A 461,373-nucleotide genomic window follows, 5' to 3' on the forward strand; every position below is an offset into this window, starting at 1 on the left:
CCAGGTGGGCGACGACGAGGGCGATGGCGGCGGCGAGCAGCAGCGCGGCCACGACCGGCGCGACCACGGTCCGCAGGGCACCCTCCCGGTGGCTCACGCGCCGGAAGTACAGCGGCACGGCCAGCGCGGCGAGCAGTTGCAGCGCCATCAGGCCGAGCATCCCGGGCGTGTTGACCCACAGCAGCAGTTGCCCGTACGGGTCGGCTCCGGCCAGCGCGAAGGCGAGGACGACGACGGCGCCGAGGACGGTCTGGGCGAGGCCCGCGACGTAGGGCGAGCCGTGGCGCGGGTGGACCCGGGCCAGCGCCTTGGGGAGCACCCCTTCCTCGGCGAGGGCGAGGCCGTAGCGGTTGATGGCGTTGTGGAAGGCGAGCAGGGAGGCCAGGACGCTGGTGACGATGAGGATGTGCATCAGGTCGGCCGCCCAGGCGCCGACGTAGGTGGTGATGGCGGTGAAGAACAGCCCGGCCGGGTCGTCGCCGGCGGCGGCGACGACCTCCGCGTCGCCGAACGCCTGGATCGCGATCCAGACCACGAACGCGTAGAAGAGGCCGAGGAAGCCGACGGCGGCGTAGGTGGCGCGCGGCACGGTCCGCGCGGGGTCCCGGGCCTCACGGCGGTAGATGACGGTGGACTCGAAGCCGGTGAACGCGGCGAACGCGAAGGCGAGCACCACGGCCAGGCCGGGCACGAACACGTTGCCGGGCGCGAACGAGGCGAGGGACAGGCCGTCGGCGCCGCCCTTCACGAGGACTCCCCCGGCGAGCAGGACCAGGATGCCGGTCTCGGCGACGAGCAGGACGCCGAGGAGCTTGGCGCCGAAGTCGATGGACCGGTAGCCGCCGTACCCGATGAGCAGCAGCCCGGCGAGCGACACGGGCAGCCAGGGGATGTCGGCGCCGGTCAGGGCGTGCACGGTGTCCTGGGTGGCGGTGCCGAGGAGGCCGTAGACGCCGATCTCCATGCCGTTGTAGCCGATCAGGGCGAGCAGGGCTGCGCCCATGCCGACACCGCGGCCGAGCCCGCGGGTGATGTACGCGTAGAAGGCGCCGCCGCCTCGGACGTGGCGGCTCATGGTGGTGAAGCCGACGGCGAAGACGGCGAGGGTGATCCCGGCGAGCAGATAGCCGACCGGGGCGCCGATCCCGCCGAGCAGGATCGCCAGTGGGGCGACGCCTGCCATGACGGTGAGCGGGGCGGCGGCGGAGACGACGAAGAAGGCGATGTCGGCGGTGCCGAGGGAGCCGGAGCGCAGGGCCGGGGCGGTGTGGCTCTGGCCGGTGGAGCTGGTGACGGGCACGGGCGAGGGCCCTTCTGGCTGCGTGAGGGACGTGGGGACGGGCATGCGGGGTGTCCGGCGCCGGTAAACCTAAAGGCTTTCGGTTTTCGCAATGTAGCCTCATCCTCGGACAGCCGGGAAGACCCTTGAGGGGGACACACGCCATGGGACGGCCGCGCACGCCCCTGCTCGACCGGGAGCGCATCACCACCACCGCACTCGAACTCGTCGACGAGCAGGGCGAGTTCAGCGTCCCCCAGATCGCCCGCCGGCTCGGTGTGCAGACGGGCTCGGTGTACCACCATGTGGACGGCCGGGACGGCATCGTCGAGCTGCTGCGCGAACGGGTGGCGGAGGGCATCGACCCGGGGACCCTCGACGAGCGCCCCTGGGACCGGGCGCTGGCCGCCTGGGCGCGCTCCTACCGGGCGGCCTTCGCGGCCCACCCGCGCGCCATCCCGCTGCTGATGGCCTCACCGGTCCGCGCGCCCCGCGTCCTCGCGCAGTACGAGCGCGCGGTCGCGCTGCTGCTGGCGGCGGGCTTCCCCCTGCCCGAGGTCATGCCGGTCGTCACCGCCCTGGAGAACGTGGTCCTCGGCTCGGCCCTCGACCTCGCCGCCCCCGAGACCATGTGGGAGGTCGCCGACGACACCGCGACCCCCCGGCTGGCCGAGGCCCTGGCGGCCGTCGGCGGGCACCGCGCGGACCGGGGCTTCGACATCGCCCTGGAAGGCTTCCTCGCCGACGCGCGGCGCAGGCTGGCGGAGGCGTGAGACAACTCGTGCGGTACCGGCGAACGTTCGCGGCGTGCGGAAAACGTTTGATCGAGCCCGCACCCGGCGTCTAGGGTCGGCGACCGACGGCGTGTAGCTCAGCAGCAGAGCACCGGGCTTCCTACCCGGAGGGCGCAGGGGCGGAACCTGCCACGCCGGCTTATGAACGACAACGCTGAGCAGCAGCCTCTCACCGTGTCCGCGTCCTACGCCCACGCCCAGCTGGCCAGGGCCTTCGTGACCGCGCTGACCCACGAGGACGCCGCGACCCGGGACCGGGCGTCGGCACGCGGGCAGCGCTGGCGTGCCGTGCTCGCCGGGATGGCCGACGGCCGGCTGAGGATCGGCTCCCGCACCCCGGTGCGCGGCTTCCCGGTCTGGGTGACCCCCGAGGTGGTGCGCGGCGGCTTCGCCACCGGAGCGCCGAGCGCCGGCGGCCCCCTGCAGCCGTACGAGAGGGAACTCGCCCGGCGGTTCGGGGTGCCGGCCGACCGGCGGGCGCTGTTCGACCACTGCCTCACCGAGGCCGGTCTCCACTGGCTGTGGGAACTGCTGGACGACGGCCGGTACGAGGTGACGGTCCCCGAGGAGGCCGCGCTGCTCACCGCCGCCTGGCTGGTGCGCCACGGGGAGGCGGCCGACGCGCTGGACCTGCTGGCGGAACTGGGGCCGTTCGCCGGGGAGTTGCGTTTCCTGCCCCGGCCGACGGAGCGGCCCGCTCCGAGGGACGCCGAGGCGGTGCACCGCAGGACCGCCTCCGACGCCGCCGGCACCCTGCGACGGCGGCGGCCCAGCGAGGCCGTCGAGACCGAGCGCGAGGCGCTCACCGTATGGGCGCCGTTCGGCGACGAACTGCTCGCGCACTGGCTGGAGACGGCCGACGACGACGGCCGGGTGCTCGCGCGCACCCCGGACGCCGCCTGGCCGGCGCGCGGCGCGGCCCTGCTCGACCGCTACCGGCGGCTGGCCGCGAAGCACGACCTGTGCGGAAAGCACCGCAACCCCAAGGAGAACCTGGGCATCCTGCGCGGCGCACTGGAGGAGACGGTCGCCGGACGGCCGCTGGACCCGCGCCGGCTGGGTCTGCTGCGGCAGGCGGTGACGGGCATGGTGCGGCGGCGCGGCCTGCCCGGCTCCGCCCCGCACACGGCACTGCGCGACCGGCAGGCACGGCAGGCGGCGCTCCCCTCCTACCACGCGCTGGCCCGGCTCGTGGTGGGCCGGCTGGCCGCGCTGCCCCAGGACACCGGCGTCCCGGACCCGGAGCCGGTGCTCGCCCCGGTGACGGAGGAGGAGAGCCGGGAGACCCGCCTGCCGGCCGGGGCCGTCCTGCCGCCGGCGATCCGGCGGCCGGTGGAGGCGGCGCTGAGCGCGCCCGTCGGCACCCTGGTGGACCGGGGTGTCGTCCCGTCCGCCGAGGTCCTGGCCGAGCTGGTGCCGCAGCTGGTCGCCGCGACCACCGCGCAGGCGTACCGCGACGAGCCGCTGCGCACGCTGATGGCCGCCGCCTACCGGGCCTTCCGCAACCGCCGCTCCCTGCTCCTGCTCGACCTGGAACGTCAGGTGCGGGTGGAGGAGCTGCCCTGGGTACGGGCGGTGGCCGGGCACCGCGAGGACGCCGCCGCCGGCACGTCCGCGCTGACCGTGCTGCGGCAGCTCGGCGAACTGGCGGTGCGGGCCTTCCCGGGCACGATCCTGCCCAACCCGCTCGTCCGTGAGCTCGGCGTGCTCGGCCGCCAGGCGGACCTGGACGCCCCGTTCGTGGAGGAGCTGGCCGCGGACATCTTCATGGGCACGTTCAGCCCGAAGTTCCTCACGGCGGCACGGATCGCGGCCGAACTGCTCACCGGCACGCTCTACGAGCGCTACTACGGCATCGACTACCGCGCGATCCGCGACCTGGCGATCGCCGAGACGGGCTCGGCCCCGAGCCGTGGGCGCGGCGCCCGCACGTCCCCGGGGTTCGCGCGGCTCTGCGCCGAGCGGGCGGGTACGACCGTCGGCCCGTCCTGGTCGGCGGCGGCCAACGGCAGGACCATCGAGCAGGCGCAGATCCTGACCACGCACAACCTGGCCACACTGGTGTCCCGGGCCGGCATCACCCCGGAGCCCGGCTGGCCGGCGCTGCCCCGCCACTCCTTCACCACGGTCTGCCGCCTGACCGCCCGCATCCACAACCACCCGCGCCCGCTGGCCACCGTCAAGGACACCGCGTACGCCTGGCGCCAGATGCTCTTCCACCTGTCCCTGTGCGCACCGGCCGAGCAGCGCGCCACCCTCGCGTGGCTGGACGAGGAGACGGCCCGCCACCCGTCCCACGTCGCCACCCGCCTGGCACCGGCCCTGCACGGCCTGCGCCGGGTCGCCGAGGGCGGCGCCTTCGACGCGGACGGCACGGCGGACGGGGGGCGGGGGCGGCGGCTGCTCGGCTGGACGACGGAGCGGCACTGGCTGCCGGCCGGCTGACGGGCGCGGACGCCGGCCGGCGGCTGCGGGCGCGGCCTCAGGTGCTGTCCTGCCTGAAGTGGCCCTGCACCGCGGCGCGGCTCGTCGCCAGGTGGTGCAGGACCAGGGACTCGACGCGGGACACGTCCCGCTGCGCGATGGCCTGGTAGAGCGCCTCGTGTTCCTCGGCGATGCCCAGCAGGTCGTCGTGCCGCCCGAGGAGCCAGCGCAGCCGGCTGCGCAGCACGCCCTCGAGTTCGCTCAGCAGCTCGTTGCCGGCGAGCGAGATGACCGTCTGGTGGAAGTCGGCCGCGGCGCGGTGGGCCGCCTGGCAGGGGCGCGTGGGTTCAGCTGGTGAGGCTCTCCAGGAGCCGGCGTTCGGCAGCCGTGAACTGCGGCTCCGTGAGCGTCGGCCGCAAAGGACCGACAAGGGCTGACAGCAGGGCTCCGGGGCGGACGAGTGAGGGAGGCGTGGCCTGGAGGGCCAGGACGTCCGTCAGGGCCGTGGCCGCGTGGAACGAGCCCGTCGCGGTGCGGGACAGGCGGCTGACGTAGCGGTGCAGCAGCCGGTCGGCGACGTTCGGGCGCTTGCCGGTGGTCGTGGGGAAGTGGATGTCCTGGCCCACCGAGAGCGCCCACGCGGTGTCCACGCGGCGGGCGATGGCGCGCTGGGCGCGGCGGGCGACGCCGGGGGCCGGTCCGTTCGAGAGGGCGTCCCTGAGGGCGACGGCGCCTTGTGCCGCCGCCGACATGCCCTGCCCGTAGAGGGGGTTGAAGGCCGCGACGGAGTCCCCGAGCGCCACCAGGCCCTCCGGCCACACGGTGAGCCGTTCGTAGTAGCGGCGCCGGTTGGCGGTGCTGTGGGTGACCGTCACGTCGGAGAGCGGTTCGGCGTGCCGGAGGAGGTCCGCCATGATCGGATGACGCAGGGTGCGGGCGAAGGGTTCGAAGGCGTCGGCGTCCCGGGTGGGATGGCCGCCGGGCGCGCCCATGAGGCTGACGTGCCAGCGCTCCCCCTCGATCGGCAGGATGCCGCCGGCGTTGCCGGGCCGGGGCAGGCTCGGGTCGGCCTGGACGCCGACGACGGGCCAGCCCTGGGTGGGCACGGGGGCGCGGTAGAAGCGGCTGGCGTAGACGAGCCCGGAGTCGATGTGGTCCTGGGTGAGCCCGGTGATGCCGAGGCCGGTGAGCCATTCGGGCATGCGGGAGCCCCGGCCGGAGGCGTCGACGACCAGGTCGGCGCGGATGTCCGTCTCCGTGCCGTCGGCGCCGCGGACCCGCACGCCCGTGACGCGGTGGCGGTCGCCGAGGAGCCCGACGGCCCTGGTGTGCGTGCGCGCGCCGACCCGGTGGTCCTTGAGGACCAGCGCCCGGACGACGGAGTCGGTCAGGTCCCGGCTCGCGGTGATCAGGTGGTGGGTGGCCCGCCGCCAGCGGCGGTACCAGCCCTCGGGCGAGTAGATGAGCATGTCGGTGGTCACCGGTATGCGGTGGGCGCCCGCGGCGAGCAGCGCGTCGACACTGCCCGGCAGCAGGGTCTCGAACGCCTCGACGCCGCCGGTCTGCAGGAAGTGGATGTGGGCGGCCTGGGGAACGCCGGTGCGCGGCTCGGGGCCTTCGGGGAGTTCGTGGGCCTCGATGATCTCGACGGTGTCGACGTGCTCCTTGACGGCCGCCGCGGCGAGCATCCCGGCGATGCTGCCTCCGACGACGACAGCGTGGACGGGACGGTGGGGCGGCGTTTCACTCATGATGGGCTGCTTTCTGCGGAGGCACGTGGTGGTGAAGGAGGTCGTGGACGACGGACGAGGCGAGCGCCCTGGATATCGGCACCAGGTCCTGTGGGCGCCACACCGCGCCGTGACCGACGTCCAACGGCTGGTCTTTCAGGGCGCGTTGGCGCTCGCGGGCGACGAGGATCATGGCCGCGTCGGCGGTGACCGCCGCGTCGGACGCGTCGCCGTCACGGACCGCCGCGCGGTAGGCCGCCTCGCGGACGTCGGCGTCGCAGTAGGGGCTCAGCGCGAGGATGGCGTCGTAGAGGGCCGTCCTGCGTCCGGTCAGGAGCACGGCCGGCGGGGTGCGCCACCACGGCAGCGAGGCGCGGATTGCGCCCGGTGTGGGGACGTCCCGCAGGGCCCGCCACAGCGGTGCGAGCTGCCGCAGCTGCCGTACGACCCGGGCGGTCTCGACGACGTGCGGGCCGGCCAGCGGTACGGCGAAGCCGAGGGCGCCGAGGACGCAGGCGGGGGCGGCGAGCAGCGGGGAGACCCGGTCCACGAGGAAGTCCAGCCGGTGCCCCGTCCACCGGGCCACCACCGCGACCAGTCGCATGACGTCGTAGCACACGATGATCAGGTAGGCGGGCGCCAGGATGCGCAGGCCCGCGCGGAGCGAGCCGTGCACCCTCGCGGACCAGCGCCAGCACAGGGTGCTCGCGGCCGCCATGGCCACCGTCTGGGCCACCAGGTAGAGGACGATCATCTCCCGGATGTACGGCGTGGTGGCGTAGTGCGCGTCGAACAGCGCGGGCTGCTCCACCGGGGCGCTGCCGGCCCGGAACAGGACGGCGATGGCGAGGACGGTCAGGCTGTAGGCGGTCACGCACAGCCGGGACAGCCGCCGGGTCCGCTCCGGGGGAGCCGGCCGCCAGTTGATGATCAGCAGCAGGCTGGCGCCGGAGAACGCGGTCGTCGTCACGTAGACCACGGGAGCGGCGAAGTTGGGGACGCCCGTCAGCCGGTTCAGTCCCTCGATGGACTCCGGGGCGGCGAGGATCATCAGGCAGCCCGCGGAGAAGAGCAGCAGGCAGGCCGCGCGTAACAGGGTGTCGTGGCGTCTGCGGGCCAGCGCGGGGATCTTCATGGCGCACACCAGCAGCAGCATGAGCCCGCACACGTAGAAGCCGAGACTGCTCGGTCCGGATGTCACCTTGGCGCTTCTCTCCTCGGTGCGGGCACTGCGGTCGACCCGCGTCGGACGGGTCAGATCCGGCGGAACCGGTGTGCCATGGAGGCCTGGATGCGCCCGGTGTGCGGGTCGCCGGTCGCGTGGGCCTCCGCCAGGGCGGCCCGCACGTCCGTGGCGAACCGGAAGCCGAAGCGCTCCGCTTCGACCTCCTCCCGCACCTCCTGGTCGTCGGTGCGGGCGGCGAAGTGGAGCGCGGCGTCCATGGGCGTGCCGGGTGCTGCGGCGCCGAGGACTTCGGAGAGGGCTGCCGCCCATTCGGCGGACCTTGCCGCCCGGCTGTCCGCGGCGCGGGACGCGGCGGGGCCGTGGCCGGTGCTGTCGCCGCCGTGGTCCTGGAACATGTGCCAGGCCTCGTGGCCGATGATCACGAGCTGGTGTTCGGGGTCGGTGTTCTCCTCGTAGACGATCAGGTCCTGGCCGGTGCGGTCCACCCACACACCGCTGGCGGTCGCCGGCGGGAAGGCGGCCGCGCGCAGCTGGACCGGCCTGCCCCGCACCAGCGTCAGGGCCTCGCCGATCGCGGGGACGACGTCCTCGCCGCACAGGGGCGGGCGTAAGTGCTCCACGAGTCGGGCGCTGAGCCGCCGCATCGCTCTCGATCCGGTACTCATCGGTGTTCTCCGCTTCCGTCCTCGTCGAGCCGCGCCCAGTCGAGCCCGCGTCCAGCCGGTCGCCGGCGGAGCGGCTGTCGCGTACGCGTCGCACCCTAACGCCCGGTCGATACCGCCCTCAACGATCGTTATCAGCCGAAAACGATCGCCGATCAGCCGAAAACGATCGCTGAGGGGATGAGCCCGGCCACGCCGCTCGCGTGGCCGGAGCGCGCTCGGGTCAGGCCCGCGGTGCCTCCGGCGCCAGCGGCGGCTCGGCGGGCGTGGGCGTGGGCGGGCCGAAGAGGGCGGCCCGGGCCACGGGTGCGGCGAACAGGGCGGTGACGGGCGCGGAGAGGGTCAGTACGGAGCGGAAGGCGCGGCCCACTACGGGGTCGCCGTAGTAGCGCTCCTGGACGCGCCGCAGGTACCAGCCGGCGACGCGGTCCGCGGGCCCTCCGTCCACCGCGTTGCCGACCGCGCCCGGCATCGCGCGGTCCGCCCCGGCGGAGATGTCCCACGCCTGCCGGGACGCCGCGAGGACGGCCCGCTGCACACGCCGCGTCGTGGGCGTGCGGCGCGGATCGGCGAGCGCGTCGCGCAGGGCGACCGCGCTCATCGCGGCGACGGCCATGCCCTGCCCGTAGATCGGGTTGAAGGTGCACAGCGCGTCGCCGGTGGCGAGGAACCCGGCCGGGTGGCGGCCCGGCAGGTCGTAGCGGCGGCGGATGTTCGCGGTGCGCCGGAAGCCGAACGGCGGCGAGAGCGGTTCGGCCTCTTCGAGCCACCGGTGCAGGAGCGGGTGCGGCAGCCTCTTGGTGTAGGCCACGAACTCGTCCTCGTCCGTGGGCGGTTCGTCGCCGCGCAGCCCCGAGACGATGACCAGGTGGGTGCCGTCCTCCAGCGGCAGCGCACCGCCGGCGTGGACCTGGTCGGGGGTGGGATAGACGTAGTAGCCGAGGGTGTCGCCGTCGAGGACGCCGCCGCGGCCGCGGTAGACGCGGGAGGCGTACGCGAGTCCCGTGTCGATGGTCTCCTCGCGCGGGGCGTCGGCCCCGATCGCGGTGAGCCACTGCGGGGCCTTCGTGCCGCTGCCGGACGCGTCGACGACCAGGTCCGCCTCGATGGCCCGCTGCTCCGCGCGGGCGTCGCCGGTACGGTCCCGCACCAGCACGCCGCGCACGCGCGAGGCGTCGCCGAGGAGCCCGACGACGTCCGCTCCCTCCACCACGCTGATCACCGGGTTGGCGAACACGTGCCGCCGTACCAGCTCCTCCAGCTGCGCGCGGGAGCCGGTGTAGATGTGCGTCGTCGCCGGCACCCGGCGGAACCAGCGCTCACCCTGCCGCAGCACCAGGTCCGCCGGCAGACCCACCCGCGGCGCCCCCGCCGCCCGCAGCTCCGCCAGCAGACCCGGCAGCAGCGACTCCAGCGCCACCTGCCCGCCCTCCAGCAGGACGTGCGGATGCCGGCTCTGCGGCACACCGGGCCGCGCCTTCGTGCCGTCCGGGAACCGGTCCCGCTCGACGACGGTCACCCGATCGGCGTACCCGGCGAGGACGTGCGCCGCGAGCAGCCCCGCGAGACTCCCGCCCACGACGACCGCGTGCCGCCCTCCCCGACCGCCGCTCTCGCCCCAACGGCCCGTTGCTCCAGCAGAGTTCACCGATCCGCTCCCCATGGTCGCCTCGTGCGAAGGGACCAGTATCGCCGGATCGGCCGCCGCCGGTGGACGACTCCGGCTCAGTCCCCGTCCGGCGCCAGCCGCAGCGCGATGCTGTTGATGCAGTACCGCTGGTCGGTGGGGGTCGGATAGCCCTCGCCCTCGAAGACGTGTCCCAGGTGGGACCCGCACCGCGCGCACCGCACCTCCGTGCGGACCATGCCGTGCGACCGGTCCTCGATCAGCTCGACGGCGTCGGTGTCCTTGGGGTCGAAGAAGGACGGCCAGCCGCAGTGGGACTCGAACTTGGTGTCCGAGGTGAACAGGTCAGCGCCGCACGCGCGGCAGGAGTAGACACCCTTCGTCTTGGTGTCCGTGTACTCACCGGTGAACGCGGGCTCGGTCGCGGCCTGGCGCAGCACCGCGTACTCGGCCGGGCTCAGCTCCGCGCGCCACTGCTCGTCCGGCTTCTCGACGTCGTACGACATGAGCTTCAGCCCCTCACTTCACAGGCTCGACAGACGGTCCAGGATGCGCGGGCCGAGGTCGGTGACATCGCCCGCGCCCATGGTGAGAACGAGATCACCGGGGCGGGCCATTCCCGCGATCGCGTCCGGCACCTCGGCCTTGTCGTGCACGGCCGTCACCTCGGCGCCGGCCGTGCGGGCCGCGTCGATGATCAGCTCGCTGGTGATGCCGGGGATCGGGTCCTCGCGGGCCGGGTAGATGTCGAGGACGACGGAGGCGTCCGCCAGGGACAGCGACCGGCCCATCTCCTTGCCCAGCTCCTGGGTGCGGGAGAACAGGTGCGGCTGGAAGACGACGAGGATGCGGGACTCGCCGGCCGCGGCCCGCATCGCCTCCAGGTCGGCGGTCATCTCGGTGGGGTGGTGGGCGTAGGAGTCGACGACCTGGACCCCGGCGGCCTCGCCCTTCAGCTGCAGGCGCCGCTTGACGCCGGTGTACGCCGCCAGCGCCGGGGCCAGCTCGGCCGCCGGGATGCCCATGGCGGCGCCCGCCGCGAGGGCGGCGACCGCGTTGTGGGCGTAGTGGCGGCCCGGGACGGAGACCGTGAAGGTGAGCGGCGCGCCGTCCAGCTCGACGGTGACCTCGCTCTTCAGCCCCTGCGGGACGACCGACAGGACGCGGACGTCGGCGTCCTGCGACTCGCCGTACGTCACCGTCCGCACCGTGCCCGCGAGGCGGCGGGTCAGCTCGCGCGCGCCCTCGTGGTCCGCGGAGATCACCAGGGTGCCGCCGGGGACGATCTTCCCGGCGAAAGTCTCGAAGGACTCGTAGATCTCGTCCATCGAGGCGTAGTTCGCGTGGTGGTCCAGCTCGACGTTGAGGACGATGGCGACCTCGGGCGCGTACTTGTGGAAGCTGCGGTCGCTTTCGTCCGCCTCGGCGACGAAGATCTCGCCGTCGCCGTGCAGCGCGTTGGAGCCGGGCGCGTCGAGGTCGCCGCCGATGGCGTACGACGGCTTCAGGCCCAGCTCGCCGAGGGAGACCGCCAGCATCGACGTGGTCGTCGTCTTGCCGTGGGTGCCGGCCACCGCGATCGGGCGCAGGCCCAGCATCAGCGCGGCAAGGGCGTCGGACCGGTGCACCACCGGGATGCCCAGCTCGGCCGCGCGGGCCAGCTCCGGGTTGTCGGCGCGGATCGCCGAGGACACGACGACGCAGCTGGCGTCGTCGGCCAGGTGCTCGGCGGCGTGCCCGATGTGCACCGTCGCGCCCAGCGCGCGCAGCGCCTCGGCGGTGGCCGAGTCCTTGGCGTCGCTGCCCGCGACCTTGGCGCCGCGCTGCGCGAGGATCTTGGCGATGCCCGACATCCCGGCGCCGCCGATGCCGATGAAGTGCGGTCGGTCCATGGCGGTAGGAAGGCCGGGTGCCATGCGTTCTTCTCCCCAAGATGCGGTACAGGATGTGCGCACACCCGGGCCGGACGGGCCGGGGGCGTGCCGCCCAAGCCTATGCCTTGCTGTGGGAGAACAGTTTGAGCACCGGTACTCCCACCTTGTGGCGCGCCCGCGACGCCCAGTCCCGGTGGAAGAACTCCTCCACGTAGTGCGGGTCGGTCAGCACGATCACCTCGTCCGCGCCGGTCTCCTCGACCAGGCCCTTCAGCGCGTCCAGCGGGTGGTCCTCGATGAGCCGGCCGTCGGCGGTGCTGCCCGCCGCGCGCAGCGCCTGCAGCGACACGTCCAGCGCCTGCTCACCGGCGGTTCTGGCCTCCTCGCCCTCGGGGGTCTCGCGCTCGCGCGCGGCCTCCTCCAGTTCGCCCAGGGCGAGGTCGTCGATGGCGCGCAGCAGGCGGTCCGCCTGTTCGCCGCGCGGCTGGAGCAGCACGTGGAAGCGGACCGGCTCGTCGCCGTGCAAGGTGGTGACGAACTCCACGTCGGCGGACGTCAGGGCCTTCTCGATCATCAATACGCTTGTGAACACCAGGCGCCCCTTCTCCTTCGAGGGCTTACGACGCCCTCTGTCCTCCGTGGGCCGTACCGGGCCCTGCGGAAACCATCCTGCCCCGTGTTCGCACGGGTACTGCGAGTTCCAGTGTGCCCAGCGGAAGTAAAACGGAGCAGTACATTCCGCCTAAACGGAACAGTGGATTCAACCGAACTCACGACCGGCGGTAGCGGGAGAAGAGAAACCCGGACTCCTCCAGCAGGGACACCAGTGCGAACTGCTGCGGAACCGCCACCCCCGGCCCTCCGGCGATGCGCTGCGCGTCCCCCGCGGTGAGCATCGGCGAGACCGTCAGACACAGCTCGTCCAGCACCCCCGCCGCCACCAGCTGCCCCAGCAGCCGCGGACCGCCCTCGGTCAGCAGCCGGGTGTACCCCAGCCCGGCGAGCTCCCGTACGGCGCGGGCGGGCTCCACGCCGACGCCGTCCCCGGCGATCACCACCCGGGCCCCGGCCTTCCCGGCGGCGGCGACCCGGTCCGGAGCGGCCGCGGCGCCGGTCAGCACCAGTGTGGGCACCAGGGGCGAGGTGAACAGCGGCAGCGAGAAGTCCAGGTCCAGGCTCGCGGAGACCACCGCGATCGCCGGCGCCGGGCCCTGTCCGGCCGCCTGCCGCATGGCCGCGAACTCCGCACGCGCGCGTGCGGGGCGGTACCCCTCCTGGCGGACCGTTTCGGCACCGACCACCACCACATCGGCCAGCGCCCGCAGGGTGCCGAAGACCCGCATGTCGGTCGCGCTGGAGATGGGCTGGGACCGGCCGTCGTGCTGGGCGGCCCCGTCCAGCGTCGACACCATGTTGGCCCGCAGCCAGGCCGCCGGCTCGCCCGGCCCCGGCTCGGGATAGGCATAGGCCTCCGCCAACTCGGCAAGGCCCCACTCGCGGTCTTCGGCCTCATCGGCCCCGGGGAACAGGCGTCGCATGTCCAGCAGTGTTCCACGGGACAGCCGACCCGAACTTCTCGAGACAGGACGGGAGTGCCCACCTCAGGGGCGCGGGGAACTGCGCGATCGACCACGACGGACCTGGAAGCCGCGAAACACCCGAAACCAGGCACCCCCGCAGGCACCCTCTAGCATGGATAACCGTGTCCGACACCCCCGCCCCCGCCCACCGCCCCCCGATAGCCGACACCGGCGACGCGGCGACCCCGCTCTCCCTCTGCTCCCGCGAACCGCACGTCCCCGCGGAGCGCCTGGTCGCGGAGATGGTCCCGCCGCCCCGGTTCGACTCGGTCCGCTTCAGCACGTACATCCCGGACCCGAACCAGCCGAGCCAGACCGAGGCCGTCCGGGTCCTGGAGTCCTTCGCGTCCGGGCTGGGCGGCGCGCACGCCACCGGGAAGGGCACGGTCCGCCGCGGCTTCCTCGGCTTCGGCCGGGCCAAGGCGCCGAAGCCCCCGGCGGGCCCGCGCGGCGTCTACCTCGACGGCGGCTACGGCGTGGGCAAGACCCACCTGCTCGCCTCCCTCTGGCACGCCACCCCCGCCGACCCGTCCCGCAAGGCGTTCGGCACCTTCGTGGAGCTGACGAACCTGGTCGGCGCCCTCGGTTTCCAGCAGACGGTGCGCACCCTGTCGGAGCACCGCCTGCTGTGCATCGACGAGTTCGAGCTGGACGACCCGGGCGACACCGTCCTGGTGTCGACGCTGCTCGGCAAGCTGGTCGAGGCCGGCGTGGCGCTGGCCGCGACCTCGAACACCCTGCCCGGCAAGCTCGGCGAGGGCCGTTTCGCGGCGGCCGACTTCCTGCGGGAGATCCAGGGCCTGTCCGCCCACTTCCGCGCCCTGCGCATCGACGGCGAGGACTACCGTCACCGCGGTCTGCCGGAGGCTCCGGCGCCGTACTCGGACGAGCGGGTGACGAAGACGGCGTACGCCACCGAGGGCGCCTCGCTCGACGACTTCCCGCAGTTGCTGGACCACCTGGCGCGCGTCCACCCCAGCCGCTACGGCGCGCTGACCGACGGGATCACGGCGGTCTGCCTGACCGATGTCCGCCCGGTGCCCGACCAGTCGACCGCGCTGCGGCTCGTGGTCCTCGCGGACCGGCTCTACGACCGTGAGGTGCCGGTGCTGGCCTCGGGGCTGCCGTTCGACCGGCTGTTCAGCGAGGAGATGCTGAAGGGCGGCTACCGCAAGAAGTACTTCCGGGCGATCTCGCGTCTGACCGCGCTCGCCCGCGACGCCAAGCGCCTGGTGGAAACCGCCGAGACCGGCTGACGGCCCTTTACCGGACCCGACGGCCCCACCCGGCCCCCCGGAACAAGATCAAGGTCTTGTTCCGGCCATGCAACCTGCGCTTTTTGGGCTCTCTTCCGCTCGAAACACCAAGTTAACCCTGCAAACAACTTTGCAGGGTTAACGTGTTTCTTGACCAGCCGTTGACCAATCATTGGTCCGGGCTAGAGGTGTCGGCACAGAGGGAGGGACCGCATGTTCCGTGGCGCGACGGCCCGGGCCGGGTTAGCGGCCCTCGCCGCCGTCCTTTTCCTCTTCCCCTGTCTCGTCGTCGCCACATCGTTCGCACACGCGTACACGAGCCGTAACCCCGTGGCCATCACCCCGGCCGGAATCCCCTCTTCCGTTACGGCGCGGACCACCGAGGACCACAACCTCCACCGGGCGCCCTTCTGCGGAGACCCGACCGGTCTCCTGCACCACCGCGACCGCACCCGCCCCTCCACCCCCGCACCCGACACGGCCGGACGGCCGCTGCCGGTGCGCGGCACACCGGGGACCGGCCTCGCCGCGCCCCCGCCCGGTGCCGCGTACGACGAGGCGAGATCGCCGACCGCCCACTCCCCGGCCGCGCTCCAGGTCTTCCGCTGCTGAGCACAGAGCAGTCCCCCACCTCTGTATCTGCCATGCACGCCCGACGCGCCCCACGCGCGCCAGGAGGAATCACCAGACCATGCAGCCCCTCATCGACAACGCCCGGGCCTTCGGCCGGCGCCCTGAGGAGTTCGCCACCCTCGCCGCGGGCCAGTCCCCCGAGGTCCTGTTCATCACCTGCTCGGACTCCCGGGTCGTCCCGGCCCTGATCACGGGCGCCCGCCCCGGCCAGCTGTTCGAGCTGCGCACCGCGGGCAACATCGTTCCCCCCTACGCCTCCGGCACCCCCACCGGCGAGGCGGCCACCATCGAGTACGCCGTGGAGGTCCTCGGCGTCCAGGACATCGTGGTCTGCGGGCACTCCCACTGCGGGGCCGTCGGCGCGCTGGTGCGCGGTGACGACCTGAGCACGGTGCCCGCCGTACGCGACTGGCTGGCGCACGCCGCCGACGAGCCGCGAACCGCCGACCCGGCGGACCCGACGGTCAACGAGGCCGTGCAGCACCACGTGCTGACCCAGTTGCTCCGGCTGCGCTCCTACCCGTGTGTCGAGAGCCGTCTGACGGACGGCCGGCTCCGGCTGCACGCCTGGTACTACGAGGTGCACACCGGCCAGGTGCGCGAACACCGGTCCGCCACCGACGCGTTCGAAGCGCTGTGAGTCCCGCCATGACCAAATTCCCCCACATACGGCAGGACTTCCTCGCGTCCGTCGTCGTCTTCCTGGTCGCCGTGCCGCTGTGCGTCGGCGTGGCGGTCGCCTCCGGCGTCCCGGCGGAGCTGGGACTCGTCACCGGCATCGTGGGCGGCCTGCTCACCGGGCTCATGCCCGGGAGCAGCCTCCAGGTGTCGGGGCCGGCCGCCGGCCTGACCGTGATCGTCTTCGAGGCCGTCAGCGAGTTCGGCGTGGGCACGCTCGGCGTGATCGTGCTGATCGCCGGTCTGCTCCAGCTCGCCATGGGCTTCCTCAAGATCGGCCGCTGGTTCCGGGCGATATCCGTCGCCGTCGTCGAGGGCATGCTCTGCGGCATCGGCCTGGTGATCATCGCCGGGCAGATATACGCGGCGGCGGGCCTGGAGGCCCCGGACAGCGGCGTCGGCAAGATCGCGGGCCTGCCGGGGGCGTTCGCGGACGCTCTCGGCAGCACCGAGGCGCTGACCTCCCTCGCGATCGGCGCGGGCACCATCGCGGTCATCGTGCTGTGGAAGAAGCTGCCGAAGGCCGTGCGGTCCGTGCCGGGCGCGCTCGCCGCGGTGGTCCTGGCCACCGTCGCCACGGCCGCCTTCGGTCTCCCGGTCGCCACCGTGGAGGTGGAGGGCCTGCTCGGCGTCGTCCAGCCGCCCGGGGCGGAGGCCTTCGGCGAGCTGGCGAGCCCGGCCATCTGGGGCACGATCGTCGCCTTCGCGCTGATCGCCTCGGCGGAGAGCCTGTTCAGCGCCGCGGCCGTGGACCGGCTTCACGACGGTCCGCGCACCCAGTACGACAAGGAGATGATCGCCCAGGGCACGGGCAACACGGTCTGCGGTCTGCTCGGCGCGCTGCCGATGACCGCGGTGATCGTGCGCAGCTCCGCCAACGTCAACGCGGGCGCCAGGACCAAGGCCTCCCGCGTGCTGCACGGCGTGTGGCTGCTGCTGTTCGCCGCCGCGATGCCGTGGGCCCTGGCCCTGATCCCCATTCCGGCCCTGGCCGGCATCCTGGTCCACGCGGGCTGGAAGCTGATCCCGTTCCGCCAGATCGTCGACATGTGGCGGAGTCACAAGGGTGAGGCGCTGATCCTCGTGGTCACCGCGGTGTCGATCGTGGCGGTGAACATGTTCGAGGGCGTCCTGATCGGTCTCGCCCTGTCCGTCGTCAAGACCGCCTGGGAGGCCTCGCACGTCAGGCTGGAGGTCGTCGACAAGGGCGCCGGCCCGATCCAGGCGTGCCTGTCGGGCAACGCGACGTTCCTGCGGCTGCCGAAGATCCTCGACAGCCTGGAGTCGCTGCCCCAGGACCGCCCGGTGGAGCTGGACCTGTCCGGCGTGCACCACCTCGACCACGCCTGCCGTACGGCGCTGGAGAACTGGGCCGAGCGGCACAGTCACACCGGCATAGAGCCGGTGAAGCTCACCACGGCCGCCTGACAAGGCAGCCGCCGTCCGCCCGGTGTCCGGTCCGGGGCCCGCCGTGGCCCCGGACCGGACACCGGGCATATCGTTGCAGCATCGGACATTCGGCCCTCTGGGTGAGGGGGACGTCATGGTGGAGGAGCTGCTGACGGCGGCCGCGGCGGTCGGCACCGCGAGCGTGGTCTATGTCGCGGCGGCGGTACGGGTCGTGAAGCAGTACGAACGCGGAGTGGTCTTCCGGCTGGGACGGCTCCTGGACGGTGTGCGCCCGCCCGGGCTCACCATGGTCGTTCCGTTCGTGGACCGGATGCACAAGGTCAATCTGCAGATCGTCACGATGCCGGTGCCCGCCCAGGAGGGCATCACCCGCGACAACGTGACCGTGCGGGTGGACGCGGTGGTCTACTTCAAGGTCGTCGACCCGCCGAGCGCGCTGATCAAGGTCGAGGACTACAAGTTCGCGGTCTCCCAGATGGCCCAGACCTCGCTGCGCTCCATCATCGGCAAGAGCGACCTCGACGACCTGCTGTCCAACCGGGAGAAGCTCAACCAGGGCCTGGAGCTGATGATCGACAGTCCCGCCGTCGGCTGGGGCGTCCAGGTCGACCGGGTGGAGATCAAGGACGTCTCGCTGCCCGAGACGATGAAGCGCTCCATGGCCCGGCAGGCCGAGGCGGACCGTGAGCGCCGGGCCCGGATCATCAACGCCGACGCCGAGCTGCAGGCCTCCAAGAAGCTGGCGGAGGCCGCCCATCAGATGGCCGACGCGCCGTCCGCGCTCCAGCTGCGGCTGCTCCAGACGGTGATGGCGGTCGCGGCGGAGAAGAACTCCACGCTGGTGCTGCCGATCCCGGTGGAGCTGCTGCGCTTCCTGGAGCGGGGCCAGGAGCAGGACGGGAAGCACCCGCCGCCGCCCGCGCTCGACACGTGATGGTGCTACGCGCGTTGTTCCCGTGACGCGATACGAGTGGTAGACACAGCGGATCAACTGTCCTGTCCGCCAGCAGGAAGGTTCATCCATGTCTGTGACCCGCCGTCAGGCCCTCGCCCGCACCGGCGCCCTGGGAGTGGGCATCGCGTTCACCGGAGCCGTCTCCGAGCTCTTCGCGGGTACGGCCGCCGCCCAGGAACTGGGCCACACCGGCTACGGTCCGCTCGTCCCCGACCCGGACGGTCTGCTCGACCTGCCGGAGGGCTTCCGCTACAAGGTGCTGTCCCGCGAGGGCGACCCGCTGCGCTCCGGCGAGGGCCCGGTGCCCTCCAACCACGACGGCATGACCGCCCTGGCCGGCCGGCGCGGCCGCGTCCACCTGGTCCGCAACCACGAGAACCGCGCCACCGCCAGACTCGGCGTCCCCACGGTCGACGGCCTGACCTACGACCCGGCGGGCAAGGGCGGCTGTACGGCGCTCACTCTCGACGCCCGCAACGAGGTGCTGTCCGAGCGGGTCGCCATCGCCGGCACGGCCGTCAACTGCTCGGGCGGGCCGACCCCCTGGGGCACCTGGCTGACCTGCGAGGAGACCGAGGACAAGGCGGGCACGAACGGCTACGCCAAGGACCACGGGTTCATCTTCGAGGTCGACCCGGCCGACCCGCGCCGCACCGGGGCGGTCCCGCTGACCGCGATGGGCCGCTTCCAGCACGAGGCGGTGGCCGTCGACCCGCGCAGCGGCATCGTGTACGAGACCGAGGACGCGTTCATCCAGCCCTTCGGCCTCTTCTACCGCTTCCTGCCGCGCAAGCCGCTCGGCGGCACCGGCGCCCTGCGCGCGGGCGGCAGCCTCCAGGCCATGCGGGTCCCCGGCGTGCCGGACCTGTCGGCCGTGCAGGAACCCGGCGCCTCCTTCGACGGCGTCGAGTGGGTGGACGTTCCGGACCCGCTGGCCGCGAAGACGCCGGTCCGCCTCCAGGACTACGGCAAGAAGGGCGTCACCCGCGCGCAGAAGCTGGAGGGCTGCTACTGGGGCGGGCGCAGCGTGTACTTCGTGTCGTCGTACGCCCGCAGCCGGGAGGGGTCGGCCGCCGACCACTTCGGGCAGATCTGGCGCTACGACCCCGACCGCCGCCGTCTCACCCTGGTGATCGTCTTCGGCCCGGACACGGACGTCCAGCTGCCCGGCGAGTCCCCGGACAACATCTGCCTCGCGCCCAGCGGCGGCCTGATGGTCAGCGAGGACGGCAACGGGGCCCAGCACGTCTTCGGCGTCACCCGGAAGGGGGAGGTGTACGAGATGGCCCGCGGCCGGCAGAACATCGGCACCGACGACGAGCCGGAGTGGGGCGAGTTCGCGGGCGTCACCTTCTCCCCCGACGGCCGGACCATGTACGTCAACTGCTACACGCCCGGTACGACGTTCGCGGTGACGGGCCCCTGGCGCAAGTAGCGACGGCACCCGGCCGCCCGGCCGGGTGAGTTCCGGCGGGCGCCGAGCGCACCGACGGCGACGCGGGCCGATTCCTCCCCTTCGCCCGCTTACGTTCGTATGATGATCGTTCTTGTACGACGTATTGTCGCCGTCTGTGCGCTCGGCGCCGCACTCTCCGCGTGCGGCGCGCCCGAGGCCGCCCGTACCGCCTCCCGGGCCGCCCCTCCGGCCTCAGCCTCCGCTTCCCCGGCCTCCCCCTCCCCCGGCTCTCCCTCCCCCGCCCGGCCACCCACCCTCGCGCCCGGCCCCGGCGGCATGACGCCGGTGTTCCACAACGGGCCCCGGACGCCCGGCGACAAGACCGTCGCGCTCACCTTCGACGCCGACATGACCGCCGACCAGGGGCCGCGAGCCGCCATGGGCGAGCGGTTCGACAATCCGCGGCTGATCGCCACGCTGCGGGCGCTGAGGGTGCCGGCCACCGTGTTCATGACGGGCCGGTGGGCCGAGGAGTATCCGGTCCAGGCCCGTTCCATCGGCCGGGACCCGCTGTTCGAGGTCGCCAACCACTCCTACAGCCACTACGCCTACACCGAGGACTGCTACGGCCTGCCCACGGTCGACGAACCGCTGATGCGCGCGGACGTGGAGCGGGCCTACGCCGCCTTCCGCGCGGTGGGCGTCCCGGACGCCAGGCCGTACTTCCGCTTCCCCGGCGGCTGTTACGACCGGCGGGCCCTGCGGACGCTCGCCGGTACCGGGGTGACCGCCGTGCAGTGGGACGTGGTGGGCGGGGACGCCTTCGCGACGGACGCCGACGCGGTGGCCCGGCAGGTACTGGACGGCGTCCGGCCCGGATCGGTGGTCGTCCTGCACTGCACGACGAGCGCCGCCCCCGCGACCGAACGGGCGATCCGCACGATCGTGCCCGAGCTGCGCCACCGGGGTTTCCGGTTCGTGAAGGTGTCCGAACTGATCAGTGCCGCACCCCGCTGACCAGGCCTACCCTGGAGGGTATGAGCGAGGCCGAGGTCAACGACTACTGCCTGATCGACGCGACCAGGCCGCCCAAGGCGGACGGGCCGCCGTACGCGGAGTGCGTGCTGTGCCGGGAGCCGACGGAGTACGCCGAGTCGTACAAGGGGATCACCCTGTGCCCCGTCTGCGAGTGGCAGGAGGCACAGCGCACCGCCTGCTCCGGCTGACCGGCGGGGACGGGCGTCTCCCGCGGATCTTCCGCCTGGCAGACTGAAGGACGTGACACATCCTTCCTCCGTTCCCGGCGACAGTCCCTTCCGTCCCGTCCGCTCGGCCCGTGACGAGGCCCCGCAGTTCGTTCTCCCGCTGGTCGTGCGCATCGAGCGGGCCGAGCCCCCGGCGCGCACCGACGCGCTGGAGACGGCCGCCAAGGCGGTGCTCGTGATGCTGTCCGACGAGCGGTCGCTAAGGGACGGCGAGTGGGCGCAGGCCGTGCGGGACTGGCAGGACGCCCGGATCCGCAAGGTCGTCCGCCGGGCCCGCGGCGCGGAGTGGCGGCGAGCGGAGACGCTGCCCGGGATCACGGTCACCGGGAAGTCGGCGGAGGTGCGGGTCTTCCCACCGGTGCCGCTGGACGGCTGGCCGAAGGAACTGGCCAAGCTCCAGGTGTCCGGCACCGACCTCGACGACCCGGAGCGGCCGACCGCGGCCGACCCGGGCACGCCGGTGCTGTGGATGAGCCCGGAGGTGGAGATGTCGGCCGGCAAGGCCATGGCGCAGGCCGGGCACGGCGCCCAACTGGCCTGGTGGGCGCTGCCGGACGAGGAGCGCGCGGCCTGGCGGGACGCCGGTTTCCCGCTCGCCGTGCGCACCGCGGACCCGGCGCGCTGGCGCGCGCTGACCGCGAGCGGCCTGCCGGTGGTGCGGGACGCCGGGTTCACGGAGATCGCGCCCGGCTCCTGCACGGTGGTCGCCCAGCATCCGGCGCTGCGTTAGCGGGTGTGCGCGGGCTCGGCCATGTCACGAGCAGGCCGCGGGCTCGCCGTCGTGCGGTACGGACATGGCCGGCGCGCCTGCCGGCAGCCTTTCAGGGCCCCCGGGGGCCGCGGGTTCCGCGCGGTCAGAAGCGTCCGCCGGTCAGCCGCGTGATCGGCCCGTGCCCGCGGCGCGCGGAGACCCGGCCCGCCGCGAAGGACAGGGTGGCGAGGGCCGTCACACCCGTCGCGGCACCGGTCGCGATCAGCTTGCGGGCCTTGATGACCGTCCATGCCGTCGTGGCGGCGGTGGCCACCTGACCGGCGGTCGACACCACGGTGTCCTTGGTGGTCGCGAGCGCGGTGCCCGCGGCCGCCACCGCCCGCGATCCGCCCTCGGACGCCGAACGCGCGGCCCGCGCGGCGGTGGTGCCCGACGAGGCGGCCTTGTCCCCGGTCTTCGACGCGGCCGTCTTCGCCGTACGGGCGGCCTGCGCGGTCTTGCCTTCTCGCTCTTGTGTGTTCGCCATGGAGAGCGCGTTGCCGATTCCGCTCCGGACAAACGCACTACGTCCACGGGCTCTTGGGCAACCCCCGTCCGTCCGCGCTGCGTCCGACGGCGTCGCGCGGGTAGACGCAGCGAAGAGGAGGCCTACAGCTTCTCACCGCACAGCGACCATGGAGGTGTCATGCCCGGCATCATCAACCGGATCAAGCAGTACAGCCGCACCCCTCAGGGCCGGCGGGCCATCGCGTCGGCGCGGCGCGCGGCCTCGGACCCCCGTACCCGGGCGCAGGCCCGCACCCTGCTCGGCCGGCTGCGCCGCCGCTGACCGCGCCGGCCCGCGAGCAGGTGCCGGCTTCCCTGCCCGGGGCGGACGCATATCCCGTCCCGCCCCGGGCATCCGGGCCTTCGCCGGCGTCGAACACCGCCGGGCGGATCCACGACAGAAGGGTGGCGGCCATGGCGACCGGAGCATCCGTGACGCGAGGCAAGGGGGCCGCGAGGGCCCGCCGGGCGGCGAACGGTTCCGTCGTCGACGCCGGGGCCCGCTGGGGCCTGGTGGCCCGCGGCACGATCTACCTGCTGATAGGGCTGCTGGCCCTGCGCATCGCCCATGGCGGCGGCGCCAGGCAGGCGGACAGCAGCGGAGCCGTCCAGGAGCTGGCGCGGCAGCCGTTCGGTGAGGCGCTGGTGTGGGCGATCGGGATCGGCCTGATCGGGATGGCGCTGTGGCGGTTGTCCGAGGCCCTGTTCGGAGCCTCCGGCCCGGACGGCCGCAAGGCGTCCAAGCGCGCCCTGAACGCCGGGCGCTGCGTCTTCTACGGCTTCGTGGCGTCCTCCGTGCTGTCGTTCGTGACCTCCTCCAGGAACGACGAGGGAAGCGACGCGACCTCACGCGACCTCACCGCCCGCGCTCTCGAACTCCCCCTGGGCCGCTGGCTCGTCGGCGTCGCGGGCCTCGTCGTCCTGGGGGTCGGCGTGGGCATCGGGGTGCGCGCGGTCCGGCGCACCTTCCACAAGCACCTCAAGCGGGCGGACATGTCCCGCCGGGTCCGCCGCGTGGTGGACGTCCTCGGCGTCACCGGCGGTGTGGCCCGCGGGCTGGTCTACGCGGCGGCGGGCGTCTTCGTGGTGATCGCCGCGGTGGACTACGACCCCGACCGGGCCAAGGGCCTGGACGGCACGCTGCGCGCTCTCGCCGACGCCCCGGCCGGGCCCTGGCTGCTGTCCCTGGTGGCGCTCGGTCTGGCCGTCTTCGGTCTGTTCTCCGTCGCTCTCGCCCGCTACCGCAGGGTCTGAGGCGGGCGGCGCCGGGCCTCTCGGGTTCTCCGCGACGGGCGGGGCCGGAACCTCAAATGTTGCTCTGAAGGCGCGGCCCGCAGGGTTCGGGCCCCGGCGGTGTGGCCATACCCCCCTCACGCGGTGTGCGGAACGCCGTGCGAGAACGTGGAGGTGGGGGAAGCGTGCAGCGACTGGGGACGGGGATCGGGTGGCGGCCGGAGATCGCGGACGCCGTGGAGGCGATGCCGGGCATCGACTGGGTCGAGGTCGTCGCCGAGAACGTCTGCCTCGGCCATCTGCCGGACTCGCTGCGGCGGTTGCGCGAGCGCGGGGTGACCGTGGTGCCGCACGGCGTCGCGCTCGGCCTCGGCGGCGCCGACCGGCCGGATCCGGGCCGGCTGTCGGCGCTGGCCGAGCGGGCCGAGGCGCTGGGGTCGCCGCTGGTCACCGAGCACATCGCGTTCGTCCGCGCGGGCGGACCGCTGACCGCGTCACCCCGGCTGGAGGCGGGCCACCTGCTGCCGGTGCCGCGCACCCGGGACGCGCTCGACGTGCTGTGCGAGAACGTGCGGATCGCGCAGGACGCGCTGCCGGTGCCGCTGGCGGTGGAGAACATCGCCGCGCTGTTCTCGTGGCCGGGTGAGGAGATGACGGAGGGACAGTTCCTGTACGAGCTGGCCGACCGTACCGGCGTACGCCTGCTGATCGACGTGGCCAACCTGCACACCAACCACGTCAACCGGGGCGAGGACCCGGCCAAGGCGCTGGCCGAACTCCCCGTGGAGGCCATCGCGTACGTCCATGTCGCGGGCGGCTTCGAACGTGACGGCGTCTGGCACGACAGCCACGCCCACCCCGTGCCCCGGCCGGTCCTGGACATCCTGACCGACCTGGCGTCGCGGGTGGCACCGGCCGGGGTGCTGCTGGAGCGGGACGAGAACTTCCCCGAACCGGCCGAGCTGGAGGGCGAGCTGGCGGCCATCCGGGAGGCCCTGCGCAAGGGCCGGGGGCAGTCGCGGGCGGCCGGGGCGGCGACGGCGGGGACCTCCGCGCCGCGCCCGGCGGCCACCGCCGCGACCGCCGTCCCGGACGGCGTGCGCGAACGGCTCGGTCTCGCCCAGGCCGCGCTGCTCTCCGCGCTCGTCGCCGGGACACCCGCCCCGGAGGGGTTCGACCGGGCCCGGCTGCGGGTGCAGACGCGGGCGCTCGCCGGGAAGCGGGCGGGTGTCGTGGCGAAGGTGGCCCCGGAACTGCCGGATCTGCTCGGGGACGCGTACCGGACGGAGTTCCTCGCGTACGCGCACCGGCGTCCGATGACCGGCGGCTACCGGCGGGACGCCCTGGACTTCGCCGAGCACCTGCTGGACTCGGGCCGTCTGCAGGCGCGGGTACGGCGGGAGATGCGGGCGTGGTGGCGGGAGCGCTCGGGCCCGGCGCCGCGTTCGGCACGTCCGGCGGCACGGCTGGCGCGCGGCGCCCGCCGGGTGCTGCTGGGGCGCTGAGCGACGGGAGCCGCCGGCCTGCCCGGCTCGTACTGCGGAACGTCACATACCCGCGACACTCTGTCCGGATGATGAACAGGGGATGGCGCTCGACGCGATCACCGGCATAGAAACGCGGCATGTTCTGGGTCATCCTCCTGCTGCTCGCCTGGGTCGCCGCCGGTACGGCGTGCACCTTGCTGTGTCTGGCCGCCGTGCACGCCGCCGGCACCGACGCGGACACGGGCGGAACGCACGAGCTGACGCTCTACGAGGCCGCGTTCCTCTCCGGCGGGCCCGCGCGGGTCGCCGAACTGACGCTGGTCTCGATGGCCCGCCAGCGCCGGCTGCTGCTCGCGCACACCGGCTGGGCGACCGTCGTCGACCCGCGCGGGCGCGACGAGATGGAGCGTTCGGTGATAGGGGCCATCGGCCCGGAGGGGCAGTCCCCGATCGCCCCGGTGCGGGCCGCCGCGGCCGCCACCGAGGCGGTGCGCGGGCTCGCCGACCGGCTGGTCCGCGCGGGTCTCGCCGTCCCGGCCGGGGCCGGTACGACGGTCGCGGCGGGCGTGCGGCGGGTGCGGTTCGCCGCGCTGGCCGTGGTCGCGCTGGGGGTGACGGCGCTGCTGCTGCCGGTCGAGCCGGGCATGCCGCGCCACCTGGTCGCCTTCTGGTTCGCGCTGCCCCTCGCCCTCACGCTGAGCTGCCTCGCCCTGGCCCGCATAGAGGCGCACCCGTACTCGCACTGGGCCTCCCCGGCCGGGCAGCGGCTGCTGGGCCGGCTGGCCCGGCACTCCGCTGACGCGGACGGCGACCGCGCCTACCTCACCACGGTCGCCGTCCGCGGGGTCGGCGCGGTCGGCGAGCCCGAGCTGCGGGCGGCATTCGCCCGGCGAGGGCCCGTCCGGCGCGGCTGACGGCGGGCCGCGCCCGCGCCCGGGGAGACCCATTCAGGGGGCGTACGGAAGCACGGGCGCCGACACCGGGCGGGCGGTGCTTGCCTTCGCCAAGAACCAAACGAAACTTCCCTTTTGTCGCTGCCGCGCACCGAAAGGGAGTACGCGATGAGAGCTGCCGCCCTCTACACGGCCGCCGGGTCCCTGCTGCTGACCACCCTCGCCGCCGCTCCCGCCGACAGCGCGCCCAAGACCCCGGTGGCCGCCGCCGAGGTACGCGGCACCGCGGTGGCCGTCGCCCGGGCCGCGGCCAAAGGGGTCCGGTTCGGCCGGTGCACGGCGGGGCGGGACATGCCGGCCAGCATGGAGTGCGGCACCGTGACCGTTCCGCTCGACTACGCGCAGCCGGACGGCAGACAGATCCAGCTCGCCGTCAGCCGGGTGCCCGCCACCGAGCGCGACCCGCAGGACGGCGAGCGCCAGGTGACCCGGCAGGGCGCCCTGGTCTACAACCCGGGTGGCCCCGGCGCCTCCGGCTACCACTTCCCGCTGGTCGGCATGCTTCCCAAGTGGAAGCGGATCGCCGCCGCCTACGACCTGGTCGGCTACGCCCCGCGCGGTGTCGGCCGTTCGGCGCCGCTGTCCTGCCAGGACCCCGCGCAGGTCTTCAAGGGCCCCACCCAGTCCCCGGCGCACCCCTCGGAGTCGTACAAGCGCGACCGCATCGCGAAGGCGAAGGCATACGCCCGCGGCTGCCTGGAGCGCTCCGGCGACGCGCTGCGCCACTACCACTCCCTCAACAACGCCCGCGACCTCGACGTACTGCGCGCGGCGCTGGGCGAGGACCGGCTCAACTTCATCGGCTCGTCGTACGGCACCTACTTCGGGGCGCTGTACGCGACGCTGTTCCCCTCGCATGTGCGGCGGATGGTGTTCGACTCGGCGGTGAACCCGCACCCGTCGGACGTCTGGTACCGCAACAACCTCGCCCAGTCGGCCGCGTTCGAGGACCGCTGGGCGGATTTCAAGGACTGGATCGCCAAGCACCACGACGTGTACGGGCTGGGCGCCCGGGCGCAGGACGTGCAGCAGGGCTACGACCTGGCGCGGGCGCGGCTCGCCGCGGAGCCGGCCGGCGGGCGGGTCGGGTCGGGGCAGTTGCAGAGCCTGTTCCTCCAGGCCGGGTACCACGACGACCACTGGCCGGCGCGAGCGCGGGCGCTGTCGGCGTATCTGAAGGGCGATCCGCAGCCGCTGATCGACCTGGCCGGTCCGCGCCGGAAGGCTTCGCCCGCGGCGGAGAACTCGAGCGCGGTCTACACGGCCGTGGAGTGCAACGACGCGCCCTGGCCGACGGACTGGGCGGTGTGGGACCGGGACAACACCCGGCTGGCGCGGGTGGCGCCGTTCGAGACGTGGGACAACGTGTGGATGAACCTGCCCTGCGCGTACTGGCCCGCGCCGCGTCAGCAGCCGCTGGACGTGCGGACGGGGCCCGGGGAGCTGCCGCCGACGCTGATCCTGGCGGCGGAGCGGGACGCCGCCGCGCCGTACGAGGGGGCGCTGGAGCTGCACCGGCGGCTGTCGGGGTCGGTGCTGGTGACGGAGCGGGACGCGGGGACGCACGGGCTCGTGGGTGGGCCCAACGCCTGCGTCAACGGGTACGTCGACGCGTATCTGATGGAGGGGTGGGTTCCGGGGCGGCGGGCGGCGTGCGCGCCACGCCCGGAACCCGAGCCGGGGACCGGCCGGTAGGACCGCCGGCCCGTCCGCGGGGCGGTGCGCGGCCCCGCGCCGCCGGGCGTCAGGCCAGTCCGGCGACCAGGTCGGCGACCGACTTGCGGCGGCCCGTGAAGAACGGGACCTCCTCGCGGACGTGCATCCGGGCCTCCGAGGCGCGCAGGTGGCGCATGAGGTCGACGATGCGGTACAGCTCGTCGGCCTCGAAGGCGAGGATCCACTCGTAGTCGCCGAGCGAGAACGAGGCGACCGTGTTGGCGCGGACGTCCGGGTAGCCGCGGGCCATCTTGCCGTGGTCGGCGAGCATCCGGCGGCGGTCCTCGTCGGGCAGCAGGTACCAGTCGTAGGAGCGCACGAACGGGTAGACGCTGACGTAGTCGCGCGGCGTCTCGTCGGCGAGGAACGCCGGGATGTGTGAGCGGTTGAACTCGGCGGGGCGGTGCAGCGCCATGTTGGACCACACCGGCTCCAGGGCACGGCCCAGCCTGGTGCGGCGGAAGAGGTTGTACGCCTCCTGGAGCTGGTCGCTGGTCTCGGCGTGCCACCAGATCATCACGTCGGCGTCGGCGCGCAGGCCCGAGACGTCGTAGGTGCCGCGGATGGTCACGTCCTTCGCGGCGAGCTGGTCGAACAGCTCCTGGACCTCGTCGGCGTAGCCCGCGCGGTCCTCGGGGAGCACGTCCTTCAGCTTGAACACGGACCACAGGGTGTAGCGGATGACCTCGTTGAGGTCCTTGGCCAGCTTGCCCTTGTTCGGGACCCGTCCGGTGGTGGTGGCGTCGTCACTCATGCCCTCATTCTCCCGCTCCGCCGTGCAGGCTCTGCACCGGGTGGGCGGTGAGCTCCTGCACACCGCGCAGGTCACCGCCCAGCTGGTCCACCGCGGCGTACGCGCTCGCGATGCAGGCGGGAACGCCGACACCGTCGTACACCGCGCCGCACACGGCCAGTCCCGGCAGTCCGGCGACGTGGCCGCGGATGCGGGCCACGCGCGCGTGGTGCCCGACCGGGTACTGCGGCAGGCCGCCGTCCCAGCGGGTGACGCGGGTGGCGACCGGCGTGGCGTCGAGGCCGGTGGCCGCCGCGAGGTCCTGCCGGGAGACGGCGACGAGGCCGGCGTCGTCGCGGTCCAGGATCTCCGTCTCGCCGTGGCGTCCCACGGAGGTGCGCAGCACCACCGTCTCCGGGTCCTCCTCGGCGATCCAGCCCCACTTCTGCGAGGCGAACGTGGACGCCTTGATGGTCCGTCCGTCGACCGGCGGGACCAGGAAGCCGCTGCCCTCGGGGAGGCGGATGTCGGCGCGCCGGTAGGCGAGGGTGATCAGCGCCATCGACGCGTACTCCACGGCCGTCAGCTCGGCCGCGGCGGCGGGGGCCTCGGCGCGCAGCAGTCCGGCCGCGGCCGGCGCGGGGACGGCGACGACCACGGCGTCCGCGGGCAGCACCCGGTCGCCGGCCGTGACGAGCCAGCCGCCGCCGGGCCGGCGGCGCAGCTCCGTGGCCGCCGTCCGGGTCAGGATCTCCCCGCCGCGCGCCCGCACGGAGTCGGCCACCGCCAGGGGCAGGGTGCCGACGCCGCCCCGCAGGCCCATGAACACCGGGCCGGTCAGCGGGTTCGCCGCCGCCTTGGCCTGGATCTCGCGGACCGCCTCGGTGAGCGAGTCGTGGGTGTGGGCGGCCTGGAAGAGCTGGGGGACGGCGGAGCGCAGGGAGATGCGGTACGCGTCGCCCGCGTAGACCCCGCCGAGCAGGGGTTCGACGAGGCGGTCGACGACCTCGCGGCCCAGCCTGGCGGCGACGTACTCCCCCACCGCCACGTCGTCGCCGACCTCGGTGCGGGGCAGTTCGGCGTCCCGCTCGATGCGGCGCAGGCCCTCCTCGGAGAGCACTCCGGCCAGGGCGGCGGCGGTGCCGGGCACGCCCATGACGTGGCCCTTGGGCATGGGGCGCAGGGCGCCGCGGGTCCAGAGCGCGGCGGTCGCGGTGGCCGGCGGTTCGAGCCGGTCGGCGAGGCCGGCCTCCCGCGCGAGGCCGACCGCCTCGGGGCGGCGCGCCAGCAGGGACTCGGCGCCGAGGTCGACCCGCACGCCCGCGATCTCGCCGGGCAGCAGCTTGCCGCCGACCCGGTCGGACGCCTCCAGCACGGTCACCCGCGCGCCTCGCTCCAGCAGCCGGTGGGCGGCGGCCAGCCCGGCGATCCCGGCTCCGATGACGACGACCCGCCCGGCGTCGCTCCGTACTCCGCTCATGCCCTCCACCTTCTCAGACGGCACCGACGGCGCCCTCGCGGGGCCGTGGCCCGGCCGAGTCCCGACCGTGACCGGTTCGGAACCGGTGCCGGCAAACGCCCGGCGCCGGCCGGACGTCGAAGGAACGTCCGTCGCAGCGAACCCCGGGGGATCCCACATGCGCACACCACGTTCCGCACCCGCCCACCGGCCCGGCAGGCTCCTCGCCGGGCTGCTGCTCGCCGCCGCCCTCGCGGCCACCGGATGCAGCGGCGCGAACGACACCTCCTCCGGCGGTGACGGCGCCAAGGCCGCGGAGGCCGCCGCGCCGGGCTACGAGGCGGGCGGCGGCGACTCGAAGGCACGCCAGGGCGACCGGGACGAGGCCGCGCCGAAGCCGGCCGCGAGCCACATCATCCGCACCGCCTCGCTGACCGTGCAGGTGAAGGACGTGCCGAAGGCGCTCGCCGACGCCCGCGCGGTCACCGAGGACGCGGGCGGCTACGTCGGCCGGGAGACCACGCACCGCGACGACGAGGGCGGCGAGCGGACCCGGGTCGTGCTGCGGGTGCCGGTCGACCGGTACGAGGAGGTGCTGAAGGGCCTGGAGGGCTCGGGCCGGCTGCTGGAGCGCACCGCGAAGGCGCAGGACGTCACCGAGCAGGTCGTCGACGTGGAGAGCCGGATCCGGTCGCAGCGGGCCAGCGTGGCGCGGATCCGCGAGCTGATGGACGAGGCGACCAAGCTGAGCGACGTGGTGACGCTGGAGGGTGAACTGAGCAGCCGGCAGGCCGACCTGGAGGCGCTGCTCGCCCGGCAGGCGTCCCTGAAGGACCGCGCCGACCTGGCGACCATCACCCTGTCGCTGACCGGGACAGCGGTGGACAAGGCCGCCGAGGACGACGACCCGGGGGTCGGGGACGCGCTCGGGGGCGGCTGGGACGCGTTCGTGTCGACGCTGCGCTGGATCGTCGTGGCCCTCGCCGCGGTGCTGCCGTTCGCCGCGCTGACGGCACTGCTCGTCCTGGTGTGGCTGCGGCTGGTCCGGCCCCGGCTGCCGCGCCGCGCGGCGCAGGCACCCGCGATGACGGCGCCGGGCCCGCTCCCGGAGGCCGGCGAGGAGGGTGCCGGGCGCGACTGAAATGCCGGACCCCCGTAGCGTGTTCGCATGAGCATGAGCGGTACGAGGGGTGACCGGCGGCGTCTGGTGGTGATCGGCGGTGACGCCGCGGGGATGTCCGCGGCGTCACAGGCCCGTCGGCTCAAGGACGCCGACGAGTTGGAGATCGTGGCGTTCGAGCGGGGGAACTTCACCTCCTACTCGGCGTGCGGCATCCCCTACTGGGTGGGCGGTGACGTCGCCGAGCGCGACGAGCTGATCGCGCGGACCCCCGAGGAGCACCGGGCCCGCGGCATCGACGTGCGGCTGCGCACGGAGGTCACGGAGATCGACGTCGACGGGCGGCGGGTGCACGCGCGGGACCTGGAATCCGGCGCCGGGTCCTGGGTGTCGTACGACCGTCTCGTCATCGCCACCGGGGCGCGGCCCGTCCGCCCCGAGATGCCCGGCGCCGACGCGCCCGGTGTGCACGGGGTGCAGACCCTCGACGACGGCCAGGCCCTGCTGGACACCCTCGGCGCCACGCGTGGCCGGCGCGCGGTCGTCGTCGGCGCGGGGTACATCGGCGTGGAGATGGCGGAGGCGCTGATCAAGCGCGGCTACGAGGTGACGGTCGTCAACCGGGGCAGCGAGCCGATGTCCACCCTCGACCCCGACATGGGCCGCCTGGTGCACCGGGCCATGGAGGGCCTCGGCATCACCATGGTGAACGACGCCGAGGTGACCAAGGTGCTCACCGGGGACGACGGCCGGGTCCGCGCGGTGGCCACGCAGAACGCCGAGTACCCGGCGGACGTGGTGGTGCTGGGCATCGGCGTGCGTCCCGAGACCGGACTCGCCCGCGCGGCGGGCCTCCCCCTCGGCGACCACGGCGGGCTGCTCACCGACCTCTCGATGCGGGTGCGCGGCCACGAGGACATCTGGGCGGGCGGCGACTGCGTGGAGGTGCTGGACCTGGTCTCGGGCCGCGAGCGGCACATCGCCCTCGGCACCCACGCCAACAAGCACGGCCAGGTCATCGGCACCAACGTCGGCGGCGGCTACGCCACCTTCCCCGGCGTCGTCGGCACCGCGGTGAGCAAGGTCTGCGACCTGGAGATCGCCCGCACCGGCCTGCGCGAGAAGGACGCGCGGCGGGCGGGCCTGCGGTACGAGACGGTCATCATCGAGTCGACCAGCCGCGCGGGCTACTACCCCGGCGCCTCCCCCATGACCGTCAAGATGCTCGCCGAGCGCCGCACCGGCCGTCTGCTGGGCGTGCAGATCGTCGGCCGGGAGGGCGCGGGCAAGCGCGTCGACATCGCAGCGGTGGCGCTGACCGCTGGGCTGACGGTGGAGCAGATGACGGCGCTGGATCTCGGTTACGCGCCGCCGTTCTCGCCGGTGTGGGACCCGGTCCTCGTCGCCGCGCGGAAGGCTGCGCAGGCGGTGCGTAGGGCGCCGTAGGGGGGCGGTCGCGTCGCCGGGTGCGGGTGGGTGGGGGTTGCTCGCGCAGTTCCCCGCGCCCCTTGAAGCCGGACCAGTGCACGCCCTCAGGGGCGCGGGGAACCGCGCGAGCAACCCCCACCCACCCGCAGACCGCCGACCGCCTAAGCCGTCCCGTTCATCCTCGGCAGCGACGCCACCGACGCCGGCTGCTCCGGCTTCGCATGCGCCGCAGGCAACCGTGCCGACCGCAGCCGATGGCTCACCGCCTCGTCCAGCGTCACCGGCCGCTGGGTCTGCGCCGCCAGCCGCCCCGCCTCCTGGCCGAGGCGGGCCACGTCCTCCCAGGGCAGGCGGATGACCAGGGCGAGTTCGGCCTCGCCGTCGGGCATCGCGTGCATCGGTGGGGTCACACGGTCGCTCATCGCCTGTTCCTCACGTCGTCGTGCCACGGACCGTCCGCCGAGACATACGCAGACACGGACGGCCGTGTTCACCGGTTCGGCGAACGCTTCCCGGGCAGTAGTTCCTCGTGGTCATCCCCGTCCATGACGTGAACCCGGCGCGCCGTACGCCGTGGGTGACGTACGCGCTGATCGCCGCCAACGTGCTGGTGTTCCTGTTCACGCCCGGCCTGGCCGCGTCCGTGACCGGGGAGGGCGGCCTGGCGCAGTTGTGCCGGCTGCAGGCGTTCCTGGACCAGTACGCGGCGGTGCCGCAGGAGCTGATCCACCATCGGATGCCGCGGCTGGTCCCGACCGGCGAGACCGCGCTGGGCCCGCAGGGGCCGGGCTGTGTCGTCAGGCCGCCGGGCTACGCCAAGTGGCCCGAGCTGAGCGTGCTGAGCGCGTTGTTCCTGCACGGCGGATGGCTGCATCTGCTCGGCAACATGCTGTTCCTGCTGATCTTCGGCAACAACATCGAGGACCGCATGGGCCATGCGCGCTTCGCGCTCTTCTACGCCGTCTGCGGCTACGCGGCGACGTACGGCTTCGCGCTTCTCAACGACGGCTCCGCCGATCCCCTGATCGGCGCCTCCGGGGCGATCGCCGGGGTGCTCGGCGCTTATCTGGTGCTGTATCCGAGGGCCCGGGTGTGGGTCCTCGTACCGTTCCTGATCTTCCTGCCGCTGCGGCTGCCCGCCTGGCTGGTGCTGGGGTTCTGGTTCGGGCTCCAGGCGGTGTACTCCTCCGGCGAGGGCGTCTCCGACGCCGGTACCGTGGCGTACGCGGCGCACATCGTCGGCTTCCTCGCCGGAATGCTGCTCGCCTGGCCGCTCAGACCGGGTACTCCCCCGCCGCCGGAGCCGCGCGGCCTGCTCTTCGGCAGGCAGGCACGGCCCCGGCACACCTGGTGAGTCAGCGGGCGGTGCTGGTGTGGACGTAGTCCACGAGCCGGGTCAGCGCGTCCGGGTCGGTGGACGGCATCACGCCGTGGCCGAGGTTGAAGACGTGGCCTTCCAGGCCGGCCGCCGACTCCAGGACCTCGCGGGTCTTGGCCTCGACCGCCGACTGCGGGGCGAACAGGACCGTGGGGTCGAGGTTGCCCTGGAGCGCCTTGCCGGGGCCGACGCGGCGGGCGGCCTCGTCCAGCGGGACGCGCCAGTCGACGCCGACGACGTCCGCGCCGGCCTCGCCCATGAGCCCCAGCAGTTCGCCGGTGCCGACGCCGAAGTGGATGCGCGGGACGCCGTAGCCGGCGACGGCCCGGAAGACCTTCGCCGAGGCGGGCAGGACGGAGCGCCGGTAGTCGACGGGGGCGAGGGCACCGGCCCAGGAGTCGAACAGCTGGACCGCGCTCGCGCCCGCCTCGATCTGCACCTTCAGGAACGCGGAGGTGATGTCCGCGAGGCGGTCGAGGAGGTCGGCCCACAGCTCGGGGTCGCCGTACATCATCGCCTTGGCGTTCTCGTACGTGCGCGACGGGCCGCCCTCGACGAGGTAGCTCGCGAGGGTGAACGGGGCGCCGGCGAAGCCGATGAGCGGGGTGCCGCCCAGCTCGCGGACGAGCAGGCCGATCGCCTCGGTGACGTAGGAGACGTCCTCGGGGGTGAGGTCGCGCAGCTGGGCGAGGTCCGCGCGGGAGCGGATCGGGCGCTCGACGACCGGGCCGACGCCCGGCTTGATGTCGAGGTCGATGCCGATGGCCTTGAGCGGGACGACGATGTCGCTGAAGTAGATCGCCGCGTCCACTCCGTGCCGGCGCACGGGCTGGAGGGTGATCTCGGTGACCAGCTCGGGCCGCATGCAGGACTCCAGCATGGGGACGCCCTCGCGGACCTTGCGGTACTCGGGCAGCGAGCGCCCGGCCTGCCGCATGAACCACACGGGCGTGTGCGGCACGGGTTCGCGCCTGCACGCCTTGAGGAAGGCGGAGTCGTACGTCGCGGAAGGCTGCGTCTGGTTGGCACTCACGGGGCAAGTTTCGCACGGCGCGGTGACGGCCCCGGCCGGGCCCCGTGCAGGCCGGTGCGCCCGGCGGGGTGTCTCTCCCTGCGCCGGGCGCCCGTTCCGCTTAATCTTCCCCGCATGGCTGCGGCTCAGGGACGACTGTCGGACGGCGCTGGCGGAATGGACGATCCGAAGGAGAGCGATCTGCATACGGGCGAGGGCGAGGCGGCGCCGCCGGTCTTCCGGACCGCCGTCGACGCGCTGCGGTCGGCGCGGCTGCGTCCGCAGGTCGAGGTCGAGCCTACCCGGGCCCCGCAGCGGCTCGCGCCGTACGCGTACGCCCTGGAGGCGGCGGTCGTCGACGGCGAGCAGGATCTGGCCGACGGCCGGCTGGTGCTGCTGCACGACCCGGCCGGGCACGACGCCTGGCAGGGCACCTTCCGGCTGGTGACGCTGGTGCGCGCGGAGCTGGAGCCGGAGATGGCGGCCGATCCGCTGCTGCCGGAGGTGTGCTGGTCGTGGCTGACGGGGGCGTTGCAGGCGCGCGGGCTGGGGTACGGCGAGCCGAGCGGCACCGTCACCCGGGCGAGCTCGCACTACTTCGGCGGGCTGGCCTCGCGCCCGGCCGCCTCGCAGATCGAGATCCGCGCCTCCTGGACGCCCCGCGAGGGCCTGGGCGGGGTGCCGGACACGGCGGCGCACCTGGCGTCCTGGTGCGACCTGCTGGCGCAGGTGGCGGGGCTGCCGCCGGCCGGTCCGGGCGACGCGTCGGTGGTGACGCTGCCGCAGCGGCGGGGGCCGCAGTCCCGCTGAGTCGGCGGTCGCGCAGGAGCGACACTCCGGCTTTGCCGTCGTTTTGTCGATACGGCCACTTTCAGTCAGGACCAGTCGCTCGAACGAACCGATTCGCTCACCGAACGATCGACCGCGTGTCCGAATTGCACCGATTGCTACTCACTAGATCGTGATCATTCTCTAAAGGCCGCCGGGTTTGCTGCCGAAGAGGTCTTTGACCTTCAAAGCCGTCCCGCACCCAGGAGGCCTGGTGTCCGTTCTCCTCGAGCAGCCCGCAAGCCTGGTCGCCTACCGCCCGAACAAGCCCACCGCCATGGTCGTCGTCGCCGATCCTCGCGTCCGCTCCACCGTCACCCGCCATCTGTGGGCGCTCGGTGTGCGCGATGTCATCGAGGCGTCGTCCATCGCCGAGGCTCGTCCCCGCATCGGCAACCCCCGAGACATCTGCGTCGCCGACGTCCATCTGCCCGACGGCTCCGGCCTGACCCTCCTGTCGGAGACGCGCGCCGCGGGCTGGCCCAACGGGCTCGCCCTGTCCGCCGCCGACGACATCGGAGCCGTGCGCAACGCCCTCGCGGGCGGCGTCAAGGGCTACGTCGTCACCGGCACCCGCACCAACGTCGGGCTCCCCACCCGGCCCGGTGCCGCCCCGATCGGCGCGGCCGCCGCCCGCCTCCACCGCCGCCCCCCGGGTGCTCCGAGCCACCCGGGCGGCTACCGCGAGCTGTCAGGACGCGAGGTGGAGGTGCTGCGGCTGGTCGCCGAGGGGCAGTCCAACAAGGCCATCGGCGTCTCGATGGGCCTGTCCGCACTGACCGTCAAGAGCCACCTCGCCCGAATCGCCCGCAAGCTCGGCACCGGCGACCGCGCCGGCATGGTCGCCGTGGCCCTGCGGACCGGCATCATCCACTGAATCCCTGAACCCCGGCCCACGACTCGTGAACACCGGTGTTTCCCCGAGCTGACCGGTTTACGACCCTCGAGCGCCCGTCGACGGAACGTTACGTCGACGGGCGCCGGGCATCCACGGATACCCTTGACAGGTGACCGACGCCCACAACACCGCAGCAGACAGCTCACTGCGAACCACCGGAGGCGCCCCTCCGGACGACGGCGGATCTTCTGCTACGGAGGCGCCGATCCCCTTGCTGGAACCCCGCGAGGGCATTCCGCCCGTGATCGCGGACGAGGCCGGCCTCGCCGAGGTGATCGCCGCCTTCGCCGCCGGCTCCGGCCCCGTCGCCGTCGACGCCGAACGCGCCTCCGGCTACCGCTACGGCCAGCGCGCCTACCTGGTGCAGCTGCGCCGCGCGGGCGCCGGCACCGCGCTGATCGACCCCGTCTCCTGCCCCGACCTGTCCGGCCTCGGCGAGGCGCTGTCCGGCGTGGAGTGGGTACTGCACGCCGCCACCCAGGACCTGCCCTGCCTGCGTGAAATAGGCATGGTGCCGACCCGGCTGTTCGACACCGAGCTGGCCGGCCGGCTCGCCGGGTTCCCGAGGGTCGGCCTCGGCGCCATGGTCGAGAACGTCCTCGGCTTCGTCCTGGAGAAGGGCCACTCCGCCGTCGACTGGTCCACCCGCCCGCTGCCCGAGCCCTGGCTGCGGTACGCCGCCCTGGACGTGGAGCTGCTGGTCGACCTGCGCGACGCGCTGGAGAAGGAACTGGACCGGCAGGGCAAGCTCGAGTGGGCCCGGCAGGAGTTCGACGCGATCGCCTCCGCGCCGCCGCCCGAGCCCCGCAAGGACCCCTGGCGGCGCACCTCCGGCATGCACAAGGTGCGGCGCCGGCGGCAGCTCGCCGTCGTGCGCGAGCTGTGGCAGGCCCGCGACCGGATCGCCCAGCGGCGCGACGTCTCGCCGGGCAAGGTGCTGTCGGACGCGGCCATCGTCGAGGCCGCGCTCGCGCTGCCGGGCAACACGCACGCCCTGTCCGCGCTGAACGGGTTCGGGCACCGGATGGGGCGGCGCCAGCTGGAGCAGTGGCAGGCCGCGGTGGACCGGGCGAAGGCGCTGTCCGAGTCCCAGCTGCCGCAGCCGGGGCAGCCGGTGGCCGGGCCGCCGCCGCCCCGGGCGTGGGCGGACAAGGATCCGGCGGCCGCGGCCCGGCTGTCCGCCGCCCGCGCGAAGGTCACCGCGCTGGCCGAGGAGCTCAATCTGCCTCAGGAGAACCTGATCGCGCCGGACACGGTGCGGCGGGTCTGCTGGGAGCCGCCGAAGGGCGCCGACGCCGAGGGCGTGTCCCGGGCCCTGGTGGGGTACGGGGCCCGGCCGTGGCAGGTGGAACTGGTCACGCCGGTGCTGGTCGAGGCGTTGTCCGCCAAGGCTCCGTAGGGGCCGTGGGGGCCATGGGCGCCGTACGGCGTCTCACCTGGTCGCCCCCTTCATGAAGCCGTTGTAGATGAACCTCTGCAGGAGCAGGAAGACGATCAGGGTCGGGAGGATCACCAGGACCGCCCCGGCCGAGATCGTCTCCCAGTGCGCGCCGAACGGGCCGCGGAAGCGGAACAGGGACGTCGAGATCACGCCAAGGTCTTCGGACGGCATGTAGAGGAAGGGGATGTAGAAGTCGTTGTAGACGGTGATCCCCTTGACGATGACGACGGTGGCGACCGCCGGCTTCAGCAGCGGGAAGATGATCTTTCGGTAGACGGTGAAGGCGTTGGCGCCGTCGAGGCGGGCCGACTCGTCCAGGGAGACCGGGATGGACCGGACGAACTGCAGGAAGATGTAGATCGAGACGATGTCCGTGCCCATGTAGAGGGCGATCGGCGCCCAGCGGGTGTCGAACATCCCGAAGCTGTTGACGATCTGGAAGGTCGCGACCTGGGTGGTGACCCCGGGGACCAGCGCGGCCACCAGGAAGCCCGCCAGGACCAGCTTCCGTAACCGGAAGCGGAAGCGGTCGATCGCGTACGCCGTCATCGAGCCGATCAGCACCGTCCCGCCGATGGCGAAGACCAGGATGAAGGCCGTGTTGCCGAACGCGGAGAGCATCCGGCCGTCCCGGAACGCCGTCACGTAGTTGGCGAAGTTGAACAGGTTGTCGGGCAGGGTCAGCGCCCCGCTGTCGTCCGCCATCTCCTCCTCGGTCTTGAGGGAGGTCAGCAGGACGACGGTCAGCGGCAGCAGGACGACGAGGGTCGCGCCGATCAGCGACAGGTACACCAGGGCGCGGGCCACCACGCGGCGGGTCATACGAGGTCCACCCTCTCGTCGGGGACGAGGCGGCGCTGCACCCAGGTCACCGGCAGGATGATCAGCAGCAGCACGACGGCCGCCGCGGAGGCGAGCCCCGTCTTGTTGAACTGGAAGGCCAGCTTCACGGTCTGGATCACGAAGGTCTGGTGACGCTGCTGCCCGGGGAGCGGGTGACCATCGGTGTCGAGAGCTGGGAGAATGCCGACGCGGCCGCCGCCCGGGCCGCCCTGTACTGCATGGAGCCCACGCGATGACCGCCTCCCGCGTCACCATCAAGGACGTCGCCGCGCGCGCCGGCGTCTCCAAGGGAGCCGTCTCCCTCGCCTTCAACCACAAGCCGGGGCTCTCGGAGGCGACCCGGGACCGGATCTTCCGGGCCGCCCGGGAGCTGGGCTGGGCGCCGAACCTGACCGCGCGGTCGCTGGCGGGCTCGCGGGTGGACGTGGTGGGGCTGGCGATCTGCCGGCCCGCCCGGATGCTCGGCCTGGAGCCGTTCTACATGGAGTTCGTCTCGGGCGTGGAGAGCGTGCTGACCGAGCACTCCTGCTCGCTGCTGCTGCGGCTGGTGAAGACGCCGGACGAGGAGGCCGGGCTGCTGGAGTCCTGGTGGAAGGCGCGGCAGATCGGCGGCTCGATCCTGGTCGACTTCCGCGCGGACGACCCCCGGGTGCGGGTCGCCGAACGGCTCGGGCTGCCGGTGGTCGCGGTCGGCCATCCCTCGCTGACCGGTTCGCTGACATCGGTGTGGACCGACGACACCAGCGCGGTCGGCGAAGCGGTGCGCTATCTGGCCGCGCTCGGGCACCGGCGGATCGCCCGGGTCGGCGGGGCGGCGGCGCTCGGGCACACGGCGCTGCGCACGGCCGCGTTCGACGAGGCGACGCGGCAGCTGGCGCTGGCCGGGGCCTGGCAGGTGGCCACGGACTTCTCGGGCGAGGCGGGTGCCAGGGCCACGCGGTCCCTGCTGACGGCGTCCCCGCCGGACCGGCCCACGGCGATCGTGTACGACAACGACATCATGGCGGTCGCGGGGCTGTCGGTGGCGGCGGAGATGGGGCTGCGGGTGCCGGAGGACGTGTCGCTGCTGGCGTGGGACGACTCGCAGCTGTGCCGGCTGACGCATCCGACGCTGTCCGCGATGAGCCATGACGTGCACGGGTTCGGGGCGGAGGTGGCGCGCACCTTGTTCGGGGTGATCACCGGGGAGGGGCCGGGCTCGCATCCGGTGCCGACGCCGGTGCTGACGCCGCGTGGGTCCACGGCGCCGCCGTCCCGGCAGCACCCCGCCTCGATGTGACCTTCGCCGCTCGACCTACCAGGACTGGGCAGCTACGTTACTCATAAGTAGCATGGTCTGAGCAAGCGCTCAGCGTCCCGCACCCTGGAGGAGAGCCATCGTGCCTCGTACCGTCAGGGACGTCGTCTTCGTCGACGGCGTCCGCACCCCGTTCGGCAAGGCGGGCCCGAAGGGCATCTACCACGAGACCCGCGCTGACGACCTCGTCGTCAAGGCGATCCGGGAGCTGCTGCGCCGCAACCCCGGCCTGGACCCCAAGAAGATCGACGAGGTCGCCATCGCCGCGACCACGCAGATCGGCGACCAGGGCCTGACCATCGGCCGTACGGCCGGCATCCTCGCGGGCCTGCCGCAGTCGGTTCCGGGCTACTCCATCGACCGGATGTGCGCGGGCGCGCTGACCGCCGTCACCACGGTCGCCGGCTCCGTCGCCTTCGGCGCGTACGACATCGCCGTCGCGGGCGGTGTCGAGCACATGGGCCGTCACCCGATGGGCGAGGGCGTCGACCCGAACCCGCGGTTCGTGAGCGAGAAGCTGGTCGACGAGTCCGCCCTGTTCATGGGCATGACGGCGGAGAACCTGCACGACCGCTACCCGCAGATCACCAAGCTGCGCGCCGACGAGTACGCGGTGCGCTCGCAGGAGAAGGCCGCCAAGGCGTACGCCAATGGCAAGATCCAGGCCGACCTGGTGCCGATCTCGGTGCGCCGCACCAACCCGGAGGGCGGTGAGACCGGCTGGGGCCTGGTCACCGCCGACGAGCCGATGCGCCCGGGCACCACGCTGGAGAGCCTCTCCGGTCTGAAGACCCCGTTCCGCGTCCACGGCCGGGTCACCGCCGGTAACGCGGCGGGTCTGAACGACGGCGCCACCGCCTCCCTCATCGCCTCCGAGGACTTCGCGCGCGAGAACGGCCTGCCCGTCAAGATGCGCCTGGTCTCCTACGCCTTCGCGGGCGTGGAGCCGGAGGTCATGGGCTACGGCCCGATCCCGGCCACGGAGAAGGCGCTCGCGCAGGCGGGTCTGTCCATCTCCGACATCGGCCTGTTCGAGATCAACGAGGCCTTCGCCGTCCAGGTCCTGGCCTTCCTGGACCACTACGGCATCGCCGACGACGACGAGCGCGTCAACCAGTACGGCGGCGCCATCGCCTTCGGCCACCCGCTGGCCTCCTCCGGCGTCCGTCTGATGACGCAGCTGGCCCGCCAGTTCGAGGAGCAGCCGCACGTCCGCTACGGCCTGACCACCATGTGCGTGGGCTTCGGCATGGGCGCGACGGTCATCTGGGAGAACCCGCACTTCGAGGGGGACAAGTGAGCACCACCGCTGAGCTGCTGAAGGGTGCGGCCGAGCTGTTCCCGGACGAGGTCGTCACGTCGGCGCACGTACGCCACTTCGACCTTCCGTTCGGGGCGGGCCGGTTCGCCCTGATCACCCTCGACAACGGGCACGACCACACCAAGCCGACCACCTTCGGCCCCCAGTCGCTGGCGAACCTGAACACCGCCATCGACCAGGTCGAGAAGGAGGCCCGGGACGGCGAGATCGTCGGCGTCGGCATCACCGGCAAGCCGTTCATCTTCGCCGTCGGCGCCGACCTCAAGGGCGTCGAGCTGCTGAAGGAGTGGGACCACGCCTACGCCATCGGCAAGGGCGGCCACGACGTCTTCAAGCGCCTGTCCGGCCTCGCCGTGCCGACCTTCGCCTACTACAACGGCGCCGCCATGGGCGGCGGCGTCGAGGTCGGCCTGCACTGCACCTACCGCACGGTGTCCAAGGCCGTCCCGGCGTTCTCCCTCCCCGAGGTCTTCCTCGGTCTGGTCCCCGGCTGGGGCGGCTGCACGATCCTGCCGAACCTGATCGGCGCCGACAAGGCCGTCTCGGTGATCATCGAGAACAGCCTCAACCAGAACAAGCAGCTCAAGGGCCGGCAGGTCTTCGAACTCGGCATCGCGGACGCGCTGTTCGAGGGTGCCGACTTCCTGGAGCAGTCGCTGCTGTGGACCGCGCAGGTCCTCAAGGGCGACATCGAGGTCGAGCGCCCGGTGATCGACCGCGGCGAGGCCTGGGACCAGGCCGTCGCCAAGGGCCGCTTCATCGCCGACGGCAAGGTGCACGGCGCCGCCCCGGCCGCCTACCGCGCCCTCGACATCATCGCCGCCGCCAAGAACGGCGACCTCCAGCAGGGCTACGACGCCGAGGACAAGGCGCTCGCCGACCTGATCATGGGCGGTGAACTGCGTTCCGGCATCTACGCCTTCAACCTGGTGCAGAAGCGCGGCAAGCGCCCCGCCGGCGCCCCGGACAAGAGCCTGGCGCGCCCGGTGACGAAGGTGGGCGTCGTGGGCGCGGGCCTGATGGCCTCGCAGCTCGCGCTGCTCTTCCTGCGCCGCCTGGAGGTCCCGGTCGTCCTCACGGACATCGACCAGGAGCGCGTCGACAAGGGTGTGGGCTACGTCCACGCCGAGATCGACAAGCTGCTCGGCAAGGGCCGGATCAACCAGGACAAGGCCAACCGCCTCAAGGCGCTGGTGACCGGTGTCCTGGACAAGGCCGAGGGCTTCGCGGACGCGGACTTCATCATCGAGGCCGTGTTCGAGGAGATGGGCGTCAAGCAGCAGGTGTTCGCGGAGGTCGAGGCGGTCGCCCCGGCACACGCGATCCTCGCCACCAACACCTCCTCGCTGTCGGTCTCGGAGATGGCGTCGAAGCTGAAGCACCCGGAGCGGGTCGTCGGCTTCCACTTCTTCAACCCGGTCGCGATCCTGCCGCTGCTGGAGATCGTCCGCGGCGAGAAGACGGACGACGCCTCCCTGGCGACCGCCTTCGGCGTGGCCAAGAAGCTGAAGAAGACCGCGGTGCTGGTGAAGGACGCCCCGGCGTTCGTCGTCAACCGCATCCTGACCCGCTTCATGGGCGAGATCCAGAACGTCATCGACGAGGGCACCCCGGTCGAGGTCGCGGAGAAGGCGGTCGAGCCGCTGGGCCTGCCGATGTCGCCGCTGGTGCTGCTTGAGCTGGTCGGCCCGGCGATCGGTCTGCACGTCTCGGAGACGCTCAACAGGGCGTTCCCGGACCGCTTCACGGTCTCCCCGAACCTCAAGGCGGTCGTCGAGGCGGGCAAGCGCGGCTTCTACGTCTACGACAGCGGCAAGCCCGAGCTGGACCCGGAGGTCGCCGCCCTCCTCAAGCAGGGCGACGTCGTCCTGACCGAGGAGCAGGTCCGCGCCCGCGTGCTGGACGCCGTCGCCCAGGAGATCGGGCTCATGCTCGACGAGGGCGTCGTCGCCGAGGCGCAGGACATCGACCTGTGCCTGATCACCGGCGCCGGCTGGCCCTTCCACCTGGGCGGCATCACGCCGTACCTTGACCGTGAGGGCGTCGCCGAGCGGGTGAACGGGAAGCGGTTCCTGGCGCAGGGCGTGGCGAGCGTCCCGGCGTAACCCCTTCGCGTGAAGCAGGTGCCCCGCACACGTCAGGTGTGCGGGGCACCTTCGTCCCAGGGGCCGTCAAAAAGCCGTCGCAGGGCCTGTCAGACGGTCTGCCAGGCCGCCAACGCCAGTCCGGGCTCGTCCTTCTGACGGGCCACCCGCAGTTCGCCGTCGGGCGTCACCGTCGCGGCCACGACCCGGCCCCCGGCGTCCTCCGCGAGCGCCACCCGCGTCCCGGCGGGCAGTTGCGGCCCGGACTCCGTCCACCACAGGCCCGCCGACTCCCGCTCGGTGGGGTAGGCGGCGAAGGCGACCCGGCCGGAGGCGGAGCGCTGGGCGAGCACCGTGCAGTCGTGGCCGTCGAGGACGCAGCGCAGCAGGGACAGCGGGCCGGGCCCGGCCGCGGCGAGCAGCGGCACCGGGTCGGTGTCCGGCCGCCAGGCGTGGATCATGCCCTCCCGGTCCGCGAAGAACACGGTGGTGCGCTCCTTGGACGTGGGCAGGGCGGCCAGCGTGCCCGGTTCGACCGGCACCGGCAGCGGATCGGCCGTCACCGGGCGTCCGCCGGGCTCCTCCTGGAGCCAGCGCAGGATGCCGGCCGGGCTCACGCCGTAGAGCTCGACCAGGCCCGACTCCCCGGTGACGGCGACGAGTTCCTCGTGCACCTTCGATCCCTTGAGGTCGTGCCAGGCGTTCCAGCCGCCGCGCACCTTCTGGTTGACGGTGTGCACACCCTTGCCGCGGTTGCCGACGAAGACGTACGCCCGTCCCTCGGCGTCCACGGCCACGGCGGGCCGGCCGGTCCGCGCCCAGTTCTTGTTGGGGTGGCCGATCGGGATCCAGTCGAGGGCGGCGAGGTGCCCGCGGAAGTGGGTGGAGTGCACCAGGCCCGCCTCGTCGCCGGTGGTGGGCCGCCAGGCCACGAGGTGGGCGTAGCCGTCGGCGCCCTGACCGACGGCGAGGACGGTGTGCAGGCGCTGGTCGCCGCCCATCTTCCGCCAGGGCAGCCAGGCGCCGCCCGGGTGGCGCTCGGCCCGGCACCAGACGGCCTCGTCACGGGTGGTGTAGACGCCGAGCCGGCCGTCGCGGCCGCGTATGAGCCAGTCGCCGTTCACTGTACGGACCATTGACACGGCCCCACTCTAATCGGGCGGCGGGCGCGGCCCGCCGGGTGGGCCCGTGCGACCCTGGGGGCATGAGTACCCCGCTGCTGGTCATCGTCGACGCCGCGAACGTGGTCGGGTCGGTGCCCGACGGCTGGTGGCGGGACCGGCGCGGGGCGGCGGAGCGGCTGCGGGACCGGCTGGCGGCGGACGGGCTGCCGGGGCGTGCGGAGCCCACCGAGATCGTGCTGGTGGTGGAGGGCGCGGCCCGCGGTGTGGACTCGGTGCCCGGCGTGCGGGTCGAGGCGGCGCCCGGCAGCGGGGACGACCACATGGTCGAACTCGTCGCCGCGGCCGGCGAGCGGCCCTGCCTGGTGGTCACGGCCGACCGGGAACTGCGCCGCCGGGTGACGGACCTGGGCGCGGAGGTGGCGGGGCCGCGTACGGTGCGCAGCTGACGCCGGGGCGGCCGGGCTCAGGGGATCCGCGCGTACAGCACCGCCCCGTCCACCCTGCCCACCACCTCGTAGCGGTCCGCGAGCAGCCGCCGCAGGGTCGGCAGTCGTGCCGGTGCGTACGGCTTGCCCCGGGAGTCGTCGACGATCAGGGCCGGGGCGTCGGCGGCCAGCTCCCGGCGGAACACCGGCCAGGCCCCGTCGACGGCGTGCTGCTCGCCGACCCGGGCGCCGTCGCGTCCGCCGCTGTAGTTGGTGAGCAGTCCCGCGGTGAGATAGCGGCTGGCGGGGGCGCGGCCGGCGAGCCAGTACGTCTCCGGGTGCATGCCCCAGATCAGCACGCGGTCGCCGGGTCCGGTACGGCGGGCGGTGGCCTCGGCGACCCGCTGGGCGTGGGCGAGTTCGGGGCGCGGCGCGGTCAGGCCCCAGGCGAGGAAGACCGCGCAGGCGCAGCCGGAGGCGAGGACGGCCCGCGCCAGGCGTTCGCGGGGCGCGTGTCGCAGGGCCGCCGCCGCCAGCAGGGCGAGGGGCGGTACGAGTTGCAGGTAGTAGTGGCCGAAGAAGTGGAAGCCGGTCAGCACCGCCCCGGCGGAGGCGGCGAGCCACAGCCACAGGTCGCCGGCTCCGGTACGGTCGCGCCGCAGTATCCGCGCGACCGCGGGGAGCACTCCCGCGCAGGCCGCCGCGAGGATCGCCGCGTTGCCCAGGCCGCGGGTCAGGGCGTGCAGTGCGGAGCCGGTGAAGGCGGCGTAGGCCGTGGAGCCGGTGACCGTCCACAACAGGAACCCGGCCGGGTCGGTGAGCAGGGCGGCCGCCACGACGGGCAGGGCCGCCCCGGTGGCCAGCCGGACCAGGCCGGGGCGGGCGGCGCCCGAGGTGACGCACAGCCACAGCACGGGCAGCAGCACGGCCGCCCCGGTCTGCTTGGCGAGGAAGGCGCAGGCGACGGCCGCGCCCGCCGCGCCCCAGCGGCGCCGGTCGGCGCACCACATCGCGGCGGCGGTTCCCGGCAGTATGAACAGCTCGAACCCGGCGGCCTGCGCGTCCTCGGGGTTGAGCCCCACGGAGAGCAGCAGATGGAGCACGCCGGCGGTGCGGCCCGCGCGGTCGCCCCAGCGGCGGCGGGCCAGCGAGGCGAGCAGGGCGGCGGTGAGCAGCTGGGCGAGGATCGCGAGCACCCGGACGGTGGTGAGCGAGCCGGAGCCGGTCAGCGCGAAGGCCGCCTCGTACAGCCAGGGCACCAGGGGCGGCTTGCGGTCGACGACCGTCTCGTAGAGCTGTCCGCCGTCCGCCAGTATCCGCGCCTGTACGGCGAGGTAGCCCTCGTCGGGGTTCCACAGCGGCCGGGCGAAGGAGGGCAGGCGGGTGACGCAGGCGAGCAGGGCCAGCGCGGGCAGCAGCCTCCGCCAGTAGCCGCGGTCCGCACGGGACCCGGTGACGGTACGTGTCGGGGCGAGGGGCTGGGCGCGCATGGGGCGAACGCTATCCGGCCCCGCATCTCCCATCGAAGCGGGACATACGGGGCCGGGTGTGGGCGGGGCGGTGACGCGCCGTGGGCAGCGGTCGGCTACTGGTCGGGGTGGGAGCGGCCGTGGTGGGGGTGCGGGCGGTCGTGGTGAGGGTGGCCCTCGACGACGTCCTCGACCGTGGTCTCCTCGTGCGTGCCGAGGCGGCTGTGGGAGCGGCCGTACAGGAAGTAGACGACGAACCCGATCACCATCCAGATCGCGAACCGCACCCAGGTCTCGGCGGACAGGTTGAGCATCAGCCACAGCGACGCCGCCGCCGACAGGATCGGGACGACCGGCACCCACGGGGTGCGGAAGGCGCGGTGCAGGTCGGGGCGGGTGCGGCGGAGGACGATCACGCCGATCGCCACCACCACGAAGGCGAACAGGGTGCCGATGTTCACCAGCTCGGCGAGTTCGTTCAGCGGGGTGAAGCCGGCGAGGACCGCGATGAGGACGCCGAGCAGGATGGTGGGTCGGTGCGGGGTCTTGAAGCGGGGGTGGACGCGGGAGAAGAACCGGGGCAGCAGCCCGTCGCGGCTCATCGCGAAGAACACCCGGGTCTGGCCGAGCAGCAGGATCATGCAGACGGTGGTGAGGCCGACGGCGGCGCCGAAGCTGATGAAGCCCGCGTACCAGGGGTGCCCGGTGGCCTTGAAGGCGTCGGCGAGCGGGGCGCTCTCGGAGAGCCTGCTGTAGTGCTGCATACCGGTGACGACGATCGACACGAGGACGTACAGGGTGGTGCAGATCAGCAGCGAGCCGAGGATGCCGCGCGGCATGTCGCGCTGCGGGTTGCGGGTCTCCTCGGCGGCGGTGGCCACCACGTCGAAGCCGATGAAGGCGAAGAAGACGACGGAGGCGGCGGTGAAGATGCCCATCACGCCGAAGTTGGAGGGGGCCCATCCGAACATCAGCTGGATCAGCGGGGCCTGGAGGCTGTCCCCGGCCGGCACTTCCTGCGCCTTCGGGATGAACGGCTTGTAGTTGGCGCCGTTGATCAGGAAGGCGCCCGCGATGATCACGACGAGCACGACGGTCACCTTGATGGCGACGACGACCTGGGTGACCCGCGCGGACAGCTTCGTGCCGATCACCAGGATCACGGTGAGCAGCAGGACCAGCGCGGCGGCGAGGATGTCGAAGCCGAAGCCCTCGGCTCCCTGCCGGGTGCCGAGCGCCGCAGGCATGTGCCAGCCCGCGTTGTCCATCAGTGACTGGACGTAGCCCGACCAGCCGACGGCCACCACCGCCGTGCCGAGCGCGAACTCCAGGACCAGGTCCCAGCCGATGATCCAGGCGGGCAGTTCACCGATCGAGGCGTAGGAGAACGTGTAGGCCGATCCGGCGACGGGGACCGTGGAGGCGAACTCGGCGTAGCAGAGCGCGGCGAGCGCGCACACGACGCCGGCCGCGACGAACGCCAGGGCCACGGAGGGGCCCGCGTAGTTCCTGGCGACCGTGCCGGTCAGGACGAAGATGCCGGTGCCGATGATGACGCCGACTCCGAAGACCGTGAGGTCAAGGGCCGAGAGTGACTTCTTGAGCGCGTGCTCCGGCTCCTCGGTATCGAGGATGGACTGCTCGACCTTCTTCGTCCGGAAGAGGGTGCTGCTCATCGGGCGTACCTCCCACGCTTGTCGTCCTCGACATGATCGAGAGGGGGCGTGTTGCGTATGCCCCGACGCGGGCAGTTTCACGCCAATGGGCCGGTTTCACCACTCTTGGCATGTGGTGGAACCGGCCCATGAGGCGGTGCGATGGATCAGTCCCGGGCGGGCTCGACCTCTGCGGCGGCGCGGTCGGTGGGGGTCCCCCCGCTCGAGCGGAGCCGAGAGTGGGGGAGGCCGTCCAGCTTGGAGACCAGTCCGGTGACCTGGCGGGCGATGTCCGGGGCGGTCAGACCGATCTCCGTCAGCACCTCGGCGCGGGAGGCGTGGTCGAGGAAGCGCGGCGGGATGCCGAAGTCGCGCAGCGGGACGTCGACGCCCGCGTCCCGCAGGGTCTGGGCGATGGCGGAGCCGACACCGCCGACGCGGGAGTTGTCCTCGACGGTGACGACCACGCGGTGCCGCTCGGCGAGCGGGGCCAGCGTCTCGTCCACCGGCTTGACCCAGCGCGGGTCGACGACGGTGGTGGAGATGCCCTGCTGGTCGAGGAGGGCGGCGATCTCCAGGCACATCGGCGCCAGGGCGCCGACGGAGACCAGCAGCACGTCCGGGCGGTCGGTGCCGGGCTCGCGCAGCACGTCCATGCCGCCCACGCGCCCGACGGCGGGTACGGCGGGGCCGACGGCGCCCTTGGAGAAGCGGACCACGGTGGGCGCGTCCTCGACCTCGACGGCCTCGCGCAGCTGGGCGCGGACCTGGTCGGCGTCGCGCGGGGCGGCGAGCCGCAGGCCGGGCACGACCTGGAGGATCGACATGTCCCACATGCCGTTGTGGGAGGCTCCGTCGGTGCCGGTGACGCCGGCCCGGTCCAGCACGAACGTCACCCCGCACTTGTGCAGGGCCACGTCCATCAGCACCTGGTCGAAGGCCCGGTTGAGGAAGGTGGCGTACACCGCGAAGACCGGGTGCAGGCCGCCCGTGGCCAGGCCGGCGGCGGACACGGCGCCGTGCTGCTCGGCGATGCCGACGTCGTAGACCCGCTCCGGGAACCGCTTGGCGAACCGGTCCAGGCCCACCGGCTGGAGCATGGCCGCGGTGATCGCGACGACGTCCTCGCGCTCCTCGCCGAGCTTGACCATCTCGTCGCCGAAGACGGAGGTCCAGTCGGCGCCGGAGGAGGCGATCGGCAGGCCCGTGTCGGGGTGGATCTTGCCGACGGCGTGGAAGCGGTCCGCCTCGTCCTGGAGGGCGGGCTGGTAGCCGCGGCCCTTCTCGGTGAGGCAGTGCACGATGACCGGGCCGCCGAAGCGCTTGGCGCGGGCCAGCGCGGACTCCAGCGCCTCGATGTCGTGGCCGTCGATCGGGCCGACGTACTTCAGGCCCAGGTCCTCGAACATGCCCTGCGGGGCGATGAAGTCCTTCAGGCCCTTCTTGGCGCCGTGCAGCGTCTCGTACAGCGGCTTGCCGACCACCGGGGTGCGGTCGAGGATCTCCTTGGTCCGGGCCAGGAAGCGCTCGTAGCCGTCGGTGGTGCGCAGCGTGGCGAGGTGGTTGGCGAGGCCGCCGATGGTCGGCGCGTAGGAGCGCTCGTTGTCGTTGACGACGATGACGAGCGGGCGGTCCTTGGCCTCGGCGATGTTGTTCAGCGCCTCCCAGGCCATACCGCCGGTCAGGGCGCCGTCACCGATGACGGCGACCACGTGGCTGTCGCGTTTCAGCAGCTGGTTCGCCTTGGCGAGGCCGTCGGCCCAGCCGAGCACCGTGGAGGCGTGGCTGTTCTCGATGACGTCGTGCTCGGACTCGGCCTGCGAGGGGTAGCCGGACAGGCCGCCCTTCATCTTCAGCCGGGAGAAGTCCTGCCGGCCGGTGAGCAGCTTGTGCACGTAGGACTGGTGTCCGGTGTCCCACAGCACCTTGTCCTTGGGGGACTCGAAGACCCGGTGCAGGGCGATGGTGAGCTCCACCACGCCGAGGTTCGGGCCGAGGTGGCCGCCGGTCTTGGAGACCGCGTCGACGAGGAAGGTCCGGATCTCCTCGGCCAGCTGGTCCAGCTCCTCCAGGCTGAGCCGGTCCAGATCGCGCGGTCCCCTGATGCGGGTCAGCAGCGGCACCCGTGCCTCCTTGCAGTAGAGCTGTTTCGAGCTGTTGCCGGGCTCGACGAGTCTAATGTTCCGCCCGGCATGGCTGTGCCCGGCACCGCCATTGGTGCCGGGCACAGGCTGGGGGCGGGGCGCGGTGCTACGCGCGCCCTGCGGTCTTCTGCGTCTTGCGGGTGATCGAGTCGATGACCACCGTGGTCAGCAGCACACCCGCGGTGATCATGTACTTCACCGGCTCGGCGATGGACTCCAGCTGGAGCCCGTACTGGATGGACACGATCACCAGGACGCCCAGGAGGGCGTTCCAGGTGCGGCCCCGGCCGCCGAAGAGGCTGGTGCCGCCGATCACGGCCGCGGCGATCGCGTTCATCAGCAGGTCACCGGTACCCGCGCTCTGGTTGGCCGAGGCGATCTTGGAGGCCAGGAAGAGGCCGCCGATCGCCGCGAAGCCGCCGGAGATCGCGAAGACCGAGATCCGCACCGCGGTGACGTTGATGCCGGCACGCCGGGACGCCTCGACGCTGCCGCCGAGCGCGAAGACCTTGCGGCCGTAGGAGGTGCGCCGCAGCAGGAAGTCCGTCGCGACCAGGAACACCAGGAAGATCACCGTGGCCAGCGGCAGGCCCTTGTACTGGTTGTACATGAACGCCGCGGCGAAGGAGATCACCGCGAGCAGCGCGGTGCGCAGGATCGTCTCGTTCAGCGGCCGGGACGGGACGCCCGCCGCGTCACGCCGCTTGTTGCCCAGGAACGAGGTGACGAAGAAGACCACCGTCACCACGGCCGCCAGACCGTACGCGGCGGCGATGTCCGTGAAGAAGTACGTGGTCAGCTGGCCGATGAAGCCGTCGCTGTCCAGGTTGATCGTGCCGTTCTCGCCCAGCGTCTGGAGCATGAAGCCCAGCCAGAAGAGCAGGCCGGCCAGCGTGACCGCGAAGGCGGGCGCTCCGAGGACGGCGAAGAAGAAGCCGTGCACGGCACCGATGGCGGCGCCGGCGACGATCGCGAAGAGCACCGCGATCCACTCCGGCCAGCCCTGGTTGACCGCGAGGACGGCCGCGATGGCGCTGGCCGCGCCGCTGACCGAGCCGACGGACAGGTCGATCTCGCCGAGCAGCAGCACGAAGACGATGCCGACGGAGATCATGCCGGTGCCGACCATCGTGACGGTGATGTCACTGAGGTTCTGCGCGGACAGGAACGCCGAGTTCAGGCTCTGGAAGACGACGCAGATGACGACCAGGCCGACGATGACCGGGAGGGAGCCCAGTTCACCGGCGCGCATCTTGCGCTTGAACTCGCTCCAGTAGCCGAGCAGGCCCTCCTCGCGGACGAGGAGGCGGGGGTCGACCGCGGTGACCGCCGCGGCGGCCGCCTCCGGGTTCTCCACCAGGTGCTCGTCCTGCGCGGCCGCCTTGGTGGAGGTCTTGTCGGTGCTCACTTGGAAACCTCCCCGGTCGTGCGCGCCGCACGGCGGGTCACGGCGTTGTCGGTGGCGCCGGTGATGGCGGAGATGATCTCCTCCTGCGAGGTCGTCTTGACCTCGAAGACGCCGTTGTTGCGGCCGAGGCGCAGCACCGCCACCTTGTCGGCGACGGCCTTGACGTCGGCCATGTTGTGGCTGATCAGGATGACGGCGTGGCCGCGCTCCCGCAGCCGCTCGACCAGGTCGAGCACCTGGGCGGTCTGCTCCACGCCGAGGGCGGCGGTGGGCTCGTCGAGGATGACCAGCTTGGGCTCGCCCAGCATCGAGCGGGCGATGGCCACGGTCTGGCGCTGACCGCCGGAGAGCGAGGCGATCGGGATACGCACGCTGGGGATGCGGATCGACAGGGTCGTCAGCAGCTCGCGGGCACGGCGCTCCATCTCGACCTCGTCGAGCACGCCCCACTTCCTCAGCTCACGGCCGAGGAACAGGTTGCCGACCACGTCGATGTTGTCGCACAGCGCGAGGTCCTGGTAGACCGTCGCGATGCCCAGGGCCTGGGCGTCGTGCGGCTTGCCGATCGTTACGGACTTGCCTTCCCATTCGATGGCGCCCTCATCGATGGGGTGCACGCCGGCGATCGTCTTGACCAGCGTGGACTTTCCGGCGCCGTTGTCGCCGACCAGGGCGACCACTTCACCGGCGTGGACCTCAAGCTCTACGTCGGTGAGCGCCTGGACGGCACCGAACCGCTTGGAGACCCCGCGCAACGCCAGCACGGGCGTAGCGGACACGTGAACCATCTCCTTCGCCGCCTGACCCGGCGGGAGGTTGTGCAGAAGTTTGGGGGGTTGCCGGGACCGTTGCCCGGGCCCGGAGTGTTCCGACCGGCGCCCCGCAACGAGCTTGCGGGGCTTTGTTGACGCGGGGCGCCGGCGGAGCCTGTACGGCGGCCGTCCCGCACGGGAGCGGCGGGGGCCTGCTCCCGTGTCCCTCAGGGGAAGGGGACTCGTGGACCGCTTACTTGATGCCGAGCTTGTCGCAGGCCGACTTGTACTTGGCCGTGCAGATCTCGTCGGCGGTGTAGACGCCGTCCTTGATGACGGTGTCGTTGATGTTCTCCTGGGTCAGCGAGGTGACGTCGACCAGGACGGACGGGACGTCCTTGGCGCTGTCGCTGGAGACCTTGTCCTTGGCGATGGCGCCCAGGTCCTCGCCCTTGGCCAGCGCGACGGCCATCTGCGCGGCGGCCTCGGCCTCGGGGGCGTACGGCTTGTAGACGCTCATGAACTGCTCGCCGGCGACGATGCGCTGGACGGCGGCGAGTTCGGCGTCCTGGCCGGTGACCGGGACGTCGATGCCGGCGGCCTTCAGGGCGGTGATGATGCCGCCGGCCATGCCGTCGTTGGCGGAGTAGACACCGACGATCTTCTTCTTGCCGAGAGCCGAGATCGCCGCCTCCATGTTGGCGTTGGCGTTCTCCGGCTTCCACTCCTTGGTGTCGTACTCCTTGCCGACCTTCACCTTGCCGTCGAGGGCGGAGTGCGCGCCCTCCTTGAACTGGGCGGCGTTCGGGTCGGTGACGGAGCCGTTCATCATGACGATCTGGCCGTCCTTGGCCTTGTCGCCGAGCTCCTCCAGCAGGGCCTCGCCCTGGGTCTTGCCGACCGCCACGTTGTCGAACGACGTGTAGGCGCTGATCGGGCCCTCGGCGAGGCGGTCGTAGGCGACGACCTTGATGCCGTTGTCCACGGCCTTCTGGACGGAGTTCTTGATCGCCTTGGCGTCCACGGCGTCCAGGATCAGCACGTCCACCTTGTTGGTGATCATCGTGTCGACCTGCTGGGCCTGGAGGTTGGCGTCCTGCTTGGCGTTGTTGTACTCGACAGTCGCCTTGTTGTTCGTCAGCTCCTTGATCTTCTCTTCGATCAGAGGCCGGTCGAACTTCTCGTACCGCGCGGTCTGGTTCTCCGGAAGGAGGAGACCGATCTTGATGTCGTCGCCCTTGGCGGCGCCGGAGCCCTTGGACTCCTTGTCCCCACCGGCTTCCTCAGCGCTGCCACAGGCGGCGAGAGAGACGGCCATCGCACCCGCGGCGATGGCGACGGCGGCACGACGCATACGCGTGTTCACTTCTGAAACCTCCCTGACGAGGCCGCGTCGTTGCGGCCGAGGTGGCTGGAAGTCAACTCGGCCACACGTGCGACGTCAAGAAGTAAATCCTTAACGGGTTGGCAACGGTGCCATCCGTTCTCTAAGTGAAGGCAGGTGTCGCAGCCGGCAGGGCGCCGGACACGCTTCCGTCCAAAAGGGTCGAGTCACCCATCTCGCTGAGCGCGAGGGCGAGCGCCCCGAGCACCTCCGCACGGCCCCCAAGTGCCCCGGGAAGAACGGAGAGTTGGCGCGCCGCACTGGGAATGGCATAGCGGCCGACGGACTCCCTGATCGGCCCGAGCACCAGCTCTCCGGCCTCGGCGAGATCACCGCCCAGGACCACCCGGCTCGGGTTCAGAAGGTTGCAGAGGTTGGCGACTCCACTGCCGATGTGACGGCCGACGTCGGCGATCACCCGACGGCAGCCCGGATCTCCGTCCCGTGCCAGGCGGACGACGCCCTCCATGGTCAGATCCGTGCCGTGACTGGACTGGAGCAGCGGCAGCACATACCGCGCGGCCGCGAAGGTCTCCAGGCAGCCCCGGTTTCCGCAGCGGCAGACGGGGCCGGATTCATCAAGTGTAATATGTCCGATTTCACCCGCTGTGCCGCCCGGACCGCGGTAGATCTTCCCGTCGATCACCAGGCCCGCGCCGACACCGCTGGACACCTTGATGTACGCCAGGTCCCGCACGCCCTTCCCGCTGCCCCACACCAGTTCGCCGAGGGCGCCCAGGTTGGCGTCGTTGTCCACGTGCACGGGCACGCCGAGCCGGCCCCGCAGCTCCTCGGCCGGCTTGGCGCCGGTCCAGCCCGGCAGGATCGCCGTCGAGCCCAGCGTGCCGGACTCCACGTCGATCGGGCCGGGCACGCCGAGACCCACCCCGGCGATCTTCGTGCGGTCCACGCCGGTCGCCGCGATCAGCCGGTTGACCAGCTCTTCCGCCCGGTCGAAGCCCTGCGCGGCGGAGGCGTCCACGTCCAGCGGCTCGGACTCCTCGGCCAGCACCTGATGGGCCAGGTTGCCCACCGCCACCCGTAGGTGGGTGTGCCCGAAGTCCACGCCGATCACGATGCCGGCGTCCCCGCTCAGGCTGACGCTGCGGGCCCGCCGGCCGCCCGCCGAGGTGGGTGTGACCTCGACGGTCCCGCCGTCCTTCAGTTCCCGGACGATGTTGGAGACGGTCGCCGCGGACAGACCCGTCGTCCTCGCGATCTCCGCCTGGGTGAGGGATCCCGCCAGCCGCACGGCTCGTACGACCCGCTCCAGGTTGGCTCGGTGCAGCGACGACTGCGACCCCGGAGTCTCCACGACGACCTCCTGCGCGCGGGACCGCATCGATGAGGCCCCGTCTATGTCCAACTAGTGAACTCTAAGCTGAGCCGTTCGGGGGGCCGCCCGTCAAGAGGTTGAACAGTTTCCGGGAGCAGGCACACACGTGTGCGCACCGCTCCCACGCCGGGAACGGTGTGCACACGGTCGCGCGCGGAGCGCTACTTCAGGGTCGCCGAGGTGAGTCCCGCCTGTACCTGGCGCTGGAAGGACAGATAGACCACCAGCATCGGGATCATCGCGATGGTGACGCCGGCGAAGAGCACCGGGAGGTCGGAGGCGTAGCCCTGCTGCTGCTGGAGCTGGATCAGCCCCTGGGTGAGCACATAGCGCTCGGGGTCGTCGCCGCTCTGCGGCTGCATCAGCACGGTCGGCAGGATGAACTGGTTCCACTGGCCGAGCGTGTTGAAGATCCCCACGCTGATCAGGCCCGGCTTCGCCATCGGCAGCATCACCTGGAAGAACGTCCGGGTGTGCGAGGCCCCGTCCAGGATCGCCGCCTCGAACACCGCCGTCGGCAGGGTCCGGAAGAAGGCGTGCATGAAGAAGACGGTGAACGGCATGGAGTAGGCGACGTACACCAGGATCAGGCCCTGGTAGGTGTTCAGCATGTCCAGCCGTTTGACCATGAAGAACAGCGGGACCAGGGCCAGGAAGACCGGGAACATCGCGCCCGCGACGAAGAAGTAGTAGAGGAAGCGGTTCCCCCAGAACTGGTAGCGGGCCAGCACGTACGCGGCCATCGAGCCGAACAGCATCGTCAGCGGCACCGAGAACAGGAGCACGACGACGGTGTTGAGGAAGTAGTCGCCGATGCCCTTCTCCCAGGCGCGCGAGAAGACGTCGAACGTCCAGTTCTCGGGCCACCCGAAGGCGGAGCCGGCGATCTGGGCGTCGGTCTTGAAGGCGCTGAGCACCAGCCACAGCAGCGGCAGGACGATCATCAGGGCCCACAGGGCGAGGAAGCCGTGCGAGAAGGCGTTCAGGGTGACGCCCTCGCCGCGCCGCTCGCCGGCGCGGGGCGGGATCTTCTCGACCGTGTGTCCGACCGGGGCCGGCGCCGGCTCCTTCAGGGGTGCGCTCATCTCGTCTCTCCCGCTCAGAACTCGACGCGGTCGCGGCGGGTGGCGCGCAGCATGACCACGGACAGGATCAGGGTGAGGAGCAGCATGACCACGCCCATGGCGCAGGCGTAGCCGCTCTTGCCGTAGTAGAGGAAGTTCCGCATCATCACGGTCGCCATGACCTCGCTGTGGTGGTCGGGGCCGCCGCCGAACTCACCGGACGTCATGGTCGAGACGAGGATGAACATGTCCATCGCCGCGATGCCGAGATAGACCCAGGCCGTCTGCACGGAGTCCCACAGCAGCGGCAGGGTGATACGGAAGAAGGACTGGGCGCGGCCGGCGCCGTCGATGAGGGCGGCCTCGTAGATGTCCTTCGGGATGGACTGCATGGCGGCGGAGAACAGCACCAGGTAGAAGCCGACGCCGTGCCAGACGACGACCACGATCAGTGCCCAGAGCACGAAGTCCGGCTCGTTCAGCCACTCCACCGGCCGGTCGGCGTCCACCAGGCCCAGCTTGACCAGGACGCCGTTGAGCATGCCGCCGCTGTCGCTGCGGTAGACCGCGCCGAACAGCACGGCGAGGATCGCCAGCGACAGGACCTGCGGGAAGAAGTAGACGACCTTGTAGAACCTGGACCCGGCGACCCCGGACACCCCGCCGGCCCGGCCGCGGCCGCCCGCGTTCAGCATGAACGCGAAGAACAGGGCGAGCAGAATGGTGATCACCGGGATGAACACCAGGAACAGGATGTTGTGCCAGATGGCCCCCAGGAAGATGTCGTCCTGGAACAGCGCCTTGTAGTTGTCCAGCCCGACAAAGCTGAAGGTCTGCGACTGGCCCTTCCAGTCGGTCAGCGAATAGCCGAACGTCTGGATGTACGGCCAGATGACGAAGATCAGGTAAAGCGCCACGGGAATGAGGAGAAATCCCGCGACGAACCCGTACTGCCCCTTGCGCATTGGCGTTTCCTGCCCCTGGTGTTCCCCGACGGTGTGACCGTGCGTCCCGCGCGGGACTACTCGCGGCGGTTGTTCTTGGACGCCGGATCCTTGGCGGCCTTGTCGACGGCCGCCTGCGCCCGCTTCAGCCACTCCTTGGGCTGGATGCGCCGGGCCATCAGCTCGTTGGAGGCGTTCTGGATGGCGGTGTCCATCTCGCTGTACCACTCGGTGTACAGGAAGCGGAAGGTGTTGTCGCCGGCCGCCTTGGAGGCCTCGACGGTGGACTGGGTGCCCGGCCGCAGCTGCACGCTCGGGTCGACGCCGTCCTTGAGGATGGTCAGCGAGTTCGCCTCCTTGGCGAACAGCGTCGACCACTCCCGGGAGAGCATCAGCCGCATGAACTCCTTGGCCGCGGGCAGGTTCTTCGCCTTGCTCGGGATGATGAACGGCTCCCCGGAACCGGCCCGGATCGCCTCGAACGGCATCACGCTGCCCTCGAGCAGCGGCATCGGCAGGAACTTCATGTCGAAGTCCGACGGCGTCTGCTTCAGCTGCTCGTTCTCCAGCCACGAGCCGGAGGTGATGAAGGCCGCCTTGTACTGGTTCCAGCGGGTCTGCGACTCGGTGTGGGTCAGGCCGTTCGTACCGGGCATCAGATAGCCCTTCTCGACGACCTCGTAGACCGCCTCGACGGCGGCCTGCGCCGCCTCGGAGCCGACGAACGCCTTGGGGTCGAGGTTGTCGATCGCCTTCATGGCGTCCAGGCCGCCCTTCTTGGCGATCAGGTCCATGATGGCGACGTTGATGTAGTACGGGTACTTGCCCTGGTGGGCGAGGCCGCCGATGCCCTGGGACTTGGCGTCCTTGCAGATGGCGAGGAAGTCGTCCCAGGTCTTGGGCTCCTCCCAGCCCTTGTCCTTGAAGAGCTTGCCGGAGTACCACAGGCCCCACACCGTGTAGATGTAGTTGAGGGCGACGACCTTGCCCTCCTGCAGACCCGGGTCGAGGGTGCCGGGGATGACGGTGTCGCGGACCTTCTTCGACGGGTCGTCCACGCTGGGCGCGTCCAGGACCTCGGCGAGGTCGAGGAGCTGGCCGTTCTTGTGGAGAACGTCGATCTTGATCTTCTGGGCGCCGGAGTTGTCCACGATGTCCGGCGGGTTGCCGGCGTTGAACCGCGGCTGGAGCTTGCCGGTGATCTCCTGGGTGCCGGTGTGGGTGGAGGTCACGCCCCACTTCTTCTGGAAGGCGGCCTCCCAGGCCTTGGCGTAGTCGTCGCCGTAGCCGCCCTTGAAGATGACGACGTCGAGCTTGCTGCCCTTCTTCACGCCGAAGGGGTTGTCCTTGGAGGTCTCCCCCTGGGTGTCGTCGTTCGACTCCTCGCCGCCGCCGCTGGCACACGCGGACAGGAAGCCCATGGCAGGTACGGAGACCAGCCCGAGGGCGGCGGACCGCTTGATCAGCGCGCGCCGGCCGACACCGTCGCTCCCGTGCTGCGCTGCCGTGCTCTCGGCACTGTTCCCGGCGCCGTTCTCGGCGGAAGTGGATCCCATGCTCAAGTCCTCGCCTTCTTCCAGGACTCAGGCGGTGAACCGGATCCTCCCCGGCACCGCGGTGGGGTCAAGCAGGGTCGTACAGGATGTGCGGTTCGTGTGAATCGCCGACAGGTATAGTCCACTTCCCGCCAGGGGATCAAGATCGAATGCAAGGTTGGCCGTTTGTCTTTTCCGAGTTGAGACCTCCCGGAAATATGAGCCGCCGACGGGGTGCCCCGCCGGAAAAATCCGTGACACGCCCGTCGAATGACGCAGTCAACACCCTTGACAGCGCTCATCACTTGAGTCACAACTGATCCTTGCGCCCCGAATCTGACAACGTTGTCCAGTGGCGCAGGGAGGGTGTTCGCGGATGCGACACGGATATCGGCACAGACGGAGCACGGCGGTCGTCGCGGCGGCCGCCTTCGCTTTGGCCATCGGCTCACCGGGTGCGGCGGTCGCCCTGCCGGCCGCCCCCGAGGCCGCCGACCGGGAGTTCACCTCCTCCTTCGAACCGGCGGACCCGGCACCGGACTGGCTGAACACACCCGACACCGCGCCGGACGGCACCCCGCGGACCTCGGGCGTCGACGGCGGCTACGGCAGCGGCATCCCCGGCAACGTCACCGACCACGTCACGGACGTCCGCGCCAGCGGCGAGAACAGCGGCGGCGGCGAGGTGAAGGAGAACCTGACCGACGGCGAACCCGGCACCAAGTGGCTGGTCTTCGAGCCCGCCGGCTGGGTGGAGTTCGACCTGGACGCACCGGTCAGAGTCGTGACGTACGCGCTGACCTCCGCCAACGACCACGCGGAACGCGACCCGGCCGACTGGACCCTGCGCGGCTCCACCGACGGCAAGGACTGGAAGACGCTGGACACCCGCACCGGCGAGTCCTTCTCCGAACGCTTCCAGACGAAATCGTACGACCTGGCCGAACCCGCCGAATTCCGGCACTTCAGGATCGACTTCACCAAGAACCACGAGGGCGGGCTGCTCCAGCTCGCCGACGTGCAGTTCTCCACCGGGGGCGGCACCGGCCCGGTCCCCGAGCACATGCTGTCCCTGGTCGATCGCGGTCCCAGCGGCTCCCCCACCGCGAAGGCGGGCGCCGGCTTCACCGGCAAGCGCGCCCTGCGCTACGCCGGCCGGCACACGGCGGACGGGCGGGCCTACGCGTACCACAAGGTCTTCGACGTCGACGTGGCCGTCACCCGCGACACCCGCCTCTCGTACCGGGTCTTCCCGTCGATGGCCGACGGCGACCTCGACTACGCCGCCACGCACGTCTCCGTCGACCTGGCCTTCACCGACGGCACCTACCTCAGCGACCTGGGCGCCACCGACCAGCACGGCTTCCGGCTCTCCCCGCGGGGGCAGGGCGCCTCGAAGGTGCTGTACGTCAACCAGTGGAACGACGTGGTCTCGCGGATCGGCTCGGTGGCGGCGGGCCGGACCGTCGACCGGATCCTGCTGGCGTACGACGCCCCGAAGGGCCCGGCGCGGTTCCGTGGCTGGGTGGACGACGTGACCCTGGAGGCCGCGCCCCCGGAGCGGCCCCGGGCCCATCCGTCCGACTACGCGGTGACCACCCGCGGCACCAACTCCAGCGGCGCCTTCTCGCGCGGCAACACCTTCCCCGCGACCGCCGTGCCGCACGGCTTCAACTTCTGGACGCCGGTCACCAACGCGGGTTCGCTGAGCTGGCTGTACGACTACGCCCGGTCGAACAACGCGGACAACCTGCCGACGATCCAGGCGTTCAGCGCGAGCCACGAGCCGAGCCCGTGGATGGGCGACCGGCAGACCTTCCAGGTGATGCCGTCCGCCGCCGCCGGAACCCCCGACACGGGCCGCACCGCGCGGGCGCTGCCGTTCCGGCACGAGAACGAGACCGCCCGCCCGCACTACTACGGCGTCCGCTTCGAGAACGGCCTCAAGGCCGAGATGACCCCGACGGACCACGCGGCGATGCTGCGCTTCACGTATCCCGGCGACGACGCGAGCGTGCTGTTCGACAACGTCACGGACCAGGCGGGGCTGACCCTCGATCCCGCCGCCGGAACGGTCACCGGCTACTCGGACGTGAAGTCGGGCCTGTCGACCGGCGCCACCCGGCTGTTCTTCCACGGCGTCTTCGACAAGCCGGTGACGGACTCGGCGGCCTCCGGCGTCAAGGGCCGGCTGCGGTTCGACGCGGGCGCCGACCGCACGGTGACCCTGCGCCTGGCCACCTCGCTGATCAGCGTCGAGCAGGCGAAGGACAACCTGCGCCAGGAGATCCCGGAAGGCACCTCCTTCGAGACGGTGAAGGACCGCGCCCGGCGCCAGTGGGACCGGCTGCTCGGCAAGGTGGAGGTCGAGGGCGCCACACCGGACCAGCTGACCACGCTGTACTCCAGCCTGTACCGCCTGTACCTGTACCCCAACTCCGGCTACGAGAAAGTCGGTTCGACGTACAAGTACGCCTCGCCCTTCTCCCCCATGCCGGGTCCCGACACGCCCACCCACACCGGCGCGAAGATCGTCGAGGGCGAGGTGTACGTCAACAACGGCTTCTGGGACACCTACCGGACGACCTGGCCGGCGTACTCCCTGCTGACCCCGTCCCGGGCGGGCGAACTGGCCGACGGGTTCGTGCAGCACTTCAAGGACGGCGGCTGGACCTCCCGCTGGTCGTCCCCGGGCTACGCCGACCTGATGACCGGCACCTCCTCGGACGTCGCGTTCGCCGACGCGTACGTCAAGGGAGTCGACTTCGACGCCGAGGCGGCCTACGACGCGGCCCTGAAGAACGCGACGGTGGTGCCGCCCGCCTCCGGCGTCGGCCGCAAGGGCATGGCCACCTCGCCCTTCCTCGGCTACACGTCCACCGACACCCACGAGGGCCTGTCGTGGGCGCTGGAGGGCTACCTCAACGACTACGGCATCGCGAGGATGGGCCAGGCGCTGTACCGCGAGACCGGCGAGCGGCGCTACAAGGAGGAGTCGGCGTACTTCCTCGACCGCGCCCAGGACTACGTGAACCTCTTCGACCCGAAGGCCGGGTTCTTCCAGGGCCGGACCCCGCGGGGCGACTGGCGGGTCGACTCCTCGTCGTACGACCCGCGCGTGTGGGGCCACGACTACACCGAGACCAACGGCTGGGGGTACGCCTTCACCGCCCCGCAGGACAGCCGGGGCCTGGCCAACCTGTACGGCGGCAGGCGGGGCCTCGCCGACAAGCTGGACGAGTACTTCGCCACCCCGGAGACCGCGTCACCGGAGTTCGCCGGTTCCTACGGCGGTGTCATCCACGAGATGACGGAGGCGCGGGACGTCCGGATGGGCATGTACGGCCACTCCAACCAGGTCGCCCACCACGCGATCTACATGTACGACGCGGCCGGGCAGCCCTGGAAGACGCAGGAGAAGGTCCGCGAGGTGCTGTCGCGGCTGTACGTGGGCAGCGACATCGGGCAGGGCTACCACGGCGACGAGGACAACGGCGAGCAGTCGGCCTGGTACCTGTTCTCCGCGCTCGGCTTCTACCCGCTGGTCATGGGCAGCGGCGAGTACGCCATCGGCTCCCCGCTGTTCACCAAGGCGACCGTCCATCTGGAGAACGGCCGGGACCTGGTGATCAAGGCGCCGCGGAACAGCGCGCGGAACGTCTATGTGCAGGGCGTGAGGGTCAACGGCCGGCCGTGGCAGTCGACTTCGCTCCCCCACAGGATCGTCGCGCGGGGCGGGGTCGTGGAGTTCGACATGGGCCCGAGGCCGTCGGACTGGGGCACCGGCAAGCACGCGGCGCCGGTGTCGATCACCCGGGGCGACGAGGTGCCGGCCCCGCGCTCGGACGCGCTGAGGCCCGGCGGTCCGCTCTTCGACGACACCTCGGCGACGCAGGCGCCCGTGACCACGGTGGACCTGCCGGTCGACGGGCGGGTGAAGGCCGTGCAGTACACCCTCACCTCCCCCGCCGACCACACCCGGGCCCCCACCGGCTGGACCCTCCAGGGCTCGGCCGACGGCACGGTCTGGGAGACGCTGGACGAGCGCTCGGCGGAGTCGTTCCGCTGGGACCGGCAGACCCGCGCGTTCTCCGTCCGGTCACCTGACGCGTACGCGCACTACCGTCTGGTCTTCGACGGTGAACCGGCCCTGGCGGAGGTGGAGTTGCTGGCCTGACCGCGTCGGCCTGCGGGTTACTGTGGCGCCATGCGATTCGGGGTGCTGGGCCCGCTGGAAGTGCGCACGGCGACGGGGAGACCGGTCCGGGTGCCGGAGCTCAAGGTCCGCACCCTGCTGGCCGGTCTCATCGCCGACCACGGCCGGGTCGTCCCCGCGGCCCGGCTGGTCGAGGCACTGTGGGCGGGAGCGCCGCCCGCCCGCCCCGCCGCCTCGTTGCAGGCTAAGGTCTCCCAGTTGCGCCGCGCCCTGGAGGACGCCGAGGAGGGCGCCCGCGACCTGGTCGTGCACCAGGCCCCCGGCTATCTGCTGCGGGCCGCGCCGGACGCCGTCGACGCGGGGCGGTTCCGGGCCCTGGTCGCGCACGCCCGCACCCTGGAGGACCCGCGGGCCAGGGCGGCGTCCCTCGCGGACGCGCTGGCGCTGTGGCGGGGGCCGGCCTTCGCGGACTTCGCCGGTGAACCCTTCGTACGGGCCGCGGTCGCCGGGCTGGAGGAGGAACGGCTGACCGCGGTCGAGGAGCACCTGGAGGCGCGTCTCGACCTCGGTGAGCACGGCCTGCTGGTGGGCGAGCTCACGGCGCTGGTCGCCGCCCATCCGCTGCGCGAGCGGCTGCGGATGGCCCACATGCGCGCGCTGCACCGGCTGGGCCGGTCGTCGGAGGCGCTCGACAGCCACGCCGACCTGCGCCGCCGGCTGGCCGGCGAGCCGGGCCTGGCGCCCGGCGAGGCCATCGACACGTTGCGGCAGGCGATCCTGCGCGGGGATCCCGCGCCGGCCGGCGCGGCGGCCCCGCCCGAGCCCGCGTCTCCCGCACGGCCCCGCACCAACCTGCCGCACACCGCGAACGACCTGGTGGGGCGGGAGGACGCGGTGGCCGAGGGGCGGCGGCTCCTGGCCCGGCACCGGCTGGTCACGTTCACCGGGCCGGGCGGGGTGGGCAAGACACGGCTGGCCGTCGCGGCGGCGGCCGGGCTCGTCGGCGAGTTCCCGGACGGGGTCTGGCTGGTGGAACTCGCGGGCCTCGGATCCGTCGACGAGAACCACGGGATCTGTCCGTCCCAGCAGGTGCTGGCCGCCCTCGACATCCGGGAGAGCCCCGGCAGCGCCGCGGCGGAGGCCGACGGCCAGGGGTGCCGGTCGGACCGGCGGCTGGAGGAGTTCGCGGCGTCCCGCCGGATGCTGCTCGTCCTGGACAACTGCGAGCACCTGGTGGACGACGTCGCGGCGCTGGCGCGCCGGCTCCTGGAACGGGCACCCGGCGTCACCCTGCTGGCCACCAGCCAGGAGCCGCTGCGGGTGCCGGGCGAGACGGTGTGGCCCGTGCCCCCGCTGGAACTGCCGGACTCCACGGAGCCGGACGCCCTGGAACGGTCCAGTGCCGTACGGCTGTTCGTCGAGCGGGCGCGTTCCGCCGACCCGTCCTTCGTCGTGGACGCCGGGACGGCTCCCGCCGTCGCCGCGATCTGCCGCCGCCTGGACGGGATCCCGCTGGCGCTGGAGCTGGCCGCCACCCGCGTGCGGGCGCTCGGCGCGCACCAGCTGCTGGAACGGCTCGACGACCGGTTCCGGGTCCTCAACTCCGGCTACCGGGGCGCCCCGCACCGCCAGCGGACGCTCCAGGCGACCCTCGAGTGGAGCTGGAGCCTGCTCACACCCGAGGAACGGACCCTGCTGCGGCGGCTGTCCGTGCACGTCGACGGCTGCACGCTGGAAGCCGCCGAAGAGGTCTGCGCGGGCGGCGGCTTGGCCGCCGCCGACGTGGTCGACGTCCTGGCCCGGCTGGTGGACCGATCGCTGCTCGTACGCGCAGACACCCCGTCCGGCACCCGGTACCGGATGCCGGAATCGGTGGCGGCGTACGCGCAGGCCCGGCTGACGGAGTCGGGCGAGGCGGAGCGGGTGGCCCGGCGGCACGCCGCCCACTACGCCGGGCTGGCCGAGGAGGCCCGCCCGCACCTCGGCGGGCCCGAGCAGCGCCGCTGGCTGCGGCGGCTCTCGGCGGAGAGCGGCAACTTCCGGCGGACGCTCCGGGAACTGCGCGGGGCACGCTCGGCGGAGCCGGCCCTGCGACTGGTCAACGCGCTGGCCTGGTTCTGGATCCTGCGTGGCCGGCTCACCGAGGCGCACCGGGCGCTGTCCTCGGCTCTGGACACGGCGGTGCCGCCGTCCGGCCCCGAGGGGTCCGAGGCCGGGCTCCTGGTGGCGGAGGCCGCCGCTTGGCGTGACGGCGTACGGCTGCTGCTCGGCGAGCTCAAGCCGGAGGACCACCGCCCGGCCCCCGGCCAGGACACCGCCCCCACGGCCCGCACCCCGGGCCTCGCCCGCGCCGAGTGGTTCGTCGGCCACGCCCTGTGGGAGGTGGGCGCGCTCGCGGCGGCCGAGCGGCAGAACGACGCCGCCCTGGCCGACTTCCGGGCCCTGGACGACGCCTGGGGCGTGGCCGCCGCGCTGAGCAGCCGGGCCGAACTGGCCATGACCCGCGGAGATCTGGCGAGCCTCCACGACGACGCGTCCGAGGCGCGCGCCCGGTTCATCCGGCTCGGCGACGCCTGGGGTGAGCTGAAGGCGGCACAGGCGCTGGCCGCGCACGCCGAGATCGTCGCCGCGTACGAGCAGGCCGCCCGGCTGCACCGCGAGGGGCTGCGGATCGCGGAGTCCCTGGAGCTGTGGCCGGAGGTGTCGAGCCGCTTGACCGGCCTCGGCCGGATCGCGCTGCTGTCCGAACGCCACGACGAGGCGGACGCGTTCCACCGGCGGGCGCTGCGCCTGGCGGTGGAACAGGGCAACCAGCCGGCCGAGCAGATGGCCGAACTGGGGCTCGCGCTCGGCGCCCGGCGCCGGGGCGACCTGGACGCCGCGGAGGCACACCTGCGGCCGTGGCTGGACTGGAACCGCAGCCGGGGCGCGGACATCGGCGTCGCGCTGATCCTGGCCGAACTCGGCTTCTGCGCGGAGCTGCGCGGCGACGCCGGGCGGAGCCTCGCCCTGCATCGCGACGGGCTCGCCGCCGCACTGGCCTCCGAGGACCCGCGTGCGGTGGCGCTCGCCCTGGAGGGCCTGGCCGGCGCCCATGCGCTGGGCGGCCGGCCGGCCAGTGCGGCCCGGCTGCTCGGCACCGCGGAGGCGACCCGCGAGCGCTCCGGCGCGCCGCTGCCCCCGGCGGAACAGGGCGATGTGCGGCGCGTGTCGGCACGGGCCCGCGACGCGCTCGGCGCGGAGGCCTTCACGGCGGAGCACGCGGCGGGGCGCGCGGTGGACCACCGGGCGGCGGCGGACACGGAGCTGGGCCGGGAGGCCGCCGGCCCGGCGTGAGGCGCACCGCCGGGCGCGACGGTCAGCGGTGGGCCGTCGGCCGTGCGGGACCGGGGCCGTCGGCCGGCGGAGCGCCCTCGCTCAGCGGTGGGCCGCGTCCGTCCAGATGCGGCTGCTCAGGTCCGAGCCCCGCAGCACCTGGACGCGCCAGGGGTCGATGCGCAGCACGTGGTACTCCGGGTGCGCCGGGCCCGAGTTCCAGAAGTTCCGCGGGTCGTAGCCGACGCCGGCCGGGCTGCCCTTGACGTACAGGTCCCACGCGTACCTCTTGGTCTCCGGGTCGTCGACCCAGTGCGAGACGCTGTCGATGAAGACGGCGTTCTGCCGGGGGCTCCAGTACGAGTACGTGGTGTGGGGGTTGTTCGCCAGGTGGGCCGCCTTGACCGGCGTCTTGTAGGCGGCCAGCCAGCCGACCGGCCTGCCGTCCACCGTCTCCCAGACGGGCAGCAGCACACGCGCCCGGGGGCGGGCCTTCTTGTCGACGGTGATCATCGTGCAGTACACGATGTCCTGGACGTAGGTGTTGAAGGCGTTCTCGATCTCCGAGAACGAACTGACCTTCACAGCAGCCATCACGGCACCTCGGGTCGGGAAGTGGTCGGGGTCAGCGGGCGGAGTCGGTCGGCTCCAGGGCGGGGTCGTACGCCGGGACGTCGTGTGCGGGGACGTCGTGCGCCCGGACGGGCTCCGTGGACGCCGTGCCGGGCTTGCGGCGCAGGCCGAGCGTGCTGATCACGGCGGCGAGCGCGGCGGCGACCAGCGGGACGAGCAGGGCCGCGCGATGGCCGTCGAGGAGGGCCTGGTCGCTCGTGCCGTGGGTCGTCGCGGTGATGACGGTGGTGGCGGAGGAGAGGCCGAGGGCCGCGCCGAACTGGAAGGAGGTGTACAGCAGTCCGCCCGCGACGCCCTGCTCCTCCTCCGCGACGCCCTCGGTGGCGACGATGGTCAGCGGGCCGTAGGCCAGCGAGAAGGCGAGGCCCAGGAGGATGAGGCTCGGGAACATCATCAGGTAGGTCCAATCCAGCCCCAGCGGCAGCATCAGCGCGTAGGACAGCGTCGCCAGCAGCAGACCGCCGAAGATGACCCGGGCGTTGCCGAACCGGCTGACCAGCCTCGGGGTGAGCGTCGGCGACAGGATCGCGTCGACCCCGATCACGATCATCGCGAAGCTGGTCTCCAGCGTCGACCAGCCGCGCAGCTCCCGCAGGTAGAGCACGACGACGAACTGGAAGCCGAAGAACCCGGCGGCGAACAGCAGACCTGCGAGGTTGGAGCGGACCAGGCTCCCGCTGCGGAAGAGACCAAGACGGACCAGCGGCTCGGCGGCCCTGCGTTCGATCAGCACGAACGCGAGGAACAGCAGCAGGCCGGCCGCGACGGTCAGCGCGGTCACGCCCGCCGACTCGTGCCCGGCGCGCTCCACGGACACCACCAGGAGCAGTACGGCCGCGGTCACGCTGACCGCGCCGGCCACGTCCACCCGCCGGCCGGCGCGGCCGCCCGGCTCGGCCGGCCTGGGGATGAGGGCCGTACCGGCGACCAGGACGAGGAACGACAGGATCACCGGGGCGAAGAACACCCAGCGCCAGTCGACCGCGGCGAGCAGTCCGCCGACCACCAGGCCGACGGAGAAACCGCCGGCGGCGGTACCCGAGTACACGAGCAGGGCCTTGTTGCGCTGGGGGCCCTCCGCGAAGCTCGTGGTGATGATCGACAGGCCGGCGGGCGTCATGAAGGCCGCCGCCACACCGGTGACGAACCGGGCGACGATCAGCGTCCAGCCGTCGTCGGCGAGACCGCCCAGCCCGGAGAAGAGCAGGAAGACGGTCAGCCAGAACAGGAACATCCGGCGGCGCCCGAACAGGTCGGCGGCGCGTCCGCCGAGCAGCATGAAGCCGCCGTAGCCGAGGACGTAGGCGCTCATCACCCACTGGAGCATGCCGGTGGACAGTCCCAGGTCGGCGCGGATGGACGGCAGGGCCACGTTGAGCATGGCCACGTCGACGCCTTCGAGGAAGATCGCGCCACAGAGCACGAACAGCACGCCCCAGGCGCGCCCGGTCATACGGTCGGCGCCGTCGGCCTGAGGGGATTGCGTTGCGGACACGGAAAAACTCCCTGCTGGAGAAGTGGAGACAGAAGAACAGGAGAACCGGAGGAAACGAATGAAAGGCGGTTCCCTCTTGTAACCACAGGAATTTTCAGGCAGGCTCGGCGACCATGGAAGAAGGCACTTTGAAGTCACCGACTCACTGCGCGGATACCGAGGGCGATTACGACGCCTTGCAGTGGGACACCCGGCAGGGCTGTGAGGTACGGCAGATCCTCGATCGCGTGGCGGACAAGTGGTCCCTGCTGGTGATCGCGCTGCTGGACCGCCGCAGCCTCCGCTTCTCGGAACTGCGCCGCCGGATCGACGGCATCAGCCAGCGCATGCTGACCGTCACCCTGCGCCAGCTGGAGCGGGACGGCCTGGTCAGCCGCACGGTGCACCCGGTCGTGCCGCCGCGCGTGGACTACGAGCTGACCCCCTTGGGGGCGACGCTGCACGACACCATCCGGAGCCTGGTGGTCTGGACGGAGGACCACCAGGACGAGATCGCCGCGGCACGCGCGGAGTACGACCGCCGGGCCGACCAGGCCATGGCGTCCTGACACACGCACACACATCAGGGCCGGACTCCCCCGGGGGTCCGGCCCTTTTCGATTACCGGTTGTCGACCTGCCGGCAATTCACCCTTCGAGTGCCCTCGGATTTCCTCTTGCTCCCCTTCGGATTTCCTTCGGACCCGCCTAGGGACCGCTTCGGATTTCCTTACGCATTCCCAAAAATTTCTTCTCGTCCGCCTCGGCACCCCAAGCACCGCCCCACCCCCGGCAAGACCGTCACGGAACACCTCCGTCACTCACTCGAACGGCCCAACAGCGGAGCGTGACGCCCTTGTGGGCACTGGGTCGTCCCCCGTTCGGAGTTGCGTCCGCATGGGCGACATGAGTCGGTAGGTGTCGTGTCCTGCCGGATCTCACCTTCAGGAGGAGATATGGGCACCAAGCAGAACGGCCGTTCGGCCGAGAAGCTGTGCGTCGTCTTCACGGTCCGTGTGATCGAGGGCGGCGAGCAAGGGTTCCTGGACATGTACGACAAGATGCGGGAGTCCGTCTCCCGCACCCCCGGCCACATCGTCGAGCGGCTGGGCGAACCCGTGGACGACTCCCGTCAGTGGGTGATCACCAGCGAGTGGGAGACGCCGGAGCACTTCTTCGCCTGGCAGCAGAGTGACGAGCACCAGGCGCTGGTGGCCCCGCTGCGCCAGTGGGTCGACTCGACGCAGTCGCTGCGGTTCCGGGTCGTCAAGGAGACCGCGGGGGTGGCGTCATGACGCACACGCCCCACGGCCCCGTCGCCGTACTCGGTCTGGGCAGCATGGGCACCGGCCTGGCCGCCCGCCTCCTCGACCAGGGAATTCAGGTGCGGGTTTGGAACCGTACCCCGGAGCGGGCCCAACCGCTCGCCGGCATGGGCGCCTTCACGGCCGCCCACCCCCGGGAAGCCGTCGAGGGGACGAGCGCCGCGGTGTGCACCCTCGCCGACGGCGAGGCCCTCGGCTCCGTGCTGCACGGTCCCGACGGCGTGCTGTCCCAGGGCCCGTACGACGGCGTCCTGATCTGCGCCGGCACCGTGGGCCCCGACGAGGTCGTGCAGATCGCCGGGGAGGTCGCGTCGGTCCTGGACGTCGGCATGCTCGGCAACCGCGAGCACGCCCACGACGGCGAACTGCGTCTGTTCGTGGGCGGCGAGGAGCGGGTGTTCGAGTCGTGCCGGCCGCTGCTGGAGACGCTGGGCAAGGAGGTCGTCCATCTGGGCGCACTCGGGTCCGGCATGCGGATGAAGCTCCTCCTCAACCTGCTGATGGGCGTGGAGGTGCAGGCCATGGCCGAGGCCTCCGAGCTGGCGGCCGCCTGCGGGCTCGACCGGCAGCTGGTCCTCAAGACGATCGCGGGCAGCGGCTTCGCCTCGCCGGTCATGGCGTTCAAGTCCAGGCGGCTGGCCTCCGGCCGCTTCGACGAGCCGGACTTCAAGCTGCGGCTCATGGCGAAAGACCTCATGCTCGCTTCCAAGCAGGCAGCAGCGTGCGGCCTGAACCTGCCACTGGCGGCGGCCGCGGCCGAGACCCATCGCCGGGCGAGTGAGCAGGGGCTGGGCGACGAGGACTGCGCCGCGATCGTCCGCGCACTGACACCCAACCGGGGAAACCACACATGATCATCGACATCCACGGGCACCTGTCCCCACCGGAGGCGGCGGAACGGTTCCCGATGCCCCCGAGCCTGACCGACGTCGACGGCATGCTCGCCGCCCGCGCCCAGGCCGGAATCGACCTCACCATCATCGGCAGCCCCGTGGGCGCCGGGGCGATGGCGCGGGTCCCGGGCGTCGACAACTACGCGCAACCACGTGACCGGCTGCGCGGCTTCCACGCCTGGATGTCGGGCCTGATCGCCAAGTTCCCGGACCAGTTGCGCGGGTACGTGTACGCCAACCCGTTCGGTGACGACGATCATCTGGAAGGGGTGCGGGAGACCCTGGAGGATCCCGCGTTCGTCGGCCTGATCACCACGTCCAGTGTGCACGGGGAGCTGCTCGGCTCCCCGCGCGCCGACTCCTTCTTCGCGCTGGCCGCGGAGGCGGGGGTGCCGGTCCTGGTGCACGCCCCGGCCGAACCGGCCGGCACGGAACGGGTCGACGACATCTCCTTCGTGGAGCAGATCGGCCGGTTCGGTGATCTCACCATCGGCATGGCGATGATCGCGTTCGCGGGATGGCTGGACAAGTACCCAGGTCTGCGGCTGATCGGCGCGACCGGCGGCGGCGCGATGGCGCTGCTGCCGGAGCGCCTGCAGACGGCGGCGCGCCCCCGGCACTGGGCCGGGGGGGCACCGCCCCCCGGTGGGGCCGCCGCCCCGCCGTCGGCCGACCCCGCCGCGGCGCTCCAGCGCATGTACGTCGACACGAGCCCGTTCAGCCAGGCCCATCTGAACCTCAACGCGGAGGTCCTGGGCCCCGAACGGATGCTCTTCGCGACCGACTCGCCGCCGATGGCGGCGCCGCTGGAGGACTTCGTCCGCATGATCGAGAAGCTGCCGATCGACAAGGCGTCCCAGCAGCGCATCCTCGGCGGCAACGCCGAGGCCCTCTTCGACCTGAGGAGTCGTCCGTGACCACCACCCAAGACGCCGTCACCGCGGCCGAGCGGTGCACTCCGGAGTACCGGCGCAACCCTCACGCGGTCTACGCCCAGCTCCGGGAAGCGGCGCCGGTCTGCCCCATGAGACCGCCGCACGGCAACGAGACGTACCTGATCACGCGGTACGAGGACGCGCGGGCCGCCCTGGCGGACCCGCGGTTGAGCAAGGACATGTACGGGGCCATGGACGCCTACCGGAGCATCTTCGGTGACTCGTCCGTGGCACTGGACGACAACATGCTCAACTCGGATCCGCCCAAGCACACCCGGCTGCGCAAGCTGGTCAGTTCCGCGTTCACCCCGCGGCGCGTGGAGGCCCTGCGGCCGCAGATCGAGGCCGTCGTCAAGACGCTGATCGACGACTGCCCGGCCCGGGAGCCGTTCGACCTGCTGCCCGTCTTCGCGTTCCCGCTGCCGATCATCGTGATCTGCGACCTGCTCGGTGTGCCGCCGCTGGACCGGGAGCGGCTGCAGCACCTGTCCACCACGGTGGCGCAGACGGGCTTCGGCGAGGAGGCCAAGCGGGCCCAGCAGCAGGCCGAACTGGATCTGCACGCGTTCTTCACGGACCTGGTGCGGACCAAGCGTGAGAACCCCGGTGACGATCTGATGAGCGCGCTCACCTCCGTGTGGGACAACGACGGCGGGCTCAGCGAGCACGAGCTGGTCTCCACGGCGTTCCTGCTGATGTTCGCCGGCCACAAGACGACCGCGTACCTCCTCGGCAACGCCGTCCACCATCTCCTGTCCCACCCCGCGCAGTTGCGCGCCGTGCAGCAGAACCCGGCGCTGGTGGGGCAGGCGGTCGAGGAGGTCCTGCGCTACGACGGCTCGGTGGAGAGCTCGACGTTCCGCTACGCGACCGAGGACGTGGAGTACTCCGGGACGCGCATCCCGAAGGGCTCGCTGGTCCAGATCGCGCTCAGTTCGGCGAACCGCGATCCGCTGAAGTTCGACCGTCCGGACGAGTTCGACGTGACGCGGAAGGGCGCCCAGAACGCCCATCTCGGGTTCGGGCACGGCTCCCACTACTGCCTGGGCGCCCCGCTGGCCCGGGTGGAGACGGAGGCGGCCATCACCGGGCTGTTCGGCCGGTACCCGAGGATGACCCTGGCGGACCCGGCCGCCGAGCCCCGGTGGCTGGAGGTTCCCTTCCCCGCCTTCCGCGGCCTCGAGGAGCTGAGGGTCGTACTCGACCCGAAGTGACCGACGACGGGCGGGCGCGGGAGCCGTACGGCGGCTTCCGCGCCTTCGGCGTGCGCGGACGTCCGGCGTGCCGCGCGGCTCTCCGGCGTGCCGGGGCCGCGACCCGGTTCGGCGCCCCGGGCGGCCGGACGGGTGGATCCGCTCCCTGTTCGGCCCAGTCCGCTTGGCGTGTCCCCTTGACCCGGGCGTTCGCTGGTAGCGCCGCTCGGAGAGATGGGCACCCGTTGCCACCGGCTGCCCAGGGGAGCGGATTCGTCCACGCGCGCATCGCGCATGAACCGAGGAGTCCTCGATGACGAGGAAGAGCATGCACCGCCCGACGGTCCTGGGGGCCCTGGCCGGTCTCGGCCTCACCCTGACCCTGCTGCCGGCCGCACCGGCCCACGCGCAGACGTTCGTGCCCTGCAACAACATCACCGCGCTCAGGAACGCGATCACCGCCTCGAACGCGAGCGACGAGAACATAACCCTGGCGCCGTTCTGCACGTACACGATCTCGACGACCGTGTCGGCGGGCAACGGACTGCCGCAGGTCACGGGCTCGTACAGCATCAACGGGTACAACACCACGGTCCGCCGCTCGGCGGCGGCGGGGACACCGAACTTCCGTGTCTTCGAGGTCGAGGCGGGCGGCGACCTGACCCTGAACTCGATCCACGTCCGCGGGGGCAACGTGCCGGGCGACTCCGGCGGCGGCATCCGGGTGTCCGGCACCGGCAGCACCCTCACCGTCCAGAGCGGCAGCGTGCGGGACAACAGCGCCGGGACCGGCGGCGGCATCCGCACCCGCAACGGCGGCGCGGCCACCCTCAGCTACACCCTGGTCAGCGGGAACACCGCGACCGGCAGCGGCGGTGGCGGCGGCATCAGCCACGCCGGGTCCACGCTGTGGCTCAACATCACCAGGGTGCAGGGAAACACGGCCGCCCAGGAGGGCGGCGGCCTGCGCACCTCCGGGACGAGCACCGCGACGCTGGTGCAGAGCACGGTGACCGGCAACACCGCGAACGGCCTGCTGGAAGGCGGCGGCATCTTCGAGGGCACCAGCAGCCAGGTGTCCCTGATCGGCACCTCCGTCACCGGCAACATTCCGAACAACTGCCGTCCGGTGGGAGCCGTTCCGGGCTGTGTGAACTGACCCGTCCCGGCACGGCGAAGGGCCGCACCCCCGTCACCGGGGATGCGGCCCTCGAACGCCGTTCCGCAGAGGCTTACTTGCGGATCAGGCTGCGCAGCACGTACTGCATGATGCCGCCGTTGCGGTAGTAGTCGGCCTCACCGGGGGTGTCGATGCGGACGACCGCGTCGAACTCGACGCCGGTGTCGGTGGTGACCTTCACCGTGCGCGGGGTGGTGCCGTCGTTCAGCTCGGTGACGCCGGAGATGGAGAAGGTCTCCTCGCCGGTCAGGCCGAGGGACTCGGCGGACTGGCCCTCCGGGAACTGCAGCGGGAGGACGCCCATGCCGATGAGGTTGGAGCGGTGGATGCGCTCGTACGACTCGGCGATGACGGCCTTGACGCCGAGGAGGGCCGTGCCCTTGGCCGCCCAGTCACGGGACGAGCCGGAGCCGTACTCCTTGCCGGCCAGGACGACCAGCGGGATGCCCTGCTCGATGTAGTTGCGGGAGGCGTCGTAGATGAACGACACCGGACCGCCGTCCTGGGTGAAGTCGCGGGTGTAGCCGCCCTCGGTGCCCGGCGCGATCTGGTTGCGCAGGCGGATGTTGGCGAACGTGCCGCGGATCATGACCTCGTGGTTGCCTCGGCGGGAGCCGTAGGAGTTGAAGTCACGACGCTCCACACCGTGCTCGGTGAGGTACTGGCCGGCCGGGGTGTCGGCCTTGATGGCGCCGGCCGGGGAGATGTGGTCGGTGGTGACCGAGTCGCCCAGCTTGGCGAGGACGCGGGCGCCCGCGATGTCCTGGACCGGGGCCGGCTCCATCTCCATGCCCTCGAAGTACGGGGGCTTGCGCACGTACGTCGACTCGGTGTCCCACTCGAAGGTGTTGCCGGTCGGGACCGGGAGCGACTGCCACTGGGCGTCGCCGGCGAAGACGTCCTGGTAGGACTTGGAGAACATGTCCTCGCCGATGGCGTTGGCGACGACGTCGTTGACCTCGGCCTCGGAGGGCCAGATGTCCTTCAGGAAGACCGGGTTGCCGTCCTGGTCGGTGCCCAGGGCGTCCTTGGTGATGTCCACCTTCATGGAGCCGGCGATCGCGTAGGCGACGACCAGCGGCGGGGACGCCAGGTAGTTCATCTTGACGTCGGGGTTGATACGGCCCTCGAAGTTCCGGTTGCCGGAGAGGACCGAGGTGACCGCGAGGTCGTTGTCGTTGACGGCCTTGGAGACCTCCTCCGGCAGCGGGCCGGAGTTGCCGATGCAGGTGGTGCAGCCGTAGCCGACGAGGTTGAAGCCGACCTTGTCGAGGTACGGGGTCAGGCCCGCCTTGTCGAAGTAGTCGGTGACGACCTTCGAACCCGGGGCGAGGGTGGTCTTGACCCACGGCTTGCGGGTCAGGCCCTTCTCCACGGCCTTCTTCGCGACGAGCGCGGCGGCGACCATGACGTACGGGTTGGAGGTGTTGGTGCAGGAGGTGATGGCCGCGACCGTCACCGCACCGTGGTCCAGCTCGTAGGTGGTGCCGTCGGGGGCGGTCACCTGGACCGGGTTGGACGGTACGGCACCGGTGCCCTGGCCGTGCTGCGGGGCGCCGGCTCCGTTCTCCTGGTGGCCGTAGGCCGGGGCGTCGGAGGCCGGGAAGGACTCGGCACTGGCCTCGTCGACCGGGGAGGCGGCGGCCTCCGGGGACTGCGCGACGGGGGCCTCGACGTAGTTGAGCACGTCCTTGGCGAACTGCTGGGCGGCCTCGGCGAGGACGATCCGGTCCTGCGGGCGCTTCGGGCCGGCGATCGACGGGACGACCGTCGACAGGTCCAGCTCCAGCTTCTCGGAGAAGTCCGGCTCGGCGGCCGGGTCCAGCCAGAGGCCCTGCTCCTTGGCGTACGCCTCGACGAGCGCGACCTGCTGCTCGGAGCGGCCGGTGAGCTTGAGGTAGTTCAGGGTCTCGCCGTCGATCGGGAAGATCGCGGCGGTGGAGCCGAACTCCGGCGACATGTTGCCGATGGTGGCGCGGTTGGCGAGCGAGGTGGCGGCCACGCCCTCGCCGTAGAACTCGACGAACTTGCCGACGACGCCGTGCTTGCGCAGCATCTCGGTGATGGTGAGCACCAGGTCGGTGGCGGTGGTGCCGGTGGGCAGCTCGCCGGTCAGCTTGAAGCCGACGACGCGCGGGATCAGCATGGAGACCGGCTGGCCGAGCATCGCGGCCTCGGCCTCGATGCCGCCGACGCCCCAGCCGAGGACGCCGAGGCCGTTGACCATGGTGGTGTGCGAGTCGGTGCCGACGAGGGTGTCGGGGTAGGCCTGGCCGCCTCGGACCATGACCGTACGGGCCAGGTGCTCGATGTTCACCTGGTGGACGATGCCGGTGCCCGGCGGGACGACCTTGAACTCGTCGAACGCGGTCTGGCCCCAGCGCAGGAACTGGTAGCGCTCCTTGTTGCGGCCGTACTCCAGCTCCACGTTCTGCGCGAAGGCCTCGTGGGTGCCGAACTTGTCGGCGATGACGGAGTGGTCGATGACCAGCTCGGCCGGGGCCAGCGGGTTGATCTTCGCCGGGTCGCCGCCCAGCTCCTTCACGGCCTCACGCATGGTCGCGAGGTCCACGACGCACGGAACACCGGTGAAGTCCTGCATGATCACGCGGGCCGGCGTGAACTGGATCTCCTGCGACGGCTGGGCCTGGGAGTCCCAGTTGCCGAGGGCACGGATGTGGTCGGCGGTGATGTTCGCGCCGTCCTCGGTGCGGAGCAGGTTCTCCAGCAGGACCTTCAGGCTGTAAGGCAGCCGGGCGGAGCCCTCGACCTTGTCAAGCCGGAAGATCTCGTACGACTCGTCGCCCACCTGCAGCGTGCTGCGGGCGTCGAAGCTGTTCGCCGACACGACAGTCTCCTTCATTGATGTGCGCGTTTCACCGCATCCTGCCGCCACGCCGTATTGGCCGATCCGCTAAGGTAAGGCTAAGTTAGGTAACCCTTACCGCCAGGCTCGTCAGCGGCGTGCGGCGGCAGTGCGCCTCGGCAGATATCTCGATGTCGAGATAACTCTAGTACATGGGGGCGGGATGGTCATGCCCTGACCCCACCGAAGCACCGCGCCGCCCCCGATCAGCAGAACGCCGCGCGCTGCCCGGCCGCCCACTCGCGGAAGGTCCGGGCGGGCGCGCCGGTGATCCGCGGCACCGTGTCGCGCACCCTGACCAGATCGTCGGTGAGGTCCCGGCCCGTGAGGTCGAGGACGCCGGCCGCGCCGTCCTCGCCGATCAGCGCCGCCGGCTCCCGGCGCGCCTCCTCGGGATCGGTCCGCACGACGCCGACGTCCCGGCCGAGCACGGCGGAGAGGGCGGCGGCCTGCTCACGGGGCGTGACCCGCTCCGGCCCGGCCACCTCGTACACGCGTCCCGCGTGGCCCGGCCCGGTCAGCGCCACGCGGGCGACGGCGGCGATGCCGGCGGGATGGACGGCCGGCAGGCCGACGTCGGGGTACGGCACGCGCACCAGGCCCTCCGTCCGGATCGAGTCCGCCCACCACAGCGCGTTCGAGGCGAACCGGGTCGGCCGCAGGACCGTCCACGCCATGCCGCTGTCCCGCAGCAGCCGCTCGGCGGCCAGATGCCCGGCGACGGCACGCAGATGAGGGTGCGTGCCCACCGCGAGGGACGAGATGAGCACCACATGCCCGACGCCCGCCTCCCGGGCCGCCGCGAGCAGGTCCGCCTCCGCGCCGTGCCCGGAGAGCAGGAAGAAGGCGCGCGCCCCTTTCAGCGCGGGCACCACCGAGCCGGGGTCCGCGAGGTCGCCCTCGACCACCTCGACACCCTCCGGGAGACCGGCCCGCGCCGGTTCGCGACTCAGCGCACGGACCGGCAGGGCACCGCGGCGGTGCAGGTCCGACACGAGGGGACGGCCGATGTTTCCGGTGGCACCGGTGACGAGAATCATGCGGCGGACGCTAGGGGGTGTCTCGTCGATCAGGCCGGATCAGGGAGCGGCGTCTGGTGCCGTGCATCGCAAGGCGGAGGAGGGAGCCGATGCGGCGCATCGGCGAGTGACGACAACGCGGCGAGGCGCGGTGCCAGGCGCCGCGAGCCCGGCATGATCGGCGAGACGCCCCCTAGGACCTCAACCGAACTCGAGGTCAACGGGGAGGGCTTGAGGCCCGGACGCGGGGTACCCGAAGGGCGGACGAGCGAAAGGAGGCATTATGCCCCTCACCTTCCGCAAGAGCATCCGCATCCTGCCCGGCGTGCGCCTGAACATCAACCGGCGCTCCTGGTCCCTCACCACGGGCGGCCGGAACGGCCCCCGCCGCACCTACAGCAGCACCGGACGTCGTACGACATCGGTGGATTTGCCCGGACCTTTCGGGTGGCGCCGGACGCGTACCACCAGGCGGCGTTGACGAAACGTCACCCGAATGGCCCCCAAGGGATGTGCCATCTCATATCTGAGATAACCTCAGCCTCATGGCAGACGACTACCTCGTACGCATCGGCAAGCTCATCCGTGACGCCCGGCAGCACCGGGGCTGGACGCAGTCGCAGCTTGCCGAGGCGCTCGGCACCTCGCAGAGCGCCGTCAATCGCATCGAGCGCGGTAACCAGAACATCAGTCTTGAGATGATCGCCCGCATCGGAGAAGCCCTGGACAGCGAAATCGTCTCACTGGGCTACGCCGGTCCGATGCACCTCAGGGTGGTGGGCGGCCGCCGGCTGTCCGGCGCCATCGATGTGAAGACGAGCAAGAACGCGTGCGTGGCCCTGCTGTGCGCCTCGCTGCTCAACCAGGGGCGCACGGTGCTGCGCCGGGTCGCCCGCATCGAGGAGGTGTACCGCCTGCTGGAGGTGCTGAACTCCATCGGCGTGCGCACCCGCTGGATCAACAACGGCGTCGACCTGGAGATCGTGCCGCCGGCCGGTCTCGACCTGGACTCCATCGACGCGGAGGCGGCCCGCCGCACCCGCTCGATCATCATGTTCCTCGGCCCGCTGCTGCACCGCCTGGACCGCTTCAAGCTGCCGTACGCCGGCGGCTGCGACCTCGGCACCCGGACCATCGAACCGCACATGATCGCGCTGCGCCGGTTCGGCCTGGAAGTCGCCGCGACCGAGGGCCAGTACCACGCCATGGTGGACCGCGGCGTCCGCCCCGACCGCCCGATCGTCCTGACCGAGCGCGGCGACACGGTCACCGAGAACGCGCTGCTGGCCGCCGCCCGGCACGACGGCGTCACCGTCATCCGCAACGCCTCCTCCAACTACATGGTCCAGGACCTGTGCTTCTTCCTGGAGGCCCTGGGCGTGAAGGTGGAGGGCGTCGGCACGACCACGCTCACCGTGTACGGCATGCCGGAGATCGACGTGGACGTCGACTACTCCCCCTCCGAGGACCCGGTCGAGGCGATGAGCCTGCTCGCCGCCGCGGTCGTCACGGAGTCGGAACTGACGGTCCGCCGGGTCCCCATCGAGTTCCTGGAGATCGAGCTGGCGGTCCTGGAGGAGATGGGCCTCGACCACGACCGCACGCCCGAGTACTTCGCCGACAACGGCCGTACACGCCTGGTGGACCTGACCGTGCGCCCCTCCAAGCTGGAGGCGCCCATCGACAAGATCCACCCCATGCCGTTCCCCGGCCTGAACATCGACAACGTCCCGTTCTTCGCGGCCATCGCGGCGACCGCGCAGGGCAAGACCCTCATCCACGACTGGGTCTACGACAACCGCGCGATCTACCTGACCGACCTCAACCGCCTCGGCGGCCGCCTCCAGCTCCTCGACCCCCACCGGGTCCTGGTCGAGGGCCCGACCCGCTGGCGCGCCGCCGAGATGATGTGCCCGCCGGCCCTTCGCCCCGCCGTGGTCGTCCTGCTGGCGATGATGGCGGCGGAGGGGACGTCCGTACTGCGGAACGTGTACGTCATCAACCGGGGCTACGAGGATCTGGCGGAGCGGCTGAACTCGATCGGGGCGCAGATCGAGATCTTCCGGGACATCTGAAGGATAGTCAGGTAGTGACTGGTGAAACGGCTATGACCTGAAGCAATACACGTCGCCGAGAAGTGTGACGGCGCTTCGTGGGACTTCTCTGGGTCGTGCATGCCCGCGAACAGCGTCACCAGGCTATGCGCCGGCCCGGCCCGCGGCGAGATCGCGGGCCGGGTCGGCCATGAGCGTGGGTACCCTGGGCCGTCGAAGAGGGTGACCGGGTCAGTCGGTCATGTTGCCCATCTTCCAGACGGTCATGGACTTGACGATGCTGCCGTCGCCGAAGAGGCGCAGGCCGAGGGAGTCCTGACGGAAGGGGTAGGCGCGGGTGGTGATGGACTTGTGGTCGTTCGCGTACGCCTCGACCATGGAGCGGTCGACGAACACGTCGAGGGTCAGGGTGCCGTTGGAGAGAGTCAGCGGGCCCTTGTGGATGCCGAAGTTCGGCTCGGCGCTGGAGTTGTTCCCGGATCGCGTCCGGTCGACGCCCAGTTGTCCTGCGGGAGCGTCGTAGAACAGGCGGGTTCGTTCTTCGTCGCCGGCGCTGCGGAGCACGTCGAGCCCGAAGGTGTCGGCGCTGCCTCGCTCCAGGGTCAGCTTGACGTGAAGCATGTCTCCCCTGATGCCGGCCAGGCGGGTGTTGGCGTCGGTGAGGGAGGTCGGTTCGCTGATGTGCAGGAGCGGTTCGCCGACGTGGAGGCGGGAGACTTCCTCGACAGGGCGGAAACCGAGGTCTCCGTCGGGCCGCATGGACAGTTCGATGGGCAGGCCCGCATTGTGGGCCCAGCCGGCGTCGTAGTGGGCGCGTTCGGTGCGCCGGTCCTGGGCGATGCTGAAGACGAGGGAGCGCCCCTTGTCGTCCACCGTTCCGCTGGGGCCGGTGAAGTGGTCGCCGTAGTCCATGAGCCGGGGCTCGGTGGTGTCGGGGGTCCAGCGGCGGGCCTGGGCGTCCCAGGTGCCGACCCAGTAGTAGACGTACTTGCTGCTGTACTCGCCGGGACCGGCCGGGAAGGCCGGGTTGATGAGCAGGGCCCGGCGCTCGCGGCCCTGGGCGTCCTTGCCGATGGGCAGGAAGGTGGGCAGCTCCCAGACCTGGCCGGTCTTGGGGTGGGCCGCCACGTCGCCGACCATGAGGGGTCCGGAGTACGTCCAGTCGGTGAGATTCTTGGAGGTGTAGAGGAGGGCGGTGCCGCCGATGTCGGTGCCCGAGGTCGTCTGGACGCCTGAGCCCATCAGCTGGAACCAGGTGTCTCCCTCCTTCCAGACGAAGGGGTCGCGGAAGTCGCCGAAGCGGACCTTGCGGCCGGCGCCGACGTTCAGATCGGCGGTCTGGCTGGTGACGAGGGTGGGGTGCATCTTCCACTCGACCAGGTCGCTGTCGGCCGGGTCGACGGGGCGGGCGAGGCCGGTGGCCTGGTTGGGGCGCTGGGCGTCGTTGCCGGCCGTGAACAGCAGGACGGGCACGCCGTTCTCGTCGTAGGCGGCGTCGCCGGACCAGACCCCGTCGGGAGCCACGCTGTCCGCAGTGGGCGCGAGGGCGACGGGCAGGTCGCGCCAGTGGACCAGGTCCTCGCTCACCGCGTGTCCCCAGGCGATGTTGTGCCAGTAGGGGCCGTGGGAGTTGTGCTGGTAGAAGAGGTGGTACTTGCCCTTGTACTGGATGGGGGCGTGGGGTTCGTTCATCCAGTGGTTCGGGGCGGTGAAGTGGTAGCCGGGACGGTAGCGGTCGCCGTCGTAGCGGGAGCGGTCCATCTCCATCTGCGCTTTGGGCGTGGCGCCTCCGGCGAAGGTCTGCACGTCCTTCTGGTGCCCGGCGGTGACGGACGCCGGGGCGAGGGCGCTGTTGTGGATCTTCACCTCGTCGATGAGGCCGTTGAACATGTTGACGGCGAAGGTGCCGTTGATGATCGCGGGCTGGTTGTGGCGGCCGATGATCAGGGGAACGTCGGCCTTGGCCAGCCGGGCATTGCTGGGGATCGCGGTCTGGGCGACCTGCTCGCCGTTGAGGAAGAGCCTGATCGCGCCCTCGCTCGGGGCGAACACGGCTGACAGATGCGCCCACTTGCCCGCGGCCAGGGCCGCCGGCTTCGGGACGGTCACCTCGTACCACGCGTCGCCGGTTCCGATGCCGAACTGCCACCTGCCGTGCCTGCCGACGCCGAGGGAGAAGCCCCGCTTGGCCGCCTTGTCCTGCTGGTTGACGACGACGGACGGCTTGCCGTCGTCTCCCCACTCGAACGCGCGCGGCGCGACCCACGCCTCGATGCTCAGGCCGTCCGTGGGCAGCTGCGTCTGCGCTGCGGCGCGGGTGACCCAGGTGGAGTAGCCGTCGAACAGCAGGGCGCCGGAGAGCACGCCGTCGGCCTCGTTCTTCGGGCGCCAGAGCGGGTCACTGTCCGGCTTGTACTGCGCGTCGGTGAAGACGTAGCTGATCGGGTCGGCGGCCTGACTGACCTTCTCCCTGGTGGTGGTGCCCTGCCCTTCGGTGAAGTCCCAGTGGGCGGCGAGTCCTTGCTGCGAGGGGTCGGGAGCGGGGTCGGTGCCGACGCGGACGTCGTCGAGGTTGATGTGACCCCAGCCGCCAGTGGCCTTGTCCACGGCGGTGATGCGCAGCTGCTCGCCGAGGTGTTCGCGGGCGTCCCAGGTGACGCGGCGGTACGCCTCGTCGTCGGTCCCGGTGGCCTTGTGCAGGACGGTTCCGTCGAGGGTGGTCAGGGCGGCGTAGAGGTCGTTGTCGTTACGGCCGCCGGAGACCAGGACGCTGACCATGCCGGTGCCGGTGAGCGTGAACGGCTCGGACGTCGCCGTCCCTGTGGCGGCGTCACCACCGGCGGCAAAGCCCCACAGGTGGTAGGAGCCCTGCTGGTTGAAGCAGCAACCCCAGCCCCAGCCCGGGTCGTCGGTGACGGCCCCGTTGAAGGCGGTTCCGGTGGTGGTCCAGCCGCTGAGATCACCGGACTCGAAGCCGGGATTCGACAGCGCGGTCCCGGTCGCGCTGGCCGTCTGCGTCATCAGGGGCGACGTCAGACCGAGACCTATCGCGAGCGCTAGCAACAGCCGCAGCAGACTGCTTCCGGTCGCCGATCTCGATGGTGCTCGGGTTCGCATACGAACCTCCGTCGGTGTGGGTCGGGTTGATCGAGCGGAGCACGCCGGCCCTGGGCGCGGCACGGCCCATGGGCGACGCGTGTAGGGGGTGGGGGTCAGGAGCGCCGGACGGGGACGTTGACGTCGGCGACGTTGATGTGGCCCCAGCCTCCGTCGGCCCGGTCGACGACCTCGATGTAGATCCGGTCGCCGAGGTGGGCGGAGAGGTCGAAGACGACGCGGCGGTACTGCTCGGTGCTGCGGCCGGTGGCCTTGGCCAGTACTTTGCCGTCGTCGGCGCGGACGGCGGCCGCGTAGAGCCGGTCGGGGTCGTTGCCGCCGGACACGAGCAGGTCGACCACGCCGTCTCCGCCGAGGACCACGGTGGCGGAGCGCAGGACGCCGGTGGCGCCGTCGCCGCCTCCGGAGGGGTTGAAGCCCCACAGATGGTGGCCGGCAGGGTCGTCTTCGGTCTCGGCCTGGTAGAAGGGTCCGCCCCAGCCCCAGTCGGTGCGGGTGGTGACGTTCGCGTCGCTGAAGGTCGTGCCGGAGACGACGGTCCATCCGGTGAGGTCTCCGGTGGCGAAGTCGTGGTTGGGCAGTGCGTCGACGTCCGCCGGTCGTGGCGGGTCGTACGCGGCGGGCGCGGCTGGCGTGTCGTAGGCGCCGTTCATGCGCCAGACGTCCAGGGACACGACGCGGGCCGATCCTCCCTCGCTGCTCAGGCGCAGACCGGTCGCGTCCTCCCGGGTGGGATAGACACGGCTGGTGATGCTGTTGGTGCCGTTGACGTACGCCTCCAGCATCGAGCGGTCGAGCAGGACCCTGAGCGTGAGGCGCCCGCCGTCGAGTTCCACGCTGCCGCCGTGGACACCCTTGCGGACGTCCGGGTCGAGGCTGGAGCGGCCTCGGTCGATCAGGAAGCGACGCTCGGCCGTGTCGTAGGTCAGCAGGGTCTCCTCGGTGCCGTCGGCACAGGCCCGGACCGCCAGGGTGACCGTGCGCGCGCCGCGCGGCTCGATGACGGCGCTGATGTCCAGCAGGTCGCCGGAGACCCCGGCGAGCCGCCGGTTCGCTTCCGCCACCGAGGTCTGCCGGATGCGGGCGAGTCGCGCGCCCCGCAGGCCGGCGGCCTCGGCGATCGGTTCGACCCCGAGGGTGCCGTCCTGGCGCAGGGAGACGGACACGGGCATGCCCGCGTTGTGCGCCCAGCCGGACTGGGCGTGCTGCTGCTCGGTGCGGCGGTCCTGGGTGATGCTGAAGACCACGGACCGGCCGTCGGGGGTGACGAAGCCGGACGGGCCGGTGAAGTGCTCGCCGAAGTCGAACTCGCGGGGCTCGTCGTGGTCGGGCACGAAGCGGTGAGCGCGCTTGTCGAAGGTGCCGATCCAGTAGTAGGTGTGCTTGACGGCGTTCGGGTGGAACCCCTCCCACCACGGGCAGATCAGCAGGATGTGCTTGCCGGTGCGCCGGCCCCGGGGGCCGGGGAGCGGGAGGAGCACCGGCAGCTCCCACACCTCACCGGGCTCGGGCACCGTGGATAGGTCGTTCCAGTGCAGAGGCCCCTGGTACGTCCAGGGCCCTTCGGGCCGGCGGGCGGTGTAGACGAGAGCGGTTCCGCCGTGCTTGCGGGTGACCTGCGCGCCGTCGTAGTCGACGATGCCGCTGCCGACGAGCTGGTACCAGACGCCGTCTTCCTCCCAGACGAACGGGTCGCGGAAGTTCTCCGCCCACGCGGTTCCCGGGCCGGCCGGCAAGTTCGCCGGGGCTTCGGTGACCGGCTCGGGGCGCATCGTCCAGGTGGGCAGGTCGGTGTCGCCGTCGGCCTGGTAGGTGGACACGGCGAGTCCGGTGCGCTGGCGGTGGGGCAGACGGTCGTCGCCGCCGGTGAAGAAGAGGACCGGTCCGCGGTCGCCGTCGACGCAGGCGGATCCCGACCAGATGCCGTCCGGGCCGGCCGAGTCCGCGGCGGGGGCGAGGGCGATGGGGAGGTCGCGCCAGTGCACCATGTCGGTGCTGACGGCGTGTCCCCAGTGGATCTGGCCCCAGAAGGGTCCGAGCGGGTTGTGCTGGTAGAAAATGTGGTATTTGCCCTTGAAGTACACGGGCGCGTGCGGCTCGTTCATCCAGTGCCAGGGCGGCAGCATGTGGAACTGGGGGCGGTGCCGGTCGCCGTCGAAGCGGGTCCGGCGGGGGGCCAAATCCGGGCGGGGCACGCGGTGGCCGGGCAACGCGGCGACCTTCTCGGCGTGCTCGCGTTGGGCGGTCGCGTCGTCCAGGGCGCCCGGGCGGATGGAGAGGCTGTCCATCAGGCCCATGTACATGTTGGCGTGGAACTCGCCGTTGAGCAGCGTCGGGCGGTTGTGCTTCCCGATGAGCAGGGGTTCGCCGGGCGCCGGCTCGGGGGTCTTGGCCGGGGTGGCGGCGGTGCCGATCAGGCGGCCGTCGAGGTAGAGGCGCAGCTGGTGGGCCGCCGGGTCGTAGGTGGCGGCGACGTGGCTCCACCTGGCCTTGACGGCCGGCTGGTCCGGGGCGCCCTTGACCTCGATCATGTCGGTGCCGAAGCCCAGCTGGAAGACGATCTGCCCGAAGCGGCGCAGTCCGAGCAGGAAGCCCGTCCTGGTACCCGGGTCGTGCTGGTTGACCAGGGCCTGGGGCTTGCCGTCGATGCCGTGCTCGTAGGCGTAGGGGGCGATCCACACGTCGACGGTCATGCCGGCGGCGAGGTCGAGCTTGCCGGGCCCTTCGGCGGTCACGTAGGTGGAGTAGCCGTCGAAGTACAGGGCCCGGCCGCGCACGCCACGGCGGCGGACGGGGTCGCTGTCGGGCTTGTAGCGGGCGTCGTTGAAGACGTAGTCCACCGGCGTGGCCGATCCGGAGACCGCCTCGCGGGCGACTGACCCGGTTCGCTCGTCGAAGTCCCAGCGAGCGGTGGGCTCTTGAGGGCCCGGTCGGCCACTGGCGGCGGCGAAGGCAGGGGCGAACGAGAGCGGTACGACGGCACCGCCGACTGCGGCGGATACGACCCTGAGGGCGGTTCTTCTCCTCATGCTGCCTCCTGGGCTGCGTGACAGACGGCGACCTGACGGCCTGCCAATTCGATTTAGGTGATGGGTCGGCATGGTTCGGGCGCCATCGCCGCTAAAGCAAGAGCTAACGCATACGAATTTCGACTTCGCGCTACTCAGATGTGTGCAAATCACCACATGAAGTCACCGTTACGCAGGCGAGATGTCCGGGGTATTGACAGCGCATGACGAGTGAAGCAACCTCATCGCATCTTGCTAATCCGATTTAGCCGAGCGGAGCTGATCCACCGATGCCCGAACGCCGCGTAACCATGGCCGACGTCGCCCGCGAAGCGGGCGTGTCGCCGACGACCGCGTCGTTCGCCCTGTCCGGCCGTACCGACATGCGCATCTCCGACGCCTCCCGGGAACGGGTCCTGGAAGCGGCCAGGCGGCTGGGCTACCGTCCGAACGTCACCGCGCGCAGTCTGCGGACGAAATCAACGCAGACCATCGGATTCGTCTCGGACCGGATCACCACCACGCCGTTCGCCGGCGACGTCATCCGAGGCGCCATGGAGGCCGCCCGCGAGCGGGACCACCTGCTGTTCATCACGGAGGCCGGTGGCGACCGCGCCGCCGAGTCCGCGCTGGTCCACGCGCTGCTGGACCGCCAGGTCGATGCGGTGATCTACGCGACGATGTTCACCCGGTACGTCACTCCCCCCAAGGAGCTGTTCGGGCGTCGCGTGGTGCTGCTGAACTGCCTGGCACCAGGCTTCGACGCGCCCTCAGTGGTCCCCGACGAGTTGGAGGCCGGACGGGACGCGGCCCGCGCCCTGCTCGCGGCCGGTCACACCGACGGCATCTGGGCCATCGGCGGCCACCAGGCCGTCCCGGCCACGCCCGAGGGGATCATCGCCGGCAACGAGCGCATGCGCGGCCTGGAGGAAGTGCTGCGCGAGAACGGCGCCCATCTGGACGGCGTCATCGAGTGCGACTGGGACACGCCGGACGGCTACCGGGAGGTGTCCGCCCTGCTGGCGGCGGGAATCCGTCCGCGGGCCCTGGTGTGCCTGGCCGACCGGGTTTCTTTCGGCGCCTACCAGGCGCTCGGCGAGGCCGGGCTGTCGGTCCCCGGAGACGTGTCGGTGATCTCGTTCGACGACCAGGACATCGCGTCCGTGCTGCGGCCGGCGCTCACCACGCTGAAGCTGCCGCACTACCAGCTCGGCCGCCTCGCCGTGGAGCTGATCCTCCGCGGTGGGCCGCTCGAGGCAGCCGTGCACCGCGTGCCCATGCCGCTGCTGGAGCGTGCCTCCCTCGGGGCTCCCGCCGGGGAGTGACACCGGCACCTGAAAACAGCCGTCCCGCCGCCCGCAGCGTCGATTCCGAAGCGGGCGGCGGGACGGCCACCAAGAACAGCGACCGACGCAACCGGTCGCCAAGGGCGGGTCCTGCAAGACCCGCCTCCGTGAGATGGAGGAACCTCGTGGTGTTCAGAACCAGGCGCCTCGCTGCTGCGAGTGTAGCCGCCGCGGCGGCGACCGCGCTCGTCGCCGGGTGCGCGTCCGGCACCGGCGGCACCTCGTCCGGGGCCAGCGGCGACACGCTGACCCTGTGGACGCACAACGCCGGCAACTCGGCCGAACTCGATGTCGTCAAGAAGATCATCAAGGACTTCAACGACTCCCAGGACAAGTACACGGTCGAGCTGCAGTCGTTCCCGCAGACCGACTACAACAACTCCGTCGTGGCCGCCGCCTCGGCCCGCAAGCTGCCCTGCCTGCTCGACGTGGACGGCCCGAACGTGGCGAACTGGGCCTGGGGCGGCTACCTGGCCCCCATCGACGTCACCGGCAGCGAGGTGCCGGTCGATGACCAGCTCGACAGCACCGTCGGAACCTACCAGGACAAGCTCTACTCCTTCGGCTTCTACGACGTCTCCCTGGCCTTCTTCGCCCGCAAGTCCGTCCTGAACGAGCACGGCATCCGCATCCCCACCATGGACCAGCCCTGGACCAAGGGCGAGTTCGACGCCGCGCTGGCCAAGCTGAAGAAGAGCGGCAAGTTCACCTACCCCCTGGAGATGGGCACCGGCGGCAGCGGCGAGTGGTGGCCGTACGCCTACTCCCCGCAGCTGCAGAGCTTCGGCGGTGACCTGATCGACCGCAACGGCTACAAGGCCGCCTCCGGCACCCTGGACGGCGAGGAGTCCGTGCAGTGGGGCAACTGGTTCCAGTCGCTGGTGACCAAGGGGTACATGGCGAAGAAGTCCGGCGCCGACCCCAACAAGGACTTCCTGGCCGGCAAGAGCGCCATCCAGTGGGACGGCAGCTGGAACGCCACCAAGAACGCCGAGAAGCTCGGCGACGACCTGGCGATCATCCCGCCGGTGGACTTCGGCGAGGGCCCCAAGATCGGCGGCGCCTCCTGGCAGTGGGCGATGAGTTCCACCTGCTCCAACAAGGAGGGCGCGCAGGAGTGGCTGAAGTTCTCGCGCCAGACCAAGTACTTCGTCGATTACGCCAAGGCGACCAGCACCATCCCCGCCACGAACGAAGCCGCGAGGCAGATCGAGGACTACCAGCCGGGCGGAAAGTTCGCCGTGCTCGTCCAGTTCGCCCAGAAGTACGCGACGGTGCGCCCCGTCACCCCGGCCTACCCCTACATCTCCACCGAGTTTCAGAAGGCGGCCCAGGACATCCTGGCCGGCGCCGACCCCAAGAACGCTCTCGGCCAGGCCGCGAAGAACATCGACAACAACCTGAAGACGAACAACAACTACTCAGGCTGACCCGCCCCGGTCCGGTTCGGGCCCGCGACCGCACCGCCCGAACCGGACCGGCTCCCTGGAGATACCGTGACCACCAAGACCGCAGCCCCCGAGCGGCTGCGTCCGGTCCGGCGAACCCGCGCGAACAACGCCCGTCGCCGTGAGAGCCTCACCGCCCTCGGCATGGCCACCCCGGCCGTCGTGCTGCTGATCGTCTTCCTCGTCGTACCGGTCGTCCTCGCCTTCGCCCTGGCCTTCACCGACGCGAGACTCATCTCGCCCACCCCGGCCCGCTTCGTGGGCCTGCGCAACTTCACCCAGCTCTTCGAAGACCCCGTTTTCTACAAGTCCCTGCGCAACACGGTGTACTTCGCCGTCGTCGTCGTCCCGCTCCAGGCCGGCCTCGCCCTGGTCCTGGCACTGCTGGTCAACGCGAAGGTGCGCGGCGTCAACTTCTTCCGCACCGTCTACTTCCTGCCGGTCGTCACCTCGATGGTCGTGGTGTCCCTCCTGTGGACCTTCCTCTACAGGCAGGACGGCCTGGTCAACAACGTCATCTCGACGCTCACCCTCGGCCACTTCCAAGGCCCGGACTGGCTCGGCGACCCGGCCACCGCGATGCCCGCCATCATCCTCATGTCGGTGTGGCAGGGCGTCGGCTTCCACATGATCATCTGGCTGGCCGGCCTGCAGACCATCCCCGCCGAGCTGTACGAGGCCGCGGAACTCGACGGAACCACCACCTGGCAGCGCTTCCGCCACGTCACCTGGCCAGGGCTGCGCTCCACGCGCACCTTCGTGCTCGTCACCATCACGATCGCGGCGTTCAGCCTCTTCACCCAGATCAGGGTGATGACGCAGGGCGGCCCGCTCGACTCCACCACCACCGTCGTCTTCCAGGCGGTGCGCACCGGCTACGACCAACAGCAGACCGCCTACGCGGCGGCCATCTCGCTGATCTTCTTCGTACTCGTCCTGACCGTGTCTCTCGTCCAGCGGTTCCTGACCCGGGAGAAGGGCTGACATGACCTCCCTCCTCAAGCGGCTCGGCGGTCACGCCGGCCGCATCGTCCTGGCCCTGGTCTTCGCGCTCCCGCTCGTCTTCATGCTGGTCTCGTCGTTCAAGACGGACGACCAGATCTTCGGCGACCTGGGTTCGGTGAGCGCCTTCCTGCCGGTCGGAGCCCTGTCGCTGGACAACTACACCGGCATGTTCGACCGGGTCCCCGCAGCACGGTTCCTGCTGAACTCGGTACTGATCTCGTCGATCACCGTGGTGCTCGGCATCATCGTCAACAGCCTGGCCGCCTTCGCGCTCGCCCGGATGCGATGGTCAGGCCGCAAAGTCGTCCTGACCACGGTCATCGCCACCCTCATCGTGCCGTTCGAGACCTTCGCGCTGCCGCTGGTGTGGTGGGTCAACCAGCTGCCGCTGCTGCGCGTCAACGGCTTCCAGCCGGAGTTGACCACCGGCTGGATGGACACCTACCAGGTGCAGATCCTGCCGTTCGTCGCCAACGCCTTCTCGATCTTCTTCTTCCACCAGTTCTTCCAGAGCATCCCCAAGGAACTCGACGAAGCGGCGCTCATGGACGGCGCCGGCTGGTTCACCATCTACCGGCGCATCGTGATGCCGCTGTCCGGCCCGGCCGTCGCCACCGTCGCCATCCTCACCTTCCTGCCCGCATGGAACTCGTACCTGTGGCCGCTGATGGTCGTCCAGAGCGAGGAACTGCGCCCGGTGATGGTCGGCATCTCCTACTTCTTCCAGCTGAACGTGGGCTGGGGCCAGATCATGGCCTACTCCTCCATGATCACCGTGCCGATCCTCGCCCTGTTCGTGGCGTTCCAGAAGTCGTTCGTCAACAGCATCGCTTCCACCGGCGTCAAGGGCTGACCATCCCACCACGTTGCCGGTCCCGCCGCGTACCCCTGACTTCCGTGTGCTCCGCACGCCCTGAGAAAGGCCCCGTATGTCCACGTCGCCCGCCGACCCCCACCTGCCCGCCGTCCATCTGCGACCGCCCCGCAACTGGATCAACGACCCCAACGGCCTCGTCTTCCACGACGGCCACTACCACGTCTTCTTCCAGTACAACCCGCACGGACCCCAGCACGCCGACATGCACTGGGGCCACTACCGCAGCCCCGACCTGCTCACCTGGGAACCCCTCCCCGTCGCCCTCGCCCCCACGCCAGGCGGCCACGACGCCGACGGCTGCTACTCCGGCAACGCCGTCTCCGTCGACGGCCGCATGGTGGCCTTCTACTCCGCCCACCGCGACGACCGCTGGTGGCAGCCGGTCACCACGGCCGAGTCCTACGACAACGGCCACACCTGGACCAAACGCCCCCACCTGCTCATCCCCGAACCCCCCGCCGGCACGACCATGTACCGGGACCCCTACGTCTGGCGGCAGGACGAGCGCTGGCGGATGCTGGTCGGCTCCGCCCTCGACGACGGGCGCGCCGCCGCGCTGTTGTACGAGTCCGACGACCTGGAGCACTGGACGTACCGCGGCCCGTTCCACACCAGCGATGCCGGCGCGGACAAGGGCCGAATCGGCTGGGAGTGCCCCCAGTACGCCACCTTCGGCGACCGAAGCGCCCTGATCCTCAGCGACTGGACGCCGCAGGGCGGCCCCAGCCACACCAGCGTCGTCACCGGCCGGGAGAAGGACGGCCGCTTCGAAGCGGCCACAGCCTCCATGCCGCTGGACCACGGCCCCGACTTCTACGCCCCCGCCCTGCTGAAGGCCCCCGGAGAAGACCGCTGGCTGATGTGGGGATGGGCTTGGGAAGCCCGGGACGACGCCTGGGCGCACGAAGCGGGATGGGCAGGCGTCCTCACGCTCCCCCGCGAGGTCGGCCTCACCGCCGACGGCACGGTCGCCCAGCGCCCCGCCCGCGAACTGCTGGCCCTGCGCGGCCCGCGTGTCCTGCACGGAACCGGGCACGTCACACGGACCGAACCGGTCGAACTCGGCCAGGTCGGCCACACCTTCGACCTCACCGCCGCCCTCGTCCCGGACACCACGGGCACGAGCGGGCTACGCCTGGTCACCTCGGCCGACGGTTCCGAGTACCTCGACATCAGCCTCGACCCCACGGCAGGCCGCCTCGTCGTCGACCGCACCCACGCTTCACAGGACGCGCGGGCACGGGGAGGGGCGTACGCCGCGCCGTGCCCGGCCGCGGCACGCCCCAACACCCCCGTCGAGCTCCGCCTGATCGTGGACCGCTCGATAGCCGAGGTCTACCTGGCCGACGAACAGGTCCTCACCCTGAGGTTCTACCCGTCCACCGATGGGCCGTGGCGGCTGCAGGCCCGGACGAGAGGGGCAGGGCGCGGCGAGTTCGCCGTCGCGGCCTGGAACCTGACCGCACAAGACCTCCCCCGAGAAGCCCAACTGGCGGGCCTGGGAACACAGGGCGCTTGATTGCCGGGCCGCACAAGACCTGAGGGCCGGCCCACCCGCGCACGGAGCACGGGCCACACGCCCTCCGCACCGTGTGCGGCAGACATGGCCACCGCAGCATTCCACGCCCTTACGGCGACCCTCGGCTGCATTCCGTGGCGCGGGGCGGCAGCCCCGCGCCCTTCCTGAGAGGCAGACAGTCACCATGGCCCGACCCGGGTCCTCCGGCAGCGTCGACGTCCTCGGCGAGTGCGTCGCCGACATCTTCGCGGACCGAGACCGGTCCGATTCCGACGGACTGGCCCTGAGGGCGCTGGCCGGTGGAGGCCCGGCCAATACCGCCGTCACTCTCGCCCGGCTCGGCACCCCTACGCGCTTCCTCGGACGCTTCTCCCATGACGCCTTTGGCACTCTCTTCCGCGCTCGCCTCAGCGCCTCCGGCGTCGACCTGACCGCCAGCGTGACCACGTCCGAGCCCAGCACGCTCGCCGTCGCCGACCTCGACGCGACCGGCCAGGCTGCCTACACCTTCTACGCCGACGGCGCCGCCGACTGGCAGTGGACCGACAGCGAACTCGCCGCAACGCGGAACAACGACGCGGTCTGCCTGCACACAGGCTCTCTCGCGCTGATCCGCCGACCGGGCGGCAGCCGAATCGAGGAACACCTCGCTCAGGTGCGCGAGCACGTCACCGTATCCATCGACCCCAACGTCCGCCCCCTGCTCGTACCACCCTCCACCTACCGCGAACGGCTGGCCCACTGGTGCGCCGTCACCGACGTCCTCCGCCTCAGCGAAGACGACTGCGCCGTCCTCGCCCCCGGCACCAGGCTTGACGAGGCGTGCGACACCTGGCACGCGGCCGGCGCTCGCCTCGTCGTCATCACCCTCGGCGGAAACGGCGCCCTCGCGTCACTCGACGGCGTGCGCGTCAACGTCACGGCCCCTCCTGTCACCGTGGTCGACACCGTCGGCGCCGGGGACTCCTTCACCGCGGGCCTCCTCCACCGCCTCGCCGCCCTCGGACATCTCGGCGGCCGACTCGACACCCTGACCCTCGACGAGGTCACTGATGCCTGCTCGTTCGCTGTCCAGGTCGCCGCCCTGACGTGCTCCGTCCCCGGCGCGAACCCACCCTGGGCGGATGAGATGGCGCTGGGGGCCGGCGTCGGTCGATCCCCGGCGCGGCGAGCGGGCTGAAGGGCGTCGGCCGCCTCGGGACTCTCCTGGGACTCTCGGCTGTATCAAGCGGCACGACGGCGAACGAAGGGAAAGGGCGTCTTCCCAGGTCAGCCACCCGACGCCGCGAGCCTGCGGGAGGTGCAGCGGGGACGGCCCCGTCAGATACGCCGGAGGTAGACGGTCCTGTCCCGGCGAGCCGCGGGTTGTCGTAGGTGCGGGTGCCGCTTCCGCCCGGGTTGACGGTGACGGTGACACCTTCGAGGCACCAGTCGTCGTCGTTGTCGTTGCCCTCGAAGCGGAGGTGGACGGGGTACCGGTCCGCGTCGTCGGTGTCGAGGCAGGGTTGTGCGGTCCTCCACGGGGACCGTGAGTTCAGTCATGTCGATGATGGTCGTGCGGTTCGTCAGGACGCGGGAACCTCCGACAAAACCCATTCTGGGACGTCCCACAGCCGGTACAACGTCCCCGGAAACGTCCCGACACAGGCGGGAGGCCGGGATGTCGAACGAGAGACTGCGGGCTGTCATGGCTGTCGGCGGCTGGACATACGAGTCCTTGGCCGCGAAGGCGGAGGTAGATCCCAAGTCCGTGGAACGGTGGGTGAACCTGGGCCGCGTGCCCCGGCGACGCACGGCCCACAAAGCCGCCGAGATCCTGGGAGAGGACGTCCATGTGGCCGGCACTACGGCAGGCGAAAGCGGCGCGGGCGGTGAGCCCTGAACTCGTCGCTCTCTCGGTGAGGTACGCCGCCAGTCAACATCTGCTTCCGGGCCCGCATCGTCGGAGGGCAACCGACCATCTCCGAAGAGTCGACAGAGGTCCGCTTCGTCACGCCGTCAGACCTCGACGAGCTGCCCATGCACCACACGCAACGCTTGAGACTCCGACATTTTCTGGAGGACTCGCCGACACCCTGCCTCGGATAGGAGACATGCCTGCACGTCGGCAGGCCGGGTACCTCCCACCCGCGCCCAGGCGAGTCTTCAGCCGCGATTGCTGTAATCCGCGACTACCCGACCGATCGCACACGCCTGTTAACCCCCTGGAACAAGTCTGCTGCTACACAAGCTCGAACCTGACCGGCGCCACGGATGGTATGGAGATCGTGTCGCCCTCAGCGAGACCTTGAGGGTCCTCGTAATCGACGGGTAGCACGATCAGCATCGTGTGCGGACGCGGCAGCCACCCGACATCTTGAGGCGGATCGCAATACGCGATGTCGATCACCCGTACCAGCTGCTCGGGAATACCCACGCCGCAGTTGTCGCCCGCAGACAGCGTCCAGGGGGCAGGATCGGTCTGGAAAAGGCTGAGCCGAGACTCCAAGGAGCCTTGCTTGCGCGGTATGGCGTACTGTCCGTTCCATTGGATTTCGGAGTCAGGATCGATCTGCTCCCATGGCCAGATGACGGACACGTCCCAGTCTGAGACCCTGACCACCCGTGTAGGGGTGAAGGCACAGCTGACACGCAAGATGTCACCCACCTTGATCGTCTCATCGTTCATGATCACCTCTGTTGCTCCCCGGCACGTGTGAACCGCACCGTAACGCGCGGTTGGCATGGAGCGGCTTCGGGCGGGAGCTGCCATCGGGCGGGAGATCCTGGGGCCTGAACTACGCAGCCACGGTTACGAGGGTCGTTGGCCGCGGCGGTGGTAGTGGCCGAGGCGGGCTCGGTGCTGGTGGCGGCGTCGCCGGCGTAACCAGTGCAGGAGGTGTCCGGCCCCATGCCCGACGGTGTGAACGATCTTGGTCAGCGGGCGGCTGATCTCGTTCACGCTCAGTCGGATCAGGACGCGGTTGCCTCTCCCCCCTTTCACCGGTGCTGACCCGCTGCGTGGTCAGGTGGGCGGCGGCCGCCAGGGTCAGGGTGATGTGCCGGTACCAGGCCCGGTACTGGCGTGCCTGGTGGTGATCCAGACCGGCCTCGTTCTTGGCGGCCTGGAAGCATTCCTCGATCGCCCAGCGGGCGCCGACGGCCCGCACGATCTCCGCCGACGGTGTGCCCAGCACCGCGTGCACCAGGTAGTACGCCCGCTCACCGGTTCGGGCGGCGGCGGATCAGCAGTGCGGTGAAGTAGCCGTCGGAAGCCTCTCGCTCCGGCAGCGAGACCTGGGCCCAGGCGTACTCGCGCCGCCCGTGGGCGCCGTCTCCGGCCGAGCGGACCTCCCAGACGTTCGTGTTTTCAGTGGACAAGGGGCCGCCTCACCCACTGAGGCCCGAACCGGCAGGCCGTGAGCCGTCAGCCGTCCCCGCCGTACCAATCCATCGCACTGCCCCGCGAGGTGTGCAGCAACGGCGCCCACACCGCCGCATCCGTGAACCCCCGCCCCCCACACGGAACCACGTCCGTCACCACGCGGTCCGGGCGGAGCAGTACCGCGTCCGCTCGTCCCGCGTGGAGCCAGGCGGTGAGGGTGCCGTCGTCGTTCAGGGTGGAGAGGGGGACGGTGGGGGCGTCGAGGGCTTGGGCGAGGGCGGTCAGGGAGGGCCAGGGGGTGGTGGCGGTGAGGATGGTGAAGGAGTCGCCGAGGAGGTCGTCGAGGCGGGTTCGGTGGCCGGCGGAGCGTATCCATGGTTGTGGGCAGTGGGTGCCGGCGAGGCCTCGGCCGGTGAGGTGGGCGCGTCGGCGTACGAGGGGGCCGGCGGTCAGGGGTGGGCTGAGGTCGCGGCCGGCGAGGGCGGCGAGGCCGGGGATGCGGAAGGCGGCGGCGAGGGCGCCGCGGCGGAGGGCGGCGGCGCCGTCCTGGCCGCCGGTCATGGCCCAGCCCATGGCGACGGCGAGGCGGATCATGTGCCGGGTGTGCGGCTTGCGTTCGCGTTCGTAGGTGTCCAGGAGCCGTTCGTCGCCGCCCTGCTTCAGGACGCGGGCGAGTTTCCAGGTGAGGTTGTGGGCGTCGCGCAGGCCCGCGCAGAGGCCCTGCCCGATGAACGGCGGGGTGAGGTGGGCGGCGTCGCCGAGGAGGAAGACCCGGCCGCGGCGCCAGCGGTCGGCGATGCGGGCGCGGAAGGTGTAGTCCGTGCGCCGGACGATCTCGAAGTCGCCGTCGTAGGCGGGGGGAAGCCAGGGGGCTGTCAGGTCGCGGACCGGCATCTCGCCGTCGCGCAGGCGGAACTCCCAGCGGTAGCGGTCCTCGCCGACGCGCATGAACGTGGCCGGCCGCTCCGGGTCGCAGACCTGGTCGACGCCCTCCCAGCAGCGGACGTCGGCCGGCGTCCGCACGTCGATGACGGTCCAGCGTTCCTCGAAGCGCAGGTCCTCCCATACGGCGCCGATGGCGTCGCGGGTGAGGCCGTTCGCGCCGTCGCAGCCGAGGACCGCGTCGGCCCACAGGTGGTGTTCCCCGTCGTCGTCGCGGTAGGTCACGCGCACAGGGCCGGCGGTGCCGGCGTCGGTGCCGATGCCGGTGACCTCGACGCCGCCGCGCAGCTCGCACTCGGGGCGGCGGGCCAGGGCGTCGCGCAGCAGGCGTTCCAGCTCGGGCTGGTCGAACATGCTGGTCTGCGGGTAGCCGTGAGGGCCGTGCCCGGAGCGCCGGAACTCGGCCATCACCCGGTGCCGGGCGTCGAGGAGGCGCAGTCCGGCCGCCGGGCGGGCGATCGCGGCGAACTCCTCGCCGACGCCCGCCGCTTGGAGGATTCTGCGCACCTCGTCGTCGGTGGCGACGGCGCGCGGGAGCGGGTAGATGCCGTGGTGGCGTTCGAGGACGACGGTGCGGACTCCGCGCCGGGCGAGGAGGAGGGCGGCGGTCACGCCGACCGGGCCCGCGCCGATGATCACGACAGGCGTGTGGTCGGGGCCCTGGTCGGCGGTCATGGGCGGATCACCCCTGAACGCTCTTGCCGTCCGTGACGGGCGTGCGCTGCTCGCCCAGGTCGATCCGGCCGTCCGGGGTCGAGATCGTCGCCGTGATCACGTCACCGGCACGCAGGTAGTGCGGGTTGCGGGCCTGGGTCCTGAAGAACGCCTTCCACTTCAGGGCGGGCGGCAGCAGCGCGCCGATCTTCTCGACCGGCTTGGGCGGGGCCTTCAGCGCGGTGCCGCCGGGGGTGCCGGTCAGGAGCAGGTCTCCGGGGTCGAGGGTCTGGAAGCGGGCCAGCAGGGACAGCGCCCGCGCCGGGCGGACGATCATGTCGGCGAGGGTGCGGTCCTGGCGCGGCTCGTCGTTGACGCTCAACTTCAGCCGCAGGTCGAGGAGATGGGTGAAGTCCTCCGGTTCCAGCAGCGTCAGGTACGGGCCGGTCGGTGTGAAGGTGGGGTACGACTTGCTCTCGTAGAACTGCGTCTTGGTCAGTTGCACGTCGCGGGCGCTGACGTCGTTGGTCATCACCAGTCCGGCGACGTACGTCGGCAGGTCGCGTTCCTCCACGACGGTGCCTACCGGCAACGGCGCGCCCATGACCAGGCCGAGTTCGATCTCGTAGTCGAGGAACCTTACGTGGGAGGGCCGTACGACGGCCTCCGACGGGCCGCTGACCGAGCCGGACGCCTTGCGGAAGAAGGTGGGCGGGATGTCTCCGGTGAAGCCCGAGTCGCGGGCGTGGCTGTGGTAGTTGACCATCTGGGCGACCACCCGGCACGGGGTGGTGACCGGTGAGAGGGCGGCCAGCTCGGTGACGGGTGTGCCCGCCGCGCCGGAGCCCGCGGCCTCCCGAACGGCGGTGCGGTCGGCCAGCAGCTCGGCCGTGGTGACGGCGTCGGTGCCGACGGGGACGGCACGGTCGCCGAGGACGGCCCACCAGCCCTCGGCGGTGCGCAGCACGTTGATGCTCATGAGTTCACGGCTTTCAGGAGGCCCAGCAGGCGGGCGGGGTCGAGTTCGTTGTCGCCGCGCAGGGCCGTCAGGACCTCGCGGAGCTTGGCGGGGGTGGGCGTGGCGCCGAGGAAGTCGCGGGTGACCGGCGGGCCCCACTGGGCGAGGCCGCTCGTGGACATCGGCGCCCAGCCGGGCTCGATGTCGCAGGAGAACAGGTCGCCGTCGGTGAAGTGCTCGAGCATGAAGTGGTCGGGGTCGCGCCAGTAGTCGAACAGCTGGCTGCCCTGGATGTGCCGGCCGATTCCCCAGCTGCGTTTGTAGCCGCGCTCCCCCAGGTACTCGCCGCCGGCCGCGAGGGCGTCCAGGTCGGTGACCTGGTAGGCGGAGTGGACGTATCCCGTGCCCGGGCCCAGGTGCATGGCCAGCGTGTGGTGGTCGGCCGGGACGCTGCCCAGGTCGCAGCGGATGAAGGCCATCGTGGGGCCGCGGTCGCGCTGGCCGTCCAGGAAGAGGAAGTCGGACACGATCATGCCGAGGGTGTCCAGGTACCAGTCCAGGGCGCGGACGAACACCCTGGTCTCCAGTACCAGATGGCCCAGGCGCTGGATCCGGGCCGGTTCCCGTGGCGGGCGCTGGGTGGCGTTGACCCGGGGGTGGTCCGTGCCGGCGTTCAGGAGGAGCGGCCGCTGGCCGGGCAGTTCGGGGAGCCGTTCGGCGCAGTGCACGACCCGGACGGGGATGCCCGAGGGGTCGAGCAGGGCGACCGCCTTGCCGCCGCCGGGCACGTCCGCGTCCCGTACGGCCGTCCCCGTCACCCGCGCCAGCCGGTCGACGTCCGCCCGCTCGGCCGCGCGGAACGCCGGGCCGATGAAGCGGGACGTACGGCCGCGCCGGATCACCATGCACGGCGAGCCGGCGAAGGTGCCGCGCAGCCACAGCTCGCCCTCGGTGCGCGCGGCTGTCTGGAAGCCGAAGTCACGGGCGAACACCTCGGCCCGGTCCAGGTCGGGTTTCTCGAACTCCAGCCAGGCCAGGTCCGCGACCTTGATCACGGGGTTCCGGGACCGGCCCGGGTGTCGGCCACGGGATTCGGACATGGCGCCTCCGAACGTCAGCGTCGCGGGCTTCAGCGCCGCGAGCATCAACGCCGCGATGAGCAGCAATGAGGGAGCAGTGAGCGGAGCAGCGAGCAAAACAGTGATGAAATCATCAAGTCTGACGGCTAAGCCGTCAAGGTGGTCGCGGCGGAAAATGATGAACTCATCAAGTCGCGGGCAGGCAGTGGAGGCGCTCGCCCGCGCGGCCTCCTCCCGCCAGCCCCGCCCCTCCGCACGCCGGGGCGCATCCGCTCAGCGGGGCCGTCGGGCCGCGTGCTCCGAGCCCAGCAGGGCCCTTGTCGCCGCGTGCTTCGGCGCGGCGAACACCTCGCCGGTGGCCCCCGCCTCCACCACCCGGCCCGCGTCGAGGACGGTGACGGTGTCGGTGCGGTCGGCTACGAGGGGCAGGTCGTGGCTGATGAGGACGAGGGCGGTGCCGCGTTCCGTGCGCAGGCGGGTCAGCAGGTCCATGATCGCCTCGGCCGTGTCCGAGTCCAGCGCGGAGGTCACCTCGTCGCAGATCAGCACGTCCGGGTCGGCCGCGAGGGCGCGGGCGATGGCGACGCGCTGGCGCTGGCCGCCGGAGAGTTCGTGCGGGTAGCGGTCGGCGAAGGCGGGCGGCAGGCCGACCTGTTCGAGCAGGTCGGCCACCCGGCCCGGGGCCTCGGCGGGCGTGCAGCGGCGGTGCAGGCGCAGGGGGCGGCCGATCGCGGCGCCGATGGTGCGGCTGGGGTTGAGCGCGCCGAGCGGGTTCTGGGTGACCAGCTGGATCCGGCGCCGCTCCTCGCGGGCCCGACCGCGCAGGCCCGTGCTGAGCGGGCGTCCGTCGAGGCGGAGGGTGCCGGAGGTGACCGGCTGGAGCCCTACGACAGCCCGGACCAGGGTCGTCTTGCCGGAGCCGGACGCGCCTACGATGCCGGTGGCCCCGTCGGCTGCGACGCTCAGGCCGACGCCGTCCAGGGCAGGGACCGTACCGCGCCGCCGGCCGAAGCTGACGCCCAGGTCCCGGGCCTCGAGGACGGGCACATCACCGGCCTCCCCGAGGGGGCGCACCGCCGTCACGGCGGCCCCGGGCACGGGCACCCGGCCGCCCGGTGCCGCCCCCTCGTCCCCGATCCGCTCGGCCGGGAGGACGTGCACGTCACCGCCCTCCCCCACGGGTCGTAGCGCCGTCGCGGCGGCCCGAGGGCCGGGCAGGTGGCTGCCCAGTTCCACCACGTCGTCCGCGATGCGCTCGACCAGTTCGGGGTCGTGGCAGGACAGGCAGATCGCCAGCCGGTGTTCGGCGGCGAGGTGGCGCAGCAGAGAGCCGATCTCTTCGCGGAGTTCGGGGTGGAGTCCGGCGGTCGGCTCGTCGAGGAGGAGGACGTCGGGCCGGCGGGCCAGTGCACGGGCGAGGGCGACCCGGCGTTGCTGGCCGCCGGAGAGGGCGGCGGGGCGGCGGGCGGCGAGCCGCCCGTCGTCGGGGAGGCGGACCTCGGCCAGGAGGGCCGTCACCGTGTCGGCGGCGCGGTCGGTGGAGAGTTCGCGGACGAGGGAGCGGACCCGCATGCGTGGGTTGAGGCCCGACCCCGGGTCCTGCCCGACGTAGGCGAGGCGGCGGCTGCGCAGGGCGCGCAGTTCCTTCTCGGTCAGGGCGAACACGTCCTGTCCGAGGACCTCGACCTGGCCGGCGGTGCGCCGGGTGCCCGGCGGCAGCAGGCCCGTCACCGCGCGCAGCAGGGTGGTCTTGCCGGAACCGGACGGGCCGGTCAGGGCGGTCACACGGCCGGGGCGCAGGGCGAGGGCCGCGTCAGTCAGCAGGAGTCGGCCGTCGGGGGCGGTGACGGTCAGGCCCTCGATCCGGACGGCGGGGGTGTCGGTCGGCGGCCCGGCGGGTTCGCGGTACCGGTCGGGATCGTGGCTCACAGGACGGGTACCGCCTTCCGGCCGGTCTGCGGGGCGAGGGCCGCCGCGGCAAGGTTGACGCTCAGGGCGAGCAGGCCGATGGCGGCGCTGGGGGCGACCACGGCCCAGGGGTTGAGGAGGATCCCGGCGGAGTTCTCGCGGATCATCAACGCCCAGTCGGCGGCCGGGGGCTGGGGTCCGACCTGGAGGAACCCGGCGGTGGCGACGAGGTAGACGGCGGCGACGAAGCGCAGTCCGAACAGGGCGAGGAGGGTGGCGCGCAGGTTGGGCAGGATCTCCCGCCGGACCAGGAACCACAGGCGTTCACCGCCGGCGGCCGCGGCCTCGACGTATCCGGTGGCGGCGACGGGGGCGGCGGCACCCGCGGCGAGCCGGACGGCGTAGGGCACGCCCAGGGCGACGGCGGCGGCGATGACGGCGAGCCGACCGCCGCCGGGCCAGGAGAGGGTGACGAGGAGGATGCCCAGGACGGCGGGCAGCAGCATCAGCACGTCCGCGATCCGTTCGACGATCCGCCCGACGACGGGGCGGACCGCGCCGACGGCGCCGAGGACGGCGGCGGTCGCGGTGACGAGAACGGCCACCAGCAGGGCGGAGACGACGAGTTCGCGTCCTCCGGCGAGCAGTCTGCTGAGCACGTCCCGGCCGAGCTGGTCGCCGCCGAGCACGGCGTCGGCTCCGGGTCCGGCGTACGGGGCGGTGACGGGGGTGTCGATGGCGTGCGGGGCGAGCCAGGGACCGCACAGCGCGACGGCGACGAGGAGCAGCGCGGGCAGTACCCGCAGCAGCGTGCCCGGCCGTACCGTACGAGAGGTGTCCGTGGTCATCGGCGGCCTCCCGCCATCAGGTCTCTGATCAGGTCGGCCAGCAGCAGGACGGCGGTGATGACCACGCCGGCCAGTGCGGTGACCCCGGCGATGACCGGGGTGTCCCGGTCGGTGACGGCCGACGCCAGCACCGCGCCGACGCCGGGGTAGTTGAAGATGGTCTCCACCACGACGGCGCCGCCGAGGAGCATGCCGGTGGAGGTGGCGAGGCCGGCCGCGACGGTCGGCAGGGCGCCGGGCAGGACGTGGTGGGTGAGGATGCGGTGCGGCGGCAGTCCGTCGAGGACGGCGGTCTCCACGTGCGGGGCGCGGGCCTCGTCGGCGAGCGCGGCCCGCACGATCCGGATGTTCCAGCCGGTCTGCGGGATGGTCAGGGCCAGGGCGGGCAGCACGAGCATGGTCCAGGAGTCGGGGCTTCCGTCGGCGTCGGTGAGGGTGACCGCGGGCAGCCAGCCGGTCCACAGCGACAGCACCAGGACGAGCGCCACGGCGACCACGAACTCGGGCAGCGCGAGCACCGCGGTCGCCGTCCCCGACACCGCCCGGTCGAGGCGCCCGCCGGGGTGGAGGGCGGCCCAGCAGCCGAGGGCGACGGAGAGGACCGCGGTGAGCAGCAGGGCGATGCCGCCGAGCAGCAGGGTGTTGGGGAAGGCGGTGGAGAGCAGGTCGGTGACCGGCTCGCCGCGCGCGGAGGTGCCGAGGTCGCCGGTGGGCAGACCGGACATCCAGTCCCAGAAGCGTTCCGGGACCGGCCGGTCGAGGCCCAGGAGTCGGCGGCGGTGCTCCAGGTCGGCGGCGCTCTCGCCGCGTTCGGAGGTGGCGTTCGCGGCGTCGCCGGGCAGCAGTTCCACGGTGAGGAAGACGAGGGCGAGCAGGACGGCGAGCAGCGCGGCGCGTTTGAGCAGCAGGACGCCGACGCGGCCGAGCGCGGACAGGGCGGGGTGCCGCGCCGGTGCGTGCTTGCGCACCGGCGCGGCGGTGTCCGCGGCATCCGCCGAGTTCGCGGTGTCCGCAGTGTTCGCGGTGTCCGCGGTCAACGGGTCAGCCATGCCCGCTCGAGCTGGACCCTGCCGTAGCCGGGCAGCTTGGGCAGCCCCTGGACGGCGGGGGCGGCGAGGTCGATGCCGTCGGCCATGCCCCACAGCAGATAGCCGGACCGCTCGTACTGGATCTGCTGGAGTTCCTTGAGCCGCTGGGCGCGTGCGGTGGCGTCGGCGGTGGCAATCGCCTTCTCGTAGGCGGCGTCGAACTCCTTGTCCTGCCAGCCGGACTCGTTCTGGCCGCTGTCGGAGACCATGGTCTTGCTGGCGAAGAAGACCACGGAGTCGTTGGTGCCCCAGTAGGTGGTGTACATGTCACCCTTGAGCCAGGTCTTGTCCCAGAAGACGGCCGACTCCTGCTTGACGACCTTGACCTTGACGCCGGCCTCGCGGACCTGGGAGGCGAAGAGGGTGGCGGACTCGGCGAGGCCGGCGATGTCCTCGGTCGTCAGCAGCTCGTAGGTCTTGGACGTGTCGAAACCGGCCTCCTTCAGCAGTTCCCTGGCCTTGGCCAGGTCGCGGGCGCGCTGCGGGATGTCCTTGGCGTAGGCGGGGTCGCCGGTGCCGAGGATGTCGTTGGCGACGGTGCCGTAGCCGGACAGCACCTGCTTGACCATGGCCTCGCGGTCGACGGCGAGGCGCAGCGCCTCGCGGACCTTCGGGTCGGCGAAGGGCCCGTCGGCGGTTCGCATGACGATGGGCATCGCCATGTCGTTGGGGCGGCGGACGGTCTGGATGTCCTTGCGGCTCTCGGCGGTGCGGGCGGCGACGGCGCCCACGTTGGAGGCGAGGTCGAGCTGGCCGGAGAGCAGGGCGTTGGCCATCGCCTGGGGGCTCTCGAAGATCTTCACCTCGATGGCGTCGAGGTGGACGTCGCCGCCGTACCACTTGTCGTTGCGCACGAGACGGGCGTTGCCGCCGCGGAACCACTCCAGCTTGAAGGGGCCGGTGCCGGGGGCCTTGGCTATGTCCTTGTCGGTGGTGCCCTCGGGTATGACGAACGTGGTCAGCCGGGTGAGCTGGGGCAGTTCGGCGTTGGGGTAGTCGGAGACGAGGACCACCGTGTCGTCGCCGTCGGCGGTGATGTTCTTCGCCTGGATGCCGGGCAGTCGGGAGGCGCCGGAGGGGGTGCCGCGCAGCCGGCGCAGGGAGAAGACGACGTCGGCGGCGGTGACCGGGGTGCCGTCGTGGAAGGCGGCACCCTTCGCGAGCGTGAACCGCCAGGTCTTCAGGTCTTCGGAGGCCTGCCACTTGGCGGCGAGCCGGGGCACGGTGTTCGGCTTGGCGCCGGGCACCGTGAGGGTGTCGTATACGAGGCTGAGGATCAGGTAGTCGCTCTCGTTGGCCTGGGTGCCGTGCGGGTCGCGGGTGATGGCGCCGGCGCGGCCGAGGGCGCCGACCCTCAGGGTGCCGCCGCGGCGGGGCTTGCCGCCCGCGCCGGGGGACCCGGCCGCACTGTCGTCACTGCCGTCGCCACAGGCACTGAGCAGGGCGGCCGTGGTCAATGCTCCGCCAGTCCAGAGCAGTTGACGTCTGGTCAGGTCCACGTTGTCCTCGATTTCACCGAGCGGGTCTCTTGCTGAGGTTTGCCTACCCTGGCCCACAGGGGGCGCACAAGCAGCGCACGGAGTGATATTGAACAAACTTAGGTAAGCCTTGCCTTCACCCTTTGTGTTGGCTATGTTTCTCGACGGCTACCGAGCGGCTACACACCGTGATACGCCCCGGAAAGCCTTCCGCAAGAGACCGTTCACCACTGGAAAGCGCTGTCTCGGACAGTGCCGAGTACGCCCCCCACCTCCGGAACGGACAACTCACCATGCCCACGGGAGCCTTGCCCGTACGTTCGCTCTCGCCTGCCCACGCGGCGGAACTGCGCACCGCCGCCGAGTCCCTGCTCCACCGCTTCCCCGGCTCGCCCGCCGACCCGAAACTGCTTGCCGAACTCCCCTCCGCGGCAGCCGCGTTGAGCGATGGCGTCCGTCACGCCTGCCGCCCCGTGGACACCCCCGACGGACTGTTCGTGCTGACCGGCCTGGAGGTCGACGACGCGGCGCTCGGGCCCACGCCCGGCCACTGGTCGACCGCCGGCGACGCGGGTGCCGTGTACGACGTGGTCCTGCTGCTGCTCTCCGCGCTGATGGGCGTGCCCCTTGCCTGGGAGGGCCAGCAGGAGGGCCGGTTCGTGCACAACATCGTGCCCACGCCCGGACACGAGGAGGAGCAGACCGGTGCCAGCAGCAGCGTGCTGCTCAGCCCGCACACCGAGGACGCCTTCCACCCGGGCCGCGCACATCTGCTGCTGCTCGCCTGTCTGCGCAACCCGGACGCGGTGGCCACCACGGCTGCGAGCATCCGCCAGGTCCGGCTCGGGGACGCCGACATGGCGCTGCTCGGCCGGCCCGAACTTCCGATCCTGCCCGACGACGCCTACGCAGAGGCGCGGGCCTACGCCGGGCACCCGCAGCCCGTACCGACCGTGTGGCAGTCCCCGGACGGCCCGACCCTGCGCTTCGACCCCGCCTACACCCCGCTGGAACGGGCCGGCAAGGAGCATCGCGCCGCCTACGCCCGGCTGACGGACGAGCTGTCCCGGGTCTCGGTGGCGGTGCGTCTGGAGCCCGGTCAGGTGCTGGTCGTGGACAACGACCTCGTGGTGCACGGCCGGGTCCCCTTCAAGGCCCGTTACGACGGCACCGACCGCTGGCTGAAACGTTCCTCCGTCCGGGTTCCGGGGCGTCGTACCCGCCCCGCGGCGGAACGCTTCGAGCACGGTTACGGCCAGAAGGTTCTGGAGGCATACGCATGACCGGCACACCCACGACCGGCACCACCGCCGACGACACCACCCTGCGCATCCTCAGCACCGGCGACGTCGCCGGCATCGAGATATCCCTCACCGACGTCGTTTCCGTCGTCGAGCAGGCCTACCGCACCCTCGCCGAGGGCCGCTCCGACAACCCCCGCAAGCTCACCGTCAAGCCCGAGGACGGCCACTCGGTGGCGTATGCGATGCTCGGCCGGGACGGGGAACGCGGCGTCGTCGCCGTCAAGACGTCGTACAAGTACGGCCTGCACGAGGACCGCGACAAGCAGCACTACTACACGACGCTCACCCTCTACGACGACACCACCGGCCTGCCCGTCGCCATGCTGGACTGCGGCCGCGTCGGCGCCCTGCGCACCCCGGCGGTCTCCGCGCTGCTCGCCCGGGAACTGGCCGCGCCCGGCAGCCGCAGCGCGCTCGTCATCGGCACCGGCACCCAGGGGCGGCTCGCCCTGCCGTTCCTGCTGACGACCATGCCGCAGCTGGAGCGGCTGCGCGTGTTCGGCACCCACCCGGACGGTATCCGCGCGGTGCGCGAGCAGCTGCACACCCACTTCCCGGACCGGGAGCTGGAGGTCGTCACCGATCTGCGGGCGGCCGCCGAGGACTCCGACATCGTCCTGGCCACCGCCGGCCCCAACACCCCCGCCCGCGTCGACGCCGACTGGCTCAAGCCCGCCGCCCTTTCCGTGCTGGTCGGCTACGGCATCGCACCCTCCACCCTGCACCGTGCCGACCGGGTGATCGCCACCAGCGCCGCCCAGATGAAGGTCACCGGCACCGACATGGCCGACGCCGACGGGGAACTGCGCGCGGTCGACGCCGAGTTCCCCGAGGTGCTGGCGGGGCGGGCGGCCGGGCGGACCGACCCGGGGCAGCGGATCTTCGCGTACAACAGCGGGCTCGTCGTCACCGACATCGCGCTCGGCCACCGGTTCGCGCAGCTCGCCCTCGCCCAGGGGCTGGGCACGGAGGTGCCGCTGTGGCGGTGACCGCGACCGTGCCCTCGCTGCCCGCCCGCCGGGCACCGGAGGTGCGTGAACTGCTGGCCGCCGGGGAACTGCTGCACGAGCTGAGCCACGGCCTCGGCGGGCCGTACCACATGCTGCTTCCCGGCCCCTTCGACGCCAACGCGGCGGCCTTCCGGCAGGCGTTCGCCGAGGCGGGCGTCGACGGGCGGGTCTACTACGCCAAGAAGGCCAACAAGGCGGCCCTCTACAGCGAGCGGGCCGCCGTGCTGGGCCTCGGCGTGGACGTGGCCAGCCTCGGGGAACTGCGCGAGTCCCTCGCCGCCGGGGTGCCCGGCCCCGACCTGGTGGTGACCGGGCCCGCCAAGGCCGACGTCCTCCTGCGGGTGGCCGTGCTCCAGGGGGCGCTCGTCGCCGTGGACGCGCTCGACGAACTCGAGCGGGTCACCGGGGCCGCGGCCGAACTGGGGCGCATAGCACGGGTGTTGCTGCGCCGGCTGCCGCCCGCCCAGCCGCACAGCCGGTTCGGGCTGGACGACGAGGAGCTGGCGGCCGCCCTGCGCCGGTGTGCCGACGGCCCGGTGGAGCTGGAGGGCTTCAGCTTCCATCTCTCCGGGTACGACCTCGCGGCGCGCGCCGACCTCGCCGGGGAACTGGTCCGGCTGTGCCGGCACGCCCGCACGCTCGGCCTGCGCGCCGACCGGATCAGCATCGGCGGCGGTTTCCCCGTGGACTACGCGCACGGCGACGACTGGCGCCGGTTCACCGAGGCGCAGCGGCCCGAGCACTATCACGCGGGCAAGACCTTCTCCGGCGGCTTCTACCCGTACCACTCCCCCGTCGCCGGGGCCGACGCGCTGCGCGCGATCCTCGCCGCGGTGCCCGCCGGGGAGAGCGAACCGCTGGCCGCGCTGCTGCGCGGCGTCGGGGTGACCGTGCTGGTGGAGCCGGGCCGGGCGCTGCTGGACCAGGCCGGGTGCACGGTGTTCCGGATCCAGGGCGTCAAGGAGCGCGACGGCTACGCGATCCTCACCGTGGACGGCAGCAGCCTCAGCCTCTCCGAGCAGTGGTTCGAGAGCGAGTTCCTGCCGGATCCGGTACTGGTGCCCCGGGCGCCCTCCCCGCACGGGTCGTATGAGGCCTGCGTGGGGGCGGCCACCTGTCTGGAGTCCGACATGCTCACCTGGCGGCGGGTGCCGTTCCCGCACCGGCCGGCCGTCGGCGATCTGCTGGTCTACCTCAACACGGCCGGCTACCAGATGGACTCCAACGAGTCGCCCTTCCACGAACTGCCGCTGCCGCCCAAGGTCGTCGTCGAACCCGCCTCCCCCGATTCCTTTGCCCGTCCCCGCTGGCGTCTCGACCGCCACTCGTAGGGAGTTCACGCCATGGACCACGCCCTCGACCGCCCGCCGATCGTCCGCCGGGTCTCCGAACTCATCGGCGCGACCCCGCTGTTCGAGCTGTGCCGCACCCCGGACGACGCCCGGCTGCTGCTGAAGCTGGAGCAGTTCAACCCGACCGGCACCGCCAAGATACGCATGGCCCGGCAGATGGTCCTCGACGCCGAGGAGCGCGGGCTGCTGCGGCCCGGCGGCCGGATCGTCGAGTCGACCTCCGGGAACACCGGCCTCGGCCTCGCCGTGGTCGCCGCCGAGCGCGGCTACACCTTCACCGCCGTCGTCGATCACCACGCCGCCGCCGACAAGCTGCGCGCGATGAAGGCGCTCGGCGCCGAACTGGTCTACGTCGCCGAGGAGGGCGACGAGGAACTGGCGACCGCCGCCCGCGAGGAGTACGCCGAGAAGCTGGCCGCCGAGACCGACAACGCCTATTTCACCGAGCAGCACAACAACCCGGCGAACGGCGTCGGTTACCGCCCCGTCGCCCACGAGCTGCACGCCGCCCTGGACGGCCGTGTCGACATCCTGATCGGTGCCGTCGGCACCGGCGGCGGGCTGTTCGGGACCGGCGGTGAGCTGCGCAGGACCGTGCCGGGGGTGCGGATCGTCGGGGTCGAGCCGAAGGGATCGATCGCGTTCGGCCCGCCCGCGCACGACTACCACCAGTCCGGCACCGGCACCCCCGAGGGCGCCACCATAGGCGCGATGGTCGACTACGACCTCCTCGACGAGGGCGTGAAGGTCGGTGACGTCGAGGCGTTCGCCACCTGCCGGGCCGTCGCCCGCCGCACCGGGCTGCTGATCGGCGGCTCGGCGGGCGGGGTGGTGTACGAGGCGCTGGCCCGGCTCTCCTCACTGCCGCCGGGAACGACTATGGTCGCGCTCGTCAACGACGGGGGGGAGAAGTACCTGGACACGGTGTTCGACGACGACTGGATGGCCGCGCGCCGGCTGCTCGACCCCGACGTGGAAGGCGAGGTCGACGCGTTGCTGACCAAACTCCGCCACACCCAGAGGAAGTACGCGTAGACCGATGCCACCCGCTCTCTCCCGCCTCGTCACCGACAGCCGCGCTCTGGCCGGCCTGGCCGTGCCGCTGGCGCTCACCCAGCTCGCCCAGGTCGCGCTGACCACCACCGACACCGTCATGATGGGCCTGATCGGCACCGAGGCCCTGGCGGCCGGCGGTCTCGCGATGGTCGTCTTCAACCAGCTGCGCACCATGGGCGTCGGCCTGGTCACCGCCGTCGGCAACCAGATCGCCGCCGCCGACGCGCGCGGCGAGCGGGCCCACTCCGAGGAGGCCAGGGAGGACGTCCGGGACCTGGTCAGGGCGAGCCTGCTGCTGTCCACGCTGGCCGGACTGGCCGGGGCGGTGCTCATGATCCTGATCGGGCACGCCGTGGTCCTGCTCGGCCAGGACCCGGACGTCGTGGACGCGGCCACGCCGGTGCTGTACGCGATGGCGCCGGGGCTGCTGCCCTGTCTGTGGTTCCAGGCGGTCCGGCAGTTCACCGTCGGTATGCGCCGCCCGCAGGCACTGCTGCGCATCACCATCGCGTCGATCGCCGTCAACGCGGGCCTCAACTGGGTGTTCATCCACGGCACCTGGATCTTCCCCGAGCTGGGCCTGCCCGGCATCGGTCTGGCCACGACCTCGGTGTACGCCCTGTCGTTCCTGGCGCTGTACGCCTCCGCACGGCGCGATCCGCAGCTCGCGCCGCTGCTGTCGCTGAGCGTGTGGAAGACCCGCCCGGCGACCCTGCGCCGGCTGACCGCGCTGGGCACGCCGATCGCCGCCACCTACGGGTCGGAGGCGGGGTTCTTCTCCGTCGTCGCGCTCCTGGTGGGCAGCTTCGGCACGGCCGCGCTGGCCGCGCACACGGCCGTCAACCAGCTGGTGTACATCGTGTTCCAGATCGCCGTCGGTCTCTCCCACGCCGCGTCGCTCGGCGTCAGCCGCGAACTCGCCCTCGGCGACACGGCGGCGGTGCGGCGGCTGCAGTCGACGGCGCTGGCCTGCGCGGCGGCGGTGATGGCGGTGGTCGGGCTGGTGTACGTGAGCGTGCCGCGCCTCGTGCTGGCCCCCTTCTTCGAGTCGGGGGAGGCGAAGGCGGTCGACATCGCCGCGCAGCTGCTGCTGGTCGCGGCGGTGCTGCAGTTCTTCGACTGCGCGCAGAACATCGGGGTGGGTCTGCTGCGCGGACTGGACGACACCAAGGGCGGCTTCCGGGTCACCCTGGTCGGCTACTGGCTGGTCGGCCTGCCCGCCGCGGCGCTGCTGGGCTTCGTGGCGGGCCTGGACACGCTCGGGATCTGGCTCGGCCTGCTCACCGGCCTCGCCACCACGGCGGTGCTGCTGCTGCGCCGGTTCGGGCAGGGCATGGGCCGCCTGAGCACGGCGTCGGCTCCGGCGGCCGCGTGACGCGGGCGCGTGCCGTCAGGACGCGACCAGGGTGACGTCCTGCCGGTGAGCCGCGTGGAAGACGGGCAGGGGCAGGCCGCTTCCCGTGTTCAGCTCCGTCACGGTGGCCTCGACCTGGGCCGCGCCAGGCTTCAGCGCGCCGAGCAGCGCCTTGCCGGTGTTCTCCCAGCGGTGCTCCAGGCCGTCGCACACCGCGCGCGTGCCGCCGATGCCGTGCCGCATCGACGCGGCGGACTGGGCGACGGAGGAGCTGACGAACACCGGGCCGGTGCCGCCGGTGCAGCGGTAGGTGCCGGAGAGGGTGACCGTGCCGTCGGGGGTGATCCGGCCGATCGGGTCGACGGTGACCGACCCGTACGGGTCGGCGGCGGCCGCGGGCGTCGCGCAGACGCCGGCGGCCAGGGCCAGGGCGGCCGCGGCGGCAGCGCCGAGGAGCGGGCGAACGGGCATGGGGAAACCTCCTGTTGTGGGGGCTTCCACAGGTACCGGGCGGGCGGCTCGGCCCGCGTGACCGTCACTCCTTCGGTGGCGCGTCACCCGGTCACGGTGATCGGGCCAGCGCCCCGGTCACGGCAGCACGGCGAACCCGTCCAGTTCCACGACCGCCCGCTCGTCCCACAGGCGTACGACCTCGACGACCGCCATCGCCGGATAGTCGCGGCCGGCGGACCGTCGCCAGATCCGGCCGAGTTCGGCCGCGTGGACGCGGTAGTCGGCGACGTCCGTGGCGTAGACGGTGACGCGGGCCAGGTCGGCCGGGGTGCCGCCGGCCGCGCGCAGCGCCGTCAGCAGGTTGCCGAGCGCCCGCTCGAACTGCTCGGGCAGACCGTCACCGGTGATCTTGCCGTCGGTGTCGAGGGCGGTCTGGCCGGCCAGGAAGACGAGGCGGGAGCCGGTGGCGACGACGGCGTGCGAGAAGCCGGCCGGCGGGGAGAGGTCGGGCGGGTTGACGCGCTCGGCGGTCACTGGGCCTCCCGGTACAGCTCTTTCGCGATGATCTCGCGCTGGATCTCGCTGGCCCCCTCGTAGACGCGGGGCGCGCGCACCTCGCGGTAGAGGTGTTCGAGCAGGTGTCCGCGGCGCAGCGCGCGGGCCCCGTGCAGCTGGACGGCGCGGTCGACGACGTACTGCGCGGTCTCGGTGGCCAGCAGCTTCGCCATCGCCGCGCGCTTGGGCACGTCGGCGGCGCCGTCGTCGTACGCCGTCGCCGCCGCGTACACCATGAGCCGGGCCGCCTCGGTGCGCAGGGCCATCTCGGCGACCTGGTGGGCGACGGTCTGCCGGTCGCGGAGCGGGCCGCCGAAGGCCTCCCGGCGCGCGGTGTGCTCCAGGGTCGCGTCGAGGGCGGCCTGCGCCATGCCGACGGCGAAGGCACCGACGCTGGGCCGGAACAGGTTGAGGGTCCCCATGGCGACCCGGAAGCCCCGGTCGGGTTCCCCGAGCACGTCGTCGGCCGTGACGGGTACGGCGTCGAAGTCGAGGGCGCCGATCGGGTGCGGGGAGAGCATGTCGAGCGCGGTGCCGGTCAGCCCGGGCCGGTCGGCGGGGACCAGGAACGCGGTCACCCCGCGGGCGCCGGCGCCGGGGGTGGTCCGGGCGAACACGGTGTAGAAGTCGGCCTCGGGCGCGTTGGAGATCCAGCACTTGCCGCCGGTGAGCCGCCAGCCCGCGGGGCCGTCGGGGGCGGCGGTCAGGGACAGTGCCGCCGCGTCCGAACCGGCCCCCGGCTCGGTCAGGGCGAACGCGGCGATCGCGGTGCCCTCGCGGACCGCCGGGAGCCAGCGGTCGCGCTGGGCGGGGGTGCCGTGGGCATGGACGGGGTGGGCGCCGAGGCCCTGGAGGGCGAGGGCGGTCTCCGCCTCGGTGCAGGTGCGGGCGAGGGACTCGCGCATCAGGCACAGGTCGAGCGCGCCGGAGCCGAAGAGCCGGTCCAGCAGGCCGAGCCGGCCCAGTTCGGCGACGAGGGGGCGGTTGACGTGGCCCGGCTCGCTCTTCTCGGCGAGCGGGCGCAGCCGTTCGCCGGCCAGGGCGCGCAGTTCGGCGCACCAGGCGGTGTGGTCCGGGTCGAGTGAGAATGCGGGCACTGCCGGTCCTCCCTCCGGAGCGGTCTCACCCGACCGTATCGCGCTCCGTTGACTGCCGTCACCAAGACGATACGCTCCAGGTGCGAGCCCACCACGACGCCCACCAGGCAAGGGGGCGAACCACCATGGACGACCGCCCGTTCCGCTCCGCCCACGTCGACACCTTCGCGCGCGACCACCTCCCGCCGCCCGACCAGTGGCCCGAGCTGCGCTTCGACCTGCCGGAGCTGCACCACCCCGAACGGCTCAACTGTGCCGCGGCCCTGCTCGACGGCCCCTCGGACGACCGCCCGGTCTTCCACACCCCGGACGGCCCGACCTGGACGTACGGCGATCTGCGCGCCCGCGTCGACCGCCTCGCCCACCTGCTCACCGACGACCTCGGCGTGGTCCCCGGCAACCGGGTGCTGCTGCGCGGCCCCACCACCCCGTGGCTGGCGGCCTGCTGGCTGGCGGTGCTGAAGGCGGGCGCGGTCGCCGTCACCGTGCTGGCACAACAGCGTCCGCACGAGCTGGCCACGATGTGTGAGATCGCCCGGGTGCGGCACGCGCTGTGCGACATCCGCGCCGTCGACGACCTCGCCAAGGCCGAGATACCGGGCCTGTCCATCGCCACGTACGGCGGTGACGCCCCGGACGACCTGCTGGTCCGTCCGGCGCCCGCGACGCCGTACCCCGCCGTCGAAACCGCGGCCGACGACGTGGCGCTGATCGCGTTCACCTCCGGCACCACGGGCCGCCCGAAGGGGTGCATGCACTTCCACCGGGACGTGCTGGCCGTCGCCGACACCTTCTCCCGGCACGTGCTGCGGCCGCACGCGGACGACGTCTTCGCGGGCAGTCCCCCGCTCGGCTTCACCTTCGGCCTCGGCGGCCTGGTCGTCTTCCCGCTGCGGGCCGGCGCGAGCGCGCTGCTGCTGGAGCAGGCGGGTCCCCGGCAGCTGCTGCCCGCGATCGCCGAGCACCGGGTGTCGGTGCTGTTCACCGCGCCGACGGCGTACCGCGCGATGCTCGCCGAACTCGACGGGCACGACCTCTCCTCGCTGCGCCGCTGTGTCTCCGCGGGCGAGAACCTGCCCGCCGCCACCTGGCACGCCTGGCGGGAACGCACCGGCCTGCGGATCATCAACGGCATCGGCGCGACCGAGCTGCTGCACATCTTCATCTCGGCCGCCGACGAGGACATCCGCCCGGGGACCACGGGGGTGCCGGTGCCCGGGTGGCAGGCGCGGGTGCAGGACGAGCACGGCGAGCCGGTGCCCGACGGGGAGCCCGGTCTGCTGGCCGTGCGCGGCCCGGTCGGCTGCCGCTATCTCGCCGACGCCCGGCAGACGGAGTACGTGCGGGGCGGCTGGAACATCACCGGCGACACCTACGTCCGCGAGCCCGACGGCTGGTTCCGGTACGTGGCCCGCGCCGACGACATGATCATCTCCGCCGGGTACAACATCGCGGGCCCGGAGGTCGAGGACGCGCTGCTGCGCCACCCCGACGTGGTCGAGGCGGCGGTCGTCGGCCGGCCCGACGAGGCGCGCGGGGCGGCCGTGGTGGCGTACGTCGTCGTCAAGGAGGGCGCCGAGAAGGACGCCGGGGCGCTGCGCGCGTTCGTCAAGAGCGAGCTGGCGCCGTACAAGTGCCCGCGCGAGATCGTGTTCCTGGCCGCGCTGCCGCGCACGGCGACCGGAAAGCTTCAGAGGTTCCGTCTGCGCACCGAAGCCGACCAGCAGTGATCCGCACGCACCGGCACGACCTAAAATGATCAATGTGTCCGAGCAGCACGCACCCCGGTCCCTCATCGTCACGCTCTACGGGGCGTACGGCCGCCACTTCCCCGGCCCGGTGCCCGTCGCCGAGCTGATCCGGCTGCTGGCCGCGGTCGGCGTGGACGCGCCCTCGGTACGGTCGTCGGTGTCCCGGCTGAAACGGCGCGGTCTGCTCGTCCCGGCCCGTACCGGGCAGGGCGCGGCGGGCTACGAGCTGTCCCCCGACGCCCGCCAGCTCCTCGACGACGGCGACCGGCGGGTCTACGCCACCGCGCCGCCGGAGGACGAGGGCTGGGTGCTGGCGGTGTTCTCCGTCCCGGAGACGGAACGTCAGAAGCGGCACGTGCTGCGCTCCCGGCTGGCCGGGCTGGGCTTCGGCACCGCGGCGCCCGGCGTGTGGATCGCCCCGGCCCGGCTGTACGAGGAGACCCGGCACACCCTGGAGCGGCTGCGCCTCGACTCGTACGTGGACTTCTTCCGCGGCGAGCACCTCGGCTTCGCGCCGACCGTCGAGGCGGTCGCCCGCTGGTGGGACCTGGCCGCGATCGCCAAGCAGCACGAGGCGTTCCTGGACCGGCACGCGGGCGTGCTGCACGACTGGGAACGGCGGCCGGACACCCCGCCCGAGGAGGCCTATCGCGACTATCTGCTCGCCCTGGACTCCTGGCGCCATCTGCCGTACGCCGACCCGGGGCTGCCCGCCGGGCTGCTGCCGCAGGACTGGCCGGGAGTGCGCTCGGCGGCCGTGTTCCGGGGGCTGCACGAGCGGCTGCGGGACGCGGGGGCGGCCTTCGCCGGCGTCACCGCCCGCTGACGGAACCTCAGCTCCCGAGCGTGAGACGGGGCTTGGGCGCGTCGGTGCGCCCGGTCCGGGGGCGTCTGCTGCCCGCCCGGTACGGGGCCGGCCAGACGGCGCCCGGACCGTCGTAGCCCTGCTCGGCGGCGGCGTGCAGCGTCCAGTGCGGGTCGTACAGATGCGGGCGGGCCAGCGCGCACAGGTCGGCGCGTCCGGCCAGCACGAGGGAGTTGACGTCGTCCCAGGAGGAGATCGCGCCGACCGCGATCACCGGCACACCGGCCTCGTGCCGGATACGGTCGGCGAACGGCGTCTGGTACGACCGCCCGAACTCCGGCCGCTCCTCGGCCACCACCTGCCCGGTCGACACGTCGATCGCGTCGGCGCCGTGCGCGGCGAAGGCGCGGGCGATCGCGACGGCGTCCTCGGCGGTGGTGCCGCCCCGCGCCCAGTCGGTGGCGGAGATCCGCACGGTCATGGGCCGTTCCTCGGGCCACACGGCGCGTACGGCGTCGAAGACCTCCAGCGGGAAGCGCAGCCGTCTCTCCAGCGAGCCGCCGTAGGCGTCGGTGCGCCGGTTGGTGAGCGGGGAGAGGAAGCCGGAGAGCAGATAGCCGTGCGCGCAGTGCAGTTCGAGCAGGTCGAACCCGGCGCGGGCGGCGCGGCAGGCGGCCGCCGCGAACTGCTCGCGCAGATCGGTGAGCTGGGCCCGGGACAGCTGCCGCGGCGTCTGGCTGCCCGGCTTGTACGGCAGCGGGGAGGCGGCGACCAGCGGCCAGTTGCCGTCGGGCAGCGGCTCGTCCATGCCCTCCCACATCGGCTTCGTCGAGCCCTTGCGCCCGGAGTGGCCGAGCTGGACGCCGATCGCCGTGCCGGGCGCCTGCCGGTGCACGAAGTCGGTGATCCGCTTCCAGGCCTCGGCCTGCTTGCCGGTGTAGAGCCCGGCGCAGCCAGGGGTGATGCGGCCCTCCTCGCTGACGCACACCATCTCGGTCATCACCAGCCCGGCGCCGCCGAGCGCCCGGGCGCCCAGGTGGACGAGGTGGAAGTCGCCGGGGAGGCCGTCGACCGCCGAGTACATGTCCATCGGCGAGACGACCACCCGGTTGCGCAGGGTCAGCCCGCGCATCCGGAACGGGGTGAACATCGGGGGCGTGCCGGGCGGGCAGCCGAACTCGCGTTCCACGGCCTCGGTGAAGCGCGGGTCGCGCAGCCGCAGGTTGTCGTGGGTGACGCGGCGGCTGCGGGTGAGCAGGTTGAAGGCGAACCGGCGGGGCGGCTGGCCCAGGTGGTGCCGCAGCTCCTCGAACCACTCCAGGCTGGCGCGGGCGGCCCGCTGGGTGGAGGCGACGACGGGTTTGCGTTCCTCCTCGTAGGCGGTGAGCGCGCTGCGCAGGTCCGGCTGTTCCTCCAGGCAGGCGGCCAGGGCGAGGGCGTCCTCGACGGCGAGTTTGGTGCCGGAGCCGATGGAGAAGTGCGCGGTGTGGGCGGCGTCGCCGAGGAGGACGACGTTGCCCGCGGACCAGCGGTCGTTGACGACCGTGCGGAAGGTGGTCCAGGCCGACTTGTTGGACCGCAGGGGCCGGCCGCGCAGGGCGTCGGAGAAGATCTTGGCGCAGCGGTCGACGGACTCCTGCTCGTCGACGAGGTCGAGACCGGCGGCGCGCCACACCTCCTCGCGCATCTCGACGATCACGGTGGAGGCGTCGTCCGCGTACGGGTAGCCGTGCAGCTGCATCACGCCGTGCTCGGTCTCGGCGATCTCGAAGCGGAAGGCGTCGAAGGGGAAGTCGGCGGCGAGCCAGATGTAGCGGCAGCGGTGGGCGGTGATCTGGGGCCGGAAGACGTGCGCGTAGGCCTCGCGGGTGGTGCTGCCCGCGCCGTCGGCGGCGATGACCAGGTCGTGGGTCTCCGCCAGCCAGGCCGGGTACGGCGCCTCGGACCGGAAGCGCAGCTCGACGCCGAGGTCGCGGCAGCGCTGGTGGAGGATCTCCAGGAGGCGCCGCCTGCCGAGGGCGGCGAAGCCGTGTCCTCCGGAGGTGTGGCGGGTGCCCCGGTGGACGATGTGGATGTCGTCCCAGCGGACGAAGTGGCGCCGCATCGCCTCGTGGACGGCGGGGTCGGCGTGCTCGATGCCGCCGAGGGTCTCGTCGGAGAGGACGACGCCGAAGCCGAAGGTGTCGTCGGGGGTGTTGCGTTCCCAGACGGTGACGGTGCGGCGGGGGTCGAGGCGTTTCAGCAGGGCGGCGGCGTAGAGGCCGCCGGGGCCGCCGCCCACGATCGCTACGCGTAGGGGGTGGCCGGTCTCGTCGGGCGGGTGCGGGCTGTCTGTGGTTTCTCGCGCAGTTCCCCGCGCCCCTGAGGTCGGCACGGTTACCGCCCCCGCCATTTGGGCGGGCGCTTTTCCGTGAACGCCGCGTGGAACTCGGCGTAGTCCTCGCCGGTCATCAGCAGGGCCTGGGTCGAGGCGTCCAGTTCCACCGCCGCCGCCAGGGGCATGTCCAGTTCCGCCGTCAGGAGGGCCTTGGTCTGGGCGTACGCCAGGGCCGGGCCCTCGGCCAGGCGGCGGGCGAGAGCTCGGGCGGACTCGTCTGCCTTGCCCTCCTCCGTCAGTTGGCTGAGCAGGCCGATCCGCTCGGCCTCCAGCGCGCGCACCGGCTCACCCAGCATCAGCAGCCGGGTCGCGTGTCCGAGGCCGACGACCCTCGGCAGCAGATACGCCGCGCCCATGTCACCGCCGGAGAGGCCGACCTTGGTGAAGAGGAAGGCGAAGCGGGCGGTGGGGTCGGCGACGCGGAAGTCGGCGGCCAGGGCGAGGACCGCGCCGGCGCCGGCGGCCACGCCGTGCACCGCCGCGATCACGGGGAACGGGCACTCCCGGATCGCCCTGACGACCTGGCCGGTCATCCGGTTGAAGTCGATGAGCCGGGCGGTGTCCATGGCGAGCGTGGCGCCGATGATCTCGTCGACGTCGCCGCCGGAGCAGAAGCCGCGCCCCTCCCCCGCGAGCACCAGCGCGCGCACGGCCCGCTCCCGGGACAGCTCGGCGAGCAGGTCCCGCAGGTCGGCGTAGGCGCCGAAGGTGAGCGCGTTGAGTCTGTCGGGGCGGGCGAGGGTGACGGTGGCGACGCCGTCGGCGAGGTCTACGCGCAGGTGCTGCCAGCGGGGGGTGCGGGCGGCGGAGCCGGTGAAGGGACTCATGGCGGGGCGGCCTCCTCGGAGACGGGAGGGTGCCCTACGAAGTTATCACTCATATGTGACTGCCGTCATGAGTACGCGATACGGCGGCCGGGCAGATGTCACCGTGTGACCGATCGTCGTCCAGTCGTCGACAGGGCGGTAACGGCGGGAGCAGTCGCGCACGGCGGGCCGTTGCGGTGGGTAGGCCGCCGGGTGCCGGACGGTTGCCCGCCTGAGGACTCCGCCGGGCCGACCCGTACCATTCTCGAAGTTGAAAGCAGGAGCGCCTGTGTCCGGCCTCAGGAAGCCTGCGCCATGAACGGACTCGCCTTGTACGAACCCTCAGCCCCCGCCTCCTGGCGCGTCGCACTGCCGCACTCCGCCGCGGCCGTGCCCGTGGCGCGCGCGCTGGTCCGTACCGCGCTGGCCGAGCTCGAGCACGGCAGCGACACCGACACCGCCGAGCTGCTGACCGCGGAGCTGGTGGCGAACGCCGTGGAGCACACCTCCGGGGGCGCCCCGATAGAGCTGGTGGTCGAGCTGCAGCCGACCGGCTGCAAGGTCGAGGTGCACGACCCGGACCCGGCGCCGCCCGGCGACCTCACGCGTCCGGCCGCCGGCATGCCCGACCCCTGGCAGGAGCACGGGCGCGGGCTGCTGCTGATCCGCGCCCTCAGCTCGGCATGCGGTCACCGCCCCACCGAGTCCGGCAAGGCGGTGTGGTTCAGACTGGCTGCGGTACCGCGTCAGCGGGGTCCGCGTCCGGCGTGACCCGCGCGAGCCGCGACTTGCGGCGGCCGTAGCCGAGGTAGACCAGGAGTCCGACGGCCAGGAAGACGGCGAACTGGAGCCAGGTCGTCCAGCCGGTCTCGTACATCAGGTAGAGGCAGAAGCCGACGCCGAGCACCGGCAGCACGGGGTAGAGCGGCACCCGGAAGGTGCGGGGCAGGTCGGGCTCGCGGCGGCGCAGGGCGATCACCGCGATGTTGACGGCGGCCATGACGGCGAGCGTGCCGATCGTGCACAGGTTGACCACGGCGTCCAGCGAGGAGAAGGCCGCCGGGACGGCGAAGACGACCGCGATGACCAGGGTGCCGGCGACGGGCGTCGCGGTGCGCGGGGAGACCTTCTCGAAGACGCCCGGGATCAGTCCGTCCCGGGACATGGACATCAGGATGCGGCTCTGGCCGTACATCACGGCGAGCACCACCGAGGCGATCGCGACGACCGCGCCGAAGGCGATGATCCCGCCGCCGACACCGGAGCCGGTGACCTCGTCGACGACGTGGGACAGCGCGGCGGGCCGGCCGCCGACCTCGTCGCCGCCGAGGGCGCCGATGGCGGCCAGCGCGACCGCGCAGTACAGCACGGTGACCACGCCGATGCAGACCAGGATGGCGACCGGGATGTCCCGGCGCGGGTTCTTCGCCTCCTCGCCGGCCGTGGTGATCGCGTCGAAGCCGATGTACGAGAAGAAGGCGGCCGTGGTGCCCGCGCCGATCCCGGCGATCCCGGCGGGCGCGAACGGCACCAGGTTGCCGTCCTTGAAGGCGCTGAAGCCGATCGCGCAGAAGGCGACGAGGATGGCCAGCTTGAGGACGGCCATGGCGGCGGTGGCGCGGGCGCTCTCGCGCACGCCGCGCACCAGCAGCACCGCGGCCATGGCGATGACCAGGACGGCCGGGAGGTTGACGACGCCGCCGTCGCCGGGGCTCGACGAGAGCGCGGCGGGCAGCTGCCGGCCGATGAGGCTGTCGAGGAGTTCGTTGACGTACTGGCTCCAGCCGACCGCGACCGCGGACACCGACACGCCGTACTCCAGGAGCAGGCACCAGCCGACGAGGAACGCGGTGGTCTCGCCGAGTCCGGCGTAGGCGAAGGAGTACGAGGAGCCGGAGACCGGGATCGCGCCGCCCAGCTCGGCGAAGGCGAACGCGGTGAACACGCAGGTGATCGCGGCGAGGACGAAGGAGACGACGACGGCCGGGCCGGCCTGGGCGACCGAGTCGGAGAGGCCGACGAAGATGCCGGTGCCGACGATCGCGCCGACGCCGAAGCAGATCAGCTGGAAGAGGCCCATCGTGCGACGGAGGCCGTGGCCCTCGAGGTCGGTGCCGGCTTCGGCCACCAGGAGGGCGGGGGGCTTGATGCGGGGCATGCGGGTGGTGCTCGTTTCTGGGACGGGGTGCGCCACGGTGGGGGCGCGCGGCGGCCTCGGAAGGGGTGGCTCCGGGCCGCCGGACAGCATAAGGCCTGGTCGTCAGGCCAGGGTGGCGACCAGCACGGCCTTGATCGTGTGCAGGCGGTTCTCGGCCTCGTCGAAGACGACGGAGTGCGCCGACTCGAAGACCTCGTCGGTGACCTCCAGGGAGTCCAGGCCGTGCGTCTCGTGGATCTCCCGGCCGACCTTGGTGCCCAGGTCGTGGAAGGCGGGCAGGCAGTGCAGGAACTTCACGTCCGGGTTTCCGGTGGCGCGCAGCACGTCCATGGTGACCGCGTAGGGGGCGAGGGCGGCGATCCGCTCGTCCCAGACCTCCTTGGGCTCGCCCATGGAGACCCAGACGTCGGTGGCGACGAAGTCGGCGCCGCGCACACCCTCCTCGACTGACTCGGTGAGGGTGATCCGGGCGCCGCTGGTCTCGGCGAGCGCGCGGGCGCGGTCGACGACGTCCTCGGCGGGCCAGTAGGACTTCGGGGCGACGATCCGCACGTCCATGCCGAGCAGGGCGCCGGTGACCAGGTAGGAGTTGCCCATGTTGAAGCGGGCGTCGCCGAGGTAGGCGAAGGCGATCTCCTTGATCGGCTTGCTGGTGTGCTCGGTCATGGTGAGCACGTCGGCGAGCATCTGGGTGGGGTGCCAGTCGTCGGTGAGACCGTTGTAGACCGGCACGCCCGCGTACGCCGCCAGCTCCTCGACGCCGGCCTGGCTGTCGCCGCGGTACTCGATGGCATCGAACATCCGGCCGAGGACGCGGGCGGTGTCCTTCACGGACTCCTTGTGCCCGATCTGCGAGCCGGAGGGGTCCAGGTAGGTCGTGGAGGCGCCCTGGTCGGCGGCGGCGACCTCGAAGGCGCAGCGGGTGCGGGTGGAGGTCTTCTCGAAGATCAGGGCGATGTTCCTGCCCCGCAGGTACTGGGTCTCGGTCCCGGCCTTCTTGGCGGCCTTCAGCTCGGCGGCCAGCTCGATCAGACCGCGGAACTCCTCCTCGGAGAAGTCGATCTCCTTGAGGAAGTGGCGGCCGGCGAGGGCGGTCGGGACTGTCGCCATGGGGCGCTCCAGGGGTGCGAGGACAGGACCATGGAAGTCTATACGAACTCCAGAATTTCTATACGGCCGCCCGTTCGACTGTCATACGGCCACCCGCTCGCCCCCTATACGGCCGCCCGTTCGACCGGGCAGCTCATGCAGCGGGGCCCGCCCCTGCCCCGGCCCAGCTCGCTGCCCGGGATCTCGATCACCTCGATGCCCTGCTTGCGCAGATGGGTGTTGGTGGTGGAGTTCCGCTCGTAGGCGACGACCACGCCCGGCTCCACCGCCAGCACGTTGCAGCCGTCGTCCCACTGCTCCCGCTCGGCCGCGTGCACGTCCTGGGTGGCGGTCAGCACCCGGACCTCGCTCAGGCCCAGCGCGGCGGCGATCGCCCGGTGCATGTGCTCCGGCGGATGGTCGGTGACCTTCAGCTCCTTCTCCCCGGCGCCCGGTTCGATGGTGTACGAGCGGAGCATGCCGAGGCCCGCGTACTGGGTGAAGGTGTCGCCGTCGACCATCGTCATCACGGTGTCGAGGTGCATCAGCGCGCGCCGCTTCGGCATGTCCAGGGCCACGATGGTCTGCGCCGAACCCGCCGCGAACAGCTTGTGCGCCAGCATCTCCACGGCCTGCGGGGTGGTGCGTTCGCTCATCCCGATCAGCACGGCGCCGTTGCCGATGACGAGGACGTCCCCGCCCTCGATGGTGGACGGGTAGTCGGCCTGCCCCTCCGACCAGAGATGGAAGGTTTCGCCCCGGAAGAGCGGGTGGTGGCGGTAGATCGCCTCGAAGTGCACCGTCTCCCGCTGCCGGGCCGGCCAGCGCATGGCGTTGATGGAGACCCCGTCGTAGATCCACGCGGAGGTGTCCCGGGTGAACAGGTGGTTCGGCAGCGGGCGCAGCAGGAAGTCGTCCAGGTCCATCACGTGGAACCGCACCGACGTCGGCTCCGGGTGCGCCTCCAGGAACTCCCGCTTGGTCATGCCGCCGACCAGCGCGTCCGCCAGTTCCGCGGCGGGCAGGGTCTCGAAGGCGGCGCGCAGGTGGTCGGTGGCGAGCGGGCCGTACTCCTTCTCGTCGAAGACACGGTCCAGGACCAGGGCGCGGGCCGCCGGGATCTCCAGCGCCTCGGTGAGCAGGTCGCCGAACAGGTGGACGGTGACGCCGCGGTCGCGCAGCACGTCGGCGAACCCGTCGTGCTCGGCGCGCGCCCGGCGCACCCACAGCACGTCGTCGAAGAGGAGGGCGTCCTTGTTGCTGGGGGTGAGCCTTTTGAGCTCGAGATCCGGCCGGTGCAGGATGACGCGGCTGAGCCGCCCGGCCTCGGAGTCGACTTGGAATCCCATGCCTCCATCCTGACCATTCGGGCGCGTGTTCACCCGCGTTTCGCCGTTGTGCGGTCAGCCGCTGGGCAGTGGCTGGAGCAGTTCCGGACGGGCCAGGAGGCGGCGGCTGGCCGGGCCGGGCTCCCGGGCGGCGCGGGCGACGATCCAGCCGGCCAGCAGATGGGGATCGGCCGGGTGTCCGGCCAGGGCGTCGGCGTACCGGGCGAGCGCGGTGGCCGGGTCGGCGGCGGCCAGGTGCTCGTCGGCGGTGCGCGGGGCTGCGGGGCGGACGGCGAAGGCCTGGGTGCGCCGGTCGGGCCAGTGCTCCCGGTCCGGCCGCAGCCGCGGCAGGGCGGGTGTGTCGCCGGGCCCCGGCGCGACGTTGCGCAGCCTCCACTCCGTGCGGTGCAGGGCGGCGGCCGTGCGGGCCCGGGCGAGGGCGTCCGGGGCGACGGGCTCCCGCAGCCAGGCGTCCAGGGTGCGGGCGAGTCCGGTGACGAGCCGCCGCCCGGGCGCGGTGAGCCGGCCGCTGGTCAGCAGGGTCCGCACCACCAGACGGCTCTGGAGGCGGCGCAGCGCGAAGTGGTAGGCGGCCACGTCGGCGTGGTGCGGCTCGGCCATCCGGTCCCGCCAGTAGCCGGCGACGGCGGTGAAGGCGTACGCGCCGTGCAGCAGGCCGGTCAGATGCCGCGGGTCGGGGCGCCAGGGGGCGTAGTAACGCTCCTCGCGGTCGTCGTCGAGGAGCGGGAAGAGGTGCAGGAGCGCGCCCAGCTTGCTGTGCTGGACCTCGTGGACCAGGGTCTCGGCGAGGGCGAGGGCCGTCGCCGGGCGGGATATCACCATCAGGCCGAACGAGTCCCCGCTGGAGGCGGAGACCACCACGGTCGGCGGGGCGGGGGGTGTGACGGCGGTCCGCCCCCAGGGGACGATCGTGCGTATCCAGGCCGGGTCGAGCCGCCCGGGGCCGCTGCCGCCGGGGGCCGCGAGGATCGCCGCGGCCTCCTCGAACAGCCGCTGCCAGGCCTCGGCCTCCTCCGCGTCGAGCCGGTCCGGGGGGATCGGGTCGTCGAGGTCGCGGTAGGGGTCGAGGTCGTCGAGGGGGATCGCGACGGCGCCCTCGGGGGTGCGGTGGGTGAGGGTGCGCAGGGGGAGCCAGCGGGGGTCCCCGGCCGGCGCGCCCGCGGTCGCGGCGGTGGCGAGGGGCTGGGTGGCGGGGCGGCAGGTCATCGAGGTCGTACGGCCGTCCGCGCCGGGCCCGGAGAGGGTCAGCAGGCCTGTGTGTACGCGCGCCCGCCCGACGGCCGTGCCCCGGCGGGCGTCCGGCAGAACGGCCAGCCCGAGTCCCGGCAGATGCAGCCCGCCGTCCGTCAGCGCCACCCGCAGCTCCGCGTCCGTACCGGCGCGCAGGGACGCGGTGACGGCCAGCGCGCACAGGTGCCCGGCCTCCGCCCACACCGGCGGCCCCATGGCCGTACCGTGCACCCGGCGCAGCATGTGGGCGATCCAGCCACCCGTCGTCGGTGCGACCAGCAGCCGGTCGACCGCCTCCGGCGCGCGCTCCGCCGCCTCCTTGACCACCTGCCAGGCCTCGCGCGCCGGGGTCAGCGGCGTGGACAGCCCGTCGAGCCGGTCGAGCAGCGTCCGCAGGAGCAGCAGCCGGCGGGCCCGTTCACCCCGGACGAGGAAGTCGACCGCCTCGGCCGAGCCACCCCCGGCGGCCAGCTCCGCGAAGAGCCGCTCGGGCATACGGAACGGGGCTGGGCGCGGCTCGCTGGTCATTCCCGGGACCTCCGGTCGTGTGCGGGCAGGGGAAACCGCGGCAGGCGGACCTGCCGTCGGGAGGGGCGGGACTATTCGGCCCGGCCGCTGGGGTCGGGGCGGGGTTCGCCGCCCCGGATGCTGCTCCGCGAGCGCAGCACCTCGGCGAGCAGGCGGGCGTCGGGGCGCAGCGGTGTGAGCATGTCCACGGCGGCGAGGGGCAGGGCCGCGAGATCCGTCAGATCCGACTCCCAGACATGGGCACCCGCCGCGGGGTTGGGCTCGCGGGCGGCGGCCTCGACGTCACGCTGTGCGGGTGGCTGGTGCAAGATGCGTCCCCCTTCTCGGCGGTGGCACGCGATGCCCCGCGTCCTGTTCCATCATGGCCATTCCCGGCCGCATCTGAAACCGTACGATCACGCCACCTGATCATCGCCTGCCTCGGACGTCGCCTCCCCGCTGATCCAACTCGCCCAGGGCTGCCCCCAGTTCCTCCTTGAGGGACGGGTCGTCGTCGAGGGAGACGACGGCGTCGTACAGCTCCCACAGCGCCCCGGGGTGGCGCCGGGCGAGGGTGTTGAGGATACCGGTGGCGTCCGTCCGGGCCTTGGTGTGACGGGGCAGCGTCGCGGTGACGCGAGTGCTCAACTGACCGACGAGCGCCTGCCGTTCGACGGGATCGGACATGAACGGGTAGGCGAGCAGGGCGTCCACCGCGCGTACGAGCGGCGAGGCGGCGCGTTCCCCGCCGGACGGCCCGGTGGGCGGCAGGATCTCCACACGCTCCGCACTCTGCAACCGGATCTCGGGATGCTGCAGAGTACGCCCCTCCTTTCTGAGGGCTGCGAGGCGTTCCCGGACGGCGGGAAACAACTCCTCCGGATCGGGCGGCCCGGGCAGTGCGGCGGTCCGCTCCGCCAGCAGGCCCAGCAGGACGTCGGAGAAGAGCCCCGTCGCCCGCACCGGGTCGTTGGCCGCCACCCGGCCGCGGCCCGCGGCGCGCAGCACGGTCTGCCGGTGCTTGAGATCACGCCGCCCCACGGGCAGGGCCTGCGCGGGCAGCGGGTCCCGGAAGTTCAGGGCCTCCTCGAAGGTCTCGCAGGCGTCCACGATCCACAGCTGCTCGGCGAATCCGGGGACGGCGTCCCCGGCGTACCGGGTGAGTGCGGACTCCAGGTCGATGCCGACCTTGTCGGCGGTGGTGGCGTCGGCGCAGAACAGCCGCAGCCCGCCGGACCGGTCCAGCACGCCGTGCCCGCCCCACCACACCCACAGCACGTCGCCCGGCTGTGCGGGCAGTTCGCGGACCAGGACGCGGCGCAGGGTGGCGTGGTCGGCGGGCGCGTACGGCACGTCGGGGACGTACGGCGGCAGCGGGGCGAGGTGCAGCCGCAGCCGGTCCTCGGGCACCCCGGCGGCGCGCAGCAGCCGGTGGAAGGCGACGGCGTCGCGGGCGGGCCCGGGCAGGTCCCAGCTCTCCCCGGCGTCGTACCGCTCGATGCCGACGATCAGGGCGTGCACCCGGCCCGGTGCGGCGCGGCCGGTCACGGACGACTCCGGTGGGCGCCGCGTGCGGCCGGGAAGTCCTGGGGAGCGTACGGATTCAGCCAGTCGTACAGGGCCGCCTGGGCGGCGAGCGTGGCGCCGTGCGTCCCTCCCCGGTCGTACGGCACGATACGTAGTCCGTCGCGCAGCGCGGTCGGTCCCGTCGCCACGCGCCCGGCAGACACGGGGAAGCCCGGTTCGCGTACGCCCGTGCCCTGGATGAGAAAGACCGCTGTCATGTGCCCCCCGTCAGCCCGGACCAGGCCTGTGTACGACTCCCGCCACGACGTCAAATCACCATTATTGTAGGGAAGTTGAGAGTAGGACCGCCCCGACGGCCGCACAGCGGGGAGACACCGTGAGCCCTGACGCGTTGATCGCGCATGTCGTAGGAGCCTCGGCCCTGATCCTGGTGGCCGCCCACGTCGGCGGCTGGCTGGCCCGGCGCCTGAAACAGCCGTACATCGTCGGCCAGTTGGCGGCGGGCATCGCGCTCGGCCCCACCGTGCTCGGCGCGCTGGCGCCGGGCGCGTACGACGCCCTCTTCCCCGACGCGATCGGACCGGCGCTGACGGGCTTCGCGCAGTTCTCGCTCGTGGTCTTCCTGTTCCTGGTGGGGTACGAGCTCGATCTGAAGCTGCTCGGCGACCGGGCCCGCACCGCGGTGATCACGGCGGTGGCCGCGTTCGTCGTGCCCATGGCCGTGGGCAGCGGCTGTGCGCTGCTGTTCCAGGACTGGCTGCACGGGCTGGGCATGCCCCGGCACCTCACGCCCTCCATGGTGGTCTTCGCGGGGATAGCGCTGTCCATCACGGCGGTGCCGGTGCTGACCGCCATCGTGCGGGAGAACGGGCTGGCGTCGACCGTCCCCGGAGTGGTCGCGATGTCCGCCGCCGGACTGCTCGACGTGATCGGCTGGACGGTGCTCGCCGGGGCGTTGCTGGACAGCGGGCACGACCAGTCGCTCGGCTGGGTGTGGCGGGCGCTGCTCGCCGTCGGGTTCACCGCGCTGATGCTGGTCGGGGGCCGGCCGCTGCTGCGGCGGCTGCTGTGGCGGACCCGGCTGGAGCCCTCGCTGCGGCTGGCGCTGCTCATCGGCTTCGCGCTGGGGTCGGCGTGGGTGACGCACGCGCTCGGACTGCATGTGATCTTCGGTGCGCTGCTCGCGGGGGTCGTGGTGCCGCGCGAGCGGGGCGGCAGGCTCGATCCGGACCTGGTGCGGCCGCTGCACGACGTCGGTTCGCTGCTGCTGCCGTTCTTCTTCGTGATCTCGGGCCAGTCGGTCACCTTGCGGGGCGTGGACGGCGCGGGCTGGCTGACCCTGCTGGTGGTGACCACGTTGGCCGTGGTCACCAAGGTCGGCAGCGGCACCGTGGCGGCGCGGCTGAGCGGCCTGGGCCGGGATGACGCGCGCACGGTGGGCGTGCTGCTGAGCGCCCGCGGCCTGACCGAGCTGATCGCCCTGAACGCCGGCCACCAGGCGGGCCTGCTGAGTGCGCCGCTGTACACGGTGCTGGTCTTCATGGCCCTGGCGACGACGCTGCTGACGCAGCCCCTGCTGTATCTGGTCGGCCGCCTCGCCGCCCGCGAGCCCGACCGGGGGCCGGTGCTGCCTGTGGATTCCGCTCCCGCTCCGCAGCAGGCCCCCGCCCCGGCTCCCGAAGTGAGCTGACCGCCACGGCGGCCCGCCGCCGCCCGCCGCCCGCCGAGCTTCCGGCGGCGGGCGGCGGGGCGGCGGGGCGGCGGTCACCGCGGTCACCGCGGTCACCGCGGTCACCCGTCCGGGCTACAGCGGCATCGGCGCCAGGTCGCACTCGATCCGGCGGCGCTGACGGGCCGCCAGCAGCCAGGGGTGGTCGGAGCGTACGACCCGCTGGAAGCCCTCGACCGCCTTGCGCTGGAGCTCGTCCGCCTCCGCGACGCGGCCCAGTCCGCGCAGGTCGAGGGCGAGGTTCGCGGTGCAGGCCAGGGTCAGCGGGTGATTGGCGCCCGCGACCTCCGCCAGCAGCGGCAGGTTGGCCTCGTCGAGTGCCCGCGCGCCCTCGAAGTCCAGACGCGCGTACACCGTGTTGGCCTGGCCCAGCGCCACGGTCAGCGTCACCACGTACCGGTCCCCCAGCGTCTCGGTGAGCCGCCGGGCCGCCTCGTCCTCCAGTTCCTGCGCGGCGTCGAGGTCGCCGAGCGCGCGCAGGGTGGCCGCCAGGTTGGCCTTGGCCATCTGCGTGTACGCGTGGTGCTCGCCCAGCCGGGCCGCGTAGCGGCGCGCGGCGTCCTCGCCCAGCGCCCGGGACCGTTCCAGTTCCCCGGCGAGACGCTGGTCGACGCAGAGGTTGACCTCCGTGGCGAGGGAGTCGGCGTGGTCGACCCCGTACCGGGCGGTGAAGCGCCGCAGCGTCTCCTCGCTCAGCTTGGCCGCCTCCGCGAGCGCCCCGTCGCGGCGCCGGCAGACCGCGAGGTTGCGGGCGATGCGCAGGGTGAGCGGGTGTTCCTCGCCGAAAGTGCTCCGCGCCCGCCGGTAGACGTCCTCCTGGAAGTCGCGAGCGCCCGGGTAGTCGCCGCCCTCCCGCATGTCGACCGCGAGCACGTTGAGGGTGTTGAGGGTGAAGTAGCTGGTGGGGCCGTACAGCAGCTCGCGCTGCCGGGCGGTCTCCTGGTTCAGCGGCAGGGCCTCGCGGAAGTCGCCGGACAGGGTCAGGTCGACGCCCCAGCTGTGGGCACCGCGCAGGGTGGTCGGGTCGTCGGGGCCGAACAGCGACCGGGCCAGCTCGGTGGCCTCCTTGCCCAGGTCACGGGCTTCGTAGAACAGGCCCTGGTAGCGGTGCGCGTCGGACATCTCGACGAGCCCGTCGATGAGTTCCTCCGGCTCGACGTCGATACGGCGGGAGACCTCCAGGGCCCGCTCGGTGATCGGGATGGACTCGGCGATCTGCCCGATCTGGCGCAGCAGGAAGGCGAAGGACTTCGCCATGCGGATGACGAAGATGTCCTCCTCGCCGGAGGAGGCGAGCCAGGCGGTCCACACCTGCCGGCCGTAGTTCGCGGCGCCTTCGTGGTCGCCCCAGACGTAGAGGAACAGCACGGTCTCGAAGACCAGCTCGCGCACGAACCGGTCGGTGCTGGTCAGCGCCTGCGAGGCGAGCACGTGGGGCAGCAGCGCCTGGTAGGCGCGCCATTCGGCGGAGGAGCCGTAGTTGCCGGGTTTGGCCGCCGACAGCAGCTGGTGCGCGCCGTTGCGCATCCGCTCGCGCTCCTCGGGGGCCAGCTTGCCGAGGAGCACGGTCTGGAGCAGGCGGTGCATCTGCAGGGTGTCGGACCGCGGGTCGACCTTGATCAGGGAGAACTGGCTGAGGTCGCGGATGGCGCGGTTCAGTTTGATCGGCTCGCGCAGCAGCGGGTCGACCTCGGGGCTGATGCTGATGCCGCGGCTGGCGCGCAGCATGGACCTCGGGATGGGCTCGGGGGCCATGCTGGCGCAGATGTCGAGCAGTTGCCGGGCGCCGGGGTTGTTCTCCTGGATCCGTTCCAGGGAGATGTCCCAGGCGGCGGCGACGGACACCTGGTAGTCGGGTGCCGGTTCGAGTTCGAGGATCTCGGGGCTGCGCTGTTCGAGCAGTTCGAGGTATTCGTCGACGAGCATGCCGGTCACCGCGCGCCAGGCGCCGGCCTGCTCCACCGCGAGCGGCAGGTCGCCGAGGGCCTCGGCGAGCCGGTTGGCGTCCTCGGTGGACAGGTCGGGCGAGCGCTTCTGCAGCAGCTCGATCGACTCCTCGCGTTCGAAGACGTTGACCGACAGCGGTGTGGCCACGCGTTCCCAGGCCCGGTTCCGGGAGGTGACGATGACCTTCCCCGGCCCGCTGGTGGGGAAGTAGTTGCGCACCGCCTCGACGTCCTCGGCGTTGTCGAAGACGAGCAGCCAGTTGTCGTACGGCGCTCCGCTGCGCAGGGCCTCCAGGACGGCGGGCACGGCCGTGTTGGCGGTGGGGGCGCCCTCCTGGCCGGCCGGGGCGACGCCCATCTGCGCGGCGAGCGTGGCCAGCGCCGCGAGGATCAGCGATTCCCGCTCGGCCGGGATCCAGCAGATCACCTTGTACTCGTGCAGGTGGGTGTAGATGTACTCCAGCGCCAGCTGCGACTTGCCGACCCCGCCGAGGCCGTGCAACGCGTGCGGCAGCACGGCCGCTGTGTCCCGGGCGCTCAGCTGCTCCTCCACGGCCCTCAGCAGCGCCTGGCGGCCGACGAACGAGTTGTTCCGCAAGGGAACGTTCACCAGAAGGGCCGGCGTTGCGGTCGTGGTGCTCTGCATGAGCGGCTCAGCCTCCGGGGCTTCTTGTGGGGTCGCTTCGGTTACCGGGCTCGGCACAGGTTCTCCAGGTGGATCAGGTGGATCAGGGGGATCGGGCACGTTCGCCCCTGAATCACTGCCTGATCCGCCGCCGGATGATCCCTCGCCGCCGTGGTGGTTCACCTCACCGGGTGCAATTCCGGACAAACCGGAGTATGTGCCTGCCTGCACCCGTTCGGATGGCTCGGAGGCGGCCCGGTCGAGGTTGGGCTCGATCCGTTTCGCGCGTTCGGAGTACGGCCCCGACAGCGCGCGCATGACGGCCAGTTCGCTGCGCACCCAGGCCCGCTCGGACGGGTCGGGCAGCCGCGCGCCCACCGGGTCGCGGAGCGCGGCGCGCAGCGCGACCCCGCGCTCGCCGGCCGCGGGCAGCTCCCCGACCAGGCTTACGGTGCGGGCGAGTTGGGTGCGGGTGGTGGTGGCGAGCAGCGCCTCGCGCACCCCTTCGGCGAACTCGGGGCGCCCTTCGCCGCCGCTGTCCCAGTCGATCAGCCCGCCCATCAGGATCTCGGCGAGGTGGTCCGGGCCGGTCTCCGGCATGGTGCGCCGCCGCAACTGCTCCACGAGGTCGAAGTCGAAGGGTACGGCGGCCAGTTGGGTGGCCAGGCGGCGTGCGGCGGGGGTGGCGAGGGTGAAGAAGCGGCGTACGGCGCCGGCGGCGGCGCGCGGGAGGCGCGGCGCGCGCAGTCCGGGCGCGGGCGCGCCCTTGGTGAGGGTGCCGGCGAGGACGACCGGCAGGGCGCGGCGCACTCCGCGGTCGCCGGTGACGAGGTCCGCCCAGGCGGCCAGCGAACCGGGCTTCAGGGACAGCACCGGCACCGGGACGGAACCGTCGCCCGCGTCGGGCAGCGGGCGCAGCGGGTCGGGGCCGCCGGGCGGCGCCCAGTGGCCGAGGCCCCGGTTGGCGGCGCCGAATCCCCCCGCTTCCAGGACGGCCTGGTGGGGGTAGAGCGAGGTGCGGTGGCGCAGATGGGGCGGCAGCAGGTGCACCAGGGCGGTGGGCCCCGCCTGGGCGAGCCGGCCGAGGAGGGCGTCGGCGGCGGGCGCGGCCCAGCCGTGCGCGAGTCCGTCGGTGACGACGAGGAAGACCCGGCCGCCGCGGCCGTCGAGGAGTTCGGCGGGGTCGGTGGGGGCACGGCCGGTGCCCCAGCGCAGGGTGGCGTTCCCGGTGCGCGGCACGTTCACCCGGACCGCGCGCACCCCGCGGAAGGCGCCGCTGTGCTCGGCGGCCTCGGTGAGGCGGGCGGTGGTGTCCTCCCAGATCCGCATGGTGGGGGCGTCGTCGACGAGCAGCACCAGGTCGAACGCGGAGGCCCGGGCGGGGCGCAGGAAGGGCATCCACATGCCGTCGACGACCCCCTGCTCGGCGGTGGTCTCCTCGTCCAGTTCCAGGGTGTCGCGGGAGGGCACACGCCGGGCCAGCCGGTGCAGTGCGCGGGCGAGCAGGGCCGTCGGCCGGCCGGGCGAGGCCGGCGCGGTCTCGGTGTCGGGCAGCAGCGGGCGCGCCACGTGCAGGGTGAGCGGCCCCTCGGGATCGGGGACGGGTAACCGGCGCCCGGCTCCGGCGGGCGAGGCCCCGGCGGGGGGCATCGGCCGTTCACGGGGCGACAGCGGGCCGGGGTCGCGCGGCCGGCGGACGTCCGGGGCAGGGGCGGGATCGGGGGCGGGCTGTCCGGCGGGGGGTTCGGTGTCGTCGGCCGGGGGTGTGCGGGGGCGCGCGGCGTCCTCGGCGACGGGGCCTTCGGGGCGCGCCTCGCCGCCGCCCTCGCGTCCCGGTGCGGCCGGGCCGCCGTGCCGGTCCCAGTAGGCGGCGAGCCAGACGGCGTCGGCGATCTCCTGCCAGCGCGGGGGGAGTTCCGCCTCGGCGGAGGGCTGCGGAAGGCCCGGGGAGTCGCGTTCCGGGGTGTCGCGCAGCGCGCCTGTGTCCTCACTCGCGAACTCGTCTGACTCGGGGTACGCCACAGGAGGCGACGAGCCCGAGGCGGGGCCACTGTCGCCGAGTCCGGATGCGCGCTCCCTGGGAAAGCCGTTCATTCAGCGGCCCTTCGCGAGGTCGCGGAGGAGCATTTCCACGAGCTTACGCCCGTGACCGTCGCCCTGGAAACCACCCGCCGTAGTCATATGGACAGCGTTCAGTAGCTGGTCCAGGGAGTGGGTGCCCCCGGCCTGGACCCGCTGGACGAACAGTTTCACCAGGTCTTCGGTGCCCTCGGGGCGAGCCCCGAGGTGTCCTTCCACCATGGCCAGAAGTTGCTCCCGGGTGGGCACGCGCATCTCCAGCGGGAGACAGCGCCTGCGGAAGGCCGCCGGGAACTCGCGCTCCCCGTTGCTGGTGATCACCACGACCGGGAACTCCCGGCACTCGACGCGCCCGTCGCGCACCACGGCGTGGCCGCCGGGGTCGCCGGTGTGGACGCGGGCGGCCTCCGCGGCGTCTCGCACCAGTTCCGGGACGTCATAGCTTCCGTTCTCCAGGACGTGCAGCAGGTCGTTCGGCAGGTCTATGTCGCTCTTGTCGAGTTCGTCGACGAGGAGCACCCGGGGACGATCGTAGGGCAGAAGCGCGGTGCCGAGCGGCCCCAGGGTGATGAAGTCCCCGAGCACCGGGGGCAGTTGAGCCTCGCTGTCCTCGGACTCGACCGCGGCGGCCTCACCCAGTCCGGCCTGCCAGGCGGCGATGGCCTGGGCGCGGCCCATCGCGTCGTGGCTGTAGAGGCCGTCGCGCAGGGTGGTGCGGCTGACCACGTTCCACTCCAGGACCCGGCCCAGCCCCAGCTCACGGGCGATCACATAGGCGAGCGTGGACTTGCCGACGCCGGGCGGGCCGGTGATCAGCAGCGGGCGGCGCAGCAGCAGGGCGGCGTTGACGGTGTCGATCTCGTCCTGGCCGAGCTGCGGGGTGATCTCGCCGGGGCCGAGGCGGCGCTCGGCGGCCTCCGGGTCGTCCGGCGGGGCGGGCTGCAGCGGTCCGCCGCGGAACCGGCGCCAGGGCGGCGGCTCGGGCAGGGCCGGCGGCACCTCGGGCGCCCGGCCGGTGGCGTGGAAGACGCGCCAGCCGCCTGGTTCCGTGTGCTCCTGCACGGTCATGCCGGTGCCTCCTAGCTGGCCAGGTCGTCGTGGTCGGTGGGCTGGATGTCGACCGGGCGGGTCGGATCATCCCAGAAGAAGGCGATATGCCGGCCCAGCAGATGCGGCTGGCTGTCGACTTCGGCCTTCTGGCGGAGTCGGTGGATGGCCCGCGGGATCTGCGCCGGCGTCGGCACGGACGCGAAGACGGCCGTGACCACTTCCCTGCGCTCCGCCACGAACACCCCCCTGCGGTCCCAGACCGCGAGCCCTATGCCCTCCGCTATGGCCGCCTTCAGCGCCTCCAGGGCGAAGGAGTCGGCCGGTGCGTCCAACACCACCGCCGTATGTCTGGCTTCCCCGGCGAGGGCGATCTGCCACGCGTCGAGCCGCTGCGCGTCCGGTTCGCTCCACCCGTGCACGGTGACGCCGTGCTGCCGCAGGGCGCGCCAGCGCTCCCGCCACTGGTTCCGGACCAGGACGTCGTCGGTACGCATGCGCTCCAGACTGCGTAGATGGACCCCGTACTTCACACCGAGCGGGAGTGGACGCCCGTCACCGGAGCGCAGCCGTAATCCGGCCACATCGTGGTTGAGGAGGTCGTACGGAAGGACGAACTCGATGTACGGCGGTGGCTGCTCGCGTCCGCCGGGGTCGGGGGCCCACTGGGCGGCCCAGAGCCGGGCTCCCTGCTGGAGCGCGCGCTCCACGGCCGCGCCGAGGCCTTCCAGGGTGGTGACGACGGGCTCCTCGGGCTGCGGGTCCCAGTATCCGGTGACCGTGTTGAGCCAGGCGCGGACGACCACCTCGCCGGAGCCGTCGCGGGCGGGCTCGACGGCGATGATCAGACAGCGGGGGATGTCGGTGTCGGCCGGGCCGGCGGGGCGTTCGGCGCGGCGCCGGCGCAGCGCGTCCGCCAGTCCGGCGCGCTGCGCCCAGCCGTCGGCCCAGACGGTGAGCGCGGCACGGTGGGTGGGGGTGAGCCGGGCGGCGTGGTCGAGGAGGAGCACGGCGGGCGGCAGTCCGTCGGGCTGGACGTTCCACTCGAGGACGTGGGTGAACAGCTGTTCCGGGGTGAGTCCCGCGGGCAGCTGGAGGCCGTTGAGGTCGCCGACGAGGCCGTCGCGCAGGCGCCGGGCGGAGATCTCGCCCTGGGCTCTGGCCAATAACGCGCGGGCGGTGCTCTCGTCCTGGGCGGTGAGCGGGCCGGGCAGTTTCAGGGCGGGTGGGGCGGCGGCCTCGATGAGCCGGTCGAACTCGGCGGCCGCGGCGGCGCCCTCGAAAATCCTCACCACCGTGACGAGTACGCGCTCGCCGTGCGGCGCGTTCAGCGCGGCGCGGGCCAGCGTCACCGCGTCCTCGCGCAGTTTGACGCCCCGGATGTCGACCTGCTTGGTCAGATGGTCACCGAGGACCTCGGCGAACCGGATCCGCTCCTGCGGGTCGGCCGTACAGCCCAGCTCGCAGAGCGCGTCGGTCAGCCGTAAGAGAAGTTCCAGGCCCCGGGCGCGCGCGTCATCGTCATCCGGTTCGCCCGCTGTGCCCAGTCCCGCGCCTGTCCCCACCGACTTTCCCCCTGAGTCGGTATGCCTGCCTGACCGACCAGCGAAGTTAGCACGGCAACCAGCGGTTAACCAGGGACGAATGGGACCGGGCGGGGCGGGAACGGCGGGTCGGCCGAGATCGCCCCCTCACGGAGGCGACCTGGCCGGAATCCGCCGTCACCGCGTACGAATCCGGACGTCCCTAGAGCCGCGGGTCCACCGGCTCCGACTCCAGTGCGAGCACCCCGAACACGGCTTCGTGGACCCGCCACAGCGGCTCGCCGTCCGCCAGCCGGTCCAGGGCCTCCAGACCGAGCGCGTACTCGCGGACGGCCAGCGACCGCTTGTGGTTCAGGAACCGCTGCCGGAGCCGGTCGAGGTTGTCCGGGCGGGTGTACTCGGGGCCGTAGACGATCCGCAGGTACTCCCGTCCGCGGACCTTCACGCCGGGCTGCACCAGCCGCCCCTTCTCGTCGCGGACGAGCGCGCCGACCGGCTTGACGACCATGCCCTCGCCGCCGCGTCCGGTCATCTCCAGCCACCAGTCGACGCCCGCCCGCACCGACTCGGGGTCGGCGGTGTCGACGTACAGCCGCCGGGTGGTCTGCAGCAGTCCGGTGCCGTCGTGCTCGACGAGCCGGTCCAGCAGGGCCAGCTGCTCGTCGTGCGGCAGCCCGGCGAGGCTGCGCCCTCGCACGGCGAGGATCTGGAACGGGGCCAGGCGGACGCCGTCCAGGCCGTCGGTGCCCCAGCAGTAGCGGCGGTACGCCTCGGTGAACGCGGCCGCGTCGGCGGCCCGCTCGCGCTGCCGCTCCAGCAGCCCGCCCGTGTCGACCCCGCGGGCCGCGGCGCCCTCCAGGGCGGCCAGGACGCCGGGGAACACCGCGCCGGACGCGGCGCCGACCGCGGCGTACTGGCTGCGCAGCAGCCCGGACGCCTTCAGCGACCACGGCATCAGCTCGGCGTCGAGCAGCAGCCAGTCCGTGTCGAGTCCGCTCCACAGCCCGGCGGCGCCGATCGCCTCGCGCAGCCGGCCGAGGATCGCCTCGGTGGTCGTGTCGTCGTCGAAGAAGGGGCGACCGGTGCGGGTGTAGAGGGACCCGGTGGGGCCGTCCACCCCGAAGCGCTTCCTCGCAGCCTCCGCGTCCTTGCACACCAGCACGACCGCCCGCGAGCCCATGTGCTTCTCCTCGCACACGACCCGCGCGACACCGTCCCGGGCGTACTGCGCGAACGCCTCCACCGGGTGCTCCAGGTAGCCCTCCACCGTGCTGGTGGCCGTCGGCGCCATGGTCGGCGGGAGGTACGGCAGCAGCCTGGGGTCGATCGCGAAGCGGCTCATGACCTCCAGGGCCGCGGCCCCGTTCTCCTCGCGCACGGAGACGCGGCCCGCGTGCCGGGTCTCCACGACCCGCCGGCCGTGCACGTCGGCCAGGTCCAGCGGCCGCCCGTCGTGCCCGCCGGGCGCCTCGCTGCGCAGCGGCTTCACCGGCTCGTACCAGACCCGCTCCGCCGGTACGTCGACCAGCTCCCGCTCCGGCCAGCGCAGCGCCGTGAGCTTGCCGCCGAAGACGGCGCCGGTGTCCAGGCAGATCGTGTTGTTGAGCCAGGTGGCCTCCGGCACCGGGGTGTGGCCGTAGACGACGGCCGCGCGGCCCCGGTAGTCCTCGGCCCACGGGTAGCGCACCGGCAGCCCGAACTCGTCGGTCTCGCCGGTGGTCTCGCCGTACAGGGCGTGCGAGCGGACCCGGCCGGAGGTGCGGCCGTGGTACTTCTCCGGCAGACCGGCGTGGCAGACCACCAGCCGGCCGCCGTCCAGCACGTAGTGGCTGACGAGACCGTCGATGAACTCCCGTACCTCGCGCGTGAACTCCTCGCTCTCGCCCTCCATCTGCGCGATGGTCTCGGCGAGCCCGTGGGTCTGCTGGACCTTGCGGCCCTTGAGGTGGCGGCCGTACTTGTTCTCGTGGTTGCCGGGCACGCACAGCGCGTTGCCGGACTTGACCATGGACATCACCCGGCGCAGCACGCCGGGGCTGTCCGGGCCGCGGTCGACCAGGTCGCCGACGAAGACGGCGGTACGGCCGTCGGGGTGCACGCCGTCGGCATAGCCCAGCTTGCCGAGCAGGGCCTCCAGTTCGGCGGAGCAGCCGTGGATGTCGCCGATGATGTCGAACGGGCCGGTGAGGTGGGTCAGGTCGTTGAACCGCTTCTCGGTGACGACGGTGGCGTGCTCGACCTCCTCGGCGCCGCGCAGCACATGCACCTTGCGGAAGCCCTCCCGCTCCAGGTGCCGCAGCGAGCGGCGCAGTTCGCGGGTGTGCCGCTGGATGACCCGGCGCGGCATGTCGGCCCGGTCGGTGCGGGCCGCGTTGCGCTCGGCGCACACCTCCTCGGGCACGTCGAGCACGATGGCTATCGGCAGTACGTCGTGCTGCTTGGCCAGGTCGATCAGCTGCCGCCGGGACTCCTTCTGCACGCTGGTGGCGTCCACGACCGTGCGGCGGCCGGCGGCGAGCCGCTTGCCGGCGATGTAGTGCAGGACGTCGAAGGCGTCCTTGCTGGCGCTCTGGTCGTTCTCGTCGTCGGCGACCAGGCCGCGGCAGAAGTCGGAGGAGATCACCTCGGTGGGCTTGAAGTGCCTGCGGGCGAACGTGGACTTGCCGGAGCCGGAGGCGCCGATGAGGACGACGAGCGAGAGGTCGGTGACGGGCAGGGCCCGTGCCCTCGCGGTCGGGGTGGTCTCGGTCATGCCGCCTTCGCCTCCTTCTCCTTCTCGTGCGGGGTGGTGGTGTCCAGGGTGAACACGGCCATCTGGGTCGGCGGCCCGACCTCGGGGTCGTCCGGTCCGACGGGGCGGAACCCGACCGTGTAGCCGTGCCGTGCGGCGACCGCCCCGGCCCAGGCGCGGAACTCCTGCCGGGTCCACTCGAAGCGGTGGTCGCGGTGCCGGACGTGGCCGGCCGGGAGGGATTCCCAGCGGACGTTGTACTCGGCGTTCGGGGTGGTCACGAGGACCGTGCGGGGGCGGGCGGCGCCGAACACGGCGTACTCCAGGGCGGGCAGCCGGGGCAGGTCCAGGTGCTCGATGACCTCGCTGAGCACGGCGGCGTCGTAGCCCTTGAGCCGGCGGTCCGTGTAGGCGAGCGAGCCCTGGAAGAGCTTCACCCGGGCGGCGAGCCGCTCCCCCATGCGGTCCAGCTTCAGCCGCCGGGCGGCGATGGTGAGCGCGCGCACCGACACGTCGACGCCGACGATCTCGGTGAACCGGGTGTCCTTCAGCAGCGCCTGCACCAGGTGGCCCTCGCCGCAGCCCAGGTCCAGGACGCGGGCGGCGGCGGACTCGGTGAGCGCCGCGACGATCGCCTCCCGGCGCTGCACGGCGAGCGGGGTCGGCTTCTCCTCGGCCTCGGTCTCCGCCGCGACGGCGTTGTCGATCGTCTCGACCTCGCTGTCGTCGGTCTCGGCCAGCCGCACCAGCTCCAGGCGGTTCATCGCCTCGCGGGTCAGCGACCAGCGGCGGGTGAGATAGCGGCTGGTGATCAGCTTCTGCTCGGGGTGTTCGGCCAGCCAGCCCTCGCCGACCCGCAGCAGCTTGTCGACCTCGTCGGAGGCCACCCAGTAGTGCTTGGCGTCGTCGAGGACGGGCAGCAGGACGTACAGCTGGCGCAGGGCCTCGGCGACCGTGCGGCTCTCCGACTCCAGGGTCAGCCGCACATAGCGGGAGTCGCCCCACTCCGGGAACTCGGCGTCCAGGGCTATGGCCTCCGCTGTGACCGTCCAGCCCAGCGGCTCGAAGAGCCGGCGGACCAGGTCGGGGCCGCCGCGGGCGGGCAGCGCGGGCACCTCCACGCGCAACGGGCGGGCCTGCTCCGGCAGTTCGGGCCGGGCGTGGCACACCCCGCGCATCGCGCTGGAGAACACGGCGCCGATCGCCACCGCGAGCAGCGACGACGCGGCGTACGGGCGGTCGTTGACGTACTGCGCGAGCGCCGCGTCGGGGGCGCCGCCGCGGCCCTTGCCCTTGCCGCGCCGGACCAGTGCCACCGCGTCCACCTCCAGCAGCAGCGCCGCCGTGCACCGCTGGTCGTCGGCCTCCGGGTAGAGGACGTGCGCGGTGCCGTACGAGGTGGAGAACGCCTGCGTCTTCCCAGGATGCTTGTGCAGCAGGTAACCGAGGTCGGTCGCCGGGCGTTCGGGGGTGCCGGTGGTACTGATCGTCAGGAACATGCGGAGGGCCTCTCCGACGGGCCGAAGGGTCAGGGGACGCCGTACGCGAAAGCCCCCAGGGTGGTGATCCTGGGGGCTTCGGCAGGACGACCGTCACACCATCGCACACACGGCCGGACCTGCGCCTTCGGTTATTCCCGTCCCGCGAGCGGGTCAGGACAGCTGCGACTGGACCTTGGCGGAGATCAGCTCCAGGTGGTCCAGGTCGTCCAGGTCGAGGATCTGGAGGTAGACGCGCTCGGAGCCGATCGCCGCGTAGCGGCCGATCTTGTCGACCACCTCGGCCGGGGAGCCGGCCAGGCCGTTCAGCTTCAGCTCGTCGACCTCGCGGCCGATCGCGGCGGCACGGCGGGCGACCTCCTGGTCGTCCCGGCCGACGCAGACGACGAGGGCGTTGGAGTAGGTGAGGTCGCCGGGGGCGCGGCCGGCCTCCTCGGCGGCGGCGCGCACCCGGCCGAACTGGCGCTCGCTGTCCTCGATCGAGGCGAACGGGATGTTGAACTCGTCGGCGTAGCGGGCGGCCAGCCGCGGGGTGCGGGTGGCGCCGTGGCCGCCGATGAGGACGGGGATCTTGGACTGGGCCGGCTTGGGCAGGGCGGGCGAGTTGGTGAGGTCGTAGTAGGTGCCGTGGAAGTCGAAGGTCTTGCCGACCTCCGTGGCCCACAGCCCGGTGACGATCGCCAGCTGCTCCTCGAGGCGGGCGAACTTCTCCTTCGGGAAGGGGATGCCGTACGCCGCGTGCTCCTCCTCGAACCAGCCCGCGCCGAGGCCCAGCTCGACCCGGCCGCCGGACATCTGGTCGACCTGCGCGACCTGGATGGCGAGCACGCCGGGGAGGCGGAAGGTGCCGGCGGTCATCAGGGTGCCGAGGCGGATCCGCTTGGTCTCACGGGCGAGACCGGCGAGGGTGACCCAGGCGTCGGTGGGGCCGGGGAGTCCGTCGACGGCCCCCATCTTCAGGTAGTGGTCGGAACGGAAGAACGCGTCGAACCCCAGATCCTCGGTGGCCTTCGCCACGGTGAGCAGGGTGTCGTAGGTGGCGCCCTGCTGGGGTTCGGTGAAGATTCGAAGATCCATGCGTCCATCCTGCCTCGCACGGGTCGGGGCGGGGTGGTCCGGGGGCCCGGCGAGGCGCCGTGGGCCGTGCGTGCCGCGGGCCGTGCGTGCTGCGGGCCCTGCGTGCCGTGGGCCGCGCGCGCTGCGGGCCCTGCGCGCTGCGGGCCGTGCGCGCCCCGGTGGGCGCCCGTACGCGGGTGTGCGGCCGTGCGCGCCCCGCCGGGTCGTCCCCCAGGGGTGAAAAACGTCAACCCCGGGGCGGGGGCGCGCCCGGCCAGTTACCTGGTCAGATGATGATCGTTGGCTCGGGCGGAGCCGGACCGCCCGGCGCCCGCACCGGCCGGTCGACGCCGGGGCGCCCCCCGTACCGGCCCCTCGGGGCCACGGGCCGAGGAGGCCGTCATGTCCGAAGAAACCGTGCCGCAGCAGGGCGGGCCCGCCCGGCCGAAGGGGCTGCTGCAGCAGATGGAGGAGCTGATGGCGGCCTTGAACGCGGACCTGTCCGCCCTGGACGCGGACCTCCAGGCGGCGGGACGGGACGGCGCGGGGTGCGAGGAGCGGGGTCCGCGGGGCGTCGAGCCGCCCGTGGCGAGACCTTCCGATGTGTGACTCGGCGGGAGGCGGGCGTCAGCCCGCCTCCCGCTGGGGTATCGCCTTCTCCCGGTCCGCCAGTCTGCGCAGCAGTTCCCGCACGCGGTCCCGTGACTCGTCCGCCGCGTCGATGGCCTCCATGCACTGCCAGTACGTCGCCTCGTCGGGCGCGGCGCAGGCGATGCCGACCAGGGCAATGCCGACCTCGCCGAGCAGCCCGCCGAGGGACGTCAGCGCCTGGCGGGCGTCGCCCAGTTCGGTGAGCTGGGCCGCGCGCAGTTCGTCCAGGCCGAGTTCCGGCGGGTCCAGCACTCCGCAGCCGCGACCCGCCAGTTCCGTCAACCCCAGTGCCTCGCCGCGCAGTTCGGGCGGGCCGAAGACGGCGAGCCGGCTGCCGATCGCCTGAGCCAGCGCCTGGGCCTGCCACACCTCCGCCATGATCTGCGGCACTTCGCCGCTCGCCGCAAGGGCACGCCTGCTCGTCAGGATGAGCCGCACCGCGTCCATGGGCTGCCCCCGTCCGTCCCGACGCGCCCTCGGCGCGCCGCCCGACCTCCACTGGTTCACTACCCAGAGTGAAGGCCCTTGAGACGAAAGGCCAGAGGAAGACCGAAATCTGTGGACAACGATTCGGATTCGACGGCGATTTCGACTCCGGAGAGTGATAACGGACGGTGTCACTCCGGCGCTGGGAAGCGCCGCTCGTTGCGGTCGATCTTCGCGTCCAGCGCGGCCAGCGGATCGATGCCGAGCACCTCGCACAGCTGGAGCAGATAGGCGAGGACGTCGGCGACCTCGTCGCGGACCCGGTGCGCGGTGTCCGGGTCGGCCATCACCCGCGCCGACTCCTCCGGCGTCAACCACTGGAAGATCTCGACGAGTTCCGAGGCCTCGACGCTCAGCGCGGCCACCAGGTTCTTGGGGGTGTGGTACGGCTGCCAGTGGCGGGCCGCGGCGAACTCGGCCAGCCTGCGCTGGAGCCGCGCCACATCCAGCGGCTCACGGGAATCCCGGGGCTCTTGATGCTCTCCTGTCACGGCCTCAGGTGTACCACCGTCACTCCCTCCGCCCCGTCCGCCCCCGCCGCCCACGACGCGTCGCTCACCGCGCCCAGGCAGCGGATGTGCCCGACCCGCGCCGAGCGCGCCGCGAGCCGCAGCAGCGCCAGCCGCTGGGGCACGTCCACCTGCCGGTCGAAGCCGTCGGTGAGCACGGTCAGCGCCCGCAGCGCGGCGGGCACCTCGCGGGGCGGGTCGACCGCCAGGACGCCGGGGCCGGTGAGCAGCACCAGCGCCAGCGCGATGTAGCGCAGTTCGCCGTCGCCGAGCCGGGCGAAGTCGGTGCGGACGCCGTCGCCCCGGTCGAGCAGGGCGCGCACGGTGCCGTGGCCGGTGGGCTCGGCCAGTACGTCCACGACCGGTCCGGCGCAGCCGGCGGCCACCGCCTCCACGAACTGCGCGTGCCGCCGCCCGCACTCCGCGCGGGTGCGCCACAGCACGTCCGCGAGGTTGCCGCAGCTTTCGTGCAGCCGCCCCGGGCCGCTCGGCACGGGGGCGCGCATCCGCTCGGGCAGCGGGTCGCAGGCGAACACGGACCGCAGGGCGACCACCATCTGCTCGGCCGCCGCGAGCACACGGCGCTGCCCGTCGGTCTTGCCGGCCACCCGCAGCGGCAGCAGCGCGGTGCCGAGCCGGTCGTCGGGCAGGGGCGCTCGGGTGACGGGCGCGGCGCCGGCCGTGTGCCAGGCGGCCTGGACCGCGCGGCGGGACGGGTCGCGCAGGGCGGTCTCCAGGAGCACCACCCCGCGCGCGGTGAGCCGCTCCCCCACGACGCGCAGTTCCGGCTCGGCCTGGACGGCGACGTCGAGCCGGACCGGCCCCTCGGGCCCGTCGGCCGTGCACCCGATGCGGAAGCCGCGGCGCTGCTGGGCGTCCGGCCGGGCCCGCTCCGGGACACAGGCCCGCGGATCCCGGAAGGCCTCCCCGAGCCGCGCGCCCCCGCCGAGCCGCGCCAGCGCCTCGTACGCCCGCAGCGCACTGCTCTTCCCCGACCCGCTGGGCCCGGCGAACAGTGTCACGGGACCCAGCGGGAAGCCCGCCCGCCGATGCCCGGCGAAGGCCGACAGCCGCAGCTCGGTGAGGTGGGGGCGGGGCGGGTGGGAGTCCTGGTCCCCGGCGGGCGCGGCCGGGGCCGGGGCTGCTGCTGCGGTTGATGCGGACGGCGCGGTCATACCGGGACCGTAGGACCTTGGCCGTCCGGCGAACCGTTCCGCTTGTGGGCCCTTCCTACGATCGGGCGACCGGGCGCGGGCTCCGGCTCAGACTCCGGGCAGGCCGGCGCCCGCCATCAGCCCCTGGACCTCGGTACCGGGCGGGGTCAGCAGGAAGACGTTGCGGTCGACGCGGTGCATACCGCTGTTGAGCCCGAAGACGACGCCGGTGCTGAAGTCGAGGACGCGCTTGGCGACCTCGGTCTCCGCGCTGGTGAGGTCGAGCAGCACGGGGATGCCCGACATCAGGGTCTCGGCGACCTCGCGGGCGTCCGCGAAGACGTTGACCCGCAGCACCACGAAGCGCCTGCGGGCCTCCGTCTCCGCCTCGGGAAGGCTGCGGTGGTTCACCGCGGACGGCCACGCGTCGCGGCCCCGGAGCGGCACGACCTGGGCGAGCCCTTCCCACTGTTCATCGGTGACGTCGTGACTGTGACGGTTCACCGGCTCCCCCCGATCTGACTCGCACTGAACGCCTGCACCAGCCAATTCTTACGCCAAGTCACCCGTTCGGCCCAACAGCGACACGGTGCGCGACAGCGCGGGCGAGGGCTGAGGTCAGCCGGTCGCGCGGGTGAGACGGAGGGCCGCGGCGACGGTGGCCGCGCCGCGCGTCACGCGGAGCCGGTTCCGGGTGATCCCGAACTCCTCGCGGCCGACGGCCGGTTCGGTCGCCCGCCGAGGGCGGCACCCCCCGTTGTCAGTGGTCCTTCGCATGATGGGATGCGCAAGGCGGGCGTTCGCGGAGGGGGAAACGCCGGACAGCATGACGTCGGCCTAGCTCCTGACGTTGGACGCCGGGTCGGTCCGTCGTGGTCGTGCGCACACGTGCGGGGCGGGCTCGGCGTTGTCGCCGGGGCCGCCCCGTTCGGTGCCCGCGGGTGTGGTCCGCCCCTCATCCGCGGCCCGCGGGACCGGGTCTCACCCCCGTCCGTCCGGGCCGCCGGCGACCGAGCGGATGAGGGCCAGGACCTCGGGGATGTGCTCGGTGAGGTAGAAGTGGCCGCCCGTGAAGGTGTGCAGGGCGAAGTCGGTGGTGTGCCGGGCCCAGGCGGTGGCCTCCTCCGGGGTGACCTGGGGGTCGGCGTCACCGGTGAGGACGGTGACGGGGGTGCGCAGCGGCGGGCGGGGCGGGTGGCGGTAGGTCTCGATCGCCTCGTAGTCGCTGCGGATCGACGGCAGGATCATCGCGCGCAGCTCGGGGTCCTCGAGGAACGCCCGTTCCACGCCGCCCAGCAGCCGGAGTTCGTCCACCACGCCCTCGTCGGGGCGGAGATGGACGGACTCGTCGCGGTACCGGGAGGGGGCGCGCCGCGCGGAGGCGATCAGCGCCCGGGGGGCGGTGCCCGCCGCTTCCAGGCGGGCGGTGACCTCGTAGCCGAGCAGGGCGCCCATGCTGTGCCCGAACAGGACGAGCGGGCGGTCGGTCCAGGGTGCCAGGGCCTCGGTGACGAGGTCGGCCAGCCGGTCGAGCCGGGTGACGCCGGGTTCGTGCCGGCGGTCCTGGCGGCCGGGGTACTGGACGGCCAGGACGTCGATCTCGGGGGCCAGTGCCCGGGCGACCGGGTGGTAGAACGCGGCCGAGCCGCCCGCGTGCGGCAGGCAGACCAGCCGTACCGGCGCCTCGGGGGCCGGCTGGAACCGGCGGATCCAGTCCTCGGGGTCCACCGACGGGGGGCCGCCCGCGGACGGGCGGCCCTGCGTCTGGACGGTGCCGGTCATCGGACCTCGACCGGCGTCTTCGCCATCAGCGCACGGGCCGCCAGCCGGTAGCCGTCGGCGCCCAGTCCGGCGATGAATCCCGACGCGATCGGAGCGATCACGGATTCATGCCGGAAGGATTCCCGTGCCCAGATATTGGAAATGTGCACCTCGATCCACGGGCGCGGGTAATTCGCCAGCGCGTCGCGCAGACTCCAGCCCGCGATCATCAGGGCCCCGGGATTCACAATGGCCCCTACCGTGTCATAGCTTTCCTGAATGGCTCGTACCAGCTCTCCTTCCACGTCGTGCTGTACCTGCTTGACTTTCCAGCCCCGCTCCGCGATCTCTTCCGAGATCGAATCGGCGATGTCGGCCAGGGTCTCGGTGCCGTAGATCTCGGGCTCCCGGTGTCCGAGTATGCCCAGGTTCGGCCCGTTCAGCAGTAGCAGTTCGCTCATCTCGCCTCCAAGGTGACTCCACCAACGAAAAGGCTATTGCACGCTTGTGGAGCCTTTAATTGAGGCGGCTGCAACGACCGCATTCCCAGGGTGGGTTAGGGGTCCCAGTAGGGGGATGACCGAGCCTGCATTCAGGCCTTACATTCGCTTTCGACAGCGGGTACGGACCCAGCAGGACCACAAGGAGCGGAAAAGAAAATGACCCAGGATTCCCGGCCCAAGCCGAACTTTCCCGTGTGGCCCCAGTACGGGGACGAGGAACGCGTCGGCCTGATACGTGCCCTGGAGCAGGGCCAGTGGTGGCGCATGGGCGGCAGCGAGGTCGACACCTTCGAGGAGGAGTTCGGCGCCTACCACGGCACCCCGCACGCCCTGGCCGTCACCAACGGCACGCACGCCCTGGAGCTGGCCCTCCAGGTGCTCGGCGTGGGCCCGGGCACCGAGGTCATCGTGCCCGCGTTCACCTTCATCTCCTCGTCCCAGGCGGCCCAGCGGCTCGGTGCCGTGGCCGTGCCGGTGGACATCGACCCGGGCACCTTCAACATCGACCCGACCGCCGCCGCCAACGCCATCACCCCGCGCACCGCCGCGATCATGCCGGTCCACATGGCCGGCCAGATCTGCGACATGGACGCGCTGGGCAAGATCTCCGCGGACAGCGGTGTGCCGCTGATCCAGGACGCCGCGCACGGGCACGGCGCCGAGTGGGACGGCAAGAAGGTCGGCGAGCTGGGCGCGGTCGCCGCGTTCAGCTTCCAGAACGGCAAGCTGATGACGGCCGGCGAGGGCGGCCTGGTCACGTTCGAGGACGCCGAGCAGCGCGAGACCGCGTTCCTGCGGCACAGCTGTGGCCGCCCCAGCACGGACCGGCTGTACTACCACAAGACCTCCGGCTCCAACTTCCGGATGAACGAGTTCTCGGCGAGCGTGCTGCGCGCCCAGCTGGGCCGGCTCGCCGGGCAGATCGACACCCGTGAGCGCAACTGGCCGGTGCTGTCGCGCTTGCTGAGCGAGATCGACGGTGTCCAGCCGCAGGTCATCGACGAGCGCGTCACCCGCAACCCGCACTACATGGCGATGTTCCGGATGCCCGGGATGAGCGCCGAGCGCCGCAACCAGCTGGTCGACGCCCTGATCGCGCGCGGCCTGCCGGCCTTCGCCGCCTTCCGCGCGATCTACCGCTCCGACGGCTTCTGGGAGTACGCCGCCCCGGAGGAGTCGGTGGAGTCGATCGCCGCGCGCTGCCCCAACACCGAGGCGGTGTACGCGGACGCGATCTGGCTGCACCACCGCACCCTGCTCGCCGAGGAGGAGCAGATGCACGTGATCGCGGACATCGTCGCCGAGACCCTGGCCACGCTGTGACGCCCCCCGTCCGAGTGGCCGTGGTGGGGCTCGGCTGGGCGGGCCGGGAGATCTGGCTCTCCCGGCTGGCCCGTCACCCCCGGTACCGGGTGACCGCCGTCGTGGACCCCTCCCCCGCGGCCCAGGAGGCCGCGGCGGCGGCCGGGCCCGACGTGCGGGTGCTCACCGACGTCGAGGAGCTGACCGCGCGGATCGCGGACCTCGCCGTGGTGGCCGTGCCGAACCATCTGCACACGCCCGTCGCGGCCGGGCTGCTGCGCCGGGGCGTCCCGGTCTTCCTGGAGAAGCCGGTCTGCCTCAGCTCGGCCGAGGCCGAGGAACTGGTCGAGGCCGAGCGGCAGGGCGGGGCGGTGCTGCTGGCGGGCAGCGCGGCCCGGCACCGCGCGGACGTGGCGGCGCTGGCCGCCGCGGTGGACCGCGAGGTGGGCGAGGTACGGCACATCGAGGTCGCCTGGGTCCGGGCCAAGGGCGTCCCGGACACCGGCGGCTGGTTCACCCGCAGCAGCCTGGCCGGCGGCGGGGCGCTGGTCGACCTGGGCTGGCACCTGCTGGACACGGTCGGCTCGCTGCTCGGGCCGGTCGGCTACGAGCAGGCTCTCGGCACCGTCTCCGGCGACTTCATCAACGCCGCCTCGCACGGCACCGCCTGGCGGCGGCAGCAGGAGCCGGTCGCGGCGGGCGGCGGGGACGTCGAGGACACCGCGCGCGGTTTCCTCGTCACGTCCGACGGCGTCTCGGTGGCGCTGCGCGCCAGCTGGGCCTCGCACGAGGCGCTGGACACCACCACGATCCGGGTGGAGGGCAGCGCGGGCACGGTGTCGCTGCGCTGCACCTTCGGGTTCAGCCCCAACCGGGCGGGCGGCTCCGAGCTGCTGCTGACCCGGGCGGGCACGACCGAGCCGGTGCCGTTCCCCGAGGAGCCCATCGGCGCGGAGTACGACCGTCAGCTCGACGGCCTGCCGGACCTGCTCGCCGATCCCGCGCAGCGGGGACGGGCCGTCGCCGACGCGGCGCGGACCATCGCCGTCATCGAACGCCTCTACGGCACCGCCCGCCGGGCCCGGTCCGCGGCGCGGCCGGTCGCCGCGGCGGTCTGACCCCGCATCACGAGCAGCATGCGTCCACATTCATCAGGGAGATCCCCGTGAACACTGGTACCGCCTTGTCCTCCGGAACCGTCACCGGCACACCCACCGGCCCGTTCCAGCAGCCCAAGAGCGTCGTCGTCTTCGATCTCGACGGTGTGATCGTGGACAGCTTCCCCGTGATGCGGGAGGCGTTCACGATCGCCTACGCGGAAGTCGTCGGGGACGGACAGGCACCGTTCGACGAGTACGAGCGCCACCTGGGCCGATATTTTCCGGACATCATGAAGATCATGGGGCTGCCGCTGGAGATGGAGCAGCCGTTCGTGAGGGAGAGCTACCGGCTCGCCGACCGGGTGCCGATGTTCGACGGCGTCCCCGGGACGCTCGCGGAACTCCGCCGGCGCGGCTTCCGTACCGCGATCGCCACCGGCAAGGCCGGCGACCGGGCCCGGCACCTGCTGGACAAGCTCGGCGTCATCCACTTCTTCGACCATGTCATCGGCTCCGACGAGGTGGCCCGTGCCAAGCCGGCGCCCGACATCGTGCGGCACGCGCTGGACCTGCTCGGCGCCCGCCCCGAGGACGCGCTGATGGTCGGCGACGCGGTCACCGACATCCAGGCGGCGCGCGGCGCGGGGGTCGACGCGGTGGCGGCTCTGTGGGGCGAGTGCGACGCGGTGGAACTGCTGGGCGCGGCCCCCGACGCGACCCTGTTCCGCCCGTCCGACCTGCTGGCGCTGTGCCCGGCGGTGGCGGAGGTGGTCGGCTGAACGATCGACGGACGTACGAGGTCCACGGCGGTCCCCGCCGACCACCCGCGCCCGGCCGGTGCTTCCCCCACACCGGCCGGGCGCCTTCATGCGTCCACTCGTTCGCACGCCCTCGTGTTCGTACGCTCTCGCGTTCGAGTGGATAGGCGATTCCCGGCCGATGGCGCACTTCCGCGGATAGTGGAACGCGCCGCGAAGCGGCAACCATCAATGGGGGATCAGCCATGCTTGTCGAACGTGAGGAACATCTGGAACGGCTGCTCCGCGTCCAGGAAGCCGCGCTCGCCGGAAGAGGGCGGATGGTCCTGGTCGACGGCCCGTCCGCCACCGGGAAGACCGAACTGCTGCACGCCGTCGCGGACCGCGCGGAAGCCGCCGGATTCCGGCTGCTGCACGCCATCTGCGCACGGCCCGAACGCACCCACGCCCTCGGCGTGATGCACCAGCTGTGCCGCTACGCCGGCATCCCCGGCTACGGCACTCCCGGCGGCCCCGGCACCGACGCGCAGTCCGCCGACGATCTGTGCGCCGCCCTGCTGGAACGTTCCGCCGAGGTACCTCTCCTCATCGCCGTGGACGACGTCCAGCACGCCGACGAACCGTCCCTGCGCCTTCTTCTCCACCTCTCCCGCCGACTGCGCTCCGCCCGGATCGTCGTCCTGCTCACCGACAACACCGACGTGCCGTCGGTCAACCTCCAGCTGCGCGCCGAGCTGCTGCGCGAGACCGGACTCACCCGGCTGCGCGTCGGACCGCTCGGCGAAGCCGGGATCACCGCCTTCCTCACCCCGCGCCTCGGCCCCGAGACCGCGCGGCGCCTCACCCCGTACTTCACCGCCGCCACCGGCGGGAACCCGCTGCTGCTCGGCGCCCTCGCCGACGACTGGGAGGGCTCCGACGGCGACGAGGGCGCCGGCCACTCCTACAGCCTGGCGCTGCTCAGCTGCCTGCACCGCGGCGACGAGGCCGCGCTCGCGCTGGCCCGCGCCCGGGCCGTACTGGACACCGAGGCGGACGACGACACCCTCGCCGCCCTGGCGGGAGCCCCCGTCGAGACGACCGCGCGGGCGATGGCCGCGTGCGGACTGCTCTGCGAGGACGGCCGGTTCCGCCACCCGGCGGTGCGGCAGGCCGTCCTCGACGACCTCTCGCCGCGCGAACTGTCCGCCCTGCACCGGCGGGCCGCCCGGCTGCTCTACGACTCCGGCGCGCAGCCCGGCCGGGTGGCCCGGCATCTGCTGGAGTCGGGCCGCGCCGACGAACCCTGGGCGGTCCGGGTCCTCGTCGAGGCCGCCGACCACCATCTGCTCGCCGACCGGCCCGGTCCGGCCGCCGCCTGCCTGGACCTCGCCCAGCGCTCCAGCGGGGACCTGGCCGAACGGGCCGAGATCCTCGCCCGGCTCGCCCACACCGAGTTCCAGGCCGACCCGGCCGCCGCCGCCCGGCATCTGCCGCAGCTCATCACGGCCGACCGGGCCGGACGTCTGCGCTTCCCCGAATCCGCCCTGCTGGTACGGCAGTTGCTGTGGCACGGGCGCACGGAGGAGGCCGTGGACGCGCTGGAACGCATCCGCAGCGGCCCCGCCGGGCGCGCCGACGCCTCCGGCGAGGTCGCCGACCTGGAGCAGTGGCTGTCCTGGGCGCACCCGCCGCTGGCCCGCCCGGCCCGCCCCACCGTCCCCGGACCGCGCCGCGCCGGCACCGGCCGCGCGGGCGAGGGCGCGGTGGTGGCGATGCTGCGCAGCGAACCGTGGCTGGGCCGGACCGCCGCACTCGCCGGCCAGCTGGTCCGCGATCACCCGGAGGCGGTGGAACGGGCCGAACAGGGCCTGTGGGACCTGCGGCTGAGCCGGTCCGCGTACTGGTCCGAGGAGGCCGCCGTCCTCGCGCTGCTCACCCTGCTGCACGGCGACCGCTCCGACAGCGCCGCCGAGTGGTGCGAGCGGCTGGCCGTGGACGCCGCCGAGCGGGCCACCCCGACCTGGCAGGCGGTGTTCCTCGCCGTCCGCGCCGAGGTCGCGGTCCGCCAGGGCGACCACGCCACGGCCGTCGAACGGGCGCAGAGCGCGCTGCGGTCGCTGCCGGCGAAGGCGTGGGGCGTGGCCATCGGACTGCCCCTGTCCAGCCTGATCGTGGCGACGACCCGGATGGGGCGGTACGACGAGGCGCTGCGCCACCTCTCGCAGGCGGTGCCGGCGACGATGTACGAGAGCTGGTACGGCCTGCCCTTCCTCCAGGCGCGCGGCGTCCACCACCTGGCCACCAACCACCACCGTGCCGCCCTCGGCGACTTCCTGTCCTGCGGGGAGCTCCAGCGCACCTGGGGCATCCAGGCGCTCGGCCCGGTGCCGTGGCGGGCCGGGGCGGCCGAGGCGTGCATCCGGCTCGGCAACACCGACCGGGCCAAGCAGCTCATCCACGAGCAGCTGACCCGGCCCGGCGCGAGCGGCGGCCGCACCCGGGGCATCGCGCTGCGCCTGTATGCCGCTACCTGCGCGCCCGGTCGCGGGCTCCAGCTGCTCACCGAGGCGCTGGAACTGCTGGAGTCGGCCGGGGACCGGTTCGAACAGGCCCGGGTCCTCGCGGACATGAGCCGGCTGTACAACGCGCTGGGCGAGCAGCGCCGGGCCCGCATGCTGTTCCGGCAGAGCCTGCACGTCGCGAAGGCCTGCGAGGCGCGGCCGCTCACCCAGGAACTGCTGGCCGGTTCGCAGGGCACCGCGTCGGCGGCGGTCGCGGAACCGGCCCCCGAACACCACCGGACCCGGATCGACGAGCTGACCGGCTCCGAGATGCGGGTCGCGTCCCTCGCGGTGATGGGTTACACCAACCGGGAGATCGCGGCGAAGCTCTTCGTCACGCCGAGCACGGTGGAGCAGCACCTGACGCGGGTGTACCGGAAGCTGAAGATCCAGCGCCGCCAGGACCTGCCGTCGGACCTGTGGCCGAACGCGTCCAAGGCCGGCTGACCCCTCTGCACTCCCTCTCCCCCCTCTCTCCCCCTCTCAACCGATACCGAAATCCAAGGAGGCACCGTGTTCGACGCAGACGCCTATCTCAAGAAACTGGGCTACTCCGGTCCCCTCGAACCCACCCCGGAACTGCTGCGCACCCTGCACAAGCTGCACCTGATGCGGGTGCCGTTCGACAACGCGCTGAACGCCGGGCGCGGCCTGGACATCTGGGAGTACGTCGACATCGACGTCGACGAGACGTTCGACGCGATCGTCACCGGGGGCCGCGGCGGGGTCTGCCACGAGATCAGCGGCCTGTTCCGCAACCTGCTGGGCAGGCTGGGCTTCGACGTGGCCATCATGTCGGCCGGGGTGCGGATGGCGAACGGCGAGTTCGGCCCCGAGCTGGAGCACATGTTCCACGCCGTGCGGTTCGGCGAGGAGCGGTGGCTGGTGGACGTCGGCTTCGCCGGCCCGTCGTTCATCGAGCCGCTGCGGCTGGCGGAGGGCGTGCAGGAGCAGTACGGCTGCGCGTACCGCCTCGACCGGGACGGCGACTGGTGGGTCCTCAACCGCCGCGCCGCCGAGGGCGCTTGGGAGGTCATCTACCGCTTCCACGACGTCGTCCGGGACCTGTCCGAGTGGCGCGGCGAGCCGAGCCTGCGGGAGTACGCGCGCGAGCTGAACTCCGCGGTGACCCTCATCAAGGGCCGCGCCCTGGAGAACGGCCAGCTGACCCTGATCGGCAAGCGCATGATCAAGGTCGTGGACGGCAAGCAGGAGATCCGCGTCCTGGTGAGGCCGGCGGACTACGAGAACGCCGTCCAGACCATCCTCGTCCCGGAGTCCTGAGCCCCGCCCCGCTCCGGCCGCTCCCATCTCCTCCGATCGACTCCGATCGACTCCATCGCCTCCACCATGACGGTGCCCCACCCGGTTCCAGCGGGTGGGGCACCGCCCTGTTCACCATCAGTCGAGGTTGCCTCCCCTGTTGAGCCAGGCGCGGATGGAACCGCCGTCGTAGACGAGGAGGTAGTCGGCTTTGCCGTCGCCGCTGATGTCGCGGAAGACGGACTTCTGGCCCGGGTAGCCGGTGGCGTAGACGAAGTAGAGGTGCTCGGTGAAGCCGCCTCCGCCTCCGCCGCCGTCGTTGAGGTAGGCGTGGACGGTGCCGTCCGATCCGACCATGAGGTAGTCGGCCCGGCGGTCGCCGTTGACGTCGGCGAGGCGGAGTTTGTCCCGGGAGCCGTACCGGACGCCGGGAGCCCAGTCGAGCCGCTCCTCCCAGTGGATCAGCCCGGAGTCGTCGGGGGTGTTGATGTAGGCGTGGACGGCTCCGCTGTCACCGACCCGCAGGTAGTCGTCACGGCCGTCGCCGTCGACGTCGGCGAAACGGATCGCCTCACGGGTGGCACCGGAGACGCCGGGGGCGATGAGCCGGCCCAGTCCCCACTCGATCCGGCCGCCCTCGACGCCCTGGTTCTCGAAGGCGAGCACGGAGGAATCGGAGCGGAGTTCCAGCAGGTCGTCCCGGCCGTCGCCGTTGACGTCGGCGAAGCGCACGGCCGCGCCGGATCCCGGCCCCGCGGCCGGGACGCCGGAGTCGATGTCGGCCCAGTCGGGCCGGCCAGGCTCCGCGGGAGTGTTCAGAGCGGCTCGCACGGCGCCGTCGTCGGTGATCCGGACGTAGTCACCGCGGTCGTCGCCGTTGAGTTCGACGATGTCGGTGCGGCCCTCGGGGCTGGTCATGCCGGGGGCGATCACACCCAGCGCGCGCCAGCCGGGACCGGCCTTGCTGGTCTCGCCGTCGCCGCAGGGCTGACCACTGCCGGGGACGGGGTCGGTGATCCAGCCGTTCTGCTCCGCCCTGACGATGCCGCCGTGGAACGCCTGGGCCATCTTGCGGTAACCGGTGTCGTCGGGGTGGGATCCGTCGACGTCGGCGGTGGTCACCGCGCTCATGTCCACCAGCAGCACGTGCTTGCCCTGCGCCTGCCGGGCCCTGACGACCTCGGGGATGCGGGCGTTGTATGCGTCGATCCTGGGCTGCATGCCGGCCTTGCTGGAGGGGATGAGGGTGGCGACCAGGACGACGGCCTCGGGGGCGTCGGCCAGGATCTGGTCGATGAGCCGGCCGAGGCGGTCGGGCGCGGTGGCGAGCTGGTACTGCTGGTTCATGTCGTTGGTCCCGGCGTGGAGCGTGACCACGTTGGGCCGGTGGGCCGGCACCGAGCAGCGGGCCTCGCCCATGATCTCGTCGATGCGCGCCCCGGGATGGCCCTCGTGGTCGGGATCGCGCATGTTCCCCGAGCGCTGGGATCCGACGAAGTCCCGCGCCCACAGCGTTTCGGAGGACATGGCGAGGTAGTCCCACAGGGGGTCGCGGTAGCCGTTGAGGGTGGTGCTGTTCTCGCCGTAGGTGATCGAGTCGCCCACAGGGAGCAGGCGCAGGTCCGCCGGGTCGGCCGCCGCGCGCAGGGTGCCGACGGACACCGCGTCGTGGTCCGAGACGTGCCGTGGAACCTCGATCCGGTTCACCGGGTGCTGCTGGTAGTCGTGCGAGGAGACGGCGTAGTCGAGTTCGCGGTTGCCGTCGGCGCCGTGCTGGGTCGGCTCGCCGGAGGCGTACTGGTGGACGCCGGGCCGAAACCACTGGATGGGCTCGAGGTTGAAGTCGCCCAGGATGGTCCAGTTTCGTCCAGGGATGTTGTTCGCCGCCACGCTGTTGGCGACCGCCACGGCCATGGGCCCGGAGTCGTTGATGCGTCCGCCCTCGGACTGGCCGTGGAAGGTGAAGTACCAGTCGTCGCCGAAGCGTACGCCGAGCGCGGCGCGCCCCCCGGGGTTGGCGACGACGCGGACCTCGTCGGCTTGCCGGTGCGTGACGATCGCGATGTTGACCCGGCCGCCGTCGTAGGTGGGATTTCCCGTCACGGGGTCGGCGTTGCGGTCGGTCTGGAGGAAGTACACCTCGTAGTCGGCGTACCCGTATCGCCAGCGGTTGTGCTGGACGAACCCGGCCGGACTGCCGGCGGGGGCGCCGGCGGGGGCGGCGTTGTGCGGGATCTGTCGCACGGGGTCGCCCGGCGGGCGGGCACCGGCCTCCTGGAGGGCGACTACCTCGGCGACCTCGATGAAGGGGCCGACGACCTCGGTCCACTTGCTGTGCGCGTCCCAGGTCGCGCCCCTCATGTTCCAGGTGATCAGTGGGGTGCTTCTCAGTGGGGCGGCGTGCGCTGTGGACGCGTCCAGGCCCACGGCCACGACCGTGGCCGCCGTGGTCAATAACGCCATCAGGGCCGCCAGAAGGCGGCGCGGGACATCCTTGGATATCACACGGTCCCTTTCTCGATCACTGCATAGCGGAAAGCGGGGGCGCGCACGTCTGCGTGGTGCCGCACCGCGGGTCGCCGAACGGCCGTGGGACTCGGCCGCGGGCTGCTCGCCGAGCACGCGGACGCCGAGGGTGCCGTCACGACCGCCGCATCAGGGCGTCACCGCCGTGACGACGGCCGGGAGCGAGGTGTCAGGCGCTCTCGCCGACGACCACCTTGACCGTCGAGTACCTGCGGCGCAGCTCCTTCAGCGGCTGGTACTCCGGAGAGTCCCAGAACTCCTGGAGTGCGGCCTTGGACGCGAACTGGTGGATGACCAGGGTCGCTGGGCGCCAGTCCCCTTCGAGCACCAGGGCGTCGTCATCGATCAGGACGTTGTGCCCGCCGGCCCTTTCGATGAGGGGTGTGACGCCATCGATGTACTGCTGGAAGCCGTCCGGATCGGCGATGTCAAGGTCGATGACGGCGTAGGCGGTCATGTCTGTTTCCCTCCGCGGTGTTGACCGGTGTGTCGTCACCGACCGTACGGGGGTCGTTCGGGGCCTTCCCATGCGCGCAAGGGTCCAGAACATACGCCATCGTCCTCACGCACGGCCTCGCGGTAGATTCCGGTCCATGGACGTGTTCAGCGACGTCATCGCCTCCATGCGGGTCGGCCGGGCGAAGTTCACCCGCTCGCGGCGCAGCGGGGCGTGGGGCAGCCGATTCGGTCCATACCCTGGTGCGGGGTTCCACGTCGTCCTCCGGGGCAGTTGCTGGCTGCTCCCCCTGGATGGCCCCGCGAGACCGCTCGGCGCCGGTGACGTGGTGTTCCTACCGCACGGAACGATGCACGGCATGAGCGACAGCCCGGACCGGGTGGCGCGGGCCCTGCCGCCCGAGCCGCAACCGGAGCGGGCGGACGACTTCCCCGGCGGCATGGACGACGAGCCGGCTCCCGGTGACACGCTCCTGCTGTGCGGCGCATACCGCCTCGACCGGGGACAGGCACATCCGTTCCTGCGTGCGCTCCCCAAGGTCGTCCACTTTCCCGCCCGGCCCGGCCGCCACCCTGTCCTGCGCACCGCGGTCGACCTGCTGACCACCGAACTGACGGCCCCGCGGCAGGGAGCGGAGGTCACCCTGCCCGCCTTGCTGGACCTGCTCCTGGTCTACCTCCTGCGCGCATGGCTGGATGAGGAATCCCCTCGCGAGCCCGGCTCCGGCTGGCCGGCCGCGTTGGCCGATCCGGCGGTCGCGACGGCGCTCAACCACCTCCACCGGGAACCCGCGCGGCCGTGGACCGTCCAGGAACTGAGCAACGCGGCCGGGATGTCCCGAACGGCGTTCGCCAAACGCTTCGCCTCGTTCGTGGGGCAGTCACCGATGGCCTATCTGACCTGGTGGCGGCTGAGCACCGCCGCACGGATCCTGCGCACCAGCGACTCTCCCCTCGCCGCCGTGGCGCAACAGGTCGGCTACACCTCGGAGTTCGCCTTCTCGAACGCTTTCAAACGCACCTTCGGGATCGCTCCCGGCCGCTACAGACGAGAGCACCGCGCGACTGCCACACCCCTGCCGTGATCCAGCCGAAGGCTGCTTCTCGGACCCTGTGGTCGGTTCGCCGCCGGGACCGGAGCACGGGGCCCGCCCGTGCGGGCGAAGCGCCTGTCCGGGCAGGTGTCCGCCCGGGCCGGCGTCGACGCCGGCCACCGGCTGCCGGCGGAGTTCGTGCCGGAGACCGTGTACTGGGACGCGGGCACCGCCCGGCTGCTGCCCCGGCTGGTCGAGGGCCGCGCACGCGGGCCGGTGTTCGTCACCCACCGCAAGCCGGGCACGGGCTGGGACCTGCACGAGTACCGGCACCCCTGCCTCACTGTACTTCCACCCGGCGGAGGCGATCGCGGAGGTCACCAGCCTGCTCGCCCCCGGCGACCACCGCTGCTGACCACCCACCGCTCAGACCTGGCGGGGCCAGGGCGCCCGGCCGGTGATCGTGCGTGCGGAGCCGGCGCCTGCCGGCGGCTCAGATTCGTTCGCCGGGGGTGGACCGGCGGAATACCCCGGGGGCTGAACCGTATTCCCGTTTGAACGCGTGGGCGAAGGCGAACTCTGAGGTGTAGCCCACCTTTCGGGCCACTGTGGCCAGTGGCGCGTCGCTGTCTCGCAGCAGCCGGGCTGCGAGCGTCATCCGCCACCAGGTCAGGTACGTCTGCGGTGGTTGGCCGACCAGCGCGGCGAATCGTCGGGCGAAGGCCGCGCGGGACAGCCCGGCCTGGGAAGCCAGTTCCGCGACGGTCCACGGCCTGGCAGGGTCGCCGTGGATGACGCGCAGCCCGGCGGCGACGGCCGGGTCGCGCAGCGCTGCCGCCCAGCCGGTGGCGGCGCCGCGGGCGGATTGTTCGTCGAACCAGGCGCGCAGAATGTGCAGCAGCAGCACGTCCAGCAGGGCGGGCAGCATGGCGTCGCCGCCCGGCCGTGGCTGCTCCAGTTCACCGCCGAGCAGGTCGACGGCGGCGCGTAGCCCCGGGTGGTGTCCGAGCCGGGCCGGAAGGTGGATGACCTCCGGCAGGTCTTCGAGCAGCGGATGTGCCCGGGACCGGTCCAGCAGGTACGCACCGCAGAGCATGACCGTCGCAGCGGCCGACCCGTCTGCCAGGTGCCGGCCGGCCGGCACCCCGGCCCCGTCGCCGTTCTGGCTGTCGCCTTGGCGGGCCCGGATCTCGGCAAGTGACGTGGACGCGTCCACCAGCGGGGTCGACAGGCTGTCGGCGAGGCCATGGGCGGTTCCGTGGGGCAGGAATGCCACATCCCCTCCTCCGAGAGCGATCGGTGCGCCGGCCGGCGGGAACAGCCAGCACGATCCCTGCAGGACGATGTGGAACCCGGCCGCCGCGACGGATGGATGCCGCGTTCCGAACGGCGCCGTCCGGTGGACCCGGCCGGAGTGCGGTTGCCCGGTGCGCATGGCCGTGACTGCATCCGAGAGCACATCCACACTGTCAGCCTATCGCCACGGTCCCTGCGAAGACGATCGCGTATGAGCTGGCGACGCTCACGCATAGGGCGTCTCGCAACGTCGCCATACGGTGAGATCGTCGGCGAGTTGGTCAGCCATCTTGCACGGCAGTACTCATCGCTCGAACCAGGAGACCCACGTGCAGATCGCCATCTACGGCGCAAGCGGCTACCAGGGAAGACTCGTTCTCGCGGAACTGGCTCACCGCACCATCGGCATGCGGCTCGTCGGCCGCGACGCCACGCGCCTGCGTGAGGCCGCGACGACCGTGGGAGTGGTCGACGCCGAGCAGCGGGTGGCCGACAGCGACGACCACCACGCCCTCGTGGCAGCCTTCCGCGAATGCGACGCGGTCATCAACTGTGCCGGACCGTTCACGAGCTCCGGCCCCGCCGTGGTCCGAGCGGCCATCGCCGCCGGCTGCCACTACATCGACACCGCCGGTGAGCAGCTTTACACCAAGACGGTCTTCGACACCTTCGCCGGCGAGGCGGAGCGTGCCGGGATCACCGTCGTTCCGGCCACGAACGACGGGTGCGTCCCCGGGGACCTGATCGCCCACCTGCTCGCCGAGCGCGTCCAGCCGGTCGAGGAGATCACCGTCAGCCACTTCATCGTCGGCAGTGCTGGATTCTCCCGCGGCTCGCTGCGCTCGGCCCTCGAAACGATCGACGCGCTCAAGGCCGGCGGCCTCGGTTACGAGGACGGTGACTGGCGTACCGGCATCCCTGCCCGGCACACCTCCGTCACCCTTCCCGGCGCCGAGCAACCGACCGCGGTGGTGAAATGCCCTTTGTCAGAGGTGGTCACCATCCCGCGCCACGTGCCGGTCCGGCGTGTCGAGAGCCTCGTCGACGCCGCGGTCGGTGCCCAGTTGGGCACCCCGCTCACCCCGCAGATCATCGACAGTCTTCCCGAAGGGCCGACAGAGGAGGAACGCCGCACCCAGCGGTTCACCTACCTCATCGACGCCGTCGGCCGCGATGGCCGAAGCGCTCGCGGCATCGTGCAGGGCCGCGACACCTACGGCATCACCGCCGTGATCGCTGCCGAAGCCGCGCGCCGACTGGTCGCTGACGGCGCCGGACCAGGCGTGCTCGCTCCGGCACAGGCATACGACCCGACCAGCTTCCTCAACTTCCTCGCACCACACGGAATCAGCTGGACCATCACCGTCCCCGACACCTCGACCGCCCGGCACTGACGCCAGGTGCGGGTAGGGGGTGTCTCCCTCCGGGAAGCCGCCGACACGCGAAAGGGACCCGCCGCCGACGTCGGGGGAGGCGTCGGCGGCGGGCCGGGGGGAGGGGGGATGGGTCAGGGTTACGCGGAGTGGGCCGTCTCCCGCTCGGGGGCCTCGGTGGCCGTGTCCGCGGCCGCCGGCTCCTGCTCCGCGGCCTTCTGCGACTTGATGCGGAAGGCCAGGAAGGCGCCGGCGATGGCGGCGATACCGCCGACCAGGGCGGACAGCTGGAGGCCGTCGACCACGTCGCCGATCGGGTTGGACGCGCCCTCGCTCAGGTCGAGGCCGGAGTTGGCGACGGCGATGAGGAGGGCCATGCCGACCGCGCCGCCGATCTGGGCGGAGGTCTGGGTGAGGCCGGAGGCGACACCCTGCTCGTCGGGGGCGGCGTCGGAGCCGGCCGCCATGAACATCGCCGGGTAGATCATGCCGGCGAACAGACCCCACAGCAGGACGCCGGGGAGCAGCGGCCAGAAGCTGGCGTTGGTGGACATCGTCAGCGACAGGACGATCATCGCGGCGCCGACGCCGATCAGGCCGGAGAACAGCGCCCCGCGGACGCCCCAGCGCTTGACGACGGCCGGCAGCAGCTTGCTGGAGCCGAGCATGGCGACCGCGCTCATCGGCAGGAAGGCGAGGCCGGCCTCCAGCGGGCTGTAGCCGAGGACGTCCTGGAGCTGGATGAAGAACAGGTAGTGCAGGGTGTTGATGGCACCCTGGAAGACGAAGATGATCAGGATCGCGGTGAGCAGCCCGCGGTAGCCGAACAGCCGCGGCGGGGCGAGCGGGTCGTTGGTCTTGGCCTCCAGGACGAAGAACGCGATGCCGAGGACGAGGCCGGCGGCGATCGTGGTGAGCGTCTGGGTGGAGCCCCAGCCCGCCTCCGGGCCGTCGATCAGGCCGAAGACCAGCAGGGTGGAGGCGGCGGTGGCGAGCAGCGCGCCCGGGATGTCGAACTTGCGGGAGTCACCGGCGGTGGCGTCCGTCGCGAGCCAGGCGTAGCAGCCGAAGACGGCGAGCACGCACAGCGGCACGTTGACGAAGAACACCCAGGCCCAGCCGAGGTAGTTGGTGAGCAGGCCGCCGACGAGGGAACCGATGATGGCGCCCGAGGCACCGGCCGTGCCCCACACCGCGTAGGCCTTGTTGCGGACCGGGCCCTCCTCGAAGCTGGTGTTGATCAGCGAGAGGGTGGCCGGGAAGAGCAGGGCGCCGCCGAGGCCCTGGACGACGCGCGCGGCGACGAGCAGGCCCGGGTCGGTGGCGAGACCGCCGGCGACCGAGGCGATCGCGTACAGGGCGAGGGCGAGGACCAGCATCCGGCGGGCGCCGAGCCGGTCGACCGCGCGGCCGCCGAGCAGCAGGGCGCCGCCGAGGCCGACGGAGTAGGCGCTGACGACCCACTGGAGGGACTGCGCGGAGAAGCCGACCTCACGGCCGATCTCGGGCAGCGCCACGTACACGATGTTGTAGTCGATGGAGAAGATGAGCATGCAGAACGCCAGCAGTGCCATCTTCGGCCCCGGCCGTCCTCCGGGCCGGGCAAGAGCTTCGGCAGACATGTGCCATTTTTCCTTTCTGCGGGGGGTTATCTAAGTCCCTGTTCGTGAGCCCGGGTTACGGCTTGTTACTGGACTCATCATCTGTAACGATGAGCCGACAGGGAAGGAGGCACTTTCGTGTCCCAACGGAACAGCGGTGTAACCGTCGAGGTCAGCCCGGAGACGGAGTTCGAGAACATCGGGGAACCGTGTGCCGTGCGCGAGGTGCTGGACCGCATCAGCGGCAAGTGGAGCATCCAGATCATCCTCGCGGCGGCCGAGAAGCCGGTCCGCTTCACCGAGCTCGAACGTTCCATCCCGGGTATCAGCCGCCGGATGCTCACCCTGACGCTGCGCAGCCTGGAACGCGACGGTCTGCTGGTGCGCACCGTCTACCCCACCGTCCCGGCGAAGGTCGTCTACAGCGTGACCGACAGCGCCCGCGAACTGCACGACGCCTTCCTCACGTTGATGGACTGGGCGGAGCGCAACCGCAGCGCGATCAGCGCCTCCCGTGCCGCATACGACGCGGCGCAGGTGGCGGAGCAGGATCAGGGAGAGCCGGCGGGCGGTCCGGCCTGAGCCGGAGGCCGCCCGCGTCGGGCGGCTGTCAGCCCGCATCGCCCGGAGCCTCGGTGGGCACCACGCGGAGCAGGGTCGGGTCGTCGGCGTCCGGGGTGGCGGTGAAGCCGGCCGCGCCGATGGCCTCGGCGTAGCGGTCCAGTTCGCCGGCCGCGATCAGGTCGCCGTCCAGGCAGGCGACGAGGATCGGCTCGCCGCCCTCGACGGCGAAGCCGGTCTGCCGGTCACTGAACTCGCGGCAGCCCGCCTCGCGCAGTGCGGCGCGGATCCGCTCGGCGTCCCGGTCGTACGTCGTCCACAGCGGGCGCCCGTGGCCGCCGTACCCGAACTCGGGCTCGGCGCCCTCGGGGGCGTGCCGGGCGGCGCGGACCGCCTCGGCGATCACCGACGGCGCCCACAGGGCCATCGGCGGCTCCAGCAGGTGCTGCACGGCGAGGACCAGCTTGCGGACCTCGCCGGAGACCTGCGCGGCCAGCTGCACCTGGGTGGAGTAGCGGCCGAACAGCTCGGCGGCGGAGGGCCGTTGACCGGCCGTCTCCGGGTAGTCGAAGTCGCCGCCGATCGCGGCCTGCCACGGCACGAACAGCACTCCCGCGGCGGCCTGGTAGAACGCCTTGGACAGGTCGGCCGTGACGCCCTCGTGCTCGTCGAGCAGCCGGCCGAGGGCCAGCGCCTCCTGGGCGGCGCAGGTCATGCCCTGCCCGTAGAGGGGGTTGAAGCTGCAGATGGAGTCGCCGAGCGCGAGGTAACCGCTCGGGACCGACTCCAGCTGCTCGAAGTGCCGGCGGCGGTTGGCCGGGTACTGGAAGGCGACCGGTTCGGTCAGCGGCTCCGCCTGGGCGATCAGCTTGGCGATGATCGGGTCGGGCAGGCTCTCCGCGTGCCGGCGGAAGCCCTCCTCGTCGGCGCTCGGGTAGTCCTTGTGCCAGCCGCCGACCGACACCAGCCAGCGGTCGCCCTCGACCAGCAGGGCGGCACCGATGCGCTTCTCGGCGGGCGGGGTGGGCTGCACGAACGCCGCCTGCACCGGCAGGTCGCCGGGCACGGCCCGGTAGAGCCGGCTGACGTAACCGACGTTGACCTTGACCTCCTCGACCTCGGGGGTGGGGAAGCCGAGCGCCGACAGCCAGCGGTCGGAGCGGCTGCCCCGGCCGGTGGAGTCCACGACCAGGTCGGCGGCGAGCCGCTCGTCACCGTCCAGCAGGACCTCGGTGACCCGGCCGTCGGTGCCGCCGAGCCCGGACACCGAGGTGTTCGGACGGACCGTCACGTTGGGCAGGGCCTCGACGCGCTGCCGGAGCGTGTACTCCAGCAGCGGCCGGGTCATCGAGACGAAGGGCTGACCGCTGTGCACCGGGTTCCAGGCGGCGCCCAGCCGGTACAGGTGCAGGTCCTCACCCGAGTCGAAGATCACCGCGCCGCGCTCGGTCAGCTCGTCCATCAGGCCGGGGAACAGCTCCCCCAGCGCCCGCTGGCCGGCGACGAGCAGCACGTGCGAGTGCTGGCCCTGGGGTACGCCGCGCCGCGGGTCGCCCGACTGCGGCAGCTCGTCCCGGTCGACGACCACGACCTGCTCGAACGCGTCGGACAACACCTTGGCCGCGGACAGGCCCGCGATGCCGGCGCCGATCACCACCGCGGTGCCGCGGCCGGTCGACTTGCTCATGATGGTTTTCCCCTCGGTTCCGTCGGATCGGTACGTCACTGGGTACGTCGAGTCAGGTCACTGGGCGGTGCTGCCGATGCTGCGCGGGTGCTGGAAGAAGTTGTCCGGGTCGTAGCGGCGCTTGACCTGCAGCAGGCGCAGGTAGTTGTCGCCGTAGTACTGGGTGGCCCAGTCCGGGAGCCGGGAGCCGGGGAAGTTGACGTAGGCGCCGGTGCCCAGCGGGTCCAGCAGGTCGGAGCCCTTCTGCACGAAGGCCTCCGCCGCCGCCTCCGCGTCGGACGCGGTCGGCTGGTCGAGCTGGGTGGTGAAGCCCACGATGAAGTTGGCGGTGCGGTGCGGGAACGCCGTCGCCGTCGGGGAGATGCGGTTGGCGTTGCCGCCGACCGACATGCAGTGCAGGAAGCGGCGCTGGCCGGCCACGCGGTCGCCGTCCCAGGCGGTGATGATGCGGTTCAGGTCGCTCGCGGAGAACGGCCGGTCGAAGAACCGGTACGCCTCGCGAAGCCAGCCGGTGCGGTGCAGCAGGGCGTCCGGGCCGGTGCCCTCGCGGTGGCACTGGTCCTGGGTGAGGTCGCCGCAGCCGTAGGCGGTCTTCATCGCCTCGTGGTACGGCAGGTCGCTGTGGAAGCGGCTGGTGGGCTGGGCGCCGACCAGGGAGGTCAGCTGGTCCAGGGCGGCGACGGCCTCGGACTCGGGGCCGTGGTACCCGCCGGTGACGATGATCTCCGGGACCGCGCCGGGGGCGGCGTCGGGCAGCATGAAGATCAGGGCGGAGCCCAGGTTCACGGAGCTGTTCAGCTGCCAGGTCTGCCAGGCGGCGAACACCTCCTCGGCCTTGTCCCATGACCAGGTGGTGTTGAAGAAGACCATGGTCGGCGCGGCGATCGGGGCGACCTCGAACTCGGTGACGATGCCGAAGTTGCCGCCGCCACCGCCGCGCAGGCCCCAGAACAGGTCCGAGTACTGCGAGGACGAGGCGCGGATCAGACGGCCGTCGGCGGTGACCAGCTGGACCGAGCGGACCCGGTCGCTGCCCATGCCGAACTTGCGGGTCTGGTAGCCGATGCCGCCGCCGGAGAGGAAGCCGCCGGGGCAGACGGTCGGGCAGGTGCCGGCGATGACCTGCTTGCCGTGCGGGGCCAGGGCGTGCAGGGCGTCGATGGACTGCAGGCCCGGGCCGATCCGGACGGTGCTGCTGCCGACGGTGGCGTGGCGCAGCCGGGAGGTGTCCACGACCAGGCCCTCTCCGGTGGACCAGCCCCGGTAGTTGTGGCCGCCGCTGCGGGCGCGCACGGATATGCCGTTGGCACGGGCGAAGTTGACACAGGCCTGGACGTCGGCGGGGGTCTCGCAGTAGGCGACGGCCGTCGGGGTGACGGCGTCGAACTCCGCGAACTGGTTCTGCTTGGCGAGGTCGTAGCCGCTGTCCGAGGGGAGGACGAGGTCGCCCTGCAGCTTGCCGGCGAGGCCGCTGAAGTCGGCGGCGCTCGCGGGGGAGGCCTGCGCCAGGGTGACGCCGCCGGCGACGGCGGCGGATGCCGTGAGCGCCAGCCCTGCTCCTGCTCCGGCCCGGAGAATCGTTCGTCTGGTGTGCACGGCACTCCTAAGGAAGTTCGTTGGGACGCAAGGGATTTCGGAAGGCGGGCCAGGTGGGCGATCACATCCTTGGCCTGAGCAGTGACCACTATCCGGGCCCCGGCCCACTGCCCGGGAATCCCGCACCCACTGGCTGTCAGGGGGGCGGGAAAGCCGCAGGACAGGAGCCTGAAATCCCTGTCTGCAGAGGGAGTTGAGGGTCGTCAGTCGACGAGTGCGGGCACCGGCAGGGTCCGCGCCAGGTGCAGGGCGCCGTACAGGGAGGACAGGCCGCCGAGCCGGGCGGGACGGTGCGGCGGGACCGGGTGGCCGGGGCGGGCCAGGGCGCGGGCGTGGCGTTCGACGAGCGGGGTCACGTCGGGGAACGCGTCGGCGAAGCCGCCGCCCACCACGACCGCCGCCGGGTGGAGGAGTTCGGCGGTGCCGACGACGGCGGTGGCGAGGACCGCGCACGCCTCGTCGACCGCCACCACCGCCCAGGACTCCCGGCGCCGCCAGGCCTCCCGCAGCTCGGCCGGGTCGACGGGCCCGTCCCGCAGCTCGGCCGCGCGGCGCAGGATCGCCGGACCGGAGGCACGGGACTGGACGCAGCCGACGCGCCCGCAGTCGCAGCGTCTGCCGCAGCGGTCGACGACCAGGTGCCCGATCTCGAAGGAGCCCCGCGCGGTGCCGGGGAACAGCGCGCCGCCGAGCACCGCGCCACCGCCGACACCGGTGCCGATGCCCAGGTAGAGCAGGTCGTCGTGGCCCGCGGCGCGTGCCTCGGCGAGCGCGGCGAGGTCGCCGTCGTCGGCGCAGGCCACGGCCGTGCCGGGCAGCATCCGGCGCAGCTCGGCGGCGAGGTCGAGGCCGGCCCAGGCGGGGCGGTTGGGCCAGGCGGTGACCCGGCCCGCGGTGTCGAGGGTGGCGGGCATGGCCACGCCCGCGGCGCGCAGGGGGCCGGGCCAGTGGCGCCGTACCTGCGCGAGGGTGCGGTCGAGCGCGGCCATGTCGTCGGCCACGTCGCCGTCGGCCGACCAGCGGAAGGTGGTCCGGTACGGGTCGGCGCCCGTGCCCTCCACCCGGACGGCGACCTTGGTGCCGCCGACGTCGATGCCGAGAAAACCCGTGATGCCACTCATGGCGGCGAGTGTCCGGATCGCGACCCACCGGCCGGTAACCGCGCGTCCACCGCCCGTCCAGCGCGGACCCCCGGCACCCGTGCTCTCGGGGTACCACCGCCCTGCCCTCCCCCTAACTCATCCCTATTTCCCGGCGCGGGCGGACCGGCTGGGGCCGCGGCCGGGTTAGGGCCCTCGGCGCACCTTAATCTCGGCCGGAATCCACCCCTTTCGACCCGACTCGCGCGAGGTGATTTCCGCGATGAACCGTCAATGGCTCTTCGTCCGGCTGCCCAACCCGATGCGAAGCCGTCCCGAGGAGCACACCGCCCGGGTGCTCGCCACGATGACCGCCGACCTGGTCGGCCATCTGCGCGCCGAGGACCCGGAGGCGCTGTGGCAGTTCCGCCGCCCCGGCCCCGCGGCCGGGCCCGACCTCGGGCTGTGGTTCCACTCGACGGAGCCGGTGCTGAAGGAGCTGGAGCGCCGGCTGCGCGCCCAGACCTCCGAGCACAACTGGCCGATGATCACCGGCGCGCACCTCGCGGAGACGGACAGGTACCGCACGCCCAGGACGCTGCGGCTCGCCGACCGGCTGGCCACCGTGTCCAGCACGTTCGCGCTGGAGCTGCTGCGCGACGGCCCGCTGGACGAGGAGCAGCGGCGGTGCCTGGCGGCGGCGCATCTGTGGCGGCTGAGCGGGCTGACCGCCGAGAGCGAGCGGGCCGCGTTCCTCTTCCACTTCTGGCAGTTCGGCACCGACGTGCTGGCCCCGGCGGAGCGGGCGGAGCTGGCGGATGAGGCGGACGCCTGGGCGCTGGCCCCGGTGTGCCGGCGGCTGCCGGGCGACGCCGGGCTGTGGGACGGATACGTCACCGCGGTGCGCGAGCTGGTCGCGGCCGGCCGGGAGGACGGGGTGCCGGTGAACTTCCTGCTCTACGACCACGTCCTGCTGACCCATGACCGGCTCGGTGTCGCGGCCCGCACCGGCGCCCGCGCGGCACGCGCGGTGCGCACGGCGCTGGCGGCGGGGACGCCGGTCCCGGCGACGCTGGCCGGGGCGACGGCGCTGCAGTCCGCATGACCCTCCGAAGAACCGTTTCCTCACAGCCGTACCACCCCCTCCCCCACGACCTGCGCACGAACCGACCCACGACCGAAAGGATTCCTAGATGACTGTTGTCACGACCGCGGACACCCGCTCCGCACGCCGGATCGACGTCGCACTGGGCGAGCGCTCCTACCCCGTGCACATCGGTCCGGGCGTACGCCACCTGCTGGCCGGGGTCGTCGCCGGACTCGGCGCCCGCAAGGTGGCCGTGGTCTCCGCCCGGCCGCGCGACATGCTGCCGGACCCCGGCGTACCCGCGCTGCATCTGCAGGCGCGGGACGGCGAGGAGGACAAACGGCTCGCCACCGTCGACCGGATGTGCCGGGCGTTCGCCGAGTACGGGCTGACCCGTGCGGACGCGGTGGTCTCCGTCGGCGGCGGCACCACCACCGACTCGGTGGGGCTGGCGGCGTCGCTGTACCACCGCGGGCTGCCCGTGATCCATCTGCCGACGACGCTGCTGGCCCAGGTGGACGCCAGCGTCGGCGGCAAGACGGCGGTGAACCTGCCGCAGGGCAAGAACCTCGTCGGCCAGTACTGGCAGCCGACGGCGGTGCTCTGCGACACCGACTTCCTGGACACCCTCCCGGAGCGCGAGTGGCGCAACGGGTACGGGGAGATCGCCCGCGCGCACTTCATCGGCACCGGTGATCTGCGCGGGCGCCCGCTCGTCGAGCAGATCGCGGCGAGCGTGGCGTGCAAGGCGAAGATCGTCGCCGCGGACGAGCGGGACGACTCGATCCGGCACATCCTCAACTACGGGCACACCCTCGGGCACGCGCTGGAGCGGGCCACCGACTTCGCGCTGCGGCACGGCGAGGCGGTGGCGATCGGCACCGTGTTCGCGGGCCGGCTGGCCGGGGCGCTGGGGCGGATCGACGAGGCGAAGGTCGCCGAGCACCTGGAGGTGGTGCGGTCGTACGGGCTTCCGTACCGGTTGCCGGCCGGTCCGGCGGACGCCGAGCTGCTGGAGCTGATGCGGCTGGACAAGAAGGCGATGACCGGCCTCGCCTTCGTGCTGTCCGGCCCCGACGGGCCCGAACTGGTCGGCGGGATACCGGAGTCGGTGATCCTGGACGTGCTGGCGGGGATGCCCAGGGAGGAGTGAGGACGCAGCAGCGGAACAGGACGAGGCACAGGGCCGCCCCGGTCGTTCGGCACGACAGGGGCGGCCCCGCGTCGCGGCCCGCTGGTCAGGCGGACGCCTTGCGGGGCGCCGCGGCCGGTGCGGGTACCGCGGACAGGGCGGCGCCGGCGGTTTCCCGTTCGGCGGTGAGGCGGGCCACGAGTTCCTTCAGCTCCCCGTTCCGGCCGGTCGCCATCATCCAGATCATCTTCAGGTCGCCGGAGAACGCGGCCCCCGGGTCCGTCACCCCGACTGGCAGGTTGCGTTCGAAGACCAGATGACCGGTCCAGGCGAACGAGAAGAACAGGCCCGGTACGGCCCACAGGTCCCGGGCGCGGCGGCGCCGGGCGGCGACCGCCGCGGCGCCCAGGGCCGCGGCCATCCCGGCGACGTGCATCCAGCGGCTGGCCTCGCTGGTGTGGCCCAGCATGTACGCCTCGAAGCGTTCGTCGAAGTCCCTCACCTTGCCCCACTTCCCTCGGACATGGCCTGCTCGGCCTCCTCGTACACCTGTCGGAACAGCGGATCGACGGCGGCACCGCGTGCGTAGCGGTCGCCGAAGCGGCGTCGGTACTCCGCGAACAGCGCGGGGTCCCGGTGCAGGAAGAGCACGTCGTGCAGGGCCATCCGGCGCATCGCCAGCAGCGGCAGCGGGGAGCGGGAGACCCTGAAGCGCGGGTTGCGGGCGGCCGGTTCCGGGCAGTCCGGGTGGAACTGGCCCAGCATCAGGCCCCGGCGGGCGAGGGCCGGCTTCAGCTCGGCCTGCGTCTCGTCCAGCAGCCGCCACAGCGGGCGCGGCAGGTCGGGCAGGACCGCCACGGCGGTGTGCAGGGTGCGGTTGGAGTGCGCCCAGTCGGCTGTGTCCAGTTCGTCGGCGAGGCCGTCGACGAGGGCGTGCAGTTCCTCGCGTGCCCGGTCGGGCGTGATGCCGCGCACGGTCCGGGTGCGCACCGTGCCGGCCCGCAGCGCGGGCTCCACGAAGGGGCAGACCGCGCCGGGGCGGCCGAGCTCGGGGTGCGGGCGGGTGAGGTAGCCGCCCATCCAGTGCAGGACGACGTCCAGGGCGCGGTCGGTGTCCGTGCCGTGCGCGTCCGGTGCCTGACGGGCCGGGCGAGCCGGGTGTGCCGGGCGAGCCGGGTGTGCCTCCACCACCGCGGACCCGCCCGGCAGCCGGGTCACCGCCGTGACGGTGAAGCCGGCCCGGTGCAGCAGCGCCTCGGTCTCCGCCCGGCCGCGCTCCCGGCCGCCGTCGAACAGCGTCATCATGTACAGGTCCATCAGCGCGCCCCACTCGGCGCGTTCCGGGTCGTCGGCGGGGTCGGCCATGTGGTCGACCAGGGCCAGCCGGGCACCGGGCGGCATCGCCGCGCGGCAGGACCGCAGCAAACGTACGCAGGAGTCGTCGTCCCAGTCGTGCAGGATGTGCCGCAGGACGTAGAGGTCGCCGCCGGTGGGGAGCGTGCCGAAGAAGTCGCCCTCGACCGCGTCGCAGCGCTCCCCCAGACCGGCGGTGGCGAACCGGGCGCGGGCGGCGGGCAGTGCGGCCGCCCGGTCGACCAGGACGCCGCGCAGCCCGGGGCGGGCGGCGAGCAGCCCGGCGAGCAGGGCGCCGTCGCCGCCACCCACGTCGACCACGACGCCGGTGCCGGTGAGGTCGAGGGCGTCGAGCACTCCGCGCAGTTCGAGGGCGAGGCCGGTCTCCTGGGAGCGGTCGAAGACGCCGCGCAGCCAGGGGTCCGCGTCGAGGTGGGCGAAGAAGTCGACGCCGTGTTCGGCGGCGTACGCGGGGCGGCCCTCCCGCACCACCCGGGGCAGTCGCTGCCAGGCGGGGCCGGTGGCCGAGAGCGCGAGCAGCGCGGTGGGCAGCGCGGAGCCGGGCGCGTCGGAGCGGAGGGTGGCGCCGAGCGGGGTGAGCCGGTAGCGCACCGGCGGGGTGGTCCCGGCGGTCTCGAGCACCCCGAACGCGGCCAGCGCGCGCAGCAGCCGGGTCAGCAGGGCCGGGTCGGCGCCGGTGCGTTCGGCGACGGCGGGGGCGTCGAGCGGGCCCTCGTCGGCCAGCAGGTCGGCGAGTCGCAGCTCGGCCATCGCGCACACCGCGCGGGAGCGCAGATGGCCGTAGATCATGCGTCGCATGCGCAGCGCCTCGCGGGCCTGTTCGGCGTCGGGCAGCGGTACGGCGGCGGGTAACGCCCCCGCGTCGGTCCGCGCGGGGGCGCTCACGGCCGCACCGCCGGGGTGCGGCCGACCCTGGCCGGCAGGCCGTCCTTGGGGAACAGGGCGGGGATGCCGGCCGGCTGCGGGTCGGTGACGAGGAGTTCCAGCGAGGCGCGCTGGACCACGCGGGACAGCACGGTGGGCACGACCAGGGCGGCGAGTCCGCTGCCGATGCAGCGCCGGGTGCCGTACCCGTAGGGGAAGTACTCGAAGGGGGTGGGTGCCCGGTGTCCCGGCTGGTCGCGGTCCCAGCGCTCGGGGCGGAAGGCGTCCGGGTCGGGCCACAGCTCCGGCTGCCGGTGGGTGATGTACTGCGAGACGGCGACCAGGCTGCCCGCGGGCACGGTGTGGCCGTCGTGGGTGAAGGAGCGCAGGGCGCGGCGCGGGCTCATGGTCACCGGCGGGTGCAGCCGCATCGACTCGTGCACGACCCGGTTGAGGTGGTGCAGGCGGCGCGCGTCCCCGGGGGTCGCGGGGGCGTCGCCGAGGACGCGGGCGGTCTCCTCGCGGGCGGCCTCCCACACGGCGGGATCGGACACCAGGTGGTAGACGGCCCAGCCGACGCCGGAGCTGACCGGGTCGTAGCCCGCGATCAGCGCGCTCACGACCATGTCGCGGATCTCCTGGTCGGTCATGGCCGAGCCGTCGTCGGCGCGGGCGCGCAGCATCACGCCGATCAGGTCGTCGCCCTCGGGGGTGCCGGCGTCCGCGTCCCGGCGGCGGCGCGCGATCTCCGCGTACACCAGGGCTTCCACGCCCGCGACACCGTCCAGCGCGCGGCGCCGGGCGCGGCCGGGCAGCCGCCAGGCGACCAGCTGGCGGGGCAGCGGGTAGTCCATCAGCTCGTGGACGCGGTCCAGGTGGGACGTCAGTTCGCGGCTGCGGCGGGCGAGTTCGGGGCCGCAGAAGGCGCGGATCATCGCGGCCCGGACGGCTTCGCGCAGCTCCTGGTAGACGTCGACGCGGCGGCCCGGCGTCCAGGCCCGGACGGTGGTGTCGACCTCGTCGACGATCAGCCGGGTGGCGCGTTCGACGGCGGCGCGCCCGAACGCGGGGCGGGCGGCCCGCCGGACCCGGTCGTGGGCTGCCCCGTCGGTCGTGACGAGGGCGGTGTCACCGGCGATGGGGAGCAGCATGTCGTAGGCGCCGGTGAACACGAAGGTGTCGGGGTCGCCGAGGATGCGGGCGTTCGCGGTCGGGCCGAACAGGAAGACCGTACGGGCGGGTCCGAAGCCGAAGGCGCACACGTCGCCGTAGGTCCGGGCGAGGTGGGTGAGCCCGTGCGGCAGGGAACGCTGGAACTCCCGCAGGGCGCGGGCGTAGGCGGCGGGGGTGCGCGGTCCGGGGATGCGGCTGCGGCGGGTCATGCCGCGGTCTCCTTCCTGGCGGGGGCCGGGGCCGGACCGTCGGCCGGCCGGTTCCGTACGTCCTGGGAGCGGCGGGAGTCGAGGGCGACGCGGTCGCTGCCGAGCAGCACGGCCGCGCCCAGGGCGACGGCCACGGCGGTCGCCCAGCCGGGCTCGGTGAGCACGAGGAGCGTGGCGAGGAACGCGGTGGACAGCAGCATGTCCCGCTTGAGGACCTGGTTGGCGGCGGCCGCGTCCGGCGCCTTGGCCATGGCCCGGCACTGCAGGTAGGCGAGGACCGCCCAGGGCAGCGCCAGCAGGGTGAGCGCGGGCAGGGCGCCGCCGAGCACCAGCAGCGGCAGGCTGAGGTAGCCGACGAGGGTCATCGCGGTGGCGGCGCGGGCGGCGGAGGCGCGGTCGGGGAAGACGGTGGCGGAGGTGCGCAGGCCGGCCGCGCGGTCGCCGTCGTGGTCGGGGAGGTTCTTGACCATGCCCTTGGCGACGAACCACACGATCAGGAAGCCGATGAGGGCCCAGCCCTCCGCGTCGGGGGCGCGCACGCCGTGCGGTCCGGCGAAGTAGCCGAGGACGAACGGCCGGAAGACGGCGAGGCTGAAGGCGAACAGCCCGGCCACGGGGCGCGCCTTGAGCCGCAGCGGCGGATAGGAGTACTGGTGGGCGCCGATCAGGGAGATCACCGCCGCGGCGATGTAGTCCCAGCCGTACAGGGGCGCGCAGGCCAGCACGGCCACGCTGAGGAGGTGTCCGGCGGCGACCACGCGGCGGTCGCCGGCGCGCAGCAGCAGCCAGACCCGGCCGGGCAGGTTGCGGCTGTCCTCCTCCAGGTCGGTGTGGGCGTTGTAGAGGTTGGCGATCAGCCCGTAGACGAGGGTGAGGAAGAGGCCGAGGACGTACCGCCAGTCGAAGGCGGGACCGGCCACGGTCCAGCCGAGGGAGAAGGCCAGCAGGCCGGGGACGCAGGTGCGCGGGCGGCCCAGCATCAGCAGGATCCGCACGGTCTCGGCGAATCCCGCGGTGCCCCGGCTGCCCTGTGCGGCGCGGACCCGTTCGTCCGGGGTGAGCGCGGTGAACTCGGCCATGCCGAGGGGTCGTTGCGTGGAGTACGTCGTCACACGAGTCCCTTTCGTCGGTGCGAGGGGGCGGTGCGGCGGGCGGGCGGAGCCGGGGGTGCACCCGGAGGCTGGCCGCAAACCTTCGACGACCGGTCGACGCCCGCTCGGGCACCGGTGGAACACGCAGGTCACCACGTGGGAGCGGTGGGAAAGCCGGAAGCCCGCGCAGAGGGTGCTCTGCGCGGGCTTCCGCCTCGGGTGCCTCCTCCCGGGTCAGACGGCGGCGACCGCCGCGGGGGCCGAGAACGCGCTGTGCGCCTCCCGGATCAGGGCTCGTACGTCGTCGGCGCCGGTGGCGGCGCCGTAGACGTAGTAGTCGGGGCGTATCAGTACGGCGGTCGCGCCGGCGCCGGTGAGGAACGGCAGGTAGACGTCGTCGGCGTCGACCACCTCGCCGGGCCCGGCCTGCGCCGGGTCGGTGCCGGCGGGCAGCACGCGGACGGTGTGCGCGCCCAGCCGGTCCAGCGCCCGCCGTTCGCCGTCGCCGAGCAGGGCGGCCGGGTCGTCGGCGGTGAGCAGGACGAAGCCGAGGCCGACGACCTCGTCGAACAGGGCGCTGTGCGCGCCCCGGGCGACCGTCGCCTGCGGGGAGAGGGAACCGGCCGGCCTGGCGGGCCTGCCGTTCGCCGCGCGGCGCAGGAAGCCCTTGGCGAGCGGCTGGAGCGGGGAGCGCTGCTGGGACTCGCCGCGGGCGGCGGCGCGTTCGGCGGCGGCCTTCATCACCAGGTCGCGGTCGGCGGCGGCCTTGGGGTCGGTCTGGCAGATGATCCGGCCGAGGTTGACCGACATGGTGATGGCCCACTTCACATGGGTGCGGCGCTCCTCCTCGTAGTCGTCGAGCACCTGCGGCCCGGCGGCGCCCGCGAGCAGCGCGTCCAGCCGCCAGGCCAGCGCGCCCGCGTCGCGGAAGCCGGAGGACATGCCCTGCCCGGCGAACGGCGGCATCAGGTGGGCGGCGTCACCCGCCAGCACCAGCCGGCCGCCGTGCCAGCGGTCCGCGTAGCCGGCCTTGAAGGTGTAGACGTGGTGGCGGCGCAGGGTGGAGTTCTCGGGGGTGGCGTCGAACAGCTTCAGCAGCTCCCAGGACGCCTCCGGGGTGTTCAGCCCCTCGATGGTCTCCCCCGCTACCCGCATGAACTCGTAGCGGCGGTTGCCGGGTCCCGCCGACACCGAGGTGCGGGGCCGGGCCGGGTCGCAGATCTGCAGGTTGTTCGGCTCGAAGACCCGGGCGTCGTGGTGGACGACGTCGCAGACCAGCCAGTCGTGGGAGAAGCCGAGGTCGGTCAGCTCGCTGCCGAGGGCGCGGCGGACGAAGCTGTTGGCGCCGTCGCAGCCGACCACCCAGGACGCGGTGAACCGCCGCTGTCCGCCGTCCCGGTCGACCGCGGTGACCTCGACGGTGTCGCCGTGCTCGGTGAGGGCGGTCACCTCGTGGCCGCGGTGGACGGTGATGTTGTCGAGCCCGGCGCCGCGCGCCTCCATCTCGGCCTCGAGCGCGGGCTGGTACATCGAGGTGGACTCCGGCCAGCCGGCCAGCTTCCGTTCCGAGCCGTCGATGTGCAGCAGCACCTGGCCGTCGGCGTTCTGCCACAGGTACTCGCCGGAGGGCTCGCCGATCCGGCCGACGAGCCCGCCGATGCCGGCTGCGGACAGGGTGCGGGCGCCCTCGCCGTCGAAGGCGACGGCGCGGGGCATCGGGTAGGCCTGGGGCCAGCGTTCCACGACGGTGACGGTGCGGCCCCGGTCGGCGAGCAGCAGCGAGAGGAGCTGGCCGACGGGCCCGTAGCCGACGATCAGGACGTCGGAGTGGGCGGGCGGGTACGTCATCTCAGGCACCCCCGTTCGCGAGGTCGGCGGCCAGCTGCTCGACCAGGTACTCGGCGACGTACGCCGGGGTCGGGTAGTCGAACAGCAGCATCGGGCTGAGCGGGACGCCGGTCGCCTCGACGAGCCGGTTGCGCAGCTCGACGGCGCTGAGGGAGTTGAAGCCGACCTCGAAGAACGGGCTGTCGCCGTCGAGTTCGTCGTCGAAGGTCTCGTCGGGGTTCTGCTGGGTGCGGGCGATCTCGGCCTCGGCGGTGATCAGTTCGACCAGGGTGTCGGTCCGCTCGGCGTCGGTCAGTCCGGCCAGCCGCTCCAGCAGCTGCCGCCGGGTCGCCTCCAGGGCCGCGTCCTCGGGCTCGGCGCCGGGGGTGGTGGTCTCGGTCGCTTCCTCGACGGCGGTGATGGTTTCGGTCATGACGGTGCCGGCCTCCAGCCAGTAGTCGCGGCGCTGGAAGGCGTACGTCGGGAGTTCCACCCGCCGCGCCTCCTCGGGGTACAGCGCCGTCCAGTCGATGCGGACGCCCCGGGTGAACAGCCCGCCCGCGGCGCCGAGAGCGGTGTGCGCGTCGGGGGCGTCGACGCGCAGGGCGGGCAGGAAGGCGACGGCGTCGGCGGCGTCGCCCAGGCAGGCGGGGCCGAGCGCGGACAGCACCGCGCCGGGGCCCAGCTCCAGGAAGGTGGTGGTGCCGTGGTCGTGCAGGGCGCGCACGCCGTCGGCGAACCGGACGGCGGCCCTGACGTGCCCGACCCAGTACTCGGGGTCGGTGAGTTCGGCCGGCGCGGCGATCTTCCCGGTGACGTTGGAGACGACCGGGACGCGCGGCCGGGCGTAGGTGAGCGAGGCGGCGACCTGCCGGAACTCGTCCAGCATCGGGTCCATCAGCGGCGAGTGGAAGGCGTGGCTGACGGTGAGCCGCTTGACCCGCCGGCCGCGCGCCCGCAGCTCCTCCCCGATCGCCTCGGCCCGCGCCTCGACGCCGGACACCACCACGGACTTCGGCCCGTTGACGGCGGCGATGCCGACGCCGTCGGTGAGCAGCGGCAGCACCTCGTCCTCGGTGGCCTGTACGGCGACCATGGCGCCGCCGGCCGGCAGGGCCTGCATCAGCCGGCCGCGGGCGGCGACCAGGCGGGCCGCGTCGGCCAGGCTCCACACCCCGGCGACGTGCGCGGCGACCAGCTCGCCGACGGAGTGCCCGGCCAGGGCCTGCGGACGCACACCCCACGACTCGTACAGCCGGTACAGGGCCACCTCGACGGCGAACAGGGCGGGCTGTGTGAACTCCGTGCGGTTCAGCTCGTCGGCGTCCACGTCCTTCAGCGGCTTCGGCAGGTGCCGGTCCAGCTCCGCCACCACCGCGTCGAACGCCTCGGCGAACACGGGGAAGGTGTCGTACAGCTCCCGCCACATGCCGGGCCGCTGCGAGCCCTGGCCGGTGAACAGCACGGCCAGGCGGCCCTTCGTGCGGCTGCCGCGCACGACGCCGGGTGCCGAGGCGTCGCCCTCGGCGAGGGCGCGGACCTTCTCCCGCAGGGCGTCCAGGCCGTCGCCGACGACCACGGCCCGCTCGTCGAAGGCGGTGCGGGTCAGCGCCAGGGAGCGGCCGACGGCGTACGGGGTGAGGTCGTCGTCCGCGGTGCCGAGGAAGGCGTCCAGGCGGGCGGCCTGCTCGCGCAGCGCCTGGGAAGACTTGGCGGACAGCGCCCAGGCGACGGGACGCCCGGTCACGGGCTCCACCGGAGCTTTGGAGTCGGTGCCGGCCTCGGTGTCGGCCTCCTCCAGCAGGACGTGGGCGTTGGTGCCGCTGATGCCGAAGGAGGAGACACCGGCGCGGCGCGGGCGGCCGTCCTCGCGGGGCCAGGGCCGGGCCTCGGTGAGGAGCCGCACCGCGCCGGCCGACCAGTCGACCTTCGGCGTCGGCTCCTCGACGTGCAGGGTCTTCGGCAGCTGCTCGTTGCGCAGCGCCATCACCATCTTGATGACACCGGCGACACCGGCGGCGGCCTGCGCGTGCCCGATGTTCGACTTCAGGGAGCCCAGCCACAGCGGCCGGTCCTGCGGCCGGTCCTGCCCGTAGGTCGCGATCAGCGCCTGCGCCTCGATCGGGTCGCCGAGCACGGTGCCGGTGCCGTGCGCCTCGACCGTGTCCACGTCGGCCGGGTTCAGCCGGGCGGCGGCGAGGGCGGCCTTGATGACGCGTTCCTGGGACGGCCCGTTGGGCGCGGTCAGCCCGTTGGAGGCACCGTCCTGGTTGACGGCGGAGCCCCGCACGACGGCCAGTACCCGGTGCCCGTTGCGGCGGGCGTCCGACAGCCGCTCCAGGACCAGGACGCCCGCGCCCTCGGCCCAGTTGGTGCCGTCGGAGGAGGACGAGAACGCCTTGATGCGGCCGTCGGGGGCGAGCGCGCGCTGGGCGGCGAACCCGACGTACGCGTCCGGCGTGGCCATCACCGCGACACCGCCCGCGAGGGCCATCGAGCACTCGCCGCCGCGCAGCGCCTGGACGGCCATGTGCAGGGTGACGAGCGAGGACGAGCAGGCGGTGTCGACCGTGACGGACGGGCCGGTCAGGTCGTACAGGTAGGAGACCCGGCCGGACAGCACGCTGCCGGACTTGCCGAGGCCGAGGAAGGCGTCGACTCCCTCGGGGAGCTTGCGCACCCCGTTGGCGTAGTCGTGGTACATCAGGCCCGCGAAGACTGCGGTGTCGGTGCCGCGCACGGTCTGCGGGTCGATGCCGGCCCGCTCAAGGGCCTCCCAGACCAGTTCCAGCAGGATCCGCTGCTGCGGGTCGGTGCCCAGGGCCTCCCGGTCGGAGAGGCCGAAGAAGCCCGCGTCGAAGGCGCCGGCGCCGTGCAGGATCCCGGCTTCCTTCACATAGGTGGTGCCGGGGTGGCCGGGCTCCGGGTGGTAGAGGCCGTCCAGGTCCCAGCCGCGGTCGGTGGGGAAGCCGGTGACGGCGTCACGGCCGCCGGACACCAGGGACCACAGCTCCTCGGGCGAGGTGATCCCGCCGGGCAGCCGGCAGGACATGCCCACGATGGCGATGGGCTCCTGGGCGGCGGCGGTGATCCGCTCGTTCTCGCGCTTCAGCCGCTCGTTCTCGGTGAGGGAGGCGCGCAGGGCCTCGACGAGCCTTTCGTCGGAAACAGTCATGATCTTCTCTCCCGGTCCGAGACCGAATCAGTTGGCCGCGCCGCTGAGGGCACGGGCGACGAGGCTCTCCACGTCCATGTCGGCGATCACGTCGGCCGCCGGTTCGGGTGTGTCCGCGGCCTGCGCGGCGGGCGCGGGGGCGGGCTCGGGGGCCAGCTCCTCGTGCAGGCGCCTGGCGAGCGCGGCCGGTGTCGGGTGGTCGAAGACGAGCGTCACCGGCAGCCGCACGCCGGTGCGGGCGGCGAGCTGGTTGCGCAGTTCGACGGCGGTCAGCGAGTCGAAGCCCAGGTCCTTGAAGGCCTGGTCGTCCGCCACCTGGTCCGCGCCCGCCAGTCCGAGGACGGCGGCGGCCTGCTCGGCGACCAGGTCCAGCAGGGCCTGGCCGCGCTCCTCGGCCGGCAGCGCGGCCAGCCGCTCGGCGAACGACTCGGCGGCGTCCGGGGCGGACGCGGCCTGCGCCGACCGGCGGGCCGGGCGGACCAGCCCCCGCAGCAGGGCGGGCGTGGCCGCCTGAGCCGTACGGGCGTTCAGCGCCGGGAAGTCGAACCGTGCGGCGACCAGGGCGGCCTCCGGGCCGCGCAGGGCGGCGTCGAAGAGGGCCATGCCCTCCGCGCCGGTCAGCGGCCGCATCCCGCTGCGGGCCATCCGCTCACGGTCGCTGTGGGCGAGGGTGTCCTGCATGCCGCCGTCCTGCTCCCAGACGCCCCAGGCGAGGGAGACGGCGGGCAGCCCGGCGTCCCGGCGCCGCTGGGCGAGCGCGTCGAGGAAGGCGTTGGCGGCGGCGTAGTTGCCCTGGCCGGCGCTGCCGACGGTGCCCGCGATGGAGGAGTACAGGACGAAGGCGGACAGGTCCAGGTCCTTCGTCAGCTCGTGCAGGTTCCAGGCGGCGTCGACCTTCGGCTGGAAGACCCTGTCCAGCCGCTCGGGGGTGAGCGCGGAGAGGACACCGTCGTCCAGGACACCGGCCGTGTGCACGACCGCCGTCAGCGGCTGCTCGAAGGACGCGATGAGCGCCTGGAGGGCGGCGCGGTCGGCGGCGTCGCACGCCTCGATCCGCACCTCCGCGCCCAACTCGGCCAACGTGTCCCGCAGTTCGGCAGCCCCGTCGGCCGCGATGCCGCGCCGGCTGGTCAGCACCAGGTGCCGCACGCCGTGCTCGGTGACCAGGTGCCGGGCCAGCAGGGCACCCAGGGTGCCCGTACCGCCCGTGATCAGCACCGTGCCGTCCGGGTCCGGGCCGCGACCCGTACCGGCGGGCGTGGCACGGGCGAGGCGCGGCGCGCCGACCGCCGACTCGCGGATCACCAGCTGCGGTTCACCGGACCCCGCCACCGCGGCGGCGATCTCGCCGGGCGTCGCGCTGTCGTCCGCGTCGACGAGGACGTACTGCCCCGGATTCTCCGACTGGGCCGACCGCACCAGCCCCCACACGGCGGCGGCGGCCGGGTCGGTGACGTCGCCGGCGGCACCCCGCGTGCGCAGCACCAGCGTCGTGGACTCCAGCTCGGGAGCGGCGGACCAGGTCTGTACGAGGTCCAGGGCGCGGACGGCGAGTTCACGCGCCCGCTCCGGCCCCTCGGCCGCCCGCGCCCGGGTGAGGTCGGCGATCACGACGGCGGGTACGTCGGCGCCCGCCCGTACCGCCGCGGCGAACTCCCGCGGATCGGTGTCGAGCACGGCGAAGGACGGGACCGTCCCCGAGACGGTGACGGGCACCTGCTCGACGCGGAACAGCGCGTCCTGCGCGAGGGCCCGGCCCGGCGCGAAGGCGTCCGGCGCCGACGGCCGGGTCACCAGACCGCCGATGACGGCGACGGGGGCGCCGGACGTGTCGGCCAGCTCCAGCCGGACGCCCTCGCCGTCCGCCGGGACCGCCCGCAGCCGGAGCGCGGAGGCGCCGGAGGCGTACAGGGCGACCTGGTTCCAGGCGAACGGCAGCCGTGTCCCGCCGCTGTCCGCGTCGAGGAAGCCGGTCGCCTGGAGGGCGGCGTCCAGCAGGGCCGGGTGGATGCCGAAGCCCTCCGGCGACTGGCCCTCGGGCAGCGCGACCTCCGCGAACAGCTCCTCGCCCTCGGTCCACACGGCCCGTACGCCCTGGAAGGCGGGCCCGTAGCCGTACCCTGCGGCGGCCTTCGCCTCGTAGAAGCCGTCCAGGGAGATCCGCTCGGCGCGGGCGGGCGGCCAGGCCGTCAGGTCGAACCCCGCGTGCTGCGGCTGCTCGGTGAGGGTGCCGCTGACGTGCCGCGTCCACGGAGTGTCCGGGCCGGCGTCCTGCGGGGCGGAGTAGACGCTGACGGAACGCCGCCCGTCGGCCGCCGCGCCGCCGACCACGACCTGGACACGGACGCCCTGCCGCTCGGACAGCACCAGCGGCGCCTCCATGACCAGCTCGTCGACCGCCCCGGCCCCGGCCTCGTCGCCGGCCCGCACCACCAGTTCGACCAGGGCCGCGCCGGGCACCAGAAGCGTGCCGCCGACGGCGTGGTCCGCGAGCCACGGGTGCGTACGGACCGACAGCACGCCGGTGGCCAGCACCCCGCCCGAGTCCGGCAGCGCCACCGAGGCACCCAGCACGGCGTGCCCGGCGGACGTGAGGCCCAGCGAGGCCGCGTCGGAGCGCGTGTCCAGCGGGCGCAGCCAGTACCAGTCGCGCTGGAAGGCGTACGTCGGCAGCTCCACCCGGCGTCCGCCGGCGGCCAGCGCGCCCAGCTCCGTGGGCAGCCCGGCCGCGAACAGCCGGCCGCCCGCCGTCACCGCGCTGTACGGCTCGGCGACACCCGTGCGCAGGAACGGCACGAACAGGGCGTCCGAGTCGTCCGCGACGCACTCCTGGCCCATCGCGGTCAGCACCCCGCCGGGGCCCAGCTCCAGGAACGCGGTGACACCCTGCTCCTGGAGCGCCGGAATCGCGTCGGCGAAGCGGACGGCGTCCCGGACGTGCCGGACCCAGTAGTCCGGGGAGGTCAGCTCCTCGGCGGTCGCCGGCTTGCCGGTGACATTTGAGACGACCCCGATACGCGGGGCGTTGTACGTCAGCCCGGCCGCGATCTGCCGGAACTCCTCCAGCATCGGGTCCATCAGCAGCGAGTGGAACGCATGGCTGACAGTGAGCCGCTTGGTCTTGCGGCCCTGCGCCTCGAAGACGGCGGCCACGGCCTCGGCGGCGGTCTCCGCACCGGAGACGACCACGGAGTTCGGCCCGTTGATCGCCGCGATGCCGACCTCGTCGGTCAGCAACGGCAGCACCTCGGCCTCCGTCGCCTGTACGGCGATCATCGCGCCGCCCGACGGCAGCGCCTGCATCAGCCGGCCACGAGCCGCCACCAGACGCGCCGCGTCCTCCAGGCTCCACACGCCGGCCACATGCGCGGCGGCCAGCTCACCGATCGAGTGACCGGCCACGAAGTCCGGGCGGACACCCCATGATTCGGCGAGCCTGAACAGCGCCACCTCGATCGCGAACAGCGCGGGCTGCGTGAACTCCGTACGGTTCAGCTCGTCGGCGTCCACGTCCTTCAGCGACTTCGGCAGATGCCGGTCCAGCTCCGCCACCACCGCGTCATACGCCTCCGCGAAGACCGGATACGTCGCGTACAGCTCCTGACCCATGCCGAGCCGCTGAGCGCCCTGGCCGGTGAAGAGCGCCGCGACCCTGCCGCCGCCCGTGGGGAAGGTCGGCGTCTGCCCCTCCGCGAGGGCGCGCAGTCCGGTGATGGCCTCGTCGCGGTCGGCGGCGACCACCACGGCCCGGTGCTCCAGCGCGGCCCGGCTCTCCACCAGGGACCAGGCCACGTCCAGCAGGCCGGCCGGGTCCTCGGCGAGGTGGTCGGCCAGGCGTGCGGCCTGGGCGCGCAGGGCCTTCGCCGAGCGGCCCGAGACGACGAGCGGGAGCGGGCCGGTGAACTCGCCCTGCTCCAGGGCGGGTTCCTCGACGTCAGGGGCCTCTTCGATGACGACGTGGGCGTTGGTGCCGCTGACACCGAAGGACGACACGCCCGCGCGGCGCGCCCGCCCTTCCTGGCGGGGCCACGGACGGGCCTCCGTCAGCAGCTCGACCGCACCCGCCGACCAGTCCACCTTCGGCGTCGGCTCGTCCACGTGCAGGGTCTTCGGCAGTTCCTCGTTGCGCAGCGCCATCACCATCTTGATCACGCCAGCGACACCGGCGGCGGACTGCGCGTGCCCGATGTTCGACTTCAGCGAGCCGAGCCACAGCGGGTGGTCCTCGGGCCGGTTCTGGCCGTACGTCGCGATGACGGCCTGGGCCTCGATCGGGTCGCCGAGCGAGGTGCCCGTGCCGTGCGCCTCGACGGTGTCCACGTCCGCGGGCGTCAGCCGGGCGTTCGCCAGGGCGGCCTTGATGACGCGCTGCTGGGAGGGGCCGTTGGGGGCGGTCAGGCCGTTGGAGGCGCCGTCCTGGTTGACCGCCGAGCCGCGGACGACGGCGAGCACCTGGTGTCCGTTGCGGCGGGCGTCGGACAGCCGCTCCAGGAGGAGGAGACCCGCGCCCTCGGACCAGTTGGTGCCGTCGGCGGTGGCCGCGAAGGCCTTGGCGCGGCCGTCCTTGGCGAGGCCCCGCTGGCGGGAGAACTCGACGAAGCCGTCCGGGGTGGCCATGACGGCGACGCCGCCGGCCAGGGCCATGGTGCACTCGCCGTTGCGCAGGGCCTGGGCGGCGAGGTGGATGGCGACGAGGGAGGACGAGCAGGCCGTCTCCACGGTCACCGCGGGGCCTTCGAGGCCGAGGGTGTAGGAGACGCGGCCCGCCGTCGCGCTGCCCGAGTTGCCGATGCCGAGCATTCCCTCCACGGACGGCGGGATGTGCCGTCCGGTGGGGGCGTAGTCGTGGTACATGACGCCGGTGAAGATGCCGATGCTCTGACCGCCCAGCGAGGTGGGGTCGATGCCGGCCCGCTCGAAGGTCTCCCAGGAGGTCTCCAGGAGGATCCGCTGCTGCGGGTTCATCGCCAGCGCCTCACGCGGGGAGATCCCGAAGAAGGCGGCGTCGAACTCCCCCGCTTCGTGCAGGAATCCGCCGTGCCGGGCGTAGGAGGTGCCGGTGTGGTCGGGGTCGTCGTCGAAGAGGTTGTCGAGGTCCCAGCCGCGGTTGTCGGGGAACTCGGTGATGGCGTCGACCCCGTCGGCGACCAGCCGCCACAGCCCCTCGGGGCCGGTGACGCCGCCGGGCAGCCTGCACCCCATGGCGACGATGGCGATCGGCTCGTGCCGCTCCTCCTCGATCTCACGGACCCGGCCGTTGGCGCGGCGCAGGTCGGTGAGGGCCTTCTTCAGGTACTCGCGGAGCTTGTCCTCGGTGTTTCCGGCGGTTCCGCCGTTCGCGGGGTTTCCGGTGCTGTTGCTCATGTCTGCCTCTGTGTCCTTTCGAAGATCGGTGTCGTCCGTTCAGGACAGACCGAGCTCGCTGTCGATGAGGGCGAACATCTCGTCGTCGGAGGCGGTGTCGAGGTCGAGCTGGTCCTCCTCCGCGGGCTGCTGGGCGGGGTGCAGGCTCTCCCACCGGTCGGTGAGCGCCTTCAGCCGCTGGGCGACCAGGTGGGCCTGGGCGACGAGGTCGTCGGCGGCGCCGGCCGGGCGGGCGGCCATGGCCCGCTCCAGGCGCTCCAGTTCGGTGAGGACGGAGAGTCCGTCGTCGGTCTGCGGCATCTCCGGCTCCAGTTGTTCGAGCAGCAGCTCGACGAGTGCCGCCGGGGTCGGGTGGTCGAAGACGAGCGTCGCGGGCAGCCGGACCCCGGTGGCCTCGGTGAGCCGGTTGCGGAACTCGACCGCGGTGAGCGAGTCGAAGCCCGCGTCCTTGAAGGCGCGGCCGGTGTCGATCGTGGCCGGGTTGGCCACCCCGAGCACTCCGGCGACCTGCACCCGCACCAGGTCGAGCAGCAGGTCGCGCCGCTCCTGCGGGGTGCGGCCGGCGAGCCGCTGGGCCAGCGTCTCGCCCGCCGGGGCGGCCGCGGACCTGGCGCTGCGGCGGGCCGGGGGCCGGACCAGGCCGTGCAGGATCGTCGGGACGGTGCCGCCTCCGGCCGCCTGGCCGCGCAGTTCGGCGAGGTCGAGCTTGGCCGGGACGAGCAGCGCCTGGGCGGAGCCGAGGGCCGCGTCGAACAGGGCCAGGCCTTCCGTGCCGGGCAGGCCGAGCATGCCGCCGCGCTTGCCCCGCTCGCGGTCGCCGCCGTCGAGGTGGGCGGTCATGCCGGTGGCCTCCGCCCACAGGCCCCAGGCGAGGGCGGTGCCGGGCAGCCCGGCGTCCCGGCGCAGCTGCGCGAGACCGTCGAGGAAGGCGTTGGCGGCCGCGTAGTTGGCCTGGCCGGGGTTGCCGAGGACACCGGCCGCGGACGAGTAGACCACGAAGGCGGACAGGTCCAGGTCCTTCGTCAGCTCGTGCAGGTTCCAGGCGGCGTCGACCTTCGGCTGGAAGACCCTGTCCAGCCGCTCGGGCGTGAGGGCGGAGAGGACACCGTCGTCCAGGACACCGGCCGTGTGCACGACCGCCGTCAGCGGCTGCTCGAAGGACGCGATGAGCGCCTGGAGGGCGGCGCGGTCGGCGGCGTCGCACGCCTCGACCCGCACCTCCGCGCCCAACTCGGCCAGCGAGTCCCGCAGGTCCGCAGCCCCGTCGGCCGCGATGCCGCGCCGGCTGGTCAGCACCAGGTGCCGCACGCCGTGCTCGGTGACCAGGTGCCCGGCCAGCAGGGCACCCAGGGTGCCCGTACCGCCCGTGATCAGCACCGTGCCGTCCGGGTCCAGGCGGCGGGTCTCGGCGGGCGTCTCCCGGGCGAGGCGCGGCGCGGTGGCCTCGCCGTCGCGCAGGGCCAGCTGGGACTCGCCGGTGGCGAGGGCGGCCGGCAGCAGACCGGCGGACCGCTCGTCGGTGTCGACCAGGACGATCCGGCCGGGGTTCTCCGACTGGGCGGTGCGGACCAGACCCCACACGGCGGTACCGGCCGGGTCGGTGACGTCCCGGACCGCTCCGCCGGTGCGGACGGCCAGCCGGGAGCCGTCGAACCGGGGCTCGGCGAGCCAGGCCTGGAGCACGGCCAGCGTCCGCGCGACCGCCTCGTGGGCGGCGGCGCTGTCGCCGCCCGTCCCGGAGACGTCCAGCAGCAGCAGTTCCGGCACCGACGCGGCCTCCGCCAGGGCCCGCACGGCGGCCGCGTCGGCGACCTCCGCGAGCGTGGCCCTGGTCTCCGTCGGCAGGGTCACCGGGATCCAGTCGACGCGGTACAGGGCGTCGTGGGCCGGGCCGCTCGCCGCGCCGAGCTGGTCGGCGGAGATCTCCCGCATGGCCAGGGTGCCGATGCCGGCGACCGGGGCGCCGGTGTGGTCGGCGAGGTCGAGGGCGAGGCCGTCGGCGCCGGAGCGGACCGCGCGGACGCGGAGGGCGGAGGCACCGGAGGCGTACAGGGCGACCTGGTTCCAGGCGAACGGCAGCTTGGTGACCCCGTCCTCGGCGGCGCCGAGGAAGCTGGTCGTCTGGAGGGCGGCGTCCAGCAGGGCCGGGTGGATGCCGAAGCCCTCCGGGGACTGGCCGTCGGGCAGGACGACCTCGGCGTACACCTCCTCGCCCTTGGTCCACACGGCCCGCACACCCTGGAACGCGGGCCCGTAGCCGTATCCGGCGGCGAGCTGACGGTCGTAGAAGCCGTCGAGGTCGACCGGTTCGGCCTGCGGCGGCGGCCAGCTGCCGAAGTCGAACCCGGCGTCCTGCGTCTGCTCGGCGAGGAAGCCGCTGACGTGGCGTGTCCACTCGGCCTCCGGGCCGGCGTCCTGCGGTGCCGAGTGGACGGCGACCGCACGGCGGCCCAGCTCGTCGAGGGCCGACACCGACACCTGGATCCGCACCCCGCCCTTCTCGGGCAGGACCAGTGGGGCCTCGATGACCAGTTCCTCGACCGCGCTGGTGCCGGCCTCGTCACCGGCCCGTACGACCAGCTCGACCAGGGCGGCGCCGGGCACCAGGATCGTGCCGCCGACGACGTGGTCGGCGAGCCACGGCTGGGTGCGCACCGACAGCAGGCCCGTCGCCAGCACCCCGCCCGACTCGGGCAGCGTCACCCAGGCCCCGACCAGCGGGTGGTCGGCGCCGGTGAGCCCGAGGGACGCGGCGTCGCCGGTGCCGCCCCAGACCTGCGGCCAGTACCAGTCGCGCTGGAAGGCGTACGTGGGCAGTTCGACGCGGCGGGCGCCGGTGCCGTCGAACAGCGCCTTCCAGTCGACCGCGCGTCCGGCCGCGTACACCGTGCCGAGCGCGGAGAGCAGCGCCTCGGCCTCGCCCCGGCCACGCCGCAGCAGGGTGGCGAGCCGGATGTCGGCACCGTCCAGGATCTCCTGGGCGAGGGCGGTGAGGACACCGTCGGGGCCGGCCTCCAGGAAGGTGGTCACCCCGAGCTCGTGCAGCGCGGCGACCCCGTCGGCGAAGCGGACGGCGTCCCGGACGTGCCGCACCCAGTAGTCCGGGGACGTCAGCTCCCCCGCCGTCGCCAGCTTGCCGGTCACGTTCGACACCACCCCGATACGCGGGGCGTTGTAGGTGAGCCCGGCCGCGATCTGCCGGAACTCCTCCAGCATCGGGTCCATCAGCAGCGAGTGGAACGCATGGCTGACCGTCAGACGCTTGGTCTTACGGCCCTGCGCCTCGAAAGCGGCGGCCACGGCCTCTGCGGCGGTGTCGACACCGGAGATCACCACCGACGTGGGCCCGTTGATCGCCGCGATACCCACCTCGTCGGTCAGCAACGGCAGCACCTCGGCCTCCGTCGCCTGCACCGCGATCATCGCGCCACCCGACGGCAGCGCCTGCATCAGCCGGCCACGAGCCGCCACCAGACGCGCCGCGTCCTCCAGGCTCCACACCCCGGCCACATGCGCGGCAGCCAGCTCACCGATCGAGTGACCCGCCACGAAGTCCGGACGGACACCCCATGATTCGGCGAGGCGGAACAGCGCCACCTCGATCGCGAACAGCGCGGGCTGCGTGAACTCCGTACGGTTCAGCTCGTCGGCGTCCACGTCCTTCAGCGACTTCCGCAGATACCGGTCCAGCTCCGCCACCACCGCGTCATACGCCTCCGCGAAGACCGGATACGTCGCGTACAGCTCCTGACCCATGCCGAGCCGCTGAGCGCCCTGGCCGGTGAACAGCACCGCCAGTCGGCCGTCGACGGTCGTCGGGCCGCTGTCGCCCGCCGCGAAGGTGCGCAGTCCGGCGATGGCCTCGTCGCGGTCCGCGGCGACCACCACGGCCCGGTGCTCCAGCGCGGCCCGGCTCTCCACCAGCGACCACGCCACGTCCAGCAGGCCGGCCGGGTCCTCGGCGAGGTGGTCGGCGAGCCGGTCCGCCTGTGCCTTGAGGGCCTGGACCGAGCGTGCGGAGACCACCAGCGGCAGCGGGCCGGTGAAGTCGCCCTGTTCCACGGCGGGTTCCTCGGCGTGCGGCGCCTCTTCGATGACGACGTGGGCGTTGGTGCCGCTGACACCGAAGGACGACACGCCGGCCCGGCGTGCGTGCCCCTCCTGGCGGGGCCACGGACGGGCCTCCGTCAGCAGCTCGACCGCACCCGCCGACCAGTCCACCTTCGGCGTCGGCTCGTCCACGTGCAGGGTCTTCGGCAGTTCCTCGTTGCGCAGCGCCATCACCATCTTGATCACGCTGGCGACACCGGCGGCGCCCTGGGAGTGGCCGATGTTGGACTTCACCGAGCCGAGCCACAGCGGGTCGCGGTCGTCGCGGCCCTGCCCGTAGGTGGCGAGGAGCGCCTGGGCCTCGATCGGGTCGCCGAGGGCGGTTCCGGTGCCGTGCGCCTCGACGGCGTCCACGTCGGCCGGGGTGAGACCGGCGTTGGCGAGGGCCTGCTTGATGACGCGCTGCTGGGACGGGCCGTTGGGGGCGGTCAGGCCGTTGGAGGCGCCGTCCTGGTTCACGGCCGTGCCGCGCACCACGGCGAGCACCTGGTGCCCGTTGCGGCGGGCGTCCGACAGCCGCTCCAGCAGGAGGACGCCGACGCCCTCGGACCAGGCGGTGCCGTCCGCTCCGGCGGAGAACGCCTTGACGCGGCCGTCCTTGGCGAGGCCCCGCTGGCGGGAGAACTCGACGAAGGTGTCCGGGGTGGCCATCACCATCGCGCCGCTCGCCAGCGCCATCGAGCACTCGCCGCCGCGCAGCGCCTGCACGGCCATGTGCATCGCGACGAGGGACGAGGAGCAGGCGGTGTCGACGCTGAGGGACGGGCCTTCCAGGCCGAGGGTGTAGGAGACGCGGCCGGAGGCGACGCTGCCCGCGGTGCCGGTCAGCCTGAGGCCCTGGAGTTCGGCGGGCGCCTGCTGGAGGCGGACGGTGTAGTCGTGGCTGATGATGCCGGTGAAGACGCCGGTGTCCGTGCCGCGCAGGGCGGCCGGGTCGATGCCGGCGCGCTCCAGGGTCTCCCAGGTGACCTCCAGCAGGAGCCGCTGCTGCGGGTCCATCGCCAGGGCCTCGCGCGGGGAGATCCCGAAGAAGCCCGCGTCGAACTCGCCGACGTCGTGGAGGAACGCGCCCCGGTCGACGTACGACTTGTCGACGGCGTCCGGGTCCGGGTCGAACAGGGTGTCCAGGTCCCAGCCCCGGTTGTCGGGGAAGCCGCCCATGACGTCGACGCCCTCGTCGACCAGCCGCCACAGCTGTTCGGGGCTGGTGACCCCGCCGGGGAAGCGGCAGCCCATGGCGACGATCGCGATCGGCTCGTCGGCGCCCGCCGTGTGCTGCGGGGTGGCCGCGGCGGCCACGGCCGGCTGGTCGTCGACGCCCAGCTCGGTGCCGATGTGGCGGGCGAGCACCGCCGGGGTCGGGTAGTCGAAGACGACGGTCGCCGACAGCCGCACGCCGGTGGCGGCGGACAGGCGGTTGCGGAGTTCGACGGAGGTCAGCGAGTCGAAACCGGCGTCCTTGAAGGCCTTCTCGCCGTCGATGGTGTGGGCGGCGGAGTGGCCGAGGACGGTCGCGGCCTGGGCGCGGACCAGGTCGAGCAGGTGCTGCTCCCGCTCCTCGGGGGAGAGCGCGGCCAGTTCCTGGACGAGCGAACCGGTCGACGCGGTCGCGGACCTGGCGGCCTGCCGGGTCTGCCGGACCAGGCCGCGCAGCAGCAGCGGCACCGGGCTGCCCGCCGCGCGGGCCTGGAGGCCGGCGAGGTCGAGGCGGGCCGGGACGAGCGCGGCCTCGGGCGAGCGCAGGCCCGCGTCGAAGAGGGCGTTGCCGGTCTCGGCGGTGATGCCGAGCATGCCGTCGCGCTTGTTGCGCTGGAGGGCGGCGCCGTCCAGGTTCTCGGTCATGGTGCTGGTCTCGGACCAGAAGCCCCAGGCGAGGGAGGTGCCGGGCAGGCCGAGCGCGCGGCGGTGCCGGGCGAGGCCGTCGAGGAAGCCGTTGGCGGCGGCGTAGTTGCCCTGGCCGGGGTTGCCGAAGACGCCGGAGGCGGACGAGTAGACCACGAAGGCGGACAGGTCCAGGTCCTTCGTCAGCTCGTGCAGGTTCCAGGCGGCGTCGGCCTTCGGCTGGAAGACCTTCGCCAGCCGTTCGGGGGTGAGTGCGGAGATCACGCCGTCGTCGAGGACGCCGGCCGTGTGCACGACCGCCGTCAGCGGCTGCTCGAAGGACGCGATGAGCGCCTTCAGGGCCGTGCGGTCGGAGGCGTCGCACGCCTCGATGCGCGCGTCTGCGCCCAGTCCGGCGAGTTCGCGGAGGAGTTCACCGGCGCCCTCCGCCGCCATGCCGCGGCGGCTGGTCAGCACCAGGTGCCGTACGCCGTGCTCCTCGGCCAGGTGCCGGGCCACGAGCCGGCCGAGGGTGCCGGTGCCGCCGGTGAGCAGGACCGTGCCCTCCGGGTCGAGGGGTCGCGGCACGGTGAGGACGACCTTGCCGATGTGCCGGGCCTGGCTGACGAAGCGGAAGGCCTCGGGGGCCTTGCGGACGTCCCAGGCCTTGACCGGCAGCGGGGCGAGCGCGCCCTGCTCGAAGAGGGCGACCAGGTCGGTGAGGATCTCCTGGACCCGGTCCGGGCCGGCCTCCACCAGGTCGAACGCCTGGTAGGCGACGCCGGGGCGGGTGGCCGCGACCTCGTCCGCGTCGCGGATGTCGGTCTTGCCCATCTCCAGGAAGCGTCCGCCGCGCGGCAGCAGGTCGAGCGAGGCGTCCACGAACTCGTGGGCGAGCGCGTCGAGGACGACGTCCACGCCACGGCCGCCGGTGGCCTCGAGGAAGCGTTCCTTGAAGGCGAGGTCGCGGGAGTTGCCGATGTGCCGCTCGTCGAGGCCGTTCGCGCGCAGCGCGTCCCACTTGCCGGGGCTGGCGGTGCCGAAGACCTCGGCGCCCGCGTGCCGGGCCAGCTGGACGGCGGCCATGCCGACACCGCCGGCGGCGGCATGGATCAGCACCGACTCGCCCGCGCCGAGGCCGGCCCGGTCGAACAGGCCGTAGTAGGCGGTGGTGAAGACGATGGGGACGCTCGCCGCCTGCTCGTACGTCCAGCCGGCGGGCATCCGCACCAGGTGGCGGTGGTCGGCCAGCGCCTGCGGGCCGAACCCGTCGCGGAGCAGGCCCATCACGCGGTCGCCGGGCCGCAGCGAGGTCACGCCGGGGCCGGTCTCCAGGACGACGCCCGCGCCCTCGCCGCCGAAGTGGGCGTTGCCCGGGTACATGCCGAGCGCGATGAGCACGTCGCGGAAGTTCAGGCCGGCCGCGCGGACCGCGATCCGGACCTGGCCCTCGGCGAGCGGCTCGCTCAGCTCGGGGCTGGGCAGCAGCGCCAGGTTCTCCAGGGTGCCGGTCTCGGTGACGTCCAGGTGCCAGGCGTCGGTGCCGGCCGGGACGGCGAGGGCGTCGGAGGCCGTGGCGCGGGCGAGACGCGGGGCGGTGACCCGGCCCGCGCGGATCGCCAGCTGCGCCTCGCCGGTGGCGAGGGCGGCGGGCAGGGCGGCGCGGGAGGCGGGCTCGTCGTCGAGGGCGACCACGACGATCCGGTCGGGGTTCTCGGACTGGGCGGAGCGCAGCAGGCCCCACACGGCCGAGGCGGCCGGGTCGGTGAGCGGGTCGCGGGTGAGGACGACGAGCCGGTCGTCCTCGGTTTCCAGGTGGCTCTGCAGGGCGGCGAGGACCCGGGCCGTCAGGTCGAGCGCGGCCGCGGGGCCTTCGCCGGTGGCCGGCTCGGTGAAGTCGGCGACGGCGTCGTCGGTGCCGGCGGCGTCCTCCTCCGTGGCCACCGGCGTCCAGTCGACCAGGAACAGCGCGTCGTGGACGGGGGTGCGGGCGGCGCCGAGCTGGTCGGCGGCGACCGGGCGCAGCACCATCGAGCCGACGGCGGCGACGGGCGCGCCGGAGGCGTCGGCCAGTTCCAGGGAGACGCCGTCGGAGCCGGCGGGGATCGCGCGGACCCGCAGCGCGGTGGCGCCGGAGGCGTACAGGGCGACCTGGTTCCAGGCGAACGGCAGCCGTGTCTGCTCGGCGTCGGCCTCCTGGCCGGGGCAGAACGTGCCGGACTGCAGCGCGGCGTCCAGGAGCGCCGGGTGCAGGCCGAAGCGGGCGGCTTCGGCGGCGGCCTCGTCGGGCAGCGCGATCTCGGCGAACACCTCGTCGCCGCGCCGCCAGACCTGCCGTACGCCCTGGAAGACCGGCCCGTAGTGGAGTCCGGCGGCGGCCCGGCCCTCGTAGAAGCCGTCCAGGTCGGCCTTCTCGGCCTGCGCGGGCGGCCAGGCGGTGAAGTCGAAGGCGGGGGCCTGCGGCTGTTCGGTGAGGGTGCCGGTGACGTGCCGGGTCCACGGGGTCTCCGAGCCGGTGTCCTGCGGGGTGGAGTAGAGGCTGACGGTGCGCCGTCCGTCCTCGGCGCCGCCGACGACGACCTGGACGCGTACGCCGCCGCGCTCCGGCAGGACCAGCGGGGCCTCGATGACGAGTTCCTCGACCGCGCCGGCGCCGACCTCGTCACCGGCCCGTACGACCAGCTCGATCAGCGCGGCGCCCGGCACCAGGACGGTGCCCGAGACGGCGTGGTCGGCGAGCCACGGGTGGCTGCGCAGCGACAGCAGACCGGTGGCGAGCACCCCGCCGGAGTCGGGCAGCTGGGTGACCGCGCCGAGCAGCGGGTGCCCGGCGCCGGCGAGTCCGGCACCGGAGACGTCGGCCGCTCCGCCGGCGTCCTCCAGCCAGTACCGCTCGCGCTGGAAGGCGTACGTCGGCAGCTCGACGCGGCGGGCGTCCGTACCGGCGAGGGCGTTCTCCCGGTCGAGCGCCGCGCCGTGCTCGAAGAGCCTGCCGAGGGCGGTCATGGCGGCCCGCGGCTCGGGAACGCCGCCGCGCAGCACGGTGACGAACGCGGTGCCGTCGGCGTCCGGGAGGCAGCCCTGGGCGAGGGCGGTGAGGACACCGTCGGGGCCGGCCTCCAGGAAGGTGGTCACGCCGAGTTCGTGCAGGATGGCGACCCCGTCGGCGAAGCGAACGGCGTCCCGGACGTGCCGGACCCAGTAGTCCGGGGAGGTCAGCTCCTCGGCGGTCGCCAGCTTGCCGGTCACGTTGGAGACGACACCGATACGCGGGGCGTTGTAGGTGAGCCCGGCCGCGATCTGCCGGAACTCCTCCAGCATCGGGTCCATCAGCAGCGAGTGGAACGCATGACTGACCGTCAGCCGCTTGGTCTTGCGGCCCTGCGCCTCGAACGCGGCGGCCACGGCCTCGGCGGCGCTCTCCGCACCGGAGACGACCACGGAGTTCGGCCCGTTGATCGCCGCGATACCTACCTGGTCGGTCAGCAACGGCAGCACCTCGGCCTCCGTCGCCTGCACCGCGATCATCGCGCCACCCGCCGGCAGCGCCTGCATCAGCCGGCCACGAGCCGCCACCAGACGCGCCGCGTCCTCCAGACTCCACACCCCGGCCACATGCGCGGCCGCCAGCTCACCGATCGAGTGACCCGCCACGAAGTCCGGACGAACCCCCCACGACTCCGCGAGGCGGAACAGCGCCACCTCGATCGCGAACAGCGCGGGCTGCGTGAACTCCGTACGGTTCAGCTCCTCCGCGTCCTCGGTGATCACATCCTTGAGCGGCTTGGGCAGGTGCCGGTCCAGCTCCGCCACCACCGTGTCGAACGCCTCGGCGAACACGGGGAAGCGGGTGTACAGCTCCTGGCCCATGCCGAGGCGCTGGGCGCCCTGGCCGGTGAACAGCACGGCGAGCCTGCCGTCGGCGGCCACCGTCCCGCCCTCGCCGTCGGCGATCCGGCGCAGTCCGGCGACGGCCTCGGTCAGGTCGTCGGCGACGACCGCGGCGCGGTGTTCCAGGGCGGCGCGGGAGGTGAGCAGCGACCAGGCCACGTCCCGGAGGTCGGCCGGGTCGTCGGTGAGGCGGTCGGCCAGGCGTGCGGCCTGGGCGCGCAGGGCCTGCTCGGAGCGGCCGGACACCACCAGGGGCAGCGGGCCGGTGAACTCGTCGCGTTCGGCGGGGACTTCGTCGGCTGCCGGGGCCTCCTCGACGACGACGTGGGCGTTGGTGCCGCTCACACCGAAGGACGACACGCCCGCGCGGCGCGCGCGCCCCTCGCGGCGGGGCCAGGGGCGGGCCTCCGTCAGCAGTTCGACCGCGCCCGCCGACCAGTCCACCTTCGGCGTCGGCTCGTCCACGTGCAGGGTCCTGGGCAGCTGCTCGTTGCGCAGCGCCATCACCATCTTGATGACACCGGCGACACCGGCGGCGGCCTGCGCGTGCCCGATGTTCGACTTGAGGGAGCCGAGCCACAGCGGCCGGTCCTGCGGCCGGTTCTGCCCGTACGTGGCGATGACGGCCTGGGCCTCGATCGGGTCGCCGAGCGTGGTGCCGGTGCCGTGCGCCTCGACCGTGTCCACGTCCGCGGGGGTCAGCCGGGCGCTCGCCAGGGCCTGGCGGATCACTCGTTCCTGGGAGGGGCCGTTGGGGGCGGTGAGTCCGTTGGAGGCGCCGTCCTGGTTCACGGCGGAGCCGCGGACGACGGCGAGCACCGGGTGCCCGTTGCGGCGGGCGTCCGACAGCCGCTCCAGCAGGACCACGGCGACGCCCTCGGACCAGGCGGTGCCGTCCGCGGCGGCGGAGAAGGCCTTGGCGCGGCCGTCGACGGCGAGGCCGCGCTGGCGGGAGAACTCCACGAAGACGCCGGGGGTCGGCATCAGGGCCGCGCCGCCCGCGAGCGCCATGGAGCACTCGCCGCCGCGCAGCGCCTGCACGGCCAGGTGCAGGGCGACCAGGGAGGACGAGCAGGCGGTGTCGACGGTGAGGGCGGGGCCTTCCAGGCCGAGGGTGTAGGAGACGCGGCCGGAGGCGACGCTGCCGGCGATGCCGATGCCGAGGTAGCCCTCGGTGCCCTCGGGGACCTGGTGGATGTCGCTGCCGTAGTCGTGGTGCATGAGGCCGCTGAAGACGCCGATGTGCGAGCCGCCCAGCGAGGTCGGGTCGATCCCGGCCCGCTCGAAGGTCTCCCACGAGGTCTCCAGCAGGAGGCGCTGCTGCGGGTCCATCGCGACGGCCTCACGCGGGGAGATCCCGAAGAAGCCCGCGTCGAAGTCGGCGATCTGCGGCAGGAATCCGCCGTGCCGGGTGTAGGAGGTGCCGGGGTGGTCGGGGTCGGGGTGGTAGAGGCCGTCCAGGTCCCAGCCGCGGTTGTCGGGGAACTCGCTGATGGCGTCGACGCCGTCGGCGACCAGCCGCCACAGCTCCTCGGGGGTGACCGCGCCGCCGGGCAGCCGGCAGCCCATCGCGACGATCGCGATCGGCTCGTCGGAGACGGCGAGTTCGGGCAGCTCGGCCGGGGAGTCGCCGGCCGGGGAGGCGAACAGGCGGCGCCGCAGGTAGGCGGCGACCGCGACCGGCTTGGGGTGGTCGAAGGCGAGGGTGACGGGCAGGTGGAGCCCGGAGTCGTCGGTGAGGCGGTTGCGCAGTTCGACGGCGGTGGCGGAGGTGAAGCCCAGCTCCTTGAAGCTGCGCGCCGGGTCGAACGAGGTCAGGCCGGTGATGGCGCGGACCTGGGTGGCGACCAGCTCCAGCAGGACCCGGTCCTGCTCGGCCTCGGGCAGCCCGGCCAGGCGCGCCCGCAGCGCGTCGGTGGAGTCCTCGTCGGGTGCGGCGGCCGTGCTGGTGGGGGTGTCGACGACGTCCTCGAACAGCGCGGGCAGCCGGTCGGCCGCCAGCGGATCGAGGCGTACGGCGGTCAGCTGGGCCTGGGCGACGGTGTGCGCGGCGTCGAACATGGCCAGCGCCTCGGGGGTGCCCAAAGTGCCGGTGCCTGCCGGGGCGGGGCCGGAGGCGGTGTCGGCGGTGCCGTCCCAGGGGCCGAGCGCGAAGGACAGGGCGGGCAGGCCGAGGGCGTGGCGGTGGCCGGCGAGCGCGTCGACGGCGGCGGACGCGGCGGCGGCGTGGCCGTGGCCGGGCGTGCCGAGCAGGCCGTCCGCGGTGGGCACCAGGACGAAGGTGGCGAGGGTGGAGTTCTTGGTGAAGTCGTGCAGGGCGAGGGCGCCCTGGACGGCCTGGCGGCGCCCGCGTTCGGTGTCCAGGTCCTCGCGGCCCGCGGTGTGCACGATCGCGGTGACGGGGGCGGGCGCCTTCGGGAACAGCTTGGCGAGGGCCTTGCGGTCGGCGACGTCGGCGGCCTCCAGGCGCACCTCGACGCCCGCGCGGGCGAGGTCGTCGCGCAGGGCGACGGCGGCGGCGTCCTTGCGGCCGCCCCGGCTGACCAGCAGCACCCGGCGCGCCCGGTACACGGCGACGAGGTGGCGGGCGAGGTGTTCGGCGGCGACCCCGTCGGCGCCGGTGACCAGGACGGTGCCGCTGGTGTCGGGGGCGGTGGCGCGGTTGCCGTGGGCGGTGGTCGCGGCGGCGCGGACCACGCGGGGGCGCAGGACGACGCCGTCGCGGACGGCGGTCTGCGGTTCGCCGGAGGACGCGGCGAGCGCGAGGGCGGCGGCGAGGCGGGGCTCGTCGGTCTCCTCGTCGGCGCCGAGGTCGACGATCAGGAACCGGTCGGGGTGGGCCGACTGGTAGGCGCGGACCAGGCCCCACACGGCGGCGTGGGCGAGGCCGTCGAGAGCGTCGTCGGGGCCGGTGGCGACGGCGTCGCGGGTGGCGAGGAGCAGCGGGACGCCGGCGGTGCGTTCCTCGGCGAGCCAGCCGTCCAGGGTCTCGGTGAGCCGGGCGGTCAGCGCCTCGGCGGCCTCGGCGCGGCGGGCCGCCCCGGTGCCGTGGGTGTCGTCGCCGAGCAGCAGGACGGCGACGTCGGGGGCGTCGGCTCCGCCGGCGAGTTCCTCGACGAGGGCGTCGAGGGCGTCGATGCCGCAGGTGGCGTCGACGTCGGCGAGCGCGGCGAGGCCGCCGAGGGAGAGGTGGGTGTCGACGGTGTGGCCCAGCTCCTGGAGGGCGGCGGCGAGCCCGGTGCCGTAGATGTCTCCGGCGAGCGCCCAGCGGGCGGGGGCGGCCGGCGGGGCCGGGACGGAGGGCAGGGGCAGCCAGTCGGTGCGGAACAGGGCGGCGTAGCGGCCGTCGCCGGAGGCGCGCAGCCGGGCCGGGCGGGCCGGCAGCACATGGCGCATGATCTTGCCGGAGGCGGTACGCGGGATGCGTTCGACCTCGTACAGCTCCTCGGGGACCTTGTAGTACGCCAGGTTCTCCCGGCAGGCGTCGAACAGCCGCTCCAGGTCCAGGCCCTGGGGGCCGGGGACGAGGAAGGCGACCGGGACCTCGCCGAGGACGTCGTGGGGGCGGCCGGCGACGGCGACGTCGGCGACGCCGGGCACGGTCCGCAGCACCTCCTCGACCTCACCGGGGTGGATGTTCTCGCCGCCGCGGATGATCAGTTCCTTGATGCGGCCGGTGACGGTGAAGTAGCCCTGCTCGTCGCGGCGGGCCAGGTCGCCGGTGCGGAACCAGCCGTCCTGGAGGGCGGCGGCGGTGGCCTCGGGCTGGTTGTGGTAGCCGACCATGACGCTGGCGCCCTTGACCCAGACCTCGCCCTCCTCCCCGACGGGCACGTCCTCGCCGGTGTCCGGGTCGACCAGACGCACGTCGAGGCCGGGCACGGGCAGGCCGCAGGAGCCCTCGACGCGGGCGCCGGTGGGCCAGTTGATGGTGATGGAGCCGCAGGTCTCGGTGGAGCCGTAGGCGTCGAGCAGCGGCGCGCCGAAGGTGTCCTCGAAGGCGCGGCGCAGCTCGGCGGTGGTGATGGCCCCGCCGACCAGGCACATCCGCAGTTCGGGGGCGGTGAAGCCGCGCTCGCGGGCGGCCTGCACGAGGTAGTGGTACATCGTCGGCACACCGGCGAGGAAGGTGGCCTTCTCCTCGCGTACGGCGTCCAGGATGTCCCCGGCGGAGAAGCCGTCGACGATCCGGGCGGTGGCGCCGACGGCCGTCACGGTCAGCACGCAGACGATGTGGGCGAGGCTGTGGAAGAGCGGCAGCGGCCAGACGACCCGGTCCTCGTGGGTGAGGCCGGGGATGGGGGCGTAGCAGGCGGCCACCGAGGTCAGGCAGTTGCGCTGGGTGGACAGCACGCCCTTCGGCTTGCCGGTGGTGCCGGAGGTGTAGAGCATCCAGGCGACGTCGTCGAGGCCGAGGTCGTCACGGGCCGGCTCGGCCGGCTCGGTCTCCGCGAGCGTCTCGAAGTGGACGGTGCCGGAAGGGGCGCCCACCGGTATGCCCTCGTCGCCGGTGACGACGACCTTCAGCTGCGGCCGGTCCTCGGCCAGCCGGGAGACGACCTCCATCAGCGCGGGCTCGGTGATCAGGACGCGGGCACCGCTGTCGTCGAGGAGGTAGGCGAGTTCGGCCTCGGTGAGGCGCGGGTTGAGGGGGACGCCGACGGCCGCCGCACGGGTGATGGCGAGGTAGCTCTCGACGAACTCCACGCTGTTGCCGTGCAGGATCGCGGCGCGGTCGCCCGGTTGCAGTCGCAGACCGGCCAGATGACCGGCGAGCCTTCGAGTGCGGGCCTCCAGTTCGGCGTGACTCACACTCCGCCGCGCATCGCGGTACGCGACCTTGGCCCCGAAGCGATCGGCGTTCGCCCTCAGCAACTCGGGCACCGGCCGGATCAACTCGGTTCGCAGCATGGCGGACACCTCTCGTCGAGTGAAAGACTTCTGCAGCGGAGACAACAGCGTCACATTTCCGCCGCCGATCGGATCCACTATCAACCCCCCTAAGAGGGCCCTGCATTGCCGTCGAAAGGGTTACGGAGATAGGGGTGTGTGACTCAATGCGAAGGTAATTGACCCTGATCAAAAGCCACGCCAGAAATGACGATCGGAGGAGTTGGCCATGATCTCGATTTCCCGGATGCAGGCCCCGGCGATTTCCGGAAGGACCCGGCTGTTCGCGGTTCTCGGTGATCCGGTTCAGCAGGTGCGGGCGCCGGAAATGCTGAATCCGGTGTTCGCCGAACTCGGCCTGGACGCGGTGCTGGTGCCGGTGCACGCGCCCGTCGCCCATCTCGGCGAGGTGGTGCGCGGGCTGCAGCGCGCGGCCAACGTGGACGGGCTGCTGGTGACCGTCCCGCACAAGGCGGCGGTGCGCGAGTTCGCCGAGGTGCACAGTGCGGCGGTGCGGCTGGCGGGTGGCGCGAACGCGCTGCGGCGCGGGCCGGACGGCCGCTGGCACGCGGAGAACTTCGACGGCGCCGGCTTCGTGGCGGGCCTGGTCGCGGCGGGCCACGCACCCGCCGGGAAGCGGGTGACCCTGCTGGGGGCGGGCGGCGCGGGCGGCGCGATCGCGGCGGCGCTGGTGACCGCGCGGGTGGCGTCCCTGGACGTGGTGGACGTGGACGCGGACCGGGTGGGGGCCGTCCTGGCCCGCCTGGCACCGCACGCCGGGGGCCGGGTCCGCGCGGGCACCCCCGCCGCCGTAGGCACCTCGGACCTGGTCGTCAACGCGACCCCGCTGGGCCTGCGCGAGACCGACCCGCTGCCCTTCGACCCGGCGGAGCTGTCACCCGGCACGATCGTCGCGGACATCATCATGAAGCCCCGGGAGACCCGCCTCCTGCGGACCGCGTCGGCGCTGGGCCTGCCGGTCCACCACGGCGACGGCATGCTGTCGCACCAGCTGCGCATGTACCGGGAGTTCTTCGAGCTGGGCTGACCCCGCGGGCCCCCCGGCACCCCGTCGCGCGGGGCCGCGCGGCACCCCCGGCCGGCCACGCCGCCGCAGTTCCCGCCCAGTGCCGTCACGGTTCCCTCCCCGTGGCCGGGACCTTCTTAGCCTGCCGTCATGAATCCAACCATCGGCGACATGACGGCCCAGGAAGCCCACGGCTCCCCCACCCCCCGGTTCCCCGAAGACATCGACGCCCAGGTGAAGGCCGCGGTGGCGCGGCCGGCCGCCCAGCAGCCCGAGTGGCCGGATCCCTCCCGCGCCCGCGCGGCCCGCGACGCCCTGACCCAGCTCCCGCCCCTCGTCGTACCGGGAGAGGTGGACCGCCTCCAGGACCGGCTCTCCCGCGTCGCGAACGGCCAGGGCTTCCTGCTCCAGGCCGGCGACTGCGCGGAGACCTTCGACGGCAACACCGAGTCCCACGTCACCGCGAACATGCGCACCCTGCTCCAGATGGCCGTGGTGCTGACGTACGCCGCGAGCGTCCCGGTCGTGAAGATCGGCCGGATCGCCGGGCAGTACGCCAAGCCCCGCTCCAACTCCACGGACGCGCTGGGCCTGCCGGTGTACCGCGGCGACATCGTCAACTCCCTCGACCCGAGCCCCGGCGCCCGCGTGCCCGACCCGTCCCGGATGCTGCGCGCGTACGCCAACTCGGCCGCGTCCCTCAACCTGGTCCGCGCGCTGTCCGGTTCGGGCCTGGCCGACCTGGGCCGGGTGCACGACTGGAACCGTGACTTCGTGCGCACCTCTCCCGCGGGCGAGCGCTACGAGGCGCTGGCCGCGGAGATCGACCGCGGTCTCGCCTTCATGACCGCCTCGGGGGCCGACCACGGCGCCCTGCACACCACGGAGATCTACGCCAGCCACGAGGCGCTGCTGGTGGAGTACGAGGACGGGCTGCTGCGCTGGGCGGCCTCCCCGGCCGGCGAGAAGCGGCTGTACGGCCTGTCCTCGCACATGCTGTGGATCGGCGAACGCACCCGTCAGCTGGACGGCACCCACATCGCCCTGGCCTCGCTGCTGGCCAACCCGATCGGTCTGAAGCTGGGCCCGGGCACGACGCCCGAGCAGGCCGTGGAGTACGTGGAACGGCTCGACCCGGACAACGTGCCCGGCCGGGTCACCCTGATCAGCCGGATGGGCAACGGCAAGGTCCGTGACGTGCTGCCGGGGCTCGTGGAGAAGGTGGAGGCGAGCGGGCACCGCGTGGTGTGGCAGTGCGACCCGATGCACGGCAACACCGTTGAGGCGGCGAGCGGCTACAAGACCCGCCACTTCGACCGCATCCTGGACGAGGTGAAGGGCTTCTTCGAGGTGCACAAGGCTCTCGGCACCCATCCGGGCGGCCTGCACATCGAGCTGACCGGCGACGACGTCACCGAGTGCCTGGGCGGTGCCGAGGAGATCGACGAGCAGGCGCTGGCCCAGCGGTACGAGACCAGCTGCGACCCGCGGCTGAATCCGAAGCAGTCGGTCGAACTGGCCTTCCTGGTGGCCGAGATGCTCCAGGCATGAGCCCAGGCTCTGAACAGCGCGAAGGGGGCGCCCGGAGAATTCCGGGCGCCCCCTTTTCCCGGCGCTCACTCGGGGATCAGTGCGGGGTGGTGCCAGGCGAGCGCGGTATAGCGTTCGGCGCGGTCCGTGGTGCTCTCGTTCGGGGTTCCGGAGTACGACCGGAGGTTCCCGGTGAAAATGTTGATCGCGGCGTCGAGCGCGACGTTGAGCCCGATGCGCGGGTCTTCCTCGACGGTGGAATCGGTGTGCTGTACCGGCATTTTCCTGACCCTCCCTGAATGGCCGCGAAGAATGGCCGCGGAACGTTCCTTCATTTCTTCGTTCCCTGTGAAGAAAGTAGAAGTTCCGGCTGTTTCAGGGATCCCCTAGCCCACCCCAGAGGTTTCTGGAATTACCGCCAGGTGTGCGGTCAGACGAGCTGGGGCCGGCGGCCGAGGAGGCGCGGCTCCTGGTTGAGGATCGCGCGCTCCAGCTCCTGGAGGTCCCGCGTCGGGTCGAGGCCGTGGACGTCGACCAGCGCCTGCCGGGTGCGGCGGTACGCGGCCAGCGCCTCGGTCTGCTGACCGCAGCGGTAGAGGGCGAGCATCAGCTGGTGGCAGAGCCGCTCCCGGGTGGGCACGGCGGACGCCATCTGCTCCAGTTCGCAGACCAGTTCACGGTGCCGGCCGAGCTCCAGTCCGGCGGCGGCCCAGTCCTCGTAGACCGTCAGCCGCTCCCGCTCCAGCTGGGCGAAGGTCGGCCAGCTGATGCCGGTCTCGGCGAGGTCGACGAGGACCGAGTCCCGCCACAGGGCGAGGGCCTGGGTGAGCGAGTCGACGGCCGCGTCCGGGAGACCGGCGGCGAGTTCGGCACGCCCCTGGGCGGCGAGCCGGCGGAAGCGGAACGCGTCGACGGTCTCCGGCTCCAGGCGCAGCTGGTAGCCGTGCGGCGCGGTGGTCAGACGCACCCCGTCGCCCTCCAGGTCCGCCTGCTCGAAGAGCCTGCGGATGCCCGAGACCGCGTTCTGCACCATCTTCCGGGAGGTCGTCGGCGCGTCGTCGCCCCAGAGGGCGGTGACCAGCCGGCTGGTGGCGACGGTCTTGTTCGGGTTGAGCAGGAGATAGCCGAGGGTGGCCCGTTGGATGATCCCCCCGAGAGGCAGTGCCCGGTCTGCGGTGATCAGTTCGAGCGGACCGAGAAGGTTGAACCGCATACTATCCCCCACGCGTTGGATGACTTCCTCATCGACACCCCCTAGAAAACAAACCGGCCCCGCTGTTTGTCAAGTCGATTGGGTGGAACGGTCGCATGGAGCTCGGGGTCGACCGTACGCGAGTGGCAGCATAAGTAGTGGTAAGTGCTCATAAATCGGACGCCTGTAGCGTGCACGTGCACATCCCCAGGTCGACCCCGGGCACAAAAAACAGCGAAGACAGTTTGATTAAGAGTCACCTGGCGGTCATGCAGGGCGCCTTCTCGATGGCGGCGCGTCCCGCGGCCACGAACAGATCCCGGGCCGCCGGACCCACCACACGCGGCAGCAGCAGGGTCCAGATGCGCGTCAGAGTGGCCCGCTCCAGCCAGCGGTGGTCCCGGCCACCCAGGGCCTCCAGGCCCGCCGCGACGGCCACCACGGCCGCCGACAGGTCCCCTGTGACCACACCGGGCATCAACGCGCCCTCGCGTGCGGCCCGTTCGACCGTGGCCTCGACCCAGGACTGCCACTCCCGGCGCAGATCGCGGGTGTGCTCGGAGCGCTCGGGGTGCGAGCCGAGCGCGAAACCGGCGCGCAGGACCACGTCCTGGGCCAGCCCCTGCACCAGGTCGTGACTGGCGTCGATGAGCACCTGGAGGGAGAGCGCGTCGCGCTGCCGGGTGATCCACCGCAGCCGCTCGCCGGCCACGCCCACCACCGCGTCCAGCAGCGCCGCCTTGTTGGCGAAGTGGAAGTGCAGGGCACCGCTGCTGACCCCGGCCTTGGCACTGATGGTGGCGAGCGAGGCCACCTCGAACCCGTCCCGGTCGAACAGCTCGGCCGCGGCGTCGATGAGTGCGTTGCGCGTCCGTATCGCGCGTTCCTGCTTGGCCATGGCGAACTCCGTTGCTCCCCTGGGGGTCAGTGCTGCGGAAGACGGGGTTCCGTTCAGTAGCCGTCCGGTAGCCGCAGACAACCACCTTAACAAACCGGGCTCGCGGTTTATCTACCCCGTAGACCCCGCCGTCTGCGAAAAGCCCGGAAATCAACCCCCGGGTGACCGACGCGGCGGCGACCCGTGGAGCGGCGATGAGCCGCCGATGGACCGTCACACCCGGGGCCCACCCTCCCCTTGCCCGCACGCGCACAAGCAAACGGGGCCCGCGAGAACGGGCCCCGTCGTATACGGGCGGCAGCCGTGCGGCCGGACGCCGTCACGGCACGCCGGACACGGACTCCTCTCTCAGGACGGCCGTTCGGCCGCCACCGGCCACGTCAAGGTTGGCGCGATCCTGTCGGCTATCCCCGCAGCAGCACCGGCAGCGCTCCGAAGCCGTTCAGCAGGAACGTCGGCAGCGGGCGCAGCTCCTCCTCCGGGCAGCCGAGGGCCAGGTCGGGGAAGCGTTCGAAGAGGGCGCGGAAGGCGATGGTGGCCTCCAGGACGGCGAGCGGGGCGCCGAGGCAGCGGTGCACGCCGTGGCCGAAGCCCAGGACGTCGCGACCGGTGCGCAGCAGATCGAACCGAGCGGCGTCCTCCCCGTGCCGCTCGGGATCGCGTCCGGCCGCCGCAAAGCTGACGAGGATGGGGTCGCCCCGCCGGATCGGCACGCCGTCGAGGTCGATGTCCTCCACGGCGAACCGCATCGGCGAGTAGGACGCGGGGCTGTGCACGCGAAGCGTCTCGTCGACCACGTCCTCCCAGCCGGCGCGCCCGGCGCGGACGTGCTCCAGCTGCTCCGGGTGGGTCAGCAGCGAGCCCGCGCCGTTGACGATGAGCGTGGACGTGGTGTCCTGGCCGGCCGCGATCATCAGGAAAAGCGTACCGAGCAGTTCGTTCTCGCTGAGCCGGTCGCCGTCGTCGCGCGCGGCGATCAGCGAGGAGGTCAGATCGTCGCCGGGCTCCCGGCGCTTGGCGGACACCAGCTCGGCGAGCAGCCGGAAGGCGGTGCCGCGGGCGGCCTCCATGGTCTGGGCCGTGACGCTGGAGGAGAACACCACGCGCAGCGCGGCGCACAGCGCGGTCCGCATCTCCCCCTCCTCGACGCCGAACAGTTCGCAGACGACCTGGAGCGGCAGCACCTCGGCGAAGGCCGAGCGGAGTTCCACCGTCCCGCCGTCGGATCCGGCGTCGATCGTGTCGAGGAGGGCGGCGGTCATCTGCTCGACGCGGGGCCTCAGCGCGGCCGTCCGGCGGGCGGTGAAGGCGCCGGCGACGAGTCTTCGCAGACGGGCGTGGTCGGTGCCGTACGCGAAGAGCATGTTCTCGTTGGCCACCCAGGGGAACAGCGGCCAGTCGGGCGTGATCCGCCCCTCGACGAAAGCGGGCCAGTGGCGGCGCGCGTCCTTGGAGACCCGGGGATCCAGCAGCAGCCGTTCCACGTACTCCTGCCGGACGACCGCCCAGGCCCGTACCCCGCCCGGCAGTTCGACCTCGACGGCCGGACCCCGTTCGCGCAGCATCGCGGCCTCGGCCGGGATGTCCCTTCCGGTCACGTCCAGCGTGTAGAGACCAGAAGTAACGTTCATTCTGTTGTACTCCGTTCGGTCGTAGTCGCGTTCCGTTGCAGTCGTACGCACACACACCGAGGAGAACGAGGGGGCCCGGCGGCGCCCCTCCCCCCGTGGCGCCGGTCCGCCGGCCGGTGCTGGTCCACCGGACGGTCGGCACACGGCTCACCGCCGGCCGGCGGCCGGGCGGCTTCCTAGCCGGACCCGGGGCACGCCGGCCCGCGTCACATCACGCCGGCCGGCGTCGGATCACGCGGGCCGGCAACGGCTCATGCCGTGGCGGCGGCCTCGGCCGCCAGTCGCTCGTCGCGCAGCCGGACCGCCTCCTCGTAGACCTGCTCCGCGCGGTCGCGCGAGAAGTCCAGCCGCAGCAGCACGCCGGGTACGGCGATGGCGGCGATGAGGTTCCCCATGAGGTCCAGCACCCGTTCGACCATGTCCGCGTGCCCGGTCATGATCTTGGAGAGCACCTGGACGCCGGTGAAACTGCTGGTGAACAAGGTGGCCGTGGAGGCCACGTCGACGTGCGGCAGCAGCTCGCCGGCCGCCTTGGCCCGGGCCAGCACGTCCATGTTGTGGTTGATCCACCCCTGCATGGGCACCCTGCGGTCCAGTCCGTCCAGCGGGGAGCCCTGGTCCACGGTGAGCCGGATGCTGCCGCGCACCATGGGGTCGCCGAGCCGCAGCATGTGGGCCAGGAGCAGCGCCTCGTCGAGGCTCTGCTGGAGGAACAGCTCCTGCGGCGGCACCGGGGGCAGCGCGGACACCTGCGCGGCCAGCACCTCCTGGGCGAGTTCCTCCTTGGAGGAGAAGTGGAAGTACAGCGCCCCCTTGGTCACGCCGCACTTCTTCAGGACCTCCGAGATGGTCGCCGCCTCGTAGCCGACCTCGTCGAACAGTTCCGCCGCCGCCTTGACGATCTTCTGGCGCGTACGGATGGCCCGCTCCTGCTGTGCCACTGCATCCCTCCGTCACCTCTCGGCAGGAAGAGACCGAGTGGTTTGTATTCCTATGGCCCTCATGGAGTGATGAGTTGCCGCCCGGCCGCCCCACCCCCGTCGTCCCAGACCGGGCGCGCGAAACCGGTCAATTCACACGTCCGACCGGAACAATAAAACCACCCAGCCGGTTTTGCAAGGGCTTGAAAACAAACCGATTGGTCCGTAGTTTTTCTCCAGCGCGACTCAACCAACACCATCTTGGCTTGGCACGCACTGGGGGACAGTCGATGTTTCAGCAGGTTGAAGCACCGTTCAGAAGCAACACCGAAGAATCAGACCGCGCGGACGGTTCTATTCCGCATCTTGCCGGCGCCACATCTCTCCGTACCGACGCGCCACTCCGTACCGCCGCAGCGGTCGAGGGAAGCGCCGTGGACGAACTCACCCACCTGCTCTTCGAGGGGGACGAGCGGGACAACGTCCACGGCCGCTGGCGCGACCTCGTCGGAGGGGAGGCCTTCGCCTACCGCCCGGGACTGACACCCCGGGAACGCGCCGAACTCTCCTACCAGCGGCTCCGCCTGGTCAACAGCGCCGTACCGTCCGCGGAAGCCCTGACCTACGACGCCCGCGGGCTCGCCGCGCTGCACGAGTGGACCGGGTTCGTCGACGGCGGCCTGTGCACGCTGGCGAGCATCCACTACAACCTCTTCCTCGGCAGCCTGCTCGACCACGACGGCTACCGGCGCGATCTGGCGCCGTACGCCGCCATGCGGCGCACCGGGGTCTTCCTCTGCACCGAGCTGGAGCACGGCAACGACGTGGCCAACCTCCAGACGGTCGCCCGGTTCGACCGCGAGACCGGGGAGTTCGTCCTGCACACGCCGACCACCGGCGCGCAGAAGTTCATGCCGAACACCAGCCTCACCGGCGGCCCGAAGAGCGCGGTGGTCGCCGCCCGGCTGCTGGTCGACGACGAGGACCAGGGCATCTTCCTCTTCCTCACACCACTGAGCGACGACAACGGTCACCTGCCCGGCGTTCGGGTCCGCCGACTGCCCGAACGCACCGGCACCCCGGTCGACCACTGTCTGACCTCCTTCGACCACGTCCGGCTGCCGCGCGAGGCCATGCTGGAGGCCGCCCACGGCCGGCTGGACGAGAACGGCAGGCTCACCAGCACCCTCGGCAACCGCCGCAAGCGGTTCCTGCGGTCCGTCGGCCGCGTCACCGTGGGCAAGCTCTGCATGAGCGCCGGCACCCTCGGCATGGCCCGCGCGGCCCTGACCATCGCCGTGCGCTACGCCCACCACCGGCACATCGGCGGCCCCAAGGCCGGCCAGCGCATTCCGCTGACCGACCACCGCAGCCACCACGGCCGTCTGCTGCGCTCCCTGTCCACCGCCTACGCCATGACCTTCCTCCAGCGGGCGGTCGTCGACCGCTGGACCGACCACGACGAGACCGACCGCGAGCAGCACGAGGAGATCGAGCGGCTGATCGCCATCGCCAAGGGCTGGATCACCTGGCAGGCCCGGGACATCACCATCGAGTGCCGGGAGCGGTGCGGGGCCCAGGGGCTCTTCCCGCACAACAACCTGGCGGACCTCCAGCTGAACGTGGAGGGCGGCATCACCGCCGAGGGCGACAACCTGGTGATCTGGGTGAAGGCCGCCTCCGAGATGGTGTTCGGCCACGAGTCCGGGCCCGAGCAGCCGGTGCGCCCCGCCGAGCGCGAGCTGACCGACGTCGGCTTCCTGCGGGATCTGCTGGCCTCCGCCGAGCGCATCTGGCAGAGCCGCGCCCGGGAGGCCCTGCGCGGCGGTCCCGCCGGCGACCCGATCGGGCGCTGGAACGCGACCTCCGGCGCGGCCCTCGAGATGGTGTCCGCGCACGCCCGCCTCCAGGCGGCGGACGCGCTGCTGGCCGCCGCAGGCCGGGCCCGCAACGCCCGCGCCCGCTTCCTGCTGGAGAGCGTCTCCCGCCTCTTCCTGCTGGAGCAGCTGCGCCAGTACACCGGTGACCTCCTGGCCGCCGCCCTGATGACGCCCCAGCAGGTGGTGGCGCTGCACATCGCGGCGGACGGGGTCGTCGCCGACCTGGCGCCGCATCTGATGACCCTGGTGGACGCCTTCGACCTCCCGGAGGATTTCCTGTCCCGGGTCCCGATCGCGGGGCCCGACTACGTCGACCACTACCGTCCGCGGTCCGGGACCGACGCGGTGGCCGAACCCGCCCCGCGGTTCACCGCGGAGCCCGTGGGACCGCTCATACCGGAGGCGGCCCTGCCGCCCGTCCCCGCGTCCACGTCCGGTCTGGCCGCCCTGGTCGGATCCACCCTCGAATCGGCGATCGACCCGGCACCGCTGCCGGAGCCGACACCCGCCTGACCGACCGGCATCGGCCTGACCAGTCGACACCGCTGACAGACGGACACCGCTGACGGACCGGCACCGCTGACGGACCGGCACCGCTGACAGACCGACACGAGGCCGCGCCCCGCTACGGGGTGCGGCCTCGCGCGTTTCCCGCGCTCCAACGGCCCCTCCCACCCAGCCTCTTGACGTGTCCCTGGCGCGATCGCTTTCATGGGAGCGCTCCCACACGTGCACGCTTTCCCGCCATCCGGTTTCTTCACTCACTCCCTGGAGCCGCAGTGAGAACGACACGAACGACAAGCAGCACGACACTCAAGAGCCCCGCCACCGTCCTGCTCGCCTTCCTGGCCACCCTCGTCGGCCTGCTGGCCCTCACCCCCGCCACCGCGCACGCCCAGTCGCCGGTGGGCGCCGCCGCCACCGGACTGCACATCGAGAACGGCCGCCTCCTCGAAGGCAACGGCAACGACTTCGTGATGCGCGGCGTCAACCACGCCCACACCTGGTACCCGGGCGAGACCCAGTCGCTGGCCGACATCAAGGCACTGGGCGCCAACACCGTCCGGGTCGTCCTCTCCGACGGCCACCGCTGGACCCGCAACACCCCCGAGGACGTGGCCGCCGTCGTCGGCGACTGCAAGGCCAACCGCCTGATCTGCGTGCTGGAGGTGCACGACACCACCGGTTACGGCGAGGAGGCCGCCGCCGGCACCCTCGACCACGCCGCCGACTACTGGATCAGCCTGAAGGACGTCCTGGCCGGCCAGGAGGACTACGTCATCGTCAACATCGGCAACGAGCCCTGGGGCAACACCGACCCCGCGGGCTGGACCCAGCCGACCATCGCCGCGGTCGGGAAGCTGCGCGCCGCCGGGTTCGAGCACACGATCATGGTGGACGCGCCCAACTGGGGCCAGGACTGGCAGGGCGTCATGCGCGCCAACGCCCGGACCGTGTACGACGCCGACCCCACCGGCAACCTGATCTTCTCCATCCACATGTACAGCGTGTTCGACACCGCCCAGGAGATCACCGACTATCTGAACGCCTTCGTCGCCGCGAAACTCCCCATCCTCATCGGCGAGTTCGGCGGACCCGCCGACCAGTGGGGCGACCCCGACGAGGACACCATGATGGCGACGGCCGAACAGCTCGACCTCGGCTACCTGGCCTGGTCCTGGAGCGGCAACACCGACCCGGTTCTCGACCTCGCGATCGACTTCGACCCGGCGCGGCTCAGCAGTTGGGGCCAGCGCATCTTCCACGGCGCGAACGGCATCGCGCAGACCTCCCGCGAGGCCACGGTCTTCGGCGGCACCGGACCCGACACCCAGGCCCCGACCGCCCCCGGCACCCCGAAGGCCTCGGCGGTCTCCCCCACCTCCGTCACCCTGACCTGGCCCGCCGCCACCGACAACGTTGCCGTCACCGGCTACGACGTGGTCCGCGTCAGCGGCGACACGGAGACCCCGGCCGCCGCCTCCGCCACCAGCACGGTCACCGTCGCGGGGCTGACGGCGGACACGTCGTACACCTTCGCCGTCTACGCCAGGGACGCGGCCGGCAACCGCTCGCCCCGCTCGGCCACGGTCACCGTGACCACCGAGAAGGACACCGGCACCCCCGGCACCGGCTGCTCGGTGAACTACCGTGTCGCCAACGAGTGGCCGGGCGGCTTCCAGGGTGAGATCACCATCCGCAACACCGGCGCCGCCGCCGTCACCGGCTGGACCCTGGCCTTCAGCTTCCCGAACGGCCAGACCATCACCAACATGTGGGGCGGCACGCCCACCCAGAACGGCTCCGCGGTGACGGTCGCCGCCGCGTCGTACACGTCCACGATCCCCAAGGCCGGTTCGGTCACGCTCGGCTTCACCGGCAACCGGTCCGCGACCAACACGGCCCCGGCGTCCTTCACCCTCAACGGCACCACCTGCACGACCGCCTGAGCCGGTCCGCCCGCACCACCGCACAGGAAAGCCGGCGGGGCCTGTCGCCCCGCCGGCTTCGCGCGCCGATCGCCTCCGCGGGACTCAGACCCCGGAGTAGGAGTGCTTGCCGCCGAAGAGGAAGTTGACCCCGTAGTAGTTGAAGAGGTAGGTGGCGAAGGCCACGAGGGCGATGTACGCGGCCTTGCGGCCCTTCCAGCCGGACGTGGCACGGGCGTGCAGGTAGGAGGCGTAGGCGACCCAGGTTACGAAGGACCAGGTCTCCTTGGGGTCCCAGCCCCAGTAGCGGCCCCAGGCGGAGCCGGCCCAGATGGCGCCCGCGACGATCGTGAAGGTCCACAGCGGGAAGATCGCGGCGTTGATGCGGTAAGACAGCTTGTCCAGGGTGGCCGCGGCGGGCATCCGGGCGAGGATGTCGTTGCACACCATGCGGGTCCACAGCAGCAGCCGGACGCCGGCCGGGCCCTCCTTGGTCCGCACCGCCGTGGCCAGGGTGCGCTCCAGTGCCGCGACCCGGCCGTCGCGAAGACGCGTCTCGTAGCTGTCGCGGAAGAGGTAGACGAGGGCGGACAGCGCGCCGAGGTAGAGGGCCGCGCCGCACAGGATCGCCACGGACACGTGGATCCACAGCCAGTACGAGTGCAGGGCCGGGACCAGCTGGTCGCTCTCGGTGTAGAGCCAGGTGACGGCGATGCCCAGGTCGAGCAGCACGGTGGTGACCAGCGGCAGCCCGGCCCAGCGCACGTTCTTCCCGAGCGCCAGCAGGACCAGGTAGAGGACGACGACCGCCGTGGAGAAGGTGGTCGAGAACTCGTACATGTTGCCCCACGGCGCCCGCTGCGCGGACAGCGAGCGGCTCACCACACCGCCGGCCGAGAACAGGCAGGCGAGGGCGGTGAGGGACACCGCGATACGGCCGTAGAGGTCGCCCTTCTCGTCGCCGCCGTGCGCTCCGGGGCCGTCGGCAACGGTGGAGGCTCCGGCCCGCAGCCGGCCGACCACCTTGGGGCGCTCCAGCACGGCCGTGCCACCGGCCGCGGCGCGCGCCTCACGGCGCTCGGGGGCCGGCTGCGCGTCCTTCTCCGCCACGAGCGCGGCGGCCGTGCGGCCGACCTTGCTGCGACTGCCGAAGATCCATTCGGTGATATGGGCGAGGAAGGCCAGCGAGTAGACGGCCATCGCCGAATAGATGAGCCAGTTGCTGAGCTGCGCCAGGTCCTCGTTGGTGGCGGCCAGGATGTTCACTTCTTCCACCTCGAAGAGGATGCGAACAGGGACGGGCGCGGTCCGCACCCTGCGGTCAGCTTAGCCCCCGCCGTTATGGGGAGTTGACGGTGGGTCACTCTCGGCGGACCGTGCCCGGCACGAGCGCGTCCAGGCCGCGGATTGGCCGGAAACCGTTGCGTCCGGCTTGATTCGGATCGCGGTTGACGGTGATCAAGCACCATGATTGAATCGATCAGGAGATAGGCGGTATTGCGCCATTTTCATAGCAGAATTCATCGAACCCGGCCGTTTTCCGGTGTGACCGCACCGCCAGGGTTCGATTTCATGCTGGAGGGGGAACTTCGGCTGCCTTACCAGCCGACATCGCATGCACACACAACTCGACACACTCAGCCTCCATGAGTCCCTGGAGTCGCCGGTCATCGAGTCGATGAATTTCCTCAACGAGGTGTCCCAACGATTTCCGGACGCGCTCTCCATGGCCGCCGGACGGCCGTACGAGGGATTCTTCGACACCGATGATGTGCACGAATACCTTCGCCTTTACGAGTCCCATGTCAGAGCCCAGTCCGGCGGGGACGAGCAGCAGGTACGCCGCACCCTGCTCCAGTACGGGCGCACCAAGGGCATCATCCACGACCTGATCGCGAAGAACCTCGCCACGGACGAGGGCATCGAGGCCGACCCGGAGAGCATCGTCGTCACCGTGGGCTGTCAGGAGGCGCTCTTCCTGACCCTGCGCACCCTGCGCCGGGACGACCGGGACTGCCTCGTCGCGCCCATGCCCTGCTATGTGGGCGCCACCGGCGCCGCCGCCCTCGCGGACATGCGGGTGCTGCCCGTCGCGGAGCACTCGGCCGGCATCGACCTCGACGACCTGGTACGCGTCGTGACGGAGGCGAAGGCGAACGGCCTGCGGCCGCGGGCCTGTTACGTGGTGGCCGACTTCGCCAACCCGTCCGGCACAAGCCTCGGCCTCGACGCGCGCGAGGCACTGATCCGGCTGGCCGAGGAGCACGACTTCCTGATCCTGGAGGACAACCCGTACGGGTTGTTCCAGGCTCCGGACGCCGCTCCGACCCCCACGCTGAAGGCGCTCGACGGCGACCGTCGGCGCGTGGTCCACCTGGGCTCGTACGCCAAGACCGGGCTGCCGGGAGCGCGCATCGGATTCGTGGTCGCCGACCAGCGCATCACCTCCGCCGACGGCCGCACGACGCTCCTCGCCGATCAGCTGGCCAAAGTCAAGAGCATGCTCACGGTGAACACCTCGCCGATCGCGCAGGCCGTCATCGGCGGGAAACTCCTGGCGCACGGCTGCAGCCTGCGCGCGGCCAACGTCCGGGAAACGGAGCTGTATCAGGGAAATCTGCGCCACACGCTCGACGAGCTGGCCCGCCAATTTCCCACCGGCCGCCGTCCCGAGGTGACCTGGAACACACCGTCCGGCGGATTCTTCGTCGTCGTCACGGTTCCGTTCCCGGTCGACGACGAACTTCTCATGCACTCCGCGCGGCGCCACCGGGTCCTGTGGACTCCGCTGCACCACTTCTACGGCGACGGGCGCCCGCGACGGCAGCTCCGCCTCTCCCTCAGCTATCTGACACCGGATGAGATCACAGTCGGCATCGACCGCCTCGCGGACTTCATCCGCGAGCAATGCGATGTCCAGAGCCTCCAGAAAGGTATTTCGTGAGTACTTTCGACGACCTCGGCGTCGATCACATCGGTTTCTCGGTCGGTGATCTGACCCAGGCGACGGAATTCTTCGTCAACGGCTACGGGATGGAGGTGTACGCCCGGTCCGTTTCCGGCACCTCGGACGATCCGGTGATCCGGACCGCGCTGGGTGGCGGAAACATACGGGTCCTGCTGACCGACGCCCGGGGCGCCGACCACCCGGCGACGGCCTACGTCGACCGCCACGGTGACGGTGTGTCGGACATCGCACTGAGCACGGCGGACGCGGCGGGGGCGTTCGCGGAGGCGGTGCGGCGCGGGGCCCGGCCGGTGGCGGAGCCGAGCGAGCGGGACGGCGTCGTCACCGCGACCATCGCCGGGTTCGCCGATGTCACCCACACGTTCGTGCAGCGCGCCTCCGGCGTGGACTCCCGTGCCCTGCCCGGCCTCACCGCCGTTGGCCCCGTCGCCGCGGAGGCGGGCACGCCGGACACGGCCGGCGCGGGGCTGCACACCGTCGACCACTTCGCCGTCTGCCTGGAGCCCGGCCAGCTGGCCGCCACCGTCGCGTTCTACGAGACGGTCCTCGACTTCGAGATGGTCTTCACCGAGCGGATCATCGTCGGCGGCCAGGCCATGGACTCGCAGGTGGTGCAGAGCCGGTCCGGTGCGGTGACGCTCACCCTGATCGAGCCGGACACCTCCCGGGAGCCCGGCCAGATCGACACGTTCATCAAGGAGCACGGGGGCGGCGGTGTGCAGCACGTCGCCTTCGCCACCGACGACATCGTGCGCGCGGTGCGCCGGCTCGGCGCCGACGGTGTGCGCTTCCTGACCACGCCGTCGGCCTACTACGACATGGTGCCCGAGCGCCTCGACCTGCGGCGTCACTCGCTGGACGCGCTGCGCGAGTCGAACATCCTGGTCGACGAGGACCAGGACGGGCAGCTGCTGCAGATCTTCACCAGGTCCGCCCACCCGCGCGGCACGCTGTTCTTCGAGGTCATCGAGCGGCTCGGCGCGCGCACCTTCGGCAGCGGCAACATCAAGGCCCTGTACACGGCGGTGGAGATGGAGATGCAGCAGGCGCGGCAGGACACCGACCGGTGACCTCCGTCTCCGCGCTCACCATCGCCGACGTGGCGGAACTCGCCGCCCGGCGGGTGCCGGGGGACGTCCTGGACTTCGTGAACGGCGGCAGCGGCGACGAGTCGACGCAGGCGGCCAACCGGGCCGCCCTCGACGCCGTCCGGCTGGTGCCGCGGGTGCTGGCCGGTGCGCGGGAGCCCGACACCTCGGGCGAGCTGGTGCGCAGCGCCGTCGGACTGCCGCTGGCAGTGGCTCCGATGGCGTACCAGCGGCTGCTGCACCCCGACGGCGAGCTGGCCGCCGCTCGGGCCGCGCGCGCCGTCGGCGCCCCGTTCGTCATCAGCACGCTGAGCAGCTGCTCCATCGAGGAGATCGCCGCGGTGGGCGGCACGGTGTGGTTCCAGCTGTACTGGCTGCGCGACCGGGACGCCGTGCTGGATCTGGTGCGCCGGGCGGAGGCGGCCGGCTGCGAGGCCCTGGTGGTCACCGTCGACGTGCCCCGGATGGGCCGCCGGCTGCGCGATGTGCGCAACGGCTTCGGTCTGCCGCCGCACGTGCGGGCCGTGAACCTCGGTCCGGCCCCGGAGACGTCCGCGCACCGGCGGCAGGAAGGCCGGTCGGCCGTCGCCACGCACACCGCGGAGGCGTTCGACCCGGCGCTCGGCTGGGACGACCTCGCCTGGCTGCGGGCCCGGACCGACCTGCCCCTGCTGGTGAAGGGCGTCCTCGATCCGCGGGACGCCGTCCGAGCCGTGGACGCCGGTGCCGACGGGGTGATCGTGTCCAACCACGGCGGCCGTCAGTTCTCCGCCGCCGTGGCCAGTGTCACCGCGCTCCCCCGGGTGCTCGACGCGGTCGGCGGGCGCTGTTCGGTGCTGCTCGACAGCGGGGTGCGCACCGGTACGGACGTGCTGCGGGCCCTGGCGCTCGGCGCGGACGGGGCGCTGTGCGGCAGGCCGCTGCTGTGGGGGCTGGCGCTGGACGGCGAGGCCGGCGCACTGCGCGTGCTGGAGCTGCTGCGCGACGAGCTGCGGGAGGCCCTGCTGCTGGCGGGCTGTCCCGACCTCGCGGCCGCCAGGGAGCTGGAGACCGTGACGGTCTGACCCGTGCCGTGCCCGTCGTGTCGAAGGGCGTCCGCCGATGTGTCCGGCGGACGCCCTTCATTCGTTCAGCCGGTGGCGAGCAGCGGGAACAGGGGGACCTGGGCGGCCGCCTTCAGGTAGTCGGCGCCCGTCGTCCCACCGGTGCCGGGCACCCGGCCGATGATCTTCATGGTGACGCCCCAGTGCGTGCGCTTCATCCCGCACCAGGCGGCGTCCAGCTGCCGCATGGCCGCCTCCAGCCGGCGGGTCTCCCCGGTGTCCCAGCCGCCCGAGTGCGCGAGGAACGCCTCCTGCAAGGTGGCGTCGAGAGTGAAGACGGGCCCCTTCTCCGGTGAGTGGGCCCCCGCCTCGCGCTTCGCGCTCACCGTCTCCACCAGCTGGTACGGCCGGGACTGGATGGCGCTGGCCCCATGCGTGTGGTCGCGGATCACGGCGAACGACTCCGGCGGCATCGTGGTCAGGATCCGGTACAGCGGGGCGGTCGCGCCGGGCAGCCGGGTGCCGGCCGACTCCAGGAAGGCCGCGGCGTCGAGCGGCCGCCCGGCGCGGACGGCCGCCACGGCGAGGGTCAGCGCCCGGGCGACCCGGCTGAACAGCCGCTCGAAGAGCTGGATGGAGCGGATGAACATCCGCTCGTCGTGCAGGGTCGTCACGGGCAGCAGGGCCACCTCGACCGCGCGTCGCAGCGCCCGCGGCGCCTCGGCCCGGACGGCCTCGACGGCGGCCCGCGCGGCATCCGGCGCGTCCTCGGCGCCCGGCCGGGCGAGCGCGGCCCGCATCCCGTCGAGCGGAGCGGTGTCCGGCAGGGCCAGGGGCGCGAAGTCCGCCAGCCGGGCCAGGGCCTGCCACACGGCGGTGGTCCGGGTGCGCTGGCGGCCCTCGCCGCCGCCTGCGGCGAGCGCGTCCGTCTCCCGCTCCACCAGGTCGGCCAGGAGCACCGCCAGCAGCAGGTCCTCGGCCCGTTCCGTGGCCTCGGGGACCCCGTCGGTGTCCCACAGGGCGAGCCCCAGTACGTCGTTGCCGGCGTAGGAGACGTAGCTCATCGGCCGGTCCGTGAACGTCAGCGGCAGCCAGGTGTCGAACAGCCAGGCGTCCGGTGACGCCCAGGGCCGGGCGCGGCCGGCGCATTCCAGGCCGAGCCGTGTCCCCCGCAGCAGGGCGACCAGCTCGGCGGAGACGGCCGCCTTGCCGACCTGCTGGTAGTAGCCGACCACCTGCTCGTACGGGAAGTCCCCGAAGTCCGGCCGGCCGGGGCCGAACGCCCGGTGGGTCCACGCCGTGACGGCGTCCCCGGCCTCCCGCAGCGCTCTGTCCCGGGACGCGCGGGTGCCGTGCCCGAGTGCCGTTCCCCCGACGCCCGTCCGCCCGTCCTCCGAGGAGTCCGTGGTGTCCCCCGCCGGCGCCTTCTTGGTCATATGCACGCTTTCACCAGTTCGTCGACGGCCCCGGTCAGGCGCCGGTGTGCTGCGCGTCCATCGCCTCGATCAGGCTCTTGGGGCGCATGTCCGTCCAGTTCTGCTCGACGTAGTCCAGGCAGGCCTGCCGGGTGTCCTCGCCGAAGGCGCGCTCCCAGCCGGCCGGCACCTCCACGAAGGACGGCCACAGGGAGTGCTGGCCCTCCGCGTTGACCAGGACCAGGTAGCTGCCGTTCTCGTCCTCGAAGGGGTTGGTGGCCATGGTGTTTCTCCTTGTTCGTGACGGTGTGGTTCAGCGGTTCGCCGTGCGGGCGTTCAGCACCGGGGCGATGACGTCCAGCGCGGCGGGCGTGGTCATCTCGAGGTGGGTGCAGTCCACTTCGATCTCGTGGATCTCCCCGGTGACATGGGCGCCCCACGCGGCTGCGGCGGGCTGTGCGGCGCCGTCCCGCCCGGAGCGGAAGGCGAGCACGTCGCCGTGGAAGACGCCGGGCGTGAACTCGGCGGCGATCCGGCGGTTGTTGGCGGCGACCCGGTGCAGGGCCTCGATGCCGCTCTCGCCGAGTCCGGACAGCGGGCTGTCGTGCTCGCGGAGCAGCGCGGCGACCTCGGCGGCGGTCACCGGGGTCCCGGCGCCGGGCCGGTGGGCCGGGTCCACCGCCGCCACGAGCACGGTGAGGATCTCCTGGAGCAGATCGTCCTCCGCCTCCCGTGGTCCGGGGCCGGCCGCCGGCTGGGAGTCGAGGAGGGCGAGCAGGTCGACCTCCGCTCCCTCGCTCTGCAGCAGGGCGGCCGTCTCGTGCGCCACCAGGCCGCCGAACGACCAGCCGATCAGCCGGTAGGGGCCGTCGGGCCGCACCGCCCGGATGCGGGCGGCGTAGTCGGCGGCCATCTCCTTCACGCTGGGCGCGCAGTCGTCGCCGGGGCGCAGTCCGCTCGCCTGGAGCGCGTACAGCGGGGCGTCGGGCCGCAGCCGGGTGATGAACCCGGCGTAGCACCAGCCGATGCCGACGACCGGGTGGACGAGGAAGTACGGGATGCCGTCGCGGCCGGTGCGCAGCGGCAGCAGCACCTCCAGCGGGTCGTCCCGCCGGTGCAGCCGGCGGGCCAGGCTCCGCGCGGTCGGGGCCTCGAAGACGCTGCGGATGGAGGCGGTGGTGCCCAGTTCGGCGCGCATCCGGTTGACCAGGCGGGTGGCGAGCAGCGAGTGGCCGCCCAGCTCGAAGAAGTCGTCGTCGACGCCGACCCGGGTCAGTCCGAGGACTTCGGCGAACAGGGCGCACAGCGCCTCCTCCTCGGGGGTGCCGGGGAGGCCGGTGCCGGTGGCCGGGGCGGTGGGGCCGGGCGCGGGCAGCGCCTTGCGGTCCAGCTTGCCGTTCGGGGTGAGGGGCAGCGCGGGCAGGGTCACGACGGCGGCGGGCACCATGTAGCCGGGCAGCCGGCCGCGTACGTGCGCCCGCAGGGTCTCCGGTTCGGCGGCGGTTCCGGGGGCGGGGACGACGTAGGCGACGAGGCGCTTGTCGCCGGGGCGGTCCTCGCGGACGACGACCGCGTTCTGCGCGACGCCGGGGTGCCGGGCCAGGGCCGCCTCGATCTCGCCGAGTTCGATGCGGTAGCCGCGGATCTTCACCTGGTGGTCGGTGCGGCCGAGGTATTCCAGGGTGCCGTCGGGGTTCCAGCGCGCCAGGTCGCCGGTGCGGTACATCCGGGCGCCGGGGGCGCCGTGCGGGTCGGCGACGAAGCGTCCGGCGGTGAGGCCCGGCTGGTCCAGGTAGCCCCGGGCGAGGCCTTCGCCGGCCAGGTACAGCTCGCCGGTGACGCCGGGCAGGACCGGGCGCAGGGCGGCGTCGAGGACGTAGGCGCGGGTGTTGCGGATGGGGCGGCCGATGCCGGGGCCGCCCGCCGCCGTGCGGTCGAGGAGCGCGGCGGTGGACCACACGGTGGTCTCGGTGGGCCCGTAGAGGTTGGTGACCTGCCCGCCGGTGCGGGTCATGCGCTCGGCGAGGTCCGGGGGCAGGGCCTCGCCGCCGACCAGGACGCGCAGCCGTTCGGCGGCGCGCGGGCGTTCGGTCAGCAGCGCGTGCCACAGCGTGGGCGTCGCCTGCATGAGGGTGGCTCCGCTCGCGTCGATCAGGTCGGCGAGGGCGTTCGGGTCGACGACGGTGTCCCGGTCGGCGACCACGACGCTCGCGCCGGTGATCAGCGGCAGGTGGAGTTCCAGGGCGTGGATGTCGAAGGCGATGGTGGTCACCGCCAGCAGCCGGTCCTCGGGCGTGAGCGGGAAGCGCTCGTTCATGGCGGTGAGGAAGTTGAGCAGTGCCCGGTGCGGCACGACCACGCCCTTGGGCCGTCCGGTGGAACCCGAGGTGAAGATCACGTACGCCGGGTGCTCGGGCCGCAGCGGCGCCTGCCGGTCCCGGTCGGTGAGGTCGCCGGGGTGGCGGGCGGCGGCCTCGGCGCGGAACTCCGGGTCGTCCAGGCAGTGCACGTGTGGTCCGCCGGGCAGCCGGGCGCTGTCGTCCAGGGTGGTGAGGACGGCGGCGGGCCGGGCTGCGGCGAGGATGCCCTCGATGCGGTCGCGGGGGTGGTCGAGGTCGACGGGGAGGTAGGCGGCGCCCGCCTTCTGCACGGCCAGCAGGGCGGCGACGAGCCGCGGGGTGCGGCGCAGGGCGAGGACGACCACGGACTCGGGTCCGATGCCCCGCGCCACCAGGCAGCGGGCGATGCGGTTCGCCTCGGCGTTCAGCTCCGCGTAGGTGAGTCCGGCTCCGTCGGGCCGCCAGACGGCCAGGGCGTCCGGGGTGCGGCGGACCTGCTCCTCGAAGCGGGCGGGCCAGCAGTGTGGGGACGGCTCGGCGGCGGTGTCGTTCCACTCCTCCAGGACGCGGTGCCGCTCGGCGGGGTCGAGCACGTCGACGCGGGCGACCGGCAGGCCGGGGTCGTCGACGACGGTCCGCAGCACCCCGCGCAGCCGTTCGGCCCAGCCGCGCACGGTCTGCCGGGTGAACAGGTCGGGCCGGTAGGTGAGGCGCATCCGCAGGGTGTCGCCGGGCAGGACGGTGAGGGTCAGCGGGTAGTGGGCGGTTCCGCTGCCCTCGGTGCCGGCGATCCGCAGCCCGTGCCGGGGGGTGTCCCCGTCGTCGGCGGGCGCCGGGTAGTTCTCGAACACGTACAGGGTGTCGAAGAGTTCGCCGCCGGGTCCGGCGAGCCGCTGGATGTCGCCGAGGCCCAGGTACTCGTGGGCCGCGAGCAGGGCGCGCTCCTCCTGGATCCGCCGCATGGTGCCGATCAGGGAGTCGGCCGGGTCCAGCCGTACCCGGACCGGGAGGGTGTTGGCGAACAGGCCGATCATCGACTCCACGCCGGGCAGCTCCGGCGGGCGCCCGGAGACGGTCGCGCCGAACGCGACGTCGTCGCCGCCGGTGAGCTGGGCCAGCACCACGGACCAGGCGCCCTGGACCACGGTGTTCAGGGTGAGTCCGTGGCGGCGGGCGAGGTCGGTGAGCCGGGCGGTGAGCTCCGCGTCGACCTCGGTCTCGGTCTCCTCGGGCACCACGGTGTCCCGGCCGGCGCCCGCCGGGCCCAGCAGGGTGGGCTCCTGGAGTCCGTCGAGGTACCGGCGCCAGGCCGACTCGGCCTCGGCGCGGTCCTGCCGGGACAGCCAGCGCAGGTACTCCTTGTACGGCACGGGCGGCGGCAGGGTGTGGCCGGCGCCGTCCTGGGCGTACATCGCGAACAGCTCGCGGAGCATCAGCGGGACGGACCAGCCGTCGAGCAGGAGGTGATGGCTGGTCAGCACGAAGCGGTGCTCGTCGGCGGCCAGCCGGACCAGCTCGCACCGGATCAGCGGCGGCTTGCGCGGGTCGAAGCGGGTGGCGCGGTCCTCGGCGAGCACCGCCGCCAGCCGCTCCGCTCGCTCGGCGGACGGCAGCGCCGACAGGTCCGTCTCCCGCCACGGCATCCGCACCCGGTCCGGCACCACCTGGACGGACTCGCCGTTGCGGCGCTCCCGGAAGGCGCCCCGCAGGTTGCCGTGCCGGGCGAGCAGCCCGTCGGCCGCCCGGCGCAGCGCCCCGGCGTCCAGTTCGCCGCGCAGGTCGAACACGAACTGGAGGTGGTAGACGTCGGCCTGCCGCTCGTCGAAGCGCGCGTGGAACAGGAGCCCTTCCTGGAGCGCGGTCAGCGGCAGTACGTCCTCGATCCGCGCCTTGACGCGCTTCATTCCTCGTCCCCGTCCTCGAACATGAACTCGTCCTCGAATGCCTCGATCTCGTCCTGGTCGAGGTCGACCAGGTCGAAGTCGGACACGGTGGCGCCGCCCGCGTCGGCGCGGCCCACGTGGCGGGCCATCACGGTCAGCGCCCGGATCCAGGTGTCCGCGAGGGCGGCCACCTCGGTCTCGGTCAGCAGCCCGTCCGGCCACGTCCAGACCGCGCGCAGCTCGGCGCCGCCGCCGGCCGAGGGGCGGGTCGTGGCGTTGACGGTGAGCGGGTTGCGCAGCGGCATCGCGCCGGGCGGGGCGCCGGCCCCGTCCTCGCCGGCCGCCTCGGGCGCCAGGCCCCAGTCCGCGGCGCCGGAGCCCTGGAAGCGGCCCAGGTAGTTGAAGCCGATCTGCGGGGTCGGCAGGGCGGCCAGCGCGGGGCCGGTGTCCGGGTTGAGGTAGCGCAGCAGCCCGTGGCCGATGCCCTCGTCGGGCACGGCCCGCAGCTGTTCCTTGGCCCGCTTGAGGACGTCGCCGACGGCGGGTCCGGCCTGCCACAGGTCCGTCCAGTCCACCGGGCCGGGGTCGATCCGCACCGGGTGGACGCTGGTGAACCAGCCGAGGGTGCGGGACAGGTCGAGCCCGTCCGCGAGCTCCTCGTGCCGGCCGTGGCCCTCGACCTCGACGAGCACCGGCGCGTCCTGCTGCCCGTCCCGGCCGGCCCGCACCGCGAGGGCGAGGGCGGCCAGCAGGACGTCGTCGACGCCCGCGTTGTAGGCGGCCGGGACCCGGGCGAGGACGGCTTCGGTGACCGGTGCGGGCAGCGAGACCGTCAGCGACCGCGCGGTGGCCGTGGTGTCCCGGGCCGGGTCGAGGTCGCGGGCGCCCAGCCGGGGCACGGGCCGGTCGTGCAGGCCCGTCCAGAAGGCGAGTTCGGCGGTGCGGGACGGTGTGACCGCCTCCTCGGTGAGGGTCGTCGCCCAGCGCCGGAACGACGTTCCCACCCGGTCGGGGCGGGGGGTGCGTCCGGCCTCGGCCTCGGTCCACGCCGTCCTGAGGTCGTCCATGAGGACCCGCCAGGACACTCCGTCGACGGCGAGGTGGTGGACGGTCAGCAGCAGCCGGCCGGAGACCTCGTCGCCCGCGTCGAACCAGACCGCCTGGAACATGACTCCGTCGCCCGGAGCGACGCGTTCGCCCGCGGCGACCGCCTCCTTGGCGAGGACGGCGCGCAGCGAGGCGTCGTCCAGTCCGGCCACGTCGACCCGGCGCACCCGGTCGGTCACCGGGACGGACCCGGCGGGCCGCACGCGCAGCCGCCAGTCGGCGCCGGTCACCTCCAGCCGCAGCACGTCGTGGTGGTCGACGAGCGCTTCCAGGGCCGTGGTGAGGCCGGTCTCGGTGAGCGCGGGCGGCACCTGGAGCAGCACCGACTGGAGCAGCCCGTCGAGGGAGCCGCCGCGGGCCCGCAGGTCGTGCACGACCGGGGTGAGGGGCACCTCGCCGACTCCGTCGTCGGCCGCGTCGGACGGGGTGGTGACCGTGCCGGCGACGGCGGCGAGCTGGGCCAGCGTCCGGGTGCGGAAGACGTCCTTCGGCGTGAGTTCGAGGCCGGCCGCGCGGGCCCGGCCGGCCAGCTGGATGGAGCCGATGCTGTCGCCGCCGAGTTCGAAGAAGTTGTCCTGCGGGCCTACGTCGTCCAGGCCGAGCACGTCGGCGACCAGACGGCACAGCTGCTCCTCGCGCGGGGTGCGGGGGGCGCCGGTGCCGCCGGAGCGGAAGACCGGCGCGGGCAGTGCGGCCCGGTCGAGCTTGCCGTTCGCCGTCAGCGGGAGTTCGTCCAGGGCGACGACCGCCGCCGGGACCATGTACTCCGGCAGCCGGTCGGCGGCGTGGGCGCGCAACTGCGCCGGGTCGACGCCGCGGGTGCCGTCCGCGGGGACGACGTAGGCGACGAGGCGCTTGTCGCCGGGGCGGTCCTCGCGGACGACGACCGCGCTCTGCGCGACGGACGGGTGGCGGGTCAGGGCCGCCTCCACCTCGCCGGGTTCGATGCGGAACCCGCGCACCTTGACCTGGTCGTCGGCGCGGCCGACGAACTCCAGGGTGCCGTCGTGGCGGCGGCGTGCCAGGTCGCCGGTGCGGTACATGCGGGCCCCGGCGGGGCCGTACGGATCGGCCACGAACCGCTCGGCGGTGAGCCCGGCGCGGTCGAGGTAGCCGCGGGCGAGTCCGGCTCCGGCGATGTACAGCTCGCCGGCGACGCCCTCGGGCACCGGGGCGAGCGCCGCGTCCAGCACGTAGGCGCGGGTGTTGGCGAGGGGCCGGCCGATGGGCAGCCGGTCGCCGAGTCCGTCGGCGGCGGACACCAGGTGGCTGGTGGCGCACAGGGTGATCTCGGTCGGACCGTACAGGTGGCGTACGACGAGGTGTGGCGCGGCGCGCAGCACGCTCTCGACGGCCGCGACGGAGACCACGTCACCGCCGGTGAGGATCTCCTCGACGCCGCCGAGCACGTCGCCGAGGTCGTCGGCGACGACCCGGAAGAGGCCGGCGGTGAAGTGCACGCCGGTGATGCCTTCCGCGACGATCAGCCGCTTCAGCTCGGCGATGTCCGGCTCGCCGGGCGGGGCGAGCACGACCCGTCCGCCGGCCAGCAGCGGCACCCACAGTTCGTAGTCGGAGATGTCGAAGGCGTACGGGGCGTGCATCAGCACGTGCCGGTGCCGGTCGCCGTCGGCCCACGACGGGTCGAGGGCCAGCTCCAGCAGGTTGCGATGGGTGATCGCGATGCCCTTGGGCTTGCCGGTCGATCCGGAGGTGTGCATGACGTACGCCAGCCCGTCGGGCCGGTGCGGCGGTTCGGGGGCGGTGCCGGTGTCCGCGGCGTCCTCGACGAGGACGACGTGTTCGGCGTCGGGCAGCCCGCGTTCCCGCCAGACCCGGTCGGTGACCAGGACGCGGGCGCCGGAGCCGGCCAGCACCTCGCGCATCCGCTCGGCCGGGTAGCTCTCGTGCAGCGGGGCGTAGGCCGCGCCGGCCTTGAGGATGCCGAGCAGGGCGACGACGAGGTCGGCGGACCGCTCCATGAGGACGGCGACACGGTCCTCGGGCCGGACGCCGAGCGCGATCAGGTGGTGGGCGAGGCCGTTGGCCCGCCGGTCCAGCTCGGCGTAGCTGAGGTGCCGGGCGCCGGAGGTGACGGCGACCGCGTCGGGGCGGGTGCGGGCCCGCTCGGCGAACACGGCGTGCACGGTGGACGCCACGCCCTCGACGGGCACCTCGGTGGCGTTCCACTCGGTGCGCAGCCGCTGCCGTTCCGCCTCGTCGAGGAGGGGGATCCGGTCGACGGGCCGGTCGGGGTCGGCGACGAGGGCGCGCAGGACGCGTTCCAGCCGGGCGGCGATCCGCTCCGCACTCGCGGGGTCGAACAGGTCGGTGCTGTACTCCAGCATTCCCCGGATGCCGGCGGGGTCCTGGCCGGCCGTGCTCTCCCGCAGGCTGAGGGCGAGGTCGAACTTGGCGACGCCGATGTCGACGCCGGCCGTGCCGACGGTCAGTCCCGGCAGCCGCAGCGACTCCTCGGGGGTGTTCTGGAAGGCGAGCAGCACCTGGAAGAGGGGGTGGCGGGCGCGCGAGCGCGCCGGGTTCACCAGCTCCACCAGCCGCTCGAACGGCACGTCCTGGTGCGCGTACGCCGCCAGGTCCGCCGACCGCACGCGGGTCAGCAGTTCCCGGAAGGTCGGGCCACCCGACACGTCGGTGCGCAGCACCAGCGTGTTGGCGAAGTACCCGACGAGATCGTCCAGCGCCTCATCGGTGCGACCGGCGATCGGCGTGCCGATCGGGATGTCCTCACCCGCGCCCAGACGGCTCAGCAGCACCGCAAGGGCCGCCTGCACCACCATGAACACCGACGTCGACGACTCCCGCGCCAACTCCACGACACCGCCGTGCAGTTCCGCGTCCCAGTCGACGTCCACGCGGCCGCCGGCGTAGGTCGACTCCGCCGGTCGCGGACGGTCGGTGGGCAGGGCCAGTTCCTCCGGGGCACCGGCCAGGGCGGTGCGCCAGAACTCCAGCTGGGCGTGGGCCGCGCTGCCGTCCTGGTCCTCGTCGCCGAGCAGGTCGCGCTGCCAGAGGGTGAAGTCGGCGTACTGCACCGGCAGCGGCTGCCAGTCGGGGGCGTGCCCGTCGTGGCGGGCCGTGTAGGCGGTGCCCAGGTCGCGGGCGAGCGGCCCCATCGACCAGCCGTCGCCGGCGATGTGGTGCAGGGAGATCAGCAGGACGTGCTCGTCGGCGCCGAGCGCGAAAAGCGTGGCCCGCAGCGGCAGGTCACGGGAGAGGTCGAAGCCCTCTGCCGCGGCGGCACGCAGCAGTTCCGGCAGGGCCGTCTCGTCCGTCTCCACCACGGGCAGCGGCACGTCGCCCGCGGCGAGCACCACCTGCCGTGCCGTGCCGTCGACGTCCGGGAACACGGTCCGCAGCGACTCGTGCCGCGCCACCACGTCACCCAGGGCGGCACGCAGTGCGGCACGGTCCAGGTCACCGCTCAGGCGCAGCACCAGCGGCATGTTGTAGAGGGCGTCCGCGTCGTAGAGGCGGGCGAGCATCCACAGCCGGTGCTGGGCGAAGGAGAGCGGCAGCGGCGTGGGCCGGGTGCGGGGCGTGAGGGCGGGGCGTACGGTCCCGGCGCCGAGGTCGGTGACCAGGGCGGCGAGTCCCGCCGGTGTCGGGCTGTCGAACAGGGCGGCCAGGGGCAGTTCGGCGCCCAGCTCCGACCGCACCCGGCTCACCAGCCGCGTCGCCAGCAGCGAATGACCGCCGAGGTCGAAGAAGCTGTCGTCGACGCCGACCCTGGGCAGGCCGAGAACGTCGGCAAACAGTCCGCACAGCACTTCCTCGGCGGGCGTGCGCGGGGCGCGGCCCGTGCCGGCGGTGTCGTAGTCGGGGGCGGGCAGCGCGTCGCGGTGCACCTTGCCCGTGGGCGACAGCGGGATCGCGTCGAGGGCGACGACCGCGGCCGGGACCATGTAGTCCGGCAGGGTGGCGGCGACGTGGGCGCGCAGCTCAGCCGGGTCGGTCTCCCCGACGCCGTCGGCGGGGACGACGTACGCCACCAGACGCTTGTCCCCCGGCCGGTCCTCCCGCACCACCACCGCGCTGTGCGCGACCGCGTCGTGCCGGTCCAGCACCGCCGCGATCTCACCCGGCTCGATACGGAAACCCCGCACCTTCACCTGGTCATCGGCACGACCCAGATACTCCAGCTCACCATCGGCGTTCCACCGCACCAAGTCACCCGTGCGGTACATCCGCTCACCCGGCGCACCGAACGGACACGCGACGAAACGATCCGCCGTCAGCCCCGGACGGTTCAGATACCCACGCGCGACACCGTTGCCCGCGAGGTAGAGCTCGCCGGGCACGCCGACCGGTACCGGCTGAAGGCCGCGGCCGAGGACGTAGGCACGGGTGTCGGCGATCGGGCGGCCGATCGGGGCGTTCACGGCGCCGGTGAGCGCGCCGCTGAGGGTGGCGCACACGGTCGACTCGGTCGGGCCGTAGGCGTTGAGCATGGTGCGGCCAGCCGACCAGCGGGCGGTCAGTTCCGGCGCGCAGGCCTCGCCGCCGGTGATGAGTCCGCGCAGGGTGGGGACGCTCTCCGGGTCGAGGGTGGCCACGAAGGCCGGGGGCAGCATCGCGTGGGTCACCCCGGTCCCGGCCATGAGCCGGACCACTTCGTCCCCGATCAGCTGGTCGGGGCGCGGCACGACCAGGGTGGCTCCGGCCAGCAGGGTGGTCACCAGCTCACAGGCCGAGGCGTCGAAACTGAGCGAGGCGAACTGGAGCATCCGCGCGCCCTCGGTGACGCCCAGTGCCTCCTGGTGGGCGGCGGCGAGGCTCGCCAGTCCCTGGTGGGTGACGAGCACGCCCTTGGGGCGGCCGGTCGAGCCGGAGGTGTAGACGACGTACGCGGGATGGGTGACGAGCAGCGGTGCCGTACGGTCCGCGTCGGTCAGGTCGGCCGGGGACAGGGCGGCCAGCTCGGCCGCCGTCTCCGGAGCGTCGAGCCGCCAGCGCGGCAGGTCACCCGGGGTGTTGGCGTCGGCGCCCGCGGACGTGAGCAGCCCCAGGGGGCGGGCGTCGGCGCACATGTAGGCGGCCCGCTCGGCCGGGTAGCCGGGGTCGATGTTCAGGTAGGCGGCGCCCGCCTTGACCACGGCCAGTGCGGCGAGGACCAGGTCGGCCGAGCGCGGCAGGGCCAGCGCCACCACCGTGTCGGGGCGGACGCCCCAGGCGACCAGCCGGCGCGCGAGGCGGTTGGCGCGGGCGTTCAGCTCCGCGTAGGTCAGGGCGGTGCCGTCGTGCAGCAGCGCGGTCGCCTCGGGCGTACGGGCCGCCTGGGCCTCGAAGAGCGCCGGGAGCGGTGCCGGGGCGACCTGGGACGCGGTGGCGTTCCAGGCGGTGAGGACGTGGTGCCGTTCGTCGTCGTCGAGGATGTCGACGCGGTCGACGGGCCGGTCCGGGTCGGCCACGAGGGCGCCGAGCAGGTGCTCCAGCCGGCGGGCGAGCCGGGCGGCGGTCCCGGCATCGTAGAGGTCCTTGTTGAACTCCAGCACGCCGTGCAGGCCGCCTTCGCCGCCCTCCTCGCGCAGGCTGAAGACGAGGTCGAACTTGGCCACGTCGGTCTCCGCGGTCTCCGTCTCGACGCTGAGACCGGGGAGTCCGAGTTCGGCTTCCGGGGTGTTCTGGAAGGCGAGCAGCACCTGGAAGAGGGGGTGGCGGGCGCGCGAGCGCGCCGGGTTCACCAGCTCCACCAGCCGCTCGAACGGCACGTCCTGGTGCGCGTACGCCGCCAGGTCCGCCGACCGCACACGGGTCAGCAGTTCCCGGAAGGTCGGGCCACCCGACACGTCCGTGCGCAACACCAGCGTGTTGGTGAAGAAGCCGACGAGATCGTCCAGCGCCTCATCGGTGCGGCCCGCGATCGGCGTGCCGATGGGAATGTCGTCGCCCGCGCCGAGGCGGCTCAGCAGCACCGCGAGCGCCGCCTGCACCACCATGAACACCGACGTCGACGACTCCCGCGCCAACTCCAGGACATCGCCGTGCAGTTCCGCGTCGAAGCACAGCGGGGTCAGCCCGCCCTCGTGGCTCGCCACGGCAGGGCGCGGGCGGTCGGTGGGCAGGTCCAGCTCCTCGGGCAGCCCCGCCAGCGCCGTACGCCAGTACTCCAGCTGCTCGTGGGCCAGGCTGCCCGGATCGTCCTCCGCGCCCAGCAGCTCCCGCTGCCACAGCGCGTAGTCCGCGTACTGCACCGGCAGCGGCTCCCACTCCGGCGCCCCGCCGGCCAGCCGTGCCGTGTAGGCGGTGGCCAGGTCACGGGCGAGGGGGGCCATCGACCAGCCGTCGCCGGCGATGTGGTGCAGCACCAGCGACAGCACGTGCTCCTGCCGCTCGCCGAGCGAGAACAGGGTGACCCGCAGCGGCAGTTCGCGTGCCAGGTCGAAGCCGGTGGTCACCTCCTGCCGCAGTGCCTCGGGCAGTTCGGCGTCGTCCGCGACGGGCACGTGCCGGACGGGGACGTCGGCGGCGGTCCCCTCCAGGATCACCTGGTGGGCGTGGCCGTCGCGGTCGGGGAAGACCGTGCGCAGCGCCTCGTGCCGCTCGACCAGGTCGCCGACGGCCAGCCGGAGTGCCGTGCGGTCGAGTTCGCCGCGCAGTCGAAGCACCACCGGCATGTTGTAGAGGGCGTCGACACCCTGCAGCCGGTTCAGGAACCACAACCGCTGCTGCGCGAACGACAACGGCACCACATCAGGCCGCTCCCGCCGAACCAGCGCACGCCGCGCGGCCCCCGACTCCAACGCCTCCACCCGGCCGGCCAGACCCGCCACCGTCGGAGCGTCGAACAACGCCGCCAACGGCAACTCCACACCCAGCACCGACCGCACCCGGCTCACCAACCGCGTCGCCAGCAGCGAATGACCACCCAGATCGAAGAAACCGTCATCGATCCCGACCCGAGAAACCCCCAGCACCTCGGCGAACAGCCCGCACAACACCTCCTCGGCGGGTGTGCGCGGCGCCCGGCCCGCACCGGCCGAGTCGAAGTCCGGCGCCGGCAGCGCCCGCCGGTCCAGCTTCCCGTTCGGCGTCAACGGCAGCACCGGCAGCACCACCACCGCCGCAGGGACCATGTAGTCCGGCAGGGTGGCGGCGACGTGGGCGCGCAGCTCAGCCGGGTCGGTCTCCCCGACGCCGTCGGCCAGGACGACGTACGCCACCAGACGCTTGTCCCCCGGCCGGTCCTCCCGCACCACCACCGCGCTGTGCGCGACCGCGTCATGCCGGTCCAGCACCGCCGCGATCTCACCCGGCTCGATACGGAAACCCCGCACCTTCACCTGGTCGTCGGCACGACCCAAGTACTCCAGCTCACCATCGGCGTTCCACCGCACCAGGTCACCCGTGCGGTACATCCGCTCACCCGGCGCACCGAACGGGCAGGCCACGAAGCGTTCGGAGGTCAGGCCGGGGCGGTTCAGGTACCCACGCGCCACACCGTTGCCCGCCACGTACAGCTCGCCGGGCACGCCGACCGGTACCGGCTGAAGGCCGCGGCCGAGGACGTACAGCCGGGTGTTGGCGAGCGGGCGGCCGATCGGGAAGGCGCCCGCGGGTTCCTCGCCGGGGGCGACGCGGTGCTCGGTGCAGCTGACGGTGGTCTCGGTCGGCCCGTACACGTTGCGGATGGAGACGCCCGGGTGGGCGGTGCGCCAGCCGCGCAGTGCCTCGGCCGTCAGCGGCTCTCCGGCGAGCAGCAGTTCCTCGGTCGGCGAGGCGTGGGCGGGCAGGGTCCGCAGCAGCGGCAGATGGCTGGGGGTGGCCTTGAGCAAGGTCGGCGCGGTGGCGGGCAGGTCCCGGTCGTCGAGGCTGCCCACGGTCACACAGCCGCCGACGGTCAGCGGGGTCAGCAGCGCGGTCACCGTCATGTCGAAGGAGACCGAGGAGTGCAGCAGGGCGGAGCCGCGCGCGCTCGGGTAGCTGCCGCCGGCCCATTCGAGGTAGTCGACGAGGTTGCGCTGTTCCACGACCACGCCCTTGGGGCGGCCGGTGGAGCCCGACGTGTAGATGACGTAGGCGGGGTGGTGGGGCCGCAGGGGTGCGGTGCGCCGGTCGTCGGACGGGTTGACGGACACGGGGGCGACGGTGTCGGCGAGGAGCCGCGGGGCGGTGCCGAACTCGTCCCGTCCCTGGACCGTGTCCTCGGTGGTCAGCAGCAGGGCCGGGGCGGCGTCGTCCAGCATGGCCGCGATGCGGTCGGCCGGGTAGCCGGGGTCCACGGGCAGGTAGGCGGCTCCGGCCTTGAGTACGCCGAGTAGCGCCGCCGGCAGGCGGAGCGACGGGGGCAGGGCCACCGCGACCAGGTCCTCGGGTCCCACGCCGAGGCCGGTCACCTCGCGGGCCACACCGTTGGCGAGCGCGTTGAGCTCCGCGTAGGTGAGGTGTTCGCCACCGTGCCGAACGGCCGGGGCGTCCGGGGTGCGGGCGGCCTGGGCCTCGAAGAGGCCGGGGAGGGTGGTGTGCCGGTTCTCGGCGGCGGTGTCGTTCCAGGCGGTGAGGACCTGGTGCCGTTCGCCGTCGTCGAGGATGTCGACGCGGTCGACGGACCGGTCCGGGTCGGCCAGCAGCGCGCGCAGGGTGCGCTCCAGGCGGGTCGCGAGCGCGGCGGCGGAGTCGCGGTCGAAGAGGTCGCCGTTGTACTCGAGGGTGCCCGCGATGCCGCCGGGCCGCCGGTCCTCCTGGCGTTCCTGGATGTTGAGCGACAGGTCGAACTTGGCGACGCCGACGTCGAGGCCGGCGGTGCCGATGGTGAGGCCGGGCAGTTCGAGGCTGACCTCGGGGGTGTTCTGGAAGGCGAGCAGGACCTGGAAGAGGGGGTGGCGGGCGCGCGAGCGCGCCGGGTTCACCAGCTCCACCAGCCGCTCGAACGGCACGTCCTGGTGCGCGTAGGCCGCCAGGTCCGTGGACCGCACGCGGGTCAGCAGTTCCCGGAAGGTCGGACCGCCCGACACGTCCGTGCGCAGCACCAGCGTGTTGGCGAAGAAGCCGACGAGTTCGTCCAGCGCCTCGTCGGTGCGGCCCGCGATCGGCGTGCCGATGGGAATGTCGTCGCCCGCGCCGAGGCGGCTCAGCAGCACCGCGAGCGCCGCCTGCACCACCATGAAGGCCGACGCGGAGGAGTCGCGTGCGAAGTCGAGCAGGTCCTGGTGGAGTGCGGCGTCCCAGTCGACGTCCACGCGGCCGCCGGAGTGGCTGGACTCGACGGGCCGGGGGCGGTCGGTGGGCAGGTCCAGCTCCTCGGGCAGCCCCGCCAGCGCCGTGCGCCAGTACTCCAGCTGCTCGTGGGCCAGGCTGCCCGGATCGTCCTCGGCGCCCAGCAGCTCCCGCTGCCACAGCGCGTAGTCGGCGTACTGCACCGGCAGGGGCCGCCAGTCGGGGGCGCGCCCGTCGTGGCGGGCGGCGTACGCGGCGCCCAGGTCGCGGGCGAGCGGTCCCATCGACCAGCCGTCGCCGGCGATGTGGTGCATCACCAGGGCGAGTACGTGCTCGCGCTCGCCGAGCGAGAACAGGGTGACCCGCAGGGGCAGTTCGCGGGACAGGTCGAAACCCGCGCCCGCCGCCGCCCGCAGCAGTTCGGGCAGCTCCTGCTCGTCGGTGTCCACCACCGGCAGGGGCACGTCCCATGTGTGGAGCGTGACCTGCCGTGCCGTCCCGTCGACGTCCGGGTACACGGTGCGCAGCGCCTCGTGCCGCTCGACCAGGTCGCCGACGGCGAACCGGAGTGCCGTGCGGTCGAGTTCGCCGCGCAGCCGGAGCACCACCGGCATGTTGTAGAGGGCGTCGACACCCTGCAGCCGGTTCAGGAACCACAACCGCTGCTGCGCGAACGACAACGGCACCACATCAGGCCGCTCCCGCCGCACCAGCGCACGCCGCGCGGCCCCCGACTCCAACGCCTCCACCCGGCCGGCCAGACCCGCCACCGTCGGCGCGTCGAACAACGCCGCCAACGGCAACTCCACACCCAGCACCGACCGCACCCGGCTCACCAACCGAGTCGCCAGCAGCGAATGACCACCCAGGTCGAAGAAGCTGTCGTCGATCCCGATCCGGGAGACCCCCAGCACCTCGGCGAACAGCCCGCACAACACCTCCTCCGCGGGTGTGCGCGGCGCCCGGCCCGCACCGGCCGAGTCGAAGTCCGGCGCCGGCAGCGCCCGCCGGTCCAGCTTCCCGTTCGGCGTCAACGGCAGCACCGGCAGCACCACCACCGCCGCCGGGACCATGTAGGCGGGGAGCCGGCCGGTGAGGCGTCCGCGCAGGTCGGCGCCGAGGGATTCGGCGGAGGCGCCGGCCGGGACGACGTAGGCGATGATCTGGCCCGGCCGGTCGGCCCTGGTGATCACGGCCGCCTGGGCGACCTCGGGCTGGGCGGTCAGCGCGGACTCGATCTCGCCGAGTTCGACGCGGTGGCCGCGCACCTTGACCTGGTCGTCGGTGCGGCCCAGGTACACGAGGGTGCCGTCGGAGCGCCGCTCGACGAGGTCGCCGGTGCGGTACATCCGCTCGCCGGGCGCGCCGAACGGGCAGGCCACGAAGCGTTCGGAGGTCAGGCCGGGGCGGTTCAGGTAGCCGCGTGCGACACCCGCGCCCGCGAGGTACAGCTCGCCGGGCACGCCGACCGGGACGGGACGCAGCCGGCCGTCGAGGACGTAGGTGCGCATGTTGGCGATCGGCAGGCCGATGGGCGGCCGGTGGCCGCCGTCGAGCGGGGCGCTCATGGTGGCGCACACCGTGGTCTCGGTCGGCCCGTACGCGTTGATCATCCGGCGGCCGGCCGACCAGCGGGCCACCAGCTCGGCCGAGGACGCCTCGCCGGCGACGACGAGGGTGCGCACGGTCGGCAGGTCCGTCGCCTCCTGGACCTCCAGGACCGTCGGCGGCAGGGTCACATGGGTGACCTGGTGCGCGGCGGCGGTCCGGGCCAGCGGGGCGCCGGGGCGCAGCCCGTCGGGGTCGGCGAGGACGAGGGTGGCGCCGGACAGCAGCGCCATGACCATCTCCCAGAAGGCCGCGTCGAAGCTGAGCGAGGCGAACTGGAGCACCCGGTCGCCGGGGCCGACGCGCAGGGTGTGCCGCTGTGCGGCGAGGAGGCTCGCGGCACCGGTGTGGGTGCCGGTCACGCCCTTGGGGCGGCCGCTGGAGCCGGAGGTGTAGATGACGTAGGCGGCGTGGGCGGGGGTGAGCGGGGAGCGCCGTTCGGCGTCGGTGACGTCGTGGCCGGGGAAGCGGTCCGGCCGGGCCGAGTCGAGGGCGAGGACGGCCGCGGCGCCCGGCGGGGTGGCGGTCCGGGCGTCCGGTACGAGGATCAGCGCGGGCGCGCCGTCGGACAGCAGGTAGGCGATGCGTTCGGCCGGGTACTCCGGGTCGACCGGGAGGTAGGCGGCGCCCGCCTTGAGGACGGCGAGCACCGCGACGACCTGGTCCGGCGAGCGCGGCAGCATCAGCGCGACCCGGTCCTCCGGGCCGATCCCCCGCTGGATCAGCAGCCGTGCCAGCCGGTTGGCGCGCCGGTTGAGTTCGGCGTACGACAGCGTGGTGCCGGCGAACACGAGGGCGGGTGCGTCCGGGGTGCGGGCGGCCTGCGTCTCGAAGAGGGCCGGCACGGTCTGCCGCGGGACGTCCTGCCGGGTGTCGTTCCAGGTGGCGGTGAGCTGCCGGTGTTCCTCGTCGGTGAGCAGTTCGATGTCGTCGAGGCGGCGGCTCGGGTCGGCGGCCGCGGCGGTCAGCAGCCGCTCCAGCCAGTGCGTGATCCGCTGGACGGTGTCCTGGTCGAAGAGGTCCGTGGCGTACTCGACGAAGCCTTCGAGGCCGGCCGGTTCGCCCTGGTCGTCCACCTTCTCGGTCAGGCTCACCGAGAGGTCGAACTTCGCGCCGCCGGGGTGGATCATCCGCGGGTCGACGTCGAGGCCCGGCAGTTCGACGTGGTAGCCGGGGGTGTTCTGGAGGACGAGGAGGACCTGGGCGAGCGGCAGCCGGTTCGCGGAGCGGCTGGGGTTGAGGATCTCCACGAGCCGTTCGAAGGGCACGTCCTGGTGGGCGTAGGCCGCCAGGTCGACGTCCCGGACCCGGTCGACGAGTTCGCCGAAGGCGGGGTTGCCGGAGGTGTCGGCGCGCAGCACCAGGGTGTTGACGAAGAACCCGACGACGTCGTCGAGGGCTTCGTCGGTGCGGCCGGCGACGGGGCCCGCGATCGGGATGTCCTCGCCGGCGCCCAGCCGGGTCAGCAGCCCGGCGAGTCCGGCGTGCAGCACCATGAAGAGGGTGGCGCGGCGCTCTCCGGCGAGCCGCAGCAGGCCGCGGTGCAGTTCGGCGTCGAGGGTGACCGGCAGGGACGCGCCGCGGCGGCCGGTGAGCGCGGAGCGCGGCCGGTCGGTGGGCAGGTCCAGTTCGTCGGGCAGGCCGGCCAGGGTGTCGCGCCAGTGGGCGAGCTGGGTGTGGGCGACCGTGCCGGGGGTGTCCTCACCGGCGAGCAGTTCGCGCTGCCACAGGGCGTAGTCGGCGTACTGGACCGGCAGTTCGGTCCAGTGGGGCGCGCCGCCGTCCAGGCGGGCCCGGTAGGCGGTGGCCAGGTCGCGGGCGAGCGGGCCCATGGACCATTCGTCGCCGGCGATGTGGTGCACGACGAGCAGCAGGACGTGTTCGTCGGCGCGTCGCCGGTACAGCGAGGCGCGCAGTGGTATCTCGCGGGACAGGTCGAAGCCCGCGCCGGCCGCCTCGTCCAGCAGGCCGGGCAGCGCGTCCGCGCCGGCCTCGGTCACCGGCAGCGGTACGTCGGGGGCGGCGAGGACGACCTGCCGCGGCTCGCCGTCGGCGTCGGCGAAGACCGTGCGCAGCGACTCGTGGCGGGCCACGACGTCTCCCAGCGCGGCCTGGAGCGCCGTACGGTCGAGCGGTCCCGTCAGCCGCAGCGCGAGCGGCATGTTGTAGGCGGCGCCGACGCCCTCCATGCGGTTGAGGAACCACAGGCGCTGCTGGGCGAAGGACAGGGGCACGGCGTCCGGCCGCGCGGTCCGGCGCAGTGCGGGGCGGGCGGGCCCGTCGGCGGTGAGCACGGCGGCGAGTCCCGCCACCGTCGAGTGCTGGAAGAGGGTGCCGAGGGGGACCTCCGCGCCGAGTTCGGTGCGGATGCGGACGGCGAGGCGGGTCGCCAGCAGCGAGTGGCCGCCGAGTGCGAAGAAGTCGTCGTCGATGCCGACCTGTTCGACGCCGAGGACCTCGGCGAAGATCCGGCACAGGGTCTCCTCGCGCGGTGAGCGGGGGGCCCGCCCGGACACCAGCGCGCCGAAGTCCGGGGCGGGCAGGGCGCGCTGGTCCAGCTTGCCGTTCGGGGTGAGCGGCAGCGCCGGCAGCGTCACCACGGCCGACGGCACCATGTACGAGGGCAGGGACTCGGCGGCGTACGAGCGCAGTTCGTCGGATCCGGGGGCGGACTCGCGCGGCACCACGTAGGCGACGAGCCGCTTGTCGCCGGGCCGGTCCTCACGGACGACGACGGCGGCCTGGGCGACGCGCGGGTGGCGGGCGAGCACGGCCTCGATCTCGCCGAGCTCGATGCGGAAGCCGCGGATCTTGACCTGGTGGTCGATGCGGCCTTCGTAGGCGAGGGCGCCGTCGGGGGTCCACCGGGCCAGGTCGCCGGTCCGGTACATACGGGCGCCGGGGGGCCCGAAGGGACAGGCGACGAACCGGTCGGAGGTCAGCCCGGGGCGGTTCAGGTAGCCGCGGGAGAGTCCGGCGCCGGCCACGTACAGCTCGCCGGTGACGCCGGGCGGCACCGGGCGCAGGGCGGCGTCGAGCACGTAGGCCCGCAGGTCCGCGAGCGGTGAGCCGACGGTGCTGCCGGTGTCGGCGGCGGCGTCCTCGCGGCCGAGCGGGTGCTCGGTGACGTGCACAGTGGTCTCGGTGATGCCGTACATGTTCACGAGCACCGGCCGGTCGTCGGGGTGCCGCTCGTACCAGGCGGCGAGCTTGCCGGGGGCCAGCGCCTCACCGCCGAAGATCACGTGGCGCAGTGCCAGCCGGTCCGCCGGGTGCTGCCGGTCGGCCTGGATCAGCTGGTAGAAGGCCGAGGGCGTCTGGTTGAGGACGGTGACGCCCTCGTCGGCGAGCAGGGCGCGGAACGCGTCGGGCGAACGGGAGACCGTGTGGTCGACGACGACGAGCCGGCCGCCGTGCAGCAGCGCGCCCCACAGCTCCCACACCGAGAAGTCGAAGGCGTACGAGTGGAACAGGGTCCACACGTCGTCCGGGCCGAAGCGGAACGATTCGGCGGTGGCGGAGAAGAGCCGGGTGACGTTGCGGTGCGAGACGACGACGCCCTTCGGCTTGCCCGTCGAACCGGACGTGAAGATCACGTACGCGGGGTGGTCGGGGTGCAGCGCGCCGAGCCGGTCGGCGTCGGTGGGGTCGGTGTCGGTGGTTTCCCCGACGTCCCGTACGTCGTCGACCGTGTCGAGGACGAGCACGGGGCCGGCCTCGGAGAGCACCGTGGCGACCCGGCCGGCGGGCGTCTGCGGATCGATCGGCAGATAGCCGGCGCCCGTTTTCAGCACCGCGAGGATCGCCACGACCAGCTCGGCCGAGCGCGGCAGCCTCAGTCCGACCAGCCGCTCGGGGCCCGCGCCGCGCGCGATGAGCCGGTGGGCCAGCCGGTTCGCCCACCGGTTCAGCTCCCGGTACGTCAGACGGGTGTCCCCGTGGGTGACGGCGACGGCGTCGGGGGTGCGCCGGACGTGCTCCTCGAACCACTCGGGGAGGGTGCCCGCGGCGAGGTCGGCGGCGCGGCTGTTCCACTCGGTCAGCACCCGGTGCCGTTCGTCGGGCAGGAGCACGTCGGCGAGGCCGGCCGGGCGGGCGGGGTCGGCGAGGAGCGCGCGCAGGAAGGCGGGGAATCGCCGGCCGTGACCGGCGACGGTGTCGGCGTCGTACGCGGCCGAGTTGCCCGCGAGCAGCACCCGCACCCCGTGTTCGTCGGAGCCGCCCTCGAAGGCGATCACCAGGTCGTCGACGGGTCCGCTGGGCACTCCGCGGGCCTCGGCCGTGCACGGGCCGAACCGCAGATCCTGCGGCAGGGGCAGGAAGTTGACGGCGGGTCCGAACATCCGGCGGGTCAGGCCGCCGAGGCCGAGGTCCTTGCGCAGGTCCTCGCCCCGGTACCGCTGGTGCCGCAGCAGGGCGCGCATCTCGCGGCCCACGTACCGCTGGAGTTCGGTGAAGGGCATGCGCGGCTGCGGCGCGAGGCGCAGCGGCAGCACGTTGGAGGCCATGCCGGGCGTGGCCTGGGTGACCGGGGTGAGGCGGCCGGTGACGGGGAAGCCGAGCACGACGTCGTCGGTGCCGGAGAAGCGGCCGAGGTAGGCGGCGGCAGCGGCGGTCAGCGTGACCTGCCAGGTGGTCCCCGACTCCTGGGCCAGTCGCCGGACCGCGCCGAACAGCTCCGGTTCCAGCTGGGTGGTGTGGCGGTGCGCCTCGGACCACAGGCCGGTGGGGCGGTCGGGCAGGGCGAGCAGCTCCGGGGCGTCACGGAAGCGCTGGAGCCAGTGGTCGCGGTCCTTGCCGCCGCGCGCGGACTCGGCGTATCTGACGTCCTCGGCGAGGAATTCGGTGAGCGGGGAGAACGGGGTGGGCGGGATCTGCCGGCCCTCCGAGAGGGCCGAGTAGCAGTCGGCGACCCGCTGCACAATCAGGTTGAACCCGAAAGCGTCGCAGGCGATGTGATGCACCCGCATGTACCAGAGGAACCGGTCCGGGGCTGTCCGGAACAGCTTCTGCACGAACAGCGGACCGGTGAAAAGGTTGAAAGGATGAACCAGATCGTCCCGCATCGCGGCGAGCGCGGCGGCCCGCCCGTCTTCCCGGGCGGACAGGTCCGTGACCGCGAGCGGCCAGTCGCCGGAAGTCTCGACGGACTGCCAGGGAACACCGTCGGTCTCACCGAATCGGACATGGAGTGCTTCGGCCTCGCCCACGGCCTGCCGGAGCGCGCTCTCGAATTGCGGCACGTCCAGCGGACCGGCTATCTCCACGAAACCGCTGATGTTGTAGAGCGGGCTGTCCGCGATGAGTTTCTGGGCGAACCAGACGCGCTGCTGGGCCGCCGACAACGGATTGCGGGCAGACGGCGATCCGGTGAACATCCTGCGCTCCCCCATGTGTGCAGGGGGAAGCTTCCCTAAATCCCCCCGTTACGTGTCCCCCGACGCGCTGGGCTCTCGAGGTCTCGCATCAACGTGCAAGATAACAATGCCCTCGTTGCCGATGCCACGAATTAACCGCCGGGCGGCCCGCAGCGCTGACGGGGCGTCAATCGACCCTAACACGACCGCGTCAACAACCGGCCGGTAGAGTGGCGTTGACCAGCGGGACCGTCACAGTACAGAATCCAGACCAGGTTCCGGCCACCGACCGACACGCCATGCGTCCGCGTTGCGCGGCACAGATCTCGGAAATCATCCGGTCACGGGGGGTGGCGGGTGCCGGAGCAACTGTTTGCCGTACCCATGGGTCTGGCCAATGAGGTGCGGAACAGGTGTTGTCCATCACATACGGGGGGAGTGCAGTAGCCCTGCACAGCATGCATGCAATCGTTGCCGCGGTCGCAGGCGCCTCTTCCTGTCGGCTCTTTTAGGGGTGTTCTGAGTGAGTAACGATCTGCGGTCGACGATCCACGACATACTGGTCGACGACCTCGAGGTGGATGCCGAGTCCATTGCCACCGATGTGCGTCTCGACACACTGGAATTGGACTCTCTCGCGATCGTCGAGTTCATCACCCGGGTCAAGGAGGAGTTCAACGTCGACCTGGCCGACGAGGAAAGCGCCCTGAAGGACAAGACCTTCGGCGAACTGGTCGAACTCGTGGATGCCCGACTGGGCTCGTCATGACAGCTGGATTTCCCGCCGCGGTCACCGGGGCGGGGCTGATCACCCCTGCCGGGATCGGAGTCGACGAGACCTGGCAGTCGGTGCTGAAGGCACCCGCACTGGCCACCAAGGACGCTGCGCTGGAAGGCACCGGCGCGCCTTACTGCCTGCGGGTACCGGAATTCGGTTCCGACGTCCTGTCGGGCCGGGGAACCGCGAACACGGATCCCTTCATCCGTTACGCCCTGGTCGCGGTCGGCGAGGCGATCCGGCGGTCCGGGCTCGACCCGGACACCTGGGACGGCACCCGGGTCGGCCTGGTCGTCGGCACCGGGATCGGCGGCGTCGGCACCCTCGTGCAGGCGCAGGACCGGTTCGCGGCCCGGGGCGCCGAGGCCGTCTCGCCGTACATGCATCCCCGCGCGCTGCCCAACATGGCGGCGGGCGCGGTCGCCCTGCGGTACGGCGTCAACGGACCGGCCCACACGGTCGTCTCCGCGTGTGCCTCCGGCGCGGTCGCCATCGGCGTCGCGCGGGACCTGCTGCGCGCCGGGACCTGCGACGTGGTGATCGCCTGCGGTACGGAAGCGGGCGTCGTGCCCGTGACCGTGAGCGGCTTCGCCCGGATGGGCGCGCTGTCCAAGCGGGACGACCCGACCGCGTCCCGCCCGTTCGCGGCGGACCGCGACGGGTTCGTCATCTCCGAGGGCGCCGGGGCCGTCGTACTGGAACGGCCCGAGAGCGCGGCGCGGCGCGGCGCCGAGGAACTGGGCCGGGTGCTCGGCTACGGCTGCACCACGGACGCCCACCACCTGGTCGCGCCCCGCGCCGACGGCTTCCACGCGGAGGCCGCCGTACGCCAGGCGCTGCGGGACGCCGGCCTGGACGCCGAGGCGATCGACCACGTCAACGCCCACGGCACCTCGACCCCGGTGAACGACCGCATCGAGGGCGAACTGGTCAGGCGGCTCTTCCCGCACAACCCCTCGGTGACCGCGCCGAAGGGCGTCCTCGGGCACACCCTCGGGGCGGCGGGCGCCATCGAAGCCGTACTCGCGCTGTGCACCCTGCGCGACGGAGTGGTCCCCGCGGTGGCCCACACCACGGCCGTCGACCCGGAACTGGCCGGTCTCGACGTGGTCCTGGGCGAGGCGCGCGAGGAGCGGCCCTCGTACGTGCTCAGCAACTCCTTCGGCTTCGGAGGGCACAACTGCGCTCTGGTCCTGGGGCGTTGACGACCGTGCGCACATCAGGGCCGCGGGGCCCGCAAGTGGAAGACGGCAGCGGATGCCACTGATCAACGGGGACTTATTCATGACCGACGAGCGCGTGGCCACACTGACCACGCTGCTGGCCGAGCCCGACTTCGCCGAGATCCGGCCCGAAGGGCAGAGCCTGTACGACTACAGCGTCACCACCCTGCGCCGGGCCCTGCGCATCAACCGGGCCGGCGTCACCGCGAACTCGATGTGGCTGGGGCGGGGCGAGCCGTCCGAGTTCCCCGACTTCCTGCGCGCGATGGGCTGGATCGGGGCCTACGACGCCTCCCTGCTCAACGTGCTGGTCTCCCACCAGATCGCGGGGGACGCCTGCCTCAGCCACGCCGACCCGGCGCAGCTGGAGCGCTTCGCGCCGGAGATCGACAGCATGGAGCGGGTCTACTGCTTCGCCTCCTCGGAGCTGCACGCCGGCTCCGACCTGACCCGGATCGGGACCACGGCCACCTACCGGCACGCCGACCGCTCGCTCGTCCTGCACACGCCGGAGCCGGCGGACAGCAAGGTGTGGATCGGCAACAGCCTGCACACCGGGGACGTGGCCATGGTGCTGTGCCGGCTGCGGGTCGGCGACCGCGACGAGGGCCACCACTGGCTGCGGGTGCCGCTGCGCACCGACGGCCGCCTGAACCAGGGGGTCTCCGTCCAGGGCGCCGAGCCGAAGGGCGGCGTCGAGGCCAACCAGACCGGAATCATCCGGTTCGACCAGTGCGTGCTGCCGCTGTCCGCCCTGATGGGCCGCTGGGCACGCATCGACGAGCAGGGGGTCTACCACTCCCCCGTGCGGCGGTACCGCCGGTTCGACGAGTGCCTGGCCACCTTCACCCATGAACGGCTCTTCCCCAGCATGGCCGCGGCCATGGCGCAGCGGCTGGCGTGCGCCATCACCACCCGCTTCGCGGCCGTCAAGCGCACCTTCGGCGCGCCGCTGCTCGGCCACGCCCACTACCGCATGCGTCTGCGCACCGCCGCCGGCCGCGCCCTGGCCGCCCGGCACGCGCTGGAAGGCCTGGTCGAACAGGCGGTCCGGCGCGTCGGCACCCGGCACCCCGCCGAGGACCGGTTGCTGCACGCGCTGATCACCTGCGCCAAGACCGGCAGCACGGGAGACGCCCGGCTGACCCTCGCCGACACCAGGGAACTCTGCGGCGGGCTCGGCTACCACCGGCTGAACCAGATCTCGCCGCTCCAGCACGACTACGAGATCGCCGTCACCTTCGGCGGGGACAACACCGTCCTCGGCTACCAGGCCTCGCGGTTCGCGCTGCGCGAGCGCGAGGACCTGGCCGCCGTCCTCGACGACGCGGTCCGCGAGACGGCCGACGGCGGGACCGACCCGGACACCCGGTTCCTCGTCACGGCGCTGCGCCGCCTCTGCGACGTGCTGCTGGACGAGGTGGACAGCGAGGGGCCGGGGGCGGCCAGCACCGCCTGGTCGCGGGCCGTCCACCAGACGCTGGCGGCCGGCCGCTGGGCCGGGCACACCGGCGGCCCGGCCGGGCGGGGACTGCTGCGGCACTACGCCGCCGGCTGTCTGCTCGAACACGGCATGACCGGGCTGCGGGCGGGTGTGCTCACCCCGGACGACCTGCTGCGGGCCGACCGGCTGCGCGCGGAGGAAGGCGCGGCGGAACTCCCCGCCGACGAGCTGCTCGCGCTGCTCGACGTGCCCGAGGCGCTGGTGCGCGCCCCCATCGCGTACGACGACTTCGCCGAACGCCACCTGCGGCGGGCCGCCACCCCACATGGCGTACCGGGCGGCGAGGGCGTGGCCGTCGCGGTCACGGCGTCCGTCTGACACCGATCCGGAAGGATTCCCCCCACATGGACGACGTCCGCGCAGTGGTCACCGGCATCGGGAGCTGTCTGCCTCCTGACGTGGTGTCGAACGACGACCTGTCCAAGGTGCTGGACACCTCGCACGAGTGGATCCACAGCCGCACCGGCATCGCCCGGCGCCATGTGGTGAAGCCGGGCGTCAGCACCGGCGACCTGGCCACGGCGGCCGGGGCCGCCGCCCTGGAGTCGGCCGGCCGGCGCGCCTGCGATCTGGTGCTGCTGGCCACGACCACCCCGGACCAGCCCTGCCCGGCCACCGCCCCGCAGGTCGCCGCCCGGCTGGGCTGCGCCGGGGTGCCCGCCTTCGACCTGGCGGCGGTGTGCTCCGGATTCGTGTACGGGATCGAGACGGCGTCCGCCCTGATCCGCTCGGGGCTGTACGAGACGGTGCTGCTCATCGGCGCCGAGACGTACTCGACGATCGTCGACCCCACGGACCGCAACACCGCGGTGCTCTTCGGCGACGGCGCGGCGGCCGTGGTGCTGGAACGGGGCCCGGCCGGCACGCCGGGCGCGGTGCTGCACACCCGGCTCGGCAGCGACGGCACCCGGCCGGACCTGATCACCGTGCCCGGCGGGGGCTCCCGCGCGCCGCGCCCCGGTCCGGACGGCCCCTCCACGTACTTCCGCATGGAGGGCAAGGAGGTGTACACGCGCGCGGTGGCGACGATGACCGCCTCCGCCCGTGAGGTGGCCGAGGCGGCGGGCTGGCGGCCGGAGGAGGTCGACGCGTTCGTCGGGCACCAGGCCAACGCGCGGATCCTGCGTGCCGTGGCCAAGCGCCTCGGACTGCCCCGGGAGCGCGTCGTCTGCCACATGGGCGAGGTCGGCAACACCGCCGCGGCGTCCATTCCCCTCGCCCTGTCCTGGGCGGCCTCACGCGGCGACCTGACAGCCGGCGACCGGGTACTGCTGACCGCCTTCGGCGGCGGCCTGACCTGGGGCTCGGCCGCCATGACCTGGCCGCAGGTGCGACCGGTGACCGCCTTGGAACCGGCGTCACCGGCGCTCTGACCACCTACCCGGAGCGGACCGGGCCCGTCAACGCGGTCCGCCGGGCTGGGGAGAGGAGACGGGGCGCGCGTCGCCGCTGTCCGCGCCCAGGCCCGCGAGCAGGCGCAGCCCGTCCTCGGCGGGGCTGCCGGGGGCCGCGGACAGCACCAGCAGCTCCATGCCTGATTCGTCCGGTGGTGCGAAGTTCTCCTGGTGCAGTTCCAGCAGTCCGACCAAGGGGTGCCGGTACGCCTTGCGTCCATGGGTGCGGGCGCGCACGTGCGCGCGGGCCCAGAGCCGGCGGAAACGCTCGCTGCCCATCGCCAGCTCGCCGATGAGTGACGCCAGTTGGGGGTCGTCGGGATACTTGCCAGCGGCCAGGCGCAGGTGCCCGACCACGTCGAGGGTGCAGTTCTCCCAGTCCGCGTAGAGGCCTCGCTCGGCCTCCTCGAGGAAGATGTGCCGGGCGGTGTTCAGGCCAGGTATCGGCCGGCCGTAGAGGAGCCCGGCGAGGCGGTTCCCGGCGAGCACGTCCATGCGGTGGTTCATGATCAGCGCGGGTGCGCCGGCGACCAGGTCGAGCAGGCGCAGCAGTTCGGGCCGGACCCGCCCGCCCGGCGCCTTCGCGCGGCGGCGGCGCTGCCGGGCGAGCCGGTGGAGGTGCCCGCGTTCGGTCTCGTCGAGGCCGAGGACGCGGGCGAGGGCGTCCAGGACCTGCTCGGAGGGCTGGGTGGCGCGGCCCTGCTCCAGCCGTACGTAGTAGTCGACGCTGACTCCGGACAGGTGCGCGACCTCTTCGCGGCGCAGCCCCTCGACCCGGCGGCGGCTGTCGGTGGGGATGCCGACGGCCGCCGGGTCGACCCGGGAACGCCGGGTCCGGAGGAAGCCCGCGAGATCGTCCATGCCCCCAGTATGGCCGCGGTACGGCCCGTGAAGGTGGTCCTGCCGTTACCAGGAAGTCCCGTCCTACGGAACAGGCGTCCCTGAACGCCGGGCGCCGCGGCGCCCAGGATCGAAGGCATCCGATCCGAAGGAGTTCCCGTGAAGACGCTGATCGTCCACGCCCACCCGGAGCCGAAGTCGCTCAACAGCTCGCTGAAGGACCTCGCGGTGTCCACGTTGGAGACCGCCGGTCACGAGGTACGGGTGAGCGATCTGTACGCGATGAACTGGAAGGCGGTCGTGGACGCCGCGGACTACGGCCCCAGCGCCTCGCGCCCGCTGAAGGTCGCCCTGGACTCGGGCCGGGCCTTCGACGCCGGGACGCTCACCCCGGACGTCGTCGCCGAGCAGGAGAAGCTGCTGTGGGCCGACACGGTCATCTTCCAGTTCCCGCTGTGGTGGTACACGATGCCCGCGATCCTCAAGGGCTGGGTGGACCGGGTGTTCACCTACCACTTCGCGTACGGCGTCGGCGAGCACAGCGACACCAAGTACGGCGAGCGCTTCGGCGAAGGCACCCTCGCGGGCCGGAGGGCCCTGCTGTCGGTGACCGCCGGCGGCCCGGAGTCGCATTACGCCGCTCGTGGCATCAACGGCCCCATCGACGACCTGCTGTTCCCGATCCACCACGGCATCCTCTACTACCCGGGCATCGAGGTGCTGCCGCCGTTCGTGCTGTACGGCACCGACCGGATGACCGGCGAGGACTACGCGGACGCCGCGAAGGCCTGGCAGCAGCGCCTGCTCACCCTGGAGTCGACCGAGCCGATCGCGTTCCGGCGGCAGAACTCCGGCGACTACGAGATCCCCTCCCTGCAACTGAGGGAGGGCCTGGAGCCCGCCGGCCGCACGGGCTTCGGGCTGCATGTGCGCGGCTAGGAAGCAGACGGCCCCGGGCCGGCCGGCCGCCCTGGTCGGCGTTTTCACTGGTGCCGGAAGCCCTGCCGTGTCGTGTCCGCCGCCGGGGCCGTCGTGGCAGTCCCTGGTGGCCGCCCTGGACACGGCGGCGCGCGCCGTGGAGAGGGACCTGGCGGCCCGGCACCGAGCACCCGGCCCGGGCGGCTACGTGCCGAACACCGCCAGCGAGAGCCACAGCGCCACGGTGGCGGCGGCCAGCGCGGCGGGGACGGTGAGGGCGCCGAGGAGCGTGAACTGCTTCACCTGGACGTCGTGGCCGTGCGCGTGGGCGATACGGCGCCACAGGAGGGTGGCCAGGGAGCCGGCGTAGGTGAGGTTGGGGCCGATGTTGACGCCGAGGAGGACGGCGAGCACCGCGCCGGGGCCGGAGGGGGCGGCGAGCGGGGCGAGGGCCAGGACGGCGGGGAGGTTGTTGATCAGGTTCGCGAGCAGCGCGGCCAGGGCGGCGGTGCCGAGCAGGGCGGGCAGGGACGCGCCGTCGGGGAGGAGGCCGCCGAGAACCGCGCCGAGACCGTTGTCGACGACGGCGCGGACGACGACGCCGAGGGCCAGGACGAAGGCGAGGAAGGGCAGGGCGGCCGAGCGCACCAGGGCGGCCGGGGTGGTGTGCCGGCGGGCCAGCGCCCGCCCCGCGAGCACGGTGGCGCCGGCTGCCGCGGCCCAGGCCGGGTCGACGCCGGCGACCGAGGCCACGCCGAAGCCGGCGAGGGTCGCGGCCACGGTCAGCAGCGGGAACAGCGGCAGCTCGACCGGTTCGGCGTCCCGCTCCGGCGTGCCCGGGGCGGCCAGGTCGGCGGCGAAGAATCGCCGCAGGACGGCGTACTCGACGGCGATGGCGGCCAGCCACGGCAGCAGCATCAGCAGCGCGAAGCGGGTGAAGGTCAGGCCGGTGGCGGTGAACGCCAGCAGGTTGGTGAGGTTCGACACCGGCAGCAGCAGCGACGCCGTGTTGGACAGGTGCACGCTCGCGTAGGCGTGCGGACGGGCGCTCGTGCCCATCCGGGCGGCGGTGGCGAAGACGACCGGGGTGAGCAGGACGACGGTGGCGTCCAGGCTCAGGGCGGCGGTGATCACGGAGGCCAGCGCGAAGACGGCGCCCAGCAGCCGCCGGGGCCGCCGCCGGGCCCAGCGGGCCATCCAGGTGCCGCAGGCATGGAAGAGCCCTTCGTCGTCGCAGAGCTTGCCCAGGACGAGGGCGGCCGCCAGGAACCCGATCACGGGCCCCAGGCGGACCGCCTCCTCGTGCACGTGGTCCGGTGGTACGGCGCCGACGACTATCAGCAGGACGGCGGCGGGTACCGCGAAGACCGCCTCCGACCGCCCGAAGGGGCGGACGACGGCGCAGACCAGCACCAGGATCAGTGCGGCGACCGACAGGAACTCGAACAGCATGCCTTCGATGATCCGGCACCCGGCCGGTGCCGCCGCACGCCGGTGGTGCTTACCCGGTGTTCCGTGCCTGCGTCGACGAGCCGGGTGGCCGGGCAGGAGCCGAACGTGGCGCGGGCCGGCGGTCATGCGTCCGGGCCCGCCCACAGCGCCTTGACGTCACCCGGCATGTGGCGGGGCGGCGGGCCGGGCCTTGCCTGTCGGAGGAGTAGACCCTGGCCATGTGGTTGCCGAGGGGTACGTGGACGAGCGCCAGGGCCGCTGTCAGCGCGAGCAGCTGGAGCACGCCGGCGAGGACGGGACCCATGTCGCCCGCTGCGGTGGCAGCTGATGTCACGGTCAGAACCTCTCCGAAAAGAGCAGGGCGAGGACGAGATAGCCCAGCAGGGAAACGGCCACGACCAGGCCGACGACGTTCTCGGCGGTCACAGCTTCGTCACCCCCTTGGCGACGAGAGCCACCAGCGCGAAACCCGCGAGCGTGACGAGAACGAAGGCCGGATCGGCGACGTGCGCGGTCGACGGCGGGGCTTCCCGGGGACTTGCCCGAGGACCCGGTGGCGTTCCTGAGACGCGGCGTCCAGAAACCGCGGACGCGACGGCAAGGCGGCTCGGCGCCGGCGCGGCATCATCGACGGGCAGTCAGCCCGCCGCGACGGACACGCCCGCCACCGGGCCGACCTTCCGACCGCTCTTTCCCGCCCCGGCCGAGGGCCGCACCAAGGATGATCAACATGGACCGTCTGGACGTCATCGACACCTGCAACCGCATGGCCTGGTACGCGGACCAGCGCGAATGGGACGCTCTGGCCGGCGTGTTCGCCGACAAGGCGACACTCGACTACACCAGTCTCAACGGCGGCGAGCCCGTCACCCTCACCCCGGCGCAGATCGTCGAGGGCTGGCGGACGGGCCTCGGCGTGTACGCCGCCACCCAGCATCTCCTCGGCAACCACCTGGTCACGGTCGACGGCGACGGGGCGGTGTGCACCGCCACCTTCCAGGCCACCCACCGCAAGGCGAACGGCTCCCTGTGGACGCTGGGCGGCACCTACCGCTTCGACCTGGCCCGTACGGGCGGTGGTTGGCGCATCACGGGCGTCGTGATGACCACGGTCTGGAGTGACGGAGAGCGGTGAGGCGGCTTCGGACGCGGCCGTCCACCCCGCGTCGGCATCGTCGACCGACCGACCAGCACAACCAGTTGGAGTACTGATGACACACTCGAGCAAGGTCACCTTCGACAGCGACGGCGTCGCCCTGACCGGCAACCTCTTCCTTCCCGAGAGCACGGGTGACGCGGGCCCGCTGCCGGGGATCGTGGTCGCCGGCACGTGGACCAGCGTCAAGGAGCTGATGGCCGACCGGTACGCCGAGCGGCTGGCCGCTCGCGGATACGCGGCGCTGTCCTTCGACTTCACCGGCTTCGGCGAGTCCGGGGGCGAGCCGCGAGACGTCGAGGACCCGGCCCGCAAGCTCCGCGACATCCATCACGCGCTCACCTTCCTGGCCGCGCAGGAGGCGGTCGACGGCGACCGGCTGGGCGCCCTCGGGATCTGTGCGGCCGCGATGTACATGTCCGACAGCACCGTCCACGACCCCCGGGTCCGCTCGCTCGCGCTCGTCGCCCCCTGGCTGCACGACGCCGCCGTCTGCGAGGCCGCCTACGGTGGCGCGGAAGCGGTCGCCGAGCGCATCAAGACGGGCAGGGAGGCCCGCGCCCGCTACGAGGAGACCGGCGAGGTCGAGTACGTACCGGTGGTCTCGGCCACCGACGAACGCGCGGCCATGCCGTACGACATCGACTTCTACCTCAACCCCGCCCGCGGCGGCATCCCGGCGTGGCCCAACCGCTTCGCCGTCATGGCGTGGGCGGACTGGCTGACCTACGACGCCATCGCCCTCGCCCCGCGGATCGACCGGCCCACCGTTCTGGTGCACAGCGAGGACGCCGCGATCCCCGACGGTGCCCGCCGCTTCCACGCGGGTCTCGCCGGACCCAAGGACATCCTGTGGACGCAGGGCACCCAGTTCGACTTCTACGACTCGGAACCTCAGGTCACGATCGCCGTCGACACGGTGGCCGCCCACTTCGACCGGACCCTGTCATGATCCTCGTCACCGGGGCAACCGGAAACGTGGGCGGAGAGGTCGTCCAGGCCCTGGCCCGCGCCGGAGAGCCCGTACGCGCCCTGGTCCGCCGGCCCGCCGACGGTCTGCCGCCCGAGGCCGGCCAGACCGTCGGAGACCTCGACGACCCCGACTCCCTCGCCTCGGCCCTCGACGGCGTACGGGGAGTGTTCCTGCTCCCCGGCTACCGCGACATGCCCGGGCTGCTGGCCCGCATGCGCGGTGCCGGGGTGGAACGTGTCGTCCTGCTCTCCAGTTTCGCCACGGTCGCCACCGACACCCGCAACGTCCTGTCCGAGTACATGATCGGCTCGGAGACCGCGGTCAGGGAGTCCGGCCTCGCCTGGACGTTCCTGCGGCCCAACGCCTTCATGTCGAACGCGCTGCGCTGGCTGCCGCAGCTGCGCGCGGGCGACGTGGTCAGGGACGCCTTCGGCACGGTGCCGGTCGCCGCGGTCGACCCGTACGACATCGCCGCCGTCGCCGTCCGCGCCCTGCTCGACCCCGGCCACGACGGACGCGTCCACGAGCTGAGCGGTCCCGAACCGCTGCTGCCGGCCCAGCGGTTGGCCGTCCTGGCCGAGGTCCTCGGCCGTGACCTGCGCTTCCATGCGCTGTCGGACGAGGAGGGCCGGGCCGACATGGCCGCGGCGGGCGTGCCGGAGCCGTACATCCAGGCGTTCTTCAGCTTCTACGGCGACGGCACCCTCGACGAGTCCAAGGTCTACCCGACCGTCGAACAGGTGACGGGCAGGCCGCCCCGCACATTCCGCCAGTGGGCCACCGCTCACCGGGCTGCGTTCCCGCGGTAGTCGCGTGGTGAGAGCCCGTAGGCGGCTCGGAAGGCACGGGTGAAGTGGGAGGCGCTGGGCATACCCCACCGGGCGGCGATCACGTGGATGGGGCTGGTGCGCAGCGAGGGGTCCGCCAGGTCGGCGCGGATCCTCTCCAGCCGCTGCGAGCGAATCCAGGCTGCGACCGTCTCGCCCGGGGACTGCTCACCGAAGACGCGGTGCAGGTGGCTGAGGGAGACGTGGTGCGCGGCGGCGATCGTTCGCGGGGTCAGCTCCGGGTCGGCCAGGTGCTGCTGGATGAAGATCCGGACGCGTCTGGCCAGCACCTGGTGCCGGGTTTCCGGCGACAGGGCGGCCTCGGCGCCCAGGGCGTGGGCGAAGAAGGCGGAGACCAGTTCCAGGGTGACCGTGCCCAGGCGGGGCGCGTCGGCCGGCCGGAGGGCACCGGCCTGCCGGTCGAGTCCGGTGAGGAAGTCCGCCAGGAGCGCTCCTGAGCCCTTCCGCACCAGCAGCCCGCGTCCCAGAAGCCGCTCGACCTGGTCTGTGGGCAGGGGCAGCAGGGTTCTGGGCAGGTCCACGCCCACACCGGCGACGACGCCGGGCCTGCCGTCGGCCGTCGGACCGGGGGCGTACTCCTGTGACGCGCACGCCTGCCAGCTGGAGTCCACGAGGAGACCGCCGGGGCCGACCGTGGCTGTCCCCCCGCGCTCCTGGTCCAGTGTCAGCTCGCCGTCGGTCAGCAATGACAGGTGGTAGAGCTCGGGGTCGTGCCGGCGGATCCTCCGCGAGCTCCGCCGGAAGCGCGCGGGCGAGAACGACGTCCGCCATACGGTCACCGGCCCCAGTTCCATGACACGTAATTCCGCCCGGAAGTCGGCGGCATGGGGACTGGTGGTGTCGTTCGCGCGGCTGTGGCCGATCAACTCCCGCCAGCGGTCGAACCGCTCGTCGGCGGGGACATCCTCGCTGCGGAACTCCGTCCCGATCACCGTGGCACTCTCCGTACTCCGCCCTGAGGGGCACGTGCTTGGGGTGAGGGGCGGGGTCGCAGCCCCTCACCCCGAGCATCGCACCTCAGGGTTCCGCTGAGCGGTGAGTGTCGGTCAGCAGGTGGAACCGCCCACGCCGGAAGGTCAGCGCTGCAGGGTGAGGACGCCCGGGCGCCACGGCAGCCGGTTGTAGTCGCCACCCGCGGTGGGGGATTTGCCCTGGTAGAGGAACTGCAGGTTGCACGGGTCGATGGTCATGGTCTGGTCGGGGTTGTTGCGGACCAGGTCACCGTGGCTGATGTCGTTGGTCCAGGTGGCACCGCTGTTGGCCTTGCCCGCGAAGGGGTTGCTCTCGCTGGCGGCCTGCGGGGTCCACGAGCCGTTCAGGCTTGAGGCGGTGAAGGAGCGGAAGTAGCGCCCGTTCGCGCCCATCGCCTCGACGATCATGAGGTACTGGTTCCGGCCCTGAACCTTGTAGACCTGTACGCCCTCGAACAGGTTGGCCTTCGTGTCGCTCATGATCGTCGTGTACGACGATCCGAAGTTGCCCGGGAAGTTCCCGATCGGCATGCTCGCCCGGTAGATCTTGCCGTTGTCACCGGCGAAGAACAGGTACATGTTCTGGCCGTCGGCGATCAGGGTCTGGTCGATCGGGCCGGTGTCGGAGCCGGAGATGCCGCCGGTGAACAGCGGCTGCGGCGCGGACCAGCCGTTGGGGTTGGTGGGGTCGCTCGACGTGCGATAGATGAAGGGCCACGCACCCCACTGGTACGCCAGCACCCAGATGTTCTTGGGGGCGAAGTAGAACAGCGTGGGCGCCACCGCGGCCTGGCTCATCCCGGTCTGGCCGGCCGACGCCATGTCCGACCAGTTCGTGAAGGGGCTGAACATCATCGAGCCGTACGACGATCCCGAGAAGTTGGACGCGTAGACCAGGTGCTTGCCGTTGTGCGTCACGGTGGTGAAGTCCTTCACCGCGTCCCACCCGTTCGCCGGCTGCGCCAGGACACCCGTCGATGTCCACCGGTACGTCGACGGAAGAGAACATGTGCCGTCCGTCGGCGGCGTCCCGGGCAGACCGGTCCACTTCTGGTTGCTGCCGCCGCCGCACGTTCCGAGCTGCACCGCCGTGCCGTTGGCCGTACCGGCGCCCGCGGCCTCCAGGCACAGCCCGGACTGAACGCCGACGACCGTGCCGTCGGAGTTCACCCGCCACTGCTGGTTCGCACCACCGGAACAGGTCCAGATCTGCACCCGGGTACCGGCCGTGGTGGCATGGCCCGGAACATCCAGGCACTTGTTGCCGTACACGGTCAGCTGGTTGGAGTCCGTCAGCGTCCACTGCTGGTTGGTCCCGCCCCAGCAGTCGTAGATCTGCAGGTACGTGCCGTCGGCCTGGCCGGCGCCCGGCACATCGAGACACCGGTTCGAACCGACACCGCGCAAGGCGCCACTGGCAGCCGCCTGAGCCGGGGCGGCGCCGAGTAACGCCGCCAACGCGGCCAGGGCCGCGACCACGGCGGCGAGCACCGCGGACGGATGCCGACGACTGAAACTTCCTCTGTGCATGGAATCTTCCTCACCCTTGAGTAGGCGTTTCGGTGCAGTGCGGCGCACAGCGGAGTCATTGACGAGTTCATGACATAGCCATGTGCAGGCTAGGCGAGTTCGTCATATCGAACACCGGCCGCAATATCGATCAACTGAAGGATAGGGAGCCAGTAACCCGCGTCAAGACCTCTCGCAAGTATCGCCTCCAACCTCGAAACGTTTCGAAGGAGAAGCCCGCGAAACGACGCACGTCACAGCAGCAAGTCACTCCCTTCGGCGGCCTTCGACGGCGTCATCGACATCACGTGCTGGGCATCGACGGGTGGCAGGGACAGGGGAACCCGCCCCCGAACCCCTGCCGCACCGAGATCCGGTGTGATCGACCGGCACGCCGACCAACTGCGCCGCGTCCTGCGCGACGCCGAGGAGTTCGCCGGGAAGATCGGAGATGAACTGGCGGCGGAGCAGCTCGGCGGCGTCGCACGCCGGCGCCGGCACCTGGCGCGGATCACCGAGCGCCTCACGTTGGCTGAGATGCGTGGTCACGCCGTCGCCGTCCGCGTGGCGCTGCGGCGGGCCGCGCGCGAGGGGCGTACGACGACATGGGGTGAACCGACCCTGCGGATCGGGGCTCCCCTCGCTGCTCTGCACCCGGACGACAAGGTCGCCGTACTGGTCGAGGCGGACCGCGAAACACCGGGCGACAGGCCGCTGCTGTCTGCACTGGTCACCGCCCACGGCGGTGGCCGGCCGCACCGGCTCTACCGGCAGGTCCTCTTCAACCTGGACCGGCCGGGGCCCCGTCCGAAGGACTCTTCACGCACTGGCGCATGGCACTGCGTCGACACTCGGAGCAGCGCTGAAGCGAACGTGGTACTGAGATCGCACCCGCACCCCGGAAGGCCCGTACGACCCGAATCCGATCTGCCGCAGCGTCAGAGCGTCCAGTCCGGCAGGCGCGGATTGCCGACGGCCCCAGGGACGTCGCACGACGGGCGCAGTTCCTTGTAGGTCTTCGCCTCGTCGTAGCTGAGGTCGGTACCGTACCCCCATCGGCCGTAGGCATCGGCCAGTGCGACGCACACGGCCTCGCTCTCGGTGTCCACGGTTCCTGGATCGAGCTGTTCGGCACCGTTCACGGCGGCATCGAAGCAGTTGGCGAGGGCGCCGTGATCGTCACCCGGCTCACCGCTCGCGGCCGCCTTGTCCAGGGCGACAACGGCGTCCGCGCAGTCGCGTGGCATCTTCGTGGCCTCGAAGCCGATCCCCGCGATCAGCTCGTCCACTTCCGCGTCCGTGGCCCTGTCGTGCTTCCCGTACGTGTAGAGGACGTATCTGCTGTGCGGCAGCCACCACACGCGGTGGGTGCTCTTGCGTGAGCCGTCGTAGTCGGGGAGTACATCGGTATCGAAGGTCCAGTTCATGGCCTTCTCACCGCCGATGTCGGTCAGTGGCCGCTCCTTGACGGAGATCACCGACTCGTCGGTGGAACTCATGCCGTCCTCGCTCTCCACGGACCACATGGCACCGGAATCCAGCTGCCCCTCGCGGATCTGATCCAACGTCAGGTGCGGGGAGTAAAGGATCCGTACGCCTTTGTCGGGGTCACCGTGCAGAGAGAAGTCGGCGCTGGTCGCCACGGTCGTCGTCGCCTGCGTCTCCTCCCAGGCGAACCCGGAGTCAGTGACCTCGTCGCCCGTCACCAACTCCAGCTCGGAGTCGGCGGGAAGGGTGACGTGCAGGCCCCCGAAGAGGGAAACCGGGTCCGGGTCCGGCTCCTGCTCGGCAACGGCCTCCTCCGCGTCCGGCGAAGCGCCCACGAGGGGAGCCGCGGTGGTCGCGTCCGGACTCGGCGTCTCTCGCTCGGGCTCGGCTGCCGTACTGGCGGCGGACTGCCCCTCGGCGACTTCTCTGTCGTTGTTGCCGGCCGTCATGCCGGCCGCGACACCCCCGGCGGCGGCGCCCACGATCACGGCGGCGGCCAGCGTGTAGGAGACGACCCGGCGTCGCGTACGGCGCCCGGCGGGCGCGGAGCCAGGGGTGGGAGGCGGCGGGGAGGTGGGGGCGGGTGGAACCGGCCGCATGTCCTCCGCAGCCGTGGATGACGTCCGCTTTCCGGGGCTCTCCGGACGAGCGGGCGCGCGTTCCTCCGATGGCGCCCGCGGTGCGGGCGGTTGCTCGTCGGCGGGCTCCTCGTCGGGTAGCGGAACCGTCCAACGCGCGCGGTCCGGCGGCACGGTGACGTCGGTGTCGGTACCGAGCCGCCCTGGTTCGCGATCCAGGGGTCGCGTGTAGGCCATGGTGGGGAACACGGCGGTACCCGTCGGCCCGTACGCGGCGGCCGTCCGTTCGGCCAGCTCCGCCGCGCTCGGACGCCGGTCGGGCTCCTTGTGCAGGGCTTCGCGGACCAGGGCCAGCAGCCCGTCGGGGACGCCCTGCAGCGAGGGCTCAGCGCTGACGATGCGGTGGGTGATGCCCGTGAGTGCGCCGAAGGGGTGAGAGGCGGCAGCGGCGTAGGCAACCAGCAGGCCCCACGCGAAGATGTCGCCGGCCGGGAGGGTGGTGCCGTCCGTGAGTTGCTCCGGTGCCATCCAGCCGGGAGTTCCGGTGGTCACCGACGTCGCGGTGATGGCGGTGCCGTCCAGGTGGTGGGCGATGCCGAAGTCGACGACGCGGGGTCCGTCGGCCGCCAGGAGCACGTTCGTCGGTTTGAGGTCGCGGTGGGCGACCCCCGCGCCATGGATGCAGGCGAGCGCGTGGGCGACGGCCGCCGCGAAGGTCAGCAGATTGTCCGAGCGTATGGGCCCGGCGTCCCGGACGTGCTGCTGCAAGGTGTTGCCGTGGACGTAGGCGGTCGCCAGCCAGGGCAGCGGGGCGTCCGGGTCGGCGTCGACCAGCGGGACCAGATAGGGGCCGGTGACTTTGCGGAGCATGGCGGTCTCACGACGGAAGCGCGCCCGGTGGGCGGGGTCATCGGCGAAGTCCCGGTGCAGGACCTTCACTGCGAGAGGGAGCCCGCCGTCCGCGTCGGTCGCGAGGTAGACGGTACCCATACCGCCGGTGCCGAGGTGCCGGGTCGGCCGGTAAGGGCCTATGCGTTCGGGCAGGTTCACTGATACGGCCCGCCCTTCGGCACACAGGACGACTGTCCGGCAGACAGCGTCTGCCCCCGAAGACCACACGGATGCGTCATGTACCCCCCTGGCGTATCCAGCCCGCGACCCCCTCGCAGACACCCGACGAGCCCCCCTCGTCAACGAAGCCACTCTAGTACCCGCCACGGTCCGCCATGCCCGCTCCGCCGACGGTGCAGCTCGGTGCCCTTGACCGCGGAACGCGATCAGTACCGAGTGCGGGCAGCCGCCGCGGGGTGGCGTGCCGGCCGCCCGGCCATCCGGGCGGCCGGCACGATGTCACACGCTGTCAGCCGATGTCCCCGTGGAGCGCCACGCATTCACGGAGCAGCGCCTCCGGGCGCGGCTGGGTGTGCCCTGGCTGCCGGTCCCCGGTGAGCGGGAGGTGCATGCCCCGCTCGTCCCTGGCGGACCGCACACCGCAGTCGGCCCCGCCTCCGGGCAGAGGAAGGGCCGCCTGATCACGGTCGTTTCCGCATACGCCGACGGCTACGCGGGATCCAGCACCGGCTTCTCCGGGAGCCCGCCGTGCTTCTCACAGCCCAGTTCCTTGGCCATGGCCAGCGAGAACGAATGACCCACGGTCGCGTAGGCGTCCTTCAACGCCTCAGTGTCACCCTCGGGCTCCGTCGGCGTACCCCAGCGTTCCACACCGATCTGTAGGTGGGCCGCGTCCGACGAGCGCAACTTATTGCTTCTGCAGGCGAATTGGATGTAGACCTTGTCCGCCGCCGCCAGGGTCTGCTCCCCCATCTTCAGCTCGGTGAACTTCGGGTCGGGGGTGCCCGTCGGGGGGCCGTCGACCCACCTCCAGGTGACTCTGAGCTCGAAATCCGGCGTGCCGATGGGCGAGTAAACACGGCAGATGTCGCCGCGAGACACCCTGGGGTCCCCGAACGCCAACGCAAGGTCCACCGCAGCATGAGCGACGGTGTACTCCTCCGCCGACGCCTCGAAACTCGACGATCCTGTGATCACCTTCAATGCCTTGGACGCGTCGGCGGACACGGCTTCGCCACCGCACAGTTGTGTCCCCGCAACGACCTTGTAGTTGTCCGGAAGGCCGTCCTCATCCTTATCCCCTCCACAGCCGGTGCCCCCGAGGAGCAACGAGCCGGCCACGGCCGTGGCAAGGAGTCCAACGCGTACCGACCTACGACTGATCACCATCCGCATCCTTACGTGTCCTCGGCCGCCGACCTCAGCCCGTCTCCGGGCTGTTGCCCTGCTGTTTCGCCGGTCGTTGCCCACCCCGTAGCCCAGCGGCATCGATTCGCGAAGGTCCTGCGCGAACGTGCTGCCCTCGGGGTCCGGGAGTGTCACACCAGAAATTCCTCCATCGGTGCCTCGGCCAGGGCCTCACCGGTGGAGAAGATCTCCATTCTCTCCTCGTCGGTGAGCTCCTCCATTTCCGCTGACTTGGTAATCCCGCATCTCCTGAGTCTCCGGCCCGAAGTCGCCCTGACCGAAGCGGAGTACCAACGCGACGCCTGTCGCGCCCCGACGAAGTCCCCGGCGTCTTCCGGTACCTCCGGCTCGGCGGCATCAGGAAGTGCCCGCACCCAACCGATGCACGGTGATGCATTTTCTCCACGGACTGGTGCAACCGTTTCCACATCCGGAGAGTCCACGTCTACATGCACGCGTACGTCCTGAACGGGCAGGCCCAGCCGGGCCGGCTCACCCGCAGCCGGCCTGCGCGACCTGCCCGAGCCCACGCCTGTCCGCGTTCCGCACGAAGGCCTGCTCGGACGCGACGCCGTTCGCCCAAACGCCGGAAGCTGAGCCGGCAGCCAGCGGCTCTCAGGCCGGACACCCCCGCCTGGCCCACTGTCCGATCGTCACGCCGCCCACCACTCACTTTCAGCGAGAACAAGCGATGCCTGGATGGAGCATTGAGGAAAGTTCTGGTACTCGGTGGCACCGCAGTCGCCTTGGGTGTGGCCTTTGTCGGCGGCAGGGTCATGGCTGAGAGCAACGACTGTCCCGAAGAGACCCCGGGGGCTTGACTTTGATCAACCGCACCACCCCGACGCGGGACGGCAGCACCCCGCTCCCGCAATCCCCGGCAGGGATACGCGCCGAGCGCCGCCGCATCATCGAGTCCATACGTGCCCTCCGTCGGCTACTGAACAAGCGCGGCGCCTTCGAGGTGGCCGACCGCCGTCGGCTGAACCGGGAGGCGAGCCACCGCAAGCGGGCGGAGACCACCCACACTGAGACGCTGCACCGCATCGATGAACAGCAGGCGCGGCAAGAGCGGTCCCACACGCACGACTTGAGCAGCCTCGACGGCAAGCGCGAGCAGCAAGAGGCACAGGCCCTTGCCGTCCTGCGCCGTGAGTTCATCGAGCGGAGGCTCAGGAACACGCCTCTCACCGTGCGCGAGCTCAACGGCCTCGGCACCGGCCTGATCCGCGACCTCGCCGCCCAGGGAATCAGCACCGCCGCCGACTTCACCCATGTGAGCTGGGACAGGGCACCCAACGGCAAGGGTGGCAACGTCCTCTACATCCACCGCACGGACGGGCACCGGGTCCACATCAACGGCATCGGCCAGCACCGCAGTCGCCCCCTGATGGAGTGGCGGCGGGCCGCCCTCGCCCGCGCCGAAGCCCGTGCCCCACGCACACTCCCCCCGGACGAACGTCACCGCATCTCCGAGATCATCAAGGCGGAACGCGTCCGGCTCCGCGAGGAGTCGACCAAGACCGCCCGCGCGGCCGAAACCGCCCGCAGCGAGGCCGGGCAGCTCCACGCCGAGACCCTCGAGCGCCTCGCCACCACCGAACGCGATGCCGCCCGCCTCGCCGCGGAGCGCCGGGCCGAGTTCGACGCGATGGCGGAGCAACTCCTCGCCCTCCAGTCGGAACTCTCCGCCCACATGGACCGCTACGGCGACGCCGGCCTGCGCATCCGCCGCGCCCAGCGCCGCGCACTCCGGCCGATCCCCGCCGTCCCCACCCTCCTCCCCGCGATCCCCTCTCCCCGCTCACCGGTCGGCCTCGCCGACAACACTGCTCCTGTCGGGCTGATGATCTCGTCCCGGCTGGTCGCCCTTGCCACCACGACGGAGCTTCTCCGCCTGTGGGTCCCCCGCAGGCGCCGCCACACGCCGGGCCCGATGCCCTCCGGAATCGGCTGGCAAACCACCGGGGTGTTCCTCGCGCTCGCCGCCGCCGGCATGTTCGCGGACGAGAAGTCCGGCATGTTCGGGGCCGCCTGCGCCCTCTCCGTACTCGCCGTGCTGCTGCTTCTGGCCGGAACCGGCCTCCGCATCCGCCCGCCCGAGCCCGTCCAATCCTCATGACAAGGCAGAACAAGTTGAACGACAAGGCACCCCAGCAGCCGGCACCCCAGCCCACCATCTCCGAGCCCGAGCTCGTGGGGTCCTCGCTCCCCCCGATGCCCCCGGCACCGCCCACGACCCCCGTGCCCTGGAGCGCCACCTCACCGGGCCGTCGACGTAAGCGTGCCCTTATCGCCGGCGCCGCCGCGCTCCTGCTCGCGGGTGGCGGCATCACCTGGTGGGCACTGACCCGCGACGGCGACCCGATCGACCACGTCGAGATCTCCGGCGGCAAGCTCGTCACCGACGACAGCGACTCGTACAGCGACAGCGAGGACTGCGACGACACCGACGCGTTCGACTACAACGACTGCGACTACAGCGACTCGGAGGACGAGGTCTACGAGTTCGTCTACAAGATCACCAACAAGGGGGACGAACCCGCCAACTACTCCGTCATCCTCAACGCCTTCGACGAGGACGGCGACTACGTCGGCCAGACCTACATCGGCTCGACCCACCTGGCCCCCGGCAAGACCGACGCCGACGAGAGCGAGTTCGACGAGTACACCACCCTCGAAGACGACCGCGAGCTGTCCGACATCAAGTCCGTGAAGGTCGCCTACGTCGAGCGCATGGCCCTGGCCAACTGATCCCGGCGTGCCGGTGGCCCCGGCGGTTCCGCAACAGCGCGACCGCCGGGACCCGCTTCAGCTTCCGGCGGCGTACCGCACGAACCGCGCCACTGCAGTGCAGCTACCTTTGCCGGCAGGCTCCAGAATCGCCACGCACTCCACATGATGCGTCATCGGAAAAAAGTCGCACGACAAGGGAGTGGAGGAGATACGAGGTCAGAGGGCGTTCATCAATCCTTCGAGTGGACTGCTGGGGCCCTGGAGCGTCGATCGAGCGTCATGACTCCCAAGGCGGGAGGGCGCTGCTCGCCAATGGCTCGGTACCGGTCGGACCGGCGCCCGCCGCACTCGCGGAATGCGCCTCAGCGGACCCCCGTCCGAGGTCCGTGAGCAGGTCGTCCAGCACCGTTTCCTCCTCGACCCGGACACCGCACTCGGCGAGAGCGACGGCCAGGGCAGGGTCCCAGGGAGTTGCGGCGGGCGGGCCCGTCAGGTTCGGGGCTTCGGCCGCTGCGGTCACTGCTGCCCGGTAATCGGCGGCCGTGTAGCGCCACGGCCGCCAAGGGACGCTTCGTGCCAGTGCTGCGGCGATGCGCACACCGCCCCAGTCGAAATCGCCGTGGTAGAGAAGGCGCGCTCCTCTCATGGACAGGTCGCGCAGCAACGTGAGCGCGGCGGCCGAAGGTTGCCCTTGGAGGCACACCATGGGCGGGCATGCCGGGCCGAGAGTGTCGGCAGCGGCGGACAGCACGGCCGGGTTCTCGCAGATGTGAACCGCTCCCGTCGTCGGAACGGAGGCGACTGGTGCGCTACGGGTGAGGGAGCGGAGGGTCAGCACCGCCGGCTCCCCGGCGTCGGCCATCCAGTCGAGGAATGGTGTACCGCGCAGGTTGAGGGTGAGGACGGTCGACGACAGGTCGTCCTTGAGCAAGCCCGCGGAGGCCCACGCCTCCCGCCGCCACTGCGCACCGGAGCCGTCGGGGAAGCCGGTGAGGCAACGGATACCGGACAGGACGAGAGTGGCGAGCGGCGTCCCGTCGTCCAGGGCATGGGCGCCCGAAAGGTTCCGTGCCGCGAACGTCGCCCGCGATGTCGGTGGTGACGCGGGCAGCGCGCGCAACGCGCGCACGGCGGCCTCCACCAGGGGGCCCGCGGCCTCCGGTGTACGGGCGAGGCGCCGTACCAGACCGTCACTGCGGATTCGCTCGGCCCAGCGGGCCAGCTCCCCGTCGAGGATGCCGAGCGGGGCGTACGCCTCGTTCCAGGCCCGTTCCTCCCTGTTCCGTGTCTCGGCGTGGAGTACGACCGGGCCGGTGAGGGCGACAACGGCCGCCGCCAGTCCGTCGGGGCTGACACGTGAGCGACGCAGGATCTCATCCACCGTGGCGAGGCGAATGCTGAGAGAGCCACTGGATCGTGGTGCCCGCCCCAGAAGGCGGTCGGCGGCGTGCCGTTGGGATTCATCGGGGTCGGACACGGTGACGGAGCCGGTGAGGGGCCGGCCGCGGACCATACGCTGCCGCACGCGGTCGACGAACCAGGCAAGTCCGGGGTCGCCGAGCAGGCGCCCGAGGCGCTCGGTGTCGACGTCGGTCCGGGCTTCCGCCGGTGGCGGCACGGCCGGCACCACGTCCGCGGTGGCGGCCGACGGTGTCGTGCGTCCGGCCGCCGGCCTGCCTCCGTCGCGGTCAGGCGAGGCCGCCGGGCGGGTCACGTCCACAGGGCCCCCTGTCCGCCGGCGTTGTCGACCACGCGGGTCCGTCCGGGCTCGCCCGGAGAACTCACCGGCCCGGCGGGCCTTTCGCCGGAGTCGCCGGCACCGGCAGCCGTCCCGAGCGCGTCCGACCGGGCACCGGGCTCCGTGCCGCGCCACCGTTCGCTGCCGTCCCATTCCCACCGCGTCACCAGTACGGCGTCGATGTCGTCGACGCGGGAGAGCTGGGCGATGGCGATGCCCGGCACCTGGGGGTAGCAGGCCCATTCGCGTTCGCTGGTCATGACGACGTCGAGGTCGAAGGCGCGGAGCAGGCCGAGGCACTTGGCGCGCGAGTCGTCGTCGACGCCGGCGAACGCCTCGTCCAAAGTGACCAGGCGCGGGGCGTGCGCACCGCCCGCGCTCGCGTAGTGCGAGGATGCGGCGGCGAACAAGGGCACGGAGGCGGCCAGTACGCGCTCCCCGCCCGAGGCGGGCCCGGTGGCGGGCACCCACTTGCCGTGCTGGTGGCGTTCGACGCCGAACTCGTGCCAGGACCGGTAGTCGAGGGCGGCGGTGAGGTCCTCCAGCCAGCTGCCGGTGCTGTCGTCGGCCTGCCGGTGGGCGATCTGCTCCTGGAGGAACGCGCCGACCGCGGCCCGGTCCTCGGGCGACCACGCGTCGGCGGACTGACGCAGCCGTTCCCGGGCCTGGGCCAGTCCCTGCGGGGCCCGGCGGGACGCTCTCCACACCAGTCGCAGCTTCATGCCCGTGGAGGTCGGACGCTCCTCCAGCTCCCTGTTCATGGCGGCCACCTGCCGTTCGGCCGCACCGATCAGTTCCTGGAGCGTCCCGGCGACCTCGGTGATCAGATGGGTCTGGAGGATCTCGCGCTCGCGTGCGGAGAGGATGCGGGTCAGTTCCGCGACCTCCACGGCCAGTGCCTCGGCGAGTTCGGGCACGCCCCGTTCCCGGCCCTGGTAGACGATGTCGACCCGCATGCCGTCCTCGCTCGGGCGGGCGGTGGCGGTGTGGCCGTGCCGCGACAGGGCGTCCTGGAGCCTGCCGAACTCCTCGCTCAGCCGCTTCTGCACGCGCTCCCAGGCCGCGTCGGTGTCGTCGATGGAGGAGAGCCGGGACTCCACGGCCCGCGCGAGGGCGATGGCGGGGGTCGCCGCCCATGTCCCTCCGCCGTCGTCCGGTACGTCGATGTCGGGCAACGCCACGGCGAGCAGCCCCGTCGCGGCGAACCGCTGGAGCGCCGCAACGGCTTCCTCCCGCGCGGCGGTCGCCTCGGTGACGTCCTCGGCAAGCCGCTCGATGCGTCCCTCGGCGCGGCTGGCCCGCCGGTCGGCGTCACCGTACTCCGCCCGGGCCTGCCTCTGTTCCTGTTCACAGGCCCGGGCCGCTTCGGCCGTCTCCTCCAATTGCCGCTGAAGCTCGGCTACGCCCGCTCCGACGGTGGAGCGGAGCGTCGTGAGGTGTTCGTCCGCCGCCGCGGCCACCCGAGCCGCCTCCGTGGCGCGCTCGGCGAGTTCGGACACGAGGAGGTCGGCCCGGCTGGTCTCCTCCCGCTCACCGGTCACCCCGCGCTCGGCCTCCGCGCGTTCGCGCAGTGCGGGCCACAGGGCCGCCAGGAGGGCGGTGTGGTCGGCGAGCGCCTGGCGAACGGCGCACAGTGCCGTCTGGTCGGTGGGGAGGTTCAGGGCGGCCGCGGTGTCGGCGAGTTCGGTCGCCGCGCGCTCGGCCCGTCGCGCCGCCGGAGCCAGTTCCGCGGCCCGTTCGTCTCGCCGGGCGCGGGCGCGGCGGACCGCTTCGGCCGCGGCGGTGACGCGTGCGTGGGCGTGCCGCAGGTCGTCGTCGCCGGGCAGTGCGGCGAGTTCGGCGTCCAGCACGGCACGGCGCCCGGCCACGGCGCGGGACTCCTCGGCCAGCCGCTCCCGCTCCGCCGTCAAGCCGTCGATCTCGGCGCGCAGTTCTGCGATCCGGACGCGACGTGCCTGTTCCCGCGCTCCTTCCCCCACGTACTGGGCGCTGTCCTTGGCCCAGCTGCCGGTGAGCGCCCCGACACGGAAGCGACCGTCCGCACAGACCCAGGTGTCGTGGCCACCGGCCTCCCAGGAAACCTCGCCGGGCCCGTCATCGCCGACCGCGGCCAGCCCGATCGAGGCGAGCAGACGCGCGACCGTCTCCTCCCCCACGGCTGCGGCCCCCGCGTCCGCGGGGTCGACCGCCGGGCACAGCGCGCGGTCGAGGCCGGTCCCGCCGAGCAGACCTACCGGGTCGAGCAGCACGTCGTGGCCGTCCGCCACGACCGCGGAGCCGTCCGGCCGCACCCAGGCGTCGAGAAGCCCCGACGCCTCCAGAGCGGCTTCCAGTCCCGCGCGGTCGGCCTCGGTGACGTGCGGACGGAAGTCGACCAGCCGCCACAGCGGAGCGCCGAGACCCCGGTCCCGCACGCCGGGTGTGCGCGTGCAGGGGGCCGACGGGCCTCGCTCTCCGCCCGTTTCGAGGGCGGTCAGTTCGTCCACCGCCAGCCGCTGCCGCTCCGCCGTCGCCTCCTCGCGGTGGGCCAGAAGGGCCTCGCGGTCGGCCAGACGCGACGCGGCGGCGCGATGGGCCTCGGCTGCCGCGTTCCGGGCCGGCAGCGGGCCGTCCAGAGAGCGGACCCAGTCCTGTACGGCGTCCAGGACCCCCGGCAGCCCGGGCACCCGCAGCTCCACATATCCGGAGAATCGCTCCCGCACGGCCGTGACAAGCGCCCGCCCCTCCTTGACGACGTTCTCCTCCGCCTCAGCCAGCCGCTCCTCGGCGTGCACGACCTCCTCGTCGGCCTCGTCGGCGCGCAGCCGGGCGGCCCTGTGCTGCTCCTCGGTCTGCTCCGCGCGCGTCGCGAGTTCCGCCACATGCTCGACAGCGCGCCGCCTGCTCGCGGTCGCCTCGTCCGCCTCCCGGCGCAGAACCGCGTCGGGGGCTCCCTCCGTCCGGGGGACGTCGAGCCGGGCGGCCGCGGCGCTCTCGGCCACCCGGTCCCGGATGCCGTCCAGCGCCTCCCGGGCGGCCGTGAGCCGGTTGTCCGCGGTGGCGAGCCGGCCCAGGGCCCGGGTGTGCGCCTCGGCCGCCGTACGCCGGTCCGCCTCGGCCCGCTTCAGCTCCACGGCCGTGCGGGAGGCGTCGTCCGCCGCCCGGTCGAGCGCGCGGGCATCTCGCATCTCGGGCCGGGACCGCAGCGTGGCGTCCTGGGCGGCCAGCCGCGCGGCCTGCTCGTCGAGGGCGGTGCCCCTCGCGCGGGCCTCCTCGCGGTCCGCCACTGCGTGGTCCCGGTCCGTCTGCGCTTTGGCGAGTTGCCGTTGCAGGTTCTCGTACCGGGCGTGTTCGCGGCGCGGCAGGCGGGCGCGGCGCCGGGACGCGAGGCGGGCGTAGCGGCGGTAGTGGTCGAGGAACGCCGAGGACGCCTGTTCGGCCTCGCGGGCCGCCCTCAGTTCCTCCTTCTCCTCGTCCAGCGACCGGAACGCCTCCGCCGCGTCGGCGACGACCGCCTGGTCCATCGGCGGCAGAGCCTCGGTCAGCGCCCGGGACAGGGCGGCCTCGCTGGGGCGCTTGGACAGCTGGGGCTGGCGCAGCTGGATCAGGAGGTCGACGAGGGCGCCGTAGCGCCGCTTCCCCAGCCCGAAGAGGGCTTCGTCGACCGCCCTGCGGTAGGCCTTGGCGGTGTCGTACACCATGCCGTGACCGCCGACCGCCTCGGCGAGCCGGTCCCGGGACAGTGCCGTCCCGGTCGCGTCCAGCAGGTCGAGGCCCGCGCCGATCCGCTGGTCGGTGACCGCGAACCAGTGGCGGGCGATGCCGCGTCCGGCGACCGCCTTGAGCCCGCACAGCAGCGTGCGGAAGTGCGCCTCGCCCGTGGTGCCGTCGAGTCGTCCGAACTCGATCCAGGTGTAGCCGAGTCGTTCGGGGTGCGGGTGCGCGCCGCCCAGGAGCAGGTTCCACTCCATGCGCTTGCCCGGGTCGCCGTCGGGTTCGACGCGGCGGGCGGACAGGTCGCCGTCCAGGAGGAACGGCAGGGTGAGGGCGAGCACCTTCGACTTGCCGGTGCCATTGTTGCCGCGCAGCAGCAGCCGGCCGTCGCGGAACCAGAACTCCTCGATGTCGTAGTGGAAGAGGTCGACGAGTCCGATGCGCAAGGGCCGCCACCGGCCGGGCGCGGGAGCGGGGAGCGCGGGGCCGGGCGACTGGGGGCCGGGGAGCGCGGTCACGGGGCGGTTCACCTTTCGTCCTGCACGGGGTGCACGGGCTGCACGGGCTGCATGGGCTGCACGAGCGGCAGGCTCTGCTCGGTCGTGGCGGGCCGGCGGGCCCGTCCGGGTTCCCTGACGACGGGCTCGCCGACCGCGTACCGCGCGAGGGCGGGCCGCGGTACGACGCCCCGTTCGGTGCGCTCGGCGAGTCCCAGCGCCACCAGCTTGGTGAGCGCCTGCTCGACGAGTTCGGGCTCCGCGCCCGGTTCCCTCGCCGACTTGGACCAGAACCCGCCGTGTTCGACGGCCAGTTCCCTTACGCGGGCCGCGAGCTCCGCCGGTTCGACGGGCCCGGCCGCCCGGGCCAGGTACCCCGCCAGCAGCAGGGTGATGTGACCGTGGGTGCCCTGTTCCGGCATGCGCGTGTCCGTGAGGTCGTCCATCGGGTCGACCATGGCGATGCCCTCGGCCCGGACCTCCGGGACGAGTCCCGTCAGCTCGTTGATGCGGGCGGTGATGAAGCCTCGCTGCCGGGTGAGGTAGGCCAGTTCTTCGTCGGTCAGGTCGTCGTAGTACAGGACCGGGTCGTCCAGGAGGATGCGGGTCAGTTTCCAGCGGACCGCCCGGAACCTGAGCTCGTCGCTGTCGAGCGCGGTCCACGCGGTCATCTCCACCAGGCGCTCCTCGAAGCCCTCGGCCTCGACCATGGAGGGACCCCGCAGGGACGCGGGCATCCCGGCCAGCACGCGCCGCCGCACGTCGTACAGCACGTCGCCCGATCCGCTGACGTAGGCGTCCTCGTCGCCGGCCACCCGCCGCAGCACCCCGAGCCGCAGCAGCAGGCGGACGACGGCCGCGAGGTCGAGGCGCTCGTCGCGCCGCTCCAGAGTGAAGGTGATCCCGGCGGCGACGAGTTCGGGATCGGCGGCGGCCAGGACGACTTGCTCGGCGAGACGTCCGAGCGCCACCTGCGACTCGCCCCGTTCCAGAGCGGCCAGGGCCAGGCAGAGCAGGACGTAGCGGCGGCGGGTGAAGGGCAGGGCACTGCGGGCGGCCTCACGCGCCGGGTGCGTGGCGTCGGTGAGTGTGCCTGGCGTCTTGCGCAGCCGTGCGGCGTCGGCGTCCGTGCGCAGCGTCCAGCCGACGTTGCGTTCGAACCACTCCCGCAGTTCGGCGGTGTGCCGGCGCACCAGCCGGAACTCGTCGGCGTACGGTCCGTCGGCGGTGAGCAGCGGCTCCTTCAGCAGGGCGCGTGCGGCCTTCTGGAGGTCGGCCTGCCGCTGGCCGTCGAGGACCTCGGCGAGGGGGCCGCTCATCGGTCCTCCGTGAGCCGGGGAGCGGTGTCCCGTCGCGGTGCGGGGAGGGGAACGGGTACCGATGGCGGTGCGGCGGCGCGGTCGCCCTGCCCCGCCGTGAGGTCGACGATGTCGATCAGGTGGTCGGGACCGCTGAACACACCGTCGGGGGTGCGCACTTCGGCCGTCGATCCGTCGTCGAGAGCGGTCAGCCGGATCTCCATCGAGCCGTCCCCGCTGGTCGCCGCGGTGGTGATCGTGCCCGGCCGCCAGGTGGCGAGCGCGTCGCCGAGCAGCCGCAGGAACAGCTGGAAGGCGTGCGGGTCGAGCCCGCCGAGCCGGGACAGCCGCACCGGTCCGTCCGTCACGAGACGGTCCCGCGCCCGCCTGGTCTCCTCCGTCTGCCGGGCGGCGATCTCGGCGAGCCGGCGCTTCGCCTCACCGCGGTCGGCCACCCGGCGCGGCCTGCCCCGCCGCTCATAACTGCCGGTACGGCGCAACTGGGGGCTGATCCGCAGCGGTCGCGCCTCGCTCCACGGGGTGGAGGCCGGCTCCGGGGAGGCTGTCCGTTCGGCGAGGGTGTCGGCGTCGACGGTGAGGTGCCGGGAGGAGTGCAGCCCGAACGCCACCCGCCAGAGCCGGTGACGCGCCTCGTCGTCCGGGGCCTGGGCGAACCAGCGCGCCAGGGTGCGGAAGTCGGCCGAGCGGTCCGAGCGTCCGGCCCGCCGCTCGTTGAGCTGCCGTACGACGGCCAGGAGCTGCGGGATCGAACCGAGCGCCCGCCCGCGCAGCAGTCTGGCCTGCGACTCGCGCCCCTCCCCCGACACGAACCACTCGGCGAGCCCGGACCACCGCGCGGCCCACCGCTCGTACGCCACCGCCTCCGCCCGCTCGGCCTCCTCGGGAGCCGCGTCGGCGGCCTCGCGGGCGGCGGCCAGCCGCAGCAGCGGACCGACCCGCTGCTGCTCCTCCAGCTCCCCGATCAGCAGAGCGATGCGCCCGCCCAGGGTGATGAGGTCCTGGATGAACCGCTCCAGGTACTGGATCAGCCGGTCCTTGTAGGCGAGAAACGCCTCGACCTCGATGTCGTGCAGGTCGATGGTGCGCTGGAGCGAGCCCATGAAGGCGCGTGCGTTGTCGGCGAGGTCGGTGAACCGGGCCGTCAGCACGGACAGGGCGACGTATGTCTTGGCCGGGTCGGGCTCGTCCTCAGCGGCGATCACCAGGAGCGCCCGCAGCTGCGTGACGATGTCGTGCAGCGCGACCGCCTGGAGTTCGCCGCGCCGCCCCAGCACCTCGTCGTACGTCCCCAGCGCCGCCTCGGCCGCCTCGCCGGCCCGGGTGAGCTGGTAGATGAACCGCCTGCGGTAGAAGTCCTCGACCGCCGTCACCCGCGCGTGGTCCGGATCGGCCCGCAGATTGCCCCACTCCACGAGTTTGTCCAGCGCCTGCGTCACCGCCTCGGGGTCGGCGGGCCTGCCATCCGCGTCCAGGGCCGCGTACACGTCCTCCGGCCGCAGGTGCACCGCGAACCGCTCCTTGGCTGCGAGGAAGGCCCGCATGACCTGGCGGTAGAGGGGGGCATTGGGGGTGGTGAGGTGAGCGAACGGGGTGAAGTCGCTGGAGGTCATCTCGGCACATTCTTCCACCCCGGTCACGGGCTCACGTGGGGGTTGCGAACACGCACTCCGCCCAGACCGTCTTGCCCGAGCCCCCGGGCCGGAGGTGCCAGCCCCAGCGGGTGGCGAGCGCCGCGACGAGCAGCAGCCCTCGGCCACCGGTGTCCTTGGAGCCGGGGGCGCACAGCATGTCCGGTTCGGGCGGCGTGCGTTCGGTGCGGGTGTCGGTGACCTCGACTCTGACCGTGCCGGCGGGTGCGCTGACGTGCAGGAGCAGGTGGAAGTCCCGGCTGGGGGCGTGGCCGTGCCTTACCGCATTGGCGGTCAACTCACCGAGGACCAGCGCGATCTCCTCGTGCGGGCCGGTGCCGTACGGGACGCCCCACGCGTCCAGCCGGTTCGCGGCCAGCCGGCGGGCGAGGCGGGCGCCCCGCGGAGTGGAGGTGAAACGCATCTCGAAGATGCGGCTCAAGTCGTCGCTGGGACAGCCGGCTTGGGAGGCGCCGATGGGACTGGGGAGTTGACTCGTCATGCCGACAACGGTGCCCTCGGTCGCATAGCGTAACCAGTGGTGACGCACCGACGCGGCCCGTTGTACGCGCGGTGGCGGTACGGGTACGAGGTGCGCGGCGTGACGCGACCGCCGGGACGGCGTTGGGCCAGGGAGGCGGTAGCGATGACCGAGGGTACGGACGAGAGGGCCGAGACCGTGGTGGCGGGCGACGCGGGACAGGCGACGGCGGACACGTCCGGCCAGGCCGTGGTCATCGCGTTCGGGCAGACGATGAAGACGCTGCGGGTGCGGGCGGGCCTGGAGCGCGAGGAGTTCGGACGGCGGATCGGATACTCGGCGTCCACGGTGGCCTCGTACGAGCAAGGACGGCGGATCCCGTCGCCCAGGACCATCGAGCGGGCGGACGAGGTGCTGGACGCGGGCGGGTTGCTGACGGTGTGGAAGGAACAGGTGGAGCGGGCTCAGTATCCGGTGTTCTTCCAGGGGATGGCAGCCTTGGAGAAGGAGGCCATCGAGTTGCTCTCGTACGACACGCTCGTGGTCAAAGGTCTGCTTCAGACCGAGGAATACATGAGGGCGGTACTGGCTATGCGGCGGCCCCCTCTGGACCAGGAGACCATCGAGCAGCGCGTGGCTGCCCGGTTGGCCCGGCAGGACATCATCGACCGGCAGCCCGCACCACTTCTCAGCTTTGTGATGGACGAGTCGGTATTGCGGCGTCGGCTTGGCGGAAAGGACGTGCTTCAAGGGCAGTTGGAGCATCTGCTTCTTGTTGGCCAGAAGCGCAATGTCGAAATCCAGGTCATCCCTCTTGACTGCGAGGAAAGCGCGGGCGTGGACGGAGCGTTCACGGTCGTCACGCGTGAGGACGGCAAGAAGTTCGCGTACACCGAGGCGCAGGGATCCAGCACGCTTCAGACCGACCCGCAGCAGGCAGCGCTCGCCGCCGCCCGTTATGGGATCATCCGATCGCAGGCTCTCACTCCACGAGAGTCCCTTGGGTTCATCGAGAGGTTGCTGGGAGAGCTATGAACACCGCTGAGTCCTCGGCCGTCGCGTCCGGCCTCGCCTGGTTCAAGAGCAGCTACAGCGGAGCGGAAGGCGGCGACTGCATCGAGGTGGCGGCCGACATGGGAACCGTACACATCCGGGACTCCAAGACCGTAGCCGGACCCGTCATCCGTGTGTCACGTGAGGCGTGGGCGGGGTTCGTCAGGGAGGCCTGACAGCCACGCGTGAAGCGAGAGCTCTGCCTCCCCCTCGGGCGGCAGGGCTCTCGCACACCCCTAACTGGGCAAGTACGGGATCGGCTTCCCGTACCAGCTGATCCGCAGGGTGTCGCGGGCGAGGCGCCGGGGGTCCGTGTCGCGGTACCGCTGGACGACGGACGCCCGGGGGATGACGCCGTCGCGGGCACCGACGATGGCGAGAACGCTGCCCAGGAGCAGAAAGGCGAACATGCCGGGCGGTCAGGAGGCCCTCTCCTGCGGAGTGTCACAGGCCCGGGCGGGTCTTACTGCCGATATGGGCGAGACGGATCGTCCGTTCCTCCGGGACCAGGCGGAAGTGGATGCGGCCGACACCCGGTATGAACCGGGCGTGCATGTCGAAGGTGCGTGCTTTTCCGTCCAGGTCGGTGAAACGGCACACCCGCTTGCGGGTCTCGCCCTCCGGGCTGACCTTGGTCCGCCACTCGGGATCCGCCATGGCCGCCGGCGCTCCACCGTGACGCGCAACTGCCCATCAACACGCTGCATGAGGAATGGCTCCGTACCCGCGAAAGTCACCCGTCCGACGCCAGAGACGGGGCCGACGTCTTCGATGCCGCCTCCACACGGAGCCCGCCAGGGCGTGCAGGAACACTCCTGCTGACGGGCTCGCCGTCAGCTCGCGCTCAGCATGCCCTCGCGCAGGCGGGCCAGGAGTCGCTTGATCAGGCGGGAGACATGCATCTGGGAGACGCCGAGGTGTTCGGCGATCTGAGCCTGCGTGAGTTCCTCGACGAAACGCCAGTGGATGATGTTGCGATCACGTTCGTCGAGTTCGGCGATCAGCGGGGCGAGGGCATGGAAGTCCTCGACCAGACCGAGGGCGGCGTCTTCGTCGCCGATGAAGTCCGCGAGCGCGGTCTCCCCCTCCTCGCTGCCGTTGATCGCCGCGTCGAGAGAGGCGGACCTGTACCCGTTGGCGGCCAGACGCGCCTCGACCACCTCGTCCTCCGACAGGCACATCAGCTCGGAGAGTTCCTTGGTCGTCGGCATCCGACCCAGCCGAGTGCCCAGTTCCTCCGTGGCACGGGCCAGCTGCACGCGCGCTTCCTGCAACCGCCGGGGCACGTGCACCGCCCAGGAGGTGTCACGGAAGAAACGCTTGATCTCGCCGACGATGTACGGCACCGCGAAGGAGGTGAACTCCACCTCGCGGGAGACCTCGAACCGGTCGATGGCCTTGATCAGCCCGATCATGCCGACCTGGACGATGTCCTCCATCTCCTCGGCGCCCCGGCTGCGGAACCGGGCCGCCGCGAACCGGACCAGGGACATGTTCATCTCGATCAGCGTGTTGCGCGCGTACTGGTACTCGGGAGTTCCCTCCTCCAGCACTGCCAGCTGGTCGAAGAACAGCCGCGACAGTACACGTGCGTCCTTGGGCGCCACCTTGGACGGATCGGCCATCTCCGGCACGTCCACCGTACGCTCAGCAGCCTGCACGGTCGTCACCATCACGCGCCCCTCCCGGTCGATCGGCCTGGTCTGCGCCGGAGCACCGCCCGGCAGTCGCGCTTGTACCCCGGAGATCCACGGGCATGCATCGAACATTCTCGGTTTCCCCGCGGCCTCCCCCTGGCACGCCGCGATACGGTCCACAGCAATTGCCGCGTGGCCCGTTCCGGCACCCCGAGGGCCCTCTGTGGCGCGAAGAACCGGTACGCTGCCGGGCCCGTCGGGGCATCCTCCCTTGCCCCGCCGTGGCGCACCGAGTTGCCGGTGGCCTCGTTGACTGCCGGCAGCACGTTCGCCGGGAACGGCGACCAGCACGGGTCGGGCCCGGGCCGCTTCCCCGCGGACGAACTGGCCCACGCCCTTCGCGTAGTCCGTCTCCGTCGTGCAGGAGAGCCGGCCCCGGACAGGACCAAGGCGCCCGTGGCCGAGAGGCTACGGGCATGGTCACAGATACCGACGAATCGGCGTCACCGCCGCCTCCGCCACCCGCCGCGCCAGGGAACGGTGCCTCCAGCGCCCCGGCCTGATCGGCTCGCAGGCGGCGAGGTCCTCGTCGAAGTGCGCGTCGAGCGTCGCGGTCGTCTCGGGATCGAGTACGGCGAGCATGACCTCCTCATCGTGGTTGAGGGACCGTCGGTTGAAGTTGGTCGAGCCGACCAGGGCGGTCACGCCGTCCACCGTGACGATCTTGGCGTGCATCATCGTGGGTTGGTACTGGAAGATGCGCACACCGCAGGCCAGGAGCTTCTCGTAGTGGTGCTGCCCGGCCAGCCGGCACACCCTCTTGTCGGTGCGCGGGCCCGGCAGCAGGATCTCCACCCGGACACCGCGGCGGGCGGCGGCGCACAGCAGGCCGACGAAGAAGTCGTCGGGGCAGAAGTAGGCGGTGGCCAGGCGCAGCCGCCGCTCGGCGCTCTCGATCACGACGCGCATCAGCGTCTGCATGTCCTGCCAGCCCAGGCTGGCCGAGCCACGCACGACCTGCACGACGGCCTCACCCGCCGGGGCGTGGTCGGTGAAGCGGTCGCGCTCGTCGAAGAGTTCGTCGTGGCACTCGGCCCAGTTCTGCGCGAAGGCCGCGGCGATCCCGTCCACCGCCGGTCCGCGCACCTCCACATGGGTGTCGCGCCATTCGTGCGGGCCGCGGGCGTCGCCGCACCACTCCTCGGCGATACCGACCCCACCGGTGAAGGCGAACCGCTCGTCGACGACGAGCGCTTTGCGATGGCATCGGTGGTTCTGCTTGACCGGGGACAACCACAAGGGCTTGCGGAACCAGGCGATGTGCACCCCCGCGCGGTCCATCTCGCGCAGCAGGCCGTCGTCGATGAGCCTACTGCCGAACCCGTCGAGCAGGAGCCGCACCCGTACCCCGGCGCGGGCCCGCTCGGCGAGCGCGCCGGCGAACTCGCGGGCGATGTCGCCCCTCCAGTAGACGAAGGTCATCATGTCGACGGTGTTGCGTGCCGCACGGATCCGGGACAGCATCGCGGGAAAGATCTCGTCCCCGTTGCGCAGCACCGTGATCGCGTTGCCCTCGGTGGCCGCGATGCCGATGAGCCGCTCGAGCCTGCGCCGCAGCCGCCGGACGGCGTCGTCCGACGTCGGCTCTTCCGGTCTGGTCACCGCGGCGGTGCGCGGCATGCGACGCTCGTCCGCTGTCTCTGTCACGATTCCCCCCAGGAGGCGGCATGTCCCGGCCGCACGCCGGGCCCACCCTACGGATTGCCGTGCGCACCTCGGTCATACCGAGGGGACGACACCTTCCGCGCCACAGTGACGCAGGGCACAGGCGCCCGTGGACACGGCCGTGGCCGAGGCCGGGCCGAACGCTTCCCCTTCGGATCGCGCGTGCCGGCCTCTTGTCCGCGTTGAGCCCCACCCGACGCGCGACCCGCACAGGCCCAGCCGAGCGCCTTCTGTTTTCGGCCAGCCGTACGGATCCCCCGCCGCGGTTTTCCCCGCTTCCACACAGCGTGCGCTCAATGTGCTGAGCTGAGCCGATGTGCCGTGCGGCGGGCCCAAGAAAGGGAGCGAGCAGTGCTGCGAGGTTTCAAGAACCATATGAGCTCTTCGGACGGCGATCCGAACCACCGAATGCCCTGGATCGGCCCTCGTAGACGCCTGGATCGACGGTACGGATCGCGCCGGGTCAGCTGCGCCGCAGAGTTGCCCGGGTCTTCCCGGCCGTCACAGGCGAACACGCTCCTGGAGCGCGGCCGCACCCTCGCCCACCTCTCCCCCTGCTCGCCCTTCCGGGCTCTTCCCCGGGTCAGGAGCGCAAGCACGGCGGCTGCGTGGTGCGAGTTCAGCTCGGAGTGACCGTCACGATGTCAGGCGCGATCTCCAGTACCAGGAGCGCCGCCGCCACATGGGTCGGGTTGTCCTCCACCTTGACGGCCGAGAGCTCGTTGGCGCGTGAGACCCGCCGTTCGACGGTGTTGCGGTGCGCGTAGAGGTTGGCGGCCGCCCGGGTGGTGCTGAAGCCGCACTGCACGTAGGTGAGCAGTGCCTGCCGCAGCGCTGTGTCGGCTTCGGCCAACGGCCCGAGTGTGTTGATGACGAACCGACGTGCGCCGGCCCGGTCCCTCGTGAGCGCGTCGATCAGTTCCACGTCGCCGTAGGCGGTGAACCGCCGGTCGGACCCCAGCCGGATCACCAGCGCCTGCGCCGCGAGGGCGTCCTGGTGGCTGGACCGGAATCCTTCAAGTCCGCGTCCCGGTCTTCCCACCGCCGCGCGGACCTCGTCGGTCATCGCGAGGGCCTTCACCACATGGTGAATGTTCGGAACGGCCTCTCCCGAGAGCCAGATCCACCGCGACGTGGCGCTGGCGCGCGCCACCAGGGCGCTCCGGTCGCCGACGGAGGAGCGCACGGCGGCTATCGCCTCGTCCAGGGCTCCGGTCTGGCGAGGATCATCGATCCACAGGACGAGACCCACGTGCCACCGCCCCATCCGGTAACGCAGGCGCCCTTCGGCGAAGTCCTCCGCCATCGGTGCCCCACTGGCGATCAGCTGGATCATTGCGATCCCCTCGGCACCCGTATTCCCCATCGCCGCGGCGAGGCCGGCTTGCCGCAGGGCCGCGACGGAGTCGAGGGCGTACTGCACCAGCGACTGCCCCGTCACGTCCAGGACCCCCACGAGAAGCTCGGGGTCTGCGCAGTCCGCCACGCATTCCTCCAGCCATCGCCGCCAGCCGATCCCCAGGGCCACGCGCCAGGCAACGGCGAAGTCGGGCGCGATGCCCCGGGAGACGAGATCGTTGATGTACGCCGTGGTCCTCGGGCCGACGTAGGGCTCCACCCGCCGCCCCGGTTGCTGGACGTTCGCACTCAGCCATTGGACGAGATCGGAGCGGTTGAGCTCGCGGTCCTCCTCGACCAGCGATGCGTCCGCGAGGAGGGCGGGATCGTTCTGGGCGACGAGAGAGGGCCTTGCGAAGGCGTCGACCATGGCGTCCGTTTCCGTCAGCAGGCGCTGGCACAGTGACCTGATCGCATCAGCGACCTCGCGGGAGGGCGGGGGCCACAGCTCTTCCATGTTTTCAGTGTCCCTCTGCTCTCGGGGAGCCGACGGCTCCCGACATGCCGTGTCACGGACAGACGAAAGGCCCGCCGGCGGCCTGGCCGACGGCAGTGACGTCCCGGGAGAGGACGACACGGTCGCTCTCGGTGAGGCCGGTGACACCCGGCTCCGCGGCGGTCACGACTCCCGATCCGCCGTGTCCGGAGACGAGAGGCGTCGGCACCTCCCCGTCCTCTCGCATGCGAGGGGCCTCCGAGCGACACACGTCCGCCGCGGTGACGCGAACCCCGGCTTCGCCCGTATGTGGATCGGCGAGACCGCCATCCGCCACCTCGACGGGCGTGGCCAGGTATGAGAGAACAACCGCGCGCATGGGTCTCCAGGGTCCGGGAGCTGTTTAGCAACACTAAACGGCGGCAGATTTACCACGCCCCCGGTGGCGCCACAAGAGGTTCGGCGCCAAGGCTCCGCCGAAGGGGCGCACCGGCGGGCCGTGACGCGCATGCCTTAGCCTCATGTCACGGAGGGGGCTCGTCCGGGTCGGCCTGTCACCCGACGGGCAAACGACCTCGGCCTCGGGACGGGCGGTGAGCACACGATGTCCATCGACGACGGCAGGACAGCAGGCGGAGCGGCCGGAGGTGCCGCTGCCCTCGAAGCGTCCGCAGGTGCGCAGCTGAGGAGGATCAGGCTCAGCCGCGGGTTGTCGTTGACGGAGGTGGCGCGGCAGGCAGAGGTCACCAAGGGCTTTCTGAGCCAGTTGGAGCGTGGGCTCACCAGCGTGTCCGTCCCCACGTTGCTGCGCGTCTGCGAGGTGCTGCGGATCGGGGTCGGAGAGCTGTTCGCGTACCCCGACGAGCAGCTCGTGGAGGGCGGAAGCCGGATCGACATGGGCGGTGAAGGCGTGGCCGAGTACCTGCTCACGCCCGCCGGCACCACGGCGTTCCAGGTCTTCCGTTCCGTGATCGAGCCAGGCGGGGGGACCGGTGGCCCCTATCGGCTCGACACCGTCACGATCTTCGCGATGGGGCTGAGCGGCTCGACCCGTCTGATCGTTGGGGGCGAGACCCGGACGCTGTCGGCCGGCGTGTCCACCTCGTTCTCCGGTCGGACGCTTCACCAGTTCGACAATCCGGGTACGACGGTGAGCGAGGTCCTGTGGGTCCTGTCGCCTCCCCTGCCGCGCGTCGCGCGAGGACCGGCCTAGGCAGTGTCTTTCCGATCATGCCGGGCTCGCGACGCCTGGCACCGCGCCTCGCCGCGTTGTCGTCACTCGCCGATTCCCCCAAGCTCTCGGCTCCGCTCGAGCAGGGGGGACCCCCATCGCACCGGCTCCCTCCTCCGCCTCGCGATGCACGGCACCAGACACCGCTCCCTGATCCGGCCTGATCGACGAGACACCTAGGCCCTGTCGTTTGGATCATCCCGGCGTCGCAGGATCTGGCACGCACATCTGCCGCGTTGTCGTCAGTCGCCGACGCGCCGCGTCGACTCCCTCCTCCGCCTTGCAGCTGCACGCACCAGACCCCGCTCGACTCGGCCAGGACGCACCGTCCCTCACAGCCGGGCTGATCCAAACGACAGGGCCTAGAGCCGCTCGTAGACGGCCGGCCGGCGCGCCCGCAGAACGAGGGCCTGCACCGCGCCGGCCACGGCCGAGAGGGCGACGAGCCCGCCGATCACCCAGGCGCCCGTGGTGGTGCCGACGAGGAGCGGGAAGTTGGCGACCATCAGGCAGACCACACAGGCCAGGCCGAGGAAGGCCACGCCCGGGGCCACGACCGTGCGCCACACCGACTGCTGCTCTTCGCCGCGCCGGAAGAAACCGATGACCGCGAGGCTGGTGGCCGCCATCAGCAGGACGATGCCGAGGGTGGCGGCTCCGGAGAACCAGGCGTAGAGGTCCCCGATCGGGTCGAGGCCGAGCACGGCGACTACGACCGTGGTGACGAACGCGACCGCCGAGGCGACGGCCGAGGACGCTGACGGCGCGCGGTGCCGGGGGTGAACGACACCCAGCGACGCCGGAAGCACGCCGGCCCGGGACAGTGCGAACTGGTAGCGCGTCACGACGTTGTGGAAAGCCAGTACGCAGGCGAACTGACTGGTGATCAGGAGCAGTTGCATCATGTCGGCCCAGACGGAACCGACGTAACTCTGCGTCAGCGAGAGGACCAGCCCCTCGGGGTCGGCCTGCGCGGCTCCGATCACCGCGTCGACGCCGGCACCCACCACGATCGCCCACACGGTGAACGAGTAGAAGACCCCGATCACCAGGATCGCGACGTACGTCGCCCGCGGAACCGTGGCGTCGGGGTCCTTCGCCTCGTTGCGGAACACGGCCGTCGCCTCGAAGCCGATGAACCCGAGGATGGCGAACATGACGCCGAGGCCCAGGGAGCCGGTTCCCGCGATCGAGGGCGACAACGGCTCGGCCGTCAGGCCATGGGCGCCGCCGTGGCCCACGATGCCGAAGTCCATGACCAGGAGCAGCAGGGATTCCAGCACCAGCACGGCACCGAGCACCTTGGCGCTCAGCTCGATGTCGCGATAGCCGAGGAAGGCGATGATGCCCAGCGAGAGGAGTGCCCACAACCACCACGGGGTTCCGGCGTCGGCGTACCGCTCGATGACGTTGCTCGTCGCGACGCCGACGTAGGCGTTCACCCCGACGAGCAGCAGCGTGTAGGAGAAGAGCGCGAGGGTCGCGGCGGAGAGACCGGGTATGCGGCCCAACCCGGCCTGGACGTAGGCGTAGAAGGCGCCCGCGTTGCGTACCCGTCCGGCCATCAGCGTGAAGCCGACCGCGAAGATCAGCAGCAGAACGGTGGACAGCACGAAGTACAGCGGCATCCCCGGGCTGCCGCTCACGGCGAAGGCGAGCGGCACCCCGCCGGCCACCAGCCCGAGCGGTGCCGCCGCGGCGACGACCATGAACACGATCTGCGACACGCCGAGTCCGCGGTTGAGCGGGTTGCCCGGTCCCGCTTGATCGCCGGGTGCTTCGACGTGCCCTGTCTTGGAGAGGTCGGCCATCTCGACCACCTTTCGGCTCACCGGCCGATACCGGCTCGTCATGAGTGGATGAAGGAGTGGATGAGGGAGTGCGTGAAGCGGTACGCCCACGCGAAGCGAACCGGAGCGGCTCCCGCGCAGCGGGGCGAGGAGATCCGGTTTCTGCCTCTCCGGCTCAGCCCTGAGAAGACGTGGCCCCGAGCGGGACCCGGTTGCTCGTCGCTTCCTCACGGCCGCGACCGCGTGAGTGACAGCCGCGATCTGCCCCGCTCGATACGCAGTGGGTCCCGACGCGCGGCGAGGTCGTGACGACAGCGGGTTCGACCTCTGCGCACGACCGCGACGAGGTGTTTAGTGGCACTAAACACCAGGGGTCAAACCTCTATCACGCCGACTTCACCGCGGCAATGGCTGCGGCAGGGCCGGCCGCCGCGCGGACGCCGCCCCGGCGCCCTGCTCCCCGAAGAGCCGAGCGCGGCTTCGGCCGAGGTCGCGTCGGACATCGCCGACCACCGTATGGGCGCAGCGGTGCGATCGGCTTGTGCATCGTGCACCGGTCCCGGGCGAAGCAGGTGCCCGCTGTCGTTCTCGTCGGCGGTCGTGGCTGGCGACAGTGAGGCAACCGCCACAGGAACAGCGAGGAAACGCCATGACAGCTGAGGTGTTGGACGCCGTCGAGGAGTTCGACGTGGTGATCATCGGAGCAGGGATCTCCGGGATCGGCGCGGCCACCTATTTCAGCCGAGAGCTGCCCGACAAGTCTCTCGTCGTGCTGGAAGCGCGCGACAACATCGGGGGCACTTGGGACCTGTTCCGCTATCCCGGCATCCGCTCGGACTCCGACCTCCACACGTTCGGTTACGAGTTCAAACCGTGGCGCCACGAAGCCGCGATCGCCGACGCTCACCTCATCAAGGAGTACCTCGAGGAGACGGTCGGGGAGAACGGTCTGGAGCGCCTCCTCAGGCTCCGCCACCGCGTCGTCCGCTCGGAATGGTCCTCGGCGGACTCGACATGGACCCTCACCGTCCAGACGACGAACCCCGCCTCGGGAGAGACCCGGACCAAGACCATCCGCGCGGGATGGGTCTTCGCCGCCACCGGCTACTACCGGTACGACGAGGGATTCTCCCCTGAGTTCCCGGGGCGGGACGACTTCGAGGGCCAGATCGTTCATCCGCAGCACTGGCCGGAGGATCTCGACTACAGCGGGAAGAAGGTCGTCATCATCGGCAGCGGCGCGACCGCGATCACGCTGGTGCCGGCCATGGCCTCCGGGGCGGGCGCCGCACGGCACGTGACGATGCTGCAGCGCACCCCCACCTACGTCATGGCGCTCCCCCGCGTCGACAGGGTCGCCCTGACGCTCACGAAGCTGCTCGGGGAAAAGCGCGGGTACGCCGTGACGCGGTTCAAGAACATCTGGACCGAACACGCCGTCGTGAAGGGTCTGCGGACCTTCCCCAAGGCCGGACGAGCGCTGATCCGGCGCGAGAACATCAAGCGCCTCCCCAAGGGATTCGACGTCGACAAGCACTTCAACCCGCCGTACGACCCGTGGGACCAGCGGCTGTGCCTGGCGCCGGACGGCGACTTCTTCGACGTGATCAAGGAGGGCAAGGCCTCCGTCGTCACCGACGCCGTGGCGAGGTTCAGCAAGCGCGGGATCGTCCTGGCGTCGGGCGAGGAACTGGAAGCCGACGTCATCGTCACCGCGACGGGGCTGAACCTGCGGCTCTTCGACGGCATGCCCATCGTGGTCGACGGGCACCGGGTCGACATCGCGGACGCGCTCTGTTACCGCGGCATGCTGCTGAGCGGGATCCCGAACTGGGCGATGGCGATCGGTTACACCACCTCGTCGTGGACGCTCAAGGTGAGCCTGATGTGTCGCTACTTCATCGACCTGGTCCGGCACATGGACGCCCGCGGCCACGACACGGTGGTTCCGGTCGCGCCGTCGGGGACGAAGCGCAGGTCCGTCATGGACATCAAGGCCGGGTACGCCAAGCGCGGCGAGAAGCTCCTGCCCAAGCAGGGCCCCGAGAAGCCCTGGCGGATGGCGATGTCCTACCCCGAGGACGCCAAGGCCCTCCGCGGTCCGGTGGCCGACGAGCACCTGAAGTTCGGCACCGGTCGGGCGGCCTCGCGGCGGCCCGGTGCGAGGCGAGCGACCCATGCCTGAGACGAGCGGCGCCGAGAGCGTCGACCAGTACGCGCCCCTGCCCTCCGGGATGACGATCTGCTTCCGGGACCACGGCGACAAGGCCGACCCCGCGATGCTGCTCATCGCGGGACTGGGCGAGGACCTCACCTTCTGGCCCGACTCGTTCGTCGGCTCACTCGTCGCCCGCGGGTTCCGGGTCGTCGCGATCGACAACCGCGACGCCGGGCAGTCGACGTTCGTCGCCGCTCCCCCTCCCGGGCTGTGGCGTCAGCTCACCAGGCGTCCGCGCGGCGACGCCTACGCGCTGGCCGACATGGCCCAGGACGCCCTCGGCGTACTCGACCATCTCGGGATCTCGCGAGTTCACCTGGTCGGGCGTTCGATGGGCGGAATGATCGCGCAGACGATCGCGGCCACAGCACCCGAGCGGGCCCTGTCCCTGACCTCCATCTACTCCACCACCGGGGCCCGCAAGGTGGGTCAGCCGGCTCTGTCGACGATCCGGCTCCTCGCCGCCCCGCCGGCGAGGACCAGAACCGCGGCGGTCCGTGCCCACCTGAGGCTCACCCGGCACATCGCGGGAGTGGGACATCCCATCGACGACGCGGCCGAGGCGGCCGTCGCGGCTCGCGGCTGGGATCGCAGCGCCGGTGACCTGGCAGCCGGCACGGCGCGCCAGATCCAGGCCATCCAGCGCTCCGGAGACCGGACGGCCCAGCTGAGCAGGATCACCGCCCCGACGCTGGTCATCAACGGCGACCGGGACCTGCTGGTCAGCCCGAGCGGCGGCGCCGCGACCGTACGGGCGATCCGCTCGGCCCAGCACGTGGTCATTCCCGGCATGGGCCATCACCTCCCCGAGGCCCTCGTCGATCCCGTCACGACCTACATCTCGCAGCACGCGAACCGCGTTGGTGAAGGAGGAAGCCATGTCCGGATCTCGTGAGCCCCGCTCCAGGAGCACCACGGTCGACGTCGTGGTGGTCGGTGCGGGCTTCGCCGGTCTGAGCGCCGCCGATCGACTGGTGAGCACGGGACGGTCCGTCCTGGTCGTGGAAGGCCGCGACCGGGTCGGAGGCCGCTCGCTCTCCGGCGAGGTGGCCGGCGTGAAGGTCGACCTCGGAGCGACCTGGGTGGCACGGCGCCACACCGCCGTCCGGGACCTCGCGAGCCGCGTGGGGTGCACCACGACCGACCAGTTCGCCCAGGGCCACAACGTGCTGTGGATGGCGGGCCGGCGTCGCACCTACAGCGGCACCATCCCCAAGGTCTCCCCCTTGGCCCTGGTGGACATGGCCCGCATGCAGACGGCGGTGAACAAGCTGGTCGCGACCATCGACGTGGACGCCGCATGGGAGACGCCCGGCGCCGGCCGGCTCGACGCCATCTCGTTCGGCGAGTGGCTCGACCGGAAGAACGCGCTGCCCGGCACCCGTGCGCTGATGACCGTCATCAGCAAGGTGCAGTGGGGCTGCACGCCGGGAGACGTCTCCTTGCTGCACGCACTGCGCTACATCCGTTCGGCGGGCGGGCTCGATCACATGCTGGACGTCGAGGGCGGTCAGCAGCAGGACCGGATCGTAGAAACCACCCAGGAGATCGCCAAGCGGGTGGCGGAGCGGCTCGGCGACCGCGTGCGCCTGGAGACACCGGTGCGCCGCATCACGCAGGACGACACCGGTGTCACCGTCCACGCCGACTTCGGCGAGATCCGCGCCCGGTACGCGATCGTCACGGCCTCGCCGGCGCACCGCGCCGCCATCGAGTTCGACCCCGCTCTGCCCGAGCAGGCCGAAGGGCTCACGCGGACCTGGCGCATGGGCGTGCTGAGCAAGGCCTTCGTGGCCTACGAGAAGCCGTTCTGGCGGACCGACGGTTACTCCGGTGAGGCGGTGACCGACACCGGAACCGTGTTCATCACCTTCGACGTGTCCCCCGCTCCCAGCGGACCGGGCGTCCTGATGGCCTTCTGCGATCCGCGCGTCTTCGACGGCTTCAGCCCCGAGACCCGGCGCGACCGGGTCGTCCGGCAGCTCGCCGACCTCTACGGTCCGCAGGCCCGCTCCCCGATCGACTACGTGGACCACTGCTGGGGAGCGGAGCCCTTCGCCCCGGGCGGCCCCAATCCCGCTGTCGCGCCCTACGCGACCGTGAGCTTCGGCAAGGCGCTGAGCGAGCCTCACGGGCGCGTCCACTGGGCGGGTTCCGAGACCGCCGGCGAATGGGCCGGCAGCATGAACGGTGCGGTTCTGACGGGCCAGCGCACCGCCGAACGCGTCGCCACCCTCCTGTCCCGTGACGTCCGCGAGGGGGCGTCGCGATGAAGGAAGGGCTGTTCCTGCTGGCCGACCTGTGGATGATCTTCGCCGGCTACTTCTACGGCTGGAAGTTCATCCGCCGGTACGGCAACTACCTCCTGGGCCTGGAGTGGATGGTCGTCGCGACGTCGGGCAGCAACTTCCTGCTCTGGTCGCTGTTCGGAGCCAAGAGCGAAAGCGTCCTGTACGACCTGGCGTACTTCTTCGACGCGTTCTCCAGGTCGGTCGGCATCACGCTCATCCTGGTCATGGGCCTGATGAAGGTCACCCATCGCTACAAGCCGAGCGTCGGCGTCGATGTGGGCGTGTTCGGAGTCGCGATCGTGGCCGGTCTGTTCCTCCGGCAGTTCCACGGCGCGGATCTCCACACCGGCGGCATCACGTTCTGGGTCGCCGTGTTCTACGTCGTCGTCAATCTCCTCACGGCGGTCTTCCTCGGGTACTTCGCCAAGCGGCTCTGGGACGCGGGCGCGAAGTGGCCGGCGATCTGGACGGGACTGGTCACGGCCGCCGCGACCACCATCGCGATCACGTACGACTTCTTCCCCCTGCCGTTCGACGACGCGAACCGCACGATCTTCTACACCGCCGCGCTGGCGACCTGGGGCACCCAGGGATTCGTCTACTTCCGCGCCTACCGCGCGCTGCACGACCGCAACGCGGCCTCGGACGCGAACCCGGCCCGCACGACCGGGGCCCCCGCATGAACCCGAATCACGACAAAGGAGTCAGTATGGCGAAGCGGCACGTGTACGCGGTGGTGGACCCCGCCAGCGGCAAGCTGGTCAGGGAGTACCCCACCGCGACGGACGAGGTCGTCGAGGCGGCGGTCGACGCGGCGGCGAACGCCTACGCGCACTGGTCGAGGCAGACCTCCGTGGCAGAGCGCGCCCAGCTGTTGCACACCGTCGCCACCCTGCACGGCGAGCGCAGCCGGCAGCTCGCCGAGATCATCCACCGCGAGATGGGCAAGCCGGTGGACGAGGCCGTCGCGGAGGTCGAGTTCAGCGCCGCGATCTACCGGTACTACGCCGAGAACGCGGAGAAGTTCCTCACCGACGACCCGATCGAGCTTCTGGACGGAGAGGGCACCGCTTTCATCCGTCGCCAGCCGGTCGGCGTGCTGCTGGGGATCATGCCCTGGAACTACCCGTACTACCAGGTGGCTCGGTTCGCCGCGCCCAACCTCGCGCTGGGCAACACCATCGTGCTCAAGCACGCGTCGCAGTGTCCGGAGTCGTCCGCGGCTCTCCAGCAGCTGTTCACGGACGCGGGCTATCCCCGGGGCTGCTACGTCAACGTCCACGCCACCAGCGAGCAGATCGCTCGCGTCATCGCGGACCCGAGGGTGCAGGGCGTCTCCTTCACCGGTTCGGAGCGGGCCGGCGCGGAGGTCGCCGAGAAGGCCGGACGCAGCCTCAAGAAGGTGGTGCTCGAACTGGGCGGCTCGGACCCCTTCATCGTGCTGTCGACCGACGACCTCGACGCCACGGTCGAGGCGGCGGTCGAGGCCCGCTTCGAGAACGCCGGGCAGGCGTGCAACGCCGGGAAGCGCTTCATCGTCGCCGAGGACATCTACGACGCCTTCCTCGACAAGTTCACCCAGAAGGTGCTCGCCCTGACCGACGGCCTGGCGCCGCTCTCCTCGGTCGCCGCCGCCGAGTACGTCGAGGAACAGGTCGAGCGAGCCGTCGACGACGGGGCGACCTTCGTCGCCGCACGGCAGCGCGAAGGGGCGTACTTCCCGCCCGGCGTGCTGACGGGCCTCTCGCCGACGTCGCCGGCGGCCGCCGAGGAGCTCTTCGGCCCCGTCGCGACCGTCTACCGGGTCGGATCCGAGGACGAGGCCGTCGAGCTGGCGAACGGAACCCCGTACGGGCTGGGCTCCTACGTGTTCACGACGGACGCCGAGCAGGCGCTGCGCGTCGCCGACCGGATCGAGGCAGGCATGGTCTTCATCAACGGCGTCGGCCTCGAAGGCGCGGAACTTCCCTTCGGTGGGGTCAAGCTGTCCGGTTTCGGCCGCGAGCTGGGGCGGGCCGGGATCGACGAGTTCGCCAACAAGAAGCTCATCCGCACCGCTCGGACGTGACCGCCCCAGAGCACGGAAGGAAACCTTTCATGACCATCGAATTCGACGCCGCCGTCTTCAGGACGCCGAACGAACCGCTGACCATCGAGCGAGTGACGATCCCCTCGACGCCTCCGCCCGGCGAGGTGCTCGTGCGGCTCCAGGCGAGCGGGGTGTGCCACAGCGACCTCCACGTCCTCCTGGGCGAATGGGAGGTTCCTACGCCGATGATCCTCGGCCATGAGGGAGCCGGGATCGTCGAGAGTGTCGGCGAGGGTGTCACGACGCTGAAGGAGGGCGATCACGTCGTGCTGTCGTGGACGCCCTCGTGTCGCCGCTGCCGCTATTGCATCAGCGGCCGGCCCGTCCTCTGTGACATGGTGAGCCAGCACTCGGCGAACCACCTGTCGTTCGACGGCCGGTCCCGGATCACGTCCGCCGGCGAGGGCGACGTGCTCAGCTTCGCGGGCCTCGGAACGTTCGGCCAGTACACCCTCGTGCCCGAATCGGGCGCGATCGCCATCCGGGACGACGCCCCGTTCCCGCAGTCGGCTCTGGTCGGATGCGCCGTGACGACCGGCGTCGGCGCGGCCGTCAACACCGCCAAGGTTCGGCCGAGCGACACCGTGCTGGTTCTCGGCTGCGGCGGCGTCGGCTTGAACGCGATCCAGGGTGCCCGGCTCGCCGGCGCGCGGAAGATCATCGCCACGGACATCTCCGACGAGAAGCTGGAGCAGGCGCGCGTCTTCGGTGCGACCGACCTGATCAACAACGGCCGCGAGGATCTCGCGGACCGGGTGCGACAGCTCACCGACGGACGCGGTGTGGAGATCGCCATCGAAGCCATCGGGCTGCCCCGCACCATCGAGTCGGCCTACGCGGCCCTGGCCCGCGGCGGCACGGCGGTGGTCGCCGGGCAGGTGGCGGACGGCATGCGGATATCCATCGATCCCTTCGTCATGTCCGATCAGGAGCTCTCGCTCATCGGCTCGAACTACGGCTCCAGTAAGCCGGCTTCCGACTTCCCGCTGCTGATCGACCACTACATGAACGACCGCATCGATCTCGACTCCCTGGTGACGAGCGTGATCGATCTGAAGGACGTCAACGAGGCGTTCGACCAGATGAAGCGCGGCATCGGCATCCGCTCGGTGATCACGTACTGAAAGGCAGGGGCGATCTCATGGCCCTGGAATCATCACGCTCGGCCTTCGAGCGGGCCCGCCGCAGCGTCGGCGGGGGTGTGGGGTCGGGCCTGCGCGCCGCGATGCCTCCCCATCCGCTCTTCGTGCGCGAGGCGCAAGGCGCGCACGTCTGGGACCTGGACGGCGACCGGTATATCGACTACGTGATGGCCTGGGGCCCCCTCGTCCTCGGTCACGGTGACCCCCGCGTGGTGTCCGCGGTGTCCGAGGTCGCGCAGAAGATGCAGGTCGTCGGCACGGGCCACCCGCTCGAGTACCTCGCGGCGGAAGCGGTCCTGGAGGCCGTGCCGCACGGCGAGCGACTGCTGTGGAGCAACACGGGGACAGAAGCGGTGCAGGTGGCGCTGCGCCTCGCGCGCGCCGCCACCGGCCGGCGCCGCGTCCTCAAGTTCGCCAAGAGCTACCACGGCTGGCACGACACCGTGTACGCCGGGATGTCCGAGGACGACTGTGATCGCCCCGCCACCCCCGGTGGGCCGGGGCAGTCGGCCAGCGTGCTGGACGACCTGGTCGTGGCGCGCTTCAACGACATACGTCTGGCCGAGCGTCTGCTGGGCGAGGCCGTCGAGCGCGACATCGCGGCCGTGCTCGTCGACCCGGTGATGAGCAACGCGGGCGTCGAAGCACCCTCACCGCAGTTCCTGTCGACGCTGCGGACCCTCTGCGACCGGCACGGCGTCGTCCTCGTGTTCGACGAGGTGATCGCCGGGTTCCGGATCGCACGGGGCGGGGCGGCCGAGAAGTACGGCGTGCTGCCCGACCTGTCGGTCTTCGGGAAGGCGATGGCCGGCGGCTTCACCCAGAGCGCCGTCGTCGGCCGGGCCGAGCTGGTCGACCAGGTGACGTCCGGCGTCGTCCACGCCGGAACCTTCAACGCCAACCCGATCGCACTGGCGGCCGTCGAGGCGACGATGCGCGTCCTGGCCGATCCCGCGGTCTACGAGCTGCTCGAAGAGACCTCGTCGGAGTTCGAAGCCCTCGTCGGCGGCGTCCTCGGCTCATTTCCCGACCTCGGCCGCTTCAACCGGGTCGGCTCGCTGCTCCAGTACGTCCCTGCCGGCGGGGCCACCGGGCTCCACGGAACCGGCGGGCTCTGGACCGTGATCCTCGAAGGGATGCTGCGGCAGGGCTTCCTGTTCATGCCGTCCGGCAAGGTCTTCCTCAGCACGGCGCACACCACCGCCGACATCGAGGCGACGGCCGAGGCCCTCGACCGGCTCGTGCGGAAGTTGTGACGTCCGCATCGAGCCACGCGTAACACCCACCCGCTCCGGGCCAGGCCGTGTGTCCCATTCCCCGCGGCCTGGCCCGGTCCACCTTCCCGGAAGACACCATGCTGAACCTCTCGGTCCTGCTCGAGGACTCCGCCCGCACGCACCCGGACCGGGACGCCGTCGTCCTCGGCCAGACGCGCCTCACCTACGCCCAGATCGACGCCGCCGCCAATCAGGTCGCCAATCTCCTGGTGGACCGCGGCATCTGGCCCGGCGACAAGGTCGCGCTCAGCTGTCCGAACGTGCCCTGGTTCCCGATCGTCTACTACGGGATCCTCAAGGCCGGCGCAGTCGTCGTACCGCTCAACATCCTGCTCAAGGGCCGGGAGATCGCCTACCACCTCGCCGACTCGGAGGCGAAGGCGTACTTCTGCTTCGAGGGCGGCGAGGGCCTGCCGATGGGTGCGGAGGGACACGCCGGGTTCACCGAGACCCCGGGCTGCGAGCACTTCTTCCTCATCACCGCCGATCCCGCGGCGCAAAGCCCGGTCGAGGGCGCCGAGACCATGGGCGCCGCGCTGCGGGGCACCCCGACGACGTTCGACAGCATCGGGACCACGGGTGACGACCCGGCTGTGCTCCTCTACACGAGTGGTACGACAGGACAGGCGAAGGGCGCCGAACTCAGCCACGCCAACCTGGTGCTCAACGCCCTCGCGTGCAACCGGCTGCTGGAGAACCGGCCGGCCCAGGACACCCATCTGGTCGTGCTGCCGCTGTTCCACTCCTTCGGCGCGACCGTGCAGATGAACGCCGGCTTCTCGACGGCGAGCACACTTGTGCTGCTGCCACGGTTCGACGCCCGGCAGGCGGTGTCCTTGATGCAGCAGCAGGACATCACCTTCTTCGCGGGCGTCCCCACCATGTGGTGGGGCCTGTTGCAGGCGCTCACCGACGACGTCGACGTCGAGAGGATCGCGAGGAACCTGCGCGTCGGCGTCTCCGGCGGCGCCTCGCTCCCCGCCGAGATCGTCAAGCAGGTCAGGGAGCGGCTGGGCGTCCAGGTCCTGGAGGGCTACGGCCTCTCCGAGACCTCGCCGGTGGTGACCTTCAGCGATCCGGCGCAAGAGCCTCGGCCCGGATCGATCGGCGTGCCGATCTGGGGCGTGCAGCTCAAGCTCGTCAACTCGGACTGGTCGGAGGTCGAGGACGACGGCACGGGCAGCGCCGTCGGCGAGATCGCGGTCAAGGGCCACAACGTGATGAAGGGTTACCACGGCCGCCCCGAGGCCACCGCCGAAGCAGTCAGGGACGGCTGGTTCCGCACCGGCGACCTGGCCCGCAGGGACAAGGACGGCTTCTACTACATCGTCGACCGGGCGAAGGACCTGATCATCCGCGGCGGTTTCAACGTGTACCCGCGCGAGATCGAGGAGGTCCTGATGACGCACCCGGCGGTCAGCCTGGCCGCGGTCGTCGGCGTGCCGCACGAGAGCCACGGCGAGGAGATCAAGGCGTTCGTCATCCTCGACCGCGGCGCCGACGCCTGCCCCGAAGAGCTGATCGCCTGGGGCAAGGAGCAGATGGCCGGCTACAAGTACCCGCGCATCGTGGAGATCGTGCAGACCCTGCCGATGACGTCCACCGGAAAGATCCTCAAGCGCGAACTCACGTGACCGGCGCGCCAAGCGCATGGACATGGGTGGGAAGGACGGCAGATGACAGTGGATGAAGGCCGGCGGCGGGAGACGTTCCCCGACGGGTCCGGTACGGGGACGGACGCGGTTCCCGGCTCGCTCGTGGCCGCCTGGAAGGCACGCGTGGCGAAGAACCCGGAGGGCACGGCGCTCCGCTTCTTCGACGGTGCTCTGTCCGCGCGGGAGGTGGACGCGGCGTCGGACGCCCTGGCCGCCGCGTTCGAGGCGCGCGGAACCAACCGGGGCGATCGCGTCGGGGTGTACCTGCAGAACGTTCCGCAGTACGCGCTGGTGCTGCTGGCTCTGTGGAAGCTGGGGGCGACGGCACTGGGGCTCAACCCGATGTACCGGCGCCAGGAGCTCCGCCGGATCATCGACGACTCCGGGGCGGTCGGGGTCGTCTGCGCGGACGCGGATGTCCACGAGACGCTGGGCACGCTGGCGGGGAGCACGGTGCGATGGCTGATCAGCACGTCGGCGCTGGACTACCAGTCGAGGAACGATCCGCGGGTCTTCGCGACGACGGAACGTCTGGCCCCCGCGCCGGACGGCGACCTGGTGGCGCTGATCGGCGAGTTCGAGGGCCGCAGCCCCTCGCCCGTGGAGCTGACCCGGGACGACGTCGCGTTTCTGACGTACACCTCGGGAACGACGGGGCCGCCGAAGGGTGCCATGAACACCCACGGCAACGTCCTGAGCGTGGTGGCGACCTGCTCGTCGTGGATGGGTGTGAGCGACGGGGACGTCGTGCTCGCCATGGCCCCGCTGTTCCACATCACCGGGGCGGTGGTCAACGCGACGATCTCCCTGCTCACCGACACCACGCTCGTGCTCGCGGGCCGGTTCCACCCCGAGGTCGCCCTGGAGGCCTTCGCCGAGCACGGGGTGACCTACACGATCGGCTCCATCACGGCGTACAACGCGATCTACGAGCTGCCGCAGGCCGGACCGGAGCATTTCGCGTCGGCGAAGGCCCTGTACTCCGGAGGTGCGCCGATCCCGCCGACCACCGTCGAACGGTTCCGGGAGCGGTTCGGCGTCTACCTCCACAACGGCTACGGGATGACCGAGACGACGTCCGCCGTCATCGCCGTGCCGCCGGGAGGCAAGGCCCCCGTCCACCTGCCGAGCGGAACGCTGTCCATAGGCAAGCCCCTGCCGCACCTCACGGCCCGCGTCGTCGACCTGCACGGCAATCCGGCCCCCGACGGGGAGCAGGGCGAGCTCGAACTGAGCGGGCCGCAGGTGGTGCCCGGGTACTGGGGAAACAGCGAGGCCACCCGCCAGACGATGCCGGAGGGCCGGCTTCGTACCGGTGACGTCGCCGTGATCGACGAGGAGGGCTGGGTCTACCTGGTGGACCGGCTCAAGGACCAGATCAACGTGTCCGGGTACAAGGTCTGGCCGCGCGAGGTCGAGGACGCCTTGTACGAGCACCCGTCGGTGCTGGAGGCCGCGGTCGTCGGGCAGCCGGACGCCTACCGCGGCGAGACCGTCGTCGCCTACGTCTCGCTCAAGGCGGGCCTGAACGCAACGGCCGAGGAACTGATCGCGTTCTCCCGCGAGCGGCTGGCTGCCTACAAGTGTCCCCGCACGATCCATTTCATCGCCGACCTGCCCAAGACCCAGAGCGGCAAGATCCGGCGCGCCGAGCTCCGCCACCTCGACGGCCCGGGCCCGGTTCCCCCCTCGAAGGACTGATCCATGAACGAGAACCACACCGGCCACGGCCGCTTCTCAGGCCGAGTTGCCGTCGTGACCGGAGCGAGCCGGGGCATCGGCCTCGCCGTCGCCGAACGGCTGGTCGCCGAAGGGGCGCGCGTGTGCATCACCGCGCGCAAGGCCGGACCCCTTGAAGAGGCCGCCGCCGCTCTCCCCGACGGCAGTGTCGTCACCGTCGCGGGCAAGGCGGACGACCCCGAGCACCGCCGCGAGGTCTTCGACACCGTCGCACGCGAGTTCGGCGGACTGGACGTCCTGGTGAACAACGCGGGCATCAACCCGGCGTACGGCCCCGTCGTCGGCCTGGACCTCGAGGTAGCCCGCAAGGTGCTGGAGGTCAACGTCCTCGCCACCCTCGCCTGGGTGCAGGACGCCGTGGCCCACCCGAAGCTCGGTTTCACCGAGCGCCGCGGCACCGTAGTGAACCTCTCCTCCGTCACCGGCGACACCCCGGCACCCGGCATCGGCCTGTACGGAGTGAGCAAGGCGGCGGTGTCCCACCTGACCAGGACCCTGGCCGTCGAGCTCGGCCCGGAGATCCGCGTCAACGCCGTGGCCCCCGCCGTGGTGAAAACCCGTTTCGCCGAAGCCCTGTACGAAGGCAGGGAAGCCGAGGTGGCCGCCGGCTACCCCCTGCGACGTCTGGGCGTGCCGTCCGACATCGCCTCCGCCGTGGCGTTCCTGGCCTCGGACGACTCCTCCTGGGTCACCGGCCGCGTGCTCACCGTCGACGGCGGCCTCACGGTCGCCGGCGGCACCGCGTAACGACCTCGCCCTTCCCACAAAGGACAGCCATGACTACCCCTCACCTTCCTCCGGACATCGCGGAGTTGCGTGAGCGCACGCGCCGGTTCATCCGCGAGGTCGTCGTCGACGCCGAGCCCGTACCGGGCGGACGTCTCGACCAGGCCACCCGTGACCGGCTGCAGGCCGCGGCGAAGGAGGCCGGCGTCTTCGCGCCGCTCGTGCCGAAGCAGTACGGCGGGCAGGGCCTGCCCATCGAGCACTGGTCGCCGATCCTCCAGGAGGCCGGCTACTCGCCGATCGGCCCCAGCGTTCTCAACTGCATGGCCCCCGACGAGGGGAACATGCACATGCTCAACCTCATCGCCACCGAGGAGCAGAAGAAGCTGTATCTCGCGCCTCTGGCGGCGGGGGACGTCCGGTCCTGCTTCGGCATGACCGAGCCCCACCCCGGAGCGGGATCCGACCCGGCCGCGCTGCGGACCACGGCCGTGCGCGCCGACGGCGGCTGGATCATCGACGGCCACAAGCGGTTCACCAGCGGCGCCGTCGGCGCCGCGTTCTGCATCGTCATGGCGCGGACCCCGGCCGTCGGCGGCGCCCCGGAGGGGGCCACCATGTTCCTGGTCGACATGGACAACCCCGGGATCCGGGTCGGCGAGCCGATCCACACCGTCGACCGCGCCATCGACGGCGGCCACCCCCACCTGTACGTCGAGGACTGCTTCGTCCCCGACGAGGCCGTGCTCGGCGAGGTCGGGCTCGGCTTCCGCTACGCCCAGGTGCGGCTCGGCCCCGCACGCCTCACCCACTGCATGCGGTGGCTGGGACTGGCACGGCGGTCGCTCGACATCGCCCTCGACCGGGCCGGGCGGCGTGAGTTGTTCGGCGGTCCGCTCGACTCGCTCGGCCTGGCCCAGCACCTGATCGCCGAGTCGGTGATCGACATCGAGACGTCCGACGCGATCATCACCAGGACCGCGGCCCTGCTCCACACCGACCCCAAGGCGGGCTCGGCGATGTCCTCGGTCGCGAAGGTGCACTGCTCGGAGGCGATCCACCGGGTGATCGACCGCGCCATCCAGATCTGCGGCGGCGACGGCGTCTCCGACGGACTCCCCCTGGCCCAGTACCTGAACGAGGTCCGCCCGTTCCGCATCTACGACGGCTCCAACGAGACCCACCGGTGGGCCATCGCCCGCCGGGCCTCAGCCGGCCGGCACGCCGCCGTCCAGGCCGGTGAGCGATACCTGGGCGACGCCGTCGTCGGCCGGGACGGGGCCGCGTGATGCACACCGCCCCCGACGGAGTCGAGGTCGTCACGAGCCGGGAGAAGGCCCGCCACCTCGACAGCCCTCCGCTCCTGGTCCTCGACGCGGTCACCGGCTTCCTCGACACCCACGGCATCGGCAGCGGCCCGCTCGCATGGCAGCGCATCGGCGACGGCCACTCCAACATCACCTACCTGATCGAGCGCGGCAGCGAGTCCGTCGTCCTGCGCCGCGGCCCGCGCCCGCCCCTGCCCAAGTCGACGCACGACATGGTGCGCGAGGCCCGCATCCAGAAGATCCTCGGCGACCACGGGGTACCCGTACCGGAGATCATCGCCGTCTGCGAGGACGAAGCCCTCCTCGGTGTGCCGTTCTACCTCATGAACCGGCTCGACGGGACGGTCGTCACCGACACGATCCCGCCCCACCTCTCCCCCTCCGAACAGCGCCGGGCCACCAGCGAAGCGGTCGTCGACACCCTCGTCGCCCTGCACGGCATCGACGTGACCGGAGACGAACTCGCCTCCCTGGGCCACCCCGAGGGGTATCTGCGGCGCCAGGTCGAGCGGTTCCGCGGCCTGTGGGAGGTCAACACCACCCGCAACCTGCCCGCGGTGGAGCACATCGCGGACTGGCTCGCCCGCAACCAGCCGACGAGCCAGGCCGCCTCGGTGGTGCACGGCGACTACCGCATGGGCAACCTCATGTTCGCTCCACAGGCACCCGCCCGGATCCTCGCGATCCTCGACTGGGAGATGGCCACACTCGGCGACCCGCTCGCGGACCTGGGATACCTCACCGCCACCTACTCCGAGGCAGGCCGCCCCACCACCCCGCTCGAGCTCACCCGGGTGACCCGGTCGCCCGGCTACCTCACCCAGCGCGAGCTGGCAGAGCGCTACCAGTCCCGCACGGGCCTCGATCTGACCCCGCTGCCCTGGTACCAGACCCTCGCCCTGTGGAAGGCAGCGATCTTCTGCGAGGCCATCTACACCCGCTGGCAGCGCGGGGAGCGTCCCGGCGACACGTCCTTCGGGCCGTCGCTCGAAACGGGTGTCCCCCGACTGCTGGAGCGGGCCGGGCAATACGCGGGCCTGACGGCGACCACTCGCCGCTGACACCCGACGCGTCCCGGTACGGGGCTCTTCACCGGCCTCTCCGCGGCCACGCCGTGGAGGCCGCGCCACCGTCGGGCCCCCGCGGGCGCAGGCACGCGCTTCCGACCGGTACGGAGCGCGGCCGCCCCGCTCCCTCGCTCGTCCTCAACGGCTGCGACCGTCCTCGCGACCCCTCGCGCCGTGTCCGTCCCGTTTTCTTCAGAGAGAGGTCCCGTGCCCTCCGCTTCCTCCCGGCATTTTCCCCGTGACACACGGGTGCTGGTCACAGTCAACGCGCTGCCGCTCGCCGTCGGTGTGCTGCTCTCCTGCTCCACGGCCCTCGGAGAGATCTCCGTGTACGGACGTCTCACTCTCGGCATGGCGTGGGCGCTCACGCAGCTCGTCGTCCTCGTCGGCGGGACGTGGTGGCATGAGAACCGGGCCGCGTCCTCCCGCGAACCGGCGTCGGTGACGACCGCTGCCTCTCGTCCGGCCGGGGGCGAGTGGTGACGGTTTCCCTCCTGAGCTTCAGCTCGCCCGACCTCATCGGCTCCGCCGCGAGGAGCTCGGTCATCACCGCCTTCCTCGTCTTCATCGGCCTATGCCTGCTGTGGGTCTTCACCCTCGCCACTCAGGACGACGACCCGGAACGCCTCTACGTCGCCGGCCGGTCCCTCCCGCCCGGCTTCAACGGCGTCGCGATGGCGGGAGAACAGATCACGGTCGTCATCCTGGTCTCGCTGCCGGGAGCGATCGCCCTCTTCGGCTACGACGGAGTCTCGACCGCCGTCGACAGCGCCCTCGCCCTCGGCGTCTTCCTGCTCCTCGCCTCCAGGATTCGCGCGAGCCGCCGCTACACCCTCGGCGAGTTGTTCTCCCTGCGTGCTGAGGGACCGGGAACGCGGATCGCCGGTGCGGTGGTGACGCTGTGCATCGCCGTACCCCTGCTCATGGTTCAGCTGCGGGCCGGCGGCATCACCGCCGCTCTTCTGATCGGCAAGCCGACCGAGACGGCGCAGGTGGTGTGCACGGTGCTGATGGGATTCCTCATCACGTGCTTCGCGGGAGTGGCCGATCTGCGCGGCACCAGTTTCGTGCAGGTCGCCAAGGTGCCCGTAGCCCTGGCGACGCTCGCCGCAGTGACCCTGCTGGCGCTCCGCATGTTCGACTGGAGCCCTGAATCCCTGCTGTCGGCCGCCATGGACAAGAGCATGTCGCCGGATGACTACCTCAGCCCCGGACTGTGGGCGCACACCGCCGACCTCGGTCCGCTCGGCACGATCAGCGACCACATCGTCGTCATCCTCGGCACCGCGATGATGCCCCACCTGCTCCTGCGCGTCAGCGCCAGCCGGGACGTGCCCGCCGCTCGGCGCTCACTGAGCGTCGCCGTAGGGCTGACCGGCCTCTTCTACCTGCTCCTGATCACGACCGGCTTCGCCGCGGCCGCGGTGGTGGGCGGCGGACAGATCGGGGCGGTCGACGCGAAGGGACAGGGAGCCCCGATCCTGCTGGCATCGGAGGTCCTCCCCCACCTCTCCACCGGCCGGGTCGTGCTCATCACCCTCGTGGCCTGCGTCGCCTTCCTCGCCGTCCTCACAGCCGTGGCGAGCGTGACCTTCGCCGCCGCCGTCTCCGTGACCCGCGACCTGCTCGGGCAGAAGGTCCGGGTCAGAAACGCCATCGGAGAGCCGGCGGTCGTGCGGCTCTCCGTCGTCGCGCTCTGCGCGGTGAGCCTTCTCCTCACCACCGCCGTGCACCGCTACCCCATCGAATTCCTCCTCGCCTTCTCGCTGAGCCTCGCGGCCTCCTGCGTGTTCCCCGCGCTCGTCTACACCTTCTTCTGGACCGGCTTCGACCGCCGAGGGCTGCTGTGGCTCGTCTACGGAGGGCTGTCCTTCTGCACACTCCTGACCCTTGCCTCCCCCGTTGTGTCCGGTACGAGGTACGCGCTGTTGCCGGAGCAGGACTTCAACCTGTTCCCGTTCCACACCCCCGGGCTGGTCTCCGTCCCGGCAGCCTTCCTCCTCGGATGGCTCGGCAGCGCGCGTCCGTGGGAGCCGAGCGTACGAAACCGGCGCACGGCGCTGGGGGAGGCAGGGGATCAGGGACACGCCCTGGCTCCTGGCCGTGGTACCCCCCGGGCGGGCATGGCCCCCGACCGGGACGGCTTCACCGGATAGATCGCGGCTGCCGGCAACCGTATGCGAGCGGCGGTGCGACCGGCCTGTGCATCGTGCACCTGGCCCGGGCAGGACAGGTGCACGCCGTCGTTCTCACCGGCGGGCGTGGCTGGCCAGAGTAACGCCACCCGCCACAGGAACAGCGAGGAAGTTCACGTTGAGGGAGAGAATTCGCATGACAGCACAGAAGCAACCCCAGACCCTGTCGTCGGTGGCGACTGACACGCCGACGGACGAGATTCTCGAGCTCCTGACCCGCGACGGCGGCGTCATCGTCAGGAACTTCCTGTCGAAGGAGCAGATGAACCGCTTCAACGCCGAGATCGAGCCGCCGATGCAGGCGCTGCGCCCAGGCTCGACCCACGAGAACGAGATGGTGGCCGCATTCCACGGCAGCAACACCAAGCGACTCACGAACCTGGTCACGCACAGCGCCACGTTCCGCAACGAGATCCTCGAGCACTCCCTGGTCCACGAGATCTGCGACCAAATCTTCCTCCCGGAGTCGGGCACGTACTGGATGACCACCGCGCAGGTGATCGAAATCGGCCCCCACAGCCAGGGGCAGATGCTGCACCGGGACCTGGAGAACTGGTTCCCGTTCATCGGGATGGGGCCCGACGGCCCGGAAGTCACGCTCAACTTCCTGATCGCCCTGACCGACTTCACGGAGGAGAACGGCGCCACCCGGGTCATCCCCGGGAGCAACCACTGGAGCGACTTCGAGGACCGCGGGACTCCTGAGCAGACGATTCCCGCGATCATGAACGCCGGAGACGCCCTTCTGTTCAGCGGCAAGACCGCGCACGGTGGTGGCGCGAACCAGACCAGCGACGAGTACCGGCGGGCTGTGGCCTTCGCCCTCAATCCGGGCTTCCTCACCGGAGAGGAGGCGTACCCCTTCCTGGTCGACATGGAGATCGCCAGGACGCTCTCGCCGCGTGTCCAGCGCCTGCTCGGGTTCCGCTCCCAGTACCCGACGGGCTCTCCCGGCCTGTGGCAGGTCGACTACGCCGACCTGGGCGACTACCTCAAGCTCTGAGAGCCGGGGTCACGGGATTTCCCGCAGCGGTCCGAGGAGCGCACGCCAAGGCTTTCCCATACATTCGCACTATGGGAACCGAAGTCGATGCGTTCCTTGGTCAGCTGGCCCGCCACCTCAGGCCACAGGTGGAGAAGCTGGCCGGCCTGCTGCTCCAGCGCCTGAACGGCGAACTCCCCGAGCTGTGGGAGGACGCGGACATCGCGGCTCTGACCCTGGAGGAGACAACCCAGCACGTCACCGCCCTTCTGGATCTCCTGGAGACCCACCCTGACGCGAGCACGTCGAAGGCTCCTCCAGCCGCGTTGGAGATAGGTCGCCTCTACGCCCGGCGAGGGATCCCGGTGAGCAGACTTCTGCGTGGCTACCGGCTCGGCCACCTCAGCCTGCTCGAAATGGTCCAGGCCGAGGCTCCCCGCCTCACCGGCGACTGGCACATGATCCACCTGGCCACGATGAGGCTGGTCACGATCGGCTTCGACTACGTGGACCGCTCCTCGGAAGAGGTCGTCGCCGCCTACCAGGAGGAGCGCGACCATCTGCTGCAGCGTGGGCTCGCCCTCACCAACAGGGCGAGCAAGCGGATCGGGACCACGCTCGACGTCACCCGCACCGCGGAGGAGTTGACGGAGGTCTGCACCGAGGACTTCGCCGACCTCGTCACCGTCGACCTCTTCGACTCTGCTCTCGACGAGACGGGCACGGGTTCACCAGAGGCTCTGACCCAGCGCCGAGTCGCCCAGCGCTCCGTCCTCGACGGCTGTCCGGAGTCCGTTCTCCGCATCGGTGAGGCCCACTCCTACCCCGATGACTCGGAACCGGTTCGCGCGCTGGCCACCGGACGATCCGTCCTGCGTCACATCGCGGGGACCGAGATGCCCACTTGGATGGCACCGTCCGAGTCCCACGGCCGAGTGCTGCGCGCGCTGGGCCTCCACTCGGTTCTCCTCGTGCCCTTGCACGCCCGAGGGGACACCCTGGGCCTGGTGCAGTTCGTGCGCCACCGCACCTCGGTCCCCTTCGGTGACGACGATCTCCTGCTGGCGCAGGAGATCGTCTCCAGGGCGGCGGTGTCCATCGACAACGCCCGCCGGTACACCCACGAGCGTTCCACCGCGCTCGCCCTCCAACGGAACCTGCTGCCGCGACACACGGTGCAGCAGTCGGCCGTCGAAACGGCCTCTCGTTACCTGCCCGCCGGGTCCCGCGCGGGTGTGGGCGGTGACTGGTACGACGTGATTCCACTGTCCGGGGCCCGCGTCGCGCTCGTCGTCGGCGACGTGGTCGGTCGTGGCCTGCACGCCGCCGCCACCATGGGCCGGCTCCGCACAGCCGTCCGCGCCTTCGCCGACATCGATCTCATGCCCGACGAACTCCTCACACATCTGGACGACGTGGTCATCCGGATGCAGCGCGAGGAGTCGCGAGACGAGGGGGAGACCAGCGCCACCTGCCTGTACGCGATCTACGACCCCGTCTCCCGCCTGTGCTCCCTCGCCAGTGCCGGCCATGTCGCGCCGACCGTGGTGACCCTCTCGACCACCGGCGAGGCCGCCCGGACCTCCGGCGTGGTCGGGTTGCCCGAGGTGCCGGTCGGCCCACCCCTCGGCCTGGGCGGACTCCCTTTCGAGACGACCGAGTTCGAACTGCGGGAGGGCAGCCTGCTGGTCCTGCACACCGACGGGCTGATCGCCGACCGCACGCGTGACGTGGACCTCGCACTCACCACGCTGCACGATGTCCTCACCTCGGCGCCGGAGTCGCTGGAGGAGACCTGCGACCAGCTGCTGGCCGCACTGCTGCCCAGCCGCCCTGCCGATGACGTCGCTCTGCTGGTGGCCCGGACCCGAGCCCTCGACCCCGGCCATGTTGCGGCAATCAACCTCCCGTCCGATCCAGCAGCCGTGTCCGGGGCCCGCCGCTTCGCGTCCGACGCACTGGCGGCCTGGGGGCTGGAGGAGATGTCCTTCACCACGGAGCTGGTCGTCAGCGAACTGGTGACGAACGCGATCCGCTATGGCAAGACCCCCATCCAGCTGCGGCTGGTCCTCCAGTCGACGCTCACCTGCGAGGTCTCCGACGCCAGCAGCACCGCCCCGCATCTGCGCCGCGCCCGGATCTTCGACGAAGGCGGCCGCGGCCTGCTCCTGGTGGCCCAGCTCACCGAACGCTGGGGCACACGACACAACCGGGAGGGGAAAGTCATCTGGGCGGAGCAGGCTCTTCCAGCGGGCAGCGGGTCCGACCACCGAACGCACGAGACACCGCTCGTGCCCGAGGGCAGGGCGAGTTCGACCGGGTCGTCCGGCCGGCCGGCGGCGGAACCCTCGACCGAGCCGACTGGGTCGGTCGACTAAGTCGATATAGTGGGCGTATGGCTCATGTTCCCGCGGCGGAGCGCCGCCCCCAGTTGATCAAGGCGGCCATCGACCTCATGACCCGGGAGGGCGTCGCCGCGGGGAGCACCCGCGCGATCGCCGCGGAGCTCGGTGTCGCGCAGGCCACCGTCCACTACACCTTCGGCACGAAGGAGGACCTCTACCGCGCGGTCATGGACCAGATCACCGACGAGCTGGTCACGCAGGTGCAGCGGGCGGCGCCGCGGGACGCGGGCTTCGAGGAGACCTTCAGCGCCTTGGCGGGGGCCTTGTGGGGCACCGTGCGCGAGCCGGCGTCGCACCACCAGCTGCTCAGCGAGCTGACCATGTTCGCCCTGCGTGTGCCCGGTCTGAGCGAGGCCCGGCAGAGCCACTACCAGCGGGTCGTCGAGGTGACCGCACAGGTGATCACCGACACCGCGGACAGGACGGGGCAGAAACTGGCCCAGTCCCCCGAAACAGTCGCCCGGTTCTTCCTCTCCGGCTTCGACGGACTCACCATGCAAGTCCAACTGTCCCTGCCGGACGAGGCAACCGAACAGACCGGCCTCAGGGCACTCGTGGCCGCGACCGTAGCGCTGGCCGAAGGCAGCCTCGCCCTCCCGGACGTGCCGACGACCTGACACGACGTGCACACGTTCGTGGGCGCACCTTTCCGGGTGCGCCCACGAACGTCTCTGCCTACTTCCGAGGATCAGCCGGCCCAGACGTCCTCGACGTAGCGTCCGGACTCGACCAGCTCCGCGAGCCATGCCACGGCCTGCTCATCGCTCGCACCGGTCCGTTCGCGGTAGATGGCCATGAACGCTTCCCGTACGGCAGGAGCCATACGGCGGCCGTCGCCGCAGATGTAGACGCGTCCGCCGGCCTCCAGGACCGACCACACCTCCTCGCTCTCGCGGGCGATGCGCTCCTGGACGAAGCGGGCACCGTTCTCGGGCGCGTGCATGAAGGTGGGGCGCATGCTGACGGCGCCGGCCGCCTCGGCCGCCTCGAACTCCTCCCGGTGCAGGAAGTCCACGTCGGGATGGTCGCAGCCGAAGTAGCAGAGCAGGGTGCCGGTCGAGCCGGTGTGGTGGCGATCGAGGACCGCGCCGCGGAAGGGCGCGAGGCCGGTGCCCGCGCTCACCAGGATCACCGGTACGGAGGTGTCCTCGGGGAGGCGGAAGGACTCGCTGCACGGCAGGACCCGGGCCTGGATCACGTCACCCGCGCTCACCGTCTGCAGGAAGTGCGAGGCGATGCCCCGGAAGGTGCCCTCTCCCGACCGGTGGGGCGCGGCGAGCAGCGACACCATCAGGTCGGCCTCGCCGGGCCGGGCCGCGGCGGACGACGAGATCGAGTAGTGCCGGGGACGCAGCACCGGCAGCAGCTCCAGGAAACGTTCGAAGGGAAGTTCGCACGCGCGGTAGCGCTCCAGGAGGTCCAGGACGCTGAGCCCCGCGACGGTCACCTGCTCCCGGAAGGTCTCGGGCTCGGCGGTGGCGAAGGCGGTGAGCGGCTGCTTCTCGGGCGGGCAGGCGGTGTGCTCGGCGAGCACGGCGACCTGCTCCTGGGTGGCCGGGTCCTGGAGCTCGACGAAGTCGGTGAGCAGGCGGCGCAGGGTCAGCGGCCGGTCGACGGGCAGGGCGCCCCGGCTGCGGCGGCGGGCGCGCAGCCGGACGGTGCGGTCCAGGTCGAGGCCGAAGCGGTCGGCGACACGCTGGACGAGGGCCTCGGGGTTGCGGGGCAGGACGGCCAGGTGGTCGGCGGTGCGGTAGGTGACGCCCTCGGGCAGACGGAGCCGCAGGAACCGCTTGGAGCGCCCCAGTTCGTGGTCGGTGTCGACGAGTTCGTACGCTTCGAGGACCTCCATCGGCTGGACGCCGTGGCGTTCGGCGAGGCCGCCGAGGACCGACTCCGGGGTGTCCTCCAGCTCGTACAGCCCTTCCCCTTCCGCCTCCGGTGCGGGGTCCGCCGCCTCGCCGGCGATCGCTTCGCCGTACTCGTCCAGAAGGACCGTCCACAGGTCTTCCGTCCACTGGTCGACCGCTCCGGCGAAGTCGCCGGCGGCGTCGGCGCTGCCGCGCTCCAGAAGCGGGGTGGCGCCGGCGGCGCTCAGACGCTCGTGGATCAGAGTGGGGATCCGCTGGTAGGTGGCTGCCCAGTTGCGGTCGCCGACACCGAGGACGGCGTACCGCAGCCCGGCGAGCGAGCCGGGGGCGAGGCTGTCCAGGGAGGCGACGAACTCGGCGGCGTCGTCGGTGGGGCGACCGTTGTAGGAAGCGGCGACGATGACGACGGGGCCCTCGGTGCCGGCCAGCCTTTCCGTGTACTGGTTCAGGGAGGCGACGGACGGGGTGAAGCCGTGCTCCTCGCCGTCCGCACCGAGGTCGCGGGCGATGCCGGCGCAGGTGCCGAGGTTGGAGCCGTGCAGCAGGGTCAGCGCGGTGCCGCTCGCCCGACGCGTCACGGCCGCGGTCCGGCCCGCGACGGGATCCGCCGCCGTCACGGCGGGCAGGCGCCGTTCGTCGCTGGTGCGGCGGGCGAGCCGGAGGCTGAACCCGTCGGGCTTGATGGTCAGCGTCGACTTGATCTTCAGCTGGTAGTCGGTGTGGTCGATCAGGCGGTAACGGTGCACCAGCAGCCCGAGCAGGAGGGTGGCCTCGTGCAGCGCGAACTGGCGGCCGATGCAGGCCCGCTCGCCGTTGCCGAACGGCTTGAAGGCGTGGACCGAGCGGGCCGCCTCCCGCTCGGGAGTGAAGCGCTCGGGATCGAACAGCTCGACGTTCTCCCCCCAGGCCGCGTCGCGGTGAAGGGCCGAGGTGATCACCATCAGCGACTCACCCTTGCGCACGGGGTACTTCCCGCCGACGACGGTGTCCTCGATCGGCTCGACGGCGTACGCGGGAGCGGTCGGCCACAGCCGCAGGCTCTCGTTGAGCACCTGGCGGATGTAGGTGAGCTTGCCGATGTCACCGTACTGGGGGTCCGGGGAGTCGGTGTCACCCCACAGGGCGTCCACCTCGGCCTGGGCCCGGGCGAGCACCTCCGGGTGCTTGGTCAGGTAGTAGAGGGCGAAGGAGAGCGCACTGCTGGTGGTCTCATGGCCGGCGATCAGGAAGGTGATCACCTGGTGCCGGATGTTGACGTCGTCCAGCGGCTCGCCCGTGACGGGGTCCTTGGTGTGCAGCATCAGCCCCATCAGGTCGTCCGTGCTGGTGTCGCCGGAGGCGCGGCGCTCCCTGATCACGTCGTCGACGAGGTTCGTCATCAGGTCGACGTCCTTGCGGAACTGGTCGACCCTCTTCCTCTTGAACAGCTCGGAGCCCGGGATGGACTCGCCCTTCTCCTGGGCGAAGACGAGGGCCCGGGCCATCGCGTCGACGAACGGATGCAGGTCGTTGCGGCGGAAGGACTGGAAGTCGTAGCCGAAGCCGCACAGGCCGATCGTGTCGAAGGTCAGCCGGGTCATCTCGTCGGGCACGTCCACCGACTGCACCCCGGCCAGCCGGTCCCACTTGCCGATCAGCGAGCGGGCGACCTTGAGCATGGGGGCGTGGTAGCTGCGCATGGCGCCGAGTGAGAACGCGGGCATCAGGATGTCGTGGGCCTTGCGCCAGTTCGGTTCATGGTTGTAGGCGGTGAACAGACCGTCCCCGGCCAGAGCCCGAACCTCGACCAGGTCGGCGTGGACGTGCTTGCGGAAGCGGGTCTCGTCCGACAGTTCGGTCACGAGGTCCAGGCCGCCGATCATGACGGTGTCCCTCCCGAAGACCCGGAGCCGGTACACGGGCCCGAATTCCCTGAACTCCTTCAGCAGGTAGGCCAGGAAGTCCGCGCCTGCGGGAAGGTTGAGCGCGTGGCCTACGAGGGGCAGCGGGGGGCGCTCGGGGATCGCCCGCGCCGTGCCTACGGACACCTGAGTCATGAGCGTGCCTTTCGTTGCACTCCAGCAGTCACCAACTAACGTACACGCGACTTTGTCAGGTGAACATGTCGGCTGACTGTATTAAGCGACACAGTCGGTGGATGGAACTTGGTGCACCCTTCGAACGTCCCGACCGAAGCGGCTTGACAGGCGAACAGGTCACTCGACACGGTTGAGCGACATGGTCAGTCGACCATGTCGTGCGCATGAGCTGTATGCGCGCTTCTCACCGAGCACATCGAGGTTTCCGCATGAACACCATGCTGGCCGGGCGGCTTCGCCTGGACACCCGCACCTTCGCCGTCGAAGAGGTCCCGATCCCGGTTCCCGGCCCGGGTGAGGTCCTCGTCGAAGTGCGGGCCGCCGGCGTCTGCCTGTCCGACATCCATCTGATCGACGGCAGCCTGAGCCCCTTCTACCCCGTGGACGCCGTCAAGGACTCCGGTGCCATCACCCCTGGCCACGAGGTGGCCGGCATCGTCCACACCGTCGGCCCCGACGTGAAGGGCGACTGGACCCCCGGTCGGCGGGTCGTACTCCAGGCCGGGCAGGCGTGCGGCGACTGCGGCGACTGCCTGCGCCACATGCTCTGCCGCCGGCCCGTGACCCGAGGAGTGGACTACGACGGGGGCTGGGCGCAGTACGCCCTCGCCCGGGAGGACACCCTGCTCCCCATTCCGGACCACCTGCCGTTCGACCAGGCGGCGATCATCCCCGACGCCGTCTCCACCCCGTACGCCGCGATCGTGGACACCGGCGCGGTCCGCCCCGCGCAGGCCGTCGGCATCTGGGGAGCCGGAGGCCTCGGCGCCCACGGCATCCGGCTCGCCCGCCTGGTCGGCGCCGCCCCCGTCATCGCTGTCGACCCGCTGCCCTCCGCCCGCGAGCGCGCCCTCCTTTTCGGTGCCGACCACGCGCTGGACCCCATGGCCGGAGACTTCGCCGAGGCGGTACGCGAGGCCACGGCGGGCCGGGGCATCGACGTGGCCTTCGACTTCGCCGGCGTCGGAGCGGCCCGCGCCCAGGCCGCCTCCGCCCTCGGCCCGAACGGCGTCCTGGTGCTCGCCGGCCTCACCCCGGAGCCGGTCACCGTCGCCGACAGCATCGACTTCTGCTTCAACGTCCGGCAGATCCGCGGACACTACGGCTCCGAGCCGGAGCACGTGGAACAGCTCGTCGGACTGGCCGCCGCCGGACGGATCGACCTCGGCCCCTCCGTCAGCGCCCACGTCCCGCTGGCGGAAGCCGCGGACGCCGTCGCCCGGCTGGAGAAGAAGATCGGGGACCCGATCCGCCTCGTGCTCACCCCCTGAACACGAGGGGCGGTGGCCGGCTCACGCCGCACGACGCGGACGATCCGGCCACCGCCCCCACACCGCCGAGGCCGACAGCGCCCGGTCAGGCCCACCGGCCACGATCACCGTGTTGAAGACGAACGCGATCGTCGCGTCGGCCGCTACCGTCCGGCGCGTCTCCCTCGACATCACCGTGACGTCCGTCGTACGGAACGTCGTCATGACCGACAGGACGAAGTACACGTAGTCGGCCCGGGCCGCCGTCTCATCACCCGGGAAGTCCAGCGCTCCCGACGGGCCTGCTCCCGGGTCCGTTCCGGCGGCGCGGCCGAGAAGGCACGCCCGTCAGCCGACCGCGGCACCGTAGGAAAACCTACTCTCCCGGCCGACGAGCAGGCGGGCGAGGCCGTCGCCTACCGCGACCACCGGTGGGCGGCCGACGAGGTTGTAGCCGGAGGCCATGGAGAGGTGGTAGGCGCCGGCGACGGGTACGGCGAGCAGGTCGCCGGGGCGCAGGTCGGCGGGGAGCTCCGCGTCGGCGGCGAGGAGATCACCCGCCTCGCAGTGCCGGCCCACCACGGTCACCCGGGCCGGGGCCGCGGTGCTGTGGCGGCCGATCAGGCGCGGGGCGTACCGGACTCCGTACAGGGCCGGGCGGGGGTTGTCGCTCATACCGCCGTCGACAGCCACGAAGACGCGGTCGCCGGTGTGCTTCACGGCGAGGACGCGGTAGAGGGCGATGCCGGCGGGGCCCGCGATCGCCCGGCCCGGCTCGATGATCAGGCGGGGTACGGGGAGGTCGGCCGTCGCACAGGCTTCGGCCAGTTCCGTGCGGACCTTGCGGGCCAGCGCCATGAGGTCCAGAGCCCGCTCACCGGGCCGGCAGGCGATGCCGTGGCCGCCGCCGAGGTCCAGTTCCGGCAGGACCAGGCCGTGCTGGTCGCGCAGGCGCGACATGAGGCCGACCATGCGACGCACTGCGACGAGGTACGGCTTGACGCTGGTGATCTGGGAGCCGAGGTGGCAGTGGAGGCCGGTGAGTTCGAGCTGCGGCTGGCCGAGTATGCGGGCGATGGCGTGCTGGGCGTACCCGTCGGCGATGGACAGGCCGAACTTCTGGTCGTCGGTACCGGTGCGGATCTTCTCGTGACCGCCCGCGCTGATGCCGGGGATCACCCGGACCATCACCTTCTGGTGACCGTCCGGGCCGATGGCGGCGGCCGGCCGCGCGATCTCCGAGGGGCTGTCGATGACGATGCGGCCGACGCCCAGGCGCAGGGCGGTGTCCAGGTCGCGCGGGGACTTGGCGTTGCCGTGCAGCACGATCCGATCCGGCGGGAACCCGGTGGTGACGGCGAGTTCGAGTTCGCCTGCGGGAGCAGACGTCGAGGCCGAGGCCCTCCTCGGCCGTCCAGTGGGCCATGGCCCGGCACAGGAACGCCTTGGCCGCGTAAAGGACTTCGGCGTCGGGGAAGGCGTGCCGGTACGTGCGGCAGCGTTCGCGGACCTCGGCCTCGTCGAGGACGTAGACGGGGGTGCCGAAGCAGTCGGCGACCTCGGCGAGGGGGGCGCCGCCCACCGCGAGCTCACCGCGCGGGGAGGAAGTGGCGGAGGCCGGCCACACGGACAGCTCCCCGGAAGTCGTGGTGGGTTCGTGGACAGTGGTCATCGTGGCTTCCCCTTTCAGGCGGTCCGCAGCGCGGAGGCGGGCGCCGGGGCGAGGGCCGTGGACGGAGTGGGGGCCGCGACCGGCGTGGGGGCCGCGACCGGCGTGGGGGCCAGGGCGGTGAACAGCGGGTCGACGGTGACCGTGGTGACTCCCAGCGGGGCGGTCAGGGCGCGCAGGGCGGGTGCCGAGAGACGGATCGACGGATGGCCGCTGCCGAGGGTGACGTTCAGCCGGTGCCCGGACGTGAAGCCGACGGCGGTGCGCTCGCCGAGCGGGGTGCGGAAGAGCCGTATCGCACACCCGGAGGGACCCGGTCGGACCGGCACGTACAGGGGCCCGGCCGGGAACCGACAGGAGGGCTCGGGGTCGTCGTCGGAGAGGAGTGCTGCCATGAGGTGTCTCCTGCAAGGTACGCGCGGTGCGCGGAGAGCAGAGTCTGGGAGACCCCGGCGCGCGGGGAGGCGGTCCGGGGCCCGTCACCGACGTTATGCCCGGTGCCACACCGTCCGGCCCGGCCCTGACGGGATGCTGACGCCGGTGCCGACGACTTTGACGGGTCACTGACGTGACTGGTGGGAGGGCAGCAGAACCGGCATTCGGGCCCCGGTGTGTCACCCGCCGCCACGGGGTGGGCGGGCTCACCGAGCAGTCACACCGCTTGCCCCGCGCGTCCTGCGAGGGGTGGCCGCAGGGCGGGCCCCGCCGGTGCGGCCGTCACTGCTGCCGTGGCCGGAAGCGCCGGCTGATCCTGCCGCTCGGGGGCCATGGGGACGCTGAGCACCATGGTGAGCCCGCCGCCGGGCGTGTCCTCCGCGTGCACCGTGCCACGGACGGCCTCGGTGAAGCCGCGCGCGACCGCGAGGCCGAGACCGACGCCCACGCCGCGGGGTGAGTCGCCGTAGCGCTGGAACGGTTCGAATATGCGTTCCTTGGCCTCGTCCGGCACTCCCGGGCCGCGGTCGACGACCCGCACCTCCACCCGGTCGGCGAGGGCACTGGCGGCGACCAGGACCTTCTCCCCCGGCGGGCTGTGCTTGACGGCGTTCTCGACGACGTTGGCGACGGCCCGCTCCAGGAGTCCCCGGTCGACCTGGACCATGGGCAGTGTCTCGGGAATGTCCAGCTCGACGCTGCCCTCGGGAACCCCGCCGAGCGCCATGGGAACGACCTCGTCGAGGTCGGTCTCACGGAGCACGGGCGTGACGGTGCCGGTCTGCAGTCGGGACATGTCGAGCAGGTTGCCGACCAGCTGGTCGAGTCGGTCGGCACCCTCCTCGATGGCCTCCAGCAGCTCCGCCTCGTCCTCCTCGGACCACTCGACGTCGTCGGACCGCAACGACGACACGGCGGCCTTGATCCCGGCGAGCGGGGTACGCAGGTCGTGGCTGACGGCGGCGAGCAGCGCGGTCCGGATCCGGTTGCCCTCGGCCAGTTCCTCCGCCCGGTCCGCCTCGCCCTTGAGTCGTTGACGGTCCAGGACGACGGCGGCCTGTGCGGCGAACGCGGCCAGGACCCGCCGGTCGGCGGCGGGCAGCACCCTGCCGCGCAGGGACAGGGCCATGTGGTCACCGACGGGGACGTCGACGTCCGCGTCGTCCGGTGTTCCGGCGGGCCGGGGTCCGACGCTGCCGGCGCAGGTCCAGGGCGTCGTCTCGCCGGTCCGCTCCAGCAACGCCACCGACTCCATGCCGAAGGTCTCGCGGACTCGTTCGAGCAGTTCCTCCAGCCCGGTCTCGCCGCGCAGCACGTTCCCCGCGAGGAAGGAGAGGATCTCCGACTCGGCCCGCAGCCGGGCGGCCTGCTGGGTGCGGCGGGCCGCGAGGTCCACCACCGAGGCCACCGCCACGGCCACGCCGACGAAGACGGCGATGGCGACGATGTTCTGCGGGTCGGCGATGGTCAGCGTGTGGACGGGCGGGGTGAAGAACCAGTTCAGCAGCAACGATCCGACCACGGCGGAGGCCAGCGCCGGCAGGAGTCCGCCCAGCAGGGCCGCCGCCACCGTCAGGGACAGGAACAGCAGCATGTCATTGGCGAGGCCGACGTCGGGTACGGCACTGTTCAGGAGCCAGGCGAGCAGGAGGGGGCCGACCACGCCGGCCAGCCAGCCGCTGATCACCCGGGTGCGACCGAGGCGAGCTCCGCGCGCCACGGGCAGGCCGCGGCCCCTGCCGGCCTCGGCGTGCGTGATGAGGTGGACGTCGAGGTCGGGTCCGGACTCGCGGGCCACCGTGGCGCCGACGCCCGGCCCGAAGACGTACTGCCAGCTCCTGCGCCGTGAGACGCCGAGGACGATCTGGGTGGCGTTCACGCCGCGGGCGAAGTCGAGCAGGGCGGCGGGGATGTCGTCGCCGATGACGTGGTGGAAGGTGCCGCCCAGATCCTCAACCAGCGTGCGCTGGAGAGCCAGCTCCTTCGGGGAGGCAGCCGTGAGGCCGTCGCTGCGGGAGATGTAGACGGCCATGACTTCACCTCCGGCTCCCTTCTCGGCCAGGCGTGCGGCGCGCCGGATCAGGGTGCCCCCTTCCGGACCGCCGGTGAGGCCGACCACGATCCGCTCCCGCGAACCCCAGATGGCGGAGACCCGGTGCTCGCTGCGGTACTCGGTCAGGTAGGCGTCGACCCGGTCGGCCACCCACAGCAGCGCCAGTTCGCGCAGCGCGGTGAGGTTGCCCGGCCGGAAGTAGTTGGACAGGGCCGCGTCGACCTTGTCCGGCTTGTAGATGTTGCCGTGTGCCATGCGGCGGCGCAGCGCCTGCGGGGACATGTCGACCAGTTCGATCTGGTCGGCACGCCGTACGACCTCGTCGGGGACGGTCTCGCGCTGGCGTACCCCGGTGATGGACTCGACGACGTCGCCGAGGGACTCCAGGTGCTGGATGTTGACGGTCGATATGACGTCGATGCCGGCGGCGAGGAGTTCCTCGACGTCCTGCCAGCGTTTGGTGTTGCGGGAGCCCGGCACGTTGGTGTGGGCGAGCTCGTCGACCAGTGCCACCGTCGGGGCGCGGCGCAGGACGGCGTCCACATCCATCTCGGTGAAGGTGCCGCCCCGGTACTCCAGCTCCCTGCGCGGGACCTGTTCGAGGCCGTGGAGCATCACCTCGGTGCGTGGCCGGTGGTGGTGTTCCACGTAGGCGACCACGCAGTCGGTGCCCCGCTCGATGCGGCGGTGCGCCTCCGACAGCATCGCGTACGTCTTGCCGACGCCGGGTGCCGCGCCGAGGTAGATCCGGAGCTTGCCGCGTGCCATGTCGTTCCTCGGTCAGCCTTCGAACCGGTAGCCCATGCCGGGCTCGGTGATCAGATAGCGGGGGTGGGAGGGGTCCTTCTCCAGCTTGCGCCGCAGCTGGGCCATGTAGACCCGCAGGTAGTTGGTCTTGCTGCGCTGCGAGACGCCCCAGACCTCGTTCAGCAGGTGCTTCTGTGTGATCAGCCGGCCCGGACTCGTCACGAGGATCTCCAGAAGGTGCCACTCGGTGGGCGTCAGCCGCACGTCCCTCCCGTCGCGCACCGCCTTCTTGGCCAGCAGGTCGAGGGTGAAGTCGTCGGTCTCGACGAGCGTCGCCGCGGGACCGGCGGGGGTGGTCTCGGTGCGGCGCTCGGCGGCCCGGAGCCGGGCCAGCAGTTCGCTCATGCTGAACGGCTTGGTGACGTAGTCGTCGGCACCGGCGTCCAGCGCGGCCACCTTCTCGTCCGACCCCTGGCGGGCGGACAGGACCAGGATCGGCACGCGGCTCCAGCCCCGCAGGCCTTCGATGACATCGACACCGTCCATGTCGGGCAGACCGAGGTCGAGCAGCACCACGTCGGGCTGCCGTGCGGCGGCGAGCCGCAGGGCCGTGGCCCCATCGGGAGCCGCGTCGACGCCATAGTGACGTGCCTGCAAGTTCAGGACGAGGGCCCGCACCAGCTGCGGGTCGTCCTCGACCACGAGCACCCGGGTCATGGGCGTCTGCCTCTCCTGTCGTACGTCGTGCCGTGCACACCCGGAAGCGGGGGGCTCGGCGTCGCGGCTGCGGGAGCCGGCGGGCCCGGGATGTTCCCGGAACCACCGACTCCCGAGGACATCACGTAACGCCATCAGCTCTTCGCCACGAGTTCCTTGAGCGCGATGTTGAGTTCGAGGACGTTCACGCGCGGCTCGCCCATGAAGCCGAGGGTCCGGCCCTCGGTGTGCTCGTCGACGAGCTTTCGGACCTGGTCGGTGGGCAGGCCGTTCTTCTCGGCGACCCGGTGGACCTGGATGTCCGCGTACTGCGGGGAGATGTCCGGGTCCAGGCCGGAGCCGGATGAGGTGACCGCGTCCGCGGGCACCTGGGACGGCTTCACCTGGTAGGTGTCCGTGGAGTTGTCCTTGACGACGGCGGCCTTGGCGTCCTTCACCCACTGGATGAGCTCCTCGTTGTCGCCGGACCGGTTGGTCGCGCCGGACAGGATGAGCTTGTACCGGGTGTTGACGCTGTTGGTGCCGAGGCCGTTCTGCGGGCGGCCCTGGAACCACTTCAGGTCGGACTCCGGGGTCTCCTGGCCCGCCTTCAGCGGCAGGTTGTAGGACTGCCCGATCAGGGACGAGCCGACGACCTTGCCACCGGACCTGATCTCGGAGCCGTTCGCCTTGTCGTGGAACAGCCCCTGCGCGATGCCGGTGACGGCCAGCGGGTAGAGGACGCCGGTCACCAGGGTCAGCACGAGGAGGGCGCGCAGGCCCGCCCCGAGCAGCCGGGCGGTGTTCGATACGGAGTTGTTCATGGCCTTCAGCCGATTCCGGGGACGAGGGAGACGAGCAGGTCGATGATCTTGATGCCGATGAAGGGCGCGACCAGGCCGCCGAGGCCGTAGATCGTCAGGTTGCGCCGGAGCAGCCTGTCCGCGCTCAGGGGCCGGTACTGCACGCCCTTCAGGGACAGCGGCACCAGCGCGATGATGACGAGCGCGTTGAAGATGACGGCGGACAGGATCGCGGAGTCCGGTGAGGACAGGCCCATGATGTTGAGCTTGTCCAGGCCCGGGTGGACGGCGGCGAACAGCGCCGGGATGATCGCGAAGTACTTGGCGACGTCGTTGGCGATGGAGAACGTCGTCAACGCGCCCCGGGTGATGAGGAGTTGCTTGCCGATCTCGACGATCTCGATGAGCTTGGTCGGGTTGGAGTCGAGGTCGACCATGTTGCCGGCCTCCTTCGCGGCCGACGTACCCGTGTTCATGGCCACGCCGACGTCCGCCTGGGCGAGCGCGGGCGCGTCGTTGGTGCCGTCGCCGGTCATGGCGACGAGCTTGCCGCCGGCCTGCTCACGCTTGATGAGAGCCATCTTGTCCTCGGGGGTGGCCTCGGCGAGGAAGTCGTCGACGCCGGCCTCCTCGGCGATCGCCTTGGCGGTCAGTGGGTTGTCGCCGGTGATCATGACGGTCTTGATGCCCATGCGGCGCAGTTCCTCGAACCGCTCGCGCATGCCGTCCTTGACGACGTCCTTGAGGTGGATGACGCCCAGGACCCGGGCCCCGCGGGCGTCCTCGACCGCGACGAGCAGGGGCGTGCCTCCCGCCTCGGCGATGCGGTCGGCGATCAGGTCCGCGTCGTCGGCGACGGTGCCGCCGTTCTCCCGGACCCAGGCCGTGACCGAACCGGCCGCGCCCTTGCGGATCCTGCGCCCGTCGACGTCCACACCCGACATCCGGGTCTGGGCGGTGAAGGCGATCCACTCGGCGCCCACCAGCTCACCCTGGTGGCGCTCGCGCAGCCCGTACTTCTCCTTGGCGAGGACCACGATGGAGCGCCCTTCGGGCGTCTCGTCGGCCAGCGACGACAGCTGCGCCGCGTCGGCGACCTGTGCCTCCGTGGTGCCGCGTACCGGTACGAACTCGGCGGCCTGCCGGTTGCCCAGGGTGATGGTGCCGGTCTTGTCCAGCAGCAGGGTGGAGACGTCACCGGCGGCCTCGACCGCGCGGCCGGACATGGCGAGCACGTTGCGCTGCACGAGCCGGTCCATGCCGGCGATGCCGATCGCGGAGAGCAGGGCACCGATCGTGGTCGGGATCAGGCAGACCAGCAGGGCGACGAGCACGACCATCGTCAGGTGTTTGCCCGCGTAGTCCGCCAGGGGCGGCAGCGTGGCACAGGCGAGCAGGAAGACGATGGTCAGCGAGGCCAGCAGGATGTTGAGGGCGATCTCGTTCGGCGTCTTCTGCCGGGCCGCTCCCTCGACCAGGTTGATCATCCGGTCGATGAAGGTCTCGCCCGGCTTCGTCGTGATCCTGACGACGATCCGGTCGGAGAGGACCTTCGTGCCGCCGGTGACCGCCGAGCGGTCGCCGCCGGACTCGCGGATCACGGGCGCGGACTCACCGGTGATCGCCGATTCGTCGACGGACGCCACGCCCTCGATGACGTCTCCGTCGCCGGGGATGACGTCCCCGGCCTCGCAGACGACCAGGTCGTCTACCCTCAGCTCGGTGCCGGGCACGTGCTCCTCACGGTCGCCGACCAGGCGGCGGGCGACCGTGTCGGTCTTGGCCTTGCGCAGGGTGTCGGCCTGCGCCTTGCCGCGGCCCTCGGCGACGGCCTCGGCGAGGTTGGCGAAGATCACGGTGAGCCAGAGCCAGGCGCTGATCGTCCAGCCGAACCAGTCGCCGGGGTCGGTGAAGGAGAAGACCGTGGTCAGCACGGAGCCGATCCACACCACGAACATCACGGGAGACTTGACCATCACCCGCGGATCGAGCTTGCGGAAGGCGTCCGGCAGCGACCTGAGGAGCTGCTTGGGGTCGAAGAGGCCGGCGCCCACACGGCCCTCGGCGGGCTTGTGCCCCGTGGGGGCGTCCTGGTGGGGTGCGAGGGTGGGAGTGGACATGGAGTCCTGCTTCTCTACGTCGGTGGTCATCACGCCAGCCCTTCGGCCAGCGGCCCCAGCGCGAGGGCGGGGAAGTACGTCAGCCCGGTGATGATGATGATCGTGCCGACCAGCAGACCGGCGTACAGCGGCTTGTCCGTGCGCAGGGTGCCCGCCGTCGCCGGGACCGGCTTCTGCTCGGCGAGCGAGCCGGCCAGCGCCAGCACGAACACCATCGGCAGGAAGCGGCCGAGCAGCATCGCGAGGCCGATCGTGGTGTTGAACCACTGCGTGTCCGCGTTCAGGCCGGCGAACGCCGATCCGTTGTTGTTGGCGCCGGACGTGTAGGCGTACAGGATCTCGGAGAAGCCGTGCGCCCCGCTGTTGGTCATCGAGTCCGCCGGGGTCGGCAGCGCCATCGCGAACGCGGTGAGGACGAGCACGAGCGCCGGGGTGACCAGGATGTAGCAGGCCGCGAGCTTGATCTCGCGGGGGCCGATCTTCTTGCCCAGGTACTCCGGCGTACGGCCCACCATCAGGCCGGCGATGAACACCGCGATGACCGCCATGATCAGCATGCCGTAGAGGCCGGAACCGACACCGCCGGGCGCGATCTCGCCCAGCATCATGCCGAGCATGGTGATCCCGCCGCCGAGGCCGGTGAAGGAGGAGTGGAAGGAGTCCACCGCGCCGGTCGAGGTGAGCGTGGTCGACACCGCGAAGATCGACGAACCGCCGACGCCGAAGCGGACCTCCTTGCCCTCCATCGCCCCGTTCGCCAGCTCGAAAGCCGGGCCGTGGTGGGAGAACTCGGTCCACATCATCAGCGAGACGAAGCCGAGCCAGATGGTGGCCATGGTGGCGAGGATCGCGTAACCCTGCTTCACCGAACCCACCATCAGACCGAAGGTCCGGGTGATCGAGAACGGGATCAGCAGGATCAGGAAGATCTCGAAGAGGTTCGAGAACGGGGTCGGGTTCTCGAAGGGGTGGGCGGAGTTGGCGTTGAAGTAGCCGCCGCCGTTGGTGCCCAGCTCCTTGATGGCCTCCTGCGAGGCGACCGCGCCACCGTTCCACTGCTGCTGTCCGCCCGTGAACTGGCCGACCTCGTGGATCCCGGAGAAGTTCTGGAGCACGCCGCAGGCCACGAGCACGATCGCGCCGGCGAACGCCAGCGGCACGAGGATGCGCACGACACCGCGCACCAGGTCGGCCCAGAAGTTGCCCAGCTCTCCCGTGCGGGAGCGTGCGAAACCGCGCACGAGCGCCACCGCGACGGCCATGCCGACGGCCGCGGAGACGAAGTTCTGCACGGCCAGACCGGCGGTCTGCACGACATGGCCCATCGCCTGCTCGCCGTAGTACGACTGCCAGTTCGTGTTCGTCACGAACGAGACGGCCGTGTTGAACGCCTGGTCCGGATCGATCGCGGAGAAGCCGAGTGAGCCGGGCAGGACGCCCTGGAGCCGCTGGAGCGCGTAGAGGAAGAGGACACCGGCCACGGAGAAGGCCAGGACGCCGCGCAGGTACGCGGGCCAGCGCATCCCGGTGTCGGGGTCGGCACCGATGCCCTTGTAGATCCACTTCTCGACACGCAGGTGCTTGTCGGAGGAGTACACCTTGGCCATGTAGGTGCCGAGCGGCTTGTAGGCGAGTGCCAGGGCCGCTATCAGCGCGAGCAGCTGGAGCACGCCGGCGAGTACGGGACCCATCTCTTGTCTCAGAACCTCTCCGGGAAGAGCAGGGCGAGGACGAGATAGCCCAGCAGGGAGACGGCCACGACCAGGCCGACGACGTTCTCGGCGGTCACAGCTTCGTCACCCCCTTGGCGACGAGAGCCACGAGCGCGAAACCCGCGAGCGTGACGAGAACGAAGGCCAGATCGGCCATCGCGAACTCCTGGAGTGAGGTGCGGTTGATACGGACGAGTGAAGAAAAGCGCATCCGTGGCCGGATCAGGACGGTCGTTGACGGCTCCCTTACGGTGAGGCCCGCGGCTTTGACGGAACCCTGACGGCAGCCCTCCGAAAGGGTTGAGCGGACCTGCCGCGGAGGCAGGCGGCCCGACTCACGGCAGGCGGAAACGGAGACGGCAGATCACCGCGTTCGTCTCCCGACGCACGGCGTACGCGACGACCGCGCCCCGCTGGTTCTGCAGCAGCCGCTGCCACAGCCGCTCCGGTTCCGTCTCCGGGATCAGCACGGTGACCCGCGCGCCGGGCTCGGCGGCGCCCACGTCACGGACGTACGCGGCGATGGGCCGGCCCAGCGATCGGCGCTCGCAGTCCAGCCGGACCAGCGGCACCCCCCGGGTCCCACTCCGCCCAGGCCAGCTTCAGTGCGTACAGGGCGGCACGGTCCTCCGGGTCGGAGTGGCTGACGGTCACCGCGCGGACCTCGTCGCCGAGGACAGGGGCTCCTTGCAGGGGTGTTCGGGTGCACCCAGGTTCTGTCCGATTGCCCTCGCGTCCGCCCGTTCCTTGCGCCTTCTTCGCGCTCATACGGTCATCTTTGACGGGATGTTGACGCGAGCCACCCGGGAGGCGGCCGAGCGCCGCACTCCGGCCGCCCGAGCGCCCGGGCGGTGGGAGGCGACGTCGGAGCAGGATGCAGGATGCCGTTCGGTATCCGTCAGAGCCGCGTCAAGGCGCACGGATCGGCAGCCCGGACTCACTGGCGTCCAGGCCATGGGACGCCGTGACGATGCACACGGGGGACGGCTCGACGCTCGGCCGGAGGACCCCGACACGACTGTGGTGAGGCGACGAACGACCTGGAGCGCGCACAGGAACTGCGCAACGCGGTCCTCTGCTCCGGCGTCCTGCTGGCCTTCCTCCTCCTGCTCGACTGGGGCTCCGGTCTGATCACCCCGTGGCGGGCCGTGCTGTGGTTCACCCTCGCCGCCCTGCTGTACGCCGTGCTGTACCCCCAGCGCGTGTCCGCGGGCAGCGACTGGCTGACCACGCGCGGCCTGGTCCGCGGACACCGGGTCCGGACGGATCTGCTGGTGTCGGTCCGCTGCGTGGAGGGCGTCTCCCAGCGGCTCCTGCTGCGGGATCGTCTGGGAGGCCGCGCCGAGATCGACCCCGAGGTGCTGGTGCGCCATCCGCACCTGTGGCTCTGCCTCGAACGCGGGGCCCGGAAGGCCGCCGCCGACGGCTCACTGCTCTGCGGCGCGACCGCCTTGCGACGGCTCTCGGAGCGCGTGAACCGCGAAACGGCTCGCGCCGTCTTCAGGATCTCCGGCCTGGACTGACGTCCGCTCCGCCCGCCCGGTCCGGCAGTGCCCGACGCCTCCTCCGTCCGGTCGGCCGGTCCGCACGGCAACCTTGACGGGATCTTGACGGGTGAGCGCAAGTATCAGCAAACCCAGGCGTCACTCTCTGCTTACGCTGGTCTGGCCGTCCGCGTGATGGCCGCACCCCACGCAGACCAGCACCGCAGGAGTATGCCGATGGCCACCGCAGACCGCCCAGCGCACCGGCTGCGTGCCTGGATGCTGGAAGGTTTGTCCGACATGGGGAAGGACCAGGGCCAGGTGGGGCCTCGGCCGGAGTCCACGCCGGAGCACAAGGGCCAGCCCTGGTACCGGGTGATGTGCCTGACCGGCGTCGACTACTTCTCCACCCTCGGCTACCAGCCGGGTATCGCCGCCCTCGCGGCCGGTCTGCTGTCACCGGTCGCGACGATCGTGCTGGTGATCGTCACCCTGGCGGGTGCCCTGCCGGTGTACCGCCGGGTGGCGCAGGAGAGCCCGCACGGCGAGGGCTCGATCGCGATGCTGGAGCGGCTGCTGTCCTTCTGGAAGGGCAAGCTGTTCGTCCTGACCCTGCTCGGCTTCGCCGCCACCGACTTCCTGATCACCATCACCCTGTCGGCCGCGGACGCCTCGACGCACCTCGTCGAGAACCCGCACCTGGAAGAGGCCCTGCACGACCAGCAGGTCCTGATCACCATGATCCTCATCGCGCTGCTGGGCGCGGTGTTCCTCAAGGGCTTCCTGGAGGCGATCGGGGTCGCCGTCGCCCTCGTGGCCAGTTACCTGGCCCTGAACGCGGTCGTGGTCGTGGTCGGCGCGTACCACGTCCTCACCGAGGGACATGTCGTCACCGACTGGTCGAACGCCCTGACCGCCGAGCACGGCAACGTCTTCCTCATGATCGGCATGGCCCTGATCGTGTTCCCGAAGCTGGCGCTCGGCATGTCCGGCTTCGAGACCGGCGTCGCCGTGATGCCTCACGTCAAGGGCGATCCGGGCGACACCGTGGAGCAGCCGAAGGGCCGCATCCGGGACACGAAGAAGCTGCTCACCACGGCCGCTGTCATCATGAGCTGCTTCCTGATCACGACCAGCTTCATCACCACTCTGCTGATCCCGGAGAAGGAGTTCGAGGAGGGCGGCAAGGCCAACGGCCGCGCTCTCGCGTACCTGGCCCACGACTACCTCGGCAACGCCTTCGGCACGGTCTACGACGTCTCGACCATCCTCATCCTGTGGTTCGCGGGCGCCTCCGCGATGGCCGGCCTGCTCAACCTGATGCCGCGCTACCTGCCCCGCTACGGCATGGCCCCCCACTGGGCCCGCGCCGTCCGCCCGATGGTGATCGTCTTCACCCTGGTCGCGTTCCTGGTCACCTGGATCTTCGACGCCGACGTCGACGCCCAGGGCGGCGCCTACGCCACCGGCGTGCTGGTCCTGATCAGCTCCGCCGCGATCGCGGTCACCATCGCCGCCCGCAAGGCCGGTCAGCGCGGCTGGACCATCGCCTTCACGGTGATCTCGGTGGTCTTCCTCTACACGACCGTCTTGAACGTCATCGAGCGCCCCGACGGCGTGAAGATCGGCGCCTGCTTCATCGCGGGCATCATCCTCATCTCGCTCCTGTCGCGGCTGATGCGCGCCTTCGAACTGCGCGTTACCTCCGTGCGTCTCGACGACATGGCGGAACGTTTCGTCCGGGACATCGCCAGCCGCAAGGTCCGGTTCATCGCCAACGAGCCCGACGCCCGCGACAAGGCCGAGTACCGGGACAAGATCGAGCAGATCCGCAACGACAACGACGTGCCGGTACAGGAGGACTTCGTCTTCGTCGAGGTCACGATCACCGACCCCTCCGAGTTCGAGGCGGGTCTGACCGTACGCGGCGAGGTCATGCACGACCGCTACCGCGTCCTCACCGTGGAGTCCTCCTCGGTCCCCAACGCCCTCGCCGCGCTGCTCCTGCACGTCCGGGACACGACCGGCGCCATACCGCACATCTACTTCGAGTGGACGGAGGGCAGCCCCTTCGCCAACTTCCTGCGCTTCTTCCTCTTCGGCCAGGGTGAGGTCGCGCCGGTCACCCGTGAGGTGCTGCGCGAGGCGGAACCGGACCGGGCCCGGCGCCCTCGCGTGCACACCGGCTGACGCGAAGGGTGCGCACGCGTACGGATCGCGTGTGCAATTGCGGACATCGGGCTGCGGCGGGTCGGCTCCCGCACACCCTGGAAGCGTTGCGGCCCACCCTCGCGGTGCTCGGCGACATGGCCCACTCTCCGCCAGGAGAGGATTCACGATTTTCTGAATTCAGGATTCCGTGTACCGTCGCCCCATGCTGAGCATCGCCTCCGACATCGACGCCCTCGCGCGCTTCGGCCGTGCACTCGCCGACCCGATCCGCTGTCGCATCCTGCTCGACCTCCGCGAGGCACCGGCCCACCCGGCCGACCTGGCCGACAAGCTTCAGATCTCCCGTACAAGGCTGTCGAACCACCTCGCCTGCCTGCGCGACTGCGGCATCGTCGTCGCCGTCCCGGAAGGCCGGCGCACGCGCTACGAACTGGCCGACGCCCGCCTCGGCCACACCCTGGACGACCTGCGCGGCGTCGTCCTCGCCGTCGAGGCCGACCGCACCTGCGCAGAGGCCGACGAGAAGGGCTGCTGCTGATGGCGGCCTCGATATCGCTGAGCCCCACGCCGGGCCGGCGCACCCGACTCACCCGCCGCATACGCGTGCTGGTCGCCGCCACCATCACCTACAACGTCATCGAGGCGATCGTCGCCCTCACCGCCGGCACGATGGCCTCGTCCACCGCACTGATCGGCTTCGGCCTGGACTCGGTGATCGAGGTCTCCTCCGCAGCGGCCGTGGCCTGGCAGTTCTCCGCCACCGACCACGCCGTACGCGAGGCGCGCGAAAAGGCGGCCCTGCGCATCATCGCGCTCTCCTTCTTCGCCCTGGCCGCGTACGTCACGCTCGACTCCGTCCGCGCGCTGACAGGCTCCGGGGAGGCCGAACACTCGACTCCCGGCATCGTTCTGGCCGCCCTGTCCCTGGCGATCATGCCGTTCCTCTCCGCCGCCCAGCGCCGCGCCGGACGCGAGCTCGGCTCCGCCTCGGCGGTCGCCGACTCGAAGCAGACCCTCCTGTGCACCTACCTCTCGGCCGTCGTCCTCGTCGGCCTGCTCGCCAACTCGCTGTTCGGCTGGAGCTGGGCCGACCCGATCGCCGCCCTGGTGATCGCCGCCGTCGCGGTCAAGGAAGGACGTGAGGCATGGCGTGGCGACGGCTGCTGCGCAGTGCCCGTCGGAACGACGACCGGCAAGCCCGTGAGCCAGGACGGCTGCGGCTGCGCTCCGGGCTGCGCCTGCTGCGCCCCTGCTGAGGATGCGGACGCCCGCTGACCCGGTGGGCCTGGCCGGGGTGATGAACGCCCGCCGTCACGCAGGCGACTACGAACGGCACATCCAGCGCTCCGAGACAGAGACCCTGATCAGCCGGGCCGCGATCACCCTGACGACCCGCCCTGTCGGGAAAAGCAGCAGCCGGGCCTGGCAACCTGACGCGTCAGACCAGGCGTCCGGCGACGACGGCGGCGTCCGTGAGCGTTCGACGCGCTTCACGTCGTGCACTTCGGGAAACCGGTCGAGCACTGCCGACCGCACCTCAGAAACCCAACGAAACCGCGGCTCAGAGGCCCTTTGCAGCGGGCTCAAGAACGGCCATGCACTCCACGTGATGCGTCATCGGAAACATGTGCGGATTCGTCAGCTGGAGAAGCCGCAGGTAAGAGGGCCTTTCCCGGGCACCGGAACGGCCTACCCCGGGCCGGAGCGTCACATGAGCGTCACGGCCGTGCCCCTCTGACGCCGTCATTCACCCCGCCCCGGCCACCTCGGCTGCCCTCCGCGATCGATAGTCCTCCCGAGCCGGAACGGAAGGGCGGTGCGGTCCAGGGGGAAGGCTCGCCGAGTGCGTGGACGGTGTAGCCGTTCCGGGTGTGAACAGCGGCCAGGTCGCGGTCGGCTTCGCAGGGGTGTCGTTGACGAGCGGCGAACCAGGTGACAAGTAATCCATAAGTAACTTTCGGAGCCGGATGTTCCTCGTCGGGCTCCCTTCGCCTTGCCCCGCCGACCCGCAGCTCGCCGAGGCGACGTTTGACCCGATCGGGGCCTGGTCGTCCGGCTCATCAGCACCTACGAGGCACTGGTTCGCCGCCCTGGGTACCGAACCGGTGCGGACAACGGTGAGCGACAGCGGTGTCCGCAGGGCTCGGCGACGGCGGCGGTACGGCGCCCGGCCCGGATTGCGGCCCGGCAGACGGCCGTACAGCGCCACGCCCCCCTGTTGGGCCGCGTGAGCGGACCTCGTGGCCACCCTTGTGGAGTCCGGGCAGAGTAATCAGATGTCCCTGACCGTGGTCACCAGTGGTGCTGTCATCACCGGTCGGCTGGCTCCGGAAGCCATGTGGAGCCAGAGGGTGTCCGAGGTGCTGACGGACTCCGCCGACCTGGGCGCGTTCTCCGTCGTCTTCGACACCGCCGCGAGGAAGGACGGGCCGCCCACGCATCTGCATTTCCACGTCGCCCGGATCCTGCAGGGTACGGTGGGGATCCCGGAGACAGGCGGGATGTACCGCGTCGCGATCGAGGACGTCAGTGCCTGGACCGTGGGCGACTTCAGCTACACCGACCACTGACCCACCGACGCACGGCACACAGTGAGGCCCCACCGGTATGCCGGTGGGGCCTCACTGCTCAGTTCGGCTCACACCTGTCCGTACGTCAGGCGGACAGGGGAAGTGCCGAGCGTTGCGGAAGTCGGCTCGTACGGGCCGGCTTCGGGCGCAGATGCGGCGGCAGGGCGGGTGCGGCAGGTGAAGCCGAGTCGGGTCATGGCCCTGACGACTTCGCCGGTGCTGAAATCGCGCCGGTCCTGGCGGGTGATGACCTGGCCGACCTGCTTGGCGGGGTAGTGGCGTCGTCCGACGATGACGAACTCACCGGTGACCGGCTCAGGTGTGACGCCCTTCATCGATTCCTCCACGCCGCTCTTCGTCAGGTCGAACGGGAAGCGGGCGATGACACAGCGCATGATGCCTCCAGGGGGAAGAGAAGACGAAGCCGCGGGGTGAGGGCGGTTCAGCGGGAGAGGGCGAGGACGCCCAGAGCGTTGCCGTGTTCGTCGACCACGGGCGGCTCCCCGAGCCGACGGCAGTGCATCGCACGTTCGGCTTCGGTCCCAGTGTCAGCGGTGCGGCGAAGGGCCGATGACCTCGGCGATGTCACGCAGGCGGATGCGGTCCGTGTATCCGGAGCCGTCACGAACGGCCGTGAGCCCGGCCCGGGTGACCAGGCCGGTGCACAGACCGTCCTCGTCGCAGACCGCCACATGACCTGTACGGGCGGCGGCCATCACAGACAGTGCCACCTCCACTGTCATGTCCTCCCAGACCTGTGGTCCGGCCGCGTCCATGGTGTCGGCCACCGTGCCGTGCGCGGGGTGAGCGCTCGCCGGGCGGAACTGCGTCTGGTCCAGCGTCAAAGAGTGCCTCCTGCGGAGTTGGACGGGCTTCCTGATCACGAAGGTTCTATGCCGCCGAACCAGCGGTGGACTGCCGTGCGGGCGCGCGGCGGGCCGTCGAGACGGGGCGGCGTCGGCCGCGTGAGGTGGCGCCGCGCTTCTTGGGGCGTTCGACCACCGGTGCGGTGATGACGACCGGGATGCCGGAGGGGGCCTGGGCGCCGGTGATGCGGTGCAGGGCCTCTTCGCCGGTGCGGACCTGGGTGGTCTGCGGGACGATGCCGGCCGCTGCCATGAGGCGAGTCATGCCGCGGCGCTGGTTGGGGGTGACCAGGGTGACGACGCTGCCGGACTCTCCTGCGCGGGCGGTACGGCCGCCGCGGTGGAGGTAGTCCTTGTGGTCGGTCGGCGGATCGACGTTGACGACGAGGTCGAGGCTGTCGACATGGATGCCGCGCGCCGCGACATTGGTCGCCACCAGCACGTTGACGTGCCCGCTCTTGAACTGCGCCAGCGTGCGGGTGCGCTGCGGCTGCGACTTCCCGCCGTGCAGGGCGGCGGCCCGTACCCCGCTGTTCAGAAGGTGCTCGGTGAGGCCGTCGACGGCGTGCTTGGTGTCGAGGAACATGATCACACGGCCGTCGCGTGCGGCGATCTGGGTGGTGGCCATGTGCTTGTCAGCGCCGTGAACGTGGAGCACGTGGTGCTCCATCGTCGTGACCGCGCCGGCCGAGGGGTCGACGGAGTGCACGACGGGGTCGCTGAGGTAGCGGCGCACGAGCAGGTCGACGTTGCGGTCGAGAGTGGCGGAGAACAGCATGCGCTGGCCTTCGGGGCGGACCTGGTCGAGAAGGGCGGTGACCTGCGGCATGAAGCCCATGTCGGCCATCTGGTCGGCCTCGTCGAGGACGGTGATGGCAACCTGGCTCAGTTGGCAGTCGCCGCGGTCGATGAGGTCTTTGAGGCGTCCCGGCGTGGCGACGACGACCTCGGCGCCACCGCGCAGCGAGCTCGCCTGCCTGCCGATCGGCATTCCGCCCACCACCGTGGCCAGCCGCAGCCTCACGGAGCGGGCGTACGGGGCGAGCGCGTCGGTGACCTGCTGCGCCAGCTCGCGCGTGGGTACGAGGATCAGCCCCAGCGGCTGCCTGGCCTCGGCGCGCTGCCCGGCCGTACGGGCCAGCAGCGCCAGCCCGAAGGCGAGGGTCTTGCCGGAGCCGGTGCGGCCACGGCCCAGTACGTCCCGGCCGGCGAGGGAGTTCGGCAGGGTCGCGGCCTGGATCGGGAAGGGCACGGTCACGCCTTGCGAGCCGAGCGCGCCCAGCAGTGCCCCCGGCATGTCGAGATCGGCGAAGCCCTCCACGGCGGGAAGCGCGGGAGTGATCGTCCTGGGCAGCGCGAACTCCCCCTGGGCGGCGGGCCGGCGGCCGAAACCACCGGAACGGCTCGGCCCGCCGGAGCGGCTCCTGGCCGACGAACCGAATCGGCTGCCGCCCCTGCCGGAGTGGGTACTGCCGTCACGGGTGCGGGCGAAGCGGTCGTTCGTGCGTGTGCGGTTCATGCGGAACCTTCCTCGATGCGGCACATATCAAGGAATTCCCGCAGCGATGAGCAGCACAGAGAATTGCAAGAATGGACCGATGGAATGCGAGAGCGAGTCTGACCGACGGAGAATCCGTGCGGGCACAGGCGCTGGAATGAGTGCGCGAAGCGGATTGAATGTTCGGGCGTCCGCCGCGGCCATGAAGGGATGCGTGCACCCCCTGAAGGACGCTCCGTATGCGGTGAGCCTACGGATTTCCTGGTTGTCGTCCGCAGCCGAGACCACTGCGGGAAAATGCGAGCAGCTGGGGCCCGCACCCCGAAGGACGCGGGCCCCAGCTACAAGTACGCGACGGTAAGCGTCAGGCGAGAACGATGTTCTCGGCCGTCGGGCCCTTCTGGCCCTGCGCGATGTCGAAGGTCACCTTCTGGCCCTCGATCAGCTCACGGAAGCCCTGGGCGGCGATGTTCGAGTAGTGGGCGAACACATCAGCGCCGCCACCGTCCTGCTCGATGAAGCCGAAGCCCTTTTCCGCGTTGAACCACTTGACCGTACCAGCAGCCATGTCATTTCTCCTTTGGGGCAGTGCATCGGGATCCGCACGTCACGGACTCCGTGTCGCCGCGATGATCACCCCGCCCGGAAAAAGAACCGGATAACAAAAGCGCTTCCAGTGGCACAGGTGCCGCCCGGTGAGCACTTGAAGTTTTGGGAACCACAACTGCAACTGACACCGACAGTAGCACGCCGCAGCGACCTGTGTACGGTGAAGAATCGCACTCCACTTAATGCGGCAGAGAATCTGTCCGCCTGTTCGGTTGAAATCTCAGCTCGTGGGCACAGATATTGACCCAGCCGGATCGTAACGTTTCGGGAAGCATTGGGGGGTGCGCAGGGTAACGGCTGCTGCCTGCAAGTTTCGATGTCCGTGACGCGGCCGTTGATCTGCTGATGTTCTTCCTCGAGAACCTCCTCCTCTCCCGGTCGCAGACACGATGGACACCGACCGGCTACGCACACTCGGCACCACCTGGGTGGCAGTACGACAGGCCGCCCTGACGCATCCGCACTCCGTCACCCCCCGGCGGCCCTCCCAGCGACGCCCTGCTTGGTGTGCCGCTGAGCGACGCTCTGGGCATCGGCAGCCTGCTCACGGCGCGGAAGGTGATCGTGGCCTGCCCGGGATGCTCCGCACCGCTTTCATGGCCGTCGCGGCATAGCGCCCCAAGCGGAACTGAGCGCCCGCAACCGTGTTCCTTGCTGGAGCCGCGTCGATCATCGCCGGAGTGCCGCTCTCGACGAGCCTGGCCGCCATGACCATCGCGCAGGTTCCGTCAGTACGCCGGGGTAGCGGAGCAAGCGGTGAAAAGGGCCTCGCCGGCGCTCCGACCGGAGAGCACCGCCTCGGTGATGTCACACTCGGAGGCCCTGAGTCGCTCGTCGGCGTGGCCGGCCCTGATCCGGTCGCGCCCGACTCGACGCACGAACCGCACAGTTCCACCCTTCATTCACAACCTGACGCGCCATCAGAGCGAGCGTCACATGAGCGTCAGAACTGCCTGGCGCGGACCCCTGCGGTCAGGAGGCGTACGTCCGGCACGCCACCTGCTCCACGTCATGCACTTCGGGAAGCAGGTCGAGCTCACCCGGCCACTCCTGAGAAACCCGAGAAAACTGCAGGTCAGAGCCCCTTTTCAGCAGGCTTCAAAATAGCCACGCACTCCACGTGCGACGTCATCGGAAAGGTGTCGGCTGGTGAGGTTCGGACATCGCCGCAGGTCAGGGACGGTTTCCGCCGCGACTGGACGACCGGTGGGCGCCCAGAGCGTCAAACGAGCGTCACGATCAGCCAAATAGGCGGCCGAGGGAACGGGAGCTCCTCAGCGAGTATCCCAGCCGAAACGGCGCGGCTCAGGACCGTAAGGAGTCCAGTCCTTCAGATACGGCTTCAGATCGTCTGGTGTCGGCTCGCGAGAGCTCGGCATGACGGGTAGCCGGCTGAGCGGGTCAAGAGCCTGAACGTACCGTCGAGCCCAGTCCAGCCACCGCCTCGACGCTTCCGTGTCGACTCGTCCGCATCCTCGACGTCCACGAGTCGGCTCTCCAGTGCGTCGCAGTACGCGCCGGTCGGACGGGGTAGGCGTCGTTGACGGAGGTGGGGTCGAGCCCGTCGCCCTCCCTCGCTGTGAGGACGAGGTCCGCCTGTCGCTCCCCCGCCGCGACGCCGCGCTCCTCCGCCGGGCCGTCGGGGATCGCGTCCAGGGTCTCCTTGTATGTCGCGTCGAGTTGCTCGGCACGGCTCGGTGCCAGCGTCACCCGTGCGCGGTGTGCGGCTGCGGCGAGCGCCGCCGCCTGGTACGGGCCGAGCTCCACGCTCGTCGGTAAGCTCCGGGGCACGGGCTGTCGCGAGCCAACCGATGGCCCGGATACGGCTGTTGGTGATCTGGGTGGGTGCCCCTGCGGTCGCGATGGTCTCGGCCGTGGCGTCGTACCAGGTTGGCGCCGTGGTGCGGTCGGCTGCGGCGGCCTGCGGAGCCGCGACGGACGCGGTCAGCAGCGCCATCGCGCACGAGAGCGACGAGGGCAGGGCGGGTTCTCAGCGGACTCACACGTTCTCCTTCGGATTCGGTGAGGGCAGTGAGGTGATGCGGACAGGCCGCGCGCACGCAGGATCGGCACCGCCTGGCCGACGCAGAGGTCGAAGCCGCCAAGTAGCCAGGGCGGCAAGATGTCGAACCGTCGGCCGCCGTGAGCCACAACACCGGACGCGGCGAAAGGTGATCGGCGGCTGCCTCGGAGCGCATCTGCAACCTCACCTGCCCGAGACCGTGCCTCCCGCTCGGAGCTTTGGCCACCGTCCTCGGCGTTCTCTACGCCGCGCGGTCACTGCGCTGACGGCCAGGGCAGGCACAGACGGCAGCCACGCCACGGCCGCCCGTCCAGAGAATTGTGAACGCGGTACTTCATCGGCATGTCGGACCGTTGAGAATATGAGACGCATACGCAAGCCGCATTGACCTGGCTGAATTTCGCTGCAACTCTCTTGGCTGTGAGCAAGTCCGAGCCCCTCGCCGCGCGCCTGCACGTCGATCTGCGACGTCAGGCCAGCGCCATCTGTGCCATCGGTCGCCACACCCACTGACAGGCGCTGCTTCCCTTCGCTCCATTTCACAGTCGGCTTCTACGCCAAGCCGCTGCTTTCGCAGACGTCACGCTCCTCGAAGCCATTTCTGCCGAGGTCTCCTTTCCGCCGTTCGACGTCTGCCATTTCCTTGACCATTTTCCTGAACAGGACCCTTCCATGGCCACGACGGCATCGACCCGACGTCAGTTCCTCACTCTGCTCGGTCTCTCGACGGTGGCCGTGAGCTGCGGCACGGCCGCGACCGGAGCCACGCCCGGCAAGGGCCAGACCAAGACGCTGCGATACCAGGGCTGGGCGGGACAGGTCACCCTGCCGGAGCTGGCCGAGGACCTCGGCTATCTGGAGGACGTGAAGCTGAAGTGGGTCGGCAACACGATCAGCGGGCCGCAGGACATCCAGTCCGCGGCCACGGGCCAGGTCGACTTCGGCGGCGCCTTCAACGGCGCGGTCGTCAAACTCGCCGCGAACAACGCCCCCATCAAGGCGGTCATCAGCTACTACGGCGCCGACAAGTACGCCTACAACGGCTACTACGTCCTCAAGGACAGCCCGATCCGCTCGGCGCGGGACCTGATCGGCAAGAAGGTCGGGATGAACACCCTCGGAGCCCACGCCGAGGCCATGCTCGACATCTACCTGCAGCGAGGCGGTCTGTCCCAGGCGGACATCGACAAGGTCGAGCCCCTCGTGGTACCCCCGGTCAACACCGAGCAGACGCTGCGTCAGAAGCAGATCGACGTGGCCGTACTCGGTGGCATTCTGCGCGACAAGGCCCTGGCGACCGGGGGCATCCGCCCGCTGTTCACCGACTTCGAACTGCTCGGCGCCTTCAGCGCCGGCACCTACGTGATGACGGACCGCTTCCTGAAGCAGAACCCCGACACGGCCCGGGTCTTCGTCACCGCCGTCGGGAAAGCCATCGAGTGGGCCCGTTCCACTCCGCACGACGAAGTCATCGCCCGGATGACGGACATCGTGAAGAAGCGCGGCCGCAACGAGGACACCGCACCCCTGAAGTACTGGCGCTCCTACGGCGTCGCGGAGACGGCGGGCCGGATCACCGGCAAGGAGCTCCAGCTGTGGATCGACTGGCTGGCCGAGCGCGGCGACATCAAGAAGGGCCAGGTCACGCTGTCGGACCTCTACACCAATGAGTTCAACGCCGCGGGCGAAAGCGGCGCACCGACTCCCTCAGCAGACTCCTCCGCCTCGACGAGCGGGAGCTGAATCCCATGCCGGAAGCCACCACACCCAAGATCGTATTCGAGGACGTACGAAAGGAATTCACGGTCAAGGACCGCAAGAGGGATCGGCAGTCGACCCGTTTCACCGCCCTCGACGGCATAGATCTGGAGATAGCGGCCGGCGAGTTCGTCGTCCTCGTCGGTCCCAGTGGCTGCGGAAAGTCGACGCTGCTGGATCTGCTCGGCGGACTCGCCCGACCCACCGGCGGACGGATCCTGCTGGACGGGGAGCCCGTCAGCGGACCGGGCCTGGACCGGGGCATCGTGTTCCAGCAGTACGCGCTGCTGCCGTGGCGCACGGCGCAGGGCAACGTCGAGTTCGGTTTGGAAGCCACGGGCGTCCCACGGCGTCGACGGGCCGCACGAGCCCGCGAGTTCCTGGATCTCGTCGGCCTGACCGGGTTCGAGGACCGTCACCCGCATGAGCTGTCGGGCGGGATGCGGCAGCGGGTGGCGATCGCCCGCAGCCTCGCCTACGACCCCGATGTGCTCCTGATGGACGAGCCGTTCGCCGCGCTGGACGCCCAGACCCGGGAGTCGCTGCAGGACGAACTGCTGCGCATCTGGCAGCGCACCGGCAAGACCGTCGTCTTCATCACGCACGGCATCGACGAGGCGGTCTACCTGGGACAGCGCGTCGCCGTCATGACGTCCAGGCCGGGCCGCATCAAGCAGATCGTGCCGGTCGCCTTCGACTCCCGTACGGCGACGGACGACCTCCGCTCCAGTCCCGAGTTCGCACGCTACCGGCACCAGATCTGGTCGCTGCTGCACGACGAGGTGGCCAGGGCCCAGCAGTTGGAGAAGGAGGAGGCTTCCGTATGAGCCCGACGACCGGCACGGCCACCGACAAGGCCACGACACCGGGATCGGCGAGCGCCGTCGAGCCCGTCCCGTCCCTCTCCCCCGCACGATCCGCCGGGTCCGCGACCTTCGGAGCGGCACAGCCGGACGTACGCCGAGCCACGTCCCTTCCAGCTCGTATCCGCCGGCTGTCGTACCTGCTGCTGGTCGGGGCGACCAAGTCCGCCGCCGTCGTGGCTCTGCTGCTGCTCTGGGAGGCCGCACCGCGACTCGGCCTGGTCGACCGGACCTTCCTGCCGCCCTTCAGCGAGGTCGCCGGCGCCTGGTGGGGCCTGGCAGTCGACGGTCAGCTCGCCGACAACGCACGCGCCAGCCTGGTGCGTTCCTTCAGCGGATTCGGTCTCGCCGTGTCCTTCGCCGTGCCCCTGGGCCTGCTGATCGGCTGGTACCGGCCGGTCGCCGACCTCCTCGGACCGCTCCTCGAGGTGTTCCGCAACACCGCCGCTCTGGCCCTGCTGCCGGTGTTCGTGCTGCTGCTGGGCATCGGCGAGACCTCGAAGATCTCCATCGTGGTGTACGCGTGCACCTGGCCGATCCTGCTCAACACCATCAGCGCGGTCCGCACCGTCGACCCGACCCTGCTGAAGCTCGCGAAGTCGATGAACCTGTCCGCGCCCCGGCTGTTCCAGAAGGTCATCCTGCCGGCGTCGGTGCCGGTGATGTTCACCGGCATCCGGCTGGCCGGAGCGGTGTCCATCCTGGTGCTGGTCGCCGCCGAGATGATCGGCGCCAAGGCAGGGCTCGGCTATCTGATCAACGCCTCGCAGTACAACTTCGCGATCCCGCAGATGTACGCGGGCATCATCACCATCTCCGCCATCGGTGTGGCCTTCAACCAGTTCCTGGTGGCCCTGGAGCGGCGGCTGAGCTCCTGGCGCGTACCCGTCGACGGCTGACCCGTACCCGCCTCCTTCTCCTCCGCTCGTCTCGCCTCTCCCCCTGATCCGAGGAACCCCATGACCGCGCCCAGAGCCCGTCAACTGCACCTCAACGCCTTCCTGATGAACGCCGGCCACCACGACGCCGCCTGGAGGCATCCCCGTACCCAGCCGGAAAGGGTCACCGACCTCCGCTACTTCCAGCACCTGGCGCAAACCGCCGAGCGCGGCTTGCTCGACTCCGTTTTCCTCGCCGACGGCCTCGCCCTGTGGGGCAAGGTCAGGCACAACGCGCTCGGCGGCTTCGAACCGCTGACCCTGCTGTCCGCCCTGGCGGCGGTCACCGAGCACGTCGGGCTGATCGCCACCGTCTCCACCACCTTCAACGAGCCCTTCCACACCGCCCGCAAGTTCGCCTCCCTGGACCACATCAGCGGCGGCCGGGCCGGCTGGAACATCGTCACCTCCGGCACCGTGAACGAGGCCCGCAACTTCGGGCAGGACGAGCACCTGGAACACGGGCTGCGCTACGAGCGGGCGCGGGAGTTCGTCGAGGTCGCCACCAAGCTCTGGGACAGCTGGGAGGACGACGCGATCCTGCTCGACCGGGAGCGCGGCATCTACGCCGACACCGACAAGGTGCGGGAGATCAACCACCGCGGGGAGCACTTCGGGGTGCAGGGCCCGCTGAACGTTCCGCGCAGCCCGCAGGGATACCCGCTGCTGGTGCAGGCCGGTTCGTCGGAGGACGGCAAGGAGTTCGCCGCCCAGTACGCCGAGGCGGTCTTCACCGCCCAGCAGACCCTCGCCGACGCCCAGGCCTTCTACAAGGACCTCAAGTCCCGGCTCGCCCGCCACGGACGCACCGAGGACCAACTGCTCGTCCTACCCGGCATCGCCCCCGTCATCGGCTCGACCGAGGCCGAGGCCCGCGCGCTGGAGCAGGAACTGACGGATCTTCAGGTCCCTGAGTACGGGCTCGCCCAGCTGTCCGGGATGCTCGGCACCGACCTGACCGGGCTGCCACTGGACGGGCCGCTGCCCGATCTGCCTGAGGAGCGGGACATCAACGGCAACAAGAGCCGCTTCACGCTCGTCGCCGAACTCGCCCGCCGCGACGGCCTCACCCTGCGCGAGCTCATCGCCCGCCTCGGCGCCGGCCGCGGTCACCGCGTCTTCGCCGGCACTCCCGAGCAGGTGGCCGACCAGCTGGAGGAGTGGTTCACCCAGGGCGCCGCCGACGGTTTCAACATCATGCCGCCCCATCTGCCGGGCGGCCTGGAGGACTTCGTCGACCACGTCGTGCCGATCCTGCAGCAGCGCGGCCTGTTCCGTACCGAGTACACCGGCCGCACCCTGCGCGAGCACTACGGCCTGCGCCGCCCCGCCAACCGGCTGGCCACGACAGCCGTAGGAGAAGGGCAGCCGGTGTGAGCGGCCTGGACCTCACCACCGACGTCCTGGTGGTCGGCGGCGGACCCGCGGCCACCTGGGCCGCGCTCAAAGCAGCACAGGACGGGGCGGACGTGATTCTCGCCGACAAGGGCTACTGCGGCACAAGCGGCGCCACCGCCTCTGCCGGGACCGGCATCTGGTACGTCCCGCCGGAGCCCGCCGCGCGGGAGGCGGCCATGGCGAGCAGGGAGGCCCTGGGCGGATACCTGGCCGACCGGCGCTGGATGGCACGCGTGCTGGACCAGACGTACGCCGGGATGAACGAACTGGCCGCGGCCGGACGCTACCCCTTCCCCACGGGGCCGGACGGGAAGCAGCTCAGGAACGGCCTCCAGGGACCGGAGTACATGCGCAGGATGCGGATCCGCGTCCAGCGGGCCGGGGCACGCATCCTCGACCACAGCCCGGTCACCGAGCTGCTCACCGACCCCTCCGGCGCGGTCGCCGGGGCCCGGGGCTACCGGCGCCAGGCCGGGCAGCCGTACCGGGTGCGCGCCGGGGCGGTGGTCCTGGCCACCGGTGGCTGCGCGTTCCTCAGCGGCGCGCTGGGCTGCAACGTCAACACCGGCGACGGTGCGCTGTTCGCCGCCGAGGTGGGCGCGGAGATGTCCGGGATGGAGTTCTCCAACGCGTACGGCATCGCACCCGAGGGCACCTCCGTCACCAAGACCGCGTTCTACTCCTTCGCGACCTTCTACCACGAGGACGGCACGGTCCTGGAGGGTGCGGCCAGCCAGGGCGGCCGGTCCGTGATCGCGCGTGCGCTGCTCAGCGAGAAGGTGTACTGCCGCCTGGACCGGGCCGACGCGACTGCCCGGCAGGCGATGCGGCTGGCGCAGCCGAACTTCTTCCTCACCTTCGACCGGCTCGGCATCGACCCCTTCACCCAGCTCTTCGCCATCACGCTCCTCGCCGAGGGCACCGTGCGCGGCACCGGCGGCATCCGCATCACCGGCGACGACTGTTCCACCACCGTGCCCGGCCTGTACGCGGCCGGGGACGCGGCGACGCGTGAGCTGATCTGCGGCGGCTTCACCGGAGGCGGCAGCCACAACGCCGCCTGGGCCATCTCGTCCGGCACCTGGGCGGGCCTGGGCGCGGCTCGTCATGCCCGCTCGCTCGGAGCCCGGGCCGCCACCCGGAACCTGGTGGCGGCGGGCGGTGCGGGGCTGCGGCCCACGGGGACCCCGGGGCCGGCCGGCGGCTTCCGTGAGGTCGTCACCGCGGTCCAGGGCGAAGTGCTGCCGTACGAGAAGAACTACCTGCGCCACGGGGGTCGGCTCGCCGCGTCGCTGGAGGTGCTCGACGGCGTGTGGGCGGAGTCCCGTGCCTCCCTGCATGCCGGGGGCGAGGACACCGTACGGGTCCGGCAGGCGGTGGCGATGGCCGCGCATGCCCGCTGGATGTACGCCGCGGCGCTCGCCCGGACCGAGACCCGCGGCATGGCCAAGCGGCTCGACTTCCCGGCGCGGGACCCCGGGCAGCACCACCGCATCGTCACCGGCGGCCTGGACCGGGTGTGGACCCGCCCCGAGCCCCTGCGGATCCCCATGGAGGTGGCCTCGTGATCGAGCTGGTCTCCGCAGACCGCTGCATCACCTGCGACAAGTGCATCAAGGTCTGCCCCACCGATGTCTTCGACCGGGGCGAGGACGGCGTCCCCGTGCTCGCCCGCCGCAACGACTGCCAGACCTGCTTCCAGTGCGAGGCGAACTGCCCCGCCGACGCGCTGTACGTCTCACCCCTGACCCGCCCACTGCCCGACGACTCCGCCGCCCGGGACGAGGAGCACCTGGACCGGACCGGCCTGCTCGGCAGCTACCGCCGGCACATCGGCTGGGGACGGGGCCGCACGCCCGGCGCCCTGCGCGCCGTAGGCCCTCCGCTCGGGCCACCGGGGGCCACGGGCCCCTCTCTGCCCATCACCTCCTGACCGCCCACCACCGCTCACCACCGCTTACACAACGGAAGGACACCCGCACCATGACCACCAGCACCGGCTTCGACATCCGCAGGATCGGCGGCCGCATCGGCGCCGAGATCCTCGGCGTCGACCTCGCCACCGAGCTCGACCCCGCCGTCGTCACCGAGATCAACTCGGCACTCCTGGAACACAAGGCGCTGGTCTTCCGCGACCAGCAGCTCGACGACGCGGGCCAGCTCCGCTTCGCCGCCCTCTTCGGCGAGCTCACCACCGCACACCCGACCGTGCCCTCCGTCGACGGCCAGCCGAACATCCTGCCCGTCGACGGCGACGAGGGAATCCGCGCCAACCAGTGGCACACGGACGTCACCTTCGTCCGGACACCGCCGAAGGCGTCCACGCTGCGCAGCATCGTGGTCCCGCCCTACGGCGGCCACACCCTCATCGCCAACTCGGCCGCCGCATACCGTGACCTGCCCGAGCCACTGCGCGAGCTGGCGGACAAGCTGTGGGCGGTGCACACCAACGACTACGACTACGCCGCCCCGAAGACCGAGAAGGCGGCCGAGCACCGCCGGCAGTTCGTCTCCAGGAAGTACCGCACCGCCCACCCGGTCGTCCGCGTCCACCCCGAGACCGGGGAGCGCGGGCTGTTCATCGGCGGCTTCGCACAGAGCATCGTGGGCCTCGGCCCGTCCGACTCCCGTGACCTGCTACGCATCTTCCAGTCGTACGTCACGCGTCCCGAGAACATCGTGCGGGTGGCCTGGACACCGGGCGACCTCGTCCTGTTCGACAACCGCATCACCCAGCACTACGCCCCCGACGACTACGGCGACCTTCCGCGCCTGCTGCACCGGGTGACCGTCGCGGGCGACGTCCCCGCCGGCGTCGACGGCACCCTCAGCAACGTCATCGAGGGCGACGAGGCACCCCACTACACCCCCGCCGCGGCGTGAGGCTCGGCCGCCGGGCGGGGACACCGGCCCCCGCCCGGCGGCCCGCATCGCAGCGGATGCCGACCGAAGCCACACGGGCCAACGGGACGCATGCGGATCTCAGCAAGCCGCACAAATTCCTCGAAGGCATCCTGAAAGACCTGCGCCGGCGCGGTCTCGTACTCAGCCGGCGCAGCGGCAACGGCGGCTACCGGCCGGACAAACCCGCCGAGTTCATCAGCATCGCCGACGTCATCCGTACCGTGGACGGACCACTGGTCTGGGTGCGCGGGGTCCGCCCGCCGGATCTGTCCAGGCTGCCGCCGATGGCCTCGGCGAAGCCGCGGGCGACCGCCAGGCCGAGGCCGACGCCGTTGCCGCGCGGGGCGTCGCCGTAGCACTGGAAGGGGTCGAAGACGCGGGACTTGGTTAGTCGGGGACACCGGGGCCGTGGTCGACGACCCGGACACGGCGGCGCACCATTTCAGCGACAAGATCTCGGCCGCGACGTTCACACCGCGCATCATTGCGTACCCACATAAATGCCGTTCAGCAGCCCATTGCGGCAGGTCCAATGGTGAGGTGCCTTCAACGCCTCACTCCTCGCCTGTGCAGGGCAGGCGTACCCCGGCCCGTGCGGCTGGTTCGAATGCCGGGTGTGGGGCCCGCGTCGTGGGTGTGGCCCCGCTGCCACGCAGAGCCACCCGCAGCGGCACCGCCTCGCAGGACGGTTCCATCGTGGCACGGCGGTGATCGGCGCCAGCATCGTGCCCATCGTGCTCGGGTCAAGGCGATGGGCGGCAGGCCGGCCCGCCAGCTCCCTGCACACCCCGCAAGGAGCCCTGCCAAGCCGTCAGAATGAGCGTCGGCCGAGCGTCAAGACCACTTGCCACCGCGGAGAGCCTGGACCGGACGGGGCGCGTCCAGCGCTCGGCGCAACTCGCGAAACACCAGGTCAGTGCCCTGCACGGCGCATCTGCCGTGGTTCACCTGGTGCACTTCGGGAAACAGGTCGAGCGCACCCGGCCCTTCCCGAGCAACCCAGGGAAACAACCGCAGGTCACAGCGCCTTTGCTGCGGGCTCCAAAATCGCCACGCACTCCACATGATGCGTCATCGGAAACAGATCGAACACCCGCAACGTCCGCACCCGATACCCCCCGTCCCGGAAGTACGCGATGTCCCGGGCCAGCGCCGCCGGATCGCAAGCCACGTACGCGATCCTGCGCGCGCCGAGGGACGTCAGGTGGGAGACGGTCTTGCGGCCCGCGCCCGCGCGCGGCGGGTCGAGGACGATGAGGTCGACCTCGGTGATGCCGGTCCTCGGCAGGACGCTCTCGACCTTGCCCTGTTCGATGCGGACGCGCGGGAAGTCGGCCAGGTTGTGGCGGGCGTCCTCGACCGCGCGCTTGCCGGACTCGATGCCGAGGACCGCGCCCTGCTCGCCGAGCCGGTCGGCGAGCGCGCCGGCGAAGAGGCCGACGCCGCAGTACAGGTCCAGCGCCGTCTCGCCCTTGCGGGGCAGCAGGCCCTGCATGACGGCGGTGACGAGGGTGTCGGCCGCCTTCGGGTGGACCTGCCAGAAGCCGCCGCTGCCGACGCGGTGGGTACGGCCGTCCGCGCGCTCGCGGACGAAGGGGCGGCCGTGGACGCGGTGGACGCCGCCGTCCTTCTCCCCGACGCGCATGACGGAGACCGGCCGGTCGAGTTCGACGATCGGCAGCCGGGCGCCGGGCTTCGGGGTCAGGATGACCTGGCGGTCCTGGGAGCCCGTGGCGGCGATGGCTTCCACCGATTCCATGCCGGTCCAGTCGCGCTTCTCGATGCCCAGCTCGCTGACGCCCGCCGCGGCGATCATGCAGTGGTCGATGCGCTCGACGTCGTGCGAGCGGTGCTTGCGCAGACCCGCGTGGCCTTCGGCGTCCACGGCGTACTGCACCCGCGTCCGCCACTGCGGCACCTGTCCGGCGGGCAGCTTGTCGCCCTCGGCCGGCATCACCGTGCCGTCCCAGCCGGCCTCCTCGGGCGTGAGGCCCGCGAGCCGCTTCAGCTGTTCGGCGACGACCTCGCCCTTCATCCGGCGCTGGGCGCCGGGCTTGGCGTGCTGCCAGTCGCAGCCGCCGCAGCGGCCGGGGCCGGCGAAGGGGCAGGGGGCCTCGATGCGGTCCTTGGACGGGTCGAGGATCTCGACGGCGTCGGCGCGCAGGAAGCGAGCGCCTTCCTCGCCCTCCGTCACCCGTGCCACGACGCGTTCGCCGGGCAGCGCGTGCCGGACGAAGAGGACCTGGCCGGCGTCGGTGCGGGCGATGCAGTGGCCGCCGTGGGCGACGGGCCCGATCTCGACCTCGTACTCCTCGCCGACCAGCGACCCCGCCTGCGTTTTCTTCGGTTCTGCCTGCATGGCGGGGTGACTCCAGATTCGGGATCGGGAACGGGGACGGCCGGCTGACGGGCCTGTCCAGGACCGGACAACAGCCCACCAGTCTACGTCGTCCCCGGCCGACTCATTCCCGCGTGCTGGACTCCTTCGCCCGCTCCTGCGCGGGACCGCGGCGCACCGAACCCGGCGCGTTCCACTCCGACCGCTTGCGGGCGCGCTGCTTCGCCGCCTCGGAGGAGGCGAGCTGGTACGGCACCGAGGTCACCATCACGCCCGGCGTGAACAGCAGCCTGCCCTTGAGGCGAAGGGCGCTCTGGTTGTGCAGCAGATGCTCGTACCAGTGGCCGACGACGTACTCGGGGATGATCACGGACACCGCGTCCCGCGGCGACTCGCGGCGCAGGCTCTTGACGTACTCGATGACCGGCCGGGTGATCTCGCGGTACGGCGAGTCCAGCACCTTCAGGGGTACGTCGATCCCGCGCCGTTCCCACTCCTCGCGCAGTGCCTTGGTCTCGGCCGGGTCCACGTTGACGCTGAGCGCCTCCAGGGTGTCCGTGCGCAGCAGCTTCGCGTAGGCGAGGGCGCGCAGGGCGGGCCGGTGGATCTTGGAGACCAGGACGACGGAGTGGACGCGGGACGGGCGGACGCTGTCGTCGCTGGGGCCGTCGGGGGCGGCGAGTTCCTTGGCGACGTGGTCGTAGTGGCGGCGGATCGCCGTCATCGTGCCGTAGAAGATCACCATGCCGAGCAGGGCGACCCAGGCGCCGTGGCTGAACTTGGTGACGAGGACGACGACCAGGACCACGAAGGTGAAGAAGGCGCCGAAGGCGTTGATCGCCCGGGAGCGGATCATGTGCCGGCGCTTGCCCTGGTCCTTCTCGAGGGCCAGGTGGCGGTTCCAGTGGCGGACCATGCCGGTCTGGCTGAGCGTGAAGGAGACGAACACGCCGACGATGTAGAGCTGGATCAGGCGCGTGGAGTCGGCCTCGTAGATCCACACCAGCAGCGCCGCCGCACCGGCCAGCAGCACGATGCCGTTGGAGAAGGCGAGCCGGTCGCCGCGGGTGTGCAGCTGCCGGGGGAGGTAGCGGTCCTGGGCGAGGATCGAGCCGAGCACCGGGAAGCCGTTGTACGCCGTGTTGGCGGCCAGGAACAGCACCAGCGCGGTGGCCGCGGCGAGCACGATGAACAGGAAGCTGCCGGCACCGAAGACGGCCTCGGCGACCTGGGAGATCACCGGGTGCTGGACGTAGTCCGCACCGACCGGGACGCCGTTCTCGTACAGGTCGTGGGCCGGGTTCTCGGCCATGCGGACGTTGGAGACCATGGCCAGGCCGATGATCCCGCAGAACATGGTGACGGCGAGCAGGCCCATCAGCGCCAGCGTGTTCGCCGCGTTCTTCGACTTGGGCTTGCGGAAGGCCGGGACGCCGTTCGAGATGGCCTCGACGCCGGTGAGCGCGGCACAGCCGGAGGAGAAGGCCCGCAGCAGCAGGAAGACCAGGGCGAACCCGGCCAGTCCCTCGTGCTCCGGTTTGATCTCGTACCCCGCGGTGGGCGCCCGCATGGTCTCGTCCAGGACCAGCCCGCGGAACGCGCCCCACACGATCATGATGAAGACGCCCGCGACGAAGACGTACGTCGGAATCGCGAAGAGCGAGCCGGACTCCTTCACGCCGCGCAGGTTCATCAGCGTCAGCAGCAGGATCACGGCCATCGCGCAGAACACCTTGTGCTCGACGACGAAGGGGACCGCGGAGCCGAGGTTCTCGATGCCGGAGGAGATCGAGACGGCGACGGTGAGGACGTAGTCGACGAGCAGTGCGCTCGCGACGGTGAGGCCGGCCTTGGGGCCGAGGTTGGTGGTGGCCACCTCGTAGTCGCCGCCGCCGCTGGGGTACGCGTGCACGTTCTGCCGGTAGGAGGCGACGACCGTGAACATCAGGACGACGACCGCGAGCGCGATCCACGGGCTGAACTGGTAGGCCGACACGCCCGCGATGGACAGGACCAGCAGCACCTCCCCCGGCGCGTACGCGACGGAGGACAGCGGGTCGGAGGCGAAGACGGGAAGTGCGATGCGCTTCGGCAGGAGCGTTTCGCCCAGCCGGTCGCTGCGCAGTGCGCGCCCGATCAGGATCCGTTTGGGCACGTCGGTCAGTTTGGACACAACAGAGGATCGTAAGCCTTCGAACAGGGGGCCGCCCACCCGCCACCCTCGTCCGCCCTCGTCTGCTCCCCGAGTGAAATCGGACGGAGGCGCGCTCCACCTGCAACGGACGGGGCGTCATCCATGTCTATATGACAAAACGCCCGCCCACGTCGTTGTGATCACCTGTTCATCGCCCCGAAAACCCTAACGATTTCTTGACGGTCACCGGAGGACCCATGTCCAGCACAGCGGAGCTGATCGGCGCCACCGTCACCCTCATCGGCCTCGCGATCCTCACCCTGGTCAGCGTCTGGAGCATCAGCCGCCGCTGACCTCGGTACGGACCGGGCACAGGGGGTGCCGTCCGCGGACCGCGCGTGTGTAGCTTGGTCGGCGGTCTGAGACCCTGTTCAAGCCAGGTTCGACAACTCTTGACATCGGAAGGACGGTCGTGCACATCGTCATCATGGGCTGCGGCAGAGTGGGTTCCGCTCTCGCCCAGACCCTGGAGCAACAGGGGCACACGGTCGCCGTGATCGACCAGGACCCCACCGCCTTCCGACGCCTGGGCTCCTCGTTCGGTGGCCGCCGGGTCACCGGGGTCGGCTTCGATCAGGACACCCTGCGCGAGGCGGGCATCGAGGAGGCCGGCGCCTTCGCCGCCGTCTCCAGCGGCGACAACTCCAACATCATCGCCGCGCGGGTGGCCCGCGAGATGTTCGGTGTGGAGAACGTCGCGGCGCGCATCTACGATCCCCGCCGCGCCGAGGTCTACCAGCGCCTGGGCATCCCGACCGTGGCCACGGTCCGCTGGACGGCCGACCAGATGCTGCGCCGGCTGCTGCCGTCCGGTTCCGAGCCGCTGTGGCGGGATCCCACCGGCGGGGTGCAGCTGGCCGAGGTGCACGCCTCCGCCGCCTGGGTCGGGCACAAGATCAGCAAGCTCCAGGAGGAGACGGGCGTCCGCGTGGCGTTCCTGACCCGGCTCGGCGAGGCGATCCTGCCCACGTCGCAGACGGTGCTGCAGGAGGGTGACCTGGTGCATGTGATGATGCGCTCGGACGAGGTCGAGAAGGTCGAGGCGGCGTTCGCCCAGGGTCCTGAGATGGAGGGCGGTCACTGATGAGGGTCGCCATTGCCGGTGCCGGTGCGGTGGGCCGCTCGATCGCGGGCGAGCTGCTGGAGAACGGCCACGAGATCCTGCTCATCGACAAGGCGCCGACCGCGATCTCGGTCGAGCGCGTTCCGCAGGCGGAGTGGCTCCTCGCCGACGCCTGCGAGATCACCTCCCTGGACGAGGCCGCGCTGCAGCGCTGCAACGTCGTCATCGCCGCGACCGGCGACGACAAGGTGAACCTGGTCGTCTCGCTGCTGGCGAAGACGGAGTACGGCGTTCCGCGCGTCGTCGCCCGGGTGAACAACCCCAAGAACGAGTGGCTGTTCAACGAGGCCTGGGGTGTGGATGTCGCCGTCTCCACACCGCGCCTGATGTCGGCCCTGGTGGAGGAGGCGGTGAGCGTCGGCGACCTGGTCCGGCTGCTGCGCTTCAGCCACGGCGACGCGAACCTCGTCGAGCTGACCCTGCCGGAGGAGTCGGCCCTGGCCGGCACCCAGGTCGGCGACGTCGAGTGGCCGGAGGACACCTCCCTGGTCACGATCATCCGCGGCACCCGCGTCCTGACCCCCTCCCAGGAGGACTCCCTGGAGGCGGGCGACGAGCTGCTGTTCGTCGCCGCCCAGGCGCGCGAGGAGCAGCTGGAGGACCTGCTGTCGGTGCGGCGGGACGACACGACGGCGTGACGGCTGACGGCAGTATGAAGGCAAGGGGCGCCCGGATTTCTCCTGGCGCCCCTTGCCGTTACAGCCGGTCCAGCGTCCGGGCTACTCGGCCGACGCCGACCTCCGCGCCGCCTCCCGCTCCTTCTCGGCCGCCTCTTCCGCCTCCATCTCGGCGAACACGTCGATGGGCGGCGGCGCCTTGGCGAGGAAGACCCAGGTCAGCCATACGGCCAGCAGGAACGGCGGGATCTTCAGCGTGACCAGCACCCAGCCGAGCTGGGTGGTGTCGGCCCACCAGTACAGCGGGAAGAGGATCGCGCACTTGGCGAGCAGGATGAGCCCCCAGGCCCAGCTGGCCTTGGTGTACGCCTTCTTGCGGCCGGGGTTGCGCTTGCGCCAGGAGAGGTTCTCCTTGAAGACCGGCCCGAGGATGAGGCCGATCAGCGGCACACCGGCGATCGCCGTGATGATGTACGCCAGCGCGAGGCCCAGCGTGTAGAGCATGCCGGGCAGATAGAAGTCCTTGGCGTTGCCGGTCATCATCGCGAAGACGACACCGAAGGCGACGCCGAAGACACCGCTGAACGCGTGCTTGACGGTGTCCCGCATGACGAGGCGCACCACGACCAGCAGCAGGGACACGCCCAGCGCGGCGATCGCCGACAGGTGCAGGTCCTTGTTGATGGTGTAGATCGTGACGAAGAGCAGCCCGGGCAGGACCGTCTCGACCGTGCCCCGCACACCGCCGAACGCCTCGAAGAGCGCGGCCTCCGTCACCGCCCTCGAATCCTGAGGGGCGTCGTCTTCGGTCGGCTTGTCGAGCGACGTCACCGGCTACTCCCGTCCGAGGGGTCTCAGTTCGTACTTGGGGTTGAACAGCACCCGCCGGCCCCGGCTCATCGAGATCCGGCCCGACGCGATCAGCTTGCGCCCCGGTTCTATCCCGGTGATGGAGCGCCTGCCGAGCCACACCACGTCCAGCGCGGCGGAGCCGTCGAACAGTTCGGCCTCCAGGGCCGGTACGCCCGCGCGCGGCCGCAGGGTGACCGTGCGCAAGGTACCAGTAACGGTCACGATCTGCCGGTCGTGGCAGTCACCGATGCGGGTGCAGCCCGCGGTGTCCGCGTCCTCTCGCAGCTCCTCGGACTCCAGGTCCTCCTGCGACGAGGAGAGCCGGTCGAGCATGCGCCGGAACCGGCCCACCGGCTTTTCGGAACGAGGAACAGCACTCATGCTTGAAGCGTACCGGGGCCCACCGACACCGTCGTAGCCCCGTTCCCGCAGTCCCGCAACCGCAGGCTGTCACCACCCCGCCCGGGCCACGGCGCTCTTCCCCGGCCCGGCCTGGTCATTTCTCGAACCGGTACCCCATGCCGGCCTCGGTGACGAAGTGCTTCGGATGTGACGGATCAGCCTCCAGCTTCCGCCGCAGCTGCGCCATGTAGACCCGCAGGTAGTTGGTCTCGGTGCCGTAGGACGGCCCCCACACCTCCTGGAGCAGCTGCTTCTGGCTGACCAGGCGGCCGCTGTTGCGCACCAGCACCTCCAGCAGATGCCACTCGGTGGGGGTGAGCCGTACGTCGCTCCCGTCGCGGTGGACCTTCTTGGCGGCGAGGTCGACGGTGAACTCCTCGGTCACCACCACCGCGTCGCCCTCGCCGCCCCCGGTGGGCTCGGCCCGGCGGACGGCGGCCCGCAGCCGGGCCAGCAGCTCGTCCATGCCGAACGGCTTGGTGACGTAGTCGTCGGCGCCCGCGTCCAGCGCCTCGACCTTCTCGTCGGAGGAGTGCCGCGCGGACAGCACGATGATCGGCACCCGGGTCCAGCCGCGCAGCCCCTTGATCACCTCGACGCCGTCCATGTCGGGCAGGCCCAGGTCGAGGACGACCACGTCGGGGTGGCGGACGGCGGCCAGTTGGAGGGCACCGGCGCCGTCGTGGGCGGCGTCGACCTCGTATCTGCGCGCCTTGAGGTTGATGACGAGCGCGCGCACGATCTGCGGCTCGTCGTCGACCACGAGCACCCTCGTGGGCGTGCGGGGTGCGGCCCCAGCCGGGCTCACCATGAGACCTGCCTTTCTGGTTCTGCGGGAGGAGGGGGACCGGGGCGACCGGGGCGTTCCGCGGCGGGGAGGGGCCCTGGACGCGTGCCTGCGGCACGGAGACTCAGCACCATGGTCAGACCGCCGCCGGGGGTGTCCTCGGCCTGCAGAGTGCCGCCCATGGACTCGGCGAAGCCGCGGGCGACCGCGAGGCCGAGCCCCACCCCGGCACCGCGCGGGGCGTCGCCGTACCGCTGGAAGGGCGCGAAGATCCGCTCCTTGGCCTCGTCGGGCACCCCGGGGCCGCGGTCGGCGATCCGCAGCTCGACCCGGTCGGCGATGGCGCTCCCCGAGACCAGGACGGGTGTGCCGTCCGGGCTGTACTTGACGGCGTTCTCGACCAGGTTGGCGACCGCCCGCTCCAGCAGCCCGGCGTCGACGGCGACGATGGGCAGCGACTCGGGGACGTCCAGTTCGACGCTGTCCTCGGGAACCCCGCCCAGCGCCATCGGGACCACCTCGTCGAGGTCGGTGTCGCGGATGATCGGCGTGACCGTCCCGGTCTGGAGGCGGGACATGTCCAGGAGGTTGCCGACGAGGTGGGCGAGCCGGTCGGCGCCGTCCTCGATGCCTTCCAGCAGCTCCGCGCGGTCCTCCTCGGACCACTCCACGTCGTCGGACCGCAGCGAGGACACGGCGGCCTTGATCCCGGCGAGCGGGGTGCGCAGATCATGGCTGACGGCGGCCAGCAGCGCCGTGCGGATGCGGTTGCCCTCGGCCAGCGCGCGGGCCCGGTCGGCCTCCTCCTGGAGCCGTCTGCGGTCCAGGACGACGGCGGCCTGGGCGGCGAACGCGGCCAGCACCCGGCGGTCCTCGGCGGGCAGCACGCGGCCGTTCAGCGCGAGCGCCATGTGGTCGCCGACCGGCATGTCCACGTCGGCGTCCTCGGGCCGGTCCACGGCTCCGCCTGTGCCGGCCCGGCCGACGCAGGTCCACGGGTCGACATCGCTCTGGCGTTCGAGGAGAGCCGCGGAGTCCATGCCGAACGTCTCGCGGACCCGCTCCAGCAGCGCCTCCAGGCTGGTCTCGCCGCGCAGCACGTTCCCCGCGAGGAAGGACAGGATCTCGGACTCGGCGCGCAGCCGGGCCGCCTGCTGGGTGCGGCGGGCCGCGAGGTCCACCACCGAGGCCACCGACACCGCGACACCCACGAAGATGGCCAGGGCGACGATGTTCTTCGGGTCGCTGATGGTCAGCCGGTGCAGCGGCGGTGCGTAGAAGTAGTTCAGCAGGAACGAGCCGAAGGCCGCCGAGGCGAGCGCCGGGAGGAGCCCGCCGAGCAGCGCCGCCGCCACCGTCAGCGCCAGGAACAGCAGCATGTCGTTGGCGAGCCCTAGGTGCACGCCGCTGAGCAGCACCGCCAGCAGGGCCGGTCCCGCCAGCCCCACCAGCCAGCCCCAGACGATCCGGGCCCGGCCCAGGCGCGCGCGCCGCGGCACCGGCAGTCCGCGCCCCTTGGCCACCTCGCCGTGGGTGACGATGTGCACGTCGAGGTCGGGCCCGGAGTCGCGGGCGACGGTGGCGCCGACGCCGGGTCCGAAGACGTACTGCCAGCTCTTGCGCCGCGAGGATCCCAGCACGATCTGGGTGGCGTTCACCCCGCGCGCGAAGTCGAGCAGCGCCGCCGGTATGTCGTCGCCGACGACGTGATGGAACGTTCCGCCCAGGTCTTCGACCAGCGTGCGCTGCATCGCCAGTTCCTTCGGCGAGGCGGCGGTCAGCCCGTCGCTGCGCGCTATGTAGACCGCCAGCACCTCGCCGCCGGCGCCCTTCTCCGCCAGCCGGGCCGCCCGCCGGATCAGCGTCCGCCCCTCGGGTCCGCCGGTCAGCCCCACCACGATCCGCTCCCGGGAGCCCCAGATCGCCGACACCCGGTGCTCGCTGCGGTACTCGTTCAGGTACGCGTCGACCCGGTCCGCCACCCACAGCAGCGCCAGCTCGCGCAGGGCGGTGAGGTTGCCCGGCCGGAAGTAGTTGGACAGGGCCGCGTCGACCTTGTCCGGCTGGTAGATGTTCCCGTGCGCCATACGGCGGCGCAGCGCCTGCGGCGACATGTCGACCAGCTCGATCTGGTCGGCCCGGCGCACCACCTCGTCCGGCACGGTCTCCCGCTGCCGCACCCCGGTGATCGACTCGACCACGTCACCCAGTGACTCCAGGTGCTGGATGTTGACGGTCGAGATCACGTCGATGCCGGCGGCGAGGAGTTCCTCCACGTCCTGCCAGCGCTTGGCGTTGCGGGAGCCCGGCACGTTGGTGTGCGCCAGCTCGTCCACGAGGGCCACCCGCGGGCCGCGGGCCAGCACCGCGTCCACGTCCATCTCGGTGAACAGCCCGCCGCGGTACTCCAGCTCCCGGCGCGGAAGCTGCTCCAGCCCGTGCAGCATCACCTCGGTGCGCGGCCGGCCGTGGTGCTCCACGAAGGCGACCACGCAGTCGGTGCCCCGCTCCACCCGGCGGTGCGCCTCGGACAGCATCGCGTACGTCTTGCCGACGCCCGGTGCCGCACCGAGGTAGATCCGAAGCTTGCCGCGTGCCATGGCCTCATTGTCTTCCGGTCACTCCTGCCGACGCAGCGTCGACCCTACGGCGAGCGATCCCGGCAAACCGGTCGAGGTGCGGCATCGGACCGGTCTTTGACGCAACCCTGACGCCCGGGGCCGCCGGACTCGACCTTGACGCCGGGGCGCCGGACTCGACCCTGACGCCGGGGCGCCGGACTCGACGCGGCGAGGGCACGGCGGAGGCCACCGCGAACGGCATGGCGCAGGCCGCGGCGAAGGGCACGACACGACGCAGGGCCGCACCCCCTGCGGGACACGGCCCTCGTCTCGCTCTACGTCCGGTCAGCGGACCTCGGTGATCTCCGGTCCGCGCTGGAGCTGGCCCATGCCGCCGGAGAAGCGGGAACCGGCCTGCTCCTCCTGCTGGACGCCCTCGGGCACCATCTGGGCGTCGTTCGGCAGCTTCAGGACGATCGGGTCGCGGGGCGCCATCGGTCCCTCGCCGCGGACCACGACCGTGTCCCGGAAGATCTGCTCCAGCAGCCCGGCGGCCTGCGGCTGCACCGCGCCCTGCCCGGAGATCACCCCGCGCAGGAACCAGCGGGGGCCGTCCACGCCGACGAACCGCACGACCTGGAAGCCACCGGTGCCGTCCGGCAGCTGCACCGGCACCTGGGCGCGCAGCTCCCAGCCCAGCGGACCCTCGACCTCGTCGACGATGCCGCCCTGCTGGGTGATGCCGGCGCCGATCTCCTCGCGTACCTCGCCCCAGATGCCCTCGCGCTTGGGAGCCGCGAAGGCCTGCAGCTGGATGGCGCTGTCGCGCAGCACGACGGTCGCCGCGACGATCGCGTCGCCCGCGACCTCGACCCGCAGCTCCATGCCCTCGACACCAGGCACGAACATGCCGCCCAGGTCCACCCGGCCCTCGGCCGGGTCGCGGACCTCGCTGCTGTCCCAGGGACCGTCGGGCCGGGGTCCCGGCTCCAGCCGGACCCGTTCCCGGGTGCCCTCGTCCGCCTCAGTGTCGACGCTGTCGACGACCTGCTCGGCCTCGCCGGCCGCGTCCTCGGCGGCACCCTTCTTCTTGCGACGTCCGAACACGTCACTGTCCTTCCCGGTCGGATACGACCGAAGCGTATCGATTCCCACCCGTCGTGCCGCCCATGGCGGCCCGACCACTTGTGCCGCTCCCGCCGTCCACCGCGGCATGGCCCCCGGTGGAACCGAAGCCCCCCTCGGCCCGCGCGGAGCCGGGAAGTTCCGCCACCTCCTGGAAGCGGACCCTCTCGACCTGCTGGACGACCAGTTGGGCAATCCGGTCGAAGCGCTCGAACCGCACGGACTCGCGCGGGTCGAGATTCACCACGATCACCTTGATCTCCCCACGGTACCCGGCATCAACCGTCCCCGGGGCATTCACGAGGGCGACACCGCACCGGGCGGCGAGCCCGGAACGCGGGTGGACGAAGGCCGCGTACCCCTCGGGCAGCGCGATCGACACCCCCGTGGGCAGGACGGCCCGCTCGCCGGGCGCCAGCTCGCAGGCCTCGGTGGTGCGCAGATCCGCTCCCGCGTCACCGGGGTGCTCGTACGCCGGGAGCGGTACGTCGGGGTCGACGCGGCGGATCAGGACGTCCAGGGGCGCGCGGCTCACGGGTTCACCTCGAAGGCGCGGGCCCGCCGGAGCTGGTCCGGATCGCTCATGGCCGCCTGGATCTCCTCCTCGCGGCCGTGGTTGACGAAGTGGTCGACCTTGACCTCGATGAAGAGCGCTTCGGCCCGCACGGCGACCGGACCGTCCGGGCCGCCGACGCGTCCGGTGGCGGTCGAGTAGATCTTCCGTCCGGCCACCGCGGTCACCTCGGCCTCGAGGTGGAGGGTGGTGCCGACCGGCACGGGCCGGACGAAGTCGGTCTCCAGCCGTCCGGTGACGGCGATGGTGCGCAGCAGCCAGTTCAGCGAGCCCAGCGTCTCGTCCAGCGCCGTGGCGAGGACTCCGCCGTGCGCGAGACCGGGAGCGCCCTGGTGTTCGGGCCGGACGGTGAACTCGGCGGTCAGGGACACGCCCTCGCCGGCCCGCGCCTCCAGGTGCAGTCCGTGCGGCTGCTCTCCGCCACAGCCGAAACACCGGCCGTAGTGCGCGCCGAGAGGCTCGCCGGGGGCGGGCGCGTCGGGGTGCCGCACCGGCTTCGCGGCGTCGACGGGAGGCTCAAGAGCTGCGGATGTACCACTCACAGGCGCAGACCTTACCCGCGCGTCGGCCCCCTGCGGACACCGTGCCAAGCTTGTTTCATGCAGCTCTCCGCCACCTCGTACGACGAACGCCTCACCGCCCCCCGCTCCTGGTGGCTGATCAGCTTCCTGGTGGGGCTCTCGATGGCCCTGATCCTGCTGCCGTTCGGCACCCTGCCGATGCTGGGCGGCCTGGTCGGCGGTACGGCGGTCGCCGCGGTCGCGGCCAGTTCGTACGGCAGCCTGCGCATCCGCGTGGTGAACGGCTCGCTGATCGCGGGCGAGGCGAAGATCCCGGTGGCCGCGCTGGGTGAGGCGGAGGTGCTGGACCGCGAGGAGGCCCGTGCCTGGCGCACGTACAAGGCCGACACCCGCGCCTTCCTGCTGCTGCGGGCCTACATTCCGACGGCGCTGCGGGTGGAGGTCACCGACCCCGAGGACCCGACGCCGTACCTGTACCTGTCGACGCGGGAGCCGGAGCGGCTGGCGGCGGCCATCGAGGCGGCCAGGACGGCCACGGCCTCCTGAGCCCGTGAAGCGGCGCTCGAGGGGCGGGCTCGGCCGGCGGCGGCCGAGCTCCTTCGTCAGTGACCGCCGAGTTCCTTGAACTCCTGCGGGAGGTCCCCCACCGGCAGCGGCTCGGCCGGCTGTTCCAGCGGCGGCAGTGCGGTCAGCGTGTCCCAGGGCACCTGCGACTTGCGCAGGTCGGTGCGGATCCGCGCGGCGAGTTTTCTGGTGTCGCGCCGGTTCATGACCGCGCCCACCGCGGCGCCCACCATGAAGGGCATGAGGTTCGGCAGATTGCGGACCATGCGCTTCATGATCTGCTGGCGCAGTTCGCGCTTCATCTGACCGCCGAGGGCGGAGTTGACCGAGGTCGGCTTCAGCGGGTCGATCCCGCGCTCCTCCGACCAGGACCTCAGATAGGCGCTGCTGCGGTCCTTGAGGTTGCCGGGCGGTCGCAGGCCGTACACCTCGTGCAGTTCGGCGATGAGCTTCAGCTCGATCGCCGCGACGCCGGTGATCTCCGCGGCCAGCTCCGTCGGCATCGCGGGCGGTACGGGCAGCATCGCCGCGGCGCCCACGCCCGCCCCGACGGTCGCCGAGGCCTTCGAGGCGCCCGCCACGAGCTTGTCGGCGAGCTCTTCCGGGCCGAGGCCGGGGAACTGCGCGCGCAGCGTCGCGAGGTCCCGTACGGGCACTCTGGGGGCCATCTCGATGAGCCGGTCCGCGAGGTACGCGATGCCCGCGCGGGCGCGGTCTCCGCCCTTGCGCACGCCCTCCTTGGCCAGCTGCCTGGCCTTGTCCCGGAACACCGCGGCGCGCCGTCTCGCGGTGGGTGCGGGGTTCTCCGCCGGCACCGGGGTGCCGTCCCACTCGTCGGCCGGTTCGAGCGAGGCCGATCCCGCGGGGAGACTTTCTCCCGTGCCGGATGGGCCTCGCTCGTCGTCACGCGCGCCGTGGGGGCCGTCGAACAGCCCCGAGTCCGCTCCCCGCGCGGGGAAGCGGCGCTTCCAGGGTGGGGTCGAGCCAGTCACGGCCGACCCCGCCTCAGTCGCAGTCGCGGCAGATCGGCTGGCCGTTCTTCTCGCGGGCCAGCTGGCTGCGGTGGTGCACCAGGAAGCAGCTCATGCAGGTGAACTCGTCCTGCTGCTTCGGCAGGACCCTGACGGCCAGTTCCTCGTTCGAGAGGTCGGCGCCGGGCAGTTCCAGGCCTTCTGCGGCCTCGAACTCGTCGACGTCGACGGACGAAGCGGACTTGTCGTTCCGCCGTGCCTTCAGCTCTTCGAGGCTGTCCGAGTCGACGTCGTCGTCGGTCTTGCGTGGAGTGTCGTAATCGGTTGCCATGTCGCTCTCCCCCTCCGGGTGTCTGCGGTGTCTCCAGCGCACGTAACGCGTGAGAGGCCGGACTTGTGCCCGACCCGAGGCGGAGATTTTGCCTCACATCAAGGTCTGTTACTCAATCGACACCCAACCGGACCCCTCACGAGCGATCGGGTTGGATGGCGATCGGGACCGTACACGGTCCGAATGTCGCACTTCAAAGGCGCCCCACCGTGTACTTCCCGTGATCAAGCCACCGGAAAACCCGGATTTTCCCGGCTTTCCGACGGCCCGAATGATCACGGAGAGTAGATGGCCTGAAAATCGCCCTTGTGATCGATCACACATGACACGGCCGGACGGGTACCCCGAAAATTCCGCGCAAAGCGAACATCGTCGGGTGTGTCGGCGAATGATCTCAGATAGGCAGGGTGACTCGCATCACGAGGCCTCCTCCCTCGCGCGGCTGGGCCGCGATGTGGCCGCCGTGCGCCCGCGCCACGGACCGCGCGATGGACAGGCCGAGGCCCACGCCCTTGTCGCTTCCCGTGCGCTCGGTCCGCAGCCGCCGGAACGGCTCGAAGAGGTTGTCCGTCTCGTACGCCGGCACCACCGGGCCGGTGTTGGAGACCACCAGCACCGCCTGCCCGTGCTGGATCCCGGTGACGACCTCCACCCAGCCGCCCTCGGGGACGTTGTAGCGCACCGCGTTCTGCACCAGGTTCAGGGCGATCCGCTCCAGCAGGACGCCGTTGCCCTGGACCACGGCGGGGGCCCGCTCGCCGCGGATCTCCACGCCCTTGGCCTCGGCCTCGGCGTGCACCTGGTCGATGGCCTGCGAGGCCACCTCCGCGAGGTCCACCGGCTTGCGCTCGACGATCTGGTTGTCGCTGCGGGCGAGCAGCAGCAGGCCCTCCACCAGCTGCTCGCTGCGCTCGTTGGTGGCCAGCAGGGTCTTGCCGAGCTGCTGGAGCTCCACGGGCGCGTTCGGATCGGACAGGTGCACCTCCAGGAGCGTGCGGTTGATCGCCAGCGGGGTGCGCAGCTCGTGCGAGGCGTTGCCGACGAACCGCTGCTGGGCGGTGAAGGCCCGCTGGAGCCGCTCCAGCATGTCGTCGAAGGTGTCGGCCAGCTCCTTCAGCTCGTCGTCCGGGCCGTCCAGCTCGATGCGGCGGGACAGGTCCGAGCCGGCCACCGCGCGGGCCGTGCGGGTGATCCTGCCGAGCGGCGACAGGACCCGGCCGGCCATCGCGTAGCCGAAGGCGAAGGCGATCACGGCGAGGCCGAGCAGGGCGAGCAGGGAGCGGCTGAGCAGGCCGTCCAGGGCCTGCCGCCGCTGGTCCGCGTTGCACGCCTTGAGCATCGCGTTCAGCTCGTTGTTGCTGGTCGCCGTGTCCAGCTGGGGACAGGTGGAGCTGCTGATGTCGATGTTGGTGCCGGTCACCTGGAAGGACTGGCCGCTGCCCTCGTGGAGGGCCTGGGCCGCCAGCAGGTAGACGATCGACAGCATCAGGATCCCGGCGATCAGGAACATGCCGCCGTACAGCAGCGTGAGCCTTATCCGGATGGTCGGGCGCAGCCACGGGAAGGGCGGTTCGGCCTTGCGCGGGTCCCAGGTGGGCTTGGGGGGCGCCGCGGGGGGCGCCGGTGTGGAGGCCACGGGATCAGATCCGGTAGCCGGAGCCCGGCACGGTCACGATGACGGGCGGCTCGCCCAGCTTGCGGCGCAGGGTCATGACGGTCACGCGGACCACGTTGGTGAACGGGTCGGTGTTCTCGTCCCAGGCCTTCTCCAGCAGCTGCTCGGCGGAGACGACGGCGCCCTCGCTGCGCATCAGCACCTCGAGCACGGCGAACTCCTTGGGCGCGAGCTGTACCTCCTTGCCGTCGCGGAAGACCTCGCGGCGGTTGGGGTCCAGCTTGATCCCGGCCCGTTCCAGGACGGGAGGCAGGGGAACGCTCGTACGCCGGCCCAGGGCGCGCACGCGCGCGATGAGCTCGCTGAACGCGAAGGGCTTCGGCAGGTAGTCGTCGGCGCCGATCTCGAGGCCCTCGACCCGGTCGCTGACGTCGCCGGAGGCCGTGAGCATCAGCACGCGGGTGGGCATGCCGAGTTCGACGATCTTGCGGCAGACGTCGTCGCCGTGCACCAGCGGGAGGTCGCGGTCGAGGACGACCACGTCGTAGTCGTTGACTCCGATGCGTTCCAGGGCGGCCGCACCGTCGTACACGACGTCGACGGCCATGGCCTCCCGGCGCAGCCCGGTGGCCACCGCATCGGCGAGCAGCTGCTCGTCCTCGACGACGAGTACGCGCACGTCGCTGTCCTTCCTGTGTCCGCCCGCGCAGCGCCGATGGGCACGCGCGAGCAGGGTTCGAGTGGGTGTGTTGGCCTCCATCCTGCCCTTTTCGGCCATAAGTCGGCGGTAAGTCACCCGGGCGGTGCCCGCCGCCCCGTGGGGCGCGGGGGTCCGGGAGGCGAAACCCGGGGGAACGGGCGGCGGCGGGGCGGTGAGGAGGGGTGCGGGGAACGGGAATGCGAGATTTTCCGGTGCGGTTGAGGTTTCCGCGGAAGGGAGCGGGGGGAGGACGGTTTACACCCCGCGATCACTCTCTGCTTGTGCCGCAGCACCATGCGGTACGTCACGGTCCGCTTGACGCAGAGTGGGCGTGGGTGTCCGGCACCGTCGCCGCCCGGCTGGGCAGCGCTGGGCACCCATGGGAGACGTGATCGCCCCTTCCGAACGGCACACCCCCGTGCCACCGACCCACGACCCAGGACGAGGGGGCGCAGCATGGACGCATTCACCGCAGGACTTCTGCAGCGCATAAAGGCGACCGAGTCCGACCTGACGCGGGCGCGTGACGAGGGCGACGACTTCCTCGTCGAGGTCGAGCAGGGCGAACTCGACGACCTGCGCCGTCTCGCCGCCGAACATGGTGTGGAAGTCGGCGCGTACAGCGTCTGACCGGGCCATCCGTACGAGGCGGGCCCCGGCGAATCCATCGCCGGGGCCCGCCTCGTGCGCGTCTCGGGGCGCCGGCTCAGTCGTGCCAGGCGCCGAAGTCCTCCAGCAGCCGCTGGAGGGGCTCGAAGACGCCCGGGGTACCGGCGACCGTCAGCTCGCGTGACGGGCGTTCTCCGGGGCGTCCACCGGTCAGCGCGCCCGCTTCCCGCGCGATCAGGTCCCCGGCGGCGAGGTCCCACGGGTGCAGCCCGCGCTCGTAGTAGCCGTCGAGGCGGCCCGCGGCCACGTCGCACAGGTCGACCGCGGCCGACCCGCTGCGCCGGATGTCGCGCAGCCGCGGGATCAGCCGCTGGGCGACGTCGGCCTGGTGGGCGCGGACCTCGGCGACGTAGTTGAAGCCGGTGGAGACCAGCGCCTGGTCCAGCGGCGGTGCCGGGCGGCAGCGCAGCACGCGCTCGCCGTCCCAGGCGCCGGTGGCGCGGGCGCCGCGGCCGCGCACCGCGCTGCAGGTCTCGCCGCGCATCGGGGCCGTGACGACGCCGACGACGGTCTCGCCGTCCTGCTCGGCCGCGATGGAGACGGCCCAGGTGGGCAGCCCGTAGAGGTAGTTCACGGTGCCGTCGAGCGGGTCGATCACCCAGCGGATGCCGCTGGTGCCGTCCGTGGAGGCGCCCTCCTCGCCGAGGAAGCCGTCGTCGGGGCGGCGCTCGGCGAGGAAGCCGGTGATCAGCTTCTCCGCGGCGATGTCCATCTCGGTGACCACGTCGATGGGGCTCGACTTGGTCGCGGCGACGCCGAGGTCGGCCGGCCGGCCGTCGCGCAGCAGCTCGCCGGCGCGGCGTGCGGCCTCCTGGGCGAGTGCGAGCAGGTCCGTGTGCAGGGGGTCGGTCACGGCGCTCCTCACGCGTAGGGGCTGTCGGCGCCCGCGGCGGCGGGGCGGGGGGCGCGGGCCGGGCAGCAGCCGACCGGGCAGAGGTTGTGGCTGGGGCCGAGCGCTCCGAGGGCGCAGGGCGTGACCTGCTGCCCGCGCTCGTCGGCGGCGCGTTCCAGGATCAGCTCGCGGATCGCGGCGGCGAAGCGCGGGTCGGCGCCGACGGTGGCCGAGCGGCGCACCGGCAGGCCCAGCTCCTCGGCCTTGGCCTTGGCCTCGGTGTCGAGGTCGTACAGGACCTCCATGTGGTCGGAGACGAAGCCGATGGGGGCCATGACGACGGCGGGCACCCCGGCGGCGTGCCGCTCCTCCAGGTGGTCGCAGATGTCGGGCTCCAGCCACGGGATGTGCGGGGCTCCGGAGCGGGACTGGTAGACGAGCTGCCAGGGGTGGTCGACGCCGGTGCGCTCGCGGACGGCGTCGGCGATCAGCCGGGCGACGTCCAGGTGCTGGGCGACGTACGCCCCGCCGTCGCCGTGGTCCTCGACCGGGCCGGAGGTGTCGGCCGCGGAGTCGGGGATGGAGTGGGTGGTGAAGGCGATGTGGGCGCCGTCGCGGACGTCCTCGGGGAGGTCGGCGAGGGACTCGAGGACCCCGTCGATCATGGGCTCGACGAAGCCGGGGTGGTTGAAGTAGTGCCGCAGCTTGTCGATCTTCGGCAGCTCCAGGCCCTCGGCCTCCAGGGCGGCGAGGGAGTCGGCCAGGTTCTCCCGGTACTGCCGGCAGCCCGAGTAGGAGGCGTAGGCGCTGGTGGCGAGGACGAGGATGCGGCGGCGGCCGTCGCGGACCATCTCGCGCAGGGTGTCCGTGAGGTACGGGGCCCAGTTGCGGTTGCCCCAGTAGACCGGGAGGTTCAGGCCGTGGTCGGCGAAGTCCTTGTGCAGGGCGTCCAGCAGGGCGCGGTTCTGGTCGTTGATCGGGCTGACCCCGCCGAACAGGAAGTAGTGCTGGCCGACTTCCTTGAGGCGTTCCTTGGGGATGCCGCGCCCACGCGTCACGTTCTCCAGGAACGGGACCACGTCGTCCGGCCCTTCCGGGCCGCCGAAGGAGAGCAGGAGCAGGGCGTCGTAGGGGGTGGCATCGAGCGCGTCTGGCATGACACCGATCCTGCCACCCGCCACTGACAGTGCCGTGACGCCGGGGTGGCGGGTGCGCCCGGGGCTGCTCCGGGGGAGTGCGTTAGGGTGCCCTAACTCGTAAGCTGTATCGACCACGTTTATGCCTTACGGGCTGTGCGGGCGCGTTCCGTGCCGCACGCCCGCGCCCGCCCCACCCGCCTGACCGAGCCGTCGGAGAGTCCGTGCCCAGCCCTTACCGCGCCCTGTTCGCCGCCCCCGGCACCAAGGCGTTCTCCGCCGCCGGTCTCCTCGGCCGGATGCCGCTGTCGATGATGGGCATCGGCGTCGTGACGATGATCTCCCAGCTCACCGGGCGCTACGGGCTCGCGGGCGCGCTGTCCGCGACCATCGCGCTGGCCGCCGCGGTGGCGGGCCCTCAGGTGTCCCGGCTGGTGGACCAGTACGGGCAGCGGCGGGTGCTGCGTCCCGCGACGCTGATCTCGCTGGCGGCGGGCGTCCTGCTGCTGCTCGCCGCGCACTACGGGTGGCCGGACTGGGTGCTGTTCGTGGCCTGTGTGGGCATCGGCTGCGTGCCGAGCGTCGGGTCGATGGTCCGGGCGCGCTGGGCGGCCCTGTACCGGGGCACCCCGCAGCTGCACACCGCGTACTCGTTCGAGTCCGTGGTGGACGAGGTGTGCTTCATCTTCGGGCCGATCATCTCCATCGGCCTGTCCACGACCTGGTTCCCGGAGGCGGGGCCGCTGCTGGCCGGCTGCTTCCTCGCGGTCGGCGTCTTCTGGCTGACCTCGCAGCGGGCCACCGAGCCGGAACCGCACCCGCGTGACCGTGACGCCGCCGGCGGCAGCGCGATCCGCTCCCCCGGGCTGCAGGTCCTGGTCACCACGTTCGTCGCGACCGGGGCGATCTTCGGGGCGGTCGACGTGGTCACTGTGGCCTTCGCCGACGAGCAGGGGCACAAGGGTGCCGCCAGTCTCGTCCTCGCGCTGTACGCGGCGGGCTCCTGTGTGGCGGGGGCGGTCTTCGGGCTGCTGCGCTTCAAGGGGGCGCCCGAACCTCGCTGGCTGCTGGGCGTCTGCGCGATGGCCGTGAGTATGATCCCCCTCCTACTGGTCGGAAACCTGCCGTTTCTGGCCGTGGCGCTCTTCGTCGCGGGTCTGTCCATCGCTCCCACGATGATCACGACGATGTCCCTCATCGAAGAGCACGTACCACGCGCGCAACTGACCGAGGGCATGACCTGGGTGAGCACCGGTCTCGCGGTGGGGGTCGCCCTCGGCTCCTCCGCGGCCGGCTGGGTGATCGACGCGGCCGGCGCGCGTGCCGGGTACGGGGTTCCGGCGGTGGCCGGTGCCGTCGCGGTCGCGGTCGGTTTCCTCGGTTACCGCCGGCTCAAGCGGCCGGCTCCGGGTCGGGGAGGCACCGTTGAGCAGCACGGCGAGCGGGAAGAACGGCACGTGGCGTAACTGGGGCGGCAATGTCGCCGCCCGCCCCGCGCGGGAGGTCACTCCGGCTTCCGTGGAGGAGCTGTCGGCTGCGGTGCGCGCGGCCGCGGAGGACGGCCTGAAGGTGAAGGCCGTCGGCACCGGGCACTCGTTCACGTCCATAGCCGCCACGGACGGCGTGCTGATACGTCCCCGGCTGCTGACCGGGATACGCCACATCGACCGGGAGGCCGGCACCGTCACGGTCCTGGCCGGCACCCCGCTCAAGCGCCTCAACACGGCCCTGGCCCGCGAGGGTCTGTCGCTGACCAACATGGGCGACATCATGGAGCAGACCGTCTCCGGGGCCACCAGCACCGGCACGCACGGCACGGGCCGCGACTCCGCCTCGATCGCCGCCCAGATCAAGGCGCTGGAGCTGGTCACGGCCGACGGCTCGGTGCTCACCTGCTCCGAGAAGGAGAACCCGGAGATCTTCGCGGCGGCCCGGATCGGTCTGGGCGCGCTCGGCGTGGTCACCGCGATCACCTTCGCCGTGGAGCCGCTTTTCCTCCTCCACGCGCGCGAGGAGCCGATGCCGCTGGACCGGGTGCTCGCCGAGTTCGACGAACTGTGGGCCGAGAACGAGCACTTCGAGTTCTACTGGTTCCCGCACACCGGCAGCACCAACACCAAGCGCAACAACCGCAGCGCGGGACCGGAGCGCCCGGTGAGCCCGCTGAAGGGCTGGTTCGAGGACGAGTTCCTGTCCAACGGCGTCTTCCAGGCGGCCAACTGGGTCGGCCGCGCGGTGCCCGCCGCCATCCCGTCGATCGCCCGGGTCTCCAGCAGGGCACTGTCCGCGCGGACCTACACCGACATTCCCTACAAGGTCTTCACCTCGCCGCGCCGGGTGCGCTTCGTGGAGATGGAGTACGCCGTCCCGCGCGCGGCCCTCGTGGACACGCTGCGCGAGCTGAAGGCGATGGTCGACCGCTCGCCGCTGCGGATCAGCTTCCCCGTCGAGGTGCGCACCGCCCCGGCCGACGACATCACGCTGTCCACGGCGTCGGGCCGGGACAGCGCGTACATCGCCGTACACATGTTCCGCGGTACGCCCTACCAGCGGTACTTCACCGCCGCCGAGCGGATCTTCACCGCCCACGAGGGCCGGCCGCACTGGGGCAAGGTGCACACGCGCGACGCGGAGTACTTCGCCGGTGTCTACCCGCGCTTCGGCGAGTTCACCGCGCTGCGGGACCGGCTTGATCCGGATCGGCTGTTCCAGAACGACTATCTGCGCCGGGTGCTGGGGTCGTAGCGGACGGACTCGGCTCGGCCTCCGGGGCCGTGCCGCCGTCTGGCCGGTCGCTCGGCGAGGCGCTGGGGGCGGGCGCCGGGTTGCCGGCCGTACCGCTGTCGCCGCCCTCGGAGGCATCACCGGACGGGGTGGCCTCGCCGGGCTCGCGCGGATCCGCGGAAGACGGGGCGGAAGGGGAGTCACCGCCGGAGCCGTCCCGGCCCCCCGATTCCCCCGATTCCCCCGATTCTCCCGACGCGCCGGAACCGGAGGGATCACCGGACTCACCGGAACCGCCCGGGTCCGACGAGGACTTGGCGGGTCCGGCGAAGGCGTCGCCGACCGTAGTCTTCCCGGCTCCGCTGAAGCTGCTGCCGGAGACCAGTTCGTAGGCCGTGATCCCGGCCATGGTGACGCCGAAGACCAGGGCCGCGGCGACCACCGGGCGCTTCCGGCTCTTGCCGGTCCGCGCGCGGTAGACGGTCCCCTCGGTGAACTCGCCGGGGGCGGGCGGCGCTTGCCGGGCCGGACGCGCCGGCGCCGCGGCGCCGCGCAGTTGCTCGCCGGTGCGCTTGAGGAAGTGCTGGAACAGCGAACCGCCGCAGGTGGCGATGACACTGACCACGCCCGCGCCGAGGATCGTCCCGTAGACACCGAAACAGGAGGCGAGTTTGGCGGCCACGACCGCGGCCACCGCGCTGCCCGCGACCTGGGGCACGCTGAGGTCGATCCGCTTCCGCTGCACCTCCTCCCCCGCACTCGACTCCTGGACGTCATCGGGCCTTTCACGCATTCCCGGACCTTGCCTGCCCTTCCCGTACTGGATCGACTGGTCGTACGAGAAGGGGACGTACGGTGGGAACTGCTAGTTCCGCTTCTGCTGATTCCGTGAAGTAGGCCACTGTTCTTGATCGCGGAATCCGGGCAGGGAGGGCCGAGTCCCGCAGTCGGCGAGAAGTTCGGCGGCGCGCCAATCCACGCACGTGGTCCAAATGGAGTACTGTTGCGAGCCCTGGGTCCGGTCTCCCGCCAGGGTGTCCGGGGCCGTCAAGGACCGCCGGGAGGGGGCTTGTTGCACAGGGTGACGGAGTTGGTCACTTAGCGTTGCGAATAGGTAACCGTGCCATAACGGCGATCCAGGGCCCGCGCCCGACACGCCGGGCAACTCGGCAAGGTTGTGGCAGGCTGCACCCGGGCAGGCCACACTCGACTAGCGGAAGCAGCGACGCACGTGACGTCGGCAGGCACCACCCGGGAGGTCCCCATGCCCGAACTGCGTGTCGTGGCCGTCTCCAATGACGGCACACGGCTGGTGCTGAAGGCTGCGGACAGCACGGAGTACACGCTTCCGATCGACGAACGGCTCCGCGCCGCCGTGCGCGGCGACCGTCCCCGCCTCGGCCAGATCGAGATCGAGGTGGAGAGCCATCTCCGCCCCCGAGACATCCAGGCGCGTATACGCGCAGGTGCGACCGCGGAAGAGGTCGCCCAGATGGCGGGCATCCCCGTCGACCGCGTACGCCGCTTCGAGGGCCCCGTGCTGGCCGAGCGCGCCTTCATGGCCGAGCGGGCCCGCAAGACCCCGGTCCGCCGCCCCGGCGAGAACTCCGGCCCGCTGCTCGGCGAGGCCGTACAGGAGCGACTGCTGCTGCGCGGCGCCGAGAAGGACACCGTCCAGTGGGACTCCTGGCGCCGCGACGACGGCACCTGGGAAGTGCTGCTGGTCTACCGGGTGGCGGGCGAACCGCACTCGGCGAGCTGGACGTACGACCCGCCCAGGCGGCTCGTCCAGGCCGTCGACGACGAGGCGCGCTCGCTGATCGGCGAGTCCGACGACCTCGGGGCGCCCGAGCCGAGCATGCCGTTCGTCCCGCGGATCGCCCGGCTGCCGCGTGACCGCGCGCTGGCGGGCTCCCTCGACCGGGAGCGGGATCGGGACCGCGAGCGGCCGAGTCTGCCCGCGCAGGCGTCCGAGCCGGCGGAGGAGACCACGGCCACGGCCGAACGGGACTCGCTGACCAGCCTGCTGGAGGCCGTGCCGAGCTTCCGGGGCGACCTGGTGGTTCCGGAGCGGTCCGCCGAGCCCTCGGAGGAAGACGACGACGAGCCCGTCGCGGAGGAGCCACCCGCGCCCGCCGCATCGGCCGGTTCCGCCTACGCGGACGTCCTCATGCCGCGCTCCGTGGGCAGCCACCGGGACCGCCTCATCGGCGCCACCGACCGCCAGGCCGAGGCCGACGGCGTCCGCCCGGGCCGCCGGGCGGCCGTCCCCAGCTGGGACGAGATCGTCTTCGGCACGCGGCGCAAGAAGCAGGAGTAGTCGGCCGTACGACGACTTGGCCCGCGCCGGGAAACGACGCGGGCCAAGTCGCGTGCCTGCCGCAGTCGTAGCCGACTGCGCGGGTCTCTCGACGGGCCCGCGCGCCCCTACTGCGGATCCGGCCCCACCGCCACCGGGCGCTCCGGGTCCGAGGACCACTCCGACCAGGAACCCACGTACAGGGCCGCCGGGATGCCGGCCACGGCGAGGGCGAGGACCTCGTGCGCGCCCGAGACGCCCGAACCGCAGTACACGCCGACCTCCGTGTCCTCGGCGGCGCCCAAGGCCTTGAAGCGGGCCCGCAGTTCCTCGGCGGGGAGGAAGCGGCCGTCGGGGGTGACGTTCTCGGTCGTCGGGGCCGAGATCGCGCCCGGGATGTGGCCGCCGACCCGGTCGATGGGCTCCACGTCACCCCGGTACCGCTCCCCCGCGCGGGCGTCGAACAGCACTCCGGAACGGGCCAGCGCGGCGGCGCCGTCGGCGTCCAGCAGTCCCGCGCCCGGAACCGGCTGGAAATCGCCCTCCGCGGGGCTCGGGATCTCCTGGGACAGCGGCCCCTCCCAGGACGGCAACCCCCCGTCGAGGACCCGCACGTCCGGGTGACCCGTCCAGCGCAGCATCCACCAGGCGCGGGCCGCCGCCCAGCCCTGCCCGCCGTCGTACACGACGACCGGCGTCCCGGACGACACGCCCGCGCGGCGCATCACGGCGCCGAACTCCGCCACGCCGGGCAGCGGATGACGACCGCGCTCCCCCGCCTTTCCGGCCAACTCCCGGTCCAGATCGACGAAGACGGCTCCGGGGATGTGCCCGGCCGCGTATTCCGCCCGGCCGTCGAAGGGCGGCTCGCCGGCCGCCTTGGCCAGGCTCAGCTGCCAGCGGACGTCGAGCAGGACCGGCGGGTTCTCCCCCGCCAGGGCGTTCGCGAGTTCGGATGCGGAGATGATGGCGTTCATGGGGACCATCCTGGCGCACGGGGTGGCCGCGGCGCCCATGTCCGGCTACTCTGCTCCGCCAAGCAGGACCGATCACGAGGCGTACGCGATCGGGCACGTGCAGTACAGCCCCGGGTGCCACCGATCGACATCCGTGGGCCATCCTCCCGAAAGGGACGGGAAGCGCAGATCGGGCATTCTCCGGTGACCGGACGAGATGCGGCGGCGCGCCCGGAGCGCGTGACAGCGCCGGTGGTGCGAGCATCGGCACGGGGTCCGGAGAGCGGAAGCGACGCGGCGCCGCGAGGGGCCGAGGAGAGAGTGACGATGACCGAGGCACGGGGGTCGGAGGGCCGGCACGGTGAACACGCCCGGTACGCGCCGGGCACGCCCTGCTGGGTGAGTCTGATGGGGCACGGGCTGGCCGCGACCCAGGAGTTCTACGGATCGCTGTTCGGCTGGGAGTTCCGCCCCGGCCCCCAGCAGCTCGGCCCCTATGTGCGGGCGCTGCTGGACGGCCGCGAGGTGGCGGGCATCGGGCAGCTGCCGCCCGACCGGCACTTCCCCGTCGCCTGGACGCCCTACTTCGCCTCCGCGGACGCGGACCGGACGGCCGACACCGCGCGGCTGTGCGGCGGGACCATCGGCGTGGGACCGCTGGACGCGGCCGAGGCCGGGCGGATGGCGATCGGCTCCGACCCCTCGGGGGCCGTCTTCGGGATCTGGCAGGCGGCGGAACACCTCGGCACGGCCGTCACCGGGGTGCCGGGCACACCCCTGTGGAACGAACTGCTGACCTTCGAGTCCGCGACCGTGGCCAAGTTCTACGAGACCGTCTTCGGTTACGAGGAGGAGCCGGTGGTCTCCGCCGACTTCGACTACGTGACGCTCCACGCCGACGGCCGCCCGGTCGCCGGCATCCGCGGCATGGGCCACGCGCTGCCCCGGGACCGGGGCCCGCACTGGCTGACGTACTTCGAAGTGGCCGACACCGACGCGGCGCTCGCCCGCCTCGTCGAGCTGGGCGGACACATCCTCGCCCCGGCCGAGGACGGCGACCGCGGCCGCGTGGCGACCGTCAGCGACCCCGAGGGCGCCCGTTTCTGCCTGCTCCAGCGACCGAGCTGACGCCCGGACCGCCGAGGACGGCCCAGGACGTGTCCTAGGCTCTGTCGTTTGGATCAGCCCGGCTGTGAGGGACGGTGCGTCCTGGCCGAGTCGAGCGGGGTCTGGTGCGTGCAGCTGCAAGGCGGAGGAGGGAGTCGACGCGGCGCGTCGGCGACTGATGACAACGCGGCAGATGTGCGTGCCAGACCCTGCGACGCCGGGATGATCCAAACGAGAGGGCCTAGGCGGGTGCGACCGGCAGGACGTCCGGGGACAGGGCCGCCGCGTGGGCGCTGGCCGCGGTCATGCGGCGGCGGTGGTGCCGGCGGCACAGCACCTCGTAGCCCACGGCCTCCGCCTGGTTGACGTCGCCGACGACCACCTGGGCGCCCTCGACGACCATCTCGCCGCCGATCGTGCGGGCGTTGTGGGTGGCGCGGGCGCCGCACCAGCACAGGGCCTCGACCTGGAGCACCTCGACCCGGTCGGCCAGCTCCACCAGGCGCTGGGAGCCGGGGAAGAGCTTGGTGCGGAAGTCGGTGGTGATGCCGAAGGCGTAGACGTCCAGCCCCAGGTCGTCGACCACGCGCGCGAGCTGGTCGATCTGCTCGGGGGCGAGGAACTGGGCCTCGTCCGCGATCACGTAGTCCGCGCGGCCGCCGTGCGAGAGGTGGTCGACGAGGTAGGCGTAGAGGTCCATGCCGTCCTCGACCTCGACCGCGTCGGTGACCAGGCCGAGCCGCGAGGACAGCTTGCCCTCGCCCGCGCGGTCGTCGCGGGTGAGGATCATGCCCTGCAGGCCCCGCGCGGAGCGGTTGTGCTCGATCTGGAGAGCCAGCGTCGACTTCCCGCAGTCCATCGTTCCGGAGAAGAACACCAGCTCGGGCATGGGGGGTTGAGCACCTTTCGGCGGAGTCGTCATGGTGTGCGTTGTGCGGGTCGGCGCCGCGGCGCTCAGGTGCGTACTTCGAGCAGCGGAACCAGTTGCTCGGCCGGGGTCATCGAGCCGTGGTTGCCGACCATCGCCGACTCCTTGGGTTCCCGCTCGGAGGCGATGATCAGAACATCGTCCCGCGCGGCGGCGACGACGTCGCCGATGCGCGCGTACACCCGCTCCTCGACCCGCGGCCCGAACCAGCCCGCCGCGATCGCCTCGTCCCGCGAGGCCACCCAGAACTGCTCGCCGAGGACTTCCCGCCAGCAGGTCAGCACGTCGTCCTCGGCGCCCGGCACCGCGTACACGTGGCGGGCCCGGCCCTCGCCGCCCAGCAGGGCGACCCCGGCGCGCAGCTCCCAGTCCTCGTCGAAGTCGATGCGGTGCTGCTCGTCGAAGGGCACGTCGACCATGCCGTGGTCGGCGGTGACGTAGAGCGCGCTGCGCGGCGGCAGCTGCTCGGCCAGCCGCTGGACCAGCCGGTCGACGTACATCAGCTGGCCGCGCCAGGTGTCGGAGTCGACGCCGAAGCGGTGGCCGGCGCCGTCGACCTCGGCGTAGTACGTGTAGACGAGGCTGCGGTCGCCGGCGGCCAGCTGTTCGGCCGCGAGGTCCATGCGGTCCTCGCCGGACAGCCGCCCGTGGAAGGTGCCGCCGCTGAGCGCGACCTTGGTCAGCGGGGTGCTGGCGAAGGCCGGGGAGGACACCTGGGCGGCGTGCACCCCGGCGCGGTCGGCGAGCTGGAAGACGGTGGGGTACGGCTGCCAGGCGCCGGGCTCGGTCCACGGCTGCCAGCGCAGCTGGTTCATCAGCTGGCCGGTGGCGGGATCGCGCACGGTGTAGCCGGGCAGGCCGTGGGCGCCGGGCGGCAGGCCGGTGCCGACGGAGGCCAGCGAGGTGGCGGTGGTCGCCGGGTAGCCGGTGGTCAGGGGGCGGCCGGTGCCGCCGCGGGAACTGGCGATCAGCGAGGTCAGGAAGGGCGCCTCGTCGGGGTGCGCCTTCAGCTGCTCCCAGCCGAGTCCGTCGATCAGGAACACGCAGTTCCGGTCGGCGGGGGTCAGCTCCGGGATGGCGGCGGTCGTGCCGGGCACGCCCATGCCGGCGGCGAGCGTGGGCAGCAGGTCGGCGAGCGAGCCGGTGCCGTACTCGGGCAGGGGGGCGGAGTCTACGGCGAGGGGTTCCGGGTGGGGGCCCCACGCGGTGGGCGGCTGCACCATCAGCGGGTCGGGTCCGCGGTCGCCTCGGAGATGGCCTGGGCGAAGACGAGCGCCTGGCGCACCGTCTCCGGGCCGTCCCCGGCCTCGCTGACGCGCAGGCTGAGGTCGTCCGCCGTGGAGCTGCCGGTGTAGCCGTGGTCGGCCTCGCAGTTGGGGTCGCCGCAGGCGGCGGGCTCCAGGTCGATGCGGGAGACGGCGCCCCAGCCGATGGTCAGCACGATCTCGCGCGGCAGGGTGCCCGGCGTGTACGACTCCGGGTTGGCGACGACCCGGCTGACCACGACCGACGAGATCCGGCCGAGCTTCACGGACTCCGTGGAGGTGGTCGCGTAGGGCGTCGGGGAGGTGTTGTCGGCGGCCTGCTCGTCGGTGTGGCTGACGATGAAGCGGGTATCGGTGAGGACCAGCACGGTCACGTGCCGGCGGACCTCGTTCTGGTCGAACGTCGTCTCCTGGTGGACCAGGTACGACCGGATGGGCTCGCCGCCCACGGCGGCCTCCACCGCCTCGGCCACGAGGGCCGGGTAGTAGCCGCTGCGCTCGATCGCCGCACGCAGCCCCTGGGTCGTCGTACTGGTCTTGGCCATGCCGTCCATCCTACGGGGGCGCACTGACTGCGAGGCACCGCTCGGCGCCCTCCGCCCGGGTCGGAAACGTCTCAGTAGGCGGGGAGCGTGCGAGGGCCCAGGTCGTCGCGGGCGGGCGGCGGGGCCAGCCGTACGGAGGCGCCGAGCACGCTCACGCCCTGGGTGGCGACCACGACGGGCTCGAGGGTGACCGCGACCACCTCGGGGTGGTCGTCGACCAGCCGGGAGACGCGCAGCAGCAGCTCCTCCAGGGCCGGGGTGTCGACGGGGGCGGAGCCGCGCCAGCCGAACAGCAGCGGTGCCGTGCGGATGGACCGGACCAGGGTGGTCGCCTCGCGGTCGGTGACCGGGATCAGCCGGTGCGCCATGTCGCCGAGCAGCTGGGAGGGCGCCCCGGCGAGGCCGAAGGAGAGCACCGCTCCGGCGGCGGGGTCGATCACGGCGCGTACGACGGTGTCCACCCCGCGCGGTGCCATGCCCTGCACCACCGGGCGCAGCGCCTCCGGCCTGCCGAACAGTTCGGTCAACTCGGTGTACGCGCGCCGCAGTTGTTCCTCGTCCGCGAGGTCGAGGCGTACGCCGCCGAGGTCCGCGCGGTGCCGCAGGTGCGGGGCGGTGGCCTTGAGGGCGACCGGGTAGCCGAGGGCGCGGGCGGCGGCGACGGCGTCCTCGGGGGTGGGGGCGGGGAGGGCGCGGCGCACCTGGATGCCGTAGCGGCCCAGCAGCTCGCAGGTCTCCTCGGTGCCGAGGGTGAGGCCCTGCCCGCGTGAGAGGAGGCCGTCGATCAGCCGGGCGGCGCCCTTCTCGTCGATGTCCTCGTACTCCGGCACCTTGCCGGGGTCGGCGGCCTCGCGTCGCCACTGCGCGTACTTCACGGCCTCGGCGAGGGCGCGGACCGCGCGTTCGGCGGCGGGGTAGGCGGGGATGAGGCGGGTGCCTGCGGGGGCGTCGGCCGCGGGGGCCGGTTCCGGTCCCGTGTCGGGTGCCGCGGTGTCCGTCGTCGCGGCACGCGCGCGGGGCGCGGTGCTCGCGGCGGCCGAGAGGGCTTCCGCGAGTCCGCCCAGTTCGACGTGCACGACCAGGACCGGCTTGGACGGGGCCCGCTCGGCCGCCGAGCGCAGCGCCTCGGCGAGCGCCGCGTCCCCGGCGGACTCCTCGCCGATCGCCGGTATCGCCGTGACCACGACCGCGTCGCACGAGTCGTCGGCCAGGGCGCGGGACAGCGCCGCGCGGAAGTCCTCGGGCGTCGCGGCGGTCGTCAGGTCCAGCGGGGGTGCGGGCCGCAGGCCCTCCGAGAGGCAGGCGTCGTAGGTCAGCACGCCCAGGGACTCGGAGTTCCCGAGGATCGCCACGCGCGGTCCGCCGGGCAGTGGCTGGCGGGCGAGCAGCAGTCCGGTGTCCACCAGCTCGGTGATGGTGGACACCCGGATCACGCCGGCCTGCCGGAGCAGCGCGGAGACCGTGGCGGGCGGCAGCCGGGTGGCGCGGACGGCGTGCCCCTGGGGGGCGGATCCGGCGCCCTGGACGACGACGAGGGGCTTCGCCGCCGCCGTACGGCGGGCCAGGCGGGTGAACTTGCGGGGGTTGCCGATCGACTCCAGGTACATCAGGACGACGTCGGTGTCCGGGTCGTCGTACCAGTACTGGAGGACGTCGTTGCCGGACACGTCCGCGCGGTTGCCGGAGGAGACGAAGGTGGACACGCCGGTGACGCCGGTGACCCCGCCGCCGCGCCGGTGCAGCCGGGAGAGCAGGGCGATGCCGATGGCGCCGGACTGGGCGAACATGCCGATGCATCCGGGGCGTGGCGGTTCGGGGGCGAGGGAGGCGTTGAGGCGGATCAGCGGGGAGTTGTTGATGACGCCGAAGGCGTTCGGCCCGATGATCCGCATGCCGTATGCGCGGGCTAGGCGCACCAGGGCCCGCTGGCGCTCGCGCCCCTCGGGGCCGCTCTCGGCGTATCCGGCGGAGAGCACCACGAGTCCCTGGACGCCGTGCTCGCCGCACTCGGCGACGACCTCGGGCACGTGCTCGGCGGGGACGGCGACGACCGCGAGGTCCACGGGCCCGTCGATGTCCCGCACGGAGCGGTACGCCGGCACGCCGTCCAGCTCCTTCACGCCTTCGGGCAGGGCGCGGTTCACGGCGTGGAGCCGCCCGGTGAACCCGGCGTCCCGGATGTTGCCGAGCACTCCGCGCCCGACCCCGCCGGGGGTGCGGCCGGCGCCGACGACGGCGACCGAGCCGGGGGCGAGCAGCCGCTGCACGGAGCGTGCCTCGGCGCGCTGTTCGCGCGCGTACTGGACGGCCAGGGAGCGGTCGGTGGGTTCCAGGTCCAGCTCCAAGCGGACGACGCCGTCCTCGAAGCTGCGCTTCTGGGTGTACCCGGCGTCCGTGAACACCTTGATCATCTTGGTGTTGGCGGGCAGCACCTCGGCGGCGAAGCGGCGGATGCCGCGCTCGCGGGCGACGGCGGCGATGTGTTCCAGCAGAGCGGAGGCCACGCCGCGGCCCTGGTGGGCGTCCTGCACCAGGAAGGCGACCTCGGCGTCGTCGGCGGGTGCGGAGGCGGGCAGCCCGTTCCCGCCGATGCGGTCGTAGCGTACGGTGGCGATGAACTCGCCGCCGATCGTGGCCGCGAGTCCCACCCGGTCCACAAAGTCGTGGTGCGTGAAGCGGTGGACGTCCTTCGCGGACAGACGCGGGTAGGGCGCGAAGAAGCGGTAGTACTTCGACTCGTCCGACACCTGCTCGTAGAAGCTGACCAGGCGCTCGGCGTCGTCAACGGTGATGGGGCGGACGCGCGCGGTGCCGCCGTCGCGCAGCACCACGTCGGCTTCCCAGTGGGCGGGGTACTCGTGCCGGTCCGACGAGGTCTGCATGGGCCCCAGAGTACGGCTCGCGTCCGGCAACGGCGCGGGGCAGTCTGTGAAGGACGGAGTACGGACCGAGGCCGCGGTCCGGCGACACCCGAAGGACGGGACACAGGACCGTCCGGGCACGCTTCACGATGTGGGAAACTGGTCTAGACAACCTGAACACCTGAAGGGCAGCAACACATGGCTGAGCGCCGCGTCAACGTCGGCTGGGCCGAGGGCCTCCACGCCCGCCCCGCCTCCATCTTCGTCCGAGCCGCCACGGCCGCAGGCGTCCCGGTGACGATCGCCAAGGCTGACGGCAACCCCGTCAACGCGGCCTCCATGCTGGCCGTCCTCGGCCTGGGCGCCCAGGGCGGCGAGGAGATCGTCCTCGCCTCCGACGCCGAGGGCGCGGACATCGCTCTCGACCGCCTGGCCAAGCTGGTCTCCGAGGGCCTCGAGGAGCTTCCCGAGACCGTCTGACGCTCGCGCGCCGGTCACCCGAAGCCGCGTCGCCCTTTCCGGGCGGCGCGGTTTCGCTTTTCCGCCGGGGAATTCCGGGCATGCGGACGCCGCACGCACGGTCAATTACCGGCGCGCCGAAAAAGGGCGTGGAAAAGAGTCCGCCCGGCGAATAACTGCTCTTTGTATACGGCTCTCGTGTTAATGCCGCAGGCCCGACATGTTTACGGCATGTTGCGAATTCCTCACACGGTCCGCGCGCTCCCCTCCGGGGCCGAACCGCAGCCGGTGCGCGCCGGTCGAGCGCTCGGCGTGCACGGCGGTGATCGCCCGCGCGCGCTCGCTGTCGCCGCGGGCCACGGCGTCCACGATCGCCCCGTGCTCCGCCCAGGACTCCACCGGGCTGACCGGCGCCTCCACCGCGTACATCCAGGCGATCTTGTGCCGCAGCTGGCTCAGCATCGACGTCAGGGCCGGGCTGGCACAGGCCTGGGCGAGCGTCTCGTGGAACCAGCCGCCCAGGGAGCGCAGGTCGTCGCTGTTGCCCCGGCGGGCCCGCTCCTGGCCCAGCCGCACCAGACCGCGCAGCACCTTCAGATGTGCCTCGGTGCGCCGCTGCGCCGCGCGGGAGGCGCCCAGCGGCTCCAGCAGCAGGCGCATCTCCAGCAGGTCGGCGGCCTCCTGCTCGGTGGGCTCGGCCACGCACGCGCCCGCGTGCCGCCGGGTCACCACGAAGCCCTCCGCCTCCAGCGTGCGCAGCGCCTCCCGGACCGGGACGCGCGAGACGCCGTAACGGCGGGCGAGCAGTTCCTCGGTGAGCCGGCTGCCGCGCTCGTAGACACCCGCGACGATGTCGTCCCGGATCGCCGAGCACACCGAATGCGCCGGAATACGCATGACCGACCTCCGCCTTAATCCCCGTGAAACGTCGACGATTGACGTGTGGTCAGTGACTCTATGGCAATGGGCCGCAATTTCCGATGGCGGGCCGGAAATCATGGATATTTTTTGGACATCGGGGCGTCCGAAACGCCGAAAGCCCCGGCTCGGTGCCGGGGCTTCGGGAAGGGAGGAGGGGGCGGGACGGCGTCAGACGTTCACGCCGTGCGCGCGCAGGTAGGCGACCGGGTCGATGTCCGAGCCGTACTCCGCGCCGGTGCGGGCCTCGAAGTGCAGATGCGGGCCGGTGACGTTGCCGGTGGCGCCCGAGAGGCCGATCTGCTGGCCGGGGGTCACGGTCTGCCCGACGGCGACGCCGATGGAGGACAGGTGGCCGTACTGGGTGTACGTGCCGTCGTGCATCCGGATGACCACCTGGTTGCCGTACGCGCCGCCCCAGCCGGCCTCGACGACCGTGCCGGAGCCGACCGAGTGGACGGAGGTGCCGCTCGCGGCGTGGAAGTCGACACCGGTGTGGCTGCCGGAGGACCACAGGGAACTGCCGGCCTGGTAGCCGGTGGAGACGTAGGAGCCGCTGATGGGCGCCACGAACGTGTTGAGGCGCTTGCGCTCGGCCTCCCGGGCGGCGCGCTCCTCGGCCTCGCGGGCCCGCACGGCCTCCGCCTCGGCCCGCTTCAGGGCGGCCGCCTCGGCCTTCTGCTCGGCGGCGGCCAGCTCGGCGGCCTGCTGCTGCGCGGCGGCCTGGGCGTCGATCTGCTCGGCGACCTCGTCGCCGAGGGTGAGGACCGGGAGTACGCCGGTCTGCTCGGCGGGGCTTTCGGCGGCGAGCGCCGGGCCCGCCAGGGTGCCGATGACGCCGGTGGTGGTGAGCGCCGCGACGCCCGCCGCGCGGGCGGTGGTGCGATGCATCCGGCTGGGACGACGATGCTTCCCGGTGGCGCGGGTCAACGCCATGAAGTGGCTGGTCCTTTCCTTCCTTCTCGCCTACCGGGTTAGCTGACGGGTTCGGAGCAGGAAGGTCTCCTACGGCCGCCCTCGCTCACGCGCGGGCGTCCGATTCACCCCAGGGACTGCACAGGTGGGTCCCCGGCTCCCCTGGCTCGCGCCGTACGGGGACTCGGCGATGACTGTCCGGTGCCGCGGATGCGGCGCACTGCCTGACGAACAGCCCGCACGACGCTAAGACGGGCGGCTTTCAAATCCCAAACCAACACGGGGTTTTGTAGCGCATCCCACAGGGCAGACAGGCAACCTCCGCCTCAATTCGGACATCAAGGGGCCCTGGTGACGCTTCGGTCACCAGGGCCCCTGCGCGTGAGTGTGCCCGCGCGGTCGTCTACTCGGCCGCCACCACGGTCACTTCGCCGATGCCCAGAGCCTCCACGGGCTCCTTGATCTGCGCCGCGTCACCGACGAGGACGGTCACCAGACGGTCCACCGGGAAGGCGTTCACGACCGCGGCGGTCGCCTCGACCGTGCCGGTCGCGGCAAGCTGCTGGTACAGCGCCGCCTGGTAGTCGTCGGGCAGGTACTGCTCGACCTGGTCGGCCAGCGTGCTCGCCACGGCCGCCGCCGTCTCGTACTTGAGCGGCGCCACGCCGACCAGGTTCTGCACGGCGACGTCCCGCTCGGCGTCGGTCAGGCCCTCCGCGGCGAGGGTGCGCAGCACCGTCCACAGGTCGTGCAGGGCGGGACCGGTGTTCGGGGTGTCGACGGAGCCGCTGATGGCGAGCATCGACGCGCCCGTGCCGTCCGGGGCGGACCGCAGCACCTGCCCGAACGCCCGTACGCCGTAGGTGTAGCCCTTCTCCTCGCGCAGGACGCGGTCCAGGCGGGAGGTGAGGGTGCCGCCCAGGCAGTACGTGCCGAGCACCTGGGCGGGCCACACGCGGTCGTGCCGGTCGGCGCCGACCCGGCCGATGAGCAGCTGGGTCTGGACCGCGCCGGGGCGGTCCACGATGACGACGCGCCCGGTGTCGTCGGCGGTCACCGGCGGCACCGGCCGCGGCTCGGCCGAGGAGCCGGTCCAGGAGCCGAGGGTGTCGCCGAGCAGGGCGTCCAGGTCGATGCCGGTGAGGTCGCCGACCACCACGGCGGTGGCCGTGGCCGGGCGGACGTGCCGCTCGTAGAAGGCGCGCACGGCCGCCGCGTCGATCTTCGCGACCGTGTCCTCGGTGCCCTGGCGCGGCCGCGACATGCGCGCGGACGCCGGGAACAGCTCCTTGGACAGTTCCTTCGCGGCGCGCCGGGACGGGTTGGCCAGCTCGTGCGGGATCTCGTCCAGCCGGTTGCGGACCAGCCGCTCGACCTCGCTGTCGGCGAACGCGGGCGCGCGCAGCGCGTCGGCGATCAGGCCGAGGCCCTTCTCCAGACGGGAGGCCGGGACCTCCAGGCTGAGCCGGACGCCGGGGTGGTCGGCGTGCGCGTCGAGGGTGGCGCCGCAGCGCTCCAGCTCGGCGGCGTACTCCTCGGCGGAGTGCTTGTCGGTGCCCTCGGAGAAGGCGCGCGCCATGATCGTGGCGACGCCGTCCAGGCCGGTGGGCTCGGCGTCCAGCGGCGCCGCCAGGAGCACCTCGACGGCGACGACCTGCTGACCGGGGCGGTGGCAGCGCAGCACCGTCAGGCCGTTGTCGAGGGTCCCGCGCGTGGGGGCGGGGAACGCCCACGGCTTGGCGTCGCCCGGCTGCGGCTGCGGGTGGAAGTCCATCGTGGCGAGCTCGGTCACTTGGCCGCCTCCTCGTTGTCGTCGGCGGCTTCCACGGTCGCCGCGGATTCCGGGTCCTCGGTGCCCTCCACGTCCTCGGGCTGCTCGGGGCTGAGCGGCTCGTAGACGAGCACCGCGCGGTTGTCGGGGCGCAGGCGGGCCTTGGCGACCTCCTGGACCTCCTCCGGCGTCACCTCCAGCACCCGCTGGACGGCGGTGAGGGCGAGCTGCGGGTCGCCGAACAGCACGGCGAACCGGCACAGTTCGTCGGCGCGGCCGGCGACCGTGCCGAGCCGGTCCAGCCACTCGCGCTCCAACTGGGCCTGGGCGCGCTCCATCTCCTCGGCGGTGGGGCCCTCCTCGGCGAACCGGGCCAGCTCCTCGTCGATGGCGGCCTCGATGACCGGCACCTCGACGTCGCCGGAGGTCTTCACGTCCAGCCAGCCCAGCGAGGGCGCCCCGGCGAGGCGCAGCAGGCCGAAGCCGGCCGCGACGGCCGTGCGGTCCCGGCGGACGAGCCGGTTGTACAGACGGGAGGACTCGCCGCCGCCCAGGACGGTGAGCGCCAGGTCGGCGGCGTCGCACGCGCGCGTGCCGTCGTGCGGGAGGCGGTAGGCGGCCATCAGGGCGCGCGCCGGGACCTCCTCCTCGACGACCTCGCGCAGCTGCTCGCCGATGATCTCGGGCAGCGAGCCGTCGCGCGGGGCGGGCTTGCCGTCGTGCGAGGGGATGGAACCGAAGTACTTCTCGATCCACGCGAGAGTCTGCTTCGGGTCGATGTCACCGACCACCGAGAGCACCGCGTTGTTCGGCGCGTAGTAGGTGCGGAAGAACGCGCGGGCGTCCTCCAGCGTCGCCGCGTCCAGGTCGGCCATCGACCCGATCGGCGTGTGGTGGTACGGGTGGCCCTCCGGGTAGGCGAGGGCGGTGAGCTTCTCGAACGCGGTGCCGTAGGGCACGTTGTCGTAGCGCTGGCGGCGCTCGTTCTTGACGACGTCCCGCTGGTTCTCCATCGACTCGTCGTCGAGGGCGGTCAGCAGGGAGCCCATGCGGTCGGCCTCCAGCCAGAGCGCGAGCTCCAGCTGGTGGGCGGGCATGGTCTCGAAGTAGTTGGTGCGCTCGAAGCTGGTGGTGCCGTTGAGCGAGCCGCCCGCGCCCTGCACCAGTTCGAAGTGGCCGTTGCCCTTCACCTGGGCGGAGCCCTGGAACATCAGGTGCTCGAAAAGGTGAGCCAGGCCGGTACGGCCCTTGACCTCGTGGCGCGAGCCGACGTCGTACCAGAGGCACACCGCCGCGACCGGGGTCAGGTGGTCCTCGGAGAGCACCACGCGCAGACCGTTGGCCAGGCGGTGCTCGGTCGCTGTCAGGCCGCCGGAGCCTGCCTCGGCTGTGGCCGTGTGACCCATGGGCATGTACGTCCCTTCGATCGCGGATGCGGTGGGTGAGACCGCTGGTTTCCTGCCGTCCTGCCACTGTATGCAAGCGTGCGGACCGTCTGCGAAGTTCCCGGACCGCGTACGCCGAGAGCGAGAGGGGGCTTACCCGGCGTGAGGGCGTAGCCTGCGGGGCAGCAGGGGGGCCGGGCGGACTGCGCCGGGTCCCGCTCCGCGTTGTCAGTGCCGCGGTCCACAATGGTCCGCGTCAGATCCCGTTCACCACGCTTCAGCAAGGAGCCAGGCAGCGATGGCCCGCCGCAGCACGAAGACCCCGCCGCCCGACGACTCGTACGAGGAGAAGATCCTCGACATCGACGTCGTCGACGAGATGCAGGGCTCCTTCCTCGAGTACGCGTACTCGGTCATCTACTCCCGAGCCCTGCCGGACGCACGCGACGGTCTCAAGCCGGTGCACCGCCGCATCGTCTACCAGATGAACGAGATGGGCCTGCGCCCGGAACGCGGCTATGTGAAGTGCGCCCGCGTGGTCGGCGAGGTCATGGGCAAGCTGCACCCGCACGGCGACGCGTCGATCTACGACGCCCTGGTGCGCATGGCCCAGCCCTTCTCGATGCGCGTGCCCCTGGTGGACGGCCACGGCAACTTCGGCTCCCTGGGCAACGACGACCCGCCGGCGGCCATGCGGTACACCGAGTGCCGGATGGCCGCGGCCACGGGTCTGATGACCGAGTCCATCGAAGAGGACACGGTCGACTTCGGTCCGAACTACGACGGCCAGGAGCAGGAGCCGGTCGCCCTGCCCGCCGCGTTCCCGAACCTCCTGGTGAACGGCGCCTCCGGCATCGCGGTCGGCATGGCCACCAACATGCCGCCGCACAACCTCGGCGAGGTCATCGCCGCCGCCCGCCACCTCATCCGGTATCCGAACGCCGATCTCGACGCGCTGATGAGGCACGTCCCGGGACCCGACCTGCCCACCGGCGGCCGGATCGTCGGCCTGTCGGGCATCCGCGACGCCTACGAGACGGGCCGCGGCACGTTCAAGATGCGCGCGACGGTGTCCGTGGAGACCGTCACGGCCCGCCGCAAGGGCCTGGTCGTCACCGAGCTGCCCTTCACGGTCGGCCCGGAGAAGGTGATCGCCAAGATCAAGGACCTGGTCGGCTCGAAGAAGCTCCAGGGCATCGCCGACGTCAAGGACCTCACCGACCGTGAGCACGGGCTGCGCCTGGTCATCGAGATCAAGAACGGCTTCGTGCCGGAGGCCGTCCTGGAGCAGCTGTACAAGCTGACCCCGATGGAGGAGTCCTTCGGCATCAACAACGTGGCGCTGGTGGACGGCCAGCCGCTGACGCTGGGCCTGAAGGAGCTGCTGGAGGTCTATCTCGACCACCGCTTCGAGGTCGTCCGCCGCCGCTCCGAGTTCCGCCGCGGCAAGCGGCGCGACCGCCTGCACCTGGTCGAGGGCCTGCTGACGGCCCTGGTGGACATCGACGAGGTCATCCGGCTGATCCGCTCCAGCGAGAACTCCGCGCAGGCCAAGGAGCGCCTGATGGAGCGCTTCTCGCTGAGCGAGGTGCAGACCCAGTACATCCTCGACACGCCGCTGCGCCGGCTCACCAAGTACGACCGGATCGAGCTGGAGGCGGAGAAGGACCGGCTCAACACCGAGATCGAGGAGCTGACCCGGATCCTGGAGTCCGACGCGGAGCTGCGCAAGCTGGTCTCCACCGAACTGGCCGCGGTGGCCAAGAAGTTCGGCACCGAGCGGCGTACGGTCCTGCTGGAGTCCGCGGGCGCCCCGGCCGCCGCCGTGCCGCTGCAGGTGGCGGACGACCCGTGCCGGGTGCTGCTGTCCTCGACGGGTCTGCTGGCGCGTACGGCCAACGCCGAGCCGTTCGCGGAGGACGCCGACGGCAAGCGCGCCAAGCACGACGTGATCGTCTCGGCGGTGCCGGCCACGGCCCGTGGCGAGGTCGGCGCGGTGACGTCGTCCGGGCGGCTGCTGCGGATCAGCGTCGTCGACCTGCCCCAGCTGCCGGAGACGGCGGCGGCGCCCACCCTCTCGGGCGGCGCGCCGCTGGCGGAGTTCGTCACCCTGGAGGACGACGAGACGGTCGTCTGCCTGACCACCCTCGACGAGTCCTCCCCCGGTCTGGCGCTGGGCACGGAGCAGGGCGTGGTCAAGCGGGTGGTGCCGGACTACCCGGCGAACAAGGAGGAGCTGGAGGTGATCACCCTCAAGGAGGGTGACCGGATCGTCGGCGCGGTGGAATTGCGCACCGGCGAGGAGGACCTGGTCTTCATCACCGACGACGCCCAGCTGCTGCGGTACCAGGCCTCCCAGGTCCGCCCGCAGGGCCGGCCGGCGGGCGGTATGGCGGGCATCAAGCTCGCCGACGGCGCGAAGGTCATCGCCTTCACGGCGGTGGACCCGGCCGCCGACGCGGTGGTGTTCACCGTCGCGGGCTCGCGCGGCACGCTGGACGACTCCGTGCAGACGACCGCCAAGCTGACCCCGTTCGACCAGTACCCGCGCAAGGGCCGTGCCACGGGCGGCGTGCGCTGCCAGCGGTTCCTGAAGGGCGAGGACTGCCTGTCCTTCGCCTGGGCGGGCGCCACCCCGGCACGGGCGGCCCAGAAGAACGGCTTGCCGGCCGACCTGCCCGAGATGGATCCGCGCCGCGACGGCTCGGGCGTGTCGCTGCAGAAGAAGGTGGCGGCGGTGGCCGGGCCGGTCTAGAACCCCTGGTCCGCGCCGGGTTCCGGGTCGTACTCGGCGTACGCCTCGGGGCCCGGCTCCTCCGGGTCCCGGACGTAGCGCAGGACGCCCCACATGCCGTGCTCGTCGGCGGTGTGCGGGGCGTCGTCGCGGCAGGCCTCCAGCTCCTTGCCGAGGAGCGGGGCGTCGATGCCGGAGCCGATCAGGACGAGCTGGGTGAGCCGTTCGGCGTCAGACGCCCAGCGCTCCGGGTAGAACCGGAGGAACCGGCCCACCGCGTGGACGGCGTACCGGTTGCGGGGGTCGTGGGCGCCGAAGTCGACGTACCCCTTGATCCGGTAGAGCCCTTCGGGCCTGCTGTCGAGGAACCGCATCAGGCGTCGGGGGTCGAGGGGGCGGTCGGAGACGAAGGACAGGCTGTCGTAGGCGGTGTGCAGATGGCCCGCGTGGCCGTGCGTCTCGCCGGGCACGTCCTGGTGCTCGTCCGCGTGCAGGTCGTCGTGCAGGTCGTCGAAGGACAGCTGCCCGACGCGCTCCTCGCTCGGCCGGCAGTCGAACAGGAACTCCGGGTCGATCCGGCCGTAGGTCGCGGGCACGACGGCGGCCCGGTCGGTGAGGGTGCGGACCAGGCCGAGGACACGTTCGGCGTCCGGGGTCCGGTCCAGCTTGTTGACCACGACGAGGTCGGCGAGGGCGAGGTGCCGGTCGATCTGGGGGTGCTTCGCGCGGGTCTCGTCGAACTCCGCGGCGTCGACGACCTCCACGAGACCGCCGTAGACCACCCGCGGGTTCTCGCTGGCGAGCAGCATGCGGACGAGTTCCTGCGGCTCGGCCAGGCCGCTGGCCTCGATCACGATGACGTCGATGCCGGTCTCGGGCCGGGCGAGCCGGTCGAGGTAGAGGTCCAGCTCACTGGCGTCGACGGCGCAGCACAGGCATCCGTTGCCGAGCGAGACGGTGGAGTCGCCGAGCGCCCCGGCCACGGCCATGGCGTCGATCTCGATGGCGCCGAAGTCGTTGACGACGGCGCCGATACGGCTGCCGCCGCTGCGGTGGAGCAGATGGTTGAGGAGTGTCGTCTTGCCGGAGCCCAGGAATCCGGCGAGGACGACGACCGGGATCTGCTGCGGCCTCGGGCTCTGCCCCAACGTGCGACCTCTCTCCTACCGGCGCGGGCCCCGGCGCGCGGCCCGGCGCGTGTGCGAGCACTGACTGCGGCCCCCAGAATACGAGCGCCGGCGCGGACCCCGGCGCGGTCGGGAGGTCATCGGGGACGAAGTCAGGTTAGGCTCACCTGTGTGAGTACGTGCGCGACCGTCTCCGAGAGTCTCGGCGAGCCCATTTCCGGAACCGCGGCGACCGCCAGGACCTGGCTCCTGGTGGAACAGCCCGGTCCGTGGGGCGCCAGGGCGCTCACTTCGAGCCACCTGGACCCCGCGCTGGGCCGCGCGCTGGAGGCCGCCGCGAAGGGCACCGGCGTGCGCATCGCGCTCATCCGCCGCCCGGGCCGCCACGCGGACTGCCACACGACGTCCGTACGCCGGGTGTACGCCACCCACACCATGCCGGGCAACGCCTGGCTGCGCACCGCCACGACCACCGACCCCCGGCAGCTCCTCGATCTGGACTTCGCCGCCCTCGGCCGGGGCGACCACCACACCTTCGACACCGCGCTGCGGGGCCGGCCCCACACCGGCGGCCCGCTCGCCCTGGTGTGCACCAACGGCAAGCGCGACCGCTGCTGCGCCCTGCTCGGCCGCCCGCTCGCCGCCGAGCTGGCCGCGTCCGGGGTGGAGGGCGTCTGGGAGGTCACCCATCTGGGCGGTCACCGCTTCTCGCCGACGCTGCTCGTCCTGCCGTACGGCTACGCGTACGGCCGGGCCGACGCCCGCGGCGTCAAGGAAGTGCTGCACGCCGTCCAGGAGGGCCGGATCGTCGTCGAGGGATGCCGGGGCGGATCGGCCTGGGAGCGGCCCGGCCAGGCGGCCGAGCTGGCCGTGCGGAGGGCGGTGGGCGAGTACGCGGCGGACGCGCTGAGCGTCGTACGCACCGAGAGCGCCGTACGGACGGACGGTGCGGCCCCGCGCTGGGAGGTGACCGTCGCCCACGTGGACGGCCGCTGCTGGCGTGTCCTGGTGGCACAGGGGGCCTCCGAGCCGCCCCGCCCCGAGAGCTGCGGCACGTCGGTCCTGGGCGCCCCCGCGCGGATGGACGTCCTGGCGCTGCGCGAACTGACCCCGGCGGCCCTCGCGAGCTGACCTCCGCGCGGGAGGGAGATCCCGGCACCCCACTACGGCGCAGGGCGCCCGTCCACGTACCGTCGTGGGTATGAGCCCCACGTCCCCCGCCCGCCGCCTGCGCCTCGGCCTGCCGCGCCGGGTGTTCTCGCAGGTGCTGCTGATGCAGGTGGCGATCGCCGCGGGAGTCGCGGTGCTCGCGACCGGGCTGTTCCTCGCGCCGCTCAGCGACCAGCTGGACGACCAGGCCATGCGCCGGGCGCTCGCGATCGCGCAGACCACCGCGGCCCAGCCACGGCTCGCCGAGGAGGTCCGTAGCACACCGCCGACCCCCGGCGGACCCGTCCAGCGGGAGGCCGAGCGGATCCGGAAGGCCACCAGGGCCGAGTACATCGTGGTGATGGACACGCGCGGGGTGCGCTGGTCGCACACCGAGCCGGCGGAGATCGGCCGGCACGTCTCCACCGACCCCAGCGAGGCGCTCTCCGGCCGGGAGGTCATGGAGATCGACGAGGGCACCCTCGGCCGCTCCGCGCGCGGCAAGGTGCCGTTGCGCGACGGCGACGGCGAGATCGTGGGTGCGGTGTCGGTCGGCATCGCGTACGACAGTGTCCGCGCGCGGCTCATCCACGCGATCCCGGAGCTGCTGGCGTACGCCGGGGGCGCCCTGGCCGTGGGCGCGCTGGCCTCCTGGCTGATCTCGCGCCGGGTGCAGCGGCAGACCCGCGACCTGGCCTTCTCCGACATCGCGGCGCTGCTCGCGGAGCGCGAGGCGATGCTGCACGGCATCCGGGAGGGGGTCGTCGCCCTGGACCGCGCGGGCCGGGTCCGCCTGCTGAACGACGAGGCGCAGCGCCTGCTGGGCATCGGCGACGAGGCCGTGGGCCGCTCCCCCGACGAGGCGCTGGGCGAGGGGCGTACGGCCGACGTGCTGGCCGGGCGGGTGGCGGGCACCGATCTGCTCACCGTGCGCGGGCAGCGGGTGCTGGTCGCCAACCGGATGCCCACCGGCGACGGAGGGGCCGTCGCCACCCTGCGGGACCGCACCGAGCTGGAGCAGCTGGGCCGGGAGCTGGACTCCACGCGCGGCCTGATCGACGCGCTGCGCGCCCAGGACCACGAGCACGCCAACCGGATGCACACGCTGCTGGGGCTGCTCGAGCTGGAGATGTACGACGACGCGGTGGAGTTCGTCGGCGAGGTGGTCGGCGATCACCGGGCCACCGCGGAACAGGTCACCGAGAGGATCGAGGACCCGCTGCTCGCCGCCCTGCTGGTCGGCAAGGCGACCGTAGCGGCCGAGCGGGGGGTCGCGCTGCGGCTCTCCGGCCGCACCCGGCTGCCGGACCGGCTGGTCGACGCCCGGGGACTGGTCACGATCGTGGGCAACCTGGTCGACAACGCCCTGGACGCCGTCGCGGGCACGCCGCACGCGCGCGTGGAGGTCGAGTTGCAGGCCGAGGGGCGTGCCGCCGTGCTCGCGGTGCGGGACACGGGGCCCGGGATCCCGGCGGAGCGGCGCGAGGTCGTCTTCACCGAGGGATGGTCGACGAAGGAGCCGCCCGCCCACCGCAAGCGCGGCATCGGGCTGTCCCTGGTCCGGCGGCTGGCCGAGCGGCAGGGCGGTTCGGTGACGGTGGGCGAGGCGCCCGGCGGGGGCGCGGAGTTCGTCGTCGTCCTGCCCGAGGCGCTGGCCGAGCCGGGGCCGCGGCCCGCCCTGACCGTGCCGTCCGCCGCGCGGACCACCGAGGAGGAGTCACGATGATCGAGGTCCTGGTCGTGGACGACGACACCAGGGTCGCGCGGGTGAACGCCGCGTACGTCGAGAAGGTGCCGGGCTTCCATGTCGCCGGGGAGGCGCACCAGGCCGCGGAGGCGCTGCGGCTGCTGGAGACGCTGCCGCACGTGGATCTGGTCCTCATGGACCACTATCTGCCCGACGGGACGGGCCTGGCGGTGGTGCAGGAGATGCGCCGGCGCGGGCACCAGACCGACGTGATCATGGTGACGGCGGCCCGCGACGTGGCGACCGTGCAGGCGGCGATGCGGCACGGCGCGCTGCAGTACCTGGTCAAGCCGTTCGCCTTCGCCGGTCTGCGCGCCAAGCTGGAGGCGTACGCGCAGCTGCGCCGGACCCTCGACGGGGGCGGCGAGGCGGAGCAGGCCGAGGTGGACCGCATCTTCGGCGCGTTGTCCGCGTCGTCGGAGCCGGATCTGCCGAAGGGCCACTCCCCCACCACCGCGGAGCTGGTCCGTCAGTCCCTGATGAACGCGGAGGGCCCGCTGTCGGCGCTGGAGATCGCCGAGCGGACCGGGGTGAGCCGGCAGACCGCGCAGCGCTATCTGAAGCTCCTGGAGCGCACCGGACGGGCCACGCTGACCCTCAGGTACGGCGACGCGGGCCGCCCGGAACACCGTTACGTGTGGGCGACCCGCGCCTGACGCACGGCCCAGGGGCGGGGGAAGGACCGTGCCCCCAGGGGTACGGACGCGGGCCGCCGTTTTCTCGACGGCTGCCCGGCCTCACGCCGCTCCGGCCCCCGTGAGCGAGCGCACCTCCGTCTCCGCGTGTCCGGCCTCGTCCGGGGTCTCCGCCGAGGTGACCGTGCCGAGCCAGCCGGCGAGGAACCCCAGCGGGATGGAGACCAGTCCCGGGTTCTGGAGCGGGAAGAGCTGGAAGTCGGCGCCGGGGAACAGCGCGTCCGGGCCGCCCGAGACCACGGGCGACAGCAGCATCAGCGCCACCGCCGGGATCAGCCCGCCGTAGACGGCCCAGACGGCGCCCCGGGTGGTGAAGCCGCGCCAGAACAGCGAGTAGAGCAGCACCGGCAGGTTCGCGGACGCGGCGACGGCGAAGGCGAGACCGACCAGGAAGGCGACGTTGAGGTCGCGGGCGAGCAGTCCGAGGGCGATGGCGACGGCGCCGATGCCGACCGCCGCGACCCGTGCGACGGCCACCTCGCCGCGGGGCTCGCCCCGCTTGCGGCGCAGCGACGCGTACAGGTCGTGGGCGACGGACGCCGAGGAGGCGAGGGTGATGCCGGCGACCACGGCGAGGATGGTGGCGAAGGCGACGGCGGCGACGATCGCGAAGAGAACCGTTCCACCGGTGGAGCCCGCGCCGCCGCCGAGGTCCAGCGCCAGCAGGGGAACCGCCGTGTTCCCGGCCGCGTTGGAGGCGCGTACGGCGTCCGGGCCCACGATCGCGGCCGCGCCGAAGCCGAGGACGATCGTCATCAGGTAGAAGCCGCCGATGAGCCCGATCGACCAGACGACCGAGCGCCGCGCGGCCCGTGCGGTGGGCACGGTGTAGAAGCGGGACAGGATGTGCGGCAGCCCGGCGGTGCCGAGCACCAGCGCGAGGCCGAGGCTGATGAAGTCGAGGCGGGCGGTCCAGTCCTCGCCGTACGCCAGCCCGGGGGCCAGGAAGGCCGTGCCGTGGCCGCTGCGGTCCGCGGCGGTGCGCAGCAGCTGGTCGAAGTCGCCGTGGAACCGCAGCAGTACGAGCACGGTCAGCGTGATCGTCCCGCCCAGCAGCAGGACGGCCTTCACGATCTGGATCCAGGTGGTGGCCCGCATCCCTCCCAGCGACACGTAGATCACCATCAGCGCGCCGACCCCGATGACGGTCCAGGCCCGCGCGGCTCCGCTCGTCCCGCCCAGCAGCAGCGCGACCAGGCTGCCCGCCCCGACCATCTGCGCCACCAGGTACAGAACGGACACGGCGACCGAGGAGGTTCCCGCCGCGATCCGCACCGGCCGCTCCCGCATCCGCGCGGCGACCACGTCGGCAAGGGTGAACCGCCCGCAGTTGCGCACCAGTTCGGCGACCAGGAAGAGCACCACCAGCCACGCGACCAGGAAGCCCACCGAGTACAGCAGCCCGTCGTAGCCGAAGAGCGCGATGAGGCCGGAGATGCCGAGGAAGGAGGCGGCCGACATGTAGTCGCCCGCGATGGCAAAACCATTCTCCATCGGCGAGAACAGCCGCCCGCCCGCGTAGAACTCCTCGGCCGATCCCTGCCGGTGACGGCTCACCCACGTCGTGATCCCGAGCGTGACCGCGACGAACCCGCTGAACAGCACCAGGGCCAGCGTCTGATGATCGCCCGTCATGAGGCACCGCCCCGGAGCCCGCGCGTCAGTTCCTGGGTGTCCCAGCGCAGTTCGAGCGCCGCGCGGTCCCTGCGCAGCCGGGCGTGCCGGGCGTACGCCCAGGTGAGCAGGAAGGTGGAGAGGAACTGCCCGAGCCCGGCCACCATGGCCACGTTCACCGCGCCCGCCACCGGCCGCGCCATGAACCCGGGCGCGGTGGTGGCGGTCACGACGTACCCCACGTACCAGGCGAGGAAGGCGGCGGACGCCGGCACCACGAACCTCCGGTACCGGCTGCGCACCTCCTGGAAGGCGGCGCTGCGCTGCACCTCCAGATAGACGGCCGCGGCGTCCACCGCGCCGTCCTCGCGCCGCTCCGCCCGCTCGGGGCGCGCGGAGGGCACGGTGTTCGCGGGTGTCGCGTCCGCCTCGCCCCAGCCGGAGGCGAGCGCGTCGTACCAGGGGTCGTCGTACCTTGCGTGCATGCCCAAGGATGGACAGAACGGGAAGATCCGTGACTCTTCTTCTCCCCGCTCTTCACCCCATCAGGTGACGGGCCTCCCGGCTAGGCGTCGATGCGCGAGCGGTCCAGCGTCGCCGCCGAGCTGGAGATGAACTCCTTGCGCGGCGCCACGTCGTTGCCCATCAGAAGGTCGAAGACCTGCTCGGCGGCGTCCAGGTCGGAGAGGTTGATCCGGCGCAGGGTGCGGTGGCGCGGGTCCATGGTGGTCTCGGCCAGCTGGTCGGCGTCCATCTCGCCCAGACCCTTGTAGCGCTGGATGGTGTCCTTGTAGCGGACGCCCTTGCTCTGGAACTCCATGAGCTTGTCGCGCAGTTCACGGTCCGAGTACGTGTACACGTACTTGTCCTGGCCCTTCTTGGGCTGGATCAGCTCGATCCGGTGCAGCGGCGGCACCGCCGCGAACACCCGGCCGGCCTCGACCATGGGCCGCATGTAGCGGTGGAACAGCGTGAGCAGCAGGGTCCGGATGTGCGAGCCGTCGACGTCGGCGTCGGTCATCATGATGATCTTGCCGTAGCGGGCGGCGTCGATGTCGAAGGTCCGCCCGGAGCCCGCCCCTATGACCTGGATGATCGCGCCGCACTCGGCGTTCTTCAGCATGTCGGTCACGGACGACTTCTGGACGTTGAGGATCTTGCCGCGGATCGGCAGCAGCGCCTGGAACTCGGAGTTCCGGGCGAGCTTGGCGGTGCCGAGCGCGGAGTCGCCCTCGACGATGAACAGCTCGCTGCGGTCCACGTCGTCGCTGCGGCAGTCGGCGAGCTTCGCGGGCAGCGAGGACGACTCCAGGGCCGTCTTGCGGCGCTGCGCGTCCTTGTGCTGGCGGGCGGCGATACGGGTCCGCGCGGCGGCGACGGCCTTCTCCAGGACCACCCTGGCCTGCTGGGCGGCGTCACGCTTCGTGGCCGTCAGGAACGCCTTCAGCTCCTTGCTGACCACGTTGTTCACGATGCGGCGGGCCGCCGAGGTGCCGAGCACCTCCTTGGTCTGCCCCTCGAACTGCGGCTCGGCGAGCCGCACGGTGACGACCGCGGTCAGGCCCTCCAGGGCGTCGTCCTTGACGATGTCGTCCTCGGCGACGCGCAGCAGCTTCTTCGCCCGCAGCACCTCGTTCATCGTCTTGGCGATCGCCTGCTCGAAGCCGGCGACATGGGTGCCGCCCTTGGGGGTGGCGATGATGTTGACGAAGGACTTGACGGTCGTCTCGTAGCCGGTGCCCCAGCGCAGGGCGACGTCGACGCCGAGTTCCCGGGTGACCTCGGTGGGCGTCATCTGGCCGTGCTCGTCGAGGACCGGGACCGTCTCCTTGAACGTGCCCTGTCCGGAGAAGCGGAGCACGTCGCAGACCGGCCGGTCGGACGCGAGGAACTCGCAGAACTCGCTGATGCCGCCGTCGAAGCGGAAGGACTCCTCGCCCTTGCTGCCGCCCTCGCCGAGGCCGTACTCGTCACGGACGACGATGGTCAGGCCGGGCACGAGGAACGCGGTCTGGCGGGCCCGCTGGTGCAGGTTCTCCAGGGAGAGCTTGGCGTCCTTGAGGAAGATCTGGCGGTCGGCCCAGTACCGCACGCGGGTGCCGGTGCGGGTCTTGGGGATCTTCTTCGCCTTGCGCAGACCGCCCTTGGCCTCGAACCGGGCGTCCGGGCCGACGGCGGCGAAGGCGCCCGGCACACCGCGCCGGAAGCTGATGGCGTGCGTGTGGCCGTTGCGGTCGACCTCGACGTCCAGCCGCGCGGAGAGGGCGTTCACCACGGAGGCGCCGACGCCGTGCAGACCGCCGGAGGCCGCGTAGGAGCCGCCGCCGAACTTGCCGCCGGCGTGCAGCTTGGTCATGACGACCTCGACGCCGGACAGGCCGGTCTTGGGTTCGACGTCGACCGGGATGCCACGGCCGTTGTCGCGGACCTCCACCGAGCCGTCGTCGTGGAGGATCACCTCGATGTGGTCGCAGTAGCCGCCCAGGGCCTCGTCGACGGAGTTGTCGATGATCTCCCACAGGCAGTGCATCAGACCGCGGCTGTCGGTCGATCCGATGTACATGCCCGGGCGCTTGCGGACGGCCTCCAGCCCCTCGAGGACGAGCAGGTGCCGAGCGGTGTAGTTGGAACCGTCCCGGTCTGCTCCTGCCAGCAGCGCTGTGGACGGCACGGACGTCTCGGCGGTCACGCGGTTCGCTCCTCGCTGAATTTCAGATGGGGCCCGTCTGGGTAAGGCCTGGCTTCGGTTGCCGCTCAGAGGGTACCGAGGCCTGGTAGAGCCGTTGTAACGCCACCCTCGTCTGAACTCAGACTAGTCCAGAGTCGTATGCGTGTTCGATCCCTCGATGGAGTGAAGTACATATCACGTTCCATTGGAGGCATGAACCATTTAGGCTCCGGGCACGTCCTCATGAACAAACCGGCAACCCGGCCGGGAGGACCGAGACCGACAAGACAACCGCGCGAAACCGTACGACACACAGACACGCACTACGGCACATTCGCCGCCAACCGGCAGCAGCCAGCCGCCTCGGAAAAAATCTTTCGAGGAAAAGCCGCGAGCGGGAACGTTTTGGGGCTGGTTGGATGTTGACCCTGGTACGACAGCTCGTCGAGCTAGAGAAGAGGCGACGTGACTACTGTTCTGACCCCCGCGAGCCCGCTGACGGCCGCTGATCGCTGCGACCGCTGCGGCGCCCAGGCATACCTGCGCGTCGTCCTGCTCAGCGGCGGAGAGCTGCTCTTCTGCGCCCACCACGGCCGCAAGTTCGAGCCGGAACTCAAGAAGATCGCCGCTGAGATACAGGACGAGACGGAGCGGCTCACCTCCGTTCCCGGCAACGCCTCCGAAGAAGAGCGCTGACACACAGCGTCCACGACGAGCCAGTGCCGGCCCAGGCCGGTGAACGGGCGGCCGACCCCGGACATGGGGTCGGCCGCCCGTCGTCCTACCCGGCCGGGCCGCTCAGGCTCCGTCAGGCGCTGTCATCGCTCTCCTGGTGCGCGCGGTCCCAGCCCAGCTGCCGCAGCGCGTCGGAGATGCGTGTGTAGACACCGGGGCTGTTGGGCTGCCCGCAGCCGCTCCCCCAGGACACCAGTCCGATGAGCCTGCCCTGGGCCACCAGCGGCCCGCCGCTGTCCCCCTGGCAGGAATCCCGGCCGCCCGCCGCCTCCCCGGCGCACACCATGGCCCGGGAGAGATAACTGCCGTCGCTACCGCCCGGATAAGCCGTCTCGCAGAGCGTGTCGGGCAGCACATGCACCTGAGCGGCCCGCAGGCCGTACGCGTAGTCGCCGGTGCCCGTGGCATCCCCCCAGCCGTAGACGGTGGCTCCCGTACCGGGCTCGTACGCCGGGTACCCCGCACCGGCCATCCCGACCACCGCGCCCTGGGGCAGCGACTCGGCGAGGCTGAGCACCGCGAAGTCCCCGGCGTTGCTGCCGTCGTCGTAGGCGGGATTCACCCAGCTCTGGCGCACCGCTATCTCCTGGCCCTGGGTGGTACGCAGATCCGTTCGCCCGGCGATGATCTTGAGGTCGCGCACCTGGTTCGGCGGCGCGCCCAGGACGTCCTCGGCGAGGCAGTGTGCCGCCGTGAGCACCGTGGTCGGGCCGACCGCCACGCCGCCGCAGAACTGTCCCGACCGCGTACCCCCGAACCGGTCACGGCTGGACAGCGCCACCGTCCAGGGCGCCTCGGACACGTCGACCGGGAAGCCGCCCACGACGATGCTGTCGGCGGCCGCCGGCGTGGCGGAGACCAGCGGTGCCAGCGGTATCGCGGCCGCGGCGGCCACCAGGGCCAGTGGCCGGGCCAGCGCCCGGGCAAAGGGGTGACGCATACGCACTCCTCACTCTGGGGTGGTCATGGAACACCCAGAGTGATCCAGTACACGCCGCACCGCACCCGCGCGGACCGCCACCCGGCATCCGCCCAGCACGAAGGCCCGGTCCCGCGGTGGCGGAACCGGGCCTTCGACGTCGTACGACCGCGACCTAGTCGAGGTAGTCGCGCAGCACCTGCGAACGCGACGGGTGGCGCAGCTTCGACATGGTCTTGGACTCGATCTGGCGGATGCGCTCACGCGTCACGCCGTACACCTTGCCGATCTCGTCGAGGGTCTTCGGCTGACCGTCGGTGAGACCGAAGCGCATGGAGACGACGCCCGCCTCGCGCTCGGACAGGGTGTCGAGCACCGAGTGCAGCTGCTCCTGGAGCAGCGTGAAGCTGACCGCGTCGGCCGGGACGACGGCCTCGGAGTCCTCGATGAGGTCACCGAACTCGCTGTCGCCGTCCTCGCCGAGCGGGGTGTGCAGCGAGATGGGCTCGCGGCCGTACTTCTGGACCTCGATGACCTTCTCCGGGGTCATGTCGAGTTCCTTGGCCAGCTCCTCCGGGGTGGGCTCGCGGCCCAGGTCCTGGAGCATCTGGCGCTGCACGCGCGCGAGCTTGTTGATGACCTCGACCATGTGCACCGGGATACGGATGGTGCGGGCCTGGTCGGCCATGGCGCGGGTGATCGCCTGACGGATCCACCAGGTGGCGTACGTGGAGAACTTGTAGCCCTTGGTGTAGTCGAACTTCTCGACCGCGCGGATCAGACCGAGGTTGCCCTCCTGGATGAGGTCCAGGAAGAGCATGCCGCGGCCGGTGTAGCGCTTGGCCAGCGAGACCACCAGACGGAGGTTGGCCTCCAGCAGGTGGTTCTTGGCGCGGCGCCCGTCCTCGGCGATGATCTCCAGCTCGCGCTTGAGCTTCGGGGCCAGCTTGTCGGCGTTGGCCAGCTTGTCCTCGGCGAACAGACCCGCCTCGATGCGCTTGGCCAGCTCGACCTCCTGCTCGGCGTTGAGCAGGGGGACCTTGCCGATCTGCTTGAGGTAGTCCTTGACCGGGTCGGCGGTGGCGCCGGCGGCGGCGACCTGCTGCGCCGGGGCGTCGTCCTCGTCCTCGTCGGACAGCACGAAGCCCGCGCTCTCGGCACCCTCGGGCTCGTCGCCCGGCTTGGTGTCCTCGAGTACCTCGTCCTCGAGAAGCTCGACGTCGTCCTTCTTGGCGGTGGTCTTCTTGGCCGCCGTCTTCTTGGCGACCGTCTTCTTCGCGGCCGCCTTCTTGGCGGTCGTCTTCTTGGCAGCTGCTGCCTTCTTGGCGGGTGCGGCTTCCTCGGCGGGATCGACGGCAGGCTCGGCGGGCGCGGTCGGGGCGGCCGGCGCGGCGGTGGCCTTACGGGTGGTCACCGTCTTCGCCGCGACCGCCTTGGTGGCGGTGCGCTTGGCCGGGCTCTTCGCTGCGACGCTCTTTCGGGTGCGCTTGGGTTCCGCGGCACTGACCATCAGCGTCACACCCTCTTCCTCGAGGATCTGATTGAGGCTGCGCAGTACGTTCTTCCACTGAGTGGCCGGAATCTGGTCAGCTTCGAAGGCCCGACGCACGTCATCGCCGGCGATCTGCCCCTCAGCCTTTCCCCGCTCGATGAGCGCCATGACAGAGACGGACTCGGCGATCTCCGGCGGGAGCGTACGGGATGTGCTGGCCGACACGAACAACCTCTCGGAACGTTGGAAAACGACTTCCGGCCCCGTCCACGGCGGACAGGAGCCGACCGCCGGCTTGGGAATGGGCCGACGGCGCGGGCGGGGGCCGGGAAGATGCACAGCGCCTTGAACGGCGTCCGTATTCCCTCCGCGGCTGTCACCTCTTAGGTCATCGCGTTGTTCCCCCGAGCGTTACGCCCAATCTGCGTGGCCCGAGTCACACCCCGTAAGCGGTCAAAAACGATCAGACAGTGACAGACAGGGTCGCTCGTCGTTCATCCAGGGCTGCCGTCGCGCCGTCGGACCCCGCGGATCTTGAGGATTCCGCGGGGCCCGACGAGAGACGGCCCGCCGGGCCGGACGCCGGAGGAGAGGGCGACGCCGGAGTGGGCGATGCCGGGGAGCGCCGCCGGAGAGGGAGGAAGAGGAAGGGGGGAAGCCCTCCGGCCGCGACGCCCGCGATGCCCGCGATGCCCGCTCAGTGCTCGCGCGGCGCGGGTACCACGCGCTCCACCTCGGGGTGGACGGTGAGGAGCTGCCGCATGGCCGCCTCGGCCGCCGCGCCGTCGCCCGCGGCGAGCGCGTCCACGATCCGGCCGTGGTGGGCCAGCGTCGCCTCGTTCGGCCGGTCACAGCCCGTGACCGGGCCCCCGGAGACCTGGAGGGCCGCCGAGACGATCCCGGACAGGTGCTCGAGCATGCGGTTGCCGGCGATCTGGATGAGCAGCGAATGGAACTCGGTGTCGGCGCGGGAGAAGGTGAGCGCGTCACCCTGCCCCATGGCGTGGCCCATGATCTCGACCATGTCGGACAGTCGCTGCTGGACGTCCTCACGGCCGTGACCGGCGGCCAGCCGCGCGGCGAGGGGCTCGATCGTCCAGCGCAGCTCGCTCAGCTCCCGGCGCTGGTCGTCGCGCTGCGGCCCGAAGGCCCGCCACTCGATGATGTCCGGGTCGAGCAGGTTCCAGTCGCTGACGGGACGGACCCGCGTGCCGACGTTCGGACGGGCGCTGACCAGGCCCTTGGCCTCCAGGACGCGCAGTGACTCACGGACGACGGTGCGGGAGACCTCGAAGCGCTGGCCGATCTCCTCGGGCACCAGTGGGCGGTCGGCGCCCAGATCGCCGGAAACGATCATCTGGCCCAGCTGCTGGACGAGTTGGCCGTGCAGGCCGCGGCCGCGGCTGCCCGCGGCTCGTCGGCCCACCCGGCCCAGCTCGGGGTCCGCGCCCTCCCAGGCGGGGGCCCCGACGCGGTCCGCGGGGGCGGTCTCGGCGTAGGGGTAGCGGTCGAGTTCGCCGGGGCCGGACAGGCCGGAGTCTGCGGCGCGGGCGGAGGTCATCATGGTGTGCGCAAGGGTACTCACGCATCCTTTGTCGGCGCCGTCCTCAACTCCCTTGAGGTCTTTGGTGAAAAGCACACGAAAGGGTGATCGCTCACCTCGTCGCAATTGACGCCTTATCGGAAAGAAACGGGCTTTCTGCGAGGGAGTTGTGCACAAGGGGGACCGGAAGGGCGCGGGGGGTTGTCATCGGGCCCCGCTCCGCAGGGTCGTGAGCAGATAAGCGCAGAGCAGGGCGGCCAGCGACAAGGTCAGCGCACCGCCCACGGGTTGGGCGAGCACGCCGGCCACGGCCGACAGATAACGCTCTCCCCCGAAGGGCCACTGCGACAGCAGCAGCTCGCGCAGCCGCAGCGGAAGTCCGGCCGCGCTTCGCACGGACGGTCCCGCCAGGATCTCCTGTACGAGGGGTACGACGACGACCGGTACGGCGACCACCGCCGCCAGCCCCGCCGTGGTGGACCGGAAGACACCGGCGGCTAGGACCCCGGCCCAGGCGCAGCCGATCACCAGCCCGACCCAACTCGCGCCGAGCGAGAGCCAGTCCGGGGGAACCCGGGCGAGCTCCCGTCCGTAGAAGAGATGGAGCAGTTCGGCGTCGCAGCCCACGGTGAGCACGGCCAGGACGAGCGCGGTGACGGCCGAGACCAGCAGCTTCGCCGCGAGCAGCCCCAGTCTGCGGGGCACGGTGCCGCGGTCCGCCGCCAGCGCGGGGTGGCGGAACTCGTCCCCGAAGGCCAGCGCCCCCAGCAGTCCGGCACCGAGCGCCGCGGGCGGCAGCGGCAGCTCCCGGGGCCAGGCGGCGAGCAGCCGGTGCTGCGGGGTGTGCCCGACACGGGCCAGGAGTACGGCGGTGAGAGCGGAGACGACGAGCACTACGGCCCCGGTGAGGAACCCCACGCCGATCCCGGTGGCCCGGCGCAGCTCGTAGCGCAGCGGGCGGAGGGGGCTGGGGGCGGGGCGGACGGAGATGGGGGGTGGGAGCTCGGGGAGGGATTCCGTCGGGGAGGGCGAGGGGGTCGAGCGCGAGGGGATCGAGGAGGTCGAGGGTGAGGGGGGCGGCGGGGGCGAAGGGGGCGTGTCCGGGGTGGGGGCTGGTTCGGGGAGCTCGGGTTCGTTGGGATGGGGTGCCGGTGATGCGGCTGCGGTGACTGCGTCCGGGGTCGCCGGGGCCGGGGCGGGCTGAGCGGGTTCGGCCGGGGTGGGGGTCAGCGGGGGTGTCGTTTCGTCGGCGGTTGCCGTGAGTGGCTGCGGAGGCGTCGCGTCTCCGTGCTCGGCGGTGTCCTGCTGCGTGCCGGGGGTCTGCGGGGTGTCCAGCTCGGTGCCGGGCGCCTGCGGGGTGTCCGTACCGGCGGGCTGGTCGGCGTGGTCCGGTGCGCCCGGTGGGGGTTCCGGTGGGAGCTGTGCCGTCTCTCCCGCGCCGGCGCCCATGTCGCCCACCTCGTCGGCGAGTTGGTGGACCAGGATGCCGTGCCGGAACGCGGTCTCGCCGACGTCGGCGCACGTACTGCCGTACACGGAGAGGCGGTTGCCGCCTTCCGGTACGACCTCCACGGAGCGCTGTCCGGTGCGGGCCTCCTTGGTGAGGACGGCGGCGAGGCGGGCGGCGTGCGGGGTGCGGACGGCGACCCGTGGGCGCAGCCGGGTGCGGGCGAAGTCCGCGGCCTCCTGATCGGCGACCACCCTGCCCCCGTCCAGGGTGACGACCCGGTCGGCGGTGCGCGCGGCCTCCTTGGGGTCGGCCGTGGTGACGAGGACGGTGCCGCCGTGCGCGGCGTGGGCGCGCAGCATGCCGTACAGCCAGCGGCCCTCCCGTGCGGAGAGCCCGTCGGCGGGGGCGTCGAGGACGAGGGTGTGCGGGTCGGCGAGCAGGGCGCAGGCCAGACCCAGGCGGCGGTCCACGCCCCGGGAGAGCGTGCCGAGGCGTTCGTCGCGCAGGCTGACCAGGCCGACCGCTTCGAGGACTTCGTCCGCCCGCCTGACCGGGACGCCCGCGGCGGCGCACAGCATCCGCAGATGGCCGCGGACGGTGCGCCCCGGGTGGCCCGGCACATCGCCCAGGAGGACGCCCACTTCACGCGACGGGTGGGCGATGCGGTGCAGCGGGCGCCCTCTGAAGTGGGTGACGCCACGGCCCTGTTGGAGTTCGAGCATGAGCCGCAGCACCGTCGTCTTGCCCGCGCCCGTGGCGCCGAGCAGCGTGGTGACATGGCCCGCGCGCGCCTCGAAGGAAACGTCGTCGACGGCGGGCGGAAGGTCCTTGCGGGGGTCGCTGGTCAGTCCGAAGGCCTGGATCACCTGAAGCAATTTAGCGCGCTATATACCGTTTTCCGGGCACCGAACGGCCTGTCCATGGAGCGGGCGCTCGTCTCGGGCCCTTCGGGGCGCCCGGCTCACACCTCGGGGCGCAGCATCGGAGGGTTGAGGAGCGTGGCACCGCCGGCGCGGAAGAGCTGGGCGGGGCGGCCGCCCTGGCGCGTGGTCGTACCGCCGGTGGGGACCAGGAAGCCCGGTGTGCCCGTGACCTTCCGGTGGAAGTTGCGGGGGTCGAGCGCCACGCCCCACACCGCCTCGTACACCCGGCGCAGCTCGCCGACGGTGAACTCGGGCGGGCAGAAGGCGGTGGCCAGCGACGAGTACTCGATCTTGGAGCGGGCGCGTTCCACCCCGTCCGCGAGGATCCGCGCGTGATCGAAGGCGAGCGGCGCCAAGGGGTCGCCTTCCCGGCCGTAGCCGGCCTGTTCCAGCAGTTCCTCGACCGGCGCCCAGCGGGCGTTGCTGGCGTCGCCGCCCGCGCGGGGGGCGGGCAGGTCCGGGGCGAGGGCGAGGTGGGCGACGCTGACCACCCGCATCCGGGGGTCGCGGTCCGGGTCGCCGTAGGTCGCGAGCTGTTCCAGGTGGGCGCCGTTGTCCTGGGCGGGAGCGGCGGGGTCGTGGACCCGCAGTCCGGTCTCCTCGGCCAGCTCGCGCGCCGCCGCCTGCGCCAGGTCCTCGTCGTCCCGTACGAAGCCGCCGGGCAGCGCCCAGCGCCCCTGGAACGGCGGCTCGCCCCTGCGTACCGCCAGCGCACACAGGGCATGGCGGCGCACGGTCAGCACGACCAGGTCCACGGTGACGGCGAAGGGCGGAAAGGCTGACGGGTCGTAGGGCATGCCGCGATCATAGTCGTCTGCCTGACGATAAACACTCCCTTCACAGGTCACATCGCCGGCCCCGCTCGCCGCCCCGACACCCCGGCCCGCACGCTCACACTCCCAGCTGCAGACCGTCTGCGGCCTCCTCGACCATGGCGAGGCCGAGACGGCTGACCCGTACGGAGAAGGGGGCGCCCGCCACCCGCAGGCCGGTCAGGCAGAGCTCGCCCAGGGGGGCGGTGCGCACGGGGCGCAGGGTGACCGTGCGGGCGGGGGCGTCGGGGCGGATTCCGGCCAGGGTGGTCAGCAGGAGGACTCCGGCGGCCGCGGCGGTCGCGGCCGGCCGGCACGCGGCGGGGTGGGGCAGCGGGGCACTGCCGTCGGTGCGCTGCCGGCCCGCGTACATCTCCGGCAGCCGGTGGCCGAAGGCCTCCGCCGCCGCGACGACACCGCGCAGCAGGGACGTCGCCTCCTTCTCGTAGCCGGAGGCGGCGAGGCCCGCGACGGCGATCGCCGTCTCCTGGGTGCGTACGGCGCCGCTGCGGTGGCCGAAGGGGTTGTGGCCGGGCTCCTTCGCGCCCAGTCCGCGCAGGCCCCAGCCCGAGTCCATCGCCGGGCCGCCGAGCAGTCGGGCGAGCTGTTCGGTCCGCACCCGGTCGAGCAGGCCGGGCGCGTGCTCTCCCCCGCCGAGCAGTCCGGTGTCCAGGAGGTGAGCCGCGCCCGACCCCAGGTGGGGCACGGGGCGGCCGTCCGGGGTGAGTGCGGCGGCGGGGCGTCCGCCGCCGAGGCCGTCGATCCAGAAGTCCTCGTGGAACGCCGTCCGCAGGGCCTCGGCCCAGTGCCGCAGCCCGGCGCCGCCGGGTCTGCCGCAGGCGTCGAGCAGATCGGCGCCGAGCAGGGCGGCGCGGTGGGCGTGGGCCTGGGTCTCGCAGCGGACGGGGCCTGCGGGCTGGGGGTCGCGGAGGTAGGGGCCGTCGCCCACTGCGGTCCGCAGCCAGGTCAGACAGCGTTCGGCGGCCGGCAGCAGCTCCTCCGTCTCCGGGTCCGGCAGGCCCCAGCGGCGCGCCTCCGCGAGCAGTACGGGGAAGAGGAGGGTGGCCTCCGTACCGGTGCAGCCCGGCGGCAGATGCGGCCCGGCGTCCCGGCGCGGTCCGGGGATCAGGCCCGACTGCGGGCGGGTGCCGGTGACTTGCGTACGGGCGAGGGTGCGCAGGGTGCCGGCGGCGAGCCGGGTGCCGAGGGGCAGCGCCATCCGGGCCGCCGCGAGCGCTTCGGCGGGGGCGAGGCCGCAGCGCCAGGGCGCCCCGGCCGCGGGATAGGTGTCGGCCGGATGTTCCGGGTCGCGCAGCAGCAGGGCCTGGAGGTCTTCGACGCTGGTCCGCAGGAGTGCCTCGGCCCGGGGGTCGTCGCCCGTGGCGTGGGCGGGGGCGACCGGGCTCGTGGCGGCTCGGCCCACCGCCCGGACGGGCGGGGCGCCGTCCAGACGTACCCGCAGCTCCACGTCGGCGCTGCCGCCCGGTGGCAGTTCGAACTCCCAGCGCAGCAGCCCGGCGGAGGCCAGCGCGTCGGAGGGCGGCGGCTCGGCCGAGACCGACGACGCGCCCGTGGGGCAGGACCAGCGCAGGCCCGAGTCGTGGACGCTGGCGGGTACCTCCGGGCCCGGGTCGCCCGCGGCGATGGCGCCGAGCGCGGCCAGGTCCGTGCCGAGCGCCACCTCCACCGGCAGGCGAAGGGGGCGGGTCGCGGCGCTGTGCAGGGTGATCCGTTCCGTGCCGTCCGCGTGGCGAGTGCGCTCGACGACGACGTCCGGGTCCGGTCCGCCGTGCGGGGACACGCTCAGCGTGCCCACGAAGCGGGCGCGGTCGGCGCCGGTCATCCGGGCCTGCACGGGGAGGGGTTCGCGCCCGGCCACCCGGAGCCGGCAGCGGGAGAGCAGGCGCCGCCCCGCGCGGTAGAACCCCTCCAGTCCGTGGCCGGTCAGCTGGCCATGCTCCGTGGAGACGGCGAGGCCCGGGAGGGCGACGCAGATGAGGGCGGTGTGCGTCGGGGGCAGTTCGCCTGCCCGGCGTGGTGGCGGGGACGGAGGGTGCGGGGACGGCGCGGGCCGCGGTGACTGCCGGGCGGGCCCGGCGGGCACCCACTGGACGCCGGGCCGGTCCGCGCCGGCCCCTGCGCCCGTCGCCCGTCCCTCACCCGTGCCGTCCGGCACGGCCGCTCCCGCCGCTGTGTCCGAGGTTCGGTCGGCACCTGCCCGCGGGGGCGGCGGTCCGGTCCGGTCGCCGGGCGGGGCGATCCGGGGGCTGCCGCCCAGGGGCGTGGGGTGGTGGGGAGCATCGGGCCAGGGCGGAGTCGGCTGGTGCATCGGGGGCGGCTTCCTCTGCGCGCTGTACGCCTGGGGCGAGGTCGGCGCCGGTCGCGGGGTTCCGGCAGGACGGGGTGGGGGCGGCGGCACGGCCCGTGCGGGTGTTCCGCCACTCAGGTGAACGGGCCGAGGCTGCTCCGGGTCACGGCCGTGATCGGCCGGGCCCGCGGAAACGCGGTAACTGTGAGGGATGCGGTGTCCGTGATGACGCCGGTGACGGTGGTTACGGCGGTGGCGGAGACGGACCGCACCGGGCGTCATGCCTCCTCCCGCCCACCGCTGCCCCCGGAGGGCAGGGCCCCCGGACACGTCCCACGACGCCGCGCACCGCCCGCGCCCCTGCCCGCCGAACGTGGCCGGGTGCCGCCGGCGCGGGCCGCGCCTGGATGGGTGCCGGCGGTTGTGGGGCGGGGGCGAGGCCGCGAGGGCTTCTTGGAGTCCGCACGGCCGGTAGGCACCGGGTCGGAGTCGGCGCGGTGGGGTGCCGGGCCGCGGGAGTCCGCGTGGTGCGGTGTTACGCCGCTGGAGTCCGCAGGGTGCGGAGCCACCTGGTCGGAGTCCGCAGGGGGCGCGGCGACCCGACCAGAGTTCGCAGGGCGCGGAGCCACCAGGCCGGAGTCCGCAACGGGCGGCGATGCCACATCGGAGTCCCCAGGGAGCGCGGCGACCCCGCCGGAATCCGCCGGGCGCAGAGCCACCAGGCCGGAGCCCACCCGGGGCGCCGCCGACCCATCCGAGCTCGCGTGACGCGGCGCCACCGGATCGGAGTCCGCGCGGCCCGGTACTACCCCGCCGGAGTCCGCAACGGGCGGTGCTGCCCCATCGGAGTCCCCAGGGAGCGCGGCGACCCTGCCGGAGTCCCCAGGGGAGGGAGCCACCAGGCCGGAGCCCACCCGGGGCGCCGCCAACCCATCCGAGCTCGCATGCCGCGGCGCCACCGGATCGGAGTCCGCGCGGCCCGGTGCTACCCGGCCGGAATCCGCACCGCGCGGCGCCACCCGGCCGGAGCCCGCCCGGTGCGCCGCCCCACCGGAACCCCGCTCGTGCGGCGCCGCCTCCCCGAAATCCCGCCCGGCGTCCTCGTCGCGCGGCGCCAGCGACCGCCCGGCCGCCTCCGGCCCGCTCGGCACCGGACCTGTCGGCTCCAGATCCGCTGGGTCCGGGGCCCCGGCGGTGTCCGGTGTGGCTGCCGGCGGTCGGGGATCGGCGGCGGCCTGCGTGCGGTCGGTGCGTTCCGTGCGGAGGCAGCGGCGGATGGATTCCGGGTCCAGGCCCTCGTTGATCGCTTGGTGGAGGAGGCGGGCGAAGAGGTAGTCGGGGTCGGCGCCCAGGGCCATGGCCAGGGCCTCGCGGGCCTCCAGGTCGTCGCCGGTCGACCAGGCGACCCAGCCGGCGAGGGTGAGCGGTGCCGCGGCGTGCTCGCCGTAGGGGCCGACGCAGCGGCGGGCCAGTGTCCGCCAGAGACGCAGCGCGGGCCCGGCCTCGTCTCCTTCCATCCACTCCGCCGCGCGGTCACGGGTCGTGCGGTCCTGCAGACCGAGGATCAGCGCGGCGGCCTCGTCGTGGTCGACGAGGTCGTCGTCGCGGAGGTCCGCCAGGAGCGCCCCGGTCACCGGACGGGCCGTGGCCAGCCGCCCGATGATCCGTTCGGCCAGCGCCAGCGTCTCCTCGGCCACGCCGGCGCGGCCGGTGTCGTCGAGAATCCGGGGAACGAGGCTCATGCTGGCGGTGTCCAGGGCGATTTCCTGCTCCAGGGCGGCCCCGGTCTCCCAGGGGAGCAGCCGGGCCCGCAGTTCGCGCAGGGTGCCGCGCACCTGGAGCCCGGCGTAGGTGGCGGCGGCCGCCAGTACGGACGTGCCGGGCAGGCCCATCGGCTCGCCCTCCGGCGGGCAGCAGCCCGCCCTGTCGCAGCAGTACGACCAGAAGCGTCCGCCGGAGATGCACAGCGCTTCGACCACCGGTGCGCCGAGGAGACCGCACTCGATTCGCAGCCGCTCCGCCAGCGGGCGCAGCCGTTCCATCACCTCCCGGCCCGTCTCGCCCGGCCCGGGTTCCTGGCAGAGGTAGGCCACCATCCGCTCCGGCGGGGCTCCTCTGCGGGTGCTGCCCGTCATCAGACCGCGTGACAACTGGGCCGCGACCGGCGCCCAGTCGTCCGGGGTGGCGGGGATGCCGAGCCGGGCCCGGCCGCCGAACCTGCCGCCTCCGCCCCGGTCGTGGAGGGCGACCAGCACGATGCTGTCCTCGGGGCGGTACCCGAGCAGATACGGCAGGGCGTCGGCCAGTTCGGCCGGGGTGCGCAGGGTGACCCGGTGCGCCTCCCGTCCCGTGATGCCGCCGTTTTCAGAGGTATTGAAGGGATCGGTGGTTTCGCCGTGATTCGTCATGCGAAGACGATCTCGCGGACCACGAAACCCCGCTTGCCCTGTGGATAACTCCGGTCAGGGACACGCCAGTCGTGGTCAGCGGTACCGGCGCTCGCCGTCCGCGCCCAGCGGCGACCACCACTGGTCGTAGTTGGTCGCGCCGTCGCCGAAGAATCCGGCGCGGCCTTCGACGATCAGGCCGTTCTCCCAGCGGAACACCTGCACGCCGAGGGCGTCGAGCACGTCGTAGGGAGAGGTGCTGCCCTCCGGGGCGCCGGGGCGTACCGCGCGCACCTTGACCACGTCCATGCACTCGTTGCCGCTGATCATCGAGGTGACCATCTCCACCTCGAAGTTCCCGCCCGCGGCTTCCGTCAACGCGCGCCGGAACGCGAGGAGTTCGTCGAGGCCGTTGTGCCAGCCGGCCTGCGCGTGACGGCCGGGGACCGAGAAGCGGACGTCCTCCGACCAGTACTTGGCGGCCTCCGCGCGGTCGAGGGACACGAGCGCCACGTATGCGTTCTCCACCAGCTCGGGGGTTATCTCAATCTCAGCCATTGTGTTCGCTCCTTGAGCTCGTGACGGGAGTCGTCCGCTCGGCAAGCCATGAGTGGACGGCTCGTGCGGTGGTGCCGGCGTGCTCCTCGAGCATCGAGAAGTGGTCGCCGGGGGTCTCCTGCAGCGTGGCCTCGGGGGCCCAGGACGGCTTCGCGTCCGGCTGGGTGCCGGGCAGTGCGTCGGCCGCCCGCAGGAAGAGTGTGGGGGCGTCGGTGCCGGTCGGGGTCCAGTCCTCGAACACCCGGAAGTAGGCGCCCATGGCCGTCAGGGACCGGGTGTCGGTGTCCGCGTCCGAGCCGTGCCGGGTGAAGAGTCCGTCGGTGAGGGCGGTGGCGAGCGCGCCGCTGGTCTCCGCTTGCAGATAGGTGTCGAGGAGGATCAGCGCCGCCGGTGTCTCCCCGGTCTCGTCGAGCCGGGCGGCCACCGCCTGGGCGATCCAGCCGCCCGACGAGTAGCCGAGCAGCGCGACCGGCGCCCCGCCCGCGAACCGCCGTACCGCCTCGGTCTGGGCGTCGACCGCCGCCTCCCAGCGCGCGGGAAGGGGCTCGCCGGGAAGGAAGCCCGGCTCCGGCAGCGCCACCACCTCGCGCAGTCCGCGCAGGGTGCCCGCGAACCGGGCGAACTGTCCCGGCCCGGACTTCGCGACCAGTGCCGGGAAGCAGACCAGTGCGGGTGTGGCGGTGTCGCCGCCCGCCAGCCGCACCGGTTCGGGCCGCGGGTCCAGGTCGGCGGGGCCGGTGAAGGACGGCAGGAACCGGGAGGCCGTCTTGAGCAGTTCGATGCCGTCCAGGGTGCGGCCCGTCCGCCGGGCCTGCCGGAACAGGGCGCTGACGCTGTCGGCGCCGGGTTCCGCCGGGGCGGGGCGGTCGCTGAGCAGGTCGTCGCGCAGGCGGCCGGCGAGGGCGGGGAGGGTCGGGTGGTCGAACACCACGGTCGCCGCCAGTCGCAGGCCGGTGGCCCGCTCCAGCCGGTTGCGCAGTTCGACCGCGGTGAGGGAGTCCAGGCCCAGCTCGGGCAGTGATCCCCGCTCGTCGACCGTGTCGGGCGAGGGGAAGCCGAGGACGGCCGCCACCTCGGTGCGGACGGTGTCGCGCAGGGCGGCCTCCAGGTCGGCGGCGTCCAGTCCGGCCAGGCGGGCGGCCGGTGACGTGGTGTCACCCGGGTGTTCGTGCCGTGCGGGGCGGGGTGTTCCGGCCGGGGGCCGGACCGTGGTCCGCAGCAGTTCGGGGAGGGCGGCGGTGTCGCCGGGGGCGGCCTGCCGTGCCGGGGCCGTGACGAGCGGGGCGAGCACCGGGTCGGGGTCGCTCGCGCGGACGGCCGCGTCGAACAGGGCCAGTCCGCGTTCGGGCGTGAGTGCCTGGACGCCCGCGCGGGCGATGCGCCGCAATTGTGCGCGGCCCGCCATGCCGTCGCCGTCCTGGTCCCACGGGCCCCAGGCCAGGGAGAGCGCGGGCAGGCCGTGTGCCCGGCGGTGCTGTGCCAGCGCGTCCAGGAAGGTGTTGGCGGCGGCGTAGTTGGCCTGGCCGGGGGCGCCGAGCAGACCGGCCGCCGACGAGAACAGCACGAAGGCGGACAGTTCGCGGTCCTGGGTCAGTTCGTGCAGGTGCCAGGCCGAGGCGGCCTTCACGCGCCGGACGTTCTCCAGGCGCTGCGGGGTCATGGACGCGAGCACTCCGTCGTCCAGGACGCCCGCGCAGTGCACGACCCCGGTGAGGGGGTGCTCCGGCGGGACGCCGTCCAGCAGCGCCGCCAACGCCGCGCGGTCGCCGATGTCGCAGCCGGCGAGTGCCGCCGTACCGCCGAGCCGGTCGACCTCGGCGGCCAGGGCGGACAGCCTCGGGTCGGCGGCGCGACGGCCGGCGAGCAGGACGTGCCGTACGCCGTGCGCGGCCACGAGGTGGCGGGTGATCAGGCCGCCCAGGCCGCCCGCGGCGCCGGTGACCAGCACGGTGCCATCCGGGCCGAACGGCGCGCCGGTCACGGCACCGGACGCGCCGGGGACTGCACCGGACGTGTCGGGGACTGCACCGGACGCGCCGTGCAAGGCACCGGACGCACCCGGCACGAGCCGGGGCACGCGCGGTTCGCCCTGTCGTACGGCCACCTGTGTCGCGTGGGCCGCCACGGCGGCCGGCAGGGCGCGCCAGGACGCCTCCTCGCCGTCCACGTCGACGACGGCGAACCGGCCGGGGTGCTCGGTGGCGGCGGTGCGCAGCAGGCCCCACAGCGGGGCGTGCGCCAGGTTGGGGACGTCCTCGCGGGGCGCCGCGGCGACGGCGCGCCGGGTCACCACGACGAGCCGGGACCTCTCCCGCAGCGGGTCGGCCAGCCAGCCGCGGATCAGCTCCAGGGCCCGGCGCAGGGGCTCGGGGTCGAGCGGGTCGGCGGGTTCCTGGAACGGTACGAGGACGGTGTCCGCGTTCTCCGGGACGGAGGCCAGGTCGGCGGCGCGCAGGAAGGGGCCGACGCGCGAGGGGCCGATGACGGTCCAGGTGCTCGTGTCGGGCGTCGTCGCGGGCGGCCGCGCGGTGTCCGGCCGGTGCCAGTCGACGCGCAGCAGCGCCCGGTCGGCGGCCGGAGGCCGGTCGCCGGTCACCGGGCGCAGGGCCAGGGCCTCGACGGAGGCGACCGGTGTGCCGTCGGTGTCGGTCAGCTCCAGGGAGAAGTCGCCGGAGGCGGTGTCGGGCGTCAGGTGGACGCGTACCGTGCGCGCCCCGGTGGCGTGCAGCCGGACGCCGCGCCAGGAGAACGGCAGGACGGCCGGGGCGGGGCGCCCGTCCTCGTCGCCCAGTCCGAGGACGTGCAGGCAGGCGTCCAGGAGCGCGGGGTGCAGGGTGAAGGCACCCGGGTCCGTGTCGTCGGGGAGGGCGGCCTCGGCGAAGAGTTCGTCGCCGTGCCGCCATACGGCGTTCAGGCCCCGGAACGCCGGGCCGTACGCCAGACCCGCCTCCGTCAGCCGCTCGTAGGCGCCGGTGAGGTCGACGGCCGTCGCCCCGGCCGGTGGCCACTGCGCGGGCGGGGACGGCGGCCGGGCGGTGTCGGGCGCCAGTGTGCCGACGGCGTGCGCGGTCCAGTCGCCGTCGGTCGCGGCGTAGACGGTGAAGGGCCGCCTGCCGTGCTCGTCGGGTGCGCGCACGGACAGCCGCAGCGGGAGGGTGCCGTGTTCCGGGACGGGCAGCGGGGCCCGCAGCACCAGGTCCTCGACCGTGGGGCAGCCGAGTTCGGTGCCTGCGTTCAGGGCCAGTTCCACGAAGGCGGCGCCGGGCAGGACGGCCGTTCCGGCGACCCGGTGTGCGGTGAGCCAGGGCAGTACGCGCGCGTCCAGCTCACCGGTGAAGACGGCGCCTTCGATGTCCGGTGCGGTGACCGCGGGGCCCAGCACGGGGTGGGCCTGGTCCGTCTGCCGGGGCGCGGGGGCGAGCCAGTACCGCCGGCGCTGGAAGGCGTACGTCGGCAGGTCGACGCGGCGGGCGTCCGAGCCCTGGAAGTACGCCGCCCAGTCCACGGTCGTGCCGTTCAGGTGCGCCTCGGCCAGGGCGGCGCGCAGTGCCGCGGGCTCCGGGGTGCCGGGCTTCAGCAGGGGTACGACGGCGCGTTCCCGGTCGGTCAGGGTGGCCCGGGCCGGTGCGGTCAGCGCGGTGCCGGGTCCGACCTCGACGAAGAGGGTCGTGCCGTCCGACTCCAGCCTCTCGACCGCGTCGCGGAACCGTACGGGCTGCCGCAGCTGGCGCACCCAGTACTCGGGCGAGCACAGTTCGGCGGCGGAGGCGGGGGCGCCGGTCACCGTGGAGACGAACGGGAGGGTGGGCTCCCGGAAGGTGAAGTTCTCCGCGATGCGCCGGAACTCGTCGAGCATGCCGTCCATGTGGGCCGAGTGGAAGGCGTGGCCGACCGGCAGCCGGCGGGTCCGGCGGCCCTCCGCGGCGAGCCGGGCGGCCACCGCGTCCACCGCGTCGGTGTCGCCGGACAGCACCACGGAGGCCGGGCCGTTGACGGCGGCGACGGTGACCCGTTCCGTCAGCAGCGGGGCGACCTCCTCCTCCGACGCCTCGACGGCCGTCATCGCGCCCTGGGCGGGCAGGGCCTGCATCAGGCGGCCTCGCGCCGCCACGAGGGCGGCCGCGTCCGCCAGGCCGAGGACACCCGCCGCGTGGGCGGCGGCGAACTCCCCGACGGAGTGCCCGGCGACCACGTCGGGCCGCACACCCCACGCCTGGAGCCGGCGCAGCAGCGCGGTCTCGATGGCGAACAGCGCCGGCTGGGCGTACTCGGTGCGGTCCAGGAGGGCGGCGTCGGGCGTGCCCGGGCCGGCGGACAGGACGTCCCGCAGGGGGCGGCCGAGGAGCGGGCCGAAGTGTTCGCACACCTCGTCCAGCGCCTTGGCGAACCCGGGGTCGGCGGCGGCCAGTTCGCGTCCCATGCCGGCCCGCTGGCTGCCCTGGCCGCTGAACAGGAAGGCCACCTTGCCGTCGGCGGCCCGCCCGGTCAGGACGCCCGGGGCGGCCGTGGCGCCCTCGGCGAGCCGCCGCAACGCGTCGAGCCGTTCCTCCCGGCCGGCGGCGAGGACGGCCGCGCGGTGGCGCAGCGCGGACCGGGTCGTGGCCAGGCTGAAGGCGATGTCGCGGGCCGGGGTGTCCGGCCGCGCGGTCACCTCTGCCATCAGGCGCCTTGCCTGGTCGCGCAGGGCGAGGGGGGTGGTGGCCGACAGCAGCCACGGCGCGCCGTCGTCGTCCGCCCGCGCTGCCGGAAGGGGCTGCGCGGGGAGCTGGGCGGCCAGGTCTTCCGGTGCCCCCGCCGGAAGGGGCTGCGCCGGGAGCGGGGCGGCCAGGTCTTCCGGGGCCTGTTCGACGATGGCGTGGGCGTTGGTGCCGCTGATGCCGAAGGAGGACACGCCCGCCCGGCGCGGTTCGCCGGTGTCGGGCCACTCGACGGCCTCGGTCAGCAGCCGCACCCCGCCGGACGACCAGTCCACGTGGGGTGAGGGGCTGTCGACGTGCAGGGTGCGCGGGAGCGTTCCGTGGCGCATCGCCTGCACCATCTTGATCACGCCGCCGACTCCGGCCGCGGCCTGGGTGTGCCCGATGTTCGACTTGAGCGAGCCGAGCCACAGGGGCCGGTCCTCGCCGTGCTCGCCGCCGTACGTGGCCAGCAGCGCCTGCGCTTCGATGGGGTCTCCGAGCACGGTGCCGGTGCCGTGGGCCTCGACCGCGTCGACCTGGCCGGCCGTCAGTCCGGCCGCCGCCAGCGCCTGCCGGATCACCCGCTGCTGCGCGGGCCCGCTCGGGGCGGTCAGGCCGTTGCTGGCGCCGTCCTGGTTGACGGCGCTGCCGCGCAGCACGGCGAGGACGCGGTGCCCGTCGCGGCGGGCGTCCGAGAGCCGGGTGACGAGGAGGACGGCGACGCCCTCGCCCCACCCGGTGCCGTCGGCGCCCGCCGCGAACGACTTGCAGCGCCCGTCCCGGGACAGCCCGCGCTGGCGGCTGAACTCGACGAAGGGGGCGGGGGTGGCCATCACGGTGGCTCCGCCGGCCAGGGCGTAGGAGCACTCGCCGGCCCGCAGGGCCTGCGCGGCGAGGTGCAGCGCGACCAGCGACGAGGAGCAGGCCGTGTCCACGGTCACGGCCGGTCCCTCCAGGCCCAGCGCGTAGGCGACCCGTCCGGAGGCGACACTGCCGGCGGTCCCGGAGCCGATGTATCCCTCGACGTCCTCGGGGGCACTCCGCGACCAGGACCCGTAGTCGTGGTACATCACGCCGGAGAAGACGCCGGTGTCGCTGCCCCGCATCGACTTCGGGTCGATGCCCGCGCGTTCGAACGCCTCCCAGGACACCTCCAGCAGCAGCCGCTGCTGCGGGTCCATGGCGATGGCTTCACGCGGGCTGATGCCGAAGAAGCCGGGGTCGAAGTCGGCCGCGTCGTGCAGGAACCCGCCGTGCCGGGTGGAGAAGGTGCCGCGCCGGCCGTGCTCGGGGTCGTACAGGCCGTCGATGTCCCAGCCGCGGTCGCGGGGCATCTCGGTGATGGCGTCGCGGCCGGTCCTGACGAGGTCCCACAGGTCCTCCGGCGAGGTCACGCCGCCCGGGTAGCGGCAGGCCATGCCGATGATGGCGATCGGCTCGTCCGCGGGCGCGGACGTCCGCGCGGGCACGCGGGCCGGCGCCGGGGCGTCGAGCAGCAGCGTCAGCAGGCGGGCCGCGAGATCGCCGGAGGTGGGGTGGTCGAACACCGTGGTCGTCGGCAGCCGCAGCCCGGTGGCGGCGCCGAGACGGTTGCGCAGTTCGATCGCGGCGAGCGAGTCGAAGCCGAGCTCGGAGAACGGGCGGTCGCCCGGCACGTCCTGGGCGCCGTCGTGGCCCAGGGTCGCCGCGGCCTCGGCCCGCACCAGCCCGGTCAGCTCGCGCAGCCGGTCGCTCTCGGGCAGGGCGGCGAGACGCCGGGCGAGGCCGCCGTCTCCCGGCCCGGCCGGTGCGGCGGTGCGCCGCCGCTGCCGTACGGGCCGGATCAGGCCGCGCAGCAGGGCCGGTACGGCGGTCGCGTCGACCCGGCGCGGGTTCAGGTGGAGGGGTGCCACCACCGGGTCGGGGCCGCGCAGGGCCGCGTCGAACGACACCAGGCCCTCGGCCGCGGGGATCGGCCGCATGCCGAGAGCGGCCAGGCGGCGGCGTGCCGGGGCGTCCACTCCGGCGACCATTCCTGAGGTGCCCTCCCACAGTCCCCAGGCCAGGGACAGCGCGGGCAGCCCGAGCCGGCGGCGGTGTACGGCCAGGGCGTCCAGGAAGCCGTTGGCCGCGGCGTAGTTGCCCTGTCCGGGGGCCCCGAGCAGGCCGGCCGCCGACGAGAACAGCACGAAGGCGGACAGCTCCAGGTCCCGGGTCAGCTCGTGCAGGTGCCAGGCGCCGGCGGCCTTGGGGCCCATGACGCGGTGCACCCGCTCGGGGGTCAGTGCCTCGACGGTGCCGTCGTCGAGGAGCCCGGCGGCGTGGACGACGGCGGTCAGCGGGTGGTCCGGCGGGACGGCGGCGAGGAGGGCGGCCACCTCGTCCCGGTCGGCGACGTCGCACGCGGCGAGCGTGACGTCGGCGCCGGCCTCGCGCAGGTCGGCGGCGAGTTCGTCCGCGCCGTCGGCGGCCGGGCCGCTGCGGCCGGCCAGCAGCAGGTGGCGTACGCCGTGCCGGGTGACGAGGTGGCGGGCCAGGAGCCCGCCGAGCGCCCCCGTGCCGCCGGTGATCAGGACGGTTCCGTCCGGGTCGAACTCCACCGGCCGTCCCTCGTCGGCGGCGGGGACGGGGGCGAGGCGCGGCACGAGGAGCCGGCCGCCGCGCAGGGCGACGCCCGGCTCGTCGGCGCCCAGCACCGCGCCCAGGTCGCGGGGCAGCGTGCCGGGGTCGTCGGTGTCCACCAGGACGATCCGGCCGGGGTGCTCCGACTGGGCCGACCGCAGCAGGCCCAGGACGGCGGCCGCGGGCAGGTCGGTGACGTCCTCGTCCGCGTCGGCGGCCACCGCGCCCCGGGTGGCGACGACCAGGCGGGTGTCCGCGAACCGGTCGTCGGCGAGCCAGCCGCGGACGAGTTCCAGGGCGTCGGCGACGGTCTCCGCCGCCGCCTGGGCCGGCCGGGATCCGGGCGGCGCGTCGAGAAGGGGCAGGAGCACGACGTCCGGGGGCGCGTCCGCGGAGCGCAGTGCTTCGGCGAGCGGTGCCGTCCCGCCGTACGGTGCCGGGACGACCGGGGTCCGCGGGGCCGCCCAGGTGACCCGCAGCAGCGGTTCGGCCGTGGCCGGGCCCGCGTCGGCGAGCTGTCCGGCGGGGCGCAGGGCGAGGGATTCCACGGTGAGCAGCGGCAGGCCGGCCGGGTCGGCCGCGTGGAGGGCGACGGCGCCGGGGCCGGCCGCGGTGAGCCGTACCCGCGCGGTGGCGGCTCCGCCCGCGTGCGGGGTCACGCCGTGCCAGGCGAACGGGAGCGCGGCGGTGTCGGGGGCTCCCGGCAGGGTGCCCAGGGCGAGGGCGTGCAGGGCGGCGTCGAGGAGGGCGGGGTGCATGCCGAACGCGTCGGCGGAGTCCTGCTGTTCGTCGTCCAGGGAGACCTCGGCGAAGAGGTCGTCCCCGCGCTGCCAGGCGGCGCGCAGCCCCTGGAACGCCGGGCCGTAGCGCAGCCCTTGGGCGGCGAGGCGGTCGTAGAGGTCGTCCAGGTCCAGGGCGGTGGCGTCGGCGGGCGGCCAGTGGGCGAGTTCCGGGTCGGGCTCCGGATCGGTCTCCGGGCCGGGCTGCGCCGGGGAGACGGTGCCCGAGGCGTGCCGGGTCCACGGCTGTCCGGGCAGGGCGTCCTCGGCGCGCGCGTACACCTCGACGGGCCGTCGTCCGTCCGGGTCGGGGGCGCCGACCCGGATCTGCAGGACCATCGCCGCGTCGGCCGGTATCACCAGGGGGGCGGTGAGGGTGAGTTCGTCGAGGTGGTCGCAGTCCGCCTGGCGGCCCGCGCGCAGGGCGAGTTCCAGGAAGGCGGTGCCGGGCAGCAGGACGGCGCCGCCGACGGCGTGGTCGGCCAGCCATGGCCGGCCCGCCGCCGAGAGCCGCCCCGTGTACAGCAGTTCCCCGGAGTCGGCGAGCACGATGCTCGCGCCGAGCAGCGGGTGCTCGGGGGAGGCGAGGCCGGCCTGGGACACGTCGAGCCGACGGCGTGCCGGTGCCTCCAGCCAGTGGCGGCGGCGCTGGAAGGCGTACGTGGGCAGCTCCACCTGCCGCGCGCCCGTGCCCTGGAAGCAGGCCTCCCAGTCGACGGCCGTACCGCGCGCGTGGAGGTGGCCGACGGCGGTGGTCACCGTGGTGACCTCGGCGCGGCCGGCGCGCTGGGTGGACAGGGCCGCCGCGTCGGGGGCGGTGAGGCAGGCACCGGCCATGGGGGTGAGTGCCGCGTCGGGCCCGAGTTCCAGGAAGGTGCGCACCCCGGCGGCCTCGAGGTGGCGTACGGCGTCGGCGAACCGGACGGGCCGGCGGGCGTTGCGCACCCAGTACTCGGGGGTGCACAGCTCCTCGTCGTCGACCGGCCGGCCGGTGACGGTGGAGACGAAGCCGATCCGGGGCGGCCGGAACTCCAGGCCGGCGGCGACCTGCCGGAGGTCGTCCAGCATGGGGTCGACGCGGGACGAGTGGGAGGCGTAGCTGACGTTCAGCCGCCTGGTCTTGCGGCCCCGTCCGGCGAAGTGGGCGGCGAGGGCGGTGACGGCGCCTTCGTCGCCGGTGAGGACGACCGCCTCGGGGCTGTTGACGGCGGCGATCTCGGCGCCGTCGGCCAGCAGGGGCCGGACCTCGTCCTCCGAGGCGGCGACCGCCACCATGGCGCCGCCCTCCGGCAGTGCCTGGGTGAGCCGGCCGCGCGCGGCGACCAGGGCCGCCGCGTCGGGCAGCGAGAGCACGCCGGCGACGTGGGCGGCGGCCAGTTCGCCGCCGGAGTGGCCGAGGACGTGGTCGGGTTCGACGCCCCAGGAGGTGAACAGCCGGAACAGCGCCACCTCGACGGCGAACAGCGCGGGCTGTGCGTAGGCCTGCCCGGCCAGCAGGGCCTCCGCCTCCTCCCCCGGCTCGCCGAAGGCGACGGGGCGCAGCGGGGCGGGCAGGTGCCGGTCCAGTTCGGCGCAGACGGCGTCGAACGCGTCGGCGAAGGCCGGGAAGGCGGCGTGCAGTTCGCGGCCCATGCCCGGGCGCTGGCTGCCGCCGCCGGTGAACATCATGGCGAGGCCGCCCTGGACGGTCCGCGTGTGCAGCAGCCCGGAGGACCGGCCGGCGGCGAACGCCTCCACGTCGCGCAGCATCGCCTCCCGGTCGTGCCCGGCCAGGACCGCGCGGTGCTCCAGGGCGGTGCGGGTGGTGAGCAGGGAGTACCCGATGTCGAGGGGGCGCGTGTGCGGGTGGCGGCGCAGGTGTGCGGCGAGTTGTGCGGCCTGGCCGCGCAGCGCCGGTTCGGAGGCGGCCGTCAGGGCCCACAGGGCGGCGGGCCGGGCGGTGGGTGCGGGCTCGTCGGGCGCGGGCTCGTCGGGGTGCGGGGGCTCCTCGATGATGGCGTGCGCGTTGGTGCCGCTGAACCCGAACGAGGAGACGGCGGCCCGGCGGGGCGCCTCGCCGCGGGGCCACGGGCGGGCCTCGGTGAGGAGTTCCACGGCGCCGGCGGTCCAGTCGACGTGCGGGGTGGGCTCGTCGACGTGGAGGGTCCTGGGCAGGGTGCCCTCGCGCAGCGCGAGAACCATCTTCATGACGCCGCCGACGCCTGCCGCGGCCTGGGTGTGGCCGATGTTGGACTTCAGGGAGCCGAGCAGCAGCGGGCGGTCTGCGGGACGGCCCCGGCCGTACGTGGCGAGCAGGGCCTGCGCCTCGATGGGGTCGCCGAGTTTGGTGCCGGTGCCGTGCGCCTCGACGGCGTCCACGTCGGCGGGGCCGAGGCCGGCGTCGGCGAGGGCCTGCCGGATCACCCGCTGCTGGGCCGGCCCGTTGGGCGCGGTCAGGCCGTTGCTGGCGCCGTCCTGGTTGACGGCGGTGCCGCGGACGACGGCCAGCACGCGGTGGCCGTTGCGGCGGGCGTCGGACAGCCGCTCCAGCAGCAGCATCCCGGCGCCCTCCGCCCAGCCGGTGCCGTCGGCGGCGGCGGCGAAGGACTTGCACCGGCCGTCGGAGGCGAGGCCCTCCTGGCGGCTGAAGTCGACGAAGGGCATGGGGGACGCCATCACGGTGGCCCCGCCGGCCATCGCGAGGGAGCACTCGCCCTTGCGGAGCGCGGAGACGGCGAGGTGGAGGGCGACCAGGGAGGAGGAGCAGGCGGTGTCGATGGTGACGGCCGGGCCCTCCAGGCCGAAGGTGTAGGCGATCCGGCCGGAGGCGATGCTGCCGGAGGTGCCGGTGCCCAGGTAGCCCATGACCTCGTCGGGCAGTTCGCGCAGCCGGGCGGCGTAGTCGTGGTACATGATCCCGGCGTAGACGCCGGTCCGGCTGCCGCGCAGGGTCGTCGGGTCGATGCCCGCGTGTTCGAAGGCCTCCCACGCCGTCTCCAGCAGCAGCCGCTGCTGGGGGTCCATCGCCGTGGCCTCGCGGGGGCCGATGCCGAAGGGCGCCGGGTCGAAGTCGGCGACGTCGTACAGGAATCCGCCGGCGTCGGCGTGGCTGGTGCCGGCGTCCTCGGCGTCCGGCCCGTGCAGGGCGTCGAGGTCCCAGCCGCGGTCGGTGGGGAACGCGGACACCGCGTCGCGTTCCTGGGCGACGAGCCGCCACAGGTCCTCGGGGGTGCGGACGCCGCCGGGGTAGCGGCAGGCCATGCCGATGACGGCGACGGGTTCGCGGGCCGCGTCCTCGGTGTCCTGGAGCCGTTTGCGGACCTGGCGCAGTTCGGTGGTCAGCCGCTTGAGGGTGTCCACGACCTGCCGGGGGTCCGGGGCTGTCGCGTCGGTGGCCGTCATCAGGTGTTCCCCAGCTCTTCGTTGATGATGGCGAGCAGTTCGCCGATGTCGTCGGAGTCGAGCGCGTCGCCCTCGGGTTCGCCGGGCACCGCTTCCGCGGTGGCGACGGCCTGGTCCCAGGCGGTGAGCAGCCCTTTCAGCCGCAGCCGGATCTGTTCGGCCGCCTCGGGGTCGCCCGCCAGTTCGGGGATCGCGTCCCGCAGCCGGGCGAGGTCGTCGAGGGCCGCGTCGAGGGGCCGGGGCGCGGCGGGGACGAGTTCGTCGCGGAGGTAGGCGGCCAGCGCGGCGGGCGTGGGATGGTCGAAGACCGCGGTGGCGGGCAGGCGGATCCCGGTGGCGGAGTCGAGCCGGCCCCGGATCTCCACGGCCGCCAGCGAGTCGAGCCCGGACTCGGTGAAGGGCCGGTCGGGTGCGATGGCGCGGGCCGAGCCGTGGCCGAGCACGGCGGCGGTCTGGGCGAGGACGAGGTCGAGCAGCAGGCGTTCCCGTCCGGCGTCGTCCAGCGGCAGCAACCGCTCGGCGAGCGTGGGGCCGTCGGCCGCGGCGGCCCGCACGGTGGGGGCGGGTGTGCGCGGGGGCCGCACGATGCCTTTGAGGACCGGCGGGAAGTCGGGGTCGGCGCCGCGCGGCCGGAGCAGCGGCAGGTCGAAGCGGGCGGGGACGAGGACCGGTTCGGGCCGCTGGAGGGCGGCGTCGAACAGGGCGAGTCCGGTGTCCGGTGCGATCGCGCCGAAGCCGGCCCGTGTGATGCGGCTGCGTTCGGCGTCGGTCAGTCCGCCGGCCATGCCGCGCTCCCGCTGCTCCCACAGGCCCCAGGCGAGTGAGGTGGCGGGCAGTCCGGCGGCGGCGCGGTGCCGGGCGAGCCCGTCGAGGTAGCTGTTGGCGGCCGCGTAGGCGCCCTGTCCGGCGGAGCCGAGGACGCCGGACGCGGAGGAGAACAGCACGAACGCCGACAGCTCCAGGTCCCGGGTGAGTTCGTGCAGGTGCCGGGCGGCGACGGCCTTGGGCGCCATGACGCGGTCCAGGCGGTCCTCGGTGAGGGAGCCGATCACACCGTCGTCCAGGACGCCGGCGGCGTGCACGACTGCGGTCAGCGGCCGTTCGGCGGGGACGGCGGCGATCAGTGCCGCCAGCGCGTCCCGGTCGGTCACGTCGCAGGCGGCCACCGTCACCTCGGCGCCCGACTCGCGCAGCGCGGCGGCGAGTTCCGGCGCGCCCTCCGCGGCGGGGCCGCCCCGGCTGGCCAGCAGCAGGCCGCGGACGCCGTGCGCCTCGACGAGGTGGCGGGCCAGGAGCGCGCCGAGGTCTCCGGTGCCGCCGGTGATCAGGACCGTGCCGTCCGGGTCGAGGGCGGTGCCGCCGGTGGCGGGGGCTGCCGGGGCGAGCCGGGGTACGAGCATGCGGTCGCCGCGCAGCGCGAACTGGGGTTCGCCCGAGGCGAGGGCGGCGGGCAGGGCGTCCCAGGCGGCGTCGCCCCCGGCCAGGTCGGCCACCACGACCCGCCCGGGGTACTCGGCCTGGGCGGCGCGCGCCAGGCCCCATACGGCCGACTGGGCGGGGCTGTCCAGCGGCTCGTCCGGGTCGCAGGCGACGGCGCCCGTGGTGAGCAGGACCAGCCGGCCGCGCGCGGACCGGCCGTCGTCGGCGAGCCAGGACCGCACGGCCCGGAGCGCCTGCGCCGCTGCCGCCGGTACCGCGTCGTCCTGCCGGGTGATCGGTACGAGGGTGAAGTCGGCGCCCGCGTCGGCGCCCGCGTCGGCTCCGGCCTCGACGACGCCGGTGAGCGGGGCGGGGGGCCGTTCCGTGCCGAGCCAGGCCAGGGCCGGCGGCTCGGCGGTGCCGGCGACGGTGCTCGTCACCCAGTCGACGCGGTACAGGTCGCCCGCCGCGCCGGAGGGTTCGGTGCCCAGGTGCCGGGCGGAGGCGCGCCGGGCCGTCAGGCGGGCGACGTCCGCCACCGGTTCGCCCTGGCCGTCGGCGATCGCCATGGTGACGGTGTTCTCGCCGGCCGGCGCGATCCGCACCCGGAGTCGGGCGGCGCCCGCGGCGTGCACCCGGACGTCCGTCCAGGAGAACGGCACCGCCGCTCCGGAGCCGGAGCCCAGGCCGTCCATCGCGGCCGGGTGCTGGGCGGCGTCCCACAGGGCGGGGTGCAGGGCGAAGGCGCCGGGGTCGCCGCCGTCCGGGAGGCCGACCTCGGCGTAGAGCACGTCACCGTCCCGCCAGACCGCGGTCACGCCCTGGAAGAGGGGGCCGTAGTCCACGCCTTGGGCGGCGAAGTCCGCGTACAGGCCGTCCACGTCGACCGGCTCGGCCGCGGCGGGCGGCCACTGGCGCAGGCCGGGGCTCGGCGCGGCGTCGTCGGCGGCGGCGAGGGTGCCGTCGGCGTGCAGGGTCCAGCTCGCGGTGTCCGTGCCGTCGTACGGCCGGGCGTACAGCTGGAGCGGTCGCGTTCCGGACTCGTCCTCCTCGCCGACCAGGAGCTGGAGTTCGGTCTCGGCGTCCTGCAGGACGAGCGGGGTGTGCAGGGTCAGTTCCCGCACCAGCGGGCTGCCGACGGCGTGCGCGGCCTGGACGGCCAGTTCGACGTAGAGGGTGCCGGGTACCACCGTGGCCTCGAACACCCGGTGTTCCGCGAGCCAGGGGATCGCCTCGGCCGAGAGGCGGCCGGTGGCGAGGTACCGGTCGGTGTCGCCGAGCCGGGTGACGGTGCCGAGGACGGGGTGCCCGCCGTGCCGGGCGTCGTGCCGGGCGAGGCCGCGCCGCGGCCAGTACCGCTCGCGCTGGAAGGCGTACGTGGGCAGTTCCACCGTCCGCGGGCCGCGCCCGGCGAGGACGGCCCGCCAGTCCACCGGCAGGCCCCGCGCGTACAGTTCGCCGACGGCGAGCAGCAGCGTCGCCTCCTGCGGCCGGTCCCTGCGCTGGGCCGCGACGACGGTGCCGCCGCCCGTCAGGCAGTCGCCGGCCATCGGGCTGAGGACGCCCAGCGGACCCACCTCCACGTAGAGGGTGGCGCCCGCCTCCTCCAGGGTGCGGACGGCGTCGTGGAAGCGCACGGTGCCGCGGGCGTGCCGGACCCAGTGGGCGGGCGAGCACAGCTCCTCGCCGGTCGCGGCCCGCCCGGTCAGGGTGGAGACGACCGGGATGCGCGGCGGGTGGTACGTCAGCCGCTCGGCGACCTGCTCGAACGCGTCGAGCATCGGGTCCATCAGCGGGGAGTGGAAGGCGTGGCTCACCCGCAGCCAGGAGACCCGGCGGCCGCGTTCGCGGAGGACGCCGACGACACCGTCCACCGCGTCGCGGGGTCCGGACAGCACGGTCGCCCGCGGGCCGTTGACCGCGGCGATCCCGACCGCGCCGCCCGCCGCGTCGAGCAGGGCGCCGACCTCCTCGGGACCGGCCTCCACGGCGGCCATCGCGCCGCCCTCCGGGAGCGCCTGCATCAGACGGCCGCGCGCCGCGACCAGTTCGGCGGCGTCGGCCAGGTCGAGCACTCCGGCCACGTGGGCGGCCGCGATCTCCCCCACCGAGTGCCCGGCCAGCAGGTCCGGGGTGATCCCCCAGGACTCCAGGAGCCGGAACAGGGCCACCTCGAAGGCGAACAGGGCGGGCTGCGCGTACTCGGTGCGGTCGAGCAGCCCGTCGGGCGCGGCGCCGGCCGGGGCGAGGACCACCTCGCGCAGCGGCAGCCGCAGGTGCGGGGCGAGGGCGGCGCAGGCCGCGTCGAAGGCGTCGGCGAAGGCGGGGTGGGCGGCGTACAGGTCCCGTCCCATGCCGGCGGTCTGACTGCCCTGCCCGGCGAACAGGAAGGCCGCCTTGTGGTCCTCGCGGGCCTCCCCGTGCACCACGCCGGCGGCGTCCTGGCCCGCGGCGACCGCGGCGAGCGCGGCGGACACCTGCTCGGGGTCCTCGGCGAGGACGACGGCCCGGTGGCGCAGCGCGGCGCGGGTGGTGGCGAGGGACCAGCCCACGTCCACGGGCCGGGGCGCGGGCCGGGCGGCCGTCAGGTGCTCCGCCAGCCGCGCGGCCTGGCCGCGCAGGGCCTGCGGGCTCCTGGCGGACAGGATCCACGGCACGGGGCGGCGGCCGTCCTCGGCGGACGGCTCCAGCTCCGGCTCCAGCTCCGGCTCCAGCTCCCGGCCGTCCGGGGCGCTCGGGTCGTACGGGTCGTACAGGTTGTACGGGTCGCTCGCGTCTTCCGGGTCGGCGGCGGGGGCCTCCTCGACGATGACGTGGGCGTTGGTGCCGCTGATGCCGAACGACGACACGCCCGCCCGGCGCGGGTGCCCGGCGCGCGGCCACGGCCGGGACTCGGTGAGGAGTTCCACCGCCCCGGCCGACCAGTCGACGTGCGGGGTCGGCTCGGACACGTGCAAAGTCTTCGGCAGTCGCTCGTGCCGCAGCGCCTCGACCAGTTTGATGATGCCCGCGACACCCGAAGCGGCCTGTGTGTGGCCGATGTTGGACTTCAGCGAGCCCAGCCACAGCGGGGCGCCGGCGGGGCGCTGCCCGTAGGTGGCGAGCAGCGCCTGCGCCTCGATGGGGTCGCCGAGTTTCGTGCCGGTGCCGTGGGCCTCCACCGCGTCCACGTCGGCGGCGGTCAGGCCCGCGTCGGCGAGGGCACTGCGCACCACCTGCTCCTGGGCCGGTCCGTTGGGTGCCGTGAGGCCGTTGCTGGCGCCGTCGGAGTTGACGGCGGAGCCGCGCACCACGGCCAGCACCCGGTGCCCGTGGCGCCGCGCGTCGGACAGCCGCTCCACGAGCAGGACGCCGACGCCCTCGCTCCAGCTCGTACCGTCCGCGTCGGCGGAGAAGGACCGGCACCTGCCGCCCGGGGACAGCACCTTCTGCCGGTTGAACTCGGTGAACAGCAGGGGGCTCGTCATGAGGGTGACGCCGCCCACCAGGGCCAGGGAGCACTCGTCCCGGCGCAGCGCCTGCGCGGCCCAGTGGAGGGCCACCAGCGACGAGGAGCACGCGGTGTCGACGGTGACCGCCGGGCCCTTGAAGCCGAACGCGTAGGCGACGCGCCCGGCCAGGACACTGGCGGCGTTGCCGGTGCCGACGTACCCCTCCAGGTCCTCCTTCCCGGTGGCGAGGACCCTCGGGTAGTCCTGTCCGTTGGTGCCGACGAAGACACCCACGCGGCCGTCGGCCGCCGACTCGGGGTCGATGCCGCCGCGTTCGAACGCCTCCCAGGCGGTCTCCAGCAGCAGCCGCTGCTGGGGGTCCATGGCCAGTGCCTCGCGCGGTGAGATCCCGAAGAACGCGGCGTCGAAGTCGGCGACCGTGTCGATGAAGCCGCCCTGGCGGGCGTAGGTGGTGCCGGGCCCGTCCGTCTCCGCGTGCAGTTCGGCGAGGTTCCAGCCGCGGTCCCGGGGGAAGTCGCCGATGACGTCGGCTCCGGCGTCCAGCACCTGCCACAGCTCCTCGGGCGAGCTCACACCGCCGGGGAACCGGCAGCTCGTCGCCACGATCGCCAGGGGCTCGTCGGCGGTGGCGGGCCTTGTGCCGGCGGGCCGGGGCTCGTGGTCGGCGGCGTCCCCGCCGGTGCGGGCGAGGAGGTGACCGGCGACCGCACGGGGGGTGGGGTGGTCGAAGACCAGGGTCGCGGTGAGCCGCAGTCCGGTCGCCGCGGCCAGCCGGGAGCGCAGCTGGACGGCGGTGAGCGAGTCGAGCCCGAGTTCCTGGAAGCGCTGGTCGGAGCCGATCGCGCGGGCGTCGTCGTGGCCGAGGACGGCGGCGGCCTCCGTGCGGACGAGGTCCAGCAGGAACGCGTGCCGGGCGCCGGGGTCGAGGTCGCGCAGCTCGGCCGGCGGGGTCTCCCGGGCCGGCGCGGCGGGCGGCGCGGCGGGCGTGGCGGCGGCGCCCGAGCGGTCCGCCGACGGCAGGACGAGCACCGCCTGGCCGGCGTGCCGGGCCCGGGCGAGATGGTCCAGCGCCGCCGCGGCCCGGTCGGTGTCCCAGACGGGCGCGGCCGGCGGGGGCAGCGTGCCGTCGTCGAACAGCGGGGCGAGTTCGGTGAGGACGGAACGGATGCGGTCCGGTCCGGCACCGACCGCTTCCGGATCGTCCGAACCGGCGGCGGCCAGGCCGGTGAGGTCGGCGACCAGGTAGCTGACGCCCGGGTGGTCCGCGGCGACCCGGTCGGCGTCGCGGACGTCGGTGCGGCCGGTCTCCACGAACCGTCCGCCGCGCGGCAGCAGCCGCAGCGTGGCGTCGGTGTACTCCCCCGCCAGGCAGTTCACGACGACGTCGGCGCCGCGCCCACCGGTGGCGTCGAGGAGCGACGCGCCGAACCCGGGGCCGGCCGAGGAGGCCAGCCGCTCCTCCGGCAGCCCCAGGGCGAGCAGTTCCGTCCAGTGGTCGGGGGTGTCGGTGGCGAGCACGTCCGCCCCGTGGTGCCGGGCGAGGTGCACCGCCGCCCGCCCGGTGCCGCCGCTCGCGGCATGCACGAGCACCGACTCGCCCGGACGCAGCCCGGCGAGCCCGAACAGAGCGTGGTGGGCGGTGACGTAGGCCAGCGGGGTCACCGCGGCCTCGGCGAAGGACCAGGCTGCGGGCGTACGGAGGGTGAAGCGGTGGTCGGTGACGGCGACCGGGCCGGCCGCGCCGCCCGGGAAGAGGCCCATCACCCGGTCGCCCACGCCGACGCCGGTGACGTCGGCCCCGGTCTCCAGGACCACACCGGCGGCCTCGACACCCAGGACCGTGCCGTCCCGCCCGTGCGGGGCGAGGCCGAGTCCGGCGAGGACGTCCCCGAAGTGCAGTCCCGTCGCCCGCACGGCGACCCGGATCTCGTGCGGGGCAAGGTCACGGCGGGCATCGGGGGCGGGCACCGGGGCGAGGCTGCCGAGGTCGCCGGGCTCCGTCACGGCGAGCCGCCAGGTGTCCTCGCGGTCCCGTGACGCGGTGGACGGCGCCGTGTCGTCGTCGCCCGGCAGCCAGAAGCGGGTGCGCCGGAAGGCGTACGTGGGCAGGTCGACGCGCTCGGCGGCGCCGAAGTACCGGTCGGCGTCCAGCCGGGCGCCGGCCGCCACCGCCTCGGCTACGGCGTGGGTGAAGCGGCGCAGGCCGGCGTCGCCGCGGTGCAGCGTGCCGACGACGGCGGCTTCGGCGCCCGCGTCCTCGACGGTCTCGTGCAGGGCCTGGGCGAGCGCGGGGTGCGGGGCGCACTCGATGAACAGGTCGAAGCCGTCCGCCAGCATGGCGCGGACGGTGGTTTCGAACTCCACCGGCTGCCGGAGGCTGCGGTACCAGAAGCCGGCGTCCAGCGCCGCGGGTTCCACGAGCCCGCCCGTCGCCGGGGAGTAGAGGGGCAGCCTCGCGGCGGCCCGGGGCGCCACCGGCGCCAGAGCGGTCAGCAGTTCCTCGCGCACCGACTCGACCTGCGGGGTGTGGGAGGCGTAGGCGAGGGGGACGCGGCGTGCCCAGACGCCCTCCCGCTCGCAGCGGGCGAGCAGCGCGTCGAGGTCCGCGTCTGGTCCGGCGACGACCACGGAGCGGGGCCCGTTGACCGCGGCCACCGTGAGGCCGCCGTGCCCGTCCGCCAGCCGGCGGCGTACGTCGTCGGCGGCCTCGGCGACGAACACCAGGCCGCCGCGACCGCTGATCGAGGCCAGCGCACGGGCGCGCAGGGCCACCACGCGCGCCGCGTCCGGCAGCGACAGGGCGCCGCTGACGGCCGCCGCCGCGATCTCGCCCTGCGAATGGCCCACGACCCCGGAGATCTCGACGCCCGCGGACTCCCAGAGGGCGGCCAGCGCGACCATCACGGCCCACAGCGCGGGCTGGACGACCTCGGTGCGCTCCAGCGGCGGCGCGCCGGGCGCTCCGCGCAGCACGTCGGTCAGGGACCAGTCCACGTAGGGGCGCAGCGCCCGCGCGCACTCCTCGATCCGCCCGGCGAACACCGGCGAGGTGTCGAGGAGGTCGCCGGCCATGCCCGCCCACTGGCTGCCGGTGCCGGGGAAGACGAGGGCGGCCCGGCCGGTCGTGGCGGCGGCGCGTGCCGCGCCGGGGGCGAGGTCTCCGGCCGCCAGCGCCTCCAAAGCGGCCAGGAGTTCGTCCCGGCCACGGCCCACGACGGCGGCGCGGTGCGCGAACGCGGTGCGGGTGCGCAGCAGCGACCAGCCGATGTCCGCGGGACGCAGCTCGGGGTGGGCCCGTACGTGGGCGGCGAGCCGTTCGGCCTGGGCGCTCAGGGCCTCGGCGGTCCGGGCCGACAGCGTCCACAGCGGCGGGAGGCCCGACGGCTGGGGGGTGGGCGGCGGCTCGGAATCCTGCGCGGCGGATTCCTGCGCGGCGGATTCCCGCGTGGCGGGTTTCTCGGATTCCTCGGGTTCCTCGGGTTCCTCGCCGGTGGGTGCCTCCTCGATGACGACGTGCGCGTTGGTGCCGCTGATGCCGAACGCGGAGACTCCCGCGCGGCGGGGCCCGTCGGCGCGGTGCCAGGGCCGGGCCTCGGTGAGCAGCGCGAGCGGACCGGCCTGCCAGTCGACGTGCGGTGAGGGCTCGTCGGCGTGCAGGGTCCGCGGCAGGACGCCGTGGCGCATCGCCAGCACCGTCTTGATGATCCCGGCGACGCCCGCCGCGGCCTGCGTGTGGCCGATGTTGGACTTCAGGGAGCCGAGCCACAGCGGCCGCCCCGCCTGCCTGCCCCTTCCGTACACCGACTGCAGCGCCCGTGCCTCGATGGGGTCGCCGAGCGTCGTGCCGGTGCCGTGCGCCTCCACGGCGTCGACCTGGTCGGGCCGCAGCCGGGCGTTGCGCAGCGCCTGTTCGATGACGCGTTCCTGCGCGGGACCGTTGGGCGCGGTCAGGGCGCCGCTGGCGCCGTCCTGGTTGACGGCGGTGCCCCGGACGACGGCCAGGACCGGGTGGCCGTTGGCGCGCGCGGCGGAGAGCCGTTCGAGGAGCAGCAGCCCGGCGCCCTCGGACCATCCGGTGCCGTCCGCCGCCGCCCCGAACGCCTTGCAGCGTCCGTCGGGCGCGAGGCCGCGCTGCCGGCTGAAGCCGACGAAGGTCGCCGGAGTGGCCATCAGCGAGACGCCGCCGGCCAGGGCGAGTTCGCAGTCGCCCTGCCGCAGCGCCTGGACGGCCAGGTGGAGGGCGACGAGCGAGGAGGAGCAGGCGGTGTCGACGGTGACGGCCGGACCCTCCAGGCCGAAGGTGTACGCCACCCGCCCGGAGGCGACGCTGCCCGCGCTCCCGGTGCCGAGGTAGCCCTCCGTGTCGTCGGCGGGGCGGCGGATCCGGCTGCCGTAGTCGTTGTACATCACGCCGGCGAACACGCCGGTGCGGCTGCCGCGCACCCGCTCGGCGGGCAGGCCGGCCCGTTCGAACGCCTCCCAGGCGACCTCCAGGAGCAGCCGCTGCTGCGGGTCCATGGCCAGGGCCTCGCGGGGGCTGATCCCGAAGAAGGCGGGGTCGAAGTCCGCGTACCCGTCGACGAATCCGCCGTGGCGGGTGTACGAGGTGCCCGCGCGGTCCGGGTCCGGGTCGTACAGGGAGTCGAGGTCCCAGCCCCGGTCCGTGGGGAACCCGGAGACGGCGTCGGTGCCGTCGGCCAGCAGCCGCCACAGCTCCTCGGGGGTGGTGACACCACCGGGCAGCCGGCAGCTCATGGCGACGATGGCGATGGGCTCCTGGGCGGCCTCCTCGACCTCGCCCAGCCGCCGGCGGGTCTCCTCAAGGTCGGTGGTCACCCATCGGAGGTACTCGACGAGCTTGTCGTCGTCGGCCATGGGAACCTCACTCGTTGTCGTGTCTGCGGGTGTGCGGGTGTGCGTGTCTGCGTGGCCGGTCAGGGCCTTCGGAGGTTCTTGTCGATGTAGGCCATGAGCTCGTCGGCGGTGGAGGTGGCGGTCGCGGTCACGGTCGCGGTCTTCGCGGGGTCGTCCGCCTCGGGGTCCGGTTGCTGCTGCCACGCGGACAGGAGGGACTTCAGCCGCAGTTCCACCCGTGCGCGCAGGCCCGGGTCGTGAGGCGCCCCGGTGAGGGCGTGTTCCAGGCGGTCCAGTTCGGCGACGAGGTCGCCGTCGGCCGGTGCGGGCGCCAGCCGGGTCAGGAGGTGGTCGGCCAGGCGGGCCGGGGTCGGGTGGTCGAAGACCAGGGTGGTGGGCAGGTCCAGGCCGCACAGGTCGCCGAGGCGGTTGCGGAGTTCGACCGCGGTCAGGGAGTCGAAGCCCAGGTCGAGCAGCCGGTCGTGGGCGTCCACACCGGCCGGGGACGGCCTGCCGAGGACCTTGGCCACCTCCCCGCGCACCAGGTCGGTCAGCAGGCGCGGCCGCTGCTCGTCCGTGGCGGCCCGCAGCCGCCGCGTCCACGCGGGGGTGCCCGGTACGGAGACGGTTTCGCGGCGCGGCGCGGCACCGGTCGCGGACGGCGCCGCCGCGTCGGCCAGTTCGCGCAGGACGGGGGCGAGCGAGCCCTGACCGGCTCGTTCGCGCAGCACGGCGAGGTCGAGGCCAACGGGGACCGGCACCGCGGTGTCCTGGCGGAGCGCGGCATCGAACAGGGCCAGCGCCTCGGCCGGTTCCAGGGCGGTGACCCCGGCCCGGGCGAGCCTGGCCCGGTCGGCGGCGGCGAGCTCCCCGGCCATGCCGCCGGTCTCCCCCCACCAGCCCCAGGCCGGGGAGACGGCCGGCAGGCCCTGGGCGCGGCGGTGCGCGGCGAGGGTGTCCAGGAAGGCGTTGGCGGCGGCGTAGTTGCCCTGGCCCGCGGCTCCCAGGGTGCCGGCGACGGACGAGAAGAGCACGAACGCGGTCAGGTCCCGGTCCCGGGTCAGTTCGTGCAGATGCCAGGCCGCGTCGGCTTTCGGCCCGAGCACCCGGTCGAAGTGTCCCGGGGTGAGCGTCTCCAGGACGCCGTCGTCAAGGAGCCCGGCGCAGTGCACCACGGCGGTCAGGGGCCGCTCGGCGGGGACGGAGCCGAGGAGCGCGGCGAGTGCCGTGCGGTCGGACACGTCGCAGGCGGCGATCCGTACCCGGGCGCCCAGCTCGGCGAGTTCGGCGGTGAGCCGGGCGGCCCCCGGCGCCTCGCCGCCCCGCCGCCCGGCGAGCAGCAGGTGCCGTACGCCGTGCTCGGCGGCCAGGTGGCGGGCGATCCGGGCGCCCAGTCCGCCGGTGCCGCCGGTGATCAGTACGGTGCCGTCGGGGTCGAACGCCGGTCCGGCGGAGGGGACGGGCGGGGCCGCGGGGGTGAGCCGGGGCACGGTGACGGTGCCGGTCCGCAGGACGAGCTGCGGCTCGCCGGACAGGGCGGCGGCGGGCAGTACGGCGGTGGAGGACGGCTCCCGGTCCGTGTCCACCAGGACCACGCGGCCGGGGTGTTCGAGCTGCGCGGAGCGGACCAGCCCCCACACCGCGCCCGCGACGGGGTCGGGCGCCGGGTCGCCGGGCGTGCTCGCCACGGCGTCGCGGGTCAGCAGGACGAGGGGGGTGGCGGCCAGGCGTGGTTCGGCCGTCCACGACCGCAGCAGTCCGGCGGTGTGCCGGAGCGCGGCGCGGGTCCGGGCCGGCACGTCGTCCCGCGCACGCCCGGCCGGCACCGGGGCGAACGCGATCCTCGGGGCGGGCAGACCGCGGTCGAGGGCGGCGCGCAGCGCGTCGACGTCGGCGTACGGCACGGCGTCGAGGCCGTCGTCGTCCGGGTGCGCGCCCACCACGGCGGAGGGCGCGGTGTCCGGGGCGGCCGGGGCGACGGGCAGCGACCGCCACCGCAGCTCGTACAGCGACCGGGGGGCCGCCGGTGCGGCGGGGCGCAGCAGCAGTGATCCGACGGTGGCGACGGGTGCGCCGGTGTCGTCCGCGAGGTGCAGCGACAGGCTCTCGCCGCGTACGGCCAGGCGGACCCGGAGCCGGTCCGCGCCGTCCGCGTACGGCGTGACGTCGGTCCAGGCGAACGGCAGGCGCGGTGCGTCGCCCCCGTCGCGCGGCGGGCGCAGGGCCGCGGCGTGCAGGGCCGCGTCCAGCAGCGCGGGGTGCAGCCGGTACCGTCCGGCGTCGGCACGGGCCTCCTCGGGCAGCGCCACCTCGGCGAGCAGGTCGTCGCCGTGGGTCCACGCGGCGCGCAGGCCCCGGAACAGCGGTCCGTAGTCCACGCCGGTCGCGGCAAGCCGCTCGTACAGCGCGTCGACCGGGACGGGGACGGCGTCGGGCGGCGGCCAGGTGCCGGTGGGGGACGGGGCGGCAGCGGGCGCTGTCGTCAGTGTGCCGGTGGCGTGCAGGGTCCACGTCTCCCCCGGTGCCGCCCCGCCGGGCCGGCCGTGGAGCGACAGCCGGCGGCGGCCGTCGGGTTCCGGTCCGGTGACCCGCAGGCGGAGCTGGACGTCGTCGTGCTCGGGCAGGACCAGGGGGCTGCGCAGGGTGAGTTCGGCAAGGTGGTCGCAGCCCAGGCGGGCGCCCGCGTGGAGCGCGAGCTCCACCAGGGCGGCGCCGGGCAGCAGCACCTCGCCGCGTACCCGGTGACCGGCGAGCCACGGGTGCGTGTCGCGGGACAGCGCGCCGGTGAGCAGCAGCTCGTCGGTGTCGGGGAGTTCCACCCAGGCGCCGAGCAGCGGGTGCTCGGGCGGGCGGAGTCCGGTGCCCGCGAGGCCGGGCCCGGCGGGCGTGGCCGGCTCGTCCGTCGCGGGCAGCCAGTACCGCTGCGGCTGGAAGGCGTACGTCGGCAGGTCCACGCGCCGCGCGCCGGTGCCGGCGAAGTACGTCTCCCAGTCGATCCCCACGCCGCGGACGTGGAGCCGGCCCAGCGCGTCGGCGAGCGCGTCCGGTTCGGGGCGGTCGCGGCGCAGCGCGGCGACGGCGGCCACGGCCGGCCCGCCCTGTCCGGCGGCGAGGCCGGCGAGGGAGCCGTCGGGCCCGATGTCGAGCAGGGTCCGTACGCCGCCCTCGGCCACGCGCCGCACGGCGTCGTGGAACCGGACGGGCCGGCGTGCCTGTTCGGTCCAGTACGACGGCGAGCTCAGCTCCTCGGCGGTCACGGGGCGTCCGGTCAGCGTGGAGACGATGGGGATGGCCGGCTCGTGGAAGGTGAGGCTCTCGGCGACGGTGCGCAGCTCGGCGAGGACCGGGTCCATCGCGGGCGAGTGGAAGGCGTGGCTGACGCGCAGCCGGGTGACCCGGTGGCCGCGTTCGCCGAGCCGCTCCGCTACGGCGAGGACCGCGTCGGTGCGGCCCGACAGGACGACGGAGGCGGGACCGTTGACGGCGGCGACGGCCGCGCCTTCGGTCAGCAGGGGCAGGACGTCCGCCTCCGGCGCGTCGACCGCGACCATCGCCCCGCCGCGAGGCAGGGACTGCATGAGCCGGCCGCGGGCCGTCACCAGGGCCGCCGCGTCGGGCAGGCTCAGCACTCCGGCGACGTGGGCGGCGGCCAGTTCGCCGACGGAGTGACCGATCAGCGCGTCGGGGCGCACGCCGAGGTGTTCGAGCAGCCGGAAGAGCGCCACTTCGACGGCGAAGAGGGCGGGCTGGGTGTACTCGGTGGTGTCGAGGAGCGCGGCCTCCTCCGAGTCCTCCTCGGCGTCGACGACTTCGTGCAGCGGGCGGGGAAGGTGGCGGTCGAGTTCCGCGCGGACCGCGTCGAACGCCTCGGCGAAGACGGGGTGCCGGGTCCTGAGCCCGCGTCCCATGCCGAGCCGCTGGCTGCCCTGTCCGGCGAACAGGAAGGCCGTCCCGCCCCCGGCCGTCCGGCCCGCCGCCGGTCCGGGAGCCGTCTCTCCCGAGACCAGGTCGTCCAGCCGCTCCAGCAGGTCCTCGCGGGTGGCGGAGACCAGGGACGCGCGGTGTTCCAGGGCGGCGCGGCCGGTGGCCAGGGAGTAGCCGACGTCGAGCGGACGCAGGTCGGGGCGTTCGGTGAGGCGTCGCCGCAGCCGCGCGGCCTGGGCCCGCAGGGCCGGTGCGGTGCGGGCGGACAGCAGCCACGGCACCGCCTCGCGCCCGGCCGGGCTCGGGGTCCGCACGGGTGCGGCGGCGGCCGGTTCGACCGGGGCCTGTTCGAGGATGACGTGGGCGTTGGTGCCGCTGATCCCGAACGAGGAGACACCGGCGCGGCGCGGTCGGCCCGTCGCGGGCCAGGGCACGCTCTCGCCGAGCAGTTCCACCGCGCCCGACGACCAGTCGACGTGCGGGGTGGGCCGGTCGACGTGCAGGGTCTTCGGCAGCGCGCCGTGCCGCATCGCCATCACCATCTTGATGACTCCGGCGACGCCCGCGGCGGCCTGGGTGTGCCCGATGTTGGACTTGACCGAGCCGAGGCGCAGCGGCTGCCCCGCCGGACGGTCCTCGCCGTAGACGGCGAGCAGGGCTTCCGCCTCGATGGGGTCGCCCAGCGAGGTGCCCGTGCCGTGCGCCTCGACGGCGTCCACGTCGGCGGGGGCCAGCCCGGCGGCGGCGAGGGCCTGGCGGACGACCCGTTCCTGGGAGGGGCCGTTGGGCGCGGTGAGGCCGTTGCTCGCGCCGTCCTGGTTCACGGCGGTGCCGCGCACGACGGCCAGGACGGGGTGGCCGTGGGCGCGGGCGTCCGAGAGCCGTTCGAGGAGCAGGACGCCGGCGCCCTCGCCCCACCCGGTGCCGTCGGCGGCCGCGGCGAACGGCTTGCAGCGTCCGTCGGCGGCGAGGCCGCGCTGGCGGGAGAACTCGACGAAGGGGGTGGGGGTCGCCATCACGGTGACGCCGCCGGCCAGCGCCAGATCGCTCTCGCCGGACCGCAGCGACTGCACGGCCAGGTGCAGCGCCACCAGCGAGGAGGAGCAGGCGGTGTCCACGGACACGGCGGGCCCTTCCAGGCCGAGGACGTAGGCCAGCCGCCCGGACGCCACGCTGCCCGCGGTGCCGGAGCCGAGGTAGCCCTCGACCTCCTCGGGCACGCGCCGGGCCCAGGAGCCGTAGTCGTGGTACATCACTCCGGCGAAGACCCCGGTCCGGCTGCCGCGCAGCGCCGACGGGTCGATGCCCGCGCGTTCCACGGCCTCCCAGCCGGTCTCCAGGAGGAGCCGCTGCTGCGGGTCCATGGCCAGTGCCTCGCGCGGGCTGATCCCGAAGAACTCGGCGTCGAACTCGGCGGCGCCGCGCAGGAACGCGCCGCGGCGGGTGTAGCTGCGGCCCGGCCGGCCCGGCTCCGGGTCGTACAGCTCGTCGGGGTTCCAGCCCCGGTCGAGCGGCATGTCCCCGACGGCCTCGGCGCCCCGCGCCACCAGCGACCACAGGGCGTCGGGCGTGGTGAGGTCGCCCGTGTCCGGGTCGCCGGGGTAGCGGCAGGCCATGGCGACGATCGCGATCGGTTCGTCGGCGGCGGCCCGGTCCCGTGCCGCCCGCGCCGGCCCGGTCCGCGGGGTGGTCGAGCCGAGCAGTTCGGCCGCCAGGTGTTCGGCGAGTTCGCGTGGGGTGGGCCGGTCGAAGACCAGCCCGGCGGGCAGGGTGAGGCCGGTCAGCGCGCCCAGCCTGTTGCGCAGTTCGAGCCCGGTCAGGGAGTCCATGCCGAGTTCGGAGAAGGCGCGGGTGTCCTGGGTGTCGTCCATCGCGTCGAGGCCCAGCACGGCGGCCGCCTCCTCGCGTACGAGGGCGGTCAGGACGCGCGTCCGCTCGGTCTCGCCCAGCGTGCGGACGCGCTCGGCGAGGGCACCGGCGGGGGCGGTCGTGCGCCGCGTGGCGGCCGGCCGGTCGGGGCGGCCCGACGGGGTGACGCGCACCAGGTCGCGCAGGGGGGCCGGGACGGCCGGTGCGGTGCCGGGTCCGCCGCCGGCACCGGTCGCGAGCGCCGCCTCGACGGCGGTGACGTCGAGCCGCAGGGGCACGAGGGCGGGTTCGTCGGCGGCGAGGGCCGCGTCGAACAGGGCGAGGCCGTCCGCGCTGGTCAGCGGGCGGACGCCGGTGCGGGCGAGGCGGCGCAGGTCCGTCTCGTCGAGCGCGGCGGTCAGCCCGCCGCGCTCCTCCCACAGCCCCCACGCCAGCGAGGTGGCGGCGCGGCCCTCGGCGCGGCGGTGGGCGGAGAGCGCGTCCAGGAAGGCGTTGGCCGCGGCGTAGCCGGCCTGTCCGGCCGAGCCGAGCACTCCGGCGGCCGAGGAGAAGAGGACGAACGCCGACAGGTCCAGTTCGCGGGTGAGTTCGTGCAGCCGCCAGGCGGCCTCCGCCTTGGGACGCAGTACGCGGTGCAGCCGCTCGGGCGTCAGGGAGGTGATCGCGCCGTCGTCCAGCACGCCGGCCGCGTGCACCACCGCTGTCAGGGGGTGTTCGGCCGGCACGGCGGCGAGCAGCCGCGCCAGGGCGTCGCCGTCGGTGACGTCGCACGCGGCGAAGGTGACCTGGGCGCCGTCACCGGCGAGTCCCGCACGCAGTTCCCCGGCGCCCTCGGCGCGGTCGCCGGCGCGGCTGACCAGGAGGAGGTGGCGTACGCCGTGCTCGGCGACCAGGTGCCGGGCGACGAGCCGGCCGAGCAGGCCGGTGCCGCCGGTGACGAGGACGGTGCCGTCCGGGTCGAGGGCCGGGGCGGGCCGGGACGCGGGCGCGGTCCGCACCAGGCGGGGCACGTGCGCCGTGCCGTCGCGGAGCGCCACCTGGGGTTCGTCGCCCGCCGCCGCGGCGAGCAGGGCACGCGCCGAGGAGTCGGTGCCGTCCACGTCCACGAGGACGAAGCGGTCCGGGTGCTCGGTCTGCGCGGAGCGCAGCAGGCCCCAGACGGCGGCCTGGGCCGGGTCGGCGGGGTCACCGGCGGCCACCGCGACGGCGGCCCGGGTGACCAGCACGAGGCGGGCGCCCGCCAGCCTGTCGTCCGCCAGCCACTCCTGGACGAGCGCGAGGACACGCGTGGCCGCCGCGGCGGCGGCGACGGGCGGCGCCTCGGCCGGGCCGCTGTCCGGATCCGCGCCGGTGGTGGCGAGGACCAGCCGCGGCACCGGCTCTCCGGCGTCGAGGGCGCGGCGAAGTGCGCCCAGGCCGGCGTGACGGCGTACGCCTGCCGGCAGGCCCGTGAGGCGGGAGTCGTCGTCCGCCGCGACGACGGCGGCCGTGTCCGGCGTGACGGCCGGGTCGGTCGTGGCGGCCGGGTCGGGCCGGACGGTGGTCGTGGGCCAGTCCAGGCGGTGGAGCCCGGTCTCACCGGCGGCCGGCAGAGCGGCCGTCAGGTCCTTCGGCACGGGGCGCAGGACGACCGAGCCGACGGCCGCGACCTGCTCGCCGTCCTCGTCGAACACGGTCAGCGCGGCCTCGCCCGCGCCCGCGGTGGTCAGCCGTACCCGCAGGGCGGCCGCGCCGGGGCGGGTGACGGACACGGTCTGCCAGACGAACGGCAGGACGGCGTCCGAGTCCTCGTCCGCCGTGAGCCCGACCGTGTGCAGGGCCGCGTCGAGCAGGGCGGGGTGCACTCCGTAGCGCTCCGCCTCGGCCGCCTCGGCGTCGGCCAGGGCGACCTCGGCGTACAGGTCGTCACCGGCCTGCCAGGCCCGGGTCAGGCCCTGGAAGGCGGGGCCGTAGCCGTAGCCCCGGCGGGCCAGCCGCTCGTAGAGGCCGGTCACCTCGACGGGGCGGGCGCCGCGTGGCGGCCACTCGGTGGGCGCCGGTGCGTCCGCGGCCTCTTCGGGGGCGGTCGTGAGCACACCGGTGGCGTGCGTGGTCCACTCGGATCCGGCGGCGCCGTCCTCGTACCGGGAGTGGATGCGCACGGACCTGCGGCCCGCCTCGTCGGCCGCGCCGACCGACACCTGGAGGGCGACACCGACGGCGGCCGGTGCGGCCAGCGGCGCGGTCAGACCGAGTTCACCGAGGGCGCCGCAGCCGACGTGGGCGCCGGCGTGCAGCGCCAGCTCGACGAAGGCCGTGCCCGGCAGCAGGACCACGCCCGCGACCCGGTGGTCCGGCAGCCACGGCTGCGCCCGGTCGGTGAGGCGGCCGGTGAAGAGGTACTCGTCGGTGCCCGCGAGGTGGACGACCGAGGACAGCAGCGGGTGGTCCAGCGGCTGCTGGCCCAGGCCGTGCGCGGACCCGCCGGTGACCGGTCCGGGCCGGTCCAGCCAGTAACGCCTGCGCTGGAACGGATAGGTGGGCAGGGGCAGGTGCGGCCCCTCGGCGGGTCCGAGCAGTGCCGCCCAGTCCACGGCGACGCCTCGGACGAAGTCCTCGGCGGCGGCGGGCGCGGGCCCGGACGCGGCGGGCGCGGCCGCCACGACGCCCTCGGCGCCGGCGGCGACGGACCGCAGGCCCGCGAGCAGGTCGTCGCGCCCGGTTCCCAGGACCACCGCGCGGTGCTCGAACGCCGACCGCGTGGTGGCCAACGCCCGCGCCACGGCGAACGGTTCGGGAATGTCCCCCGTCAGGTCGGCGAGCAGCCGCTCGGCCTGGGCCCGCAGCGCGTCGCGGGTACGACCGGACAGCACCCAGGGGACCAGGCCGCCCGGCTGAGCCGCCTCACCCTCGGGTGCGGGTTCCGGTTCGGGTTCTTCGAGGATGACGTGGGCGTTGGTCCCGCTGATCCCGAACGACGACACCCCCGCCCGCCGCGGCACCCCGCCCGCCTTCTCCCACGGCACGGACTCGGTCAGCAGCGACACCGCACCCGCCGACCAGTCCACCTCCGGCGACGGCTCATCCACATGCAACGTCCGCGGCAACACCCCGTGCCGCATCGCCATCACCATCTTGATCACACCAGCCACACCGGCAGCCGCCTGCGCATGCCCGATGTTCGACTTCAACGAGCCGAGGAGGAGGGGGCGTTCACCGGGACGCTCCTGCCCGTAGGTGGCGAGGAGCGCCTGCGCCTCGATCGGGTCGCCCAGCCGGGTTCCGGTGCCGTGCGCCTCTACGGCGTCCACGTCGGCCGGCGTCAGTCCCGCGTGCGCCAGCGCCTGCCGGATGACCCGTTCCTGCGAAGGGCCGTTGGGTGCCGTCAGGCCGTTGCTCGCGCCGTCCTGGTTGACGGCCGAACCCCGCACCACCGCCAGCACCCGGTGCCCGTTGCGCCGCGCGTCCGACAGCCTCTCCAGCAGCACGACACCGACACCCTCGGCCCAGCCCGTGCCATCGGCGGCGGCGGCGAACGCCTTGCAACGCCCGTCCGGCGACAGCCCCCGCTGACGCGAGAACTCCAGGAAGACGCCGGGGCTGGACATCACGGTCGCCCCGCCCGCGAGGGCGAGGGAGCACTCGCCCTGGCGCAGCGACTGCGCGGCGAGGTGCAGTGCCACCAGCGATGTCGAGCACGCCGTGTCGACCGACACCGCGGGCCCTTCGAGGCCGAGGACGTAGGCCAGCCGCCCGGACGCCACGCTGGCCGCGCTGCCGGTCAGGACGTAACCGTCTGCTCCGTCGGCGGGCTCCGCGAGGCGGGGGCCGTACTCGCCGTTGGACGTGCCGACGTAGACACCCGTGTCGGTGCCGCGCAGGGCGGCCGGGTCGATGCCCGCGCGTTCGACGGCCTCCCAGCCGGCCTCCAGGAGCAGCCGCTGCTGCGGGTCCATGGCCAGCGCCTCGCGCGGGCTGATCCCGAAGAACTCGGCGTCGAAGTCGGCCGCGTCGTACAGGAAGCCGCCGCTTCGGGTGTAGGTCGTACCGGGGCGGCCCGGCTCGGGGTGGAACAGCCGGTCCACGTCCCAGCCCCGGTCGAGCGGCATGCCGCCGATCGCGTCGGCTCCGGACGCGACCAGGTCCCACAGTGCCTCGGGTGAGGTGACCCCGCCCGGGTAGCGGCAGGCCATCCCGACGATCGCGATGGGCTCGTCGGCGGCGGCCGGGCTCGGGGTGCGCGGCCGTGCGGTGCGCCCGTCGGAGCCGCCCTCGCCGTCCCCGCCGTCCTCGCCGGTGAGCAGGGTGAGGACGAGCCGTGTCACGTCCTTGGGGGTGGGGTGGTCGAAGACCAGGGTGGTCGGCAGCCGCAGGCCGGTGGCGGCACCCAGCCGGTTGCGCAGTTCGACCGCCGTCAGGGAGGTGAGACCGAGCTCGGAGAACACCCGGCCGTCGCGGACCCGTTCCGGGGACGCGAATCCGAGCACGGCCGCGACCGCTTCCCGGACGATGTCGCCCACCCGCTGCTCGCGTTCCCGCGGGCCGAGACCGGCCAGCCGCTGCGCGAGGTCGCCGCCGGGTCGGGCCGGGGTGGCGGACGCCTGCCGGTCCGCGGCGAACGCCTCGAACAGCGGGCGCGGGCGGGCCACCGTAGTGGCGGGGACGAAGGTGTCCCAGTCGACGCGGGCCACGGTGACGCAGACGTCGTCACCGGCGAGCGCCCGGCCGAGCGCGGCGAGTCCGTCGTCGGGGTCGACGCCCTCCAGGCCGATGCGGGCGAACTCCCCCGCGACGGCAGCGCCCGCCGCCATGCCCGCGCCCGCCCAGGCACCCCAGGCGATGGAGGTGGCGGGCAGCCCCTCGGCGCGCCGGTGCTCGGCCAGCGCGTCGAGGCAGGCGTTGCCGGGGGCGTAGCCGCCCTGCCCGGGCAGACCCCAGGTGGCGGCCACGGAGGAGAACAGGACGAAGGCGGTCAGGTCCGGGTTGTCCCTGGTCAGCAGGTCGAGGTTGCGGGCGCCGGTCGTCTTGGCGCGCAGCGCCCGGTCCAGCTGGGCCGGGGTGAGGGCGTCGAGCAGGGCGTCGTCGAGCTGCCCGGCGGCGTGCACCACGGTGGTGAGCGGCAGGTCCTCGGGCACGTCGGCGATCACGGCGCGCAGGGCGTCGAGGTCGGCGGCGTCGCACGCGGCGAACGTGACCCGCGCGCCGAGCGCGTCGAGTTCGGCGCGCAGGGCGTCGGCTCCGGGTGCCCGGTCGCCCCGCCGGCTGACGAGCAGCAGGTGTTCCGCCCCGGCGGCCGCGAGCCACCGTGCCACCCTGGCGCCGAGCGCGCCGGTGCCGCCGGTGACCAGGGCGGTGCCCCGGGTCCGCCAGGGGCGTCGCGCGCGGGCCGTCGCGGGTGCGCGTTCGAGGCGTCGCACGAGCACGCCGTGCGGCCGTACGGCGAGCTGGTCCTCGCCGGGGGCGGCACCGCCGAGGACGGCGGCGAGGTGGGCGGCGGCCGTGTCGTCCGGGTGCTCGGTCAGGTCGATCAGGCCGCCCCACCGCTCGGGATGTTCCAGGGCGACGATCCGTCCCAGGCCCCACAGCTGTGCCTGGTCGGTGTCGCGCAGGCGGTCGCCGGGGCCGGTGGACACGGCTGACGCGGTGACGCACCAGAGGGGGGCGGGCGAGTCCAGGTCGCCGAGCGCCTGGACCAGGGCGAGCGAGGCCGCCAGTCCGGCCGGTACGGCGGGGTGCCCGGCGGCGTGGCCGTCGTCGAGTGCCAGCAGGGACAGGATTCCGGCCGGGGGTGCCTCGGTGAGGTGGGGGCGGAGCAGTCCGGCGATGCCCGCGCGGTCGGCCGCCGGGTCGATCCGGATCTCTCGTACGTCCGCGCCGTGGGCGCTCAGCGCGTCAGCGGCCGTCCGCGCCCACGCGTCGGAGCGGGGTCCGGCCGGGCGGAGCACGAGCCAGGTGCCGTGCAGGACGGTGGCCGGGGCGGGGCCGAGGCGCCGCCAGCCGATCCGGTAGCGCAGGCCGTCCAGACCGGCGTCGGCACGCCGTCGGTCGTGCCAGCGGGACAGCGCGGGCAGCAGGGCGGTCAGCGCCGCTACGGGCGGCTCGTCCGGCGTGTCGCCGACGCCGACTCCCAGTTCCTCGGCGAACGCCTCCGCGTCGCCCTCTTCGACGGCCGTCCAGAGCCTGCGCTGTGCCTCGTCGGACGCCTCGGCCGGTGCGTCGGCGGGCCGGCGGCCGGAAGGTTCGAGCCAGTAACGCTCCGCCCGGAACGGGTAGGTGGGCAGCTCGGCGTGGCGTGCTCCCGTACCGGCGAACAGCACGTCCCAGTCCACGCCGACCCCGTCGGCGAAGTCCGCCGCGGCGGACGCCACCAGGCCGGCGGCCGGGCCGTCGGCGGCAGGCGGGGCCGCCACGACGCCCTCGGCGCCGGCGGCGACGGACCGCAGGCCCGCGAGCAGGTCGTCGCGCCCGGTTCCCAGGACCACCGCGCGGTGCTCGAACGCCGTCCGCGTGGTGGCCAGCGTGTACGCCGCGTCCACCGGGCTCGGTCCGGGTTCGGCGGCCAGGTACCGGCTCAGCCGCAGGGCGAGTTCGCGCAGCGCCTCGGGGGTCTTCGCGGACAGTGCGAGGGGCACGAGGTCCATGCCGGTCGGGGTCGCCCCAACCTCGGGTTCGGGTTCGGGTTCTTCGAGGACGACGTGGGCGTTGGTCCCGCTGATCCCGAACGACGACACCCCCGCCCGCCGCGGCACCCCGCCCGCCTTCTCCCACGGCACGGACTCGGTCAGCAGCGACACCGCACCCGCCGACCAGTCCACCTCCGGCGACGGCTCATCCACATGCAACGTCCGCGGCAACACCCCGTGCCGCATCGCCATCACCATCTTGATCACACCAGCCGCACCGGCAGCCGCCTGCGCATGCCCGATGTTCGACTTCAACGACCCCAGCAGAAGGGGCCGTTCACCAGGCCGCTCCTGCCCGTAGGTCGCCAAGATCGCCTGCGCCTCGATCGGATCGCCGAGCCGCGTACCCGTCCCGTGCGCCTCCACGGCGTCCACGTCCCCCGGCGCCAGCCCGGCCTGCGCCAGCGCCTGCCGGATCACCCGCTCCTGCGAGGGACCACTCGGCGCCGTCAGGCCGTTGCTCGCGCCGTCCTGGTTGACGGCCGAACCCCGCACCACCGCCAGCACCCGGTGCCCGTTGCGCCGCGCGTCCGACAGCCTCTCCAGCAGCACGACACCGACACCCTCACCCCAGCCCGTGCCATCGGCGGCGGCCGCGAACGCCTTGCAACGCCCGTCCGGCGACAGCCCCCGCTGACGCGAGAACTCCACGAACGTCCCCGGCGTCGACATCACCGTCACACCGCCCGCCAGGGCGAGCGAGCACTCGCCCTGCCGCAGCGACTGCGCGGCCAGATGCAGTGCCACCAGGGACGAGGAGCACGCCGTGTCGACCGACACCGCGGGCCCTTCGAGGCCGAGGACGTAGGCCAGCCGCCCGGACGCCACGCTGGTCGCGCTGCCGGTGAGCAGGTGTCCGTCCGTGCCGTCCGCCGCCTCGTGGAGGCGCGGCCCGTAGTCGGACGCCATCAGTCCGGTGAAGACGCCGGTGTCGCTGCCGCGCAGGGCGGCCGGGTCGATGCCGCTCCGCTCGAACGCCTCCCAGGCCGTCTCCAGGAGCAGCCGCTGCTGCGGGTCCGTCGCCAGCGCCTCGCGCGGGGACATGCCGAAGAACTCGGCGTCGAAGCGGTCGGCGTCGTGCAGGAAGCCGCCGTGGCGGGTGTATGTGGTGCCCGGGTGGCCGGGGTCGGGGTCGTAGAGGGCGTCAAGGTCCCAGCCGCGGTTGCCGGGGAACGCGGTGATGGCGTCACGGCCGTCGGCGACCAGCCGCCACAGGCTGTCGGGGCTGTCCACGCCGCCCGGGTAGCGGCAGGCCATGCCCACGATGACCACCGGATCGTCGTCCGGCGCGGGGGCGCCGGGTGCGGGCACGGGGGTGGGCTTGTCGTCGCCGGTGCCGAAGAGTTCGGCACCGAGGCGGGTGGCCAGGGCCCGTGGTGTGGGGTGGGCGAAGACGGTCGTCGCCGGCAGCCGCAGGCCGGTGGCGGCGTTGAGGCGGTTGCGGAGTTCGACGGCGCCCAGGGAGTCGAAGCCGAGGGTCTTGAAGTCGAGCCGGGTGTCGACCGCGTCGGCGGAGTCGTGGCCGAGGACGGCGGCGGCCTCGTCCTGGACCAGCCGGAGCAGCAGGGCGTCCCGGTCGGCCTCCGGCGCCGCGGTCAGCCGCGCTCGCGGCGAGCGGCCGGCCGTGTCCGGTGCGCCGGTGCGCGGGCCGGTCTCCGGGCGCGGTCCCGCGCCGGCCGACGCGCCGGTCGATGCGCCGGCCGACGCGGCGGCCCGGCCGGTGGGCAGCCAGTACGGCCGGCGCTGGAAGGCGTACGTCGGCAGGTCGACCGTACGGGCGTCGCCGAAGACGGTGCCCCAGTCGACGGCGGCCCCGGCCACGTGGGCCTGGGCGAGGGAGGTCAGCAGCCGGGCCCGGTCGCCCTGGTCGCGCCGGAGGGTGCCGACGACGGCCGCCGGGTCGTCCGGTGTGGCGGCGAGGTCGAAGGTCTCCTGGATGCCGACGGTGAGCACGGGGTGCGGGCTGGACTCGACGAACAGCCGGTGTCCGTCGGCGAGGAGCAGGCGGACGGTCTCCTCGAACCGCACGGTCCGCCGCAGGTTGCGGTACCAGTACTCGGCGCCCAGTTCCGTGGTGTCGGCCACGGCGCTCGCCGTCACGGTCGAGTAGAAGGCGACGTCCGTGGTGGGCCGCGGTGTGATGTCGGCGAGGGCGGTGAGGAGTTCGTCCCGCACGGCCTCGACGCCCGGGGAGTGGGAGGCGTAGTCGACGGGGATGCGGCGGGCCCGTACGCCCTCCGCCTCGTAGGCGGCAAGGAGCTGGTCGAGTACGGCGGTCTCGCCGGCCAGCACGGTGGAGGACGGTCCGTTGACGGCGGCGACGGCGACCCGTTCGCTCCACGGTGCGACGCGCTCGGCGACCTCGGAGACCGGCAGCGGTACGGAGACCATGCCGCCGGTCCCGGCCAGCCGGGCGATCGCCCGGGAGCGCAGGGCGACGATCTTCGCCGCGTCGCGCAGGCTCAGCACCCCGGCGACCTGCGCGGCGGCGATCTCGCCCTGGGAGTGGCCGACCACCGCGTCGGGCGTCACCCCGTGGGCCTTCCACACCTCGGCGAGCGACACCATGACCGCCCAGAGGGCGGGCTGGACGACGTCGACCCGGTCCAGCGACGGCGCGTCGGCGTCCGCGCGCAGCACCGCGGTCAGGGACCAGTCGACGAACGCGGACAGGGCGCTCTCGCACTGCGCGATCCGCGCGGCGAAGACCTCGCTGTCCGCCAGCAGCCGCCGTCCCATCGCCACCCACTGGGAGCCCTGGCCGGGGAAGACGAGGACGGTACGCCCGCGTGCGACGGGTCCCGTGGTCACCACGGCGTTCTTCGCCGGCCGGCCGTCGGCGACCGCGGCGAGTCCGGCGAGGAGTTCGTCGCGGTCGCCGCCCACGACCACCGCGCGCTGCTCGAACACCGACCGGGTGGTCACCAGGGAGTGGCCGACGTCGGCCGGTTCCAGCTCGGGCCGGTCCGCCACGAAGCCGGCGAGTCGCCCGGCCTGCGCGCGCAGCGCGTCGGTGCCGCGGGCGGACAGCACCCAGGGCACGGGGGCGGCGGCGCGCGCGCCGGTCTCCCCCCGCGGCGCGGCGTCCGGTGCGGGCCGCCCGGCGGTCGGGGCTTGCGCGAGCACCACGTGGCAGTTGGTGCCGCCCACCCCGAAGGAGCTGACACCCGCGACGAGTTCGCGCCGCTCGTCGGGCCAGGGGGTCAGACGGGTCTGGACGCCGAGGTTCAGCTCGTCCAGCGGGATGCGCGGGTTGGGTGTCTCGTGGTGGAGCGTCGGCGGGAGCTGCCGGTGTCCGATGCTGAGCGCCACCTTGATGAGCCCGGCGATGCCCGCGGCGCCTTCCAGGTGGCCGATGTTGGTCTTCACCGACCCGACGCGCAGCGGGGCGGTTCCGGGGGTGCGGCGCGTGCCGAGGGCGGCTCCCAGGGCGGCGGCCTCGACCGGGTCGCCGACGGGGGTGCCGGTGCCGTGGAGTTCGACGTACTGGATGTCGTCCGGGGTGGTTCCCGCGCGCCGGTGGGCCTGCCGGATGACCTCTTCCTGGGCGCGGGGGTCCGGTGTGGTGAGGCTGTCGCCGCCGCCGTCGTTGTTGGTCGCGCTGCCGCGGATCACGCACAGCACGGGGTCGCCGTCGGCGAGGGCCCGTTCGAGGGGTTTGAGGACGACGAGCGCGCCGCCCTCGCCGCGTACGTAGCCGTTGGCGCGGGCGTCGAAGGTGCGGACTCGGCCGTCCGGGGAGAGCCCGCCCATCCGGGCCGCGGTGGCCGCGCTCTCGGCGGCGAGGGCGAGGTTGACTCCGCCGGCCAGGGCCAGGTCGCTCTCGCCGCGCCGCAGGCTCTCGCAGGCCAGGTGCACGGCGACGAGGGAGGACGACTGGGCGGTGTCGACGGTCAGGCTGGGTCCGCGCAGCCCGAGTCCGTACGAGACGCGGTTGGCGATGATGCCGCGCTGGAGACCCGTCAGCCAGTGCCGGCCGACGGCGTCGGGTCCCTCGCGCCGCAGCAGGGTCGCGTAGTCGTCCCAGATGGCGCCGACGAACACTCCGGTGCGGCTGCCCGCGACGCGTTCGGGGACGATGCGGGCGTCCTGGAGGGCTTCCCAGCCCAGTTCCAGCATCAGCCGCTGCTGAGGGTCCATCGCCTGCGCCTCGCGGGGGCCGATCCCGAAGAACGCGGCGTCGAATCCGGTGACGGTGGACCAGTCGAGGAATCCGCCGTGCGCGAGCCCGGCGAGCCGGTCGGCGCCGTCCGCCTCGTCGCCGGCCGGGTTCGCGGCGCGGCGCTCGGGCGGCAGGGGGACGACGGCGTCGACGCCGTCGCGCAGGAGCCGCCAGTACTCGTGCGGGCCGGCGGCCCCGGGCAGCCGGCAGGCCACGCCGACGACCGCGATCGGCGCGTCCCGCGGGTCGGGCGGGGCGGCCGGCGCGGTGTGCGCGGGGGGCTCCGCGGGCCCGTGCGACGAGACGCCGCTGCTGTCGTGACCGTGTCGGCGGCCCATGGTGGTGTGTTCCTCCCCGGTACGGTCGGGAGCGGCGCCCGCGCGCGGCGGTGCCGGAGCGGTGCTCCCGGGTGGTGCGCGATGGGTGCGCGACGGGTCGCGCGCTGTCTCGGTGCGATGGCGGGGCCGCCCGGTGGCGCGGCAGCGCCGGTCACGGGAGCCGCGGGCCCGCCCGCTTGTGCCGGTGGGTGCCGTGCGGGCCCTGACCGGTCTCCTCGTCGAGTCCGTCGCCGTACGCGGACCCGCGGGTGCTCCCCGTCGCCGGTTCGGGCACGCGGGCGTCACCCGTGCCGCCCGGTGGGGGATTCCAGGCGGCACGGGAGTCAGTGATCCGCTGCCGGGAACGGGTAGGCGGGCAGGTCCGCGGCGGCACGGCGGGCGGCGCCGGGTTCGGCCGCCGGGCCGAAGACCGCCTCCCAGTCCGGCTGGGCGCCCCGCGTGAACAGCGTGGCGACGGCGGTGCTCAGGGTGGCCCCCTCGGGCAGTCCGGGGCGCAGGGCGTAGGCGAAGCCGCCCTCGGGCGCGGCCATCCTCGCGAACGCGCTGAGCACGGGCGACGGCCCGAGTTCGAGGAAGGACGTCACGCCCTTGCCGGCGAGCCAGCCGATGCCCTGGGCGAACCGGACGGGGCGGCGGATGTGCTCGACCCAGTAGTCGGGGTCGCCGAGTTCGTCGTCCCCGGCGCGCATGCCGGTCAGGTTGGAGACGACCGGGATCCGCGGGGCGTGGTAGTCGACCTTGCTCGCGACGGTGCGGAACTCCTCGAGGATGCCCTCCATGTGGAGTGAGTGGAAGGCGTGGCTGACCCGCAGCCGGGTCGTCTTGAAGCCCTCCTCGGCCAGTGCCGCGGCGACCGCGCCGGCCGGTTCCTCGTCCCCGGAGATCACCGTGGCCGTGGCGGTGTTGACGGCGGCGATGTCGACGCGTCCGTCGCCGTGCCGTTCGAGGGCCCTGGTGACGGTCGCCTCGTCCGCGGCGACGGCGATCATGGCCCCGCCGGCGGGCGCCGACTGCATCAGCCGGGCCCGTGCCGCGACCAGGTCGCAGGCGTCGTCGAGGGAGAACACGCCGGCGACGTGGGCGGCGACGAGTTCGCCGAGCGAGTGGCCGATCAGCTGACTCGGTGTCAGTCCCCAGTCGGTGACGAGCCGGAACAGCGCCACTTCGAGGGCGAACAGCGCGGGCTGCGCGTACAGGGTGAGGTTGAGCAGGTCGGACTGCTCGGTTCCCTGCTCAGCGAACATCACGTCCAGCAGCGGCTGGTCGAGATGGCGGTCGAAGCGCTCGGCGATCTCCTCCAGCGCGGCGGCGAACACCGGGTACTCGGCGTGCAGTTCGCGTCCCATGCCGGGCCGCTGGCTGCCCTGCCCGGTGAACAGGAAGGCCGTCGGCTCGTCGGCGGCCCGGGCCGGCGGCACCACGTTGACCGCGAAGCCGTCGTCGGCGATCGCCTCGAGTCCGGCCAGCACCTCCGAGCGGTCCGCGGCGACCAGCGCGGCCCGGTGGGCCAGCGGGGTGCGGCCCGCCGCGAGGGCGTACGCGGCGGCGCCCAGGTCCAGGTCCGGGTGTTCGGTGACGTACGTCCTGAGCCGGTCGGCCTGCCGCAGCAGGGTGGGAGCGTCGTGCGCGGACAGCACCCAGGGCAGGGCGCGGGGGGCCGTGGCGGGTTCGCCGGACGCCGAGGGGGCGGGCCGGTCCGCGTGGCCGGCTTCCTGCCGCCGCAGGATCCGCAGGGGTTCCTCGGCCCAGGTGTCCGGGGCGGCCGCCGCCATCGCCAGGTCGCACTCGCCGCGCCGCAGGGCACGGTGTGCGGCGGCGAGCGCGGCACGTCCGGGGGAGGTGCCCGCGTCCGGCGCGCCGACGGGTCCCTGCCAGCCGTAGGTGGCGGACAGGCGGGCGGCCGAGCGGCCCGCGCCGCCGGGCCGGCCGTCGTCGCCGTCGCCCGCCTCGGGGGTGAGGGAGCGCTCGACGAAGACGCCGACCTGCCGGCCGCGGGTGGAGGCCGGCGGGATCATGACCCGTTCGAGCAGCTGCCAGGCCGTGGTGGCGAGGACGCTGTCGCGGCCGGACACCGGTGTGCCGGGGCCCAGGGTGAAGGCGGCGGCGTCGAACGGCATCGGGACGGCCCGCCGGGTGCCGAAGCCGCGGAACGGGCTGGCCAGGCTGTGGACGCGCGCCGGGGACGGCACGGCGGCCGGGGCCGCGGTGTACGGCGTGAGCACCGTGCGCAGCAGTTCCAGGAACTCGGCGCGGTTCTCGCGGACGAAGAAGTGTCCGCCGTCCACCTGGTGCAGCCGGTAGGTGGCCGTCGTGCGGTCCGCCCAGCCGGCCATGTGGTCGCGGGGCACCAGCCAGTCCTCGGTGCCCGAGAACACGTGGATGGGGCAGGGGATCCGCGAGCCCGGCTCGTCGCGGTGCGTCCGCCACAGGAGCAGGTCCTCGCGCAGCGACGCGGTGACGGAGTCGACCCAGTCGGGGTAGGCCAGCACCTCGCGGGGCATTCCGCTGATCTCCAGCATGAACTCGATGAGGCTGTCCTCGTCCAGCTCCAGGGAGTCGAGGGTGTGGGCCACGTCCGGCGCCGGGAACGCCCCGACGAACAGGGCCTCGGGGGCGCGCAGGCCGCGGGCCGCGCGGCGCCGCACCAGTTCGTAGCCGACGAGGCCGCCGAAACTGTGCCCGTACACCAGGTGCGGGCCGTTCAGCAGGGGCGTGAGGCTCTCTTCGAGCCGGTCGACGAGTTCGTTCAGGTCTTCGACCCGTTGGTCCCCGCCGCGTCCGGGAAGAGTGACCGGCACGACCTCCACATCGTCGGCGAGCCGGTGCTGCCACCCGGAGAACAGGGAAGCGTCGCCCCCTGCGTGATGGAAGCAGACGAGTCGCATCGGAACCCGGTCCATGCCCAATCCTTCCTCGCGCTGTGACGCCTGCGTTCACTCTTTCGGAGCGTTCTAAAGGTCTGTACAAGGCGCGGCCAGGGCCCTGTGTTTCAATTGCATCGAACACTCGGGGGATCTTCGACTGAAGGGGAGCACTATGCGCGCGGTCGGCTTCAGGACGCCCGGTGGACCCGAGGTTCTGCAGGTCGTGGACGTACCCGTGCCGGTGCCGGGGCCCGGCCAGGTCCTGGTCGAAGTCGCCTACGCGGGCGTGAATTTCGCCGAGATCTACCGTCGGCGCGGCTGGGCGGCCCCGGCCGGCGACGCGGCCGTGGTGCCGGGGCTCGAGGTGTCGGGACACGTGGCCGCGTGCGGCGAGGGCGTCGACGGTCTGGCCGTCGGCGACCCGGTGGCCGCCCTCACCCATGAGCAGACGGGCGCCAGCGGCGGTTACGCCCAGTACGCGGTCGCGCCGCAGGAGCTGGTGTACCCGTTGCGCACCGAGCGCGGCGAGGTGGACCTGCTGACGGCGGCCGCGCTCCCCTGCACCGTCACCACCGCCTACGGCCTGCTGGCGGCCGGTCGTCTCACCGCGGGCGAGGACGTGCTGATCCACGCCGCGCTGGGCAGCGTGGGCAGTACGACGGCCGGCATCGCGCGGCTGCTCGGCGCTCGCCGGGTGCTGGGGACCGTCGGTTCGCCGGCCAAGCTGGCCAGAGCCGAGGCCGCCCTCTACGACGAGCTGTACCTGCGGGACGACGTGCGCGGCTGGGCCGAGCCCAGCGCCCCGGAGCACGGCGTCGACCTGGTCCTCGACTCGGTCTCGGGCCCCACCACCACGGCGAGCATCGGCGCCCTGCGCGCCCTGGGCCGGGTGGTCGTCTACGGCAACCCGGGCAACCACGCCGACGCCCCGGTCTCCACGCACGCGCTCTGGCTCTCGTCCAAGGCCGTCATCGGCTACAACATGGGCGAGATCGCGGTGCAGGCCCCGCGCGTCCTGCGCGACCAGGCCCTGCGCGCCGCCGAACTGATGGCGTCGCGGCGGCTCGCCGTCGACGTCGGCGAGATCATGCCGCTGGAGTGCGCCCGGGAGGCCCACCGCCTGCTGGAGAGCGGAACCAGCGTGGGAAAGCTGGTCCTGCGGGTGGCGGACTGAGCCTCCCGGCCCACCGGACGGGTCAGGCCCGCGGCCGTGTGCCGTCCGGGCCGTGCAGCAGCCGGCCCGTCGCCAGGCCGAAGGCGCGGTTGGCCGCCGCGGCGGCCTCGCTGACCCGGTCCATGTAGAAGAAGCCGTGCATGAGTCCCTCACCGCGGGACAGGGTCACCGGCACGCCGGCGTCCCGCATGCGGTCCGCGAGGGCCGTCGCCTCGTCGTGCAGCACGTCGAACTCCGCCAGCTGGAAGACGGCGGGCGGCAGGCCCTCGACCTGGCGGGCACGCGCCGGGGTCGCCTCCACGGGCGGATCGGCCAGCCGGTCCCCCAGGTACTGCGACCAGAACCAGCGGGCGTTGGTCCGCGTGAGGGCGTACCCCTGCGCGTACCGCCGGTACGACGGTGTGTCGAAGTCGGCGCCCAGGGACGGGGTGACGACAGCGAGGGCCCGCAGCCGGCCGGGGTGCGTGCGCGCGACGCGCAGGGCGGCGCCGACGGCCAGCGCGCCGCCCGAGCTGTGCCCGCCCACGCCGACCCGCGCGGGGTCGGCCCCCAGTTCGGCCGCATGCTCCAGCGCCCAGGTCAGGGCGGTGGCGGCGTCGTCGTTGGGCAGCGGGTACGGGTGCTCGGGCGCCGACCGGCACTCGACCGCGAGCACCGCGACGTCCGCGGTGCCGGCGATCCGGCGTACCGGAGTGTCCTCCACCTCCAGGGAGTTCGCCACGAACCCGCCGCCCACCATGAAGACCAGCAGCGGCAGCGCGGTCTCGGGGCGCGGGTGGTACAGCCGGGCCCGGATCGCCGGGGCGCCGGCGGGGCCGGGCACGCTGACGTCCTTGACCTCCGCGATCTCCGGGCCCTCGCCCGCGACCTCCATCCAGCCGTCGACGGCCGTACGCACCTCGGCCACCGTGAAGTCGTGGAAGTCGACCTCGCCCTCGGGTGCCGAGTCGAGGAACGCGCGCATCTCCTCGTGCAGCGCCATCAGTGCCCCATTCCCAGTCCGCCGCTCACCGGCAGGACCGCGCCCGTGATGTACCGCGCCGACTCGTCCGCCAGGAACCGCACGGCGGCGGCGACCTCCTCGACCGTGCCGGGCCGGCCCAGCGGGGTGGACGCCATCAGCTCGGCCCGGCGCTCCTCGGTGATCGTGGCGGCCATGTCCGTCTCGATGACACCGGGGGCGATCACGTTGGCGGTGATGCCGCGCGGCCCCAGTTCCCGGGCCAGCGAGCGCGCCAGACCGATCAGGCCGGTCTTGGACGCGGTGTAGTTGGCCTGTCCGGGCGCGCCCGTCATGCCGACCGCGGAGGAGATGAACACCATCGTCCCGCGGCCCTGTCCGAGCATGCCGAGGGCGGCCCGCCGGGCCACCCGGAAGGAGCCCGCCAGGTTGGTCTCCAGCACCGACAGGAAGTCGTCGTCCGTCAGCGTGAGGGACAACCCGTCGCGGGTGATGCCCGCGTTGGCGACCAGCACCTCGACGGCGCCCTGCTGGGCCTCGACCGCCGTGAAGGCCTCCTCGACGGAACCGGCGTCCGTCACGTCGCAGCGCACCGCGAACAGGTCGCCCTCCGGGGGCTCGGAGCGATAGGTGACGGCCACCTTGTCCCCCGCGTCGGCGAAGGCGCGCGCCACGGCCAGGCCGATCCCTCTGTTCCCACCTGTCACCAGAACCGAACGACTCACTGCTTCCCTCTCCGTGTTCCTGCTCGGTGCCGCACGGTCAGCCACGGCCCATGATCAGCACGCCGTTCTGCCCGCCGAATCCGAACGAGTTGCTGGCGGCGACCTCCAGGGGCGCCTGCCGCGGCTCCTTCGCCACGACGTCCACCTCGATCTGCTGGTCCTGGCTGTCCAGGTTGGCGGTCGGCGGCACCACGCCGTGCTCCAGCGCGAGCACGGTGTACGCCGCCTCGATGGCGCCGGCCGCGCCGAGCGCGTGTCCGGTCACGCCCTTGGTGGAGGTGACCAGCGGCCGCTCGCCCAGCACCCGGCGCAGCACGCGCGCCTCCGTCACGTCGTTGAGCGGGGTCGACGAGCCGTGCGCGTTGACATGGTCGATGTCACCGCCGCCGAGCCCGGCGTCGGCGAGGGCGGCGCGCAGCGCACGCTCGACTCCCTCGCCCTCCGGGTGCGGCGCCGACGGGTGGTGGGCGTCGGCGGAGGCGCCGTAGCCGAGGACCTTGGCCCGTACCCGGGCCCGGCGTGCGGTGGCGTCCTCCAGCCGCTCCAGCACCAGCACACCGGCGGCCTCGGCCACCACCATGCCGTCGCGCGCGGCGTCGAACGGGCGGGAGGCCGCGGCCGGTTCGCCGGTCCGCCGGGACAGCGCGCCCATCTGGGCGAGGCCCGCCATGGTCATCGTGGTGATCGGGGCGTCCGCGCCGCCGGCGATGACGATGTCGCAGGCCCCGGAGGCGAGCAGCTGGCGGGCGGTGCCGACGGCGGTCGGGCCGGAGGCGCACGCGGTCGCCGTGACCATGTTCGGGCCCTTGGCGCCGAGTTCGATCGCGACGTACGCCGCGATCATGTTGACCGGGGCCATCACCCACACGAGCGGTGAGATCCAGGCCGCGCCCTCCTCCAGCATCTTGCGGTGCTCGGCCTCCAGGCTGGCCATGCCGCCCATGGAGGTGCCCAGGACGACGCCGACGCGGGCGCCGTCCCAGGTCCCGGGGTCGAGTCCGGCGTCGCTCACCGCTTCGCGTGCCGCGACCAGGGCGAGCTGGGTGACCCGGTCGAGCTTCCACAGCTTGCTCGGTTCGAAGTGCGCCTCGGGGTCGTAGGCGCCGGCCCGGCAGGAGATGTCCACCGGGAGTCCCTCGAGCTGGGGGTCCGTGGCCGCGGTGGACTCTCCGGAGAGCACCCGCTCCCAGTTCTGCCCGACCCCGAGCCCGGCCGGGGACACCAGTCCCAGGCCGGTGACGGCGATCTCCTGACGGGAGGTCGGGGCGCTCACTTGACCGCCGCCCCCTTGGACTCGATCAGCTCGACGATCTCGGTGAGCGTGTGGGCGGAGGTGATCTCGCCCGGCGCGAGCGGCACGCCCAGCGTCTTCTGCAGGGTCAGGGTGAGCTCGACGGTGACGAGCGAGTCGATGCCCAGGTCGTTCAGGCTGCCGCCGGCGGCGATCCGGGGGGTGGGGACGCCGTAACGGCTCGCCAGGATGCCGGTGATCTCTTCGGTGACCTTGCTCATGTCAGCAACTCCTCAGTCGGCTGTGTTCGGTGGATGGTCGGTGTGGTGCGGCGGCGGTGCCGGCGCGGTCGGGGGACGGTCAGGGCGCCGCGGGGGCCAGGCCGGGCCACTCGAAGGCTCCGGCGCCCCAGGTGGCGCCGCCGCCGTAGGCCGTGACCAGGACGCGGTCGCCCTTGGTCAGCTGCCCGGAGTCCACCGCGTCGGCGAGGGCGAGCGGGATGGAGGCGGCGGCGGTGTTGCCGACCCGGTCGATGTTGGCCACCAGGCGCTCCGGGGGCAGGTCGAGCTGTTCGGCGACGGCGTGCAGGATCCGCAGGTTGGCCTGGTGGCCGACGACGGCGTCCAGGTCGGCCACGTCCCAGCCGACCCGGTCGAGCACGGCGCGGGAGGAGCCCGCCATCTTCAGCACGGCCTCCATGAAGACCTCGCGGCCGCTCATGCTGAAGTACCGGTCCTCGTCCGGCACGTCGGCGCCGTGCAGCGGCCGGGCGGAGCCTCCGGCGCGGACCGTGATCAGGTCCGCCCGCGTGCCGTCGCTGCCCAGGCGCAGATCGAGCAGGGCACCGGGTTCGCCGCGCTCCCCGGCGCGCAGCAGGACGGCCCCGGCGCCGTCGCCGAAGACGGCGAGGGTGGTGCGGTCCTGCGGGTCGAGGATGGTGGAGAAGGTGTCGGCGGCCACCACCAGGACCTGTTCGGCGAGCCCCGACGCGATGTGTCCCTCTGCCGCGGCGAGCGCGTAGAGGAAGCCGGTGCAGACCGCGTTGACGTCGTAGGCGGGGATGCCGCCCAGTCCGAGCCGGGCCGCCACGTCGGGCGCGGTGGCCGGGCAGGGCCGGTCGGGTGTGGTGGTCGCGAGGATCAGCAGGTCGGCGCCGGCCGGCTGACCGCTGGTCAGGGCCGCCGACTCCAGGGCGCGCCGGCCCGCCTGCACCGCGAGGTCGCCGGTGGCCGTGCCGGGGTCGACGACGTGGCGCTGCCGGATGCCCGTGCGGGTCCGGATCCACTCGTCGGAGGTGTCGAGGCGGCGGGCGAGATCGTCGTTGGTCACCACACGCGGGGGCAGCGTGGCCCCCACGCCGGCGAGCACGGCTGCTCGGGTCATCGGGCGCCTCCTGTCGGTGTCGTGTCGTGCGCGTGGACTTGTTCTCCCTGCCGGGCGGCGGGCCGCACGCCCAGCGTGTACAGGGCCTGGGCGACCGCCTCCGGGTCGTCCGGGGGTACGGCGGCGGCGAGGTGGCCGTCCGGGCGGACCACCACGGCCAGCGGCCGGCCGCCGAGGGCGGCGCGCAGCCGCCGGCGCACCACGGCGTCGGGTTCGGCGACCTGGGCCAGTCCGGCCAGTTCCTTGTGCAGACGCTCCTTGACGCGCTGCCAGTCGCCGCCCGAGCCGGCACGGCCGGGCCAGAGCAGGACGCTGGGCTCGTCACGGGCGAGGACGCGGCGGCCGTTGACCGGGGCGAGCGGCAGCGGCACGCGCTCCCCGGGCCGGATGCCGGGCGCCAGGGACGGTCCGGAGGCCGGGCTGTCGTAGCTGACTCCGAGCTGGCTCACCAGCGGGGTGATCCGGCGGCGGAGCAGTCCGGAGCGGTGGGCGAGGTGGAAGAGGCCGTCCCGCAGCAGGATGCGCTTCGGGGTGCGGGCCATGCCCCACTTGGTCTGTGCGGTGGTGGTGCGGGCGACGTGGTGGGCGGCGGCCCGGCGCTCGCTGTCGTAGTGGTCGAGAACGACGTCGCGCAGGCTGCCGTCGACGACTCCGGCGAGGCGCCAGGCGAGGTTGACGGCGTCCTGGATGCCGGTGTTCATGCCCTGGCCGCCGGCGGGGCTGGTGATGTGCGCGGCGTCGCCGGCCAGCAGGCAGCGGCCGGCCCGGAAGGTGGCGGCGATCCGGCAGCGGGCGCGGAACACGGCGCTCCACCGCAGTTCGCCCACGACGGCGTGTCCGGGGGCACGCTCGTCGACGGCCTGCTGGAAGACCTCCCGGCCGGGCGGGGCCGCGCCGGGTTCCTGGTGCGGCACGGTGATCGCCAGCCGCCACAGGCCCTCACCGAAGGGTCCGAGGGCGAGGCCGCCGTCCGGTGAGTAGCAGTAGTACGTCATATCGTCGTCCGGCGCGCCCTCGACGGGCGCGTCGGCGACCGCGAAGCTGACGTCGACGACGTCGCCCTCGAAGTCCACGCCGAGCAGTTCCCGGGTGGTGCTGTGGGCGCCGTCCGCGCCGACGAGCCAGTCGCTGCGGATGTGGTGGGCGGTGCCGTCGGCGTCCTCGAGGGTGCTGAGGACCGTGCCGTCGGGCGCCGTCCGGTCGAGGCCGGTGAGGCGCAGCCCGGACTCGATGGTGCCGCCCAGTTCGGCGAATCGTTCCCGCAGTACTTCCTCGACGGTGTTCTGCGAGATGACGAGGGCGAAGGGGTAGCGGGTCGGTGTCCCGTCCATGGGGACGTCGCCGATGCGGCGGCCCTGGGAGAAGTAGCCGACGCCGGACACCGGGTGGCCGCGGCCGGTCAGCCGCCGGGTCACGTCGATCCGGTCGAGCAGTTCCATGATCCTCGGCCACAGCACATTGGCCCGGGAGTGCCGGGTGAAGCGCCGCTCGGCGTCCACCAGGCGTACCCGCACACCGCGTTGCAGCAGTTCGCAGCCGGTCACCAGGCCGACGGGCCCGCCACCGACGATCAGCACGTCGCAGTCCGCGCGGTCACTCATCGCTTGTCCTCCTTCGCTTCGTCCGCCGGCCGGGCGCGCTCGGCCGCGAGACGCGTGACCACCACACCGGAGTAGGCGAAGCCGGCGCCCGCGTTGAGCACCAGGCCGCTCTGCCCGGGGCTCAGCCGCCCGACGAGGTCGGCGACTCCCGCCAGGGCGTCGCCGGGGCCCAGGTGTCCGGTGAGGTGTCCCGTCGACACCGTCGGTGCCGCCGTCACCTCGGCGATCGCCGGCACCCAGGCGTGCCGGAGCGTCTTGCCGCCGAGGCGCGGCAGCACCACGCAGGCCAGTTCGTCCGCATCGGGTGCGATGCCTGCGTCGGCCAGGCAGTCCCGCACGACCGCCTGGACCTTCTCGCGGGTGGTCTTGGTGAAGACGTCGAGGCCGTACCGGGTGAGATACGACTTCTTCGCGCGGCGGACGTCCACCCGCTGGTCGGGCCACAACGGGGCCGGACCGAAGGGGAGTTCGCCGCGGTGCATCAGCTCCAGCTCGGGAGCGGAGTGGGTGACGACGGCGCGCAGCCGGAACAGGTCGCGCTCCGGGTCCAGCGGGCCGACCAGCGCGGCGGTGGCGCTGTCGCCGTAGACCAGCGCGTAGTCGGCGGTCCACCGGTCGAAGGCGGGCGGCGCGAACCGGTCCGCGGTGGTCACCAGCACCCGGTCCACCGCGGGGTCCGCGGCGATCCGGGTCGCGGCGACCTCCAGCGCGGCGACTGCGCCGTTGCACACCTGCTGGACGCCGATGGGCTGGACCTGGTCGGCGCCGAGCGCGGCGGCCAGGTAGTGCGGGGCGGACCAGATGTCGTGCCCCTGGTGGTACATCCAGGAGTGGACCAGCAGACCGAGGCCTGCCGGCGGCCATCCGGCGTCGGCGAGGACGGTGCGGGCCGCGCGCAGCGCCATCTCCGGAGCCGCCTCGTGCGTGGCCACCGACACCTCCTCGTAGCCGAGGTCGTCGATGTCGCCCGCGTCGAGCCGGCCGTCCGCGACGGCCTGCCGGGCGGTCTCGCGGCCCGCGGGGAAGTACGCCTCCACCGCGGCGATGCCCAGTTCCGTGGCGAGCCGCATCTCAGACTCCCGTGACGGCCGGGGCCAGCCGCGGTTCGAGCCACTGGATGGCCTGGCCGGCGTCCGTGAAGTGGACGGCCTGCCAGCCCGCGGCGCGGGCGCCGTCGCAGTTCTTCTCCAGGTCGTCGATCAGCACGCACTGCGCGGGGTCGACGCCCGCCCGCTCGGCGGCCAGCGCGAAGATGGCCGGCTCCGGCTTGCGGCAGCCCACCTCGAAGGACATCACCAGGTCGTCGAAGAGGCCGTCCGGCGGGACCATGCGGCGCCAGTGGGTGTCCCAGGCGGGTGGCATGTTGGACAGCAGGCCGACGAAGACGCCGCGGCCGTGCGCGGCCCGCAGCCAGCGCTCCCAGACCGGGTTGCCGCTGCGGCCCTCGAACCAGCGGTCGGCGAACCCGGACAGGTCGGTGTGGACGCCGTACTCCGCCGCGAGCACCTCCTGGACCTCGACGACCCAGGCGTCCTCGGTGATGAGCGGCGTGTCCAGCGGGCCCATCGCGTCGGTGCCGTAGCGCTCGCCGACGCGCCGCATGGCGCCCTGGAACTGCTCGGGGGTCATGCCGTGCCGGGCGCAGAACACCGCGGTGTCGTCGGCCACCGGCGGGGTGAGCACCCCGCCGAAGTCCGTCCAGACGGCGGAGATGGTGCCCAGCGAGGGGCTGGTGGCCGTGCTGCCGTACGTCATGCGGTCCTCCTGGCGGCCTCGACGGGCGCGTACGTGATGCCGATGCGGGCGATGGTCTGGTCGTGCTGCCGTACCTCGACCGGCACCGTCCGGTCGGGGCCCGGCGCCGTGGGCTCCGCCCGCAGCAGGACGGGGGCGTCGAGCTCCGCGAACCGGGTGAAGGTGCCGGTGAACCCGGTCAGGGCGAGTCCGGCGGCGGCCGCCCGGGTGGCCTGGGCGTGCCGGGCGAAGCACAGCTGACGGGCCGCGTCGGTGAGGGTCAGCGCGGTGAAGTGGTCGTTGGCGTGGACGAAGAGCGTGGGGTGGCGCAGGGACACGGCGAGCCGCGCCCGGTCCCACGCCGGTTCCCCGGCGAGATCGGCGATGAGCACGTTCTCGGCACGTCCGCGGCCGACGGCGGCGGCCTGCGCGGGCGACTCGGCGGGCGGGTCGGGCAGGTCGCTCGACCGGGGCGGCGGGGCGCCGCGCTGGAGGGTCCGCAGGGCCTGGTACTCCTCCGGGCCGGCGTACACGACTCCGATGACGACCTCGCCGATCTCCTCGCCGCGGGCGGAGAGGGCCATGCGCCAGCGCAGCGAGCGGACGGCGTCGGCGCGGTGCACGACGTCGTCCGCGCCGATCCGCAGCGTCAGCTCGGCGTCGCCGTCGGCGAGGACGTCCCACGCGGTGGCGTGGGCGCGGACGTCCCAGTCGGTGACGAGGAACGCCGCGTCGAGCGGCACCCCGAGGGCGGCGTGGGCGAGGTAGCTCCCCGCCTGCCGGCAGGCCTCCAGCAAGAGCAGCGGGTCGGCGTGGGAGGGCGCGTCCGGAAGGTCGTTGTAGTACGGGTGCCGGCTGGGCAGCCGGGCGGTTCCCACGAACTCGTACTCTCCGGTCTGCTCGGCGCCGGCCAGGAAGATCTCCGTCTCGGCACTTCGGTGCACCAGCGTTCCGATGTCGGCTGCTGCGAGCACCTTCCCTGCGGTCATCTGAACTGCCCCCTCGCGGACCGGCTATGGACAACGCACTCGCACAGCGACCACCGGGGTCGTTGTCAGCGCGGTGAACTCATGCTCGCAGTCGGCGTGCAAGGGGCACTCAAGCCGCGAACAAGGCGGCCCGGCGCCGCCGTGAGCACGGCGCGGACCGGGGTTCCGCCGCTCCGGACGCGCCGCCGGGACGCAAGGATCCGGCCATACGGGCCGCCACCGGCCCTCCCCCGGGTGTCACCGGGGCGAGCGGGCGCACGGGGCGCGGAACGGCGCAATCCGCGGCTGGTGTCGCCCGGGGGCCGTCGATGCGGCGAACACCGGAAACAATCCGTTCACACCCGGCGATGAGTTCCGGCCAAAAATCGGCAGTTCGGTGTAACGATACAAACGACCGAGTTGTCGCCGCCCGGCCAACGCGATTGACAAAGTCATATGAAAATGTGACGCAGCTCATACCCCCGCTTTGATTGCGCTCGTCACAATGTTTGCTGGCGCTACGGCCGGCCGGCCGGGCCCAGCAAGTGTTAGGGGGATCCACTTGTTCACATTCCAGTTGCTTGGACCGCTGAAAATAGCGGCCAACGGGAGGACCGTCCACCTCAAGGCAAAGAAACCTCGCATACTTCTCGCCGCGCTTCTGGTCGGCGGAAACCGAGGAGTGAGCAACGACCGGCTGGTTTCTCTTCTCTGGGATGACGAAGACGTCCCCAAGAACAGTCGTGGAGCTCTGCACATCCACATCAACCGCCTGCGCCGGACGCTGACCTCCACCGTCGCGGCGGGCGGCGACCTCATCCGCACCACACCCGACGGCTACGCCATCGACGTCGGCGCCGACAACCTCGACATCCTCCGCTTCGAGCAGCTGGAGCAGGAGTTCCGCAGGCAGCGCGGACGCGTCGCCCCGCAGGCCGAGTCCGACCTGGTCGAGGCGGCGCTGTCGATGTGGCGCGGACCGGCCCTGTGCGACATTCCGAGCGACCGGCTGCGCCAGAGCGTCGCACCGCAACTCACCGAACGCCGGCTGGCCCTGCTGGAATACCATTTCGAACTCAAATTGCGCATGGGCGCGCATGAAGAGGCGATCGGTGAACTGCGCAGCACGGTGGTGAAACACCCGCTCCGCGAGAATCTATGGGCGCAATTGATCCGGGCGCTTTACGAGACCGGCCGCAAGGCGGAGTCACTGCAGACTTACCTGACACTTTCCCGGACGCTCGCGGAAGAAGCCGGAATCGACCCGAGCAATGATCTCCAGAAACTTCATCGAAGCATTCTGAATGATTCCTACGAGCCGCCCGAGCCGGAGCCGGCCGCGCAGCCGCAGGGACCGGATCACGAGCCCGACAATGCGGCGGTCGCGTCCTACAACTGGACCGAACTCTGCCAACTCCCGCCGATCGTCGCGGACTTCGTGGGACGCGACGAACCGCTTGAACAGATGACCGCCCTGTTGAAGGGGAACGCCGGGGGAACCGCCCTTTCCATCGTGGTGGTGACAGGCCCGGCCGGAGTCGGCAAGACCGCGCTCGCGGTGCGGGCGGCCCACCAGGTGCGCTCCCACTTCCTCGACGGCCAGTGGTTCGTCCGGTTCGGCGGCGCGGGCGACCAGTCCCGGTCCCCGTCCGACGTGCTGGCCGAGCTGCTGCGCCGCTCCGGCGTGTCCAGCGCGGCCATCCCGTCCGACGTCGAGTCGCGCGCCGCCATGTTCCGGGCACGCCTCGCGGACCGGCGGGTCCTGCTGCTGCTGGACGACATCCGCGAGGCCGAGCAGATCGTCCCGCTGCTGCCCGGCACGTCCAGCTGCACGGTGCTCATCACCAGCCGGAGCAACCTCACCGAGCTGGTCGCCCTGCACGGCGCCCGGCTGGTGCCGCTGAACGTGCTCACCGCGCGGGAGGCGGAGTCGCTGCTGTCGCACATGCTCGGCCCGAGCCGGTCCGCCGACCCGGAGGACCTGGCCGAACTGGCGGAGCTGTGCGCGTACCTCCCGCTGGCGCTGCGGGTCGCCGCCGCCAGCCTGCTGTCGCGTCCGCAGCTGGCCCTGAGCACCTACATCGAGGAGCTGCGGCACGGGAACCGGGTGGCGAAGCTGACCGTCGGCAGCAACCGGCGCGCGGCGGTCCAGGCCGCCTTCGACCTGTCGTACCACGCGCAGACCGCCCAGGCGCAGCAGCTGTTCCGGCTGCTGGGGCTGGTGCCGATCCGCGACTACACCGCGGCGTCGGCCGCGGCCCTGCTCGACCTGCCCGCCTCCGAGGCCGAACTGCTGCTCCAGGACCTGGCGTTCGCCAGCCTGCTCGAGGAGCACTCGCCCGGCCGCTACCGGTTCCACGAGCTGATGCAGATCTACGCGGCCGAGCGGGCCCGCGAGGAGGACACCGTCCAGGAGCGCCGGGCGGCCGAACAGCGGCTGTTCACCTGGTACCTGTACAGCGCGGCGTCCGCCGTGGTCCCCCGCTACCCGGGGATGATCCGGCTGCCGATGGCCGACCCGCCCGACTCCGTGCATCCGCTGCCCTTCGCCACGGACGAGGCGGCCCTGCAGTGGCTGCTCGTGGAACGTGCCAACCTCATCGCGGTCATCGCCTGCGCGGCGGCCCAGGACTCGCTGACCGCGCACGAGACCGGCTGGCTGCTCGCCGACGTGCTGCGCGGGTACTTCTGGTCGGGCTGGAACAGCAACGAGTGGAAGACGGCCGCCCGGGCGGGCCTGAACTCGGCGCGCAAGGCGGGCGACCCGCCGGCCCAGTGGGCGATGAACTACAGCCTGGGCCTGGCCAACTACCGCAGCGCCGACTACGACCTGTCCCACACGCACCTCACGGAGGCCGGCTGGCTCGCCGCCCAGCACGGGCTGCGCACCTTCGCCGCCGAGACCAGCAACGGCATGGGCCTGCTCCTGCTCGCCCAGGGCCGGCTGCGGGACGCGGCCCAGGCGCTGGAGGACGGTCTCGTGCTCGACCGTGAGCTGGACCTGCCCATCGCGGAGGCCAGGGCTCGGCGCCACCTGGGCAGCGTGGAGCACGCGCGGGGCCACTTCAGCAGTGCGCTGGCCCAGTTCAAGCGGGCCCAGCGGATCGACCGGGAGCACGGCGTCAGGTTCACCGAGTCGGAGACCCTGGGCCGGATCGGGCTGACGCTGTGCGCGCTCGGCCGGGGCGAGGAGGGTCTGGGCGCGCTGTGGCTGTCGCTGCGGGCGAGCCACGAACTGGGCGGGCGGTTCGACCGCGCCGCGGCCCACTGCCGCCTGGCCGTGGGACAGTTGATGGAGCGGCAGCCGGGGACGGCGACCGAGCACGCCCGGGCCGCGGAGATGCTGGCCAAGGACCTCGGTGACCAGGTCGTCTCGGCGGACGCGCACAACATCCTGGCGTCCTGCAGCCGGATGTCGGGACACCTGGACCTGGCGGAGCACGAGTACGAGCGGGCGAGGGTGCTGGCCGGTCTCGCGGGACATCCGCAGTCGGCCGTCGAGGCCCTGTTCGGTCTGGCGGTCGTCGCGCTGGAGCGGGGCCTTCCGCACCGGGCGCTCGACTGCCTCTCGAGGGCGATGGACCACGCTCGCAAGGACCACCTGGTGCTGTGCGAGGCCCATGTGACGCTGCTGCGCTGTGTGGCCTTCAGCGCCATGGGCAAGTGGCAGGACGCCGTGGTGTGCGGCTCCGACGCGGCCGACACGTATCTCGCGCTCGGCAGCAGCTGTGGCGAGGAGCGGTCGCGCGAGCTGGTCCGGCAGGCCGAGCTGGGCATGTTCGACCTGGCGGAGTTCCTGCGCGCGTCGCCGCGGTTCGTGCCGATCGCCACCACCGTGCTGGCGCAGTCGGCGTGCGGTTTCGACAGCTGAACCGCCCCTTTCACGCGGACGCGGCAGCACGCCTGGGGCCGGTCCGGAGCGGTGGATCGCGGGTGGATCGCGGGTGCAAGAGGTCATGCAAGCGCGTTGAAAGAGACCCGACATAGCCATCTGACAGGTTGGAGCCGTTCAGCACGGGAGCACAGCGTCGTGCCCCCGGTGTCTGTGCCCGGCTCGAGGCACATCCACCACGGGCCTTCAGTCAGCAAGGAGGTTGGTTTCGTGTCCCCTTCGGCGTCAGTCCTCCACAGAAGCGACGCATTCGGCTCCCTTGAGACCGCCGGTCACCCCCCGGTCCGCATCCAGTTGCTCGGTCACTTCGAGGCCAGTGCGGCGCACGGTTCCGCAACGCCCAGCGCGCCGAAGGTCAGGCAGGTCCTCGCCCTGCTCGCGGTGCACGCCGACCAGGTCGTCCCGGTCTCCTCCATCTTCCGGGAGCTGTGGCCGGAGGACGCTCCGCGCACCGCGCTGCGGACCGTCCAGACCTACCTGGGACAGCTGCGCAAGCTGCTGTCCGACACCACCGGACTGCCCTCCGCCGCCGTGGCCGAGGACATGCTGGTGACCGAGGGCCGCGGCTACATGCTGCGCAGCACGGCCATCAGCCTCGACTCGCAGGACTTCGAACGCCTGGTGAACCGGGCGCGCAGCGCGGCGACGGTCCAGGACCACGCCAAGGCCGCCATGCTGTTCACCCAGGCGCTCGCCCTGTGGCGCGGTCCGGCACTCGCCAACGTCCAGGCCGGTCCCCTGCTGCACACGCACATCGACCGGCTGGAGGAGTCCCGGCTGAGCGTCGTGGAGCAGTGGATCGCCGCGAAGCTCGCGCTGCAGCAGCACCAGGACGTGCTGAGCGACCTCACCGCGCTGGTGGCGCAGCACCCGCTCAACGAGTGCCTGCACGCCCAGCTGATGACGGTGCTGCACCGGTGCGGCCGCCGCGCCTCGGCGCTGGAGGTCTACCAGCAGCTGCGCACCCGGCTCATCGAGCACATCGGCCTGGAGCCCGCCTCCCACGTCAAGGCGCTCCAGCAGGTCATCCTGGCCGGCGACCACGCGCCCGACACGGTCACGGCGTTCGGCACCGGAGCGGCCCGCAAGCTGGCCGACCGCGGGCAGCGGGGTCTCGCCCGCCCCGCGTGACGGCCCGGCCGGCCCGGGTCCCGCCAGATCCTTGCCCGGCCCGCAGTTCCCTTTCTTTCCCACTCCCCTTTCACGAAAGGCTGTCATGCGTCTGCGTATCCACACCGAGCCGTCCCAGGGCGCCTCGTACGACACCGTGCTCAAGGTCGCCCGTGCCGCGGAGGACCTCGGATTCGACGCCTTCTTCCGTTCCGACCACTACCTGAAGCTGGGTGACGTCGACGGGCTGCCGGGGCCGTCCGACGCGTGGGTGACGCTGGCGGGCCTCGCCCGGGAGACCTCCCGGATCCGGCTCGGCACGCTGGTCACGCCGGTCACCTTCCGCTGGCCGGGCCAGCTGGCGATCCAGGTCGGGCAGGTCGACCACATGGCGGGCGGCCGGGTGTCGGTGGGCATCGGCACCGGCTGGTTCGCCGAGGAGCACGCCGCCTACGGCATTCCGTTCCCCGCCAAGCGGTTCGGGATGCTGGAGGAGCAGCTGGAGATCGTCAAGTCGCTCTGGGAGACCCCGGCCGGCGGCACCTACGACTTCAAGGGCACGCACTACCAGCTCGAGGGCGCCGTCGCCCCGCTGAGGGCGGGTGACGGCACCCGGCCGCAGATCATCGTCGGCGGTGTCGGCACCGGCAAGACGCCGGCGCTCGCGGCGCGCTTCGCGGACGAGTTCAACACCGCGTTCGTCACGCCCGAGAAGGCGGCGGAGCTGTACGGCCGGGTCCGCGAGGAGTCCGCGAAGGCGGGCCGCGACCCGCAGTCCCTGGAGTTCTCGATCATCCAGACCGTGTGCTGCGGCAAGGACGACGCACAGGTCCAGGCGCGCGACGACGCGTTCACCGAGCAGCTCGACGGCAACGCGCTGCGCGGCACCCCGGCCGAACTGGTCGATAAGCTCGGCCGGTTCGCCGAGGCGGGCGCGGACATCGCCTACCTGCGCGTACTGGACCTGCACGACCTGGACCACCTGGAACTGATCGCCTCCGAGGTCCTGCCGCAGCTCGCCTGAACCGACCCGTCCACGGACGGTCACCCACACCGAGGGGCGCCGAATCCCGGCGCCCCTCAGCCATGCCCGGACGAGCACGGCAGCCGGCCCGGGACAGCGCTCGGCCCTGCGCGGCGCCGCCCCGACCCAGACGCAGCCCGGCACACACTCGGCTCCGCACAGATACAGCCCCAGCACACGCACGCGCGGCTCGGCACCCAGCCAGCCCGGCACACACCCAGCCAGCTAGGCTCTGTCGTTTGGATCAGCCCGGCTGTGAGGGACGGTGCGTCCTGGCCGAGTCGAGCGGGGTCTGGTGCGTGCAGCTGCAAGGCGGAGGAGGGAGTCGACGCGGCGCGTCGGCGACTGACGACAACGCGGCAGATGTGCGTGCCAGACCCTGCGACGCCGGGATGATCCAAACGACAGGGCCTAGGTATGGCGTAGCCGCGGGCGGACCTGCCGCTGGGACTGCACGGGTGGGCACGGCGGCACACGCCGCGAGCGAGAGACGCCCACGCCCGCGCCGCCGGAGCGCGGCAACCTCACCGTGAGCGCACGCCTAGCCCAAAACACACCCGGCCCCCCCAAGCACCAACCCCCTCAGCCAGCGCAGCGCCAACGCACTGAGGGGCGCCGGATCACGGCGCCCCCCAGGAGACTGCGTCAGAACACTGCGTCAGATCCGACGGAGTCGTCAGTCCGCGGCGTGAGCCACCTCCGTCGGACGGGACGACGCGGGCTTCTGCTCGACCGCGGTCGCGGCGTCGTCGCGCCGGTCGCGCAGCAGGAGGGCGACGACGACGAACGTCACCGCGCAGAGTGCGGCCAGCACCCACAGCAGGCTGTGGAAGCCCTGGGCGAAGGCCGAGGCGGCCACGTCCGTGAAGTCGCCGCGCTGCGCCGCCGGTTCGACGGTCTTTGCGGCGCTCTCCAGCTCGCCCTGGTTCATCAGGTTGGCGAGCGCCTCGGGGTCGTCGGCGTAGCGGGTGTCGAACTGGTCGAGCTTCCCGCTGACGGAGGACTGGGTGAAGCTGACGAGCAGCGAACCGGCGACGGCGATGGCGATGGTCTCACCGGCCAGCCGGACGGTGTTGAACATGCCGGCCGCCATGCCGGCCCGGGAGACCTCGACGCTGCTGACGGCGGCACCGTCGAGCAGGCCGAAGGAGATGCCCACGGCGATGCCGATCAGCGCCAGCGGCGGCAGCAGCGCCCAGTAGCTGATGCCGGGCTCGAGCACGGTCAGCCAGGCGAGTCCGACCGCGGCGAGGATGACGGTGAGGGCGATCTGCACCTGGGCGGAGATCCAGCGGGTGGCGTAGCCGGCGATGGTCGGGAAGAACAGGGTCAGACCGGTGAGCATGATCAGGATGAGACCGGCCTTCTGGGCGCTGACCCCGTCCGCGGCGATGAAGTACGCGGGCAGGTAGACGGCGAGCGGCGTGAAGCCGAAGACGACCGGCACGGTGGCGAGGGACACGCCGACGAACTTGCGGTGCTTGAGCAGGCTCAGGTCGAACATCGGCTCGGACTGGCGCTGTTCGACGACTCCGAAGACCACGAGCAGGACGACGAAGCCGATGAAGCTGCCGAGCACCAGCGGGCTGCCCCAGCCGAGCTGCGGCCCCTCGACCAGGCCGAGGATCAGCAGCAGCAGTGCGAGCGTGAAGGTGACGGTGCCCGGCCAGTCGACCTTGCTGGCCTGCGGGTTGCGGGAGTCCGCCAGCGCGGGCGTGAACAGCAGCACGACCAGGCCGATGATCGCGGGCACGAGGAACACCGACCGCCAGCCGAGGTTGCTGGTGAGCACACCGGCGATGCTGGGTCCGAAGGCGAGGCCGATACCGACCGACGTACCGAACAGACCGAAGGCGCGGGCGCGGGCGGGGCCGTCGAAGGCGTGGGCGAGGATGGCGCTGCCGCTGGTGGTGGCGGCGGCCGCGCCGATGCCGGCCACCGCCCGGGCAAGGTCGAGGACGATGATGTTGGGCGCCAGCGCCGAGATCAGCGCGCCGCCGGCGAACAGCAGTACACCGACCTGGAAGACCTTGCGCCGTCCCACCAGGTCGGCGATCGAGCCGCTGGCGAGCATGAAGCTGGCGTAGGTCAGGTCGTACCCGTTGACCACCCACTGCCCGGCCGCGAGCGAGTTGTCGAGGTCCGCGCTGATGGCCGGCAGCGCGACCGACGCGCCGGTGATGGCGAGCGGGAAGAGGACCACCGTGAGACACACGGCGAGGAGCGTCAGGCCCGGCCTGCGGACGCGATCGTCGATTAACGCGGTGGAGGTCATGAGCATCATTCCTTGGTCTGGGGACGGTCCGGGCCGGGCCGACCCGGTAAGGTGTACGACATGAATCAAACAGGCTCTACGAGTGTACGATCCAACTCAAACACTGCTTCGCGCAAGTCGAGTGGGAAAGTTACTGCTCGAGCGGCGACGCTGACCCATCGCGATCCGCGCGACGTGCCCCTGTTGACCGTGCTGCAGGCCGTGTCCGATCCGGTACGGCTGTCACTGCTCCGCCAGCTCGCGGCCGCGGAGCCGACCGAGCTCGCGTGCGGCACCTTCGATCTGCCGGTGCGCAAGTCGGGCCTGAGTCACCACTTCACCGTCCTCCGCCAGGCCGGCCTGATCCTGCAGCACGACGAAGGTCCCCGCAGGCTCAACCGTCTGCGCCGGGCGGAGTTCGACGAGCAGTTCCCCGGCCTGCTCGACCTGATCCTGAGCGACCGGCCGATCACTGAAAAGTGACGCGCCTCGGCGTCATCCGGTACACGACCCGCGACGGGGCGTCGGGCGGCACCGACGCGTCCTTCACGCCGTAGCGCTCGGCCAGCCGCAGGAACGTCGACGCCTCCGGGTCCGGCTCGACGAGATCAACCTGCCCGCGGATCTCCAGGTACCGGTACGGTTGGTCCGGGTCGAGAACGGAAATGGCCACCGCCGGGTTCTCCTGAATGTTCAGGTACTTGCGGCGCAACGTGGAATTGGTGAACCACAGATGGTTTCCGTCCCATTCGAACCACGTAGGGTTCACCTGAGGTGAACCGTCCGGCCGAACCGTGGCGAAATGCGCGAACAGCGGCCGCTCCAGCAGGTCACGATGGCTGTCAGGAATCACAGGACTACCCTTCTTCCGCGAGTTCGGCCGGCACTCCGACACTGGTGGAGATCCTGACGAACCCCGGTCGGCCCTGTCCAGCGAAGTCGGCACCGCCTAAGCCGATCCTTGTATGGGCCTTGAACGCCACCGCCTAGCCTCGAGCGAAACGTCCTCGCGCGAAGGGAAACAAGCGTGGCCAGGTTTACCGGAAAGGTCGTGGCGATAACGGGCGCAGCCCGTGGAATCGGCCGTGCCTACGCTCTTGCATTCGCCGCCGAAGGGGCACAGGTCGTCCTCTCCGACATCGCGGCCCAGATCGATTCCGTGCCGATTCCGATGGGCACGTCGAAGGACCTCGAGGAAACCCGGCAGGCGGTCGAGGAGCTGGGTGCGAAATGTGTCGTCCGTCCGGCCGACGTGCGGGTCTCCGCCGAGGTCGACGCGGTGGTCGACACGGCGGTGGAGGAGTTCGGGCGCCTGGACGTCGTCTGTGCCAACGCGGGCCTGTGGAGCACGTCCTCGCTGCTGGACATGACCGACGAGACCTGGCGCGACATGATCGACACCGATCTCAGCGGTGTCTTCCACACGTTCCGTGCCGCGGCCCGGGTCATGGTGCCGCAGAAGTCCGGCCGCATCCTGGTGACGGGGTCGGTCGCCTCCCGCGTCGGTTCGGCGAACATGGCGCACTACACGGCAGCCAAGTGGGGTGTGCTCGGACTGCTCAAGTCCGCCGCTCTGGAACTCGGCCCGCACAACATCACGGTGAACGCGATCTCGCCCAGTTTCACCAACACCGCGATGATCAACAACGAGCTGAACTACCGGCAGTTCAGCCCCGACGACCCGACGCCGGGTGCCGCCGCCGAGGCATGGACGAACCTCATGCCGATGCGCGTCCCCTACATCGAACCGTCCGAAGCCGCCGACGCCGCCCTGTTCCTGGCGTCCGACGCGGCCCGTCACATCAGCGGCGTCTCGCTCGACGTGGCCGCCGGCTGGAACGCCCAGTACACGGCCTGAGCGGCGGCGAGCCGCAATGAGGGACGAGGTGCCGTCATGAAGTACGAGGTACTCGGGCCGCTGCGCATCACGGCCGGATCCACCGTCCTGACCGTCAACGCGCCCAAGATGGCAACACTCCTGGTGGCGCTGGTGGTCCGCGCGAACACCGTCGTCTCCAAGGAGGCGCTGATCACCGAGATCTGGGAGGGGACCCCACCGCGCCGGGCGGCCGCGGCCCTGCACGTGTACGTGTCCCAGCTCCGCAAACTCCTGGCGATGGGCGCGCCGGACGCGTCGCCCATCGTCACCGAGCGCCCCGGCTACATGCTGGTGGCGGGGCCGGAGGACACGGACTGGGGGCGGCTGGAGCAACTCACCCGGCAGGCCCGGGCGGCCCGCGACAGGGGCGACCTGGAGGACAGCGCCCACGCGTTCGCGCAGGCGGTCGGACTGTGGCGCGGTCCCCTGCCCTGCCCCCGGCAGAACGGCCCGCTGATCGGCGACTTCGCCGCCTGGGTGAAGACGCACCGGCTGCACTGCCTGGAGGACTACGTCGAGGTGAGCCTCGAACTGGGCCGGCACCGCTCCCTGATCGGCCTGCTGTCCACCCTGGTGTCGGAACATCCGTTCCACGAGGTGTTCTACGGCCAGCTGATGCGCGCCCTGGACGCGTCGGAACGGCGAGCCGAGGCCCTGCGGGTCTACGAGCAGGCGGCGACCACCCTGAGCCGGGAACTCGGCCTGGGTCCCGGCCGCCAGCTGCGCCAGGTCCACCGGGCGATCCTGTCCGGCGGAAGCGCACCGGCACCGCGCCTGCACGACGTGGCGGCCCCGGGCCGCGCCTAGGCCCTGCCTCCACGATCGAACGAACGAACGGACGGACCGGCGAACGGACGGACCGACGAACGGACGGACGAGCCCGTGCGGGGGCGCCCCCATGGCCCCCGCCCGGCTCGGCTCGGCTCGGCTCAGCTCGGCCGGCCGACCGCGCGGCCCTGCTCCTAGACCGCGGTAAGCGGCGCTTTAGAAAACCCGCTGACGATGCCCCAGGTCGTGCCCACGTACCGGAAGAGGCTTGGGATGGGTGACACAACAGAGGACACGCTGTGGTCCCTGCACGAGCGGGGCCGCGTGGCCGCGGAGTACCCGCGCGTACGCCGGCTCGTCGGCGCGCTCGGCGACTCCGGGGACCCCGACGAGCTGCGCCGCGCCGGCAACCTCCTGGCCCGGATCGGCGCCGACGCGGTGCTCGAGGAGCACCCGGACACCCCGGTGGTGTCGGTGGCGATCACCGGGCACAGCACGGTGTCCGGGCTGACCGGCCCGCTCACCGCCGAACTGGCCCGGCACGGCATGCTGCTGCGCCCCCACGTCGGCGACTTCGACAGTTACGTCGCCGACCTCGCGTCGCCGGACAGCGACCTGTACGCCGCCCGGCCCGACGCCGTGGTCTGCCTGCTGGACGCGTCGGTGGTGTTCGACGAGGTCCCGGCGGTGTGGCAGCCGGAGGACGTGGCGCGCGTTCTCGACGAGAAGCTGGCCCTGCTCGGCCGGCTGGCCACCTCCTTCGCCGCCGCCGGCCGGGGCACCCTGATCCTCAACACCCTCCCCCTCCCGCGAGTGCACGCGGCCCAGCAGATCGTCCTGAGCGCACGGGCCCGCCTCGGCGCGGTGTGGCGGGAGGCGAACGCCCGCCTGCTGCGGCTGATGGACGACCACCCCGAGCTGGTCGTCGTCGACATCGACCCGCTGCTCGGCGGCGAACTGCCGCTGCGGGACGCGCGGCTCGGCACGTACACCAAGACCCAGTTCTCGCCGCAGCTGCTGGCCGAGTACGCCCGCGAGGTGGCCCACCTGTTGCGCGCAGCGACCGGGCGGGCGAAGAAGTGCCTGGTCCTGGACCTGGACAACACCGTCTGGGGCGGGGTCCTCGGCGACGACGGCCCCGAGGGCATCGAGGTCGCCGGCACCTACCGCGGCGAGGCGTTCCGCACCCTGCAGCGCACCGCCCGGCAGATCGCCTCCCAAGGAGTGCTGCTGGCCGCGGTGAGCAAGAACGACCTCGATCCGGTACGGCGGGTGCTGCGCGAGCATGCCGAGATGACGCTGCGTGAGGACGACTTCGTACGCGTCATAGCCAACTGGCGCCCCAAGCACGACAACCTGCGGGAACTCGCCGACGACCTCGGCATCGGCGTGGACAGTTTCGTCTTCGCCGACGACAGCCCTTACGAATGCGGGCTCGTCACCCGAGAGCTGCCCGACGTCGCCGTGATCCGGCTGGACGACGACCCGGCCCTGCACACCGAGAGGCTGCTGCGCGACGGCTGGTTCGACGTACGCGGCATCACCGCCGACGACCTCAGGCGGCCCGAACGCTACCGTGAGGAACTGAGCCGCAAGGACTTCCTGCACGGCTTCGAGTCGCTGACGGACTATCTGCGGGAGCTGGACATCCGGGTCCGGCTGGCCGAGGCCTCCGACAGCGAGATCGCCCGTGTCTCCCAGCTGACGCTGCGCACCAACCAGTTCAACCTCACCACCCGCCGCCTCCAGCCGGCCGACGTGACCCGGCTGGCGGAGGACCCCGACGCACTCGTCCTCACCATCCGCTCCGCCGACCGCTTCGGCGACAACGGCGTGGTCGGCGCGATCCTCGCGCACCGGGACGACGACACCCTGCACATCGACAACTTCCTGCTCAGCTGCCGGGTGCTGGCCCGGGGCATCGAACAGGCCTGCCTGTCCGCCCTGCTCAGCCACGCCCACCGGCAGGGCATGCGGTCGGTACGCGCCTACTACCGGCCGTCCGCCAAGAACGGCAAGGTCGGCGACTTCTACGTGGGCAACGGCTTCCGCCCGCTCGAAGGCGACGCCGCCAGAGCCCACACCTCTGACACCGCCGACACCGCTGACACGGCCGACACCGCCGACACCGCCGACACCGCCGTATCGACGTTCCAGCACGACCTGGCGGAGATCGCCGGGCCACCGGAGCACATCAAGCTGACGCGGAGCCTGGGAGGGCAGCGCACCCCATGAAGACGATCGACGACTTCCTCGCACTCGTCCACGACGAGATCGGTCTCCGGCTGACCCCGGACGCCGTGCGCCACTCCTTCGACCAGCTGCCCGAGTGGGACTCGCTGCACCTTCTGACCTTGCTGACCGCCCTCGAACGGCAGACCGGGCAGCGGGTGCCGATGCCCCAGGTACTGGAGGCGACGAGCCTGTGGGACATCTACGAACTCACCGTCCGGTCACCGGCCGCCTGACCACCGCCTGTCCCTCCCCCTGCCCGCCCGGAACTCCCTCACCATCAAGTCTCGGAGACGGTAGACGATGAACGCTGTGTCCAACCCGGTCGTGCTGTGGCCGGTCTCGGCACCCGGACCGGCCTCACTGCGGGCGCGCGCGGCAGCGGCGGCCGATTCGCTCGACGCCCTCCCCGCGCTGTCCCCGGCCCGGGCCGCCGCCGCCCTGGCGGCCGCCGACCGGGGCGAGGCGCACCGGGCGGCGGTGCTGGGCCGGGACCGCGAGACACTGCTGGCGGGCCTGCGCGCCCTCGCGGCGGGCGACACGGCCGAGGGACTGTTCCAGGGACACGCGGTGAACACGGCCGGGACGAACGGGACCGACGGGACCGACGGGACGCACCGGCCGGCGGGACCGGAGGGCACGGCCGGCCCCGCGGAGGCGGTGTTCGTCTACCCGGGCTTCGGCGCGCACTGGCCGGACATGGCCGCCGGTCTCCTCGACGACCCGGTGTTCCGCGAGAACATCGACCGCTGCGCCGACGCGCTGGCGCCGCTGGTGGGCTGGTCGCTGACGGACGTGCTGCGGGGCGCGGACGGGGCCCCGCCCCTGGAGACGGCGGCCGTGGTGATGCCCGCGCTCGTCGCCGTGATGATCTCCCTGACGGAGGTCTGGCGCTCACGGGGTGTGACACCGGCCGCGGTGGTCGGACACAGCATCGGCGAGATGGCCGCCGCGTACGCCTGCGGCGCGCTCTCCCTGCCGGACGCGCTGCGGGTGGCGGCGGTCTGGGGCAGCGCCCTGACCGAGGACCGCTCCGGCGCCTGGGGCATCGCCGCCGTGCTGCTGCCCGAGGAGGAGACGCGCGTACGGCTGGAGGCCTGGGGCGACCGGCTGGACGTCGCCGCCGTCAACGGCCCCGGCTCGGTGACCGTCTCCGGAGACCGCGACGCGCTGGAAGAACTGCTGGAGGCCCTGGCCGCCGACGGAGTCCGCGCCCGCCGTGTCGCCGCCGACTTCCCCGTGCACGTCCACCAGGTCGACGCGATCATGGAACGGCTGCTGCGGGACGTGGGCACGATACGCCCGAAGCCCGCGGCCATCCCCTTCTACTCGGCGGCCCGCGGCACCCGCCTGCCCACCGAGGAACTCGACGGCCCCTACTGGGCCCACCAGCTGCGCGACCCCGTCCGCTTCGAAGCGGCGGTACGCGCACTGGTCGCGGACGGCTTCCACGTCTTCCTGGAGGCCGGCCCGCACCCGGTGCTCACACCGGCGGTCCAGGACGTCCTGGACAACGAACAGGACACCCACGCGACCGGCCCGACCCTGGTGACCGGCTCCCTCACCCGGGGCCGGGACGCCCGCACCGAACTCGCGGCCTCGCTCGCCGCCCTGTACGTGCACGGCCTGCCGGTCGACCTCACCCGCGTGTCACCCGCCGCCACCACCGACGATCCCGTACGGCTCGTCCTGCCCGCATACGGCCCGCAGGACGAGGCCGCCGACCGGGCCGAGGCAGCCTCCCGGCAACAGCTCCCCCTGCGCCGCCAACTGGACGCCGCGCAGGACGAGACCCGGCACGAGCTGCTCCTGCGCGTCGTACAGGAACAGACGGCGGCGGTCCTCCGGGGGCCGGACCGGCCCGCGGACGGCGACGACACCTACGACACCCACGACACCTACGGCGCCCATGACACCCACGGACCTGACCGCGAGGATGCCGCCGCCGGGGACACCTTCCACGCCCTGGGCCTGGAGTCGGCCGGCGCGGTCGAACTGCGCAACCGGCTCACCCGACTGCTCGGCGTACGGCTCCCCGTGGCGGTCGCCTTCGACCACCCCAGCCCGCGGGCCCTCGCGGCACATCTGCACGCGCTGATGTACGACGAGCCCACGGACCCCGGCACCCATGACATCCGGCCGACCGCCGCGTCCCCCGGCGAGCCGATCGCGATCATCGGGATGGCCTGCCGCTATCCCGGCGGGGTGAGCACACCGGAGGAGCTGTGGCGACTGGTCGCCGAAGGCACCGACGCCATCGGCGAGTTCCCGACCGACCGGGGCTGGGACATCGACGACCTGTACGACCCCGACCCGACGGCGACCGGCAAGTCGACCACCCGCCGGGGTGGCTTCCTCTACGACGCCGCCGACTTCGACCCCGAGTTCTTCGGCATCAGCCCGCGCGAGGCGACCGCGATGGACCCGCAGCAGCGGCTGCTCCTGGAGACATCATGGGAGGCGTTCGAACGCGCCGGAATCGACCCCACCGCCCTGCGGGGCAGCAGCACCGGGGTCTTCACGGGAACGTACGGGCTGGAATACGGCCCACGGCTCACCGAAGCACCCGAAGACGTGGCCGGCCACCTGCTCACCGGTCAGTTCAGCAGTGTCGCCTCGGGGCGCATCGCCTACACGTACGGGCTCGAAGGCCCGGCGATCACGGTGGACACCGCCTGCTCGTCGTCGCTGGTGGCCCTGCACCTGGCCGTGCAGTCGCTGCGCCAGGGCG

310 protein-coding genes, 1 tRNA gene, 12 pseudogenes and 1 riboswitch (2 of these 324 only partly in view) are annotated in these 461,373 nt (G+C 72.5%); of the genes and pseudogenes, 142 read left to right on the plus strand and 181 right to left on the minus strand.

The window, feature by feature from the left end; translation table 11 throughout:
* A protein-coding gene (locus AMK31_RS05220; RefSeq protein WP_079186696.1) for an APC family permease crosses the window boundary here: on the minus strand, positions 1 to 1,345 show its 5' portion. 209 nt of this gene lie to the left of the window's left edge; the window shows 1,345 of its 1,554 coding nt (coding positions 1–1,345); the start codon lies at positions 1,343 to 1,345; the stop codon falls past the left edge of the window.
* A 98-nt stretch (positions 1,346 to 1,443) separates the two neighbouring features.
* Here AMK31_RS05220 and AMK31_RS05225 point away from each other — a divergent pair, with 98 nt between their 5' ends.
* From AMK31_RS05225 to AMK31_RS05235, 3 genes are all read left to right on the plus strand, one after another.
* Positions 1,444 to 2,052, plus strand: a complete 609-nt coding sequence (locus tag AMK31_RS05225) for a TetR/AcrR family transcriptional regulator (protein WP_073939183.1) — start codon at positions 1,444 to 1,446, stop codon at positions 2,050 to 2,052.
* Between the two features lie 87 nt (positions 2,053 to 2,139).
* Positions 2,140 to 2,211 (plus strand) — tRNA-Gly (locus AMK31_RS05230).
* A gap of 3 nt (positions 2,212 to 2,214) precedes the next feature.
* The gene (locus tag AMK31_RS05235; RefSeq protein WP_073939184.1) at positions 2,215 to 4,518 is read left to right on the plus strand and encodes a hypothetical protein; all 2,304 of its coding nucleotides are present in this window, start codon (positions 2,215 to 2,217) and stop codon (positions 4,516 to 4,518) included.
* Positions 4,519 to 4,555: 37 nt separating this feature from the next.
* On the opposite strand, the gene AMK31_RS05240 is transcribed toward AMK31_RS05235, so the two are convergent.
* From AMK31_RS05240 to AMK31_RS05280, 9 genes are all read right to left on the minus strand, one after another.
* Positions 4,556 to 4,927 (minus strand): FCD domain-containing protein, encoded by a 372-nt coding sequence (locus tag AMK31_RS05240; protein WP_079186697.1) that lies wholly within the window; start codon positions 4,925 to 4,927, stop codon positions 4,556 to 4,558.
* Entirely contained in the window at positions 4,845 to 6,248 is a 1,404-nt protein-coding gene (locus AMK31_RS05245; protein WP_073939185.1) for an FAD-dependent oxidoreductase, read from the minus strand. The genes AMK31_RS05240 and AMK31_RS05245 overlap by 83 nt, the downstream gene beginning before the upstream one ends.
* A complete protein-coding gene (locus AMK31_RS05250) occupies positions 6,241 to 7,428 on the minus strand; it encodes an MAB_1171c family putative transporter (RefSeq protein ID WP_079186698.1) in 1,188 nt (395 codons plus the stop codon). The genes AMK31_RS05245 and AMK31_RS05250 overlap by 8 nt, the downstream gene beginning before the upstream one ends.
* A gap of 53 nt (positions 7,429 to 7,481) precedes the next feature.
* Positions 7,482 to 8,078, minus strand: coding sequence for a toxin-antitoxin system, toxin component (locus AMK31_RS05255; protein WP_143204206.1), 597 nt, complete (start codon positions 8,076 to 8,078; stop codon positions 7,482 to 7,484).
* 220 nt (positions 8,079 to 8,298) lie between these two features.
* Complete coding sequence (locus AMK31_RS05260) at positions 8,299 to 9,654, minus strand: FAD-dependent oxidoreductase (RefSeq protein ID WP_073939187.1); 1,356 nt, start codon at positions 9,652 to 9,654, stop codon at positions 8,299 to 8,301.
* A 146-nt stretch (positions 9,655 to 9,800) separates the two neighbouring features.
* A complete protein-coding gene (msrB, locus tag AMK31_RS05265; protein WP_073939188.1) occupies positions 9,801 to 10,208 on the minus strand; it encodes a peptide-methionine (R)-S-oxide reductase MsrB in 408 nt (135 codons plus the stop codon).
* A gap of 18 nt (positions 10,209 to 10,226) precedes the next feature.
* Complete coding sequence (gene murC, locus AMK31_RS05270; RefSeq protein ID WP_073939189.1) at positions 10,227 to 11,618, minus strand: UDP-N-acetylmuramate--L-alanine ligase; 1,392 nt, start codon at positions 11,616 to 11,618, stop codon at positions 10,227 to 10,229.
* A gap of 76 nt (positions 11,619 to 11,694) precedes the next feature.
* The gene (locus tag AMK31_RS05275) at positions 11,695 to 12,168 is read right to left on the minus strand and encodes an indole-3-glycerol phosphate synthase (protein WP_107468524.1); all 474 of its coding nucleotides are present in this window, start codon (positions 12,166 to 12,168) and stop codon (positions 11,695 to 11,697) included.
* Between the two features lie 178 nt (positions 12,169 to 12,346).
* Positions 12,347 to 13,114: a pyrimidine reductase family protein gene (locus AMK31_RS05280; protein ID WP_073939191.1), complete on the minus strand. Its 768-nt coding sequence runs from the start codon at positions 13,112 to 13,114 to the stop codon at positions 12,347 to 12,349.
* Between the two features lie 164 nt (positions 13,115 to 13,278).
* Between AMK31_RS05280 and zapE the strand changes: the two genes are divergently transcribed.
* From zapE to AMK31_RS05325, 9 genes are all read left to right on the plus strand, one after another.
* Positions 13,279 to 14,412, plus strand: a complete 1,134-nt coding sequence (zapE, locus tag AMK31_RS05285; protein ID WP_073939192.1) for a cell division protein ZapE — start codon at positions 13,279 to 13,281, stop codon at positions 14,410 to 14,412.
* 213 nt (positions 14,413 to 14,625) lie between these two features.
* Positions 14,626 to 15,024, plus strand: coding sequence for a hypothetical protein (locus tag AMK31_RS05290; protein WP_073939193.1), 399 nt, complete (start codon positions 14,626 to 14,628; stop codon positions 15,022 to 15,024).
* Positions 15,025 to 15,103: 79 nt separating this feature from the next.
* Positions 15,104 to 15,685 carry a carbonic anhydrase gene (locus AMK31_RS05295; protein ID WP_073939194.1) on the plus strand — a complete coding sequence of 194 codons (582 nt, stop codon included), beginning with the start codon at positions 15,104 to 15,106 and terminating at the stop codon, positions 15,683 to 15,685.
* A gap of 8 nt (positions 15,686 to 15,693) precedes the next feature.
* Positions 15,694 to 17,151 carry a SulP family inorganic anion transporter gene (locus AMK31_RS05300; RefSeq protein WP_073939195.1) on the plus strand — a complete coding sequence of 486 codons (1,458 nt, stop codon included), beginning with the start codon at positions 15,694 to 15,696 and terminating at the stop codon, positions 17,149 to 17,151.
* 115 nt (positions 17,152 to 17,266) lie between these two features.
* Positions 17,267 to 18,067 (plus strand): slipin family protein, encoded by an 801-nt coding sequence (locus AMK31_RS05305; protein WP_073939196.1) that lies wholly within the window; start codon positions 17,267 to 17,269, stop codon positions 18,065 to 18,067.
* Between the two features lie 88 nt (positions 18,068 to 18,155).
* Complete coding sequence (locus AMK31_RS05310) at positions 18,156 to 19,523, plus strand: PhoX family protein (RefSeq protein WP_073939197.1); 1,368 nt, start codon at positions 18,156 to 18,158, stop codon at positions 19,521 to 19,523.
* Between the two features lie 102 nt (positions 19,524 to 19,625).
* Positions 19,626 to 20,501, plus strand: a complete 876-nt coding sequence (locus AMK31_RS05315) for a polysaccharide deacetylase family protein (RefSeq protein ID WP_073939544.1) — start codon at positions 19,626 to 19,628, stop codon at positions 20,499 to 20,501.
* Positions 20,502 to 20,521: 20 nt separating this feature from the next.
* A complete protein-coding gene (locus AMK31_RS05320) occupies positions 20,522 to 20,710 on the plus strand; it encodes a hypothetical protein (RefSeq protein WP_073939198.1) in 189 nt (62 codons plus the stop codon).
* A 52-nt stretch (positions 20,711 to 20,762) separates the two neighbouring features.
* Positions 20,763 to 21,479: a peptidyl-tRNA hydrolase gene (locus AMK31_RS05325; RefSeq protein WP_073939199.1), complete on the plus strand. Its 717-nt coding sequence runs from the start codon at positions 20,763 to 20,765 to the stop codon at positions 21,477 to 21,479.
* Positions 21,480 to 21,603: 124 nt separating this feature from the next.
* Here the strand turns inward: AMK31_RS05325 and AMK31_RS05330 are convergent, their stop codons facing one another.
* Entirely contained in the window at positions 21,604 to 21,987 is a 384-nt protein-coding gene (locus AMK31_RS05330; protein WP_073939200.1) for a hypothetical protein, read from the minus strand.
* A gap of 159 nt (positions 21,988 to 22,146) precedes the next feature.
* Here AMK31_RS05330 and AMK31_RS40885 point away from each other — a divergent pair, with 159 nt between their 5' ends.
* The 5 genes from AMK31_RS40885 (at position 22,147) to AMK31_RS05350 (ending at position 27,375) form a co-directional block, all read left to right on the plus strand.
* Positions 22,147 to 22,290 (plus strand): hypothetical protein, encoded by a 144-nt coding sequence (locus AMK31_RS40885; protein ID WP_198948424.1) that lies wholly within the window; start codon positions 22,147 to 22,149, stop codon positions 22,288 to 22,290.
* A gap of 131 nt (positions 22,291 to 22,421) precedes the next feature.
* Positions 22,422 to 23,261: a DUF1206 domain-containing protein gene (locus AMK31_RS05335; RefSeq protein ID WP_073939201.1), complete on the plus strand. Its 840-nt coding sequence runs from the start codon at positions 22,422 to 22,424 to the stop codon at positions 23,259 to 23,261.
* Between the two features lie 164 nt (positions 23,262 to 23,425).
* Complete coding sequence (locus tag AMK31_RS05340) at positions 23,426 to 24,745, plus strand: DUF692 domain-containing protein (protein ID WP_073939202.1); 1,320 nt, start codon at positions 23,426 to 23,428, stop codon at positions 24,743 to 24,745.
* 119 nt (positions 24,746 to 24,864) lie between these two features.
* Positions 24,865 to 25,641, plus strand: a complete 777-nt coding sequence (locus tag AMK31_RS05345; protein WP_073939203.1) for a TIGR04222 domain-containing membrane protein — start codon at positions 24,865 to 24,867, stop codon at positions 25,639 to 25,641.
* Positions 25,642 to 25,788: 147 nt separating this feature from the next.
* Entirely contained in the window at positions 25,789 to 27,375 is a 1,587-nt protein-coding gene (locus tag AMK31_RS05350; protein WP_073939204.1) for an alpha/beta hydrolase, read from the plus strand.
* Between the two features lie 49 nt (positions 27,376 to 27,424).
* Here AMK31_RS05350 and hemQ read toward each other — a convergent pair whose 3' ends face one another.
* Both hemQ and hemG read right to left on the minus strand, forming a co-directional pair.
* Positions 27,425 to 28,150, minus strand: a complete 726-nt coding sequence (hemQ, locus tag AMK31_RS05355; RefSeq protein ID WP_073939205.1) for a hydrogen peroxide-dependent heme synthase — start codon at positions 28,148 to 28,150, stop codon at positions 27,425 to 27,427.
* A gap of 4 nt (positions 28,151 to 28,154) precedes the next feature.
* Positions 28,155 to 29,609, minus strand: a complete 1,455-nt coding sequence (hemG, locus tag AMK31_RS05360) for a protoporphyrinogen oxidase (RefSeq protein ID WP_073939206.1) — start codon at positions 29,607 to 29,609, stop codon at positions 28,155 to 28,157.
* Between the two features lie 157 nt (positions 29,610 to 29,766).
* Between hemG and AMK31_RS05365 the strand changes: the two genes are divergently transcribed.
* Both AMK31_RS05365 and AMK31_RS05370 read left to right on the plus strand, forming a co-directional pair.
* Positions 29,767 to 30,729: a DUF4349 domain-containing protein gene (locus AMK31_RS05365; RefSeq protein ID WP_073939207.1), complete on the plus strand. Its 963-nt coding sequence runs from the start codon at positions 29,767 to 29,769 to the stop codon at positions 30,727 to 30,729.
* Positions 30,730 to 30,756: 27 nt separating this feature from the next.
* Positions 30,757 to 32,154, plus strand: a complete 1,398-nt coding sequence (locus AMK31_RS05370) for an FAD-dependent oxidoreductase (RefSeq protein WP_073939208.1) — start codon at positions 30,757 to 30,759, stop codon at positions 32,152 to 32,154.
* Positions 32,155 to 32,297: 143 nt separating this feature from the next.
* On the opposite strand, the gene AMK31_RS05375 is transcribed toward AMK31_RS05370, so the two are convergent.
* Positions 32,298 to 32,558 (minus strand): hypothetical protein, encoded by a 261-nt coding sequence (locus tag AMK31_RS05375; RefSeq protein ID WP_073939209.1) that lies wholly within the window; start codon positions 32,556 to 32,558, stop codon positions 32,298 to 32,300.
* Positions 32,559 to 32,665: 107 nt separating this feature from the next.
* Between AMK31_RS05375 and AMK31_RS05380 the strand changes: the two genes are divergently transcribed.
* Positions 32,666 to 33,490: a rhomboid family intramembrane serine protease gene (locus tag AMK31_RS05380; RefSeq protein WP_073939210.1), complete on the plus strand. Its 825-nt coding sequence runs from the start codon at positions 32,666 to 32,668 to the stop codon at positions 33,488 to 33,490.
* A gap of 1 nt (position 33,491) precedes the next feature.
* On the opposite strand, the gene hemE is transcribed toward AMK31_RS05380, so the two are convergent.
* A complete protein-coding gene (hemE, locus tag AMK31_RS05385) occupies positions 33,492 to 34,547 on the minus strand; it encodes a uroporphyrinogen decarboxylase (protein ID WP_073939211.1) in 1,056 nt (351 codons plus the stop codon).
* Between the two features lie 114 nt (positions 34,548 to 34,661).
* Here hemE and AMK31_RS05390 point away from each other — a divergent pair, with 114 nt between their 5' ends.
* The 3 genes from AMK31_RS05390 (at position 34,662) to AMK31_RS05400 (ending at position 37,651) form a co-directional block, all read left to right on the plus strand.
* Entirely contained in the window at positions 34,662 to 35,336 is a 675-nt protein-coding gene (locus AMK31_RS05390) for a DUF3000 domain-containing protein (RefSeq protein ID WP_073939212.1), read from the plus strand.
* Between the two features lie 232 nt (positions 35,337 to 35,568).
* Entirely contained in the window at positions 35,569 to 36,231 is a 663-nt protein-coding gene (locus AMK31_RS05395; protein ID WP_003993737.1) for a response regulator transcription factor, read from the plus strand.
* Positions 36,232 to 36,361: 130 nt separating this feature from the next.
* A complete protein-coding gene (locus AMK31_RS05400; RefSeq protein WP_073939213.1) occupies positions 36,362 to 37,651 on the plus strand; it encodes a ribonuclease D in 1,290 nt (429 codons plus the stop codon).
* Between the two features lie 33 nt (positions 37,652 to 37,684).
* On the opposite strand, the gene AMK31_RS05405 is transcribed toward AMK31_RS05400, so the two are convergent.
* The gene (locus AMK31_RS05405; protein ID WP_073939214.1) at positions 37,685 to 38,515 is read right to left on the minus strand and encodes a carbohydrate ABC transporter permease; all 831 of its coding nucleotides are present in this window, start codon (positions 38,513 to 38,515) and stop codon (positions 37,685 to 37,687) included.
* A pseudogene (locus AMK31_RS05410) lies at positions 38,512 to 38,664 on the minus strand (sugar ABC transporter permease); the annotation flags it as partial. The gene AMK31_RS05405 and the pseudogene AMK31_RS05410, both read right to left, overlap by 4 nt.
* A 104-nt stretch (positions 38,665 to 38,768) precedes the next feature.
* On the opposite strand from AMK31_RS05410, the gene AMK31_RS05415 reads away from it, so the two are divergent.
* The 3 genes from AMK31_RS05415 (at position 38,769) to AMK31_RS05425 (ending at position 43,259) form a co-directional block, all read left to right on the plus strand.
* Entirely contained in the window at positions 38,769 to 39,815 is a 1,047-nt protein-coding gene (locus tag AMK31_RS05415; protein WP_073939215.1) for a LacI family DNA-binding transcriptional regulator, read from the plus strand.
* A 100-nt stretch (positions 39,816 to 39,915) separates the two neighbouring features.
* Positions 39,916 to 41,133 carry a thiolase family protein gene (locus AMK31_RS05420; protein ID WP_073939216.1) on the plus strand — a complete coding sequence of 406 codons (1,218 nt, stop codon included), beginning with the start codon at positions 39,916 to 39,918 and terminating at the stop codon, positions 41,131 to 41,133.
* The gene (locus AMK31_RS05425) at positions 41,130 to 43,259 is read left to right on the plus strand and encodes a 3-hydroxyacyl-CoA dehydrogenase NAD-binding domain-containing protein (protein ID WP_073939217.1); all 2,130 of its coding nucleotides are present in this window, start codon (positions 41,130 to 41,132) and stop codon (positions 43,257 to 43,259) included. Before AMK31_RS05420 ends, AMK31_RS05425 begins: the two co-directional genes overlap by 4 nt.
* Positions 43,260 to 43,348: 89 nt before the next feature.
* Here the strand turns inward: AMK31_RS05425 and AMK31_RS05430 are convergent, their stop codons facing one another.
* Positions 43,349 to 44,374 (minus strand): hypothetical protein, encoded by a 1,026-nt coding sequence (locus tag AMK31_RS05430; protein WP_073939218.1) that lies wholly within the window; start codon positions 44,372 to 44,374, stop codon positions 43,349 to 43,351.
* 68 nt (positions 44,375 to 44,442) lie between these two features.
* Here AMK31_RS05430 and AMK31_RS05435 point away from each other — a divergent pair, with 68 nt between their 5' ends.
* Positions 44,443 to 44,808 carry an NTP pyrophosphohydrolase gene (locus AMK31_RS05435; RefSeq protein WP_073939219.1) on the plus strand — a complete coding sequence of 122 codons (366 nt, stop codon included), beginning with the start codon at positions 44,443 to 44,445 and terminating at the stop codon, positions 44,806 to 44,808.
* A gap of 17 nt (positions 44,809 to 44,825) precedes the next feature.
* On the opposite strand, the gene AMK31_RS05440 is transcribed toward AMK31_RS05435, so the two are convergent.
* From AMK31_RS05440 to ngcE, 10 genes are all read right to left on the minus strand, one after another.
* Entirely contained in the window at positions 44,826 to 46,277 is a 1,452-nt protein-coding gene (locus AMK31_RS05440) for a glycosyltransferase family 39 protein (RefSeq protein ID WP_073939220.1), read from the minus strand.
* Between the two features lie 95 nt (positions 46,278 to 46,372).
* Complete coding sequence (locus tag AMK31_RS05445) at positions 46,373 to 47,932, minus strand: amino acid permease (RefSeq protein ID WP_073939221.1); 1,560 nt, start codon at positions 47,930 to 47,932, stop codon at positions 46,373 to 46,375.
* A gap of 146 nt (positions 47,933 to 48,078) precedes the next feature.
* Positions 48,079 to 50,034, minus strand: coding sequence for a 1-deoxy-D-xylulose-5-phosphate synthase (gene dxs / locus AMK31_RS05450; protein WP_073939222.1), 1,956 nt, complete (start codon positions 50,032 to 50,034; stop codon positions 48,079 to 48,081).
* A 127-nt stretch (positions 50,035 to 50,161) separates the two neighbouring features.
* Positions 50,162 to 51,463, minus strand: coding sequence for a sugar ABC transporter permease (locus tag AMK31_RS05455; protein ID WP_073939223.1), 1,302 nt, complete (start codon positions 51,461 to 51,463; stop codon positions 50,162 to 50,164).
* Complete coding sequence (locus AMK31_RS05460; protein WP_073939224.1) at positions 51,460 to 52,251, minus strand: ATP-binding cassette domain-containing protein; 792 nt, start codon at positions 52,249 to 52,251, stop codon at positions 51,460 to 51,462. Before AMK31_RS05460 ends, AMK31_RS05455 begins: the two co-directional genes overlap by 4 nt.
* 217 nt (positions 52,252 to 52,468) lie before the next feature.
* Positions 52,469 to 53,569 (minus strand): sugar ABC transporter substrate-binding protein, encoded by a 1,101-nt coding sequence (locus tag AMK31_RS05465; protein WP_073939225.1) that lies wholly within the window; start codon positions 53,567 to 53,569, stop codon positions 52,469 to 52,471.
* Positions 53,570 to 53,702: 133 nt separating this feature from the next.
* Positions 53,703 to 54,914, minus strand: a complete 1,212-nt coding sequence (locus AMK31_RS05470) for an ROK family transcriptional regulator (protein ID WP_073939545.1) — start codon at positions 54,912 to 54,914, stop codon at positions 53,703 to 53,705.
* 182 nt (positions 54,915 to 55,096) lie between these two features.
* A complete protein-coding gene (locus AMK31_RS05475; RefSeq protein ID WP_073939226.1) occupies positions 55,097 to 56,020 on the minus strand; it encodes a carbohydrate ABC transporter permease in 924 nt (307 codons plus the stop codon).
* Between the two features lie 14 nt (positions 56,021 to 56,034).
* Positions 56,035 to 56,964, minus strand: a complete 930-nt coding sequence (locus tag AMK31_RS05480) for a carbohydrate ABC transporter permease (protein WP_073939227.1) — start codon at positions 56,962 to 56,964, stop codon at positions 56,035 to 56,037.
* Positions 56,965 to 57,020: 56 nt separating this feature from the next.
* Positions 57,021 to 58,499: an N-acetylglucosamine/diacetylchitobiose ABC transporter substrate-binding protein gene (gene ngcE / locus AMK31_RS05485; RefSeq protein WP_073939228.1), complete on the minus strand. Its 1,479-nt coding sequence runs from the start codon at positions 58,497 to 58,499 to the stop codon at positions 57,021 to 57,023.
* A gap of 355 nt (positions 58,500 to 58,854) precedes the next feature.
* Between ngcE and AMK31_RS05490 the strand changes: the two genes are divergently transcribed.
* Together AMK31_RS05490 and AMK31_RS05495 are read left to right on the plus strand one after the other, a co-directional pair.
* The gene (locus AMK31_RS05490) at positions 58,855 to 62,655 is read left to right on the plus strand and encodes a GH92 family glycosyl hydrolase (RefSeq protein WP_073939229.1); all 3,801 of its coding nucleotides are present in this window, start codon (positions 58,855 to 58,857) and stop codon (positions 62,653 to 62,655) included.
* Positions 62,656 to 62,685: 30 nt separating this feature from the next.
* Entirely contained in the window at positions 62,686 to 65,970 is a 3,285-nt protein-coding gene (locus AMK31_RS05495; protein ID WP_073939230.1) for a BTAD domain-containing putative transcriptional regulator, read from the plus strand.
* 81 nt (positions 65,971 to 66,051) lie between these two features.
* On the opposite strand, the gene AMK31_RS05500 is transcribed toward AMK31_RS05495, so the two are convergent.
* Entirely contained in the window at positions 66,052 to 66,543 is a 492-nt protein-coding gene (locus AMK31_RS05500) for a pyridoxamine 5'-phosphate oxidase family protein (RefSeq protein WP_073939231.1), read from the minus strand.
* A 31-nt stretch (positions 66,544 to 66,574) separates the two neighbouring features.
* Positions 66,575 to 68,035 (minus strand): MFS transporter, encoded by a 1,461-nt coding sequence (locus tag AMK31_RS05505; protein ID WP_073939232.1) that lies wholly within the window; start codon positions 68,033 to 68,035, stop codon positions 66,575 to 66,577.
* 155 nt (positions 68,036 to 68,190) lie between these two features.
* Here AMK31_RS05505 and AMK31_RS05510 point away from each other — a divergent pair, with 155 nt between their 5' ends.
* The 6 genes from AMK31_RS05510 to AMK31_RS05535 all read left to right on the plus strand — a co-directional run bounded on the left by AMK31_RS05510 (position 68,191) and on the right by AMK31_RS05535 (position 73,560).
* Entirely contained in the window at positions 68,191 to 68,625 is a 435-nt protein-coding gene (locus tag AMK31_RS05510) for a winged helix-turn-helix transcriptional regulator (RefSeq protein WP_073939233.1), read from the plus strand.
* A gap of 386 nt (positions 68,626 to 69,011) precedes the next feature.
* Positions 69,012 to 69,350, plus strand: coding sequence for an antibiotic biosynthesis monooxygenase family protein (locus tag AMK31_RS05515; protein WP_073939234.1), 339 nt, complete (start codon positions 69,012 to 69,014; stop codon positions 69,348 to 69,350).
* A complete protein-coding gene (locus AMK31_RS05520; protein ID WP_073939235.1) occupies positions 69,347 to 70,234 on the plus strand; it encodes an NAD(P)-dependent oxidoreductase in 888 nt (295 codons plus the stop codon). The genes AMK31_RS05515 and AMK31_RS05520 overlap by 4 nt, the downstream gene beginning before the upstream one ends.
* On the plus strand, positions 70,231 to 71,190 hold the full coding sequence (locus AMK31_RS05525) for an amidohydrolase family protein (protein WP_073939236.1): 960 nt from the start codon (positions 70,231 to 70,233) through the stop codon (positions 71,188 to 71,190). The genes AMK31_RS05520 and AMK31_RS05525 overlap by 4 nt, the downstream gene beginning before the upstream one ends.
* Positions 71,187 to 72,422: a cytochrome P450 family protein gene (locus tag AMK31_RS05530; RefSeq protein WP_073939237.1), complete on the plus strand. Its 1,236-nt coding sequence runs from the start codon at positions 71,187 to 71,189 to the stop codon at positions 72,420 to 72,422. The genes AMK31_RS05525 and AMK31_RS05530 overlap by 4 nt, the downstream gene beginning before the upstream one ends.
* A 292-nt stretch (positions 72,423 to 72,714) precedes the next feature.
* Positions 72,715 to 73,560 (plus strand): hypothetical protein, encoded by an 846-nt coding sequence (locus AMK31_RS05535; protein WP_143204207.1) that lies wholly within the window; start codon positions 72,715 to 72,717, stop codon positions 73,558 to 73,560.
* A 73-nt stretch (positions 73,561 to 73,633) separates the two neighbouring features.
* Here the strand turns inward: AMK31_RS05535 and AMK31_RS05540 are convergent, their stop codons facing one another.
* Positions 73,634 to 76,429 carry an aconitate hydratase gene (locus AMK31_RS05540; RefSeq protein ID WP_073939546.1) on the minus strand — a complete coding sequence of 932 codons (2,796 nt, stop codon included), beginning with the start codon at positions 76,427 to 76,429 and terminating at the stop codon, positions 73,634 to 73,636.
* 224 nt (positions 76,430 to 76,653) lie between these two features.
* Positions 76,654 to 77,487 (minus strand): SDR family oxidoreductase, encoded by an 834-nt coding sequence (locus AMK31_RS05545; protein WP_073939239.1) that lies wholly within the window; start codon positions 77,485 to 77,487, stop codon positions 76,654 to 76,656.
* Between the two features lie 262 nt (positions 77,488 to 77,749).
* Between AMK31_RS05545 and AMK31_RS05550 the strand changes: the two genes are divergently transcribed.
* Positions 77,750 to 77,947 (plus strand): DUF4236 domain-containing protein, encoded by a 198-nt coding sequence (locus AMK31_RS05550; protein ID WP_073939240.1) that lies wholly within the window; start codon positions 77,750 to 77,752, stop codon positions 77,945 to 77,947.
* A gap of 64 nt (positions 77,948 to 78,011) precedes the next feature.
* A complete protein-coding gene (locus tag AMK31_RS05555; protein WP_073939241.1) occupies positions 78,012 to 79,541 on the plus strand; it encodes a helix-turn-helix domain-containing protein in 1,530 nt (509 codons plus the stop codon).
* A gap of 210 nt (positions 79,542 to 79,751) precedes the next feature.
* On the opposite strand, the gene AMK31_RS05560 is transcribed toward AMK31_RS05555, so the two are convergent.
* Together AMK31_RS05560 and AMK31_RS05565 are read right to left on the minus strand one after the other, a co-directional pair.
* Positions 79,752 to 82,541 carry a GH32 C-terminal domain-containing protein gene (locus AMK31_RS05560; RefSeq protein WP_158074517.1) on the minus strand — a complete coding sequence of 930 codons (2,790 nt, stop codon included), beginning with the start codon at positions 82,539 to 82,541 and terminating at the stop codon, positions 79,752 to 79,754.
* Positions 82,542 to 82,732: 191 nt separating this feature from the next.
* Positions 82,733 to 85,666: a GH32 C-terminal domain-containing protein gene (locus AMK31_RS05565; protein ID WP_158074518.1), complete on the minus strand. Its 2,934-nt coding sequence runs from the start codon at positions 85,664 to 85,666 to the stop codon at positions 82,733 to 82,735.
* A 269-nt stretch (positions 85,667 to 85,935) separates the two neighbouring features.
* Between AMK31_RS05565 and AMK31_RS05570 the strand changes: the two genes are divergently transcribed.
* The 8 genes and pseudogenes from AMK31_RS05570 to AMK31_RS41305 all read left to right on the plus strand — a co-directional run.
* The gene (locus AMK31_RS05570; protein ID WP_073939243.1) at positions 85,936 to 86,970 is read left to right on the plus strand and encodes a LacI family DNA-binding transcriptional regulator; all 1,035 of its coding nucleotides are present in this window, start codon (positions 85,936 to 85,938) and stop codon (positions 86,968 to 86,970) included.
* Positions 86,971 to 87,119: 149 nt separating this feature from the next.
* Positions 87,120 to 88,421, plus strand: a complete 1,302-nt coding sequence (locus tag AMK31_RS05575; protein WP_241842537.1) for an ABC transporter substrate-binding protein — start codon at positions 87,120 to 87,122, stop codon at positions 88,419 to 88,421.
* 66 nt (positions 88,422 to 88,487) lie between these two features.
* Positions 88,488 to 89,423, plus strand: a complete 936-nt coding sequence (locus tag AMK31_RS05580; RefSeq protein WP_073939245.1) for a carbohydrate ABC transporter permease — start codon at positions 88,488 to 88,490, stop codon at positions 89,421 to 89,423.
* Position 89,424: 1 nt separating this feature from the next.
* On the plus strand, positions 89,425 to 90,297 hold the full coding sequence (locus AMK31_RS05585; RefSeq protein WP_073939246.1) for a carbohydrate ABC transporter permease: 873 nt from the start codon (positions 89,425 to 89,427) through the stop codon (positions 90,295 to 90,297).
* A gap of 76 nt (positions 90,298 to 90,373) precedes the next feature.
* Complete coding sequence (locus AMK31_RS05590) at positions 90,374 to 91,840, plus strand: glycoside hydrolase family 32 protein (protein WP_073939247.1); 1,467 nt, start codon at positions 90,374 to 90,376, stop codon at positions 91,838 to 91,840.
* Positions 91,841 to 92,024: 184 nt separating this feature from the next.
* Positions 92,025 to 93,020 (plus strand): carbohydrate kinase family protein, encoded by a 996-nt coding sequence (locus tag AMK31_RS05595; RefSeq protein WP_073939248.1) that lies wholly within the window; start codon positions 92,025 to 92,027, stop codon positions 93,018 to 93,020.
* Between the two features lie 480 nt (positions 93,021 to 93,500).
* Positions 93,501 to 93,735: pseudogene (locus tag AMK31_RS41300) on the plus strand (helix-turn-helix domain-containing protein); the annotation flags it as partial.
* Between the two features lie 2 nt (positions 93,736 to 93,737).
* Positions 93,738 to 93,928 (plus strand): annotated as a pseudogene (locus AMK31_RS41305) (DNA mismatch repair protein MutT); the annotation flags it as partial.
* A 133-nt stretch (positions 93,929 to 94,061) separates the two neighbouring features.
* Here the strand turns inward: AMK31_RS41305 and AMK31_RS05610 are convergent.
* From AMK31_RS05610 to AMK31_RS05645, 9 genes and pseudogenes are all read right to left on the minus strand, one after another.
* A complete protein-coding gene (locus tag AMK31_RS05610; RefSeq protein ID WP_073939249.1) occupies positions 94,062 to 94,514 on the minus strand; it encodes a hypothetical protein in 453 nt (150 codons plus the stop codon).
* A 295-nt stretch (positions 94,515 to 94,809) separates the two neighbouring features.
* Positions 94,810 to 95,107 (minus strand): annotated as a pseudogene (locus tag AMK31_RS42380) (IS701 family transposase); the annotation flags it as partial.
* 139 nt (positions 95,108 to 95,246) lie between these two features.
* Positions 95,247 to 96,821, minus strand: coding sequence for a bifunctional 3-(3-hydroxy-phenyl)propionate/3-hydroxycinnamic acid hydroxylase MhpA (gene mhpA / locus AMK31_RS05615; RefSeq protein ID WP_073939250.1), 1,575 nt, complete (start codon positions 96,819 to 96,821; stop codon positions 95,247 to 95,249).
* Positions 96,822 to 96,828: 7 nt separating this feature from the next.
* A complete protein-coding gene (locus tag AMK31_RS05620) occupies positions 96,829 to 97,779 on the minus strand; it encodes a fumarylacetoacetate hydrolase family protein (RefSeq protein ID WP_073939251.1) in 951 nt (316 codons plus the stop codon).
* Positions 97,776 to 98,858 carry a VOC family protein gene (locus AMK31_RS05625; RefSeq protein WP_241842538.1) on the minus strand — a complete coding sequence of 361 codons (1,083 nt, stop codon included), beginning with the start codon at positions 98,856 to 98,858 and terminating at the stop codon, positions 97,776 to 97,778. The genes AMK31_RS05620 and AMK31_RS05625 overlap by 4 nt, the downstream gene beginning before the upstream one ends.
* Positions 98,859 to 99,110: 252 nt before the next feature.
* Positions 99,111 to 100,766 (minus strand): ABC transporter ATP-binding protein, encoded by a 1,656-nt coding sequence (locus AMK31_RS05630; RefSeq protein ID WP_073939252.1) that lies wholly within the window; start codon positions 100,764 to 100,766, stop codon positions 99,111 to 99,113.
* Positions 100,763 to 101,593 carry an ABC transporter permease gene (locus AMK31_RS05635; protein ID WP_073939253.1) on the minus strand — a complete coding sequence of 277 codons (831 nt, stop codon included), beginning with the start codon at positions 101,591 to 101,593 and terminating at the stop codon, positions 100,763 to 100,765. The genes AMK31_RS05630 and AMK31_RS05635 overlap by 4 nt, the downstream gene beginning before the upstream one ends.
* Positions 101,590 to 102,642 carry an ABC transporter permease gene (locus AMK31_RS05640; RefSeq protein ID WP_073939254.1) on the minus strand — a complete coding sequence of 351 codons (1,053 nt, stop codon included), beginning with the start codon at positions 102,640 to 102,642 and terminating at the stop codon, positions 101,590 to 101,592. The genes AMK31_RS05635 and AMK31_RS05640 overlap by 4 nt, the downstream gene beginning before the upstream one ends.
* Positions 102,627 to 104,180 (minus strand): ABC transporter substrate-binding protein, encoded by a 1,554-nt coding sequence (locus tag AMK31_RS05645; protein WP_073939255.1) that lies wholly within the window; start codon positions 104,178 to 104,180, stop codon positions 102,627 to 102,629. Before AMK31_RS05645 ends, AMK31_RS05640 begins: the two co-directional genes overlap by 16 nt.
* A gap of 287 nt (positions 104,181 to 104,467) precedes the next feature.
* Between AMK31_RS05645 and AMK31_RS05650 the strand changes: the two genes are divergently transcribed.
* From AMK31_RS05650 to AMK31_RS05670, 5 genes are read left to right on the plus strand one after another with little or no spacing between them, the layout of a single operon-like run.
* Positions 104,468 to 105,442 carry a TauD/TfdA family dioxygenase gene (locus AMK31_RS05650; RefSeq protein WP_241842539.1) on the plus strand — a complete coding sequence of 325 codons (975 nt, stop codon included), beginning with the start codon at positions 104,468 to 104,470 and terminating at the stop codon, positions 105,440 to 105,442.
* Positions 105,439 to 106,452, plus strand: a complete 1,014-nt coding sequence (locus AMK31_RS05655; RefSeq protein ID WP_079186703.1) for an ornithine cyclodeaminase — start codon at positions 105,439 to 105,441, stop codon at positions 106,450 to 106,452. Before AMK31_RS05650 ends, AMK31_RS05655 begins: the two co-directional genes overlap by 4 nt.
* Positions 106,443 to 107,804 carry an alanine racemase gene (locus tag AMK31_RS05660; protein WP_073939257.1) on the plus strand — a complete coding sequence of 454 codons (1,362 nt, stop codon included), beginning with the start codon at positions 106,443 to 106,445 and terminating at the stop codon, positions 107,802 to 107,804. Before AMK31_RS05655 ends, AMK31_RS05660 begins: the two co-directional genes overlap by 10 nt.
* A 12-nt stretch (positions 107,805 to 107,816) precedes the next feature.
* Positions 107,817 to 108,860, plus strand: coding sequence for a cysteine synthase family protein (locus AMK31_RS05665; RefSeq protein WP_073939258.1), 1,044 nt, complete (start codon positions 107,817 to 107,819; stop codon positions 108,858 to 108,860).
* Positions 108,861 to 108,864: 4 nt separating this feature from the next.
* Positions 108,865 to 110,256 carry an MATE family efflux transporter gene (locus AMK31_RS05670; protein ID WP_073939259.1) on the plus strand — a complete coding sequence of 464 codons (1,392 nt, stop codon included), beginning with the start codon at positions 108,865 to 108,867 and terminating at the stop codon, positions 110,254 to 110,256.
* Positions 110,257 to 110,271: 15 nt separating this feature from the next.
* Here the strand turns inward: AMK31_RS05670 and AMK31_RS05675 are convergent, their stop codons facing one another.
* From AMK31_RS05675 to AMK31_RS05685, 3 genes are all read right to left on the minus strand, one after another.
* Positions 110,272 to 110,706, minus strand: coding sequence for a DUF6299 family protein (locus tag AMK31_RS05675; protein WP_073939260.1), 435 nt, complete (start codon positions 110,704 to 110,706; stop codon positions 110,272 to 110,274).
* Positions 110,707 to 110,823: 117 nt separating this feature from the next.
* On the minus strand, positions 110,824 to 111,222 hold the full coding sequence (locus tag AMK31_RS05680) for a RidA family protein (RefSeq protein ID WP_073939261.1): 399 nt from the start codon (positions 111,220 to 111,222) through the stop codon (positions 110,824 to 110,826).
* On the minus strand, positions 111,219 to 112,340 hold the full coding sequence (locus AMK31_RS05685) for an acyl-CoA dehydrogenase family protein (RefSeq protein ID WP_073939262.1): 1,122 nt from the start codon (positions 112,338 to 112,340) through the stop codon (positions 111,219 to 111,221). Before AMK31_RS05685 ends, AMK31_RS05680 begins: the two co-directional genes overlap by 4 nt.
* A 125-nt stretch (positions 112,341 to 112,465) precedes the next feature.
* Between AMK31_RS05685 and AMK31_RS05690 the strand changes: the two genes are divergently transcribed.
* Positions 112,466 to 114,070, plus strand: coding sequence for an AMP-binding protein (locus AMK31_RS05690; protein WP_073939263.1), 1,605 nt, complete (start codon positions 112,466 to 112,468; stop codon positions 114,068 to 114,070).
* A 25-nt stretch (positions 114,071 to 114,095) separates the two neighbouring features.
* Positions 114,096 to 114,917: a PaaX family transcriptional regulator gene (locus AMK31_RS05695; protein WP_073939264.1), complete on the plus strand. Its 822-nt coding sequence runs from the start codon at positions 114,096 to 114,098 to the stop codon at positions 114,915 to 114,917.
* Between the two features lie 7 nt (positions 114,918 to 114,924).
* Here AMK31_RS05695 and AMK31_RS05700 read toward each other — a convergent pair whose 3' ends face one another.
* Entirely contained in the window at positions 114,925 to 117,288 is a 2,364-nt protein-coding gene (locus AMK31_RS05700; RefSeq protein ID WP_079186704.1) for a bifunctional salicylyl-CoA 5-hydroxylase/oxidoreductase, read from the minus strand.
* On the minus strand, positions 117,273 to 118,100 hold the full coding sequence (locus AMK31_RS05705; RefSeq protein WP_073939265.1) for an enoyl-CoA hydratase family protein: 828 nt from the start codon (positions 118,098 to 118,100) through the stop codon (positions 117,273 to 117,275). The genes AMK31_RS05700 and AMK31_RS05705 overlap by 16 nt, the downstream gene beginning before the upstream one ends.
* Before the next feature lie 294 nt (positions 118,101 to 118,394).
* Here AMK31_RS05705 and AMK31_RS05710 point away from each other — a divergent pair, with 294 nt between their 5' ends.
* Entirely contained in the window at positions 118,395 to 118,850 is a 456-nt protein-coding gene (locus AMK31_RS05710; RefSeq protein WP_073939266.1) for an ATP-binding protein, read from the plus strand.
* Here AMK31_RS05710 and AMK31_RS05715 read toward each other — a convergent pair.
* The 7 genes from AMK31_RS05715 to AMK31_RS39575 all read right to left on the minus strand — a co-directional run bounded on the left by AMK31_RS05715 (position 118,804) and on the right by AMK31_RS39575 (position 126,196).
* Positions 118,804 to 120,237: an amino acid permease gene (locus AMK31_RS05715; RefSeq protein ID WP_073939267.1), complete on the minus strand. Its 1,434-nt coding sequence runs from the start codon at positions 120,235 to 120,237 to the stop codon at positions 118,804 to 118,806. The genes AMK31_RS05710 and AMK31_RS05715 overlap by 47 nt on opposite strands.
* Positions 120,238 to 120,339: 102 nt before the next feature.
* Positions 120,340 to 121,347, minus strand: coding sequence for an ornithine carbamoyltransferase (gene argF / locus AMK31_RS05720; RefSeq protein ID WP_073939268.1), 1,008 nt, complete (start codon positions 121,345 to 121,347; stop codon positions 120,340 to 120,342).
* Positions 121,348 to 121,451: 104 nt separating this feature from the next.
* Positions 121,452 to 122,675: an arginine deiminase gene (locus tag AMK31_RS05725; RefSeq protein WP_073939269.1), complete on the minus strand. Its 1,224-nt coding sequence runs from the start codon at positions 122,673 to 122,675 to the stop codon at positions 121,452 to 121,454.
* A gap of 54 nt (positions 122,676 to 122,729) precedes the next feature.
* Entirely contained in the window at positions 122,730 to 124,433 is a 1,704-nt protein-coding gene (locus AMK31_RS05730; protein ID WP_073939270.1) for an HEXXH motif domain-containing protein, read from the minus strand.
* Positions 124,434 to 124,504: 71 nt separating this feature from the next.
* A complete protein-coding gene (locus tag AMK31_RS05735; protein WP_073939271.1) occupies positions 124,505 to 124,741 on the minus strand; it encodes a hypothetical protein in 237 nt (78 codons plus the stop codon).
* A gap of 100 nt (positions 124,742 to 124,841) precedes the next feature.
* Positions 124,842 to 125,960: an effector-associated domain 2-containing protein gene (locus AMK31_RS05740; protein ID WP_073939272.1), complete on the minus strand. Its 1,119-nt coding sequence runs from the start codon at positions 125,958 to 125,960 to the stop codon at positions 124,842 to 124,844.
* Positions 125,957 to 126,196, minus strand: a complete 240-nt coding sequence (locus tag AMK31_RS39575) for a hypothetical protein (RefSeq protein ID WP_107468529.1) — start codon at positions 126,194 to 126,196, stop codon at positions 125,957 to 125,959. The genes AMK31_RS05740 and AMK31_RS39575 overlap by 4 nt, the downstream gene beginning before the upstream one ends.
* Before the next feature lie 119 nt (positions 126,197 to 126,315).
* On the opposite strand from AMK31_RS39575, the gene AMK31_RS05745 reads away from it, so the two are divergent.
* Complete coding sequence (locus AMK31_RS05745; protein ID WP_073939273.1) at positions 126,316 to 127,629, plus strand: cation:proton antiporter; 1,314 nt, start codon at positions 126,316 to 126,318, stop codon at positions 127,627 to 127,629.
* Positions 127,630 to 127,743: 114 nt separating this feature from the next.
* On the opposite strand, the gene fxsT is transcribed toward AMK31_RS05745, so the two are convergent.
* The 6 genes from fxsT to AMK31_RS05775 form a co-directional block, all read right to left on the minus strand.
* Positions 127,744 to 132,261 carry an FxSxx-COOH system tetratricopeptide repeat protein gene (fxsT, locus tag AMK31_RS05750; RefSeq protein ID WP_443333939.1) on the minus strand — a complete coding sequence of 1,506 codons (4,518 nt, stop codon included), beginning with the start codon at positions 132,259 to 132,261 and terminating at the stop codon, positions 127,744 to 127,746.
* Positions 132,262 to 132,333: 72 nt separating this feature from the next.
* Positions 132,334 to 133,386 carry an AAA family ATPase gene (locus AMK31_RS05755; protein ID WP_073939275.1) on the minus strand — a complete coding sequence of 351 codons (1,053 nt, stop codon included), beginning with the start codon at positions 133,384 to 133,386 and terminating at the stop codon, positions 132,334 to 132,336.
* A gap of 11 nt (positions 133,387 to 133,397) precedes the next feature.
* Entirely contained in the window at positions 133,398 to 134,930 is a 1,533-nt protein-coding gene (locus AMK31_RS05760) for a VMAP-C domain-containing protein (protein ID WP_073939276.1), read from the minus strand.
* A gap of 181 nt (positions 134,931 to 135,111) precedes the next feature.
* The gene (locus AMK31_RS05765; protein ID WP_073939277.1) at positions 135,112 to 137,661 is read right to left on the minus strand and encodes a polynucleotide kinase-phosphatase; all 2,550 of its coding nucleotides are present in this window, start codon (positions 137,659 to 137,661) and stop codon (positions 135,112 to 135,114) included.
* Positions 137,658 to 139,139 (minus strand): 3' terminal RNA ribose 2'-O-methyltransferase Hen1, encoded by a 1,482-nt coding sequence (locus tag AMK31_RS05770; RefSeq protein WP_073939278.1) that lies wholly within the window; start codon positions 139,137 to 139,139, stop codon positions 137,658 to 137,660. Before AMK31_RS05770 ends, AMK31_RS05765 begins: the two co-directional genes overlap by 4 nt.
* Positions 139,140 to 139,292: 153 nt before the next feature.
* Positions 139,293 to 140,216: an LLM class F420-dependent oxidoreductase gene (locus AMK31_RS05775; RefSeq protein WP_073939279.1), complete on the minus strand. Its 924-nt coding sequence runs from the start codon at positions 140,214 to 140,216 to the stop codon at positions 139,293 to 139,295.
* Positions 140,217 to 140,597: 381 nt separating this feature from the next.
* Between AMK31_RS05775 and AMK31_RS05780 the strand changes: the two genes are divergently transcribed.
* Positions 140,598 to 140,804, plus strand: coding sequence for a hypothetical protein (locus tag AMK31_RS05780; protein WP_073939280.1), 207 nt, complete (start codon positions 140,598 to 140,600; stop codon positions 140,802 to 140,804).
* Between the two features lie 18 nt (positions 140,805 to 140,822).
* Here AMK31_RS05780 and AMK31_RS05785 read toward each other — a convergent pair whose 3' ends face one another.
* The 6 genes from AMK31_RS05785 to AMK31_RS05815 all read right to left on the minus strand — a co-directional run bounded on the left by AMK31_RS05785 (position 140,823) and on the right by AMK31_RS05815 (position 145,217).
* Positions 140,823 to 141,293: a DUF6099 family protein gene (locus AMK31_RS05785; RefSeq protein WP_073939281.1), complete on the minus strand. Its 471-nt coding sequence runs from the start codon at positions 141,291 to 141,293 to the stop codon at positions 140,823 to 140,825.
* A gap of 170 nt (positions 141,294 to 141,463) precedes the next feature.
* Positions 141,464 to 141,823 carry a nucleotide pyrophosphohydrolase gene (locus AMK31_RS05790; protein ID WP_073939282.1) on the minus strand — a complete coding sequence of 120 codons (360 nt, stop codon included), beginning with the start codon at positions 141,821 to 141,823 and terminating at the stop codon, positions 141,464 to 141,466.
* Positions 141,820 to 143,016, minus strand: coding sequence for an AAA family ATPase (locus tag AMK31_RS05795; RefSeq protein WP_073939283.1), 1,197 nt, complete (start codon positions 143,014 to 143,016; stop codon positions 141,820 to 141,822). Before AMK31_RS05795 ends, AMK31_RS05790 begins: the two co-directional genes overlap by 4 nt.
* Positions 143,017 to 143,103: 87 nt before the next feature.
* Positions 143,104 to 143,499 carry a cell division protein SepF gene (locus AMK31_RS05800; RefSeq protein WP_073939284.1) on the minus strand — a complete coding sequence of 132 codons (396 nt, stop codon included), beginning with the start codon at positions 143,497 to 143,499 and terminating at the stop codon, positions 143,104 to 143,106.
* A 477-nt stretch (positions 143,500 to 143,976) separates the two neighbouring features.
* Positions 143,977 to 144,777 (minus strand): thioesterase II family protein, encoded by an 801-nt coding sequence (locus tag AMK31_RS05810; RefSeq protein WP_073939286.1) that lies wholly within the window; start codon positions 144,775 to 144,777, stop codon positions 143,977 to 143,979.
* Positions 144,774 to 145,217 (minus strand): type II 3-dehydroquinate dehydratase, encoded by a 444-nt coding sequence (locus tag AMK31_RS05815; protein ID WP_073939287.1) that lies wholly within the window; start codon positions 145,215 to 145,217, stop codon positions 144,774 to 144,776. Before AMK31_RS05815 ends, AMK31_RS05810 begins: the two co-directional genes overlap by 4 nt.
* Positions 145,218 to 145,415: 198 nt before the next feature.
* Between AMK31_RS05815 and AMK31_RS05820 the strand changes: the two genes are divergently transcribed.
* The 5 genes from AMK31_RS05820 (at position 145,416) to AMK31_RS05840 (ending at position 152,246) form a co-directional block, all read left to right on the plus strand.
* The gene (locus AMK31_RS05820; RefSeq protein WP_073939288.1) at positions 145,416 to 146,582 is read left to right on the plus strand and encodes a DegT/DnrJ/EryC1/StrS family aminotransferase; all 1,167 of its coding nucleotides are present in this window, start codon (positions 145,416 to 145,418) and stop codon (positions 146,580 to 146,582) included.
* On the plus strand, positions 146,579 to 147,679 hold the full coding sequence (locus AMK31_RS05825; protein ID WP_241842540.1) for a Gfo/Idh/MocA family protein: 1,101 nt from the start codon (positions 146,579 to 146,581) through the stop codon (positions 147,677 to 147,679). Before AMK31_RS05820 ends, AMK31_RS05825 begins: the two co-directional genes overlap by 4 nt.
* A gap of 47 nt (positions 147,680 to 147,726) precedes the next feature.
* A complete protein-coding gene (locus AMK31_RS05830; RefSeq protein ID WP_338013025.1) occupies positions 147,727 to 148,440 on the plus strand; it encodes an HAD-IA family hydrolase in 714 nt (237 codons plus the stop codon).
* A gap of 224 nt (positions 148,441 to 148,664) precedes the next feature.
* Entirely contained in the window at positions 148,665 to 151,409 is a 2,745-nt protein-coding gene (locus tag AMK31_RS05835) for a helix-turn-helix transcriptional regulator (protein WP_073939290.1), read from the plus strand.
* 66 nt (positions 151,410 to 151,475) lie between these two features.
* Complete coding sequence (locus AMK31_RS05840) at positions 151,476 to 152,246, plus strand: arylamine N-acetyltransferase family protein (protein WP_073939291.1); 771 nt, start codon at positions 151,476 to 151,478, stop codon at positions 152,244 to 152,246.
* A 117-nt stretch (positions 152,247 to 152,363) separates the two neighbouring features.
* On the opposite strand, the gene AMK31_RS05845 is transcribed toward AMK31_RS05840, so the two are convergent.
* Both AMK31_RS05845 and AMK31_RS05850 read right to left on the minus strand, forming a co-directional pair.
* Positions 152,364 to 154,730: a GDSL-type esterase/lipase family protein gene (locus tag AMK31_RS05845; protein ID WP_143204208.1), complete on the minus strand. Its 2,367-nt coding sequence runs from the start codon at positions 154,728 to 154,730 to the stop codon at positions 152,364 to 152,366.
* Positions 154,731 to 154,920: 190 nt separating this feature from the next.
* Positions 154,921 to 155,208 carry a DUF1330 domain-containing protein gene (locus tag AMK31_RS05850; protein WP_073939293.1) on the minus strand — a complete coding sequence of 96 codons (288 nt, stop codon included), beginning with the start codon at positions 155,206 to 155,208 and terminating at the stop codon, positions 154,921 to 154,923.
* Positions 155,209 to 155,344: 136 nt separating this feature from the next.
* Between AMK31_RS05850 and AMK31_RS05855 the strand changes: the two genes are divergently transcribed.
* On the plus strand, positions 155,345 to 156,292 hold the full coding sequence (locus AMK31_RS05855; RefSeq protein WP_073939294.1) for an AraC family transcriptional regulator: 948 nt from the start codon (positions 155,345 to 155,347) through the stop codon (positions 156,290 to 156,292).
* Between the two features lie 442 nt (positions 156,293 to 156,734).
* Here the strand turns inward: AMK31_RS05855 and AMK31_RS05860 are convergent, their stop codons facing one another.
* A complete protein-coding gene (locus tag AMK31_RS05860) occupies positions 156,735 to 157,706 on the minus strand; it encodes an AraC family transcriptional regulator (protein WP_073939295.1) in 972 nt (323 codons plus the stop codon).
* A gap of 160 nt (positions 157,707 to 157,866) precedes the next feature.
* Here AMK31_RS05860 and AMK31_RS05865 point away from each other — a divergent pair, with 160 nt between their 5' ends.
* Positions 157,867 to 158,931 carry a saccharopine dehydrogenase family protein gene (locus AMK31_RS05865; RefSeq protein ID WP_073939296.1) on the plus strand — a complete coding sequence of 355 codons (1,065 nt, stop codon included), beginning with the start codon at positions 157,867 to 157,869 and terminating at the stop codon, positions 158,929 to 158,931.
* A gap of 119 nt (positions 158,932 to 159,050) precedes the next feature.
* Here the strand turns inward: AMK31_RS05865 and AMK31_RS05870 are convergent, their stop codons facing one another.
* Positions 159,051 to 160,532, minus strand: coding sequence for an MFS transporter (locus AMK31_RS05870; protein WP_079186707.1), 1,482 nt, complete (start codon positions 160,530 to 160,532; stop codon positions 159,051 to 159,053).
* A gap of 117 nt (positions 160,533 to 160,649) precedes the next feature.
* Between AMK31_RS05870 and AMK31_RS05875 the strand changes: the two genes are divergently transcribed.
* Complete coding sequence (locus AMK31_RS05875) at positions 160,650 to 161,093, plus strand: winged helix-turn-helix transcriptional regulator (RefSeq protein ID WP_073939298.1); 444 nt, start codon at positions 160,650 to 160,652, stop codon at positions 161,091 to 161,093.
* A gap of 28 nt (positions 161,094 to 161,121) precedes the next feature.
* Here the strand turns inward: AMK31_RS05875 and AMK31_RS05880 are convergent, their stop codons facing one another.
* The 3 genes from AMK31_RS05880 to AMK31_RS05890 form a co-directional block, all read right to left on the minus strand.
* Complete coding sequence (locus tag AMK31_RS05880) at positions 161,122 to 162,759, minus strand: FAD-dependent oxidoreductase (RefSeq protein WP_073939299.1); 1,638 nt, start codon at positions 162,757 to 162,759, stop codon at positions 161,122 to 161,124.
* Positions 162,760 to 162,816: 57 nt separating this feature from the next.
* Positions 162,817 to 164,355, minus strand: coding sequence for an FAD-binding oxidoreductase (locus tag AMK31_RS05885; protein ID WP_073939300.1), 1,539 nt, complete (start codon positions 164,353 to 164,355; stop codon positions 162,817 to 162,819).
* Between the two features lie 203 nt (positions 164,356 to 164,558).
* Complete coding sequence (locus AMK31_RS05890) at positions 164,559 to 165,476, minus strand: ROK family protein (RefSeq protein WP_073939301.1); 918 nt, start codon at positions 165,474 to 165,476, stop codon at positions 164,559 to 164,561.
* A gap of 241 nt (positions 165,477 to 165,717) precedes the next feature.
* On the opposite strand from AMK31_RS05890, the gene AMK31_RS05895 reads away from it, so the two are divergent.
* The gene (locus AMK31_RS05895; RefSeq protein ID WP_073939302.1) at positions 165,718 to 166,539 is read left to right on the plus strand and encodes a lantibiotic dehydratase C-terminal domain-containing protein; all 822 of its coding nucleotides are present in this window, start codon (positions 165,718 to 165,720) and stop codon (positions 166,537 to 166,539) included.
* Between the two features lie 88 nt (positions 166,540 to 166,627).
* Positions 166,628 to 167,674 carry a 3-dehydroquinate synthase family protein gene (locus tag AMK31_RS05900; protein WP_073939303.1) on the plus strand — a complete coding sequence of 349 codons (1,047 nt, stop codon included), beginning with the start codon at positions 166,628 to 166,630 and terminating at the stop codon, positions 167,672 to 167,674.
* Between the two features lie 85 nt (positions 167,675 to 167,759).
* Here the strand turns inward: AMK31_RS05900 and AMK31_RS05905 are convergent, their stop codons facing one another.
* The 8 genes and pseudogenes from AMK31_RS05905 to AMK31_RS05940 all read right to left on the minus strand — a co-directional run bounded on the left by AMK31_RS05905 (position 167,760) and on the right by AMK31_RS05940 (position 197,463).
* Complete coding sequence (locus tag AMK31_RS05905) at positions 167,760 to 168,155, minus strand: Mpo1-like protein (protein WP_073939304.1); 396 nt, start codon at positions 168,153 to 168,155, stop codon at positions 167,760 to 167,762.
* The gene (locus AMK31_RS05910; RefSeq protein WP_073939305.1) at positions 168,152 to 169,912 is read right to left on the minus strand and encodes a DUF6875 domain-containing protein; all 1,761 of its coding nucleotides are present in this window, start codon (positions 169,910 to 169,912) and stop codon (positions 168,152 to 168,154) included. Before AMK31_RS05910 ends, AMK31_RS05905 begins: the two co-directional genes overlap by 4 nt.
* Positions 169,909 to 171,273 carry a cytochrome P450 gene (locus tag AMK31_RS05915; RefSeq protein WP_073939306.1) on the minus strand — a complete coding sequence of 455 codons (1,365 nt, stop codon included), beginning with the start codon at positions 171,271 to 171,273 and terminating at the stop codon, positions 169,909 to 169,911. Before AMK31_RS05915 ends, AMK31_RS05910 begins: the two co-directional genes overlap by 4 nt.
* A complete protein-coding gene (locus AMK31_RS05920; protein ID WP_143204209.1) occupies positions 171,270 to 172,385 on the minus strand; it encodes a UbiA family prenyltransferase in 1,116 nt (371 codons plus the stop codon). The genes AMK31_RS05915 and AMK31_RS05920 overlap by 4 nt, the downstream gene beginning before the upstream one ends.
* Positions 172,386 to 172,598: 213 nt before the next feature.
* Positions 172,599 to 174,212 carry a bifunctional 3-(3-hydroxy-phenyl)propionate/3-hydroxycinnamic acid hydroxylase MhpA gene (gene mhpA / locus AMK31_RS05925; protein ID WP_073939308.1) on the minus strand — a complete coding sequence of 538 codons (1,614 nt, stop codon included), beginning with the start codon at positions 174,210 to 174,212 and terminating at the stop codon, positions 172,599 to 172,601.
* 1 nt (position 174,213) lies between these two features.
* A pseudogene (locus AMK31_RS40890) lies at positions 174,214 to 177,330 on the minus strand (type I polyketide synthase); the annotation flags it as partial.
* A gap of 63 nt (positions 177,331 to 177,393) precedes the next feature.
* The gene (locus AMK31_RS40895) at positions 177,394 to 182,730 is read right to left on the minus strand and encodes a type I polyketide synthase (RefSeq protein ID WP_073939310.1); all 5,337 of its coding nucleotides are present in this window, start codon (positions 182,728 to 182,730) and stop codon (positions 177,394 to 177,396) included.
* Positions 182,731 to 182,769: 39 nt separating this feature from the next.
* Positions 182,770 to 197,463, minus strand: coding sequence for a type I polyketide synthase (locus tag AMK31_RS05940; RefSeq protein ID WP_073939311.1), 14,694 nt, complete (start codon positions 197,461 to 197,463; stop codon positions 182,770 to 182,772).
* A 208-nt stretch (positions 197,464 to 197,671) separates the two neighbouring features.
* Between AMK31_RS05940 and AMK31_RS05945 the strand changes: the two genes are divergently transcribed.
* Complete coding sequence (locus AMK31_RS05945) at positions 197,672 to 198,490, plus strand: shikimate dehydrogenase family protein (RefSeq protein WP_079186708.1); 819 nt, start codon at positions 197,672 to 197,674, stop codon at positions 198,488 to 198,490.
* A gap of 150 nt (positions 198,491 to 198,640) precedes the next feature.
* Positions 198,641 to 200,020, plus strand: coding sequence for a class II 3-deoxy-7-phosphoheptulonate synthase (locus AMK31_RS05950; RefSeq protein WP_107468532.1), 1,380 nt, complete (start codon positions 198,641 to 198,643; stop codon positions 200,018 to 200,020).
* A 65-nt stretch (positions 200,021 to 200,085) separates the two neighbouring features.
* Here the strand turns inward: AMK31_RS05950 and AMK31_RS05955 are convergent, their stop codons facing one another.
* The 5 genes from AMK31_RS05955 to AMK31_RS05975 all read right to left on the minus strand — a co-directional run bounded on the left by AMK31_RS05955 (position 200,086) and on the right by AMK31_RS05975 (position 204,661).
* Positions 200,086 to 200,280 (minus strand): hypothetical protein, encoded by a 195-nt coding sequence (locus AMK31_RS05955; RefSeq protein WP_073939313.1) that lies wholly within the window; start codon positions 200,278 to 200,280, stop codon positions 200,086 to 200,088.
* Positions 200,281 to 200,429: 149 nt separating this feature from the next.
* A complete protein-coding gene (locus AMK31_RS05960; RefSeq protein ID WP_073939314.1) occupies positions 200,430 to 201,212 on the minus strand; it encodes an AfsR/SARP family transcriptional regulator in 783 nt (260 codons plus the stop codon).
* A 235-nt stretch (positions 201,213 to 201,447) separates the two neighbouring features.
* Positions 201,448 to 202,089: a ScbR family autoregulator-binding transcription factor gene (locus AMK31_RS05965; protein ID WP_073939315.1), complete on the minus strand. Its 642-nt coding sequence runs from the start codon at positions 202,087 to 202,089 to the stop codon at positions 201,448 to 201,450.
* Between the two features lie 404 nt (positions 202,090 to 202,493).
* A complete protein-coding gene (locus AMK31_RS05970) occupies positions 202,494 to 203,720 on the minus strand; it encodes a cytochrome P450 family protein (protein WP_073939316.1) in 1,227 nt (408 codons plus the stop codon).
* A 251-nt stretch (positions 203,721 to 203,971) separates the two neighbouring features.
* Complete coding sequence (locus AMK31_RS05975) at positions 203,972 to 204,661, minus strand: ScbR family autoregulator-binding transcription factor (protein ID WP_073939317.1); 690 nt, start codon at positions 204,659 to 204,661, stop codon at positions 203,972 to 203,974.
* A 413-nt stretch (positions 204,662 to 205,074) separates the two neighbouring features.
* On the opposite strand from AMK31_RS05975, the gene AMK31_RS05980 reads away from it, so the two are divergent.
* Complete coding sequence (locus tag AMK31_RS05980) at positions 205,075 to 207,033, plus strand: acyl-CoA dehydrogenase family protein (protein WP_073939318.1); 1,959 nt, start codon at positions 205,075 to 205,077, stop codon at positions 207,031 to 207,033.
* A 266-nt stretch (positions 207,034 to 207,299) separates the two neighbouring features.
* Entirely contained in the window at positions 207,300 to 208,970 is a 1,671-nt protein-coding gene (locus AMK31_RS05985) for a cellulase family glycosylhydrolase (protein WP_073939319.1), read from the plus strand.
* Positions 208,971 to 209,054: 84 nt separating this feature from the next.
* On the opposite strand, the gene ccsB is transcribed toward AMK31_RS05985, so the two are convergent.
* On the minus strand, positions 209,055 to 210,215 hold the full coding sequence (ccsB, locus tag AMK31_RS05990) for a c-type cytochrome biogenesis protein CcsB (protein WP_073939320.1): 1,161 nt from the start codon (positions 210,213 to 210,215) through the stop codon (positions 209,055 to 209,057).
* Positions 210,216 to 210,564: 349 nt separating this feature from the next.
* On the opposite strand from ccsB, the gene AMK31_RS05995 reads away from it, so the two are divergent.
* The 3 genes from AMK31_RS05995 to AMK31_RS06005 are packed head-to-tail and all read left to right on the plus strand — an operon-like array spanning position 210,565 to position 214,069.
* Entirely contained in the window at positions 210,565 to 211,893 is a 1,329-nt protein-coding gene (locus tag AMK31_RS05995) for an aminotransferase-like domain-containing protein (RefSeq protein WP_073939321.1), read from the plus strand.
* Complete coding sequence (hppD, locus tag AMK31_RS06000; RefSeq protein WP_241842541.1) at positions 211,890 to 212,987, plus strand: 4-hydroxyphenylpyruvate dioxygenase; 1,098 nt, start codon at positions 211,890 to 211,892, stop codon at positions 212,985 to 212,987. The genes AMK31_RS05995 and hppD overlap by 4 nt, the downstream gene beginning before the upstream one ends.
* Complete coding sequence (locus AMK31_RS06005; protein WP_073939323.1) at positions 212,984 to 214,069, plus strand: alpha-hydroxy acid oxidase; 1,086 nt, start codon at positions 212,984 to 212,986, stop codon at positions 214,067 to 214,069. Before hppD ends, AMK31_RS06005 begins: the two co-directional genes overlap by 4 nt.
* 65 nt (positions 214,070 to 214,134) lie before the next feature.
* Here AMK31_RS06005 and AMK31_RS06010 read toward each other — a convergent pair whose 3' ends face one another.
* The 4 genes from AMK31_RS06010 to AMK31_RS06025 are packed head-to-tail and all read right to left on the minus strand — an operon-like array spanning position 214,135 to position 236,955.
* The gene (locus AMK31_RS06010) at positions 214,135 to 215,484 is read right to left on the minus strand and encodes a hypothetical protein (protein WP_079186710.1); all 1,350 of its coding nucleotides are present in this window, start codon (positions 215,482 to 215,484) and stop codon (positions 214,135 to 214,137) included.
* Between the two features lie 34 nt (positions 215,485 to 215,518).
* The gene (locus AMK31_RS06015; protein ID WP_073939324.1) at positions 215,519 to 215,746 is read right to left on the minus strand and encodes an MbtH family protein; all 228 of its coding nucleotides are present in this window, start codon (positions 215,744 to 215,746) and stop codon (positions 215,519 to 215,521) included.
* A gap of 30 nt (positions 215,747 to 215,776) precedes the next feature.
* Positions 215,777 to 219,706 carry a non-ribosomal peptide synthetase gene (locus AMK31_RS06020; protein ID WP_073939325.1) on the minus strand — a complete coding sequence of 1,310 codons (3,930 nt, stop codon included), beginning with the start codon at positions 219,704 to 219,706 and terminating at the stop codon, positions 215,777 to 215,779.
* Entirely contained in the window at positions 219,703 to 236,955 is a 17,253-nt protein-coding gene (locus tag AMK31_RS06025) for a non-ribosomal peptide synthetase (RefSeq protein ID WP_073939326.1), read from the minus strand. Before AMK31_RS06025 ends, AMK31_RS06020 begins: the two co-directional genes overlap by 4 nt.
* Before the next feature lie 502 nt (positions 236,956 to 237,457).
* On the opposite strand from AMK31_RS06025, the gene AMK31_RS06030 reads away from it, so the two are divergent.
* The 4 genes from AMK31_RS06030 to AMK31_RS06045 all read left to right on the plus strand — a co-directional run bounded on the left by AMK31_RS06030 (position 237,458) and on the right by AMK31_RS06045 (position 241,812).
* A complete protein-coding gene (locus AMK31_RS06030; protein WP_073939327.1) occupies positions 237,458 to 237,703 on the plus strand; it encodes an acyl carrier protein in 246 nt (81 codons plus the stop codon).
* A complete protein-coding gene (locus AMK31_RS06035; RefSeq protein WP_073939328.1) occupies positions 237,700 to 238,917 on the plus strand; it encodes a beta-ketoacyl-[acyl-carrier-protein] synthase family protein in 1,218 nt (405 codons plus the stop codon). Before AMK31_RS06030 ends, AMK31_RS06035 begins: the two co-directional genes overlap by 4 nt.
* Positions 238,918 to 238,996: 79 nt before the next feature.
* On the plus strand, positions 238,997 to 240,757 hold the full coding sequence (locus AMK31_RS06040) for an acyl-CoA dehydrogenase family protein (RefSeq protein ID WP_079186740.1): 1,761 nt from the start codon (positions 238,997 to 238,999) through the stop codon (positions 240,755 to 240,757).
* Positions 240,758 to 240,783: 26 nt separating this feature from the next.
* Complete coding sequence (locus AMK31_RS06045; protein WP_073939330.1) at positions 240,784 to 241,812, plus strand: beta-ketoacyl-ACP synthase III; 1,029 nt, start codon at positions 240,784 to 240,786, stop codon at positions 241,810 to 241,812.
* A gap of 27 nt (positions 241,813 to 241,839) precedes the next feature.
* Here AMK31_RS06045 and AMK31_RS06050 read toward each other — a convergent pair whose 3' ends face one another.
* Positions 241,840 to 242,694: a helix-turn-helix transcriptional regulator gene (locus tag AMK31_RS06050; protein WP_073939331.1), complete on the minus strand. Its 855-nt coding sequence runs from the start codon at positions 242,692 to 242,694 to the stop codon at positions 241,840 to 241,842.
* A 138-nt stretch (positions 242,695 to 242,832) separates the two neighbouring features.
* On the opposite strand from AMK31_RS06050, the gene AMK31_RS06055 reads away from it, so the two are divergent.
* Positions 242,833 to 243,612: an NAD(P)H-dependent oxidoreductase gene (locus tag AMK31_RS06055; RefSeq protein WP_073939332.1), complete on the plus strand. Its 780-nt coding sequence runs from the start codon at positions 242,833 to 242,835 to the stop codon at positions 243,610 to 243,612.
* Between the two features lie 183 nt (positions 243,613 to 243,795).
* Here the strand turns inward: AMK31_RS06055 and AMK31_RS06060 are convergent, their stop codons facing one another.
* Together AMK31_RS06060 and kdpF (AMK31_RS06070) are read right to left on the minus strand one after the other, a co-directional pair.
* On the minus strand, positions 243,796 to 245,043 hold the full coding sequence (locus AMK31_RS06060; protein ID WP_073939333.1) for an SLC13 family permease: 1,248 nt from the start codon (positions 245,041 to 245,043) through the stop codon (positions 243,796 to 243,798).
* A 336-nt stretch (positions 245,044 to 245,379) separates the two neighbouring features.
* Entirely contained in the window at positions 245,380 to 245,469 is a 90-nt protein-coding gene (gene kdpF / locus AMK31_RS06070; protein ID WP_073939335.1) for a K(+)-transporting ATPase subunit F, read from the minus strand.
* Positions 245,470 to 245,773: 304 nt separating this feature from the next.
* Here kdpF (AMK31_RS06070) and AMK31_RS06075 point away from each other — a divergent pair, with 304 nt between their 5' ends.
* The 3 genes from AMK31_RS06075 (at position 245,774) to AMK31_RS06085 (ending at position 247,981) form a co-directional block, all read left to right on the plus strand.
* The gene (locus AMK31_RS06075; RefSeq protein WP_107468533.1) at positions 245,774 to 246,178 is read left to right on the plus strand and encodes a nuclear transport factor 2 family protein; all 405 of its coding nucleotides are present in this window, start codon (positions 245,774 to 245,776) and stop codon (positions 246,176 to 246,178) included.
* A gap of 76 nt (positions 246,179 to 246,254) precedes the next feature.
* Positions 246,255 to 247,151 carry an alpha/beta hydrolase gene (locus AMK31_RS06080; protein ID WP_073939337.1) on the plus strand — a complete coding sequence of 299 codons (897 nt, stop codon included), beginning with the start codon at positions 246,255 to 246,257 and terminating at the stop codon, positions 247,149 to 247,151.
* A complete protein-coding gene (locus AMK31_RS06085; RefSeq protein ID WP_073939338.1) occupies positions 247,148 to 247,981 on the plus strand; it encodes an NAD(P)H-binding protein in 834 nt (277 codons plus the stop codon). Before AMK31_RS06080 ends, AMK31_RS06085 begins: the two co-directional genes overlap by 4 nt.
* On the opposite strand, the gene AMK31_RS06090 is transcribed toward AMK31_RS06085, so the two are convergent.
* Complete coding sequence (locus tag AMK31_RS06090) at positions 247,957 to 248,952, minus strand: AraC family transcriptional regulator (RefSeq protein ID WP_073939339.1); 996 nt, start codon at positions 248,950 to 248,952, stop codon at positions 247,957 to 247,959. The two genes, AMK31_RS06085 and AMK31_RS06090, sit on opposite strands and share 25 nt — an antisense overlap.
* A 144-nt stretch (positions 248,953 to 249,096) precedes the next feature.
* Entirely contained in the window at positions 249,097 to 250,521 is a 1,425-nt protein-coding gene (locus AMK31_RS06095; RefSeq protein WP_073939340.1) for a non-reducing end alpha-L-arabinofuranosidase family hydrolase, read from the minus strand.
* Between the two features lie 357 nt (positions 250,522 to 250,878).
* Here AMK31_RS06095 and AMK31_RS06100 point away from each other — a divergent pair, with 357 nt between their 5' ends.
* Positions 250,879 to 251,514, plus strand: coding sequence for a hypothetical protein (locus tag AMK31_RS06100; protein WP_073939341.1), 636 nt, complete (start codon positions 250,879 to 250,881; stop codon positions 251,512 to 251,514).
* Here AMK31_RS06100 and AMK31_RS42040 read toward each other — a convergent pair.
* Both AMK31_RS42040 and AMK31_RS06110 read right to left on the minus strand, forming a co-directional pair.
* A complete protein-coding gene (locus AMK31_RS42040; RefSeq protein ID WP_073939342.1) occupies positions 251,439 to 253,616 on the minus strand; it encodes a serine/threonine protein kinase in 2,178 nt (725 codons plus the stop codon). The genes AMK31_RS06100 and AMK31_RS42040 overlap by 76 nt on opposite strands.
* A gap of 510 nt (positions 253,617 to 254,126) precedes the next feature.
* Positions 254,127 to 254,960, minus strand: a complete 834-nt coding sequence (locus AMK31_RS06110; protein WP_241842542.1) for a hypothetical protein — start codon at positions 254,958 to 254,960, stop codon at positions 254,127 to 254,129.
* Positions 254,961 to 255,642: 682 nt separating this feature from the next.
* Between AMK31_RS06110 and AMK31_RS42045 the strand changes: the two genes are divergently transcribed.
* Positions 255,643 to 256,947: a hypothetical protein gene (locus AMK31_RS42045; RefSeq protein ID WP_143204210.1), complete on the plus strand. Its 1,305-nt coding sequence runs from the start codon at positions 255,643 to 255,645 to the stop codon at positions 256,945 to 256,947.
* Between the two features lie 14 nt (positions 256,948 to 256,961).
* Entirely contained in the window at positions 256,962 to 257,579 is a 618-nt protein-coding gene (locus AMK31_RS06125) for an FxLYD domain-containing protein (RefSeq protein WP_073939344.1), read from the plus strand.
* A gap of 259 nt (positions 257,580 to 257,838) precedes the next feature.
* Here the strand turns inward: AMK31_RS06125 and AMK31_RS06130 are convergent, their stop codons facing one another.
* The 5 genes from AMK31_RS06130 to AMK31_RS06150 form a co-directional block, all read right to left on the minus strand.
* Positions 257,839 to 259,191 (minus strand): TIGR02679 family protein, encoded by a 1,353-nt coding sequence (locus tag AMK31_RS06130; RefSeq protein ID WP_338013031.1) that lies wholly within the window; start codon positions 259,189 to 259,191, stop codon positions 257,839 to 257,841.
* A gap of 80 nt (positions 259,192 to 259,271) precedes the next feature.
* Positions 259,272 to 263,510, minus strand: coding sequence for a TIGR02680 family protein (locus AMK31_RS06135; protein WP_073939555.1), 4,239 nt, complete (start codon positions 263,508 to 263,510; stop codon positions 259,272 to 259,274).
* Positions 263,511 to 263,518: 8 nt separating this feature from the next.
* Positions 263,519 to 264,808, minus strand: coding sequence for a TIGR02678 family protein (locus AMK31_RS06140; RefSeq protein WP_079186713.1), 1,290 nt, complete (start codon positions 264,806 to 264,808; stop codon positions 263,519 to 263,521).
* A complete protein-coding gene (locus AMK31_RS06145; protein WP_079186714.1) occupies positions 264,805 to 266,418 on the minus strand; it encodes a TIGR02677 family protein in 1,614 nt (537 codons plus the stop codon). Before AMK31_RS06145 ends, AMK31_RS06140 begins: the two co-directional genes overlap by 4 nt.
* 31 nt (positions 266,419 to 266,449) lie before the next feature.
* Positions 266,450 to 266,938 carry an ATP-binding protein gene (locus AMK31_RS06150; RefSeq protein WP_198948428.1) on the minus strand — a complete coding sequence of 163 codons (489 nt, stop codon included), beginning with the start codon at positions 266,936 to 266,938 and terminating at the stop codon, positions 266,450 to 266,452.
* Between the two features lie 144 nt (positions 266,939 to 267,082).
* On the opposite strand from AMK31_RS06150, the gene AMK31_RS06155 reads away from it, so the two are divergent.
* Positions 267,083 to 267,952 (plus strand): helix-turn-helix domain-containing protein, encoded by an 870-nt coding sequence (locus AMK31_RS06155; protein WP_073939347.1) that lies wholly within the window; start codon positions 267,083 to 267,085, stop codon positions 267,950 to 267,952.
* On the plus strand, positions 267,949 to 268,146 hold the full coding sequence (locus AMK31_RS06160) for a DUF397 domain-containing protein (protein ID WP_073939348.1): 198 nt from the start codon (positions 267,949 to 267,951) through the stop codon (positions 268,144 to 268,146). Before AMK31_RS06155 ends, AMK31_RS06160 begins: the two co-directional genes overlap by 4 nt.
* Positions 268,147 to 268,206: 60 nt before the next feature.
* On the opposite strand, the gene AMK31_RS40615 is transcribed toward AMK31_RS06160, so the two are convergent.
* The 6 genes from AMK31_RS40615 to AMK31_RS42050 form a co-directional block, all read right to left on the minus strand.
* Positions 268,207 to 268,380, minus strand: a complete 174-nt coding sequence (locus AMK31_RS40615; RefSeq protein ID WP_158074520.1) for a hypothetical protein — start codon at positions 268,378 to 268,380, stop codon at positions 268,207 to 268,209.
* 34 nt (positions 268,381 to 268,414) lie between these two features.
* The gene (locus tag AMK31_RS06165; RefSeq protein ID WP_073939349.1) at positions 268,415 to 268,627 is read right to left on the minus strand and encodes a hypothetical protein; all 213 of its coding nucleotides are present in this window, start codon (positions 268,625 to 268,627) and stop codon (positions 268,415 to 268,417) included.
* Between the two features lie 176 nt (positions 268,628 to 268,803).
* Positions 268,804 to 269,643, minus strand: a complete 840-nt coding sequence (locus AMK31_RS06170; RefSeq protein WP_073939350.1) for an RNA polymerase sigma factor SigF — start codon at positions 269,641 to 269,643, stop codon at positions 268,804 to 268,806.
* A 444-nt stretch (positions 269,644 to 270,087) separates the two neighbouring features.
* Complete coding sequence (locus tag AMK31_RS06175; RefSeq protein WP_073939351.1) at positions 270,088 to 271,287, minus strand: phospholipase D-like domain-containing protein; 1,200 nt, start codon at positions 271,285 to 271,287, stop codon at positions 270,088 to 270,090.
* A 664-nt stretch (positions 271,288 to 271,951) separates the two neighbouring features.
* Positions 271,952 to 273,187: a helix-turn-helix domain-containing protein gene (locus AMK31_RS06180; RefSeq protein ID WP_073939352.1), complete on the minus strand. Its 1,236-nt coding sequence runs from the start codon at positions 273,185 to 273,187 to the stop codon at positions 271,952 to 271,954.
* Between the two features lie 52 nt (positions 273,188 to 273,239).
* A complete protein-coding gene (locus AMK31_RS42050) occupies positions 273,240 to 273,545 on the minus strand; it encodes an alcohol dehydrogenase catalytic domain-containing protein (protein WP_073939353.1) in 306 nt (101 codons plus the stop codon).
* Positions 273,546 to 273,770: 225 nt separating this feature from the next.
* Here AMK31_RS42050 and AMK31_RS06190 point away from each other — a divergent pair, with 225 nt between their 5' ends.
* Positions 273,771 to 274,379 (plus strand): helix-turn-helix domain-containing protein, encoded by a 609-nt coding sequence (locus tag AMK31_RS06190; protein WP_073939354.1) that lies wholly within the window; start codon positions 273,771 to 273,773, stop codon positions 274,377 to 274,379.
* Positions 274,380 to 274,759: 380 nt separating this feature from the next.
* On the opposite strand, the gene AMK31_RS06195 is transcribed toward AMK31_RS06190, so the two are convergent.
* Entirely contained in the window at positions 274,760 to 276,208 is a 1,449-nt protein-coding gene (locus AMK31_RS06195; protein WP_073939556.1) for an APC family permease, read from the minus strand.
* A 628-nt stretch (positions 276,209 to 276,836) separates the two neighbouring features.
* On the opposite strand from AMK31_RS06195, the gene AMK31_RS06200 reads away from it, so the two are divergent.
* The 17 genes from AMK31_RS06200 to AMK31_RS06280 all read left to right on the plus strand — a co-directional run bounded on the left by AMK31_RS06200 (position 276,837) and on the right by AMK31_RS06280 (position 297,919).
* The gene (locus AMK31_RS06200) at positions 276,837 to 278,372 is read left to right on the plus strand and encodes a flavin-containing monooxygenase (RefSeq protein WP_073939355.1); all 1,536 of its coding nucleotides are present in this window, start codon (positions 276,837 to 276,839) and stop codon (positions 278,370 to 278,372) included.
* Positions 278,365 to 279,300 (plus strand): alpha/beta fold hydrolase, encoded by a 936-nt coding sequence (locus tag AMK31_RS06205; RefSeq protein ID WP_073939356.1) that lies wholly within the window; start codon positions 278,365 to 278,367, stop codon positions 279,298 to 279,300. Before AMK31_RS06200 ends, AMK31_RS06205 begins: the two co-directional genes overlap by 8 nt.
* Complete coding sequence (locus AMK31_RS06210; protein ID WP_073939357.1) at positions 279,284 to 280,678, plus strand: flavin monoamine oxidase family protein; 1,395 nt, start codon at positions 279,284 to 279,286, stop codon at positions 280,676 to 280,678. The genes AMK31_RS06205 and AMK31_RS06210 overlap by 17 nt, the downstream gene beginning before the upstream one ends.
* Entirely contained in the window at positions 280,675 to 281,379 is a 705-nt protein-coding gene (locus AMK31_RS06215) for a transporter (RefSeq protein WP_073939358.1), read from the plus strand. The genes AMK31_RS06210 and AMK31_RS06215 overlap by 4 nt, the downstream gene beginning before the upstream one ends.
* A gap of 26 nt (positions 281,380 to 281,405) precedes the next feature.
* Positions 281,406 to 282,764 (plus strand): NAD-dependent succinate-semialdehyde dehydrogenase, encoded by a 1,359-nt coding sequence (locus AMK31_RS06220; protein ID WP_073939359.1) that lies wholly within the window; start codon positions 281,406 to 281,408, stop codon positions 282,762 to 282,764.
* A 29-nt stretch (positions 282,765 to 282,793) separates the two neighbouring features.
* Positions 282,794 to 283,909: a Zn-dependent alcohol dehydrogenase gene (locus AMK31_RS06225; RefSeq protein WP_073939360.1), complete on the plus strand. Its 1,116-nt coding sequence runs from the start codon at positions 282,794 to 282,796 to the stop codon at positions 283,907 to 283,909.
* Positions 283,910 to 283,926: 17 nt separating this feature from the next.
* The gene (locus AMK31_RS06230) at positions 283,927 to 285,183 is read left to right on the plus strand and encodes an aspartate aminotransferase family protein (RefSeq protein WP_073939361.1); all 1,257 of its coding nucleotides are present in this window, start codon (positions 283,927 to 283,929) and stop codon (positions 285,181 to 285,183) included.
* 98 nt (positions 285,184 to 285,281) lie between these two features.
* Entirely contained in the window at positions 285,282 to 286,838 is a 1,557-nt protein-coding gene (locus AMK31_RS06235) for a long-chain-fatty-acid--CoA ligase (protein ID WP_073939362.1), read from the plus strand.
* 42 nt (positions 286,839 to 286,880) lie between these two features.
* A complete protein-coding gene (locus AMK31_RS06240; protein WP_073939363.1) occupies positions 286,881 to 288,560 on the plus strand; it encodes a class I adenylate-forming enzyme family protein in 1,680 nt (559 codons plus the stop codon).
* Between the two features lie 3 nt (positions 288,561 to 288,563).
* Positions 288,564 to 289,346, plus strand: coding sequence for an SDR family oxidoreductase (locus tag AMK31_RS06245; RefSeq protein ID WP_073939364.1), 783 nt, complete (start codon positions 288,564 to 288,566; stop codon positions 289,344 to 289,346).
* A gap of 29 nt (positions 289,347 to 289,375) precedes the next feature.
* Complete coding sequence (locus tag AMK31_RS06250) at positions 289,376 to 290,614, plus strand: acyl-CoA dehydrogenase family protein (RefSeq protein WP_073939365.1); 1,239 nt, start codon at positions 289,376 to 289,378, stop codon at positions 290,612 to 290,614.
* Entirely contained in the window at positions 290,614 to 291,714 is a 1,101-nt protein-coding gene (locus tag AMK31_RS06255; RefSeq protein WP_073939366.1) for a phosphotransferase family protein, read from the plus strand. Before AMK31_RS06250 ends, AMK31_RS06255 begins: the two co-directional genes overlap by 1 nt.
* A 255-nt stretch (positions 291,715 to 291,969) precedes the next feature.
* Entirely contained in the window at positions 291,970 to 292,203 is a 234-nt protein-coding gene (locus tag AMK31_RS06260) for a hypothetical protein (RefSeq protein ID WP_073939367.1), read from the plus strand.
* Entirely contained in the window at positions 292,200 to 293,876 is a 1,677-nt protein-coding gene (locus tag AMK31_RS06265; RefSeq protein WP_107468544.1) for a sodium:solute symporter family transporter, read from the plus strand. Before AMK31_RS06260 ends, AMK31_RS06265 begins: the two co-directional genes overlap by 4 nt.
* A gap of 175 nt (positions 293,877 to 294,051) precedes the next feature.
* Positions 294,052 to 294,918, plus strand: coding sequence for a phytanoyl-CoA dioxygenase family protein (locus AMK31_RS06270; RefSeq protein ID WP_073939368.1), 867 nt, complete (start codon positions 294,052 to 294,054; stop codon positions 294,916 to 294,918).
* 71 nt (positions 294,919 to 294,989) lie between these two features.
* Positions 294,990 to 297,275 carry an ATP-binding SpoIIE family protein phosphatase gene (locus AMK31_RS06275; protein ID WP_079186717.1) on the plus strand — a complete coding sequence of 762 codons (2,286 nt, stop codon included), beginning with the start codon at positions 294,990 to 294,992 and terminating at the stop codon, positions 297,273 to 297,275.
* 17 nt (positions 297,276 to 297,292) lie between these two features.
* Positions 297,293 to 297,919: a TetR/AcrR family transcriptional regulator gene (locus tag AMK31_RS06280; protein WP_073939369.1), complete on the plus strand. Its 627-nt coding sequence runs from the start codon at positions 297,293 to 297,295 to the stop codon at positions 297,917 to 297,919.
* A 71-nt stretch (positions 297,920 to 297,990) separates the two neighbouring features.
* On the opposite strand, the gene AMK31_RS06285 is transcribed toward AMK31_RS06280, so the two are convergent.
* On the minus strand, positions 297,991 to 301,206 hold the full coding sequence (locus tag AMK31_RS06285; protein ID WP_073939370.1) for a bifunctional cytochrome P450/NADPH--P450 reductase: 3,216 nt from the start codon (positions 301,204 to 301,206) through the stop codon (positions 297,991 to 297,993).
* A gap of 251 nt (positions 301,207 to 301,457) precedes the next feature.
* On the opposite strand from AMK31_RS06285, the gene AMK31_RS06290 reads away from it, so the two are divergent.
* Positions 301,458 to 302,519 carry a zinc-binding dehydrogenase gene (locus AMK31_RS06290; protein WP_073939371.1) on the plus strand — a complete coding sequence of 354 codons (1,062 nt, stop codon included), beginning with the start codon at positions 301,458 to 301,460 and terminating at the stop codon, positions 302,517 to 302,519.
* A 21-nt stretch (positions 302,520 to 302,540) separates the two neighbouring features.
* Here the strand turns inward: AMK31_RS06290 and AMK31_RS06295 are convergent.
* The 11 genes and pseudogenes from AMK31_RS06295 to AMK31_RS40910 form a co-directional block, all read right to left on the minus strand.
* A pseudogene (locus AMK31_RS06295) lies at positions 302,541 to 302,789 on the minus strand (DUF1345 domain-containing protein); the annotation flags it as partial.
* A gap of 57 nt (positions 302,790 to 302,846) precedes the next feature.
* Positions 302,847 to 304,170: pseudogene (lysA, locus tag AMK31_RS06300) on the minus strand (diaminopimelate decarboxylase).
* Between the two features lie 14 nt (positions 304,171 to 304,184).
* The gene (locus tag AMK31_RS06305) at positions 304,185 to 304,562 is read right to left on the minus strand and encodes an SAV_915 family protein (RefSeq protein ID WP_073939372.1); all 378 of its coding nucleotides are present in this window, start codon (positions 304,560 to 304,562) and stop codon (positions 304,185 to 304,187) included.
* Positions 304,563 to 304,819: 257 nt separating this feature from the next.
* Complete coding sequence (locus AMK31_RS06310; RefSeq protein ID WP_073939373.1) at positions 304,820 to 307,423, minus strand: sensor histidine kinase; 2,604 nt, start codon at positions 307,421 to 307,423, stop codon at positions 304,820 to 304,822.
* Positions 307,424 to 307,435: 12 nt separating this feature from the next.
* Positions 307,436 to 308,119: a response regulator gene (locus AMK31_RS06315; protein WP_073939374.1), complete on the minus strand. Its 684-nt coding sequence runs from the start codon at positions 308,117 to 308,119 to the stop codon at positions 307,436 to 307,438.
* Between the two features lie 134 nt (positions 308,120 to 308,253).
* Complete coding sequence (locus tag AMK31_RS06320; RefSeq protein WP_073939375.1) at positions 308,254 to 308,922, minus strand: potassium-transporting ATPase subunit C; 669 nt, start codon at positions 308,920 to 308,922, stop codon at positions 308,254 to 308,256.
* Between the two features lie 5 nt (positions 308,923 to 308,927).
* Positions 308,928 to 311,051, minus strand: coding sequence for a potassium-transporting ATPase subunit KdpB (gene kdpB / locus AMK31_RS06325; protein ID WP_073939376.1), 2,124 nt, complete (start codon positions 311,049 to 311,051; stop codon positions 308,928 to 308,930).
* Positions 311,051 to 312,712: a potassium-transporting ATPase subunit KdpA gene (gene kdpA, locus AMK31_RS06330; RefSeq protein ID WP_073939377.1), complete on the minus strand. Its 1,662-nt coding sequence runs from the start codon at positions 312,710 to 312,712 to the stop codon at positions 311,051 to 311,053. The genes kdpB and kdpA overlap by 1 nt, the downstream gene beginning before the upstream one ends.
* Before the next feature lie 8 nt (positions 312,713 to 312,720).
* Positions 312,721 to 312,810 (minus strand): K(+)-transporting ATPase subunit F, encoded by a 90-nt coding sequence (gene kdpF / locus AMK31_RS06335; protein WP_060886496.1) that lies wholly within the window; start codon positions 312,808 to 312,810, stop codon positions 312,721 to 312,723.
* Entirely contained in the window at positions 312,807 to 312,944 is a 138-nt protein-coding gene (locus AMK31_RS40905; RefSeq protein WP_198948430.1) for a hypothetical protein, read from the minus strand. The genes kdpF (AMK31_RS06335) and AMK31_RS40905 overlap by 4 nt, the downstream gene beginning before the upstream one ends.
* Before the next feature lie 124 nt (positions 312,945 to 313,068).
* A pseudogene (locus AMK31_RS40910) lies at positions 313,069 to 313,417 on the minus strand (amino acid permease); the annotation flags it as partial.
* 464 nt (positions 313,418 to 313,881) lie between these two features.
* Between AMK31_RS40910 and AMK31_RS06345 the strand changes: the two are divergent.
* The 5 genes from AMK31_RS06345 to AMK31_RS06365 all read left to right on the plus strand — a co-directional run bounded on the left by AMK31_RS06345 (position 313,882) and on the right by AMK31_RS06365 (position 318,959).
* Entirely contained in the window at positions 313,882 to 314,256 is a 375-nt protein-coding gene (locus AMK31_RS06345; RefSeq protein WP_241842546.1) for a hypothetical protein, read from the plus strand.
* A 198-nt stretch (positions 314,257 to 314,454) separates the two neighbouring features.
* On the plus strand, positions 314,455 to 316,407 hold the full coding sequence (locus AMK31_RS06350) for an APC family permease (RefSeq protein WP_073939379.1): 1,953 nt from the start codon (positions 314,455 to 314,457) through the stop codon (positions 316,405 to 316,407).
* A 184-nt stretch (positions 316,408 to 316,591) separates the two neighbouring features.
* Positions 316,592 to 316,927 (plus strand): ArsR/SmtB family transcription factor, encoded by a 336-nt coding sequence (locus AMK31_RS06355; RefSeq protein ID WP_073939380.1) that lies wholly within the window; start codon positions 316,592 to 316,594, stop codon positions 316,925 to 316,927.
* On the plus strand, positions 316,927 to 317,664 hold the full coding sequence (locus AMK31_RS06360; protein ID WP_073939381.1) for a cation transporter: 738 nt from the start codon (positions 316,927 to 316,929) through the stop codon (positions 317,662 to 317,664). The genes AMK31_RS06355 and AMK31_RS06360 overlap by 1 nt, the downstream gene beginning before the upstream one ends.
* Positions 317,665 to 318,629: 965 nt before the next feature.
* Positions 318,630 to 318,959, plus strand: a complete 330-nt coding sequence (locus AMK31_RS06365) for a hypothetical protein (protein ID WP_073939382.1) — start codon at positions 318,630 to 318,632, stop codon at positions 318,957 to 318,959.
* Positions 318,960 to 319,027: 68 nt separating this feature from the next.
* On the opposite strand, the gene AMK31_RS06370 is transcribed toward AMK31_RS06365, so the two are convergent.
* The 4 genes and pseudogenes from AMK31_RS06370 to AMK31_RS06385 all read right to left on the minus strand — a co-directional run bounded on the left by AMK31_RS06370 (position 319,028) and on the right by AMK31_RS06385 (position 321,891).
* A complete protein-coding gene (locus tag AMK31_RS06370) occupies positions 319,028 to 319,354 on the minus strand; it encodes an SCO5918 family protein (protein WP_073939383.1) in 327 nt (108 codons plus the stop codon).
* 47 nt (positions 319,355 to 319,401) lie between these two features.
* Positions 319,402 to 319,804: pseudogene (locus AMK31_RS06375) on the minus strand (CBS domain-containing protein).
* A 46-nt stretch (positions 319,805 to 319,850) separates the two neighbouring features.
* A complete protein-coding gene (locus AMK31_RS06380; RefSeq protein ID WP_073939385.1) occupies positions 319,851 to 321,344 on the minus strand; it encodes a DEAD/DEAH box helicase in 1,494 nt (497 codons plus the stop codon).
* A gap of 343 nt (positions 321,345 to 321,687) precedes the next feature.
* On the minus strand, positions 321,688 to 321,891 hold the full coding sequence (locus AMK31_RS06385) for a cold-shock protein (protein WP_070022949.1): 204 nt from the start codon (positions 321,889 to 321,891) through the stop codon (positions 321,688 to 321,690).
* A 2,484-nt stretch (positions 321,892 to 324,375) separates the two neighbouring features.
* Between AMK31_RS06385 and AMK31_RS42385 the strand changes: the two genes are divergently transcribed.
* The 9 genes and pseudogenes from AMK31_RS42385 to AMK31_RS41335 all read left to right on the plus strand — a co-directional run.
* Positions 324,376 to 324,468, plus strand: a complete 93-nt coding sequence (locus AMK31_RS42385; protein ID WP_365514931.1) for a putative leader peptide — start codon at positions 324,376 to 324,378, stop codon at positions 324,466 to 324,468.
* A 159-nt stretch (positions 324,469 to 324,627) separates the two neighbouring features.
* Complete coding sequence (locus tag AMK31_RS06395) at positions 324,628 to 325,698, plus strand: ABC transporter substrate-binding protein (RefSeq protein ID WP_073939387.1); 1,071 nt, start codon at positions 324,628 to 324,630, stop codon at positions 325,696 to 325,698.
* Positions 325,699 to 325,703: 5 nt separating this feature from the next.
* Positions 325,704 to 326,540 (plus strand): ABC transporter ATP-binding protein, encoded by an 837-nt coding sequence (locus AMK31_RS06400; RefSeq protein ID WP_073939388.1) that lies wholly within the window; start codon positions 325,704 to 325,706, stop codon positions 326,538 to 326,540.
* A complete protein-coding gene (locus AMK31_RS06405) occupies positions 326,537 to 327,475 on the plus strand; it encodes an ABC transporter permease subunit (RefSeq protein ID WP_073939389.1) in 939 nt (312 codons plus the stop codon). The genes AMK31_RS06400 and AMK31_RS06405 overlap by 4 nt, the downstream gene beginning before the upstream one ends.
* Positions 327,476 to 327,535: 60 nt before the next feature.
* A complete protein-coding gene (locus AMK31_RS06410; RefSeq protein WP_073939390.1) occupies positions 327,536 to 328,891 on the plus strand; it encodes an LLM class flavin-dependent oxidoreductase in 1,356 nt (451 codons plus the stop codon).
* Entirely contained in the window at positions 328,888 to 330,480 is a 1,593-nt protein-coding gene (locus AMK31_RS06415) for an FAD-dependent oxidoreductase (protein WP_073939391.1), read from the plus strand. The genes AMK31_RS06410 and AMK31_RS06415 overlap by 4 nt, the downstream gene beginning before the upstream one ends.
* A complete protein-coding gene (locus AMK31_RS06420; protein ID WP_073939392.1) occupies positions 330,477 to 330,845 on the plus strand; it encodes a 4Fe-4S dicluster domain-containing protein in 369 nt (122 codons plus the stop codon). The genes AMK31_RS06415 and AMK31_RS06420 overlap by 4 nt, the downstream gene beginning before the upstream one ends.
* A gap of 50 nt (positions 330,846 to 330,895) precedes the next feature.
* Complete coding sequence (locus AMK31_RS06425) at positions 330,896 to 331,795, plus strand: TauD/TfdA dioxygenase family protein (protein ID WP_073939393.1); 900 nt, start codon at positions 330,896 to 330,898, stop codon at positions 331,793 to 331,795.
* A 107-nt stretch (positions 331,796 to 331,902) separates the two neighbouring features.
* Positions 331,903 to 332,118, plus strand: a pseudogene (locus tag AMK31_RS41335) (Rrf2 family transcriptional regulator); the annotation flags it as partial.
* On the opposite strand, the pseudogene AMK31_RS41340 reads toward AMK31_RS41335, so the two are convergent.
* From AMK31_RS41340 to AMK31_RS06440, 3 genes and pseudogenes are all read right to left on the minus strand, one after another.
* Positions 332,073 to 332,251, minus strand: a pseudogene (locus AMK31_RS41340) (ATP-binding protein); the annotation flags it as partial. The pseudogenes AMK31_RS41335 and AMK31_RS41340 overlap by 46 nt on opposite strands.
* A 583-nt stretch (positions 332,252 to 332,834) precedes the next feature.
* Positions 332,835 to 334,175, minus strand: a complete 1,341-nt coding sequence (locus AMK31_RS06435) for a class I SAM-dependent RNA methyltransferase (RefSeq protein WP_073939394.1) — start codon at positions 334,173 to 334,175, stop codon at positions 332,835 to 332,837.
* A gap of 103 nt (positions 334,176 to 334,278) precedes the next feature.
* Positions 334,279 to 336,327 (minus strand): APC family permease, encoded by a 2,049-nt coding sequence (locus AMK31_RS06440; RefSeq protein WP_073939395.1) that lies wholly within the window; start codon positions 336,325 to 336,327, stop codon positions 334,279 to 334,281.
* A gap of 433 nt (positions 336,328 to 336,760) precedes the next feature.
* Here AMK31_RS06440 and AMK31_RS06445 point away from each other — a divergent pair, with 433 nt between their 5' ends.
* Both AMK31_RS06445 and AMK31_RS06450 read left to right on the plus strand, forming a co-directional pair.
* Positions 336,761 to 337,432 (plus strand): potassium channel family protein, encoded by a 672-nt coding sequence (locus tag AMK31_RS06445; RefSeq protein WP_073939396.1) that lies wholly within the window; start codon positions 336,761 to 336,763, stop codon positions 337,430 to 337,432.
* The gene (locus AMK31_RS06450) at positions 337,432 to 338,109 is read left to right on the plus strand and encodes a potassium channel family protein (protein WP_073939397.1); all 678 of its coding nucleotides are present in this window, start codon (positions 337,432 to 337,434) and stop codon (positions 338,107 to 338,109) included. The genes AMK31_RS06445 and AMK31_RS06450 overlap by 1 nt, the downstream gene beginning before the upstream one ends.
* Before the next feature lie 81 nt (positions 338,110 to 338,190).
* On the opposite strand, the gene AMK31_RS06455 is transcribed toward AMK31_RS06450, so the two are convergent.
* The 7 genes from AMK31_RS06455 to AMK31_RS06485 all read right to left on the minus strand — a co-directional run bounded on the left by AMK31_RS06455 (position 338,191) and on the right by AMK31_RS06485 (position 344,931).
* On the minus strand, positions 338,191 to 338,919 hold the full coding sequence (locus AMK31_RS06455; protein ID WP_073939398.1) for a DUF3159 domain-containing protein: 729 nt from the start codon (positions 338,917 to 338,919) through the stop codon (positions 338,191 to 338,193).
* 3 nt (positions 338,920 to 338,922) lie between these two features.
* Positions 338,923 to 339,321 carry an OB-fold nucleic acid binding domain-containing protein gene (locus AMK31_RS06460; RefSeq protein WP_073939399.1) on the minus strand — a complete coding sequence of 133 codons (399 nt, stop codon included), beginning with the start codon at positions 339,319 to 339,321 and terminating at the stop codon, positions 338,923 to 338,925.
* A gap of 115 nt (positions 339,322 to 339,436) precedes the next feature.
* Entirely contained in the window at positions 339,437 to 340,153 is a 717-nt protein-coding gene (locus AMK31_RS06465) for a response regulator (RefSeq protein ID WP_073939400.1), read from the minus strand.
* The gene (locus tag AMK31_RS06470; protein ID WP_073939401.1) at positions 340,147 to 342,729 is read right to left on the minus strand and encodes a sensor histidine kinase; all 2,583 of its coding nucleotides are present in this window, start codon (positions 342,727 to 342,729) and stop codon (positions 340,147 to 340,149) included. The genes AMK31_RS06465 and AMK31_RS06470 overlap by 7 nt, the downstream gene beginning before the upstream one ends.
* Positions 342,730 to 343,035: 306 nt before the next feature.
* Positions 343,036 to 343,797: a DUF3710 domain-containing protein gene (locus tag AMK31_RS06475; protein WP_073939402.1), complete on the minus strand. Its 762-nt coding sequence runs from the start codon at positions 343,795 to 343,797 to the stop codon at positions 343,036 to 343,038.
* A 1-nt stretch (position 343,798) separates the two neighbouring features.
* Positions 343,799 to 344,350 carry a dUTP diphosphatase gene (gene dut, locus AMK31_RS06480; RefSeq protein WP_241842548.1) on the minus strand — a complete coding sequence of 184 codons (552 nt, stop codon included), beginning with the start codon at positions 344,348 to 344,350 and terminating at the stop codon, positions 343,799 to 343,801.
* A complete protein-coding gene (locus tag AMK31_RS06485; RefSeq protein WP_073939403.1) occupies positions 344,347 to 344,931 on the minus strand; it encodes a PaaI family thioesterase in 585 nt (194 codons plus the stop codon). Before AMK31_RS06485 ends, dut begins: the two co-directional genes overlap by 4 nt.
* A 57-nt stretch (positions 344,932 to 344,988) precedes the next feature.
* Here AMK31_RS06485 and AMK31_RS06490 point away from each other — a divergent pair, with 57 nt between their 5' ends.
* Entirely contained in the window at positions 344,989 to 345,456 is a 468-nt protein-coding gene (locus AMK31_RS06490) for a DUF3093 domain-containing protein (RefSeq protein ID WP_073939404.1), read from the plus strand.
* Between the two features lie 56 nt (positions 345,457 to 345,512).
* Here AMK31_RS06490 and AMK31_RS06495 read toward each other — a convergent pair whose 3' ends face one another.
* The 4 genes from AMK31_RS06495 to AMK31_RS06510 form a co-directional block, all read right to left on the minus strand.
* The gene (locus AMK31_RS06495) at positions 345,513 to 346,466 is read right to left on the minus strand and encodes a hypothetical protein (protein WP_073939405.1); all 954 of its coding nucleotides are present in this window, start codon (positions 346,464 to 346,466) and stop codon (positions 345,513 to 345,515) included.
* A 13-nt stretch (positions 346,467 to 346,479) separates the two neighbouring features.
* Positions 346,480 to 346,776: a DUF4193 domain-containing protein gene (locus AMK31_RS06500; protein WP_043504706.1), complete on the minus strand. Its 297-nt coding sequence runs from the start codon at positions 346,774 to 346,776 to the stop codon at positions 346,480 to 346,482.
* Positions 346,777 to 347,170: 394 nt separating this feature from the next.
* Positions 347,171 to 348,412: a sensor histidine kinase gene (locus AMK31_RS06505; RefSeq protein WP_073939406.1), complete on the minus strand. Its 1,242-nt coding sequence runs from the start codon at positions 348,410 to 348,412 to the stop codon at positions 347,171 to 347,173.
* A gap of 4 nt (positions 348,413 to 348,416) precedes the next feature.
* Positions 348,417 to 349,070: a response regulator transcription factor gene (locus AMK31_RS06510; protein WP_003993508.1), complete on the minus strand. Its 654-nt coding sequence runs from the start codon at positions 349,068 to 349,070 to the stop codon at positions 348,417 to 348,419.
* Between the two features lie 477 nt (positions 349,071 to 349,547).
* On the opposite strand from AMK31_RS06510, the gene AMK31_RS40915 reads away from it, so the two are divergent.
* The gene (locus tag AMK31_RS40915) at positions 349,548 to 349,721 is read left to right on the plus strand and encodes a hypothetical protein (protein WP_198948432.1); all 174 of its coding nucleotides are present in this window, start codon (positions 349,548 to 349,550) and stop codon (positions 349,719 to 349,721) included.
* Positions 349,722 to 349,797: 76 nt separating this feature from the next.
* Here the strand turns inward: AMK31_RS40915 and AMK31_RS06515 are convergent, their stop codons facing one another.
* Both AMK31_RS06515 and AMK31_RS06520 read right to left on the minus strand, forming a co-directional pair.
* Positions 349,798 to 350,613, minus strand: coding sequence for an inositol monophosphatase family protein (locus tag AMK31_RS06515; protein ID WP_073939407.1), 816 nt, complete (start codon positions 350,611 to 350,613; stop codon positions 349,798 to 349,800).
* Positions 350,614 to 350,621: 8 nt separating this feature from the next.
* On the minus strand, positions 350,622 to 351,749 hold the full coding sequence (locus AMK31_RS06520) for a ferrochelatase (RefSeq protein ID WP_073939408.1): 1,128 nt from the start codon (positions 351,747 to 351,749) through the stop codon (positions 350,622 to 350,624).
* 203 nt (positions 351,750 to 351,952) lie between these two features.
* Here AMK31_RS06520 and AMK31_RS06525 point away from each other — a divergent pair, with 203 nt between their 5' ends.
* Positions 351,953 to 353,194, plus strand: coding sequence for an MFS transporter (locus tag AMK31_RS06525; RefSeq protein WP_073939409.1), 1,242 nt, complete (start codon positions 351,953 to 351,955; stop codon positions 353,192 to 353,194).
* Positions 353,154 to 354,473 (plus strand): D-arabinono-1,4-lactone oxidase, encoded by a 1,320-nt coding sequence (locus AMK31_RS06530; protein WP_073939410.1) that lies wholly within the window; start codon positions 353,154 to 353,156, stop codon positions 354,471 to 354,473. Before AMK31_RS06525 ends, AMK31_RS06530 begins: the two co-directional genes overlap by 41 nt.
* On the opposite strand, the gene AMK31_RS06535 is transcribed toward AMK31_RS06530, so the two are convergent.
* Positions 354,397 to 355,245, minus strand: a complete 849-nt coding sequence (locus tag AMK31_RS06535) for a hypothetical protein (protein ID WP_073939411.1) — start codon at positions 355,243 to 355,245, stop codon at positions 354,397 to 354,399. The two genes, AMK31_RS06530 and AMK31_RS06535, sit on opposite strands and share 77 nt — an antisense overlap.
* A gap of 471 nt (positions 355,246 to 355,716) precedes the next feature.
* On the opposite strand from AMK31_RS06535, the gene sepH reads away from it, so the two are divergent.
* Positions 355,717 to 356,772 carry a septation protein SepH gene (sepH, locus tag AMK31_RS06540; RefSeq protein ID WP_073939412.1) on the plus strand — a complete coding sequence of 352 codons (1,056 nt, stop codon included), beginning with the start codon at positions 355,717 to 355,719 and terminating at the stop codon, positions 356,770 to 356,772.
* A gap of 107 nt (positions 356,773 to 356,879) precedes the next feature.
* Here sepH and AMK31_RS06545 read toward each other — a convergent pair whose 3' ends face one another.
* Entirely contained in the window at positions 356,880 to 357,728 is an 849-nt protein-coding gene (locus tag AMK31_RS06545; protein ID WP_073939413.1) for a sulfurtransferase, read from the minus strand.
* A 306-nt stretch (positions 357,729 to 358,034) separates the two neighbouring features.
* On the opposite strand from AMK31_RS06545, the gene AMK31_RS06550 reads away from it, so the two are divergent.
* Complete coding sequence (locus AMK31_RS06550; RefSeq protein WP_073939414.1) at positions 358,035 to 358,835, plus strand: VOC family protein; 801 nt, start codon at positions 358,035 to 358,037, stop codon at positions 358,833 to 358,835.
* A 220-nt stretch (positions 358,836 to 359,055) separates the two neighbouring features.
* Here the strand turns inward: AMK31_RS06550 and AMK31_RS06555 are convergent, their stop codons facing one another.
* The 4 genes from AMK31_RS06555 to AMK31_RS06570 all read right to left on the minus strand — a co-directional run bounded on the left by AMK31_RS06555 (position 359,056) and on the right by AMK31_RS06570 (position 364,434).
* Positions 359,056 to 359,703 (minus strand): thymidine kinase, encoded by a 648-nt coding sequence (locus AMK31_RS06555; protein ID WP_073939415.1) that lies wholly within the window; start codon positions 359,701 to 359,703, stop codon positions 359,056 to 359,058.
* A 65-nt stretch (positions 359,704 to 359,768) separates the two neighbouring features.
* Positions 359,769 to 360,965 carry an alkaline phosphatase family protein gene (locus tag AMK31_RS06560; protein ID WP_073939416.1) on the minus strand — a complete coding sequence of 399 codons (1,197 nt, stop codon included), beginning with the start codon at positions 360,963 to 360,965 and terminating at the stop codon, positions 359,769 to 359,771.
* Complete coding sequence (locus AMK31_RS06565) at positions 360,965 to 361,561, minus strand: DUF5998 family protein (RefSeq protein WP_198948442.1); 597 nt, start codon at positions 361,559 to 361,561, stop codon at positions 360,965 to 360,967. The genes AMK31_RS06560 and AMK31_RS06565 overlap by 1 nt, the downstream gene beginning before the upstream one ends.
* 62 nt (positions 361,562 to 361,623) lie before the next feature.
* On the minus strand, positions 361,624 to 364,434 hold the full coding sequence (locus tag AMK31_RS06570; protein WP_073939417.1) for a bifunctional acetate--CoA ligase family protein/GNAT family N-acetyltransferase: 2,811 nt from the start codon (positions 364,432 to 364,434) through the stop codon (positions 361,624 to 361,626).
* Positions 364,435 to 364,611: 177 nt separating this feature from the next.
* Between AMK31_RS06570 and AMK31_RS06580 the strand changes: the two genes are divergently transcribed.
* A complete protein-coding gene (locus tag AMK31_RS06580; RefSeq protein ID WP_071381868.1) occupies positions 364,612 to 364,893 on the plus strand; it encodes an HPr family phosphocarrier protein in 282 nt (93 codons plus the stop codon).
* Positions 364,894 to 365,073: 180 nt separating this feature from the next.
* On the opposite strand, the gene AMK31_RS06585 is transcribed toward AMK31_RS06580, so the two are convergent.
* The 4 genes from AMK31_RS06585 to AMK31_RS06600 form a co-directional block, all read right to left on the minus strand.
* Complete coding sequence (locus AMK31_RS06585; RefSeq protein WP_073939418.1) at positions 365,074 to 365,769, minus strand: GntR family transcriptional regulator; 696 nt, start codon at positions 365,767 to 365,769, stop codon at positions 365,074 to 365,076.
* A gap of 192 nt (positions 365,770 to 365,961) precedes the next feature.
* A complete protein-coding gene (locus tag AMK31_RS06590; protein WP_073939419.1) occupies positions 365,962 to 366,726 on the minus strand; it encodes a M23 family metallopeptidase in 765 nt (254 codons plus the stop codon).
* A gap of 13 nt (positions 366,727 to 366,739) precedes the next feature.
* A riboswitch (cyclic di-AMP (ydaO/yuaA leader) is annotated at positions 366,740 to 366,905 on the minus strand.
* A gap of 203 nt (positions 366,906 to 367,108) precedes the next feature.
* Positions 367,109 to 368,497 (minus strand): M16 family metallopeptidase, encoded by a 1,389-nt coding sequence (locus tag AMK31_RS06595; protein WP_073939420.1) that lies wholly within the window; start codon positions 368,495 to 368,497, stop codon positions 367,109 to 367,111.
* A complete protein-coding gene (locus AMK31_RS06600) occupies positions 368,494 to 369,888 on the minus strand; it encodes a M16 family metallopeptidase (RefSeq protein ID WP_073939421.1) in 1,395 nt (464 codons plus the stop codon). The genes AMK31_RS06595 and AMK31_RS06600 overlap by 4 nt, the downstream gene beginning before the upstream one ends.
* Positions 369,889 to 370,159: 271 nt before the next feature.
* On the opposite strand from AMK31_RS06600, the gene AMK31_RS06605 reads away from it, so the two are divergent.
* Positions 370,160 to 372,616 carry a DNA gyrase/topoisomerase IV subunit A gene (locus AMK31_RS06605; RefSeq protein WP_073939422.1) on the plus strand — a complete coding sequence of 819 codons (2,457 nt, stop codon included), beginning with the start codon at positions 370,160 to 370,162 and terminating at the stop codon, positions 372,614 to 372,616.
* On the opposite strand, the gene AMK31_RS06610 is transcribed toward AMK31_RS06605, so the two are convergent.
* Positions 372,613 to 373,743 carry a CobW family GTP-binding protein gene (locus AMK31_RS06610; RefSeq protein ID WP_073939423.1) on the minus strand — a complete coding sequence of 377 codons (1,131 nt, stop codon included), beginning with the start codon at positions 373,741 to 373,743 and terminating at the stop codon, positions 372,613 to 372,615. The genes AMK31_RS06605 and AMK31_RS06610 overlap by 4 nt on opposite strands.
* Positions 373,744 to 373,893: 150 nt before the next feature.
* Here AMK31_RS06610 and AMK31_RS06615 point away from each other — a divergent pair, with 150 nt between their 5' ends.
* From AMK31_RS06615 to AMK31_RS06625, 3 genes are all read left to right on the plus strand, one after another.
* Positions 373,894 to 374,853: a sucrase ferredoxin gene (locus AMK31_RS06615; protein ID WP_073939424.1), complete on the plus strand. Its 960-nt coding sequence runs from the start codon at positions 373,894 to 373,896 to the stop codon at positions 374,851 to 374,853.
* Between the two features lie 70 nt (positions 374,854 to 374,923).
* On the plus strand, positions 374,924 to 376,597 hold the full coding sequence (locus AMK31_RS06620; RefSeq protein WP_073939425.1) for an ATP-binding protein: 1,674 nt from the start codon (positions 374,924 to 374,926) through the stop codon (positions 376,595 to 376,597).
* Positions 376,594 to 377,274, plus strand: a complete 681-nt coding sequence (locus tag AMK31_RS06625) for a response regulator (protein WP_073939426.1) — start codon at positions 376,594 to 376,596, stop codon at positions 377,272 to 377,274. The genes AMK31_RS06620 and AMK31_RS06625 overlap by 4 nt, the downstream gene beginning before the upstream one ends.
* Before the next feature lie 81 nt (positions 377,275 to 377,355).
* Here the strand turns inward: AMK31_RS06625 and AMK31_RS06630 are convergent, their stop codons facing one another.
* The 3 genes from AMK31_RS06630 to AMK31_RS06640 form a co-directional block, all read right to left on the minus strand.
* On the minus strand, positions 377,356 to 378,948 hold the full coding sequence (locus tag AMK31_RS06630; RefSeq protein ID WP_073939427.1) for a solute symporter family protein: 1,593 nt from the start codon (positions 378,946 to 378,948) through the stop codon (positions 377,356 to 377,358).
* Positions 378,945 to 379,412: a DUF485 domain-containing protein gene (locus tag AMK31_RS06635; protein ID WP_073939428.1), complete on the minus strand. Its 468-nt coding sequence runs from the start codon at positions 379,410 to 379,412 to the stop codon at positions 378,945 to 378,947. The genes AMK31_RS06630 and AMK31_RS06635 overlap by 4 nt, the downstream gene beginning before the upstream one ends.
* A gap of 80 nt (positions 379,413 to 379,492) precedes the next feature.
* A complete protein-coding gene (locus tag AMK31_RS06640; RefSeq protein WP_073939429.1) occupies positions 379,493 to 381,616 on the minus strand; it encodes a DNA gyrase/topoisomerase IV subunit B in 2,124 nt (707 codons plus the stop codon).
* 444 nt (positions 381,617 to 382,060) lie between these two features.
* Between AMK31_RS06640 and AMK31_RS06645 the strand changes: the two genes are divergently transcribed.
* On the plus strand, positions 382,061 to 382,291 hold the full coding sequence (locus tag AMK31_RS06645; RefSeq protein ID WP_073939430.1) for a DUF7455 domain-containing protein: 231 nt from the start codon (positions 382,061 to 382,063) through the stop codon (positions 382,289 to 382,291).
* A gap of 112 nt (positions 382,292 to 382,403) precedes the next feature.
* Here the strand turns inward: AMK31_RS06645 and AMK31_RS06650 are convergent, their stop codons facing one another.
* The 13 genes and pseudogenes from AMK31_RS06650 to AMK31_RS06705 form a co-directional block, all read right to left on the minus strand.
* A complete protein-coding gene (locus AMK31_RS06650) occupies positions 382,404 to 383,270 on the minus strand; it encodes a S1 family peptidase (protein WP_073939431.1) in 867 nt (288 codons plus the stop codon).
* 154 nt (positions 383,271 to 383,424) lie between these two features.
* Positions 383,425 to 384,966, minus strand: a complete 1,542-nt coding sequence (locus AMK31_RS06655) for an RNA polymerase sigma factor (protein WP_073939559.1) — start codon at positions 384,964 to 384,966, stop codon at positions 383,425 to 383,427.
* Between the two features lie 472 nt (positions 384,967 to 385,438).
* A complete protein-coding gene (locus AMK31_RS06660) occupies positions 385,439 to 386,326 on the minus strand; it encodes a FadR/GntR family transcriptional regulator (protein WP_073939432.1) in 888 nt (295 codons plus the stop codon).
* Between the two features lie 162 nt (positions 386,327 to 386,488).
* On the minus strand, positions 386,489 to 388,600 hold the full coding sequence (locus AMK31_RS06665) for an ABC transporter ATP-binding protein (RefSeq protein ID WP_073939433.1): 2,112 nt from the start codon (positions 388,598 to 388,600) through the stop codon (positions 386,489 to 386,491).
* Between the two features lie 95 nt (positions 388,601 to 388,695).
* Positions 388,696 to 389,454, minus strand: a complete 759-nt coding sequence (locus AMK31_RS06670) for an NUDIX hydrolase (RefSeq protein WP_073939434.1) — start codon at positions 389,452 to 389,454, stop codon at positions 388,696 to 388,698.
* Positions 389,455 to 389,548: 94 nt separating this feature from the next.
* Positions 389,549 to 391,465, minus strand: a complete 1,917-nt coding sequence (locus tag AMK31_RS06675; RefSeq protein WP_338013032.1) for a glycogen debranching N-terminal domain-containing protein — start codon at positions 391,463 to 391,465, stop codon at positions 389,549 to 389,551.
* A 1,190-nt stretch (positions 391,466 to 392,655) separates the two neighbouring features.
* Positions 392,656 to 394,185: pseudogene (locus AMK31_RS42285) on the minus strand (DUF4192 domain-containing protein); the annotation flags it as partial.
* 75 nt (positions 394,186 to 394,260) lie between these two features.
* The gene (locus AMK31_RS06685) at positions 394,261 to 394,722 is read right to left on the minus strand and encodes a nuclear transport factor 2 family protein (protein WP_073939435.1); all 462 of its coding nucleotides are present in this window, start codon (positions 394,720 to 394,722) and stop codon (positions 394,261 to 394,263) included.
* The gene (locus AMK31_RS06690) at positions 394,715 to 406,162 is read right to left on the minus strand and encodes a type I polyketide synthase (protein WP_073939436.1); all 11,448 of its coding nucleotides are present in this window, start codon (positions 406,160 to 406,162) and stop codon (positions 394,715 to 394,717) included. Before AMK31_RS06690 ends, AMK31_RS06685 begins: the two co-directional genes overlap by 8 nt.
* Complete coding sequence (locus AMK31_RS40920) at positions 406,162 to 415,869, minus strand: type I polyketide synthase (protein WP_385310672.1); 9,708 nt, start codon at positions 415,867 to 415,869, stop codon at positions 406,162 to 406,164. The genes AMK31_RS06690 and AMK31_RS40920 overlap by 1 nt, the downstream gene beginning before the upstream one ends.
* A 98-nt stretch (positions 415,870 to 415,967) precedes the next feature.
* Complete coding sequence (locus AMK31_RS39655; protein WP_073939438.1) at positions 415,968 to 432,842, minus strand: type I polyketide synthase; 16,875 nt, start codon at positions 432,840 to 432,842, stop codon at positions 415,968 to 415,970.
* 151 nt (positions 432,843 to 432,993) lie between these two features.
* On the minus strand, positions 432,994 to 433,116 hold the full coding sequence (locus AMK31_RS42055) for a hypothetical protein (protein ID WP_274535955.1): 123 nt from the start codon (positions 433,114 to 433,116) through the stop codon (positions 432,994 to 432,996).
* 49 nt (positions 433,117 to 433,165) lie between these two features.
* Positions 433,166 to 435,742, minus strand: coding sequence for an acyltransferase domain-containing protein (locus AMK31_RS06705; RefSeq protein ID WP_073939439.1), 2,577 nt, complete (start codon positions 435,740 to 435,742; stop codon positions 433,166 to 433,168).
* 187 nt (positions 435,743 to 435,929) lie between these two features.
* On the opposite strand from AMK31_RS06705, the gene AMK31_RS06710 reads away from it, so the two are divergent.
* A complete protein-coding gene (locus AMK31_RS06710; RefSeq protein ID WP_198948433.1) occupies positions 435,930 to 436,880 on the plus strand; it encodes a quinone oxidoreductase family protein in 951 nt (316 codons plus the stop codon).
* A 22-nt stretch (positions 436,881 to 436,902) separates the two neighbouring features.
* Here AMK31_RS06710 and AMK31_RS06715 read toward each other — a convergent pair whose 3' ends face one another.
* The 9 genes from AMK31_RS06715 to AMK31_RS06755 all read right to left on the minus strand — a co-directional run bounded on the left by AMK31_RS06715 (position 436,903) and on the right by AMK31_RS06755 (position 445,504).
* Entirely contained in the window at positions 436,903 to 437,862 is a 960-nt protein-coding gene (locus AMK31_RS06715; RefSeq protein ID WP_073939441.1) for an alpha/beta hydrolase, read from the minus strand.
* Positions 437,862 to 438,566, minus strand: coding sequence for a 3-oxoacyl-ACP reductase FabG (fabG, locus tag AMK31_RS06720; RefSeq protein ID WP_073939442.1), 705 nt, complete (start codon positions 438,564 to 438,566; stop codon positions 437,862 to 437,864). Before fabG ends, AMK31_RS06715 begins: the two co-directional genes overlap by 1 nt.
* Before the next feature lie 37 nt (positions 438,567 to 438,603).
* Positions 438,604 to 439,839: a beta-ketoacyl-[acyl-carrier-protein] synthase family protein gene (locus AMK31_RS06725; RefSeq protein WP_241842549.1), complete on the minus strand. Its 1,236-nt coding sequence runs from the start codon at positions 439,837 to 439,839 to the stop codon at positions 438,604 to 438,606.
* Positions 439,836 to 440,078: an acyl carrier protein gene (locus AMK31_RS06730; RefSeq protein WP_073939443.1), complete on the minus strand. Its 243-nt coding sequence runs from the start codon at positions 440,076 to 440,078 to the stop codon at positions 439,836 to 439,838. Before AMK31_RS06730 ends, AMK31_RS06725 begins: the two co-directional genes overlap by 4 nt.
* 79 nt (positions 440,079 to 440,157) lie before the next feature.
* Positions 440,158 to 441,180 carry a beta-ketoacyl-ACP synthase III gene (locus AMK31_RS06735; protein WP_073939444.1) on the minus strand — a complete coding sequence of 341 codons (1,023 nt, stop codon included), beginning with the start codon at positions 441,178 to 441,180 and terminating at the stop codon, positions 440,158 to 440,160.
* Positions 441,177 to 442,781: an FAD-dependent monooxygenase gene (locus tag AMK31_RS06740; RefSeq protein WP_073939445.1), complete on the minus strand. Its 1,605-nt coding sequence runs from the start codon at positions 442,779 to 442,781 to the stop codon at positions 441,177 to 441,179. The genes AMK31_RS06735 and AMK31_RS06740 overlap by 4 nt, the downstream gene beginning before the upstream one ends.
* Positions 442,778 to 443,851 (minus strand): ketoacyl-ACP synthase III family protein, encoded by a 1,074-nt coding sequence (locus AMK31_RS06745; protein ID WP_073939446.1) that lies wholly within the window; start codon positions 443,849 to 443,851, stop codon positions 442,778 to 442,780. Before AMK31_RS06745 ends, AMK31_RS06740 begins: the two co-directional genes overlap by 4 nt.
* A 1-nt stretch (position 443,852) precedes the next feature.
* Positions 443,853 to 444,536, minus strand: a complete 684-nt coding sequence (locus tag AMK31_RS06750; protein ID WP_073939447.1) for an HAD family hydrolase — start codon at positions 444,534 to 444,536, stop codon at positions 443,853 to 443,855.
* Complete coding sequence (locus tag AMK31_RS06755; protein ID WP_073939448.1) at positions 444,533 to 445,504, minus strand: AfsA-related hotdog domain-containing protein; 972 nt, start codon at positions 445,502 to 445,504, stop codon at positions 444,533 to 444,535. The genes AMK31_RS06750 and AMK31_RS06755 overlap by 4 nt, the downstream gene beginning before the upstream one ends.
* Before the next feature lie 661 nt (positions 445,505 to 446,165).
* On the opposite strand from AMK31_RS06755, the gene AMK31_RS06760 reads away from it, so the two are divergent.
* From AMK31_RS06760 to AMK31_RS06770, 3 genes are all read left to right on the plus strand, one after another.
* Complete coding sequence (locus tag AMK31_RS06760; RefSeq protein WP_338013030.1) at positions 446,166 to 449,354, plus strand: AfsR/SARP family transcriptional regulator; 3,189 nt, start codon at positions 446,166 to 446,168, stop codon at positions 449,352 to 449,354.
* A 231-nt stretch (positions 449,355 to 449,585) separates the two neighbouring features.
* Complete coding sequence (locus AMK31_RS06765; RefSeq protein ID WP_158074522.1) at positions 449,586 to 450,506, plus strand: AfsR/SARP family transcriptional regulator; 921 nt, start codon at positions 449,586 to 449,588, stop codon at positions 450,504 to 450,506.
* An 85-nt stretch (positions 450,507 to 450,591) separates the two neighbouring features.
* A complete protein-coding gene (locus AMK31_RS06770; RefSeq protein WP_073939450.1) occupies positions 450,592 to 451,509 on the plus strand; it encodes a TIGR03560 family F420-dependent LLM class oxidoreductase in 918 nt (305 codons plus the stop codon).
* A 676-nt stretch (positions 451,510 to 452,185) separates the two neighbouring features.
* On the opposite strand, the gene AMK31_RS06780 is transcribed toward AMK31_RS06770, so the two are convergent.
* Positions 452,186 to 453,784, minus strand: coding sequence for an MFS transporter (locus tag AMK31_RS06780; RefSeq protein WP_158074523.1), 1,599 nt, complete (start codon positions 453,782 to 453,784; stop codon positions 452,186 to 452,188).
* A 189-nt stretch (positions 453,785 to 453,973) separates the two neighbouring features.
* Between AMK31_RS06780 and AMK31_RS06785 the strand changes: the two genes are divergently transcribed.
* A complete protein-coding gene (locus tag AMK31_RS06785) occupies positions 453,974 to 454,246 on the plus strand; it encodes an ArsR/SmtB family transcription factor (RefSeq protein WP_385313057.1) in 273 nt (90 codons plus the stop codon).
* On the opposite strand, the gene AMK31_RS06790 is transcribed toward AMK31_RS06785, so the two are convergent.
* Positions 454,233 to 454,616, minus strand: a complete 384-nt coding sequence (locus AMK31_RS06790) for a PPOX class F420-dependent oxidoreductase (protein WP_073939453.1) — start codon at positions 454,614 to 454,616, stop codon at positions 454,233 to 454,235. The two genes, AMK31_RS06785 and AMK31_RS06790, sit on opposite strands and share 14 nt — an antisense overlap.
* Positions 454,617 to 454,790: 174 nt before the next feature.
* Here AMK31_RS06790 and AMK31_RS06795 point away from each other — a divergent pair, with 174 nt between their 5' ends.
* The 5 genes from AMK31_RS06795 to AMK31_RS06815 all read left to right on the plus strand — a co-directional run.
* Entirely contained in the window at positions 454,791 to 455,621 is an 831-nt protein-coding gene (locus AMK31_RS06795; protein ID WP_073939454.1) for a mycofactocin-coupled SDR family oxidoreductase, read from the plus strand.
* 36 nt (positions 455,622 to 455,657) lie between these two features.
* A complete protein-coding gene (locus AMK31_RS06800) occupies positions 455,658 to 456,449 on the plus strand; it encodes an AfsR/SARP family transcriptional regulator (RefSeq protein WP_073939455.1) in 792 nt (263 codons plus the stop codon).
* A 234-nt stretch (positions 456,450 to 456,683) separates the two neighbouring features.
* Entirely contained in the window at positions 456,684 to 458,645 is a 1,962-nt protein-coding gene (locus AMK31_RS06805; protein WP_073939456.1) for an HAD-IIIC family phosphatase, read from the plus strand.
* Positions 458,642 to 458,878, plus strand: coding sequence for a phosphopantetheine-binding protein (locus tag AMK31_RS06810; RefSeq protein WP_073939457.1), 237 nt, complete (start codon positions 458,642 to 458,644; stop codon positions 458,876 to 458,878). The genes AMK31_RS06805 and AMK31_RS06810 overlap by 4 nt, the downstream gene beginning before the upstream one ends.
* A 67-nt stretch (positions 458,879 to 458,945) precedes the next feature.
* On the plus strand, positions 458,946 to 461,373 hold the start of the coding sequence (locus AMK31_RS06815; protein WP_079186724.1) for a type I polyketide synthase. The gene runs 9,983 nt beyond the window's last position; only the first 2,428 of its 12,411 coding nucleotides appear in the window; the start codon lies at positions 458,946 to 458,948; its stop codon lies beyond the right edge, outside the window.

This window comes from Streptomyces sp. TSRI0107 (assembly GCF_001905845.1).
Classification (GTDB): domain Bacteria; phylum Actinomycetota; class Actinomycetes; order Streptomycetales; family Streptomycetaceae; genus Streptomyces.

Coding starts and splice junctions, on each gene's coding strand:
- AMK31_RS06215 (WP_073939358.1), top strand. CDS start 280,675: ATGAAGGAAGGGCTGTTCCTGCTGGCCGACCTGTGGATGATCTTCGCC.
- AMK31_RS06810 (WP_073939457.1), top strand. CDS start 458,642: ATGAAGACGATCGACGACTTCCTCGCACTCGTCCACGACGAGATCGGT.
- AMK31_RS06405 (WP_073939389.1), top strand. CDS start 326,537: ATGAGCCCGACGACCGGCACGGCCACCGACAAGGCCACGACACCGGGA.
- AMK31_RS06180 (WP_073939352.1), bottom strand. CDS start 273,187: ATGGAAGAGCTGTGGCCCCCGCCCTCCCGCGAGGTCGCTGATGCGATC.
- AMK31_RS05330 (WP_073939200.1), bottom strand. CDS start 21,987: ATGGCGAACACACAAGAGCGAGAAGGCAAGACCGCGCAGGCCGCCCGT.
- kdpB (WP_073939376.1), bottom strand. CDS start 311,051: ATGACCACCGACGTAGAGAAGCAGGACTCCATGTCCACTCCCACCCTC.
- AMK31_RS05795 (WP_073939283.1), bottom strand. CDS start 143,016: ATGACCGCGCCGTCCGCATCAACCGCAGCAGCAGCCCCGGCCCCGGCC.
- AMK31_RS06590 (WP_073939419.1), bottom strand. CDS start 366,726: ATGGCGTTGACCCGCGCCACCGGGAAGCATCGTCGTCCCAGCCGGATG.
- AMK31_RS06165 (WP_073939349.1), bottom strand. CDS start 268,627: ATGGCGGATCCCGAGTGGCGGACCAAGGTCAGCCCGGAGGGCGAGACC.
- AMK31_RS06750 (WP_073939447.1), bottom strand. CDS start 444,536: ATGACGTACGGCAGCACGGCCACCAGCCCCTCGCTGGGCACCATCTCC.
- AMK31_RS05915 (WP_073939306.1), bottom strand. CDS start 171,273: ATGACCCGCCGCAGCCGCATCCCCGGACCGCGCACCCCCGCCGCCTAC.
- AMK31_RS06625 (WP_073939426.1), top strand. CDS start 376,594: ATGATCGAGGTCCTGGTCGTGGACGACGACACCAGGGTCGCGCGGGTG.
- AMK31_RS42050 (WP_073939353.1), bottom strand. CDS start 273,545: ATGCGCGCGGTTGTTCTCTCATACCTGGCCACGCCCGTCGAGGTGGCG.
- AMK31_RS05780 (WP_073939280.1), top strand. CDS start 140,598: ATGTCCGAAGAAACCGTGCCGCAGCAGGGCGGGCCCGCCCGGCCGAAG.
- AMK31_RS06555 (WP_073939415.1), bottom strand. CDS start 359,703: ATGCCCGAGCTGGTGTTCTTCTCCGGAACGATGGACTGCGGGAAGTCG.
- AMK31_RS05290 (WP_073939193.1), top strand. CDS start 14,626: ATGTTCCGTGGCGCGACGGCCCGGGCCGGGTTAGCGGCCCTCGCCGCC.
- AMK31_RS05345 (WP_073939203.1), top strand. CDS start 24,865: ATGTTCTGGGTCATCCTCCTGCTGCTCGCCTGGGTCGCCGCCGGTACG.
- AMK31_RS06080 (WP_073939337.1), top strand. CDS start 246,255: ATGACACACTCGAGCAAGGTCACCTTCGACAGCGACGGCGTCGCCCTG.
- AMK31_RS05480 (WP_073939227.1), bottom strand. CDS start 56,964: ATGCGCAAGGGGCAGTACGGGTTCGTCGCGGGATTTCTCCTCATTCCC.
- AMK31_RS05725 (WP_073939269.1), bottom strand. CDS start 122,675: ATGGGATTCCAAGTCGACTCCGAGGCCGGGCGGCTCAGCCGCGTCATC.
- AMK31_RS05350 (WP_073939204.1), top strand. CDS start 25,789: ATGAGAGCTGCCGCCCTCTACACGGCCGCCGGGTCCCTGCTGCTGACC.
- AMK31_RS06160 (WP_073939348.1), top strand. CDS start 267,949: ATGAACACCGCTGAGTCCTCGGCCGTCGCGTCCGGCCTCGCCTGGTTC.
- AMK31_RS05305 (WP_073939196.1), top strand. CDS start 17,267: ATGGTGGAGGAGCTGCTGACGGCGGCCGCGGCGGTCGGCACCGCGAGC.
- AMK31_RS05375 (WP_073939209.1), bottom strand. CDS start 32,558: ATGAGCGACCGTGTGACCCCACCGATGCACGCGATGCCCGACGGCGAG.
- AMK31_RS06170 (WP_073939350.1), bottom strand. CDS start 269,643: ATGGTGACGACCGTGCAGGCTGCTGAGCGTACGGTGGACGTGCCGGAG.
- AMK31_RS06630 (WP_073939427.1), bottom strand. CDS start 378,948: ATGACGGGCGATCATCAGACGCTGGCCCTGGTGCTGTTCAGCGGGTTC.
- AMK31_RS05295 (WP_073939194.1), top strand. CDS start 15,104: ATGCAGCCCCTCATCGACAACGCCCGGGCCTTCGGCCGGCGCCCTGAG.
- AMK31_RS06035 (WP_073939328.1), top strand. CDS start 237,700: ATGACAGCTGGATTTCCCGCCGCGGTCACCGGGGCGGGGCTGATCACC.
- AMK31_RS06245 (WP_073939364.1), top strand. CDS start 288,564: ATGAACGAGAACCACACCGGCCACGGCCGCTTCTCAGGCCGAGTTGCC.
- AMK31_RS06605 (WP_073939422.1), top strand. CDS start 370,160: ATGGCCCGCCGCAGCACGAAGACCCCGCCGCCCGACGACTCGTACGAG.
- AMK31_RS06800 (WP_073939455.1), top strand. CDS start 455,658: ATGAAGTACGAGGTACTCGGGCCGCTGCGCATCACGGCCGGATCCACC.
- AMK31_RS40905 (WP_198948430.1), bottom strand. CDS start 312,944: ATGCGCTTTTCTTCACTCGTCCGTATCAACCGCACCTCACTCCAGGAG.
- AMK31_RS05625 (WP_241842538.1), bottom strand. CDS start 98,858: ATGTCCGAATCCCGTGGCCGACACCCGGGCCGGTCCCGGAACCCCGTG.
- AMK31_RS06550 (WP_073939414.1), top strand. CDS start 358,035: ATGACCGAGGCACGGGGGTCGGAGGGCCGGCACGGTGAACACGCCCGG.
- AMK31_RS06350 (WP_073939379.1), top strand. CDS start 314,455: ATGGCCACCGCAGACCGCCCAGCGCACCGGCTGCGTGCCTGGATGCTG.
- AMK31_RS06380 (WP_073939385.1), bottom strand. CDS start 321,344: ATGAACCGCACACGCACGAACGACCGCTTCGCCCGCACCCGTGACGGC.
- AMK31_RS06145 (WP_079186714.1), bottom strand. CDS start 266,418: ATGACCTCCAGCGACTTCACCCCGTTCGCTCACCTCACCACCCCCAAT.
- AMK31_RS06220 (WP_073939359.1), top strand. CDS start 281,406: ATGGCGAAGCGGCACGTGTACGCGGTGGTGGACCCCGCCAGCGGCAAG.
- AMK31_RS06085 (WP_073939338.1), top strand. CDS start 247,148: ATGATCCTCGTCACCGGGGCAACCGGAAACGTGGGCGGAGAGGTCGTC.
- AMK31_RS06410 (WP_073939390.1), top strand. CDS start 327,536: ATGACCGCGCCCAGAGCCCGTCAACTGCACCTCAACGCCTTCCTGATG.
- AMK31_RS06620 (WP_073939425.1), top strand. CDS start 374,924: ATGAGCCCCACGTCCCCCGCCCGCCGCCTGCGCCTCGGCCTGCCGCGC.
- AMK31_RS06275 (WP_079186717.1), top strand. CDS start 294,990: ATGGGAACCGAAGTCGATGCGTTCCTTGGTCAGCTGGCCCGCCACCTC.
- AMK31_RS06705 (WP_073939439.1), bottom strand. CDS start 435,742: ATGGACCGGGTTCCGATGCGACTCGTCTGCTTCCATCACGCAGGGGGC.
- AMK31_RS06290 (WP_073939371.1), top strand. CDS start 301,458: ATGAACACCATGCTGGCCGGGCGGCTTCGCCTGGACACCCGCACCTTC.
- AMK31_RS05765 (WP_073939277.1), bottom strand. CDS start 137,661: ATGACCGAGACCACCCCGACCGCGAGGGCACGGGCCCTGCCCGTCACC.
- AMK31_RS06225 (WP_073939360.1), top strand. CDS start 282,794: ATGACCATCGAATTCGACGCCGCCGTCTTCAGGACGCCGAACGAACCG.
- AMK31_RS05525 (WP_073939236.1), top strand. CDS start 70,231: ATGATCATCGACATCCACGGGCACCTGTCCCCACCGGAGGCGGCGGAA.
- AMK31_RS06435 (WP_073939394.1), bottom strand. CDS start 334,175: ATGCAGGCAGAACCGAAGAAAACGCAGGCGGGGTCGCTGGTCGGCGAG.
- AMK31_RS06450 (WP_073939397.1), top strand. CDS start 337,432: ATGAGGGTCGCCATTGCCGGTGCCGGTGCGGTGGGCCGCTCGATCGCG.
- AMK31_RS06560 (WP_073939416.1), bottom strand. CDS start 360,965: ATGGTGCAGCCGCCCACCGCGTGGGGCCCCCACCCGGAACCCCTCGCC.
- AMK31_RS05590 (WP_073939247.1), top strand. CDS start 90,374: ATGTCCACGTCGCCCGCCGACCCCCACCTGCCCGCCGTCCATCTGCGA.
- AMK31_RS05435 (WP_073939219.1), top strand. CDS start 44,443: ATGAGTACCCCGCTGCTGGTCATCGTCGACGCCGCGAACGTGGTCGGG.
- AMK31_RS05895 (WP_073939302.1), top strand. CDS start 165,718: ATGAACCGTCAATGGCTCTTCGTCCGGCTGCCCAACCCGATGCGAAGC.
- AMK31_RS05715 (WP_073939267.1), bottom strand. CDS start 120,237: ATGCCCCGCATCAAGCCCCCCGCCCTCCTGGTGGCCGAAGCCGGCACC.
- AMK31_RS05390 (WP_073939212.1), top strand. CDS start 34,662: ATGGCTGCGGCTCAGGGACGACTGTCGGACGGCGCTGGCGGAATGGAC.
- AMK31_RS06195 (WP_073939556.1), bottom strand. CDS start 276,208: ATGGCCGACCTCTCCAAGACAGGGCACGTCGAAGCACCCGGCGATCAA.
- AMK31_RS06635 (WP_073939428.1), bottom strand. CDS start 379,412: ATGCACGCAAGGTACGACGACCCCTGGTACGACGCGCTCGCCTCCGGC.
- AMK31_RS05670 (WP_073939259.1), top strand. CDS start 108,865: ATGCCACCCGCTCTCTCCCGCCTCGTCACCGACAGCCGCGCTCTGGCC.
- AMK31_RS05370 (WP_073939208.1), top strand. CDS start 30,757: ATGAGCATGAGCGGTACGAGGGGTGACCGGCGGCGTCTGGTGGTGATC.
- AMK31_RS06040 (WP_079186740.1), top strand. CDS start 238,997: ATGACCGACGAGCGCGTGGCCACACTGACCACGCTGCTGGCCGAGCCC.
- AMK31_RS05880 (WP_073939299.1), bottom strand. CDS start 162,759: ATGAGCAAGTCGACCGGCCGCGGCACCGCGGTGGTGATCGGCGCCGGC.
- AMK31_RS06570 (WP_073939417.1), bottom strand. CDS start 364,434: ATGCAGACCTCGTCGGACCGGCACGAGTACCCCGCCCACTGGGAAGCC.
- AMK31_RS06715 (WP_073939441.1), bottom strand. CDS start 437,862: ATGGCGCTGCACGAGGAGATGCGCGCGTTCCTCGACTCGGCACCCGAG.
- AMK31_RS06075 (WP_107468533.1), top strand. CDS start 245,774: ATGGACCGTCTGGACGTCATCGACACCTGCAACCGCATGGCCTGGTAC.
- kdpA (WP_073939377.1), bottom strand. CDS start 312,712: ATGGGTCCCGTACTCGCCGGCGTGCTCCAGCTGCTCGCGCTGATAGCG.
- AMK31_RS06730 (WP_073939443.1), bottom strand. CDS start 440,078: ATGAGCAAGGTCACCGAAGAGATCACCGGCATCCTGGCGAGCCGTTAC.
- AMK31_RS05465 (WP_073939225.1), bottom strand. CDS start 53,569: ATGCGTCGTGCCGCCGTCGCCATCGCCGCGGGTGCGATGGCCGTCTCT.
- AMK31_RS06310 (WP_073939373.1), bottom strand. CDS start 307,423: ATGGCACGCGGCAAGCTCCGGATCTACCTCGGCGCGGCACCCGGCGTC.
- AMK31_RS05585 (WP_073939246.1), top strand. CDS start 89,425: ATGACCTCCCTCCTCAAGCGGCTCGGCGGTCACGCCGGCCGCATCGTC.
- AMK31_RS05520 (WP_073939235.1), top strand. CDS start 69,347: ATGACGCACACGCCCCACGGCCCCGTCGCCGTACTCGGTCTGGGCAGC.
- AMK31_RS05955 (WP_073939313.1), bottom strand. CDS start 200,280: ATGCCGGTACAGCACACCGATTCCACCGTCGAGGAAGACCCGCGCATC.
- AMK31_RS05835 (WP_073939290.1), top strand. CDS start 148,665: ATGCTTGTCGAACGTGAGGAACATCTGGAACGGCTGCTCCGCGTCCAG.
- AMK31_RS05900 (WP_073939303.1), top strand. CDS start 166,628: ATGACTGTTGTCACGACCGCGGACACCCGCTCCGCACGCCGGATCGAC.
- AMK31_RS05440 (WP_073939220.1), bottom strand. CDS start 46,277: ATGCGCGCCCAGCCCCTCGCCCCGACACGTACCGTCACCGGGTCCCGT.
- AMK31_RS05310 (WP_073939197.1), top strand. CDS start 18,156: ATGTCTGTGACCCGCCGTCAGGCCCTCGCCCGCACCGGCGCCCTGGGA.
- AMK31_RS05475 (WP_073939226.1), bottom strand. CDS start 56,020: ATGAGCGCACCCCTGAAGGAGCCGGCGCCGGCCCCGGTCGGACACACG.
- AMK31_RS06025 (WP_073939326.1), bottom strand. CDS start 236,955: ATGTTCACCGGATCGCCGTCTGCCCGCAATCCGTTGTCGGCGGCCCAG.
- AMK31_RS05945 (WP_079186708.1), top strand. CDS start 197,672: ATGATCTCGATTTCCCGGATGCAGGCCCCGGCGATTTCCGGAAGGACC.
- AMK31_RS05655 (WP_079186703.1), top strand. CDS start 105,439: ATGACCGGCACACCCACGACCGGCACCACCGCCGACGACACCACCCTG.
- AMK31_RS05675 (WP_073939260.1), bottom strand. CDS start 110,706: ATGCCCGTTCGCCCGCTCCTCGGCGCTGCCGCCGCGGCCGCCCTGGCC.
- AMK31_RS06460 (WP_073939399.1), bottom strand. CDS start 339,321: ATGAGTGCTGTTCCTCGTTCCGAAAAGCCGGTGGGCCGGTTCCGGCGC.
- AMK31_RS06735 (WP_073939444.1), bottom strand. CDS start 441,180: ATGACCCGAGCAGCCGTGCTCGCCGGCGTGGGGGCCACGCTGCCCCCG.
- msrB (WP_073939188.1), bottom strand. CDS start 10,208: ATGTCGTACGACGTCGAGAAGCCGGACGAGCAGTGGCGCGCGGAGCTG.
- AMK31_RS06470 (WP_073939401.1), bottom strand. CDS start 342,729: ATGGCACGCGGCAAGCTTCGGATCTACCTCGGTGCGGCACCGGGCGTC.
- AMK31_RS05430 (WP_073939218.1), bottom strand. CDS start 44,374: ATGGTCCGTACAGTGAACGGCGACTGGCTCATACGCGGCCGCGACGGC.
- argF (WP_073939268.1), bottom strand. CDS start 121,347: ATGGCGACAGTCCCGACCGCCCTCGCCGGCCGCCACTTCCTCAAGGAG.
- AMK31_RS06305 (WP_073939372.1), bottom strand. CDS start 304,562: ATGGCAGCACTCCTCTCCGACGACGACCCCGAGCCCTCCTGTCGGTTC.
- AMK31_RS05755 (WP_073939275.1), bottom strand. CDS start 133,386: ATGACCGTGCAGGAGCACACGGAACCAGGCGGCTGGCGCGTCTTCCAC.
- AMK31_RS06520 (WP_073939408.1), bottom strand. CDS start 351,749: ATGCCAGACGCGCTCGATGCCACCCCCTACGACGCCCTGCTCCTGCTC.
- AMK31_RS05415 (WP_073939215.1), top strand. CDS start 38,769: ATGACCGCCTCCCGCGTCACCATCAAGGACGTCGCCGCGCGCGCCGGC.
- AMK31_RS06360 (WP_073939381.1), top strand. CDS start 316,927: ATGGCGGCCTCGATATCGCTGAGCCCCACGCCGGGCCGGCGCACCCGA.
- AMK31_RS06355 (WP_073939380.1), top strand. CDS start 316,592: ATGCTGAGCATCGCCTCCGACATCGACGCCCTCGCGCGCTTCGGCCGT.
- AMK31_RS05705 (WP_073939265.1), bottom strand. CDS start 118,100: ATGAGTCCCTTCACCGGCTCCGCCGCCCGCACCCCCCGCTGGCAGCAC.
- AMK31_RS05940 (WP_073939311.1), bottom strand. CDS start 197,463: ATGCTGCGAACCGAGTTGATCCGGCCGGTGCCCGAGTTGCTGAGGGCG.
- AMK31_RS06175 (WP_073939351.1), bottom strand. CDS start 271,287: ATGCCGCGCACCGCCGCGGTGACCAGACCGGAAGAGCCGACGTCGGAC.
- AMK31_RS06370 (WP_073939383.1), bottom strand. CDS start 319,354: ATGCGCTGTGTCATCGCCCGCTTCCCGTTCGACCTGACGAAGAGCGGC.
- AMK31_RS05595 (WP_073939248.1), top strand. CDS start 92,025: ATGGCCCGACCCGGGTCCTCCGGCAGCGTCGACGTCCTCGGCGAGTGC.
- AMK31_RS06250 (WP_073939365.1), top strand. CDS start 289,376: ATGACTACCCCTCACCTTCCTCCGGACATCGCGGAGTTGCGTGAGCGC.
- AMK31_RS06535 (WP_073939411.1), bottom strand. CDS start 355,245: ATGCGTGAAAGGCCCGATGACGTCCAGGAGTCGAGTGCGGGGGAGGAG.
- AMK31_RS06465 (WP_073939400.1), bottom strand. CDS start 340,153: ATGGTGAGCCCGGCTGGGGCCGCACCCCGCACGCCCACGAGGGTGCTC.
- AMK31_RS06585 (WP_073939418.1), bottom strand. CDS start 365,769: ATGCGTATTCCGGCGCATTCGGTGTGCTCGGCGATCCGGGACGACATC.
- AMK31_RS05495 (WP_073939230.1), top strand. CDS start 62,686: ATGCGATTCGGGGTGCTGGGCCCGCTGGAAGTGCGCACGGCGACGGGG.
- AMK31_RS06270 (WP_073939368.1), top strand. CDS start 294,052: ATGACAGCACAGAAGCAACCCCAGACCCTGTCGTCGGTGGCGACTGAC.
- AMK31_RS05785 (WP_073939281.1), bottom strand. CDS start 141,293: ATGGACGCGGTGCGGCTCATCCTGACGAGCAGGCGTGCCCTTGCGGCG.
- AMK31_RS06200 (WP_073939355.1), top strand. CDS start 276,837: ATGACAGCTGAGGTGTTGGACGCCGTCGAGGAGTTCGACGTGGTGATC.
- AMK31_RS06400 (WP_073939388.1), top strand. CDS start 325,704: ATGCCGGAAGCCACCACACCCAAGATCGTATTCGAGGACGTACGAAAG.
- AMK31_RS05855 (WP_073939294.1), top strand. CDS start 155,345: ATGGACGTGTTCAGCGACGTCATCGCCTCCATGCGGGTCGGCCGGGCG.
- AMK31_RS40885 (WP_198948424.1), top strand. CDS start 22,147: ATGCCCGGCATCATCAACCGGATCAAGCAGTACAGCCGCACCCCTCAG.
- AMK31_RS06015 (WP_073939324.1), bottom strand. CDS start 215,746: ATGGCCACCAACCCCTTCGAGGACGAGAACGGCAGCTACCTGGTCCTG.
- AMK31_RS06010 (WP_079186710.1), bottom strand. CDS start 215,484: ATGACCAAGAAGGCGCCGGCGGGGGACACCACGGACTCCTCGGAGGAC.
- AMK31_RS06580 (WP_071381868.1), top strand. CDS start 364,612: ATGGCTGAGCGCCGCGTCAACGTCGGCTGGGCCGAGGGCCTCCACGCC.
- AMK31_RS05710 (WP_073939266.1), top strand. CDS start 118,395: ATGAACGGACTCGCCTTGTACGAACCCTCAGCCCCCGCCTCCTGGCGC.
- AMK31_RS06060 (WP_073939333.1), bottom strand. CDS start 245,043: ATGCTGTTCGAGTTCCTGTCGGTCGCCGCACTGATCCTGGTGCTGGTC.
- AMK31_RS05815 (WP_073939287.1), bottom strand. CDS start 145,217: ATGAGCGAACTGCTACTGCTGAACGGGCCGAACCTGGGCATACTCGGA.
- AMK31_RS05960 (WP_073939314.1), bottom strand. CDS start 201,212: ATGCGGTTCAACCTTCTCGGTCCGCTCGAACTGATCACCGCAGACCGG.
- AMK31_RS05690 (WP_073939263.1), top strand. CDS start 112,466: ATGGACGACCGCCCGTTCCGCTCCGCCCACGTCGACACCTTCGCGCGC.
- AMK31_RS05315 (WP_073939544.1), top strand. CDS start 19,626: ATGATCGTTCTTGTACGACGTATTGTCGCCGTCTGTGCGCTCGGCGCC.
- AMK31_RS06690 (WP_073939436.1), bottom strand. CDS start 406,162: ATGACGGCCACCGACGCGACAGCCCCGGACCCCCGGCAGGTCGTGGAC.
- AMK31_RS06395 (WP_073939387.1), top strand. CDS start 324,628: ATGGCCACGACGGCATCGACCCGACGTCAGTTCCTCACTCTGCTCGGT.
- hemG (WP_073939206.1), bottom strand. CDS start 29,609: ATGAGCGGAGTACGGAGCGACGCCGGGCGGGTCGTCGTCATCGGAGCC.
- AMK31_RS39575 (WP_107468529.1), bottom strand. CDS start 126,196: ATGACAGCGGTCTTTCTCATCCAGGGCACGGGCGTACGCGAACCGGGC.
- AMK31_RS05665 (WP_073939258.1), top strand. CDS start 107,817: ATGGACCACGCCCTCGACCGCCCGCCGATCGTCCGCCGGGTCTCCGAA.
- AMK31_RS06050 (WP_073939331.1), bottom strand. CDS start 242,694: ATGGACGATCTCGCGGGCTTCCTCCGGACCCGGCGTTCCCGGGTCGAC.
- AMK31_RS05620 (WP_073939251.1), bottom strand. CDS start 97,779: ATGAGCATCAACGTGCTGCGCACCGCCGAGGGCTGGTGGGCCGTCCTC.
- AMK31_RS05890 (WP_073939301.1), bottom strand. CDS start 165,476: ATGAGTGGCATCACGGGTTTTCTCGGCATCGACGTCGGCGGCACCAAG.
- AMK31_RS06805 (WP_073939456.1), top strand. CDS start 456,684: ATGGGTGACACAACAGAGGACACGCTGTGGTCCCTGCACGAGCGGGGC.
- sepH (WP_073939412.1), top strand. CDS start 355,717: ATGCCCGAACTGCGTGTCGTGGCCGTCTCCAATGACGGCACACGGCTG.
- AMK31_RS40915 (WP_198948432.1), top strand. CDS start 349,548: ATGGACGCATTCACCGCAGGACTTCTGCAGCGCATAAAGGCGACCGAG.
- AMK31_RS05560 (WP_158074517.1), bottom strand. CDS start 82,541: ATGACGCAGACGGCCAGCGCGACCGGGACCGCGCTGTCGAATCCCGGC.
- AMK31_RS06385 (WP_070022949.1), bottom strand. CDS start 321,891: ATGGCTGCTGGTACGGTCAAGTGGTTCAACGCGGAAAAGGGCTTCGGC.
- AMK31_RS05950 (WP_107468532.1), top strand. CDS start 198,641: ATGACGGCCCAGGAAGCCCACGGCTCCCCCACCCCCCGGTTCCCCGAA.
- AMK31_RS05640 (WP_073939254.1), bottom strand. CDS start 102,642: ATGGCTGACCCGTTGACCGCGGACACCGCGAACACTGCGGACACCGCG.
- AMK31_RS05565 (WP_158074518.1), bottom strand. CDS start 85,666: ATGAGGAGAAGAACCGCCCTCAGGGTCGTATCCGCCGCAGTCGGCGGT.
- AMK31_RS06210 (WP_073939357.1), top strand. CDS start 279,284: ATGTCCGGATCTCGTGAGCCCCGCTCCAGGAGCACCACGGTCGACGTC.
- AMK31_RS05235 (WP_073939184.1), top strand. CDS start 2,215: ATGAACGACAACGCTGAGCAGCAGCCTCTCACCGTGTCCGCGTCCTAC.
- AMK31_RS06740 (WP_073939445.1), bottom strand. CDS start 442,781: ATGAGTGACCGCGCGGACTGCGACGTGCTGATCGTCGGTGGCGGGCCC.
- AMK31_RS05695 (WP_073939264.1), top strand. CDS start 114,096: ATGATCAATGTGTCCGAGCAGCACGCACCCCGGTCCCTCATCGTCACG.
- AMK31_RS05870 (WP_079186707.1), bottom strand. CDS start 160,532: ATGTCTGCCGAAGCTCTTGCCCGGCCCGGAGGACGGCCGGGGCCGAAG.
- AMK31_RS05850 (WP_073939293.1), bottom strand. CDS start 155,208: ATGACCGCCTACGCCGTCATCGACCTTGACATCGCCGATCCGGACGGC.
- AMK31_RS05225 (WP_073939183.1), top strand. CDS start 1,444: ATGGGACGGCCGCGCACGCCCCTGCTCGACCGGGAGCGCATCACCACC.
- AMK31_RS05510 (WP_073939233.1), top strand. CDS start 68,191: ATGGAAGAAGGCACTTTGAAGTCACCGACTCACTGCGCGGATACCGAG.
- mhpA (WP_073939250.1), bottom strand. CDS start 96,821: ATGACCGCCGACCAGGGCCCCGACCACACGCCTGTCGTGATCATCGGC.
- AMK31_RS05770 (WP_073939278.1), bottom strand. CDS start 139,139: ATGTTCCTGACGATCAGTACCACCGGCACCCCCGAACGCCCGGCGACC.
- AMK31_RS06140 (WP_079186713.1), bottom strand. CDS start 264,808: ATGAGCGGCCCCCTCGCCGAGGTCCTCGACGGCCAGCGGCAGGCCGAC.
- AMK31_RS06155 (WP_073939347.1), top strand. CDS start 267,083: ATGACCGAGGGTACGGACGAGAGGGCCGAGACCGTGGTGGCGGGCGAC.
- AMK31_RS06280 (WP_073939369.1), top strand. CDS start 297,293: ATGGCTCATGTTCCCGCGGCGGAGCGCCGCCCCCAGTTGATCAAGGCG.
- AMK31_RS06205 (WP_073939356.1), top strand. CDS start 278,365: ATGCCTGAGACGAGCGGCGCCGAGAGCGTCGACCAGTACGCGCCCCTG.
- AMK31_RS05570 (WP_073939243.1), top strand. CDS start 85,936: ATGCCCGAACGCCGCGTAACCATGGCCGACGTCGCCCGCGAAGCGGGC.
- AMK31_RS05965 (WP_073939315.1), bottom strand. CDS start 202,089: ATGGCCAAGCAGGAACGCGCGATACGGACGCGCAACGCACTCATCGAC.
- AMK31_RS05445 (WP_073939221.1), bottom strand. CDS start 47,932: ATGAGCAGCACCCTCTTCCGGACGAAGAAGGTCGAGCAGTCCATCCTC.
- AMK31_RS06670 (WP_073939434.1), bottom strand. CDS start 389,454: ATGCCCTACGACCCGTCAGCCTTTCCGCCCTTCGCCGTCACCGTGGAC.
- mhpA (WP_073939308.1), bottom strand. CDS start 174,212: ATGACGTACCCGCCCGCCCACTCCGACGTCCTGATCGTCGGCTACGGG.
- AMK31_RS05365 (WP_073939207.1), top strand. CDS start 29,767: ATGCGCACACCACGTTCCGCACCCGCCCACCGGCCCGGCAGGCTCCTC.
- AMK31_RS05300 (WP_073939195.1), top strand. CDS start 15,694: ATGACCAAATTCCCCCACATACGGCAGGACTTCCTCGCGTCCGTCGTC.
- hemQ (WP_073939205.1), bottom strand. CDS start 28,150: ATGAGTGACGACGCCACCACCACCGGACGGGTCCCGAACAAGGGCAAG.
- AMK31_RS06600 (WP_073939421.1), bottom strand. CDS start 369,888: ATGCCCATGGGTCACACGGCCACAGCCGAGGCAGGCTCCGGCGGCCTG.
- AMK31_RS06425 (WP_073939393.1), top strand. CDS start 330,896: ATGACCACCAGCACCGGCTTCGACATCCGCAGGATCGGCGGCCGCATC.
- AMK31_RS05700 (WP_079186704.1), bottom strand. CDS start 117,288: ATGGCGGGGGCGGTAACCGTGCCGACCTCAGGGGCGCGGGGAACTGCG.
- murC (WP_073939189.1), bottom strand. CDS start 11,618: ATGGCACCCGGCCTTCCTACCGCCATGGACCGACCGCACTTCATCGGC.
- AMK31_RS06320 (WP_073939375.1), bottom strand. CDS start 308,922: ATGAACAACTCCGTATCGAACACCGCCCGGCTGCTCGGGGCGGGCCTG.
- AMK31_RS06045 (WP_073939330.1), top strand. CDS start 240,784: ATGGACGACGTCCGCGCAGTGGTCACCGGCATCGGGAGCTGTCTGCCT.
- ngcE (WP_073939228.1), bottom strand. CDS start 58,499: ATGGGATCCACTTCCGCCGAGAACGGCGCCGGGAACAGTGCCGAGAGC.
- AMK31_RS05535 (WP_143204207.1), top strand. CDS start 72,715: ATGACGAGGAAGAGCATGCACCGCCCGACGGTCCTGGGGGCCCTGGCC.
- AMK31_RS05545 (WP_073939239.1), bottom strand. CDS start 77,487: ATGATTCTCGTCACCGGTGCCACCGGAAACATCGGCCGTCCCCTCGTG.
- AMK31_RS05505 (WP_073939232.1), bottom strand. CDS start 68,035: ATGACCGGGCGCGCCTGGGGCGTGCTGTTCGTGCTCTGTGGCGCGATC.
- AMK31_RS05995 (WP_073939321.1), top strand. CDS start 210,565: ATGCACACACAACTCGACACACTCAGCCTCCATGAGTCCCTGGAGTCG.
- AMK31_RS05335 (WP_073939201.1), top strand. CDS start 22,422: ATGGCGACCGGAGCATCCGTGACGCGAGGCAAGGGGGCCGCGAGGGCC.
- AMK31_RS05320 (WP_073939198.1), top strand. CDS start 20,522: ATGAGCGAGGCCGAGGTCAACGACTACTGCCTGATCGACGCGACCAGG.
- AMK31_RS05460 (WP_073939224.1), bottom strand. CDS start 52,251: ATGGTTCACGTGTCCGCTACGCCCGTGCTGGCGTTGCGCGGGGTCTCC.
- AMK31_RS06545 (WP_073939413.1), bottom strand. CDS start 357,728: ATGAACGCCATCATCTCCGCATCCGAACTCGCGAACGCCCTGGCGGGG.
- AMK31_RS39655 (WP_073939438.1), bottom strand. CDS start 432,842: ATGGGCCGCCGACACGGTCACGACAGCAGCGGCGTCTCGTCGCACGGG.
- AMK31_RS06780 (WP_158074523.1), bottom strand. CDS start 453,784: ATGACCTCCACCGCGTTAATCGACGATCGCGTCCGCAGGCCGGGCCTG.
- AMK31_RS05245 (WP_073939185.1), bottom strand. CDS start 6,248: ATGAGTGAAACGCCGCCCCACCGTCCCGTCCACGCTGTCGTCGTCGGA.
- AMK31_RS05555 (WP_073939241.1), top strand. CDS start 78,012: ATGGCAGACGACTACCTCGTACGCATCGGCAAGCTCATCCGTGACGCC.
- AMK31_RS05775 (WP_073939279.1), bottom strand. CDS start 140,216: ATGGATCTTCGAATCTTCACCGAACCCCAGCAGGGCGCCACCTACGAC.
- AMK31_RS06650 (WP_073939431.1), bottom strand. CDS start 383,270: ATGCGTCACCCCTTTGCCCGGGCGCTGGCCCGGCCACTGGCCCTGGTG.
- AMK31_RS06490 (WP_073939404.1), top strand. CDS start 344,989: ATGCAGCTCTCCGCCACCTCGTACGACGAACGCCTCACCGCCCCCCGC.
- AMK31_RS40895 (WP_073939310.1), bottom strand. CDS start 182,730: ATGAGCAACAGCACCGGAAACCCCGCGAACGGCGGAACCGCCGGAAAC.
- AMK31_RS06565 (WP_198948442.1), bottom strand. CDS start 361,561: ATGGACGGCATGGCCAAGACCAGTACGACGACCCAGGGGCTGCGTGCG.
- AMK31_RS06285 (WP_073939370.1), bottom strand. CDS start 301,206: ATGACTCAGGTGTCCGTAGGCACGGCGCGGGCGATCCCCGAGCGCCCC.
- AMK31_RS06500 (WP_043504706.1), bottom strand. CDS start 346,776: ATGGCAACCGATTACGACACTCCACGCAAGACCGACGACGACGTCGAC.
- AMK31_RS06020 (WP_073939325.1), bottom strand. CDS start 219,706: ATGAAGCGCGTCAAGGCGCGGATCGAGGACGTACTGCCGCTGACCGCG.
- AMK31_RS06315 (WP_073939374.1), bottom strand. CDS start 308,119: ATGACCCGGGTGCTCGTGGTCGAGGACGACCCGCAGCTGGTGCGGGCC.
- AMK31_RS05820 (WP_073939288.1), top strand. CDS start 145,416: ATGACCCAGGATTCCCGGCCCAAGCCGAACTTTCCCGTGTGGCCCCAG.
- AMK31_RS06190 (WP_073939354.1), top strand. CDS start 273,771: ATGTCCATCGACGACGGCAGGACAGCAGGCGGAGCGGCCGGAGGTGCC.
- AMK31_RS05550 (WP_073939240.1), top strand. CDS start 77,750: ATGCCCCTCACCTTCCGCAAGAGCATCCGCATCCTGCCCGGCGTGCGC.
- AMK31_RS05490 (WP_073939229.1), top strand. CDS start 58,855: ATGCGACACGGATATCGGCACAGACGGAGCACGGCGGTCGTCGCGGCG.
- AMK31_RS05635 (WP_073939253.1), bottom strand. CDS start 101,593: ATGACCACGGACACCTCTCGTACGGTACGGCCGGGCACGCTGCTGCGG.
- AMK31_RS05255 (WP_143204206.1), bottom strand. CDS start 8,078: ATGAGTACCGGATCGAGAGCGATGCGGCGGCTCAGCGCCCGACTCGTG.
- AMK31_RS06095 (WP_073939340.1), bottom strand. CDS start 250,521: ATGCACAGAGGAAGTTTCAGTCGTCGGCATCCGTCCGCGGTGCTCGCC.
- AMK31_RS05810 (WP_073939286.1), bottom strand. CDS start 144,777: ATGACCGGCACCGTCCAGACGCAGGGCCGCCCGTCCGCGGGCGGCCCC.
- AMK31_RS05970 (WP_073939316.1), bottom strand. CDS start 203,720: ATGAACGTTACTTCTGGTCTCTACACGCTGGACGTGACCGGAAGGGAC.
- AMK31_RS06240 (WP_073939363.1), top strand. CDS start 286,881: ATGACAGTGGATGAAGGCCGGCGGCGGGAGACGTTCCCCGACGGGTCC.
- AMK31_RS06745 (WP_073939446.1), bottom strand. CDS start 443,851: ATGCGGCTCGCCACGGAACTGGGCATCGCCGCGGTGGAGGCGTACTTC.
- AMK31_RS06235 (WP_073939362.1), top strand. CDS start 285,282: ATGCTGAACCTCTCGGTCCTGCTCGAGGACTCCGCCCGCACGCACCCG.
- AMK31_RS40615 (WP_158074520.1), bottom strand. CDS start 268,380: ATGTTCGCCTTTCTGCTCCTGGGCAGCGTTCTCGCCATCGTCGGTGCC.
- AMK31_RS06150 (WP_198948428.1), bottom strand. CDS start 266,938: ATGACGAGTCAACTCCCCAGTCCCATCGGCGCCTCCCAAGCCGGCTGT.
- AMK31_RS05500 (WP_073939231.1), bottom strand. CDS start 66,543: ATGGCTGCTGTGAAGGTCAGTTCGTTCTCGGAGATCGAGAACGCCTTC.
- AMK31_RS06770 (WP_073939450.1), top strand. CDS start 450,592: ATGCGTCTGCGTATCCACACCGAGCCGTCCCAGGGCGCCTCGTACGAC.
- AMK31_RS05515 (WP_073939234.1), top strand. CDS start 69,012: ATGGGCACCAAGCAGAACGGCCGTTCGGCCGAGAAGCTGTGCGTCGTC.
- AMK31_RS06230 (WP_073939361.1), top strand. CDS start 283,927: ATGGCCCTGGAATCATCACGCTCGGCCTTCGAGCGGGCCCGCCGCAGC.
- AMK31_RS06255 (WP_073939366.1), top strand. CDS start 290,614: ATGCACACCGCCCCCGACGGAGTCGAGGTCGTCACGAGCCGGGAGAAG.
- AMK31_RS06755 (WP_073939448.1), bottom strand. CDS start 445,504: ATGACCGCAGGGAAGGTGCTCGCAGCAGCCGACATCGGAACGCTGGTG.
- AMK31_RS05280 (WP_073939191.1), bottom strand. CDS start 13,114: ATGCGACGCCTGTTCCCCGGGGCCGATGAGGCCGAAGACCGCGAGTGG.
- AMK31_RS05730 (WP_073939270.1), bottom strand. CDS start 124,433: ATGACCAGCGAGCCGCGCCCAGCCCCGTTCCGTATGCCCGAGCGGCTC.
- AMK31_RS06685 (WP_073939435.1), bottom strand. CDS start 394,722: ATGGCTGAGATTGAGATAACCCCCGAGCTGGTGGAGAACGCATACGTG.
- AMK31_RS05405 (WP_073939214.1), bottom strand. CDS start 38,515: ATGACCCGCCGCGTGGTGGCCCGCGCCCTGGTGTACCTGTCGCTGATC.